Genomic DNA, 456,858 nt, shown 5'->3' with positions numbered 1-456,858 from the left:
GTTGCTCACGCAACGTTATCCTCCCTGGTGCTGGCGATGATTTCGCAGACCATGAAGCGATAAATTTGATGTGAATCTGGAGAAGATGGTGCATCCGGGAGGATTCGAACCTCCGACCGCTCGGTTCGTAGCCGAGTACTCTATCCAGCTGAGCTACGGATGCATCAGGGAGAACTGCTTTACTACTCTGTCTTTCCTGGTACTGGCGATTATCTCGCAGACCGTGAAATAACACTTTCGCTGTTATCTCGGAGAAGATGGTGCATCCGGGAGGATTCGAACCTCCGACCGCTCGGTTCGTAGCCGAGTACTCTATCCAGCTGAGCTACGGATGCATCAGGGAGAACTGCTTTACTACATTGACTTCCCTGGTGCTGACGATTATCTCGCAGACCATGAAATAACACTTTCGTTGTTATCTCGGAGAAGATGGTGCATCCGGGAGGATTCGAACCTCCGACCGCTCGGTTCGTAGCCGAGTACTCTATCCAGCTGAGCTACGGATGCATCAGGGAGAACTACTTTACTACGCGTCAGTGTCACATCTAACACTTGCCACACTGAGTAAGATGGTGCATCCGGGAGGATGACTCGGCTTTCGCCTCGCCCTGCGGGCCGTTGCTAATGCAACGTTATCCTTCCTGGTGCTTGCGGTTATTACCGCTACCCCAACCACCTCTTCATTGCTGAAGAAATGGAAAAATATGGTGCATCCGGGAGGATTCGAACCTCCGACCGCTCGGTTCGTAGCCGAGTACTCTATCCAGCTGAGCTACGGATGCAAAATGGCGGTGAGGCGGGGATTCGAACCCCGGATGCAGCTTTTGACCGCATACTCCCTTAGCAGGGGAGCGCCTTCAGCCTCTCGGCCACCTCACCACACGCCTCTTACGAGTGCTTCGAAGAACTTGTTTCTGCTCTTCGTCGCTGCGATGGCGCACATATTACTTTCTGGTACTTATAAGTCAAACAATTTTTCGAGACCTTTTTCCGTTTGCACACTTACCGCGCAATTAGCCTGCAAAAACGGCAAAAAGAGTGTTTTATCAACAGGAATTCAGGGCTTTCGGCCAGCGGCAGGCAAAAGATTAATGTCGCGATCGATAGGCAATAAACAAAAATGGGAGAGAGCAGAAGAAGAAAAGTCAGAAAGAAGGACGGGAGCGGGGATGCGCCTCACGGAATCGCGAGGCGCGAAAACCTTAGTAACTGGACTGCTGGGATTTTTCAGCCTGGATACGCTGGTAGATCTCTTCACGATGCACGGAGACTTCTTTAGGGGCATTAACGCCAATACGTACCTGGTTACCCTTAACCCCTAAAACTGTCACAGTGACCTCATCTCCAATCATGAGGGTCTCACCAACTCGACGAGTCAGAATCAGCATTCTTTGCTCCTTGAAAGATTAAAAGAGTCGGGTCTCTCGTATCCCGGCATTATCCATCATATAACGCCAAAAAGTAAGCGATGACAAACACCTTACGGTGTAAGCAGTCACGGCATCACATTCTGTTAAACCTAAGTTTAGCCGATATACACAACTTCAACCCGACTTTATCGTTATCAGTGCTTCTCTCGCAAGCTACCGTTATCCAGGGATAACGGTAGCTATGCATTTATAGTTATTACAGTTTTGCGCTGACCCAGCCTTTCACACTGGCTAACGCTGCAGGGAGAGCAGACGCGTCGGTACCGCCGGCCTGAGCCATATCCGGACGACCGCCCCCTTTGCCACCCACCTGCTGGGCGACCATTCCAACCAGCTCCCCTGCTTTCACGCGATCTGTCACATCCTTAGACACACCGGCAATCAGAGAAACCTTACCATCCGCCACCGTGGCTAACACAACGACCGTAGAACCGAGTTGGTTTTTCAGGTCATCAACCATGGTACGCAGCATTTTCGGCTCAACGCCGGCCAGCTCGCTGACCAGCAATTTGACGCCGTTAATCTCTTCTGCTTTGCTGGAGAGGTTTGCGCTCTCCTGTGCCGCCGCCTGCTCTTTCAGCTGCTGCAGCTCTTTTTCCAGTACGCGAGTACGTTCCAGCGCGGCACGCACTTTGTCGCCAAGGTTATGGCTGTCGCCCTTCAGCAACTGTGCGATATCGCCCAGCAGATCGCTCTGCGCATGCAGATACGCAATTGCGCCTTCGCCGGTCACTGCCTCGATACGGCGAACGCCCGCAGCGGTACCGGATTCAGAGGTAATACGGAACAGGCCAATATCACCGGTACGTGAAGCGTGAGTACCGCCGCACAGCTCGGTGGAGAAATCGCCCATGCTCAGTACGCGAACGCGATCGTCATATTTCTCGCCGAACAGCGCCATCGCACCAGACTCTCGCGCCGCATCGATATCCATGATGTTGGTTTCAACCGGCAGGTTGCGACGGATCTGAGCATTGACCAGATCTTCCACCGCGCGAATCTCTTCCGGCTTCATGGCTTCGAAGTGAGAGAAGTCAAAACGCAGCGCTTTGTCATTCACCAGCGAGCCTTTCTGCGCCACATGCGTACCCAGAACCTGACGTAATGCCGCATGCATCAGGTGAGTTGCCGAGTGGTTCAGACGAATACGCTGACGGCGAGCCCGATCGACATCAGCCTCCAGCGCATCGCCCACTTTCAGCGTGCCGTGGCTCAGTTTACCGATATGACCAATGGCCTGGCCGTATTTCTGCGTATCGCTGACCGCGAAGGAGAAACCGGCGCCTTTCAGTTCGCCTTTATCGCCCACCTGGCCACCGGATTCTGCGTAGAACGGCGTTTGATCCAGAATGACAACCGCTTCCTGGCCCGCAGTCACGGCATCAACAGCTTTGCCATCGATGAACAGTGCGGTCACTTTCGCATTCAGCTCCAGGTGGTCGTAGCCTTTAAATTCAGAAGCGCCGTCAACGCGAATCATCGCATTGTAGTCTGCGCCAAAGCCGCTGGACTCACGCGCACGACGACGCTGCTCTTCCATTGCTGCTTCAAAGCCTGCTTCGTCGACTTTAATATTGCGCTCGCGGCAAACGTCGGCGGTCAGGTCAACCGGGAAACCATAGGTGTCATACAGACGGAAAGCGGTTTCGCCATCCAGCGTATCGCCCTTCAGCTTGCTCAGCTCTTCATCCAGCAGCGCCAGACCGCGCTCCAGCGTACGAGCGAACTGCTCTTCTTCGGTTTTCAGCACATGCTCAACCTGAGCCTGCTGCTGCTTCAGCTCTTCACCGGCGGCGCCCATGACATCAATCAGCGGAGCAACCAGTTTCCAGAAGAAGGTCTCCTTCGCACCCAGCATGTTGCCATGACGCACGGCACGACGAATGATACGACGCAGCACGTAGCCACGGTTTTCATTCGACGGGATTACGCCGTCGGCAATCAGGAATGCGCAGGAACGAATATGGTCAGCGATAACGCGCAGCGATTTGTTCGTCAGGTCGGTTGCGCCGGTGACTCTCGCGACGTTCTCAATCAGAGTGCGGAACAGGTCGATATCATAGTTGGAGTTGACGTGCTGCAGAACGGCAGCAATACGCTCCAGGCCCATACCGGTGTCGACAGACGGCTTCGGCAGCGGCTCCATGGTGCCGTCGGCCTGACGGTTAAACTGCATGAAGACGATGTTCCAGATCTCAATGTAGCGATCGCCGTCTTCTTCCGGGCTTCCCGGAGGACCGCCCCAGATGTGGTCACCGTGGTCGAAGAAGATTTCGGTACACGGACCGCACGGCCCGGTATCGCCCATCTGCCAGAAGTTGTCAGAAGCGAACGCCGCGCCTTTATTATCGCCAATGCGGATAATACGCTCACGTGGAACGCCGACCTCATTCGCCCAGATATCGAAAGCTTCGTCATCGGTTTCGTAAACGGTCACCCACAGTTTATCTTTCGGCAGCGCGAACCAGTTTTCCCCGGTCAGCAGTTCCCATGCGTATTTGATGGCATCCTGCTTGAAGTAGTCGCCGAAGCTGAAGTTACCCAGCATTTCAAAGAAAGTGTGGTGACGCGCGGTGTAACCGACGTTTTCCAGATCGTTGTGTTTACCACCCGCACGAACGCAACGCTGCGCGGTCGTCGCGCGAGAATAATGGCGTTTGTCGAGACCCAGGAAAACATCCTTGAACTGGTTCATCCCGGCGTTGGTAAACAGCAGGGTCGGGTCGTTATGCGGCACCAGGGAGCTGCTCGCAACGACCTGGTGTCCCTTGCTATGGAAAAAATCGAGAAACGCCTGACGGATCTCAGCAGTGCTCTTGCTCATAATTATCCTGAAATCAAGCTATACACTTCACCTTTCACGCCGCCTCTACGCGGGCTGCGCTCGTTCACCCCGACCACGTACCTCTGTACGCTCCAGGTGACTCACTCTCCTGCCGCCTTGACGCAGCGCGAATGATTTTGTGTATAAGGAATAATCGTCGTGGGCGCTGATTGCCTGTTAACAGCCAGCGACCGGACGGAATAAAGTGGGAATAAGATAAGTTTTCTTTACTGGGAAGTAAAATACCCGATGGGTCAATCTGCAAAATTTCGCCAGATTTCCTGAATATCTTCCATCAGGTAGCCACGGTACAGCAAAAACCGCTGGATTTTGACTTTATCGGCAAATGTCGTCGGGAGCGGTTCGCCATACTTTCGCTGCGCCTGCTCTTTCGCCAGCGCGGCCCAGTCAATATCGCACTCGCGCATCGCGCTTTCGCTAACGTCGCGGGGAATACCTTTCTGATTGAGCTCCTGGCGGATACGCGCCGGGCCATATCCTTTGCGGCTACGGCTGCCAATAAACTGGCGAACAAAGCGACCGTCGTCAAGGTAGCGGTTCTCAATGCACCAGGCGACAACGGTGTCTACCTCTTCCGGCGTGACGTCCAGCGTCTCCGGGCCATTTTTTCCCAGTACCGGAGCAGCGAGTTTACGCCGCAGCTCCTGTTCGCTATGGTCGCGCATCGCCAGGATACGGATTGCGCGGTCCAGCAGGCGGGCATAGCCGGAACGGCGGGATGAAGGTTCAGTCACGGGCACCTCGACAATCAAAAAGCAAAAGGGCCGCATTCGCAGCCCTTCGTTATCTTTCGATGAGATTATCAGAAATCTTCGTGGGTTTCTTCTGCACCCGCACCGTTACCGTCAACCACGAAGTCCGGTGTGGAATCCTGGTTATTCAGCAGCAGCTCACGCACTTTTTTCTCAATCTCTTTTGCCGCAGCCGGGTTATCTTTCAGCCAGGAGATAGCATTTGCTTTACCCTGGCCAATCTTATCGCCGTTGTAGCTGTACCATGCGCCCGCTTTCTCGATCAGCTTCTCTTTCACGCCCAGGTCAACCAGTTCGCCGTAGAAGTTAATACCTTCGCCGTAAAGAATCTGGAACTCAGCCTGTTTGAACGGCGCGGCGATTTTGTTTTTCACGACTTTGACGCGGGTTTCGCTGCCGATGACGTTATCGCCATCTTTTACCGCACCGATACGACGGATATCGAGACGCACAGAGGCGTAGAATTTCAGCGCGTTACCGCCGGTGGTGGTTTCCGGATTACCGAACATCACGCCAATTTTCATACGAATCTGGTTAATGAAGATCAGCAGCGTATTGGACTGCTTCAGGTTACCGGCCAGCTTACGCATCGCCTGGCTCATCATACGCGCCGCGAGGCCCATGTGAGAGTCGCCGATTTCGCCTTCGATTTCCGCTTTCGGCGTCAGCGCCGCCACGGAGTCGACAACGATAACGTCTACGGCACCCGAGCGCGCCAGCGCGTCACAGATTTCCAGCGCCTGCTCGCCGGTGTCCGGCTGAGAGCACAGCAGGTTGTCGATGTCGACGCCCAGCTTACGCGCATAAACAGGATCCAGCGCGTGCTCTGCATCGATAAATGCACAGGTTTTACCTTCACGCTGCGCGGCGGCGATAACCTGCAGGGTCAGTGTCGTTTTACCGGACGATTCAGGCCCGTAGATTTCGACGATACGGCCCATCGGCAAACCGCCGGCGCCCAGGGCGATATCCAGGGAAAGCGAACCGGTGGAGATAGTTTCCACGTCCATGGAACGGTCTTCACCCAGGCGCATGATGGAGCCTTTGCCGAACTGTTTTTCAATCTGGCCTAGTGCTGCCGCCAACGCTTTCTGTTTGTTTTCGTCGATAGCCATTTTTACTCCTGTCATGCCGGGTGAAACCGGGTGGTGAATTCTGTTCTGTTGAGGCAATTATACTGTATAGTCATACAGTATCAAGTATTTTGTAGAAATTGTTGCCAGAGGAGATTTAGCGCATAAGCCGTTGCCTGACGACGCACCGCCTCCCGGTCTCCGGCAAAACATTCACGCCGGGTCACGCCCTGCCCGTTCGCACAGGCCACGCCAAACCACACCGTTCCGACAGGTTTTTCCTCGCTGCCGCCATCCGGTCCGGCGATGCCGCTCACCGAAATAGCATAGGTGGCGCGCGCAGCGCGCAGCGCGCCAACGGCCATCTCAACCACCACCGGCTCGCTCACCGCGCCATGGCCGAGGAGCGTAACCTCGCTGACGCCGATCATCTGCGATTTGGCTTCATTGCTGTAGGTCACGAACCCGCGTTCAAACCATGCTGAACTGCCGGCGATGTCGGTGAGCACTTTCGCGACCCAACCGCCGGTACAGGACTCTGCCGTGGTCACCGTCGCACCGCGAGCTTTTAATGCCAGCCCGACCTGCTCACTCAGTTGCTTTAATTCAGAATCTGTCATTAGCGCCCCGTTTAAGCCAGATAAAGAGGCCATCAAAGATAGCACTTTCAGCACAGATATGGGGATGAGGTCATCAATTTACGAGGGGGCTTCCGAAAATGAGCGGCCCCGACGGCGTCGGGACCGTTAACGCGCGCGTTACTTCATGCTGGCGGCGATCAGCTCGACGTTATGGCGTAACATTTTCACGTAGCTATCCGCCACGCCGCCCGGTTTCGAGAGCGCTTCCGGATAGAGCTCCCCGCCCGGCTGTGCGCCAGTCGCGGCCGCAATTTGTTTCACCAGACGCGGATCGAGCTGGTTTTCCATAAACCAGGTGTGGACGCCGTCGGCCTTAATTTGTTGAATCAGTGCCGCCACCTGCGCCGCGCTGGCTTCGCTTTCTGACGACAGCCCCTGTGGTGCCAGGAAGGTCACGCCATAGGCGCGGCCAAAGTAGCCAAACGCATCATGGCTGGTGAGCACTTTGCGTTTTGCCAGCGGAATTGCCGTAAACTGTTTTTTTGCCCAACCGTCGATCTCCGTCAGTTGGCCGATGTAGCGCTGCCCGGATGCCTCCAGCGCAGCCTTATCCTGCGGATCGGCTTTGATCAGGCCGTTGAGAATATTTTGCGCATAAATCGCGCCGTTAGCGGCGCTGTTCCACGCATGAGGGTCAGTAACCGTTTTCCCCTCCTCATTGAGCGTGTGCGTTTTTACCCCGGTAGAGGCCACCACCAGCTCACCTTTAAAACCCGAAGCTTTGATTAATCTGTCGACCCAGCCTTCCAGTCCCAGACCATTAACCACCACCACATCGGCTTTGCTCAGCAAAGCGCTATCCTGCGGCGAAGGTTCAAAGGTATGCGGATCGCCGTCCGGTCCCACCAGCGTATCAACATGCACATGTTCGCCCCCCACCTGCTGCACCATATCGCCCAGCACTGAAAAACTACTCACCACGTTGAGCGTTTTTGCCATCGCCCCCTGCGTTGCGAGGCCTAACGCCAGCGCCAGAATGACTGCGGTACGTTTCATCATATTTCCTTACCCCATTAATTTACGCCAGCTGACGACCAGTCGGCTGCGCGTGCCAAAAAACACCGAAATAAAAAAGATCCCGCTGGCGGTCAGTACGATGGACGGCCCGGCCGGTAAATTCGCGGTCCACGACAGGCTTAACCCCATCCAGGCACAAAAGCCGCCCATCAGCGCCGCCAGCAGCAAGGTTCCGGGCAAGGTTCGCGCCCAGCAGCACGCCGCTACCGCCGGCAGCATCATCACGCCAACCGCCATCAGCGTCCCCAGCACCTGGAACCCGGCGACCAGATTGAGCACCAGCAGCGCCAGGAACAGACCGTGCAGCAGCGCCGGGAGCCGCGGGTGGTTCACCTGCAGCCAGGCGCTATCAAAGGCTTCGCTGACCAGTCCACGATAAAGCAGCGCGATGCAGAGCAGCGTCAGGCTGGCCACCCCGCTGACAAACAGCGCAGCGTCGTTATCCACCGCCAGAATCGAGCCAAACAGTAGATGCAGCAGATCAACGCTGGAGCCGCGAAGCGACACCAGCGTCACTCCCAGTGCCAGTGACCCGAGGTAAAACCCGGCAAAACTGGCATCCTCTTTCAACGGCGTGCGTCGGCTGACCCAGCCCGCCACCAGCGCCACGGCAATTCCGGCGATAAACCCGCCGATAGTCATTGCCAGCAGCGACATGCCGCTCACCAGGTAGCCCACCGCCACGCCGGGTAAAATTGCGTGCGACAGCGCGTCGCCCATCAGACTCATTCGTCGCAGCAGTAAGAAGACGCCAAGCATGGTCGTGCTCAGAGAGAGCGCGAGGCACACCAGCAGCGCGCGGCGCATAAAGCCGAATTCAATGAAGGGCTGAAAAAAGGTATGCCAGATCATGCCAGCCTCGCAGAGCCGAAGGCGGGCAGCACATCGTCGGTGTTACCCCAGCGAGCGCGCTGCGGTTCCAGCAGCAGCGTTTCCGGGAAATATTCAGCGACGCGCTGGTTATCATGCAGCACCGCCAGTACCGTCTGCCCCTGTTGATGCATCTCAAGGATCAGCCCCATCAGCTCGCGGCTGGTTGCTTCATCAATCCCGGTAAAGGGTTCATCCAGCATAACCAGCGGCGCCTGCTGCACGATAACTCTGGCGAACAGCATGCGCTGGAACTGCCCGCCGGAGAGCGCCTCAATCGGCGTTTTCGCCATTGATGTCAGCCCCACGCGCTCCAGCGCGGCGCCGATACGCCGCCGGAACTCGCTGCGGATCCCCCCCAGTAAAGAGACATGCGGCCAGGCCCCCTGACTCACCACGTCCTGTACCGTCAGCGGAAACTGCGATTCGAGGGCATGGCGCTGCGCCAGCCAGCCAATTACCGGACGCGAAACCGTCCAGCGCAGCCTGCCGCTGACCGGAGGAATAAAGCCGGCCAGCGTTTTCAACAGCGTTGATTTACCGCAGCCGTTCAGGCCGACAATGGCCGTCATGCTGCCTGCCGCAATAACGCCGCTCAGGGCCGGCGTAATAGCCAGTTCTTCGTAACCGGCTACCAGATGATCCAGTTCAATCATGGCAGGGTTACCGCCCACCAGGTCGCCAGCCACAGGAGCGCCAGCAGCACACAGGCAATTCCTACGCGTACCGCTGCGGATGTCATAAAAAGAGAAGTCACAGCCTCACCCAATTAATATGTTATAACGTAACAATATTGGATTGACGGAAAAATGTAAATCAGCGTCAACGGCGGGAAATGCTGCAAAATGTAACAGAACTCCCCTCACGACGAGGGGAGTATCAGGGAAGGGTTACTGTCCGCGGGCCTGAGAAACGGCCAGACCCAGCTGCCAGACGGCCATCGCGTAGTGGGTACTGTGGTTATAGCGGGTAATGGTGTAGAAGTTCGGCAGACCATACCAGTACTGGTAACCGGTTCCGATGTCCAGACGCAGCAGGCTGGCCTGCTGATGGTTGCCTAGCGGTTGCGTCGGCGTCAAACCTGCCGCCGTAAGCTGCGAAATGCTGTAGTTGGTTTTGAAGCCATTCTCCAGACCCGGCGCCTGACCCAGCGCCTGTACCGCAACCTGATCGCCACTCACCCAGCCGTGCTGTTTGAAATAGTTCGCCACGCTGCCAATCGCGTCCACCGGATCCCACAGATTAATGTGCCCGTCGCCGTTAAAGTCCACCGCATACTGTTTATAAGAAGACGGCATAAACTGACCGTAACCCATTGCTCCGGCGAAAGATCCTTTCAGGTTTAACGGGTCATCTTGCTCGCTGCGCGCCATCAGCAGGAAGGTTTCCAGCTCACCGGAGAAATAGTCGGCGCGACGCGGGTAGCTAAACGACAGCGTCGCCAGGGCGTCGAGAATGCGGGTTTTGCCCATCACGCGACCCCAGCGGGTTTCTACGCCAATAATGCCGACAATAATTTCCGGCGGCACGCCGTACACCTGCCAGGCGCGGTTCAGCGCATCCTGATACTGGTTCCAGAATACGACGCCGTTCTGCACGTTATCCGGAGTAATAAACTGTTTTTTGTAACGCAGCCAGGCGCCGTTAGGCCCTGACGGCGGCAGTCCGCTCGGCGCCTGGCGGTCCATCAGGCGCAGGACGTAATCCAGGCGTTTCGCCTGGGAAAGGATCTCATGCAGCTGCTGTCTGTCGAAGCCATGCTTGCTCACCATTTTATCGATGAACTGCTCCGCCGCCGGGTTGTTAGCGAAATCGCCTCCCATCTCCATCACATTGTGCTGCGGCTCCAGCAAAAAACCGCCGCCTCCCGCCGTCTGGGGTTCTGCGGTGGTTTTAGGTTTGCTGCTACAGGCAGCGAGGAGAACACACAGGGGAAGTAAAGCCAGATAGCGACGCTTCAACATGGGACATCCGTTTAACAAATTTGGCAAAGGATAATTATGGTAAAGCATGCGGCCGTCAACAAGGAAGCGGCAATGTATTTGCGGACAAAATAGTCCCGCCAGCACCGCCCTTTCCGGTTCATTATCTACCCGTTCATCTCCCCTTTGCCTCGGTTAGCATTCCCCTTCATCACGCACAAACTTTCAAAATAAAATATTTACCTTTCATTTTGCGATCAATTTAACACTTTTAAACCTTTCAAAGTGATTAAAATGAGCTGCCAGTTAGCAAGAAAAATAACACTCTGAAGGAGAGAACAATGATTGAAGTCATTACCCACGGCGCCGAATGGTTTATCGGCCTGTTTCAGAAGGGGGGCGAGGTATTTACCGGTATGGTTACCGGGATCCTGCCGCTTCTGATCAGTCTGCTGGTGATCATGAACGCGCTGATCAACTTTATCGGTCAGCAGCGGATCGAAAAGCTGGCGCAACGCTGCGCCGGCAATCCGATCTCACGCTATCTGCTGCTGCCCTGCATCGGCACCTTTGTGTTCTGTAACCCTATGACCCTGAGCCTCGGGCGCTTTATGCCTGAGAAGTACAAGCCCAGCTACTACGCGGCAGCCTCTTACAGCTGCCACTCTATGAATGGCCTGTTTCCCCATATCAACCCCGGCGAGCTGTTTGTCTATCTCGGGATTGCCAGCGGCCTGACCACGCTTGGCCTGCCGTTAGGTCCGCTGGCGGTGAGCTATCTGCTGGTAGGACTGGTCACCAACTTCTTCCGCGGTTGGGTCACCGATCTGACCACCTCGATTTTTGAGAAAAAAATGGGCATCCAGCTTGAGCAAAAAGTCCATCTTTCCGGAGCAACCTCATGACCCGTATTCGTATTGAAAAAGGCGCCAGCGGCTGGGGCGGCCCCCTTGAGCTGGACGCCGTTGCCGGTAAAAAGATCGTCTACATTACCGCCGGTACCCGCCCGGCAATCGTCGACAAGATCGCCAGTCTGACCGGCTGGCAGGCCGTCGACGGGTTCAAAGAAGGCGAGCCGCCGGAAGAGGAGATCGGCGTTGCCATTATCGACTGCGGCGGTACCTTGCGCTGCGGCCTCTACCCAAAACGTCGTATCCCGACCGTCAATATCCACGCCACCGGCAAATCCGGCCCGCTGGCGCAATATATCGTCGAAGATATTTACGTCTCCGGGGTGAAAGAGGAGAACGTTCGCCTGTTGACCCACGATGGCGCAGCGGCGCCCGAAACCAAGCCGGGCCAGTCGGCCCCGCGGGATTACGATACCAGCAAAAAAATAACCGAGCAGAGCGATGGTCTGCTGGCGAAGGTCGGTATGGGAATGGGCTCCGTGGTGGCGGTGCTGTTCCAGTCCGGACGCGACACCATCGACACGGTGCTGAAAACGATCCTGCCGTTTATGGCTTTCGTCTCGGCACTGATCGGCATCATCATGGCCTCCGGCATCGGCGACTGGATTGCCCACGGTCTGGCCCCGCTCGCCAGCCATCCTCTTGGCCTGGTCACGCTGGCCCTGATCTGCTCCTTCCCGCTGCTGTCGCCGTTCCTCGGCCCTGGCGCGGTTATCGCTCAGGTCATTGGCGTGCTGATCGGCGTGCAGATTGGTCTCGGCAATATTCCCCCGCACCTTGCGCTCCCGGCGCTGTTCGCCATTAACGCCCAGGCCGCCTGCGATTTTATTCCGGTTGGGCTGTCGCTTGCCGAAGCCCGTCAGGACACGGTGCGCGTCGGCGTTCCTTCGGTGCTGGTAGGACGTTTTCTGACCGGTGCGCCGACGGTGCTGATCGCCTGGTTTGTGTCCGGATTTATTTACCAATAAGAGGTTCCTGAAGATGACCGTGATTTACCAGACCACGATTACGCGCATCGGCGCCAGCGCGACGATGGCGCTCGAAGAACAGATGTTGATTACCTTTCGCGAAGGCGCGCCGGCGGACATTGAAGAGTATTGCTTTATTCATAACCACGGCGAATTTTCCGGCGCGCTGGCGCCGGGCGCGGAGCTCCAGCTTGGCGAACAACGCTATCCGGTGACCGCCGTCGGCGATGTTGCCGAGCAAAATCTGCGCGAGCTGGGCCATATCACGCTGCGCTTTGATGGCCATAGCGAAGCGGAGTTTCCGGGGACGGTCCACGTGTCTGGCCCCGTGCCGGACGCGATCGCCCCCGGCTGTATATTGAAATTTGTTGCATGAGTTGTCAGGAGAAGACTATGAATCAGGTTGCTGTTGTCATCGGCGGTGGACAAACCTTAGGCGAGTTTCTGAGCCGGGGCCTTGCCGCACAGGGGTATCGGGTTGCCGTTGTGGATATCCAAAGCGATAAAGCCACGCGCGTCGCGCAGGCTATCAACGACGAATATGGAGAAGGAACGGCGTACGGTTTTGGCGCCGATGCCACCAGCGAGGCCAGCGTGATGGCCCTCGCCCGCGGCGTGGACGAAATATTCGCGCGGGTGGATCTGTTGGTGTATAGCGCCGGGATCGCCAAAGCGGCCTTTATCAGCGATTTCGCGCTCGGTGATTTTGACCGCTCGCTGCAGGTGAATCTGGTGGGCTACTTCCTCTGCGCTCGCGAATTTTCACGGCTAATGATTCGCGATGGGATCAAGGGGCGTATTATTCAGATCAATTCCAAATCCGGCAAAGTCGGCAGCAAGCACAATTCCGGCTATAGCGCAGCGAAGTTTGGCGGCGTCGGGCTGACCCAGTCGCTGGCGTTGGATCTGGCGGAATACGGCATTACCGTTCACGCATTGATGCTGGGCAACCTGTTGAAATCGCCGATGTTCCAGTCACTGCTGCCGCAATATGCCAGCAAGCTGGGCATTGCCGAGGACGAAGTCGAGCAGTACTACATCGACAAAGTGCCGCTGAAACGCGGCTGCGACTATCAGGATGTCCTCAACGTACTGATGTTTTACGCCAGCCCGCAGGCCTCTTACTGCACCGGGCAATCCATCAACGTCACCGGCGGGCAGGTGATGTTTTAACCGCCGGTTCCCGGGTCGCGTCGCGATCCGGGTTCTTCCCGACGCCACGCCTTAAGGAGATTTTATGGTTAGCGCATTAATCACCGTCGCCGCCATCGCCTGGATCGCCCAGCTCGCCTTCGGCGGCTGGCAGATCCGCCGCTTTAACCGCGAGTTCGATAAACTCTGTCAGCAGGGCCGCGTCGGCGTCGGGCGTTCATCGGGCCGCTTCAAACCGCGCGCGATCGTCGCCATCGCCTTTGACGACCACGATCGCGTCAGCGATACGCTGCTGATGCGAGGAGTGACCGTCTTCGCCCTCCCGCAAAAAATCCCCGCGATAAAAGGGCAATATCGTGAGGAATTGCGGCCAGATATGATCTTTCCCCAGGATCCGCTCTGTCAGAATGCTCTATCATTAGCGCTTAAACCGAAACATGTATAATTTCGTTGTAAAAGTAAATATCTTGCGAAATTATCACTTCGAAACTTAACGCAGGATAGGATATTACCGCTATGAAACCACGTCAGCGCCAGGCAGCCATTGTTGAGCACCTGCAAGCGCAGGGTAAATGCTCGGTTGAAGAGCTGGCGCAACACTTCGACACCACCGGCACCACCATCCGCAAGGATCTGGTGATCCTCGAAAATGCCGGCACCGTTATTCGCACCTACGGTGGCGTGGTCCTCAACAAAGATGAGCCCGACCCGCCTATCGATCATAAGACGCTCATTAACACCCATAAAAAAGCGCTGATCGCCGAAACCGCGGTGCACTACATCCACGATGGCGATTCGATCATCCTCGATGCCGGCAGCACGGTGCTGCAAATGGTGCCGCTGCTCAGCCGCTTCAATAACATCACGGTCATGACCAACAGCCTGCATATCGTCAACGCCCTCTCCGAGCTGGATAATGAACAAACGATCCTGATGCCCGGCGGCACCTTCCGTAAGAAATCGGCCTCCTTCCACGGACAGCTAGCGGAAAACGCCTTCGAGCAGTTCAGCTTCGACAAACTGTTTATGGGGACCGACGGCATCGACCTGAACGCCGGCGTTACGACCTTCAACGAGGTTTATACCGTCAGTAAAGCGATGTGCAATGCCGCCAGAGAAGTGATCCTGATGGCCGACTCATCAAAATTTGGCCGTAAGAGCCCGAACATCGTCTGCGGCCTCGAGCGCGTGGATAAGCTGATTACCGATGCCGGTATTGACCCGACATTCCAGCGGGCGCTGGAAGAGAAAGGCATCGAAGTGATTATTACTGGAGAAGAACATGAGTAACTTTCTGTTAGAAGCCGGACGCCAGACCCTGATGCTGGAGCTACAGGAGGCCAGCCGCCTGCCTGAACGCCTGGGCGACGACTTCATCCGCGCGGCGGAAACCATCATCCACTGCGAAGGGAAACTGGTGGTCTCCGGTATCGGTAAATCAGGCCATATCGGCAAAAAGCTGGCGGCCACTTTCGCCAGTACCGGCACCCCGGCCTTTTTCGTCCATCCGGCGGAGGCGCTGCACGGCGATCTCGGGATGCTTGATGGTCGTGACGTGATGTTATTTATCTCCTACTCCGGCAGCGCCAAAGAGCTGGATCTTATCGTCCCGCGCCTGGAAGAGAAAGGGATCCCGCTGCTGGCGATGACCGGAAAATCGCAATCCCCGCTAGCGCTGGCGGCAAAAGCGGTACTGGATATCGCCGTCGAACGCGAAGCCTGCCCGATGCATCTGACCCCCACCTCCAGCACCGTCAACACCCTGATGCTCGGCGACGCGCTGGCAATGGCGGTGATGCAGGCCCGCGGTTTCAATGAAGAAGATTTCGCCCGCTCACACCCCGCCGGCGCCCTCGGCGCGCGGCTGCTGAACAAGGTTCACCATCTGATGCGCCGCGATGACGATGTCCCACGCGTCGACCTTGATACCCGCGTGATGGACGCGATGCTGGAGTTAAGTCGTACCGGGCTGGGTCTGGTCGCGGTCTGCGATGCGCAAAACCGCGTGCAGGGCGTCTTCACCGATGGCGACCTGCGCCGCTGGCTGGTCGGCGGCGGGACGCTCAACGATGCCGTTGCCCAGGCGATGACCCGCAACGGCGTCACCCTGCAGGCGGAAAGCCGCGCGGTCGAAGCCAAAGAACGGCTGATGAAGCACAAAATCAGCGCCGCCCCGGTGGTCGACGAAAACGGCCTTCTGGTTGGGGCAATTAACCTGCAGAACTTCTATCAGGCCGGGATTCTTTAAGCCCCAGACGCTTCGCCAGCCGGTGCAGGTTGGCGACATCAAGCTCCAGCGCGCGGGCGGCAGCGGCCCAGTTGCGATGGTTATCCGCTAACGCGCGGGAAATCGCCTCGCGCTGGAATGCCTCGGTCGCCGCGCGCAGATTGATCGCCGGCATCGGCAGCGCCGGTGTCGTGGCCGGCAGCCCGGGCGCGTCGACGGCAAACTGAAAATGCGCCGGATCGAGCCGCACCTCGTCGCCAGCCTGCGTCGCCCGCGCCAGCACCACCGCGCGATGAATCGCATGTTCCAGCTCGCGCACGTTGCCAGGCCACGGCCAGCTGCGCAGACTTGCCCGCGTGGCATCGCTCAGCACCACCTGCGCCAGCCCCATCCGCAGGCGGCACTGTTCGCAGAAATATCCCGCCAGCAGCACCACGTCATCGTCGCGATCGCGCAGCGCCGGCACCGAGAGCGGAAACACGCTCAGGCGGTGATAGAGATCGGCGCGAAAACGGCCGGCAATCACCTCCTGGCGCAGATCGCGGTTGGTGGCCGCCAGTACCCGTACATCAACCCGCAGGCTGCGATCGTCGCCCACGCGTTGGATATCGCCATACTGCAATACGCGCAGCAGTTTAGCCTGTAGCGCCAGCGACAGCTCCCCAATCTCATCAAGAAACAGGGTCCCGTTATCGGCCATTTCAAACTTGCCGCTGCGGTTGCTGATAGCCCCGGTAAACGCCCCTTTCACATGCCCGAACAGCTCGCTTTCCGCCACGCTCTCCGGCAGCGCTGCACAGTTCAGATAGATCAGCGGATTGGCCGCCCGCGGCGACCCTTGATGAACCGCTTTCGCCACCAGTTCTTTGCCGGTGCCGGTTTCGCCGCTAATCAACACGTTCAAATCCGACGCGGCGACGATATCAATCTCTTTTTTCAGCTGCTGTATCGGCGCCGACAGGCCGATAATCTCCTGACGGTCGGGGGGCGTATAGCTCGCGCTCGCCTCCGGCAGCACGTTCTGATTTTCGAGACGGGCAATGAGCAGCGCGTTATTCAGCGCTCCTGCCACCAGGGCGGCAATCAGCCGTAGCTCCTCATCGCTAAAGCTATCGAAACGGTCGGCGTCCATACCGTCCAGGGTCAATGCGCCTATCAGGGTTTGTCCGGCAAACAGCGGCAGCCCAACGCAGGCGTGAACCTTGAGACTCTCCTGGCCGGGAATCAGCCCGTCATAAGGGTCGGGCAGATCGCTGTCCGCCGGGAAGCGCACGACGTCCCCCGCGCGAGCAATCGCCTCCAGCCGCGGGTGCCCGGCCAGCGCAAAGCGTCGCCCCAGCACATCCTGCGCCAGTCCGTCGATCGCCAGCGGCACAAACTGATGGGCGTCGTAGCGCAGCAGCGCCGAGGCATCGCATCCCAGCACCTGCCGTAGGGTGGCGATCAGACGCGAGAATCGGTCGGCGTGACCAATATCGCTTTGTAAATCAATGGCGATTTTCGCCAGAACCTGCAGGGAAAAGCTCATTGCAGCCTCATTGTCATTTTGACACCATTAATTGTCATAACGACTATTTTAACCATTGTCATTTTGACATCAATTAGTTTAGCAAAAAACATTAAAAACATTAAAAATCAATCAATTAAAAAGTTGGCACGTAACTTGATATAAGCAACTCATCTTATTTGAACACGCTGAATTAATTGAGGTTGCTATGTCTATTCTGGTTAAAAATAACATTCATTGGGTTGGCCAACGTGACTGGGAAGTGCGTGATTTTCACGGCACCGAATACAAAACGCTGCGCGGCAGCAGCTATAACAGCTATCTCATCCGGGAAGAGAAAAATGTCCTGATTGATACCGTCGATCATAAATTCAGCCGCGAGTTCGTGCAGAACCTGCGTAGCGAGATCGATCTTGCCGATATTGACTACATCGTGATTAACCACGCGGAAGAAGACCATGCCGGCGCGCTGACCGAATTGATGAACAGTATCCCGGATACGCCGATTTACTGCACCGCCAATGCCATTGACTCCATAACCGGCCATCACCATCACCCGGAGTGGAATTTTAAGGTGGTGAAAACCGGAGACAGCCTCGACATCGGCAACGGCAAGCAGCTGATCTTCGTCGAAACGCCCATGCTGCACTGGCCGGACAGCATGATGACCTATATGACCGGCGATGCGGTCCTGTTCAGCAACGACGCCTTCGGCCAGCACTATTGCGACGAGCACCTGTTTAATGACGAAGTCGACCAGACCGAGCTGTTCGAGCAGTGCCAGCGCTACTATGCCAACATCCTGACCCCGTTCAGCCGCCTGGTGACGCCAAAAATCACCGAAATTCTCGGCTTCAACCTGCCGGTCGACATGATAGCCACCTCCCACGGCGTGGTCTGGCGCGACAACCCGACCCAAATCGTCGAGCTGTACCTGAAATGGGCCGCCGATTACCAGGAAGACCGCATCACGCTCTTCTATGACACCATGTCGAACAATACCCGCATGATGGCCGATGCTATCGCCCAGGGAATTACCGACGTGGACCCGCGCGTGGCGGTGAAAATCTTCAACGTCGCCCGTAGCGATAAAAACGAAATACTGACCAACGTCTTCCGCTCAAAAGGGGTGCTGGTCGGCACCTCGACCATGAATAATGTGATGATGCCGAAAATCGCCGGACTGGTTGAAGAGATGACCGGCCTGCGTTTTCGCAATAAGCGCGCCAGCGCCTTCGGCTCTCACGGCTGGAGCGGCGGTGCGGTCGATCGCCTGTCCACCCGCTTACAGGATGCCGGTTTTGAAATGTCCCTGAGCCTGAAGGCCAAATGGCGCCCGGACCTCGACGCGCTGGAGCTGTGCCGCGAACACGGCCGTGAAATTGCCCGCCAGTGGGCGCTCTCCCCGCTGCCGGTCGCCGCAGTACAAACCGCGCCGGAACAAGAAAACTGCGCCTGTGCCGCGGCAGCAGCAGCCGATCTCGGCCCGTCGATGCAGTGCAGCGTCTGCCAGTGGGTTTACGATCCGGCGAAAGGCGAACCGAACCAGGATGTCCAGCCGGGGACGCCGTGGAGCGAGGTCCCGGATAACTTCCTGTGCCCTGAGTGCTCTCTCGGCAAAGATGTCTTTGACGTTCTGGCAACGGAGGCAAAATGAGTGATGGCATCGTCATCATCGGCTCGGGCTTTGCGGCCCGTCAGCTGGTGAAAAATATCCGCAAGCAGGATACCCACATTCCGCTGACGCTGATCGCCGCCGACAGCATGGATGAGTACAACAAACCGGACCTCAGCCATGTGGTCAGCCGCGGCCAACGTGCCGACGATCTGACCCTGCAAACGGCGGGCGAATTCGCCGAGCAGTACCATCTGCGTCTGTTCCCGTACACCTGGGTCAGTGACCTCGACGCCGCAGCGAAAGTGGTGAAAAGTCAGGATCGCGAATGGCGCTACGACAAGCTGGTACTGGCCACCGGCGCCGCACCGTTTATCCCGCCGGTACCCGGGCATGAACTGATGCTGACCCTCAACAGCCAGCGCGAGTACGGCGCCGCGCAGAGTCAGCTCCACGATGCGCAACGCGTGCTGATCGTCGGCGGCGGCCTGATTGGCTGCGAGCTGGCGATGGACTTCTGCCGCGCCGGGAAGGCGGTGACGGTAGTCGATAACTCCGCCAGCGTGCTCTCAGCATTGATGCCGCCGGAGGTCAGCAGCCGTCTGCAGCATCGGCTCACCGATATGGGCGTACACCTGATGCTGAAAACGCAGCTTGAAGGGCTGGAGCAAACCGCCGACGGCATTCGCGTCAGCCTCGACCGTCAGCGCAGCGTCACCGTCGATGCGGTGGTCGCCGCCGCCGGTCTGCGCCCGGAAACGGCGCTGGCGCGCCATGCCGGGTTGATGATTCGTCGTGGCGTGGTGGTGAACAGCCGGTTGCAAACCAGCGATCCGGCAATTTACGCCCTCGGCGACTGCGCGGAAATCAATGGCAGCGTCCTGCCGTTTCTGCAGCCGATTTTACTGAGCGCGATGTGCCTCGCTAAAAACCTGCTGTCGCAGGCGAACGAACTGACGCTGCCGCCGATGCTGGTGAAGGTTAAAACGCCGGATCTGCCGCTGCATCTGGCCGGTGAGACACAGCGGGACGATCTGACGTGGAATCTGGTTGCCGCCAAAGAGGGGGTGGTGGCGAAAGGGGTGGATGCCGCCAACCAGCTGCGCGCCTTTGTGGTCAGCGAGGACCGAATGAAAGAGGCCTTTGCGTTGCTCAAACAATTGGTGCGTTAAGCGGCCCGAACGGGCGTTATTCCCGGGGCGCGGCGTAAACGCCCTACCCGGGCGACCGATTCTGCGCCGTTATTTTGCCGGGTGGCGCGATGCTTACCCGGCCTACATTTCGGCCCTCACCCCGTAGGCCCGCGCAAGCGCAGCGCCGCCGGGTAGCACACCCGCTGTGTGCTTTTGTGGTCATACCGCTCGACCCTCATCCCGTAGGCCCGCGCAAGCGCAGCGCCGCCGGGCGGCACACCCGCTGTGCACTTTTGTGGTCATACAACTCGACCTTCACCCCGTAGGCCCGCGCAAGCACAGCGCCGCCGGGCAGCAGACCGGCCTGGCTCAGGTAGCCCGACTAAACGCCGCGAGAGCCGGGGGAATCTGCAACCTGGCGCGCCAGATTATCGTATCCGCGCCAGCGATAGTTAATCACCGACAGCACCCAGCAGGCGACAAACAGCCCGATGACCACAAAACCGGCGTCGCCGAGATTATCGTTCAGCGCGGCGACCCAGCGCCATAGCCCGCCGCTGAACGAAAACTTGTCCATCAGCAGCCCCAGCGCTTCCAGACCACCGATAAATAACGCCACCACCACCGACGTGCCGGTAATGGTCATATTGTAATAGAGCTTGCGCTGCGGCTTGCTAAACGCCCAGCCGTAGGCGCCGACCATCAGCACATTATCGAGGGTATCCACCAGCGCCATCCCGCTGGCAAACAGCGCCGGAAAGACCATGATCGACCAGATAGACATTCCGCTTGACGCGCTGGCGGCAGAAATCCCCAGCACGCCGATTTCGGTGGCGGTATCAAATCCGAGGCCAAACAGAAAGCCCACCAGATACATCTGCCAGCTACGGCTAATCAGACGAAAAGTTTTACCGAACAACCAGCTCATCATGCCGCCGCCGGTCGCCACCTCATCGCTCACCTTACCGCCTCTCTTCCACGTGCGAAAGCTGCGCCAGACGCTGCGTAAAATCACCAGGTTGATAAACGCCATCAGCAATAAAAACAGCGCCGACACCGCGGTGCCAATCACGCTGCCGGTATCATGCAGCCAGCTCATCTGCTGGCCGAAAGCGGTGGCGGTGGCGGCAATCGCCGCCGAAGCCAGCACCACAATCGACGAGTGGCCAAACGAGAACCAGGCTCCGACGGCAAAAGGCCGACGCCCCTGCTGCATCATTTTGCGGGTGACGCTGTCGATCGCCGCAATATGGTCGGCATCGACCGCATGGCGCAATCCGTATCCCCAGGCCAGCAGACTCGCCGCCATCAGCGCGCCGCTATCGCCAAACGCCTGCCAGGCCCAGCCCCAGGCGAGCAGATTTGCCACAACCAGTCCCAACACCAGCGCAGCGGCACGCGGCTGCTGGCGTAAAATTGTCACTATCATGATGATATCCTGTGAGCCTGCCAGCGGGCTGCGGCCACGACCGCCTGACCAAACGCGATAGCCCCATCTCCGGCAGGGAGCTGCTGCGGAAACAGCAGAGTAAAATCCGCCAGATAAAAGGTCAATCGTGAGACCAGCAGCCGGTTATGCAACACGCCGCCGCTGAATGCCAACGTAGTCATCCCGCGCGACGTTGCACAATCGCGCGCCATCGCGGCCACTCCGCAGGCCAGCGCATCATGAAAGGCCCAGGCTTTTTGTTCGCGGCTCGCCCGCCATCCTAGCCACTGCGGCCAGAAGGTGGCCAGATCCAGCTCGCCCGCCTGCCACGGCAGGCGAACAGGATGCGCAACGCCATCGCAAGCGGTGGCCAGCGCCTCCAGCCGGCAGGCCGCCTCCCCCTCATAGCTCAGGCAGTCCGGCGCGCAGCCCAGCGCGCAGGCCACGGCATCGAACAGGCGTCCGCAGGATGACGCCTTCGGCGCATTCATTCCCCGATCAATAGCCCGCGCCAGCAGCGGCCAGTTGTGCTGGCGCAACGCCGCGGTTTGCGCATCGTTTTGCCAGTCGTCAACGTAGGCCAGGCAATGGGCCAGCAGATTACGCCACGGCTGACGAGCCGCCAGGTCGCCGCCGGGGAGCGCCACCGCCGGCAATCCGCCCAGGCGTTCACACTCCCGGTAATTCACCCGCAGACACTCGCCGCCCCACAGCGCGCCGTTTTCCCCCATGCCGATACCGTCGAGGACCACGGCAATCACATCGCCGCCATCCAGCGGCCAGCCGTGTTCCGCCAGGCAGGCGGCGGCATGGGCATGGTGATGCAGGACGCGCTCAACCGGCAGCGCCAACGAGGTCGCCCACTGCGTCGAACGGTAGCCCGGATGCGTATCGCTGACCACCAGGCTGGGGTTAAAGCCATAAACCGCCTGCATCAGACGCCGCGCCTGATGCCACTGCTGTTCTACGCCCTCATCGCCGAGGTCGCCGAAGTGCTGACTCAGTACCGCCTGCTCTCCGCGCGCCAGACAAAAGGTATTTTTCATATCGGCGCCGAGGCACAGCAGCGGCGGCACGTCGTGAAACCCCGGCGGTAATGGCATCGCATCAGGCACATAGCCTCGCGAACGACGTAGCATTTCACCACTTTGCCGCATCACCGAGTCGTCCATCCGCTGCACAATGTCGCGGTTGTGCAGCAGAAAACCATCGGCAATCCCGGCCAAATCACGCAGCGCATCGACGTTGGCGATCGCCGGCGGCCGTCCGCTCAGGTTGCCGGAGGTCATCACCAGAGGGCGCGCCAGCGCCTGCAAAACCAGATGCTGCAACGGATTAGATGGCAGCATCACCCCCACTTCATTCAGCGCTGGCGCAATGTCGTCACACAGGCCATCGACCTGCGATTTCTCTATCAATACGATGGGTGCAGCGGGTGACGTCAGTAACGCCTGCGCCGCTGCCGGCAGGCTATCCGCCGCCGGCAGCATCACCGCCAGCGGCTTTGCCGGACGATGTTTGCGTGTGCGTAACGCCGCCACCGCGCGCGGATTACCGGCATCGCACACCAGATGAAAACCGCCCACGCCCTTGATGGCGACAATCTGCCCGGCCTGTAGCTGATGAATCGCCGCCTGCAATGCCGCTTCTCCGACCAGCGACTCGCCTTCCGCGCGCCACTCCAGACGCGGGCCGCAGTCGGCGCAGGCCACCGGTTGAGCATGAAAACGTCGGTCGCCAGGGTGGCGGTACTCGGCCTCGCAGCGCGGACAGAGTGGAAAAGGCGCCATCGAGGTAAAGGGGCGGTCATAGGGCATCGCGCGAATAATGGTGAAACGCGGCCCACAGTGAGTGCAGTTAATAAACGGGTAGCGATAGCGGCGATCCCGCGGATTGTTCATCTCCGCCAGGCATGCCGGGCAGGTGGCCGCATCGGGCACAATCTGGGTACGCATACTTCCGCCGCCGCTTTCGCGAATGGCGAAATCCTGCGGCAGCGTACGCCAGTGAAACGGCCGGGTTTCCACGCTGTCGATACGCGCCAGCGGCGGACAGCGGCGGGTCAGCGCGGCGAGAAACGCCGCCTCATCGCCCAACAGGCGCACCAGTACGCCGTCACCGTCGTTACATACGTCGCCGCAGCGTGCTGACTCTTGCGCCAGCTGCCAGACAAAGGGGCGGAAGCCCACCCCCTGCACTTTACCGCGAATGCGAATCTGCACTCCGTTCATCGTGCCGCCGCCTTACCAGGCCAGCGCCGTACGACGACGTTTTTCGCTATTCATCTGCTCAAGCTTATTGCGGTCCACGCAAATCAGCGCATGCGTCGGGCAGGCCTCTATACAGGCGGGGCCCTCTTCCCGGTGATGGCAAAGATCGCATTTATTGGCTTCCGCTTTTTCCGCCATCACGTTCAGCCCGGCACCGCTATGACGAATCACCGGACGCACGACCACCTCCATCGCGCCGTAGGGACAGGCCACCACGCAGGTTTTGCAGCCGATGCAGCGCTCCTGCATCACGTGAATAAAGCCTTTATCCCGGGCGATCGCGCCGTTCGGACAGACGTTGGCGCACGGCGCGTCTTCACATTGGCGGCAGGCGGTGGCCGTCGAGACGTTAACGCCTTTGATCACATGGATACGCGGTAAGAAGGATTTTGGCGTCAGCGCGGCGCAGTCCTGATTTTCCTGATGAGAGACCACGCAGGCCACTTCGCAGGTGCGGCAGCCGATGCATTTGCTCGCGTCGGCAATAATGAAACGGTTCATCCATTTCTCCAGCTGTAAGAAGGTTACGCGGCGGAGTATGCATAATACGTTCCAACTTTTATCACGCTGATAATAAAGGAAATGAATAACCTAAAGACGGGGAACAGATTCTGTCATCGTCACATCTGACGATGACAGATGACGACGTCAGGCGAACGGTCCCGGGGCAATCGAGTCACGTTCAAGCAGCTCACCGGGGAAGGTTTGCTGATATTTTAAATCGCCGCCGTCGAGCATAAAGATCAGTCGGTTAATACTCTCCTTGATCATCTCCGTCACCGGTATTTTGACGCTGGAGAGCGCCGGAACCATATACGGCGCCAGCACGATATCATCGAAGCCGATGACCGAGACCTGCTCCGGAATCCGCACGCCCTGCTGATGTAGCTGCTTCATCGCGCCAATCGCCATGTCGTCATTGCTCGCCACCAGCGCACTGTAACGGGCATCGCGCTGACGCAGCGTCGCTACGCCAGCCGCGCCGCTTTCCGGCGTCCACTTGCCCTCAACGATCAGCTCATTATTCAGCGAAATCCCGTGTTTCGTCAGCGCATCTTTATAGCCGGAAAGGCGTTCAATCCCGGTAGGCGAATCCAGTGAGCCGGTGATAAACGCGATATCACGATGGCCGCGGGCAATCAGTTTTTCGACCGCCGTAAATGCCGAGGCTTTTTGATCGGACCAGACGCAGTGGCTGGCGTTGCGCCGCAGGCGGCGGTTGAGCACCATAATCGGCTGCGGCTGGTTTTCCACGATTTCGTCCATTTCATCAACGCTGAGAAAACGCGGATAGATGATAATCGCGTCGCAGCGCAGGTCGAGCAGGTACTGGATCGCCTCGCGCTCTTCTTCCGCGCTGTGCTTGCCGTCGGCCAGAATCAGCTGCCGTCCCTTGTCTTCCGTCATCCGCGCAACGTGAAACAACAACTCGCTAAAATAGACCCCGTGATAAAGGGTGTTGGTCACTACCAGCCCCAGCGTCTGGCTCTTTTTGGTCGCCAGATTACGCGCCAGCAGATTGGGCCGGTAGCCGCTTTCCGCCACGGCCTGAAATACGCGATCTTTCGTTTCCTGGCTGACATAGCCGTTACCCGACAGTACCCGGGAAACGGTCGCTTTCGAGACTCCCGCGCGTTTCGCCACCTCCAGCATCGTTGCCATGTTGTTCTTCCTGTTGCAAAAGATGCCCGCAGTGTACTGCACACCTCGCCGTTTTACAGCTTTGACTCGCGCGCAGCGCAGATTCTTAGCTGGCTTACATAGCGATCAAAATCACAAAACGAAAAAATGATTTTTTTATATCTTGTTAGAACGAATGAAACTCATCATGATTTTGTGGAACCGGTTTCCTATATATCCCTGATAGCGCACGATCCTCAGGTGCGATAACCAGCCAGTACCCTATTGATTAAACAGGATAAAATCCGATGTCTAAAAATTACGCAGCCCTGGCAAAGCAAATTCTGACGGCAACAGGCGGGGCGGATAACATCACGGCAGTCACCCACTGTATGACCCGCCTGCGTTTTGTGGTCAAAGATGATGCGCGGGTGGACAGCGCCGCGCTGAAAAGCCTGAAAGGCGTGCTTGGCGTGGTGCGCAGCGACAATCAGTGCCAGGTCATCATCGGCAATACGGTATCGCAGGCGTTTCGCGAAGTGGTCAACCTGCTGCCGGACAACATGCGCCCCGCGGAACCTCAGGGAAAACCGCCGCTGACGGTAAAGCGTATCGGCGCCGGGATCCTCGATGCCCTGATCGGCACCATGTCACCGCTGATCCCCGCCATCATCGGCGGATCGATGGTCAAACTGCTGGCGATGATCCTTGAGATGAGCGGCGTCCTGCCTAAAGGTGCGCCCACGTTGACTATTTTGACCGTCATCGGCGACGGCGCCTTTTTCTTCCTGCCGCTGATGGTCGCCGCCTCTGCGGCGGTAAAATTCAAAACCAATATGTCGCTGGCGATTGCCATTGCCGGGGTGCTGGTCCATCCGAGCTTTATTGAGCTGATGGCCAAAGCGGCCCAGGGTGAGCACGTCGAGTTCGCCTTTATTCCGGTGACGGCGGTGAAATACACCTATACCGTTATTCCGGCGCTGGTGATGACCTGGTGCCTGTCATATATCGAACGCTGGGTCGATCGCATTACTCCGGCGGTGACGAAAAACTTCCTCAAGCCGATGCTGATCGTGCTGATCGCCGCTCCGCTGGCGATCCTGCTGATAGGCCCGCTCGGGATCTGGATCGGCAGCGCCATCTCCGCGCTGGTGTACACCATTCATAGCTATCTGGGCTGGCTGTCGGTGGCCATTATGGGCGCCCTGTGGCCGCTGCTGGTGATGACCGGGATGCACCGCGTTTTCACCCCAACCATTATTCAGACCATTGCGGAAACCGGTAAAGAAGGGATGGTGATGCCGTCAGAAATCGGCGCCAACCTGTCGCTGGGCGGCTCATCGCTGGCGGTAGCCTGGAAAACCAAAAATCCGGAGCTGCGCCAGACTGCGCTGGCGGCCGCGGCCTCCGCCATTCTGGCCGGTATCTCCGAACCGGCGCTGTACGGTGTCGCGGTGCGCCTCAAACGTCCGCTCATCGCCAGCCTGATCAGCGGCTTTATCTGCGGCGCGGTGGCCGGTATCGCCGGGCTTGCCAGCCACTCGATGGCGGCACCGGGCCTGTTCACCAGCGTCCAGTTCTTTGACCCGGCTAACCCGATGTCTATCGTCTGGGTCTTCGGCGTGATGGCGCTGGCGGTGGTGCTCTCGTTCGTACTGACGCTGCTGCTCGGCTTTGAAGATATCCCGGTGGAAGAGGCCGCAGCCGATGCCAGAGCGCGCCAGACCACGACCCGACCATCACACGTCTGAACACTATTTTTTGTAAGCGAGGTAACGCATGTCGACTTTTCCACACGGCTTTTTATGGGGCGGCGCGCTGGCCGCAAACCAGTCTGAAGGGGGGTATCTCGAGGGCGGCAAAGGGCTGACCACCGTGGATACGCTGCCCCATGGCGCGAACCGCATGCCGGTAAAGCTCGGGCTGGAGAAGCGTTTTCAGCTGCGTGACGATGAATTTTACCCGAGCCATGAGGCCATCGATTTTTATCATCGCTATAAAGAGGATATCGCCCTGATGGCGGAGATGGGCTTTAGCGTCTTCCGCACCTCAATTGCCTGGAGCCGCCTGTACCCTAACGGCGATGAGCTGGAGCCGAATCAAGAAGGGATCGCCTTTTATCGCTCGCTGTTTGAAGAGTGCAAAAAGTACGGGATTGAGCCGCTGGTAACCCTTTGCCACTTCGATGTGCCGATGCATCTGGTCATTGAATACGGTTCATGGCGCAATCGTAAAATGGTGGAGTTCTTTACCCGCTACGCCCGCACCTGCTTTGAAGCCTTCGACGGGCTGGTGAAATACTGGCTAACCTTCAATGAAATCAACATCATGCTCCATAGCCCCTACTCCGGCGCCGGGCTGGTGTTTGAAGAGGGAGAGAACCAGGAGCAGGTGAAGTACCAGGCGGCGCACCACGAGCTTATCGCCAGCGCGCTGGCGACCCAAATCGCCCACGAGGTCAACCCGCATAACCAGGTCGGCTGCATGCTGGCGGGCGGCAATTTTTATCCCTGGTCCTGCAAGCCTGAAGATGTGTGGATGGCGCTGGAGAAAGATCGCGAAAACCTCTTCTTTATTGACGTACAGGCGCGCGGTGCTTATCCGTCTTATTCGGCGCGCGTGTTCCGCGAAAAAGGCGTGACCATTGAAAAGCAGCCGGCCGATGACGAGATCCTGAAGAACACCGTCGATTTTGTCTCATTCAGCTATTACGCCTCTCGCTGCGCGTCGGCAGACATGAACGCCAACAACACCAATGCGGCAAACATTGTTAAATCGCTGAAAAACCCGCACATCAAAGCCAGTGAATGGGGCTGGGGCATTGATCCGCTCGGCCTGCGCATCACCATGAATATGATGTATGACCGCTATCAGAAGCCGCTGTTCCTGGTCGAAAACGGCCTCGGAGCCCGGGACGAGATCGATGCCAACGGCGAGATTCACGATGACTATCGCATCAGCTATTTGCGCGAGCATATCAAAGCGATGCGCGATGCTATTGAGGACGGGATTCCGGTGATGGGCTACACCAGCTGGGGCTGTATCGATCTGGTTTCTGCTTCAACCGGCGAAATGAGCAAGCGCTATGGCTTTGTCTATGTCGATCGCGATGATGCCGGCAACGGCACGCTGGAGCGTAAGCGTAAAAAATCGTTCTGGTGGTACAAGAAGGTGATTGCCAGCAACGGCGAAGACCTCGAGTAGAGCATATATTGCCGGGCAGCGCTGTGGCTGCACCGGCCCACGGTTTTGTCGGCCGGATTCGAGTAGAGCGCGTATTGCCGGGCGGCGCTGTGGCTGCACCGGCCCACGGTTTTGTCGGCCGGATTCGAGTAGAGCGCGTACTGCCGGGCAGCGCTGTGGCTGCACCGGCCTACGGTTTTGTCGGCCGGATTCGAGTAGTGCGCGTATTGCCGGGCGGCACTGTGGCTGCACCGGCCCACGGTTTTGTCGGCCGGATTCGAATAGAGCGCGTATTGCCGGGCGGCGCTGTGGCTGCACCGGCCCACGGTTTTGTCGTTTTGTAGGCCGGATAAGGCGTTAGCCGCCATCCGGCTCGGGCATGGTCCGCAGATGCCGCGGCGCGCGTTTGCGGCCATACTCCGCGTCGCTCATCGGCAGACAGCCAACAAATCCACGCACCAGCGCTTGAGCGGCATAGCCAACCCGCTATTAACCCATCCACGTTAGCCTTGTCACCCCCAGCTCCTTGAGATGGCGTAGGCGAAAAAGCGTATTGCCTGACCCGGCTAAACATTCGCGTAAGCCCGGATGCCAGACGCTATGCGTCTGCCGCCTCCAGCTGTGCAAAACCGCCGTTCCCCTGCCAGCCGCTAAGCTGGTGATATACCACCTCGACCGCATCCTTAATTGGCTGGGTCATCGGGTAATAAAAGCCGACGATATCCGGCTGAATCCCGAGAAAAATGACCTCACCAACATCCTCTTGCAGCTGATCGATCAGATAGTTGAGCGGCATATTGTGGGTGGTCATCATAAACATTTCGGCAATATCGTCCGGGTCAACGAGGCGGATTTCTCCGGGGTTGAGCCCCATATCGGTAGCATCGACGATCAGCAGGCGATCGGGACGTAGCTCGCGAATGGCGACGATGTCGTTTTCCGGGGCGCTGCCGCCATCGATCACCACCCATTCACCGACCGGCCTGGCGGCGCACATCTCCGCCAATAGCGGGCCTGCGCCATCATCGCCCATCATGCTGTTGCCAACACAAAGTAAAACATCAGTCACGGAGTCTCCTCACCATCAGATAGATGGCGCTTTCCTGGTGAATATCGTGCAGCATGCTGAGCATCGTTTTGCTCCACGCCTGCTGTTCGGCGGTCTGCCGGGCCTGTGCTTTATCGAAGGCGTTGGCGAGCATCGTGACATGATTGCTGTCGATCACTATCTCGCCGTACTTCGGCACGCCCTCCATTTTACGCCGTGCGGTGCTGCCCTCTTCGAGAGTGGCAATCCACGCCAGATAGTCCTGCCACGGGCAGCTTAGCGCTGCCTCCAGGCAGTCGATGACGCCGAGGTGGTGGCCAATCGCCAGGCTGTAATAGACCACCTGTTGCGCCTGATCGGGCGTCGCGTCGTTCTCATCAATAAATTTACGGCTCAGCTGACTGAACACCACCGTCTCGCTCATCGGATACGCGCCCCCTCGACCACCTGGTTCAGATGGGTGACGATCTCAGTCAGACGCGGATCTTTCTCCGCCTCCAGCCAGCGCACCACCTGACTATCGCCCTGCGCCAGCAGACGCATGTAGTCATCGGCAATCTGGCGGCCATAGCGATAGCCCGCCAGGCGACGCGCTTCACGATCGATGCGCACCCGCAGCGGCTGCACCATGCCGGGGTGGAGAATTTCCGCCGCTTTGTCATCCTGCTCGCCCGGCAGACGGGCGTGAATTTTCTGTTCCAGCAGACCCAGCGCCATCGCAAAGCCATATAGCGTGGCGGCAGGCGTCGGCGGACAGCCCGGAATATAGACGTCCACCGGGACAATTTTGTCGGTTCCGCCCCAGACGCAGTAAAGGTCGTGGAAGATACCGCCGCTGTTGCCGCAGGCGCCGTAGGAGATGCAGATTTTCGGATCCGGCGCCGACTGCCAGGCACGCAGCGCCGGTGAACGCATGGCGCGGGTCACCGCGCCGGTAAACAGCAGAATATCGGCATGGCGCGGTGACGGCACCACTTTTATCCCAAAGCGTTCGGCATCAAACAGCGGTGACAGGGTGGCGAAAATCTCGATTTCGCAGCCGTTGCAGCCGCCGCAGTCCACGCGATAGACATAGGCGGAACGCTTAATTTTCTTCAGCAGCGATGCCTTCATGCTGGCGATGGACTCCTCCACCGTCATCGGCAGCGGAATGCCGTTTTCATCGCGCGGGCCTGGTAAATTGCTCATCAGCTGGCCTCTCTCATATGACGAGTCAGTTCAATACGATCGGACGGCACCAGGCACTTCTGGCGTTTACACTCCGGGCAGGTCTCGAAGCTTTCGCGATGCAGCTCGGCGCGAGTATCTCCGTTGTGCCCGAGCAGCGCGATGGCGTAGTCGATCTCTTTTTGTACGGCGAACGGGCGTTCGCACACCCGGCAATGGCAAATGGCAAAGCGCGACTGCTGGAGGAAATCCTCTTTCTTCCACACCGCCAGTTCATACTCCTGCGACAGCTTGATGGCCGCCGTCGGGCACACCTCTTCGCAGCGACCGCAGAAGATGCAGCGCCCGAGGTTGAACTGCCAGGCAAGCTCGCGCGTCACCAGGTCCGTTTCCACCGTCAGCGCGTTCGACGGGCAGGCGTTCACGCAGGCCGCGCAGCCGATACACTGCTGCGGCGTATGTTCCGGTTTGCCGCGAAAGTTTTTATCTACCGGCATCGGCTCCAGCGGATAGGCGTGCGTCGCGTTGCCGGTTTTGATCACTTTTTTGATAAAGGTAAACATGGCGATTCCTTATTTCAGCGGCGAGTTTTTACGCTCGATGCTGTAGCGCTCCAGCTCTTTGTACGGCACCACTTTGCTTTTTTTCTTCCGCACATCGACCACGGTCATGCGGTCGGTACAGGAGTAGCAAGGATCGAGGCTGCCGATAATCAACGGGGCGTCGGAGACGGTGTTGCCGCGCAGCATATAGCGCAGGGTCGGCCAGTTGGCGTAGGTGGCCGCACGACAGCGCCAGCGGTACAGCTTCTGGTTGTCGCCGGTCATGCTCCAGTGGATATCATCCCCGCGCGGCGCTTCCGAGAAGCCCAGCGCAAAACGGTGCGGGATATAGGTAAAGCCTTCCACCGCCAGCGGACCGCCCGGCAGGTTATCGAGGCCGAAGTCGATCATATTCAGCGCGGTATAGACCTCGTTGATACGCACCTTCAGGCGCGAAATGACGTCGCAGCCCTGTTCGCTGTGAACCGTCATCGGCAGCAGACCGTAGCCGACAAACGGATGGTCGGCGCGGGTGTCGCGAGCGTGGCCGCTGGCGCGGACCATCGGACCGACGTTGCTGAAATCACGGGCGATTTGCGGGTCGAGGCGGCCTATCCCCACGGTACGCTGCGCCATATTCGGCGTGCTGAGCAGCATATCGACCAGCTCCTGCACGTCGCGGCGCATCTGCTGCGCCAGCGCTCTTGTCTGGATCATGTCATCTTTCAGCAGGTCGCGACGGATGCCGCCAATCAGGTTCATACCGTAGGTTTTACGCGCCCCGGTGAGGATCTCCGCCATCTTCATTGAGGTCTCACGCACGCGGAAGAACTGCATAAACCCGGAGTCAAAGCCGGTGAAGTGGCAGGCGAGGCCGAGGTTCAGCAGGTGCGAATGCAGGCGTTCCACTTCCAGCAGGATGGCGCGGATCATCTGCGCGCGTTCCGGTACCACGATCCCCATCGCATTCTCGACGGAGGTGGTATAGGCCGTACTGTGGGCAAAGCCGCAGATACCGCACACGCGGTCGGACAGGAAGGTCACTTCGTTATAACCCATGCGGGTTTCCGCCAGTTTTTCCATGCCCCGGTGGACATAGAACAGGCGGTAATCGGCGTCGATAATATTCTCGCCATCAACGAACAGGCGGAAATGACCGGGTTCATCGGAAGTGACGTGCAGCGGGCCAATCGGCACCACGTTGTTTTTCTTACTGCCCAGCTCGTTGATGAACTCGTAGGTTTCCGCATCGGTGGTCGGCGCCGGGCGCTGACGATAATCCATGCTGTCTTTACGCAGCGGATAGAGTTCATCCGGCCAGTCGTCCGGCAGTACCAGGCGGCGCTCATCCGGCAGCCCCACCGGTATCAGACCGTACATATCGCGCACTTCACGCTCGCCCCAGACGGCGGCAGGCACGCGCGGCGTCACCGACGGATATTCCGGTTTGTCGGCATCCACTTCGACGCGCACGGTTACCCAGCACCGGGTCCCCTGCTCCATCGACAGCACGTAATACACGGCATAGTGGCCGTTAAGCTTACGTTCGTCGTTACCGAACAGCACCGACAGCCAGCCGCCCTGCTGGTAGTAGAGAAACTCCACAACTTCCGGGAGATAGTTGACCTTCACCGTCACGGTGAGCTGATCTTTGGTCTGCCAGGCTTCGTCGAGCACCACGCCCGGGAAGGCCTGATGCAGCGCGGCGAGATAGTGTTGACCGATTTTTTCTTCAGACATGCTCAAACTCTCTTAATCACGCCGCCAGCAAGGAGACGAAAGCTAAAAACGCAAAGCCAAAACCGGCCCAGGTAACGCGGGAAGTGGCACAAAAACGCAGACGCGCCATGCTGTTTTCAAACAGCGCGATAACCAGCACGCCCGCCACCAGCTTGGCGATGGCGGCGACCAGCGCCAGCAGCAGGCCACCGAGGCTAAAACTGGTCATCGCTCCCCACGGAATAAAGACGCCGACAAACATCTGCAGCACAACCAGCTGTTTGAGGCTGATGCCCCATTTCAACACCGCAAATCCGCTGCCGCTGTATTCGGTCAGCGGCCCTTCCTGCAGCTCCTGCTCCGCTTCCGCCAGGTCGAACGGCAGCTTGCCCATTTCGATAAAGGTGGCGAACGCGCAGGCGCACAGCGCCAGGACCAGCGGTACCGAGCGGGCAACGGGCCAGTGATAAATGGTGGCGACGATCTGGCTGAGGTGCGTGGAGCCGGCAACCTGCGCCGCAACCCACAGGCCCAGCAGCAGAATCGGCTCCGCCAGCACGCCGAGCATCGCTTCGCGGCTGGCGCCGATCGCCGTAAACGGGCTACCGGTGTCCAGACCGGCAATCGCAAAGAAGAAACGGGCAATCGCGAACAGGTAGATCAGGGTGATCAGATCGCCCAGTCCCGCCAGCGGCGACGAGACGGTTACCACCGGCAGCGCGCTGGCAATGGTCAACATCACGCCGACCATCACGAAGGGCGTCAGGCGGAAAACCCAGCCGGAAACATCCGGCCCGACGCTCTGGCGACCCAGCAGCTTGAAGATATCCCGGTACTCCTGCAGCACTCCCGGACCGCGGCGATTATGCAAGCGGGCGCGGGCTACGCGGGTGATGCCGGACAGCAGAGGCGCGGCGGCAAACAGCAGCAGCGCCTGCAATAATGCAATTAAAACGCTCATTCTCAGGCTCCTCGCGAAATGACAATAACCACCAGCGCCGCCAGCTCAAGCAACGCCACGCCGCGGAACAGCGCAGGCGCCGAGGCGGACTGCCAGCCGGGAACCAGACGCACCGGATTCAGCCAATGACGCAATTTCAGCAGCGGCGCAAAGGCCTCTTTAACCGGCATGGCAAAACCATGAGCGGTAATGACCATCGATTTTTCATGGTCGTAGCCGCAGACCCATGCCGCACCGCGGGAGCGTGCGGGCAGACGATCGCCTTTAAAGAAGATCATCAGCAGGAACGGCAGCAGCGGACAGGCCAGCAGCAGAATGGCGATCAGCGGCTGCGACACCACGCTTGAGATCTGCGCCTGAACCGGTAGTACCCCGCCGACCAGCGTCAACAGCCACGGCGCGGCGACCCCGCCCGCCACGCAGCAGAGCGCGGCGAGTAGCACGCTGACCGTCATCAGCAGCGGGGCGCCGGTGGCGTTCTCCGCTTCCGGAGTCCGCGGGGCGCCGAGGAAGGTCACGCCGTAGACTTTCGCCATACACATCACCGCCAGCGCGCCGGTCATTGCCAGGCCAACGGCCAGCAGCGGCCCAAGCAGACGGCCGATAAAGGCGTCGCCGGTGCTCAGTTTGAAGAAGGACTGGTAGATAACCCACTCGCCGGCAAAGCCGTTGAGCGGCGGCAGCGCCGCCATCGCCATCAGGCCGATCAGCATAGCGAGCGAAATCAGCGGCATTCTTTTGCCCAGCCCGCCCAGCTTTTCGATATCGCGGTGGCCGGTACGGAACCACACGGCGCCGGCGCCAAGGAACAGCGTCGTTTTGAACAGACTGTGGTTGATCAGGTGGTACATGCCGCCGATGAAGCCCAGCACCATCAGGCTACTGCTGTTGAGCGCCAGACCGGTGACGAAGGCGCCAAGTCCCAGCAAAATAATGCCGATATTTTCGAGGGTGTGATAAGCCAGCAGGCGCTGAATATTGTGCTCCATCAGGGCGTACAGTCCGCCGATAAACGCGGTTATCATCCCCACGACCAGCAGCAAGACGCCCCACCACAGCGGCGGCGTGCTCCCGGCAAGCGAGACCGTCAGCATGCCAAACAGCCCGACTTTCATCACCACCGTGGAGAACAGCGCGGCGGCCGGCGCGCTGGCCCCGGCGTGCGCCTGCGGCGCCCAGCCGTGGAGCGGGATAACGCCCGCCAGCAGCGCGAAACCGACGAGCGCCGGCAACCACAGCAGCATATTTTGCGGAGCGTGGGCGGCGAGCAGACTAATCTGCCCCAGGTCAAGAGTGCCGTAGAAAGACCACACCAGCCAGCAGCTCCACGCCATCAGCAGCGTGCCCAGACGTCCCAACGCAAACCACAGCTTTGCGGATTGCGCGCAGCCGGTCAGAAATGCTCCGCACAGGGCCATCATCTCCGCCATGACCACCAGCGTGCCGAAGTTTGTTGCCACCACGGCGCAGGTTGCTGAAGCCAGCAGCAGATTGACCAGCAGGCCGTTGGCTTTCACCTGCGAATGACGGTGCCAGGCGATATTAAACAGGGCGACAGGCAGGGCGCTGAGGCCAATGGCGAGCAGCCATAGCGCATTGATGCCGTTCACCCGAGCCGGTAAAGAGAGCATCTGCAGCATGCCGTCGCTCACCTGCTCCGGGGTTATCAGCGTCGCGATAGCGGCGACGATCAGCATGGCGCTGGCCACCGCGCCGCCGATCCCGGCAATCGCACCGCTTAACGGTTTTCTCAGGGTAAAGATAAATGCCAGCACGCCGCTGGCGGCATACCACAGCACCGCCTGGTTGACTAAAGAGATCGCGCTCATTTCACGCCCTCCTGTTGCGACTGAAACAGCGACAAATCGCCGAGGTCGGTATTAAAGGTCAGCTCACGCTTGCGCTTGCTGGCCTGGGCGATATCGCGGATATCCACCAGCAGCAGCGCTTTCGTCGGACATGTACGCACGCAGGCGGGTCCCTGCTCATCGAAATGGCACAGGTCGCATTTCACGGCGATAGCGCGCACGCCGGGTACCCAGTCGAGCAGCGAACTGACGCGAGCGGGCGCCGGCGGCGCAGCGGGTGCCATAGGGGTATTGGCATTAGCCGGAATATCCAGCGGACGACTGCCGGAAAATTCAATCGCCCCGAACGGGCAGGCAATGGCGCACAGCTTGCAGCTCACGCACAGGCTTTCATTCAGCTGAACCGCGCCATCGACGCGATTGATCGCATTAACCGGACACACGGCGGCGCAAGGGGCGTCTTCGCAGTGGTGGCACATTTGCGGCGCCGATTCTTTTTCATTACGCATGACCTGTAGTCGCGGCATGGCCTGCAGGCCGTACTGGCGATGCGTCTCTGAGCAGGCGGCTTCGCAGGTGCGGCAGCCGATACAGACGGTGGAGTCAGCAATTACAAAACGGTTCACCGGGCAATCCTCGGGTGAAAGTCATTTTTGACGAAATCAGGGAGTTCAGATGTCATTTTCGACACGTGTCGACACCTTACGATTAATGGGCCAGCGCCAGATGGCTTAAATCCACCGGCTGGTCGTGTTCCATGGCGTCATACAGACGGTCATAGACGCTGGCAATAATGGCCAGGTAATGTTCCAGCACCTGTTCGCGCGAACGGTTGCTGATCCGGCCGTCAACGGTACCGTCGGATGCCAGCGTTGCCTGAGCAATCAAGCGTTTATCATCACTATTACGCGTTTCGACGTAGTACTCGATGGTGTGGTTGTTGAACCCTTCTGCCAGCGCGACATACACCTGAAAATGTTCAAACAGGACGAAGCACAGCTCTTTGTCCGGCGCGCAGCTCATCGCATGATGCAAACGCGCTTTTGACAGGGTGATGCCCTGAACCAGCGAATTGCAGTACTGGCGCCACTGATCCTGATAGCGGCGGTGACGGTCGGCGATGTAGTCCGCCTTTTCACTTATTTCCCAAATAGTCATCTCGGTCTCCCCGGTTGCATGAGATGCACCGTACAAGCATTTTCCATGCCAAATTTTAATTTATTGATATTTAATGATTTTAATAAAAAAGCCGCCCCGTACTGACATGTCGATGACATCCGTCAGCTGTCGTCATCGACAGTTCATCCGACAGTAGATATGACCTGGCATCGTTATTGCATATATGGCCCATCGCGATACGGAGGCGACCATGCACGAAATCACTCTTAGCCAGCGGGCGCTGGAAATTATTGAACAGCAGGCGCAGCAAGCCGGCGCGCGTCGGGTTACCGGCGTGTGGCTGAAGGTCGGCGCATTTTCCTGCGTGGAAGCCAGCGCATTGACCTTCTGTTTTGAGCTGGTGTGCCGCGGCACGCTGGCGGAAGGCTGCGAACTGCATATTGCCGAACAACAGGCCGAATGCTGGTGCGAATCCTGCCAGCAGTACGTGCAACTCATCTCGCAGCACGTGCGGCGCTGTCCGCAGTGCCACAGCGACACGCTGCAGATTGTGGCGGACGACGGCCTACAGATTCAGCGAATAGAAGTGATCCACCGTTAATTCGGGTTATCTCACGGCGGCCCGCGAGTCAGCCGGCAAAGAGACAACGCGAGGATGACGGGACAGACCTGGAGTAAAACTATGTGTACGACTTGCGGCTGTGGGGAAGGCAACCTTTATATCGAAGGTGATGAGCATAACCCCCACTCGGCGTTTCGCAGCGCCCCCTTCGCGCCAGCCCCGCGCCAGACCATGACGATTACCGGCGTCAAAACCGATAGCTTCTCCCCCACCCGCTCAGCGCACGGCGACCTGCACTACGGCCACGGCGAAGCGGGTACCCATGTGCCGGGTCAAAGCCAGCGCCGGATGCTGGAAGTCGAAATCGACGTGCTGGATAAGAACAATCGTCTGGCGGCCCGCAACCGCGCGCGCTTTGCCGCACGCGGCCAGCTGGTGCTGAACCTGGTCTCCAGCCCGGGATCCGGCAAAACCACGTTACTGAGTGAAACCTTGCTGCGTCTGAAAGGAAAAACCGCGTGCGCGGTCATCGAAGGCGACCAGCAGACGGTCAATGATGCGGCACGCATTCGCGCCACCGGCACGCCGGCCATTCAGGTCAACACCGGGAAGGGCTGCCACCTGGATGCGCAGATGATTGCCGATGCCGCCCCGCGTCTGCCGCTGGTGGATAACGGCATTCTGTTTATTGAAAACGTCGGCAACCTGGTATGTCCGGCGAGCTTCGACCTCGGCGAACGTCACAAGGTGGCGGTGCTGTCGGTCACCGAAGGCGAAGATAAGCCGCTGAAGTATCCACATATGTTCGCCGCCGCCAGCCTGATGGTGCTGAATAAAATCGACCTGCTGCCGTACCTCAACTTTGATGTAGAGAAATGTCTCGCCTGCGCGCGGGAGGTTAATCCCGATATTGAGATCATTATGCTGTCCGCCACCAGCGGCGAAGGCATGGATAAGTGGCTCAGCTGGCTGGAGGCGCAGACATGTGCATAGGCATTCCGGGGCAGATCTGCGCCATTGACGGCAATCTGGCGAAGGTCGAAGTGTGCGGTATCCAGCGCGAAGTCGATCTGACGCTGGTAGGAAGCGTTGATGAACAGGGGCAGCCGCGGCTCGGCCAGTGGGTTCTGGTCCACGTGGGCTTCGCCATGAGCATCATTAATGAAGCGGAGGCCCGCGATACCCTTGAGGCGCTGCAAAATATGTTTGAAGTCGAGCCTGACGTGGGCGCGCTGCTGTACGGTGAGGAGCGATAATGCGTTTTGTTGATGAATATCGCGCGCCGGAGCAGGTGATGCAGCTGGTTGAACATCTTCAGGCGCGCGCGCATCTGCTGCCTCATACCGCCGGGCATCCGCTGCGCATTATGGAAGTGTGCGGCGGCCATACGCACGCCATCTTTAAATTCGGTCTCGACCAGTTGCTGCCGGAGAATATCGAATTTATTCACGGCCCCGGCTGCCCGGTCTGCGTTCTGCCGATGGGGCGAATCGACACCTGTATCGATATCGCCAGTCGCCCGGGGGTGATTTTCTGCACCTTCGGCGACGCCATGCGCGTGCCCGGCAAAAACGGCTCCCTGCTGCAGGCGAAATCCCGCGGCGCCGATGTGCGGATCGTCTATTCACCGATGGATGCGCTGAAGCTGGCGCAGCAGAACCCGCAGCGGGAGGTGGTCTTCTTTGGCCTCGGTTTTGAAACCACCATGCCCGCGACCGCGCTGACGCTGCGTCAGGCCCGCGAGCGCAACGTGGATAACTTCTTCTTTTTTTGCCAGCACATCACCCTGCTCCCGACCCTGCGCAGCCTGCTCGACCAGCCTGATAACAGCATCGATGCCTTTCTTGCCCCGGGCCATGTCAGTATGGTCATCGGCACCGAGGCCTACGGGTTTATCGCCAGCGACTACCGGCGTCCTTTAGTGGTGGCTGGTTTCGAACCTCTTGATCTACTGCAAGGCGCGGTGATGCTGGTTGAGCAGACAATAGCGCAGCGCAGCCAGGTCGAAAACCAGTACCGCCGCGTGGTACCTGATGAAGGCAACCCGCTGGCGCAAGCGGCGATTGCCGACGTTTTCTGCCTGTCGGGCGATAGCGAATGGCGCGGGCTGGGGGTCATCAACAACTCCGGCGTACGCCTGACGCCCGCCTATCAGCGCTTTGACGCTGAAGCCCATTTTCAGCCGGCGCCGCAGCGCGTCTGCGACGATCCGCGCGCCCGCTGTGGCGATGTGCTGACCGGCCGCTGTAAGCCGCATCAGTGTCCGCTGTTCGGGCAAGTCTGTAACCCGCAAAGCGCGTTTGGCGCGCTGATGGTCTCATCAGAGGGCGCATGCGCCGCCTGGTATCAATATCGCAGTCAGGAAAATGAAGCATGAAAAGCGTCCAGTTAGCTCACGGTAGCGGGGGACAGGCGATGCAACAGCTGATCGCCTCCCTGTTTATGCAGGCTTTCGCCAACCCGTGGCTGGCGGAGCAGGAAGATCAGGCGCGTCTCGATCTGGCGCAGCTTACCGCTCAGGGCGATCGTCTCGCCTTCTCCACCGACAGCTACGTTATCGATCCGCTGTTTTTCCCCGGTGGCGACATCGGCAAGCTGGCAGTATGCGGCACCGCCAACGATGTGGCGGTCAGCGGCGCCCTGCCGCGCTATCTCTCCTGCGGGTTTATTCTCGAAGAGGGGCTGGAGATGGCCACCCTGGAACGCGTGGTTAATAGCATGGCCCGTACCGCGCAGGCCGCTGAGATTGCCATCGTCACCGGCGATACCAAAGTCGTCCCGCGCGGCGCGGCGGATAAACTGTTTATCAATACCGCCGGGATCGGCGCCATTCCGGCGGATATTCGCTGGGGGGCGCAACAGATCGCTCCCGGCGACGTGCTGCTGGTCAGCGGCACGCTGGGCGACCACGGCGCGACCATTCTCAACCTCCGCGAACAGCTGGGGCTGGACGGCGCGCTGGCCAGCGACTGTGCGGTGCTGACGCCGCTTATTCAGACGCTGCGCGCCCTTCCCGGCATCAAAGCGCTGCGCGATGCGACCCGCGGCGGAGTAAACGCGGTAGCTCATGAGTTCGCCGCCGCCAGCGGCTGCGGCATTGAGCTACATGAACAGAAGTTGCCGGTGAACGAGACCGTGCGCGGGGTGTGCGAACTGTTAGGCCTGGATGCGCTTAACTTCGCCAATGAAGGCAAACTGGTGATTGCCGTCGCCCGGGAAGCGGCTGAGGCCGCGCTGGCGCAGCTTCAAAGCCACCCGCTTGGCCGCCACGCCGCGATTATCGGCGACGTGGTTGAGCGTACCGGCGTGCGCACGATCGGCCTGTATGGCGTGAAGCGGACGCTGGACCTTCCCCATGCCGAGCCGCTGCCGCGAATTTGTTAACGGAAGTCGGGTCCCCGGGTTGCGGCTAACGTCTTATCCGGGCTACCGACTACGCACGGACCTGTAGCTCGGCCAGGCACAACGCGAGCCGGGAAAAGTCAGCACCATTATCCGGCCCAAATCCGCGGACAACCACGGAAGAGCTGGCGGCGGCAACAACCGCTTTATTAACATACTATTATTTGTGTCACCACTTTCTTACGTGCCGCTTTGCGGGTACGTTTTGGACTTCAGTAATGTCGTATACACCATTGGGCGATTTCGGGCAGCAAGGGCTGTTCGATATCACCCGTATTTTATTACAGCAGCCTGACCTGGCGGCGCTGAGTGAAACGCTAACCCGTCTGGTTCAGCAATCTGCGCTGGCGGATCGTGCGGCGATTATTCTGTGGAACGCCGGGAACCATCGTGCGGCAAGGTATGGCTGTGACGAAGCGGGCCTGCCGGTCAGCTATGAAGATGAGACCGTACTGGCACACGGGCCGGTGCGTCGCCTGCTGTCGCGTCCCGATGCGCTGCACTGCGACAAGGCGACCTTCGTCGAGGCCTGGCCTCAGCTGGCCAGCAGCGGACTCTATCCAGCGTTTGGCTATTACGGCCTGCTGCCGCTGGCTGCGGAAGGCCGCATCTTTGGCGGCTGCGAGTTTATCCGCCACGACGCCAGACCGTGGACCGAGAAAGAGTTCCAGCGGCTGCATACCTTTACCCAGCTGGTTGCGGTGGTGACCGAACAGATCCAGAGTCGGGTCAGCAACAACGTCGATTACGATCTGTTGTGCCACGAGCGCGACAACTTTCGCATTCTGGTTGCTATCACTAACGCCGTGCTCTCCCGGCTGGATATCGATGAGCTGGTCAGCGAAGTCGCCAAAGAGATTCACCACTATTTTCGTATCGACGCTATCAGCGTGGTGCTACGCAGCAACCGCAAAGGCAAACTGAATATCTACTCGACCCATTATCTCGACGCCAGCCATCCGGTTCACGATCAGAGCGAGGTGAATGAAGCCGGTACGCTGACCGAACGGGTGTTTAAAAGCAAAGAGATGCTGCTGCTCAATTTACACGAGCACGACTCGCTGGCCCCGTACGAGAAAATGCTTTTTGAGATGTGGGGCAACCAGATCCAAACGCTGTGCCTGCTGCCGCTGATGTCCGGCGATACGCTGCTGGGCGTGCTGAAACTGGCGCAGTGCGATGAGAAGGTGTTCACCACCACCAACCTCAAGCTGCTGCGGCAAATTGCCGAGCGGGTGTCGATCGCCGTTGATAATGCTCTCGCCTACCGCGAAATTCAGCGGCTAAAAGAGCGGCTGGTGGATGAAAATCTGGCGCTCACCGAACAGCTGAATAATGTCGAGAGCGAGTTTGGTGAAATTATTGGCCGCAGCGAAGCCATGCACAGCGTACTCAAACAGGTCGAGATGGTCGCCCAGAGCGACAGTACCGTCCTGATCCTCGGCGAAACCGGTACCGGCAAAGAGCTGATTGCCCGCGCCATTCATAATCTCAGCGGTCGTAACGCGCGACGAATGGTGAAGATGAACTGTGCCGCGATGCCCGCCGGGCTGCTGGAAAGCGATCTCTTCGGCCATGAGCGCGGCGCGTTTACCGGAGCCAGCGCCCAGCGCATCGGCCGTTTCGAACTGGCGGATAAAAGCTCATTATTCCTTGATGAAGTGGGCGACATGCCGCTGGAGCTTCAGCCGAAGCTGCTGCGGGTTCTGCAGGAGCAGGAGTTTGAACGTCTCGGCAGCAACAAGCTGATCCGCACCGACGTCCGGCTGATCGCCGCCACCAACCGCGATCTCCGGCAGATGGTCGCCGATCGTGAATTCCGCAGCGATCTCTACTATCGCCTGAACGTCTTTCCGATCCATCTGCCGCCGCTGCGCGAACGTCCGGAAGATATCCCGCTGCTGGTCAAGGCGTTTACCTTTAAAATCGCCCGCCGCCTCGGGCGTAATATCGACAGCATTCCGGCAGAAACCCTGCGTACGCTGAGCCACATGGAGTGGCCGGGTAACGTTCGTGAGCTGGAAAACGTGATTGAACGCGCGGTGCTGTTAACCCGCGGTAGCGTGCTGCAGCTGTCGCTGCCGGAGATGAATATCGATGCGGAGACGATGACGGCCGAGGTGCTTCCGCAAGAGGGCGAGGATGAATATCAGCTGATCGTCCGCGTGCTGAAAGAGAGCAACGGGGTGGTTGCCGGGCCGAAAGGGGCGGCGCAGCGGCTGGGATTAAAGCGTACGACGCTGCTATCCCGCATGAAACGCCTGGGTATTAACAAAGATGAGCTAGTATAAGTCCTGTACTCACTTAATCAGCCACACAAGGAGATTTTATGGCGGTATCAGCACGTAACCAGCTGACCGGCACGGTCAGCGCAGTTGCCGCCGGCGCGGTCAACGATGAAGTAGAATTGACCCTCGCCGGTGGCGCAAAACTGGTGGCGATCGTCACCCATAGCAGCAAGGAGGCGCTGGGTCTGGCTGCCGGTAAAGAAGCCATCGCGCTGATTAAAGCGCCGTGGGTCACCCTGGCCACCGAGGATTGCGGCCTGAAGTTCTCCGCGCGCAATCAGTTTGCCGGGAGCGTCACCCGCATCACTGAAGGGGCGGTCAACGCGACGGTACACATCAAAACCGACGCGGGCTTCGAGATCATCGCCGTCGTCACCAATGAAAGTCAGGAAGAGATGAAACTGGTCGACGGCAGCCGGGTGATTGCGCTGATCAAAGCCTCTGCCATTCTCCTCGCCACCCGCGCGTAATCCGGACTCAAACGCCGTTTCACACGAAACGGCGTTCTTCGAAGTACCTGGCCATTTTCCCCGCGACAGACCGGTTTGCACGGCTTACCTCCCAGAATTTAAATAATAATCATTTTCATTTATAAATAGCCTGTGCTATATAACATAGCAATGGCTATAACAGATGATTAATTAACCACATTGATGTGAGGGATCCTATGCTGCACCTGCCGCCTCTGAAGCACCTGATCTTTACCGCTCTGCTCGGCCTGCTGGCGATCGCCCCGGCTCAGGCCAGCGAAAAATTCAAAGTGATCACCACCTTTACGGTGATTGCCGATATGGCGCAAAACGTCGCCGGGGAGGCGGCCCAGGTCAGCTCGATTACCAAACCCGGCGCCGAGATCCACGAATACCAGCCGACGCCTGGCGATATTAAACGCGCCCAGGGGGCACAGCTGATCCTCACTAACGGCCTGAATCTCGAACTGTGGTTTGCCCGCTTTTATCAGCACCTGAAAGGGGTCCCGGAAGTGGTCGTCAGCGAGGGCATTCAGCCAATGGGGATCAGCGAAGGTCCCTATAACGGTAAGCCCAATCCCCATGCGTGGATGTCGGCGGATAATGCGCTGATCTACGTCGATAACATCCGTGATGCGCTGATCAAATACGACCCTGCGAATGCGCAGACCTATCGTCAGAATGCCGCCCTCTATAAAGAGAAAATCCGCCAGACTATGGCGCCGCTGAAGGCGGAGCTGGCGAAACTGCCGGCAGAGAAGCGTTGGCTGGTCACCAGCGAAGGCGCGTTCTCCTATCTGGCCCGCGACAACGGGCTGAAAGAGCGCTACCTGTGGCCAATCAATGCCGACCAGCAGGGCACGCCGCAGCAGGTGCGTAAAACCATTGATATCATGAAAAAAGAGCATATCCCGACCATCTTTAGCGAAAGCACCATTTCAGATAAACCGGCGCGCCAGGTAGCGCGGGAAGCCGGCGCCCACTATGGCGGCGTACTTTATGTAGACTCCCTGAGCACCGCTGATGGCCCGGTTCCCACCTACCTGGATCTGCTGCGCGTCACGACGCAAACCATCGTCCAGGGCATCAACGATGGGATGAGGAAGCAGCCATGAACGCCGATATGCCTGGTCTCGCGGTCAACCGGGTCAGCGTAACCTATCGCAACGGCCACACCGCGCTGCGCGATGCCACCTTCAGCGTACCGCGCGGCTCAATTGCCGCGCTGGTGGGCATCAACGGTTCGGGAAAATCGACGCTGTTTAAAGCGCTGATGGGCTTTGTTCGTCTGTCCCATGGCGAGATTGCCATACTTGGCCAGCCGGTTCATCGCGCGCTGCGCCAGAACCTGGTGGCCTATGTCCCGCAATCAGAGGACGTTGACTGGACCTTCCCGGTGCTGGTGGAGGATGTCGTCATGATGGGCCGCTACGGGCATATGGGCTGGCTGCGACGGGCCAAAGCCCATGACCGGGAAGTGGTTGATGCGGCGCTGGCCCGCGTCGGGATGAGCGACTATCGCCACCGGCAAATCGGCGAGCTGTCCGGCGGGCAGAAAAAACGGGTGTTCCTTGCCCGCGCTATCGCCCAGCAGGGCAAGGTCATTCTGCTGGATGAGCCGTTTACCGGCGTTGACGTCCAGACCGAAACCCAGATCATCACCCTGCTGCGCGAACTGCGCGACGACGGCTGTACTCTGCTGGTTTCGACCCACAATCTCGGTTCGGTCAGCGAGTTTTGCGATTACACGGTGATGGTCAAAGGTACCGTGCTGGCCAGTGGACCGACGGAAACGACCTTTACCGCCGCCAATCTCGAACTCGCTTTCAGCGGCGCGCTGCGCCACGTGGTGCTCAGCGGCGGAGAAGAGCAGATTATCACCGACGATGAACGGCCGTTTATCAGCCGCCGGACGGCGGGAGGTGAAGGATGAGCTGGCTAATCGAGCCGTTCGGCTATCAGTATATGCTGAATGCGATGTGGGTATCGGCGCTGGTGGGCGGCGTGTGCGCCTTTCTCTCCTGCTACCTGATGCTGAAAGGCTGGTCGCTGATTGGCGATGCCCTCTCCCACTCCATCGTACCGGGCGTGGCGGGAGCGTATATGCTCGGCCTGCCCTTCGCCGTCGGCGCTTTTCTCTCCGGAGGACTGGCGGCGGGCAGCATGCTGTTTCTCAACCAGCGTTCGAAGCTCAAAGAGGATGCCATTATCGGTCTGATTTTTTCGTCGTTCTTCGGTATCGGGCTGTTTATGGTGTCACTCAACCCAACTTCGGTGAATATCCAGACCATTATTCTCGGCAATATCCTGGCGATCGCTCCGGAAGATATTATTCAGCTGGCGGCCATCGGCTCGATTTCAATGGCAATTCTGCTGCTGAAATGGAAAGACCTGATGGTCACCTTTTTCGATGAGAGCCACGCCCGTTCCATTGGCCTGAACACCACCGGGCTCAAGCTGCTGTTCTTCACCCTGCTGGCCGCCTGTACCGTGGCGGCATTGCAAACCGTGGGCGCCTTTCTGGTTATTTGCCTGGTGGTCACTCCGGGAGCGACCGCCTGGCTGCTGACCGACCGCTTTCCACGGCTGCTGGCGATTGCCGTCGCTATTGGCAGCCTGACCAGTTTTTTCGGCGCCTGGCTGAGCTACTATCTGGATGGCGCAACCGGCGGCATTATCGTCGTGGCTCAGACTTTGCTCTTCCTGCTGACCTTTGTCTTTGCCCCTAAACACGGCCTGCTGGCCAACCGCCGTCGCGCCAGGGAGGGCTCATGCTGCTGACCACGCTCCTCGAACCGTTCCAGTTTTCGTTTATGGTCAACGCCATGCTGGTGGCCACCATCGTCGCCATTCCCTGTGCGCTGCTGTCGGTTTTTCTGGTGCTGAAAGGCTGGGCGTTGATGGGGGATGCCATGAGCCATGCGGTCTTTCCCGGCGTGGTGGTGGCCTATATCGCCGGGATCCCGTTTGCCATTGGCGCCTTTGTTGCCGGGCTATTCTGCGCCATCGCGACCGGCTATCTCGACGATAACAGTCGCATCAAGCGCGATACCATTATGGGCATTGTCTTTTCCGGGATGTTTGGCGCCGGGCTGGTACTGTATGTCGCCATTCAGTCCGAAGTCCATCTCGACCATATTCTGTTTGGCGACATGCTGGGGATTTCCGCCAGCGATATTGGGCAAACATCGGCGATTGCACTAGTAATTGCGCTGATTATCGGACTAAAGTGGCGCGACTTTCTGCTTCACGCCTTCGATCCGCATCAGGCTAAAGCCAGCGGATTACGCTGCGGCCTGCTGCACTACGGATTGCTGTGCATGATTGCCCTGACTATCGTGGCGACGCTCAAAGCGGTGGGGATTATTTTGTCAATCTCGCTGCTGATTGCCCCCGGAGCCATTGCTCTGCTGCTGACCCGGCGTTTTATCAGCGCGCTGCTGCTGGCGGTGGGGATTGCGCTGAGCTGTTCGTTGGGCGGCGTGTGGCTCTCGTTTTACCTTGATAGCGCACCGGCGCCGACCATCGTGGTGTTGTTTACCGCGCTGTTTATTATCACCTTTGTCTGGACGTCGGTTCGCGACAATCAAACTCAGGCGATGTCCGCAGAGGCTCCGGAGCGCCGCTGACGCCTTACCCGGGCGACGACAGACCGCACGCGTTGAAGCCCGCCTGAGCGCAGCGCTAGCCGGGGAAATCACCGCGACTTTTTAGGCCGGTATTTTTCCGGAAGCGCTGGCACGGGACGCCGGTCATCAATCAGGTGACGAATCGTCAGAATCGGGTGGCGCCAGAGCATTCGCGGCCCCGCCCAGCGCATGATTTGCTTCATTTCTTCGCGTTTTGCCGGCTGGTAGCAGTGAACCGGGCACTGCTTACAGGCCGGCTTCTCTTCGCCAAACACGCATTTATCCAGCCGCTTATCGGCATAGGCGTTTAGCGCCTGGTAATGTTCCACGTCGGCCTGCGCGTCCGGGCAGCGGCGCTGATAGAGCGAAATCATGCTGCGGATAGTCTTTTTTTCCCGGTCGATGCGTTGACCCGCCATTGCGTTTCTCCATCAATAAAGATGCAAAAATAATACACCTTTATAGCCTCTGGCGCAGCCGTTTTCCCCTATCGCTTACGCCGGATCGGCGGACTTATCGAGGTGACCCAGCGACTTCTCCGGGAAGCAGACATCCCGTACCCGACGCTTGAGTTCAGCCGCATCCGGGAAACCCTCATCCTGCTTGCGGTCCCAGATTTGTACGTCGTCAACGGTAATGGTGAAGATACCGCCGGTGCCCGGAACCAGCGTGACCGAGCCGATATCGGTACTGAACGTATGCAGCAGCTCCTGAGCCATCCAGCTGGCGCGTAGCATCCAGTTGCATTGAGAGCAGTAGTTGATCGTAATCGCGGCTTTGTGACTCATGATTTTCTCGCTGTATCTAAAAGGACTGATTGTAAACAAATTGCAGATTAAATGAGGAATACATGATTATTTTGTTGCAAACGATAATACCTATCATTACCATTCGCAATCAATAATCATGGAGAAACAGAGTCCGCTAACGGAAGCAACGGGACTCACCTGCAAATCTGGAAGTAACGCGTGAGCCGATACTAATAATTATCAAGGCGTGGCTACTATGTATAAATCCACTCAATCACCGGCCTGGTTTAAGAAAAGCCTGCTGGTGACTTCGTTGCTTGCAGCAATCTATCAGACGACCGCCGGGGCAGCTGATACCACCGCACACACCACCACCAGCGACACATCATCGGATAGCTCCGAGCAGATGACCGTTACCGCACCCGCTCCCCTGCTCAAAGCCGGTAGCGAACATTCGGTCAGCGCGCAGGAGCTCCAGGACAAAGGGGCCAAAGATTTTGGTTCCGTCATGCGTTACGAACCGTTAATCAGCGCGACCGGCGCCAGCGGCGGCTCGGGTAATGGCAAAAGCGGCTTCGACCGCGGCGGCTATACCGGTTATAACATTCGCGGGCTGGAAAGCAACCGCGTCGGGATTGATGTCGACGGCATCGCGCAGCCGGATGCGACCGGACGCGGCTACGTCGGCCGTGCCGGCCTGAATACGTTTGGCATCGGTCGCGATTACATCGACCCGTATATGTATGGCAGCATCGATATTCAGTCCGGCGCCACCTCGACTGAAACCGCCAACACCTCTATCGGCGGCAACGTCTCCTTCCAGCCGAAATCTGCCGATGACTATCTGCGCCCGGGAAAAACCAGCGCCTTCGGCTACCGGAGCGGCTACGACTCTGCCGACCGCAGCTGGCATAACGGCGTGACGGTGGCCGGCGGAGATGAAACCCTACGCGGCATTTTCGTCTACAGTCGCCGCGACGGCCAGGAAACGGCAAATAACAGCGATAAGATTGACGCCTATCCGGCCAACTGGCACTCCGATGCGTTTCTGGCCTCCGGCATCTGGCAGCCCAATGATGAACACAAGCTGACCAGCACGCTCGACTACTACCATAAAACCAACCACACCCACTTTGACAGCTGGGATAGCAGCGGCAACAGCATCATTGGCGATGCCAATCAGACCAGCCAGACTCGTCGCTGGGGCATCAGCCTGAAAGACGACTGGACGCCAATGAATGACTATCTCGACAGTATGTCGACCAAAGTCTACTACCAGCACACCGAGGCCCATGACTGGACGTGGATGCCGGACAGCACCACCAGATCGATGGAAACGGTCAACTCCAACTACGATACCGACACCTGGGGTATTCAGACCGCGCTGGCGAAATCCATTGGCCGCCACGACCTGAGCGCCGGGCTCAACGCCAGCACCACCAAAACCCAGCGCCCGTTCAGCCAGTCGCCGGTCCCGAGCATCTACAGCGAAATCATGCAGCCGGAAGCCGACAGCCGGGGCTACACTCTTGGCGGCTTCGTTCAGGATAAGATCAACTTCGATCTCGACAGCCACAACTTTGCGGTGATCCCGGGCGTGCGCGTGGTGCATCAATCCACCAAACCGGAGAATCTCGGCGATCTGACCACCAACAGCAGCGTGCTGACGGAGTCCTCCGTCACCAGCCTGTACGGTAAAAATTCCGATACTCAGGTGCTGCCGTCCCTGACGTTCCAGTACGATATCACTCCGCGTACCATGACCTACCTGCAGTATAAACGCGGCGCCGAGTTCCCTAACGCCAGCCAGCTTTACGGCTCCTGGAACCTCGGATCCAGCTACGCCGGACGAGCGCAGTATGCGCTGATTGGTAACACCGATCTGAACACGGAAACCAGCGACAACTTCGAATGGGGCTTAAAAGGCGAAGTGGTCGAAGGGATCACGATGCGCACCGCCCTGTTCTATAACAACTACAAGAACTTCATCGCCTATAGCCGCTACACCCGTTCCGGTAACCCCGACCACTTCACCAACGTCCCGTCGAATATCTATACGATTTATCAGGCGGAAAACCGCGATAAAGCCTATATCTACGGCGGCGAAATCAGCGCCAAATTCAACTTTGGTACCTGGTTTGAAGAGGTTAACGGCCTGAGCGCGACGCTGGCCTACGGCTATAGTGAAGGGAAATCGAAATCCAGCTATCTCGGCGACAAGTACATCGACCTCGACAGCGTGGCGCCGATGAAAGCGATCGTAGGCGTTGCCTGGGACGATCCGGCGAAACGCTACGGGACCGCGTTGACCGCCACTTTCGTGAAAGGTAAGCAGGCCAGCGCCACCAACCGCGAAAGCTATACCAACACGGGCTCTGCCATTACCGACTCCTCCAGCGAATACATGCGCGTGCCTGGCTACGGCATGCTGGACCTGACGGCCTGGTGGCAGGTCGCGAAAAACGTGCGTCTTAACGGCGGCGTTTACAACATTACCGATCGGCAATACTGGGATTACCTGAGCAGCCGCAATATTGAGACGTCCACGAATCAGGATGCCTACGATAAAGCGCTGGCGACGATGCCGGGCCGGACCTGGCAACTGGGCGTCAACGTCGATTTCTGATAGCCTGGAGAATAATAAACCCCATGGATTTCAACATATCGACGGGCAGCAGCAGCGTGGGTCGCGATACGCAGACTCAGACCGGCTCTGCACCATCCCGTTCGCATCATGCTGAAAGACAGCGGGGATAAACCTGCTCCCCGGCCTCGGCCGGGGATATTCATCGTAGAGAAGGAGATGAATCATGCAACACAACGCAAACGCACTGTGGCAGCGCTATCAGGCCGCCAAAACGCAGGCTTCCGCTAAATATGCCCGCGATATCGCTGCTGAAATGGGCATTAGTGAGGCGGAATTAACCGCCGCTCGCGTTGGCCACGACGCCGTTCGCCTGCAGGACGATATACGGGCAATCATCGCCGGACTGGAAGGCGTCGGCGAGACCAAATGCATCTGCCGGAATGAATATGCGGTGCATGAGCAGGTGGGTCAGTTTACCCACCAGCACTTGAGCGGCCACGCTGGGCTGGTGCTGAACCCGCGCGCACTCGATCTGCGCCTGTTCCTCAGCCAGTGGGCCAGCGCCTTCCACCTGAGTGATAACGGCCGCCAGAGCATTCAGTTCTTCGACCATCACGGTGACGCGCTGTTGAAAGTCTATGCGACAGCGCAAACCGATATGACGGCGTGGGAAGCGCTGATTGTCGGGCAGACCCAGGCCGACCCGGCGCCGCTGGCAATCCGCCCCGTCGATACCCCCCGCTACGCCGCCTCCGCCGACGGTGCGGCGCTGGAAAATGAATGGCGCGCCATGACCGACGTCCATCAGTTCTTCGGGCTATTGCGAAAATATAACCTCTCCCGCCAGCAGGCTTTCCGCCTGGTCAGCGATGATCTGGCCTGCCGCATTGACCACGATGCCCTGCCGCACCTGCTGGAAACCATTCGCGAAGAGGGCAATGAGATCATGATTTTCGTTGGCAACCGCGGCTGCGTGCAAATCTTCACCGGCGCCCTGGAAAAGCTGGCCCCGATGCGCGGCTGGCTCAACATCTTCAATACCACCTTCACCCTGCACCTGCGCGAAGACAGTATTGATGAAATCTGGGTAACGCGTAAGCCGACCTCGGATGGCCATGTCACCAGCGTAGAGCTGTTTGCCCATGACGGTACGCAAATCGCCCAGCTGTACGGCCAGCGTAGCGAAGGGCACCCGGAGCAAGCGACATGGCGTAGCCAGGTTGACCGTCTGACGACGGAAGGACAGAGCGCATGAAACGCTGGCTGATGCTCATTGCCGCTCTTCCACTGTTTGCGCATGCCGCCGCAGAACGCATCATCTCTCTGGGCGGCGATGTCACAGAGATCGTCTATGCCCTGGGAGCACAGCAGCAGCTGGTCGCTAAAGACAGTACCAGCACCTGGCCTGCCGCCGCGCGATCGCTGCCGGACGTCGGCTATATACGCCAGCTGAACGCCGAGGGGATCCTGTCGTTACGCCCGACGATCGTCCTGGCAAGCGCACAGGCCCAGCCTTCGCTGGTCCTGCAAAAGGTTGAGGACAGTCGGGTAAAAGTGGTTAATATCCCGGGCGGTAACGATCTGTCGGCGATTGATAAAAAAATCGTCGCGGTGGCCGACGCGCTGGGTAAGCAGACTGAAGGTGACGCCCTGCGCCACGCCGTCGCCGCACAGATCGCGCAGATCCCCACGCAGCCGCTCGGCAAAAGGGTGCTGTTTATTCTCAGCCACGGCGGAATGAATACGATGGTCGCCGGGCAAAAGACCGCTGCGGATGGTGCTATTCAGGCCGCCGGGCTGCAGAACGCGATGCAGGGATTTGACCATTATCGCAGTATGTCTCAGGAAGGCGTGATCGCCAGCCTGCCGGACCTGGTAGTGATCTCCGCCGACGGGCTTAAAGGCATGGGCGGTGAAGCCGGCTTATGGAAGCTGCCGGGGCTGGCGCAAACGCCGGCCGGTCGCCATAAACAGCTGCTGGTGATTGACGATATGGCCCTGCTCGGCTTTGGACCGCGGACGCCGCAGGCGATTAGCGCGCTGAGAAAAAAAGCGGAGCAGCTCCCCTGATGCGCCCCACTCTCTCTCGCCATCTGTGGTTAATGACGCTGCTGCTGGTGAGCCTGACGCTGTTCGCGACGACCCTCGGCGCGATGCCTCTGCCGCTCGCCAGTCTGTGGCCGCCGGGGGATGAGGTGTTGCGCCATATCTGGCTCACCATTCGTCTGCCGCGCGTCCTGCTGGCGCTGCTGGTCGGCGCCGCGCTGGCGCTCTCCGGCTGCGTCATGCAAGGGCTGTTTCGCAATCCGTTAGCCGATCCCGGCCTGCTGGGGGTCAGCAGCGGTGCAGCGCTGGCGGTGGCCTGCTGGCTGGTTCTGCCGCTGTCCGTTCCGGCGCTGGTGGCGCTGTATGCCCCGATGCTGGCGGCGTTCATCGGGAGTATCGCCGTCATGGTGGTCATTTTTATCCTCAGACAGGCGAGTGAGGGTTCGCTCTCGCGTCTGCTGCTGGTCGGGATCGCCATCAACGCGCTGTGCGGCGCGCTGGTGGGGGGGCTGGCCTGGATAAGTAATGATACCCAGCTGCGCCAGCTGTCGCTGTGGGGAATGGGCAGTCTCGGCCAGGCAGAGTGGTCCACGCTGCTGGTCGCGGCCACCTTAATCTTCCCTGCTTCGCTGGTCATCTGGCTAATGGCCTCCCGCCTCAACCTGCTACAGCTTGGCGATGAAGAAGCCCACTACCTGGGGATTAACGTCCGGGCCGTGCAGCGTCTGCTGTTACTGTGCAGCGCGCTGTTGGTGGCCTCTTCGGTGGCGATCAGCGGAGTGATTGGTTTTATTGGTCTCGTGGTGCCGCACCTGATACGAATGTGGCTGGGGCCGGACCACCGCGCGCTGGTGCCAGGATCGCTGCTGGCCGGGGCGATCTTACTGCTGCTGGCCGATACCCTTGCCCGCACCGTCGCCGCACCGGCCGAAATGCCGGTGGGTCTGCTGACCAGCATGCTCGGCGCGCCGTGGTTTTTGTGGTTAATTTTCCGCCAACAGAGGACGACATATGGATAATCGCGATCGCACCTGGCACGCGACGTCGCTCTCTCTGTTGCTGGGCAAACGCCGGGTCATTGACGATGTGTCGGTCCGGCTATGCGGCGGAGAGATGACCGCGCTGATTGGCCCAAACGGCGCCGGTAAATCAACGCTGCTGCGGCTGTTAACCGGTTTCTTATCCCCGAACAGCGGCGAACGTCATGTGGAAGGACGTGCGCTGGAACACTGGTCGTCGGAAGCGCTCTCCCGCCGCCGGGCGGTGATGTTGCAACGTACGCAGCTCCATGCCGACTGGCCGGTGGAAACGGTCATCGCCATGGGACGCTCTCCATGGGGTAAAAATCCGGACCGGCAGATGATTCAGCAGGTGATGGTGGAAACCGGCTGCGACCACCTCGCGGGCAGGCGCTATCCTTCGCTCTCCGGCGGCGAACAGCAGCGGGTGCAGCTGGCTCGCTGCCTTGCTCAGCTGTGGCATAACGACGCTCCACGGGGCTGGCTGTTTCTCGACGAACCGACCTCGGCGCTGGATCTTTACTATCAACAGCATCTGCTGCGTCTGCTAAAACGGCTGACCCGCAGCGGCCAGCTGCACGTCTGCGTCGTGCTGCACGACCTCAATCTCGCCGCGCTATGGGCAGACCACATTCTGCTTCTCCATCAGGGAAAGCTGGTGGCCGAGGGAACGCCGCAGGAGGTCATTTGCCAGTCGGTTATCAGCCGCTGGTACGGAGCGGAAGTGAGAATGGGTGAGCATCCAGACATCGCCATTCCCCAGGTTTACCTTGCGCCATAATCCCATCGTGAGCCGCGCGGCCGTCCGCGCGCTCCACATCAATTACATCACTTTCTGGCATTGTAAGTGCAATTCACGGCATTACCTGCTGAGCAACCGGCATAGCAACAAGCGATAACCCGCTACCGGAATACAGCCATTACAGCAGCGGGCACTTGTGAGCGAGTTTCGCTATGTTAGCTTTAGGATAATCGCCTGCCGCTATTTTTCCCCGCGCGCCCAGGGGGCGGGTATAAAATTGCCCCGCTGCATTATCGCCTCTCCTTTCTTTCTCTGACTCAGTTAGCTCATAAGTTTTACTCTGATCACATTTCAGACGATTTCTCTTTGCCTGCCACCATGTGTTTCTATAAAAGAAACACAGAGAAATAAAAAACCACTCTGTTGCGAAAACAGGCCGTGAGAACAAAAATAAAGAGAACATTGATATGGCAGAACAACCGCTTTCTACAGCAAAGGTAAAAAATACCGGACGCGTCCGATTTCTGGTGCTCGGGCTAGTTTTTATCAACATCATCATTAACTACATGGATCGCACCAATCTTTCCGTTGCTGCCACACAGATGGCGGGAGATTTGCAGTTCACGCCGTTACAAATGGGGCTGGTGTTTTCAGCCTTTGGTTGGATTTATGCCGCACTGCAAATACCCGGCGGATTTGTTATCGACCGCTTCGGCTCGCGTATTGTTTACGGCGTAGGGTTGTTTATCTGGTCGTTAATAACCGCCCTGCACGCGATTGCCAATAGTTTTGGCGGCCTGGTTGGCTTACGCCTGGGCGTCGGCGCATTTGAAGCGCCTGTCATGCCTTCCAATAATCGCGTGATTTCCAGCTGGTTCCCGGAAAACGAACGCGCCAGCGCCATCGGTATTTACTCTTCTGCGCAATTTGTTGGCCTGGCCTGCATGACGCCGCTACTGTTCCATATTCAGGAACTGTATGGCTGGCGCGGTTTATTTCTGATTACCGGCGTCGTCGGAATGGTTTGGGCAGTGGTGTGGTATTACCTGTACCGCGAACCGCTGGAACATAAAAGCGTTTCAAAGGCAGAGCTTGATCATATCCGCCAGGGCGGCGCAATTCTGGAAAGCCGTCAGGAAGCAGCCAAACGCAAGTTTGCATGGAGCGACCTGGCACTGATGTTTCGCAGCCGCAAACTGATTGGCATTTACTTTGGCCAGTTCACTATCTCCGCCACCTTCTGGTTTTTCCTGACCTGGTTCCCGACCTATCTGGTGCAATATCGCCATATGGATTTTATTAAATCTGGCTATATCGCCTCCGTTCCTTATCTGGCTGCCTTCTTCGGGGTATTGCTGGCAGGGTTTGTTTCAGACCGTTTAATCAAACGTGGTGTCAGCGCAAGCTTTGCGCGTAAAGCCCCGGTGATTCTTGGCATGTCTTTAACGCTGTTTATCCTAGGTGCCAATTACACCGACAACCCGACGCTAATCATTCTTTTCATGTCGATCGCCTTCTTTGGTAACGGCCTTGCCACCATCACCTGGGTGTTTGTGACGGCACTCGCACCGCGTCATTTAATTGGTCTGGCAGGTGGCGTGTTTAACTTTACCGGCGCGCTGTCGTCCATCGTGGTGCCCATTGCGATTGGCGCGTTAATCGATGGGCATAACTTTGCCCCTGCGCTGGCATTCATCGCCATTCTGGCAGGGCTTGGGATTTGCTCTTACCTGTTTGTGGTTGGGCGCATCGACCTGGACACGCCACAAGAGGTTAAGCCGCAGGAGTCACGAGTTGGGCGGTGAGTTGATTGAGCTGAGCAAGGCGCGGGGCAACGTGTTTTTCATCGGCGTCCCACATTCCGGCAAAAGCGATGGCAGCGTTATGCGCCCCCAGAGGCTGAGCCATCGAAAGTTCGCCATCGTCATGGCGCCAGACAACGTGGCCAGACTCTCGCTGTTGGGCAAGTTTAGGGGCTATTTCCTGCCAGTGTTCAGGCGAGAAACGCGTTCGCAACGCCTCGTCGGTTTCGCTGGCAAGCAATGCCATTCCGATAACCGATTGCCATGCCGGAAGCGTGTGGAAACCGGCCAGCGCCTGGCTAACCTGGCTGCCCGGTTCAGAGTGATAGATATAGATAACCTGGTCTTCCCACAGCACGCCGAGCGCCACCACGATGTCTTTCGGCGCATGGCGTTCAAGCAAAGGCAAAGCCTGGGAAAACAGTGCAGAACCACGAATCGCCTGTGCTGCCAAAGCGTGAATACCCGGCCCTGGCAAATAGCGGCGGTGTTCATCCTGCTGGGTCAGACCAATCGCAGCCATAGTCATCAACAGGCGATTAACGCGGGTGGCATTAATACCCATCAGGCGCGCCAGCTCCCGGCAACCAATTGCCCGGCCACTGGTGACCAGATACTGCAAACAACGGATACCGTCGATAAGACTTTGATTAGGTTGTGATGACATAACGCGCTTCAAATTAATTTAAGAACCACGATTTTATCGTCAGTTTTACAGGAAACAAACTTTATGCAAATTTTTCAGCAAACCCACGCCCGGGAATTCCCTTCGCAACAATTAAAAACAGACTTGCTGGTCGCCGGCGGCGGTCTTGCCGGGTTATGCGCAGCTCTTGCCGCCGCTCGGGATGGTTTGAAAGTGGTTTTGGTTCAGGACAGGCCGGTTCTGGGGGGCAACGCATCGAGCGAAGTCCGTCTGTGGGCCAACGGGGCTACTTCGCATATGGGGAATAATAATCGCTGGTCGCGCGAAGGCGGCATCATGGGTGAGATCATGGAGGAGAACGTTTATCGGAATAAAGAAGGCAATCCGGTGATGTTTGATCTCGTTTTGTTGGATATGGCCCGCAGTGAACCCCATCTGACGCTGCTATTGAACACCGCGTTATACGAGGTTTCCACCAAAGGTCAACGTATTACCAGCGCCAAAGGGTTCAACGCCATCAACGAAACCTTTTATGACATTGCCGCCAGCCAGTTTTGCGATGCGACCGGCGATGGTGTATTGGGGCATCTAGCCGGAGCTGAATATCGCGTAGGCGCAGAAGACCCGGAAGAGTTTGATGAAAAAATGGCGCCAGGCGATAACTTCGGTCATAAACTTGGGCACTCCATCTATTTTTACACCAAAAAAGGCAGCGCGCCGGTTAACTTCATTCCGCCCTCTTTTGCCCTGAAAGATATCAAAGAAATTCCCCGCTACACACGCCTGACATCAACACTTAACGGTTGTGATTTATGGTGGCTGGAATGGGGAGGTCGCCTTGATACCATCCATGACAGCGAAGAAATTAAGTGGGAACTGTGGAAAATCGTCTGGGGTGTCTGGGATTACATTAAAAACTCGGGGCAATTCCCGGATGCTGAAAACATGACCATCGAGTGGGTCGGCGCGATTCCAGGTAAACGTGAAAGCCGCCGCTTTGTAGGCGACCATATCCTTTGCCAACAAGATATCATTGAACAGCGTGACCACTACGACGCGGTGGGTTACGGCGGTTGGTCAATTGACCTTCATCCGGCTGATGGCGTTTACAGCAAGCACGACGGCTGCCGTCAGTTCCACAGCAAAGGCACCTACACCATTCCCTATCGCAGCCTATACAGCCGTTCTATGGAAAACTTATTCCTGGCCGGGCGTCTGATTTCCGCCTCACACGTCGCTTTTGGCAGTGCTCGCGTGATGTGTACCTGTGGTTTATTAGGCGAAGTGGTTGGCCGGGCGGCGGCGCTGTGCCACCAGCAGCAAATCACCGCATCGCAATTATCAGCACAAAACCGCATCGGTTCACTACAGCGGCATCTACAACAAACCGGTTGTTATATCCCTCGCCAATGGTTGAGCGACCCGGCGTCTGGCGCAAATGTGAACACCAGCAGCGAATGGCAATTAACTGAGCTGCCAGCAAACGGTACATGGAAGGCATTGAATGAGCGCATGGCATTACTTCTGCCGCTTAAAGCCGGTGAAATCTTGCCTGAGTTGAATTTCACCTTACGCGCAGGATCACCACAGCGGCTTAAAATCTGCCTGTCAGGCAGTGAACGCGCGGGTAATTTCACCCCTGATACGCCACTGGACGAGTGTGAAATTTCTGTCTTTGAAGCGGGCGAATACAGCGTGCAGTTCCATTATCAAAGCGCACGCGATGAATATTTGTTTATCGCTTATGAGAGCAATGAACACATCGATATCGCGCTAAGCGACGTGCAGCTTCCGGGAATTATGACGGTATTTAATGGCCTGAACGCCAGGGTTGCGAAGAATACGCGTCAGGTCCCTGATGGTAACTATGGCGTGGATGAGTTTGATTTCTGGTTGCCGCGCCGCCAGCCAAATCAAATTCTTCCAGCACTTCGCCTGGCTTCACCACTGCGTTGCTACGCGCCAGAAAACCTGGTCAACGGCCGTTTGCGCCCGGAGCAGTACACCAATGCATGGGTACCCGCCGCTGACGATAGTTTGCCGACTGTGACCTGGCGTTGGGAACAGCCGCAGACTTTGCACGCGCTAACGCTGGTGTTCGATAACGATTTTGATAATGCCATGGAAACGGTACAGATGGGCCATGCCCTGGCGGTGGCACCGCATTGCGTGACCCATTATCGTTTATGGGTCGATAACACCTTACTGGCAGAAGTGATCGACAACCGCCATTCCGTTTGCGAGCATCGTTTGCCCGAGGCCATCAGTGCACAACAGGTCAAACTGGAGATGGTAAAAACAGCCGGAAGCATTGCCGCCCTCTACGCTTTGAACGTTCGATAAGCGAAAGCCACCACCGTCTTAGCTGCGGTGGCTTACCTTCACCACAAATGAGCTAATCAATAAAATCGATTCTGGCCACCGAACTTGATTCCCATTTGACTCAGGGTGTTGATGCCAATCGTAAGCGCCCTAATCCCACCGTGAGCCGCGCGTCCGTCCGCGCGCTCCGCTTTGGCAACTGGAACGCGGATCGCTACATCTCATATCGTCACTTTCCCTGAAATACGTATCTCCGTTATGATGTCCCCTCAATGTGATAACAACGAAAACAAAAAGATCGCAATTCATTAAGAATCAGGGACCTGGATAATATCCTATGAGTACAATCGATAATCTCGACGCCCATACCCCGATGATGCATTGGTGTGTTAGTACTGATTAATAAAGATTATTTCCCACCATAATATAAAAACTATATTTTAACCTACACTTTTGTAACTATCTGATTTTAATAATATTGTTTACTGTACTCATCCAGCGTTATACTCCCTCTGTTTTCCCATCCTTCTAAAAACGCAGGGCATCTCCATGAGCCGATACCATGTATCCAGCAGTGAAGGCCAGTATGAGAAAGACTCTGGCGAGCAGGTTTTGGCTAATAAGCTGGGGATCGCTACTTCTGATGAGATGGATGAGGCTGAACTTGTCCTGTTAGAACAACTCTATCAGTCCGTTTTTGAAGAACAGTTCCCGGAAGGACTGCTCAGCGTAGCCATGCTAAAAAACTGGCATCGCCGCTGGTTAGGTAACATCTACGAGTGGGCTGGGCAAGAAAGAGCGGTTAACATCAGCAAAGGCGGCTTTATGTTTGCCCCTTCAGCACAATTGCCAAAACTGTTGAGCGAATTCGACACCAAATATCTGGCTCAATACACGCCGTGTAGCGGCATGGATGAAGAACAACTCATCACCGCTATCGCCATCACCCATGTCGAGCTAATACTTATCCATCCATTCAGAGAGGGAAATGGGCGCCTGTCGCGACTGCTGGCCGACGTGATGGCCGTTCAGGGAGGGTACAAACCGCTGGATTATCAAAGCTGGGAGCAAAACAAAACCCAGTATATCTCGGCTATCCATGCAGGTGTATCAATGGACTACGAGCCGATGAAACACTGGGTCGGTGAAGCACTAAGAAGGGGTTAAACCGCAAGACGCAAATGAGCGAATTTTTTGCGCGTGGCTTCAAGTGAAGCTTCGATCTTCGCGGAGGACTGCCCTGTTTCAACAGCCGTAGATGTTGCTACTGAGCGAACGATATCAGCACGAGATGGCTTAACGTAGCTTGCCTGAGTTTTTTTGTTGTTGCTCATAATTACTCCTGAAAAGCAGAATCTGGGCTGAAAGACATCGTTCAAACAGTATACCAAAACTTCTACGCAAATTCACTGCAAGCCCTGTCAAAGACTCACTCATCGGGCAAGCCCTTTAAGTAATACTAGGGGCAGGTCACGAGAGAAGTCTGGGGGAAGTTGCCAATTTTAACCTGAGCAAGCTTGCCAGTCAGAGAACTTGTGTAACGGTAGAAAAAAGACTTAACCCCAGTTGCACCACAGGAGACACGTAAGCCACGATTTTCGCCTACATCAGCCTTATCTTTGTCGCCAGGCTTCATCATTTCTACCGCTTTAAACGAAAGTGGCTTTCCCTCTTGTTTTCCTGCCATAAAGACTCCGTTATCATGCACCTTATGCAGTCATGAACATAAATGCAGGATTTCATGATATTCGATGAGACACCGTGAAACTTAATGATAACAATAAAAATCACTAACTCATTAAAAATTAAGAAAATGGACATCACAAACCGATGAGTACAATAGAAAATTTAGACTCTCACACCCCCATGATGCAGCAGTATCTGAAGCTGAAGGCTCAGCATCCGGAGATCCTGCTGTTCTATCGTATGGGCGACTTTTATGAGCTGTTTTATGATGATGCCAAACGGGCCTCTCAGCTGCTCGATATCTCGCTGACCAAACGCGGCGCCTCGGCGGGTGAGCCCATTCCTATGGCCGGGATCCCGCACCATGCGGTGGAAAACTATCTCGCCAAACTGGTCAACCAGGGTGAATCGGTGGCCATTTGCGAACAGATTGGCGACCCGGCCACCACCAAAGGTCCAGTCGAGCGTAAAGTGGTGCGTATCGTCACGCCTGGCACTATCAGCGATGAAGCGCTGCTGCAGGAACGTCAGGATAACCTGCTGGCCGCTATCTGGCAGGACAGCAAAGGCTTTGGCTATGCGACGCTGGATATCAGCTCCGGTCGTTTCCGCCTGAGCGAACCGGCCGACCGCGAAACCATGGCCGCCGAGCTACAGCGTACCAACCCGGCTGAACTGCTGTATGCCGAAGATTTTGCCGAATCGGCGTTGATTGAAGGCCGCCGCGGCCTGCGCCGTCGTCCGCTGTGGGAGTTTGAAATCGACACCGCGCGCCAGCAGCTGAATTTACAGTTTGGCACCCGCGACCTGGTCGGTTTCGGCGTCGAAAATGCGCCGCGCGGTCTCTGTGCCGCCGGCTGCCTGTTGCAATATGTCAAAGATACCCAGCGCACCTCCCTGCCGCATATTCGCTCCATCACCATGGAGCGCCAGCAGGACAGTATTATTATGGACGCGGCAACCCGCCGTAACCTTGAGATTACCCAGAATCTGGCCGGTGGTTTCGACAATACCCTGGCGTCGGTGCTCGACTGCACCGTGACGCCGATGGGCAGCCGGATGCTCAAACGCTGGCTGCATATGCCGGTACGCGACACGGCGGTGCTGGTCGAACGCCAGCAAACCATAGGCGCGCTGCAGGAGCGTTATACCGAACTGCAGCCGGTGCTACGTCAGGTGGGCGATCTGGAACGTATTCTGGCGCGACTGGCGCTGCGCACCGCGCGTCCGCGCGATCTCGCCCGCATGCGTCATGCGTTCCAGCAGCTGCCGATCCTGCGCGAGATGCTGGCTGACGTCAGCTGCGCGCCGGTCCAGCGGCTGCGCGATAAAATGGGCGAGTTCAGCGAACTGCGCGAACTGCTCGAACGCGCAATTATCGACGCGCCGCCGGTGCTGGTGCGCGACGGCGGCGTTATTGCCCCGGGCTACCATGAGGAGCTCGATGAATGGCGCGCGCTGGCGGATGGCGCCACCGACTATCTCGATAAGCTGGAAATTCGCGAACGCGAACGCCTGGGGCTGGACACGCTGAAGGTCGGTTACAATGCCGTGCACGGTTACTACATTCAGATCAGCCGCGGCCAGAGCCAACATGCCCCGATTCACTACGTCCGCCGCCAGACGCTGAAAAACGCCGAGCGCTACATTATTCCGGAACTGAAGGAGTATGAGGACAAAGTACTGACGTCGAAAGGGAAAGCGCTGGCGCTGGAGAAACAGCTCTACGAGCAGCTGTTCGATATGCTGCTGCCGCACCTTGCCGACCTTCAGCAAAGCGCCAGCGCGCTGGCGGAACTGGATGTACTGGTTAACCTCGCCGAACGCGCGGAAACCCTGAACTACTGCTGCCCGACCTTCAGCGACAAACCGGGTATTCGCATCAGCGAAGGCCGTCACCCGGTGGTCGAACAGGTGCTGAAGGAGCCGTTCATCGCCAACCCGCTGAGCCTGGCGCCGCAGCGCCGGATGCTGATTATTACCGGCCCGAATATGGGCGGTAAAAGTACCTATATGCGGCAGACCGCGCTGATTGCGCTGCTGGCCTATATCGGCAGCTACGTCCCGGCGGAGAAAGTTGAAATCGGCCCTATCGATCGCATCTTTACCCGCGTCGGCGCGGCAGATGACCTGGCAAGCGGCCGTTCCACCTTCATGGTAGAAATGACCGAAACCGCCAATATTCTGCATAATGCCACCGAACACAGCCTGGTGCTGATGGATGAAATCGGCCGCGGGACCTCCACCTACGACGGTCTGTCGCTGGCGTGGGCCTGCGCCGAAAGTCTGGCCAATAAGATTAAGGCGCTGACCCTTTTTGCCACCCACTACTTCGAACTGACCCAGCTGCCGGAGAAAATGGAAGGCGTGGCGAACGTCCATCTTGATGCGCTGGAACATGGCGATACCATCGCCTTCATGCACAGCGTCCAGGATGGCGCCGCCAGCAAAAGCTACGGTCTGGCGGTTGCCGCACTGGCGGGCGTGCCTAAAGAGGTGATTAAGCGCGCGCGGCAGAAATTACGCGAGCTGGAGAGTATTGCCCCAGGCGTCGCCGCCACGCAGGTCGATGGTACGCAGATGTCGCTGCTCTCCGCCCCGGAAGAGACCTCGCCGGCGGTAGAAGCGCTGGAAAATCTCGACCCGGATTCTCTGACCCCGCGTCAGGCGCTGGAGTGGATTTACCGGCTGAAGAGCCTGGTGTAACGCCTTCTTATTCCGCAGAAGTGACAAAAGGGCAGCCCGTAAAGCGCTGCCCTTTTCGAAAATAAATGGCTGCAAGGCTCATACGCCGGCCTCAGTGGATAGAATTATCTGCCGGGACTTACGTCTAGCCGGATCCTGTCAATGCTCAACGCCAGACAGCCTCAGGCACCCACCGCGATTCTCACTCCGCCGGTCGGCAGAAATTATCAGCTGGAAATCAAACGGAATGATTTTATTATCGATTGCGAGAGGGATCGCCAATACTCAAATGCTATTCACTTTTCCGTCATTTTAATTAATAAATAGTTTTCATTGATGATGCGAAATATAAAAACGGTGCGCTTGAGCGATAAATAACACCATCCGCTTGCGCCCTTCATCCACACGCTCATGACGCAAGAAGAATTAGCCCTGGCGCTCGCGTAAGAAATCAATGAACGCCCGGACCCGGGTCGGGACATGCTGCGCGTCCGGATAAACCGCATACACGCCCTGCGGGGGAAAGGTAAACCCGGGCATGACCTGAACCAGTCTGTGCTCCGCCAGTGCCGGCGCTACCAGCCACTCGGGCAACAGCGCAACCCCGCATCCCGCCAGGGCGAAAGCCAGCAGCGCGCTGGCGCTATCCGCCGACAGTCGCGGCACCGCTTTAATATCTAAAGCCACGCTCTCATCGCGCGGTCCGGTGAGTTGCCAATGGAGCGGCGCGGACAACCGTTCATGAATAATCCACGCTGCCCGGGCCAAATCCTCAATCGTCTCCAGAGGATGTTCCGCCAGCCATGCCGGCGCGGCAACCGGGACAATCGCAAAACGGGAGATCAGCGCCGCGCGGTAGCGCGAATCTGCCAGCGTTCCGAGGCGGATCGCTACATCAAAACGCTCAGAGATTAAGTCCGCATGGTGCGAGGAGGAGACGTGGCGCACCCGTAGCGCCGGATGCCGCTGACTGAACTCGGCCAGCGCGGGAATAATCACCTGGGTGCCATACTCCGGTGTCGTGGTGATACGGAGTTCACCGCTCAATCCGCTATGGCTGGCCCGCACCTCATCCTGCAGGTTTTCCGCCGTTTTCAGTAATGCCAGGCCACGATGATAGAACAGCGACCCCGCTTCAGTCAGCGTGAGCCGTCGCGTGGATCGTAACAACAGCGTGACGCCAAGTTCGCTCTCCAGCTGACGCACGTTAAAGCTGACCACCGCCTTAGTTTGCCCCAGGGCCGCCGCTGCCGCGGTAAAACTCCCGCTTTCCACCACCGCGACAAACATGGTCATGCGTTGCAGATTCAGCATATTCACTTCACTTATTGTCAAAAATTTTCAGACAGTATATCCCCGGATGTCCTGTTTATCCGCCTGTCCCTGCGGTTTAGAGTAGCGGCCTTCTGATGAGGAATAAAAATGACAGCACGCAGCAAGGTCGCCACCGTTTTTTTACTGGGTTTCTTTCTCGATTTAATCAATATGTTTATCGCCAGCGTCGCCTTCCCCGGTATGAGCCGGGCGCTCAACGCCTCCGTCAGTGAACTGGCCTGGGTGAGTAATGGCTACATTGCCGGCCTGACGCTGGTCGTGCCATTCAGCGCCTGGTTGACGCAGCGCTGCGGAGCTCGCCGGCTCGTTATGCTCTCGCTCACGCTGTTCAGCGCCGCAGCGCTGGCCTGCGGACTGAGCGACTCGCTGGGCAACCTGATTTTCTGGCGTGCCCTGCAAGGGATGGGCGGTGGCTTGCTTATCCCCGTCGGACAGTCTCTGACCTGGCAGCTGTTTCAGCCGCAGGAGCGGGCGAAACTCTCGGCCGCCGTGATGCTGGTAGGTCTGCTGGCCCCGGCCTGTTCTCCGGCAGCAGGTGGACTGCTGGTTGAAACATTCAGCTGGCGCGGGGTCTTCCTGGTCAGCCTGCCCGTGGCGCTGGTCACTCTGGCGTTAGCCAGCGTATGGCTAAAAAATGACGACGGCCCGGCGCGGCCCTCCCGTTTCTTACATCTGCCGCTGCTGGCCGATCCGCTGTTGCGTTTCGCCATGTTGATTTATCTCTGCGTACCCGGCGTCTTTATTGGCATTAATGTGGTTGGCCTGTTTTACCTGCAGACAATAACCGGCATGTCGCCTTCGGCAACGGGCGCCCTGATGCTGCCCTGGTCGCTGGCGTCTTTTGTGGCTATCTCTCTGACCGGCCGTTTTTTTAATCGCCTCGGCCCTCGGCCCTTTATTCTCTTCGGTTGCCTGCTTCAGGCCGCCGGGATCCTGCTGTTGACCGGCGTCACGCCGCAAAGCTCAATGGCGTCGCTGGTTTTCGCCTTTATCCTGATGGGCGCCGGCGGCAGCCTGTGCAGCAGCACCGCCCAAAGCTGTGCATTTCTCAACATCGCCAATGGCGATATGCCGGATGCCAGCGCACTGTGGAACATCAACCGCCAGCTCAGCTTTTTGGCCGGGGCCGCGTTGCTGTCCGCATTGCTGGCGGTCCTGCAGGTTTATTATCCGTCAACGCAGGCCTGGCACGGGGTGTTTATCATCGCCGCGTGCCTGACGCTTATCCCGCTTCTGGGCTGCCTGCGCCTTAATAACCAGGCGATAGTCACGCGCCTGCATCAAAAAATGGAGACCCCATGAACCCATATATTCAGGAAACGATCGACGCCCATGTGGCTATTGAAAACTGGCTGAGTCGGAAACAAGGCGCGGCAGAGACCTTAATGACACGCTTTTCCCCTGATTTTTCAATGGTCGGTATCGGTGGAAACGTCATGAACCACCGGGCGCTCAGCGCTTTCTTTGCGGCCGCAGGCGGCAGTCGTCCAGGCTTGAGCATCACCATTGATAGCGCGACCACGCTCGCCGAATGGCACGATGGCGCGGTGATATGTTATCGGGAAAGGCAGCGTTTACCCGAGCAGGGCGAAACTATCCGCTGGTCAACGGTCCTGTTCAGGAAAGCTGAAGGGCGTATTTTGTGGCGCCATTTACATGAGACCCGGCAGGCGTAGCATGCAAAGAAAAAGGCCCGATCGGACGATCGGGCCTTTTTGAGAGGAAAATTGCTTATTCGCGGAATAGCGCTTCGATGTTCAGCCCTTGTCCTTGCAGGATTTCCCGCAGGCGGCGCAGGCCTTCTACCTGGATCTGACGTACGCGTTCGCGGGTCAGACCAATTTCACGGCCAACATCTTCAAGCGTAGCGGCTTCATAGCCCAACAGGCCAAAACGACGCGCCAGGACTTCACGCTGCTTGGCGTTCAGTTCGAACAGCCATTTAACGATGCTTTGTTTCATATCATCGTCCTGCGTGGTGTCTTCCGGACCGTTGTCTTTCTCATCGGCCAGAATATCCAGCAGCGCTTTTTCCGAGTCGCCGCCCAGCGGCGTGTCCACTGAGGTAATGCGCTCATTGAGACGCAGCATACGGCTCACGTCATCAACCGGCTTATCCAGCTGCTCGGCAATCTCTTCCGCACTCGGCTCGTGATCCAGCTTATGGGACAACTCACGTGCGGTACGCAGATAGACGTTCAGCTCTTTGACAATATGGATAGGTAAACGGATGGTACGGGTTTGGTTCATGATCGCCCGTTCAATCGTTTGACGAATCCACCAGGTGGCGTAAGTCGAAAAACGGAACCCACGTTCCGGGTCAAACTTCTCAACCGCGCGGATCAGCCCCAGATTGCCCTCTTCAATCAGATCCAGCAGCGCCAGACCACGATTGCTATAACGACGAGCAATTTTCACCACCAGACGTAGGTTACTTTCAATCATCCGGCGGCGTGAAGCCACATCACCACGCAATGCGCGACGGGCGAAATAGACTTCTTCTTCGGCCGTCAGCAGTGGGGAATAACCAATCTCACCCAGGTAGAGTTGCGTCGCATCAAGCACACGTTGCGTTGCGCCTTGCGACAGAAGATCTTCCTCGGCCAGATCGCTATCACTGGGTTCCTCTTCTACTAAGGCTTTCTCATCGAAAACCTCGACTCCGTTCTCATCAAATTCCGCGTCTTCATTTAAATCATGAACTTTCAGCGTATTCTGACTCATAAAGATGGCTCCTACCCGTGATCCCTGAGCAAAGCACCTTCGCTATACATCATTCAACGACGCCGGACGGAGACTTTTTGCCCCGGTGAAGGGGCTGTTGCGACCGGCCTGGCGTCTGCTAACTGATGTGACGCTTATCCGTACTTCGCCAAATTATCGCTGCGGTAAATACTGCAGCGGGTTGACGGATTTCCCCTTGTAACGAATTTCAAAATGCAATCTTGTAGAGCTGGTGCCGGTGCTACCCATGGTAGCGATTTTCTGCCCCGCTTTAACTTCCTGTTGCTCCCGGACCAGCATTGTATCGTTATGAGCGTAGGCACTCAGGTAATCATCGTTGTGTTTGATGATAATAAGATTACCGTAACCGCGCAGCGCGTTACCGGCATAGACGACGCGTCCGTCAGCGGTCGCGACAATAGCCTGTCCCTTACTGCCTGCAATATCAATACCTTTATTGCCGCCTTCTGCGCCACTAAAGTTCTCGATAACCTTGCCATCAGTCGGCCAGCGCCATGTGGAGATAGGCGAACTGGTTGACGTACTGCTTGCAGTCGGTTGGTTTGTGCTAACAGCGGGAGCCGTCACTGGCGCGACGGTAGTCGTCGTCGCTGGCTTATTGTTCGGCAACATCTTATTAGCATTCTGTTCACCTGAGGATTCAGAATACGTAATAGTTGGTTGTGACGCAACCACCGCGGTCGATTTTTGTGCAGTATTTGAGGCCGCCGTCGCACCTCCGCTTGCCCGTACGCTTGCCGCAGCAACGGCGTTATCACCGGTGATTGGCTGGCCAGCAGAGTTGCCAACCTGCAGCGTCTGACCGACGTTCAGACCGTATGGTGCAGGGATGTTGTTGCGTTGCGCGAGGTCACGGAAATCGTTACCTGTTACCCATGCGATATAGAACAGCGTATCGCCGCGTTTCACGGTATAGGTGCTGCCACCCGTATAGCTGCCTTTCGGAATATCGCCATATTTACGGTTATAGACTATCTTGCCGTTCACGGTCTGCACCGGCTGCTGAGCCATCGGCTGAACCTGCGTCGCAGGCGTCTGAACCGGCTGTACCTGAGGGGTATGCGGAACAATGGCGGATCCTGTTGTCGACGGCGGAGTGATCAGCATCCCGGAATTCGTTCCCGAGGATGAGGCTCCACCCGCCGAGCTAACCGGCGCAGGCGGATTATTGGTATTCGTACAACCTGCCAGCCAGAGTGAAACCAGTGATAACGCCGCAATACGGCTTAAGGTAAATTTTGGGCTTCCCGCGCTCATTTATCCCCCAGGAATATGTTAACTGCCAATATCTTGCTTACCGGACAACGCCCGGCCAGGACACTAAAATGTGTCCACCCTACGCCTAAAGTCAGGCAAAAAAAACCTGGATAAATCCGGGTCTCACGCCAGCTCCCCTTGCACCAGAGGAACAAAGCGTACGGCTTCGACGGTATCCATCACAAACTCATTACCGCGACGACGGATCCGTTTCAGGAACTGATGCTCCTCGCCCACCGGTAATACCAGCACGCCTCCCTCATCCAGCTGCGCCAGCAGCGCTGGCGGCACTTCCGGCGGTGCGGCGGTGACGATAATCGCATCAAAGGGAGCGCGTGCCTTCCAACCCTGCCATCCATCGCCGTGACGGGTTGAAACATTATGTAAATCAAGTTGTTTCAGGCGACGACGCGCCTGCCACTGTAAACTCTTAATCCGTTCGACCGAACACACATGATGAACGAGATGCGCCAGGATCGCCGTCTGGTAGCCTGAACCAGTGCCAATCTCCAGCACCCGCGATTCCGGCGTCAGCGTCAGAAGCTCCGTCATCCGCGCCACCATGTAGGGTTGCGAGATGGTTTGCCCCTGGCCGATAGGTAGTGCCGTGTTCTCCCACGCCTTGTGTTCGAAGGCTTCATCAACGAATTTTTCACGCGGTACCAGGGTTATCGCCTCCAGCACGCGCTCGTCAACAATGCCCTGAGTACGCAGCTGATTCAGCAGGCTTTCTACACGTTTGCTTACCATTGTGTTGCCACTCCGACGCGATCCAGCCAGTCGGCCACCATCCCGTGAGCCTGGTGGGCGGTTAAATCAACGTGCAGCGGCGTCACGGAGACATAGCCTTCGTCAACGGCCGCAAAATCGGTATCCGGCCCGGCATCGTGCTTCTCTCCCGGCGGGCCAATCCAGTACAGCGTATTGCCGCGCGGATCTTTTTGCGGAATGACCTGATCGGCGGGATGTCGGCTGCCGCAGCGAGTGACGCGGATGCCTTTAATCTGCTCAAGTGGCAGATCGGGCACATTGATATTGAGGATGCGACCGGTACGCAGCGGCTCGCGGCTTAAAGCACGCAGGATAGAGCAGGTGATGGCCGCCGCGGTGTCGTAGTGCTGATGACCATTCAGGGAGACGGCCAGCGCCGGAAAGCCGAGGTGACGGCCTTCCATTGCCGCGGCGACAGTGCCGGAGTAGATAACGTCATCGCCGAGATTGGGGCCGGCGTTAATGCCGGAAACCACGATATCCGGACGCGGGCGCATCAGGGCGTTGACGCCGAGATAGACACAGTCCGTTGGTGTCCCCATCTGGACGGCGATATCGCCGTTATCGAAAGTGAAAGTGCGTAACGAAGACTCGAGAGTCAGGGAGTTCGATGCGCCGCTGCGGTTACGATCGGGTGCAACTACCTGGACCTCAGCAAACTCCCGTAAGGCCTTCGCCAGGGTCTGAATACCCGGCGCATGAATCCCGTCATCGTTACTCAGCAATATTCGCATAGTCACCCGTTGTATTGATAAGTTCCCTTACCACGCTGGTGGCGAAGCTGCCCGCTGGCAGCCAGAAACGCAGTTCAACGGTTACGTCATCCCACCAGTTCCAGCTCATCTGCTGCGGATAGAGCAGCATCGCCCGGCGTGCCGCTTCTACTTTTTCACGCACCAGCAGAGCCTGGAGCTGCGTCTCTTCGGCAACGGCCGCCTGCTCGGCGGCCAGCGCCTCGCGTTGGCTGCCCCACTCGCCGCTTCCCGGTAACGCCGCCGTAATCATCAGTTCACGGTTATCAACCCGCTCCTGCAGCTGCGCGCGTTCCTCAGGCGTAGCGACAAACCAGCTCCCGCGCCCCGCTAATTGTAGCGCATCGCCATCAACAACCTGATTAAATTCCGGTTTTTTTAATCTAATACTGACCTGTTGATTAAACAAGCCGCTACGCGCCGCCGACAGCCAAAAACTGCGTTTATTGCGATCGCGAAGCGGTGCGCCGCTCTCCGCCCAGCGCAGCGCGCCCAGCAGATTGCTGCCGCCGATACCAAAGCGCTGGGCGCCGAAATAGTTCGGCACCCCCTGTACGGCAACAGCCTGCAGACGCCGCTCGACATCGTCGCGATCGCTGATTTCCCGCAGAATCAGGGTAAACTGGTTGCCCTTCAGCGCGCCGAGCCGCAGCTTACGTTTATGCCGCGCGTATTCCAGCACCTGGCAACCTTCCAGCTGAAACTTGCTCAGGTCAGGCATCTCTTTGCCCGGAAGCCGGGCGCACAGCCACTGCTCGGTCACGGCATGTTTATCTTTCTGCCCGGCAAAACTCACTTCCCGCGCATGGATTTTAAGGAACTTAGCCAGCGCATCCGCCACAAACCGCGTATTGCAGTCCGTTTTCAGAATCCGTACCAACAGATGCTCGCCTTCGCCATCCGGCGCAAAGCCGAGATCTTCGACCACCACGAAATCTTCCGGGTTGGCTTTCAGTATCCCCTGCCCCTGCGGTTTACCGTGCAGCCAGGTGAGTTCATTGAAGGCAATCATTGCTGCCCCTTACGCAGCAGCGCCACCGCTTCGCAGGCGATGCCTTCACCGCGGCCGGTGAAACCCAGCTTCTCGGTGGTGGTGGCTTTCACGTTGACATCATCCATATGGCAGCCGAGGTCTTCGGCGATAAAGACACGCATCTGCGGAATATGCGGCAGCATTTTCGGCGCCTGAGCAATGATCGTGACATCGACGTTTCCGAGGGTATAACCTTTGGCCTGAATCCGCCGCCAGGCTTCGCGCAACAGCTCGCGGCTGTCGGCGCCTTTAAAGGCCGGGTCGGTATCCGGGAACAGCTTGCCGATATCCCCCAGCGCCGCCGCCCCAAGCAGGGCATCGGTCAGCGCATGCAGCGCCACGTCGCCATCGGAATGGGCCAACAGCCCTTTCTCGTAAGGGATGCGCACCCCGCCAATAATGATTGGGCCTTCACCACCAAAAGCGTGTACGTCAAAACCGTGTCCAATTCGCATTAAGCCTTCTCCTGGTGTCGGGAACGGGTAAGGTAAAATTCTGCCAGCGCCAGGTCTTCCGGGCGCGTCACTTTAATATTATCAGCTCGTCCGGCCACCAGTTCGGGATGGAAGCCACAGTACTCCAGCGCCGAGGCTTCATCGGTGATGGTCGCGCTTTCATTGAGCGCGCGCGTCAGGCACTGGAGGAGTAATTCACGAGGGAAAAATTGCGGCGTCAGCGCATGCCATAAGTCATTCCGATCGACGGTGTGCGCAATAGCCACCTTGCCGGGTTCCGCGCGTTTCATGGTATCGCGAACCGGCGCAGCGAGAATGCCCCCCACGCGGCTGGTTTCGCGCAGCGCCAACAGGCGCTGGAGGTCATCCTGATGCAGGCACGGGCGCGCGGCATCGTGCACCAGTACCCATTCGGCTTCAGGCAGCGCCTGCAGACCAGCCAGGACGGAGTCAGCGCGCTCGGCCCCGCCGTCGACGACGGTAATCTGCGGATGAGTGGCCAGCGGCAGCTGGCGAAAGCGGATATCGCCGGGACTGACGGCAATCACCACGCGCTGCACGCACGCGTTCGCCAACAGCGCGGCGACCGCGTGTTCGAGAATCGTTTTGTTACCGATTGAGAGATATTGTTTCGGGCATTCCGTTTGCATGCGGCGGCCAAAACCGGCTGCCGGTACCACGGCGCAAACACCCGGAAAAGTGGCTGCCATGTCGTAATCCTGGGCTTGTTTATCGATTGTTCTGCGTCGACCCCTGGTTGCGCTTAGACGCATCCGGGACCAGACGATAAAATGTTTCGCCCGGGCGGGTCATGCTTAGTTCATTGCGCGCGCGCTCTTCGATCGCTTCCTGACCGCCGTTAAGGTCATCGATTTCCGCAAAGAGTTGATCGTTGCGCGCCTTTAATTTGCTGTTAGTGGCTTGCTGCGCGGTGACGTCGTCATTCACCCGGCTATAGTCATGCAGACCATTTTTACCGAACCACAGCGAGTACTGTAGCCAGACCAGCAAAGCCAATAGTAGCAGCGTTAATTTACCCATTCTGCCCCCTGAAAAACGGCATCATCATCCCATAACTCGCCCGAGCATTTCACTCCGACGCGCGGACGACGCCGCGTAACGCGGGGACTGTAACACATTTCTGTCGCCGATACCCAGGCTTGATTCATACGCAGAAAGGACTATCCCAGCAACCAGAGGAACAGCAGACCAAACATCAGCCCCACGGTCAAAATGGTCGCACATGCGCTGTACAGGAGCTTACCGTTCAACAGCGAGTGCAGCGCAATCCCGACGACCACGGCAACCGGCATTAAGGCGAGAAAAAAGGGCCAGGTGTAGAGGAGGAAAAAAAGCGTATTACTGCCATACATGAGGAAAGGAATACCCAGCGCCAGCAGCCATGAGATAAAGCCCACGGCGGCGCCTGACAAAGACCAGGTGGTCTCGTCATGGGCCACCGCGGGTGGTTCTGGACGAATGAGACTGATGTTCTGGGTATTGCGCATATCGAATCCTGTTGACCGGGCGACCGGCACCTCAATGCCGCCGCCGTTTCAGGATCTGATAATATCGCTCTGTCTGAGGAGGTCTAATAGTTGGTGCACCAAATTTGTTACCAATTGTTCACCATCCAGATGAATTTCCGCCTTTTCTGGTGGTTCATACACCGAATCTATGCCGGTAAAATTGCGTAATTCACCCGCTCGCGCCTTCTTGTATAACCCTTTTGGATCCCGCGCCTCGCAGATAGCCAGCGGCGTATCGACAAACACTTCGATAAAGCGCCCTTCGCCTAAACGCTCGCGCACCATCTGCCGTTCAGCGCGGTGTGGAGAGATAAACGCGGTCAACACCACCAGCCCGGCATCAACCATCAGCTTCGCCACTTCCCCGACACGACGAATATTCTCTTTACGATCGCTATCGCTAAAACCGAGATCGCTACACAGGCCGTGCCGCACGTTATCGCCATCCAGCAGATAGGTGCTGACGCCCAGCTGATGCAGCGCCTCTTCCAGCGCGCCGGCAACGGTAGATTTACCTGAGCCGGACAGCCCGGTAAACCACAGCACCACGCCGCGATGGCCGTGGTGTTGTTCGCGCTGCTCCCGGGTGACCGGATGGGCGTGCCAGACGACGTTTTCGTCATGCCGGGCCATTACTTGCCTCCCAGCAGGTCGCGCGCGTCCCAGTGCGGGAAGTGTTTACGGATCAGCTGATTCAGTTCCAGTTCAAACGCGCTGAAGGAGGATGTCGATGCCTGGCGCTGTTCCAGCGGTTCGCGCACCATGCCGGCACCTACCGTGACGTTGGTCAACCGGTCGATGAAGATCAGCCCGCCGGTTACCGGGTTATGCTGATATTTGTCCAGCACCAGCGGCTCGTCGAAGGTCAAATCGACAAGTCCAATCCCGTTCAGCGGCAGCGACTCGACTTCGCGCTGGGTCAAATTATTGATATCAACCTGATAACGAATCCCGTCGACACGCGCGCGCGTTTTCTTGCCGGCAATTTTAATGTCATAGCTCTGGCCCGGGGCTAACGCCTGCTCGGCCATCCACACTACATCCACGCTGGCGCTTTGCACCGCGGGCAGCGTCACCTGCGCATCGACCAACAGGTCGCCGCGGCTGATATCAATCTCATCTTTCAACACGATAGTGATGGCTTCACCGGCACCGGCTTCCTGCAGGTCGCCGTCAAACGTCACAATACGCGCCACGCTGGATTCAACGCCCGACGGCAGTACCTTCAGGCGCTGTCCGACCTTCACGCTGCCGGAAGCCACGGTCCCGGAGAAACCGCGGAAGTCGAGGTTGGGCCGGTTAACAAACTGGACCGGGAAACGCAGCGGTTGATTTTCCACCACGCGACGGATTTCAACGGTTTCCAGCACTTCCAGCAGCGTCGGGCCGCTGTACCACGGCATGCTGACGCTCTGGGTCGCGACGTTGTCCCCTTCAAGGGCAGAAAGCGGAACAAAGCGAATATCAACGTCACCCGGCAGCTGCCCGGCAAAGGTGAGGTACTCTTCGCGAATGCGATTAAACGTCTCTTCGCTAAAATCCACCAGATCCATTTTATTCACCGCCACCACCAGGTTTTTAATTCCCAGCAGCGTCGAGATAAAGCTATGACGGCGAGTCTGATCGAGCACGCCTTTGCGCGCATCCATCAGCAGAATCGCCAGATCGCAGGTGGAAGCGCCGGTGGCCATATTGCGGGTGTACTGCTCGTGCCCCGGGGTGTCGGCGATAATAAATTTGCGTTTCTCGGTAGAGAAATAGCGATAGGCGACATCGATGGTGATGCCCTGCTCGCGTTCAGCCTGCAGGCCATCCACCAGCAGCGCCAGATCCAGTTTTTCACCCTGCGTGCCGTGACGCTTACTGTCATTATGCAGCGATGAGAGCTGATCTTCGTAAATCTGTCGGGTATCGTGCAGCAGGCGGCCAATCAGGGTACTTTTCCCGTCATCGACGCTGCCGCAGGTCAGGAAGCGCAGCAGGCTTTTGTGCTGTTGCGCGTGCAGATAAGCTTCTACGCCGCCTTCATTAGCAATTTGTTGGGCAATTGTCGTGTTCATGGCGGCTCCTTAGAAATACCCCTGACGTTTCTTCAGCTCCATGGAGCCGGCCTGGTCGCGGTCAATCATACGACCCTGACGCTCGCTGGTTGTGGAGACCAGCATCTCTTCAATAATCTCCGGCAGCGTTTGCGCGTTGGATTCCACCGCGCCGGTCAGCGGCCAGCAGCCTAAAGTACGGAAGCGCACCATCTGCTTTTTGATCATCTCGCCCGGTTGCAGATCGATACGATCGTCATCAATCATCATCAGCATACCGTCGCGTTCAAGCACCGGACGCTCGGCCGCCAGATACAGCGGAACGATTTCGATATTTTCCAGATAGATGTACTGCCAGATATCCAGCTCGGTCCAGTTGGAGAGCGGGAAGACACGGATGCTTTCGCCCTTGTTAATCTGGCCGTTGTAGTTGTGCCACAGCTCCGGACGCTGGTTTTTCGGATCCCAGCGGTGGAAACGGTCGCGGAAAGAGTAGATGCGCTCTTTGGCACGCGATTTTTCTTCGTCGCGACGGGCGCCGCCGAAGGCGGCATCAAAGCCGTACTTGTCCAGCGCCTGCTTCAGACCTTCGGTCTTCATGATGTCGGTGTGCTTGGCGCTGCCGTGAACAAACGGGTTAATCCCCATCGCCACCCCTTCCGGGTTTTTGTGCACCAGCAGCTCGCAGCCGTAGGCTTTGGCAGTACGGTCGCGGAATTCATACATTTCGCGGAATTTCCAGCCGGTATCAACGTGCAGCAGCGGAAAAGGCAGGGTTCCCGGATAAAACGCTTTACGCGCCAGATGCAGCATGACGCTGGAATCTTTACCGATGGAGTACATCATCACCGGGTTAGAGAATTCGGCGGCCACCTCGCGAATAATGTGGATGCTTTCAGCCTCCAGTTGCCGCAGGTGAGTGAGTCGTTTTTGGTCCATAACCGTTCCTTAAGCCAGATTCACCACAGACGCGTTAAACGCATCTGCTTGAGTTGTTTGTTGAAACCAGGCGAGCTGGTGGTGTAATTGCACCACTTCGCCCACGACCAGCAGAGTGGGCATCGGGGCATCTTTCGCCAGCGCTTCGAGCTGCTGTAAGGTGCCCGTTATCGTTTGCTGATCGGCGCGAGTACCGCGAGAAATCACCGCCACCGGCGTATTGCTATCCCGACCGTGGGCGATCAGCTGCGCGCTGATTTCCGCCGCTTTCATGGTGCCCATGTAGATAGCCAGCGTCTGTCGGCTTTGCGCCAGCAGCGACCAGTCGTGCGCGGCGCTGTCGGCCTTGTAATGACCGGTGACGAAGGTGACGCTCTGGGCGTAATCGCGATGGGTCAGCGGAATGCCGGCATAGGCCGTCGCCCCGGCAGCAGCCGTTACGCCCGGGACCACCTGAAACGGAATCCCTGCGGCGGCGGCGGCCTGTAGTTCTTCGCCGCCGCGTCCGAAAATAAACGGATCGCCGCCTTTCAGGCGCACCACCGTTTTGCCTTCTCGCGCCGCGTCGACCAGCATCTGGTTCGTTTCATGCTGCGGCACCGAGTGTTCGCCCGCGCGCTTACCCACGCAGATCATCTCGGCATCGCGGCGCACCAGTTCGCGGATCTCCGGCGTCACCAGATGGTCATAAAACACCACGTCCGCCTTCTGTACCGCCTGCAGGCCGCGCAGCGTCAGCAGCCCGGCATCGCCCGGCCCGGCGCCGACGAGAATAATTTCACCCAGCCGTTTTTCCGGCTGATGCAGTTCTTCTTCCAACGCCTTATCGGCGGCGGCTTTATTTCCGGCAATCATCAGACTGGCAAAACGGCCATTGAAGACCCGCTCCCAGAAGTGCCGCCGTGCTGCCGTCGTCGTCAGATGCGTTTTGATATGATGCCGCCAGTAGCTGGCCGCCTCGGCGACGCGTCCCAGGTTAGTGGGCAGCAGCGCTTCGATTTTTTCGCGAATCAGCCGGGACAATACCGGTGCTGAACCGCCGGAGAATATCGCTATCAGCAGCGGAGAACGGTCCACGATGGAGGGAAACACCACCGAGCAGAGCGGCTGATTATCGACAACGTTCACCAACCGGTAACGGGCGTTGGCGGCAGCGGAAACCCGCTGATTGAGCGCATCATCGTCGGTCGCGGCGATCGCTAAAAAGACATCGTCCAGCTGTTGCTCTTCAAACTCATGGGCCCGCCACTGAATCTCCTGGCGTTCAACCAGCGCGGCGACCTCTTCAGATAATGCTGCCGCCACAACCTGCACGTTGGCTCCTGCCCGGCGCAAGAACATAATTTTGCGCGCCGCAATGTCTCCGCCGCCAATAACCAGCACCGGTTTTTCTTTCAATTCGGCAAACAGGGGCAAATAGTCCACGTTGCAACAACTCGCTTACAATCAGTCATAGAGCGACTATAGGGTGCTGTTTAGAGCAAATGAAATTACTAAATGGAATGAGTAGTTACCCAAAAGAATAACGACCTGAAAAAGCAAATATCAAAAAGTGCTTAACGCGCGGTTTTTCCGCTATTTAAGAGCAAATGAAATTGTTTAACCGCAGTCACAGTTTCATACTATGAGCGTTAAATTTTTCCCTCGAGAAAGGACCCCCGCTATGTTTTCCGCGTTGTGCCGCCGCCTCCTTCCCCTGGCGCTTGGCGCAGGTTTTGTCTTCTCCGCCCCGGCTTTCAGCGCCATGGGCGAAACCGCAAATACCCAGGCTCGTCATATCGCGACTGTTTTTCCCGGAAGAATGACCGGTTCGCCCGCTGAAATGCTGTCGGCGGACTATGTGCGTCAGCAGTTTGCCCAAATGGGCTATCAAAGCGACATCCGCAGCTTCCACGCGCGTTATATCTACAGCAATACGGATAAACGGAAAAACTGGCAAAACGTCACCGGCAGCACCGTCATTGCCGCCCATGAAGGCGCGGCTCGCCAGCAGATCATTGTGATGGCGCACCTCGACACCTATGCGCCCATGAGCGATGCTGACGTCGAACGCAACCTTGGCGGCCTGACCCTGCAGGGTATCGACGATAATGCCGTCGGCGTGGGCGTATTACTGGAGCTGGCCGAGCGGTTGAAAAATGTGTCCACTCACTACGGCATTCGCTTTATTGCTTCCAGCGGTGAAGAGGAAGGTAATCTCGGCGCGCAAAATATCCTGAAGCGAATGAGCGATGCGGAGAAGAAAAATACGCTGCTGGTGATTAATCTCGATAATCTGGTGGTTGGCGATAAGCTCTATTTTAATAGCGGGCGCAGCACTCCCGCCTCGATTCGCAAACTCACCCGAGACCGCGCGCTGGCTATTGCGCGCAGCAAAGGGATTGCCGCCTATACCAACCCTGGCCTCAATCATGATTATCCGCAGGGTACCGGCTGCTGTAATGACGCCAGCATTTTTGATAGCGCGGGGATCCCGGTCCTGTCCGTGGAGGCCACGAACTGGTCTCTGGGTAAGAAAGATGGCTATCAACAGCGCAACAAATCCGCCTCCTTCCCGCGAGGAACCAGCTGGCATGACGTACAGCTGGATAACCAGCAGCATATTGATAAGGCTCTGCCGGGTCGTATCGAACACCGCAGCCGCGATGTCGTCAAGGTGATGCTGCCGCTGATAAAAGAGCTGGCAAAGGCGGAAAAGCAGAGCTAATTCGCTGTCCGGCGACATGAAAAAAGCCCTCGTCGTTCAGACTGAGGGCTTTGTCTCAGGAAACGGTCGTCGCTGACTTAGCCTTCGTGCAGCCCACACTCGCGCTTCAGACCAAAGAAACGCGTCTCTTCTTCCGCCATCCCCGGTTCCCATTTGCGGGTGGTGTGGGTATCCCCTACCGAAAGGTATCCCTGTTCCCACAGCGGATGATAGGTGAGGCCGTGCTTCTGCAGATATTGATAGACGGTGCGGTTATCCCAGTCGATGATTGGCAGCACCTTAAAGACCCCGCGCTGAATGGCCAGCACCGGGAGCGTGGCGCGGCTACCGGACTGTTCCCGACGGAGTCCCGCAAACCAGGTTTGCGCGTTCAGCGCTTCCAGGGCCCGGTTCATCGGTTCGACTTTGTTGATCTCATTGTATTTCTCAATGCCTTCAACGCCCTGCTCCCACAGCTTACCGTAGCGTGCTTCCTGCCAGGCGGCGCTCTCCTTCGCCCGATAGACCTTCAGGTTCAACTTGAGCTTATCCGTTAACTCGTCGATAAACCGATAGGTTTCCGGGAACAGATAGCCGGTATCGGTCAGAATGACCGGAATATCCGGCCGTACCTGATTAACCAGATGCAGGCTCACCGCCGCCTGAATACCAAAGCTTGAAGAGAGCACGTATTCGCCCGGAAGGTTTTCCAGCGCCCACGCAACGCGCGCTTCCGCGCTCAGCTTTTCCAGCTGGCTGTTGGTTTCCGCCAGTTGCAAAATGCGATCGACCTTCGGTAATTCGTTAAGGACGTGTAGATCGAGTACGGACATAAAGACCTCATTTGCCTGTTCTGCCGGGCGTACTGCATTTGCCCGGCCTACAAAACCAGTACCCGATAAGCTTAGCGCTTCCGGGCGATGCCGGGCTTATTCCCAGAAATCACGGGCTGGGTCGAGCACCGGGCGAATGATGCCCGCACGCACCGTAAAGTCGCCGAAGCCTTCACCCGCTTCGCGCTCTTTCGCCCAGCGCCCTACCAGTTCGTCGATCGAGTCGAGAATCTCCGACTCGGTAATGTTCTCGCGATACATCCGTGGAATACGCGTCCCGCTGCGGTTACCGCCGAGATGCAGGTTGTAGCGACCCGGCGCTTTACCCACCAGCCCGACTTCCGCCAGCATCGCACGACCGCAGCCGTTCGGACAGCCGGTCACACGCGTCACGATATGCTCATCGCTCACGCCGTGCTTGCCCATGATCCCGTCAACCTTATCAATAAACGACGGCAGGAAGCGTTCTGCTTCGGCCATCGCCAGCGGACAGGTCGGGAAGGAGACGCAGGCCATCGAGTTTTCACGCTGCGGGGTGACCGCATTCATCAGCCCGTGGTCGCGCGCCAGCTTTTCAATCCGCGCCTTTTCCGTCTCCGGTACGCCGGCAATAATCAGGTTCTGGTTCGCCGTAATACGGAACTCGCCCTGATGGATCTTTGCGATCTCCAGCAGACCGGTTTTCAGCGGACGGCCGGGATAATCAAGAATACGTCCGTTTTCAATAAACAGCGTCAGGTGCCATTTTTTGTCGATCCCTTTGACCCAGCCGATGCGATCGCCGCGACCGGTGAACTCATACGGGCGGATCGGTTCAAACTTGATCCCCGCCCGGCGCTCCACTTCGGCTTTGAAGGTTTCGACGCCGACGCGCTCAAGAGTATATTTGGTTTTCGCATTTTTACGGTCAGTACGGTTACCCCAGTCGCGCTGGGTAGTGACGACCGCTTCCGCGACCGCCAGAGTGTGCTCCAGCGGCAGATAGCCAAACTCGCTCGCCGTACGGGCGTAGGTTTTTTTGTTGCCGTGCTCAATAGACAACCCGCCGCCCACCAGCAGGTTAAAGCCTACCAGCTTGCCATTTTCGGCAATCGCCACGAAGTTCATGTCGTTGGCGTGCAGATCGATATCGTTCTGCGGCGGGATCACCACGGTGGTTTTGAACTTACGCGGCAGGTAGGTCTGGCCGAGGATCGGTTCTTCGTCGGTGGTGGCGACCTTTTTCTGATCGAGCCAGATCTCCGCATAGGCGCGGGTACGCGGCAGCAGGTGCTCGGAGATCTTTTTCGCCCACTCGTAGGCTTCAGCATGCAGCTGAGACTCGTGCGGGTTAGAGGTGCACAGCACGTTACGGTTCATGTCGTTGGCGGTGGCCAGCGCGTCCAGGCCAACCGAGTGCAGCATCTGATGCACCGGCTTCACATTCTTCTTCAGAATACCGTGGAACTGGAAGGTCTGGCGGTTGGTCAGACGAATACTGCCGTAAATGGTGTTATCGGCGGCAAATTTATCAATCGCCTGCCACTGCGTAGTGGTGATCACGCCCCCAGGCAGACGACAGCGCAGCAGCATCGCATGACGCGGCTCCAGCTTCTGTGCCGCACGCTCGGCGCGAATGTCGCGGTCATCCTGCTGATACATGCCGTGAAAGCGAATCAGCAGAAAGTTGTCGCCTTTAAAGCCGCCGGTAAGGGGGTCGTTTAAGTCTTCTGCGATCGTGCCGCGCAGGTAGTTGCTCTCTACCTTCATGCGCTCGGCGTCGGTCAGTTTACCTTCGACCACCAGAGGTCCTGGATGTTTTTCGCTCATTAGTAGACATCTCGCTGATAACGGCGCTCAACGCGCAGCTCACTCAAAAATTCGTCCGCCGCTTCGGCGTCCATCGCGCCAAATTCGGCAATCACTTCCAGCAACGTCTGCTCAACGTCTTTCGCCATACGATTGGCATCGCCGCAGACATAAATATGGGCGCCGTCATTAATCCAGCGCCACAGTTCGGCCCCCTGCTCGCGCAGCTTGTCCTGAACATAGACTTTTTGTTGTTGATCGCGGGACCAGGCCAGGTCGATACGGCTCAGCACGCCTTCTTTGACGTAGCGTTGCCACTCCACCTGATAAAGGAAATCTTCCGTAAAGTGCGGGTTGCCGAAGAACAGCCAGTTCTTGCCTTCCGCACCGTCCGCCGCACGCTGCTGCATGAAGGCGCGGAACGGCGCGATACCGGTACCGGGGCCAATCATAATTACCGGCGTCTGCGGGTTAGCAGGCAGGCGGAAGTTGTCGTTGTGTTCAATAAAAACGCGAACTTCGCCATCTTCTTCGACACGGTCGGCAAGGAAGCTGGACGCACCGCCAGCGCGAGCGCGGCCTTCGATATCGTAGCGAACGGCGCCCACGGTGATATGGACTTCGCTTTCTACTTCCGCCTGCGATGAGGCAATGGAGTAGAGACGCGGCGTCAGCGGACGCAGCAGGCCAATTAACGCGTCGGCATCCAGCTGCGCCGGAGAGAAACGCACCATATCGACAATCGGCGTGGTCGCGGCGTAGTGCTGGAGCTGCGCTTTATCGCCCACCAGCGGCAGCAGGGTTTCGCTGCGGGTTAAGGTCGCGTAATTCTCAACGATGTTAGCGGTATTGACCGTTAACTCGAAATGCCATTCCAGCGCTTCCGCCAGCGGCAGGGTTTTGCCGTCAACCGTGACCGGCTCATCACCTTTCAGCCACAGCAGCTCAACCAGCTCTTTCACCAGAGCCGGATCGTTCTGATACCAGACGCCCAGCGCATCGCCCGGCTGGTAACGCAGACCGGAGTCAGCGAGATCGATTTCAATATGACGTACATCTTTTTCAGAATCGCGGCCGGTGATTTTCTGATTCACCGCCAGCGTCGCCGTCAGCGGCGCTTCTTTGGTATACGGGCTGGAGTGAATGTCATTCACCGCCCCGCTCGGCGCTCCCTGGGCCGGAGCCGCGACGGGCGCACGAGATTTCAAGACTTCAACAACCCGCGCGCGCCATTCTGCCGCCGCAGGCTGGTACTCGACGTCTGCGTCAACGCGATCCAGCAGACGTTCAGCGCCCAGCTCAGCCAGACGGCTGTCAAAATCTTTTCCGGACTGGCAGAAGAATTCGTAAGAGGTATCACCTAAGCCAAATACCGCAAAGGCGGTACCCTCAAGCTTCGGCGCTTTTTTGGAAAACAGGAATTTATGCAGCGCAACGGCCTCTTCCGGCGACTCACCCTCACCTTGCGTCGACGTCACGATAACCAGCAGCTTTTCGGAGGCAATTTGTTTGAATTTATAGTCGCCTGCGTTCACCAGTTTCACGTTCAGCTGCGCGGCGATCAGATCGTCACGCAGCGCTTCCGCCACGCGGCGTGCGTTGCCGGTTTGCGATGCTGAAATCAGAGTAATGCCCGGCATTTCTGCAGCCTGAGCAGGAACCGCTGTGGCTGCGCCGGAGTGCTGATTCAGCACGCCCCAAAAGTAGCCCGAAACCCAGGCAAGCTGAGTCGGGGTGAAGTCTGTCGTGGCCGCCTGAAGGCGTGCCAGTTGCTCCGGGTTCAGCGGGAGCAAATTGGAAGGTGGGGCCTGTGTCGTCATGCGTCGTTATGTTCCAGTAAGCAAAGCTGTTATTCGCACCCTGTCAGCGCGGCAAAAACAGAAGAGGATGTATTTACTCTAAATAATTCGAGTTGCAGGCAGGCGGCGACGCAGTTCACCCCCGGGAGCTTATCTAAGTAAGTGACCGGGGTGGTCGAGGACAAATTCGTCAGGAACGAATTTGAACGCTGTTCACTGCGCCCGTTAGGGCGAGGCCCAAGGATGGGCCGAGTTATTGCCAACGCACATGCGGCTCGAAGTATGACGAGTTATAAGGTTAACGGCGCCGATAGTAACAATTAAAGAAGGGATGGAAATAACAAATAACCAAATGGACTAACCTGTTTTAGTTATAGTTATTAACAACAAAAACGATTAGCCAACGCTATGAAATTAAAAAGAATATTAAGGTACTCGTGGGTAAATACGTCGATATTTCGCTCAGGACCGTTTTAGTTAATGATAAAAAAACCGCTTTCCGGTACCCTACGGCGGTTTTTTTGTCTTATTGAGAGTAAAAGATGTCCACCACCCTGTTTAAAGATTTCACCTTCGAAGCCGCCCATCACCTGCCTCACGTACCGGAAGGTCATAAGTGCGGTCGCCTGCACGGCCACTCTTTTATGGTGCGTCTGGAGATTACCGGTGAAGTCGATCCCCACACGGGCTGGATCATGGATTTTGCCGAGCTCAAGGCGGCGTTTAAACCGACCTACGATCGCCTGGATCACTACTACCTGAACGACATTCCCGGTCTGGAAAACCCAACCAGCGAAGTGCTGGCGAAGTGGATTTGGCAGCAGATGAAACCGCTGGTGCCGCTGCTGAGCGCCGTGATGATCAAAGAAACCTGTACCGCAGGCTGCATCTATCGCGGCGAGTGATGCGCTGGCCGGAAACCGACGTTTCCTGGCGCGCAGAACAGAAAGGCCCGGTACGCATCCTGCGACCGGGCCTTTTTATCAGGCAATATTCAGATATTTATGCGTCTGCATTGAGAGCCGCCAGTTGCGGGCGATGCAGGTCTCAATACACAGACGCGTCGCATCCTCTTTCTGGCTGATGGGCTGCAGAGCAATAATCCGCGGCTTGTCGTCGCTCAGCGTTTCCAGCAGTTCGTCCAGCGCTTCGATATCGCGCACGCGGCCAACCGGATGCTTAATTTCATCCGCGCGCAGCAGCGCCTGCGACAGCACATCGTAGCCACCGCGCATATTGACCTTCGGTGAAACCGTCACCCAGGTGCGCGGGCTGCAGCGCACTTCATGGGTACCGCTGGTTTCAATCTGGCAACTGAATCCGTTCTGCTCCAGCAGCATGGTCAGCGGGGTTAAGTCGTGGATGCAGGGCTCGCCGCCGGTGATGACTACGTGACGTGCGGTCCAGTCCTGACGGCCGATAATCGCCAGCAGGTCTTCGCCGCTGGCCGGGCCCCATTTATCACTCTCTTTGGTTTTCGCCAGAATACTAAACAGCGACACTTCCCGATCCGCAAGCTTATCCCAGGTATGTTTGGTATCGCACCAGGCGCAACCAACCGGGCATCCCTGCAGACGAATAAAAATGGCAGGCACGCCGGTGAAGTAACCCTCGCCTTGCAAGGTCTGGAACATCTCGTTAATCGGGTACTGCATAATCATCTCTGTTTAGGTTCGAAACGAGCATTATCGCAGATTTAGCGGCCGAGGTCTTGTCCTCAGCTGCGATTGCCGGCGCTTAGCTGTGGCTGAAGTCAGACTAAGATTATAGCCTGCTGAGCAATTCTAAACGGTCCCTTCAGCTTTATTTCTCGCAGCCTTTAAAGACCTTCAACGACGGAAGAAATAAATCACCTCGACTTATTTCTGCATGTATTACGTTTTTTATACAGCGACTTTTGATGTAACTAAATATGTTTTAAATTACATTTAAACACCTATAACAACACCATTGAGAATATAACAATAATCATAAAAATCATATATGTACAAATTGAAACATGAAAAACAGAATCTTCTTCACTTCGCGGATGTCCAATGCTATCCACGCCCGTTCGTAACCTTAATTCGGTCTTAAGAAAGCCTTCCGACTCGCCATTTTCCATTGACTCACCGTTTAGTTTCAGCCGCCTAGAATCCAGCCGACCAACCATGATGAGACGGCGTTCATGAATACACTATTAATTACAGGCGTTACCGGTTTTCTGGGGGGAGCGGTTTTAGAGAATATCCTGAAGCAAAATAACGGGATTAATCTGCTGCTTTTAGTTCGAGCCGATAATGATGACGCGGCGCTTGCCCGGGTCAAAGAAAACATGCGCAAGTTCAATGTCTCTGAGGAGAAACTGGCGACGCTGGGTACGCAACATATTCTCGCGGGCGATTTAGCTAACCCCGCAGAATTTCTCTGCGACCCACGTCTGGAACAAGTGACTCACGTGCTCAACTGTGCGGCTGTCGCCTCCTTTGGCAATAACCCGCTCATCTGGAAGGTGAACGTGGAAGGCACCCTGCAGTTTGCCCAACGTATGTCCCGGGTTGCCGGGCTACAGCGCTTCCTGCATGTGGGTACGGCTATGTCATGTTCTCCCGAGCCCGATTCTCTGGTCGCGGAAAGCGCCGAGTTTCGCGAACGTGCCGAACACCTTGTCGAATACACCCACTCTAAATCCACGATCGAGCAGCTGATGCAGCAGACCTGCCCGACGCTTCCGTTGACGATTGCCCGCCCCTCGATTGTCGTGGGCCATACTCATCACGGCTGCCAGCCCTCCAGCAGTATCTTCTGGGTATTCAGCATGGGCTTAATGCTGCAAAAATTCCTCTGCTCAATGGAAGACCGGATCGATGTGATTCCCGTCGACTATTGCGCCGATGCGCTGATGCTGCTGCTTGATAACCAGCTTGCGCAGGGGGAAGTCGTGCATATTTCGGCAGGTGAAGAAAATAGCGTCAAATTTGCTGAGATCGATCGCGCCATGGCCTCGGCGCTGGAGCAGGTTCCCGTCGGCGATAAGTATGCGCAGGTCAGCTATGAGACGCTGGTCAAGATGCGTCGCGAACTGAAGGATATCTTCGGTCCCTGCAATGAACGTCTGATGCTCAAAGCAATGCGCCTTTATGGCGCCTTCGCAACCCTCAACGTACGCTTCAGCAACGATAAGCTGCTCAGCATGGGAATGCCGAAGCCGCCGCGCTTTACCGATTATATCGATCGCTGCGTGCAGACCACCCGCGGGCTTTCGATTCCGCAGCAGATGGCCGTTGATTTCAAATAAGCCTGTAAAACCCGCCGAGGCGGGTTTTTTATTCAGTATAAAAACCTCAGGCTTTGATGGCCGCCGCAAAGCGTGCCGTAATTTGCTGAGGACGAGTAATCGCGCCGCCAACCACCACGGTATGCGCGCCCAGTTCAAGGCACCGGGCCGCCAGCGTCGGGGTTTCAACGTTCCCTTCCGCCACCACCGGAATATTTACAGCAGCCAGTACATCGCGTAAAAAACCGCAGTCGTTTTCCGGCAGTGCGTGCCCCTCCGTTTCTGCCGTATAGCCGTAAAGCGTGGTGCCCACGCAATCAAACCCGAGAGACTGCGCCGTGAGCGCTTCTTCCGCCGTCGAGATATCCGCCATCAGCAGCACCGACGGGTACTTCGCACGAATTTCCGCGACCAGCGCATCCAGCCGCTGCCCACCGGGGCGCGGGCGAGCCGTGGCATCAAGCGCGATGAGTTCCGGCCCGACGCTCATCAGTTCATCCACCTCTTTCATGGTCGCCGTAATAAACACTTCGCTGTCCGGATAATCACGCTTAATGATGCCAATCACCGGCAGTGAAACCAGCTGTTTAATGGCAGCAATGTCCGCCACGCTGTTGGCGCGAATCCCCTCCGCGCCGCCCTCTTCTGCCGCTACCGCCATCCGCGACATGATAAACGGGCTGTGCAACGGCTCATTATCCAGCGCCTGGCAGGAGACGATGAGTTTCCCTTTCAGGTTATCCAGTACAGTTTTCATAACGCTAAGCTCTCTTCCACTTCATTTTTAATAATCGTGACGTGTGGGCCATAGATGACCTGCACGCCGTTGCCTCGCAGGATCACGCCGCGCGCGCCCGTGGCCTTCAATGCTTCCTGATCGACTTTCCCGCCGTCTTTTACCGTGACGCGCAATCGCGTGGCGCAGCAATCCACCTCTTCCAGATTATCTCGCCCGCCCAGCCCGGCAATCACTGCCGCCGCACGTTCGCTTTGTGGGATGGTATTTTCGACTGCCGCTTCTTTCTCCCGGCCAGGCGTCATAAAACCAAAACGGTTAATCAGGAAGCGGAACGTGAAGTAGTAGAGGCAGAACCACGGCACGCCGACCAGCGGCACATACATCCAGTGAGTTTTGGCTTCGCCCTGCAATACGCCAAAGAGGATGAAGTCGATAAAGCCGCCGGAGAAAGTCTGGCCGATGGTGATGTGCAGAATGTGGGCGATCATAAACGCCAGCCCGTCGAAGAAAGCGTGGATGACGTAGAGAACGGGCGCCACGAACAGGAAGGAGAACTCAATTGGCTCGGTGATCCCCGTCAGGAAAGAGGTCAACGCCGCTGAAAGCAGCAGCCCCGCCACGCGCTTCTTATTCTCCGGCTTCGCCGTGTGGTACATCGCCAGACATGCGCCAATCAGGCCAAACATCATGGTGATGAAACGCCCGGACATGAAACGGGACGTGCCGATAAAGAACTGCTGCGTATTCGGATCGGACAACTGAGCGAAGAAGATGCGCTGGGTGCCTTCCACCAGCTGTCCGTTAACGATTTCGCTGCCGCCGAGTGCCGTCGTCCAGAACGGTAAATAGAAGATGTGATGCAGGCCAAATGGGCCCAGCATGCGCAGGATAAAGCCATACAGCAGCGTGCCCAGATAACCCGTCGCATCGACCAGTCCGCCCAGGCCGAAAATCAGCTTCTGGAAATGGGGCCACACTACGGTCATAAGGGCCCCGACCAGAATCGCGGCCAGCGAGCTGATAATCGGGACAAAGCGCGAGCCGCCAAAGAATCCCAGGAACTGAGGCAGCGCAATTTTATTAAAGCGATGATGCAGGGCGCAGGTCACCAGGCCAATCACCACGCCGCCAAAAACGCCCGTTTCCAGCGTCTGAATGCCCAGCGTCATCCCCTGTCCCACCGCGCCCGGATTCTCATGCGCCAGCGTGCCGTTGAGGATAAGCAATGCGTTAATTGTGGCGTTCATCACCAGAAACGCCAGCAGCGCCGCGAGCCCGGCGGTCCCTTTGTCGGTTTTCGCCAAACCAACGGCAACCCCGACGGCAAACAGCACCGAGAGATTGGCAAACACAATAGAGCCTGCGCTGCTCATGATCGTGAAGATTGCCTGTAGCCAGGCAACATCCAGGAACGGATACGCCGTTAAGGTGTTCGGGTTAGAGAGCGCGCCGCCAATTCCCAACAGTAAGCCTGCGGCAGGCAGCACAGCGATCGGCAGCATGAACGATTTCCCGAAGCGCTGTGCCTTTTCAAACCATGCTCCGGAGGAGGCACCGCTGAACATTTGATTCATTTTTTCATTCCCCTGTTGTAGTGATGAAAATTTTTACCACAATTTAATTTATATGTGAAAATTATCATCACAAACCAGGAGGACGATCATACTTTTTTAAAATGACTGGCATCGATCCCCTGCTTTCCGCCACACTAGCCACAGAGAAACGCATTAAGGATCCTGCATGTCTGAAAATGAAAATCTGCTGTTAAGGCTGCGTCAGGGCGTGTCCGGCTACAGCCCGACACAGCAAAAGCTGGGGGAGTTTGTGCTGGGCGATCCGGCAAAGGTGCTTTACCTGACGATCACCGAACTGGCGCGAGAGAGTGAGACCAGCGAAGCCAGCGTGACCCGCCTGTGCCGCACGCTGGGCTGCAAGGGCTACAACGAATTTAAGATGGCGCTGGCGCTGGATATTCAGCAGGGTCAACCAACTCAGCGCAGCGGCGATGAAATTGATAACGTGGTCAATGAATCCGTTCAGGCCTTACAGGACACCGCAAAGCTGCTCGACAGGGCATTGCTCGAACAGGCGGCTCAGGCGCTGCATCAGGCAGATGCGGTGCAAATATACGGCGTGGCGGCCAGCGCCATTCTTGGCGAGTATCTGCATTACAAGCTGCTGCGCCTCGGCAAGCCCGCGCAGCTTTTCAGCGACATGCATCGCGCGGCAATGAATGCCACCACGCTTTCAAAAAACACGCTGGTGGTGGCGATTTCCAGCTCCGGCTCCACACGGGATCTGCTGCACGTGGTGAAGCTTGCCCGCAAGCGCGGCGTGCAGGTGCTGTCGCTCAGTAACACCCCGCGTAGCCCGCTGGCTTCGCTGAGCGATATTCAGCTGGTGGCGGCAAAGCCCGAAGGGCCGCTGAGCGCAGGCGCACTCAATGCTAAAGTCGGCGTAATGCTGCTGGTGGAACTGCTGACGACTTCGCTGATTGCACTTGATGAGCACTACAGCGACGTCAACCAGCAAACGGCCAGCGCAACGCTGCCGCTGCTGCTGTAAATCGGTTAGCTTCAGATATAAAAAAACCCGCCAGGGCGGGTTTTTTAGATTAAGAGCGAAAGTCAGTCTTACTGACCTTTGATCTCTTTACGACCGTTGTACGGTGCTTTTTCGCCCAGCGCTTCTTCGATACGAATCAGCTGGTTGTATTTAGCAACGCGGTCAGAACGGCTCATAGAACCAGTTTTGATCTGGCCTGCAGCGGTACCCACAGCCAGGTCAGCAATGGTAGCGTCTTCAGTTTCGCCAGAACGGTGAGAGATAACGGCAGTGTAGCCAGCGTCTTTCGCCATTTTGATCGCAGCCAGAGTTTCGGTCAGAGAACCGATCTGGTTGAATTTGATCAGGATGGAGTTAACGATGCCTTTCTCGATACCTTCTTTCAGGATCTTGGTGTTGGTTACGAACAGATCGTCACCAACCAGCTGGATTTTGTCGCCCAGGACTTTAGTCTGGTATGCGAAGCCATCCCAGTCAGATTCGTCCAGACCGTCTTCGATAGAGACGATCGGGTACTGTTTGGTCAGCTCTTCCAGGAAGTGAGTGAACTCTTCAGAGGTGAACGCTTTGTTGCCTTCGCCGGCCAGAACGTATTTACCGTCTTTGTAGAATTCAGACGCTGCGCAGTCCATCGCCAGAGTGATGTCTTTGCCCAGCTCGTAACCTGCAGCTTTAACCGCTTCAGCGATAACAGCCAGCGCTTCTGCGTTGGAGCCCAGGTTCGGCGCGTAGCCACCTTCGTCACCAACTGCAGTGTTCATACCTTTAGCTTTCAGAACTTTAGCCAGGTTGTGGAACACTTCAGAACCCATACGTACGGCTTCTTTCAGGGATTTAGCGCCAACCGGCTGAATCATGAATTCCTGGATGTCGACGTTGTTATCAGCGTGCTCACCACCGTTGATGATGTTCATCATCGGAACCGGCATGGAGTATTTGCCCGGAGTGCCGTTCAGCTCAGCGATGTGTTCGTACAGCGGCTGGCCTTTAGAGGCAGCGGCTGCTTTGGCGTTAGCCAGAGACACAGCCAGAATTGCGTTCGCACCGAAGTTAGATTTGTTTTCAGTACCGTCCAGGTCGATCATGATTTTATCGATGCCAGCCTGATCTTTGGCGTCTTTGCCAAGGAGAGCCTGAGCGATCGGGCCGTTGACAGCGCCAACAGCTTTCAGTACGCCTTTACCCATGAAACGGGATTTGTCGCCATCGCGCAGTTCCAGCGCTTCGCGGGAACCAGTAGAAGCACCTGACGGAGCTGCTGCCATACCAACGAAACCACCTTCCAGGTGTACTTCGGCTTCAACAGTCGGGTTACCACGGGAGTCGATGATTTCACGACCGATGACTTTAACGATTTTGGACATTAGGTTTTCCTCAGTACAAGTTAAACTAAAACTCCAGACAAACAATGCACCCGAATGGGTGCATTGCCGTTCTAACTCTTTTACTTCGCCTGACGCTTTTGATACTCGCTTGCCGCTTTCACAAAACCTGCAAACAGCGGATGGCCATCACGCGGCGTCGAAGTAAACTCCGGATGGAACTGACAAGCAACGAACCACGGGTGATTCGGCACTTCGATGATCTCGACCAACTGATCATCCCCGGAACGGCCCGCAACACGCAGGCCCGCATTTTCAATCGGTTTCAACAACATGTTGTTGACTTCATAGCGGTGACGATGTCGTTCAGTGATGGTCGGCTCGCCGTACAGCTGGCGAACCAGGCTCGCGTCGTCCAGCTGGCACTGCTGCGCGCCCAGGCGCATGGTGCCGCCGAGGTCGCTCTTCTCAGAGCGCACTTCAACGTTGCCTTCTTCATCACGCCATTCAGTAATGAGTGCCACTACCGGGTACTTACAGTCTGGCACAAATTCTGTGGAGTTGGCGTTTTCCATCCCCGCTACGTTGCGCGCGAACTCAATCAGCGCAACCTGCATACCCAGACAAATACCCAGATATGGAATGTTATTTTCACGCGCATAGCGCGCAGTGGCGATCTTCCCTTCAACACCGCGGTAGCCGAAGCCGCCAGGGATCAGGATAGCGTCCAGATTCTTCAGAATTTCGACGCCGCGCGTTTCCACATCCTGCGAATCAATCAGCTTGATGTTCACGGTCACGCGGTTTTTCAGACCACCGTGTTTCAGCGCTTCAATCACGGACTTGTACGCGTCCGGCAGTTCAATGTACTTGCCGACCATACCGATCGTGACTTCACCTGCCGGGTTAGCTTCTTCGTAAATCACCTGCTCCCATTCGGCCAGGTTCGCTTCCGGACAGTTTAAGCTGAATCGTTTACAAATATAATCGTCCAGCCCCTGAGATTTCAACAGGCCTGGAATTTTATAAATGGAATCGACATCTTTCAGAGAAATAACAGCCTTTTCCGGAACGTTGCAGAACAATGCAATTTTTGCACGTTCGTTGGCCGGTACCGCGCGATCGGAGCGGCAGATCAGGATATCTGGCTGAATACCGATGGAAAGCAGCTCTTTTACGGAGTGCTGGGTCGGTTTGGTTTTGACTTCGCCGGCTGCCGCCATATACGGCACCAGGGTCAAATGCATAAACAGAGCATGCTCGCGACCGATTTCTACCGCCATCTGACGGATAGCTTCGAGGAACGGCAGGGATTCGATATCACCGACGGTACCGCCGATTTCAACCAGCACCACATCGTGACCTTCACCACCGGCAAGCACGCGCTCTTTAATCGCGTTAGTGATGTGCGGGATAACCTGTACGGTTGCGCCCAGATAGTCACCGCGGCGCTCTTTACGCAGAACGTCGGAGTAAATACGACCCGTGGTGAAGTTGTTGCGGCGGCTCATTTTGGTACGGATGAAGCGCTCGTAGTGACCCAGGTCCAGATCGGTTTCAGCGCCGTCTTCAGTAACGAACACTTCCCCGTGTTGGATTGGGCTCATGGTGCCCGGATCGACGTTGATGTACGGATCCAGTTTCATCATGGTTACGTTAAGCCCACGGGCTTCGAGAATAGCGGCCAGGGAGGCTGCGGCAATGCCTTTACCCAGAGAGGATACGACCCCGCCGGTCACAAAAATATAGTTCGTTGTCATGCTGAACCTGAGAAGTTAGGGTGAAACGATGGAATAACCAGGACGGGAAAGTAGTATACCCGAACACGACGAGCGCCACAAACTTTCATTCTCCGTCTCCTTTCCAGGTCATGACAAACATAAGGAGTGAGAAAATAGCCCCTTTTGGGTAAATGTTTTTGACGCAAATCAAGCGCTTGTCATTTAAAAAATCACACAAATAGCGCTTGATCGCAAAATTTCGTTAGAGATCAGTTTCCTGGCGTTTTACCTCTTGCCACACTTCTTCCATGATATCGAGGTCTACGCCGGTCATTTCCAGCCCGCGAGCGGCGACAATTCGTTCAACTTCCCGGAAACGACGTTCGAATTTCAGGTTCGCTTTCTGCAAGGCGACTTCAGCTTTTACCCCTAAATGGCGGGATAAATTGACCGTTGCGAACAGCAGATCGCCCATTTCCTCCTCCAGTTTAGCTTCATCTACGACCGCCTGCTGCGCCTCGTGCATGACCTCATCGATCTCTTCATGCACTTTATCCAGCACCGGGCCGAGCGACGTCCAGTCAAAGCCTACCGCCGAACAGCGACGCTGAATTTTATGCGCGCGCATCAGCGCCGGCAGGCTGTGCGGAATATCGTCCAGCGCGGAATGCTGCGCCTTTTGCGCACGCTCAGCGCTTTTGATTTGCTCCCAGCGTGCCAGCACTTCGGCGCTGTTGCCGGCAGTCGCATCGCCGAAGATATGCGGATGACGGCGCTCCAGTTTGTCGCTGATGGCGGCACAGATGTCGTCAAATGCAAAGCGGCCCTCCTCCTGTGCCATCTGGGCGTAGAACACCACCTGAAACAGCAGGTCCCCCAGCTCGCCACGCAGATCGTCGAAATCTTCACGGGCGATGGCATCCAGCACTTCGTACGTCTCTTCAAGGGTATACGGGGCGATGGTGGCGAAGGTCTGCTCTTTGTCCCACGGACAGCCGTTTTCCGGATCACGCAGGCGTTTCATAATGCCAAGCAGGCGATCGATTTGGGTCATAGTGTTTCCTTGCAACATATTGGTTTTATTTACCTTCCCCGGATAAAACACGGGGAAAAATCAGCGAGGTTCGCGGATAAAAGACGCGCAAAACCCGCTCTCCGTCGGAGAGCGGGTCAGCATGGGAGGAAAAGCGGTTAGCCACCGTGCAGGCGGCGGGCATCAATCACATCCGGAACCTGATTCAGTTTCCCGAGCACGCGGCCGAGGACCTGCAGGTTGTAGATTTCAATATTCATATCGATGGTAGCCAGCTGCTGTTTGGTGTCACTGCGACTGGCCACGCCAAGCACATTCACTTTTTCGTTGGCAAGGATGGTGGTGATATCGCGCAGCAGGCCGCTACGATCGTTTGCCACCACGCGGACGACCAGCGAGTAGCCTGCGGAGTAGCTTTCTCCCCAGACCGCGTCAACGATACGCTCCGGGGCGTGCGATTGCAGCTCAGCCAGCTGATCGCAGTCCGCCCGGTGAACGGAAATCCCCCGCCCCTGGGTGATGAAACCGACAATCTCGTCGCCTGGAATCGGCTGACAGCAGCGGGCGATGTGGTGCATCAGGTTGCCCACGCCCTCCACCACGACGCGACCATTGTCTTTGCTGCGATTCTGCGGCGCCCAGGTTTTCTGCTGCAGTTGTTTCAGCGCCGCCGCATCCTGCTCTTCGGCGCTCGGCTTATTAAACTGCGCCTGCAGGAAGTTGACCATCTGGTTAAGGCGGATATCTCCGCCGCCAATGGCCGCCAGCAGCTCATCCAGCTCATTGAAGTTGTAGCGCGGCAGCAGATGCTTCTCTGCCTCCTTGAGGCTAATCCCCAGGTGCTCAAGCTCATCATCAAGAATCTGCCGCCCGGCGAGAATATTCTTGTCGCGATCCTGCTTGCGGAACCAGGCGTGGATTTTGGAACGTCCGCGGCTGGTCGTGACATAGCCGAGGTTTGGGTTCAGCCAGTCGCGGCTTGGGTTTGGCTGTTTCTGGGTAATGATTTCAATCTGATCGCCCATTTGCAGCTGATAGGTAAAGGGGACAATGCGCCCGCTGATTTTGGCGCCGATGCAGCGGTGGCCGACGTCGCTATGGATATGGTAGGCAAAGTCGAGCGGCGTGGAGCCGGCAGGTAAATCGACCACGTCGCCTTTTGGCGTAAAGACGTACACCCGATCGTCAAAGACCTGGCTGCGCACCTCATCGAGCATTTCGCCGGAGTCGGCCATCTCTTCCTGCCAGGCGATCAGCTTACGCAGCCAGGCAATACGATCTTCATAGCCACGTCCGCCGCCTGCCGCCGCGCCGGCACCTTCTTTGTACTTCCAGTGCGCGGCGACGCCCAGCTCCGCATCTTCATGCATCTGCCGGGTACGAATCTGGATCTCCACCGTTTTACCGCCCGGCCCCAGCACCACGGTATGAATCGACTGATAGCCATTTGGTTTGGGATTGGCAACGTAATCATCGAACTCATCCGGCAGATGGCGATAGTGAGTGTGTACTATCCCCAGTGCGGCATAGCAGTCCTGCAGGCGCTCCGCGACAATACGTACCGCGCGCACATCAAACAGCTCATCAAAGGTGAGGTGTTTTTTCTGCATTTTGCGCCAGATACTATAGATATGCTTCGGCCGGCCGTAGACTTCAGCCTTCACGCCTTCGGTTTTCATTTCTGAACGCAGATGACCGACGAACTCTTCAATGTAGTGTTCACGATCGATGCGACGCTCGTGCAGCAGTTTAGCAATCCGCTTATATTCGTCGGGATGCAGGTAGCGGAAGCAATAATCTTCCAGCTCCCATTTCAGTTGACCAATGCCTAAACGGTTGGCCAGCGGGGCGTAGATATTGGTGCACTCTTTTGCCGCCAGCACGCGTTCGTCTTCGGGCTCATCTTTGACTTCCCGCAGGTGGGCGATACGTTCGGCCAGCTTGATGACCACGCAGCGGAAGTCGTCGACCATCGCGAGCAGCATGCGGCGAATATTATCGACCTGCTCGGATGAGACCGAATCGGTATGGGTGGCTTTAAGCTGGCGAATCGCCGCCATATCGCGCACGCCGTGAATCAATGTCACGACGGACTTACCGACGCTCTCCTGCATCACCTCTTCGGTGACGACATTGCCATCCGCCAGCGGAAACAGCATCGCGGCCCGCAGCGTATCGATATCCATGCTCAGTGTAGAAAGGATTTCCACCATCTCGACACCGCGCCATAACAGCAGATCCGCTCGAGGATGTCCCTGCGTTTTCTCGCGACAATAGTCCCAGGTTTCGGCTAAGCGTTCACACGACTGCTGGCTGGAAATTCCCAGACTCGCGATCCATTTCTTCGGGTCAAATTCACCAGCTTTATTTAAATGTGCACTTCTTACCGCAACCATTGTCCTCTCCTTAAGGGACCTGGCCTGCCGAAGTCGGCAAGCCTCAACGTTGACACTTCATCCTTCAGTACGCCGGGGGGTTGGCTGCCTCGGCCTGATCCGAACGATTCTATGTATCTCTGTGCTCAAACAACACCATTGATTCCAGATGTCCGGTATGCGGGAACATGTCCAGCATTGCCAGGCGTTGAATCTGATACCCCGCCTGCAGCAGCAGGTCGCTATCGCGCGCCAGGGTCGCCGGATTACAGGAGACATAGACGACGCGACGCGGGGCAAGTTTTATAATGTGTGACATCACGCCCGGCGCTCCGGCTCGCGCCGGGTCGAGTAATATTTTATCAAAACCATGCTGCGCCCAGGCCTGGCGGGTCACATCTTCTTCCAGATTTTCATGAAAGAATGTCACGTTGTGCAGCTGATTGAGCGCGGCGTTTTCCCGCCCTTTCGCAACCAGCGCCGGGACGCCTTCAACGCCCACGACATTGGCCGCACGCGTAGCCAGCGGCAGGGTAAAATTCCCCATCCCGCAGAACAGATCGAGCACCCGATCCTGAGGCTGAATATCCAGCCACGCCAGCGCCGTTTGCACCATCAGCTGATTGACGCCATCGTTCACCTGGATGAAGTCGCGCGGACTAAACATTAAGCGTAGCCCGTCTGAGGTATACCATGGGGCTTCCCCACTAATATGTTCCAGTATCTCGCTTTGCGGCGCCAGGTACAGAGCGAGACCGTGAGATTGCGAAAATCGTTCCAGTTTTTCTTTATCGCCGGCCGGTAATGCTGCCGTGTGGCGCAGGACCATCAGCGGGCCATTGTCCGCCAGCACCAGCTCGACATGCCCGAGCTGACGCGTTGATTTCAGGCCGGACAAACACTCGCGCACCGCTGGCAGCAATGCCTCAAGATCGGGCACCAAAATGGGGCACTGCACCACATTGATAATGTCGCTGGAGCCAGCCTGGCGAAAGCCCATCTGTAATTGTTGGGTCTTTGGCTGATAATTCAAGCTCAGACGTGCGCGCCGGCGATATCCCCACGGCGAAGCGGCTATAATGTCGTCGACATCCCGCTTCATCAGCCGGGCAAGCGCTGCGCGTTTACTTTGCTGCTGGAGCTCAACGCTGGCATGCTGTTGCTGGCAGCCGCCGCAGGTACCGAAATGCGGGCAGCGCGGCGTCTGGCGCTGCGGGCTGTCATTAAGACGGCGTTTTACCTGCGCCCGGGAGTACTGTTTTTTGTCTTCAACCACGACAACTTCAGCCTGTTCCTGGGGCAATAAGCCATTAACAAATAGCGCTTTACCATGGTGACGAGCAACGCCCTGACCAAAGGGGTCGAGGTCATTGACTGTTACGGTTATGATCTGGCGCGTCGTCACACGCCGTTTTGCAGAGTAGAATTGCGCCATCGTAGAGATTTGTCTCAATCAAATAAACTGACTCTATACACGAGTCCATTCAAGGTGCGTCAGGGCAGCCGGTAAGCGTTCCCGGCGGCGAAGATCGGCCCGTCGCCGAAACCGCCAACGCAAAGGCACTTGATGGATGAAGAGTATATTCTCCCATAACGGAACCGCATGACCAACTACAGCCTACGTGCTCGCATGATGATTCTTATCCTGGCGCCAACCGTACTGATCGGTTTGTTGCTCAGTATTTTCTTCGTCGCGCATCGCTATCACGACCTGCAGCGTCAGCTGGAGGACGCCGGGGCCAGTATTATTGAACCCCTGGCAGTCTCCAGTGAATATGGCATGAATCTGCAAAACCGCGAGTCTATCGGCCAGCTGATTAGCGTGCTGCATCGCCGTCATTCCGATATCGTACGCGCTATTTCCATTTACGATTCGCAAAACAAGCTGTTCGTCACCTCCAATTTTCAGCTCAATCCCAGCGAGCTACGTCTGGAAAATGGGGAAAAATTTCCTCGCCAGCTGAGCGCGGTGCGCAAGGGCGACGTCATGATTTTGCGTACGCCTATCGTCTCGGAAAGCTATTCACCCGATGAATCGCCGATGACCGATGCCAAAATGCCCGGCAACATGCTGGGCTATGTCGCCCTCGAACTGGATCTCAAATCGGTGCGACTGCAGCAGTACAAAGAGATTTTCATCTCCAGCGTTATGATGCTGTTCTGTATCGGCATCGCGCTGATCTTCGGCTGGCGCCTGATGCGCGACGTCACCGGGCCGATCCGCAATATGGTGAATACCGTCGATCGTATTCGTCGCGGCCAGCTCGACAGTCGCGTCGAAGGGTTTATGCTCGGCGAACTGGATATGCTGAAAAACGGCATCAACTCCATGGCCATGTCGCTGGCGGCCTACCACGAAGAGATGCAGCACAATATCGATCAGGCGACCTCCGATCTGCGCGAAACCCTCGAGCAGATGGAGATTCAGAACGTTGAGCTGGATCTGGCGAAGAAGCGCGCCCAGGAAGCGGCCCGCATCAAATCAGAATTCCTCGCCAATATGTCTCACGAGCTACGAACGCCGCTCAATGGCGTCATTGGCTTTACCCGTCTGACCCTGAAGACCGATTTAAATACCACTCAGCGCGACCACCTCACCACTATCGAGCGCTCGGCGAACAACCTGCTCGCTATCATTAACGACGTGCTGGACTTCTCGAAGCTGGAAGCGGGTAAACTGATTCTCGAGAGCATCCCGTTCCTGCTGCGTAATGCGCTGGATGAGGTCGTGACTCTGCTGGCGCACTCCGCCCACGATAAGGGGCTGGAGCTGACGCTGAACATCAAAAATGATGTTCCGGACAATATTATCGGCGATCCTCTGCGCCTGCAGCAGATCATCACCAATCTGGTGGGCAATGCCATCAAGTTTACCGAACATGGCAATATTGATGTGCTGGTCGAGCAGCGCGCGCTGAGCAACACCAGCGTACAAATCGAAATTCAAATCCACGATACCGGGATCGGGATCCCGGAGCGCGATCAGTCCCGTCTGTTCCAGGCGTTCCGCCAGGCCGATGCCAGTATTTCCCGCCGCCACGGTGGCACCGGGCTCGGGCTGGTGATAACCCAGCGGCTGGTCAAAGAGATGGGCGGCGATATCTCATTCCACAGTCAGCCGAATCGCGGCTCCACGTTCTGGTTCCATATCAACCTCGACCTCAATCCCAACGCGGTTCAGGAGAGCCCGTTAACCCACTGTCTGGCGGGTAAAACGCTGGCCTACATCGAGGCCAATGCGGCGGCGGCGCAGTGCACCATGGAGCTGCTGACGACCCTGCCGCTGGAGGTGGTGTACAGCCCGACATTCTCCGCGCTGCCGGAAGCCCACTACGATATCCTGCTGGCCGGTCTTCCGGTATCGATGCGTGACCTGAGCCAGCAAAAGGATAACCTGGCGAAAGCCTGCGCCATGGCCGACCACTTACTGCTGGCGCTCCCCTGCCATGCGCAGATTAATGCCGAAACCCTGAAGCAAGACGGCGTTGCCGCCTGCCTGCTCAAACCGCTGACCGCCACGCGGTTAATCCCGGCGCTCACCGCCTCCTGCCGGGCCAGGACCCCGATCGTCCTGCCCCATTCTGACAGTAGCAAGCTGCCGATGACGGTGATGGCGGTGGACGATAATCCGGCGAACCTGAAGCTTATCGGCGTGCTGCTGGACGATCTGGTCCAGCACGTCACGCTGTGTGATAGCGGCCAGCGCGCCGTAGAGCAGGCCAAGGAGATGCAGCTGGATCTGATTCTGATGGATATCCAGATGCCGGATATGGACGGCATTCGCGCCTGCGAGCTGATTCGCCACCTTCCTCATCAGCAACAAACGCCGGTGATCGCCGTCACCGCCCACGCGTTTGACGGGCAAAAAGAGAAGCTGATGAAGGCCGGGATGAACGACTATCTGGCAAAGCCCATCGAAGAGGATAAGCTGCACAACCTGCTGCTGCGCTATCAGCCGGGAAGGCATACCGCGCCGCTGCAGGCAGCGGAGCCTGTCGAACCGCCCATCGACTACAACGTGACGCTCAACTGGCAGCTGGCGCTACGCCAGGCCGCCATGAAACCGGACCTGGCGCGGGAGATGCTGCAAATGCTGATCGCCTTTATGCCAGAAGTGCGTAATAAAGTGGAAGAGCAGCTGGTTGGCGAAGAGCCGGAGGGGCTGCTGGATTTGATTCATAAGCTTCACGGAAGCTGCAGCTATAGCGGGGTGCCGCGGCTGAAAAAGCTGTGTCAGACCCTTGAAAGCCAGCTGCGCGCCGGAACCGCCGCCGAAGATCTGGAGCCGGAGCTGCTGGAATTGCTGGATGAAATGGATAATGTCACGCGGGAAGCGTGCAAAATGCTGGGCATATAAATCCCCTTCTCCGGATAGCGCGGTGCCTGTCCGGGCGGCCATGTAAACGGCATCGCCCCGGCAGGCATCACGCGACCGGGAAAACCGTCTTACCGCTTGCGTCCCATGTTCAGCACCGCGGCAACATTCCTCGCCGTCATGCGCACGTTATCTGCCGCGTTCTCCAGCGCCTCCTCCAGCGTACAGACCGAATAAATCACGCTGAATACCGCATCCAGCCCGTGCCGGTGAACAATCCCCACGTCCGCGGTCAGGCTGCCGGCAATAGCAATAACCGGTACGTTATAGCGCTGCGCAACCTTTGCTACCCCCACCGGCACCTTGCCATGGATCGTCTGGCTGTCAATGCGCCCTTCACCGGTAATCACCAGGTCTGCGTCCGCCACCAGCTCCGCCAGGTGCAGCGCATCGGTCACAATCTCAATCCCCGGACGCAGCCGCGCGCCACAGAAAGCATACAGGGCGGCGCCCATACCGCCTGCCGCGCCACCGCCCTCAAGATGAAGTACGTCGACGGCTAAATCGCGTTGAATGATGCGCGCATAGTGCGCCAGCGCGCGGTCGAGACGGACAATCATCTCTGCCGTCGCCCCTTTTTGCGGCCCAAATACCGCCGTAGCGCCTTCCGGACCCGTTAGCGGATTGGTCACATCGCAGGCCACATCGATGCGGCAATCGGCCAGACGGCTATCCAGTTCGCTCAGATCAATTCGCGCCAGCTGTTCCAGCGCTCCGCCGCCGGAGGCAATCTGCTGATTATCCGCCGTCAGTAACTTTCCGCCCAGCGCCTGCACCATTCCGGCGCCGCCGTCATTCGTCGCGCTACCGCCGATACCGATAATAATCTGCTGTACGCCGGCATCCAGCGCGTGGCGAATCAGCTCCCCGGTTCCCCAGGTGGTCGTTAACAATGGGTTACGGCACGCCGGCGGGACGCTTTCCAGTCCGCTGGCCGCCGCCATTTCAATAAAAGCACAGCGCTCATCGCCGGAAAGGCCGTAAAAAGCGTCTACCGGTTTATTCAACGGACCGGTAACCGTAACCTGCACCAGACGCCCCTGAGTGGCGGCAACCATCGCTTCGACGGTCCCTTCGCCGCCATCGGCAACAGGCAACTTGACATACTCCGCATCAGGATAAATCTCCTGAAAGCCCGCTTCTATCGCCGTCGCAACATCCAGGGCACTCAGGCTCTCCTTGTATGAATCCGGTGCAATCACTATTTTCATCCGCTGTCCTTAATATGAACAAACACCCGGTAGCAAAACCATTCCGGTTCCCGCAGGAACCGGATTTTCCTTAGCGCACCATACACGGACGCTTATTATCAAACGTCCAGTTCGGGATCAGATACTGCATTGCCATCGCATCGTCACGCGCGCCCAGCCCGTGCTTTTTATATAGCTCATTCGCCTGCATCACGCGGTCCATATCCAGCTCAACGCCGAGGCCCGGAGCGGTGGGCACCTGCACCATACCACCTTTGATCTCAAAAGGTTGTCGGGTCAATCGTTGATTCCCTTCCTGCCAGATCCAGTGGGTATCGATGGCGGTAATGTTGCCTGGCGCCGCCGCCGCAACGTGGGTGAACATCGCCAGCGAGATATCGAAATGGTTGTTGGAGTGCGAGCCCCAGGTCAAACCAAATTCATGGCACATCTGCGCCACGCGAACCGATCCCTGCATGGTCCAGAAGTGCGGATCCGCCAGCGGAATGTCCACCGATTGCAGAGACAACGTATGTCCCATCTGACGCCAGTCGGTGGCAATCATATTGGTGGCCGTCGGCAGGCCGGTGGCACGGCGGAACTCCGCCATCACTTCGCGGCCCGAGAAGCCCTGTTCAGCGCCGCAGGGATCTTCCGCATAGGCCAGCACGCCTTTCAGCTGTTTGCCAATTTTGATGGCTTCATCCAGGCGCCAGGCGCCGTTGGGATCGAGCGTCACGCGCGCCTGCGGGAAACGTTTAGCCAGCGCCACAATCGACTCCGCCTCTTCTTCACCCGCCAGCACGCCGCCTTTGAGTTTGAAATCGTTGAAGCCATATTTTTCGTAGGCCGCCTCCGCCAGACGCACGACGGCGTCCGGCGTCATAGCCTCTTCATGACGAAGCCGGTACCAGTCGCACTTCTCATCGCTCTGACTTTGATAGGCCAGCGGCGTGGCATGACGGTTACCGACGAAGAACAGGTAGCCCAGCATTTCGACTTCGCTACGCTGTTGGCCATCGCCCAGCAGAGAGGCGACGTTGACGCCCAGATGCTGCCCCAGCAGATCCAGCAGCGCGGCCTCAATCCCGGTGACAACGTGAATGGTGGTACGCAGATCAAAAGTTTGCAACCCGCGGCCGCCGGCGTCGCGGTCGGCAAAGCGGCCGCGTACCGCCCCGAGGACGTTTTTATACTCGCCGAGCGCTTTCCCGACGACCAGCTCAGCGGCCTCTTCCAGCGTCTGGCGGATTTTCTCTCCGCCGGGGATTTCCCCTACGCCGGTATGGCCTGAGTTATCTTTGATAATCACAATATTGCGGGTGAAATACGGGGCATGGGCTCCGCTAAGATTCATCAGCATACTGTCGTGGCCGGCAACCGGAATAACCTGCATCGCGGTGACGACGGGGGTAGAAAACTGCGTGGTCATGATGAAATCCTTTTGTTATTGATTGGCGACAGCGGTGCGGCCGAACACGGGACGCTTGCGGTCAAATTTCCAGCCGGGGATCAGATACTGCATCGGCACCGCGTCATTACGCGCGCCTCCCGGCAGCGCCTGATAGGCTTGATGGGCTTTTTGCACCTGCGCCCAGTCCAGCTCGATACCAAGGCCTGGCGCATCCGGTACGGCAATCTTGCCGTTCTCAATCTGCAGCGGATTTTTGGTCAGGCGACAGTCGCCTTCCTGCCAGATCCAGTGAGTATCAATTGCCGTCGGGTTGCCCGGCGCGGCGGCGCCTACGTGAGTAAACATCGCCAGTGAAATGTCAAAGTGGTTGTTCGAGTGACAACCCCATATCAGCCCCCAGTCATCACACAGCTGGGCGACTCGCACCGCGCCGGAGAGCGTCCAGAAGTGCGGATCGGCTAAGGGAATGTCTACCGCGTTGAGCATCACCGCGTGCCCCATTTCCCGCCAGTTGGTGGCAATCATATTGGTGGCGACCGGTAGCCCGGTGGCACGACGAAATTCCGCCATCACCTCCCGCCCGGAGAAGCCCTGCTCGGCGCCGCACGGATCTTCCGCATAGGTCAACACATCCTGCAGGCCCTTGCACAGTTCAATCGCCTCATCCAGCAGCCAGGCGCCGTTCGGGTCGACCGTAATACGCGCATCCGGGAAGCGTTTTTTCAGCGCGCGTGCGCTCTCTATTTCCTGCTCGCCGGGCAAAACACCGCCCTTAAGTTTGAAATCTTTAAAGCCGTAGCGATCTTGCGCGGCCTCGGCAAGTCGCACCAGCGCAGCGCTGTTCATCGCTTCCTGATGGCGCAGGTGGTACCACTCATGATGTCCAGGGGTAGCGTCCAGATAAGGGAGATCCGTTTTATTTCGATCGCCGATATAAAAGAGATAGCCCAGCACGGTGACCGCATCACGCTGTTTACCTGGTCCCAGCAGTTCGCAAACCGGGACATTAAGCGCTTTACCTAGCAGATCCAGCAGCGCGGCCTCCAGCGCCGCGACCGCGTTGACCCGCAGCTCAAAGGTCCAGGCCCCCTTGCCAAAGGTGTCAAAATCCGCCGCCTGGTTGCCTTTATGTACCTGCTGAACCACGTTATTCAGACGGGCGACCTCTTTTCCCAGCACCAGCGGAATAGCGTCCACCAGCGTCTGATAAATAACGTCACCGCCGGGCGCCTCGCCGACGCCAGTATTCCCCGCATTGTCGGTCAGTACCACGATATTACGGGTAAACCAGGCACTATGCGCCCCGCCGATGTTCAGCAGCATGCTGTCGTGACCGGCCACCGGAATGACTTTCATATCGACAATCGTCGGACTGGATTGAGTGTTCATCATTAGCGCTCCGCGACCGGTTTAAGCTCAATGCGTTTGATATCGCCCACCAGCACCAGATAGCTCAGTACCGCCACCAGCGCATGCACCCCGACGTAAATCAGCGCGCCGTTGAATGAGCCCGTCGTTCCGACGATGTAACCAATCGCAATTGGCGTCACGATGCCGGAGATATTGCCGAACATATTGAACAAGCCGCCCGACAGACCGCTGATCTCTTTCGGCGCGGTATCGGCCATCACCGCCCAGCCGAGGGCGCCAATCCCTTTGCCGAAGAAGGCCAGCGCCATAAAGCCGATAATCATCCACTCCACGTTAACGTAGTTACAGAACACCATAACCATCGACATCAGCATGCCTGCCACAATCGGGGTTTTACGGGCAATATTGAGCGAGCCGGTGCGACGCATTAACCAGTCGGAGATAATTCCGCCCAGCACACCGCCAGCAAAACCGCAGATTGCCGGCACCGAGGCGACAAATCCGGCCTTCAGAATCGACATGCCGCGCGCCTGCACCAGGTAGACCGGGAACCAGGTGATAAAGAAGTAGGTCAACGCGTTGATGCAGTACTGACCGATATAGATCCCGACCATCATCCGGGAGCCAATCAGCTGTTTGATCTGCCCCCATTTTTCGCTAAGCGGGACTTTTCGGCTATTTTTCTTCTGATCCATGTTGATCAGCGCGCCGCCTTCGGCAATGTACTCCAGCTCTTTTTTGTTTACGCCGGGATGCTGGTTCGGTTCATGGATGACTTTCAGCCATACAAAACTGATGACAATCCCCAGCCCTCCCATAAAGAAGAAGACATGCGACCAGCCCACTTCATGGGTTAACCAGCCCATGATGGGCGCGAAGATCACGGTGGCAAAGTATTGCGCGGAGTTGAATATCGCCACCGCGGTTCCTCTTTCCTGCGCCGGGAACCAGGCCGCGACGATTCGGCTGTTGCCTGGGAACGAGGGCGCTTCCGCCAGCCCGACCAGAAATCGCAGGGTAAACAGCGCGATAATAATACCGAAGCCGCTAAAGATATCGACGAAGCCCTGCAACAGGGTAAACATCGACCAGATGAAGATAGACCAAAAATAGACCCGTTTTGAACCGAAGCGGTCCAGCAACCATCCGCCGGGGATCTGACCGATAACGTAGGCCCATGAGAACGCGGAAAAAACGTAGCCCATACCCACCGCGTCCAGGCCAATATCCTTGGCCATTTCCGAACCGGCTATCGACAGCGTTGCGCGGTCACCGTAGTTGAAAGAGGTGACGATAAACAACATCACCACTATCCAGTAGCGGGCATTGGTGCGTTTTTCCGCGCCGCTAGCCGCCTGACTTAATGTACTCATTGTTGCACTCCTGAATCATAGCCGTTAGCTACGTTCATTCTGAATGGCACAACCTGTAGGGTAGTCAGAATGACGCGTTTGAGTTTTTCATTGTTTTCGTTATATCTGGCGTGCTGCCTTTTTAACTGGCAGGGAAAGTATAAAAAGAGGACCTGACCGGCTCACCGTGCATACACACAGCTTTAGCGGAGATTTAGAAATAGATTTATGGCTTATGCCTGACTGGATGGGGGATAGTTCACGGAAATGAAAAGCGGGCGCAAGGAACAGCGGAAATCGCAGGACAAACGACAGGAGTGTGAAATGCTTCACTTGACCCGGTGGAAACTCCCGGAAAAAACCGCCCGCGTGAACCGCTTGTCGTGCAAATGCCCGATGCCCGGGACAGGTAAAAGAGTTAACATTTTATTGACCGTTTATCTGGCACTGGCATCAGGAAGTGACGCCCTCTATGTAGGGAGAGGGCGCAACTTTTATCCGTTGATGGATGGGTTTATTCGAGCAGACTCGCCCACTGTTCAACCCATGGGTTAGACACGCTCTCGGGTTCAGGGTCTTCGCTGGCATCGATCATAAGCATGTCGCCGATACGTCTGGCGCCCTGCTCCTGCAGCAATGCATCGAACGTCTTACCGCCGCCGCAAAAATTAGCGTAGGTGCTATCGCCAAGCGCGATAATCCCGTAACGCAGGTGCGGTTGATACATGTCTTTCATCCCTTCATACAGCGGAACGATGCTGTCCGGCAGATCGCCCTGACCGGTGGTGGACGTGACTACCAGCACATATTTGCCGCTATACGGTTCCCAGTCCTGAATTTCCGGGTCTTCGAACACCTTTGCTTTATGCCCCAGACCGCTCAGAATGGCTTCAGCCTCTTCGGCCACCAGCAGCGCGTTTCCATACATCGTGCCTACAAAAATACCGATATCTGCCATGATTATCTCCCTGAATTGACCTCAATCTCTTCATCCTGACCGCTGTCGTCAGCAAACTCAACCCTTTCATTTAGCGGCAGAAGACCGCGCCAGCCAAACTGCGACAGCGCCCGCATCCAGACGTCGTCAAGGCCCGCACGGATCGTCAACGGCTCGCCGGTAAAGGGATGCGTTAACGATAGCTGGCTGGCGTGAAGCATCAAGCGGTCAACGGAAAAATGCTCTGCGGCGCTGCGGTTTTGTCGGAGATCGCCATGTTTACTGTCGCCGATAATCGGGTGACGTAAATGAGAAAGGTGGCGACGCAGCTGGTGTTTACGCCCGGTTTTGGGCTCCAGCTCAACCAGGCTATAGCGCGTTGTCGGATAACGTCCGGTCGCCACCGGCATTTCGACGGTCGCCATTCCGCGATAGTGCGTGACCGCCGGCTGGGGCTCTTTATCGTCACGAGCAAATTTATCGGCGATCTTATCCAGCTCTTCTACCAACGGGTAATCCAGTACCGCTTCGTCGGTCAACCAGCCGCGCACCACCGCGTGGTAGCGCTTTTGCATCTGATGCTGCTCAAACTGCTGAGACAGGCGCCTTCCCGCTTCACTCGACAGCCCCATCAGCAGGACACCCGATGTCGGGCGGTCAAGGCGATGGGCGGTAAACACGTGCTGACCAATCTGGTCGCGCACGGTTTGCATCACCACCACTTTTTCATCGCGGTCCAGCCAGCTGCGATGAACCAGCCAGCCGGAGGGTTTGTTCACCGCCACCAGCCATTCATCCTGATAGATAATCTCCAGCATCAGGCGTCATCACCGGCAAACAGCGTATCCAGCAGCAGCAGCTCCGCCAGCACCCGCTCGCGCAGCGGATGGGCGGCATCGAGAGCCATCTCATAATAGGGGGCGACGGCGAAATTCTGCGGCAAGGGCTGCTCGCTATCGAGTAAGTGGTGCATACGAGGAATCAGGACCCACTGCAGCCACTCCAGCGGTTCAAGCGTGTCCATACAGAAAGGCTGATCGCTGGCAAAAGCGCGGCTTTCCGGCGCATTGTCTTGCCAGTGGTCCGTTTCGCGCAGCAGCGCTTCAAGGGCGTGCAAACGCTCGCGCACGCTAAGGTGAAGAGTCATGGGAAACCTCGATGAGTTGTAAACCGGACGCAGGATAGCAAATACAGCAGCGAAAACTACTCAAAATCATGGCGCCGTCGCCCGTCCAGTCAGGACAATGCGTGCGCGGCCATGCGTCAGAGCGGCATGGGCCAGACAGGTTGCGCCAGCCTGACCTGAAGCATCGCCCAGACAATTCGCCTTTCGCCAACGGCCACCGCCAAAGGTGATGCGCTAAAAACAGGCATAAAAAAAGGGAGCACTGTATAAACAGTGCTCCCGGTTCGTTTCGCAGCAATCCAGCTACATTGGTGCTCCCTGCTCGTCCATGAAAACTTTTCCTGAGGTCTCCTGACCATGTTCATCCATAAACTTGTGCATCCTGCTTCCACACCACCCCGATGCGAAATCACTTATCCTTAAGTCTGTCCCGATCTTCCTGATCCACCGTTCATCATGAGCGGCTCACGTTCTCCATCCTGGAGGTGTCCTTTACGCGTTCCTGCGTTATCCTGTGCTTCATCCTGAAGCCTGTCCTTGCAACGCCTTCCCGGCGGGTCCTGCATGAAGAGTCATCATCCTGATGTTCACTTCATTTTGCGACTCCCTGTCGACACACATAGGATCACTGATTCCGCTTCGTCTTACAAGCCTTCTTAAGAGAATCTCTTAAGGTTAATCCCTGGCTAAAAAGGCGAAACAAAGAATAACTCACTGAATTATATTGATTTAACAGAAATAAAGCCGCGAAAAATTGGCTTAAATGATGACGATCTCTTACAGGTCTTGTAAGAGATCTCTCACAAACGGGTGGGGAAAATGGATTACAGCACCGGCTCAAGCTGGTCAAGGAAGCTCGCCAGAGAAGGCGAAAGAATTATCCGTTTGCGCGTGCCGAGCGTCTCTTTGAGCACTTCGCCGCTCAGGTTGCACACCGAAATGACCTCCAGCTCGCTCTCGAGCGTGGCGATAAAAAGCGTTGGCGACAGCTTCAGCCGTTTTTGTACCACCAGGTGGCCGATTAAATTCTCCTGCACGCGCCGGAAGTCATCCGGACTCCAGGTTTGCAGCAGCAGCATCGTCTCACCGGCAAAGCGCGCGGCCATATCGCCGGCGAACTGAGTGGTATAATAACTATGAATCGGCTGTTGTATCACAATATCCAGCGCCCGTTCAACCGCGCTGATATTTTGTTCTGCGGTAAAGGGCTGCGGCTGCCAGTAAACGGCGTCGTCATCCGTCGCGCTGATGCAGGGTGACGGTACGCCATAAAGCTCTTCGCTACGCGGCAGGCTGGCGCGCTGCTGCCAGGCAGCGCAATAACGTTGGGTGAAGGCTTGCAGCGCTTCTGCGGTTTGATAGTCCACCGGTTTCTCTCTTCACGTCAGACAGGATACACTTGGCGTATAGTGTACCCGCTTTACTATGGTGAAACATGTCTTCTTACGATAATCATCAGGCGCTTGCCGGCCTGACGCTCGGTAAATCAACCGATTACCGCGATACTTACGATGCCTCGCTGCTTCAGGGCGTGCCGCGCAGCCTGAACCGCGATCCGCTGGGCCTGCACGCGGACAATCTGCCTTTTCACGGCGGTGATATCTGGACGCTGTACGAACTCTCCTGGCTTAACGCTAAAGGGCTACCGCAGGTCGCCGTGGGCCATGTTGAACTCAATGACACCACCGTGAACCTGGTAGAGTCGAAGAGCTTTAAGCTCTATCTCAATAGCTTTAATCAGACCCGCTTCGCCGACTGGCAGGAGGTCGAGGCGACGCTGACGCGCGATCTCAGCGCCTGCGCGGAGGGGGAAGTGCAAGTGTCATTGTATCGTCTCGATGAACTCGAAGGCCAGCCGGTCGCACATCTGCACGGCGCCTGCATCGACGATCAGGATATTGAAATCGATAACTACCAGTTCAGCGCCGACTATCTGCAGGATGCCGCAAGCGGCAAAGTCGTCGAGGAGACGCTGGTCAGCCATCTGCTGAAGTCCAACTGCCTGATCACCCATCAGCCGGACTGGGGTTCGGTGCAAATTCAGTATCGCGGCGCCAAAATCGATCGCGAAAAGCTGCTGCGCTACCTGGTGTCCTTCCGTCACCACAACGAATTTCACGAGCAGTGCGTAGAGCGCATCTTCAACGATATTCTGCGTTTCTGTCAGCCGGAAGCCCTTTCCGTTTATGCGCGCTACACGCGACGCGGCGGTCTGGACATCAACCCGTGGCGCAGCAACACCGATTTTGTTCCGGCCATCGGTCGCCTCGCTCGTCAATAGTCAACATTTTCACAATTTGCGTGCGTTAACCCGCGCGCAAGGTTGTGAAAACGCCACCAGCAAGGCTATTGTAATCACAGGAAGACGATAATCGTCCTGTAAGGAGTTCACTTGATTACACATGTTAGCCCGCTTGGTTCAATGGATATGCTGTCACAGCTGGAAGTGGATATGCTTAAACGCACCGCCAGCAGTGACCTCTATCAACTCTTTCGTAACTGCTCGCTTGCTGTACTCAACTCGGGGAGCCTGACCGATAACAGCAAGGAGCTGCTGTCTCGTTTTGAAAACTTCGATATCAACGTGCTGCGCCGTGAACGCGGCGTGAAGCTGGAACTGATCAATCCCCCGGAAGAGGCCTTCGTTGACGGGCGTATTATCCGTTCCCTGCAGGCCAACCTGTTTGCCGTACTGCGCGATATCCTGTTCGTTTACGGACAGATTCACAACACCGTACGCTTCCCGAATCTCGATCTTGAAAGCTCGGTGCATATCACCAACCTGGTGTTCTCTATTCTGCGTAACGCCCGTGCGCTGCACGTCGGCGAAGCACCGAATATGATTGTCTGCTGGGGCGGCCACTCGATTAATGAAAACGAATATCTGTACGCCCGTCGCGTCGGGACCCAGCTGGGTCTGCGCGAACTGAATATCTGCACCGGCTGCGGTCCGGGCGCGATGGAAGCACCGATGAAAGGCGCCGCGGTCGGTCACGCCCAGCAGCGTTACAAAGACAGCCGCTTTATCGGCATGACCGAGCCATCAATTATTGCCGCCGAACCGCCTAACCCGCTGGTTAACGAGCTGCTGATCATGCCGGATATCGAAAAACGTCTTGAGGCGTTTGTCCGTATCGCCCACGGCATTATTATCTTCCCGGGCGGCGTCGGCACCGCGGAAGAGCTGCTTTATCTGCTGGGGATTTTAATGCACCCGGCCAACACATCGCAGGTCCTGCCGCTGATCCTCACCGGTCCGAAAGAGAGCGCCGACTATTTCCGCGTGCTGGATGAGTTCATCGTACACACGCTGGGCGAATCGGCACGTCGCCACTATCGCATCATTATCGACGACGCCAGCGAAGTGGCGCGCCAGATGAAGAAAGCGATGCCGCTGGTGAAAGAGAGTCGCCGCGAAACCGACGATGCCTACAGTTTTAACTGGTCGATTCGTATCACCCCGGATCTGCAAATGCCCTTCGACCCGACGCACGAAAACATGGCCAACCTCAAGCTTTATCCGGATCAGCCGGTTGAGATGCTGGCGGCAGACCTGCGGCGCGCGTTCTCCGGTATCGTGGCCGGCAACGTCAAAGAGGTGGGTATCCAGGCGATTGAAAAATTCGGCCCTTACAAGCTACACGGCGATCCGCAGATGATGCGTCGGATGGATGACCTGCTGCAGGGCTTCGTCGCCCAGCACCGCATGAAGCTTCCGGGCGGCACTGCGTATATTCCTTGCTACGAAATCTGTTCCTGATAGCTAATCTGTCATCTCGGGTTACGGCGCATGCTGCCGTAATCCGGTTCTCCCTCCTCCCGTATTAAACTCCCTTTACTCCCTTTACTCCCTTTACTCCCTTTACTCCCTTGCCCCCTTTACCTCCTCTGACCACGTTTAACCTCCTTTAACGGCTCAGGCCCGCTTTCCCAATGATTCATTTATTTTAAGAATGCTTTGTAACTTTTTTCACAAAGCCAATCGTTTGCGTTTCCATAAGAAGCAATAAATATCACTGATAAAAAGGCATTTAAGCGCGAAAACATCGTCAGTATCTCATTTTTACAGTAAAAACATCGTTATTAAGCCTCCCTTCTTTTATCTCATATCCTGTAAATGGTAGCCTTCGCGCCACAAATACCTGGCTGATCACCAGAAACAGACTGTTGAACTAAAAATACCCACATCGAAAGTGGATTATTGCAATTGGGATCGCGATCACTGATGCATTTACCAGATAAATGTATCTTTCCGCCCCACTTGTTACGGAGAAAATCATTAAAAAACCGTAATCAAACGCATTTCATATTACTTAATTGATTTTAATCATTATATTTGGTCGCTTCCTCCAGGAGATACAGATGGAAACCACTCAAACCAGCACTATCGTAACGGGTGAAACCCGTAGCGGATGGCGCAAAACAGATACCATGTGGATGCTGGGACTGTACGGTACGGCAATCGGCGCGGGCGTATTGTTCCTGCCGATTAATGCCGGCGTCGGCGGTATGATCCCCCTGATCATCATGGCAATTCTTGCTTTCCCGATGACCTTTTTCGCCCACCGCGGAATGACCCGTTTTGTCCTCTCCGGTAAAAATCCGGGTGAAGACATCACGGAAGTGGTAGAAGAGCACTTCGGTGTCGGCGCAGGTAAGCTGATTACCCTGCTCTACTTCTTCGCCATCTACCCGATTCTGCTGGTTTATAGCGTGGCTATCACCAATACCGTCGAAAGCTTTATGACCCACCAGCTGCAGATGACCGCGCCGCCGCGGGCGATCCTGTCGCTGATTCTGATTGTGGGCATGATGACCATCGTGCGTTTCGGCGAGCAGATGATTGTTAAAGCGATGAGTATTCTGGTGTTCCCGTTCGTTATCGCTCTGATGATCCTCGCACTGTACCTGATTCCTCAGTGGAACGGCGCGGCGCTGGAAACCCTCTCCCTGAACAGCTCGACCTTTACCGGTAATGGTCTGTGGATGACTCTCTGGCTGGCGATTCCGGTGATGGTGTTCTCCTTTAACCACTCGCCGATCATCTCCTCCTTCGCCGTGGCGAAGCGTGAAGAGTACGGTCAGGGCGCAGAGAAGAAGTGCTCCAGCATCCTGGCTCGCGCTCATATCATGATGGTATTGACCGTGATGTTCTTCGTCTTCAGCTGCGTACTGAGCCTGTCTCCGGCCGATCTGGCAGAAGCAAAAGCGCAGAACATCTCGATTCTGTCTTACCTGGCGAACCACTTTAACGCACCGGTTATTGCCTGGATGGCGCCGATCATCGCGATGATTGCCATCACCAAATCCTTCCTCGGCCACTACCTGGGCGCACGTGAAGGCTTTAACGGCATGGTGATTAAATCCCTGCGCGGTAAAGGCAAATCCATCGAAATCAATAAACTGAACAAAATCACGGCGCTGTTCATGCTGGTGACCACCTGGATTGTGGCCACGCTGAACCCAAGCATTCTCGGCATGATCGAAACCCTCGGCGGCCCGATTATCGCGATGATTCTGTTCCTGATGCCGATGTATGCCATCCAGAAAGTCCCGGCCATGCGCAAATACAGCGGCCACATCAGCAACGTCTTCGTTGTGATTATGGGCCTGATTGCTATCTCCGCGATTTTCTACTCTCTGTTCAGCTAATCTCTCCCCCGCGCCGCCAGCAGGCGGCGCGCTCCCCGACAGTACTGGATGCAACATGATCAGCGTATTCGATATTTTTAAAATCGGCATTGGCCCTTCCAGCTCCCATACCGTTGGACCAATGAAAGCGGGCAAGCAATTCACGGACGATCTTATCGCGCGCGGGCTGCTTGCCAACGTCACCAAAGTCGTTGTCGACGTTTACGGCTCCCTTTCCCTCACCGGTAAAGGCCACCATACCGACATCGCCATTATTATGGGTCTTGCGGGCAACCTGCCTGACAGCGTTGATATCGACGCCATCCCGGCGTTCATTCAGGACGTCAACACCCACGGCCGCCTGATGCTGGCAAACGGCCAGCAGGAAGTTGAATTCCCGGTCGACCAGTGCATGAATTTCCATGCCGACAACCTGTCGCTGCATGAGAACGGTATGCGCATTACCGCCCTGGGTGGCGACAAGGTGCTCTACACCCAGACTTACTACTCCATCGGCGGCGGGTTTATTGTCGATGAAGAACATTTCGGCCTGAGCAATGAAGCGCCGCCCGTGGTGCCTTATCCGTACAAAAATGCGGCCGACCTGCAAAGACACTGCCGCGAAAGCGGGCTCTCGCTTTCCGGCCTGATGATGCAAAACGAGCTGGCGCTGCACACCAAAGAAGAGCTTGAGCAGCACTTTGCCGCCGTCTGGGAAGTGATGAGCGGCGGTATCGAGCGCGGCATTACCACCGAAGGGGTTCTGCCGGGCAAGCTGCGGGTTCCGCGTCGTGCCGCCGCCCTGCGCCGGATGCTGGTTAGCCAGGACAATACCAACAGCGACCCGATGGCGGTGGTTGACTGGATCAACATGTTTGCCCTGGCGGTCAACGAAGAGAATGCCGCCGGTGGACGCGTAGTGACCGCGCCGACCAACGGCGCCTGCGGCATCGTGCCGGCGGTACTGGCCTATTACGACAAGTTTATCCGCAAGGTGAATGCCAATTCGCTGGCGCGTTATCTGCTGGTAACCAGCGCTATCGGCTCGCTGTATAAGATGAACGCCTCAATTTCCGGTGCCGAAGTCGGTTGCCAGGGCGAGGTCGGCGTGGCCTGCTCAATGGCGGCAGCCGGTCTGACGGAGCTGCTGGGCGGTAGCCCGGGCCAGGTGTGCATCGCGGCGGAGATCGGCATGGAACATAACCTGGGTCTGACCTGCGATCCGGTTGCCGGCCAGGTACAGGTTCCCTGCATCGAACGTAACGCTATCGCTGCCGTCAAAGCGGTCAACGCCGCGCGCATGGCGCTACGCCGCACCAGCGAACCGCGCGTTTGTCTCGATAAAGTGATCGAAACCATGTATGAAACGGGCAAAGATATGAACGCCAAGTACCGCGAAACCTCTCGCGGCGGCCTGGCAATGAAAATCGTCGCCTGCGATTAACGATACATGCCCGGCAGCCGATTCTGCCGGGCAGCTTCCCCGCAACATCGTCTCCCCCACCAGGCATTTCAGTTATATAAATTACAATTTAGTTATTTATTGGTTATAAAGACAATTTGTTACCTTACGGCAAACCGCCAAAGGAGAACATATCATGTCCAAAAGGTTGCATCTGGCCGCGCTGCCGCTGCTGCTCGGGCTGTCTGCGTCCGCGCTGGCTCAGGCGCCGGAAACCGTGAACATTGGCTATCAGAAGGCCAATATCTTCGCCCTGCTTAAGTATCGTGGCACCCTCGATGAGACGTTTAAAAAACAGGGCATCGCCGTACGCTGGGTGGAATTCCCGGCTGGCCCGCAGATGCTGGAAGGGCTGAATGTCGGCAGTATTGACCTCGCGGCCACCGGCGATGCGCCGCCGGCCTTTGCCCAGGCCGCTCAGGCGGATCTGGTCTACCTCGCGCACTCGCCGGCAAACCCCAAAACCGAAGCTATCGTGGTACCGGAAAACTCGCCGATTCACAACGTGGCCGACCTGAAAGGTAAGCGCGTGGGGCTGAATAAAGGTTCTGATGTCAACTACCTGCTGGTGGCCGCGCTGGAAAAAGCCGGGCTGAGCTATAAAGATATCACCCCGGTTTACCTGCCTCCGGCCGATGCCCGCGCCGCCTTCCAGCGTGGGGCGATTGATGCCTGGGTTATCTGGGACCCGTACCTTGCCGAAGTTGAAACCAACGCTAAGGCGCGACAGATCCGCAACGCTGAAGGGCTGGTACCGCACTACACCTTCTATCTCGCCAGCCGCAAATTTGCCGAAAACCACCCGGATACCGCCAAACAGGTGGTGGATGAGTTACGCCAGCTCAGCGACTGGGCGAACGCCCATCAGGACGACGCCGCCGGAATTCTGTCAACCTCCACCGGGCTGGATAAGGCTATCTGGCTGAAAGCGCTCGCCCGCCTGCCCTACGGCGCCGAACGCATGACGCCCGGGGTCTATAACGAGCAGCAGGCGCTGGCGGATACCTTCACGCGTATCGGCCTGCTGCCGGTGAAAGTGGACGTGCGCAGCGCCACCTGGTCGCAGGATAAATAACCCTTGCCGGCGACGGGCCTCCCCGTCGCCTTCCCTCTTGCTAACCCTGCGCCTTTTCGCCGTCGCCAATCTGCCAGATAAAGGTCGGCGCCTCGCCGTTGACCAGCCAGTTGCCGATATTGCGCGCTTTGTAGATAACCGGGTTATGCGAGGCCACGGTACGCGCGTTGCGCCAGTGGCGATCGAGCGCTTTACCCACCCGGGTGTCCGACGCGCCGAGAGCGTTAAACAGCTCGGTCGCCGCACGCGGCACCCATTCGCTGGCAACCACCTGCGCCTGCGCCGCTTCGACCTCCGCCAGCCGATTACGCTGTTCAATCAGCGCCTCGTCGCCGCTGGCATGAACAATATAGGCCTGCTGTAAAGACTCCGCCGCCTGCAGCACCGCCGCGCGGGTCGCCCACGCCCAGCTGCTGATTTGCCCCACCACCTGCAGCACCTGAGGATCGTCGCGCGGCACGGCGGCATTGCCGTGGCTGTACATACGGGAGCGTTTTTTCACCCCTTCGGCGGCATCGCGTTCTACCGCCAGGCCGATTCCCGCCAGCGTCGCCAGTAAGATATGCTGATAGAAGGCGGTCTGGTAGCGAAAGCGCTCGGCAAAATCGTAGACATGTTCCTGCTCAACCTGCGCCTGCTTAAAGCGGGTGGTGCCGCTGCCGGTCAGACGCTGACCAAAGCCATCCCAGTCGTCATCGCGTTCCACCGCGCTCTGCCGGGTGCTGACCAGTGCGATGACATCGCCGTGGTTGTCGCTGCGGCGGGCAAAGACGTCAATCCAGTCGGCGTACAGCGTCCCGGTGCTGTAAAACTTCTCGCCGCTTAAGCGCCATCCGCGGTCATCCGGCGTCACCTGAGTATTCACCTCCCCAAGCTTCACCGCCCCCGTTTCGGTCCAGCCGCTGCCCACCAGCTCCCCGTCGAGAAAACGTTGAAACCAGCGATCGCGCTGCGCGGAGTCCGGTTGATTCAGGCGATCTTCAACAAAGGCAAAATGGGCGCGCAGCGCCTGCGGCAGGTTCGAGTCAGCCTCGGCGAGCTCAATCAACAGGGCAATCAGCTGCGGCAGCGACGCGCCCCAGCCGCCCTTTTCCCGCGGAATACGCACCGTGCCAAAGCCCGCCTCCTTCAGCCAGCGAATCTGCTCGTCGGGTAAAATACGGTGCTGTTCACGGTTCGCCGCCCCCTGCGCAATGCGGGAAAAAATCGGCCGGAAGGCCGCGGCCAGCTGTTCATAATCGGTACCGGTAGAGAGTAATGTCATCATCTGTTCCTTAATGGTGGCTATCGTCAATATCGTGACGCGTCGGCTCGTGGCGAACCGCAAGCAGGAAGAAGATCGGAATAATGGCGGCCAGCGACACCACCCAGAACATCTGCGTGCCGAGGGAGGCCTGCAGCAACGGCAGCACGAACAGCGCCAGCGCGCTGCCGATCCCGGAGAGCGCCCGGCTGAAGCCGACGCCGGTGGCGCGAATCGCGGTGGGATAGGAGAGCGCCGGATAGATCATCAGCTGCGCGCCGGGGCCGAAACCCTCGGCAAACAGCCACAGCCCAAGCATCGCAATTGCCAGCACCACCCCGACGGTGGCCTGCGGCTGGCCGACCAGAGCAAGGACAATCAGGGCGATAAACTGCAGCGCGAAGCCGGCAATCGCCACGTGGCGCGACGGATATTTCCACGCCAGATGCATCCCCAGCAGCCCGCCGGTAAAGGCAAACAGCGCGTTCAGCCCCAATGACGCGGAGATGGTTTCAAACACCCCGGCACCGAGAAACTGGGCGAGGATCGACGGCAGGAAAAAGGCGATGGCGGTGTACTCAAAGGAGATACAGATATTCATCACCCCGGCGACGATGGTGCGCTCGCGGTACGGCTTTTCAAACAGTACACGGAAGCTCACTTTCGGCGGCGGCGCGGGGCGTTCAGCCGGCGCTTCATGGGCGGCAATGCCGTAAGAGTCGCGCAGAATACGCACCGCCGAAGCCAGGTCTCCCTGGTTTGCCGCCCACAGCGGTGACTCATTCATAAATTTACTGCGCACGGCGATAATCAGCAGCGCCGGGACGGCGCCAAACAGCAGCGAGGCGCGCCACAGCCAGTCGAGGTGCTCCTGCGGCAGCAGGAAATAGAGGCCGAAGATAATCAGAAAGCATACCGTTGAAGCGGCGTACCACATCGGGCACCAGGCGGCGAGGCGCGCGGCCTTGTTACCTTTGCCGGTAAAACGGGAGAATTCAGCGAGGTAGGACATGGCGACCGGCAGATCGATGCCCACGCCGATGCCCATCAGGAAACGCGCGCCGATCAGCACCCAGACGTTGGGCGCCAGACCTGCGGCGATGGCCGAGACGACGAAAAACAGCATGTCGGCCATAAACACCGAATAGCGGCCATATTTATCCGTCAACCAACCGCCGATTAAGTTGCCGATAATGGTACCAACCATAATGGATGAGGTGACCAGGCCGGTCAGCAGCGGCGAGAGCTGGAATTCACGTACCACGTCGTCGATGCCGTAGGAGAGCGTGGTTAAATCATAGGCGTCGAGAAAGACGCCGCCGAGAGCGAGGAAGACAATCATCCGCGCATATTTAGCCTGATCCTTGCCCGAATTGATCAGCCGCGCCACATCCCCGACGCTACTCACCGGTGCGGAGGCCACGCCGGGATTATCAACAGACAGCGTACTCATGTTTTCACCTTGTTATGTTGTGCAGGTGATCGCAGTTATAGGCCGTCAGCCGATAAAACCCAACCAATAAAAATGCATATAAAAATCAATATATTCAATAAGTTAATTAAATAAAACAACAAAAACAGGACGTGCTTCCGCCCGTCCTGCAAGGTCATCGATTGGCAAACTTATTCTGCGGAAACGGGCACCAGCACATCCTTAACCAGCGGGTCATCGGTGGTTTTCAGCCAGCTCTGAATGCGCGGGTCGGAAAACGCCTGCTGCAATTTGACAATATTCTCCTGCGACAGATAAGGCGTCCCGATAACCAGCTGCGACGCAAAAGTCCGCGGCGCAGGCGGGAATAAGATGCCCTTATCGCGCGATACTTTCCCGGCATCAAACTGCGAGACATAGCCGATTGCCGCGTCCACCGAATTGAGCGCCCGCGGCATGGTTAACAGGTCCAGCTCTTTGAAATTAAACTGATGCGGGTTGCCGACGATATTTTTCAGCTTCGCCGTGCGCGGCTCTACCGCCGGGTCGAGCGTAATCAGGCCGATGCGCTGCAGCAGCCACAGCGCCTGTCCCTGGTTGGCGCCATCATCCGGCACCACGATCGTCGCCCCGTTCGGCAGATCCTTAACCGATTTATAGCGATCGGAGTAAATCCCAAAGGCCCACTGGAACACCGGTACCGTGGTGGAAAGCGCGAAGCCGTTGGCATCCACCACCTGCTTCAGCCACCACTGATGCTGATAGATGGTTCCCGCATATTCCCCTTGCGCCACCGCGCGATCCGCCTGCACCGGATCCTGCACCCCCACCGCCTCCAGCTTGAGGCCGTAATCCGGCGCAATATGCTGGCCGATGTACTCAATAATTCGCTGTTCACCGGCCATCGCCGGCTCATAGTGAATTTTCAGGGTGGTGCCGAACACCACCTGCTGCGACTGGGCCTGCCCTCGCCACCACCAGAAGGCGACGGCCAGCGCCACAATCACTACCAGCGCCGCCAGCCACGGCCAGCGTCGGGCCTTACGTAACTCAAACTGTTCTGTTGTCATGAAGCGATCCCCTGCGTGTGGCGAAGTTTGTTGACCAGACGGTCACCGAAAAATTGAATCAGCTGGATAGTGGCGATCAGCGCGATAATGGTGGCGATCATGATGTGATTGTCGAAGCGCTGGTAGCCGTACACCACCGCCAGATAGCCGATGCCTCCCGCGCCGATGGTGCCGGCAATGGCGGAGTATTCGATCATCGACACCAGGTTGAGCGTCACCGCCGCCACCAGCGCGGGCAGGGCTTCACTCAGCTGGGCGCTGCGGATAATCTGCCAGCGCGAGCCGCCGCAGACGATCCCCACGGCGGTGACCTCCGCCGGCAGTTCGCGCAGCGCGTTTTCCACCAGCCGGCCAAAAAATGGCACCCCGGCGGCAATCATCGGCACCACGGCGGCCGGAATGCCAATCGTCGTCCCGGTGAGCCAGAAGGTGAAAGGAATAATCGCCGCCATCAGCACCAGAAACGGCAGAGAGCGCCCCATATTCACTACCCAGTTCAACACCCGGTACAGCGCGGCATGCGGGAATAATCCGCGCGGCGAGGCATTGAATAGCACCACCCCGACCACGCCGCCGAGGGTCACCACAAACAGCATCACAATGGCCACCATCAGCCAGGTTTCGCCGTAGGCGGGCAGCAGCAGCGTATGGATCTCGCTCCAGGGGGTATCCTGGCTGATTACCGAAGGTTTCATACCGCCTCCTGTAGTTCGGGCGCGCCGTCAAGCACCTCCGCCGCGATACCGAGCTGCGCCAGCAGCGCCAGCACCCGCGCCGCCGGCAGACGCTCGCCCTGAAAGCGCACCCCCACCTGTAACCTTCCCGCCAGCCGGCCGTTGATCGTCTCAACGTGGCCGCCGAGCAGGTCGATCTGCAGCGCAAACTGCTGGCTCAGGCGGCTGATCCAGTCGGTGGCCACCGGCACATCCCAGCGATAGCTCAACCGCAACAGCAGATCGCTATGGGCCGCCACCGGAGAGAGCGGCAGCAGCTGCTGACCCAGTAGCGAATCCGGGCGCGCCAGCAGCTCTTTCACCTGACCAAACTGCACAATTGCGCCATCACGAATTTCCGCCACCGCATCCGCCGCCGCCCGTACCGCGTCCATCTCGTGGGTAATCAGCACGATCGCCAGGCGATACTCATCGCGCAGGCGTTTAAGCAAATTGAGCACCGCGGCGGTGGCCTGCGGGTCCAGCCCGGAGGTGGCCTCGTCCGCCAGCAGCACCGACGGGCGCAGCGCCAGCGCACGCGCAATACCAATCCGCTGACGCTGGCCGCCGGAAAGCTGCGCCGGCCAGGCGTCCGCCTTATGACTCAGCCCAACGCTTTCCAGCAGTTCGCCGACCCGGGCTTTAATATCGCGCTCGACCACCCCGAGGTATTCCAGCGGCAGGGCGATATTTTGCCAGGCCGTTTTACGACTGAGCAGCGCGGAGGACTGAAAAACGGTACCGATCGTGCGCCGCTCGCGACGCAGCGCCTCGCCGCTGAGCAACGACAGGTCGTTGCCGTTAACCCGGATGCTGCCGCTGTCGGGACGCTCCAGCAGGCTGATAAGGCGCGCGAGGGTCGATTTTCCCGCGCCGCTCGGCCCCACCACCGCGGTGATGGAGCGGGTCGGTACCCGCAGCGACAGCCCTTTCAGCACCTCGCTGAACCGCCCGTCTGCCGTACGATAGCGCTTATGCAGGTTGTCTATTTCGATCATGTCACCTTCTCCTCTGCCCCGACATCGATGCGGGTACCACGCCGGTATCCGGCGCCCGGATGCGGCGCCACCAGTCGCGGCCCGGCGCCAAACAATTTTTCGCGCAGGGTGCCTTCGCGATACTCCTGCTTAAAGACGCCGCGTTTTTGCAGTTCGGGAATGAGCAGCTCCACCACATCGCGGAAGGTTTCATGGGTGACGGCATACGCCAGGTTGAAACCGTCAACATCGGTCTCCTCAACCCACGATTGCAGCTCGTCGGCGACGGTTTGCGCACTGCCGACAATCAGCGGGCCGAAGCCGCCGATCCCCACCCAGTCGGCCAGCGCCTGTACCGTCCACTGACGATCGGGATCGGCGGTGGAAAAGGCTTCAACCGCCGACTGAATGGCGTTGGTATGCAGGTATTTCAGTACCTGATCCGGCTGATACTGGCCGAAGTCGATCCCGGTCCAGCCGGAGATCAGCGCCAGCGCCCCTTCATAGCTGACGTAGGATTTATACTCCTGCCATTTGGCCTGCGCCTCGCGGTCGGTTTCACCGACGATCGCCGTTTGCAGGTTGAAAATCAGAATGCTGCGCGGGTCGCGCCCGGCTTCGGCGGCGCGACGGCGAATATCCGCTACCGTCTTTTTGAGCAGCACTTTCGACGGCGCGGCGACAAACACGCACTCGGCGTGCCCGGCGGCAAACTGCTTCCCGCGGCTCGACGCCCCGGCCTGATAGAGCACCGGCGTGCGCTGCGGCGACGGTTCGCAGAGGTGGATCCCCGGCACGGTGAAGAAGTTGCCCTGGTGGTTGATCGGATGAATTTTTTGCGGATCGCTGAAGATCCCGCGCTCGCGATCGCGCAGTACCGCGCCATCTTCCCAGCTCCCTTCCAGCAGCTTATAAACCACGTCGAGATACTCATCGGCGTAGTCATAGCGCGCATCGTGATCGGTCTGCGCCTGATGACCAATATTGCGCGCCCCGCTTTCCAGATACGAGGTGACGATGTTCCAGCCCACCCGGCCCTTGGTCAGGTGGTCAAGGGTCGAGAGACGGCGGGCAAACGGGTACGGGTGCTCAAACGACAGCGAGGCGGTCAGGCCAAAGCCGAGATGCTCCGTCACCAGCGCCATCGGGGTAATCAGCGCCAGCGGATCGTTCACCGGCACCTGCGTCGCCTGGCGAATGGCGGCATCGCCGTTGCCGTTCAGCACATCGTAGATGCCCAGCACGTCGGCAATAAACAGGCCGTCGAACTTACCGCGTTCCAGCAGACGCGCCAGGTCAACCCAGTAATCAAGGTCCTTATACTGCCACGAGCGGTCGCGCGGATGGGTCCACAGCCCCGGCGACTGATGACCGACGCAGTTCATATCAAAAGCATTCAGGCGAATTTCACGTTGTGATGACATAGCGCTCTCCACGGTGCATTCCGTCAACGGAACGCACGCTTAACACATCAAGGAATAAGGGGAATGGGGGGTTAAATCGTGGGACATCGGGCGGATTGCCCAATCCCCAGCGCCTGTAAAGCCTCAGCGGCGACGGCGGCAGCATGATCGGCAACCTGCGGCAGCCCCATCAGTTCGCCAAAATAGCCGCGAGCCGCCGGGCCAGAGATCAGCAGATTGGGTATCGCGCGCCCCTCCCGGCCAATCGCCCGGGAGTGAGCATCAACGTCCAGCCCAAGACCCAGCTTATCGGCGCGAATCAGACCGCGCCGGGCCAGTTCGCGCAGCAGCGGCTGGCTGTCGATCAGCCCGCCGTGGGCCGGGCCGGTAGTCAGAATCAGGCGATCGACCGTCAGGGCAATGCGCTCGCCCTCTCGCAAGGTCAGGGTAAGCGTCAGGGAACGGGCCTCGCTCTCCAGCGCCGTCAGCCGTGCGGCCAGCACCTTCAGGCTCCCCTCGCGCTGACGTTGCTCAATCACCTCGGCGACCTGCGGCGCAATGCGATAACGATGCACATCCCAGTAACGCCGCAGATGACGCAGGAAGCGCTGACGGTCGGCAAACGTCAGGGTCTGCCAGATGCGCTGTCCCTGCTGACGTACCGCGTCCAGCACCACCTGCCAGGGAAGCCCCTGCTCTGCCGCGCGGAGCACATCGGCGCGCACCAGCCGCAGCCGCTGACGGAGCGAGCCCTGATCGTACTCACCCGGCCAGGGCGCCGCAGCGCTGCCGGTGTTGCCCCGGGATAACAGACCGCGGCGCGAAAAGGCGGTAATCGGCCCGCGGTGGCCGAGCCGGGATAGCGTGGCGATGCAATCCGCCATCGTCAGCCCGGTTCCCATCACCGCCACCCGCGCATCCGCGGCGATCGGGGTGAGAGTGTCCGCACGCCACGGGTTGGCAATCAGCGCCGGGTGGTCGTGAAAAGGCACCGCCAGCCGCGGCAGCGCCGGCGGCGGATGACTCACCGCCAGAATCAGCAGATCGCTTTGCAGCCGACGACCGGTATCGGTGGTGATAGCGCTCTCGTCAAAATCCAGCGCCTGTTCACGCAGGTGAACCAGTCGCCCGCCGCTCGTCCGTACCGCCTCGGCAAAACGCTGGCTGACGTAGCGCCCGAACTGGCCGCGCTGGGGGTACAGCGAGCCGTCTTCACGCCGCGCCTGCGGATCGTCAGCAAAAGCAGGCTGACTACGGTACCAGCGGTCAAAAGCGCCCTCTTCCTCACCGGCCAACTGCATCCGCGAGGCGGGCACGTTGATTCGGTGGCTGGGTTCAGCGGTGGAATAGGCGACGCCCGCCCCGGGAACGGTACGCGGCTCCAGCAGCGTTACCCGTAGCCCTTCCGGCATCAGACCAAGCAGATGAATCGCCACCGCCGCGCCGCTAAAGCCGCCGCCGACGATCGTGATATGAGGTTCAGCTGGCATAGGTCACCGCCTTATAAAAGAAGAAGCGAAACATAGCGACCTCCGCTCAGCTGGCGCTGACCTGTTTTACCGGGCGCTTATCGCCGCCGATGGTTTCACCGAACGGCCCGGTATTAACGCCGCGCGCTTTTGGCTGGGCGTTGCTGGCCAGCGGCAGCAGCGGCATCACCAAATCGGCAAAGCGGTGCGCCTCTTCCAGATGCGGATAGCCGGAGAAGATAAAGTTAGTGATCCCCAGCGCCTGATATTCACGGATGCGCTCCGCCACCTGCTGCGGATTACCCACCAGTGCCGTCCCCGCCCCGCCGCGCACCAGCCCGACGCCCGCCCACAGATTTGGCGCAATACGCAGATTGTCGCGGGAGCCGTTGTGCAGGGCGCTCATCCGCGCCTGACCTGCGGAATCCATACGCGCGAAGATCTTCTGCGCCTGGGCAATGGTGTCATCATCCAGGTGGGCAATCAGCCGGTCGGCGGCGGCCCAGGCCTCCTCTTCCGTTTCACGGACAATCACATGCAGGCGAATACCGTATTGCAGGGTACGTCCGCGGGCGGCGGCGCGTTCACGGACGATAGCCAGCTTTTCCGCCACCAGCGCCGGCGGCTCCCCCCAGGTCAGATAGCTATCGATTTGCTCAGCGGCGACGTCAATGGCCTCCTCCGACGAGCCGCCAAAGTACAGCGGCGGGCCATCTTCCTGCACCGGCGGAAACAGCACTTCCGCCCCTTCGACATGAATATGCTCCCCGCGATAGTCCACCTTTTCGCCTTTTAGCAAACGGGAGTACACGTCGAGAAATTCGCGGGTCACCTGGTAGCGTTCACTGTGGTTGAGGAAGATCCCATCGCCTTTGTTCTCCACCGGATCGCCGCCGGTCACCACGTTGATCAGCAGCCGTCCCTCCGACAGACGATCGAGGGTGGCCGCCATTCGCGCCGCCAGCGTTGGCGGCTGTAGCCCGGGGCGCACCGCCACCAGATAGCGCAGGCGACGGGTCAACGGCGCCAGCGCCGACGCCACCAGCCAGGAGTCCTCGCAGCTTTTCCCGGTCGGAATCAGCACGCCGTAGTAGCCGAGGCTATCGGCGGCCAGCGCCACCTGCTGGAGATAAGGCAAATCCACCGGGCGGCCGCCTTCGGTAGTACCCAGATAACGGCCATCGCCGTGGGTGGGCAAAAACCAGAACACATTGATCTTCTCGCTCGCTTTCTGCGTCATTATCCATTTCCTATATAACCATATTCGATATTTATCGAAGAGATGTTTTAATTTGGTTATATGAGTGTTAGCGATTATCGTGCCAACGACGAGATAAAAATAAATCAAATAAAATCAAATAATTAAAAAACACAGCCGACATCCATGCTGTTGCAAATGCGTCAGCGCCTGCGTGGACACTGACGCATTTGCAACAAACCGGCGGCGTCCCCCTCTGGTGTCTGTCGCCGGCAGAGGATAAGTTCAAGGCGTCATTTAACGGAGGTCCACCATGCTCAATCCTGAATCCCTGTCCGATACGCCCGTGCTCATCGACCCGGCGTCGAAAGCGTTTCAGAGCCTGCTGGACAAGCTGGCGCCAACGGAAGCCACCGTCCTGATCGTCGGCGAAACCGGCACCGGTAAAGAGGTGGTTGCCCGCTATCTTCATCATCACAGCACGCGTCGCCACCAGCCGTTTCTCGCCGTTAACTGCGGCGCGCTGACCGAAAGCCTGGCGGAAGCTGAACTCTTCGGCCATGAAAAAGGCGCCTTTACCGGCGCGGTGCAGAGCCACCCCGGCTGGTTTGAAGCCGCCGAGGGCGGGACCCTGCTGCTCGATGAGATCGGCGAACTGAGCCTGCCGCTGCAGGTCAAGCTGCTGCGCGTGCTGCAGGAGCGGGAAATTACCCGCGTCGGTTCGCGCAAGGCCATCAAAGTGAATGTGCGGGTCATCGCCGCCACCCATGTCGACTTAGCCCAGGCAATCCGCGAACGCCGCTTCCGCGAAGACCTCTATTACCGTTTGAATATCGCCATCGTGCCGCTGCCGCCGCTGCGCCAGCGCCGCCAGGATATTCCTCAGCTGGCCAATCACTTTTTAACGCTGTATGCCCGCCGGCTGGGTCGTCCGACCCGCCGCCTGGCGCCGGAAACGCTGGCGAGACTGATGGACTATCCGTGGCCCGGCAATATTCGCGAACTGGAAAATACGTTACATAACGCGGTTCTGCTCAGCAAAGAGGAGGAGATTACGCCCGCGCAGCTGCGGCTGAGCACGTTGCACGATACGCCGGCGACAGCTACGGATAATGAACTGGATAGCTTTATCTATCAGCAAATTAACCAACCAGGCGAGGCGCTGTGGGAGCGCATCACCGGGGCGCTGATCCGCGGAGCGATGGCCCACTGCGATGACAATCAAAGCCAGGCGGCGGCGCTGCTGGGCATCAGTCGCCATACTTTACGCACACAGCTGGCCAACATTGGACTGATTAAAAGCCGTCGGCGGGTAGAAACCACGCCGCGCCCGCTGTCCGGCACCGTTTCCGCCGACCGCGAGCTACGTATTGGCTATCAGCGTTTTGGCAACCTGGGCATTTTAAAGGCCCGACAGAGCCTGGAAAGCGCCTTCGCCCATCTCGGCGTCAGCGTGCTGTGGAGCGAATTCCCGGCCGGGCCACAGCTGCTGCACGCCCTCGCCTGCCACGAAATCGATTTTGGCACCACCGGCGAAGCGCCGCCGGTCTTTGCCCAGTCCGCGAACAGCGAACTGGTGTACGTGGCGTGGGAACCGCCCGCGCCGCAGAGCGTAGCGATGGTTGTCCCGCAACATAGCGCGATCCGCACGATTGCCGACTTGCGCGGAAAACGTATTGCGTTGAACAAAGGGTCAAACGTGCACTGGCTGCTGCTGCAGATTCTCGAGGAGGCGGGGCTGGGCTTAAATGACGTCAGGATTGTCTACACCCCGCCCAAATACCCGCTGACCGCCAGCGACTATCTGGCGGTGGATGCCTGGATGATGTGGGATCCGCTGTTAAGCGACGCCGAACACACCGGGGAGTTACGGGTGGTGGCCAACGGCGAAGGTCGGGTGCAAAACCATCAGTTCTACCTGTCGCGCCGCGACTACGTAACGCGTCACGGCGATATCATGCAACGCCTGCTGCACGAGCTGACGCAAACCGGACAGTTTATCGATCGACGGCGGGATGAAGCCGCCGGACTGCTGGCGGCGGAGCTGGGGATTAACGTCGCATCGCTCTCGCTGGCGTTGGCCCGCCGCAGCCATCGCCCGCGGATGATGGATCTCAAAGTGATCCGCGCGCAGCAAACCATTGCCGACCGTTTTTATGCGCTGGGCCTGATCGGCAAGCCGGTTTCGGTCCGCGAAGCGGTCTGGTACGGCGAGGCCACCAACAGCGAACCGGGCCTGCTGCTGCACGCTGATTAAGCCTCTTTGCGGCGCATCTTCCCGAATGCCCCCGTGCCGATAGCCTCTCCGCCACGGCAATGATACCCTTAAGGTTCTGTGAATAAGGGCCGGTTTCGACAGGCTCGCCTGGAGGTATCTGTGGCCGTTCATCTGTTAATTGTCGACGCACTCAATCTGATCCGCCGTATTCATGCGGTGCAGGGATCCCCCTGCGTTGACACCTGCCTGCACGCGCTGGAGCAGCTCATCGTTCATAGCCAGCCAACCCATGCCGTGGCGGTTTTTGATGACGAAGATCGCGCACACGGCTGGCGACACCAGCGCCTGCCGGAATACAAAGCCGGACGCGCGCCCATGCCGGAAACCCTCGAAGCCGAAATGCCCGCCCTGCGCGCGGCCTTTGAGCAGCGCGGGATCCGCTGCTGGGCTTTAGCAGGCAACGAAGCGGATGACCTCGCCGCCACGCTGGCAATCAAAGTCGCCCATGCCGGACATCAGGCGACGATCGTCTCTACCGATAAAGGCTATTGCCAGCTGCTGTCGCCGACGATTCTGATCCGCGACTACTTTCAGAAACGCTGGCTGGATGCCCCTTTCATCGCCAAAGAGTTTGGCGTCACGCCGGAGCAGCTGCCTGATTACTGGGGGCTGGCGGGGATCGGCAGTTCTAAAGTCCCGGGCGTGGCGGGGATTGGCCCAAAGAGCGCGGCACAGCTGTTAACGGAGTATCAGGATCTGGAGGGCATCTATGCTCAGTTGGCGAAGGTGCCTGAAAAATGGCGCAAAAAACTGGAAGAGCATAAAGAGATGGCCTTTACCTGCCGCGAGATAGCCCGCCTGCAGACCGATTTACAGCTCGACGGCAATTTACAGCAGCTGCGGCTGGCCCCCCAGGCATAAACAAACTGACAGGGCGATGCCGGCATCGCCCTGTGCAGTGACCGCCTGAGGCACTACCACGCGGTGTGATAGAGGGTAATAATCTCCTCCAGGCTGGCCTCCCGTGGATTCCCCCCGGTACAGACATCAGCAAAAGCCGCCTGCGCCAGCGCCGGAATATCCTCTTTACGGACCCCGACGTCACGCAGATGCGGGGGAATACCGACATCGCGGTTAAGACGGAAGACGGCATCAACGGCGGACTGGCGCGCCTGCTCCAGACTCACGCCATCCACCTTCTCCCCCATCGCGCGAGCGATATCGCGGAACTTCTCGCCGCTGAAGTCGGCGTTGTAGCGCATCACGTGGGGTAACAAAATGGCATTCGCCACGCCGTGCGGCGTGTTGTAAAACGCCCCTAAAGGATGCGCCATACCGTGCACCAGCCCCAGCCCGACGTTGGAAAATCCCATGCCGGCAATGTACTGCCCCAGCGCCATCGCTTCCCCTGCCTGACTATCGCCGGCTACCGAATCTCGCAGCGCGCCGGCAATCACCTCAATGGCTTTAATATGTAGCGCATCGGTCAGCGCCCATGCCGCCCGCGTGATATAGCCTTCAATCGCATGGGTCAACGCATCCACGCCGGTCGCGGCTTTTAACGCCGGCGGCATACCGTCCATCATATCGGCATCGATAAAGGCCACCTGAGGGATATCATGCGGATCGACGCAGACGAATTTACGCCGCTGCGCTTCATCGGTTATCACATAGTTAATGGTCACTTCCGCCGCGGTTCCTGCGGTGGTCGGAATGGCCATGATCGGTACCCCCGGATTGCGGGTCGGCGATAGCCCTTCCAGGCTACGTACGTCGGCAAACTCCGGGTTAGCGTGGATAATGCCGATCGCCTTGCAGGTATCCTGCGGCGAACCACCGCCAATCGCAATCAGGTAGTCGGCGCCGCTGCGTTGAAACACCCCGAGCCCCTCCTGCACCACGGCAATCGTCGGATTAGGGATCGCGCCGGAAAACATCTCCCAGGCCAGGCCCGCGTCATCCATCCTGCGCGTCACCTTGTCGACCACGCCGCACTGCGCCAGATTCTTATCCGTGACTATCAGCGCTTTGTGATACCCCCGACGAATCACTTCATCGGCTAACGCCGCCACCGCTCCCCGGCCGAACCATGCCGTCTCGTTTAAAATCATTCTGTTCGCCATCGTCGCCTCCCGCTCGCTTTGCGAATCACTCTTCGATACGTAACCCGTAGGTTTTGAATTTTTCCAGTACGATGGCAATGGCCTCGTCGTCCAGCACCGGAACAGGATCGACGATCGCCAGGGTACTGAGATAGAGCTGCGCCAGAACCTCGACCTCATGCGCCAGCCACAGCGCTTTTTCCAGATTCTCTTCGCAGGCAATCAGGCCATGGTGCTGCAGCAGCGTCGCTTTGCGGTTTTTTAACGCCACGGCGACAAACTCTGACAGCTCGCGGGTCCCAAAGGTGGCGTATGGCGCACAGGGAATGGAGTTCCCCCCGGCAGCAGCAATCATGTAGTGGATCGCCGGGATCGGGCGATTGAGGATCGATACCGCCGTGCAGTGCACCGCGTGATTATGCACCACGGCCTGTGCATCGGGCCGGGTCTGGTAGGCGGCCATATGAAAACGCCACTCGCTCGACGGCAGTTTCCCCTGCTCGTGCTGACCGTTGGCATCGATCCACACGATGTGAGATTCAGTAAGTTTTTCATAAGGAATACCCGTCGGCGTAATCAGCATTCCCCCGTCATAACGCACGCTTACGTTCCCGGCGGTGCCCTGATTCAGCCCCAGCCGGGTCATTTCCAGGCAGGTATCAATAATCTGCCGCGCCAGTCTGTTCCGTTCCATTTATTTACCTCTCTCAGCAATTCAACCCCGGGCCAACAGAACCGCTTTCGCGTTGCTTTCCGGCCGTGTTGAGTCAGTTTTATATTTACTGGCTATCATCATATTGAATAATCAGAAGGGAATTTACATTCGCGTATTCTGTGACCGCCATCAATTAATTACCCTGGTTTAATCAGGTCGCAATCTTTTTCCGTCGTGAAAAATGCCCGTAATTATTTTTCTTGCTCTAAACGGGCAATTTAACTTGTCATTTAACAACTGACCGTTTTCACCACAATAAATTAAATCGGGCAACGTCGCTGTGGCTTTTAAATTAATTTCACTCAAACGGTCATTGTTTTACAGAAATTAAAGTGATAGCAATCACATAAAACCACCGTTATTGGGCGAAGTGTGACCGTTATCATATTAAAAGACCTTTTTTATTTGAAAATGACCTCATGAGTTCATTCACACACCCCTAATTATTCAAGAGACGCTGTTGCGGCGGGCTGAGAATAACGAGGACGTCGGCACAGGAACTCACCCGGTTGACGGTCTGGTGAGTCATGCCAACCGCACGCCTGAAATGCTGAACACGCTTCTGAACTGATGAGGATGCTATGGGAAATACAACAATACAAACGCAGAGTTTTCGCGCGGTGGATGTCGGTCAACGTCAGCGCTACATTATTCCATTCGCCTTGCTGTGCTCATTATTTTTTCTTTGGGCTGTCGCCAACAATCTCAATGATATTTTGCTACCCCAGTTTCAACAGGCCTTTACATTAACTAACTTCCAGGCGGGTCTGATTCAGTCGGCATTTTATTTTGGTTACTTTGTCATTCCGATCCCCGCCGGAATATTGATGAAAAAACTCAGTTATAAAGCCGGAATAATTACCGGGTTGTTTTTGTATGCGTTCGGCGCCGCGTTATTCTGGCCCGCCGCAGAAATTATGAATTATACTTTATTTCTCATCGGACTTTTTATTATTGCCGCCGGTCTCGGGTGTCTTGAAACGGCAGCAAACCCTTTCGTCACGGTATTAGGCCCGGAAAGCGGTGGCCACTTCCGTCTCAATCTGGCGCAAACCTTTAACTCTTTCGGCGCCATTATTGCCGTTGTATTTGGGCAAAGTCTTATTTTGTCTCATGTGCCACATCAATCGCCGGAGGTGCTCGATAAAATGGCGCCCGAGCAGCTCAGCGCCTATAAACACAGCCTGGTCTTGTCGGTCCAGACCCCGTACATGATTATCGTCGCCGTGGTGCTGCTGGTCGCTCTGCTGATTATGCTGACAAAATTTCCGGCGCTGCAAAGCGACGACCACAATGAAAGCGAACCCAGCTCCTTCGTGGCCTCATTCAGCCGCCTCGCCCGCATTCGCCACTGGCGCTGGGCGGTCCTGGCGCAGTTCTGCTACGTCGGCGCGCAAACCGCCTGCTGGAGCTATCTGATCCGCTATGCCATTGAAGAGATTCCCGGCATGACCCCAGGTTTCGCCGCCAACTACCTGACCGGCACGATGGTGTGCTTCTTTATTGGCCGCTTTAGCGGGACCTGGCTTATCAGCCGCTTTGCCCCGCATAAAGTCCTTGCCGCCTACGCCCTGCTGTCGATGGTGCTGTGCCTGATCTCCGCCCTGAGCGGCGGGCATATCGGCCTGCTGGCTCTGACGCTGTGCAGCGCGTTCATGTCCATTCAGTACCCGACCATTTTCTCGTTGGGGATCAAGAACCTGGGACAGGACACCAAATACGGATCGTCGTTTATCGTCATGACCATTATTGGCGGCGGGATCGTCACGCCGGTGATGGGCTTTGTCAGCGATGCCGCCGGCAACATCCCCACCGCTGAACTGGTTCCGGCCCTGTGCTTTGCCATCATCTTTATTTTTGCCCGTTTCCGTTCACAAGCGGCAACGAACTGAACATTTTCCGAATAACGTGAGGAGTCTGTAATGAAAAGAATCAGCTTACCAAAAATTGGTATTCGCCCGGTGATTGACGGACGTCGGATGGGTGTACGCGAGTCGCTGGAAGCGCAGACCATGAATATGGCAAAAGCCACCGCCGCGCTGATTAGCGAGAAGCTCCGTCATGCCTGCGGCGCGCAGATCGAGTGCGTGATTGCCGACACCTGCATCGCCGGTATGGCGGAATCCGCCGCCTGTGAGGAGAAGTTCAGCCGCCAGAACGTCGGCGTGACGATCACCGTCACCCCTTGCTGGTGCTACGGCAGCGAAACCATCGACATGGATCCGCTGCGCCCGAAGGCCATCTGGGGATTTAACGGCACGGAGCGCCCCGGCGCCGTCTATCTGGCCGCCGCGCTGGCCGCCCACAGTCAGAAAGGGATCCCGGCGTTCTCGATCTACGGCCATGATGTCCAGGATGCCGACGACACCACCATCCCTGCCGACGTTGAGGAAAAGCTGCTGCGTTTTGCCCGCGCCGGGCTTGCCGTTGCCAGTATGAAAGGGAAAAGCTATCTCTCCGTGGGGGGCGTTTCGATGGGCATCGCTGGCTCCATCGTCGACCATAACTTCTTTGAATCCTGGCTGGGGATGAAGGTCCAGGCGGTTGATATGACCGAACTGCGCCGCCGCATCGACCAGAAAATCTATGATGAAGTTGAGCTGGAAATGGCGCTGGCCTGGGCGGACAAAAACTTCCGCTACGGCGAGGACCAGAACGCGCAGCACTATAAGCGCGATGAAGAACAGAGCCGCGCGGTGCTGAAAGAGAGCCTGCTGATGGCGATGTGTATTCGCGACATGATGCAGGGCAACGAGAAACTGGCAGAAAAAGGGCTGGTCGAGGAGTCGCTGGGCTACAACGCCATCGCCGCCGGCTTCCAGGGCCAGCGCCACTGGACCGATCAATACCCGAACGGTGACACCGCCGAGGCGCTGCTCAACAGCTCCTTCGACTGGAACGGCGTGCGTGAGCCTTTTGTCGTCGCCACCGAGAACGACAGCCTCAACGGGGTAGCGATGCTGATGGGCCACCAGTTGACCGGTACCGCGCAGGTGTTTGCCGACGTGCGCACCTACTGGTCGCCGGATGCGGTTGAGCGGGTGACCGGTCAGCCGCTCACCGGGCTGGCGGAACATGGCATTATTCACCTGATTAACTCGGGCTCCGCCGCGCTGGACGGCTCCTGCCAACAGCGGGATGAAGAAGGTAAACCAACGATGAAACCGCACTGGGAGATTTCGCAGAAAGAGGCGGATGCCTGCCTGGCGGCAACCGAATGGTGTCCGGCGATTCATGAATACTTCCGCGGCGGCGGCTACTCTTCGCGCTTCCTGACCGAAGGCGGCGTGCCGTTTACCATGACCCGCGTCAACCTCATCAAAGGTCTGGGGCCGGTGCTGCAAATTGCCGAAGGCTGGAGCGTCGAGCTGCCAAAAGCGATGCACGACCAGCTGGATGCCCGCACCAACTCCACGTGGCCCACCACCTGGTTTGCCCCGCGCCTCACCGGCAAAGGCCCGTTTGCCGACGTCTATTCGGTGATGGCCAACTGGGGGGCTAACCATGGCGTGCTGACTATCGGCCACGTCGGCGCTGACTTTATTACCCTCGCGGCCATGCTGCGGATCCCGGTCTGCATGCATAACGTGGAAGAGGGCAAAATCTACCGGCCATCCAGCTGGGCCGCCCACGGCATGGATACGGAAGGCCAGGATTATCGCGCCTGTCAGAACTACGGCCCGCTGTATAAACGTTAATGCGGCTTTGCCCAGTGGCGCAAGCTTACCGGGCCTACGGGCACATCAGCCGTAGGCCGGATAAGCGCAGCGCCATCCGGCGACGTTTATGGAGTTATTATGAAAAATGAAGTCATCCTCGTCCTCGACTGCGGCGCCACTAACGTGCGGGTTATTGCCGTTGACCGTCAGGGGAAAATTGTCGCCCGGGCCTCAACCGCCAACGCCAGCGAGCGCGCCGCGGAGAACCCCGCGTGGCACCAGTGGTCGCTGGAGGCTATTCTGCAACGCTTCGCCGACTGCTGTCAGCGCCTCTCGGCCGAACTGGCCGCGTGCCGGATTCGCGGCATCACGGTGACCACCTTCGGCGTTGACGGCGCGCTGGTCGATGAGCACGGCGCACTGCTCTACCCGACGATCAGCTGGAAATGCCCGCGCACGCTCGCGGTGATGGAGAACATCGGACGGCTGATTGCCCCGCAGCGCCTGCAGGAGATCGCCGGCGTCGGGGCATTCAGCTTCAATACCCTGTATAAACTGGTGTGGCTGAAGGAACATCACCCGCAGCTACTGGCAAAGGCGCACGCCTGGCTGTTTATCTCCTCGTTGATCAATCACCGTTTAACCGGGGCCTTCACTACCGATATCACTATGGCAGGCACCAGCCAGATGCTGGATATTCATCAGCGGGATTTCAGCCCCGAGATTCTGGAGGCTACCGGGATACCGCGTCGTCTGTTCCCTACGCTGGTCGAAGCGGGAGACAGGATAGGTTCGCTCCGCTACGATGCCGCCGCGCGGCTGGGACTCCCCGCCGGCCTCCCGGTGTTCTCCGCCGGTCACGACACGCAGTTTGCGCTGTTTGGCGCCGGTGCCCAGCAGGATGAACCGGTGCTCTCCTCCGGAACCTGGGAAATCCTGATGGTACGTACTGGCGAGGTCAACACCGCCTTGCTTAGTCAGTATCCCGGCTCAACCTGCGAGCTGGACAGCCGGGCCGGGCTGACAAATCCCGGGATGCAGTGGCTGGCCTCCGGGGTGCTGGAGTGGGTTCGTCAGCTGCTGTGGACGCCCCAGACGCCCTGGCAAACGCTGATTGATGAGGCGCGGCTGATTCCCGCCGGCGCAGAAGGCGTGAAGATGCAGTGCGATCTGCTGGCCTGCCAGAATGCGGGCTGGCAAGGCGTCACGCTCAATACGACCCGCGGCCATTTTTATCGCGCGGCGCTGGAGGGGTTAACCCGCCAGCTGAAAAATAACCTGCGCACCCTGGAAAATATCGGCCACTTTAAGGCCAGAGAACTGCTGCTGGTCGGCGGCGGCAGTCGCAACGTGCTGTGGAATCAAATCAAAGCCGACATGCTCGAGATACCGATTAAGGTGCTGGATGACGCCGAAACCACCGTGTCAGGGGCTGCGATGTACGCCTGGTCAGGCGCCGGCGAGTTTGCCAGCGCCGGGCAGGCCCGCTCACAGGTCCACTATCAGTACCGCTACTTCTACCCGCAAACCGAACCCGAACTGTCAGAGGGAGTATGAAATGTTAAAAACGATCTCTCCGCTCATTTCCCCTCAACTCCTCAAGGTCCTGGCCGAGATGGGCCACGGGGATGAGATTATTTTTTCTGATGCGCACTTCCCGGCCCACAGCATCGGGCCTCAGGTGCTGCGCGCCGATGGCCTGCAGGTTAGCGATCTCTTACGCGCGGTCATTCCGCTGTTTGAGCTCGACAGCTATGCACCGCCGCTGGTCATGATGGCGGCAGTCGAAGGCGATACGCTCGACCCGCAGGTGGAAATGCGCTATCGCGACGCGCTCTCACCACAGGGTCCCTGTCCGGATATCGTCCGTATCGACCGCTTTGCCTTCTATGAGCGGGCGCAAAAAGCCTTTGCGATCGTTATCACAGGCGAACGCGCTAAGTACGGGAATATTCTTTTAAAAAAAGGGGTAACGCCGTAATCTCATGCCGGAGCGTCCGCCTGATGCGGACGCTCATCGAATGACAGGGTGAGAACATGAAAGCGGCACGCCAGCAAGCGATAATAGACCTGCTGATCAACCATAGCAGCCTGACGACGGAAGCCTTATCGCTACAGCTCAACGTCAGTAAAGAGACGATTCGTCGCGATCTGAGCGAGCTACAATCGCGGGGAAAAGTGCTGCGTAACCACGGTCGGGTCAAAATCATTCATCGGGAAAGCCAGGACAGCGGCGATCCTTTCCATATTCGCCTCAAAAGCCACTATGCCCATAAAGCGGATATCGCCCGCGGCGCCCTGGCCTGGATTGACGAAGGAATGGTGATTGCCCTCGACGCCAGCTCCACCTGCTGGTATCTGGCCCGCCAGCTGCCGGATATCAACCTGCACGTCTTTACCAACAGCCAGCCGATTTGCCAGGAGCTGAGCAAACGCGAAAACATTCAGCTCACCTGTTCCGGCGGCACGCTCCAGCGCAAATATGGCTGCTACGTCAGCCCTTCGCTGATCTCTCAGCTCAAATCGCTGGAGATCGATCTGTTTATTTTTTCCTGCGAAGGCATCGATAGCCACGGCGCGCTGTGGGATTCAAATACGGTGAACGCCGATTTTAAATCGCTGCTGCTCAAACGCGCGGCGCAATCGCTACTGCTGATCGACAAAAGTAAGTTTAATCGTTCGGGGGAGGCCAGTATTGGTCACCTGGATGATGTGACACACATTCTTTCGGATGCGCAGATAGCGGCAAAATAGCCGGCGAGGCAAGAGAGAAGAGAGCCCGGATAACGAAGCCGTTATCCGGGACGCGACGCGGGCTTAGCGTTCGTCGCGACGACCGCCAACGGCCGCCCACAGGCGACGGACGTGAACGGTCACCTCTTCACGATCGTGATACAGCTGGCGCGCCTGGATCTGGGCATTAATCCCGTGTTCATCCAGCTGCTCCTGGATATAGGCGAGGTTGCGCGACAGCTCTTCATAGCGCTTTTTCATCGGCAGCTTAAGGTTAAAGATGGTTTCCCGGCACCAGCCGTTCACCAGCCATTGCGCCATCAGCGCCGCCACTTTCGCCGGTTTCTCCACCATATCGCACACCATCCACGAGATGTTGTTGCGCGTTGGGCGATACTTGAAGCCATCTTCACGCAGCCAGGTCACCTGCCCGGTATCCATCAGACTCTGCGCCATCGGGCCGTTATCCACGGAGGAGACCCACATGTTGCGCTTCACCAGTTGATAGGTCCAGCCGCCGGGGCAGGCCCCCAGATCCACCGCATACATCCCGTTGCCCAGACGCTCGTCCCACTCATCTGCCGGGATAAAGACGTGAAACGCCTCTTCCAGCTTCAGCGTAGAACGGCTCGGCGCATCAGACGGGAACTTCAGACGCGGGATCCCCATATAGAACGGCGAGTTGTTGGTGGTGTACGAGTAACCGGTATAGCAGCAGCCGGGGGCAATAAAGAACACATGCACTACCGGGCGCTTCGGCGTTTCATAGTTGGTGAGCACGCCCGCTTCACGCAGCGCAGCGCGCAGCGGAACCGTCAGTTTACGGCAGAACTTCATCAGCTCTTTGCTTTCATTGGTATCGGCCACTTCCACCCGCAGATCGCCGCCCTTCTCGACCACGCCCTGCAGCATCCCGACAATCGGCGTGATGCGATCTTCCGGCGGCAGGTCGCGCAGCAGTTCACCGGCCACAAACATCTGACGGGCGAAAACCAGCGAGCTGAACGGCAGTTCACGCACCAGTTTGTCGCCATCTTCCATCTGATAGCATTCAAAAATGACATAGCCAGAGTCTTCTTTCACTCGGGCAAAACCAAACACCTCAAGGCGGGAGGCCTTATCGGTAATTTCTGCTGCGCACTCCTTCTCAAACCCGGGGCGACAATAGAGGACAACCTTATTCATGAACAACGCCCTTACGTTTCAGACGAATTGCACCAATTAACATTAAAACCCAACCGGCGAGGAAGCTCACGCCTCCTACCGGCGTTACGAACGCCCACAGGCGTAAATGCGACAGCGCCAGGCAATAGAGACTGCCGCTGAACAAAACGGTACCGAGCGCCATAAAGACGCTGCTCCAGTAGAACCAGATACTGATACGGCGCTGCATCGCCACCGCCAGACCAAAAATAGCCAGCGTATGGAAGGCCTGGTATTCAAGCCCGGTATGAATCCAGGCCATTTCCGCCGCGCCTAACGTCCGGCTTAAAACGTGCGCGCCAAAGGCGCCCAGAGCAACAAAGACGAAACCGCTTATCGCGGCAAATATCAGCATAAATCGGCTGGTCATGTTTTTACCCTACAATCATTTATTGTTCGTAACGAAAACGAAATTTTTCTTGTTCGCTCGCCGCTTTCGCCAGTATCCATTGTCGGAAGGCGGCTATTTTACCCAGTTCAGCCTGACTGTCATGACAAACGAGATAAAACGCATTCTTACTGACCAGAACGTCATTAAACGGGCAGACCAACCGGCCGGCCTCGATTTCGGACTGGGACATCACATTATTGGCCAGTGCGACCCCTTGCCCGTGAATAGCCGCCTGCAGCACCATCGCGCTGTGGCTGAAAATAGGCCCCTGCTGCACATTAATATGGCTTAGACCAAGCTGACGGGTATAAGTTTGCCAGTCGCGGCGGGAAGCATCGTGCAACAGCGTATGTTGCGCCAGATCCGCAGGTGTTTTCAATGCTTTGTCACCGGTCAGCAGCGCCGGTGAACAGACGGGCAGCAGATATTCGGCGTACAATTTTTCGACGCGCAGACCTGGCCAGTTGCCGCGGCCATAGAAAATCGCCACGTCGACGTCATCCGCCAGTTTGTCTTCCTGACGGTCCACGGCCTGGATTCTGACATCAATCCCCGGATAAGCTGAGTTAAAGCTTGAGAGTCGCGGCACCAGCCACTGGATCGCAAAACTGGGCAATAAACTCACCGTTAAGGCCCCTTTCGCGCTTCGCGCCTGCAGTTTACGCGTCGCCTCGGTCAGCTGCGAAAAAATCTCTTTAATATCCTGAAAATAGCTCTGGCCTTCTTCCGTCAGCAGCAGCGATCGATTGCGGCGGCGAAACAGCTTCAGCCCTAGAAAATCCTCTAGTGACTTGATTTGGTGACTTACTGCGGCCTGCGTCACAAAAAGCTCATCTGCTGCGCGAGTGAAGCTTAAATGACGTGCGGCTGCATCAAAAACACGTAATGCATTCAGGGGCGGTAATCGCTTTGACATGGTTATTCTGGCTTAGATGTTAAGGCGTTTTAACAAACAGGAAACAACAGTTAACCTATTAGTTTTTTTTATCTGAGCCATTATAATTTGTCCGTTGAGGTTCTACCAGCAAATACCTATAGTGGCGGCACTTCCTGAGCCGGAACGAAGAGCTTTTTTTGGAATGCGTGTTCCAACAAGCTTTTGGCTTACGGTTGTGATGTTGTGTTGTTGTGTTTGCAATTGGTCTGTGTTTGCAGACCATGGTAGTTAAGCTACCCTTTTCACTTCCTGTACATTTACCCTGTCTGTCCATAGTGATTTAATGTAGCACCGCAACAAGCGGTGCTTTTTTTTGCCTGTCTGCCGCCGCGCTGACCAGAATCTCCTCCTCTCTTCCTTTCGCCAGCCTTGCCCTGATGACTAAATTGCGCGACGATCGTCGTATTGCAACGAGGAACTCCATGAACGCATTCAATCCTGCTCACTTTCGCGCCCAGTTTCCTGCGCTGGCCGATGCCGGCGTTTACCTTGATAGCGCGGCGACGGCGCTGAAGCCGCTCGCCACGATCGACGCCAGCGACCAGTTTTACCGCCTTAGCGCGGGCAACGTTCATCGTAGCCAGTTTGCCGCCGCGCAGCGCCTGACTGAACGCTATGAAAATGCCCGTGAGCGCGTGGCGGCGCTGCTGAATGCCCCGTCCGCGAAAGATATCGTCTGGACGTGCGGCACCACCGAAGCCATCAATATGGTGGCGCAGAGCTATCTTCGCCCGCGCCTGCGGCCCGGCGATGAAATCATCGTCAGCGAAGCGGAGCACCATGCCAACCTGGTTCCCTGGCTGATGGTCGCAGAGCAAACCGGTGCCCGGATCGTGAAGCTGCCCATCGGAGCCGATCGCCTGCCCGACGTCGCCCTCCTGCCTTCTCTTATTACGCCGCGCAGTCGGCTGCTGGCCATCGGCCAGATGTCCAACGTGACCGGCGGCTGTCCGGACCTGGCGACGGCAATCCGCCACGCACACGACGCCGGAATGGTGGTGATGGTTGACGGTGCTCAGGGGGCGGTGCATTTTCCCGCCGACGTTCAGCGGCTGGATATCGATTTTTATGCGTTTTCCGGCCATAAGCTGTACGGGCCCACGGGAATTGGCGCGCTGTACGGCAAAAGCACCCTGCTGGATGCCATGTCGCCGTGGCTCGGCGGCGGCAAAATGATTACTGAAGTCACGTTCGAAGGTTTTAAAACCCAGACCGTACCCTATCGCCTGGAGGCCGGGACGCCAAACATTGCCGGCGTCATTGGCCTGAGCGCGGCGCTGGAGTGGCTGGAAGAGACCGATATCGCCCAGGCCGAAAGCTGGAGCCGTAGCCTGGCGACGCTGGCGGAAGATGAGCTGGCGAAGCGGCCAGGCTTTCGCTCCTTCCGCTGTCAGGAGTCCAGCCTGCTGGCGTTTGACTTCGCCGGCGTACATCACAGCGATATGGTAACCCTGTTGGCGGAGTCGGGTATTGCGCTGCGTGCCGGACAGCACTGCGCCCAACCGCTGCTGGCGGCCCTGGGCGTTAGCGGTACCTTGCGCGCCTCGTTTGCCCCCTATAATACTCAGGATGATGTTTTCGCGCTGGTTCATGCCGTTGACCGCGCCCTGGAAATACTGGTGGATTAATGACGACTTCTCACCCTTTTGGTACCCGCATCACCGCAGAGACCTTACGCCAGACGTTTATCCCGCTCAGCCAGTGGGAAGATAAATACCGCCAGCTGATTTTATTGGGTAAGCAGCTGCCTGCGCTGTCGGATGACCTGAAAGAACGGGCGAAGGAGATTGCCGGCTGTGAAAACCGCGTCTGGCTGGGCTATAGCGTTGATGCTGACGGTAAGCTGCACTTCTTCGGCGATAGCGAAGGCCGGATTGTGCGCGGTATGCTGGCGGTGCTGTTGACTGCCGTTGAAGGGAAAAGCGCCAGTGCGCTGCTGGCACAGGATCCGCTGACGCTGTTTGATGAGCTGGGGCTACGCGGTCAGCTGAGCGCCTCGCGCAGTCAGGGGCTGAGCGCGCTGAGCGCAGCGGTGCTCGCCGCCGCCCGCGAGGGGTAATTTCTCTTTTAACCTCCCCCGGTGGCGCTACGCTGACCGGGGCTACAAGTTCGATGCAACCGGCAAGCCCGGACAGCTGCGCTGCACCACCTTCGGGAAACCCAGTTCAAGACCTGCAACCCCCGGTGGCGCTGCGCTGACCGGGGCTACAAGTTCGAAGCAACCGGCAAGCCAGGACAGCTGCGCTGCACCACCTTCGGGAAACCCAGTTCAAGACCTGCAACCCCCGGTGGCGCTGCGCTGACCGGGGCTACAAGTTCGAAGCAACCGGCAAGCCAGGACAGCTGCGCTGCACCACCTCCGGGAAACCCAGCTCAAGACCTGCACCCCCCGGTGGCGCTGCGCTGACCGGGGCTACAGGCTACAGTCGGCGCCATACCGTCGCCCGGGCAAGGATTGACCCCGCTGCCCGGGAGAGTTACCCGGCAGAAGCCGCCTCACGCTCCGCCTTCGCCAGCATTTTCTTCAGCGCATGGGACACGGCGACAAAACCGAAGGTCGCGGTGACCATCGTCGCTGCGCCAAATCCGGAGGCGCAATCCATTCGTTTCGGGCCATCGGCGGTGCTCTTCATCGCGCAAACGCTGCCGTCGGCCTGCGGATAGACCAGCGCTTCGGTGGAAAAAACGCAATCCACGCCAAGCTTACCTTTGCTGTTCTTGACCACCCCGAACTGACTCTTCAACCGCTCGCGCAGCTTTGCCGCCAGCGGATCCTGAATAGTTTTCGCCAGATCGGCTACCTGAATCTGCGTCGGGTCGATTTGCCCGCCCGCGCCGCCGGTGGTCACCAGCGGCACCTTATAACGGCGACAGTAGGCGATTAACGCCGCCTTGGGCCGTACGCTGTCAATCGCATCGATCACATAGCTGAAGCCGACGCCGAGATACTCCGCGACGTTTTCCGGCGTGACAAAATCGTCCACGACCGTCACCCGACACTCGGGGTTAATCAGACGAATACGCTCGGCCATCACCTCGGCTTTCGCCAGCCCGACGTTGCCCCCCAGGGCATGAACCTGTCGGTTAGTGTTAGTGACGCAGACATCATCCATATCAATCAGGGTAATCGCGCCAATCCCGGTTCTTGCCAGCGCTTCCGCCGCCCAGGAGCCCACGCCGCCGATACCGACCACGCAAACATGCGCGTCGGCAAAACATTGCAGCGCTTTTTCACCATATAAACGCGCCGTGCCGCCAAAGCGTTGACGCCAGGCATCGCTGATTACAACAGACATAAAACCTCAGAATGCATCAGGGCCTGCCAGCGCAAGCCCCATCGTGCGAATAAAAGATCAATGCGACCGCCAGGCGCTCCCGGAGACGGCGCGTTGCGCCGGTCCGGGCGACAAAATATCAGACGGTAGCGCGTTAACCGCTAAAGACGTTGCCGGCGCCCGGGGCATTTTTCAGCACCCAGACGCGACCATAGTGGTTATACCAACCGGCACGGTGACCGGCATCTGCGCCGATCCCCTGGTAGATATCGAAGTGCTGGCCTTTAATCGCCCCACCCACATCCAGCGCAACCATCAGACGCAGCTCGTACTGCCCGTTAAACTTGCCGTTATTATCCAGCAGAGGCACTTCCGCCAGCAAGGTCGTTCCCGGCGGAATAATGCTGCGGTCAGAAGCCACCGAGGCGCGACCAATCAGTGGCACCGCGCTGGCGCCTTTTACCGGGGCAAAGGACTGCGGTTTAAAGAAGACGAACGACGGGTTCTGTTCAAGCAGCTCGCGAACTTCGGCTTCACTATGTTTCTCGCCCCATTCACGGATCGCCTGCATCGACATATCTTCTTTCTTCACTTCACCGCGATCGATCAGGACCTTACCAATGCTGCGATACGACCAGCCATTTTTCCCGGCATAGCTAAAGAAGTTCAGCGGAGAGCCGTCGCCAAAATCGATATAGCCGCTGCCCTGCACGTCCATAATAAAGTTGTCCATCAGCGAATTGCTGTAGGCCAGAATATAGTCGTCGCTCAGGGCGCCGGCATAAATGCTGGCGCGGGACGGCAGCTTACCGCGCTTCGGCGGCATGCGATAAATCGGGTACTGGAATTCGCCCTGGCGAGTATGGCGCGCCTGCACCACCGGAGTGTAGTAACCGGTGAACTGAACGTTGCCATAGCTATCGGCCCCCTGCATCTGCCAGGCATCAATGCCGAACTGGCTCAGGGTGCGGGTATCGCCACCGGCGCGCAGCCACTCCTGCAGCGCGTTATAGACGTTGCTCTGGCTATTATAAAGGCGCGGTGAGGCGCTGCGAATCTGACGGACCTGCTCGGAGAAGTCCCCGGCGTTAATCGGCGAACCGACCGCATCAGGCTGGTTAACCAAAGAGAACGGCTGGGTAAACTTCCCTTCATTATACTGCTGACCGCGATCGGTCGGTTTTGAGGAACAGGCGGCGAGCATCGCCAGCATTGCTCCCGTCGCTATATACTTTGCCCAACATCCTTTCATGGTATCTCTTCTTTATGCTGCTTAGTCGCGGTTCGTGATGAGGGAAGATAACAAACCCCCAGGGCTATTGAAATGCGCGAAAGCACCACAAATACAATCTTGCTCAAAAAACAAGCCGAAAGTGGTTCTTTATACACCATTTATTACAAATTTGATGATTTTACTGAAAAAGGGTTGCATCAAAACGCGAGCGGAGTATAGTGCGCTTCCACGGACGCGGGGTGGAGCAGCCTGGTAGCTCGTCGGGCTCATAACCCGAAGGTCGTCGGTTCAAATCCGGCCCCCGCAACCAATTAAAATCAGATAGCAGTAAGCTTTACTCGATGGAAGAGTAAAGACGGACGCGGGGTGGAGCAGCCTGGTAGCTCGTCGGGCTCATAACCCGAAGGTCGTCGGTTCAAATCCGGCCCCCGCAACCAATTTAAAATCTGATGCATAATTTACTCGATGAAGAGTAAAGACGGACGCGGGGTGGAGCAGCCTGGTAGCTCGTCGGGCTCATAACCCGAAGGTCGTCGGTTCAAATCCGGCCCCCGCAACCAACACAATGAACACCCTGACGGGTGTTTTTTTGTTTCTACGTACCGGTCACGGTCACGCCAGCAATACTCTCTACTCTTCTTCCCCGCCGCCAGTCAGGCGCGATGGATACCCGTCACGTTAATACTGACCTTTTCTTACCACGATGATGTCAGATGCGCCATCGCCTCCCCTTACGGAGCGGAAATGGCGCACGATGCTAAACATGGCAAATAGCCGGACTTACAGCAGCGCCAGCAGGAAAATCAGCTCGCCCAGCTCAATCGCCGCCCCCAGCGTGTCGCCGGTTTGCCCGCCCAGGGTGCGTTTCAGCAATTGCCCAAGAACAAAAATGGCCACCACGGCGATCCCCAACGCCGCCACGCCGTGCATGCCGGGTAGCAGCATGGCGGCCAGAATTGCCGCTACGCCTAGCGTCACGCAGGTTTGTCGCCCGCTTACTTTGCCGATAAATACGTTACCCAGACCTTCTTCGCGGGCGTAACGATGGCGATACATCAGCAGCACGGCGACGCCACGTCCGGCGGCACAAGCGGCCGCCAGCGCGGCCAGCACCGACGTTCCACGCAGCGCCAGCTCGCTGACAACCAGCACTTTTGCCAGTAATACAAAAATGAGCGCCAGCCCGCCGTGGGTCCCCAGTCGGCTGTCGCGCATAATCTCCAGCATCCGTTCCCGACGCCGGGCGGAAAAAACGCCGTCGCAGGTATCGGCGAGGCCATCGAGGTGAAAACCACCGGTCAGCAGCGCCAGCGCTAAAATGCTAAACAGCGCCGCAAGCGGAAGACCACACCAGGATTGAACGGCAAGAAATACCAGCCCGCTCAACCCTCCCAGCAGCGCCCCGACCAGCGGGAAAGTGACGATTCCCCGGACATACCGATCGATCTCCAGCCCCTGCGACCAGCGATCCGGCACCGGTAAGCGACTGAGAAAAGAGAGCGTAGCCCAGAATAATTTGATCATTTAATTTTGACTCCAATACCTGATACCACCAGCCAGACCTCATCCGCTGCCGCAGCCAGGCGCTGGTTAACCCGGCCGGCAATATCGCGAAAATGCCGCGCAAGGCGGTTTTCCGGGACAATCCCCATCCCCACTTCATTGGTGACCAACACCACTTTTGCCGGGCAGCGCTGGCACGCGGCAATCAGCGAGTGGATCTCCTCGTCTATGATCCGCTCCATTGCTGCATAATCCCAGTCGTCCGGGGAGCTCTCGCCCCCCTGAGCAAACAACATGTTGGTCACCATGGTCGTCATACACTCCAGCAGCACGGCTTCTTGCGGATCGTTACGCGGCGTAATGACCTCATCGAGATGGTGCCAGCGTTCGACGGTGCGCCAGTGCGCCGGGCGGCTATCGCGGTGGTGCTGGATCCGCTGCGCCATTTCGTCATCCACGATCTGCGAGGTCGCGAGATACAAAACCTGCGGTGAATCGGCGATGAGCGCCTCGGCGTGGCGGCTTTTCCCGCTGCGGGCGCCGCCGGTAACCAGAATCAGCATGATGGCTCCTGATGCTGCTGCATGATGTGGTAAATCTTTTCGATATCAATATGCTGGCGCATGGCGTCGGCCAGGATATCGAACTGTTGCGATTTGTATTGCGCATAGTGAAGAGTGGCATTCAGCGCCTCCAGCCCTTTGCGCCGACGCAGGCCGTTGACCAGCGCGCGGGTGAAATCATCGCTGTCGAACAGGCCGTGCAGATAAGTGCCGAATACGAGTCCGTCATCCGTCATTGCGCCATCCGCCACCAGCTCACCCTGTTTCTCCAGCTGCATCAACGGACGACAGCTCCCGTTAAGAGTCGTTTTCCCCATATGAATTTCGTAACCTCGCACCCGCAGAGCAGACGCTCCGGCCAGCCAGTCCGGCAGCGCGTTCGCCATTGTCGCCTCGACCTGAGTGGTGGTTTTATGTCGGGCAAACTGCGTCACGGTATTGAGCAGACCGAGGCCGGGCTGCGTCCCGAGGCCGGATTCCACCTCATCGACAATTGTCTCGCCCAGCATTTGATAGCCGCCGCAGATCCCCAGCAGCGGAATCCCCTGCTGATGCGCCTGCAAGACACCCGCCGCCATCCCACAGTCGTGCAGCCACTGCAGATCGCCCAGCGTATTTTTACTGCCGGGCAGGATAACCAAATCGGCCTGCGCCAGCTCCTGCGGGCGTCTCACGTAGCGCACGCGGACATCCGGCTGCGCCGCCAGCGCGTTGAAATCGGTGAAGTTTGAGGTATGGGGAAGCTGCACGACCGCGATGTCGATCTCGCGCTTCGCGGTGCTCAGATACTTCCCTTTCTGCAGCGCCACGCTATCTTCATCCTCCAGATCGACCTCCAGCCACGGCAGCACTCCCAGTACGGGGACGCCGGTTAATGCTTCGATCTGTTCGATTCCGGAATAGAGTAGCGCGATGTCGCCGCGGAATTTATTGATGATCACCCCTTTCACCCTGGCGCGCTCCTGCTCCTCAAGCAGCGCCAGCGTCCCGTAGATCGCGGCAAAGACGCCCCCTCTGTCGATATCGGCAACCAGGATCACCGGGCACTGCGCCATCTCCGCCATCCCCATATTGACGATATCGCGATCGCGCAGGTTGATCTCCGCCGGGCTACCGGCCCCTTCCAGCACCAGCACATCATACTCCTGCGCCAGGCTGCGGTAGACCGAGAGGATCTGTTCGCGCAGGCGCGGTTTATACTCGTGGTAGCTCACCGCATCCATATCGGTCGCCACTTTGCCCATCAGCACCACCTGAGCTTTCAGGTCGCTGGTGGGTTTCAGCAAGACAGGATTCATCCGCACGTCGGGTTCGATACCGGCGGCTTCGGCCTGAAAGATCTGCGCCCGGCCCATCTCTTTACCGTCTGCCGTGATCCCCGAATTAAGCGCCATATTCTGCGATTTAAACGGCGCCGTACGCCGGCCATCCTGATAAAAAATGCGGCATAAACCGGCCACCAGCACGCTTTTACCTACATCGGATGCCGTTCCCTGCAACATGATTGCCTGCGTCATGAGGCCTCCTCGTTCGCGTTTTCTCGCATTATTCTCCCATCCTGCTCTGTTTTATGCTGCTACTGCCCCGCTGCCAGAAGGCCATGCGGATCTCTTTTCAGGCCATCCCTGTCCATAGATACCGCGCGGCCATAAACATCACCAGCGCCAGCGTCGAGGCGACCCACATCAGACGCAGGGCACGGGGAATATCCTCGACCGAAATATCGCGTACGGCGTCGCCAATCCAGGGTTTGTCCACCCGCTGGCCAAAATAGTCATTCGGGCCGCCGAGTCGGACGCCTAACGCGCCGGCGACGCTGGCTTCCGACCACGCGCAGTTGGGGCTGCTGTGTTGATAGCGATCGCGCCAGCCAATACGCAGGGCGCCCGCGCCATCATAGCGACATAACCACGCCGCGAGGCTGAACAGCAGCCAGCTCAAACGCGCGGGAATACAGTTCGCAACATCGTCAAGGCGGGCGCTGACCATACCAATAGCGCGATATTTTTCATGTTTATACCCCACCATGGAGTCGAGGGTGTTGACCGCTTTATAGGCCATCGCCAGCGGCGCGCCGCCCAGCAGCAGGAAAAACAGCGGCGCAATAATGCCATCGACAGTGTTTTCTGCAACCGTCTCCACCACCGCGCGATTTATCTGTTCAGGCTGGAGCTGTGAGGTCTCGCGCCCGACAATCCATGAGAGCTTTTCCCGGCTTAGCGCCACATCGCCCGCGCGCAGCGGGCGTTCGACTTCCCGGGCGGAATCCGCAAGGCAGCGGCCGGCCAGGACCGTAAAGATCATCCACACTTCAACGCCCCAGCCTAGCCAGGGATGGAGACTTGCCGCCAGTTTCAGTACGCTCCAGGAGAGGAGCCAGGTCAGACCGACCACCGTCAGCCACATCAGCGCGCCGCCGATGCGCAGCGCGCGGTCGCGATGGCAATAGCGGCGCACGATACGTTGAGTCAAGGTGATGAGATTGCCGATCCAGCGCACCGGATGCGGCCAGCGCGGCGGGTCGCCGATGATAAAATCGAGCATCCAGGCCACGCACCAGGCAAGTAACGTCATCGCCCGGGCCTCGTTGCCGCCCGCCAGCGGGCGGCAATGGATGAATGGAGTCGTACCGCCATACCCTGTTCCTGTTCAGAGTGGTCGGGGTGTAAAGGTGCGCCTGACGCCGTCTTGCGACGGCACGCATCTGAGCAACCCACTTCCCACCGAAGTTGTTGGTAATGACCGACAGGCAGGTTTTCTGGCTTAGCGTCATCCTCGCCCGCCCTTCCCGGATTCGCGGCCGGTGGTATTTACGGGGTTGTCAGCATCACAGCAGCGGGGGCTGCGGAGGCGTTTCACCCCCTTCCCTTGCACCTGTTGGTTACCCTGCTGCTGCATCCGGACTCTCGTCAGACCGGGTGTCTGAAGCAACAGGCGGGCTATTATGCCATACGGATGAGCCGGTCGCTTGCAGTCAGAGGGGGGCGGAAAGGATGGCGCTGAGCGCCGTAAGCAGCCGTTGATTCTCCTCAGGGCTGCGAATCGCCACGCGGTAATAACCGTTTCCCAGTCCCGGATAGTTAGCGCAGCTGCGAATCAAGATATGCTGCTGCAGCAACGCCTGCTGCAGATCGGGCTCCGGGAGATGGCAACGTAAAAAAAGATAGTTCGCCCGCCCCGGATACACGGTCAGGCCAGGAAGCTGACGGAGAGCCTGATAAAATCGACTTCCCTCCTGCGCCAGCCATCGCCAGGTGGCCTGCTGATAGGCGCTATCCTTGAGCGCTATTTCCCCTGCCAGAGCGGCAAACGCGTTGATCGACCACGGCATTTGTTTTTCGCGCAGGCGGGCTACCGCCCGTTCATCGCTGTTAACCAGATAGCCCAGACGCAGGCCGGGAATGGCGTAGAATTTGGTGAGTGAGCGGAGCACCCAGATATGCGGATTATGCTGTAGAAAGGGGATAAATCCCGGCTGGTCAGGAATGAAATCAATAAACGCTTCATCAAGAATAAGCGCGATGCCGGCGTCCCGGCAGCGGGCGGCAATCGCGTCAAGCAGCGGGCGTGCCGGCAGCAGGCCGGTCGGATTATTGGGCGTACAGAGGAACAAACAGTCCAGCTCTGGCGTCAGCACATCGAGAATCGCGTCGGTCAACTGCCAGCCATCCTCTTCACGCAGCGCGAACTCGAGGAGAGTGCAATCGACCGTCTGCAGCGCGCGGCGATATTCTGCAAAACCAGGTTTCACCACCATCGCCGTGCGCGGCTTCAGCCCGTGAACGAGCGTAAAAATGGATTCGGTTTCGCCATTGCCTGCCAGGACCCACGATGCGGGAATACGGTGGTGCTCCGCCAGCGCAAGGTGCAGCTGCTGGTATTCAACGTCAGGGTAGCGCTCCGCCAGGGCAAGATTATCGATAAGCGCCCGTCTGACGCTCTCGGGCATGCCAAGAGGATTAATATTGGCGCTGAAATCCCGCAGCTGCTGCGCCTCAATGCCCAGCAGCGCAGCGGCTTCTCGGGTATTACCGCCGTGCACGCTCTTCAGTAGCGCCATCTCCCGCTCCCGTATTATCCGCGCCTTGCCAGCGTGGCGCCATCGGCGAAGTAGGCTTTAATCCCCGCCAGTATCGACTCAGCCACCTGCTGCTGGAAAGTCGCCGTTTTCAGCTTACGCTCTTCTTCTACGTTACTGATAAACGCCGTCTCCACCAGGATCGACGGAATATCCGGCGCTTTCAGCACCGCGAAGCCCGCCTGTTCGACCTGGTTTTTATGCAAATTATTGATTTTTCCCATTTTTTGCAGCACCGCCTTACCAAACTTCAGGCTATCGGCGATGGTCAGCGACTGCACCATATCGAACATCGTATGGTCGACATAGCGATCGCCGCTCTTGCTGACCCCCCCGATCAGGTCAGAGGCGTTCTGGGTCTGCGCGAGGAATTTCGCGGCGGTACTGGTGGCCCCTTTGGTCGACAGGGCAAATACCGATGAGCCTCGCGGCTGTCGGCTGGTAAAGGCATCGGCGTGAATCGAAACGAACAGATCGGCGCGCTGCTTTTGTGCTTTGGCCACGCGAACCTTCAGCGGAATGAAGACATCTTCATTGCGGGTCATGTAGGCGCGCATGTTGCCCTCTTTTTCGATCAGCGCCCGTAGCCGACGGGCAATCTGCAGCACCACATCTTTCTCACGGGTATGGTATTTGCCGATCGCGCCGGTGTCTTCGCCGCCGTGGCCCGGGTCAAGCATGATCACAATAGGTCGGTCGCGCCCGGCTTTACCCGGCTTCGGCCCGCTTTCTGCCGGCGGGACCTGACGGTCGAGATCGCCTTTGTTGTAATCTTCCAGTAACGCCAGCAGCGGATCCTGAACATCGGTGGCGGTCGCAGGATAGAGATCCATCACCAGACGTTCTTTAAAGCCGGCCACCGGTGCCAGGGCAAAGAGCTGCGGCTTGATGTTCTGTTTGAGTTCAAAGACCATGCGCACGGTTTGCGGATCAAACTGGCCGACGCGCGCGGACTTAATATAAGGGTCATCATCGCGAATACTCGCCCCCATGCCTTTTAGCACGGAGTTAAGATTGACGCCTTCCAGATCCACCACCAGCCGTTCCGGATTGCTCAACGCAAACTGCCGATATTTCAGCACATGACTGGATTCTACCGTAACGCGCGTATAGGTTGACGACGGCCAGACGCGTACGGCGACGACCTGCGCGGCGGCCGCTAAACCCAGCGGGCTGACGCTCATTAACCACATTGCGCCCGCCCCCTGTAAAAAACGACGGCGGCTTAATCCTGACTTGTATCCCGGCATGCCACTCCCAAGCAATAAAACGTATTCGTACTCAAAACAGACAGATTGACCGGAAACTTTAACGAAAGCTGCATAACCTGTCATCAATAAAAGGGTAAACAATCTTAGGCAGTACGCATTTGATCACAGATTTTTATCAGTTTCGTCGCAAATTTAGACTTGCGTTTAACGCCAAAACAGAATAAAAATACACTAATTACGAATAATCATGCATTGAGGGTTGGGTCATGGTGAAGGAGCGTCGCACTGAACTGGTAGAAGGATTCCGCCATTCTGTCCCCTATATTAACGCTCATCGGGGAAAAACGTTTGTCATCATGCTCGGCGGCGAAGCAATCGAGCATGAGAATTTCTCCAGTATTGTCAATGACATTGGCCTTTTGCATAGCCTGGGCATCCGCCTGGTGGTGGTCTATGGCGCACGCCCGCAGATTGATGCCAATCTGGCAGAGCATCACCACGAACCGGTCTACCATAAACAGACCCGCGTCACCGACGCCAAAACCCTCGAACTGGTGAAACAGGCTGCGGGCATGCTGCAGCTGGAAATTACCGCGCGTCTGTCAATGAGCCTGAATAATACCCCGCTGCAGGGCGCCCATATCAACGTGGTGAGCGGAAACTTTATTATCGCTCAGCCGCTGGGCGTCGACGACGGCGTGGATTATTGCCATAGCGGGCGCATCCGCCGTATTGATGAAGAGGCGATCCATCGCCAGCTGGATAACGGCGCTATCGTGCTGATGGGCCCGGTTGCCGTTTCCGTCACCGGCGAAAGCTTCAATCTGACCTCGGAAGAAATTGCCACCCAGCTGGCCGTTAAGCTGAAGGCGGAAAAGATGATCGGTTTCTGCTCGTCGCAGGGGGTTTACAACCAGGATGGAGTGATTGTTTCCGAACTGTTCCCCAACGAAGCTCAGGCGCGTGTGGAAGAGCTGGAGGCGGAAGAGGATTACAACTCCGGCACGGTGCGTTTTCTGCGCGGTGCGGTTAAGGCCTGCCGCAGCGGCGTGCGGCGTTGTCACCTGATCAGCTATCAGGAAGACGGGGCGCTGCTGCAGGAGCTGTTCTCACGCGACGGTATCGGCACCCAGATCGTCATGGAAAGCGCCGAGCAGATTCGCCGCGCCACCATTAACGATATCGGCGGTATTCTTGAGCTGATTAGCCCGCTGGAGCAACAGGGCATTCTGGTGCGCCGCTCCCGCGAACAGCTGGAGATGGAAATCGATAAATTCACGATTATTCAGCGCGATAACACCACGATTGCCTGCGCTGCGCTCTATCCGTTCCCGGAAGAGAAAATCGGCGAAATGGCCTGCGTCGCGGTGCATCCGGACTATCGCAGCTCATCGCGCGGGGAAGTGCTGCTGAACCGCATTGCCACCCAGGCGAAGCAGATGGGATTGAGCAAATTGTTTGTCCTTACTACCCGCAGTATTCACTGGTTCCAGGAGCGCGGCTTTACGCCGGTCGATATCGATCTGCTGCCGGAAAGTAAGAAAGAGATGTACAACTACCAGCGTCGCTCCAAAGTCATGATGGCCGATCTCGGCTGATGTCACCGCCGCGGATCGCGGCGTAAACGCCTTATCCGGGCGACCTCTCCTCCGCCCCCCGGAGCCAGCTCATCTCACATTTTCCCCGGCTAAGCGCTGCGCCAGCCGGGGAAACCGCTGGCGGTTGAGCCGGCGATCCCCGGCTAGCGGCTGAAGGTTAAAGTTACACGCCGCTGGCAAAAATGTCCGCCAGCCCGCTGCGCCGCTCGGTACGGGCGACGATAGACTGGGTTAGCACCTGTTCATCGGCATAAATCGAGAGCCGCTGTTTTGCCCGCGTGATCGCGGTATAGACCAGCTCGCGGGTGACCAGCGGTACGATTTTGGCGGGCAGAATCAACGCCGCATGGTCAAACTCCGACCCCTGCGATTTATGCACCGTCATCGCCCAGGCGGTGTCGTGCTCCGGCAAACGACTTGGCTGCACCGATTTAATGCTGCCATCCGGCATCGGGAACCAGACCCGCAGCCCCTCCCCTCGTTCCAGCGCAATACCGATATCGCCATTAAACAGCCCCAGCGCGCTGTCGTTGCGGGAAATCATCACCGGACGCCCTTCATACCAGCGTGAATGCCTCGGCAGCGTTATCGCCCGCCGACGGTTAAGCATCTGCTCCAGCTGTTCATTCACCCCGCTGACGCCGTAAGGGCCGTCGCGCAGGGCGCACAGTAGCTGAAATTCACCAAAGGCGGCGATCAGTGCCTCCGGCTCGGCCCGCTCGCGAAGCAGCTGCAAATAGCGACCGTATCCTTCCTGCGACTGCTTTAGCATGACTTCATACTCTTCAGTCGTACTCAGCGGATGCAGCACAATATCCTCGAAGGCCTGGCGTAACGTCGCTCTGACGCCGTGACGATCGCCGTTGTTCACGGCGCGAGCCAGGCTACCGATGCCGGAATGGCTGCCAAAACGATAGCTTTTTTGCAGCAGGCACAGGCTGTCGCGCAGCGCGCCGGCGACATCACTTTCTCCCGCCGGCACCGGGTGGCCGGTCAGCCTCTCCAGCTGCGCCGCACGTCCGGCGGTATAGCCGGCATTGACCCAGGCACAAATATCCCCGAGCACCGCTCCGGCCTCCACCGACGCCAGCTGATCGCGGTCGCCGAGGAAAATAACCCGCCCGTGCTCCGGCAGGGCATCAATCAGCCGCGCCATCATCGGCAGGTCAATCATTGAAGCTTCATCCACCACCAGCACATCGAGGTGCAGCGGATTACCGGCGTGGTAGCGCATCCGTTGGCTACCGGGCTGAGCGCCCAGCAGACGATGCAACGTGCTGGCTTCGGTAGGTAACAGCGCCTTCTGCTCATCGGTTAGCGGCAGGCGACGCAGCGCCTCCCCCAACGATTCCGTCAATCGTGCCGCCGCTTTCCCGGTCGGCGCCGCCAGTCGGATACGGCAGCGCGGTTGCCGGGTTGTCTGAATCAACGCCGCCAGCAGTCTGGCGACGGTGGTGGTTTTTCCGGTGCCGGGACCGCCGGAAATCACCGAAATACGGCGGGTCAACGCCACTGCGGCGGCAACTTTTTGCCAGTCGATCTCATCGCTGGCGGGGAACAGCGCGTCCAGCGTTCGGGCCAACAGGGCCTCGTCAACGTCCACAACCTGGTTAGCTTCGTTGAAGAAGCGGGCGACGGTCAGCTCATTACGCCACATCCGGTTGAGATAGAGTCGGTCGCCGCACAGGACGATCGGCGTTGGACGTTCGCCACCGCTGACCGCCTCCGAAGCAAGCAGCAGCGCGGACCAGTCATCGGGGACGCCCGCCTGGGCCAGCAGCTGTTCACGCAGTTCGTTGGTTTTACCGCTCAGAAACTCGTCCGTCCGCAGACGCGCTATCGGCAGACAAACGTGCCCTTCGCCGGCATCACGGCTAAGCACCGCCGCCGCCAGCTTCACCGCCGGATGCGCCTCTTGCGCCACCATCAGGGCAAACTGCACATCTAACGGGCGCAGCAGGCGCTGACTGGCCGCTTCCAGCAGCAGTTCATCCATCGTCATGACAGAACCTCCTGAACGTCTCCGGCAAACAGCGCATCGAGACCGTCAATCAGCGGCTGCGCGGGACGGGTGGTGAAAATGCCCTGCTCGCCCCCCTGCCCGTCCATGCCGCGTAAAAAGAGATAAATAACGCCGCCAAAATGGCGTTCGTAGTCGTAGTCCGCAATGCGGTGTCGCAGGTAGCGGTGCAGCGCCAGACTATAAAGCTGGTACTGCAGATCGTAGCGATGCGCCCGCATCGCCTGTTCCATCGCCTGACGGGTGTAGGCCTCGCGGTCCTCTCCCAGCCAGTTCGATTTATAATCCAGCAGGTAATATCGGCCGTTATGGCGGAAAACGAGGTCGATAAAGCCTTTTAACATCCCGCGGACCTGGCGGAAGTCGAGCAGCGGGCAATCTACGGAGAGCGGATCGTAGCGGCGAATCAGCGCGTCCAGACGCAGCGGTTCCAGCGGGCGTTCGATCGGCAAATAGAAGGCCATTTCGACCTGCTTATCCATCGCGGAAAGTTGGTTCAGCGCAATCCCGGCCCCCGGTAACGGAGTCCGGAGCACGTCATCCAGCCACTGCGTCAGCACCGGCGTCCACTGCTCACCGAAGCCGCCGGACTGCAGCTTTTCCGCCATCCAGTCAGCAGGCACTGGTTGGGTAAAATCGAGATCTTCAAACAGGCTGTGCAGGAATGTCCCCGGCGATGCGCCGCGCGGAAACTGATGCGGCGTAAGCTGCGGTTCTGCGGCGACGTCACCGACGCCGGCGGCATCAACGTCAAGACGCGGCAACAGATCCTGAGCCGCGCTCTGACCATGCTGCTGTAATCCGGAATAGCTGGTCACCCGCCAGTCATCGCTAACCTGACGCTCAAGGCTCCTGGCGGACAGCGGCGGCAGCGTCTCCTGCGGCGCCTGCCAGGGCGTAGCATCCGGGACAGTGGCCATTTGCAGCGCGATATCTTCGCCGCAGAAGGCTTGCAAACACGCAGCCAGCCCGGCGGCATCCATGGCTTCGGCGCCTTGTAGCAGGCGCCCGAGCGCGCTCTGATGAAAATCGCTGGCGCCGGGTTTGTCGCTGCGTCGGGTGCTCAACGGAGCCACGCCGAGACTGCAGTGCCAGACCGCGCGGGTCAGCGCGACGTACAGCAGACGTAAATCTTCCGCCAGGCGCTCCGCCTCCGCCAGCTCCAGACTGCCCTCATCCTGACCAAGATCGAGCACCGCGGCAAACGAGTCGCGATCGTGATAAAACGCCTGATCCTGTTTGCGGAAACGAGCAATAAACGGCAGCCAGACCAGCGGGTATTCCAGCCCCTTTGATTTGTGGACGGTGACGATTTGCACCAGATGCTTATCGCTTTCCAGGCGCATCTGCTGACTGGACGCATTGCTGTCCGGTTCGGCGATATGCTGCGTCAGCCAGCGCACCAGCGCATGTTCGCTTTCCAGCTGGCTGGCCGCCTCCTGCAGCAGTTCGCTGATATGCAGGATGTCGGTTAAACGGCGTTCACCGCCGACCGTCACCAGCAGGTTTTCCGCAATCTGCCGCGCGCTCATTAGCGCCCGCAGCATCGGCATCACCCCGCGCTGGCGCCAGATTTGCCGGTAGCCGCTGAACTCTTCAACCAGCGCGTCCCACGCTCGTTCATCCTGGTTGAGGCGTTCAATATCCAGCGCATTCAAGCCGAATATCGATGTTGCCAGCGCACTGCGTAGCGTATTTTCTCGTTCGGGAGCCAGCACCGCCTGCAGAAGCCATAAAATCTCCTGCGCTTCCGGCGTGTCAAAAACGCTATCGCGGTTAGAGAGATACACCGACGGGATCGCCAGCGCCCGTAAGGCCTCCCGGATCAGCGAGGCTTCCTGACGGTTACGTACCAGAACCGTGATATCGGAGGCCTGAACCGGCCGGGCGGCGTTGTCGTTACGCCAGAGCAACGCGCGCCCCTGTTGACCGGCGCTTAGCCAGTCGCGAATTTGCGCCGCGCATAGCTGCGCCATAAACGTCTGATAATCACCGGATCCCACCGCCTCGCCCGGCATCAGCCAGATGTTCATGGCCGGAACCGCGTCGTTATCTACGGTAAAGCGCAGCCCGTGGTTTTTCCCGGCCGGCCTGACCGGCAAGAAAGGGATCTCCCGGAACATAAAGGGGTTATCGCTCAGGCTGAACAGGCGGTTAACGCTTTCAACCATCCCGGGAGCAGAACGCCAGTTGGTATCCAGCGTATAGTGAGCCGCCACATCGCCACGCGCTTTCATATAGGTGAAAATATCCGCGCCGCGGAAGGCATAGATGGCCTGCTTGGGGTCGCCGATTAACAGCAGCGCCGTCTCCGGCTGCTGCCGCCAGATACGGCGGAAAATTCGGTACTGCTGCGGGTCGGTGTCCTGAAATTCATCAATCATCGCCACCGGGAAACGCTGACGAATGGCGCTAGCCAGCGCTTCTCCGCTCTCGCCGCGCAGCGCATCATCCAGCCGGCTGAGCATGTCATCAAAACCGAGTTCGCCGCGCCGACGCTTTTCCCGGGCGACCGCTTCGCGGATCTCCACCATCGCCCTGGCGATAACCAGATCCGTCAGCGTCAGCGGAGAAGCCAGCAGCTCTTCAACCGCACTGAACAGTGGATGCACCGGCGGTTCACCGCCTGCTTTGGTTCGTTCATGTAAGAAGGGCTGCGAGAATTTCTCCAGCGCGTCAGGAAGCTGGTAGCCGAGCGTCTCTTCCTGCGCCCAGGCGTTGATTTTCTCTATCCACTTTCCCTGATTGCCGCGATTGAATTTGCGGCGGTCGAGACCGGAGTTCTCCAGCACCGCCTCAATCTCTGCAACCTGTTCCCGCCACTGTGTTTTCATGGCGTTAATTCGCGCAATGATTTGCTGATGGCGTTCGGCCAGCGTCTCTTCTGCCGCCGGCGGGGATTTGAGCTGCGGGGCTTCGCCCTGCAACCAGCGATCGAGGGATTTCAACAGATCGCGCGGACCTTTCCACGCTTCATGAATGACGGCGGCGATCTCCCGCGGCAGCGGATAGCAATGTCGACGCCAGAAGTCGGCGCAGGCCTGGTAACGCAGCCGGGATTCATCTTCGATCAGCTGCTGCTCAAAGAGCATCCCGGACTCAAAGGCATTGAGGCTCAGCATTCGCTGACAAAAGCCGTGAATGGTAAATACCGCCGCTTCGTCCATCTGTCGTTCCGCCAGCAGCAGGGTATTCGCCGCCTGGTTCTTATCCGGAATTTCAGCCAGCAGAGCGCTATAGAGGGGATCGGTCGCGCTGTCGCGCAGGCAGGCAATACGCAGCTCGTGGATATTGCTGCGAATACGGCCGCGCAGTTCTTCGGTGGCCGCTTCGGTGAAGGTCACCACCAGCAGCTCTTCCACGCTGACCGCACGAGGAAAGGCGGATTCCCCGCCAAGTCCCAGCAGTAGCCGCAGGTACAGTGCGGCGATGGTAAAGGTTTTTCCGGTGCCCGCAGAGGCTTCTATCAGGCGCTCGCCCGTCAAGGGCAAGCGCAGGGGATCCAGAGACTCGGCGGTTTCGGTCATTCGTTCTCTCGCATCAGGGGTAAGGATTTCTGCAACGCGCTGACGCTTTCCCAGACTTTGCCACCTTCAGGGTGGACGTAATCGGTCTTGCCATTCTGGCTGCCGGAAATCTGGGACAATATCGCCATGCCTTGCGGAACCACCACCGTCTGATGGAAGAAATCGGCAAGTTTTTGCGGCGTCAGCAGTTTAATCTGAGCCACTACTTTATCACGTGAATCGAAGCGCATATTACCGCGATCGAAATCTTTGCTCAGCTGCGAGGCTTCGCCGCCCAGCGTTTGCGGCGCCTGGGTCATCTGACTTATCACCGCCTGCTGGATCTGCGCAAACTCTGCCGGGCTCATCGCCCGCAGTTTAGCTTCCGCGGTCGGGAAGAAGGCCTGGAAGCGCTGCCAGAGGAAAGCAGGCTGTTTATCGCTGCTTTGCAGCAGGAAGCCCATCCCCCACTGGCGCCCGATGTTCATCGGGAAAGCAAACACCGCGTAGCCAAGCTGCTCTTCGGTACGCAGCTGGTTATAGAACCACGGCTGAATAATCTGCCCGAGCAGGGAGCTGGCGGCGGAGCTGCTGTATTCATCCACGTTCGGCGGGGCGAAGACGGCGGCCAGCGCCGAATCGGTGCTGTTACCCGGTTTTTCAAAAATCGCCAGCTGCTGACTGTTGATCAGGACGTCTTTGTTGCGACACCACTCATTGCCATCAGATCCCAGCTGCTGCTGGATCTGACGCGCCATGGCGGTGGACTGTTCGGCGGTGAGGTTGCCAATCACCAGCAGCTCCGGGCGCCCTTTCGCTTTCAGGTTGTCACGATAGGCCAGCACCTCTTTCAGGCTAATTGACGGCAGCAGCGCCCGCCGCTCCTCGCGCTGGAAATAGGGCACCTGGGACAACATCTGAACCGGCATGATCGCCTGGTCGTAGGCTTTGCCTTTGTCCGCCGAATCCATCATCTGCGCATACCAGGATTTAGCCTGCTCCAGCTGCTCTTCGGTCGGCGTATAGCTGAAATAGCCGTCCAGTAACGCGGTAAACAGCTGAGGCAGCCGCTGGGTGTAGCCATTGGCATTGACCATTAACCCGTTATTGGCGCCGGTTGAGAAAGAGATGCCGCCCACCGCCGCCTGGTTGCTGAGCTGATCGAGAGCGATGCCTGCCAGATAGTCATTCAGCGCGAACATGACCTGGCTACGGGCGCTGTCCATGGCCTGCGGATTACGCAGCACCAGCGAAACGTCAGCCTTTGGCTCGCTGGCGAAGAACTGACTGGGCGCATAGACCACCCGCAGCGTCGGCTCATCAACGATCAGCTGCGGATGCGGGTAGGCTTTATCGCTTTTAATCAGCGTAAAATCGTCAGGAATATACGGGTTCAACACCGGCAGCTTCAGGTCGATAGCGCTCGCCTTCTGCTGCCAGTCGCTAAAGGTCTGCGCGCTGATCTTGTCGACCTGATACGGCGCATTCACAAAGTAAGCGCTCTTGTTATGCGGTTCCTGCGGGCTGATATACCAGACGCGGGCATTTTGCGGCGTCATCATCGCCAGCCGCTCTTTAATCGCCTGCGGGTCGTAGCGATCGGCTATGTTGACCACGTCCAGCGCATGTTCCACCGGTACGCGAATCATGGTATCCGCCAGCCATTCCACATAATCCATATCGCGGTTGATCGATGGATAGCGGAAATCAAGCGCCAGAACGTGGGACAGCTCATCGAAATAGCGTTTGTCGATGCCCTGGCTACGCAATAGGTTAAGGTAGCTGAAGATCGCCGCCGCCACTTCATCACGGTGCGCCAGACCTTTGTCGGTCAGGGTCGCCGAAATCGCCAGCACGCCGCTGTTGCCGTTGACCGCCGGATCGGAATCCGCTCGAATACCCTCGACCAGACCTTGCTGCTGCAGCCAGTCAGATAAGGTTCCCGGGCTGCGGTTACCGATCATGTAGGTCACCAGCTCGTCGGTTTTGCTGCGGAATTGCTCGCTGTTGTTATCAATACGGAATTCAACGCGCAGCACTTTGCGCGGCATTGCCGGGACATAGTGAATGATGATGCCCTTTTGCGCATCGGTCACGACCGGAACGGTGATTTCCGGTTTATTGATATTGTGGTTTGGCACCCGACCATAGGTTTTCGCCGCGATGCTCGCCAGTTCCGGCAGCGGTTTGTTGCTGTAAATGACCGCCTTCATCAGGTTCGCCGAGTACCAGCTGTCGCGGAAAGTATGCAGAGCGTCGAGCACCGGTTTACCGGGCTTGTCGCTAAGCGTCTCGAGGTTACCGCCGGAAAAATGCGATGCCGGGTGCGCCGGGTTAATGGTTTCTGCACTCACCTGCGCCATGCGCATCCCGTCACGGGTGCGCGCCATGGTCAGCTCGGCGTTGACCGCATTACGCTCGCGATCGGCATATTTTTTATCCAGCAGCGGAGCAGCAATGGCATCCGCCAGACGATCGACCGCGCCGTCAAGGGCATCGTTTTCGACTTCAAGATAGAAGGCGGTGCGATAAGGCGCGGTACTGGCATTATGGCTGCCGCCGTGCATTTTCAGAAATTCGGCGAGGCTGTCCGGCTGCGGATAATTTTGCGAGCCCATCAGCGTCATGTGCTCCAGAAAATGCGCCAACCCCTGATGATCGGCGGGATCCTGCAGCGACCCCACGGGCACCACCAGCGCAGACAGTGATTTCACCGCCTGCGGATCGGAAACCAGCAGAACCACCATGTCATTATCCAGGCGAATGGCCTGATACTGTCGGGGATCTTTTTCGCTTTTACGAATGGTTTCCTGAATCGGTTGCCATCCGGTATCTGCCTGACTTAACGGCGCCCAAAGGGCAGCCAGTACTAAAATAACCTTGAACCATACACTGCGGGGCATTCACGAACCTCATCATTAACAAACTTTGCGCTGACTGCGTCAGCGTTATGCACATCAGTCCGTGATTGGTTGCGCATGATAATTGAACACCTTATTCTGCGCAATTTTTATACTATTACAAATTTATTCGGGCTGATGGAAACGAAATATCGGCAACAGGTAGCGCTGTGTTTGCGTAATAATTTCTTCATAGTAAGCCGGTTCAAGCGTGCGCCAGAGGCGTTGATACCACACATCCGTCCCTTCGCCACTGACCACCATATTACCTTCATAGACCTGAAGAAATTTGCTACGCGCTTTTTGTTGCGTCTCTTCGTCCGTTAACATGACATCCTTTTCAGCGTCATAACAGACTTTTAGCCATGCACCGCCGCTTTCTGGCAGTAACAGCAGCGGTCTGGACATGCCTTGCAGGTAACCCTCTACCAGCTGATCAAGGTACGCTTTGGCCTGTTCCTGCGCCAGCGGCGGGAAACGCCATTCGCCCTCTTTGCGCACCAGCAGCCGGCTTTCACCGGTTCCGCCGCTAGCACAGTAGACAAGGTGTTCCAGCCAAAGTTGCATCCCCTGTGCGACGCTCAGCAGCGACGGTCGCCAGCGCAGCAGGCCGTCAGATTGTACCTGCTGTAGCCACCCCGTAATGTTGACTCCGTTACATTGCAGATCGATTTCCATACTCTGCCCCGGCTGGCGGCTGGCAATGACCCGCTCCGCAAGGTTCTGCATCTCCTGACGCTGCGTCTCCCAGGCCAGCTCGCCAAAAGCACCAAAGGGCAGCTCTCCCGCGGCGCGAAAGCGACGGTACATCGTCGACGCATCCTGTTGTTCAATCAGCGTATTCAGCAGCTGCTGGTTCAGTTGATAACGGCTAAGTCCTTCGAGGGTGAACGGCTCATCATCGGGGATGTCACTCTCTTCAGAACGGAAGTTGACCCGCAGGCGCTGCTGAAAAAAGGCGCGTACCGGGTGTTGCCAGAATCGCAGCAGCTGTTCAAACGGCAGCGTTTCGATAGCCGGCGCCGGCAGCGGCTGGATAAAGTCGCTATGCGCCTCTCCCTGCTGGCTGGCAGCCGCCAGCCACTCCCGGGCGTAGCTCTGATATTCGTCATCACGGAAGTTGGCCGCATCAAAGGGCATTCGCGTATGCAGATGCGTGATATGTGTTTTGACCCGTCGCTCACTGGCGTCACAATCCAGCGCCTCATCCCCGGCCAGGCAGTGGCTCTGGCCAATATAGTCCGCCAGTTCTTGCACCAGCACCGAAGGGTAACGTTCGCTATTATCCTGAATCGAGCGCCCGATGTAGCTGATATACAATGTCTGTTCGGCGGACATCAGCGCTTCCAAGAACAGATAGCGGTCATCATCGCGACGGCTGCGGTCGCCGCGCTGCGGTTTCTGACTCATTAAATCGAAGCCCAGCGGCGCCAGCGTCCGCGGATAAACGCCGTCGTTCATCCCCAGCAGGCACACCACCTTGAACGGTATAGAGCGCATTGGCATCAGGGTACAGATGTTGATCGGTCCGGCGAGGAAGCGCTGGCTGATGCGCTGCTGGTCCAGCCGCTGCGCCAGCTCATCGCGCAATAAAGACAGAGGAACGGAGTGCTCATATTGTGCCTGGGCTCCTTCGCCAATCACCGCCTGCCATTGCTGTTCAATCAGCGCCAGCGCCGCTTCGGTGTCGCCGTCGGGCAGGAAAAAGTCATTTAGCAGTTCGCGACAAAGCGGCAGCCATTCCGCCAGCGGACGCTCCTGCACCAGCTTCCGGCGCCAGAGGTTAAGCTGCATCAGCAGCGAAGCCAGATTACCAACCAGCTCAGCGATCAGCCCGCTGGATTCATCATAGGGCAGGACCGACTGCCACTCACCCTGGCTGCTGTCCATCGCATAGCCCAGCAGCATGCGCGTGAGGCCAAAGCGCCAGGTGTGTTGCCCGGTGGCGGGGAGATCCAGTTCGCGCACATTATCGTCATCCATTCCCCAGCGCACGCCGGATTCATTAACCCACTGACGCAGATAGCGCAGCCCCTCTTCGTCAATGTTAAAGCGCGCGGCGAGCACCGGAACATCAAGCAGAGCCAGGACATCTTCGCTGGCAAAGCGGCTGTCGGGCAGAGAAAGCAGCGTAATAAACGCCTGCAGAGCCGGATGCGATTCGGTGGCGCGCCGGTCGGAAATCGCCCACGGTAGCCAGCGTTCGCCGCTGGCGCTGCCGAATACCGCCTGAATGTAAGGGCTGTAGCTGTCGATATCCGCCACCATCACGATAATATCGCGCGGCGTCAGTTCAGGATTCTCCTCCAGCATCGCCAGCAGCCGGTCATGCAGCACCTCGACCTCACGCTGCGGACTATGGCAGACGTGGAGGGTCAGGCTACGATCGTCCAGAGCAAGCGGGCGTTTGCTGTGGCTGTGGGCAAACTCTTCGGCGCTTCGCCCGGCCACTGCGGCATTGCGCAGTTCGAGGATATCCGCCTGTAAATTATGCAGCAGATTATCCGGCGTTATATCGACAAAAGCGTCCAGCTCTTCATAATGTTCCAGCCCGGCCAGCAGATAGATATAGTCACGCCCCAGCTTCCCCCAGGAGGCGAGCAGCGGATTACCGACGTCCTGTTCCCCTGCATCGTTAAACAATCCCGGCGCCTGCCCGCTATCGCGAAACAGCGGGAGTTCGCGCGGTTCACGATGATGACGGCGCTGGCGTGACATCAGTTTCGCCAGAAAGGCCGGGTCTTTTATATCGCCCCAGTAGTAACGACAGGGGTTGGTGAACAGCACATACACATCGACGTGCTTGCCCAGCGCCTGCAGCGCCTGCAGATAAACCGGCGGCAGCGCCGAAATCCCGCAAATAAAAACTCGCGAAGGCAACCCGGCCGGAGGTTCATCCGCCGCTTCCAGCGTGCTGATAAAGCGCTGGTACAGATTGGCGCGGTGCCAGAGCGGCTGCCCCAGCGCAGCGGTATGTTCGACCAGCGCCTTCCATAACGGCGCCTGCCACTGCTGGGCGTCGCCGAGGCCATCGACGCGTTCATCTGCCTCCCAGCGCATCAGCCACTCCGGGCGATAGACCAGATACTGGTCATAGAGGTCGGCGACCCGGGCTGCCAGCTGAAACAGTTTGCGCTTGTCGCTATCGTCGCTGAGATAGTGGCGTAGCAGCGTAAAAGCCTCATCGTCAAGACGCTGCGGCAGGAGGGTCATCAGTTTCCAGCTCATGCTCTGCTTACTGAAGGCGCTTTCCCCGGGGATATCCGACAATACGCGGACAAACATATCCCAGATAAAGCTCGCCGGGAGCGGGAAGTCGATATTGGCGGCAATGCCAAACCGTTTTGCCAGCGTCATCTGTAGCCACTGCGCCATCCCGGTACTTTGCACCAGCACCATTTCCGGTTTGAAAGGGTCATCCAGCCGCTGGCGCTCGACGATAAATTCCATCAACGCTTCAAGAACATCCAGACGGTTTGAGTGGTACACCCTTAACATATTCGCTCCTGACTACTGACTGACCGGGCAATGCAGCCGGGTCATCTGCACCCGTTTATCAACGGGCATGGTGATCGTTACCGTGATGCTGACACATCTGGCCGCCGATGTCTGCAAGCGGGTAACGGACCCGCCGGGTGGAATCTCCGGAGGGTTCATCTGGCCATAGCGCCACGCGTCGCGCCACAGCTGGCGATATTGATTTAACTGGATAAAACCATTGGCCAGCCCACGCTGGTAGCCGCCAAGGGCGGTCACCACCATAACCAGTAACGTCATCGCCAGCAGCGTTTCCGGCAGGCTAAAACCTTTTTCATGGTTCACGGCATCCGACACAGATTCGCCTCCGTTAGTGGACAAAAGTCGCTCCAGCCGTGGGGAGAAAAGCGCACCACGTCCTCTTCAATACGACCAGATTGCCACAGCAAAATGCGACCGCCGCTGGCGATTAACAGGACGGAGGCATCGTCAAAAATGCGCAGGCAGACGCGCCAGCCCTCGGCAGCAGAATCACGGCAGGCGTTGGCATCGTGTACCGTCCACACCAGAGTTTTTCCCCACTGTAGCGCGGAGTGCGCTCCAGCCGTTTCGCGGATCGCCTGAGTTTCACCCGCGGTTTGCGCCAGCAGAGAGCGCTGCTGCTGGTTCAGCCCTTGCAATAACATACTGCCAAGCGCCAGCAGCAAAAGCACCATCAGCAAGGAGGAGGCTCCCCGTTGGCGGTTCATAAGTTATACCCGGTCACGCGATATTCCGCCTGGGCCGAAATATGGCGATCCGCAACCGCGTGCGCCGCCAGCGTGACGCTGAGCTCCGGAGCAAATCCGGCGATATCCTGGCGGGAAACCTGAAAATGGGTCACGTTGAGTGCGCCGGGATTCGTCATTTTTTCCCAGCCTCCGTCGCTGCAGCTGGTCGCACCGCGCCGCGTTTCCAGCGCCCCGTTGTTCAAACGAAATCCTGTCGCATCAGATATCGCTTCCGGCATGGCATCCCACGCGCCGTTGCTATTACTATCCCAACGGACGATCGCACAGCGCCCCCCGCTGGCAATCAGCAACGGTTGTCCTTCGCACTGCCCGGCGCAATAGCCCGCCCGCTGGAGATGTTTTGCTACCGTATATACGCGCTGCCAGAGTTCGTTATCCAGCGACTGCTGCTGCGTCTGCCGCAGCGCCTGCCGTTGCAGGGCAGGCAGAAAACGCGCTGCGCCCATCAGTAAAATCGCGCCGATGGCCATTGAGATAAGCGTCTCGGCCAGCGAAAAACCCCGGGGAATCAGAGGCACGATGCGTTCTCCTCGTTGCGGCACAGGCGAATTCGCCCCCAGCCAGATACGATAATATTCCAGCTCCCCTCCGCGCTTTGCAGCCGGATATGCCCGGCCCAGGCGCTGTTACGCAACCCGTAAAAACCTAACCCCGGCGTGATGTGGCTGAGCGCCACTTCCGGCCAGCGCGGCCGCAGCGTAAACGGCGTTGCTGTCGCACACTCAGCCAGCGCATCCTCGGCGCTCAGACACCAGCCGCCGCCGCTTTGCCCCACGCTCACCAGCCGGTTGCGGTTATGCCAGTTGGCGTCGTCGCGTAGCAGCACCAGATAGTCGCGTACCTGGCTGGCGGTTTGCCATAAGCGCTGTTGCTGCTGCCAGCTCTGCCAGCCATACAGCCCCCCTGCGCTGAGGATAAGTACCAGCGTCAGCGTTATCAGGGTTTCAATCAGGGTGTAGCCACGTTGTCTGTTCATCCCGCGAGTATGGGGAAAAAACGGCGCGGAGACGACGGGCAAAATAGCCTTTCACGAAGCGTGTCGAAGCCAGACATCAGGTTTGCAGACGATTGCAGAAAATCAGGGAGCGTGTTTGCGCAGGCAAAAAAACCGGCGCCTCAGGTACGAATGCCGATCGTTTGAGGGGCGGCTGACCGATCCGGCAAAGGTGTAAGAATCCGTCATCTCAAAGAGATTGCCGATTTTTATCCGGCGCTGTCAGGTTTTCAACACTTCTGCAGGCGAGCCTGTCCTGGAGATTGTTGTTAAGCCGGGGATGTCGTTTTTACGCTGGTTTGCACGCAAGGGGTCATCGCGCCAACCACCGTTTACCGGCATCGCCCTGCCTGCGATAAAGCAAAAAAAATGCTGGTCACCTTTAAGTGACCAGCATTAGCGCCTCAGGCACCGGTTTTTATCTCTCTACGACATCCTGTACCGGGCGAATTAAATCGCCACCGGCGCTTTAATGCCCGGATGCGGGTCATACCCTTCGATGTCGAAATCTTCAAAACGGTAGTCGAAAATCGACGCCGGTTTGCGTTTGATGACCAGCTTCGGCAATGGACGCGGTTCACGGCTCAGCTGCAGATTCGTCTGTTCAAGGTGGTTGCTGTAGAGGTGAGTATCCCCACCGGTCCAGACAAAATCACCGACTACCAGATCGCACTGCTGAGCGACCATGTGCACCAGCAGCGCATAGCTGGCGATGTTAAACGGCAGGCCGAGGAACACATCGCAGGAACGCTGATACAGCTGGCAGGAGAGTTTGCCATCTGCGACGTAGAACTGGAAAAACGCGTGACACGGCGCCAGCGCCATTTTATCCAGCTCGCCCACATTCCACGCCGAAACGATGATGCGACGTGAATCCGGGTCGTTTTTCAGCTGTTCCATCACGGTGCTGATCTGGTCGATATGGCGGCCGTCCGGCGCAGGCCAGGAACGCCACTGTTTGCCGTAAACCGGCCCCAGATCGCCATTTTCATCTGCCCACTCGTCCCAGATAGTGACATTGTTTTCATGCAGATACGCGATGTTGGTGTCACCCTGGAGGAACCACAGCAGTTCATGGATGATGGAGCGTAAATGACAGCGCTTGGTCGTCACCAGCGGGAAGCCTTCCTGCAGGTTAAAACGCATCTGATGGCCGAAGATGGAGAGAGTGCCGGTACCGGTGCGGTCATTTTTTTGCGTGCCCTCGGCGAGCACTTTCTGCATCAAATCAAGATACTGTTTCATGGTTCCTCAAGAAGTTTGTTGCTGCGGACGACGACGGTACGCCCAGACCATCATAATGATACCCGCAAGCACCATTGGGATCGAAAGAATCTGCCCCATGCTGATGTACTGTACCCATTCGCCGGTGAACTGCTGGTCTGGCTGGCGGAAGAATTCCACGATAATACGGAACAGGCCGTAGCCAATCAGGAACAGACCGGATACCGACCCGGTCGGGCGCGGTTTGCGGATAAACAGGTTCAGAATCAGGAACAGGACGACCCCTTCCAGCGCCAGTTCGTATAGCTGCGAAGCGTGACGCGGCAGTGCGCCGTAGGTATCAAACAGCGATTGCCATTCCGGATGAGACGGCAGCAGCGCCAGATCTTCCGCGCGCGAGCCGGGGAAAATCATCGAATAATGGAAGCTCGGATCGACGCGTCCCCACAGTTCACCGTTGATAAAGTTGCCCAGACGCCCCGCCCCGAGGCCAAAGGGGATCAGCGGGGCGATAAAATCGGAGACCTGGAAGAAAGTGCGTTTGGTGCGTCTGGCAAAAATGATCATCACGAGGATGACGCCAATCAGGCCGCCGTGGAACGACATGCCGCCGTCCCAGACGCGGAACAGATACAGCGGGTCCTGCAGGAAAACCGGCAGATTATAGAACAGGACGTAGCCGATGCGGCCACCGAGGAAAACGCCAAGGAACCCGGCATACAGCAGGTTTTCGACTTCGTTTTTGGTCCAGCCGCTGCCCGGACGGTTGGCCCGACGGGTGGCTAGCCACATCGCAAAAACAAACCCGACCAGATACATCATCCCGTACCAGTGGAGGGAGACCGGCCCAACGGAAAATATGACCGGATCAAAATCCGGAAAATGCAGGTAGCCACTATTCATCTGTCACCATAAAGACTTGTTATTCCGCCGAAAGTGGACAGCGGTGATCATACACGCCCGACCTATACGGGTGCTCCAAGGGGGCGAATAATAGCATAAGGTTAATTCGCTGGCCGTGCCGTTGTTGTAAAAGATATGTATACGGATGCTAACGGCCGTCGCGCGGCAGGTTAATCGCGACGCCCGGGGTACGGCCTCAAAGCCTTACCCGGGCAGATGCACTAGCGGCCGCCGCGGATCAAGCCGCCCAGACCGCGTCGCTCCATGAAGGCCGCCACCTGATGACGAACCTCGGTGGCCATCTGCGCTTCAAGGCTGCGACGCGACAGTTCCTGAGCTTCGGCAATATCGATCCGTCGCAGCAGGTATTTGACCCTCGCCACCGAACGACCGTTCATGGACAGATGGCGATAGCCAAGACCAATCAGGATCGTCACGCACATCGGATCGCCCGCCATTTCACCGCACAGCCGCAGATCAATACCGAAACGTTCGGCATCATGCGCAATCATCGCCAGCGCCCGCAGCACCGCGGGATGCAGGCTGTCATACATGCTGGCAACCCGGGTGTTGTTGCGATCGACGGCGAGGATATACTGAGTCAGGTCATTGGTCCCTACCGAGATAAAATCGACGCGACTGGCGAGATTCGGCAGCATAAAGACCATCGAAGGCACTTCCAGCATCACGCCAAGACGCGGGCGAGGAATAGCGTAGCCAATCATCTCTTCGACTTCACGGCTGGCGCGATCGATCAGGCGACGCGCCTCATCGACCTCATCAAGACTGGTCACCATCGGCAGTAAAATACTCAGATTGCCGGTGGCGGCATTGGCACGCAGCATGGCGCGCACCTGGATGAGAAATATTTCCGGCTGATCGAGAGTAATGCGGATACCGCGCCAGCCGAGGCACGGGTTCTCTTCGCTGATCGGCATATACGGCAGCTGTTTATCGGCGCCGATATCCAGCGTACGCAGGGTCACGGGCTTTTCATTAAACATCTGCAGCATGCCCTGATACTGGGCGACCTGCTCCTCTTCCGACGGGAAACCGCTTTGCAGCATAAACGGGATTTCCGTGCGGTACAGGCCGATGCCGTCGATAAAGTTGCCGAGTTTTTCTTCATGTTCCAGGCTCAGGCCAGCGTTCAGCATGACCTTCACCCGCTCGCCGCTTTTCAGCTCGGAAGTGTGTTCCAGATCGTCTTCCGCCAGCCGGCTGAGTTCGTTCTCTTCGCTGACCAGACGCTGATATTCTTGCAGCAGCGCCGGTTCCGGGTCGACCAGCAGTTCGCCGCGGTAGCCATCCACCACCAGCATGTGGCCGTGGAGCAGCGAAGGCTGAATATCGGCCCCCATAACCGTCGGGATCCCCAGCGCCCGCACCATAATGGCGGCATGGGAGTTCGCTGCGCCATCGCGGACGACAACCCCCGCCAGCCTGTCCTGCGGAACTTCTGCCAGCGTCGTCGCTGACAGCTCGTCGGCCACCAGCACAATACGCGCCGGCCAGGTGTTAGGCCCCTGAATCGTATCATCGAGATGGAAAAGCAGACGCTGACCCAGCGTACGCAAATCGCCGGCCCGTTCTTTCAGGTACCCGTCGCTTAACGCGGCAAACTGTTCGGCGAACTTCTCGATGATCTTTTTCACCGCCCATTCTGCCACCGCGCCTTTGTCGACTTCGGCAAACAGCTCGCGACGCAGACGCGCGTCGGACAAGAGGTGTGAATAGAGATCGAAGATCGCCGAGGTCTCTTTTTGCGCCCCGGCGGCATAGCGCTTGCTGTAGCGTCGAAACTCGTTCGCCGCCTCTTCCAGCGCACCGGTCAATCGTTCGCGTTCGGAAGCGGTATCAAGCGTTGATGCCTCATACACCTGCTCCATGAGCGGCAGACTGATGTCCATCCAGCCTTCGGCAATGGCCACCCCGGAGGAGGCGGGCAGCGCGCGAATACGCGTCTGTCGATACTGGCCAAACAGCGCGGTCAGCTGAGACTGGGAAAGAATAGCGGCCATTTGCGTCGCCAGGGTGACGAGAAACGACTCTTCGCTTTCATCAAACTGACGCAGCTCACGCTGCTGCACCACCAGCACACCAAGCAGCTGACGCCGCTGGATAATCGGGACGCCAAGAAAGGCGCGGAAGCGATCCTCTTTGACGGCAGGAATATATTTAAAGCTGGGGTGTTTTTGCGCATCGGCAAGGTTGATAGGCTCCGCAAGGCGCCCGACCAGGCCAACGAGGCCTTCGTCAAACGCGAGCGCGACGGTACGCCCGCGAGGTTTTTTCAGCCCGCGAGTGGCCATAAGGTAATAACATCGTCGGTCGTGATCGGCCAGGTAAACCGAACAAACTTCCGTTTCCATCGCTTTGCAGATATCGGTGACCAGGATATCCAGCGCCTCGTTTAAACGCGGCGCACTCGCGACCTTCTCGACGATTTCTCGTAACCGAGTGAGCATAATATGCGTGGCTTAACCTCTTTTACGTCGATAAGCAGGCGCGCTTTGCGGTTTAGGTGCACTTTCCGCCAGCGACATGGTCACGCTGGCAAACTCTTTCATCACCCGGCGGTACACGTCGCGCTTAAACGACACCACCTGACGAACCGGGTACCAGTAACTTACCCAGCGCCAACCATCAAACTCAGGTGTACTACTGGTTTGCATATTGATTTCCGCATCGCTGCCGATCAACTGCAGGAGAAACCACTTCTGTTTCTGGCCGATACAAACCGGCTTTGTGTCCCAACGCACCAAACGTTTAGGCAACTTGTAACGCAGCCAGTTACGGGTTGAGGCCAGGATTCGCACATCTTTACGACTTAACCCAACCTCTTCGAACAATTCCCGATACATTGCCTGCTCGGCTGATTCCCCTGGATTAATGCCCCCTTGCGGGAACTGCCACGAGTGCTGACCATAGCGCCTGGCCCACATAACCTGGCCCTGGCGATTACAGATTACAATACCGACATTTGGGCGGTAGCCATCGTCATCAATCACCGGACTACCTCAAAATAATCTTCAATGTGAATGATTGTTTCACACTCGCTGTAAACGGTAAACCACTCTGTTGTCACTGTGCGATCGAATAACATTTGAATAACTCACAGTAATCAGCAGAGTTATAAACAACGAAAGCGATCGAGCCCCCATTTTATTCACTTTTTCTGTGGATAGAGTTGTGAAGAAGTATGGAATTACCCCGGGAAAACCCAGAGTAGTCCGAAGTGCTTACGAATAACATAATTTGATAATGGCATTATATTCATGATGTTAGCACATATATCTTTCAATAATTACAGTTAAACGTGATGATCATCACATATGCGATCCTGGAACTGATGAAAGATCGAACAATGTCGATTTTATCCACAGATTATCCGAGTCCACTGGGCACATTTTGTCTAAAAATTCGATTTTCGTCGCACGTCAAGGCTGTAAATGGAAACAGTAGTGCCGCTTTTCCCCAGTTATCCCATTTTTCTGTGGATAACATGGTGTAAGATCCTGTTCATTGCCAGTGACCAGTTCTGGAAAACCCGGTATCACTCTTTTCATAACGACAAAAAAATGAAAAAAAACCCATACGAATCATCAAATTGTCATAGTTACCCAGGAAAAGGTAAACTCTATCCACAACGCACTGAATTACCGTTCATTTTTTAACCAGAGGTTTTACCGTATGCCCGCCATCGCGCCGTTAACGTCCCCACCGCAAACCCAGCAGCAGCTCCTGGCCCAGGCGCAGGGGCTGGCAGGCTACTCGCTGGGCGAGCTGGCGGCGCTGGCGGGGATTCCCATTCCTCGCGATTTAAAACGCGATAAAGGATGGATCGGTATTCTGCTGGAGATTTGGCTGGGCGCCAGCGCCGGAAGTAAACCCGAGCAGGATTTCGCCGCGCTGGGCGTCGAGCTGAAGACCATTCCTGTCGATAGCCAGGGCCGTCCGCTGGAAACCACCTTTGTTTGCGTCGCCCCACTCACGGGTAACAGCGGCGTGACCTGGGAGAGCAGTCACGTGCGCCATAAGCTCAAACGCGTCCTGTGGGTGCCGGTGGAAGGGGATCGCGCCATTCCGCTGGCGGAACGCCGCGTCGGCGCCCCGCTGCTGTGGAGCCCCAATGAAGAAGAGGATCGCCAGCTGCGAATGGACTGGGAGGAGCTGATGGATCTGATCGTGCTCGGCCAGGTGGAACGCATCACCGCCCGTCATGGCGAGGTGCTGCAGCTGCGCCCGAAAGCCGCCAACAGCAAAGCGTTAACCGAGGCGATTGGCGCCCGCGGTGAGCCGATTCTCACGCTGCCGCGCGGCTTCTACCTGAAGAAGAATTTCACCGCCGCCCTGCTGGCCCGTCATTTTCTCCTCAGCCACGATTAATTTTTTGTTCTGCCTGCCAGGTTGCATATAATTGCGACTTTCTTTTTTGCAGGACTTTGAACAATGTTATTTGCATGGATAACCGATCCCAACGCCTGGCTGGCGCTCGGTACGCTGACGCTGCTGGAGATCGTGCTGGGGATCGATAATATTATTTTTCTCTCTCTGGTTGTTGCCAAACTGCCCACCGCCCAGCGTGCTCACGCAAGACGTATCGGGTTGATGGGCGCGATGCTGATGCGTCTGGGGCTGCTGGCCTCTATCGCCTGGGTCGTGAAGCTGACCAATCCGCTGTTTACCGTTTTCGACCATGCGATCTCGTTTCGCGATTTGATCTTACTGCTCGGCGGTCTGTTCCTGATCTGGAAGGCGAGTAAAGAGATCCACGAGTCGATCGAGGGCGAAGAGGAAGGGCTGAAAACCAACGTCCATTCATTTATGGGCGCCATCGTACAGATCATGGTGCTGGATATCATTTTCAGCCTCGACTCGGTCATTACCGCCGTTGGGCTGTCGGATCATCTGTTCATCATGATGGCTGCGGTGGTCATTGCCGTCGGCGTAATGATGTTCGCCGCCCGACCGATTGGCGACTTTGTTGACCGTCATCCATCGGTAAAAATGCTGGCCCTGTCGTTTCTGATTCTGGTCGGCTTTACCCTGATGCTGGAAAGCTTTGAGATACATATTCCGAAAGGCTACATCTACTTCGCGATGTTCTTTTCGATTGCCGTCGAAAGTCTTAACCTGCTGCGTAATAAAAAAAATCCGCTGTAACCCACAAAAATGCAGCCCAAACCTGGGCTGCAAACTTTTTTAAGACTTTACTGCTTTTTATGTCTCACAAATCAGGCTATTAATACACTGGTGTGAGGTGCGACCATTCAAGAGGTAATGACGATGAAAAAATGGGCAGTATTGATTTCCGCCGTAGGACTGGCGTTCTCGGTTTCCGGTTGCAGCAGCGATTACGTGATGGCGACAAAAGACGGACGCATGATCCTGACCGATGGTAAGCCAGCCGTTGATGATGATACCGGCCTCATCAGTTACGAAGATCAGCAGGGCAATAAAATGCAGATCAACCGCGACGATGTCTCGCAGATTATTAAACGTTAAGACTTTTCGTCGGCCAGCCGCCTGCCAGCACTTGCCTGGCGAGGCCGCCTTCTCCGACAGCGAACCCTCTTATTAAAGAGTCGGGATCCTCTGAAACCTCCGCGGCATCGCGTCTTCGGATTATGAAACCCCGGCTTTTTTGATTTTTTACTTCCTCTTTTTCTCCCCCTCTGCCATTTTGATACTCCTTTGTCGGGGGAACTCCTGACCTTGTTAATAAAAAAGGAAGCCGGCTATGCAGTATCACCGTATCCCACACAGTTCTCTTGAAATCAGCACGCTCGGGCTGGGCACTATGACTTTTGGTGAGCAGAATAGCGAGGCCGACGCGCACGAACAGCTCGACTACGCTGTCAGCCAGGGCATTAACCTGATTGATGTCGCTGAAATGTATCCCGTACCGCCGCGCCCGGAGACCCAGGGGCTGACGGAAACCTACGTCGGCAACTGGCTGGCGAAACGCGGCAATCGCGAAAAGCTGATTATCGCCTCTAAAGTCAGCGGCCCTGCGCGTAACAACGACAGCAGCATTCGTCCGAACCATGCGCTGGATCGTAAAAACATCCGTGACGCGCTGCACGACAGCCTGAAGCGCCTGCAAACCGATTATCTCGATCTCTACCAGGTTCACTGGCCGCAGCGCCCGACCAACTGCTTTGGCAAACTAGGCTATAGCTGGACCGACTCCACGCCGGTTGTCACCCTGCTGGATACGCTTGAAGCGCTCACCGAATTCCAGCGGGCCGGTAAAATCCGCTATATCGGCGTCTCCAACGAAACGGCCTTTGGCGTTATGCGTTATCTTCACCTGGCGGATAAACACGACCTGCCGCGCATCGTCACCATCCAGAATCCCTACAGCCTGCTGAACCGCAGCTACGAAGTGGGTCTGGCGGAAGTCAGCCAGTATGAAGGCGTTGAGCTGCTGGCCTACTCCTGTCTGGCATTTGGCACCCTGACCGGCAAGTACCTTAACGGCGCAAAACCGGCCGGCGCGCGTAATACGCTCTTTAGCCGCTTCACGCGCTATAGCAGCGAGCAGTCGCAGAAAGCGGTAGCGGCCTATGTCGATATCGCCAGACGTCATAACCTCGACCCGGCGCAGATGGCGCTGGCCTTTGTCCGTCGTCAGCCGTTCGTCGCCAGCACCCTGCTGGGCGCCACCACGCTGGAGCAGCTTAAAACCAACGTGGAGAGCCTGCATCTTGAGCTGAGTGAAGCGGTATTAGCGGAAATTGAAGCGGTGCATCAGGTCTATACCTACCCGGCACCGTAAGCGTCGAACTCGCCCGGATAGCGGCTGACGCCTTATCCGGGTTACCACAGAGACTAAGCCATCGCCCGGCTGGCCTGATGCGAGCCGGGGATCCGCAGGTGACGCCGTAAACGGCCGACGCGAGCTACGACTGACGTCGGCCCCACAGCCACAGCGCGGCGATCGCCAGTGCAAACACCGCGCCAAAGCCAATCCCGACGCCAACTACCGGAATACCGATTCTCACCGCCAGCGAATAGAGCCCCAGCATCAGCAGCATGGCCACGTTTTCGCCGAGATTCTGCACTGCAATCGCATTACCTGCGCCAACGGTATGCTTCCCGCGCTCCTGCAGCAGCGCATTGAGCGGCACAATAAAGAAGCCGCCAAAGATACCGAGCAGCAGCAGCAGAGCAAATGCCGGTAACAGAGCGTGCTGTACGGCGAAGAGGATCACCGCGACGCCGATTAAAATCCCGGCAGGCATACAGCGAGAGACGGTTTGTAGGGTGACCAGCCTGGCCGCCGCGCCGGCGCCCAACACGATCCCGACGGCGACCATCGCATTGAGATAGGTCGGCATGGCGTTACTGGTGATGCCAAGCGCCGCCGGAACCCACAGCACCAGCAGGAAACGCAGCGTCACGCCGGCGCCCCAGAACAGGCTGGTTCCCATCAGGGAGAAACGTGTTTCGCCATTCCGCCAGAGTGTCTTACAAGCGCTAAAAAAGCTGTGGGTCATCGGCGTAAAACGCCATGACTGACCGGGACGCGCCGCCGGCAGCTTCGGGATCCACAGGTTGGCGATCACCGCCCCGCCGTACACCAGCGCGCAGATGGCCAGCGCGGCCAGCACATGCCAGTCGGCCAGAATGCCGCCGGCCATCGATCCCAGCAAAATCGCCGCAATGGTCGACGACTCCATCAAGCCGTTAGCTTTCACTAACTTATCTCCGGTGGTCAGCTCGCCAAGAATGCCGTATTTGGCCGGCGAATAGGCCGCCGCCCCCATCCCCACCAGGGTATAGCCGATAAACGGGTTCAGACCAAAACAGATGCAGCCTGCGCCAACCAGCTTCATGCCGTTGGCGACCATCATCACTCGCCCTTTGGCAAAGCTGTCGGCAAACTGGCCGACAAACGGCGCAAATAGTATGTAAGCACCTACAAACAACATCTGCATCACCGGCTGGCTCCAGTCCGGATAGAACTGCTGCTTCATCAGCGCCAGCGTGGCAAACAGCAGGGCATTATCGCCAAATGCCGAGAGGAACTGGGCGCAGATGACCGCCATCATTCCTTTTGAGTACAGCGAGGTGTTAGTATGTACTGACTCACTCATCAGAATCTTCCATCTGCTCAACCATACTTTTAAGGGTGACAAAGTCCGGCTTGCCGCTGCCGAGAACCGGCAGCTGCTTCAGCCAGCGAATGTCGCGCGGTACCGCCAGCTCCGGTACACCATGTTCACGGGCGTAGCGCAGCAGTTTTTCACGGTTCAGTTCATTATCGGTGGTAAACAGCACCAGCGCCTCGCCTTTACCGGCATCTTGTTTAATCGCCGTGGCATGCATCTTGTCAGGTGAGACGCCCAGAGCAACCTGCTCAACCATTTCCAGTGACACCATTTCACCGGCGATTTTCGCGAAGCGCTTAGCACGTCCCTGAATGCGCACGTAGCCCTGCTCGTCAAAGGTGACGATATCCCCGGTGTCGTACCAGCCGCTTTCCATTTCGCCATGCTGATTTTCCGCCGTCGGCGCTTCCAGCACGCCCGGGTTCTCCACCCGCAGATAGCCGTTCATGATGTTCGGCCCTTTTAACTGCAGGCGGCCGCCCTCTTCAATACCCGGCATCGCCAGCAGGCGCGCATCCATCCCCGGCAGAATACGCCCGACGGTGCCCACCTTCGCCGCCATCGGAACGTTAATCGATACCACCGGCGCACATTCGGTGACGCCATAGCCTTCGAGAATGCGCAGGCCAAACTTATCCTGCCACAGTTGCTTTGTGCTCTCCTGAAGCTTTTCCGCCCCGGCGACCACGTAGCGAAGCCGATAGAAATCGTACGGGTTGGCAAAGTGCGCGTAGTTCGCGAGGAAGGTCGAGGTCCCAAACAGCACCGTACAGTTGCGGTCGTAAACCAGTTCCGGCACCACGCGGTAATGCAGCGGGCTGGGATAGAGGAACACTTCTGCACCGGTAAACAGCGGGGTCAACAGGCCGACCGTCAGCCCAAAGGAGTGGAACAGCGGCAGCGCCGACATAAAACGGTCGTTGGCTGTAAAGTCGGCAATGGTTTTAATCTGCTCGACGTTGGCCAGAAGACTTTTATGACTATGCACGACCCCTTTCGGGTTGCCTTCGGAACCGGAGGTGAAGAGGATAATCGCCGCATCTTCCGGCTGCTGTTTGACCTGCGCCAGTTTCGGCGCCAGCAGATGGCCGAAGATCCACAGCTTATCGCCGGTCGTAACGTCGCCTTTCAGGTCTTCAAGAAAGACCCAACGCACCTGAGTAAGCTGCTCCGGCAGATGCCAGAGTTTGCCTTTATCAAGGAAGGTACGGGAGGTAAAAATCGTCTTGATTTCCGCGGCGCTAATCGCGCTACTCAGCCCTTTAACCCCGGCGGTGTAGTTCATCATCGCCGGAATACGCCCGCGGGCAATAGCGCCAAAAATGACCGCCGCGCTGATGCCGGCGTTGGGTAACATCAGGCCGATTTTTTCACCCTGAGCGCTGTATTTTTCGAGGATGCGCGCCACAAAGAGGGTTTTGGTCAGCAGTTTGCGATAGGTATCGGGTTGAAAGTTAATGTCTTCCACACAGGGTTTTCGTGCGCCGAACCGATCCTGCGCCGCCAGCAGCGATTCATACAGCGTTTCCCGTGGACGCACCGCCATGCGCGCTTCCATCATGATCTGGTGCAGCATTTCCCCGGCAATTTTGCGGCGATCGCGGGCGCGGGGAGCCTGAGGCATTTCAATGCGAGTTGGCGGCAGCAAATGCAGCTGGATCCGAGGGAACAGACGACGTTTGACCAGCCCCTTGAGACGACTAAACGGGGTCAGCTCCGCGCCTTCGATACGCAGTGGGATAATGGTGGCCTGCGACTTTGCAGCCACAAACGCCGCCCCGTCATAGATTTTCATCAGCGAACCGCTGACCGAGATACGCCCTTCCGGGAAAATAACCACCGGACGCCCCTGTTCAATCAACCGCACCAGGTGTTTTATCGACATCGGTTTCGTCGGGTCGAGCGGGACAAAATCGATCAGCGGCGTCAGCACGCGCATAAACCAGCGCTGGCTGATAGAACTGTACACCGCAAAGACCGGTCGGACGGGCAGGAATAAGGCTAGCAAGATCCCATCGAGGAAAGAGACGTGATTCGGGGTGATCAACACCTTTTGTTGTTGCAAGGACTGCGTGTCGCCGGTCACTCTGACCCGATACAACCCTTTGAACAATAGCCTGAAAAATGCCAACAGCATAACAACTCCATGTGACCGGTTATTAAGTCATTGCAGGTTACACGAGAAGGCGGTTGAAAGCAGTGCGAGGAAGAATGTTTGGCAGAAAAAAAACCTGCGCATCTGCGCAGGCCGGTGCAAGATAATCAGTACGAAACGCGTACTTAAAAACTCACCTATCAATACCTCTGGGACCCTGATTGTCAGGTTTTTTGCCCCTGCCGCACCAGCGATAAAACGCAAGGGAATAAACCTAAGTGCAACCAGTTATTGCCATTTTCGCTATCTGTAACAGCGGCGAGCGGTGGACAGGAAGAGGGGGATCTGCTGCGGGGGGCGAGAGCGTTTCACGGGAGCGGAACGCGACATCTTCCGCCTGCGGGCAAAAAAAAACCTGCGCATCTGCGCAGGCTGGTGTAATTAGAGTGGCCAACGTAACGTTAGCTCCACCTATCAATACCTCTGGGATAGCCAGAATATCAATGCAATGAACGGATAAACCAGCGAACATTCGCAACAGCTAATCGCAAAGTGTAAGCAAAGGTGTGAATGTTCCCGCCGCCGTTTCATTCGTCTGCGTCCCTGCGCTTGTCGCGGTGTAACTTTTTCACCATGAAGGCAAATCTGCATCACATTTGCGCGAAGCCAGGCGCCTCCAGCCTTGAATCTGCCGCACTTTCCCGTAACATAACCGGTATGTAAACGCTTACCCTATAAAAGGTCTGGTATGGCGACAATTAAGGATGTAGCCCGACTCGCTGGAGTGTCCGTCGCTACCGTATCCCGCGTGATCAACAACTCCCCCAAAGCCAGTGAAACCTCGCGCCAGTCGGTGACTGCGGCGATGGAAACGCTCAATTATCATCCCAATGCAAATGCGCGCGCGCTGGCGCAGCAGTCGACGGAAACCGTCGGTCTGGTGGTGGGCGACGTGTCCGATCCTTTCTTCGGCGCTATGGTCAAAGCCGTCGAGCAGGTGGCCTACAACACCGGTAACTTTTTGCTGATCGGCAACGGGTATCACAGCATTAAAAAAGAGCGCCAGGCAATTGAGCAGCTTATCCGCCATCGCTGCGCTGCGCTGGTGGTGCACGCGAAAATGATCCCTGACGACGAGCTCGCCGGGTTGATGAAACAGATCCCCGGCATGGTGCTGATCAACCGTATTCTGGCGGGTTTTGAACAGCGTTGTGTCGCCCTGGACGACCGCTACGGCGCCTGGCTGGCGACCCGTCATCTGATCCAACAGGGGCATACCCGTATCGGCTACCTCTGTTCCAACCACGCGATTTCTGATGCTGAAGATCGCCTGCAAGGCTATTACGCAGCGTTAACGGAGAGCGGTCTGCCCTGTAACGATCGGCTGGTGACCTTTGCCGAACCTGATGAAAGCGGCGGCGAACAGGCCATCACCGAACTCCTGGGACGCGGCAGGAATTTTACCGCTGTCGCCTGCTATAACGACTCGATGGCCGCCGGTGCGATGGGGGTGCTGAATGATAATGGTATCGACGTCCCGCGCGAGATTTCGCTGATTGGCTTCGATGATGTGCTGATCTCTCGCTACGTTCGCCCGCGCCTGACGACGGTGCGTTATCCCATCGTCACCATGGCAACCCAGGCCGCCGAACTGGCGCTGGCGCTGGCGGATCAGCGCCCGGCGCCTGAAATCACCCATTTATTCAGCCCGACGCTGGTTCGCCGTCACTCGGTAATGGCGCCATCGGAAAGCGATAAGTCGTAACGATACAGGCTGACGGCGGTGGCCGGGTAATCCAGCCCTTCACCAATATACTGCCAGCCAAAACGCTCATAAAAATCGCGGCAGGCGGAGTAGAGATACAGCTGCGGGTGCCCAAGCCGGCGGGCATAGTCGATCACATGCTGTTGCAGCTGTCCCGCGATTCCCCGTCCGCGCACATCCGGGGCGACGTACAGCGCCGCCATCCACGGGAACAGATCCTGACGGCTGATTAAGTCGCAGCGCCACAGCCCCACCGTCCCTACAAGCGTCTCCCCTTCGACGGCGATAAAGGTGAGCGGCAGCGCCTCCGGCGTCTGGCTGTGGGCAACGAGAGTCGCAAAAAAAGGCAGCGGCAGCGTTTCGCCGCCAAAGGCCTGCCAGAGCCACATCGCCACCTGTTCGGCGTGCTGCGGCGCGGCGTATAAGGGCTGAATATGCATAACCGATCCCCTGCTGAAAAATCCTCTGGCTGCCAGTATACCGCGCCCGCAGCGACCGATGGCGAGGACCTCAACGCGTGGAAGCGCCATTTTGCGGACACTTCCTGCAAAAAGCGTGATCGCGATAGTTCTTTGCGCCCGGTTGAGCGCATATCCCTCTGAATGTCTGTGATAAACTGCGGCTTATCACGTGAAATCAGGAATCGATGAATGGCTACAATGCTGGATGTCTCAATTCGCGCAGGCGTCTCTAAAGCGACGGTTTCCCGCGTGTTGAACGGCACAGGTCAGGTAAAAGAGAGCACCCGCCAACAGGTATTCAAAGCGATGGAAGAGCTGGGATACCGGCCAAACTTTCTCGCCCGTTCGTTGGCGAACCGCACCAGCAACAGTATCGGACTGGTGGTTTCTACCTTCGATGGTTTCTATTTTGGCCGCCTGCTACAACAGGCTTCACGCCAGACGGAAGCCTGGGGAAAACAGCTAATCGTCACCGACGGCCACGATGCTCCGGAACGCGAAGAAGAAGCGGTGCAGATGCTCGCCGACCGCCAGTGCGACGCAATCATTCTCTATACCCGCCACATGAGCGAAAAGAAGATCATGTCGCTGATCGAATCCATCGATATGCCGCTGGTGGTGATTAACCGCGACGTCAGCCTGGCGCGGGAACGCTGCGTGTTCTTCGAGCAGGAAGATGCGGCCTTTCAGGCGGTCAATTATCTGATTACGCAAGGGCACCGGGATATCGCCTGCATGACCGTGCCGATGCATACCCCCACGGGCAAAGCCCGTCTGCAGGGATACCGCAAGGCCCTGAAAAAGCATGGTATCGCGTGGGATCCGGCGAAAGTTAAATACGGTGATTCGACGATGACCCGCGGCTATGAGCTGTGCCGCGAGCTGCTTGATGAGAAAACAACGTTCAGCGCGCTGTTTTCATGTAACGATGATATGGCGCTGGGCGCCTCAAAAGCGCTGCATCAGGCGGGGCTGCGGATCCCGCAGGACGTTTCGCTGTTCGGCTTCGACGATGCCCCGAGCGCAAAATGGCTGGAACCCGGCCTGTCGACGGTCTATCTGCCGATCGATAATATGATCACCACCGCGATCGATCAGGCGATCAAGCTCGCCAACGACCAGCCGATCGAAACGATCCCGCCGTTCACCGGTACGCTGGTATTGCGTGAGTCGGTAACGACGGGGCCATATTTTTAGAACAGCTCTAAGGCCAGCAGCTCCTGAATCGTCTGCCGACGACGGATCAGCCGTGCGCTGCCGTTGTCGAACAGCACTTCCGGCAGCAGCGGACGGCTATTGTAGTTTGAGGACATTGACGCGCCATAAGCCCCCGTATCATGCAGCACCAGATAATCTCCCGGCGCGACTTCAGGCAGCAAACGCGTCTCCACCTTGCCCCCTTCCTGCTGAGTAAAGACGTCGCCCGATTCGCACAGCGGCCCGGCCACGACGGTGTCGATAAGCGGTGCGGCGCTCAGGTTGCGGCCATCCGCCGCCAGAGCGGTAATATGGTGATAGCTGCCATACATTGACGGACGCATCAGATCGTTAAAACCGGCATCAATCAGGACAAAGTGGCGGCTTCCCATCTCTTTGACGCTACGTACCTGAGAGACCAGCACCCCGGATTCGGCCACCAGGAAGCGACCCGGTTCGATTTCCAGCTTCACCGGATGGCCGAGATGTCGGGCGATCTGCTCGCGCGCGGCGTTCCACAAGCCGTAGTAGTGATCGGTATCGATCGCCTCTTCACCTTCGTGATAAGGGATCGACAGTCCGCCGCCGGCGGAGATCGCCTGCAGATCCTGCCCAAACTCAACCACCTGACGCACCATCGCGCCGCAAACCTGTTCCAGGTGGCCATAATCAACCCCGGAGCCAATATGCATGTGGATCCCCACCAGCTGGAGCTGATAGCGACGCATCACTTCCAGCGCCGCCGGCAGATGGCTGTACCAGATCCCGTGTTTGCTGTTTTCGCCGCCGGTGTTGGTTTTTTGGCTGTGGCCGTGACCAAATCCCGGGTTGACGCGCAGCCAGACGCGATGGCCTGGAGAGACTTCCCCCAGCTGGCTCAGCATATCGACTGAACCGGCATTAACCGGAATCTGCAGGGCCTTGACGCGCTCCAGCGTCGCCTCGTCAATCAGGTCGGCGGTAAAAACGATATCTTCCGGGTGCTGCTGCGGGTCATACCCCGCCGCCAGCGCACGTTCAATCTCCCCGAGGGAGACGGAGTCCACCTTAACGCCCTGCTCACGCATCAGACGCAAAATATGGATATTGGAGCAGGCCTTCTGGGCAAAACGCACCACGTCGAACTGGCTGAGCTGGGCTATCTGGCGGCGGATAATCTGCGCGTCATAGACCCACACCGGGCAGCCAAACTCGGCGGGCAGACGGAGCAGGTTCTCGGCAGTCAGGTCGGTATCGGTAGCGTAAAGCGAGCGTGGCATAGTGAACTCCGGCGTTATTGTGTTGTGCGCGTTTTTTTATGATTACGCCATAGCCTGAAGAGAATAAAAAATATCGTTTTATCGTAACTCTATGCAAAAATGATATGGATACCGTCCATCCGCCGAGAGCCGCCATGCCTGCCGTCAATTTACGCCATATTGAAATCTTCCATGCGGTGATGACCACCGGCAACCTCACCGAGGCGGCTCGTCTGCTGAATACCTCTCAGCCGACCGTCAGTCGCGAGCTGGCGCGCTTTGAAAAGGTGATCGGGCTGAAGCTGTTTGAACGCACCCGCGGGCGTTTGCAGCCGACGGTGCAGGGGTTGCGGCTGTTTGAAGAGGTTCAGCGCTCCTGGTACGGACTGGACCGTATCGTCAGCGCCGCCGAGAGCCTGCGAGAGTTCCGTCAGGGCGAACTGTCTGTCGCCTGCCTGCCGGTGTTTTCTCAGTCGTTTTTGCCGCTGCTGCTGCAGCCCTTTCTGGCGCGCTATCCCGAGGTCAGCCTGCAGATTGTGCCGCAAGAGTCCCCCCTGCTGGAGGAGTGGCTCTCCGCCCAACGTCACGATCTCGGCCTGACGGAAACACTGCACACGCCCGCCGGGACCGAACGCACGCCGCTGTTAACGCTCAACGAGGTCTGCGTGCTGCCGCAGAGCCACCCGCTTGCCAGCAAGCAGGAGCTGACTCCGGCCGATTTCCACGGTGAAAACTATATCAGCCTGTCGCGCACCGACAGCTATCGTCAGCTGCTTGATGCCCTGTTTGCCGAGCATCAGGTGAAGCGCCGGATGGTGGTGGAGACCCACAGCGCGGCCTCTGTTTGTGCGATGGTGCGGGCAGGCGTCGGGATCTCAGTCGTCAACCCGCTGACCGCCCTCGACTATGGCGAAAGCGGCGTGGCGGTGCGCCGCTTTAGCGTCGACGTACCGTTCACCGTCAGCCTGATCCGCCCGCTGCACCGCCCGGGCTCGGCGCTGGTCGAGACATTTATTCAGCACCTGCAGGGGAGCCTGCCGCGGATTCAGGGTCCGCTGGACGCGATGCTTAAGAGAGCATAAACGTCACCGCGTCCGCGGCGTGAATCGCGGCGGTATCGAACACCGGCAGCGGGCTGCTCTCCACCGGCACCAGCAGGCCAATCTCGGTACAGCCGAAAATGACCCCTTCTGCGCCCTGCTCCGCCAGCGCGTCAATCACCTGCAGGTAATAATCGCGGGAGTCGTCATTAAACGCGCCCAGGCACAGCTCATCAAAAATAATCCGGTTAATGCGTTCGCGATCGTCAGCTTCCGGAATCAGCGTCTCAATAGCAAACTGCGCCTGCAGGCGCCCACGATAAAAATCCTGCTCCATGGTATAGCGCGTTCCAAGCAGGGCAACCCGCTTTTGGCCTTTGGCGGTAATCGCCCGCCCGGTGGCATCGGCGATATGCAGGAACGGCACCTCACAGCGCGTTTCGATGGCCTGCGCCACTTTATGCATCGTGTTGGTACACAGAACAATCCCTTCCGCCCCCGCCTGCTGCAGGCCAACTGCCGCCTGCGCCAGCATCTCGCCGGCGCGATCCCAGTCTCCTGCGGACTGGCAGGCTTCGATCTCATGGAAATCGACGCTGTGCAGCAGCAGACTCGCCGAATGCAGGCCGCCTAAATGTGCTTTGATACCTTCGTTGATCAAACGGTAATAGGGAATGGTGGATTCCCAGCTCATGCCGCCCAACAGGCCAATCGTTTTCATCATCCGCTCCTGGTTATGCTTTGCTCCAGTGAAACAAACTTGTGATCAACTTTCCACTTCTCTTGTCGATCGTTTCTTTCCCGACGATTCTGCGATAAATTAAATGAAACATTGTTTCACTTAACTACAGGACTGCCGGATGTTTATTTTTCATAACGAGACCACCCTTGAAGATCTGGGCAATGGCGTGACCCGTCGTATTCTTGCGCACGGTGGCAACATGATGGCCGTAGAGGTCAATTTCGACGCCGGAGCCATCGGTCCAATGCATAATCACCCTCACGAACAGTTGACCTATGTGCTATCCGGCGAATTTGAGTTCACCATCGGAGAAGAGAAACGCGTGGTGCGCGCCGGAGATACGCTCTACAAAAAACCGCATATTATGCACGGCTGCATCTGTCTGAAGCCTGGCACCCTGCTGGATACCTTTACTCCCGTTCGTGAGGATTTCCTGTAAACCACGCTTCCCAGGGGCATATTCGTGATGCCCCCTTTCCCCACCCTTCCTTTCCGCCAGAATAATTTGTTAAAAAATATGTAACAGCAAAATGATTAGCCTGCCACTTATCTTGCTCATCCCTGCACAAGATCCCTTGTTCGGCACTATCTCCAGACACCTGTCAGCTCTGGAGAACGCTCGCCATATCATTTTTTGAAACATCGTTTCGACTTCGATCACACTTCCGCTATGAATCGAATGACTCTGTAATAAATCGCAATAAAATAAAATTAAAACGGCGTTTTATAAAACTGAATCACCGGACAAGTAAAAACCGAAACATTCAGGCTCAGCAGGGACGCTGCGAGCAAAAGCCCATAACAAACACAAAGTTAAAAAAGGAAGCCAACGCCAGCTGATACACCCGATACCGATTCACTTTCTGGCCGCGACCGGGCGCAGAAAACCACGACACCGAATCCGTTTTACAAACTCGTAAGCCAGGTAGGTATGTATGAATGAAAACAAGATGTTGGGATTGGCATGGATATCGCCCTATATCATCGGGCTGATAGTCTTTACCGCTTTTCCCTTTGTTTCATCTTTCTTTCTCAGTTTCACTGAGTACGATTTGATGAGCCCGCCGGTGTTTAACGGCATTGAAAACTATCGCTACATGTTGACCGAAGATGGCCTCTTCTGGAAATCCATGGGCGTGACCTTTGCCTACGTCTTTTTAACGATTCCGTTAAAACTGGCTTTCGCACTGGGTATTGCATTTGTCCTCAACTTTAAGCTGCGCGGTATCGGCTTTTTCCGCACCGCTTATTACATTCCGTCGATTCTCGGTAGCTCGGTCGCGATTGCCGTCCTGTGGCGCGCGCTGTTTGCTATCGACGGCCTGCTGAACAGCTTTATCGGCGTGCTGGGATTCGACCCGGTGAACTGGCTCGGCGAGCCGTCGCTGGCGCTGATGTCCGTCACTCTGCTGCGCGTCTGGCAGTTTGGTTCGGCGATGGTCATCTTCCTCGCCGCGTTGCAAAACGTCCCGCAGTCACAGTATGAAGCGGCGATGATCGACGGCGCCTCGAAGTGGCAGATGTTTATGAAGGTCACCGTGCCGCTGATTACGCCGGTCATCTTCTTCAACTTTATTATGCAGACCACCCAGGCGTTCCAGGAGTTTACCGGTCCGTACGTCATCACCGGCGGCGGCCCAACCTACTCCACCTATCTGTTCTCGCTCTATATCTACGACACCGCCTTTAAGTACTTCGATATGGGGTACGGCGCGGCGCTGGCGTGGGTGCTGTTCCTGGTGGTTGCGGTCTTTGCCGCCATCGCCTTTAAGTCATCGAAATATTGGGTGTTCTACTCCGCCGATAAAGGAGGCAAAAATGGCTGATATTCAACAAATCACCCCGGCAATGGAAATTGCGGAGCGCGAAGTTGCCCGCACCCTGCGCCGCGAAAAAGTCAGCCGGACAATCCGTTATGTCATCCTGCTGTTCGTCGGCCTGCTGATGCTTTACCCGCTGGTGTGGATGTTCTCGGCGTCGTTCAAACCGAACCATGAGATTTTCACCACCCTGAGCCTGTGGCCGGCCCACGCGACCTGGGACGGCTTTATTAACGGCTGGAAAACCGGCACCGAGTACAACTTCGGGCACTACATGCTGAACACCTTTAAGTATGTGATCCCGAAAGTCCTGCTGACCATTATCTCCTCCACTATCGTGGCCTACGGCTTTGCCCGCTTCGAAATCCCGTGGAAGAAATTCTGGTTCGCCACGCTCATCACCACCATGCTGCTGCCGAGCACCGTCCTGCTTATCCCGCAGTACCTGATGTTCCGTGAAATGGGCATGCTGAACAGCTATCTGCCGCTGTATCTGCCGCTGGCTTTCGCCACCCAGGGATTCTTCGTCTTCATGCTGATCCAGTTCCTGCGCGGCGTACCGCGCGATATGGAAGAGGCGGCGCAGATCGACGGCTGTAACTCTATTCAGGTGCTGTGGTACGTGGTGGTGCCGATCCTGAAACCGGCGATTATCTCGGTGGCGCTGTTCCAGTTTATGTGGTCAATGAACGACTTTATCGGCCCGCTGATTTACGTCTACAGCGTGGATAAATATCCGATCGCACTGGCGCTGAAAATGTCCATCGACGTCACGGAAGGCGCTCCGTGGAACGAAATTCTGGCAATGGCGAGTATCTCCATTCTGCCATCCATCATCGTGTTCTTCCTGGCACAACGCTACTTCGTACAGGGCGTGACCAGCAGCGGAATCAAAGGTTAAGAGGGAAATATCATGGCTGAAGTTATTTTCAACAAACTGGAAAAAGTTTACTCCAACGGCTTCAAAGCGGTACATGCTATCGACCTGAAAATCGCGGACGGGGAGTTTATGGTGATCGTCGGGCCATCCGGCTGTGCGAAATCCACCACCCTGCGTATGCTGGCGGGACTGGAAACCATCAGCGGCGGCGAAGTGCGTATCGGCGAGAAGATCGTCAACAACCTCGCGCCAAAATCACGCGGTATTGCGATGGTGTTCCAGAACTATGCGCTCTACCCACACATGACGGTGCGTGAGAATCTGGCTTTTGGTCTCAAGCTGAGCAAGCTGCCGAAAGATCAGATTGATGCCCAGGTTAACGAAGCGGCCAAAATCCTCGAGCTGGAAGAGCTGCTCGACCGTCTGCCGCGCCAGCTTTCCGGCGGCCAGGCCCAGCGCGTGGCGGTTGGCCGCGCGATTGTCAAAAAACCGGATGTGTTCCTGTTTGATGAACCACTCTCTAACCTTGATGCCAAGCTGCGCGCCTCGATGCGTATCCGTATTTCCGATCTGCACAAGCAGCTGAAGAAATCCGGCAAGCCGGCGACCACCGTATACGTCACCCACGACCAGACCGAAGCGATGACCATGGGCGATCGGATCTGCGTCATGAAGCTCGGGCATATCATGCAGGTCGATACTCCGGACAACCTGTATCACAAACCGAAAAACATGTTCGTGGCCGGCTTTATCGGCGCCCCGGAGATGAATATTCGCCCCAGCAAACTGGTTGAACAGGCCGGGCGCCTGCACCTGACTATCGGCGATGAGCTGCTGCCGTTAAGCGCAGCCCTGCAGGATAAAGTCGCCAGCCATAAAAACCAGCCGCTGTTCTACGGCGTCCGCCCGGAGTTTGTCGCCATCGCCGATGAACCGTTCGCCGAAGGCGGCTGCTCGGGCGAAATGGTGCGGGTCGAGAACATGGGGCACGAGTTTTTCGTCTACCTGAAAGTCGCCGACTATGAACTGACCGCCCGCGTCCCTTCTGACGAAGCGAAGCCGATGATTGAAAAAGGGTTGCATCGCAAGGTGTGGTTCAAATTCGACATGAATAAGTGCCATCTCTTTGATGCCGCCACCGAACAGAATATCTCTCTGTAATCACTGGAGTATTAAAATGAAAAAAGTGCTTTTAAGCGCCGCAATCTCCGCCACTCTGGGCCTTACCGCGTTACCGTCTCTGGCAAAGGATGTCGATCTGCGTATGTCATGGTGGGGCGGCAACGGCCGCCATCAGGTCACCCTGAAAGCGCTGGAGGAGTTTCATAAACAGAATCCGGACATCAACGTTAAAGCCGAATATACCGGCTGGGACGGCCATCTTTCGCGCCTGACCACCCAAATCGCCGGGGGAACCGAGCCGGACGTGATGCAGACAAACTGGAACTGGCTGCCGATCTTCTCGAAGAACGGTGAGGGTTTCTACGATCTGAACAAAATGAAGGATGTCATCGACCTCAGCCAGTTCGATGCCAAAGAGCTGCAGTCCACCACGGTCAATGGCAAACTCAACGGTATCCCGATTTCCGTTACCGCCAGGGTGTTCTACTTTAACGACGAAACCTGGAAAAAAGCCGGCGTCACCTTCCCGAAAACCTGGGATGAGCTGATGGCGGCGGGCAAAACCTTTGAGAGCAAGCTGGGTAAGCAGTATTACCCGGTGGTGCTGGAGCATCAGGACACCCTGGCGCTGCTGAACTCTTACATGATTCAGAAGTACAACCAGCCGGCTATCGACGAGAAAACGAAGAAATTCTCCTACAGCAAAGAACAGTGGGTCGAATTCTTCCAGATGTACAAAAAGCTCATCGACAGCCACGTGATGCCGGACACCAAATACTATGCCTCGTTCGGCAAGAGCAACATGTATGAGATGAAGCCGTGGATTCAGGGCGAATGGGCGGGGACATATATGTGGAACTCCACCATCAACAAATACTCCGACAACCTGAAGCCGCCGGCGAAGCTGGCGCTGGGCGACTACCCGATGCTACCGGGCGCCACCGATGCCGGCCTGTTCTTTAAACCGGCGCAGATGCTCTCCATCGGCAAATCGACGAAAAATCCGGAAGCGGCGGCGAAAGTGATTAACTTCCTGCTGAACAGCAAAGAGGGCGTGGATACGCTGGGCCTTGAGCGCGGCGTGCCGTTAAGCAAAGTGGCGGTGAAATACCTGACCGAAGACGGCACGATCAAAACCGACGATCCGGCCGTATCCGGGCTGAAGCTGGCGCAGTCGCTGCCGACAAAACTCTCGGTATCGCCTTACTTTGATGACCCGCAGATTGTTGCCCAGTTTGGCACGTCGCTGCAGTACATCGACTACGGACAGAAAAGCGTAGAAGAGACGGCCGCCGACTTCCAGCGCCAGTCCGATCGTATTCTGAAACGCGCCATGCGCTAACGGTCGATCATTCTCTCTGCCCTGCAGCCTCGGCTGCGGGGCATTTTTTCGTCAGGAGCGAGTCATGAAAGGCAAAATCATCCCGCTGAATTTCCGTACCACGGAAGACAGCGTAACCGGCCGCCAGGTGATCCGGATGACGCCCCCGCACGTTATCTGCCACCGTAACTACTTCTATCAAAAGTGCTTTACCCGGGATGGCAGCAAACTTATTTTCGGCGGCGGATTCGAGGGCCACTGGAACTACTATTTACTCGATCTGGCCGCGCAGCAGGCCATACAGCTGACCGACGGGCCGGGCGATAATACCTTCGGCGGTTTTCTATCCGACGACGACCGCACGCTGTGGTATGTGAAAAACAATCGGCAGCTGCGCCGCGTGGATCTGGCGACGCGGGAAGAGCAGGTGGTTTACACAGTGGATGACGACTGGGTCGCCTATGGTACCTGGGTGGCAAACAGCGATTGCAGCAAACTGGTCGGCATCGAGATAAAAAAAAGCGACTGGCGGCCGCTGACCGACTGGAGTAAATTCCGCGCCTTTTATTTTACCCAACCCGAATGCCGCCTGATCAATATCGACCTGCATAGCGGCGAGCGCCGCGTTGTCCTGCAGGAGAAACGCTGGCTGGGCCATCCGATTTACCGGCCGTTTGATGACCAGACCATCGCGTTCTGCCACGAAGGACCGCGCGATGCTATCGACGCCAGGATGTGGCTTATCAACGCTGACGGCAGCAATATGCGCAACGTTCGCCAGCACCAACCGGGAGAGAGCTTCACCCATGAGTTCTGGGTGCCGGATGGCTCTGCGCTCTATTACGTCGCCCACCGGGAAAACGATCCGCATCGCTATCTCTACCGTGCCGACCCCACCACCCTGGATAATCGTCAGCTGCTGACCATTCCTCCCTGCTCGCACCTGATGAGTAACTACGATGGTTCGCTGGTCGTCGGCGATGGCGCACCGCATCATACCGGCGATATTCAGCTGAACGATCCGTTTATCTGGGTATTTGACGTGCAGTCCGGTACGCAGCGGGCCATTTGTCGCCACGACTCCAGCTGGAAAGTGCTCGACGGCGATCGTCAGGTCACCCACCCGCATCCGTCATTTTCGCCGGATGATCGCTGGGTGCTGTTTACCTCCGATAAAGAAGGGATGCCGGCGCTGTACCTGGCGGAGGTGTAGTCATTCGGCACCCCCCCGGCTCGCGCGGTGCCTGGCCGGGCGCCAGGTTCACAGCCGTCTGCGGTCCGGTAGCCCCGGGGAAGGCGTTTGCGCCCCCCCGGGGAAACCTGTCAGAAGAAATATTTAAACCGTACCCGCGCGCCGTAGCGTTCATCGGTATTGCCGCTTTTCGCCGCCGATGAATCCAGCCATGACGCATACGCGCCGAGATAAATATTAAAGTTCGGCATATCCATAATATTCGGCAGTTGCCATGACGTATGAATGGTGTGGATATCATAGCGACCCGGCGTCAGAATCGCGCAGTCGCCATCGCACTCCGCGCTCACGCCGGACATATTGAACTTGTCGATTTTGTTATGCGCATAGATATAGCCCAGCTCTACACGATGCCATAATGCGTTGATACCGGCGCTGAAATCTTTCTCATCCGCCGCATCAAGATAGGCGGTACTCAGATTCACCGCGGCCCCATTTTCGGCATCGGTTTTCAGCGTGTTCCAGCTCATGGTCATCCCGTAACCGGTACGATTTGACTGGTCGACCCAGCCTCCCCCCGTTTTTTCATAGCCGTAAGCGTTATTAACGAGGTTGCTCTCCATTGCCGCCGCCACCGACCAGGCGCCGGACTGCCAGGCCGCGACCGGACGCACGTACACCACGTTTTTACGGTTATCCAGCGCGTTGCCGTGATAGTTCCGATCGACAAACAGCGAGCTGCCGTCCTCCACCAGCGTATTCACCTCAAAATACCAGTTATCGATATTTTTACTGAGCAGGAAGCTGCCGCCGCTGCTGCTGCGCCCGCGTCCCTCTTTCATCATATAGATATAGCCGTAGCCGTCGCTATACAGATCGTTGGCCGTATTACCGGAATATTCAATAAAGGTATCCTGATTCAGCGGGAACATATCGTAGGCCTCAAAGCGGCCGATTTTAATTTTCCAGTCATGCTCCTGTCCAAAGAAAAAGGCCGCATCATCGAGATTCATTTTTCCATTCATATCCGCCAGCGGCTGCACGCTGAACCCGGCATATTTTCCGTTAGCCCCCTTACGTAATCCATCAAAGCCCAGAAGAATGCGCCCGTTAATATCCCAGCGTTCTTTATCTCCCGGCGCCCAGTTTTTATTCGCGCTGGTTTTCACCGACGTCAGGCTACCGGTACGGCTGGCACCGTCCATATTAAACTCAACGTCGCCATAGAATTTTAATTCGCCATAATCATTAAGCTGAAAAGTCGGTTTAGCCGGTGCGGCGCTGACCACCGTCGCTGGCGTTTCCTGGCCTTTCAGCGCCCGGATTTCCGCCTCCGCGCTGGCCGCCCGCTGTTCGGTCGCCTTTAGTCGTTGCTCCATTTGCGCCAGCCGTTCCTCAAGGGATAACGGCGCCTGTGCATTAGCCAGAGGGGTAAATAAAGACGTCAGAACACACCCGACCCAGATTTTATTCATCGGAAAACCCTTTATTAAAATGAAGTTTTTACCCTCAATAATTCGAGTGACAGGCAGGCGGCGATGCAGTGAGTCCCCTGGCGCTTACTCGCGTAAGTGACGGGGGCGCGAGGAAAGCCAACGCACATGTAACTTGAAGTATGACGGGTATTTTTATTTATGGGCAAAGCACGACGATAATGACAATAATAACCCGCCCATCGTCGAAGACGGGTTATTAACGACCATGCAATAAAATTTATTCCAGCTGCCAGGCTCCTGCTTCAGTTAAAGACGCCAAACCGTTCCAGGCAAATAAAGATAATTCACGGCGAGCGGCATCCGGATATATACGGCTACTAAGACAGGCCTCTCCGTCATTAACAAACACTTCAACGGAAGAGCTATCGAAGAATACCCGCAGTTTCAGATCGGCCCCCTCGTGCAACGGTACGCTGCGCGTGCCGCACAGACCGTACTGCGGGTAGTTCCGCTCCAGCACCAGGCGTTGCATCTGCGCATCAACGTAGACCCGCAGCCCCTCGCCGAAGCTCAGTCCATACTGTTCTGCCGTACTGCCTGCGCAGTCCCAGTGCAGGATCACCTCCATCGCCTCACCGTTTTCCGCCATCAGCGACCGTTGGTTTTTCAGCGTGCTGACCGGCCACGGGAACCAGGCTCTGCGCAGGCACTCCACCTCTTTCGCCGGACGCATCTGCAGACGATTATCGGCGCTCAGCGTCAGCTCACGCGGCAGAGAGAGCATGCCAGCCCAGCCGTCCTGCTGTTCCGGCAGCGGTGACTCCCACATGTCCAGCCAGCCGATAACGATGCGGCGACCGTCGGGCGTCAGGAAACTCTGCGGGGCATAAAAATCATGGCCATGGTCCATCTCAACAAATTCACCTTCCCGGACAAACGGCTGCCCGGGCTGCCAGTCGCCGAGCAGATAGCCGCTCTGGAATAAATTGCGGTTCTGATAGCCCTGTGCCGCCATCCCCTGCGGTGAAAACATCAGTACTCGCTTGCCGCCGAGCGTGAAGAAGTCGGGGCATTCCCACATGTAGCCCATCTTATCTTCGGCTTCATCAAGGATCCCTTCGTCATGCCACTGGCGCAGATCGGCGGAACGATACAGCCGCACCTGGCCGGTATTACCGACGCGGGCACCGACGATCATGTACCAGCTATCCCCTTCGCGCCACACTTTCGGGTCGCGGAAGTGGTGCAGGCCCGGCGGGGTATCCAGCACCATGCCCTGGCGTTCAAAATGAATGCCGTCGCGACTGGTGGCCAGACACTGCACCTGATAGAGGTTCTCTTCGTCGCTGGGATCGCCGTGGAATTTATGCCCGGTATAGATCAGTGCCAGCGTATCGCCGTCCACCACGGCCGAGCCGGAGAAGCAGCCATCTTTATCCTCCGGCCCTTCCGGCGCCAGCGCCACCGGCAGGTGTTCCCAATGGACTAAATCCTTGCTGCGCGCATGACCCCAGTGCATCGGCCCCCACTGCGTGGAGTAAGGATGGTGCTGATAAAAGGCGTGATACCAGCCGTCAAACCAGACCAGACCATTGGGATCGTTGATCCAGCCCGCACGAGCGGCGAGATGGTAGCGTGGGTACCAGCGCAGGTTTAACGTCTCGCGTTTCGCCTGCAGTTCCTGTTCAGCGTTAGCAACGGTGTACATCATATTCTTCACTCTTTTCATTCAGATAGCGGAGGGTTGCGACATCATCGGATCCGAAGATGAGCGACTGGATCGCAACAAGAAAATGGAGATAAAGGTGGTGCAGAACACCAGCAGTCCCATAATCAGATAGGACTGGGCGAAGCCGTATTTCTCGTAGCTGTAGCCCGCCAGCGGCGACAGCACCGTGGCAATCACCGAGCTGGTGCAGGCAAAGCCCACCAGGTACAGCGTGGAAGAGAGACGTTTATCAAAGTTCAGGCTGTTGTATTTAAAGATGGCGACCAGCAGTACCGGCAGCTCCACCGCATGGAGCAGTTTGGTGATGGAAATCAGCAGCGGCCCTTCCACCAGCCCGGAGGCCACCATACGTAATGCCATGACCATCCCGGCGAAAATCAGGCCGTTTTTCGCGCCAATACGGTTAACCAGCCACGGCGCGCAGAACATCCCGGCCGCTTCGAGGAACACCTGGAAAGAATTCAGGTAGCCGTACATCGCGTTCCCTTCCTGCAGGGTGGCGAACTGCGAGGAAAAGTAGACCGGGAACTGTTGGTCGTAGACGCCGTAAATGCAGGTCCCGACGACAAAAAAGACCAGCGCCCAGAAGCGCGGCAGGGTCAGCAGACGCAGCGCATCCTCCAGCGTCACTTTGCCGCCGGAGATGGCCTCCTGCATAGCCTGCGGTGCGGAGGAGACCCGCAGTCGCGCCAGCAGAACAAAGAACACCAGGCCGGAACAGCTGGCGACCGCAAAGTTAAGTTTCGGATTGATGTTAAACAGCAGTCCGGCAAAAAAGGTCGCTACCGCCCAACCCAGCGATCCCCACATACGCGCCCGACCAAACTCAAACTGGCTCTGGCGCGCGACGCGTTCGGTATAGGATTCGAGTACTCCGATGCCGCCGTTAAAGGTTAAGCCGATATAGATCCCGCCAAAGATACTGCCGAGCAGTACGTTTATTTTCAGCAAATAGCCAAACAGCAGGTAGGCCGGCCCGGAGAGAATCAGTAGCACGGTGATATACCAGAGCAGGTTTTTACGCAGCCCAAGCTTGTCCTGAATAAAGCCGTAGCACACCTGGGCAAACAGCGCTGATACGGAAAGCACGGCGTAGATGATCCCGGTATCCCCCGCCTTGAGCCCGACTTCCTGGTGCAACCAGATAGAGAGCAATGAGCCGGAAGAGGACCAGGTGACAAAAAAGAAAAACAGTAAGGCGCTGAGTAACGGATAGCTGTGAGAGTGATGGGCTTTCATCATGACATTCTCGTGTAGGGGTAATGCACGCAATGGTAACGTTAACAAAAAACATAAATCATGCCGTTTTGCCGAGATACATGATGTTAATCACAAAAGTTAACGTTAACATAACGAGGGTGAGATCGCGATCAAATAATCCGGCCCACTGAGACAACACGGCATACGATAGAATATCGTATGATCCTTTTACATCAGCAACTTAGTTGTATAGCCTGTTGCATGGCGGCAACGGTGGAGTGTGAAATATGGCATCTTTGAAAGATGTGGCAAAACTGGCAAACGTATCTCTGATGACGGTTTCACGGGCGCTGAACAACCCGGAACGTCTGAAACCCGAAACGCTGGCTCGCGTTCAGTCTGCGATTGAGCAGACCAACTACGTCCCTGACCTGTCTGCCAAGAAAATACGCGGCGCGCGCGCCACGCCGAATACCATTGGCGTACTGGCGCTGGATACCGTCACCACGCCGTTTTCGGTTGAGATCGCGTTGTCTATTGAAGAGACCGCCCGCGCGCACGGCTGGAACAGCTTCGTGGTGAATATGTTTTCCGATGATAGCCCGGAAACCATCGTCGACCTGCTGCTTTCCCACCGTCCTGACGGTATCATCTACACCACCATGGGGCTGCGCCAGGTACCCGTTCCCGCCAAGCTGCTGACGCTACCCTGCGTCCTTGCCAACTGCGAAAGTCTTAACGACCCGGTCGCCAGCTATATTCCTGATGATGAGCAGGGTCAGTACGCTGCGGTCAAAGCGCTGCTCGCCGCAGGCTATCGTAACCCGCTCTGTTTGCATCTCCCGGCCAACCATCTCGCCACCGTACGCCGCCGCCAGGGGCTGGAGCGCGCCTGCCGCGAAGCCGATATCGACCCGGATACGTTGGTGCACAGCTATATGGCCTACGGCGATAAGCACTACCATGATATTCCCGCCGTGGTGCAGGCCCATCTCCGTCAGGGAAAACCGTCGTTCGATTCGGTTATCTGCGGCAACGATCGTATCGCCTTTATGGTCTATCAGACGCTGCTGGCGCAGGGATTGCGGATTCCGCAGGACGTTGCGGTGGTGGGGTACGATAATATGGTCGGCATTGGCGATCTGTTTTTACCGCCGCTGTCGACGGTGCAGCTGCCGCACTATGATATCGGGCGCCTGAGCGCCCTGCATATTATTCACGGCGATAGCCATCGGGAAACGGTACGCGTAGCCAGTCCGTGGCTGCCAAGGGCATCCCTGTGATTAATTACCGATATTGCGCAGCTTTTCGCCGGACATCAGTCGGCGCTCGATGTGTTCGAGCGTGACGTTTTTGGTTTCCGGAATCAGCCAGAACGTCACGCCGATAAACGCCACGTTCAGCGCGGTATAGAGCCAGAAGGTCCCCGCCGCGCCAATCGTATCCAGCAGCGTCAGGAAGGTGGCGCCGATAATCATGTTGGACACCCAGTTGGTGGTGGTTGAACAGGTGATGCCAAAGTCGCGGCATTTCAGCGGCTGAATTTCCGAACACAAGATCCACACCACCGGCGCGGCGCTCATCGCATAGCCTGCAATGCACATCATGGTCATGCCGACGGAAAGCCAGGACAGGCCGCTGGAGGCGGTGCCGTTATCAAACTGCATCAGGCAGTAGCCCAGCACCAGCGTTCCGATAGCCATCACGCTAAAGCCGATTTTCAGCGCCGGTTTACGCCCCGCTTTATCGACGGTAAAGACCGCGATAAAGGTCGCAAACATAAAGGTCAGGCCGACCACCAGCGTAGCAATCATCTGCTGCTCGGTGGTGGTGAAACCGGCCATTTTAAAAATACGCGGCGCGTAGTACATGATGATATTCATCCCGGTAAATTGCTGCATCGCCTGCAACAGCATGCCAAGGAATACCGCGCGGCGGACGTTACGATTGATCTTAAACAGCGCCCAGCCGCCTTGCTTAAGCTTCAGGCTTTCGCGGATTTCATTGAGCTCATCACGGGCTTTTTCCGAGGTATCGCGCAGCATACGCAGCACCTCTTCCGCTTCAACGTGGCGCCCCTTTTCAGCCAACCAGCGCGGGCTGTTTGGCAGGAAAATCACCAGAACGATCAGCAGGAGCGCCGGCAGCGCCAGCACGCCCAGCATCGCCCGCCAGTTGCCGCTGTAGCTGAACGCGGTATCGGACAGGAACGCCATGACGATCCCCAGCGTCACCATCAGCTGATACATACTGATCATCTTGCCGCGCACGTTTTCACTCGCCATTTCAGAAAGATACAGCGGCGCGGTATACGAGGCGATCCCCACGGCGATACCGAGAATGATCCTTGCCGCCAGCAGCATTTCGACGCTCGCGGCAAACGCCGATCCGACCGATCCGGCCACAAACAATACCGCCCCCACCATCAGACTGTATTTACGTCCCAGTCGGAAGGAGAGCCAGCCGTTGAACAGCGCGCCAACCGCCGCCCCCAGCATCATGCTGCTGACCACCCACTCCTGCAGCCGGCTGGATAAGACAAAGTGGTCGGTAATAAAGGGCAGCGCCCCGGCAATCACCCCAATATCGAGGCCAAAAAGCAATCCAGCCACCGCAGCGGCAATAGAGACAAACTGGTTCATGCGTCGGGTATCACGCTGGCTACGCGCCAGGACCGTCGTGCCGTCACTGATTGAGGTCATTTTTTTCCTGCCTGAGCAAAGTAAAACGTGCAGTGAAAGTACGCGATCGGCGCGATAAAGTGTCAGGGAGGAGACGTCAAAGATATGGATTAAATTGCTGGCAGGACTTGTTTTGTGATGGACATTCAACTTTCTATTATTGCCGTTTCATCAATCTCCTTTTATTCATTCCTTTTATTCATTGGCTAACAGCGGGAAATCGCGACGAAATGATATGGACGATCTTCAAATTCAGCGCCATATCAATATGGATAATTAATGTTCATCTTTCATCACTGTTGCGCCGATTGCCGGATGGTGAAGTGACATGGTCTACCGCCAGGCAAAAAAAAACCCTGCCATCAAAGCAGGGTTTATCGCCTGTCGCCACGCGAGCTTAGCGCGCCAGCCAGCCGCCATCGACCGCCACGGTGTAGCCGTTAATGTAATCCGATGCGCTGGAGGAGAGGAAGACCACCGGCCCTTTCAGATCGTCCGGTAAGCCCCAGCGTCCGGCAGGAATGCGGTCAAGAATTTCCGCGCTGCGCTGTTCATCGGAACGCAGCTGCTGGGTGTTGTTGGTCGCCATATAGCCCGGCGCAATCGCGTTGACGTTGATGTTGTACTTCGCCCACTCGTTCGCCAGCAGACGGGTCACCCCCATCACACCACTTTTTGATGCGGTGTAGGACGGTACGCGAATACCGCCCTGGAAAGAGAGCATCGACGCGATGTTGATAATCTTGCCGCCGTTACCCTGGGCAATAAAATGCTTCGCCGCCGCCTGGGACATAAAGAACACGGTCTTGATGTTCAGATCCATCACGTCATCCCAGTCTTTCTCGCTGAATTCAAGGGCATCCTGACGACGAATCAAACCGGCGTTGTTGACCAGAATATCGATATGACCGAATTCGGCAACCGCACGCTCAAGCAGTTGAGGAATACCGTCAATCTGGCGCAAATCGGCGGTCAGGCTCAGGAAACGACGTCCCAGCGCGGTAACACGCTCAATCGTTTCCACCGGCTCAACAATATTAATGCCGACAATATCGCAGCCCGCTTCGGCCAGACCGAGCGCCATACCCTGACCCAGCCCGGTATCACAGCCGGTGACAACAGCCACTTTACCCTGTAAAGAGAATGCATCGAGTATCATACTTTGTTCCTTAGTCTTTCAGAGCCCGTACAACACAGGCAAGGTTCTATTTGTCCGATCCGCATCCCTCACGGTTGCTTACGCCAGGGAAAACGCTCTGGGTATTACCCACCTTAAAAATAAAACACAGTTTCGTTTTACTAGTATCGACATCTTACCCCTGAGGAAATCTGTTTTCAATTTTTATTAAAACGATGTTTCATATTTTTGCGTTCTATTTATCAGAAATGCAGAACCGATCACGAAGCGATGCAAACAAAAAGATATAAAAACAATAAAATACAATGAGTTAATTCAACTTTGAAAAATGACAGTAAAACGTAAAAAGCGGGCATGAAAACAAAGATCGCCCCGAGACGCCAGCTGAAAGAGCAGAAAAACCGCGATCCAGCGCAACATTTTATAGTGAATTGCGCTCACCATCACAAATAATGAAACAATGTTTTGATAAATTAACACCCATCTTTTAAATCAACCTCACCTGGCTACACGTCCCCTGCAGACAGGCGACATCGCGGGAAGGAAAAGGAGTACATCATGGCTAAAGGCATGCGGGTAAAATTGAATTATGAAGTCAGTCGCGATCCGGATACCGGCGCGGAGATCACCCGCTTAACCCCTCCGGAAGTAACCTGTCATCGTAACTATTTCTATCAGAAGTGTTTTTTTAATGATGGCAGCCACCTGCTGTTCGCCGGTGAATTTGACGGCCACTGGAACTACTATCTGCTAAATATCGCGACAGCCGAGGCCGTTCAGCTGACCGAAGGCGCCGGCGATAATACCTTCGGCGGCTTTCTCTCACCGGATGATTCCGCGCTCTATTACGTTAAAAATGACCGCACGCTACTGGAAGTCAATCTTTCAACCCTCCAGGAGCGTCAGGTCTACCGCGTCCCGGATGAGTGGGTCGGATACGGTACCTGGGTCGCCAACAGCGACTGCAGCAAACTGGTCGGCATTGAGATTGCGAAAAGCGACTGGACACCGCTCAACGACTGGCAGATTTTCCACGACTTCTTCCATAAAGGTCCGCACTGCCGTCTGCTGCGCGTCGACCTGCAAAGCGGGGAGAGCCGCGTTATTCATGAAGAGAAAAAATGGCTGGGTCATCCCATCTACCGTCCGTTCGACGACAACACCGTCGCCTTCTGCCATGAAGGGCCGCACGATCTGGTCGATGCCCGGATGTGGATGGTCAACGAAGACGGCAGTCACGTGCGGAAAGTCAAAGAGCATGCCGAGGGCGAAAGCTGTACGCACGAATTCTGGGTCCCGAACGGTTCCGCGCTGATTTATGTCTCTTATCTGAAAGGTCAGCAGGGACGGACGATTTATCGCTTCGATCCGGATACTGGCATCAATACCGCGCTGATGCAGATGCCCGCCTGCTCGCATCTGATGAGCAACTTCGACGGCACGCTGTTGGTTGGGGATGGCTCTGGTACGCCGGTGGATGTGAAAGATACCAGCGGTTACACCATTGATAACGATCCTTATCTCTACGTCTTTGATGTCGCGAAACAGGCTTACTTCCGCGTTGCCCGGCATGATACCTCCTGGGCGACGGTCGCCAATAGCCGTCAGGTCACCCATCCGCATCCTTCGTTTACCCCCGACGATCGGGCGATTTTGTTCAGCTCGGACAAAGACGGGAAACCGGCTATCTACATCGCGAAACTGCCGGCGCATCCGGAGATGCTGCAGGCGTAATATCCGTATTGTTTTTGAGTGTGTTTCTGTAACTGGCCTTGCCCTCCTTCGCGGAGGGCTTTTTTGTTTCATTACCGCCCGGCGGAGTCGTTGAGGCAGGCACAGGCCGTTTCTCCTCACCTTCTGTTGAACCCGTGCTGGTGAAACCTTCCGCAGCCCCTTTCGACTGCGCGAGCGGCCAAGTCTGCTTGCGCCACAATCAGCGCTAACGGGAACCGCATCCGGACGACAGAAACAGAAAACCCCGGCTGACGGCTCCGGGGTCATGACGGAAGAGGGTTTTATCAGAAGCTGTAAGCAACCCCGACGCGGAAACGGGTCTGGCGATCGCTGCGGTCATTCACACCCACGTTGCCCACTTCACCATACGGCGCCCAGTTTTTGTCGAGTTTATAGGCCAGCTTCACGTTGTACTCCTGGGAGTAAGGCTTGTTGTCGTTGCGGTTTACTCCCTCGGAGCTGCGGGCATAAACATAGTTCAGCTCGGTACGCCAGTTGCCCATCACAAAACCGGCCCACGCATCGCCGCGGTTCACTTTATCGTCTTCTTTGCCGGCGCTCGCCGGGTAGCGGGTATAGTCGTAGCGATAGCGGGCGGCCACGTAGAAACCATTATCGAAGCTGTATTGCACGCGCAGATTGGGTTTGTAAATTGAGCGGCTATCGTTGCTCTCAATATTAAACCCCGGCGTCACGGAGAAATTCTGATTCGCCTTCCACTGCCAGCTAATGGTCTCTTCGTGGCCGTTGCCGACAAAATCTGAATACGGTTGGGAGGTATTATCGCCGCCTGACTTCCACTTTGCCTCTACGGAGAAGCCGAATCCGTTGGCAAAGCGATGGGAGATCGAGACACGGTCGGCATTGGTTTTATCTGTCTTACCTCCATCAATGAATTCATGACGCAAATCAACCGTGACAGCGGAAGCGGAAAACGCTGCGGCGCAGAGAGTAGCAAGGGCCAGAGATCTTGCAAACATAGGGTACCCCTCAAAATTAAAATTATGTTTCTATTTTATGAAACTGTATTTTATTTTTTAAGGACGCATGTTTTAGTGATCGAGATCGTAATTATTTGTTTCAAAAAACATGGCACAGCAGGACGTGACAAAGCTCAACAAAAAAGGGCTTTATCGCCCCCTTTTCGCTGAATTTTTCCGGGATCTGCGGGAAGAAAACCCAATAAAAAAGCCTCCGCAAGGAGGCTTGAGAAGCAGGTAAAGTAAAGCGGGACTATGCGCGTTCTACCGCCAGCGCAACGCCCTGACCGCCGCCGATACAAAGCGTAGCCAACCCTTTACGGGCATCGCGTTTAATCATCTCGTGCACCAGAGAAACCAGAATACGACAGCCTGATGCCCCAATGGGGTGGCCCAGCGCAATCGCCCCGCCGTTAACATTGACCCGCCGCTCATCCCATTCCAGCACTCTGCCGACAGAAATCGCCTGGGCGGCAAATGCCTCATTGGCCTCGATAAGATCGACCTCATCCAGCCGCCAGCCCGCTCTTTCCAGACAGCGGCGCGTCGCGTGTACCGGCGCGATCCCCATCAGGGCCGGATCGACGCCGACGCTGGCAAAAGCGCGGATCCGCGCCAGGATCGGCAGACCGAGCTCCTGCGCTTTCGATTCGCTCATCATCATTACCGCCGCCGCGCCGTCATTGATGCTGGAAGCGTTGCCCGCGGTCACTGAACCCAGCCGATCGAAGGTGGGTAGCAGGCTGGCCAGCCCTTCGGCGCTGGCATCGACCCGCGGCTGCTCATCGGTGTCAACGGTGCGCGGCGCCCCGTTCAGCTCGGTGGTTACCGGCACAATCTCATCACGAAAGCGCCCTGAATCAATCGCCCGCCGGGCCTTTTGCTGCGAACTCAGCGCCCAGGCATCCTGCAGCTCCCGGCTGATACCATATTCACGCGCCAGGTTTTCCGCCGTAACTCCCATGTGATAGTCGTTGAAGGCATCCCACAAACCATCGTGGACCAGGCTGTCAATCAGCTGGCTGTTGCCCAGCTGAGCGCCGGTGCGGCTATCGGTGAGAACGTGCGGCGCCCGGCTCATATTTTCCTGACCGCCGGCAATCACCACGTCAGCTTCTCCGCACTGGATTGCCTGCGTCGCCAGATGCAGCGCCTTCAGTCCGGAGCCACACACGTCGTTAATCGTAATGGCAGAAACGGTATTCGGCAGGCCGCCGCGGATCGCCGATTGACGGGCCGGATTTTGCCCGGTCCCCGCAGTCAGAACCTGCCCGAGGATCACCTCATCAACACTTTGCGGGTCGATACCGGTACGCTCCACCAGAGCCTTGACCACAAGACTCCCCAACTCTACCGCGGAGTGACGCGACAACGTTCCCTGAAAACACCCTATCGGAGTGCGCAACGCACCCACGATCACGACATCTTTCATCCTCTACCTCTGCCCTGCCTCTGCGCAAAGAAACAGCAACATAGTAGAGAATTGTTATCAAAAAATTTCGCAATTGTTTAAAAAAAGTGAGGCGAATCACAAAGATTAGCCCCGCGTTGCGGGTTCCTGGCGCTGTAAATGCTGACGCAGCCAGCTCCCGGCTTTCCCCGGCGGCGCCTTCTTATTCCACAATAAATCAACGGAAATCGCCCGCGGCCAGCCGGGAATGTTCAGCGCCACCAGCGTGCCTGACCCGGCAAACTCGTCAACCAGCGCACAAGGTAAAATGCACCATCCCAGCCCCTGCACCGTCATGCTGAGCAGCAGTAAATAGTTCGGCGCCGACCAGACCTGTCCTTTCGCAGGCTCCAGCGAGCTGGCCAGAAAAGTGCTCAGGCGCAGTTCTCGCCAGCTATGCAGCTCATCCCAGGTGACCCGTCCCTGCGCCGCCAGCGGATGCGCGGGAGCGACGTAAATGGCCATCGCCGTTTGTAACGGCAGCCGGGTACTGCCAATCTCCGTCGGATAGCTATCCCTGGCCTCAATCAGCCCCACCTGCGCGCGCTCCTTCTGCAGCAGGTCAATAACATCCTCATCTTCCCCTATCAGGCACTCAAACTCGGTGTGGGGAAAACGACGATCGAACTGCTGCAGCAGATCCTCCAGCACATCCGGATGCAGCGTGTCGGAGAGTACAAACGTGAGGCGCGCTTCCGTTTCATCAGACAGTGAAATAGCCAGCTCATCCAGCCGATTGCTGGCCGCCAGAATCGCTTTGACGTAGCTCAGCACCTGTTCCCCCTGTGGCGTCAGCGTGGGATGGCGAGTCGCGCGGTCAAACAGTGCGACGCCCAGATCGGCTTCAAGGTTTGAAATGGCGGTGCTGATGGTGGACTGGCTTTTGCGCAGCCGACGGGCGGCGGCAGAAAACGACCCGCAGGCCACGGCTTCAACAAATGCAGTCAGAGCTTCGGGAGAATAGCGCATGAACTATCTACTTTATCGATGGAATCTATCTTTTGTTTATCATATTTATCCATAAAATGCGGAGTAATTTCTCAGAATCTGTTCCTTCCTTAACTGCAGAGGAACCGGTCAGAACCACGGCTTTTCGGAGGTAGCAAGCCATGCAACAGAACACATTTCAGCGTAAAACGCTGACGGAGCGCGTTATCCATGCGGTCAGTTTTGAAGGACTCGCCACGTTAATTCTCGCCCCGACCGCCGCCTGGCTGATGCAGCGTTCGGTTCTTGAAATGGGGGGGCTGAGCGTGCTGCTCGCGACGCTGGCCATGGTATGGAACCTGATTTATAACGCCGCTTTTGACCGCCTCTGGCCGGTATCTCGCGTGGTGCGAACTCTCAAAGTCCGCGCGCTGCACGCTATCGGCTTTGAATCCGGGTTTATTCTTATCGGGGTCACCGCCGTGGCACTGATTCTCGGGGTCTCGTTGATCCAGGCGTTTATGCTGGAAATCGGCTTTATGCTGTTCTTTCTGCCCTACACCATGCTGTTTAACTGGATATGGGATACTCTGCGCGAACGCGTACTGAAATATCGCCAGCAGCGGATCCTGGCACGCAGCTAACTGCTCTTCATCGCCGGGGGATGCCCGGCGATCCCTTGCCCTGTTTGTCATCCGAAAGTATCGCAACGGCTCATTCGTTGTTGTGGTAAATTACACTCCTTTTTTTTGGTCTTACGGTTGATAAATTCACACAATGTCTAAAATTTGGTCTAAAGAAGAAACTCTTTGGAGTTTTGCCTTATATGGCACTGCCGTAGGCGCCGGCACTCTGTTTTTGCCGATCCAGCTGGGGTCTGCTGGCGCCATTGTTCTGTTCATCACCGCGCTAGTCGCCTGGCCGTTAACCTACTGGCCGCACAAAGCACTGAGTCAGTTCATTCTCTCCGCGAAAGTTGCGCCCGGCGTCGGGATCACCGGGGCGGTTAACCATTACTACGGCAAGAAAGTGGGGAATCTGATCACCGCCCTCTATTTCCTCGCCTTTTTCGTGGTCGTCCTGATTTACGCCGTGGCAATCACCAACTCACTCGCCGAGCAGCTGGCAAGGCATATGCCGATTACACCCGCCGTTCGCGCCATGCTGAGTCTGGCCGTGGTCATGGTGTTGAACCTGATCTTTTTAATGGGCCGCCATATCACGATTAAGGTGATGGGTTTTTTGGTGTTCCCGCTGATTGCCTGCTTCCTGTTCTTGTCGATCTATTTAATCGGCGACTGGCAGCCTGAGCACCTCACCAGCCAGCTGCAGCTGACTTCTCATACGTTCCACCAGGTCTGGATCTCAATCCCTGTGATGGTTTTCGCTTTTAGCCATACGCCCATCATTTCAACTTTTGCTATCGATCAGCAGGAGAAATATGGTGATCTGGCTATGGGTAAATGCAAAAAAATCATGAAGGTGGCCTATACCATCATCTGCGCCAGCGTGCTGTTTTTTGTCTTCAGCTGCCTGCTGGCGATACCGGTCTCCTATATTGAAAACGCCCGCAACGAAGGAGTGACCATTCTCTCCGCGCTGTCGATGATGCCTGGTTCTCCGGCGTGGCTGGCGGTAACAGGCATCGTGGTCGCCGTAGTGGCCATGTCGAAGTCATTCCTCGGCACCTATTTTGGCGTGATTGAAGGCGCCAGCGAAATCGTGAAAACGTCGCTGAATCAGGTCGGGATTCGCAAAAGCCGCGCCTTTAACCGCGCGATGTCGATTCTGCTGGTCTCGACGCTGACGTTCATAGTTTGCTTCATCAATCCGAACGCCATTTCCATGATCTACGCCATCAGCGGCCCGCTGATCGCCATGATCCTGTTCATCATGCCGACGCTGTCGACCTACATCATTCCCGCACTCAAACCCTACCGTTCAGTGGGTAATTTCATCACCCTGGTGGTCGGCCTGCTGTGCGTTTCGGTCATGTTCTTTAGCTAATCCTCCCCTCTGCGGCGGCGGTTATCACCGCCGCCGCACGTTCTGCCAATATTTCTGCCATCCGGACTTCCTCGCCAGGTTTACACTTAGGGTTTGCACACCAGTGGGGAATCGCCATGTCCAGCGTAAAACTATCCGGAAGCGGAACATTAGGTCATCGCCAGGTTTATCGTCTGGGTTACGGCGCTATGCAGTTAGCCGGCCCCGGCGTATTTGGTCCGCCTGCCGATCCGGACGCCGCTATTCGTGTCCTGCGCGCGGCGGTAGCGGCGGGAGTCAATCATATTGATACCTCTGATTTTTACGGCCCGCATATTACTAACCAGCTGATTCGCAAAGCGCTCCATCCTTACGCAGACGATCTCTGCATCGTGACGAAAGTCAGCGCTCGCCGTGATGAAAAGGGCAACTGGCTGCCGGCGATGTCGCCCGAAGAGCTCACGCAGGCGGTGGAAGACAATCTGCGTAATCTGGGGCTCGATGTCCTGGAGATCGTGAATCTGCGCAGCATGCTCGGCACCCACGGCCCGGTAGAAGGCTCACTGGAAGCGCCGCTGACCACGCTGCTTGAGCTTAAAGAGCGTGGGCTTATTCGCCACATCGGCCTCAGTAACGTCACGGCGAAGCAGGTGGCCGATGCGCAAAAGCTGACGCCCGTTGTTTGCGTGCAAAACCAGTACAACGTTGCCAATCGAGGAGACGATGCGCTGATTGATGAGCTTGCCGCACAAAATATTGCCTACGTCCCTTTCTTCCCGCTTGGGGGGTTTACTCCGCTACAGGCACAGGAACTTAACGATGTTGCCGCCGCGCTGGAGGCGACACCGATGCAGGTTGCGCTGGCCTGGCTACTACAGCGTTCGCCTAATATTCTGCTGATTCCGGGAACCTCTTCGCTCCAGCACCTGCAGGAAAACCTGGCCGCTGGCGCGTTAACCCTGCCGCCGGAAGCCATCGCAACATTAGCGGCACTGCAGAACTAACGGCCTTCGCCACACCTGTGCGTGTCCTTCCGCACAGGTCCTTGCCGGGCGCCATTTTCCCTCCTATTATTTGGCTGGAATTAGCCCAACGCTGCTGGCACTATATATCCTACAAATGGGTATATGCTTGCACTAACCTGCGCTAAACAACCCTATATACAGCATTGATTTATACTATTTTGACAAGTCTCCTTATTGGGGACTTCTGTCGTTTTTGCCTTCCCCAAAAATTTTTACAACTCTTGATTACAGGAAAAACAACATCTGATTCGACGTTTATACAAATCAATTTAGCGACAAAGATAGCTAATAACATCAAACGCTCATAAAAACATCTGGTTAATGCAATCAGAATGTTGGCATTGCCATAAGAAAAATTTAACTAACACAATAAAAAATCAACAAGGACTTTACATGACAGAGGGAACAATAAAGACCAGCCGGTATGAAATCATTGCTATTTTCAGGGAGGAACTCAGGAAACACTCCGAGATAGAAGTTTTCTTTAATAACAAAAACATCATGACCCAACTTACCCGGGTAGACTTTGCTGAGTTCCATATCGTCACCCAGAGCAAAATCCCCCCAGGGCATAAATACAAATTCATTTTGCATAGTGATTCAGGAAAGATTGAGTTCTGTTCATCGTTAAAGAAAAGTTATAACAGCGATGCCGAACGCGGTAATAAAGTCTCATTTGCCTTACCCGAATGCATTCATGTGGTACAACGACGTCGCGACCCCCGCTTTCGTTTGCATCACCGGTATGATTTTTTTTGTCGCGGTCGACACAGAAATGGCGAAAACTATCTTTTCGATATTAAAGACATTTCAGATGGCGGCTGTGCGCTGATCGCGAAAAGTCCGAACCTGAAATTTCTCACGCATAGTTCAATCCTCAAGAATTCAGTTCTGTCGCTGGCTGAGTATGGTGAAATCACCATTGATTTAGCGATAAAAAATGTTGTTGAAGTGACACTTGATGAAGACAGTGAAAGCTATCACCAGGTTTCCTGTCAGTTTAAATTCCGCCACCGCGAAGATAAGACCAGAATAGAGAAAATGCTGCTCGATTTGATTCTGGAAGCTAAGCGAAAAAAGAGAGTCTGACCCCTTGGACAGGATATTTCTGTATACCGATGATAATTTAATCGGTCAATCAATTCATTGGTATATGGTTGATAACAATAAAAATGTCACCACCTTCCGTTATCAGGATATCACTCAGGGGGCAATCGCCCCCCTGTCTGGGATCGTTATTTTCAACGTTATTCATAAGGACTTTTCTGCTGCCGACACGATGTTATTGCTCAACGATATGCGCTGGTGTCTTCTGCACTGTACCCGGCTAATCCTGGTGGTCAGAAGCGATATTGCCAACCTGTTCAGGGAACTAATAAACATAGATAACACCATGATTCTTACAGAAAAAACACCATTGCATGATTTTTATCGCGCCGTCAGTACTCCCGCAGTCGGCAGCGAGTTTTCCGTACCGAAGAAGCTTTCTGCCAGAGAGCGCCAGGTGCTGGAGCTGACCATGACCTGTCACAACAACAAAAGAATTGCCACTCTGCTGAATATTGACCATAAAACCGTACACAGTCACAGGATTCATATCATGCAAAAACTTGGCATGCATAACTCGCGGGCGATGCACAATAAAATTGTCGACATGTATCAATGCTAGAAAAAAACCGTCTCCCCAATCAAAACCAGATAATTAATTGAAAAGTTACTTTTAATAAACATTCCAAACTGCAGAAAGGTCACTTATAATAATTTCACCCTGCAGCGATGTTTTGTAAAGTGCCTGACACGAGAAAATGAACGCTAACATATTTTCCGATTATAACTTATCCCGTGGCGATATCTCTGTTCGTTATGTTTTTCAAAAAATGTTCTCACCGCAGGACACTCTCGTGGCCGTGGAGTGTTTAAGCCGCTTCGATTCTATTCCTGTGGCCCCGGAATTTTTCTTTCGCCATGCTAATGCGGCACTCCGTGAAAGTATTTTCATGGAGCAACTGGCATTGATTGAAAAGCACCGGACATGGTTTATTGACAATGGTATTTCAGCCACAATCAATGTTGACGATCATATTCTCGGAATTTTGCGCCAGCCGCAAATCGAAACCTACATTAACCATCTGAAGTGTGTACATTTTGAGGTTACGGAAAATGCCAATAGCCTGCTGAATAATGCATTAGCCAGCTGGAAAAGTCCCCAGACGTCCACACTGTGGCTCGATGATTTTGGTTCTGGTTATGCCGGCATTAATGCTATTCGCGGATACCATTTTGATTATGTCAAAATTGACAAAGATTTTTTCTGGCATCTCATGCAGAAAGAGTCCGGGCGACCGCTGATGGATGCGCTGGTGACATTCCTGTCACGTAATAACCACAATGTCATTATTGAAGGTGTCGAGAGCGAAGCACATAAAAACTGGCTTAAGGGAATGGAGTGGTTTGCTATTCAGGGCCATTACTGGAAAGAAGTCAGTATTGAACAACTGGTTCAGGAAAGAGTTAGCGCATAAAAATACCGCATGATTGCGGTATTTTTATGCGCTAAATATCACACGCTTAATTATACACAAGTTCCCAGGTTGCCCAGCTGGTCAATGGACCGGTTGTCGCTTTTTCCGGGGACGGTGTGACATAGCCGATATAATAAGTAAATACACCGCCATTAACCGATTTTTCAACAATCGGCACCCGATTTTGCTGCGGGTCGGCGGGGACAATTTTATTACTCTTATCCAGCGTATTATTATCATTGGTGGACAGCGCCAGATAGATATTGCGCGCCCCATCCGCTAACGTGTTCGCCAGATAGCCCGCATTTTCATTCGCGACGGCATCGACCATAAATCCATCAATCCAGCGCACATTCACCGCACGAATCTCATTTTTATCCGCCGCGCCGCCATCATGGCGGAGCTGACAATTCGACAACTCAAGAGTGAAAGGCTGCGGCTTCATAAATGCGCCGGCCCCGCGGCCGTGGACTTCCGCCAGGCTCACCGGCGCCAGCCAGACATTGCCGCTGCCGGCATTATTCGCGCCGTTAAGCGCCACGCTACAGGAGATATCCGTCACCCGGCCGACAAAATCAACGCGTCCGTTATCGTAATTGGTCATAAAACCGTAGGCCGACGAGGCGGCAAGCATCGCGCCAGCGACGGCCAGCCTGATGCATTGTCGGCCATATGTGCCACATCCATATTGCTTCATGCCCGCCTCCTGAATTAATCGTACGTCAGGTTAAAGATCATGTGCGATTCCACCTCGCCGGTACTGGTTGTCGGCAGGTATTGGTAAAATCGCGCATGATAAGGTTGCGTAAAGTAACGCGTCTCCTGAGAACGCAACGTGCCTACGCTGTACTTCTTGTTAAATTCCAGCGGTACGCCATCCTTCAGTACCTGAATCCCGACCCCTTTGGCGGCGGAACTCCCGGTTTTTTCATTGAGCAACGCCCCTTGTTTGAGCGTGGTGCTGGTTGCCAGAGTTCCGGAAAAAGAGGTCTGGATATTGGCATATCCCGACTCGCTTAACCCGCCGCTGCACTGCAGCTCGATATTAAAATCCCGACCGCCCGCCGTTGTGCCGACCCCTTTCAGATCGCTACGCTTAATGGTGCCCACATCAACGTTCATATTCTTCCCGCTCAGGACCGTACAGGAAGGTGAGACAATGGTGATCGCATTGGCGCTCAGGTAGGTTTCCAGAATCGGGTTATTCCCCCTTTCCCAGTCATAGGAGGTATATTTCCCCGCCGCCAGCGTACCGCTGCCGGTCGTCGACGACGTTTTAATAATCTCCAGCGTAAAGCGGGAACCTTCCAGCGAGTAGTTGGTGGTCCGGTTGATGGTGGAGGAGAAAACGTCGGGATAGATGATGTTCACCGTCGCGCCGCCGCGACTAAAGCGCATGCCGATACCGGGCACGTTGGTGGAGTAGATCTTATTCCCCAGATCGGTGGAGCCTGTAGAAACAATCTTCGCCGCAAAGCGGTTGGTACCGGCGGTACAGCTGTAGCTGGCCCCGCCCGGCGCATTCATCGTCCAGTCCCGGGAGACAATCACCGAGCCCACCGGCAGATCGGGGGGAACCACAACCCTGCCAACGACCATATCCAGGTTCACCGTAGGCTGCGAAAGGCGCGTACAGGCAGCCCAGGCGGAGGTGGTCCCCAGCGCCATTAAGCCAATAAAAAGCGTCAGTTGTTTACTCAGCGACATACCGTTTCCTTTAATTTTGCCTGGCCCAGATCCACCGTACATTGTCCGCTGCTCCACTTGACGATCGCCTGCTTAACCCCGGCGTCGCTGATAAACATCATGCTGCCCTGACCAACAACCCCAATATCCTTACCGGACGGATCCAGAATGGTGGCGGCAAACGGCAGCGGTTGGCCATTGGCCTGGCGCGCCTGAAGCGTGAGGGTATTCTGTACCGTGGTATCAAACGAGACTTTCACCACGCTGCCTTCCCACGGAACGACCTGAGCCACCGTACGCTCAAAGGCGATATCCTCCTGGCTGCCTTTCGGATCGATCTCGACGGCGTTGATCCGGTAAGGTCGCAGATAGGGCAGGATGGCATAGCCGTTACTGTCGACGCGCGTCCCAGGTGAACCCGGCAACATGGCGCCCGCCGCATCTTTGGCTTCAATCAGCGCCAGGGTATTGCCGCTCTCCGGTGAGAACACCACGCCATGACGATGGGCGATCAGCGTCCCGCTGGCACCCAGCCCGCTCTGCCGGTAACCTTCACCCTGGCTATAGCTGCCGTTAAGCGTGGTCCACGGCGTACGGTAGCTGCCGTTTAAGGCGACATCATGCTGACCACCGGTCGCTGCGGTCGTTGAAATGCCGTAGTTGAGGTTGTTCTCGCTATCCAGCGAACCGTTAACCCCAATCTGCGAGCTGCCGAAATGCGAATTGTTGAAGGTGGTGTTCGACGTCAGGTTGGCGGTACGGTTCTCACCAAACCACAGCGGATAGCTGAAATTCAGCGAGATGCGATCGTCACGACGATGGCCGGAGTTATCCGGCGTATACACGCGCTGCGCGCTGGCTGACCATGAGAGACGGCCGAACATATTGTTGTAGCTAAGCTGGTATTGCTTCTCGGTACCCGAACGGTTCCAGTAATCTGAAATCTGGCCACTCAGATAAAAACCGCCCCAGCCGTCCGGCAGGTTCTGGTTAACGGTGAAGGTCATGCCGTTTTTCTGTCGCCACAGCGTATAGTTGTTATTGCGGTTCTTCTCCTGATCGACGGCGTACAGCGCATCGTTCAGGTTATAGTAGCCTTTCGTGGAGTAGCGATACGCCGCCAGCACGATGCTGGTCTGGGTATCGGTAAACATCCGGTTAAAGGTGGCGCGATAGCTCTGCCCTTTTTCATCCAGGGTATCGCTCTTCAGTCGCGACTGGGTAATGTCAAATGACAGCGCGCCAATACCGGTATTCATCCCGGCCCCCAGCAGAAACGCCTGATAATCATCAAAACCGGTCACGCCGGTATAGCCGGTAAACATGTTGCTCAGGCCACGCTGCCAGGTAGCCTGGTAGAGCATGGGCTTATTGCGCAGCGAATTATCATCGACTTTACCGGCCGACAGCGCATAGCGAGTCATACCCGGACGCAGCAGCTGTGCCACCGACGCATACGGCACGCTGAAGACCTGCACCGATCCATCGGCCTCTTTTACCGACACCTCAAGGTCGTTACCGTACCCGGACGGGTAAACATCCTGCAAAGTAAACGGCCCCGGCGGTACCGAGGTCTGATAAATAATATTGTTGCCCTGACGCACCGTCACCAGAGCATTGCTCTGCGCCACGCCGCGAATTTCCGGCGCGTAGGAGCGCATTCCGTCCGGGAACATATTGTCGTCGGTCGCCAGGTTGACCCCACGCAGACCGATGGTGTCGAAGAATTCGCCGTTGGTAAATATCTGCCCGCCGCTGACAATCGAGTTGATTTGCGGGATCGGCCGCTGAAGATAGGTCTGGTTACTGTTCCAGTGCGCCTTCCCCTGCTGCTGCTGCCAGTTCAGGTTACCGATGTGCTTGAGTAGCCAACCGTCCCAGGAGAAGCCGGCGTTAACGCCGAGATAGGCGCTGCTGTTGTCGGAGCCGTTGGCGGCAGAGGTATGGCTGGTCCAGGTGTTCGCCATCCAGCCAAGATTCAGCGCCGCAATGCCTTTATCCCAGAATTCCGGGCTGACAAAATTTTTCAGGCGCTGATCTTCGTAGATTTGCGGTACAGAAACTTCCAGCCGCAGCGAGGACTGTATCAGGTTATCTTTAACGTTTTCTTCGTTACGCCACTCCTTCAGCCGTCCACAGTAACCTGCCTGCTGACTCAGCTGAGGATTGAGTTTTTCTGCCGCAATCCCGTAGCGCTCAAGCATTTCACGGGTGTAGCAGATCCCCATGTTGCCGTCTTTATCGCGGGTGACGTTCAGTTCATAGCGCCCTTTCCACTCATTGTTGGTATACACATCGAGCGAATAGGTCCCTTCCGTGATAGCACTGGCGGAGAAGCGAGACAGATCGACCTTTTCCCGGCTGCCAACGATAAAACCATCATTAAACTGGTATACCGTTCCCGGGCTTTCCTGTCCGCTGGAAACTGGCGGAAAACAGAACAGCGCCATCGCGATCGCTGTACTTAATCTTCCCGGGCAGATAGACCTCTGCTTCATGATCGTGTCCCTTATTTAACGGCTACTTTCACTGCCACATCTGCGCCATAGTCATTGATATTATTAATCGTCAGGGTCTCGCCTCGGCTCACAGAAGAAGAGAGGGCCACGGTCTGACTGGACTGCGGAGCCAGCATCACCGTTTTGCTGTTCAGGGCTTTACCGCCATCGCGGGAAATACGGCTGACGGTGAGATAAAATGGCGTAGGGTTGCTGATAGACAGGCTGCTACCGCTGGCTGAAAGCGCTAATTTCTCCGGCGCCGCGTCGCGGTTACCCAGTCCGACAGGACGGTAAATAAACTTAAAGCGCGAACGGATCGCCAGCTGGAGGACGTTTTGCCCTTCATTTTTCTGGTTGGCCACCACCGGCGGGATTTCCAGAAGATTCAGCCACCACAGCGTCTCTTTATTTTGTGCCAGTCCGGCGGCGCTACCCAATTTAATACGTAAAGTCTGTCCGCTCTTTGCATCAACGCGCGAAATCGGGGGCGTAATAATAAACGGCGTGGTAATGGTATCCGGCGTAGCATCGGCATTGCCGTTATCCAGCCAGGCTTGCGCCAGCGCCGGACGGTCTGCGGTATTAGAAAGCTGTACCGTTATTTCTTTTTCATTTCCAGGATAAATAAAGCGGGTGCCGTTGACGATAATATTGTTGGCATTGGCCGCAACACTAAAAATGAAACAGAAAAAAAGGGCAATATGCTTCATGCTGACCTCAGAATAAAAAAATAAGCGGCAGCAACTGCCGCTTTATCATTGTTTTAAACCGCCTCGAGAAAGGCGGTTTTATTTTCTGGCGATAATTACTGGTAAGTAATTTCGTAGGTCGCGTAGCTGTTAACCACACCGGTGGTAACAGAAGCCGGGGTGTTGGTTGCATAACCAACGTAGTAAGTGAAGCGTGCGCCATCCTGAACGGCGGTTGCGTCGCCTTTCGCTTTCGGCTGAGTGCTCACGCCCGGGATGATTTTGTTGGTCAGCGCAGTCGCGCTATCGGTGGACAGAACCAGCTGAATATCTTTCGCGCCAGAGGCTTCGGTGTTTGCCAGGTAGCCCTGCTGCTCAGTCGTTGCGCCAGCCAGCAGGTTACCGCCGGTCCAGTTCACACCCAGTTTGCTCACGTCGTCTTGTTTGTCGCCGTTAGCAGCCTGGCAATCAGAGACGTCAATGGTGAAAGATTTAGGCTTCAGGTAGGTATTAGCCGCCGCTGCTTTAACTTCGGTCAGGGTAACCGGTGACAGGTAAACGTTAGCATCGCTGCCCTGGCCGTTAACGGAAACAGTACAGGAGACATCGGTAACTTTACCGAAGAAATTAACCTGGCCACCGCCAACATTCGTATCAGCTGCGTTCGCTGCAGTCATACCGAAAAATGCTGTTGCCATAGCTGCAGAGAGAAGAACCTTTTTCATTGCCATTTCCTTGTCAGAGTGAGTTTTATATCAATAAACCAACAGTAAACCTGCACAAAAGTCAGAAGCGTTATGCGATGCTCACTTGTGCAACTGTGAATAGAAACTTCGACTGACCGGAAGCCGCAATATTTAAGGCGTCAGGACGCGAACTCCGTTTAAAGAATTCGTTAATGCTGTCGGCGTCAAAGAATGCTATTTTTCGCCAACAAATATACATTTGCTTAAAACTTGTTACATCGGGTTAGAGATAGATTTCAGCTATTGATAATCGAAAAACAATAGACAAAAACAAATACAAAGTTATTTACATCAGAGGGAATAAGGCGCGGGTGATATATTTCGCAGAGGGATTATCATGGCAAATAATACGATCCCATGACTATAGCGAACATTCTGAATAATACTGAGAGGTGGCTTGCTGAAATAGCATAAAAACGGTTAAAAAAAAATATTCACCTCCTGCAACCTGGCGTTTAGCTGCCCGCTACAGCGGCAGATGGAAGTGCTGGCTCAGCGCGAGCCTGCCTGTCGGGGTGATACTCACTTCGCGAAATCCCGGCGTCAGGGTGAACCAGCCTTTTCGCTGACCATGCTGCAACAATGCAGCCCCGACGGCGCCACCGGGATGGAAACGCCGCTCGCTCCAGTCCAGACATGCGCAGCATACCCTGCGCCGGTTCCCGGCCGGCAAAGTGATGCCTGAACGGGCAAACTGCGCCTCGCCGACCGGCGTCAGCGCGCTCCCGTCCGGCACAATCCACGCCTCGCGCAAGAGAAAATCATAAATCGCCACCGCCACTTCACCAGCAAGATGATCGTAGCAGGTTCGCGCCGTACGCAGATTCACCGGGGTCCGGGTGGTCAGCACAATGGCACTTTTCCCGGCCATCGCCATCATATTCTCCAGCAGTCCGGCGACATCGGCACTCGCCAGCCGGTAATAGCGATGCCGTCCCTGCGCCAGACAAACCAGCAAATGGGTGCTGACCAGACGGCTGAGATGGGCGCTGGCGGTTGAGGCCGAGACTTCGGCCACCGTCGCCAGCTCCGTCGCGGTCCACGCGCGCCCATCCATTAATGCACAGAGCATTTTCACGCGTGAAGCATCGGCCATGGCGGACGCCAGCGCGGTGATGGCCACGGCCAACGACTCATCATCTTCAATAACATGGGCTGGTTTTAGCATAACGCCTCACAAGGTGGTGGCCCAGGAACGCGTGACTTCCTGTGCCAGTGGAAAGTTATCGGTCACCAGAATCAGGCGGTTCGCATGATCGCTGTACTGGGTCAGGATATTCACCCCGTGTTCGGCCAGCGCGTGAGCTATCGCGCCCAGCTCGCCGGGCTGTTCCTGTTTTAATCTGCGAATAAGCGGCAGGTAGACGCCCGCTACCGGGATCCCCGCCTGCTCCAGCACCGTTCTGGCCCGCTCCCCTTCTGCGACCAGAAAATGGGCGTGGCATTGATTGTCGACGGTGAAAACCCCGCCACCTTCAAGCCCCACGCCATGTTTCCCCAGCGTTTGGCCTAACAGCGCCAGCTGACCAGGACGATTTGGCAGAATGACATGAATATCATACATCGCCGCGCCCCTCCTGCATTTCTGAACCCCAGCCGCGAATGACCTGCACAATGCGAATCTGGTAAGAGGCAAAAATAGTCGCTTTGCCCTCCTCCTGGGCCGCCTGATGGCAGAGATTGTTTTTCCAGGCCCGCACCGCCTCTTCATCGCGCCACCAGGACAGAGACAGGATCTTGCCCGGCGTGGTCAGACTTTGAAAACGTTCAATGCTAATAAAGCCGTCAAGCGTATCAAGCAACGGCCTGAGCTCCGCCGCCAGCGCCAGGTAACGGGCCTGTTTTGCCGGGGTGACATCGGCTTCAAAGAGTACCGCAATCATCGTGTCGTCCTTCCTCAATCAACAGTGACGCCACTTTATCGTATCCATAAAGCCCGATACTTCGCCGCCAGACGAAGTATGCCCTGCCCAAAAACACGGGAAAATCCCACCCGCGCATCCACTCAGGCCATCCATGGCGGCGGTTTTCAAAAAAACACATGGTGATAGCAATATTTTTTTAATGCATAAGGGTAGCGGGAGTCGCGTTCAATGCATTGTTTTTTAATTAAAAAATAAAAACACTTTCAAATTCCCGTCATCTTACCGACATGAAAGTGTGATCTAAATCGCACTTTTTGCAACGCTGGTTATAGTTAGCAGGCTTATTATAAACCCATCGAAAGCACAACGCTTTCCACCTGAAAAGTTAAAAGGAAAAACACCATGAAAAACGTAAAATTACTTGCCGCTGCCGGTATGCTCTCTCTGGTTTCTTTCGCCAGCTTCGCTCAGCACCCGGTCAGCGTAACGGCTGATACCCTGGATAGCGCAGAAGCTAAAATTGCGACCATCGCTAAAGATCAAGGCGCGTCTTACCACATTACCGAAGCCTATACCGGTAACCAGGTTCATATGACCGCTGAGCTGTCCAAATAAGAGAATGGTTGCAGAGGGAGCTGCCGGACAGGCCGCCTTACGGCGGCTCGTTTCGCTCCCGCTTCACGATAACCACGCAGCAATGTCGGGCCCCTTTATGGGGCTTTTTTTGTTAATGCGCGCTGTATCGACAGCACGCTCAGCAACACCACGATTAGCCCCACCAGCGCCACCCCTTCAATCTTCTGTCCAAGACAGATCCAGCCCAGAAGCACTGCCGTCACCGGACTCAGCAGACTGAGTGCTGAGACAGCGACCGATGGGAGACGGCTAATCCCGCGGAACCACAGCCCATAGGCCAGCATCGCGCCGGCCACGCAGAGCCACAGATAGCCGGCCGCCTGGGTCCACGTCACCCCCTGCAGCGGCGGATCCACCAGCCATGCAACGGGAGCCAGTACCACGCCGCCAATCAACAATTGCCAGCCGGTCAGCGCCACCACCGGTAGCGAAATCGCCCAGCGGCGAGACAGCCAGGTCCCCAGCGCCATGCTGACCGCACCTGAAAATGCCGCCATGATCCCCAGCGGATCCAGCACCGTATGCGGCGACAGCAGCAGCAGCGCCATGCCGATAATGCCAGTCACTGCCGAGAGCACCGCCACCCACGGCGAGCGCTGCCTGTCGACACCCCACGCCAGCATCATGACCAGCAGCGGCTGAATTGCCCCAATCACTGCAGCCAGCCCGCCGGGTAACCGGTAAGCGGCAATAAACAGCAGCGCCTGAAAAGCGCCGATATTGAGGATCCCGGTAACAATAAGCTTCCACCACTCATTGCGCAGAGGAAAACGGCGGCACCAGATAAGCAGCGCAATCCCTGCGGGCAGCACCCGCAGCAGCGCCGCAATAAAAGGTCTGTCCGGGGGTAAAAACTGGGAGGTGACAATGTAGGTCGTCCCCCAGATGGCCGGAGCCAGGGCGGTCAACAGCAAATCAATAACGGGAGAGCGTGAGAAAAAGGTCATGATTTTATCTTCACATCAAGGTAAATTAGTCGTTAAAGTATGTATCGACAGATATCTTGATATCAAGATAAGTAGGCACAATTGGACAAATCATCTCAGGCTGACGCCGTAGATCGCATTCTTGAACAGTGGAAACGGGAGCGCCCGGATCTGGATTGCAGCCCGATGGGCCCCATCGGGCGCCTGAAGCGCTGCGCTCTGCTGCTGGAGCCGCGCGTAGAGTCCGCCTTTATCCGCCACGATCTGGTGCGCTGGGAGTTTGACATGCTGGCCACCCTTCGTCGGGCAGGCTCGCCGTTTATCCTCTCCCCGACTCAGCTTTTCTCTACGCTGATGATCACCTCTGGCACCATGACGCATCGGCTTAAGGCGCTGGAAAAACGGGGTTTTATTACCCGTTTGCCGGATCCTGACGATGCGCGGAGTCTGCTGGTCGCCCTGACCGAGGCGGGGCGCGAGCGGATCGATGAGGCTGTGGAAAGCCACGTAGAAAACGAACGCCAGCTGCTGGCCGGACTCTCCACGGAGCAGCGCCAGCAGCTGGATCGGGCGCTGAAGGTCTTTATGCGCCTGCTGGAAGAGCCCTAGCAACCGGCAGCAATATAATCGCCGTTGGCGCTCATCGGGATCACGGTCAGAAACAGCACGCAGGCAAAGAGAATCAGAAGGACGCCGCCGGCAATTTTTACCGCCGGCAGCAGCCATTTCAGGCGACCGTCATCCCAGGCAAACAGGCCGATCGCCCGTTCACGCGCGTAGCGTACCGCCAGCGAGAGGCCGAGAATTGATATTGCCGTCCCCAGTGACATCGTCATGACCGCGGCAATTCCCCAGCTGACGATCCCCAGCGCATTGGAAAACAGCAGGATCATTATCGCCCCGCTGCAGGGCCTGGCGCCGATAGCCAGGACCACGCCAAGCCGGGTTTGCCAGTCAGCTCCCAGCCCGCGGCCAACGCCGTGAGCTCCGCAGCCGCACGTTTCGCTATGTTCATGCAGCGGAGTCAAGGTCGCGATCGTCATTTTTCGCGGCCGCAGGCTTTTGAGCGCTTGATATATCACATATGCGCCAAACGCCCCCACCATCAGGGCGCTGATTTTCTCTACGAACCAGCGGCTGGTACTGAGATCGCCGGACGCAAGGTTCAGCCCTACGGCCAGAATAAATACAAACAGGATAGCGCTCACCCCCTGCATCAGGCTGCCAAGAAACGGCACTACCCGCGCCGCCAGCAGGCTCTCTTTGTTGGTGCTGAGATAGGTGGTGACGATAAATTTACCGTGTCCGGGGCCAACGGCATGCAGCACACCGTAAAGGAATGCGCCGCCCAGCAGCCACATCCCGCCGCTATACTGATGGTTATTGAGCTGCAAAAGATACATCACCAGGTAGCGATGGAGCATAATTTGCGTTGCCAGACACCACTGTAAAAAAGCCCCCCAGTGCGCATACAGCGTCAGCCCGGCCCACAGCAGCGCCAGGAGTGGTAACCCCAGCGACAGCAGACGCCAGTCACGGGTTAGCATGCGAGTTGTCATCATTTTTACCATTACGTGAATCTGAATATCCGCCCGGCGGTAGCGGTGAGCGTCGCCGCCAGCCCGCGATATTGCCTGTAGATTGCATTTTGCAATGCCCGTCAAATACGCATACCATCTGCCCATTCTACCGTCGTCGGGCAAGGAGAGGCTTGTGGAACATAATAACGCATCAGCGCAACCGGACAGCCACGAGAGCCGCTTTCATAAAGAAGAGTTTCCCTTCTTCTGGGTGGTCAACGTTTATGCAAAGTATACGCAGCTGATGGAAATCGAATTAAAAAAAATCGACATCGACCTTTCCCGCTTCCGGGTATTGATGCTGGTCCATCAGTACCACAGAGCCAGTATCTCCCGCATCACCGAATACGCCGTCAGTAAAATGCCCACCGTCACCAAAATCGTAGGGCGCCTGCGTGACGACGGGCTGCTGACTACCCACGTCAGCGCCAGCGATGGTCGGGTCACCGAAGCGGAACTCACCCCCGCAGGCCAGGCAAAGGTCGCCGAGGCCAAAGTACTGAGTCAAAAAGTGTTCGCCCGGGCATTTAAGGGCATTACCCCTGCCCAAGAGAAGAAAATGAACCACGTGCTGTCCCTGCTGCTGCACAACCTCAATGATTGATCTCCCTCTTCCACAGTCGCGACAATAACCTTTATAAAGAAAAGGCTATTGTCGTTTTCTCGCCCTACCCTTCGTTTTTCGCACGCTTTTTTATCATTTTTTTAACTTATATTTTGCGGTTTATTTTGTGAGCTCCCTCAAGAGATTAAAATATAACTATCAAAAAATAAACATACAAATCAATTAATTAAAAATTTTTATTTGTTTATAAAATGTTCTTATAGCCCAGGATGATGTGAAAAATACGTTACAAATTACTTGAAGTTTCAAGTTTTAATGACAAGATTATCTCAGATTCAATTCAGTCTGTTTTTTATACATTCGTCCTTCACTCGTTATCGTTAAACGGAAAAGTGAACCATGGCTAATGAACATCGTACAGGCATGACATCCGCCCATTCCGGGTTTATCTCGCGCTTTACGCTGGGTACCGGCGCGCTGACGTTTGCCGCCAAAGATACTCTCGATATCGCCGGTTATCCCACTCGTGCCGGCAGCCCGGTGTTACAAAATGCCCCGGAGGCGACAGCGCATGCGACGGTGATTCAACAGCTGCTCGATAGCGGTGGTTGTCAGCTGCAGGGGAAAACGACGCTTCATGAGCTGGCCTTTGGCGTGACCGGGATCAATGCCTGGAGCGGAACGCCGCTCAACCCGCGCTACCCGACGCTGATTCCCGGCGGTTCGTCGAGCGGTTCGGCAACCGTGGTGGCCGCCGGAGAGGTCGATTTTGCGATTGGCACCGATACCGGGGGTTCCGTGCGGATGCCTGCCGCCTGCTGTGGCATCGTCGGCCTGAAGCCGACCTGGGGGCGGGTGAGCCGTCAAGGGGTGATGCCGGCCGACAGTTCGCTGGACTGCGTGGGATTTTTCAGTCGCGATGTCGCCACGTTACGTCAGGTGTTGGCGCGACTCCCAGGCGAAATCGCCCCAGCCGTCAGCGCCCACCAGGCGGCCACGGCCTTTCTCTTCGGCCATGCCACGACGGACATTGAACAGCTGATTCGCGCCCGTCTGGCGCAGGCGGGAATGTTTCCCGCAGACGCGACGCTGCCGGCATTTGCCGAGGCGCATCAGGCAGGGCTGACGGTCATCTCCCAGGAGAACTGGCAGGCGTTTCAATCTCTCGCGGAGGAGCCTGAACTGGCCGAGGATGTCGCCGTGCGCCTGCGCGCCGGCGCGGAAATCAGCCCGCACCAGCGCCAGGCGGCAGAGCGCATTCGCCAGACCTTTACCGAGGCTGTCGATGCGCAACTCGCCCGCGCGCCGTTTATTTTACTGCCGACGCTGCCGGCCTGCCCGCCGACGCTGGAAGAGGCGGCGAATCCACTCAATGTGGTGAACCTGACCCGGCTGGTGCGCCCGTTCAATTTAAGCGGTCATCCGGCGCTGACGCTTCCCGTTGGCGAGATAAACCAGCGGCCGGTCGCCCTGCAAATTGTTGCGGGGAAAAATAAAGACTATGAATTACTCTGTTTTGCTGAATCGCTAATGGCAAAACTGCAATACCCGTCAGACTCGCAGAGCAAATAAAATAATACATCCTGAATAATCTGCTTTACCGTGCCGCGGCCACTCAGTGGCTAAGCGAAATAAATATCGCCAGCGCACCGATAATCAGAAACATGACGGACATAAATATTTATTCTATTTAACTGGAAGAGGCTTAGTCGTATGTTAAACCCATCTGCATCGCTGCGTGCGGAAAAGACCCCGTACGCCAGTAATAGTGAATTCAGCGAATTGCTCGACGAATTAAAAAAGCGCAGCGAGGAGTTCGAACAACAACGCTATATCTCTGACGATATTATTTCGCGTTTTAAACAGGCTGGTGTTTATCGTGCGCTGGTGCCCACGCAATATGGCGGCGATGAAATCTCGCCAGCCGAATTCTGTCAGCTGATTGAGACCATCGCCACCGCCGACGGTTCCGCCGGATGGGTCGCCAGCTTTGGCATGAATCCCTTCTACCTCGGCGGCCTGCCGCTCAGTACGCTGGATGAGATCTATCGCCACGGCCCGGACGTGGTGTTTGCCGGCGGTATTTTTCCCCCGCAGAAAGCCATCGCTCAGGACGGCGGTTTTCAGGTCAGCGGGCGCTGGAGCTTCGCCAGCGGCTGTACCGGAGCCGAACTGATTGGCGTCGGTATTCTGCCGGACGACGGCTCCGCTCGTCCGCTGCCGCGTATCGCGGTGCTCCCCGCCGATCGCTTCACCATCGATCCGGTGTGGAATACCGTGGGTCTGGCGGGGACCGGCAGTCATGACGTGGTGCTCAAGGAGGCGTTTGTCCCCCAGGAGTGGACCTTTATCCGCGGCGGCGAACTCAGTCTCGAGGGCGCGCTCTACCGCTACCCGGTGCTGTCGCTGGCGACGCAGGTGCTCTCAGTGGTGGCGCTGGGCATCGCCCGCGCCGCGCTGGCCGAAATCTATGCCATCGCCGAACGCCAGAGTTCGGTCACCGGCGCCCCCTGTCTGGCCGATCGCCAGTTTGCGCAGATGGATATTGCCCATTGTGAAGCGGAGCTGCGCTCGGCCCGCTGCTGGTTTTACGATGCCATCGACGATGTCTGGCAGGTCATTTTACGCGGCGATGAACCCGATGCCGGGATGATCAACGCCCTGCGTCTGTCATCGACGCACGTTACCCGCGTCTCTTCATCGGTGACCACCCGCGCGCTCAGGCTGGCCGGAATGCCCGGTATTACCATGCGCAGCCCGCTCCAGCGCTACGCCCGCGACACGATGGTCATCACTCAGCACGCCTTTATGGGCGAGCTGACCTATATCAACGCCGGAAATATGTTCTTCGGCCACCCGCCGCTGCCCGGCTATTTATAACCCTTTAAGGAGTATGACGATGATCCGCGTTCTGTTTTGTATTGGCGTAAATCAAAACTTTTTCGATGCCCCCCCGGAGGTCGGCAAACAGGTCTGGGCCGCGTTTGGCGAGATGATGAAAGGTATCGAACACACTGACGGCATTCAGGTTATCGGCAATATGGATGACGATCGGGTGATGGTCGGGCCTTCTACCGGCTGGCCGTGGACCACCTACGTCCTCGCCGATGCGCATGATTTTGACGCCGTCACCGCCGCCTGCAATCTGTTCCGCAGCATTCAGGTCGGCCCGGGACCAGACCGGCTGTGGAAATATTGCAAAGTTGAAGCTCGTACCGGGCGCGAATTAATTATTCAGGCGTAACTTATGAATCTGGAAAAGTGTCTGCAGCGTCTGGATAAACTCGAAGCGGCCAATCAGATTCGCAACCTGATGAGTAAATATATGCATTTATGTGACGATTTATCTTATCCGGATATCGCGCAGGAAATTGCTGACTTATTTTGTGAAGATGCTATCTGGGAAGGCCTCGGCAGTTTATACCAAAACAAACTGGGACGTTATTCCGGGCGAAAGAACATTGCCCAAATGATGGCCCGTTATATTAGCGAGCCCGCACACTTTGCCATCAACGTTCATTATTTAACGTCCGAATATATTGATATTGGCGCAGAGAATGAGGCTATCGGGCGCTGGAAAATGTTACAGGTTTCCACCTTTCGCGCCGGAGGGTCGCATCTCAACAGCGCAGAACTGGTGATTCGCTTTAAAAAAGCAGGCGAGCGCTGGCTCATAGACCATTTCACCACCCGTAACTTATTGAGTCGTCCGGTGGATTACTGGCACTCGCCGGTGGATTTACCCGTACCCGACACTACGCGGTCCCCGGAATGATTCCGCGGGCAGCCGATGCCTCTGCCCGCAGAAACATCACCGAGACTCAGGAGATTAAGCAATGTCTGAATGTATTCCGGTAAAAAATATTGAGAGCGGCTACGACGCCGCCACGCTGGGCGCCCTGGTACAGTCCGACCGGGTTCATACCTCGCTGTACACCTCCGGCGACATTTTCGCCCTTGAGATCGAGAAGATTTTTAACCAGACCTGGGTCTGGGTCGGACACGAAAGTGAAGTCCCGGACGCGGGCAGCTTTAAGTCCTCTATGGTCGGAACGCAGCCGGTCATCGTGGTACGCGATCGCAAAGGCAACATCAACGTCCTGCTGAACCGCTGTCGCCACCGCGCCGCCACCGTTTGCGAACACCGCAGCGGCAAAACCAACAGCTTTGTCTGCCCCTATCACGGCTGGGGTTACGGCCTCGACGGCGCCCTGCGCGGCGTACCGCATCCGGAAAGCTACGGCGATACCCTGGATAAAGCGCAGCTCGGCATGGTGCGTCTGCGCAGCGAAAGCTACGCGGGAATGATTTTCGCCACCTTCAACCAGCAGATGGAACCGCTGACCGACTTCCTCGGACCGGCCATGAAATGGATGGATCTGTTTATGAAACAGGGGGCGGGCTACCCGCTGCAGGCGACCACCGCCCACCGCTTCCGCTTCCCCGGCAACTGGAAGATTCAGCTGGAAAATACCACCGATGGCTATCACTTTCCCATCGTACATAAGTCCTTTCTGAGCTCCGTCGATAAGCAAACGGAAGAGATGCTCAACTTCGTTGACGGCAAAGGTTTTGTCGAAGATCTCGGAAACGGCCACAGCGTGATGGTGATGATCCCGGAACTGATTGACCTTGAAGAGAATCTCGATGCGCCGGTGCCGGATCGCTTCCTTGAACTGGCTCAGGCGCTGCGAGAAGAGGGCCACGAAGAGCAGCAGGTGCGCCGCATCGTCCGCGCCGTGGGCGGCAGCGGCTTCAACCTGAACCTGTTCCCCAACGTTGCCTGCTCGATGGCGTTCTTCCGCGTGCTGCAACCCGTCTCAGTGCAGGAGACCGAAATCCACCACGTGGTGCTGACGATGAAAGATGGCCCGGCGATTGCCAACCAGGCGCGTCTGCGGATGCATGAACACTTCCAGGGCCCGATGGGCTTTGGCACGCCGGATGATTCTGAAGCCTGGGAGCGCGTCCAGCGCGGCGGCGGCGCGGGCAACGATCTGTGGATCATGCTCAATCGCGGCCTGCCGGGAGAGACGCGCACCGCCGATGGACTGCGCAGCGACGTCAGCGCCGAAACCGGCATGCGTGCCGCCTATCAGCAGTGGAAAAAGTACATGACCGCAGAAAACCGGGGGCAAAAATGAGCGCACAACAGACTTTAACCGCCGCCATTCACTTTATTAATCAAGAGGCGGACCTGCTCGACCAGGGCGAATTCCACGAATGGCTGACGCTGTGGCAGCCGCAGGGGATGTACATCATTCCTGTCGATCGGCAGACGACCGATTTCGCCAACGCGCTGAATTACGCCTATGACAACCAGGCCATGCGCGAGAAGCGCGTCCATCGTCTGTACAGCGGCGAGTCGATCTCGACGACGCCGCGCGCACGCACCATCCGCATGATCGGCCGCCACCGCCTGATCGAGGCCAGCGACCAGTGTGTCGAGATCCGCTGCGCCCAGTTTCTGTATGAGTACCGCAAAGGCAAAGAACACCATTACGTCGCCGACCTGAGCTACACCCTGGTGCCGCAGGGCGAGCGCTTTCTTATCGCGCAGAAGGTCGTCCGGCTGATTAACGCCGACGATTATCTGCATAGCATTGGCTACATCCTGTGAGGCTGCAATGACAAGAACCGTACTCGTAACCGGCGCCGGCAGCGGCCTCGGGCTGACGATTAGCCGCCATCTGTGGCAGCTGGGTTATCAGGTGGCGATGGCGGATATCGCCATCGACATCGCGTGCGAGGGGGCCCGGCAGATCGATGCCGATCGACGGCGGCTGCTGCCCCTGGCGCTGGATATCCGCGAACCCGAACACTTTCACGCTGCGCTGGCGCAGATCGACGAACGATTTGGCGGGCTGGATGTGCTGGTGAACAACGCGGCGCTCACGCTGACCACGCCGATCATGGAGATCTCCGTTGAGGAGTTCGATCGCGTCACCAGCACCAACCTGCGGGGCACCTTTCTCGGCTGTCAGATTGTTGGCCGTTATTTTAGTCAACGCCGACAGGGCAACATTATCAATCTCGCCTCGCTGGCGGGACAAAACGGCGGCACCGCCTCCGGCGCCCATTATGCAGCCTCGAAAGGCGGCATTCTGACGCTGACGAAAGTGTTTGCCCGCGCGTTGAGCGCCGCCGGAGTCAGCGTCAACGCCATAGCCCCCGGCCCGCTCGATTTACCGTCCGTTCATGCGGCGGTAGCGGAAGAAAAAATGCCGGCGCTGCTGGAGATGATCCCGATGAAACGCCTGGGCGATCCGCTGCTGGTCGCCCGCGCGGTAGAGCTGCTGGCCGACCCGTCCGCCACCTTTATCACCGGGGCGACCTGGGATATCAACGGCGGCATCTATATGCGTTAAGCCCTGTCAGGGTGGAGAAGAAAGATGGCTGAAACACTGACCGTACGCGTCGCAGAACGCGAAATCCAGGGCGCCGATGTGGTGGTCCTGACCCTGGCTTCGCTGGACGGCGCTCCCCTGCCGCCGTTTAGCGCCGGGGCGCATATCGATCTCTATCTCGAGGAGGGGATCGTTCGCCAGTATTCACTGTGCGGCAGCCCTCATCATCCGCAGCAGTATCGCCTGGGCATTCTCAAGGATCGGACATCGCGCGGAGGATCGCTGGCGGCGCATCGGCTCCAGGTCGGCGCCACGGTGACGATCGGCACGCCGCGCAATCTGTTTGCGCTTGAGATGGATGCCAGCCACAGCCTGCTGATTGGCGGCGGGATCGGGATTACGCCGATGCTGGCGATGGCGGATACGCTGTTCCGCGCCGGAAAATCTTTCGCTATCCATTATTGCGGGCGCCGCCGCGACGGGATGGCCTTTTTGCACGAGCTGGCGGATTGCCCTTTTAGCGACCGCGTCCATCTGCACATCAGCGAGGAAGGAGAAAAAATCCGCCCTCACGAAGTGCTGGCCCCGCACCGCGCCGCCGCTCACGTCTACGTCTGCGGCCCGGAAGGGTTTATGGACGGGATCGCCGATGCGGCGCGCGGCTGCGGTTATCCGCCCGAACAACTGCATCAGGAGTTTTTTAACCGGGAAGTGGAAACCGGCGGCGCCAGCTTTACCGTCGAGGTCCCCGAGCTGGGCCTCACCGTTGCCGTCGGGGAGAACGAAACCATTGTCGCCGCGCTGAAAAATGCGGGGATCAAGGTCAAAGTCTCCTGCGAACAGGGGGTCTGCGGAACCTGCCTCGCCAATGTGTGCAGCGGCGTGCCGGATCACCGCGATGAGTATTTAACCGATGAAGAACGCGAAGATAACGACCAGATCCTGCTGTGCTGTTCGCGGGCCAAAACGCCCCGGTTGGTTATCGAAAGCTTCGAATACGTCAAACTGAAATAACGGATACCGCTATGAACCTGACATCTGATTTCCGTAACGCCATGGCACAACTGGGCAGCGCTATCACGATCATCACCACCGATGGTCCGGCAGGCCGCTTTGGCTTTACCGCCTCCGCCGTATGCAGCGTCACCGATTCGCCCCCCACGCTGCTGGTCTGTATGAACCGTTCTTCTTTCGCCCATGGCAAATTTAAAGAGAACGGCGTGCTGTGCGTGAACGTGCTCTCCGGTCAGCATCAAAACCTGTCCGCCATCTTTGCCAATAGCCAGCTGCGTTCGGAAGAGCGTTTTTTACACGACCAGTGGCTGACGCTGGAAACCGGCTCACCGGTGCTGGCGACGGCCGTCGCCAACGTCGACTGCACCATTTCTACCAGCCATGAAGTGGGCAGTCACAGCGTGTTTTATTGCGAGGTCAGACAGATTCGTCATCACCAGGCCGGCGACGGGCTGGTGTGGTTCAACCGCCAGTTCCATACCCTTAGCGCGCAGCCGTACCGCTAAGGTTCACCCTAACGAAAAATACCCTATCGCATAATGCCGCCCTCATACGCTTCGGGTTGCATCATGGCGTCAGCTCTTCGGCGCCCTCTTTTCACCTGTACTGGAGTAGATGTGATGTCTGGAACTGCAAGCGATACGCCGGTTAGCACTCCCCAATCAATGCGCAAATTGATTATCGGCTCTTTTCTGGGTAACTCCCTGGAATGGTATGACTTTTTTCTTTACGGTACGGCGGCGGCGCTGGTCTTCGGCCCCCTGTTCTTTCCGGCAACCGATGATCCGCTGCTCGGGGCCTTTCTGGCCTTTTCCGGTTTTGCCATCGGCTTTATCGCCAGGCCGCTGGGCGGCATTGCCTTTGGTCATCTCGGGGATAAATACAGCCGTAAAATGACCCTGATTATCACCCTGACGTTAATGGGCGCCAGTACCTTTCTGATTGGTCTGCTGCCAACCTATGAACACATCGGTATTCTGGCGCCAGTCGCCCTGATAACCCTGCGTTTTATCCAGGGCGTCGCCTCCGGCGGCGAATGGGGCGGCGGCGTCCTGATGCTGAGTGAGAATGCCCCGGCGCAACAAAAAGGCTACTACACCGCCTGGAGCCAGGTGGGGGTCTCCGGCGGATTTGTACTCTCTTCGCTGGCTTTTTATCTGGTGCAGCTGCTGCCGCAGGAAGATGTGCTGGCCTGGGCGTGGCGCATCCCTTTCCTGCTGAGCCTGTTTATCTTTCTGGTCGGCGTCTATATCCGGCGCAACATTGAGGAAAATGCCGAGTTTGTCGCCCGAAAACATGCCTCCGGGGAGAGGGAGGTGCAGCTGCCGGTGCTCAGCGCCTTTAAACATCACCCGAAAGCGATCTTGCAGGCCATTGGTCTGCGGCTGGCGGAAAACGGCGCGGTCTACATCTTTTTCACCTTTTCCGTAGTCTATTGCAAACATATCGGCATTGAGACCAGCCAGGTGATTGCCGCCGTGACCCTTGCCATGACGGTGGAGATCGCCACGATTCTCGGCTGGGGCTGGCTGTCGGACCGTATCGGCAGGAAAACGCTCTACTATATTGGCGTGACCGGCATGGCGCTGGTCGCCTTCCCGTTCTTCTGGCTGCTACAAATGCATAGCTTCCCGGCGATTCTGCTGGCGATGCTGCTGGCGCTGCCGGTATGTCACGGGGCGATGATCGCCGCCCAGCCGTGCATGATGGTGGAGCTGTTTCCAGTTGAAGTGCGCTATACCGGTCTGGCGCTGGGCCACGAGATTGGCGCCGTTATCTCCGGCGGGATAAGCCCGATGCTGGCGGTCGCATTTTTAATGAAATGGGACAGCTACGTCCCGGTGGCGCTGATGCTGCTGGCCTTTGCACTGCTGGCCCTGGTGGCGCTGTTCAGCATTCGTCATCCCGCGACGCCGCGCCAGCAGCAGCCGGCGCTGTAAATCCCTTCGGATCGGTCCGCAGGGATGCGCGCCGCTCCGGCAACCAGAACCACCGGCTGAGGCGATTGCCTGCCGCCGCTCTGATAAATTTAATTTTAAACAAAACAATGAATAAACAGGCACTTATTGCCGAGAAATAAAAAATATTTCCACGCCACAATAACGCTTAATTATTATTCATATATCAGTATGTTTGGTTTATCAGAAAGGCAATATTTATGAAAAAACTCCTTCTCGCTCTGGTTACCGCAGCGCTGTTGCTGCCGAGCCTCTCGGCTAACGCGACTTACCGCAGTGATAACCGCCAGGACGCACGCGATACCCGCCAGGATTCACGCCAGGGCGGACGCGATGCCAAACAGCAGTGCGTCAGAGACAATAATCAAAGCAACGCCAGCTGCCGCCAGGATAAACGCGATAACCGTCGCGATGGCCGCCAGGATGCGCGCGACGAAAAATGGTAAGTTAAGCGCGCACGGGCAGGCGTGGCTACCGCGCCCGCCTTCCCCCGCGCCTTGAGATTCAGCACAACGCCTCCCCTGTTATCAGAAATGCCGGCCTGACTCGGGGCGAATCAGCGCGTCAGGTTTAAGCTTTCCAACGGAAAGGGACGATCCTGCACCACGGTTTTCATCACCAGCGTCGAGCGCAAATGCTGCACCCCGGGCATCGCCGAGAGTTTGTCATCATAGAGTTTTTGAAACGCCGGGAGATCCCGGGTGACCACGTGCATCAGGTAGTCCGGATCGCCAAACAGCCGCTGGGCCAGCACGATCTGAGGGATCTCTTCAACCGCCTCTTCAAACGCGCTCACCGCTTTTTTATCACCCTCTTTTAAGGTCGCAAACACGATGGCCAGGAAATTAAAGCCCATTTTCAGAGGATCGAGGTTGGCCCGATAGCCGGTGATAACCCCTTCCTGCTCTAAAGCCCGCAGCCGTCGATGACAGGGAGAGAGGCTCAAATTGACCCGTTCAGCCAGCTCGGTAATCGACAGACGACCATCGGATTGCAGCTCAGCAATAATTTTTCGATCTATGCTATCCATTTGGAAGATTTTCTCTTAAACAGGGGGTTTTCAGCATAACATTGAAAACTTATTTCCCGTAAATCCCGATATTCTTTTCCTCTACAGAATACGGATACCGACGGGGGATCGTTATGCGCAATACCTTGAAACACGGTGGAGAGAGCCGGTCATGGAGATGAGTTTTATCGCCGGGTTCTGGGTTGTCTCTTTCCTGCTGATCATCACACCCGGTGCCGACTGGGCCTATACCATTAGCGCCGGCATCCACGGACAACGGGTGCTTCCCGCGGTGATCGGACTGATGTCCGGGCATCTGCTGGCGGCCATTATCGTGATCGCCGGGATCGGTGTGGCCGTTACCGGTCACCCGCTGGTGCTATCGCTGATCACGCTGCTGGGCGCAGCCTATCTGCTGTGGCTAGGGATCGCGATTTTGCGTCACCCCACCACGCCTGACGCCGCAACGCAGCAGGCCGGAAGCTGGAACCGTTGGGCGCTAAAAGGGTTATGTATTAGCGGGCTGAATCCAAAAGTCTTTCTCTTATTCCTCGCCCTGCTGCCACAATTTACCGATCCTGAAGGACGCTGGCCGGTTGCACTGCAAATGTCGGCCCTGGGAAGCATTCATCTGTTGACCTGCACGCTGATCTATTTTCTGGTTGGCTACGGGTCAAAAAGGCTATTAACCCACCGGCCGGAGGTGGCAAGAAGAGTCAGCATGACCTCCGGAGCGATGATGGTGGCGATAGCCATCCTGCTATTCTACAGCCAGCTGAAATAACGCTGCAGACGCGGGATGAACAAAATAGATTCACACCGGTTTAAGTTATTTGTGCCCTCTCGACAGGGGGCCATCGCCCTGTCTGCATATTTCGCGGCAAGGGTTTGAATCTATTCGCCGTGAAAAACCCCCTTTCTCTGTGATACCGGGGAAAGACTCCAGATAACTCCAGTAATCTTCATAAAATTCCAAAACTGCATCTTAACAAACAACAGGATAGCCAGAACCCTCAAGCGAAAAGCGTCAAATAACTCCAGTACCCCCCCTGACCGCCACCATTTTCGCGCGCTACGCATACGAAATCGCCCTCCGGCCCTTAGCCGAAATTAAGTCCCGCGCTGAGAGGAGGCTTGTGCCGCCGGGCTTATTATTACTATTCTCGAACATAATTTTGCAGTATGGTTTAATCATTGTTGTAGTGATGCAGTGAATGCTACCCAGGCGAGTATATCGTTCTTCGCGTTCTGCGAAGCGCTTCGTGGAATATTCACCAGGCCAGAGCCGGATTCACTTTTGTAAGGAATGGCGGCAGGTTAACGGGCATTTAATTATTAGCAGACCAGACACAAAAATCCTTCAACCTGCGCCGAGGCGACAAGGGAGAACCCGGAGATGATTTATCCATCCCCGTCCGCTAAGAGATCCGCCAGTCGTGATATCTCATGGCAGAGCGGCATGTATCAGGATGTCGATATTCGTTGGGCTAGCGCCAGAGCGATGCCCTGCGCCCCTGTATCACCGGCGTGTGCAACCAGGAGGAATGAAGGATGATCGGGACATGCTCCCCCCCAGGAACAGCGTCATTGTTTAACCCAAAAAGATTTAATCCATTGTATTCCATGAAGTCATTCGTTCCAAAGCATGGAGATACTTCATGATTCAACTAAATACCCGCCTTCTGATGACCCGGTTCAGCTTGATACAAGCTGGAGTACGTGACACGTTTTAAAAGTGCCTGGCGCGATGGCGAAATATAAGCGAAAAAATGTTCAATCGGACAACAAAGCTGGCCTGACGACAACGAATAGTTCGTAATATACGCCTGCAATTAAAAGGGAATATAATGAAGAATAATGCCGATATCAAAAAAAGGAACTTCCTTACTCAGAATGAGATTGAATCGCTTCTTAAAGCGGCGAACACCGGAGCACATGCTGCCCGAAACTATTGCCTGACATTACTCTGTTTTATTCATGGGTTTCGCGCCAGTGAAATTTGCCGCCTGCAAATATCTGATATTGACTTGCGCTCTAAGTGTATTTATATCCATCGTCTTAAAAAAGGATTTTCCACTACCCATCCTTTACTCAATAAAGAAATTCAGGCACTGAAAAACTGGCTGGATATTCGAAAAACCTATCCGCATGCCGACAGTGAATGGCTGTTTTTATCGCGTAAAGGCAATCCGCTTTCCCGCCAGCAGTTTTACCAGATAATATCCTCCTCCGGAGGCACCGCCGGATTAACGATTGAAATTCATCCCCATATGCTTCGCCATTCATGCGGATTTGCGCTGGCGAATATGGGTATCGATACCCGCCTTATTCAGGACTACCTTGGCCACCGAAATATCCGCCATACCGTCTGGTACACCGCGAGCAACGCCGGGCGTTTTTACGGCATCTGGGACAATGTAAAAGAGAAGCAGCGTAACAGCATTTTGCAATGACGGTCCGGGCGTCAAAAGGAGTTGACGCCTGATACTCTTGATGGCGTTAAAATGAACAACGATCGCTGAAAACATTAATAAATATTAACCATGCGTTAATTACGATTATTGTTCCCGCAAGTTCTTATTTCATACATAATACGGTTCCTGCTGAAACCCTTGTAAATACTCAGGATTTCAATTCGTTATTTATTGTCAGGTTAAACCATTCAGCATTATATTTTCCGTCCAAAGCCAGCTTCTCATTCACTTTTTTTCCTCGTAATTTGATGTACCTGGCAAGAAGCCTTGCTGTCACTATTGTGATATGCCATAAAATCTATAAAAATAAGAATTGTCGTGTAGCTATATTTTAACGATGTGTGAATGTAATGTGACCATCTATTTTTACAGCTTCAACATCATGGCAACGTGAAGAATGAACTGTATATGTACCTTTATATAATACGCCTTTAACACTGCGGATTATTTTTTAACCGTCCTGATAATTGCTTCAGGACGCTGTCTTCGTGCAAATTAATTTCAGGAGCATTGTATTGTGAATCGACGTCGTTTTCTTACCGCCAAAGAAGTTCAGGCAATGATGCAGGCGGCACGGCAGGGTCCAACCGGAGAGCGGGATTATTGCCTTATCCTGCTGGCCTTTCGTCACGGGATGCGCATCAGCGAACTGCTCGATCTGCACTATCGCGATCTTGACCTCAATGAGGGCCGCATCAACGTCCGTCGGTTGAAGAATGGATTTTCGACCATCCACCCGCTGCGATTCGACGAGCTGGAAGCCATTGCGCGCTGGACCCAGGTTCGCGCCGGCTGGAAAGCGGCACAAAAAACCAATGCGATTTTTATTTCCCGCCGCGGCACTCAGCTTTCCCGCCAGCAGGCCTATCGGATTATTCGTAGCGCCGGCGAAGAGGCCGGAACCGCTACCCACACTCACCCGCATATGCTGCGCCATGCCTGCGGCTATGAACTTGCGGAAAGAGGGACAGATACCCGTTTAATTCAGGATTATCTGGGTCATCGCAATATTCGACATACAGTGCGTTATACCGCCAGCAATGCCGCGCGTTTCGCAGGATTATGGGAAAGAAATAATCTGCTTGAAGAAAATTCTCATGGTTCGAAGAAATGATTTATTCATTTGATAAATAAGGATAAATTTAAAAATGAACAAGTCAATTGGGGCCAAACTGTTTATATCATAAAAATGTTTTGCAATCTTTTGCAACTGGCAAGTACATATATTCTCACGAATTAAATTCATCCGATTGATTACTATCATATTTTACCCTTAAGAAACTTTACTTATCTCTTCATCCTTTCCGCTTACCCGTCATCTCATCCGCCCTGACCTCGCCCGATGACCGACCTTCTTCAAAACAAAAAAACAGAAAATAAAACCAACAAACAATAAATAAAAAGAATAATAACCTAACAACAATCTAAAAAAACCAAAAAACCAGGTGTTTATCTCAATGAGTCAAAATGGCCCCAATTGACTCATCAGTTGGGCGAAAACTGCGCAGAGCCGGCAGTCGAACCATTCGGCTGATACATGGAATGCCTGGAAGGCACGACGACTGCCAATTTCGGTTCGTAATATCGACATTGTTTAAAGGAAAACAGCATGAAAATCAAAACACTGGCTATCGTTGTTCTGTCAGCCCTGTCTCTGAGTTCCGCGGCGGCCCTGGCTGACACCACCACGGTTAATGGCGGCACAGTGCATTTTAAAGGGGAAGTGGTCAACGCGGCCTGTGCCGTTGATGCTGGCTCTATCGATCAGACCGTTCAACTGGGCCAGGTTCGTTCAGCCAAACTCGCTACTGCAGGCAGCACCAGCTCTGCGGTCGGTTTTAACATCCAGCTGGATGATTGCGATACTACCGTCGCAACCAAAGCTTCCGTTGCATTCTCCGGTACTGCCGTAGACAGCAGCAACACCACCGTTCTGGCACTGCAGAACTCTGCAGCCGGTGGCGCGACGAACGTTGGCGTACAGATCCTCGACAGCACCGGTACTCCGCTGGCGCTGGACGGCGCAACCTTCGGTGCAGCAACCACGCTGAACGACGGCACCAACATCATTCCTTTCCAGGCTCGCTACTACGCGACTGGCGCGGCAACCGCAGGTACTGCTAACGCCGACGCAACCTTCAAAGTGCAGTACGAATAATTCACTCATCACGCAAGGACGCTGCTCGGGCCAGGATGGCCCGTTATCCACAACAGGACTGGGGTGATAACGATGCAAGGAATGAAATCTGGCCTGCTGTTTTTTTTACTGTCGCCGCTCGCGCTGGCCGGAAACCAGTGGAATGTGACGTTACCCGGCGGAAATATGCGCTTTCAGGGCGTCATTATTGCCGAATCCTGCCGCGTTGAAGCAGGAGACCAGCAGTTGACGGTCAACATGGGACAGATCAGCAGCAATCGGTTTCATTCGCCAGGGGAAGATACTGACCCTGTTCCTTTCGATATTCATCTCCAGGATTGCAGCACCGCCGTCAGTCAACGGGTTGGTGTCGCCTTTCATGGCGTCGCTGATGGCAAAAATCCGGACGTGCTCTCGGTTGGCGAAGGCCCCGGCATCGCAACCGGTATCGGCGTCGCGCTGTTCGACAAAGAAGATCGCCTGATTCCGCTCAACAGCCCACCGGGCGCCTGGTCACGACTGTATACCGGCCCCACCACGCTCCATTTTGTCGCTAAATATCGGGCGACCGGACATCAGGTTACCGGCGGAGCCGCAAATGCTCAGGCCTGGTTCTCTCTGACCTATCAGTAATTAACCAGCAGGCATACCGGATGCAGGACATAACGGCGAGTATAAAAGGGGAAAACGTGAGAAAAACACTGGGGATGACACGCTGCTTACTGGCGGGCTTATTGATGATAACGACCGCCGGTTTCGCTGCGCGTGCCGAAGCGGGCGTGGCGCTGGGAGCCACCCGCGTTATTTATCCCGCCGGACAAAAGCAGGTTCAGCTGGCGGTGACCAACAATGACGACAACAGCACCTATCTGATTCAGTCGTGGGTCGAAAACGCCGACGGACAAAAAGACGGGCGCTTTGTGATCACCCCACCGCTGTTCGCTATGCAGGGCAAAAAAGAGAATACGCTGCGCATAATCGATGCGACCAACGACAAGCTGCCGCAGGATCGGGAAAGTTTGTTCTGGATGAACGTGAAAGCCATCCCCTCCATGGATAAATCAAAGCTTAGCGATAACACGCTGCAGCTGGCGATTATCAGCCGCATCAAGCTCTATTACCGCCCGGGGAAACTCGCGCTGTCGCCGGATCAGGCGGCAGAGAAGCTGACGTTTCGCCGTAGCGCCAACACGTTGACGCTGATCAATCCCACGCCCTACTACCTGACGGTGACCGAACTCAATGCCGGCACCCGGGTGCTGGAAAATGCGCTGGTTCCGCCGATGGGGGAAGCCTCGGTAAAAATCCCGTCCGACGCCGGACGCGACATCACCTACCGGACGATTAACGACTACGGCGCACTGACCCCACGGATGAAGGGCGCACTGCAATAACCACGGGGAAATAGCGTTCTCCCCTGAAATATAAAAAGAACTGACAGCCGGGCGACTTCGGACCGGAGGGACTATGTCACATCTGAAATATGGATCGGACCGCCTGGGTGCGCGGCGCCGCGCGTCGGGATCGGCTCGCGTCTTTGCCCGGTTCCCTTTTGCCCTTTTGCTTGCCATGCAGGCCTTTTCCGCGCAGGCGGAACTTTACTTTAACCCGCGTTTCCTCGCCGATGATCCTGCCGCAGTGGCGGATCTGTCGAATTTCGAAAAGGGTCAAGAGGTGCCACCGGGCACCTATCGCGTCGATATCTATCTGAATAACGGCTTTATGACGACTCGCGATGTCACCTTTAAGAGCGGAGAGAACCACCACGGTCTGGCTCCCTGCCTGACCCGCGGCCAGTTGGCCAGCATGGGCGTCAACACCGCCGCCGTGTCCGGTATGAATGCCCTCGCGGCCGATGCCTGCGTGCCGATGGCGGAGATGATCAAAGAGTCGACCAGCCGTTTTGACGTGGGCCAACAGCGCCTGTATCTGACCGTGCCACAGGCTTTTATGGGCAATCGTGCGCGCGGATATATCCCGCCCGAACTGTGGGATGACGGCATCACCGCCGGGCTGCTGAACTACAACTTTACCGGCAACAATGTCCATAACGATATCGGCGGCAGCAGCAACTATGCCTATTTGAATCTGCAAAGTGGCCTCAACCTCGGCGCCTGGCGCCTGCGCGATAACACCACCTGGAGCTACAGCAGCGGCGGCAGTTCATCGAGCAACGAGAATAAGTGGCAGCACGTCAACAGCTGGCTGGAGAGGGATATTGTTCCCCTACGCTCACGCCTGACGCTCGGCGACAGCTATACCAACGGCGACGTGTTCGATGGCATCAACTTCCGCGGCGCCCAGCTGGCCTCTGACGACAATATGCTGCCGGACAGCCAGAAAGGTTTCGCCCCGGTCATTCACGGGATTGCCCGCGGGACGGCACAGGTCTCGATCAGGCAAAACGGCTATGAGATCTATCAGAGCACGGTGCCGCCGGGACCGTTTACGATCGACGACCTCTATGCCGCCGGGAACGGCGGCGATCTGCAGGTCACCATCAAAGAGACCGACGGTACCCGCCAGGTCTTTACCGTGCCGTGGTCAACGGTGCCGGTGCTGCAGCGTGAGGGCCATTCGCGCTTCGCTCTGACGGCGGGGGAATATCGCAGCGGTAACGACCAGCAGGAGAAGCCGAAATTCTTCCAGGGGACATTGCTGCACGGCCTGGCGGCGGGCTGGACGCTGTACGGCGGCTCCCAGCTTGCCGACCGCTACCGTGCCTTTAACCTCGGCGTCGGCAAAAACATGGGCGAGTTCGGCGCCGTATCGCTGGACGTGACCCAGGCCAACGCCACGCTACCTGATGACAGCAAGCATCAGGGGCAGTCGCTGCGTTTTCTCTATAACAAATCGCTTAACGAAGTCGGCACCAATATTCAGCTGGTCGGCTACCGCTACTCCACGCGGGGCTATTACAGCTTTGCCGATACCACCTATAGCCGGATGAGCGGCTACGACGTCGAGACCCAGGATGGCGTTATCCAGGTGAAGCCTAAATTCACCGACTACTACAACCTCGCCTACAGCAAACGCGGCAAGGTGCAGGTCAGCGTCACCCAGCAGCTGGGACGCACCGCCACGCTCTACCTGAGCGGCAGCCATCAGACCTACTGGTCAACCGGCAAAGCGGACCAGCAGCTGCAGGCCGGACTGAACACTGCGGTTGACGACATCAACTGGACGCTGAGCTACAGCCTGACCAAAAACGCCTGGCAGCAGGGGCGCGACCAGATGCTGGCGGTCAACGTCAACATTCCGTTCAGCCACTGGCTGCGCTCGGACAGCAAATCAGTATGGCGCCATGCCAGCGCCAGCTACAGCATGTCGCACGACCTCGATGGCCGGATGACCAACCTCGCCGGGCTGTACGGCACGCTGCTGGAGGACAATAACCTGAGCTACAGCGTGCAGACCGGCTATGCCGGCGGCGGCAACGGCGGGAGCGGCGGTACCGGATACGCGGCGCTGAACTATCGCGGCGGCTACGGTAACGCCAACGTCGGCTACAGCCGAAGCGATGGCCTGAAACAGCTGTACTACGGCGTAAGCGGCGGCGTGCTTGCCCACGGCAACGGCGTCACCTTGAGCCAGCCGTTGAACGATACGGTGGTGCTGGTTAAGGCTCCGGGGGCCGACAACGTGAAAGTGGAAAACCAGACCGGGGTGCGTACCGACTGGCGTGGCTATGCGGTGTTGCCGTACGCCACCGAATATCGTGAAAACCGCGTGGCGCTGGACACCAACACGCTGGCTGACAACGTCGACCTGGATGATGCGGTGGTCAGCGTGGTGCCCACGCACGGCGCCATCGTGCGCGCAGATTTCAAAGCGCACGTCGGCATGAAGCTGCTGATGACGCTAACCCGTAATGGCAAGCCGGTTCCGTTTGGCGCCATGGTGACCTCAGCCAATAACCAGAGCGGCAGTATCGTGGCCGATAACGGGCAGGTTTATCTGAGCGGTATGCCGCTGGCCGGCAAAGTGCAGGTGACATGGGGTGAAGGCCCCGATGCCAGCTGCGTGGCCGAGTATCAGCTGCCGCAAGAGAGCCAGCAGCAGGCGTTGAGCCAGCTGTCTGCCGTCTGTCGCTAAGGAAGAAATGATGATGACCAAATCGCTGTATCTGCTGGGAGCCGTGCTGTCGCTGGCCATCGCCAACGCTTTCGCGGCCGACAGTACCATTACCATCAGCGGATATGTCCGGGATAACGCCTGCGCGGTGGCGGGTGAGTCAAAAGACTTTACCGTCGACCTGATGGATAACGCCGCTAAACAGTTCAACACCATCGGCGCGACAACGCCGGTGGTGCCGTTTCGCATCGTGCTGTCGCCCTGCGGCAGCTCGGTGACCGCGGTCAAAGTGGGCTTCATCGGCGTGGCGGATAACGACAACACCAGCTTACTGAAGCTGGACAGCGGCGCGTCGGCCGCGGCGGGCATGGGGGTGCAGATTCTCAATGGTCAGCAGACGATGCTGCCGCTGAACGCCCCCTCAACGGCGATCGCCTGGACGACGCTGACGCCCGGGCAGACCAATACCCTGAACTTTTATGCGCGGTTGATGGCCACCCAGGTGCCGGTTACCGCCGGGCACGTCAACGCGACAGCGACATTCACGCTGGAATTTCAGTAACCGGAGGTTGAGATGAAATGCATTCCCCGAGAATGGCTTCTGGCGGGCGCGCTGGCACTGGCCTGCTCTCCCCTACAGGCGGCCGATATCACGATCACCGTTAACGGCAAAGTGGTCGCCAAACCCTGTACGGTCTCGACCACGAATGCCACCGTCGAGCTCGGCGACCTGTATACCTTCAGTCTGGTCTCGGCAGGCGCCGCTTCGGCCTGGCACGGCGTGTCGCTCGATCTGAGCAACTGCCCCATCGGCACCTCGCGCGTCACCGCCAGCTTTAGCGGTACCGCGGACGCCACCGGGTATTACAAAAACCAGGGTACCGCCGGCAATATCCAGCTGGAGCTGCAGGATGACGGCGGAACCACGTTGAACAACGGCGCCACTAAAGCAGTCCAGGTCGATGACTCAACGCAGTCCGCCCGTTTCCCGCTGCAGGTCAGAGCATTGACGGTTAACGGCGGCGCCACCCAGGGAACCATTCAGGCGGTGATTAGCGTCACCTACACCTACGCCTGAATCAGGAGAGTAAGTTGATGAAAAAAATGATGACCCTGTTGACCACGCTGCTGCTGTTGGGCTGGTCGGTTAATGCCTGGTCCTTTGCCTGCAAAACCGCTACCGGGGCGACGATCCCCATCGGCGGCGGCAGCGCGAACGTCTACGTCAACCTGACGCCGGCGGTGAACGTCGGGCAAAACCTGGTGGTCGATCTCTCCACGCAAATCTTCTGCCATAACGACTATCCGCAAACCATTACCGACTACGTGACCCTGCAACGAGGCTCCGCCTATGGCGGGGTGCTGTCGAGTTTTTCCGGCACCGTAAAGTACAACGGTACCTCCTATCCCTTCCCCACCACCACGGAAACCGCGCGGGTCATCTATGATTCAACCACCGATAAACCGTGGCCTACCGTGCTCTATCTGACGCCGGTCAGCACCGCTGGCGGGGTGGCGATCACCTCCGGTTCCCTGATCGCGGTGCTCATTCTTCACCAGACCAACAACTATAACAGCGACTCCTATCAGTTTGTCTGGAACATTTACGCCAACAATGATGTGGTGGTGCCGACCGGCGGCTGCGATGTCTCCGCTCGCGATGTGACGGTAACGCTTCCGGATTATCCTGGCTCAATGGCCGTTCCGGTGACGGTTCATTGTGCGCAAAACCAGAATCTCGGCTACTACCTTTCCGGCACCACCGCCGATACCGCCAATTCGATCTTCAGCAATACCGCTTCGACGTCGGCGGCGCAGGGGATTGGCGTACAGATGACGCGTAACGGCAGCATCGTGCCCGCCAACAGCACGGTGTCGCTGGGTACGGTCGGCACTTCGCCGGTCAATCTGGGGCTCACCGCGACCTATGCGCGAACCACGGGTCAGGTGACGGCAGGTAATGTGCAGTCCATTATTGGGGTGACGTTTGTCTACCAGTAAGGGCTGCGCGACGCAGGCCTCCCCGCCGGTGGACTATATTCTTTCGCCCTGCGCGATAGCCGCCGAGGGGCTGTCTTCCCTGATGGACGACGGCGGCCTGCTGCGGCCCAGGCGCCTGTTCCCTCAGCTTCACGAGGCGCTGTTAATCCCCGATATTGTGACCGTCAGGCGTATCGTGGTTTTTTTACCCGACGATCCGTTCTGGCTGCTGCTCACTCTGCGGCAGGCGGGGCTGCTGCTGAAACACAGCGCCGTTCCGCTGCCGATGCTGATCCTCAGCCGCAGCCCGGCCAACTGGCTGTGGCAGACGCTGTTACATCAGGTCGGCAAGCCGCGCCATCTGGCCAGGGTACGGGCCGTCGCCTCTGATTTACCCTGTCGACAGCTGGCGGCGCTGCTCAGACCCGACGGCGGACAACGCTATCCCCTGCTGGCGCAGCTGGCGTCTCAGGAGATGATTATCTGCGCTAAACCGGCCGCCGGCGTGACCAAACCGGAACTGAGCACCGCGCTGGACTGGCTGCGGGGATTCAGCATCAATCATCAGGCACAACGTCGGGGGCTTAGTCACAAAACCCTCTACACCCAGAGAAGCTCAGGACTGAAAAAGATGGTTGAACATCATCCCCATCTGGCCAACCGTTTTCCCGGTAGCCAGACCAAAGGACAGAAAACGAGCGCGGTTACCGCGCTCTCCGCTTTTGAACGCGAGTTCATCCATGCCATTCACTGCCGGCAAGTGTTTCCTGTGTTTCAGCCCATCACCGATGGCCGCCTGATGTTGCAGGGCATCGAAATGCTGTCGCGCTGGCGACGCAATGGCGATGTACTGTTGCCAGCCGAGTTTCTGCCGCAGATACGCTCGGAATATGCCTGGCTGCTGCTCACGGCATTCGTCCTGCAGGAGGCCGTGCAGAATATCAATCAATACCCGGGCGACTATTATTTCGCGGTTAACATCCCGCCGGTCATCGCCAACAACAGCAACATTATCCGGATGATGGAGGCGGCCCGTCAGCAGCTGCAGGAACCGCAGCAGGGTGAGAGGCTGGTACTGGAATTTGCCGAAACTGTCGATCTCAATCGTCACAGTAAAACGGGCGATACGATCGCCCGCTTACAGCAGCAGGGCTTTCGCATCATGCTTGACGACTGCTTTTCGCGCAGCAGCGTCCTGTTTCCGGTCCGCACCGTGCGCTTTAATGAGTACAAGCTGGATATCAGTATCGTCAACGATCTGCAGCGGGATCCCCACGCCCTGGCGCTGATCAAAAGCCTGATCTATTACTGCCAGCTTTCCGGTAGCCGCTGCATTGCCGAAGGGGTCGATAGCCTGGAAAAATTTAATATGCTGAAGGCGTTGGGCATCGATCGCTTTCAGGGCTATCTGATCTCACCGCCGGTCACTGGCGATAATCTGGAGGATCTTATTCAGCGTTTTTCGCCGGGACGCTATCCCACCAGCATTGCCGGGTAAATCCCATCCATTTTCAGCTCCGTCCAGCATGAAAAACCCGACCATCCGGGTCGGGATTCTCCATTAAACTTCAGCCCTGATATCAATTCACATGGCTATGGCGTCAGGGGTAAAACCCCTGGCTCCGGGTTCGGCTTCGCGGCGGGACTAACGGGCGTAATCCACCGGCTCTCGATGAGCAGCAGCGGGCCGTTGGCAGCGGGCTGGACTGCTCAGCCGTCTCCATTTCCCAGTCTGGTTACCTGTCAGGCCGTTCAGCTGGTGAGATCGGCGGCACATCTCAAAGAGGCATTTGACGGTAGAGAGGATGAATCTGAGGGTTGGGTTGAGCGAGAAGCGGGCGTAACATCTTCGGGATAGTGTGGGAATGGCGTTGTCCCGTCAACCGTTTCAGGCTGATGTTTTACCTGGCAGCATACTTTATGCTGGTCACATTCATTTTGCAGGATATGAACATGATAACCGTAGAGAAGTCAGATCCATTTTCTTCAGAATCCCATCGCTTAATCGAAATGCTGTCGGCAGAACTTGCCGCTATTACGGGTGATAACGGCAAAAGCAATTTCACCGTTGAAGCAATGTATGAGGACAAAGCCTTATGGGCATTGGCAAAGAATGCTCATGGCGATGCAATAGGATGCGGAGCTATTCGGCCGTTAACGCCAAATATAGCCGAGCTTAAAAGAATGTTCTCAGACCGAAGTGTGCCAGGAGTTGGGAGAGCTTTACTTACTTTTCTGGAAACATCTGCAAAAGAGATGGGATATAGCGAACTTAGACTGGGAACTCGACACATCAACCAACGGGCTGTAAATTTCTACGAGAAATATGGATATATACGCATCGAGAATTACGGCCCCTACATAGGTAGGACAGAAGCCGTCTGTTTCTCAAAAGAATTGCGCTGATTGTATTAATCGGACCTGCAATCCACTCCTGGCACGAAGCGGACGAGCTGACTGGGCTGAAGGTCCCCTGTGAGCAAGCGGCGTACCCGATCTTTTGACATTCCCAACAATGGATGCATGCCGGGATGATTGATTGAACATTTGATTGTTAAACAACGGAGTTTTTATGGCCAGGTGTGTTTTTGCATTTTTTTTTATGTTATGCGCATTTGCGGTAAATGCTGCTGATGGCGGTAATGGTGGTGATGGAGGGAATTTTTCTGATGGAGGAAACGGTTCAGACGGTAGTAATACTGTCTCTACTCCGGGCCGCGCGGGTTGTCCGGGCGGAACCAATCCAGACCGTTCGGGAAAATTTTATCTTCCCGGTACAAAACAGCAATGCAATCCCGGGAAGCAGGATGCAATGAAACGCTCTAAGTAAAAGCGGCTGACCTTATCCTCATTGGGTCAAAGGTGATTCACGGGCAACGTCCCCGCCTGACACAAACCAGCCACTCACTCCCCCAACGACATTGGCTTACTGCCCCCCGGCGGCAGGCCGAATAATTTACGCACCCGGTTAAGAAACGCGCCATAGGGGCGGCCCAGAAAAAGCATCATCAAGGCGGCGCCGAGCGTGCCTCGGACCAGGCCGCCTCCCGAGGCACCGCTGAAAGCAATGATCGATGCATAGAGGGGGACCTGAAAGCTGACGAGAGCAATGCTATCCCATAACAGCCTGGATACCTGACTCTCTCCGGCTCGCTTCATCAACCAGTCCCGCCATATGCCGTAGGGTCTTGCTACCGGAACCATCAGGACCGCCCCTAAAAGACGGGCGTGGAAAATTTGCTCCCACGTCATACCGGCAATCATGCGTTCATTAATGATGCCGGTGGTCGTGAAAAAGAGGATCAGCGCGACGGTATCTGCCAAAAATGCCGTCCGACGCCTGGTCTGTTGCTGGCGCTGAGACAAATGAGATTTCCTGTCGTAGCGGGATGGAGAACACGCGATTTCCTCCCCAAAGAAGCATAAAACTATAGCATACGGTCATTTTCCGGGTCGCAGCCGCACATCGGCGAGATAGCCTGCGGTTCTCATTGCCGGCCTCTTACCCTCTGCCACGGCCGGCGGCGCATCACCGCCGTCCCTCAAATAACGCGCCTGTGACCAGGGGGATGCATATAATCAACCCCATTGACGCTAAGCACCAGGTAGCAAAGCGCACGCCTTGCCACTGCCCGAACTCACAAGATATCGCACCTTGTCAGGTGGTAAAAAATAATAAAAGTCCCTGACGGACTTCGCACCAGGCCGGTACGACGATGCTGGCCGGAATATTGGCTTTAAATGGGATAAGACTATGGGTTCACAGGTATCCGCAGCGGAAGATTCACTGCTGCGGCACAGGTCGTTCGTCACCTTTTGGCTGGCGCGCACCTGCTCATCATTCGGTTTTCAAATGTTTTCGGTTGCCGTTAGCTGGCAAATTTATGCCATCACCCATAGCGCGATGGCGCTCGGGATGATCGGCCTGATGCAATTCTTACCCTCGGTCCTGCTGGCGCTCCCTGCGGGACACCTTGCGGATCAGTTCGATCGGCGACGGATTGTACTGCTTGGCCAGTTCATTGAATGGATAGCGTTACTCGGGCTGGTTGCGCTGACGCTGCTGCATTGGGCGGACAAGATTGAGATTTGGGGGCTGGTCTTTTTAATCTCGGTGGCAAAAGCGCTGGAGTGGCCGGCAATCACCTCTATGCTGCCGGCGCTGGTACCGCCGCCGATCCTCGCGCGCGCGATGGCGGCCAGTTCCGTCGGAGGACAGGCGGCGGTCATTATCGGCCCAACGCTTGGCGGTCTGCTGTACGTGGCGGGTCCGGAAGTGGTGTACGGCGTATCGGCGCTGTTCTATCTGTTCTCTCTTGTACTGGTAAGCCGACTGCGCTACGAGCGGCCGCCGCAAACCCGTCTGCCGATGAACCTCAAAAACCTGTTTGCCGGGGTGCATTTTATCCGCGAGCGAAAAGATGTGCTGGGCGTGATTTCGCTCGATCTGTTTGCCGTCCTCCTCGGAGGCGCGACGGCGCTATTACCGATCTTCGCCCAGGATATTCTCCATACCGGCCCATGGGGGCTGGGGATGCTGCGCGGCGCCCCTTCGGTTGGCGCGCTGCTGGTGGGCGTCTGGCTCAGTCGCCACAAGCTGGAGAAAAACGTGGGTCTGATCATGTTCGCCTCGGTGGCCGGCTTTGGCCTGGCGACGCTGGTGTTTGCACTTTCTGCTCAGCTGTGGCTTTCCCTGCTGGCGTTAGCCGCGCTGGGTGGGTTTGATATGGTGAGCATGGTGATTCGCGGCGCGCTGGTACAGCTGGATACGCCGGATGATATGCGCGGCCGGGTCAATGCGGTGAACGCTATCTTCATTAATACCTCAAACCAGCTTGGGGAGTTTGAGTCTGGCCTGCTGGCAGCGTGGATGGGTGCCGTACCGGCCGCGGCGCTTGGCGGGATTGGCACGCTGGTGGTGGTCGCGATATGGATGACCATTTTCCCGCACCTGCGCAAAAGGCAGAAGCTGGAAAACGAGGGCCCGGGCTGACGACAGAAGCGCTTCCCGGTCGCTACGCCGGAAGTCAGGCGACAGGCCGGAACCATGCTGGCGCCAGAATATTATTCGCCATCATCGCCAATAACAGGCATCCCGGATGCAAAAGCCCTTCATCATCTAAAACTGAGCACCGGCTGAGACCGGTGCTTTTATTTCAGGCCCGGATATCATCGTACTCGCGGGTATTATCAAACTCATGTTTCGCAAAGGGACATAGCGGGATAATTTTACGCTGTTCTCCGCGCATCTTTTCCACCACTTTCGCCACCAGCTGTTTGCCTACCCCCTGCCCTTTCAGGCTCTCGTCGACATCGGTATGTTCAATAATGCTGAGATGTTCGCCGGTGGGAACAAAAACAATTTCCGCGACCTGATTCCCTGCCGCATCGTTGACGTAAAACTTGTTATGGCCTTCCAGTATTTCCATCATTTCCTCACTTATTTCTGGCGATACTTCAGGGCGCCGCTCGGGCAGGTGTCGATCACACGCACGACGGTGGCGACATCCACTTCATCCGGGATGATCCACGGCTTACGCTTCAGGTTGAAGAGTTTTGCGCTACCGCGAACGCAGTTCCCCGAGTGCTGGCAGATGTCCGTGTTGAAGTAGACATCAATCTTCTCGCCGGTATATACCCGGTAGCCCGCCTCCAGTAATTCCTTATCCATGACATTGCCTCAATTATTTTTCTTGTTCAGGAGCTAAGCATAGCCCCGCCGCGGAACGCCAGCTATGGTGAAATCAAAAATCACCTTCATATATGTCATAAGATTTATCGCATTAATGCGAAATAAACGCTTTTATATTCACTTTTCCTGCAGGAGCGGCGCTGACGCCCCCCATAAAATAGACAGCCCGTCTCTTCCCTTTGCTTTTATTTCCCCGTGAGGGCGATTAAACTCACTCCACAATGGTATGAGCGCTCAGGAACTATCCTTTGAATTATCGAGTGAAGCTGGCACGTCCGGCGCTATTATTCATGTTCTTATTTCTCTCTGGTTGTTCATTATCACCAGCGATTCCGGTATTAGGCGCCGCATTTCCTGGCTGGTTTTTCTGTTTATTGGGCGGCGTGCTGTTACTCATTCCCTGTCATATCCTGATCGTCCGCAAAGGCTGGCAATCACGTTTTTCTCCGCTGGTATTCAGCTACCTGGCTCTGATGTTCCTGTTCGCCACGCTCCTGTGGTTCCTTTTCTTTGTTTACTAAGCCCCTATGACAAACTCCAGCCCAAGCGTATTACGGAAAAAGTGGCCTCTGCTGGCCCTCGTCCTCGCCGCGATCGTGGCGCTTATCCTGGTTATCTGGCAGCTTCAGACCTCGCCGGAAACCAATGATGCTTACGTCTATACCGATACCATCGACGTGGTGCCGGAAGTGAGCGGCCGGATCGTGGAGATGCCCATCCGCGACAACCAGCGGGTGAAAAAAGGCGATCTGCTGTTTCGTCTCGATCCGCGCCCCTATCAGGCGATGCTCGATGACGCCCGGGCCAGGCTGACCACGCTGGATGCGCAAATCATGCTGACCCGGCGCACAATTAAGGCCCAGGAGTACAACGCCCAGTCCGTTGCCGCCGCGGTAGAACGGGCGAAGGCGCTGGTAAAACAGACCACTTCGTCACGCACGCGTCTTGAACCATTAGTCCCGCAGGGCTTTGCTTCACAAGAGGATCTCGACCAGGCGCGAACCGCCGAAAAAGCCGCACGCGCAGAACTCGACGCCACGCTGCTGCAAGCGAAACAGGCTTCGGCCGCTGTGACCGGCGTTGACGCCATGGTCGCCCAGCGGGCGGGGATTCTGGCGCAGATCGCGCTGGCGGAACTGCACCTGGAATTTACCGAAGTCCGGGCGCCTTTTAACGGCGTGGTGGTGGCGCTGAAAACCACCGTCGGCCAGTACGCCTCGGCGTTAAAACCGGTATTTACCTTAATGGATGACGACCGCTGGTATGTCATCGCCAACTTCCGCGAAACCGATCTTAAAAACGTCCGCCCCGGCGTAGCGGCCAGAGTCACCATCATGACCAATCATGATAAATCGTTCGCCGGCGTGGTCGATTCCGTCGGCTCCGGCGTGCTGCCTGAAGGCGGGAGCGTGATTGAAGGTCTGCCGATTATTCAGAAGAGCATCAACTGGGTTCATGTTTCGCAGCGTTTCCCGGTGAAGATCGCGGTGAAAGATCCTGACCCCGAACTCTTCCGTATGGGCGCCTCTGCCAGCGCCGTTCTTCAGCCTCAGTAAGGAGGCGCTATGCAGAACGTCTGGTCATTTCTGCACCGGGAACTCCGCGACGCGCCGGGGAGGGCAAACTACACCCTGCGCCTGACCCTGAGCTGCGCGGTGCTGATCGTCCTGTTTATGACCCTGCAGATCCCTTTTTTGGCCGTGGCGCTGATCGTGGTGTTTTACGTCAGCCAGCCTAACGTGCTGATGATAAAGCTGGTGAGCGTGGTCTTTTTCCTCACCGTCAGCGTGGCGCTGGGCTGTGTGCTGCTGATCATCAAATGGACTTATGACTATCCGCTGATCCGCCTGGTCGCCTCGGTAGCGCTGTTTTTCGGCGCCATCTATCTGATGCGGGTGCTGGGCAAGCTGGGGCTGGCCTTTTTCGTCGTCGCGCTGGTCGTTATCTACGCGCAGACTTTCCCCTCGATGACCAGCCAGAGTGAGATTCTGGTGCGTCTGCTGCTCTGGCTATGGGTCGTCATCAACCTCGCCATCGTGGTCACGCTGCTGGTCAACGCCGGTTTTCAGCAGGCTTTTCCCGGCTACCAGTTCAAAGCGAGAATGGTGTTCTTGCTCCGCCGGGTGGCGGCGCTTCTCGCCGGGCCGGACGCCGGTTCTCCGCCAACTTTCAAAGAAATTGCCGAACAGTTCGCCCAGCTTCAGTCTCTGTATCAGCAGGCGACCCGCTCCAGCCCAGAGATAGCCGATAACCCGCAGGCGTGGCAATCCCTGATGGCCGCCACCCTTCACTGCTATCATCTGGCCGCGCTGCTTCAGCCGGAAGAGTCCCCTTCCGCCGGGCGTCTGCAGCTTGCCGCCGCGCTCTCGACGCTGGCGCACAATCTGGACCTCAGCACGCTTCCGGCAACCCTGCCGGAGGCCAGCGCGCGGGATACGGCGAACGGCGTCATTTTGCAAGAGATGGCCACGACGCTGAGCCAGCTGGCGCGCGGCGAACCGGTGCCGCTGCCGGCTGGCGAAGAGGAAAAAGCGCCCCTGCTGCTGCCTGACGCCTGGTCGAACCCCGCGTATCTGCACTTCGCGCTTAAAACGCTGCTGGCAACGCTGCTGTGCTACGTTTTTTATACCGCCGCCGACTGGCAGGGTATCCATACGATTATGCTCAGCTGTGTCATTGTCGCCCAGCCGGGGCTCGGCGCGACGCTGCAGAAAACCTGGCTGCGAACAGGCGGTGCCCTGCTCGCGACCCTGCTGGCGCTGTTAATGATCGTCTTTATTCAGCCGCATACCGAATCTATCGTCGGCCTGCTGGCGATGACCCTGCCGGTGATGGCGCTGTCGGCCTGGATAGCAGCGGGGTCTGAACGCATCGCCTACGCCGGGATTCAGATCGGCTTTACCTTCTCACTGGCGTTTCTCAGCTGGTTTGGCCCGCTGACCAATTTGACCGAGCTGCGCGATCGCGTCATCGGTATTTTGCTCGGCGTGCTGGTCTCTTCGATTGTCCACCTCTACCTGTGGCCGGATAGCGAGGCCCCGCAGCTCAAATCGCGGCTGGCCGATCTCTACCGGCGGATTGCCGATGACCTGCGCGCCAGTCGCGATGAGGAGCAGTTAGTGCCGCTGTTTCATGCCCTCAACAGCGCCGAAACGCTGATGCATCGGGTGGCGGCTGAACCGCTGAATGCTTATGCTCACCCGCATCCCGAGGCAAAAACCTGGCCGGTGAAGGCCACCTGGACGCAGGCCCTCGAAATCGTACGCTTCAGCGAAGGGTACCGGCTGTACGCCGCGCCGGGAGATACCTTTCTGCGCCACTGCGCCGGGTCGCTCGAGGCCTATGCCGATGATATCGACCGGCAGCAGGCGCCCGTGCCGTTCGGCGAGCTTCGGCCCGACCCCGGTAATCCTTTTGGCCGCCCGCTGATCACTCTGCTGACGACATTACCGAGCTGGTCGTCCGCACCTTTACCGCTTTCGCGACAGGCAGATAAGTCATGAGAAAAATGGACACCGCAGCCCGCTTCCTGCGCTACTCACCGCTCGCCTTCCTTCTGACGCTGGTCACCGGCTGCGCGTTAATTCAGGACGATCCGGGCCAGGTCACCATCGTGAACCCGCAGCAGGCTGAACTCGCGCAGGTGATTCACCTTGCCAACAGCGGCTGGCCAGCGGCCAGATGGTGGGAGGGCTATCACGATGCCCAGCTTAATATGCTGGTCAACCGCGCGCTGCAAAACTCCCCGACCATGCAGGCCGCCCGGCTGCGGATTGCGCAATCGCAGTCCACCGTAGAGCTGGCGCAGTCGGCAATGGGCGTCCAGGCCACCGCGGTGGCGGCTCAGAACCGGCTGCGGGTTACCAACAAACAGTTCACCTGGCCCTACTCTTACTCGCTGCCGGTCGATAAAAATGGTCCGTGGTACACCCTGAATACCGTCGGCGTCGGTGCCACGCTGAATATTGATTTATGGGGAGCCGATCGCGCCCGCGTTGCCGCCGCCATTGGCGAGAAAAATGCGCGTCAGGCGGAAACGGCGGGAATCGAGCTGGATCTCGCCAGCAGCGTGGCGCAGCTGTACTTTGCCATGCAGGCCACCTTCCAGAAGATGACGTTGTTGCATCAGCTGGAAGAGATTGCCCGTCTCTCGGTGCAGGCGCATGAGCACCGTACCCAGCGCGGCGTTGAGGATAGCGTGGATATCGCCAATGCCCAGGCCGAGCTGCTGGCGGCGCAGCAGCAGATCATTACGGCAAACGGGACGCTGACGCAGTACCGGGAAACATTGCGGGCGCTGATCGGCGCCGATGCGCGCAGCATGCCGGAGATCCATCCGGTCCCCCTGCCGACGCTACAGGAAACGCTGCCCGACTCGCTCTCCTTTGAACTGCTGGCCCGCCGCCCGGATCTCCAGGCGCTGCGCGGCTACGTCACGGCGTCATTAAGCCAGGTCGATGCGGCGAAGGCGGCGTTTTACCCGCACTTTGATATCAAGGCCTTCTGGGGATACAACGCCCTGAGCGTCGGGGATCTGTTTAAATCGTCCTTCCAGCAGATCAACCTGCTGCCGGGGCTGTATCTGCCGATCTTCGACGGCGGCCGGCTGAATGCCAATCTGCAATCGGTCCGCACCGCCAGCAATATTCTGATCAAACAGTACAACCAGGCGGTACTGGATGCCGTGCGCGATGTGGCGATCGGCTCCAGCGAGCTGAACGATCTTAATCAGCAGGTGGTGCTGCAGAAGCTGAAGGTGACGGCCGCCATGGCCACCTCCCGCAGCGCCAGCGCCCACTATCAGCGGGGGCTGGTCAGCTACTATGCGGCTCAGGAAGCGCGTCGTCCCGTCATCGCCCAGCAATTGCTCCTGCTGGATATCGAGGCGCAGCGGTTGAGCAGCGACATTACGCTGATTAAGGCATTAGGCGGAGATTACCGCGGCCCGGCGCTGGAGAATCTGGGCAAACAGGCGCGCTGAGGCGCCCCTTGCGTGCCGGCGAGCGGGCGTCAGCGGAATAGCTGCCACTCGCGCGCCTGATTCACCGCCTGAATCCGACCATTGACCTGCAGCTTGTCGTACAGCTGCTTGAGATGCCACTTCACGGTTTCGGCCGTAATTCCCAGGGCCCGCGCGATCTCTTTGTTGGAGTAGCCTTCGGCGATCAGCTCCAGCGTCTGCTGTTCCCGCTCGGTCAGGCGAAGCTGCGCGGGCGCCCGACGGCTGACGGTCGGCAAGATCCCGGCAGCGTTGAATCTGGCGAGGTGCTGCGTCAGCGCATCGCTGAAGACCTCGTCGTGCCCCCCACGCTGCCGGGTAGCCGCCAGTAATGAGGCCATCTCTTCTCCGCCATCAAGCAGGCTGCGCCACAGTTTCTGCTGAAAGGCGCGATGCAGCGTCGGGATCCCCACAGTTATCGCCCGCTCCCGTTCCCCGGCGCGCCACAGGGCGACGGCCTGAATAAGCCGCAGGCGTACGGCAAACAGCCACTCGCCGCCGCGCTCCTGCTCAGCGGCCAGCGTATCGAGCTGCCGCGCCGCCGCCAGCGGTTGTCCGTCGGCCATCAGCATCCGGCTCTGACTGAGGGTTAAACAGGCGCTCACCACATCATTTTTCTCCGCGCCGAGAGACAGTCCCTGAAGGCGACGAAGCAAACTGTCAGCCGCCGCGCGATCGCCGGCGTGGAGCGCATTGGCAATACGCTCAGCCAGCAGCGGCGCCTGCGCCCGCAGCCATCCACGCTGAACCGCCAGGCCTTCGGCATGCAGCAGCAGCGATGTCATCTCATCCGTCCGGCCATCACGTTGCGCCAGCTTCGCCAGCACGATATAGCAGCGGCTAAACCCATCCGGCGGGCAAAAGTCATCGATCATCTCAAGACGGAGCGTCAGCAGAGTGGGGATGCGCTGTACCTCCCCCTGCTCCCAGGCGATTTCGGCCAGAATCGGCGCCAGGGTGGCGCCGCTGCTGGAGTGAGGACCGGTCTGCTGTTCGGCATACTGTAGCGCCCGCCCCGCCTGCCGCTGCGCTTCGGCCAGATTGCCCTGGCGCAGGTATCCCTGGGCCATCACAAACGCCCGGTAGACCTCGACGAACAGATTGCGGTTCGCCACCCGCATACCCGCTACCCGCTGCTGGACATCCAGCGCCTGTTGCGGCCGGGCGTTCGCCAGATGGCAGTAGCTGAGAATATTGCACACCAGGCCATCCACCCAGATATCGCCGCAGGGCACCTCGTGCAGCAGAGGTTCCACGATAGCAATACTCTGGGCAATATTGTCGGCGAAAGCTTCGCAGATCGCCCGAACCACGCGGAGCTTCACCCACGAACTGTGGGCCATCGCGCTGCGGTTGGCGACCGCCAGCGACTCAATGGCGTCCAGCAGCTGGCGGGCATCGTGGAAACGAAAACGGTGTGCGAGCGCCCAGGCGAGGTTCGTTTGCAGCTCGATGCGGGAAGGGTCCAGATTTGCCGGCAGATAGCGGATCCAGCGCACCATCGTCTCGATATCGCCCTCTTCCGCCAGCGACTGCACGCCGGCTTCCGCGTGTCCGGCCCCCGTTTTCCCGGCGGCCAGCGCATGGCGAATCGCCTCGGCCCACAGCTGCTGTCCGGCAAACCAGTTGCTGGCCTGTTCATGCAGTACGCGGATATCCACCTGCGCACTGTGCTGCAGACGATACAGCAGCGCTTCGCGCATCAGCGGGTGGTAGCGGAACCAGAACCCGTCCGCATCCAGGGCCGAGAGAAACAGATTGTGCCGGGCTATCCACGCCAGCATCGCCTCTCCGTTGCCTTTCCCGGTCACGGCATCGCACAGCGACGGATGCAGGCGGTTGAGTATTGCGGTTCGCAGAAGAAAGTCCAACACCCCGGCGGGCAATGGCGCAAAGATCACCTCTTCCAGGTAGCGAGAGAGGGCGCGGGAAGTGGTATTCAGCTTGCCGTCGGTCGGGCAACAATGGGCGCTGCCGCTTGCTAAAGCCGCCATTTTCATACCGGCAACCCACCCCTCCGTGCGGGCAATCAGGCGCGGAATCTCCTGCGGATCCGGTGCCGGGGAGATCGACGTGGCAAAATAGGTTCTGGCCTCCTCAGCATTAAACCGCAGCGCACGATCATCGATCTCCACCAGCCGATCCTCCATGTGCAGGCGACTCAGCGCCAGGGGCGGCTGGCTGCGACTGGCAATAATCAGATGCAGAGACGGCGGCGCGTGGTTCAGCAGCCAGTTCAAACCATCATGAATCTCCGGGTGAGCAATATTCTGGTAATCATCGAGGATCAGAGACAGCGAAATCGGATAGCTGTGCAGCTGGTTGACGAGCCCGGCGAGAAACAGCCGAAAGTCGTCTCCGGGGGCGCTTTCCGGCAGAGCATTCGCCGCTTGCCAGAGCGGCCGCAGCGCCGCCTGCAGATAGCGCATAAACAGGAAGGGCGTGTTGTCATCTTCATCAATGCTCAGCCAGGCCAGCGTACTCCCCTGCTGCTGCCGATGCTGATACCACTGGGCCAGCAGCGTGGTTTTGCCGAACCCGGCGGGGGCGCATACCAGCGTTAGCGTGCTGGTGAGCGCGGCGTCCAGCCGCTGCAGCAGACGATCGCGCGACTGCAATACCCCCGGTGTGCGCGGCGGCGTAAAGCGCGTCGCGATAAGCGGCAAGGTGCGCGCAAGGCGAAACGGTTCCTGATGAACAAACTCGCTTAATGCGTCATCCGTCGGGGGTAACAATTCCATAGCGCCATAACCTCCTTATCCCGTGCATACGCCATTATCCCCCCCAACCGGGGGGTAGGCCACGTTTATCCATACCTATAGAGTAGTTTTATCCTTTGCCGCCGATGGGCAGTACGCCAGGCCTGCGCCTTCGTACAGCGAATCTTTTCTCCATCAGGCATCCATCGTTTCTTAATCAGTACAAGGTGTGTACAGAAATGGCTATCGAAAATAAAGTTGCATTAGTCACCGGTGCCGGTCAGGGCATCGGCCGCGGTATTGCTTTACGTCTGGCCAAAGAGGGTGCGTCGTTGATGCTTGTCGACGTGAACCCGGAAGGGATTGCGGCGGTCGCCGCCGAAGTTGAAGCGCTGGGCCGTAAGGCCGCCACCTTCGTGGCGAATATTGCTGAACGTGACCAGGTGTATGCCGCCATTGATCGGGCGGAAAAGGAGCTGGGCGGCTTTGATATCATCGTGAACAACGCGGGGATTGCTCAGGTACAGGCGCTCGCCGACGTGACCCCTGAAGAGGTCGATCGCATCATGCGTATCAACGTTCAGGGGACGCTATGGGGCATTCAGGCCGCGGCGAAAAAATTTATCGACCGCAAGCAAAACGGCAAAATCATTAACGCCTGCTCCATTGCCGGGCACGACGGTTTTGCCCTGCTGGGGATCTATTCCGCCACTAAATTTGCCGTTCGCGCCCTGACCCAGGCGGCAGCGAAAGAGTACGCCAGCCGCGGGATCACCGTGAACGCCTACTGCCCGGGGATTGTCGGGACCGGCATGTGGACCGAAATCGATAAGCGCTTTGCCGAAATTACCGGTGCGCCGGTCGGTGAGACCTATAAAAAATATGTAGAAGGGATTGCGCTTGGCCGTGCGGAAACGCCGGACGATGTGGCGAGCCTGGTCGCCTATCTGGCCGGCCCGGATTCCGACTATATGACCGGTCAGTCGATCCTGATCGATGGCGGGATTGTTTACCGTTAATACCCGAAGCGGGTCGTCTCCGACAGACGGCCCGCGCTGATCCCGCCAGCCTCATTTTCTTACGGTTTCCCCTGCCCCGCCATGGCGCTGACGTTCACTGCCTCCAGCCCGTTCGCTGGTCATTCATAATATGCCCGGGAAAAAGTCGCGGACTCACCCAAGGGGATATCTCGCTGGCGATGGTGTGGCCGACGGATATTTCCCGTTAAATTTCAGACGAAAAAAAAGCTGGCGCTTTACGCGCCAGCTTACCGACTGTCAGTTTCCGTTGCCGTCAGGCGTGGGTAGCCGGTTTTTGTGCGGTTTTGTTCTGCGTATTTTCCAGCATCCGGCGCACCGGAACGATCAGCACGCAGAGTACGGCGGCGCAGATCAGCAGCGCAATCGAACAACGTGCAAAGAGATCTGGCAGCATATCCAGCTGATCAGCTTTCACATGGCCGCCGATCAGGCCGGCCGCCAGGTTACCCAGCGCACTGGCGCAGAACCACAGCCCCATCATCTGGCCGCGCATTCTTTCCGGCGCCAGCAGCGTCATGGTTGCCAGGCCAATCGGGCTCAGGCACAGCTCGCCCAGGGTCAGCATCAGAATACTGCCTACCAGCCAGAACGGTGATACGCCGGCCCCGCCGTTGTTCAGCACATTCTGTGCCGCCAGCATCATCAGGCCAAAGCCCGCAGCGGCGCAGAGAATGCCGATGACGAATTTGGTGATGCTGCTCGGACGGACGCCATTACGCGCCATGGCCGGCCATGCCCAGCTAAAGACCGGCGCCAGCAGAATAATAAACAGCGCGTTGATTGACTGGAACCAGACCGCCGGGATCTCAAAGCTGCCGATCATACGGTTGGTATAATCATTGGCGAACAGGTTGAAGGAGGTCGGCTTCTGCTCAAATGCCGACCAGAAGAAGGCGGCGGAAACCAGCAGAATAAAGCACACCAGCAGACGGGCGCGCTCTTTGCGGCTCAGTCCGGCGAAGGCAAACAGATAGATGAAATAGAGAACGACCGAAGCGGCAATCACGTATACCAGCATACTGGCAACGGCAACAGGGTTAACCACAATCACGCCCTGCGCAATCAGCGTGATAATCACCGCGGCACCTACGGCCAGCGCCAGCAGCCAGGCGCCCACGCCGTTCTTCTTCGCCACCGGGCTATTCCAGGTTGAATCGAGGCCCACTTCGCTGTCGTAGCGCTTCATCGCCGGTACCGCAAAGACCCGGAAGATCACCAGCGCCACCAGCATCCCGATGCCACCGATGCCAAAGCCCCAGTGCCAGCCGTGTGATTTAATCAACCAGCCGGAAATCAGCGGCGCGATGAACGACCCCATATTGATGCCCATGTAGAACAGCGAGAATCCACCGTCACGACGCGCATCCCCTTTCTTGTACAGCGTGCCAACCATAACCGAGATGCAGGTTTTGAACAGACCCGATCCCAGTACGATAAACATCAGTCCGATAAAGAACAGGTTGTCACCCAGCACCGCTGACAGAGCAATCGACAGATGACCCAACGCGATGAGAATCGATCCGTACCAGACCGCCTTTTGCTGGCCCAGCCAGTTATCCGCCAGCCAGCCGCCCGGTAACGCCGCAAGGTACATACTGCCGGCGAAGATACCGACGATCGCCGAGGCATTTTCACGCGCCAGCCCCATACCGCCGTCGTAAACCGTGGCGGCCATAAACAGAATCAATAAGGGGCGAATGCCGTAAAACGAGAATCGCTCCCACATTTCGGTAAAGAACAACGAACCTAGCGGATATGGATGACCAAAGAAGGTCCGGCTTTCATTTTTATTCACAGAGGAATGCATAACTTCTCCAGATAAGATGCACCGCAGCGCAGAGAGACCGCGGAAAGCGTGTTAGCCATGTTTACACTGGCCAATCATTTACATGAGGCACGATATTTTTTAACTATTTGATAACCAGCTTCTGGTTTTGTCTAGCCCCTCAACCCCATCTTTTAGATGAAAAGTCGACAAACGTCTACTTTTATAGATTTAAAGTTGGCTGACAACAAAATGTGATTGACATCTCAAATGATAACAATGAATGCAATTATATGTTTATAAACAACAAGTTGAACAAACAGATATTCATACTCAAGGCTGAGGCGCGCTGCGAATAAAACGCGATAAAAAGTAGGGTAAATACGAGGTTGGTCTTCGCGACAGGGGAAAGTATCGATAAGTCACACTCTTGATTATTTAGTCACAGAGTGACGTTCACATATGCAACCGATGCCAGGCCGGACAGAAACCGGTATGACGCAACGACTGCATCAAACACGACGCTTTGCGCGCATTTTTAGGGTATTTTTCCTGCGATTCGCAGAGCCCTGACTCCGAACCAGGGGATAAAAAAGCGCACCCAGACCGGCTGCTAACGCCATTTAATTTCGTCGCGGTTGCCTTTTGCAAGATTACATTCGTGGCATAACAGCTGGAGGTTATCCAGGCGCAGCGCCAGATGCGGGTATTTACTGCGGGGCCGAATATGATCGACATGGATGACCACCCCATGTTTTGCCGCCGAACGCCCGCAGGCACTACAGGCACCGCCATATTTTTTGAGTGCCTGATAGCGAAGCGCGCGCCACTCTCTGGACTGGTAGAACGCAGCAGAGGCGTTCACGTCTTTTTCCTCTGTCCTGGCCTGTTGCCGCCGGTTGACCGACTGAAACAATCCCTCGTCATCTTCATCTTTCGTTGCGCGATTGACGCGACGGTACAGCGGACCTTCACCTTCCCTGCGCCCCCAGACATCGCGCTCTGGTTTGGCGTTTATGGGTTCCGTTTTATACAGAGTCCGGGTCAGCATTTTCACGCCTAGATACAAAAGCCATATGACACAGACGACGACGATAAACGACCCCATTTCTCAATCTCTTCAATAACCTGACGTGATGCAGAATAGCAAATATCCGCACTCAACGCCTGGAGTTCTGCCGCCGACAGGGCCACCTGAACCGCCGCTCTGTTCCACGAGAGCCCTCAATCTATGGCCAGTCGCGGTTCTGAAGCACCACCCGATAACCGTCATCATCGACAAATGTTTTGCCGTTGGTATCCCAGTAGGGATTAAACGACCTCATCGTACGAAAGCCCGCCGCCGTCATTCTGGCGCACGCCTGCTGCCAGGCTGCTTTATCGGGGTAATAGAGCACGAGCAGATCTTCATCGGTCGGCGCAGGCTGACGCGGATGATCGTGACAGTGGGTGAACTCAATATGCCAGGCCAGCTCCGGACGGCCCACCATTATCCCACTAAAGCCGGCATGGTCGGTAAAATCCGCAATTCGTTGGAGCTCTAATCCCTGGCTGTACATGGTGCAAGCGCGCGCCAGGTCGGTGACGGGTCTGGCAATACGCATATGGCTGAACATGATAACGGGCTCCCGCGGGTCAAATTAAGTTTCCGGAATGGACAACACCGACCCTACTGTACCCGGATTTCAGATGGCTATTTGTCGAGAAAAGCCGTTGTTTTAATAGGAGGGGATGAAATGACAATGCCCGGTCAGGCTTTTTCGTTTGCGTTTTGCTATCGCGGCGTCAATCTGGAACCGTCGCCGAGTTAAGTTAAACGTTCATCTAACCGTAACTTTCCGTGACAACTGCCGGTGTATTTTTGAGCGCTAAAACGAGAGGCTGATATGCAATACAATTTCAGAAACTTGTTTCAAAAACAGTATGTTATCTAAGATATGTTATCACAGGAGAAATTCTGGAGCGGGCGAAGGGAATCGAACCCTCGTATAGAGCTTGGGAAGCTCTCGTTCTACCATTGAACTACGCCCGCGTTGAGGTGCGAGGGCCATTATAGACCTTACGCACCGTCTTACAAGACTGAATCACGCTAACTGCTGATAAAATAACCTCTTAGCACTTTGGCTTACTGCCCTGCGGCGGTAAATAGCGCTGTGGATCGATAGCCGTCGCCCGGTAGCGAATCTGGAAATGCAGGCGCACGGAATCGGCGTCGCTACTTCCCATCGTGGCTATCTGCTGACCAATCTTCACGTTCTGACCGTTATTGACCATCATTTTGTCATTATGGGCATAGGCGCTGATGTAATCCTCACCATGTTTAATCATGATCAGATTACCGTAACCGCGGAGCTGATTACCGACGTACACCACTTTACCCGCCCCTGCCGCATAGACCGGCTGGCCGCGCGTGCCGGCAATATCAATCCCCTTATTACCACCATCATTTGATGAATAAGGCAGGATAACTTTACCGTTGGTCGGCCAGCGCCAGCAGCGTTGCCCCACCGGTGGCCAGGAGACCGGCGGCAGCGTGGCCGGCGGCTTGCTGGCCGCGGTGCGCTTACCGGCGCTGCTCTTCCCGGATGAACCGCCCTTTGTGGCGCCCGAGGCCGGATTCAGCTTCAGACGCTGTCCAACCTCAATAGTATACGGTGGGGAGATATTATTCAGTCGGGCCAGATCTTTAATGCTGGTACCGGTTGTCCGGGAAATACGGTACAACGTATCGCCGCGTTTCACGGTGTAGACGGAACCGGAATCAGATGAACTGGAACATCCTGCAATCACCAGGCTGCTGACCAACATCATCATGATAAAAAAGCGTTTTCTCATCAGGCGTCCTGCACTCAGCACAGCTCTCATCTCGTCACAACGGACAACTATCATACCAGCCCGCAGGCAGATCCCCAATCGATACGCTTGCGTTGTCGGATTCGTGTTTCCCCGTCTGCAGCGCCCGAAGCGTGTTTTGGTAATGCCTTTCGAGCGGTTATCGGCTACCCTAGTGCCGAGTGTGTGACCAGGCGAGCGTATGCCGGGTCATTTTTATTATCAGGAGTTGTCATGACCGGGGAACATGTCATTTTGCTCGATGAGCAAGATAAGCCTGTTGGCAGGCTGGAAAAATATGCCGCCCATACCCTTAATACCCCTTTGCACCTCGCCTTTTCCTGCTGGTTGTTTAATGACCACGGCCAGCTGCTGGTGACGCGCCGTTCACTGGGTAAAAAAGCCTGGCCCGGGGTCTGGACCAACTCCGTCTGCGGACATCCCCAGAGCGGAGAGACGTTTGAACAGGCCGTGACGCGGCGCAGCCGTTTTGAACTGGGCGTTAACATTGCCAACATCGCCTCCGTTCATCCGGCGTTTCGTTACCGGGCGGTGGCCCCAAACGGAATTGTCGAAAACGAAGTCTGCCCGGTTTACGCCGCACGCATTATCAGTCCGGTGCTGGCCAATAGCGACGAGGTCATGGACTATCAGTGGTGTGAGCTGGAAGATTTACTGCAAGCGCTGGCGCTCACCCCGTGGGCCTACAGTCCGTGGATGGTGCTCGAAGCGGCTGACGATAATGCCCGGCAGGCGTTGAGAAACTATGTCGCGCAGCTGCGCTATTAACGGTCTTGCCGGATAGCGGTTTTTCGCCGCCTGTCCGCATCCTCCCGCGACTCGCGCAGCGGGGCACAAACAAAAAACCCCGGCCTGTAGCCGGGGTTATGTTTTTGACGGTCGCTCTTATTTAACCGGGCGCATTGCCGGGAACAGGATGACGTCGCGGATGGTATGGCTGTTGGTAAACAGCATCACCATACGGTCAATACCGATACCCAGACCGGCGGTCGGCGGCAGGCCGTGTTCCAGCGCGGTCACGTAGTCTTCATCGTAGAACATGGCTTCATCGTCACCAGCGGCTTTCGCATTCACCTGGTCCTGGAAGCGCTGCGCCTGATCTTCCGCGTCGTTGAGCTCGCTGAAGCCGTTACCGATTTCACGGCCGCCGATAAAGAACTCAAAGCGGTCGGTAATTTCCGGGTTCTGGTCATTACGACGCGCCAGCGGAGAGACTTCCGCCGGGTATTCGGTGATAAAGGTCGGCTGAATCAGGTGCGCTTCCGCCACTTCTTCAAAGATCTCCGTCACGATACGGCCCAGACCCCAGCTCTTCTCAACGTGAATGCCGATAGACTCTGCAATCGCTTTTGCGGAATCGAAGTTATCCAGATCCGCCATCTCGGTTTCCGGACGGTATTTCTTGATAGCTTCACGCATGGTCAGTTTTTCAAACGGCTTACCGAAGTCGAAGGTCTGATCGCCATAAGGAACCGCGGTGTTGCCCAGAATATCCTGCGCCAGGGTACGGAACAGGGATTCGGTCAGCTCGATCAGATCTTTATAGTCCGCGTACGCCATATAGAGTTCCATCATGGTGAACTCTGGGTTATGACGCACGGAGATGCCTTCGTTACGGAAGTTACGGTTGATTTCGAATACGCGTTCGAAGCCGCCCACAACCAGACGCTTCAGATACAGTTCCGGCGCGATACGCAGGTACATGTCCATATCCAGCGCGTTGTGATGGGTGATGAACGGACGGGCAGACGCGCCGCCAGGGATCACCTGCATCATCGGGGTTTCGACTTCCATAAAGCCGCGACCGACCATGAACTGGCGGATACCGGCCAGAATCTGGGAGCGAACCTTAAAGGTCTTGCGGGATTCGTCATTGGAGATCAGATCCAGGTAGCGCTGACGGTAGCGCGCTTCCTGATCCTGCAGGCCGTGGAATTTGTCCGGCAGCGGGCGCAGGGCTTTGGTCAGCAGACGCAGTTCGGTGCAGTGGATAGACAGCTCGCCGGTTTTGGTTTTAAACAGCTTACCGCGCGCCGCGATGATATCGCCGAGGTCCCATTTTTTGAACTGCTCGTTGTAGACGCCTTCCGGCAGATCGTCACGCGCGACGTACAGCTGAATGCGGCCGCCGACATCCTGCAGAGTGACGAAAGAGGCTTTACCCATAATACGGCGGGTCATCATACGACCAGCAACGGAGACTTCAACGTTCAGTGCTTCCAGCTCTTCGTTTTCTTTCGCATCGAAGTCAGCGTGCAGTTGGTCAGAGGTATGGTCACGACGGAAATCGTTCGGGAACGGGATACCCTGCTCACGAAGCTGAGCCAGCTTTTCACGACGGGCTTTCAGTTCATTATTAAGGTCAATTGCCGCGTCAGCGCCCTGTGCTTGTTGTTCAGACATGTTGGTTCCTCATAACCCTGCTTTCAAACTTGCTTCGATAAATTGATCCAGGCTGCCGTCAAGCACGGCCTGAGTATTGCGGGTTTCCACCCCGGTGCGCAGATCTTTAATGCGGGAGTCATCCAGCACGTAAGAACGGATCTGGCTGCCCCAGCCGATGTCGGATTTGGTATCTTCCATCGCCTGCTTCTCGGCATTTTTCTTCTGCATTTCCAGCTCATAAAGCTTGGCTTTCATCTGCTTCATGGCCTGGTCTTTGTTCTTGTGCTGTGAACGGTCGTTCTGGCACTGCGTCACTAAGCCGGTCGGAATGTGGGTGATACGCACCGCGGATTCCGTACGGTTAACGTGCTGACCACCCGCACCGGAGGCGCGGTAAACGTCAATGCGCAGGTCCGCCGGGTTGATTTCGATATCAATATCGTCATCCACTTCCGGATAGACAAATGCGGAGCTGAAGGAGGTGTGGCGACGGCCGCCGGAATCGAACGGGCTTTTGCGCACCAGGCGGTGAACGCCGGTTTCGGTACGCAGCCAGCCGTAGGCGTAATCGCCGATAATCTTGATGGTCACGGACTTAATGCCCGCCACTTCACCTTCTGACTCTTCAATAATCTCGGTCTTGAAGCCGCGCGCTTCGGCCCAGCGCAGATACATACGTGTCAGCATGCTGGCCCAGTCCTGGGCTTCCGTACCGCCGGAACCGGCCTGAATATCGAGATAGCAATCGGCGCTGTCATACTCGCCGGAGAACATGCGGCGGAACTCAAGCTGCGCCAGTTTCTCTTCCAGCACGTCAAGTTCGGCAACGGCTTCGTTGAAGGTCTCTTCGTCTTCGGCTTCGACAGCCAGCTCCAGTAGTCCGGAAACATCTTCCAGCCCCTGGGACATTTGATCCAACGTCTCGACGATGGCTTCCAGTGAAGAACGCTCTTTACCCAACGCCTGTGCGCGCTCAGGTTCGTTCCACACGTCCGGCTGTTCCAGCTCGGCGTTTACTTCTTCCAGACGCTCTTTCTTAGCATCGTAGTCAAAGATACCCCCTAAGAACGTCAGAGCGCTCCGTGAGGTCCTGAATGCGGTTTTTTACCGGATTTATTTCAAACATGATCGATTTTCTTTTAATGGATTCGACAAAATGCGGTGATAAGAGCGGAATTGTACCGGATCCCCGCTCTCTTTTATATATACTTCGGCTTTCCGTCAGCCTGTTTGTTGACGGCTTTTTCGTCAGACCGGCCAGAGATGGTCAATGATAAGCTGCAGGCTGCGGTTGCCTCGGAACTCATTAATATCGAGCTTATAGGCCAGAGTGACTTCGCGTACGCCGTTATCCGGCCAAATCGAAGTATCAACGTTGAAGGCAATCCCGTCCAGCAGCGGGCCGCCGCCAACCGGTTCGACCATCACTTTAAGATGTCGCTCGCCCACCAGGCGCTGCTGTAACAGGCGGAAACGACCGTCAAACAGCGGCTCCGGGAACATCTGTCCCCAGGGTCCCGCCTCACGAAGCAGATGCGCAACTTCCATGCTCATCTCAGCCGTTTCCAGCGGGCCGTCAGAGATCACTTCTCCCTGCAACAGCGCCGGATCCAGCCACTCGGTGACCAGTTCGCCGAAACGCAGCTGAAACTCCTCAAAACGCGCCTCTTCCAGCGACAGCCCCGCCGCCATCGCATGGCCGCCGAACTTGAGAATCAGCCCCGGATGCAGCGTATCAAGGCGCTCAAGCGCATCGCGCATGTGCAACCCCTGGATAGAGCGCCCGGAGCCTTTTAACAGCCCGTCGCCGGTTGGGGCGAAGGCGATAACCGGGCGATGGAAACGCTCTTTAATCCGTGACGCCAGAATCCCCACCACGCCCTGGTGCCACTGCGGATGATACATCGCCAGCCCCCCGGGCAGCGTGTCGCCGCTGCGTTCCAGCTGCTGGCACAGCGTGAGCGCCTCCGCCTGCATCCCTTGCTCAATCTCTTTGCGCGTCTGGTTCAGCGCATCCAGTTCATTAGCCAGCATCCGCGCTTCGCCGACGTTATCACACAACAGCAGCGCCACGCCGACCGACATATCATCCAGCCGGCCTGCCGCATTCAGCCGCGGTCCCAGGGCAAACCCCAGGTCGCTGGCGGCCAGCTTTTGCGGATCGCGGTTGGCAATCTCCAGCAGCGCTTTGATCCCCGGACGGCACTTACCGGCACGGATACGGCTCAGCCCTTGCCAGGTGAGAATGCGGTTATTGGCATCCAGCGGCACAACGTCAGCCACCGTCCCGAGCGCGACCAGATCCAGCAGTTCGGCAAGATTCGGCGGCGTGATGCCCCGTTCTTCAAACCAGTTTTTATCGCGCAGGAACGTGCGCAGCGCCAGCATCAAATAGAACGCTACCCCGACGCCGGCCAGCGATTTCGAGGGGAAATCGCAGTCGCGCAGATTGGGGTTCACAATGGCTTCCGCTGCCGGCAGCGTCTCACCCGGTAGATGGTGATCGGTCACGACCACCGGGATCCCCAATGCGTGGGCACGATCGACGCCGGCATGGGAAGAGATGCCGTTATCCACGGTCATAATCATCTGCGCCCCGCGGGCGTGGGCCTGATCGACTACTTCGGGGCTTAACCCGTAGCCATCTTCAAAACGATTTGGCACCAGATAGGAGACATTGCTGTAGCCCAGCGCGCGCAGCGCCAGCACGCTCAGCGCGGTACTGGTGGCGCCATCGGCGTCAAAATCACCGACCACGACGATATGCCGCTCTTGCCTGAATGCGTCGTAGAGCATCTCAACGGCTTTTTCGATGCCGTTCAGCTGCGTCCACGGCAGCATGCCTTTGACGCTGCGTTCGAGCTCCTGGGCATGCAGGACGCCGCGGCTGGCGTACAGCCGCTGCAGCAGCGGCGGCAGGTCGGCGGGGAGCTCAGCCCCTTCAACCACCTCACGGCGGCGTAGTTGTATCTGTTGTTTCACGCGAATTATTTACCGCTTGTCTGTTTTTGATGCTCATCAAGGAAGGCTTTCAGCTCTTTCGGCCCCTGATAACCCGGAAGCACGTAGCCGTTGCTCAGCACCATCGCCGGCGTGCCGTTAACGCCGAACTGCACGCCAAGCGTGTAGTGTTTGCTGATATCGACCTGGCAGCTCGCCGGCTGAATACCTTTACCGCTCATCGCGTCATCCAGCGCTTTGTTACGATCTTTGGCGCACCAGATGGCTTTCATATCCTGCTCGGTCTGGCTTTGCAGGCCCTGGCGCGGGAAGGCCAGGTAGCGAACGGTAATTCCCAGCGCGTTATAGTCGCTCATCTCTTCGTGCAGCTTGTGGCAGTAGCCGCAGGTGATGTCGGTGAAAACGGTGATAACGTGTTTTTCCTGCGGCGCTTTATAGATAATCATCTCTTTTTCCAGCGCGTTCAGCTTGCCCACCAGCAGCGCGTTGGTGACGTTTACCGGCTGTGCGCCGCCGACATCATACATCGGCCCCTGGATGACGTGTTTACCGTCATCGGTCACATACAGCACGCCGCTGTCGGTCAGTACGGTGCTCATTCCGGCAACCGGCGATGGCTGAATATCCGTATTCTGTACGCCCAGTTTAGCCAGCGACTGTTTGATAGCCGCGTTATCCGCATGGGCCGCACCGGACAGCGTCGCCGCCAGCAGCGTAAACATCAATAAACCTTTTTTCATACTCAGTCCTTTTATTCAGCACTCACGCCCGCGGGTGGTGCTGTTGATGAAGTTGTCTCAGACGCTCGGTCGCGACATGGGTGTAGATCTGCGTCGTTGAGAGATCGCTGTGTCCCAACAGCATCTGTACCACGCGTAAATCTGCGCCATGGTTAAGTAAATGCGTGGCAAACGCATGGCGTAAAACGTGCGGGGAGAGCTTCGCGCTATCTATTCCGGCCAGCACGGCATAGTGCTTAATCCGATGCCAGAAGGTCTGGCGCGTCATTTGCTGCGCGCGCTGACTTGGAAAAAGCACATCAGATGCCACGCCGTTCAGCAGCCAGGGGCGCCCGTACTCCAGGTAGTTCTCAACCCACAGCACCGCCTCTTCGCCAAGCGGGACCAGCCGTTCTTTGTTCCCTTTACCCACCACCCGCAGGACGCCCTGACGCAGGCTGATGTCGCTCATCGTCAGGCCCACCAGTTCCGACACGCGCAGGCCGGTCGCGTACAGCACCTCAAGCATCGCTTTATCGCGGAGTTCCAGAGGCTGCTCGACCAGCGGCGCCTGCAGCAGACGTTCGACCTGAGCCTCACTCAGATCTTTCGGCAGCCGCTGCGGCAGTTTCGGTGACGCCAGCAGCGCGCTGGGGTCATCCGGACGAATTTTCTCCCGATAGAGGTGCTGGAAGAAACGGCGCACGGCGCTCAACAGCCGCGCGGTACTGGTGGCTTTATAGCCGCCCGTTTGTCTCTCGGCCAGCAGCGCCTGAAGATCCTCGCCGCTGGCGCTAACCAGCGATAACTCGCGATGATGCAGCCATTCCAATACCATCGTCAGATCCCGACGGTAGGCGCTCAGCGTATTTTCCGCCAGATTGCGCTCCAGCCACAAGGCATCAAGAAACTGTTCGATTCGTGCGAGATCCTCTTTCACATCGCCCTCTTTGCTCGTTAAAACGGCTTCAGTATACCCAAATAAGTGGCCCGGCTGGCAAAAACGGCGGCGCTGTTTTTTCCCGGCCGGCTGGCGGAACAGCTTAAGTATGCGGCTGACGGCGGCTTTCTGATAAACTAGCCGCAAAATCACCGCATGAATTGAGATGTTTACGCCATGAACATAGGTCTTTTTTACGGCTCCAGTACCTGCTACACCGAGATGGCAGCGGAGAAGATCCGCGATATCATCGGCCCGGAATTAGTGACGCTGCATAATCTGAAAGATGATTCCCCTTCCCTGATGACACAGTATGACGTGTTGATTCTCGGTATCCCGACGTGGGATTTCGGCGAAATTCAGGAAGACTGGGAAGCCGTCTGGCAACAGCTGGACGCACTGGATCTGCAGGATAAAATTGTGGCGCTGTATGGCATGGGTGACCAGTTGGGTTACGGCGAATGGTTCCTTGACGCACTGGGAATGCTGCACGACAAACTGAGCGCCAAAGGCGTTAAGTTTATCGGTTACTGGCCGACGGAAGGTTACGAATTCACCAGCCAGAAACCGATTATCGCCGATGGCCAGCTGTTTGTTGGCCTGGCGCTCGATGAGACGAACCAGTATGACCTGAGCGACGATCGCATCCAGAACTGGTGCGAGCAAATCCTCGGCGAAATGGCTGAGCAGTTCGCCTGACAGGCTTTTACTCCTGTGCCGGTTTTTGTAACACCAACCGGCGCAGATCTCGCCACTCTTTGGCGTCCATACTGTCTGCAGCGATCCACAGATGCTGGCGGCGACGCGTTTGCATATCCTGCAGACGCAGCAACATCCCGCTATTAATCACCCACGGCGTGCCGACAATCTCCCATTCCGCTTTTTGCCAACGCAAACGCGAATCGGTCATCAGCTTTATTTCCCCCCGACAGGCGTGGATCCGCCGCTGGCTGCGCACGCTGTCGAACACCACCAGCGACAGCAGCAATAGCCATAGCGGCGTGTAGCTCAGCGGCCAGGGCATCAGCAGCACAATAGCCGCCACAATGCCGTGCAGCAGCAGCGAGAACCACTGTGAGCGCCAGGAGATGCGTAAATCAGATTGCCACAGGACCACGTTCCCGATTCCGAGTCTGGATTAATTTTACCATCCGTTGCAGTTGCGCATCAGCCGGTTCGCCATGATTCATCAGCCAGTTAAACAGATCCGGATCGTCGTTTTCTAACAGACGGATAAACAGCTGTTTGTCTTCATCGCTGAGCGTATCGTACTCATACTCGAAAAACGGCATGATGGAGATATCAAGTTCACGCATACCCCTGCGGCATGCCCAGTGGATGCGGGCTTTATTCGTAATGTCCATGTTGTCCTTCCAGCATAAAGAGAGTCTTACGCGCCCTTCAGGTCGCCGAAGCGCTGCCTGACAAGACGTTGTTGATAGGTTAGTTTAACCCGTTTTTTGCACTTACTTTACAGCAATATCGAGAACAGAGAACGCCATTCCACAAAAACCATATTTAAAATATGGCTTTATCTTTCTCCTTTGTTTCCCCGTTTGTGCTTTCAGGGCACAAATGGCCTGCCAAAAGCACTTGCATTGCACCATAGCTCTTTTACCATTAGCTATTCACTCTGCGTTAAGCTATTCAGGACATGACTATGGCTTTTACACCTTTTCCTCCGCGTCAGCCTTCTTCTTCCTCTCGTCTGCCGTTAACGCTGATGACGCTGGATGACTGGGCGCTGGCAACGATTACCGGTCAGGATGGCGAGAAGTATCTGCAGGGGCAGATTACCGCCGATGTCAGCGCATTAACCGACGATCGGCATCTGCTTGCCGCGCACTGCGATGCCAAGGGCAAGATGTGGAGCAATCTGCGGGTTTTCCGCCGCGACGGTGGTTTTACCTGGATTGAACGCCGCAGCCTGCGCGATTCCCAGCTCGCTGAACTGAAGAAATATGCGGTGTTCTCTAAAGTGACCATTGCCGCCGATGATGAACACGTCCTGCTGGGCGTTGCCGGTTTCCAGGCCCGCGCCGCGCTGGCGCCGCTGTTCAGCGAACTTCCGGGCAGCGACAAACCGCTCGTCAGCGACGGCGTGACCAGCCTGCTGTGGTTTGAACATCCGGCGGAGCGCTTTCTGCTGGTGACCGATGTGGCAACCGCCACCCGCGTAACCGACGCGTTGCGCAGCGATGCGCAGTTGAACAACAGCCAGCAGTGGCTGGCGCTCAACATCGAAGCCGGCCTGCCGGTCATAGACAGCGCCAACAGCGCGCAGTTCATCCCGCAGGCGACAAACCTGCAGGCATTGGGCGGCATCAGCTTTAAGAAAGGCTGCTATACCGGTCAGGAAATGGTCGCCCGGGCGAAATTCCGCGGTGCGAACAAACGCGCCCTGTGGTATCTGGCCGGGAAAGCGAGCCGCGTCCCGGAAGCCGGAGAAGACCTTGAGCTGAAGATGGGTGAGAACTGGCGCCGGACCGGCACCGTGCTGGCAGCTGTGCTGCTGGATGATGGTCAACTGCTGGTGCAGGTCGTGATGAATAACGATATGGAACCAGACAGCGTCTTCCGCGTGCGCGATGATGCCGGTACATTAAGCATCGTTCCGCTGCCCTATTCACTGGAAGAGAGTTAAAGCGCGAAGATCGCCTTAACGCTGCCAGGCTCTTCAGGCGGCAACATCCCGGACTGTGCGGTGCTGTCGTTTCGGCAAGCGCCGCACCGCCGGGAAATTCCCCGCCGATGCGGCCTCTTATTTATACCTGACCGACGTACAAATAAATGGCCAGGAAGTGACATACGCTGCCGCCCAGCACAAAACCGTGCCAGATTGCATGGTTATAAGGAATGCGCTTGCAGACGTAGAAGATAACCCCCAGCGAATACACCACGCCCCCGACCGCCAGCAGCGTTACCCCCCCAGCCGCCAGTTTGATCGCCAGCTGATAAACCACGATCAGCGACAGCCAGCCCATCGTCAGATAGGTCACCAGTGAGAGGACCTTAAAGCGGTGCGCAATGGTGAGCTTAAACAAGATCCCCAGCAGCGCCAGGCTCCAGATGACCACCATCAGGCCGCGCGCAAGCGGTGAATTGAGCCCTACCAGTAGAAAAGGCGTATAGGTTCCCGCTATCAGCAGATAGATGGCGCAGTGATCGAATTTTTTCAGCCACAGCTTGGCTCGCTGATGGGGAATTGCATGATAGAGGGTAGAGGCGAGGAACAGCATAATCATGCTGCCGCCGTACAGGCTATAGCTGGTAATCGCCGTTGCGCTGGCGTTGCTGTCGACCGCCTGCACCAGCAGGAGGACGAGGCCAACGATGCCAAATACCAGCCCGATACCGTGACTGATGCTGTTGGCGACTTCCTCTGCCAAAGAATAACCCTGTGTGATTAATGGTTTGCGAACCATATTTGACTCCGAAAACAAGAACGCTTTCAATGCTCACCTAGGGTAACTGAGAATGATTCCAGTGAACACCTGTTAGCTAAAATAAAAAGATTAATATTTGTAAACACTATAAAATCATAATGTTACATTAAAATTTCAACTAACAGTCGTTCGCTGTTTTATCAAAGCCTTTTGAATTCAATAACATAAAACTGGTCTTCGCCTGGATAGATCTCCGCAATGACCTGACGCAGCTGCGCGAGGGTCATATTCTCCTGTTCGGCGTGACGTTCCGTGAGCGTATCGAGCGTTACCGTGGACGTCGCCACCACGCTTATCGTGCAAAAATAGCCGTCATCTTCATAGCGGCCAACGCGCAGCACGTCGCCGGTTTTAAAATGCGACTCGGCGGCATTACGAATGGTGATGGTTTTGCGCCCGGCGAGGATGTCGTCCTGAAAGCGCTGAAAAAAGGTTATGTCATTCGGCTGCATGATATAATTCCATCCTGGTCATTATGAATTGTGAGTTATTACTGTGAGTATGTTCTCCCACGCCGCGATCGCCAGTCTCAATAATCTTGAGATGATGGTCTACCACTACGTCATTAAGAATCGTGACAAAGTGATGTATATGACCATCCGCGAGCTGGCAGAAGCCGCCGGGGTCTCCACGACCACCGTCCTGCGCTTTTGTCGCAAACTGCAGTGCGAAGGCTACTCGGAGTTTCGCGTCCGCTTTAAATTATATCTCGAGCAGAACCACCCACAACAGGCAAATATCGGTGCCAGTGAAATAATGAGTTTTTTTAAAAGCGTCAACAATGACGAATTTGATAATTTACTCGATCGTGCCGTCGATATTATTCTCGCGTCAGAACGTATTATATTTGTCGGCGCCGGTACCTCCGGCGCGTTGGCAAAATATGGCGCACGCTTTTTCTCCAACGTCGGGAAATTCAGCAATCATATCGACGATCCTTATTTCCCGGTCACCAACGACATGGCGCGTAACGCGCTGGCGATCGTTCTTTCCGTTTCCGGGGAGACCGAAGAGATTCTCCGCTTCGCCAGCCAGTTCAGCCTGCACAACTGCAAAGTAATGTCGGTGACCAGCCATGAACACTCCCGACTGGCGAAGCTGGCAGACTTCAACCTCTCCTGGCACGTCCCGCAAACGCGCATCGGCGGCGTGTATGATATTACCACCCAAATTCCGGTTATTTATATTCTGGAGTCCCTGGGGCGTAAATTAGCACGTAAACTCGCCTGAAAATAACACCCTGTTTTTTCGATGTAACATATTCCAGCTGAGGGAAATTGTTATATCGTGACATTTATATTCCCTTTGTTAGACTCGTAAACAGATGCTATTTGATGAGACGAGCAAAGATGAAAAAAATCACCTTACCGAAAGACTTTTTATGGGGCGGTGCGGTCGCGGCGCACCAGGTGGAAGGCGGCTGGAATAAAGACGGCAAAGGCCCGAGTATTTGCGACGTGCTGACCGGCGGCGCCCACGGCGTACCGCGCGAGATTACCCACCAGGTAGAGCCGGGTAAATATTACCCGAACCACGAAGCCATTGATTTCCACGGCCGCTACAAAGAAGACATCAAGCTGTTCGCCGAGATGGGCTTCAAATGTTTCCGCACCTCCATCGCCTGGACCCGCATCTTCCCGCTCGGCGACGAAACTCAGCCGAACGAAGAGGGGCTGAAGTTCTATGACGACATGTTCGATGAGCTGTTGAAGTACAACATCGAGCCGGTGATCACCCTCTCCCACTTCGAAATGCCGCTGCATCTGGTGCAGCAGTACGGTGGCTGGACCAACCGCAAAGTGGTGGATTTCTTTGTGCGCTTCGCCGAAGTGGTCTTCGAGCGCTATAAGCACAAAGTAAAATACTGGATGACCTTCAACGAGATCAATAACCAGCGCAACTGGCGCGCCCCGCTGTTCGGCTACTGCTGTTCCGGCGTGGTCTATACCGACTACGAAAACCCGGAAGAGACCATGTACCAGGTGCTGCATCACCAGTTCGTTGCCAGCGCGCTGGCGGTGAAAGCGGCGCGACGCATCAATCCGCAGATGCAGGTTGGTTGCATGCTGGCAATGGTGGCGCTCTATCCGTTCTCCTGTAAGCCGGAAGACGTGATGTTCGCCCAGGAGTCGATGCGTGAACGCTACGTCTTTACCGACGTGCAGCTGCGCGGCTACTACCCGACCTATGTTCTCAACGAGTGGGAGCGCCGCGGTTTTAACATCGTGATGGAAGCGGGCGATGAACAGATCCTGCGTGAAGGCACCTGCGATTACCTCGGTTTCAGCTACTACATGACCAACGCGGTCAAAGCGGAAGGCGGCAGCGGCGATGCCATCTCCGGCTTCGAAGGCAGCGTGCCGAACCCGCATGTCAAAGCCTCCGACTGGGGCTGGCAGATTGACCCGGTGGGCCTGCGCTACTCGCTGTGCGAACTGTACGAACGCTATCAGAAACCGCTGTTTATCGTTGAAAACGGCTTCGGCGCCTACGACAAAGTTGAAGAAGACGGCAGCATCAACGACGACTACCGTATCGACTACCTGCGTGCGCATGTGGAAGAGATGATCAAAGCGGTGACTTACGATGGCGTCGAACTGATGGGCTATACCCCGTGGGGCTGTATCGACTGCGTCTCCTTTACCACCGGCCAGTACAGCAAACGCTACGGCTTTATCTACGTGAACAAACATGACGATGGCACCGGCGACATGTCCCGCTCGCGTAAGAAAAGTTTCAACTGGTATAAAGAGGTCATTGCCAGCAACGGCGAAAATCTCTGATTCCCTCTCAGTCGCGCCCTCGCCTCGCCAGAGGAGAGGGCGCTTGCCGGTCTTACAGACACTTCTTTACAGCTTTAACATTGCTAAAACGCGTTCGCCCGATAAGATAAGCCTCGTGAATCACAGAGGCGAAAATGATTAAGCGACAGCGGAAAGCCATTCTTCTTGTAGCCCTTGCCTGTCTGGTGGTGCTGGTATGCACCGCGCAGCGTATGGCCGGGCTGCACGCGCTGGTCATGAATGCTACCGCCGTGACGCAATCGATCCAGCAGGGTGAGGATACGGCCGAAGCGCCGGTAACTCCCTGCGAGCTGAGTGCGAAATCACTGCTCGCCGCCCCGCCGGTGCTGTTTGAAGGCGCGCTGTTTGCCGTCGCGCTACTGCTCACGCTGCTGGCGGCAATACCGCCGCGCATTGTCCGCCTCTGGCCTCCCCGCGTTATTTCCCCTCCCCGGCTACGGGTGCATTTGCGATTGTGCGTCTTCCGTGAATGAGGATTTCCCTGACAGTTCAGGTTAATCAATCATTTACGGAGAAAATTTATGCTTATGGTATTCAGGCGACTGCTGGTCTGCCTGCTTTGGCTATGGCTGCCCGTCAGCCAGGCCGCCGACAGCGGCTGGCTGCGCGCCGCTGAGAATCAACACGCCAGCGTCCGGCTGCGCGCACAAAACGACGATAGCGGCACAACGCGCCTGCTGCTTGATGTGGCGCTGGAAAAAGGCTGGAAAACCTACTGGCGCTCCCCGGGGGAAGGCGGCATTGCGCCCGCTATCGCCTGGAAAACGCCGCTGGATGTCACCTGGCACTGGCCAACGCCGCAGCGATTTGACGTCGCGGGAATCACCACCCAGGGCTACCACGGTAACGTCAGCTTTCCGCTGGAAATCCACGGACCGGTGCCGCAGATCTTAAGCGGCGTGCTGACACTTTCCACCTGTAGCAATGTCTGCATTCTGACCGACTATCCCTTTGCGCTGGATATGACCACCGCTGCGGGAGATGGCTTTGGCTATGATTTTACCCGCGCACTGGGCACGCTCCCGCGCCCGGACGGCCTGACGTCCCGGCTGACCTCGGCCTATGGCGGCGGAAAGCTCACGGTTACCGCCGTTCGCGAAGCCGGCTGGCGGCAGCCGTCGCTGTTTATCGACAGCATGGAGAATGTCGATTTCGGCAAACCCACCTTCTCACTGAACGGCGAGACGCTGGTCGCGCAGATCCCGGTCACCGACAGCTGGGGTGAGGCGGCACCTGACCTCAGCGGCAAACGTCTGTCGCTGGTCCTTGCCGACAGCGGTCTGGCGCAGGAGAGCACGTCGATCGTTAGCGAAGGCCTCCCGGCGCAGGCGCCGGCTTTATGGTGGGTCTTGCTGATGGCCCTTGCCGGCGGGCTGATTCTGAATGTTATGCCCTGCGTCCTGCCGGTACTGGCCATGAAACTCGGTTCGCTGGTGCAGACCGGGACGCGCGAGCGCGCAACCGTACGCCGGCAGTTTCTGGCCTCGGTTTGCGGCATCGTCGCGTCCTTTCTGGCGCTGGCGTTGATGATGACTCTGCTTCGCCTGGGGAATCAGGCGCTGGGCTGGGGCATTCAGTTTCAGAACCCATGGTTTATCGGCGCGATGGCGCTGGTGATGGTGCTGTTCAGCGCCAGCCTGCTGGGGCTGTTTGAGATTCGCCTCTCCTCCGGCACCAGTACATTTCTGGCGACCCGCGGCGGCAAGGGTCTGATGGGCCATTTCTGCCAGGGCGCTTTCGCAACGCTACTGGCCACGCCGTGCACGGCGCCGTTTCTCGGTACCGCTATCTCGGTCGCGCTGGTCGCGCAGCTGCCGCTGCTGTGGGGCATTTTCCTCGCCATGGGGGTCGGCATGAGTCTGCCGTGGCTGCTGGTTGCCGCCTGGCCAGGTCTCGCCCGGCATCTGCCGCGCCCCGGACGCTGGATGAACGTCCTGCGCGTGATACTCGGATTGATGATGCTGGGATCATCCGTATGGCTGCTCAGCCTGCTGACGGCGCATATCGGTCGGATACCGGTTATCGCCCTGACGGCGCTGCTGGCCCTCGCGCTGCTGCTGGCGACGCTCTGGCGCTATCGCTGGCGCACGACGCTGAAGGCTGGCGTGCTGACGTTAGCTGTCACCGGGGTCGTCGCTTTTCTGTCACCGCCTGACGGCCAGACATCGCGACGCGACCGCGTGAACTGGCAGCCGCTCAGCGAACAGGCGATTAGCGATGCGCTGGCAAGCAATAAGCGACTGTTTATTGACGTCACCGCCGACTGGTGCGTCACCTGCAAAGCCAATAAATACAACGTATTGTTGCGCGATGACGTTCAGAACGCCCTCTCTGAACCAGACGTGGTGGCCCTGCGCGGCGACTGGAGTCGCCCGTCGGCGGCGATCGGCCGCTTTCTGACCACTCGCGGCAGCGCCGCCGTTCCCTTCAATCAAATTTACGGACCGGGATTAGCCCAGGGCCGCGTGCTGTCTCCGCTGCTCAGCCGCGACGAACTCCTCGCCACTCTGTCCGATGCAAAAGGTCAATAATCATGAGAATCATCGCTGCACTCCTTCTGCTGTGCGTTTCAACCTTCAGCCTTGCCGCCCCGGCAGAACCCGCGGATGCCTCCGCCAACGACCAGCTAGCAAAGCTGCTGTTTAACGATCCCGACAGCCCGCGGCTGGGCGCCAGAGCGCCGCGCCTGACTATCGTCTCGTTTACCGATTACAACTGCCCGTATTGTAAGCAGTTCGATCCGATGCTGGAGAAGATCGTTCACGATAACCCTGATGTCCTGCTGATTGTAAAACTGCTGCCGTTTAAGGGGCAAAGTTCGGTTAACGCCGCCAAAGCCGCGCTCTCCACATGGCGCCAGCAGCCGGATAAATTCTGGGCGCTGCATCAGCGGCTGATGGCCAAAAAGGGCTACCACGACAATGCGAGTATTCTCGCCGCGCAGCAAAAAACCGCGACCGATGGGGTGAAAACCGATGATAAAACAATGGACTCGCTGAAGATGAACCTGATTTTGTCTCAGGTGCTGAATATTCAGGGCACCCCGGCGACGATTATCGGCGATCAAATGGTCGCCGGCGCGATTCCTTATCAGGAGCTGGAGGGGCTGGTGAAAGAACAGCTGGCAAAAGCCGATGGTCAGTAAATTACGCCGCTGGCTGCGCGAGCTGATGATCCTGCTGCTGCTGGCCGGCGCGCTCATCGTGGGGATGGATTATCTGCGTCGGCCTGCGCTGCCGCCGAATCTGACGACTACACCGCTGCAGACGCTGGAGGGTAACGTGGTCGATCTGCACGCCATGAGCCAGCAGCGCCCGCTGCTGATCTACGTCTGGGCGACCTGGTGCGGAGTGTGCCGTTACACGACGCCATCCGTAGCGGCGCTGGCGAGCAACGGCGGCAATGTCATGACCGTCGCGCTCCGTTCCGGGGATGATGCCATGCTGTCCAACTGGCTGGCGCATAAGAAAATGGCGCTGCCCACGGTTAACGACCCCGACGGCGGACTTTCTCGCCAGTGGGGCGTTCAGGTCACGCCAACGCTTATCGTCATCTCTCGCGGCGAGGTTAAGTCGATCACCACCGGCTGGACCAGCGGTTGGGGAATGCGCCTGCGGCTGTGGCTGGCGTCATAACATCAGCTCGCAAAACGGCTGACCGGGAAGGGCGCACGTCGCCGCCCGGGACTCTCCGGCAGCGGACTATTTCCCACCGGCCAGTTCGAGAAAGCTTCCGGTCACATAGGAGGCTTTCTCGCTCAGTAGCCAGGCGATGGCCTGTGCGACCTCCTCCGGCTGCCCGCCGCGTTGCATCGGCAGCCCCGCTTTTACCCGATCCACGCGCCCAGGCTCGCCGCCGGAGGCGTGCATCTCAGTATAGATAAAGCCGGGACGCACGCCGTTAACGCGAATCCCCTGCGCCGCCACTTCCAGCGACAGTCCGGTGGTCAGCGTATCCACGGCCCCTTTCGAGGCGGCATAATCCACATATTCCCCCGGCGCCCCCAGACGCGATGCCGCCGATGAAACATTGACGATCGCCCCGCCTTTTCCGCCGTGCCGATATGACATCCGCTTCACCGCCTCCCGGCAACAGAGGAAATAGCCGGTGACATTAGTACTCAGCACCTGATTAATCCGCCCGGCGGTCAGGTTTTCCACGGTGCTTTGCGCAAACAGGATACCGGCGTTGTTAACCAACGCGGTCAGCGGCTCCTCAAGACGGTCGATCCCATCAAACATCGCCATGACCTGCGCCTCGTCGCTGATATCGGCCCCCAGCGCAACGGCTTTGCCGCCGAGGACGACAATCTCGTTGACCACCGCCATCGCCGCGCTAATGTTGTGATGATAGTTAACCACCACGGTATACCCTTCCTGTGCCAGCAGCAGCGCCGTCGCCTTACCTATTCCGCGGCTGGCGCCGGTAATCAGTGCTATCGCCATCCTCTCCCCCAAAAAATAAAGGCGCCGAAGCGCCTTTAAAAGATAGTCCAGTCAGTGAATTACTGGTATTCGCTCATCGGTACGCAGGAGCAGAACAGATTACGGTCACCGTAGACATCGTCCAGACGCTTCACCGTCGGCCAGTATTTATTCGCCAGACCGGCCGGGAATACCGCCAGCTCACGGGTATACGGATGATGCCATTCCGCCACCAGCTCTCCCTGGGTATGCGGGGCGTTCACCAGCGGGTTATCTTCCAGCGGCCACTCGCCCGCTTTCACGCGGTCGATTTCCCCACGAATCGCCAGCATCGCGTCGATGAAGCGGTCCAGCTCGACTTTGCTTTCTGATTCCGTCGGCTCAACCATCAGCGTACCGGCCACCGGGAAGGACATCGTCGGTGCGTGGAAGCCGAAGTCGATCAGACGCTTGGCAATATCCAGCTCGCTGATGCCGGTCTCTTCTTTCAGAGGACGAATATCCAGAATACATTCGTGCGCCACGCGACCGTCGCGACCGGTGTAAAGCACCGGGAACGCCTCTTTCAGACGAGTAGCGATGTAGTTGGCATTGAGGATGGCCACCTGGCTCGCCTGTTTCAGCCCTTCGGCGCCCATCATGCGGATATACATCCAGCTGATTGGCAGAATGGAAGCGCTGCCGAACGGTGCGGCAGAAATCGCGCCCTGACGGGTCAACATCCCTTCGATCTGTACCACGCTATGGCCCGGAACAAACGGCGCCAGATGCGCTTTGACGCCGATCGGCCCCATACCCGGACCGCCGCCGCCGTGCGGGATGCAGAAGGTTTTGTGCAGGTTAAGGTGCGAGACGTCCGCGCCGATAAAGCCCGGAGAAGTAATACCAACCTGGGCGTTCATGTTAGCGCCGTCGAGGTAAACCTGACCGCCGAACTGATGCACGATTTCGCACACTTCGCGGATCGTCTCTTCATACACGCCGTGCGTTGACGGGTAGGTCACCATGATGCAGGAGAGGTTCTCACCCGCCTGCTCCGCCTTGAGACGCAGATCCGCGAGATCGATGTTGCCGTTTTTATCACAGGCCACGACCACCACCTGCATGCCGGCCATCTGTGCCGACGCCGGGTTGGTGCCGTGCGCAGAACTTGGGATCAGGCAGATATCACGATGGCCTTCATTGCGGCTTTCGTGGTAATGGCGAATAGCCAGCAGGCCCGCGTACTCGCCCTGTGCGCCGGAGTTTGGCTGCATGCAGACGGCGTCGTAACCGGTCAGTTTTACCAGCCAGTCGGAGAGCTGGGCGATCATCTGATGATAACCTTCCGCCTGCTCTGCCGGGCAGAACGGGTGCAGCTCGGCAAACTCAGGCCAGGTGATCGGGATCATTTCCGCCGCGGCGTTGAGCTTCATGGTGCAGGATCCCAGCGGGATCATCGCCTGATTCAGCGCCAGATCTTTACGCTCCAGCGAGTGCATGTAGCGCATCATCTCGGTTTCGCTGTGGTAGCGATTGAACACCGGGTGCGTCAGGATCGCATCGTTACGCAGCATGCTTTCCGGGATCGAGCGGCTGTCGAGGGCCACGTCTTTATCCAGGGCATCGATATCCAGGCCGTGGTCGTCGCCAATAATAGCGCGGAACAGGTTCAGCACATCTTCGCGGGTTGTCGCTTCATCAAGAGTGATGCCAACGGCGTTATGGATGTCGCTGCGCAGGTTAATTTCCAGCGCTTCGGCGCGTGCCAGCACCGCCGCTTTGTCGACCACGTCCACACACAGGGTGTCGAAGTAGTGAGCGTGGCGCAGCTTGAGCCCTTTTTTCTGCAGCCCGTCGGCCAGAATATCGGTCAGTCGGTGGATGCGGCTGGCGATGCGCTTCAGGCCCTCTGGCCCGTGGAACACCGCGTACAGGCTGGCGATATTTGCCAGCAGTACCTGGGAAGTACAAATATTGGAGTTCGCTTTCTCGCGACGGATATGCTGTTCGCGGGTCTGCATCGCCATACGCAGCGCGGTGTTACCGGCGGCATCTTTTGATACGCCGATAATACGGCCCGGCATCGAGCGTTTAAATTCATCTTTTGCAGCAAAGAAGGCCGCATGCGGACCGCCGTAGCCCATCGGCACGCCAAAACGCTGGGCGGAGCCGAAGACGATATCAGCCCCCTGTTTGCCCGGTGCGGTCAACAGAACCAGCGTCATGAAGTCCGCGGCGACGCTGACCACGACTTTGCGTGCTTTCAGATCGGCGATCAGCTTGCTGTAGTCATGAATTTCGCCGGTGGTACCCACCTGCTGCAGCAGCACGCCGAAAACGTCCTGATGGTCGAGCGCTTTTTCCGCCTCATCAACGATGACGTCAAAGCCAAAGGTTGCGGCGCGGGTGCGCACCACATCCAGGGTCTGCGGATGTACATCGGCGGCAACGAAGAAGCGGTTCGCATTCTTCAGTTTGCTGACGCGTTTGGCCATCGCCATCGCTTCAGCGCCGGCGGTCGCCTCATCCAGCAGTGACGCGGAAGCGATATCCAGCCCGGTCAGATCGAGGGTCACCTGCTGGAAATTCAGCAGTGATTCCAGGCGGCCCTGGGAAACTTCCGGCTGGTAAGGGGTGTAAGCGGTATACCAACCCGGATTTTCCAGCATATTGCGCTGAATAACCGGCGGCAGCTGCACGGCGGTGTAACCCATGCCGATGTAAGACTTGAAGCGCTTGTTGCGACCGGCGATCGCCTTCAGTTCCGCCAGCGCGGCGAATTCGGTAGTCGCGTCACCCACCTGCGGGGGTGTCGCCAGCTGAATATCCTGCGGCACAATCTGGCCAATCAGGGCGTTAAGCGAATCGGCGCCGACGGTGTTCAGCATCTCCTGCTGTTGCTGAGCATCCGGACCGATGTGACGTTCAATAAAGGCGCCGCGGTTTTCAAGCTGACCTAAAGTCTGAGTCATGAGCGATGGTTCCTGAAACGTGCAGTGAATCGTATGTGTCTTTACTTACCTGAACAGGCAAAAATCATTCACGCTGCCGGCAGCAGATGCCCGCAGCGTGAAGGGGCAAGATATTTACTCGTTTTCCAGCAGCGCCGCATAGGCGTCCGCGTCAAGCAGAGCCGCAACCTGCGCTTCATCGCTGGCCTTAATTTTAAAGATCCAGCCGTCCGCGTACGGGTCGCTGTTCACCAGCTCCGGAGAGTCGTTGAGCTCTTCGTTCACCGCCACAATCTCGCCGCTAATCGGGGCATAAATATCCGAAGCAGCTTTCACCGACTCGGCAACCGCGCAGTCGTCACCCGCTTCAACGGTTGCGCCAACGTCCGGCAGATCGACGAAAACCATATCGCCAAGCAGTTCCTGGGCATGTTCGGTGATCCCGACGGTGTAGGTGCCGTCAGCTTCTTTGCGCAGCCATTCGTGTTCTTTACTGTATTTCAGTTCTGCTGGTACGTTGCTCATCAATTAATCTCCAAAAAGGGGGAATCACACCACGGCTTTGCCGTTGCGTACAAAAACAGGTTTAGTCACTTTTACCGGCATTTCGCGGTTGCGAATCTGCACAATGGCCGTCTCGCCGATACCGGCCGGTACGCGCGCCAGCGCGATACTGTAGCCCAGCGTCGGGGAGAAGGTGCCGCTGGTGATAATACCTTCTTTCTGATTACCGTCTGCATCGCTAAAGCGCACCGGCAAACCGCCGCGCAGGACGCCTTTCTCGGTCATCACCAGACCCACCAGCTGCTCGGTACCTTTTTCACGCTGCAGCTCCAGCGCTTCGCGGCCGATGAACGCGCGATCTGCCGGTTCCCAGGCAATGGTCCAGCCCATATTTGCAGCCAGCGGAGAGATGCTTTCATCCATCTCCTGGCCATACAGGTTCATCCCCGCTTCCAGACGCAAGGTATCGCGAGCGCCCAGACCGCACGGCTTCACGCCTGCGTCCAGCAGGCCACGCCAGAAATCAGCAGCCTGCTCATTCGGCATGGCGATTTCGTACCCGGCTTCACCGGTATAACCGGTGGTCGCAATAAACAGATCGCCGGCCTGCACGCCAAAGAACGGTTTCATCCCTTCTACGGCCTGACGCTGTGCGTCGGTGAACAGGGTTGCCGCTTTCGCTTTCGCCTGTGGTCCCTGTACGGCAATCAGCGAAAGATCGTCACGGACGGTCATTTCAAGACCATAGGGTTCAGCCTGTTGAGTAATCCAGGCGAGGTCTTTTTCACGGGTGGCGGAGTTAACAACGAGGCGGAAATAATCTTCGGTAAGGAAATAGACAATCAGGTCATCGATGACGCCGGCTGATGCGGTAAGCATACCGGTATACAGCGCTTTGCCGGGTACCGTCAGCTTCGCGACATCGTTAGCCAGCAGATAGCGCAGAAACTCCCGGATGCGGCTGCCGTGGAAGTCGACGATGGTCATGTGCGAGACATCGAACATACCGGCGTCGCCCCGCACCGCGTGGTGCTCATCAATCTGGGAACCGTAATGTAGCGGCATCATCCAGCCATGGAAGTCCACCATGCGAGCGCCGCACAGCGTGTGTTGTTCATACAACGGAGTCTGTTGAGCCATCTTTTCCTCATCGAATAAAACGGAACCCGCTACTGGGTTGGGCGATGTCATTGGGGCGATTTCGCACCACGAAATCCGCCGTCGGCGCCATGTCCGGGCACCGACGCAAACGTTCTCTTTTGCCTGAACTTACCACCGAACCCGGCGCTAAACCATAAGCTAAATCAGGACATCACATTAGCTTATGACTAAAAGTCGCCAAAAAGACTACAGAGTTATTGACTGGAAAAAAGCGATTTATGCCACATAAAATTAACATCATGGCCTGATATTACCGAGCATGATGGTATTTTATGCGAAAAAAGAGGCCTGTTTTCTGTTGCAAAAAAAGAGAGGCATTAATAAAACTAATGCGAAAAAATGGGTGAGATTAGATTATTTCAAATGAGAGGAGAAAACCCGGCGCCGGGGCCGGGAGAGAGAAGTGTGACGCGCTTAACGTAACCAGGCAGGAAGATCGTTTAAGCCCATGGCCTGGCGAATCAACTGCGGTTTGACGCCCGGTAGCGTATCCGCCAGTTTGAGGCCAATATCGCGCAGCAGTTTCTTCGCCGGGTGGCTGCCAGAGAACATTTCGCGGAAGCCCTGCATCCCCGCCAGCATCAGCGCGGCGCTGTGCTTACGGCTACGTTCATAGCGACGTAGATACAGGTACTGACCAATATCCTTGCCCTGCGCATGCAGACGACGGAGTTCATCGATCAGTTCCGCTGCATCCATAAAGCCCAGATTTACCCCCTGGCCGGCCAGCGGGTGGATAGTGTGCGCGGCATCGCCAACCAGCGCCAGACGATGCGCGGCGAACTGGCGCGCGTAGCGACCGGTCAACGGGAAAGTCTGACGCTCGCTTGCAAGCTGGCACAGGCCAAGCCGGTTATCGAAGGCAATATTCAGCGCCTGATTAAACACCGCCTCGTCGGCCAGCTGCATCCGCTGTGCTTCCTGCGGCGACAGCGACCAGACGATCGAACACAGATGCGGATCGTTCAGCGGCAGAAACGCCAGAATGCCATCGCCGTGAAACGCCTGACGGGCAATCGCCTGATGCGGTTCTTCGGTTCGGATAGTGGCAACCAGCGCATGATGGCGGTAGTCCCAGAACGTCAGCGGTATATCCGCTTTGTTGCGCAACCAGGAGTTTGCTCCGTCGGCGCCGACCACCAGCCTGGCGGTCAGCATCTTGCCATCCTGCAAGCTGAGAAATGCTTCGTTTTCTCCCCACGCCACCTGCTGCAGCTGAGCCGGGGCCAGCAGCGTGACGTCGGCGCAACGCTGCGCCTTTTGCCACAGCGCATGATGAACGATCGCATTTTCAATAATATGGCCAAGGTGGCTGAAGCCCATACTCTGGTCATCAAAGCTAATGTGGCCAAAGCTGTCCTTATCCCACACTTCCATACCGTGATAACAGCTGGCGCGCCGGGCGATAATCTCCGGCCAGACATCCAGCCGGGTCAGCAGTTTTTCGCTGGCGGCGTTAATGGCTGATACCCGCAGCGCCGGCGGCGCATCGGCGTTTAACGGCTGCGGCTCGGCTTGTTCCAGCACCGCAACCCGCAGCCCGCTCCCCTGCAAACCGCAGGCTACCGCCAGGCCCACCATGCCACCGCCAACAATGGCAACATCAACACTTTGCACGTTCAACTCCTTAACGAGGAACCCAACCAAGGGTACGCTGCGCCAGCGCGTCACGCGCCGGGGTAAATAATTCCATCGCCATCAGACCCACGTTACGCCCCGCCACCAGCGGCGCCCAACGATTAGCAAACAGATACACCAGCCCATCGGTCACGCCGATAGTCGCGGCCTTATCATCCGCTCGCCGCGCCTGATAGTGACAAAGAAGTGAGTAATCGCCGGGGTCCTGCCCGTTAGCGCAGGCCTGCGCCAGCGTTTCCGCCAGGCTCATCACATCCCGCAGACCGAGATTAAAGCCCTGCCCGGCGATGGGATGCAGCGTCTGCGCCGCATTACCGACCAGCGCCAGGCGATGGGAAACCGGGCGCATAGCGGTGGTCAACGTCAAGGGATAAACGCTGCGCTTCCCGGCATGCGTGATGCGCCCCAGCCGCCAGCCAAATGCCTGCTGCAGCTGCTCGCAAAATTGCGCATCGGACCAACCCAGGACCTCATCGCGCCGCGACTGCGGGTGACACCATACCAACGAACAGCGTCCGTGTGACATCGGCAGCATGGCCAGCGGACCATGTTCGGTGAAGCGTTCAAAGGCACGCCCTTCATGGGGCAACGCCGTGCTGACGTTGGCAATAATCGCCAGCTGCTCGTAAGGCTGCTGCTGCCAGCTCATGCCGCAGCGGGCGCCCAGCGTGGAGCGCGAACCATCGGCGGCAACCAGCAGCCGGCCTTCGATCGTCTCGCCGCTATCCAGGGTGATGCTGACTCCCTCCTGCCACCGGGTGACGTCTTCGACTTTCGCCGGGCAGTGTAAGGTAATGCCCGGCGCTTCGCGCAGTTGCGCAAACAATCGCTGGCCGATATCGTGCAATTCCACCACCTGGCCAAGCGCCGCCAGGCCGTAATCCTGCGCATCAAGGGTCACGAATCCCGCATGTCCGCGGTCGCTGACGTGAACACGCTGAATCGGCGTCGCGCAATCGGCAATGCCTTGCCAGATGCCGGTACGCGCCAGCTGCTGGCAGGTCCCCGCCGCCAGCGCAATCGCGCGGGCATCAAACCCCGGATGCTGCGACGAATCCGGCTGCGCCGCCTCGACCAGATGTACCGGCAGCGCGCCGTGGGTTAAGCGCGAGATTGCTAACGCCAGGGTTGCCCCGGTCATCCCCCCGCCAACGATCAGGATGCTCATGACCGCCGCGCCGCCGCCATCAGCGCCTCAATATCGTCGGCTTTTTTCACCACGCCGGCGGTGAGGTTTTCGTTGCCGTCTTCGGTAATGACGATATCGTCTTCAATACGCACGCCGATGCCGCGATACTGTGGCGGCACGTCGGCGTCGGCGGCAATATAGAGACCCGGTTCAACGGTCAATACCATGCCCGGCTCAAGGAGACGCGAGCGATCGACATCGTAGCGGCCAACATCATGGACATCGAGTCCCAGCCAGTGGCTCAGACCATGCATAAAGTATGGACGGTGGGCGTTGTTCTCCATCAGCTCGTCAACATCCCCTTTCAGGATGCCGAGGCGCACCAGACCGGTGATCATAATGCGCACCACCTGCTGGTTAACCTGCTGAATGGAGGTGCCAGGACGGTAAAGCTCCAGCGCGGTTTCCAGCGACGCGAGGACAATATCGTAAATCTCGCGCTGCGCCGGGCTGAATTTCCCGTTTACCGGGAAGGTGCGGGTGATATCGCCCGCATAGCCGCGGTATTCACAGCCGGCGTCAATCAGCACCAAATCGCCATCGCGCAGCTCGGATTCGTTTTCCGTGTAATGGAGAATACAGCCGTTTTCCCCGCCGCCCACGATGGTGTTATAGGAGGGGAAACGGGCGCCGTGGCGGTTGAATTCATGCAGAATTTCCCCTTCCAGCTGGTATTCGAACATGCCCGGACGGCATTTCTGCATTGCGCGGGTATGAGCCAGCGCGGAAATTTCACCAGCGCGGCGCATCACCTCCAGCTCTTCCGGCGATTTAAACAGGCGCATCTCATGCACCATCGGCCGCCAGTCAATCACAGAGCCGGGCGCCTGCAGATTCTGGCGCCCGCCTTTACGCAGTTTTTCCAGCGCGTTGAAGACGATTTTGTCAGCGTAGGCATATTCGCCCTGGGCAAAATAGATCGCATCGAGGCCGTTAAGCAGCTGGAACAGCTGCTGGTTAATTTCGCTGAACGCCAGAGCGCGGTCGACGCCCAGCTTCGATGGCGCGGCCTCCTGCCCCAGACGACGGCCGAACCAGATCTCTGCGGTCAGATCGCGGACGCGGTTAAACAGCACGCTATGGTTGTGGGTGTCGTCGCTTTTAATCAACACCAGCAGGGCTTCCGGCTCATTAAATCCCGTGAAGTACCAAAAATCGCTGTTCTGCCGGTAGGGGTATTCTGAATCTGCGCTGCGGACCGCTTCCGGTGCGGCGAAAATCAGCGCGGCGCTGCCTGGCTGCATCTGCGCCAGCAATGCCTGGCGACGAGAAAGAAATTCCTGCTGTGTCATGACGCCCCCTCAACAAATTATCATTAGTGTAATGTTGGCTTGCGAACTTCCGGCGCGGTTGGCTGCTGGCGAGAAAAGGTTTCGTGGCACAGCAGCGCAGCGACGCGCACGTACTCGATAATCTCTTCCAACGACATCTCCAGCTCTTCCTGATCTTCGTCTTCGTCGTACCCCAGTTGCGCAATGTTACGCAGGTCGTCGATAGCTTCGCCGGTTTCGTCTTTGATTTTATCCAGTTTAGGCTGCGTGACGCCCAGACCGAGCAGGAAATGGTTAACCCAACCGGCCAGCGCGTCGGCGCGTTCAAACACGCTTACCGCGTCACCTTCCGGTAAATAGAGCTGAAACAAGAAACCGTCGTCTTCCAGCGAGTCGCTGGTCACGGAATGTATGGTGCGCAGAGACTCGGCCAGCTCGTGACCAAATGCGAGGCCTTCGTTAGTCAGGTCGTGCACCAGCGGTTGCCAGCTGCTGTCTTTATTGCCGCCGCACAGGATCCCACTGATCAAACCGTGCATTTCGGCCGGGGTTAAGCCCACGCCCTGTTGGTTCAGTAACTGGTCTACGGCGTTGTAACCAGGCATTTCGTTCTGTATAGACATGCGCATTCGTCATCGTTGGGAGGAATATTCATGGTATGCTACCACTTTGGACCCTGGTGAACCAGAATAGGGCTTGTACCTTCGCACCAGGGTAGCTATAGTGTCGCCCCTTTGCAGTCCCGGATTCGGGCGTGAAGGCCGCGCAGTCAATCAGCAGGAAGGTGGCATGTCTGCACAACCCGTCGATCTCCAAATTTTTGGCCGTTCACTCCGCGTGAATTGCCCGCCTGAACAAAGGGATGCCTTGAATCAGGCAGCTGATGACCTGAATCAGCGGTTGCAAGATTTAAAAGAACGCACTAGAGTCACAAATACTGAGCAGCTGGTCTTCATCGCCGCGTTGAACATCAGCTATGAGTTGACTCAGGAAAAAGCGAAAACCCGCGATTACGCCTCCAGCATGGAACAGCGTATTCGGATGCTTCAGCAGACCATCGAACAAGCGTTGCTTGAGCAAGGTCGCATAAGCGAAAGAACCGGGCCGAAGTTTGAATAACACTTTGCAATTAACTGTGTTAGAGTAAGCGCAAGAACAAAATTTCTCTGAGATGTTTGCAAGCGGGCCAGTCCCCTGAGCCGATATTTCATACCACAAGAATGTGGCGCTCCATGGTTGGTGAGCATGCTCGGTCCGTCCGAGAAGCCTTAAAACTGTGACGACGCATTCACCTTGAACCAAGGGTTCAAGGGTTACAGCCTGCGGCGGCATCTCGGAGATTCCCTTCTTTTCAGTTCCATCCCTCGTGGCTTCCTTTTCGGTTTTTATCACCTTGTGTATTACACTACGCCAACATGCAACTGACCCACGTATTACCGTGCTCATGCTAAATCAGGCGACCCGTCATGACTCAACTTTCTGACACGCAAACTACCCGACAGCGGATTCGTCAACAGATTCGCCAGCAACGCCGCGCGCTGACGGCAGAACAGCAGGCGCAGTTCGCCCGACAGGGTGCCGATCGCGTGATGGCATACCCGCCCGTCGCACAGGCGCAAACCGTCGCTCTGTTTCTGTCATTTGATGGCGAACTCGATACCCGACCGCTGATCGATCGGCTGTGGCAGGCCGGCAAGCAGGTTTATCTGCCCGTACTCCACCCGTTCAGCCCGGGAAATCTGCTGTTTTTGCACTATCACCCGCGTAGTGAACTGGTGACCAACCGGCTGAAAATCGACGAGCCGAAGCTCGATGTACGCGACGTCCTGCCGCTAAGCCAGCTCGATGTACTGATAGTCCCGCTGGTTGCCTTTGATGTCGCCGGACAGCGGCTGGGAATGGGAGGCGGCTTCTACGACAGAACATTGCAGAACTGGCAGGATTATTCCCTGCAGCCTGTTGGCTATGCCCACGATTGCCAGCAGGTCGACGCGCTGCCAACCGAGCACTGGGATATTCCGCTGCCCGCGGTGATTACTCCCTCGGCGCTGTGGCAGTGGCCGTAAGCTAAGGCGTCCCGAGCTTCTTCAGTTGCCGGTTATGCCATCCGCTCAGTAACAAGATCGTCGTCAGCGCCCCCAGCAGCGCGCAGAACATATCCGACTGCGTGTCCCACGGATCGCCCTGGGTGCCGAGAAAATCATCCGCCCCTTGCCCCATCGCCAGTGCCGCCCACCATTCGATAAGCTCGTAGGTGGCGCTGATCGCCAGCGCAATGCAGCACACCAGAAACGAAAGCATCTTGCGCCCGCGCACATAGCCGCCGCGCAGTAGAATTTCCCGCGCCGCCAGCGCCGGAACCAACCCCTGGAAAAAGTGGCCAAGCTTATCGTACGGGTTACGACTTAAATTCAGCCACGCCTGCACATCAAATCCAATCGGTACTTTCGCATACGTATACATCCCCCCGACCATCAAAATAATGGCGTGGAAGAAGATAAGCGTGTAGAGAAGCGGCGTGAGCGGGTAGCGTGAACGCGTCACAAGCAGCAGCGGAACGATGATAATGACCGGCGTCACTTCCATCAGCCAGGTGAGGCTATCGTGGGTGCCCAACCCCGTCCATGCCAGGATCAGCAGCAGCAGGAAGACACCGGTATTCTGTAGCGATGTGCTCATCATTTAAAGGGATCCCCGCAGGGATCCTTTCGTCAATCAGAACAGCAGACGAGCGCGGATGGTGCCCGGGATCGCCTTCATGGCCTGCAGCGCCTGCTGAGCCACATCTTCTTCGGCCTCAATATCAATAACCACGTAGCCCATCTGCGGCGTGGTTTGCAGATACTGTGCAGCAATGTTGATGCTCTGTGCGGCAAAGATCTGGTTGATAGCGGTCAGCACGCCCGGGCGGTTTTCGTGGATGTGCAGCAAACGACGACCGCCGTGCAGCGGCAGCGACACTTCCGGGAAGTTCACCGCAGAGAGGGTCGAACCGTTATCGGAATACTTCGCCAGCTTACCGGCCACTTCCAGACCGATATTCTCCTGCGCTTCCTGAGTGGAACCGCCGATGTGCGGCGTCAGGATCACGTTGTCAAACTCACACAGCGGCGAGCTGAACGGATCGCTGTTGGTCGCTGGTTCGGTCGGGAAGACGTCAATCGCGGCCCCCGCCAGGTGCTTACGCGCCAGCGCATCGCACAGCGCCGGGATATCCACGACCGTACCGCGCGAGGCGTTGATCAGCAGCGCGCCTGGCTTCATCAGCGCCAGCTCTTCTACGCCCATCATATTTTTGGTGGAGGCGTTTTCCGGCACATGCAGACTGACCACATCGCTCATATTCAGCAGGTCAGAGAGGTGCTGGACCTGAGTAGCATTGCCCAGCGGCAGTTTGCTTTCGATATCATAGAAATAGACGTGCATCCCCAGAGATTCAGCCAGAATACCCAGCTGCGTGCCGATGTGCCCGTAGCCGATAATCCCCAGTTTTTTACCACGCGCTTCAAAACTGCCGACCGCCAGCTTGTTCCACACGCCGCGGTGCGCTTTCGCGTTGGCTTCCGGTACGCCGCGCAGCATCAGCAGCAGTTCGCCAATGACCAGCTCGGCAACGGAACGGGTATTTGAGAATGGCGCGTTGAAAACGGGAATCCCGCGTTTCGCTGCCGCGTCTAAATCAACCTGGTTGGTGCCGATACAGAAACAGCCGACCGCCACCAGTTTTTCCGCAGCGGCGAAGATCTCTTCAGTCAGATGAGTACGGGAACGCAGGCCAATGAAATGGGCATCACGGATCGACGCTTTCAGCTCTTCGCTGTCCAGCGCGCCTTTATGAAATTCGATGTTGGTGTAACCTGCCGCGCGAAGATTCTCCACCGCTTTTTGATGCACACCTTCAACCAGCAGAAACTTAATTTTGTCTTTTTCCAGTGATACCTTAGCCATTTCCCCGTCCTGTTTTGTCTTATCTGATGTCGTGCCGAACGAAAGTTCTTCTCAGCAACATATCAAAAAAAACTATCGCGGCAATATGAACGTTTGCGTCGACGACCTGAAGAAATATCACACAGAGGGAAATGGCAGGACAAAACACCAGAAAGAAAAGAAAAGGTAGATTGTTACTAAGGCTGACCGCATAAATGTGACAGAAGTCACCAAATTTGGCCTGGAGAAAAAATATTTGCGAGGGAGCCATTCGCTCCCCCGATAATATTATTTTACGATGGTTTTTACGCCATCGGCGGTTCCAATCAGTGCCACATCCGCGCCGCGGTTGGCAAACAGGCCGACGGTGACGACGCCAGGAATACCGTTAATTTTGTTTTCCAGCGCGATGGCATCAAGAATTTCCAGGCCGAACACGTCAAGAATCACGTTACCGTTATCGGTCACCACCCCCTGGCGATACTCCGGACGGCCGCCCAGCTTCACCAGCTCGCGCGCGACGGCGCTACGCGCCATCGGAATGACTTCAACCGGCAGCGGGAATTTGCCCAGAATATCCACCTGCTTGGAGGCATCGGCGATGCAGATAAACTTGTCTGCTACCGAGGCGATAATCTTTTCACGTGTTAACGCCGCCCCACCGCCTTTGATCATCTGCATATGGCCGTTAATCTCGTCGGCGCCATCAACATAGATCCCCAGGCGGTCCACGCTGTTCAGATCGAAAACCGGAATGCCGAGGCTTTTCAGTTTTTCGGTGGAGGCATCAGAGCTGGAAACAGCGCCTTCAATCTGCCCTTTCATGGTGCCCAGCGCATCGATAAAATGCGCGGCCGTGGAACCCGTACCGACACCAACAATGGTGCCCGGTTGTACATACTGCAATGCCGCCCAGCCTACTGCTTTTTTCAGTTCATCTTGCGTCATGATTATGGTCCGAGATGTGAATACCTGTGGCGCATTATAGAACACCGGGGGGGGAATTGTCCCTGCGGCAGGGTCACACAACTGAACAGACCATTTTTCATCTTCATCAAAAACGAATTTATGTCATAGTGCGAGTTAATGAAAAGTGATAGGGGTACGCCAGAATAATGAAACGACCGGACTACAGAACACTACAGGCGCTGGATGCGGTAATAAGAGAACGTGGGTTTGAGCGCGCCGCGCAGAAGCTCTGCATTACACAGTCCGCCGTCTCTCAGCGTATTAAACAGCTGGAAAATATGTTCGGCCAACCGCTGCTGGTCCGTACCGTGCCGCCGCGTCCGACCGAACAAGGACAGAAACTGCTGGCCCTGCTGCGTCAGGTTGAGCTGCTGGAAGAGGAGTGGCTGGGCGATGAACAGACCGGATCGACGCCGCTGCTGCTGTCGCTGGCGGTCAACGCCGACAGTCTGGCCACCTGGCTGCTGCCCGCGCTGTCTAACGTCCTTTCCGACTCCCCTATCCGCCTCAATCTGCAGGTGGAAGATGAAACGCGTACTCAGGAACGCTTACGCCGCGGTGAAGTGGTCGGTGCAGTGAGTATCCAGCCGCAGGCGTTGCCGAGCTGCCTGGTGGATCAACTCGGGGCGCTGGACTATCTGTTCGTCGCCTCGAAAGAGTTTGCGCAACGCTATTTCCCTAATGGCGTAACCCGCTCGGCGCTACTGAAAGCGCCGGTTGTCGCGTTCGATCATCTGGATGATATGCATCAGGCGTTTTTACAGCAGAACTTCGATTTGCCGCCGGGCAGCGTCCCGTGCCATATCGTTAACTCTTCGGAAGCCTTTGTACAGCTGGCGCGCCAGGGCACGACCTGCTGCATGATCCCGCATCTGCAGATTGAAAAAGAGCTCAACAGCGGCGAGCTTATCGACCTCACGCCGGGACTGTTTCAGCGTCGGATGCTCTACTGGCATCGCTTCGCGCCGGAAAGCCGGATGATGCGCCGGGTCACCGACGCACTGATCGATTACGGCCACAAGGTGCTGCGTCAGGACTAAGCGCTGGCGATAAAAAAAGCCACTTCAGATGAAGTGGCTTTTTATTTTATGGCTTACTGTGCCGCATCAGGCTGCTTAGCCGGCACAGCGGGGGCCGGGGCTGGCTGAGCAGGCTGCAGTTCAAAAACAACATCGACCTGATCGTCAAACTGAATGGTCGCCTGCTCGTAGGTTTCCTGCGCCGAAACCGGGGCCGCATCGGCAGCCTTCATCATGCGTACCATCGGGCTCGGCTGGTAGTTCGAAACATGGTAGCGAACGCTATAAACCGGTCCCAGCTTGCTATGGAAACCTGACGCCAGCTCTTGCGCCTGATGCACCGCGTCATCAATGGCCGCTTTACGCGCTTTGTCTTTATAGGCATCCGGTTGCGCAACGCCCAGCGAAACAGAACGAACTTCATTCAGCCCCGCTTTCAGCGCGCCATCCAGCAGACCGTTCAGCTTGTCCAGCTGACGCAACGTCACTTCGACGGTGCGCACCGCGCGGTAGCCTTTCAGGATGCTTTTGCCATTCTGATAGTCGTAATCAGGCTGGGTACGCAGGTTGGCTGAGTTAATATCTTTTTTGGCGATGCCGTTCTTTTCGAGGAAAGAGAGATACTGCGCCACGCGATCGTCGGCCTGCTTTTTCGCCGACGCGGCGTCTTTCGCTGCAACGTTCACTTCAATCGCCAGGGTGGCGATATCCGGCACAGCGGCTACGCTGGCGGTACCCGAAGTCACAATATGCGGGCCATTCGGCAATTCATTTGCCTGTACTGCCATCGCACTCAATCCAATTGCTGCCGCCAGGGCCATGAGTTTTAACTTCACTGTCGTTTCTCCATCTTACATTGGGTCGCCCGTCTACGGACGCATGTCTGCAAGCTTAACGCGTCCGCGGAGAAAGTCCATCGGACTAAGCCTGGTAAAACAGAGCCTGGACATGCTGGAAACCGTCTTTCGCCAGCTGCAGCGCAATAAACCACATCACCAGGCCAACCAGCACGTTAATCATCCGCTGCGCTCGCGCGGTACGTAAGCGTGGTGCCAGCCACGCCGCCAGCAGGGCCAGGCCAAAGAACCACAGGAATGATGCGCTAATGGTGCCTAAGGCAAACCAGCGCTTAGGCTCCACGGCCAGCTGACCTCCCAGGCTGCCCAGCACGACGAAAGTGTCGAGATAGACATGCGGGTTAAGCCAGGTGACCGCCAGCATGGTGACGATAATTTTCCAGCGCCCCTGCTTCATGACTTCCGCACTGGCCAGTTCCAGATTGCTGCTCAGCGCCGTTCTCAAGGCGCCGAAACCGTACCAGAGCAGAAAGGCCACGCCCCCCCAGGTGACCAGCGCCAGCAGCCACGGCGACTGCATCAGCAATGCGCTACCGCCAAAAATACCGGCGCAAATCAGCAACAGATCGCTCAACGCGCACAGGAACGCGATCATCAAATGATACTGTCGGCGAATCCCCTGATTCATCACAAACGCATTTTGCGGCCCGAGCGGCAAAATCATAGCCGCTCCCAGGGCAAGCCCCTGAAAGTAATACGATAACATGGTGTTTTTTCCGGTAGGTCGTTAATGCAGAGGAATATAGCGCGATAAAATCATTAGAGGAAATTGATAATTTTAATCATTAATAAGAGTAGCTAATACAGCAGTGGCAATAAAGGCCAGCATCGCTGGCCTCCGGATCGGCGGCTGTCTTACTCCACTTTCTCCTGCGGACGAACCATATGAACATCCATCTGCGGGTACGGGAAGCTGATGCCGTTGGCGTCAAACTCGCGTTTAATACGCTCCAGCACATCCCAGTATACGCTTTGCAGATCGCTGCTCAGACTCCAGACGCGCACCACATAGTTCACCGACGACGCCCCCAGTTCATGCAGACGTACGGTCATTTCGCGATCTTTGAGGATACGATCTTCCGATTCGATAATACGGGTGAGCAGCTGCTTGACCTTATCGATATCGGCATCGTAGGAGACGCCGATAATAAATTCGTTGCGTCGCGCCGGCTCACGGGAAAAGTTAATGATATTGCCGGCGATAATTTTACCGTTCGGAACCACCACAATTTTACCGTCGGCCGTACGCATGGTCGTAGAGAAAATCTGCACGCTCAGTACCGTACCGGCGACGCCACCGAGATCGACATACTCACCTGCGCGGAACGGGCGGAACATCACCAGCAGTACGCCAGCGGCCAGGTTAGACAGCGATCCTTGCAGCGCCAGACCTACGGCTAAACCGGCGGCACCGAGGACGGCGATCACCGATGCCGTCTGCACGCCTACGCGACCTAATGCCGCAATCAGGGTGAAGGCGACAACGGCATAGCGCACCAGGGCGGACAGAAAATCGGCAACGGTCGCATCAATCTTACGCGCCAGCATCAGTCGGTTCACCGTATTAGAGATGACCCGTGCCACAATCATACCGATGATGATAATCGCGATAGCGGCAACGATATTGACGGCATAGCTCAGCAGTAATTCTTGATTGCGCACCAGCCAGGAACTGGCGTTGTGTAGGCTATCGCCAACGTTCAACTCTTCCATTTAATCTTCCTTATGAATACCCGTAGGGGGAATAAAAAACCAAACCTGTACAGCGACAGGTTAACTAAGGTTAAACAATATGCACATGTTTTGCCAAGTTGATCACAATTCTCGGCGAAATATCGTGTTGTTCAGCCATAAAAAAAGCCCGCTATTCAGCGGGCTTTCGCGCAAGAAACAGATTTTTCTTACAGAACGTCGATCGCGTTCAGCTCTTTAAATGCCTGCTCCAGACGAGTCACCATGGACGTCTGTGCAGCACGCAGCCATACGCGCGGATCGTAGTATTTCTTGTTCGGCTGGTCTTCGCCTTTCGGGTTGCCCAGCTGGCCCTGCAGGTAAGCTTCGTTGGTTTTGTAGTACTGCAGGATACCGTCCCAGGTTGCCCATTGGGTATCGGTATCGATGTTCATTTTGATAACGCCGTAGCTTACGGAGTCTTTGATTTCCTGAGCGGAAGAACCGGAACCGCCGTGGAAGACGAAGTTCAGGCTGTTGTGCGGCAGGTTGTGTTTCTTAGAAACATATTCCTGAGAATCGCGCAGGATGGTCGGAGTCAGCACGACGTTACCCGGCTTGTACACGCCGTGTACGTTACCGAAGGAAGCGGCGATGGTGAAACGCGGGCTGATTTTGCTCAGTTCAGTGTACGCGTAATCAACGTCTTCCGGCTGAGTGTACAGGGCAGAAGCGTCCATGTGGCTGTTGTCCACGCCGTCTTCTTCGCCACCGGTGCAACCCAGTTCGATTTCCAGAGTCATGTCCATTTTGGCCATGCGCGCCAGATATTTAGAGCAGATTTCGATGTTTTCGTGCAGAGACTCTTCAGACAGGTCGATCATGTGAGAAGAGAACAGCGGTTTGCCGGTAGCAGCGAAGTGTTTCTCACCCGCGTCCAGCAGGCCGTCGATCCACGGCAGCAGTTTCTTCGCGCAGTGGTCGGTGTGCAGAATAACCGGCACGCCGTAGTGTGCAGCCATCTGGTGAACGTGATGTGCGCCAGAGATAGCACCCAGGATTGCTGCGCCCTGAGGAACGTCAGTTTTCACGCCTTTGCCCGCGATAAACGCAGCGCCGCCGTTGGAGAACTGAACGATAACCGGAGAACGAACTTTTGCAGCAGCTTCCAGAACGGCGTTGATGGAGTCAGTACCCACACAGTTAACCGCTGGCAGAGCAAAGTTATTTTCTTTAGCTACCTGGAACACTTTCTGAACGTCATCACCAGTGATCACGCCAGGTTTTACGAAATCAAAAATTTTAGACATGTTACGTAGTCCTGTATCTTCGGCCGTTTATGCTCGCCATCATTCGTGCGGCAGTCCTCTGGCTTACCTCGCTTACCCCGGTTACGTAAGAACCTGGCGTTCGCGCTGTCGCCACCTTCCGGCAACACGAATTATTTAGAGCAACAAATTGAATTTTATTTGCAAAACAGGCGGGATTTCCCCGCCTGATCAAACTTACTTCTTAGCGCGCTCTTCAAGCATAGCTACTGCTGGCAGGACTTTACCTTCCACGAATTCGAGGAATGCGCCGCCGCCAGTGGAGATGTAGGAAATTTTGTCCGAAATGCCGAACAGGTCAATCGCTGCCAGGGTGTCACCACCGCCGGCGATGGAGAAACCTTCGCTATCAGCGATGGCGTTAGCCACGATTTCAGTCCCTTTACGGAAGTTCGGGAATTCGAATACGCCAACCGGACCATTCCACAGAATAGTTTTAGCGTTTTTCAGGATATCAGCCAGTTTCTGTGCAGAAACATCGCCCAGGTCCAGGATCTGCTCGTCATCTTTGATGTCGTTAACAGATTTCAGCGTCGCGGTCGCCGTTTCGGAGAACTCAGTTGCCACGCGAACGTCGGTCGGAACCGGGATATCGCAGGTGGTCAGCAGGCGTTTCGCTTCGTCAACCAGGTCAGCTTCGTACAGGGATTTACCCACGTTGTGGCCCTGAGCGGCAACGAAGGTGTTGGCGATGCCGCCACCGACGATCAGCTGGTCAGCGATTTTAGACAGGGAATCCAGAACGGTCAGTTTGGTGGAAACTTTAGAACCACCCACGATGGCAACCATCGGGCGAGCCGGCTCTTTCAGCGCTTTACCCAGCGCGTCCAGTTCAGCGGCCAGCAGCGGGCCAGCACATGCAACATCGGCGAATTTACCGATACCGTGGGTAGAGGCCTGCGCACGGTGTGCAGTACCGAAGGCGTCCATAACGAACACGTCGCACAGCGCCGCGTATTTTTTGGACAGCGCTTCGTCGTCTTTCTTCTCGCCTTTGTTAAAGCGAACGTTTTCCAGAACGACCAGTTCACCGGCGGCAACTTCAACGCCATCCAGGTAATCTTTAACCAGGCGAACCGGGTTAGACAGTTTGTCTTTCAGGTAATTAACAACCGGCAGCAGAGAGAATTCTTCGTTGTACTCGCCTTCGGTCGGACGACCCAGGTGAGAAGTGACCATCACTTTAGCACCCTGTTTCAGCGCCAGCTCAATGGTCGGCAGAGAAGCACGGATACGCGCGTCGCTGGTTACTTTCCCGTCTTTGACTGGTACGTTCAGATCGGCACGGATAAAAACGCGTTTACCAGCCAGATCCAGATCGGTCATCTTAATTACAGACATGGTGAATCCTCTCAATGATTCTTAAAGTTTTGCAGACGCCATACGCTCCATCACGAACAATGTTGCGCAGGGATGTCTCACCTGAAACCAATAACGGCCATCGCTAACGTCGTGTCGAGCATCCGGTTAGCAAAGCCCCATTCATTATCACACCAGACCAATGTTTTGATCAGATGAGCACCACTGACCCGGGTTTGGGTGCCATCAACGATGGCGCTGTGTGGGTCGTGGTTGAAATCTATCGAGACCAACGGCAATTCCGTATAGTCAACTATACCATGAAATGCACCTTGTGCTGCTTTTTGCAGCAACTGGTTGACTTCATTAGCCTTTACAGGTTTTTTCACCGTCACGCTAAGGTCAATCGCCGTCACATTAATCGTCGGTACGCGGACCGCAATTGCCTCGAAACGGTCGTTAAACTGCGGGAAAATTCGCGTGATCCCCGCAGAGAGTTTGGTATCGACCGGAATAATCGACTGGCTGGCCGCGCGCGTACGGCGCAGATCCGGATGATAAGCGTCGATCACCTGTTGATCGTGCATGGCGGAGTGGATTGTCGTTACCGTTCCTGACTCAATGCCGTAGGCATCATCTAACAGTTTTATGACCGGGATAATGCAGTTGGTCGTGCAGGAGGCGTTGGAAACAATACGATGCTCCGTACGCAACTCATCATGGTTCACGCCAAATACAACGGTCGCGTCAAGATCGCTGCTGCCGGGATGGGAAAAGAGCACTTTCTTTGCCCCTGCCCGAATATGGGCTTCGCCATGCTCACGGCTGCCGTAAATACCGGTACAATCGAGAACAATATCAACCGCCAGCTCCTGCCAGGGCAGCGCCTCAATCGAAGGTTCATGCAGCAGACGTATGGCATCATCGCCGACATACAGCTGCTCTCTCTCCTGGCGAACATCCCAGGCAAAGCGCCCATGGCTGGTGTCATATTTCAACAAATGCGCGATGCCCGCGGCATCCGCCAGCTCGTTGATTGCCACCACGGTAATTTCCGCACGACGCCCGGATTCATATAAAGCGCGAACCACGTTGCGTCCTATGCGACCGAAGCCATTAATCGCGATGCGTATGGTCATAGGTCTCCTGCAAGGTTGTCCCTGATTTGAGATGGCTGACAGAGTAATCCAGCAACGCCCGAAGGGAAACCTTACCCGTCGCAAACTGCGACTGATTGATTAATTGTCGAACATTTAAACGACTGAAACGCTTCAGCTAGAATAAGCGAAACGAGGAATAAAAGGAATGTCTGTCCAGCGGAAGAAGTGAGTTATCTGACGTACATCACATTTTGGATGGAATAATACGCAATCTGTCGGCGGCTATCGGGAATAACGGTGTCAAAAAAAAGCCGGGCGTTTAGCCCGGCTTTTTCTGCTGTTATCGCCCGGATAAGCGGGCAGATAACGACTACAGCAGCGCTTTCGCTTTCGCGACCACGTTGTCGACGGTGAAGCCGAACTCTTCGAACAGCTGCTCTGCCGGCGCAGACTCACCGAAGGTGGTCATGCCAACGATAGCGCCATTCAGGCCGACATATTTGAACCAGTAGTCGGCGATGCCGGCTTCAATGGCCACGCGAGCAGAGACCGCTTTCGGCAGCACTGATTCACGGTACGCCGCATCCTGCTTGTCGAACGCGTCGGTAGACGGCATGGAGACCACGCGCGCTTTCACCCCTTCGGCAGTCAGTTTGTCCCACGCGGCCACCGCCAGCTCCACTTCAGAGCCGGTGGCAATGAAGATCAGCTCCGGCTGACCGGCGCACTCTTTCAGCACGTAGCCACCGCGAGCGATGTTCGCCAGCTGCTCTGCAGTACGATCCTGCTGCGCCAGGTTCTGACGGGAGAGGATCAGCGCGGTCGGGCCGTCGTGACGTTCAACGCCATATTTCCACGCCACCGCCGATTCCACCTGGTCACACGGACGCCATGTGGACATGTTCGGGGTCACGCGCAGGGACGCCACCTGCTCTACCGGCTGGTGCGTCGGGCCATCTTCGCCCAGACCGATGGAGTCGTGGGTGTAGACCATCACCTGACGCTGTTTCATCAGCGCCGCCATACGCACCGCGTTACGGGCATATTCCACGAACATCAGGAAGGTGGAGGTGTACGGCAGGAAACCACCGTGCAGAGCGATCCCGTTGGCGATCGCGGTCATGCCGAATTCACGCACGCCGTAATGGATATAGTTACCGGCGGTGTCTTCGTTAATCGCTTTCGAACCAGACCACAGAGTCAGGTTGGACGGCGCCAGGTCAGCAGAGCCGCCGAGGAATTCCGGCAGCAGCGGGCCAAACGCTTCAATCGCATTCTGCGACGCTTTACGGCTGGCAATTTTCGCCGGGTTAGCCTGCAGCTTAGCGATAAATTCACTGGCTTTGGCGTCGAAGTCAGCCGGCATTTCGCCCTTCATACGACGGGTGAATTCAGCGGCTTCCTGAGGGAAGGCTTTCGCATAAGCAGCGAACTTCTCGTTCCAGGCCGCTTCTTTCGCCTGACCGGCTTCTTTGGCATCCCACTGTGCGTAGATTTCAGACGGGATTTCGAACGGCGCGAATTTCCAGCCCAGCTGTTCGCGGGTCAGCGCAATCTCTGCATCGCCCAGCGGCGCGCCGTGGGAATCGTGGGTACCGGCTTTGTTCGGCGAACCGAAACCGATGATGGTTTTGCACATCAGCAGGGACGGTTTGTCGGTGACCGCACGCGCTTCTTCTACCGCACGTTTGATGGCGTCTGCGTCGTGACCGTCAACGCCGCGCACCACGTGCCAGCCGTAGGCTTCGAAACGTTTAGCGGTGTCGTCGGTGAACCAGCCTTCCACATGACCGTCGATGGAGATACCGTTGTCATCATAGAACGCCACCAGTTTACCCAGTTTCAGGGTACCGGCCAGGGAGCAGACCTCATGAGAGATCCCTTCCATCATGCAGCCGTCGCCCATGAAGGCGTAGGTGAAGTGGTCAACGATATCGTGGCCCGGACGGTTGAACTGCGCGGCCAGCGTTTTTTCCGCGATAGCCATGCCCACGGCGTTAGCAATCCCCTGACCCAGCGGGCCGGTGGTGGTTTCTACGCCAGCGGTGTAGCCCACTTCCGGGTGGCCCGGCGTCTTAGAGTGCAGCTGACGGAAGTTTTTCAGCTCTTCGATCGGCAGATCATAACCGGTGAGGTGCAGCAGGCTGTAAATCAGCATGGAGCCGTGGCCGTTGGACAGCACAAAGCGGTCGCGGTCGGCCCAGGCCGGGTTCTGCGGGTTATGGTTCATGAAATCACGCCACAGGACTTCGGCAATGTCAGCCATACCCATCGGGGCACCCGGGTGGCCGGATTTGGCTTTCTGTACAGCATCCATGCTCAGCGCACGAATAGCGTTAGCAAGCTCTTTACGTGAGGACATTTTGACTCCAGTTCGGACTGTTGAAGGCCATACCCTTAACGACTTGACGAGAGCGCGTTTTGGGCTACGCCAGAAAAAAGTGTCAACAATGTAACCCAAGCGCGAAAGCATGTACATGGAGCATCCTTTTGTGGTTTAAGAAATCTCCGGAACACGTTGTGCTGCCCCGGAATCCTCTCGCCCGCGCCGCGCAATAGTCTTTATAATTTGTACAGGATGCGACAGCCTTATTGTTGCCTTTTTCAGTCAGATCATCGAACGAGTGTGGAAGATAAAAATGAAAATTCGCTCAACTATTCTTGCCCTTGGGATCGCAGCAACCCTCACCGGATGTCAGAACATGGACTCCAACGCCCTTCTCAGTTCGGGCGCCGAAGCTTTTCAGGCCTATTCCCTGAGCGATGCTCAGGTTAAAAGCTTAAGCGACCAGGCTTGCAAAGAGATGGATAGCAAAGCCACCCTGTCGCCGGCCAGCAGCGAATACAGCAAGCGTCTGAATAAAATCGCCGCCGCGCTGGGCGACAATATCAACGGTCAGCCGGTGAATTACAAAGTGTATGAAACCAAGGACGTCAACGCATTCGCGATGGCTAATGGCTGCATCCGCGTCTATAGCGGCCTGATGGACATCATGAACGATAACGAAGTTGAAGCGGTAATCGGCCATGAGATGGGCCACGTCGCCCTCGGCCACGTGAAGAAAGGTATGCAGGTTGCGCTCGGCACCAACGCCGTTCGCGCCGCCGCCGCCTCGGCGGGCGGTATCGTCGGCAGCTTGTCGCAATCTCAACTTGGCGATCTGGGCGAAAAGCTGGTGAACTCGCAGTTCTCCCAGCGCCAGGAGTCCGAAGCGGACGACTACTCCTACGACCTGCTGCGTAAACGCGGGATTAATCCGGGCGGACTGGCCACCAGCTTCGAGAAGCTGGCTAAACTGGAAGCCGGGCGTCAAAGTTCAATGTTTGACGATCACCCGGCCTCCGAAGAACGTGCTCAGCATATCCGCGATCGCATGAAGGCAGACGGTATTAAATAATCTCCCCTTCCCCTCTCTGCGCCGCAGAGAGGGGAAGAGAGCTTAGTACAGCGTCTTCTGCGGCGGTCCGGCAAAACGCAGCGCGCCAATCTGCCCCATCCTGACCTCTACCACCGACGGCCCCGGCGTCGCCAGCGCTTCGGTCATCACCGAGGTGAAATCCTCCGCTCGCTCCACGCTCCACGCCTGCAGACCGATAGCCTGTGCCAGCAGCGTGAAATCCGGCGTGTGCAGTTCGTTGTAATACTGGCGACCGCCGAAATACTTATCCTGAATACCGCGCATAACGCCATAGCCGCCATCGTTCATGATAATCAGCGTGACGTTAGCTTTTTCCTGCGCCAGCGTCGCCAGCTCTCCGAGGTTCAGGCTCAGACCGCCGTCGCCGACCAGGCCGACTATCTTACGCTGCGGGTTGGCAATCGCCGTGCCGATCGCCATCGGCAGCCCCATTCCAATCGCCCCCGCCAGCGAATGCACGTTCATCAGCGGGCCATTTGCACGGAACAAGCGACTGCCCCACAGGCTGCCGGAGACGGTGATATCGCGGACCAGAATGCCGTCATCAGGCAGCGCCTGTTCGATAGCATCATTCAGCCGGGCATAGGCGCCGCACTGTTCACGTAGCCCATGCTCAGCCAGCGTCACCGCCTCTTTTACCTGTGCGTCCCAGTGACCATTGCCCCATTCACGCCCCTGCGCTTTTGCCGCCAGCGCCGCCAGTAAAGCCGGACAATCGGCGATCAGCGTATTGTCCATCAGATAGTTACGGCTGGCCGCCGCCGGATCGATATCAATCTGTACGCGGGGTGACGGCAGTTCCAGCGTCCAGGAACGTGTTTCGTTACTGCGCAAACGCGAGCCCGCGACCAGGGTGAAATCACATTGCGCCATCAGCGCCTCAACGGAAGGCGAATTATGGAAGGCGCGCAGGCTGGCGCGATGGCTGTCCGGCAGCACGCCGCGCCCGTGAGTACTGGAGATCACGGTGATCCCCGCATCCGCCAGTTTTTTCACCGCCGCTTCGCTACCGATAGCTCCGCCGCCCAGCCACAGCAGCGGCTGTTTCGCCTGCCTGAGCTGCGCCCACAGGGTATCCACCGTTGTCTGAGCAACCGGCGGCGCCGGCGCGATGTGCAGCGGGGCGGTGACCAGCGCCAGGGGAATACTGGCTCCCTGAATATCAATCGGGATCTCCACCGATACCGGCCCGCACGGCGGCGTCCGCGCTTCCTGAATCGCCTTGTGCAAAATGGCGATCGCCTGGTTGGCGTTGCTGATGCGATACGCACGTTTCGAACTGGCTTTCAGGAAGGTCAGCTGATCGCGGGTTTCGTGAATAAACCCGGTATCCGCATCCAGCCAGGTTTTCTCTACCTGACCGGTCAGATGCAGCAGCGGCGTACCGGCATTCATCGCCTCCACCAGCGCCCCGACTGCGTTCCCCGCCCCGGCGCCGGTGCTGGTTAGCGCGACGCCAAGGCCGGAAAAGCGACCGTGGGCATCGGCCATGGTCACCGAACCGGCCTCGCCACGCGCCGGAACAAAGCGGATATTGCCGCGCTGGCCAATGGCATCGGCAACCGGCAGGTTATGAATAGAGATGACGCCGTAAATAGCCTCAACGTTGTACTGCTCCAGCGTTCTGGCGATGGCTTCGCCGACGGTTATCATTTCGCTCATTGCTCACCCTTCTCTCAATCGCACCAGTGATTCACGCTATTACCCGTCGCCAGATAAATGCTCTTTTGTTGCATCCAGGCTTTCAGCCCCTGAATCCCTTTTTCGCGGCCCAGACCGCTCTCTTTAAAGCCCCCGAACGGGGTCGAAATAGAGAAAACCTTATAGGTGTTGATCCACACCGTCCCGGCTTCCAGACGTTCGCTTAAGCGCAGGGCGCGCCCGCTATCCCGCGTCCAGATCCCCGCCGCCAGACCATAGACCGAGTCATTGGCTTCGCGGATCAGCGTCTCCTCATCGCTGAAGGGTATCGCCACCAGCACCGGGCCGAAGATCTCTTCCTGACAGACCCGCGCCTGATTCGTCAGCCCTTCGACGATCGTCGGCTGGAAGTAGCTGCCCGCCGCCAGCGCCGGATCGGCCGGAATCTCCCCTCCGCACAGCACCCGCCCGCCTTCGCGTTTCGCCAGTTCGACGTAGGCGAGCACGCCGTCACGGTGCTGTTCATTAATCAGCGGCCCGATGTGGGTATCGTCGCTGAACGGATGGCCAATACGCAGTCCGCGCGTCAGCTCCAGCAGCCGCGCCATCAGCTGCGGGTAAACTTTTTCATGCACAAACAGCCGCGAACCGGCGATGCACGCCTGGCCGCCTGAGCTGAAAATGCCGTAGCAGATCCCCCGCGCCGCCTGTTCGATATCGGCATCTTCCAGCACGATGGTCGGCGATTTTCCGCCGAGCTCCAGCGACGCCGGGATCAGCTTTTCCGCCGCGACGTGCGCCAGATGACGTCCGGTGCTGGTGCCGCCGGTAAACGAAATTTTGCGCACCAGCGGATGACGCGCCAGCGCATCGCCAATCACCGATCCTTTCCCCGGCAGCACGCTCAGCAGCCCCGCAGGCAAACCGGCTTGCTCGAAGATCCGCGCCAGCTCCAGCGCCATCAGCGGCGTCGCTTCCGCGGGTTTGAGGATCACCGCATTGCCGGCGGCGATCGCCGGCGCCACTTTTTGCATTTCGCTGGCGATCGGCGAGTTCCACGGGGTGATCGCCGCCACCACGCCCAGCGGCTCGTAGCGGCTCAGGGTCAGCAGGTCTGCCTGACGCGGCGTCGGCAGCTCTCCTTCCAGCAGCTCGCAGGCGGCGGCGAAGTAGCGGGCGCTGCCCGCCGCGCTCATCACCAGGCCTCGCGCTTCCGCCAGCGGCTTGCCGTTGTCGCGGCTTTGCATCCGCGCCAACTCATCAAGACGGGATTCGATAATATCCGCCACTTTATGCAGGATCTTTGCCCGCAGATGGGGCAGCATGTTGCGCCACGTTGGTTCCCGCCAGGCACGCTCGGCGCAGGTCATCGCGTCCTGCAGATCGTCGAGACTGGCCGCCCGCAGCGTCGCGTTCACCGAACCGTCCGCCGGAAAGTAACTGTGCATCAGATTGCCGCCGCCGTGGCGCCAGCGACCGCCGATAAAAATCGTTAATTCGTCCATTGCCGCCTCTTAGCGTTGCGCCAGTTCACGGCAGGCGCGTACCGCGCTCAGTGCCGCCAGGGTCGATGTTTTAGGATTGTCGGCCAGCGGCAGACCGCTCAGCTCGAGGCGAAACTCCCCGAACGCGCCTTCAACATGTAACGTGTGGGTGTTACGCCGCGTGGCCGGATCGACCATCAGCTGCACCCGCGTGTCGTCCATGCCGATACCGCCCAGCGCCACGGTTGCCGCCACGTTGGCATTCGCCGGAAACAGGCGTGCCGCTTCGCGGGCGCTGCCCTCAAAAAAGATTTTCGCTTCGCTGACCGCATTGAGGTCGATGAGCATTTCCGCGTAGCTTCCGCGCCAGCTGGCCGGGCTTTTGCGCGACTGATAGGTCACGCGCTCAAGACCGCCCTCTTTTGCCGCCGCCAGTCCGTCAATGCCGGCCACCGCGCCAGCGAGCAGCGTCAGCCTGCCGCCCGCCTGATATAAACGCTGTTCGAGCGCGCTATCGGCCAGCGCGCCGGTGGAGATCACCGCCAGATGCCAGCCGCGCGCGAGAATCGCTTCGCCATATTGCGCGACCGCCTGTTGGCTGGCGCACTCCAGTACCAGATCCGGGGCTTCCGTACAGGATTGCGGATCGTCAAGTACCGTCACCGCATCGCCAAAGCGGGCGCGAATCGCCGCATGGTGAGCCTCCCGGGCGACAATCCAGCCTAACGTGACCTGCGGGGGCAGCCGTTCAATCACCGCTTGCGCCATGGCGCCATAGCCGATAAGCATAATTTTTTTCATGATGGCTCCTTACAGGTGACGGCAAAAACCGCCGGAGACATCCAGCGCGGCGCCGGTGGTAAACGATGCCAGCGGCGAGGCCAAAAACAGCAGCGCCTGCGCAGGCTCCTGCGGCTTACCGAGCCGCGCCATTGGGATCCCGCGTTTACGGGCGATATCCGCCGTCCACTCGGGCCAGCTCTGGCGCTTGTCCGCGCGGTTTTCAAAGCGTCGCTGCCACTGCCCGGACTCCACCATGCCGAGCAGAATGGAGTTCACGCGAATGCCTTTGCTAATCAGCTCCTTCGACAGCGTCAGCGTCATGTTAAGCAGCGCCGCGCGGGCGGCGGAGGTGGCGATCATGTGTTCTTCCGGCTGCAGCGCCAGCAGCGAGTTCACGCAGGTAATCGAGGCGATATCCGAGCGCTCCAGCTGCGCCTGAAAGGCTTTTACCGGGTTAATCACCCCGAACAGCTTCAGCTCCGCCTCATGCAACCACGCCTCGCGCGGGGTATCGGCAAAATGCGCCACGTAGCCCTGCCCGGCGTTGTTGATCAACATGTCCGCGCCGCCAAAACGGTCCGCTACCGCATCGGCAAAGGCCTGCACCTCGTCTTCTTTCAGGACGTCGCAGCGGTAAGAGAAAACCTCCGCTCCGGGATACTCGTTCTGCAACGCGGCATGCGCGCTGGCGAGCCGGTCGGGATTGCGGCCGCAAAAGGCGACTTTCGCCCCTTCGCCCAGCAGCAGACGCAGCGTTTCAAAGCCGATCCCTGACGATCCTCCGGTGACTACCGCTACACGGCCTTCAATTTGTGCATTCATCGCGCACCTCTTCCCCTACCCGTAAAAGCTGTTGATTAAAAAAGGTTTCATTATCGAGATAGCTGGCGTGCCCCGCGTGCGGAATCGCCGTGTAACCCATGCCGTAGCGTAGCGCCAGACCACGCACCAGCTCCGGCTGCGTGATAGCGTCCTGCTCACCGCACCACACCTCAAACCGGCCGTGATAATCGCCAAGCCAGCGGTGAATATCGTCGTGCGCCAGCATCCACGCCGCGGCCAGATAGCCCTCACGACGCAGCTTGCGCATTCCGGCGGCAACGGTGGCGACATCGGCCTCCGCCGCACAGGGATGCAACAGCTTCGCCGCCCGGTTTTGCGCCAGCCGTTCTGCGCCTGACGCAATCAGCTGCTGGCGACTCTGCCAGACTTTTTCCCGCTGTTCCGGCTCCGCCTGGCCGTACCCCTGTGCGACATCGGCTAACACCAGATAGCGCACGCGGCGGGGATACTTCGCCGCAAAGGCGCTGGCCACCAGCGCACCGAGCGAATGCCCCACCACTACCGCCCGCTCAACGCCGGCGTGGTCCAGCAGGCGCGCCAGCGCATCGGCATAATCGCCCGCATTCGCCTGCTCAACCGGCAGCATCGGGCTTTCGCCATAACCGGGCATATCCCAGGCCAGCACGCGATAGCCGGACAGCGCCATCTGTTTATGCCAGGAAGCCGCGCCGGAGCTGATGCCGTGTAACAGCACCAGCGGCGTGCCGTGCCCTTGTTCACGAAAACCCGTCATACCGCCTCCTTAATTCCGTTTTACTTTCGACAGGGGGTGATCTTCCGGATAGGTCGGGATATTCGGCTTGCGGGTGCCCAGCATCACGCACATCAGCGCCTCTTCCTCACCGTGGTTAAACAGCCCGCGGTAGATACCCGCCGGGACGGAGATCAGATCGCGCTCGCGCAGCACGGTTTCGGTATAGCTGTCGCCATCCTGAATCATCAGCGTTATCTGCCCTTTGAGCATGAAGAACACCTCCTCCACATCATCATGCAGGTGCAGCGGCCCTTCACATTTCGCCGGCAGCACCATGGTGGAGAAGGTGAAGTTTTCCGCCGCGACGGTATTGGTATCGCTCGCCACGCCGGTGGCGCCGGTGCCGATATAGCGCATCTGGGCGCGACGATATTTCGGGTCGAAATCGGCCTGGAATTTCAGCGCGTTCCAGTCATATTTCCGTCCCTCAAAGCGCGCGATACGCGACTCTACCCACTCTTCCATCGTCAGATGTTCCGGTTTGATACCCTGTTTTGCAGTTACGGTTGAATCAGTCATCGTTTTATCCTCAGTAACGTCTCAGCAGCGGCAGTAACAGGACGCAGCCCACCGCCGCCATCACCGCCAGAAAAATCAGCCCGGAATCCATGCTGTGGGTGAAGGCGATCAGCGCCCCCATCACCGCCGGCGACAGGGCGCCCGCAAAGTTCCCTAGCCCGTTGAAAATGCCCCCCGCCGTGGCGCTGACCCGGGGATGGGTCGCCTTGGCCAGCAGAGCGAAAATATTGGGTGCGCCGGTGCCCCACATAAAGGTGCTAAAACTCATCGCCGCAATGACCGTCAGCGGGGTGGCGAAGTGCATCACCGCCGCCAGGCCAACCGCCGCCCCGGCCAGCGAGATAAAGCAGGCAGCCGCGCGTTTATCAAGACGATCGGAGAGCCAGGCGCCGATCACTTCTCCCAGCAGCATGGCGATAAACGGCATTGACGACAGCCAACCGGCATGCTCCAGATGGATACCTTTGCCTTTAATCAGATAGCCCGGCAGCCAGCCGTTGATGCCCCACAGATAGGCCAGAAAGGCGATGTTAAACACGCAAATCATCCAGAAATGCGGGCTGACGAACAGCTCCCGTCGCGCCGCGCGGCGCGCCTCCTGGGAGACCTTTTCGCCGGACGCTTTGCTCTCCAGCAGCACCCCGCTCAGGCCGATGCGCACGAAAATTAGCACCGGCACCGTCAGCATCGCCATCACAAAGAAGGTGCTCTGCCAGCCAAAGGTATTGAGCAACCAAATCGACAGCGGAAAACCAATCGCTGCGCCGACCGGTGTCCCGAGCAGCCACAGCATGGTGGCCCGCGCCTGAAGCCGCTGCGGAAAGGTGTGGCGGACGATGGCGAACGCCAGCGGAAACAGCGGTCCTTCGGCAATGCCGAGCAGAATGCGCAGGGTGACCATCACGGTGTAGTTATGGGTGAAGCCCATCATCACCATTAAAATGCACCACACCACCATCATCCCGGTGAGCAGGCGCAGCGGCGCGATACGGTCGCCCAGCCCGCTGAGCAGCACCGAGGAAAACCCGTAGCTCAGCAGGAAGGCGCTCATCAGAATCCCCAGCCGCGTGGTGTCAAAATCCATCCCCATCGCCTGCTGGAAATGGCTATCGGAAAACAGCGCGGCAATACTGATTTTGTCGAAGAACGCCAGCAGTACGCAGGCCAGCAGCGACAGTGGAATCGCCCAGCGGACCGCTTTTTCAGGCGTGTGGACGCCCTCACCGCCTGCCTCAAGCGGCGCGGTGTTTGTCTCTAATGTGGTCATCTCTCCCCCTTAAGGGTGCGCGGGTCTTATCGCAATGACATCAGCGAAAAGGCCAGGTCATCGAGCGGTACGGCGGAAAGATCTCTCCCCGTAGCCATCCAGCGTTTCGCCAGCTTGACGGTGCGGGCGTCGTTAAACGCCACCAGCTGAGTCAGGCGACCGTCAGCATCGATCGAGAAAAACAGCGGCCCTTTGGGATCGCGGCGAACCACCGTCCGGGTTCCCGGCTGCGGAATGCCGAGGATCTGAATATTGTCGGCATATTGATCCGACCACAGCCACGGCGCGTCGGCATAGCCGGCCGCCTGCGGGTTCCGCATCGCTTTCGCCGTCGCCACCGCCTGATTCTGGGCAAAGGCCCAGGACTGGATGCACAGACCATACTGGTGATGCTGCGCCACATCTCCGACCGCGAAGATCGCCGAATCGCTGGTCTGCCCCAGGGCGTTGACAACGATCCCGCGCTCGACCGCCAGTCCCGCGTCCCGCGCCAGTTCGAGATTGAGATCGACGCCGATCCCTACCACCACCGCATCAAAGATTTCCCGCTGACCATCGCAGTGAATTACCGGCCGACCGCCATCATCCTCCAGCTCCAGCGCGCCGCAGCCGCAGCGAATATCGACGCCCCGATCGCGATGGATCCGTTCAAGTTCCTGCGACACTTCCGCGCTTACCGAACGCATACACAGCAGCGGTTGCTGTTCAAATAAGGTGACCGCGACGCCGCTTTTTCGCGCCGAGGCGGCAATCTCAAGACCAATCCAGCCGCCGCCGACAATCGCCAGCCGCGCGGTGGTCGCCAGCCGTTGCTTCAGGCGCTGCGCATCCTGCCAGTGGCGAAGCGTGTAAACCTGAGGCTGTTTCGCCCAGGCTTCGCCGGGCAGGCGGGCACGACCGCCGGTGGCGATCAGCAGCTGGTCATAGCCGAGCTGTTCGCCGTTGCTCAGATGAACGCTTTTGCTCTGGCGATCGATGGCCTCAGCGCGCAGCGGGCGGAACCAGCGAAGGTTTAACGCCTGCTGAACCTCTTCGCTGAACAGACGCGGCAGCGGCGCATCGGCTTCCAGCAGCGTCGCTTTTGACAGCGGCGGACGCTCGTAAAAATCCCACTCTTCTTCCGCCACCACGCAAATCTCACCGTCGTAGCCTTCGTCACGCAGGGTTTTTGCCGCCCAGCCCCCCGCCTGGCCGCCGCCGATAATGACTATCCGCGCCGTCATACCGCCTCCGGCTTTTTCTGCTGGCGGCGGGTATCGTGGTCGATCCCACCTTCCACCGCCCACTCGGTAAAGGAGACCAGCGAGTGTTCCAGCTCGCGCGGGCGCCAGTTCTCGGTCAGGAAATCATCGTTGGTGTAGTACTCAAAAGCGCCGCCGGTCGGGCTGTTGACGTACCAGAAATAGGCGGAAGAGACCGGGTGACGACCGGGGCCAATAAAGGTGCTCCACGCGTTCTTATTCATCGCGATGCCGCCGCCAATCACTTCATGGATATCGCGGACGGTAAAGGCCACGTGGTTCAGGCCGCGCTTGCGGTTGGGGAGCTGCAATAAAAAGAGGTTGTGGTGGCCGCCGCGTACGCCGCAGCGCAGGAATACCGCACGATTGATATAGCGATCGGAAACCTGGAAACCGAGCACGTCACGATAGAAGGCCTCGACCGCCGCCAGCTCTTCGACGAAGAACACCACGTGGCCTACGTTGATCGGCTGCGCGCCGTCATATACCGGGCTGGGCGTATCAATCCGGCGCACATCGCCCCACTGGTTAATCGGCTCAACGTTCAGCGTCACCGCGACTTGCTGCGTGACCTGTACGCGCAGCGTCATGCCGTTCGGATCCTGGCACTCCAGGGCACCGTCAATCTCACGAAAAGCGGGCTGGCGGGACAGTTTGGGCCGCAGAGCATCCAGCGCCGCCCGATCCGCCACGCCCCAGGTCATACGGCGGAGGGTGTTACCCGCTTCAAAGGCCGGCGGCAGATCCGGGCTATGGATCGGGTTCAGTTCCACCCGCGCGCCGCTTAAGGTAGTAAAACGCTGGCCGCTGGCGTCGCCCGCCAGGCCAAAATCACGCATAAACCTGGCGCAATGAGTCAGGTCGTCGACGCCAAATTCCAGCTTTTCAATTCCGGTTACACTCATCGTTCGTAGCCTCTTTACCGTTCTGTCGCCCTGATTTGGGCGTAAAACATCCCCGACGCACTCAAGCGCCTGATGTTAACTTATTGATTTAACTGGCTTGTGACAGGTAGCCTAAAAAGCCAGAAATTTTGTCCGCCGCCAGGCTGACGTCGCTTTGCAGCCGTTCCCGATCGCTTTGCGGGATCTCATCCGACGGCACCAGAATACTGACCACCGCCGCTACCCGACCGCTGCGATCGTAGACCGGGTAAACAATAGAGGAGATGCCGTGGCGGTAGAAAGATTCGCCAATCACATAGCCACGCGCTTTATCCTGCTGCACCATCTGCCATAGCGCTTCGCGATCGTGAAGTTGCCCCGGCGTATTGCCCGGCAGCCGCTCATCGGGAAACAGCTGCTCAAACTCGCCGCGCGAGACATCGGTCAGCAGCATGCGGCCCAGCGAGGTGCAGTGAACCGGCAGGCGGGTACCGATACTGACCTGATTGATCCGTGAGCCGGCGGCGCTGACGCGGGCGATGTAAATAATGTCCCGACCGTCGCGGATCGCCAGATGACTGCTGCACTGACTGGTATCACGCAGCTGCTCTATCACCGGCTGGCCGACCTGCGCCACATCCAGTGAAGCAATATATTCAAAACCCAGACGCAGGACATTCATCCCCAGCGAGAAGGTATTAGTACGCGCGTTGCGCTCGAGAAACCCCATATACTCCAGCGTTTGCACCACGCGATAGGCGGTCGCTTTCGGCATATCCACCAGCCGATGCAGCTCGGCAAAGGTCAGATCGCGATGTTGCTCGCCAAATGCCAGCAGCAGCTGCAGTCCCCGCTCCAGCCCCGGCACCAGGTATTTCACTTCCTGAACGTTTGCCATACCGCCTCGCCTCTTTAGTTAAAAACAAATCCGCCGTTGACCGGGATCAGCTGTCCGGTGATAAACCGCGACAGGTCGCTTAACAGCCACACCACGCTGCCGGTCACATCTTCCGGCTGCTGGGCGCCGCTCAGCGCGCGCCCGTTTTCGTACAGCTGATGGCGCTCGGCAGGGACATATTCCGTTGCCTCCACGCGGGTTAGCCCCGGCGCGATGGCGTTAATACGTATGCGCTTCTCGCCCAGTTCGCGGGCCATCGAGCGCGTCATGGCGATCACCGCCCCTTTGCTGGCAACGTAGGCCATCAGCCGGGGGGCGCCCCATAGCGCGGTGTCGGAGGCGACGTTGACGATCCCGGCCCCTTCGCGCAGCAGCGGTACCGCCGCCCGGGTCACCAGCCAGGTGCCTTTGACGTTTACCGACATCACCCGATCCCACAGATCCGGATCGTAGTCGATCATGTCTTTACCGCCGACGCCGGTGGCCATCGCCGCGTTATTGACCAGGCCGTCGATCTTTCCTCGTTCGCCGATCGCGAGGAACGCCCCCTCGATGGATGAAGCATCGGCCAGATCGATCGCCTGTGATTCAATGCGATAACCCTGCTCGCATAGACGATGAGCGCTCTCCGCCAGTTCGCCCTGCAGGATGTCGCACATCACGACGTCAGCGCCCTGCTCCGCGCAGGCTTTGGCAAAATGAAAGCCCAGACCGCGCGCCGCGCCGGTAATCACGATACGTTTGCCGGTTAACAGCCCGTTCATCAGGCCGCTCCCTGCTGCTCTTCGCGCGCGGCCAGCTGCTCTTTCGCCGCTTTTTGCATCATCCGCCGCAGACGGGAAAGGCCGACGTCATGCTGATACAGGTATTCGTGATCGCGGGCGTTCGGCGCCAGGCTTTCGAGCACCACGCGATCTTGCTCCAGCACTTCCCAGTGCAGTTTTTCCAGACGGTTGCGATACATAAAGCGCCACAGATCGCGCTGCCAGCCCTGCACGCCGCGAATACGCCAGAAGAAGACCCGGCAGTTGTCGTTATCTTCCGGCACCACCATGCCGACGATCCAGAAGTGGCCGCCCGGCCCAAAACGCTTTTTGTACGGGATTGACAAGCGCATCCAGTAAGCGCCGCTGTTGCCCAGTTCGACCCAGTCGAAGTTGACGCCGCTCTGGCCTTTCTTCTCAAAGATAAAGCCGGTTTTCGTTGGCTGCAGCACCATGTCAGCTTTACGGTCGCCTTCCGCCATTGAGTGCGAAGAGGAGTGCAGGTAGGTGCCGTGCATCGGGTCCATCACGTTTTCCAGCGCGTACTGATAGTTGCATTTCCACGCGGCGGTGCAGAGGAAGTTGCTGTATTTGTCGCTATCGGCCAGCTCTTCCGGGAAGGTGAGCGGCTCGGGCTGCTGGTCGGGGGTGGCCGCAAACCACAGGAATATCGCGCCATGCGCTTCCTGGACGTGGTAGCTGCGCACGCACTGCTGGCCCACCAGCGGACATTTGTCGACCGCCGGAACATCTTTAACTTCGCCATTCCCGGCCACTTCCACGCCGTGATACCAGCAGGCGATACGATCGCCGAGATTCCAGCCCATCGACAGACGGGCACCGCGGTGCGGGCAGCGGTCTTCCAGCGCCTGCAGCTCTCCGTCTTTGTTACGCCACACCACAATTTGTTCGCCGAGACGGGTAATACCCACCGGAGCGGACTGCACTTCCCAGCTCGCCAGAACCGGATACCACAGGCCACGTAAACCTTTATCGAGATAGTTTTGTACCGTTGTCGTCATCGCCGTGCCCTCAGTATCCGTTTACCTGCAAAAACACCCGAAAGCTCTCTTCGCTCCAGGCATCGCCTTGCCGATCGTGCATCTTCAGGGCATTCAGCCCGTCCACCAGCTGCGTCAGGCTCTCCGCCCCCTGTTCGAAAAGCGTTTCAAGGGTCGCGATAAGTTCCAGCTCCCAGCTTTCCGCAACGCGACTGCGGGTTTGCCAGATAAGGTTGTGATAATCGCCAGGCTTATGGATGTTGCCGTTCCCGCCTTCAGCAGGCGGCGTAAACTGGCGGCTTTCCGGCAGCGCCGGGTTAAAATCCAGGGATTCACTCATGCCACGTTCTCCTCGATAAAGGTAATCTGGATCTGATTGTCGTATACCCGCACCGGATAACGATTAAGGTTGCGCCCGCCGGGGCCATGCAGACACTGGCCGGTTTTAACGTCGAATACCGCTTCGTGCAGCGGACATTCCACTTTGCCGTCTTCGACAAATCCCTGGCTTAACAGCGCATAGGCATGTGGACACACGTCTTCCAGCGCGTAGTACTCGCCATCAATCAGATAAATACCGATTTCTTTACCGTCGATGTTGCCGCTATAAGGGAAATCTTCCTGTACTTGCTCTGCGTCACATACGCCTATCCAGCTCATCACGATCCTCCAGGCTTTTGTTTCATATATGAAACTCTGTTTCTTATTTAATACGGTCAATATAAAAGCGTTCAATCTTTCGTCAAGCGGCAATGTGAAGAATTTGTTAACCAAGCGCGGTTTAATTATCTAAGTGTGCAATTGATCACGAAAAAAAGTGGCAATATGAAATTGTGATATTTAAAGAGTGATATGGAATTAAATTAAGCGCTCGCTAAAAACCTCGTGAATAGCTATTGACTTTCTTTCTAAATAGTCATTAAAAATGATAAAAGCAGTGCGTAATCAAGTTTCACCCATGAAACACAAGTTTAAATTAATCATTTAAAACAATGAGTTTCACTGATGAACCATTTTACATGCGTGATTATCACTGCTATTTAAAAATAATAATAACGATCCATCAATGAGTGAGGAAGAAGAATAACGATGACCGCAAAATGGCAGGGAACAATCGCATTATTGCTACTTATAATTATTTCTTACATTGACCGGGTGAATATTTCGGTGATGATTCTTAACCCCGATTTTGCCAGCCACTTTCATTTAAATGAAAACAGAATGTTACAGGGAATGCTGATGACCTGTTTTCTTCTGGGTTATGGATTCTCGGCATTATTATTAACACCAGTTATAGAAAGTAAGCTGCATTATCGACAGGGATTGTTAAGCAGCGTGGTGATATGGGCGCTGATCTGCGCCATCTCGCCGCTGCTGGGCTCGCTGATGGGGATGCTGCTGGCGCGGATTATCCTCGGGATCGCGGAAGGTCCGCTGTTTTCCCTTAAAACGCGCTTTATTAGCGATAACTTCTCTGCCGAAGAGATCGGCAAGCCCAATGCCGTCACCGCCCTGGGGGTCTCTTTGGGGCTGGCGGTGGGCTTTCCGCTGGTCACTTTTTTAGTCGAGCACCAGGGGTGGATGGGATCGTTTTACAGCCTGGCGGGGCTCAACCTGGTCCTCGGCGGCGGAGCGATCTGGCGCTTCTTACCGGCGCCGGCAGCCCCGATGAACAGCGCCCGTCCCGGCTTCCGCCAGACCTTTCTGCTGGCCTGGCATACGCCGCTTCTCGGCTGGATCCTGCTGGTTGAGATTGCCACTCTCAGCTATCTGTGGGGCAGCAGCGCCTGGCTGCCGGCCTGGCTACGTGATGAGCACCACTTTTCGCTGCAGGCCACCGGTTTGCTGGCTGCGATCCCTTTCCTGCTCAGCCTCGGTTCGAAATTTCTCGGCGGCGTGCTGCTCGATAAGCTGCGCCCGGAGCAGGCGCCGCTGCTGTTTATCGTCGGCGGATTGCTGACCGCCTGTTCGGTTATAGCGCTGATGCTTAGCCAGCAGCCGGCCCTGCTGGCGCTGTTTATGCTGTCAGCCAATATCTTCTGGGGACTGCAGGGCGCGGCGATACCGGCGGTGGTGCAGCATCATGCGCCGCGCCAGGCGGTGGGCAGCGCCTACGGTATTATTAACGGCGTGGGTAACATCTGTGCGGCATTTATTCCGCTGCTGATGGGAATGGTGATGAGGTCGGCGGGATCGGTGAGTTCAGGATTTTCAGTACTGGTGGCCTCGCAGGCGATCACGCTGCTGGCCGGAGGAATGCTGCTGCTGCGCATGCGTCGCGCAGCAGCAGTGAGCGCGTAAGGTTTATTCGCCTTTTTTCGCCGCCTGGATGTAGAGCATTTCCAGTGCCAGGGTCGCCGCCGCCAGGGCGGTGATCTCGGACTGATCGTAGGCCGGCGCCACTTCCACCACGTCCATGCCGACGATGTTCAGATCCTTCAGGCCGCGCACCAGCTTGATCGCGCGATCGGAGGTCAGTCCGCCGATCACCGGCGTACCGGTTCCCGGTGCAAACGCCGGATCCAGCGCATCGATATCGAAGGTCAGATACACCGGCATATCGCCGACGATCTGTTTCACCTGAGCGATGATGTCATCCACGGAACGATCGTTCACCTGGCAGGCATCCAGTACGGTAAACCCGTTGTCTTTGTCGAACTCCGTACGAATACCGATCTGCACAGAGTGATTCGGATCGATCAGACCTTCTTTCGGCGCAGTGAAGAACATGGTGCCGTGGTCAAATTCGCAGCCGTTGGCGTAGGTATCGGTATGGGCATCAAAGTGCACCAGCGCCATTTTGCCAAAGTGCTTCGCATGAGCGCGCAACAGCGGCAGAGTGACGAAGTGGTCGCCGCCGAAGGAGAGCATACGCTTCCCGGCCGCCAGCAGTCTTTCCGCATGCGCCTGCAGTTTTTCGCTCATTTCGCGCGCGTCGCCAAAGGCGTAAACCAGGTCGCCGCAGTCGACAACGTTCAGCCGCTCGCGCATATCGAAGTTCCACGGGAAGCGGTTGCCTTCCCAGGCCAGGTTGGTGGAAACCTGACGAATCGCCGCCGGGCCGTGGCGCCCGCCCGCGCGACCGGAGGTTGCCGCATCAAAAGGAACGCCGGTGATCACCCAGTCGGCGTCGCTGTCATACGGCTGGAAGTTCAGCGGCAGACGCAAAAAACCAAACGCGTTAGAGACCAGGGAATTATCGTATTGATGACCTAAAGTGCTCATGGGTGTGACCTCTTTTTACAGGCGATATAGTTAAAAATGCACATAAAAAAACCCCTCCGCGTCGTTAGGCCCGACGAGGAAGGGTTTGAATAGGGTGACTGCTTGTTGGGCGAATTATCGCCGTTAATACGTACGGGTTCAAGAGAGTATAGCAAATACCGCCCCGTAGCTTGTTGCTGCCGGCCTGGTCTTATCCGCCCAGCGTCCGTAGGCCCGGTAAGCACAGCGCCACCGGGCAACAACGGTTACTCGTCTTCCAGATAAGTGTATCCGTACAGCCCCGCTTCGAACTCTTCGAGGAACTGCTGCTGCAGCGCTTCGTCGAGGCCGGAGTTTTTCACCTGATCGCGGAACTGGGTCAGCAGCGTGTTCGGATCGAGCTGCACATATTGCAGCATATCCGCCACGGTATCCCCTTCGTCGGAGAGCTCAACCTCAACGCTGCCGTCAGGGAAGACGAAGACGTCCACCGCTTCAGTATCGCCGAACAGGTTGTGCATGTTCCCGAGGATCTCCTGATAGGCGCCAACCATAAAGAAGCCCAGCATCGGCGGGTTTTCAGGATCGTATTCCGGCATCGGCATGGTGGTGGCAATCCCGTCGCCATCCACGTAGTGGTCAATCGCGCCATCGGAGTCGCAGGTAATATCCAGCAGCACCGCGCGGCGTTCAGGTACCATGTTCAGCCCTTCCAGCGGCATCACCGGGAACAGCTGATCGATACCCCACGCGTCCGGCATCGACTGGAACAGCGAGAAGTTGACGTAAATCTTATCCGCCATCCGCTCCTGCAGTTCGTCGATAATCGGACGATGCGCGCGGTTGCTCGGGTCGAGCTGTTTCTGGACTTCATGGCACATGTTCAGATACAGCTGTTCTGCCCAGGCGCGCTCCTGGAGATTGAAGGTACCGGACGAGTAGCCGATATGAATATCGTGGAGATCCATCTGGCTGTCGTGCAGCCATTCGCGCAGCGAGCGGCGATTGCCGGTCTCGTGCATCTCCTGCCAGGTTTCCCACATGCTCTGCAGCGGACGCGCTGCGTCTTGCGCAGGCGGGGTCGCTTCGGTGTATTCGTTGCGCTCAACGCCGATGATGTTGGAGACCAGCACGGTGTGGTGTGCGGTAACCGCGCGCCCGGATTCGGTAATCACCGTCGGGTGCGGCAGGCCGTTCTCTTCACAGGCATCGCCAATCGCCCAGATAATGTTGTTGGCGTACTCATTCAGGCCGTAGTTCACCGAACAGTCGGACTGTGAACGGGTACCTTCATAGTCCACGCCCAGACCGCCGCCAACATCGAAGCACTGAATATTAACGCCGAGCTTATGCAGCTCAACATAGAAGCGTGACGATTCACGCACGCCGGTGGCGATATCGCGAATGTTGGCCATCTGCGAGCCGAGGTGGAAGTGCAGCAGCTGCAGGCTTTCCAGATGCCCTGCCGCGCGCAGAATCTCAACCAACTGCAGAACCTGTGTTGCCGCCAGGCCGAACTTCGATTTTTCACCGCCGGAGGACTGCCATTTACCGGAGCCCTGCGAGGCCAGACGCGCACGCACGCCAAGGCGCGGAACGACATTCAGGCGCTCGGCCTCTTCCAGCACGATGGCGATTTCCGACATCTTTTCGATGACCAGATAGACCTTGTGGCCCATCTTTTCGCCGACCAGCGCCAGACGGATATACTCGCGGTCTTTGTAGCCGTTACAGACGATCACGCTGCGGGTCATACCGGCGTGCGCCAGTACCGCCATCAGCTCCGCCTTGGAGCCAGCTTCCAGACCCAGCGGTTCACCGGAATGGATCAACGACTCAATCACGCGGCGATGCTGGTTAACCTTGATCGGGTAAACCAGGAAGTAGTCGCCGTTATAGCCGTAGGACTCACGCGCGCGTTTAAACGCGGCGTTAATCGAACGCAGTCGGTGTTGCAGGATCTGCGGGAAGCAGAACAGTGCCGGCAGGCGCTGCCCCTGCGCTTCGCGTGCTTTCACTAATTCTGCAAGGTCAACGCGCGCTTCCGGGACGTCAGGATCCGGGCAAACGCTGATATGGCCCAGTTCGTTAACGTCGTAGTAGTTATTACCCCACCAGGCAATATTGTAAGTACGTAGCATTTTGCTGGCTTCCTGGGAGCTCATCGCAACCTCCTGCATGGAACGTAGTACGCCGTGTTCGCCTGCTGACGAAGGCGAAACTGAAGAAATGTCGTCAGACATAGCGAACCTCAAATTGTAATATTGACTACTATCGCAGTCCGAAGACGCGATAACAACCCATGAACAGTCCTAAACCCCAGCAGATAGTGCTGGCTTTGCGACTGCGCGACCGGTTTCTTATTCATATCATAGTAAAACACATACCCGAACGTAGTATGACAGTCCGGAGAAACCACGAGAAAACCCTTGCGACAGCAAGAGCGCCCTTGTTCAGTTTTCAGATAGCCTGCCGGCCCTGGAATCCTGAGAAGCGCCGAGACGGGTAGAACATCGGCTGATTTGCATGAAAGAGATGCAGATTGCGGGATAGCGACGCGCGACGGAACGACGCGACGAGTCGGATGAAAAACGTGGGTTCATTATCTGATATCACCTCCACACTGCCCCGATACGGGCCAGCGATAAGCCAAAGCTAGACATACCACAGCAGGTGCCAAAACACCGCGGCGGATTTCTGTAAAAACAGACTGCTTAACCCGGCTGGAAGTGGCGTCACGAGATGTGCTTCGTGCGCTTTTTTAATGAGCCGCGCGCGGCGTTTTATACCGATAAGCCGGCTAAAATGCAAAATAAAAATGGGCGAGTTGCCGCGAATGGCAGGAAAAATTGCCACCCTCTTTTTTTCATCAATGCGACCTGCATCAAAAAAGGCTGGAAATGGGATTAAGATTTGACCTAAAATAGCCATCCAGAAGTTAATCCGTCTATACTGATTAACACTCAGACTGCTCGTGTCACTACCTGCAAGTTTTGGTAGAATCATCTACCACAGCTAATCCACACAACAGTATGAGCTACACGAATACTCCACAGGTAAAATAAAACATGGCAAAACACCTCTTTACGTCCGAGTCCGTATCAGAAGGGCATCCAGACAAAATTGCTGACCAAATCTCCGACGCCGTGCTGGATGCGATCCTTGAACAGGATCCGAAAGCGCGTGTCGCGTGTGAAACTTATGTCAAAACTGGCATGGTGCTGGTCGGCGGTGAAATCACCACCAGCGCATGGGTTGATATCGAAGAGATTACCCGTAACACGGTTCGTGAAATTGGCTACGTGCATTCCGATATGGGCTTTGATGCCAACTCCTGTGCCGTACTGAGCGCCATCGGCAAACAGTCCCCGGATATCAATCAGGGCGTTGACCGCGCCGATCCGCTGGAACAAGGGGCGGGCGACCAGGGCCTGATGTTTGGCTATGCTACCAACGAAACCGACGTTCTGATGCCGGCACCGATCACCTATGCTCACCGTCTGGTGCAGCGTCAGGCTGAAGTGCGCAAAAACGGCACGCTGCCGTGGCTGCGTCCGGATGCGAAAAGCCAGGTGACCTTCCAGTATGACGACGGCAAAATCGTCGGTATCGATGCCGTGGTTCTGTCCACTCAGCACGCGGAAGACATCGATCAGAAATCCCTGCAGGAAGCAGTGATGGAAGAGATCATCAAGCCGGTTCTGCCGACTGAATGGCTGAACAGCGCGACCAAATTCTTCATCAACCCGACCGGTCGTTTTGTTATCGGCGGCCCGATGGGCGACTGCGGTCTGACCGGCCGTAAAATCATCGTGGATACCTACGGCGGCATGGCTCGCCACGGCGGCGGCGCGTTCTCCGGTAAAGATCCGTCTAAAGTTGACCGTTCTGCGGCCTATGCCGCACGCTATGTCGCGAAAAACATCGTGGCGGCTGGCCTGGCTGACCGTTGTGAGATTCAGGTCTCCTACGCTATCGGCGTGGCAGAACCGACCTCTATTATGGTGGAAACCTTCGGTACCGAAAAAGTGCCGTCCGAGCAGCTGACTCTGCTGGTGCGTGAATTCTTCGACCTGCGTCCTTACGGCCTGATCCAGATGCTGGATCTGCTGCACCCGATCTACAAAGAGACGGCGGCATACGGTCACTTTGGTCGTGAACATTTCCCGTGGGAAAAAACCGACAAAGCCGCTCTGCTGCGTGAAGCTGCCGGCCTGAAATAAGCGCGCGCTTTACCGTTTCAAAGGCCAGCTTCGCGCTGGCCTTTTTGTTTTCCCCCCTTCGACACTTCTCCCCTGACGCCCCCGCACTGCCGCATTGCCGCCGAGCCTTTTCAACAATTAATGAAAGCGATTACATTAGAGCCATAGCCACAAATCATGCATGATGATGCGTTAGTGAAACAGTTTTTCACCATGTTGCATTATGTTTCAGGCTTATCTGATTATCGCTTTCCTCAGGTAAATTTATAATCATTTATCTATTTGAAATTAATGAATTTTAATAGATTACGTTTCTTTACTTTGGTGTAACCGATTACACAGCCGTGACTGATATCACGTTTTTTTGCGATAGACTCCCCTACCCTAAGCATCGACAGAATCAATAACTCAACTGGAGGGCGTTATGCCTGACAACAAAAAACAAGGGCGCTCGAACAAAACGATGACGTTCTTTGTCTGTTTCCTCGCCGCGCTGGCAGGCCTGCTTTTCGGCCTTGATATCGGTGTTATTGCGGGTGCCTTACCCTTTATTGCCAACGAGTTCCAGATTAGCGCTCACACTCAGGAGTGGGTGGTAAGCTCCATGATGTTCGGCGCTGCGGTCGGCGCCGTCGGCAGCGGCTGGCTCTCCTTCCGTCTCGGGCGGAAAAAGAGCCTGATGATCGGCGCGATCCTGTTCGTCGCCGGTTCACTGTTCTCCGCTGCCGCCCCGAACGTTGAAGTGCTGCTCGTCTCCCGCGTGCTGCTCGGCCTGGCCGTTGGCGTCGCCTCGTATACTGCCCCGCTGTACCTGTCGGAAATTGCGCCAGAAAAAATCCGCGGCAGTATGATCTCCATGTACCAGCTGATGATCACCATCGGGATCCTCGGCGCCTATCTGTCGGACACCGCCTTCAGCTACAGCGGCGCATGGCGCTGGATGCTGGGCGTGATTATCATCCCGGCGATTCTGCTGCTGATTGGCGTTATCTTTCTGCCGGACAGCCCGCGCTGGTTTGCAGCCAAACGCCGCTTTGTTGATGCGGAACGCGTGCTGATGCGCCTGCGTGATACCAGCGCCGAAGCCAAACGCGAGCTGGATGAAATCCGTGAAAGCCTGAAGATCAAGCAGTCTGGCTGGGAGCTGTTTAAAGAGAACAGCAACTTCCGCCGTGCCGTATTCCTCGGCATCCTGCTGCAGGTGATGCAACAGTTCACCGGGATGAACGTCATCATGTATTACGCGCCGAAGATTTTTGAACTGGCGGGTTATACCAACACCACCGAACAGATGTGGGGGACCGTCATCGTCGGTCTGACCAACGTGCTGGCGACCTTCATCGCTATCGGCCTGGTTGACCGTTGGGGCCGTAAACCGACGCTAATCCTCGGCTTTATCGTCATGGCCGCCGGTATGGGCGTGCTGGGCGCCATGATGCACATGGGTATTCACTCAGCCGCCGCCCAGTACTTCGCTGTGCTGATGCTGCTGATGTTTATCGTTGGCTTCGCCATGAGCGCCGGCCCGCTGATCTGGGTCCTGTGCTCCGAAATTCAGCCGCTCAAAGGCCGCGATTTCGGCATCACCTGCTCTACGGCAACCAACTGGATTGCCAATATGATCGTCGGCGCCACCTTCCTGACCATGCTTAACTCGCTGGGCAGCGCGAACACCTTCTGGGTCTACGGCGGTCTGAACGTCCTGTTCATTCTGCTGACGCTGTGGCTTATCCCGGAAACCAAAAACGTTTCTCTGGAACACATCGAACGTAACCTGATGAAAGGCCGCCCGCTGCGCGAAATCGGCGCTCGCGACTGACCGTTAACGCTTCCTCCCCCGGCGGGAGGAAGCGTCTGCCTCTTGCTCTCCCCTTCACGGCGCACTATCCTCTGGCGCTATGAAAACGCCCCGAATTCCCATCGCCATTCAGCAGGCCGTTATGCGCAGCCTGCGGGAAAAGCTCGCCCAGGCAAACCTCAAGCTTGGCCGTCAGTACCCGGAACCAAGTCTGGTCTATCAGCAGCGCGGCACCTCTGCCGGTACCGCCTGGCTGGAAAAGAACGAAATTCGCCTCAACCCGGTACTGCTGCTGGAAAACCAGCAGGCCTTTATCGATGAGGTCGTCCCGCATGAACTGGCGCATCTGCTGGTCTGGAAACACTTCGGCCGCGTGGCGCCGCACGGCAAAGAGTGGAAATGGATGATGGAAAGCGTGCTCGGTGTCGCCGCCCGCCGCACCCATCGTTTTGAACTCGACTCCGTTCGCCAGAACACCTTCCCCTACCGCTGCCAGTGCCAGCAACATCAGCTTACCGTCCGTCGCCACAACCGCGTGGTTCGGGGAGAAGCCACCTACCGCTGCATTCGCTGCGGCGATCTGCTGGTCGCTGAAGAGTAAATATCGGCTACAACTGGAAATTTTCTGATCTGACTGATTGCATCTGACAATCGCATTCGCTACGTTGCGGGCTCGTTTTGACACGGAGTTCACGATGTCCCGTATTTATGTTTTTGCCGCGGCGTTTCTGACTGCCGCCTGTAGCGGCCAGGTCGCGGCCGAAGGAATCAACAGTTTCTCCCAGGCGAAAGCCGCCGGGGTTAAGGTCAATGCCGATGTCCCCGGCGATTTCTACTGCGGCTGTAAAATTGACTGGCAGGGGAAAAAAGGGGTTATCGATCTGGAGTCCTGCGGTTATAAAGTGCGTAAAAATGAAAACCGCGCCAGTCGGGTCGAGTGGGAGCACGTCGTTCCGGCCTGGCAGTTTGGCCACCAGCGCCAGTGCTGGCAGGACGGCGGGCGGAAAAACTGCGCCAAAGATCCGGTCTATCGCAAGATGGAAAGCGATATGCACAACCTGCAGCCGGCCGTGGGCGAAGTTAACGGCGACCGCGCCAACTTTATGTATAGCCAGTGGAACGGCGGCGAAGGCCAGTACGGCCAATGCGCCATGAAGGTCGATTTTAAGGATAAGGTTGCCGAGCCGCCCGCCCGCGCCCGCGGTTCTATCGCCCGTACCTACTTCTATATGCGCGATACTTATCAGCTGACCCTCTCCCGCCAGCAAACCCAGCTTTTTACTGCCTGGGATAAGATGTATCCGGTCACCTCCTGGGAGTGCGAACGCGACGAGCGTATCGCTAAAGTACAGGGCAACCACAATCCGTACGTCCAGCAAGCTTGCCAGGCGCAAAAGAGCTAACCTACACTAGCGGCAATTGTTAATTTGCAGGCGCCGCTTCCCCGCCAGGGAAAAACGGCACCTGCGCGAAGAACGGAATACCCAGCATGCGCATCCCTCGCATCCACCACCCGGAACCTGTTACCGTGGGCAGTCAAATCGCCCTCTCTGACGATGCCGCCAATCACGTTGGCCGCGTATTACGTATGGGCAAAGGCCAGGCAATCCAGCTTTTTGACGGCAGTAATCAGGTTTTCGAGGCGGTGATCGCCGAAGCCGGAAAGAAAAACGTGTTAGTTGACGTGATTGGCAGCGAAACAGACGATCGCGAATCCCCTCTGCATATTCACCTGGGCCAGGTGATGTCGCGCGGCGAAAAGATGGAATTCACCATCCAGAAATCGATTGAACTTGGTGTAAGCCTCATAACGCCACTGTTTTCCGAGCGCTGCGGCGTTAAACTGGATGCCGAACGTTTGCAGAAAAAGATCCAGCAGTGGCAAAAAATCGCCATCGCTGCCTGCGAGCAGAGCGGCCGCAACGTGGTGCCGGAGATTCGCCCGGCGATGCAGCTGGAGGCCTGGTGCGCTGAGCAGGATAATGGCCTGAAGCTCAATCTGCACCCGCGCGCCAGCGCCAGTATCAACACGCTGCCGTTGCCGGTTGAACGCGTTCGTTTGCTGATTGGCCCGGAAGGCGGCCTGTCAGCGGAAGAGATAGCGATGACCGCTCGCTACCAGTTTACTGATATTCTGTTGGGACCGCGCGTTCTGCGTACAGAGACAACTGCGCTCACTGCCATTACCGCGCTGCAGGTGCGTTTTGGCGACTTAGGTTGAAGCGTTAACGGAGAATAACAATGATCAAGCTCGGCATCGTGATGGACCCCATCGCAACCATCAACATCAAGAAAGACACCAGCTTCGCTATGTTGCTGGAAGCGCAGCGTCGCGGCTATGAACTCCATTATATGGAGATGAACGACCTGTACTTAATCAACGGGGAAGCCCGCGCCCGCACGCGCAAGCTCAGCGTGGAGCAGAATTACGATAAGTGGTATGAGTTTACCGCTGAGCAGGATCTGCCGCTGGCGGATCTCGACGTCATTCTGATGCGTAAAGATCCGCCGTTCGATACCGAGTTTATTTACGCGACCTATATTCTTGAACGTGCTGAAGATAAAGGCACGCTGATCGTCAATAAGCCGCAGAGCCTGCGCGACTGTAACGAGAAGCTGTTTACCGCCTGGTTTGCCGACCTGACTCCGGAAACGCTGGTGACCCGCAATAAGGCCCAGCTGAAAGCCTTCTGGGAAAAACACGGCGACATTATTCTGAAACCGCTGGACGGCATGGGCGGTACCTCTATTTTTCGCGTGAAAGAGGGCGATCCGAACCTGCCGGTAATTGCGGAAACCCTGACCGAGCTGGGCAGCCGTTACTGCATGGCGCAGAACTACCTGCCGGCCATTAAAGATGGCGATAAGCGCGTGCTGGTTGTCGACGGTGAGCCGGTGCCTTATTGCCTGGCGCGTATCCCACAGGGTGGCGAAACCCGCGGTAATCTTGCTGCCGGTGGCCGCGGCGAAGCCCGTCCGCTGAGCGATAGCGACTGGGCCATTGCGCGGCGCGTCGGGCCAACGCTGAAAGCCAAAGGGCTGATCTTTGTCGGTCTGGATATCATCGGCGATCGTCTGACGGAAATTAACGTCACCAGCCCAACCTGCGTGCGTGAAATTGAAGCCGCGTTCCCGATCTCCATCACCGGTATGCTGATGGATGCTATCGAGAAGCGCCTCGGAAAATAGGATCTCTCAGGCTAACAGCCCCGTATTGTTAGTCTGCAAGATCTGCTGATGCAACGAAATATTTCGGGCTACAGGCAGGCGATGACGCAGCGAGTGCCCGGGAGCATAGTCCACTCTGTGACCGGGTTGAGCGAGGAAATCAACGCCCCTGTCGCCTGAAAGATACGCCGCGAGATTCAACGAAAGATTTCGGGCTACAGGCAGGCGATGACGCAGCGAGTACCCGGGAGCATAATCCACTATGTGACCGGGTTGAGCGAGGAAATCAACGCCCCTGTCACCTGAAAGATACGCCGCGAGATTCAACGAAAGATTTCGGGCTACAGGCAGGCGATGACGCAGCGAGTACCCGGGAGCATAGTCCACTATGTGACCGGGTTGAGCGAGGAAATCAACGCCCCTGTCGCCTGAAAGATAAAGTTGAATCGACAGGTCCTTGCTTTACCCGCATACTGGGTGCTGCTTTTTGAACCAGGAACAGAACCTCTGACAATGAATTTACAGCATCACTTTCTGATTGCCATGCCTGCTCTTCAGGATCCGATATTCCGCCGCTCCGTGGTCTATATCTGCGAATACAACGACGATGGCGCCATGGGCATTATCATCAATAAGCCGCTGGAAAACTTGCAGATTGACGGAATTCTGGAAAAGTTAAACATTGTCGCTGAACCGCGCAATCCGGAGATTCGTCTGGATAAGCCGGTGATGCTCGGCGGGCCGCTGGCGGAAGATCGCGGTTTTATTCTGCACTCACCGCCTTCTGATTTTTCCTCCAGCATTCGCATCTCCGATAACACGGTGATCACCACTTCCCGCGACGTACTCGAAACGCTCGGCACGGACAAGCAGCCGGCTAACGTCCTGGTCGCGCTGGGCTATTCCTCCTGGGAAAAGGGTCAGCTGGAGCAGGAAATCCTTGATAACGCCTGGCTGACGGCCCCGGCGGATCAGAATATTTTGTTTAAAACGCCTATTGCCGATCGTTGGCGCGAGGCGGCGAAACTGATCGGTATCGACATTGTGACGATGCCCGGCATAGCGGGGCATGCATAATGAGCGGAACGCTGCTGGGTTTTGATTTCGGTACCAAAAGTATCGGCGTTGCGGTCGGTCAACGCATCACCGGTACCGCACGCCCGCTTCCTGCGCTGAAGGCACAGGATGGTAAACCGGACTGGAACGTTATCGAAAAACTGCTTAAAGAGTGGCAACCAGAGGCGGTCATCGTCGGCCTGCCGCTGAATATGGACGGAACTGAGCAACCGCTCACCGCGCGCGCACGTAACTTCGCCAATAAAATTCACGGCCGCTTTGGGGTGAAAATCACTCTGCACGACGAGCGTTTGAGCACGGTAGAAGCTCGTGCCGGACTATTTGAGCACGGTGGATTCCGCGCCCTGAACAAAGGCAGCATTGATTCTGCCTCCGCGGTGATTATTCTGGAAAGCTACTTCGAGCAGGGCTTCTGATCCCGAAGCCATAATGATGGCGCCCTCTTCTGCAAAGTGGCGCCATTGTTCTTTCGCCTGTCTTAATGCCTAGTGGCGTAAATGTTCATTCGCCCAGCTGACTGCCTGGGTGCGGTTTTTTACGCTCAGCTTACGGAAAACATTGTACAGATGTGTACGTACCGTGTTTTCACTGATAAACAGCGCGCGAGCAATATCCATGTTGGTTGCGCCGCAGCGTAATTCATTGAGAATTTCACATTCACGCTCGGTGAGCGGCGAACTCTCCGCCGGGATCGATGTATGATCCGCGGCATACATCGCCGGGTGCATCACGCTCAATTCAGCCGTCTGTTCGCCATTAAGTACGGCCTTAACGCCCTCAATTAAGCGCGATTCATCATCGTCATGGCGGAAAACGCCATACAGCGCAGGCCACTGCGCCATTTCATAAAGCTCATATTTTTGGGCGCTGTTGATAATCAGCAGCCGCGGATTTTCCGCATAAGATTGAATAACATCTCGCCATACCCCGTTGAGCTTTTTATTCGATACGGCGATATCGAATAATATTACCGATTCTTTCGGAAGATGCTGAGTTAGCGGTTTGTTAATATTATGAAGTGTCACCATAACCGACAATGTATCGGTCAGGTAAGTGGCAAACGCCTTACTCTGAATTGACGGGTGAGTAATAAAAACAACCTGACGAGAAAAAGATAAATTATCTGAAAAATTAATCACTTAAAACTCTCCTTAGCAAACACCCACCATCATGGTGGTTAAATGAATTAAACCTAAAATTACAAAAAATTAATAAATTTACATTTTAAAACACTATTTCACAGGAAACATCCTATTTCCATGAACAGCATAAGTCGAACATGCGAAAAGTGTCAAAAGATAATCTTATTTTTTTCTTTGTTCTGCGAGTAAAATGCCATTCGCTATTTCACTGAGGTCGTTAATTTGACGTAGTCATTTATGACTGAATTATATTCAGCCATAATAACCACAAACATTAATAAAACATTACGATAACAACACACTGGCATGACAACTGAATATTAAAACAGCGCTTATAACAGGCCCGCTGCCACACGTTGTTGAAAACTTTGCGTAAAAGTCAGCATTCCGGCTTGTTGACCGGTTTGCATAATCCCCGGCAATTGATGAGTTTTCCCCTCGCGGATCAAATTCGCTACCGCTGGGGTATTCACCAAAAGCTCATATAGCGCAACTCTTCCCTCTGACGCTGTCGGCAATAATTTTTGTGCCAGCACCGCACATAAACTTCCCGCTAGCTGGCTGCGTATTTGTTCTTTTTCCTGCGCGGGGAAGACATCCACCAGACGCTCAATCGCCTGTGCCGCACCTCGGGTATGCAGCGTGGCCATCACCAGATGTCCGGTCTCCGCGGCGGTCAGCGCCAGGCGGATCGTTTCGTTGTCGCGCAGCTCACCCAACAGAATCACATCGGGATCCTGGCGCAGCGCCCCCTTCAGCGCCGAGGAAAAAGAGGGGCAGTCACGTCCGATTTCACGTTGTTGAATCAGGCATCGCTCGCTGTGATGGACAAACTCCACCGGATCTTCCAGCGTCAGAATATGCCCTTCACGCTGCTGGTTGAGATGGTTGACCATCGCCGCGAGGGTGGTCGACTTACCGCTGCCGGTGGCGCCGGTCACCAGAATCAAACCGCTTTCTTCATTCAGCAGTTCCGTCAGCGCCGCCGGTACACGCAGCGCCTCAATCCGGGGGCAGCTTTCCGGCAACAGACGTAGCGCTAATGAAATACCCCGGGCGTGAGAAAATGCGCTGGCGCGAAGGCGCGGGACGCCGACGGGGGCTAAAGCAAAATCCACCTGTCCGTTGGCCCGCCAGTGCGCGCGCTGTTTCTCATCGAGCCACCTGTCAAGCCATTTCACAATATCCGGCGTGTGAAATGGCGCCGGCTCAAGCTTTCCCTGCCGACGCCAGCGCGCTGCCGAGGTATTGCACAGGTGTAGATCGGAGACATTATGCTTTACACTAAGGGCCACGATTTCTTCCAGCTCCATAACACATCCTCGGAATATGAACGATATTGCGCATAACCTGGCACAGGTCCGGGACAAAATCTCAGACGCTGCCGCACGCTGCGGCCGCGCTCCAGAAGAAATTACATTGCTTGCAGTGAGTAAAACTAAACCTGCGAGTGCCATTGAAGAAGCGATAGCCGCAGGCCAGGTGGCCTTTGGCGAAAACTACGTCCAGGAAGGGGTGGAAAAAATCCGCTACTTCCAGGAAGCAGGCGCCTCTTCGCTGCAGTGGCACTTTATCGGGCCGCTGCAGTCCAACAAAAGTCGTCTGGTGGCGGAACACTTTGACTGGTGCCACACCGTCGATCGTCTGAAAATCGCCACGCGGCTTAGCGAGCAGCGCCCTTCGCACCTTCCGCCGCTTAATGTCTTGATTCAAATAAACATTAGTGACGAACAGAGCAAGTCGGGCATTCTGCTTGATGCGCTGGATGGACTGGCAGCGGAGATTGCCGCCCTGCCCAACCTGCGTCTACGCGGGTTAATGGCAATTCCGGCACCTGAGTCAGAATATGTAAGGCAGTTTGCCGTGGCCCAACAAATGGCGGTAGCATTTGCGCGATTGAAAACGCAATACCCTACGGTCGATACGTTGTCTTTGGGCATGTCGGATGATATGGAAGCCGCAATCGCGGCGGGAAGCACGATGGTGCGCATCGGTACCGCAATTTTCGGTGCGCGCGACTACAGCAAAAATTAAGGAATCTGAGGAACGCCATGAAGACGTTGACTTTCCTGCTGGCAACGGTCATTGAACTCTACACCATGATCATGTTGCTACGCGTCTGGATGCAGTGGGCACGCTGCGATTTTTACAACCCGTTTTCGCAGTTTGTCGTTAAGGTCACCCAGCCTGTCGTCGGGCCGCTGCGACGCATTATCCCGGCCATGGGCCCCATCGACAGCTCCTCGCTGCTGATCGCCTTTATTCTCTGCGTTGTGAAAGCCATCGTGCTGTTTATGGTGGTCACCTTCCAGCCAATTATCTGGATCTCCGCGCTGCTGATTCTGATTAAGACCGTCGGCCTGCTGATATTCTGGGTACTGCTGCTGATGGCGATCATGAGCTGGGTAAGCCAGGGCCGTAGTCCGGTGGAGTTCGTTCTGATGCAGCTGGCCGACCCGCTGCTGCGCCCTATCCGCAAAATGCTGCCGTCAATGGGCGGTATCGACTTTTCGCCGATGGTGCTGGTGCTGCTGCTGTACGTGGTCAATATGGGCATCGCCGAACTGCTGCAGGCGACGGGTAACGTTCTGCTTCCGGGGCTGTGGATGGCGCTATGAGTGCCGTCGAAGTCTGCGCTGACGGGCTGGTGTTGCGGCTGTATATTCAGCCCAAGGCCAGCCGTGATAGCATCGTTGGTTTACATGGCGACGAACTGAAAGTCGCCATTACCGCTCCCCCCGTAGATGGCCAGGCTAACGCCCATCTGGTTAAATTCCTCGCCAAACAGTTTCGTGTCGCGAAAAGCCAGGTTCTGCTTGAAAAAGGGGAGCTTGGTCGCCACAAACAGATAAAAATCATCAACCCGCAACAGATCCCGACTGCGGTCGCGGCACTGACAAAATAGACAGGATTAATGATGCAAAAAGTTGTTCTCGCCACCGGTAACGCCGGGAAGGTTCGCGAGCTGGCCTCGCTGCTGGAAGATTTTGGACTGGATATCGTTGCTCAAACCGAGCTGGGCGTAGATTCCGCCGAGGAAACCGGACTGACCTTTATCGAAAATGCGATTCTGAAAGCCCGCCATGCCGCACAGATAACCGGCTTACCGGCGATTGCCGACGATTCCGGTATTGCGGTAGACGCGCTGGGCGGCGCGCCGGGAATCTATTCAGCGCGTTACTCCGGAGAAGACGCTACCGACCAGCAGAACCTGGAAAAACTGCTCGCTGCCCTGAAGGACGTCCCGGACGACCAGCGTCAGGCACAATTCCACTGCGTGCTGGTCTATCTGCGACATGCGGCCGACCCGACGCCGGTTGTTTGTCACGGCAGCTGGCCTGGGGTCATTACCCGGCAGGCGGCGGGCAGCGGTGGCTTCGGCTATGACCCGATCTTCTTTGTTCCGACCGAGGGCAAGACCGCGGCGGAACTCAGCCGTGAAGAAAAAAGCGCGATTTCCCATCGCGGGCGCGCGTTGAAACTGTTACTGGAAGCGTTACGTAATGGCTAATTTGCCGCCTCTGAGCCTGTATATTCATATCCCATGGTGTGTGCAGAAATGTCCGTACTGCGACTTCAACTCGCATGCGCTAAAGGGCGAGGTGCCGCACGATGATTATGTGCAGCATCTGCTGACCGACCTGCGGGCCGATGCAGCCTATGCCCAGGGACGTGAAATCGGCACGATTTTCATTGGCGGGGGGACGCCGAGCCTGCTCTCCGGGCCGGCCATGCAAACTCTGCTCGACGGCGTGCGCGACTGCCTGCCGCTGGCCGCGGGTGCGGAGATCACCATGGAAGCCAACCCAGGCACCGTGGAAGCCGATCGCTTCGTGGAGTACCAGCGTGCAGGCGTGAACCGTATCTCCATCGGCGTGCAAAGCTTTAGCGAACCTAAACTGCAGCGCCTGGGCCGTATTCACGGCCCCGCAGAGGCGAAACGGGCGGCGCACCTGGCCAGCGGTCTCGGGCTACGCAGCTTCAATCTTGACCTGATGCACGGCCTGCCGGATCAGTCGCTGGAAGAGGCGCTGGACGATCTGCGTCAGGCCATCGACCTTAATCCGCCGCATCTCTCCTGGTATCAACTGACCATTGAGCCAAATACCCTGTTTGGCTCCCGTCCGCCGGTGCTGCCGGATGACGACGCCCTGTGGGATATCTTTGAGCAGGGACATCGTCTGCTCACGGCGGCAGGTTATCAGCAGTATGAGACCTCGGCCTATGCCAAACCGGGTTATCAGTGTCAGCACAACCTGAACTACTGGCGCTTTGGCGACTACCTTGGCATCGGCTGCGGCGCGCACGGGAAAATCACCTTCCCGGACGGGCGCATTCTGCGTACGGCAAAAACGCGCCATCCGCGGGGCTACATGGAAGGCCGCTACCTCGAACGCCAGCATGACGTGGCAGCCGCCGACAAACCCTTCGAGTTCTTTATGAACCGCTTCCGTCTGCTGGAGGCGGCACCGCGCAGTGAATTCAGCCGCTACACCGGTCTGGAAGAACGCGTGATCCGGCCGCAAATTGATGCCGCCATCGCCCAGGGCTACCTGGCTGAAGATGAGCACTGCTGGCAGATAACCGAGCACGGTAAGCTGTTTTTAAACTCGCTGCTGGAGCTGTTTCTCAGCGAAGAGTAATCCCCCCGGGCGGTCCTTGACCGCCCGTTGTTGTTCTTTTCTCCCTCACTTCTCCGTCCGTTTTTTGTTCCCGAGTCGGTCAAATTACCCGATCACTTTTTATGCAATTCTTTGCAGCCAATCACAAATCCGCATCGACTTTTTTCCATTTCTTGACTCCGTTTTAGTGCGGTGGTAATCCTGCTTCATCGGTTGAGCAAATGTAAAACCGAAGTATCCTACATGTGAATTATTGGTAACTCTTATTAAAAAAGTCTTTATGACGTCGGCTCAGGCTGGCGGGCTCAAGCACATAAAAAAGAGGGTAATATAATGAATTACCGTAATATTTTTATCGCACTCGCAACAATATCCGGCGGTATTTCCGCGTCGGCACAAGCGGCCGAATCCGCCACCGTGGCATTTCTCATGCCCGACCAGGCCTCCACGCGTTATGAGCAGCATGATTTCCCCGGTTTCAAAGCGGAAATGAGCAAACTGTGCGCAGAGTGTAAGGTCATTTATCAAAACGCTAACGCCAGCGCGACGCTGCAACAGCAGCAGTTCAATTCGGTCATTGCCCAGGGAGCGAAGATTATCGTTCTCGATCCGGTTGACTCCTCCGCGGCCGCCGCCCTGGTCGAAAATGCCCAGGCTCAGGATGTTAAAGTGATCGCTTACGATCGCCCGATCCCCGACAAGCCTGCCGATTTTTACGTCTCGTTTGATAACGAAGGTATCGGCTATGCGATTTCACAATCGCTGGTTAATCATCTGCAAGAGAGCGGCGTGCCAAAAGGGGCCGGCGTCCTGCAGATTAATGGCTCGCCGACCGATGCCGCCGCAGGGCTTATCCGCGATGGTATTCATCGTGGGCTGAAAGCGTCGGGTTACACCACCCTCGCGGAGTTTGATACTCCGGAATGGGCGCCGCCAAAAGCGCAGGAGTGGGCCGCCGGGCAGATCACCCGCTTCGGGGACAAAATTAAAGGCGTCGTCGCGGCCAATGACGGCACCGGCGGCGGCGCCATTGCCGCTTTTAAAGCCGCCGGCGTACAGCCGGTTCCGCCGGTCACCGGGAACGACGCGACGATTGCCGCGCTGCAGCTCATCATCGCTGGCGACCAGTACAACACCATCTCCAAACCGTCAGAAATCGTTGCCGCGGCCGCGGCGAAAGTGGCCGTAGAACTCATTCAGGGTAAGAAACCGCAGGCGAGCACCACGCTGTACAACACGCCTTCTCAGCTGTTTACCCCGGCAGTCATCACCGCCAAAAACATCAAAGCGGAAATTTTCGATAAAAAGATCCAGACCTACGCTCAGGTGTGTACCGGTGATTACACCGCAGCCTGCCAGAAATTAGGTATTGAGAAGTAATGCTGCCCCTGCGTCCGTCGTCGCCGACGGGCGTAGTTTCGCCATCATTGAGGTCTTTTTTATGTCGCAACAACAAGACATCGTCGCCAACACCAGGCAACCAATTTTAAAACTGAGTCATGTCTCCAAACACTTCGGCGCGGTCTCCGCCCTGACGGATATCGAGCTGGAGGTTCATGCCGGCGAAGTGGTCGCCCTGGTGGGCGATAACGGCGCGGGAAAATCCACGCTGGTGAAAATTCTCGCCGGCGTACACCAGCCCACGACCGGCACTATTGAGTTTGACGGTAAAGCCATCACTCTCGACAGTCCGGGCAAGGCGCTGGAGTACGGTATCGCCACGGTCTTTCAGGATTTAGCGCTGTGCGAAAATCTCGACGTCGTCGCGAACCTGTTTTTAGGCCACGAAATTTCGCCGCTGCAGCTGGACGAAGTGGCGATGGAGGTGCGGGCCTGGACGCTATTGCAGGAGCTGGCGGCCAGAATCCCGTCGGTGCGCGAGCCGATTGCCTCGCTTTCCGGCGGCCAGCGCCAGACGGTGGCGATCGCGCGTTCGCTGCTGATGACCCCCAAAATCATCATGCTTGATGAGCCCACCGCCGCGCTCGGCGTGGCCCAGACGGCGGAAGTGCTCAATTTGATTGAGCGCGTTCGCGAGCGCGGCCTCGGCGTCATTATCATCAGCCACAATATGGAAGACGTCCGTGCGGTGGCCGATCGCATCGTGGTGCTGCGGCTCGGGCGCAATAAAGGCATCTTTACCCCCGACGCCTCAAATCAGGATCTGGTGGCGGCCATTACCGGCGCAACAGAGAACGCCGTTTCACGTCGCGTCGAACGAAAATCACAGTCTAGCGCTTCCGGAGTGATTTAATTTTATGAACAGCAAGACAGCATCCCGCCCCGCTCTGGATCGCAGCGATGAGCGCGTCCAGCACAACGACGGCCTGTTCGGCGTGGTACGTGCGCAGTTCAATCGTATCAAAACCGGCGATCTGGGGACCGCGCCGGTCATCGCCGGGCTGATCGTGATCTCCCTGGTTTTCACCTGGCTCAACCCGGTCTATATCGCACCCAATAACCTGGTTAACCTGCTTTTTGACTGTGCTACCGTTGGGTTTATCTCACTGGGGATCGTCTGCGTACTGATGCTCGGCGAAATCGATCTTTCGGTGGGCTCAATGAGCGGACTCTCTTCGGCGATTGTTGGCGTGCTGTGGGTTAATGCCGGCTGGCCGGTTGCCGCAGCGATTGCCGTTGCGCTGCTGTGCGGTATCGCCGTCGGGCTGCTTTACGCTCTGCTGTATAACCGCGTCGGCATGCCAAGCTTCGTCGCGACGCTCGCCGGCCTGCTGGCCCTGCTCGGGCTGCAGCTGTATATCCTCGGGCCCAGCGGCAGCATTAACCTGCCCTACGCCTCTCCGCTGGTGCGCTTTGGCCAGCTGCTAGTGATGCCGGGCTGGTTCTCTCATCTTATGGCGCTGCTGCCCGGGCTGGCGATTCTGATATTTGGCCTCAAAACGCGTACGCGCCGCCTGGCAGCGAACCTGTCGGCGGAAGCCGTCAGCTCACTGTTGTTGCGCGCGATTCTGCTTACGGTCATCTTTGAAGCCGCCGTGTTCTATCTTAATCTCGGGCGCGGCGTACCGTGGATTTTCGGCCTGTTCGTCGCCTTCGTGATGATGCTCAACTATGCGCTCAAGCGGACTCAATGGGGGCGATCTATGTTTGCCGTCGGCGGCAACCGCGAAGCCGCACGTCGTTCAGGGATCAACGTACGGGCTATTTACGTCAGCGCTTTTGTACTCTGCAGCACGCTCGCCACCTTTGGCGGCATTCTGGCCGCTTCCCGACTGGCCTCGGCGAGCCAGCAGGCCGGGACCGGTGACGTGAACCTGAACGCCATTGCGGCGGCGGTCATCGGCGGTACCAGTCTGTTCGGCGGGCGCGGAAGCGCCTGGTCCGCTCTGCTGGGGATCATCGTGATTCAGTCGATTTCGAATGGTTTGACGCTGTTGAATTTGCCGTCATCGCTACGCTACATCATTACCGGCTGCGTGCTGGCGATTGCGGTGATTATTGACTCGCTGGCCCGCCGTTCCCGCGTTTCGCACGGACGTGCCTGAGAAGGTTGAACGCGGTGTGCCCCGGTGAAGGCCGCGGCACACCGCAGAGAGCGTTATTTCAGGGAACTCACCAGCGCTTTGCGGCTGTCTTCAAGGGAGACGACCCGGCTACAAACGTCTTTACCAAATTTCTGGAAATCCGCTTCCTGGTTTTTCCACTCTTCCTGAATCGCGGTTTGCAGGCCGCCGAGGCTGCCGAGGATCCCCTGCAGCGGATTGCCACCGCCTTTCAGGACCGCCTTCGCGCCCATCTCGTTGATACTGTCCTGCAGAATGCCGCCCATCGCCTGATTAACCAGCTGCTGGCCGTCGGCGCGCACCTGATCGATCGCTTTGTAATGGAAAGTCAGGCCGTCGCTGCGACGTTCAATAATGCGGTTCATCTGGGTTTTCAGCTGCGCGTCAAGTTTGGTCAGACGACCATGCATACTGCTGCTGGCGCCAACCTGCTCGGTAATGATTTTATCCAGCGCCTGACGCCCTTTTTCGACTCGCGTACGCGCGCCGTCATCAATCCATGGCAGGCTGCTGCGCAAGCCGGCCTGATAATCCTGGGCCTGCTCACGCTGGGCCGCAGTCAGAGAATACTGTTTTCCGTTATAGGTCAGATTGCCGTCCGGTTTAATCACCAGATCGCCGTTCTCCCCTGTTACCTGCACCTGATGCGGGCTGAGGATCACGTCGTCACGCGGCGTGACGCTACATTGGTAGTCCGCGTGCGCGGACAGAGCGGTAACGGACAGCGCCACCGCCAGCAGCGTTTTGCGCATCATAAAACTCCCTTAAGACAAAACGGGTCGGCAATTGCCGACCCTTGTCAAACTTAGTCCCACCAGACGTCAAAAAGTTCGCTGGTGCGCACATCGGCAAGCCCGCGTTCTTCCAGCCACTTGCGGACAATGGCCTGATGCTCTTCGGTACATTTCCCGATTTCCTGCAGACAGATCAGCCCTTCCCAGGAGAGGTAACCGCTGCCGTCAAACGCCAGTTTGTTCGGCTCGATCACTTCCTCAATCAGGTCATTCACGGTGCGATCGATATGCTCTTCGGTGCTCCCTTCCGGAAAACGCCATGCGACGGAAAAACCGATTTCCTGAAACTCGTCGATATGCATTTTTTTACGCAGACGACGGCTACGATTCTTTGCCATTATTTCACCCTCTCGAACATTAAGTCCCATACGCCGTGGCCAAGACGATGGCCACGCTGTTCAAATTTGGTTACCGGACGCGATTCCGGGCGCGGTACATAATCGTTGCTTTCTGACAGGTTACGATACCCTTCCAGCGATGACATCACTTCCAGCATATGCTCGGCATACGGCTCCCAGTCGGTCGCCATGTGGAAGACGCCGCCCAGTTTAAGCTTGCTTTTCACCAGCTCAGCAAAAGGCGCCTGTACGATACGGCGTTTATTATGACGCGCTTTATGCCACGGGTCAGGGAAAAACAGCTGCACCATATTGAGGGAATTATCCGGAATCATGGTGTGGAGCACCTCGACCGCATCGTGACACATCACGCGCAGGTTGTGTACACCCTCTTCTTCGGCGGAGGCCAGGCAGGCACCGACGCCCGGTGAGTGAACTTCGATACCGAGGAAATTCTGCTCAGGCTTCGCTTTCGCCATCGCCACCAGCGAAGCGCCCATGCCGAATCCGATCTCCAGCGTCGTCGGCGCGTTGCGGCCAAACAGCGCGGCAAAATCGAGCGGCGCATCGTTGAACTCAACGCCCATCACCGGCCAAATGTTATCCAGCGCATGCTGCTGCCCTTTGGTCAGGCGGCCCTGGCGGCGGACGAAGCTACGAATACGGCGCAGCGGGCGGCCGTTTTCATCGAATTCCGGAGATATGACGTCGTTTTTCATAAAAGTTAGGTCTGCTTGTGAGAGTGTGCGGAAAACGGGCATTATCCAAAGTTACCCGACGGATGCAAGGGTTTACAGCCTGTCGCCCTTATGCTGCAATCTGCCACCCTGATATCGCGATTCCGGAGCTGTAGCTTTGACTTTTCTCGCCGCGCAATTTTCAGCCCAGGTGCTGGACTGGTACGACAAATACGGGCGTAAAACCCTGCCATGGCAAATGGGTAAAACGCCTTACAAAGTATGGCTCTCCGAGGTGATGTTGCAACAAACGCAGGTCGCCACGGTTATTCCCTATTTTGAACGCTTTATGGCGCGCTTCCCGACGGTTATCGATCTGGCCGAGGCGCCGCTGGATGAAGTGCTGCATCTGTGGACCGGCCTGGGCTATTACGCCCGCGCGCGTAATTTACATAAGGCGGCGCAGCAGGTGGCGAGCCTGCACGGCGGCGAATTCCCGCAAACCTTTGACGAAGTGGCGGCGCTACCCGGCGTCGGACGCTCCACGGCCGGCGCGATTTTATCCCTCTCCCTTGGCAAGCATTACCCCATTCTCGATGGCAACGTGAAGCGCGTGCTGGCCCGCTGCTATGCGGTCAACGGCTGGCCGGGGAAAAAAGAGGTTGAGAAACGATTATGGCAGATCAGCGAAGAGGTCACCCCGGCAAAAGGGGTCGAGCGCTTTAACCAGGCGATGATGGATCTCGGGGCGATAGTCTGCACCCGTACAAAACCCAAATGCGAGATCTGTCCGTTAAGTAACGGCTGCATCGCTTACGCAAACCATTCATGGGCACAATATCCTGGCAAAAAACCGAAGCAGACCATTCCGGAGCGGACGGGCTATTTCCTGCTGATGCAGCATGGCAACGCGGTGTTACTTTCCCAGCGTCCGCCGGTCGGCTTATGGGGCGGATTATTCTGTTTTCCGCAGTTTGAAGAGGAGGCCGCGCTCCGCGAATGGCTGGCTGAGCGTGGGATAAAGGATGATAATCTGACGCAGCTGACCGCGTTCCGCCACACTTTCAGCCATTTCCATCTGGATATTGTGCCGATGTGGCTTAGCATAGATTCATCTGGCGCATGCATGGATGAAGGCAGCACACTCTGGTATAACTTAGCGCAGCCGCCGTCGGTTGGACTGGCGGCTCCCGTGGAGCGCTTGTTGCAACAGTTGAAGGCCGGGGCTCTTGCATAGCTTTCTGGCGAATAAAGAGGATGACTAATGAGCAGAACGATTTTTTGTACTTTCCTGCAGCGTGAAGCGGATGGCCAGGATTTCCAGCTGTATCCGGGTGAGTTAGGCAAACGCATCTATAACGAGATTTCGAAAGAGGCGTGGGCCCAGTGGCAGCATAAGCAAACCATGTTAATCAACGAGCAAAAGCTCAACATGATGAACGTGGAGCATCGCAAGCTGCTGGAACAGGAGATGATCCAGTTCCTGTTTGAAGGGAAAGATGTGCACATTGAAGGCTACACGCCGCCTGAAAAAAAGTAAGAGTCCTCTGACTCTTAAGCACAACAAACACAACGCACACTCCCGGAATGATGAAAAAATATTTAGCGCTAGCGCTCATTGCGCCTTTGCTCGTTTCGTGTTCCAGCTCAAATAAAAAGGGCGATGGGTATAACGAAGCCTGGGTTAAGGACACCAACGGCTTCGATATTCTGATGGGTCAGTTCGCCCATAACATCGAAAATATTTGGGGTTATAACGAAGTTCTGCTCGCCGGGCCGAAAGACTACGTTAAGTACACCGATCAGTATCAGACCCGTAGCCACATCAACTTTGATGAGGGCACCATCACCGTCGAGACCATCGCCGGTACCGATCCGACCGGCCGTTTACGTCAGACCATCATTAAGACGCTACTGATGGGCGACGATCCGGGGTCAATCGACCTCTATTCCGATGCCGATGATATCCAGATCTCGAAAGAGCCGTTCCTGTACGGCCAGGTGGTGGATAACCACGGCGATCCGATTCGCTGGGAGTGGCGAGCCTCGCGCTATGCCGATTATCTGCTGCAAACGCGGCTGAAAAGCCGCAGCAACGGCCTGCGGATGATCTACAGCATCACCATTAATCTGGTGCCGAACCACCTCGACAAACGTGCGCATAAGTACATCGGGTACGTTCGCCAGTCGGCGCGGAAGTATGGCGTCGATGAGTCGCTGATTCTGGCGATTATGCAGACCGAATCCTCTTTCAACCCGTACGCCGTGAGCCATGCTGATGCGCTGGGTCTGATGCAGGTTGTGCAGCACAGCGCCGGGAAAGATGTCTTCCGGGCGCAGGGGAAATCGGGACTGCCAAGCCGCAGCTATCTGTTCGATCCGGCGAATAACATTGATACCGGCACCGCCTATCTGGCGATGCTGAATAATGTGTACCTGTCAGGTATCGATAACCCGACCTCGCGCCGCTATGCCGTGATCACCGCATATAACGGCGGTGCCGGCAGCGTATTGCGCGTCTTCTCCAGCGATAAGGTCCAGGCGGCCAATATTATCAACAGCATGACGCCGGGGGATGTCTATTCCACCCTCACCAACCGTCACCCGTCGGCGGAATCGCGCCGCTATCTTTATAAGGTGAATACGGCGCAGAAGTCCTACCGCCGGAAATAAGGTTATCTCCTCACCCGCCCCTTTCCTGACGTGAGAGGGGCGGTTTTTCCCGCTTCACCTCGCCTTTCCCATAGGAAAATGTTATTTGCATCACAATCTAATCTGCAAATTAATGGGGATTGCATTTTTTTGCGGAAGGTAACAAAACATCGCGGCGTTAACTGATAGAATTTCATCAAATTGAAACCCTGAATGTAATTATCACAACACATCCCCCGCTTACTCGTGAGGAAAATAACATGAACCTTAAGCTGCAGCTTAAAATATTGTCGTTTCTGCAGTTCTGCCTGTGGGGTAGTTGGCTGACTACACTTGGCTCCTATATGTTTGTGACGCTCAAGTTCGACGGTGCGTCTATCGGCGCCGTTTACAGCTCGCTCGGCATTGCGGCGGTTCTGATGCCAACGCTGCTGGGTATCGTGGCGGATAAGTGGATCAGCGCGAAGTGGGTTTACGCGCTGTGCCATCTGGTGGGGGCGGGTACGCTGTTTATGGCGGCCCAGGTCACCACGCCAGGGGAGATGTTCTTTGTGATTCTGCTTAACTCGCTGGCCTATATGCCAACGTTGGGCTTAATCAACACGATTTCCTACTACCGACTGAAATCCGCCGGTCTGGATATTGTGACGGATTTCCCACCGATTCGTATCTGGGGCACCATCGGCTTTATCATGGCAATGTGGGGCGTCAGCTTCGCGGGCTTCGAACTGAGCCACATGCAGCTCTACATCGGTGCGGTGCTTTCCGTTGTCCTCGCGCTGTTCACCCTGACGCTGCCGCACGTTCCGGTCTCCAATCAGCAGAAAAACCAGAGCTGGAGCAGCATGCTTGGCCTCGACGCCTTTGCCCTGTTTAAAAACAAGCGGATGGCGATTTTCTTTATTTTCTCCATGCTGTTAGGCGCAGAGCTGCAAATCACCAACATGTTCGGGAATACCTTCCTGCACAGCTTCGATAATAACCCGCTGTTCTCCGGGAGCTTTATCGTTGAGCACGCGTCGGTGATGATGTCGATTTCCCAGATCTCCGAAACCCTGTTCATTCTGACCATTCCGTTCTTCCTGAGCCGCTATGGCATCAAGAACGTGATGATTATCAGTATCTTCGCCTGGATGCTGCGCTTCGGTCTCTTCGCCTATGGCGATCCGACCCCGTTCGGCACCGTGCTGCTGGTTCTGTCGATGATTGTTTACGGCTGCGCCTTCGACTTCTTCAACATCTCCGGCTCGGTGTTTGTTGAGAAAGAGGTGAGACCTGAAATCCGCGCCAGCGCCCAGGGGATGTTCCTGATGATGACCAACGGCTTCGGCTGTATCCTCGGCGGCGTGGTGAGCGGGAAAGTGGTGGAGATGTATACCACCAACGGCATCACCGACTGGCAGCCTGTCTGGCTGATCTTTGCCGCCTACTCGCTGGTTCTGGCCATCGCCTTCATCGCGCTGTTCAAGTACAAGCACGTTCGCGTGCCGAACGGTGCGCAGCCGATTGCGCATTGATCCTTGATGTGTTGTGCCCGGTGGCGGCTACGCCTTACCGGGCCTACAAACCGCAAACCGTAGGCCGGGTAAGCGTTAGCGCCACCCGGCTATTTTATTGCAGAGAGCACCCACCCCACCGACAGCAAATCCGCACTGCCGCCCGGGCTCAGATTGTGTTCAATCAATGCCTTATCCATCTTAAGCAACGTCTCGCGATCCCAGCCATTAGCTAGTAATTCCCGCGCATAGCTCTGCACATATCGCAGCCCGTGAATACCGCCGCGCGACACCAGATTACTGTCCGGATTCACCGCCATCAGGCGCAGGAGCAAATCATGCAGCTGGCGGCCGTTCCACAGGGGCAAGACGCGACGTACCGTCGCAAAACCACTTTCCGCCTCACCGCGTGCGCCGGTTAAACCCAGCTGCTGAAACTGACGTTCGCCTGCGGTTACTGCCGCACTGCGGCCAGCCAGCTCACGCGCCACCAGCCCCCGGCACAGAATCCTCACTTCGCTACAGAGGCTTGACGCGGTCACCTCCCGCACTCTTCCGGCGGCAAAACAGAGCAGCCCGAGAGAAAATATCCCCCCTTTATGAGTATTCACGCCGCCGGTTGCGGCATACATTGCCTGCTCGCAGGCAATGCCCATCGGGCGTAGCAGACGCAGCTGCTCGCCTGCCGGTTGGTCTGCGTAGTCACTCCCCAGCTCGGTAAAGCGGGAGAGCCACGGCGTAATCGCAGTAATACTGCGGACAAACAGAGCGTGGTCCATATCATGATGAGCCCCGTTGTTGAGTCGGTCCACCAGCCCCGGCTTGGGGGTCAGCTCCAGCTCCTGCCACAGGGCCTCTTCCGCCAGACGAGGGACCTCAATGGCGCAAAATTTAGTCGCGGGCAAACCAGTCATTGATAATCTTCTCCACGCCTCCCACCACCTGTCCGACCGGATGCTTGCGCGAGCGAGAGCAGACATGCGCCGGCTCATCGCACACCAGGCAGCGGCGCATGTGCAGCCCCAGCGACAGACGGCCAACGTGGCCATCCTGCGGGCAGATCACATCCAGATCCCACAGCCTACCGAGCGGATGACTCTGCTCCAGCGCCACGCAGTGGGCCTTGATCTCCGGCGCATTATGCGCCACAGACCACATCGCCTCAGGCCCCGTCGGGAGCCACAGCACCTGGCGATCCCGCACCGGCCAGCGGTTCTCCCACAGCAGCTGGTCGCACATCTGGAGCGCCACGCCCATCGTATTGCGGTAGCGGAGACTATTTTTTACCGTCCCCGGCGTCACCAGGGTCAGCGAAATAATCGGCTGTTGATAACGTCTTAGCCAGTCAGCCTGGCGCGCCGCGCGGCACTCTTTCGCCGCCAGCCACGCCTCCAGGCTGACACCCGCCTCCACGGGTGTCACAGTGGTCATGTTGCTACTCCTTAACCTGGCGCACAGTATCAATCACCCGCCCGTCGCGGTAGCGAATGACGCCGACGATTTTGTCCGTGAATTCAATGGGTCTGGGGACCCCGCAGAGCGAGATAGCCCGCGCGTACAGCGCGTCGATATCGACGATGTTCATCCCGGCGGCAATCAGGCGCGCGCGGATCTCCGGTCGTGCCGGATTCACCGCAATGCCGTGGTCAGTGACCAGGACATCGATGCTTTCTCCCGGCGTCAGTCGCGTCGTCACCCGCTTCACTACCGTGGGAATGCGGCTACGCAGCAGCGGGGCGACGACAATAGTCAGGTTTGCCGCTGCCGCCACATCACAGTGACCGCCGGACGCCCCGCGCATGACGCCGTCGGAACCGGTAATCACGTTAACGTTGAAATCGACGTCGATTTCCAGCGCGCTGAGAATAGCCACGTCGAGCTGGTCACAGCTCGCCGCCTTGCTGCCCGGGTTGGCATAGACGTTGGTGGAGATCTCCACATGATGAGGGTTGCGCGCCAGCGAAGCGGCCGCCTGACCGTCGAAGCACTGCGTATCGAGCAGCTTTTCAATCAGTCCTTTCTCATGCAGATCCACCAGACTGCCGGTAATCCCCCCCAGCGCAAAACGGGCTTTCACGCCGCTACGCTCCATCTTCTCTTCCATAAAGCGGGTGCAGGCGGTGGCCGCCGCACCGGAACCGGTCTGCATCGAAAAACCGTCCCTGAAGTACCCGGAGTGCTCAATCACATCTGCCGCATAGCGGGCGATCATCAGTTCACGCGGGTTACTGGTGACGCGCGCCGCGCCGACGCTGATCTTCGCCGGGTCGCCCACGCTATCCACCTGCACGATGTAATCCACCTGATCCTGCATCAGGCTCGCGGGCATATTGGGGAAAGGCACCAGTTCTTCAGTCAGCAGCACCACCCGTCGGGCAAAGTGCGCATCGACCATCGCATAGCCGAGCGAACCGCAGCAGGAGCGCCCGTGGGTGCCGTTGGCATTGCCGAACTCATCGCTGCACGGCACACCGAGAAACGCGACGTCAATGTTCAGCTCGCCATCCTGTAATAATTTCACTCGCCCGCCGTGGGAATGGATCTGTACCGGCTCATCCATCACTCCGTGGGAGATAGCCTCCGCCAGTTTCCCGCGCATCCCTGAGGTATAAATGCGACGAATCACCCCGCTCTGGATATGTTCGATAAGAGCATCGTTGCAGGTCATCAAGGAGCTGGAAGCCAACGTCAGGCCTTTAAAACCCATTTGCGCCAGCTTCGCCACCACGCTGTTAATCACCCGATCGCCTTCACGGAAGGCATGGTGAAAGGAGATAGTCATTCCGTCCTGCAGGCCGCTGCGCACCACCGCCTCCTCGAGGGATTCACACAGCTTACGGCGATGCTTTTCCTCTACGTCGGCCAGCCAGGGCGTCGCGCTGAGGGCAGAATCAAACGGTTTTAGATCCCGCAGATGGGGGAAGGTCGCATGGAGAAGTTCTGTCTGGTTCATTGTTTTATCCTTAACGGCGTACGCCGGAGGCGGCCGCGCGTTCCAGCACTCTCTGTGCGTGGTTAATAATCGGGGCGTCGACCATTTTGCCGTTGAGCGAGACCACGCCCAGGCCATTGCGTTCCCCCTCCTGCGCGGCCTCAATCACTAACTGCGCGTGTTCAACCTCCTGTCGGGTTGGCGCATACGCATTGTGCAGCAGGTCAATCTGACGCGGGTTAATCAACGATTTGCCGTTAAAGCCCATTTTGCGAATCAACTCGACTTCGCGCAGGAATCCGGCTTCGTCGTTCACGTCTGACCACACCACGTCGAAGGCATCGATGCCGGCTGCCCGCGCGGCATGCAGTACCGCACAGCGGGCGTAGAACAGTTCGGTACCATCGCTGCGCTCGGTCTGCATATCCATCACATAATCAAAGGCCGCCAGCGCAATACCAATCAGCCGCGGGGAACGGCGAGCAATAGCCACGGCGTTAATGACGCCAACGGCCGACTCAATCGCCGCCATGATGCGGGTGGACCCCACTTCACGCCCGCAGTCGCGCTCGATGCGCACCAGGTGGCTTTCCAGTTCGTCGATATCTTCCGGAGTATCGGTTTTCGGCAATCGGATCACGTCCACGCCAGCTCGCACGGCGGCTTCCAGATCCAGCAAGCCAAACGGCGTGCTCAGCGGGTTAATGCGCACCACGGTTTCGATATCCTGATACATCGGGTGCTGGAGCGCATGCCAGACCAGCAGGCGCGCGCTGTCTTTCTCGCGCAGCGCCACCGCGTCCTCAAGATCGAACATGATCGAATCGGGACGGTAGATAAAGGCGGTAGAGAGCATCGCTGCGTTAGCGCCCGGCAGGAATAACATGCTACGACGGAGCCTGTTCATCACAGCGTCCTCCAGTCGATATGCGGTTCATCGGCAGCGCGCAGCACCGCGCTTTGCAGGCGCGCGCGAATGACGCAATCCAGCGCGCCTTTGTCTTCGATGATAATCAACCCCTGCCGCACCGCCATCGCGTGCAGCGTTTCCTCAACCACCTGACGAATCTGCTCGCCAAACTGCTTTATCACTTCACTGTGGATGACAATCTCCAGCTCGCCGTCGGCGGGGGCGATTTTCACCATCAGGTCGCTGGACTCCTGCGTACCGGCCAGCGCCTCCCTTACAATTTTCATGATCGTTTCCTGATAATTAAGCGACTTCCGCGCTGTAGTGCGCTTCGAGATGCGCGAAAGTGGATTCCGGGACAATGTCCCGAATACGAGAATACTGTTCTGTCTTAAGTAAACGGCGGACTTCCGAGGCCGAAATGGCGCTTCCCCCGACCTTAATACGGGTCATCTCCTCAACGTTGATACGACCCGCCAGCAGTTCGTGCAGCGTCAGGTTGTACTGACGGGTGATATCGCAAAACGGCTCGGAGCCGATAAAACGATGGGTAATGCCGAGAGACGGCGCGATGTAGTCGCGAAAGATCAGCACGTCGATTTCACTCCACGCCTGCTGCACTTTTCCGCTCTCTTTCAGGAAGTAGGCCGGAAAAGTGGCGCGCGAGATGATGTACTGCGAGCCCTCGTGCACGGAGACATTCGCCAGATGCGCCACTCCGGCCCGTACCATCTCCAGACGCGCGGCGAACGGAAAGAATGAGGCGTCTTCACGTACCACAAACAGATGCAGCCAGTCGCAGCGTGCCGCCGCGTGTTCCACCAGATGGCGGTGGCCAAGCGTGAACGGATTCGCATTCATGACAATCGCCCCGATATCCTTGCCGGGCCGGCGCTCACCGCGCAGCGAACGGCAGTAGCGCGTAATGCCCTGCGGCGTGTTCTCCATCAATACCGCGTTATTGCCACTGCGGGCGACAGGCCAGAAGCCGCTGCGGGAAAAGCGCTCCTCGTTACAGGGCCGGGTGCAGAGGAAGAGATGAAAATGGCCGCGCGCGAGGGCGACGTTTTCCACTTCCGCCAGCAGCCGCGCGCTGAGATTCACACCGCGCAGCTGCTCATCGACCGCCACGCATTTGATAACGTTGGCGGCCAGCCCCGCGCAGCCCACCAGCTGCTCTCCGGACCAGGCCTCAACGAACAGCGTGATATCGTTGTCCATCCCCAGACCGCTGTCCGTCAGCAGGTAACGAATCCGGCTCAGACGTTCCGGGTGTTGGGCCACTTCCGTGAAGCGAAAGTCGATAGCGGGTTGCGAGTCCATCATCACGCCTTACTCAATGTGCCGTCGTCAGCGTGCTGGCTGGCGCTTCCATGATCACATTGCTGAGATGGCCAATATGCTCAATCTCAACCTCAATGCGATCGCCCTCCTGCATAAACAGCGGCGGGTTCCGCTTTTTCCCCACTCCACCCGGCGATCCGGTGATGATCACATCGCCCGGGCTTAAGCGGGTGAAGGTGCTGATGTACTCGATCAGCTCCGCCACCTTGTGGATCATGCTGCTGGTGTTGTCATCCTGAACCATCCGGCCGTTCAGCCAGGTGCGGATCGTCAGCTGATGCGGATCCGGGATCTCATCCGCGGTCGCCATCCACGGGCCGAATGCGCCGGTCTGCCGCCAGTTTTTCCCCGCGGTAAACCAGCTGTGCTGCCAGTCGCGTGCGGATCCATCCATGTAGCAGCTGTAGCCAGCAACGTGGCGCAGCGCCTCCTCGCGACGGATGTTTTCGCCGCCTTTGCCGATAATCACCGCCAGTTCGCCTTCGTAGTCAAATTCGCGGGAATGGCGCGGTTTCAACACCGGCGCGTTGTGCGCCGTCTGAGAATCGGCAAAGCGGACAAACAGCGTCGGCGCCGGATTGTGCTGATCGAACTCTTTGCGCTTTTCGGCATAGTTCATACCCACGCAGAGGATCTTTTCCGGCTGTTCAATCACCGGCAAAAAGGTCACGCCCGCCATGGGCACATCCACCGCGTCGTCGAGATAGCGGCTGGCTTCAGCCAGGCCGTTACCCTGCAGCAGCGCCTTGAGGTCGCCGTAGCGATCGCCAAGACGACGACCTAAATCAATCATCCCTTCTGCTTTGACGATGCCGAAGCTGCGAATGTCCTGATAGATAAAGCTTGCGAGTTTCATTGTTGTTTCCTGAAAACTTAAACAAGGAAGTTGCCGAGAATCAGCAGCGAGACCGAGACATTAATTGCGCCGCCGATACGAGTGGCAATCTGGGCGAATGGCATCAGGCTCATACGATTGCCGGCGGTCAGAATCGCCACATCGCCGGTGCCGCCCTGTCCGCTCTGGCAGCAGGAGACGATGGCGACATCAATCGGATGCATGCCAATCTTTTTGCCGACGAAGAAACCGGTCGCCACCAGCGCAGAGACGGTGCTGATAATCACCAGCAGGTTGCTGACGGTGAAAGCAGCGACCAGTTCGTGCCACGGGGTGATCGCGACGCCAACGGCAAACAGGATGGGATAGGTCACAGAAGTCTGGAAGAATTTGTAGACCACCTGAGAACCTTCAAGGATGCGCGGGGAGACGCCGTTAAACAGTTTCACCAGCACCGCCATGAACAGCATGCCGACCGGTGCAGGCAGACCAATCAGCTTGTGGCCCAGCATCCCCAGCATATACAGCAGTACCGCCAGCAGCGCGCCGGAAGCGATGGTAGTAACGTCGACTTTTCCGGAGAAGGCCGGCTGGGAGGCCGTTTCATCGGTATTCGCGCGGTTTGGCATCAGCTGGCCTTCACCGGTCAGGTGCGGATAGCGTTTGCCGAGTTGGTTCAGACAGCCGGAGATGATAATGGCGGTGAGGCCGCCCAGCATCACCATCGGCAGGACGCGTCCCAGCGCCACGCCCTGATCCATATGCAGCAACGTCGCATAGCCGATCGACAGCGGGATCGCGCCTTCGCCCACGCCGCCCGCCATGATCGGCAGTATGATAAAGAAGAAGATCTGGAACGGTTCAAGACCGAGCGCCAGGCCCACGCTCATACCGACGATCATGCCGACAATTTCACCGCACAGCATCGGGAAGAAGATGCGCAGGAAGCCCTGGATCAGCACGGTGCGGTTCATACTCATGATACTGCCGACAATAATGCAGCAGATGTAGAGATAGAGAATATTGGTGGATTTGTAGAATTTGGTGGTGGACTCCACCACCACATCCGGCAGCAGGCCGTAGTAGACTAGCGCCGAAGGGATGAACGTCGCGCAAATCGCCGCCGCACCAAGTTTGCCGACGATCGGCAGACGTTTGCCGAATTCGCCGCAGGCAAAACCAAAAAACGCCAGCGTGGCAACCATCACCACGATATCACTCGGTAACTTCCCCCCCAGACAATCGACGGCAATCAGCAGTCCGGCAAGAACAAACAGCGGTAAAGGAATAATCCCTACTTTCCAGCTATCCATAATATGCCACCAGCGCTCTTTGAGCGAAGGTTTGTGAATATCAATTGGGTCCTGGGTAACAGAGAAAGAATCGTCAGTTGTGCTCATTATTAAGCCCCTTGGTTATTTTGTGCAGGCAGCTTAATGTGCCAAAAGCAGACTTAATGTGAGGATCAGCATATTAAAACCGAAACTTTAATGGATGCTATGGTTTTAATGGTTTCTTTTATTTAATGTGATTCATAGTTTATTTATTGGCGTGGTTTTTATGGTTTATTTTCTAAAACGAACAAACAAATAACATTTATTAACGTAAAATTAAGATCTGCTGCGGCAGCAATATTTTCCTTATGCAGAGCGCTTGTGCAAAGGATCACAAGTTTCCGGCAAAGCAGATGCCAGCCGGAAAAAAGATGATATATTAGCCACTTCCATTGATACCCAGCGTGATAGCGATGAAAGTGTCATTTCAAATAAAGCTGTTCATTTCACTGACGGCCTTTTTCTCAGTACTCTTCGTGCTGTTGGGAGGCTATTATTATATTGATGTCGAAAAACAGCTGTATATGGAAATGAGTACGCGGGCAAAAATACAAGCAGAAGAGATCGCCATCATCCCTGTATTACGGGAAAATGTCGCCAGAAAGGATATTAGCGCAATCACTCATTTCATGCATAAAATAGCGGCACGCAGTGACGCCAGTTTTATTGTCGTCGGCGATAATCAAGGTCGTCATTTGTTTCATTCGGCGTTCGCCGACCGGGTCGGCACTCTGCTCGTGGGTGGTGATAACGAGGAGGTGCTGAAGGGCAAAACCACCACCACCATTCGCCAGGGAGGTCTGGGAATTTCGCTGCGCAGCAAAGCCCCGATATTCAGCGAGGACGGCCAGGTGGTGGGTATTGTCTCCGTGGGCTATCTCACCAGCTATCTCGACACCATTACCGTCAGTAAAGCCGTCAATATTCTGCTCGCTGCCGTTTTGCTGCTCGTGGCCCTGTTCGTGTTTTCATGGTTTTTTACCCGCAGCATTAAGAAGCAGATTTTCTCGCTGGAGCCGCGTGAAATCGGTCTGCTGGTGCGCCAGCAAAAGGCGATGATGGAGTCGATCTACGAAGGGGTGATCGCTATCGATGACCATCTGCGGATCGAGGTGATCAACCAGGCGGCGCGGAAGCTGCTGGGCCTGAATCAGCCCGCCCGACAGCTGCGCGGACAGCCGATCGGCCAGGTGATCGCCCCCGTCCCCTTCTTCTCACCGCAAACGATGCTGCAACGGGACACGCATGATGAGATCTGTCGGTTCAACGATCTGACGGTGATCGCCAGCCGCGTACGGATCATGCTGGAGGACTCGCTGCAGGGCTGGGTGATAACTTTCCGCGATCGCAATGAGATAGACACCCTCAGCGCTCAGCTCAGCCAGGTGAAACGCTACGTCGACAATCTGCGCATCATGCGCCATGAGCAGCTCAACCGCATGACCACGCTCTCCGGCCTGCTGCATATGGGGCGCTATGAGGAAGCCATTCACTATATTCAGGCCCAGTCAGAACACGCCCAGGAGCTGCTGGACTTTATCTCGTCGCGCTTTCATTCGCCAACGCTGTGCGGTCTGCTGTTAGGCAAGGCCTCCCGCGCCCGCGAAAAAGGGGTGCAACTGAGCTTCGATCCGGCCTGCCGGATGGCGAGCCCCTTCGCACCGCTTGCCGAAGCAGAGCTGATTTCGATTATCGGCAACCTGCTGGATAACGCCATTGAAGCGACGCAGCGCGCGCCGCTGCCGCACGAGCCGGTAGAGGTGCTGATCAAGCTGAATGCGCAAGAGCTGATCGTCGAAGTGGCCGATCGGGGGGTTGGCATTACGCCGGCCTTGCGCGAGCGGATATTTGAGCGCGGCATCACCACCAAAACCTGCGGCGACCACGGCATCGGACTGTACCTGATCGACAGCTATGTCAGCCAGGCTGGCGGGACGATCGAGGTCGCCGACAATATACCCCGCGGCGCGATTTTTTCACTGTTTATTCCCGCCACGGGAAGCGCCTGGCGCCCGGAACAGGAACTGGAACTGGAAGAGACCGACTATGCAACATGAACTTATCGATGTACTGATCGTGGAAGACGAGCACGCGTTGGCGCTGCTGCATGCGGAGCTGATTGGCAAACATCCGGGCCTGCGGCTGGTGGGCATTGCGTCATCTCTGGCTGACGCGCAGACGCAAATTGAGAGTAAGCGACCGCAGCTGGTGCTGCTGGATAATTACCTGCCGGACGGGAAAGGGATTACGCTTATCGGCAATGCGATGCTGGCAGGTACCCACTGTTCGGTCATCTTTATCACCGCCGCCAGCGATATGGATACCTGTAGCCTGGCGATCCGCAACGGCGCGTTCGACTACATTCTCAAGCCGGTATCGTGGAAGCGTCTTAACCAGTCACTTGAGCGCTTTATGCAGTTCGCTGAACAACAGCGGGTGTGGAAGATTGTCGATCAGCAAAACGTGGACTCCCTGTATCAACTGCAGGCGAAAAACTACCGTCAGGATAACGGCAGCAAAGGCATAGAGGGGAATACGCTGGCGCGGGTACAAAATCTCTTTAGCCACCATACGCTGCACTGCTTTTCGGTGGACGAAGTCGCGAGCGCGACGGGACTGAGTAAAACCACCGCCCGCCGCTATCTGGAACACTGCGTGGAGAGCGGTTTTCTCAGCGTGGAGATGCAATACGGTAAAATTGGCCATCCGCGCAGAATGTACAGACATAGCGCGGGCTGAGCCACCGCATTCCCTCTCCCGACACACTGCGGGAGAGGGTCCGGTATTAAGAAAGGCGCATAGCCGCCTGGTTCAGGACATAGCCGTACAGCCGCTTGATGCCGTCAGAATCCGTCTCGCTATATACTCCCTGCAGCTCGGGTGAAAAACCGGGCAGCATGTTGACGCCCTCTTCCAGCGCCAGGAAATAGCGCAGCACCGCCCCGCCCCAGACTTCTCCCGGGACCACGCACAGCACGCCCGGCGGATACGGCAGCGCCCCTTCAGCGGCGACCCGGCCTTCGGCCTCGCTTAACCGCACCAGCTCAACGTTGCCGCGAATAAACTCGCGGTTGGCATCCTGGGGGTTCATCACCACGCGCGGGAAGCTGTGCTTACGAAACATCTCTTTTTGCAGATCCTTCACGTCAAAGCTGACATACAGGTCATGCATCTCCTGGCACAGCTCGCGGAGGGTGTAATCGCGATAGCGAACCGGATATTTGTTATAGATAGTCGGCAGTACGTCGGCCAGCGGCGTGTCGGCTTCGATATGCTGTTCAAACTGCGCCAGCATCGCCACCAGGCGGGCCATTTTTTCCGCACTCTCGGCCGGGGTGAGCAGGAACAGGATCGAATTCAGGTCGCATTTCTCCGGCACAATGCCGTTCTCACGCAGGTAGTGCGCCAGAATGGTCGCCGGGATACCAAACCCGGTATATTCGCCGCTTTCGGCATCAATGCCCGGGGTAGTCAGCAGCAATTTACACGGATCGACAAAGTACTGCTCGCTGGCATAACCGTCAAAACCGTGCCAGCGGGCGCCCGGTTCAAAGCTGAAGAAACGCCGCTCGCGGGCAATCGTCTCGGTAGGATAATCCTGCCACGGGCGACCCGCCACAACCGGCGGAATAAACGGCTGAATCATTTTGCAACTGGCGATAATCGCCTTGCGCGCTTCAATCCCCTGCACCACGCACTCCGCCCACAGCCGGCGGCCGCTCTCTCCTTCGTGGATTTTGGCGTTCACGTCCAGCGCCGCAAACAGCGGGTAAAACGGGCTGGTGGAAGCGTGTAGCATAAAGGCATTATTCAGCCGCTTATGCGGGCAGAATCGCGCCTGCCCGCGCAGGTGGTTATCTTTTTTGTGGATCTGCGACGTTTGCGAGAACCCCGCCTGCTGCTTATGCACCGACTGGGTAACAAAAATGCCCGGATCGTTTTCATTCAGATCCAGCAGCAGCGGCGAGCAGTCGGCCATCATCGGAATAAACTGTTCATAGCCGACCCACGCGGAATCAAACAGAATGTAGTCGCACAGGCCGCCAATTTTATCCACCACCTGACGGGCGTTGTAGACCGTCCCGTCGTAGGTGCCCAGCTGAATGACCGCCAGGCGGAACGGCCGTGGCGCATCGGCTTTTTCCGGCGCCACTTCCCGAATCAGATTACGCAGGTAGTGTTCATCAAAGCAGTGGTCATCGATACCGCCGATAAAGCCAAACGGATTTCGCGATGCTTCGAGATAGACCGGCGTGGCCCCCGCCTGAATCAGCGCGCCGTGGTGGTTAGATTTATGGTTGTTGCGGTCGAACAACACCAGGTCGCCGCGCGTCAGCAGCGCGTTGCTGACCACTTTATTCGCCGCCGAGGTGCCGTTGAGGACAAAATAGGTTTTGTCGGCATTGAAAACCTTCGCCGCGAACTTCTGCGCATGTTTCGCCGAGCCTTCGTGGATCAGCAGGTCCCCAAGCTTCACATCGGCATTGCACATATCGGCGCGGAAAACGTTCTCGCCAAAGAAGTCAAAAAACTGGCGGCCCGCCGGGTGTTTTTTAAAGAAAGCACCGTGCTGATGCCCCGGACAGGCAAAGGTGCTGTTGTCCATCTCGACGTACTGCGTCAGGGTATTGAAGAACGGCGGGAGCAGGTTCTCTTCATAGCTGCAGGCAGCGGCTTCCAGTTCGAGCCACTCCTGCTCCTTCCCGCCGATGATCGCCGTCACGCCGTCTGGCTTTGCCATGTCGCTATCGGTCAGCAGATAGACCGGCAGGTTAAAGCCGCTGCGTTTAAGCAGAGAGAGGATGCCGCTGCGGCTGTCCGCTGCGGTAATGACGACTGCCGCCACATCGGTAAAATCAGTACTGTCCAGCGCCACCACGCGACGGTGGGTAGAGAGATGAGAGACCAGCGCGTGGCTGGCGGCAATGTGCATTGATTTCATTAGCGCGAATACCCGTTTCCGGAGAGTAAAAGGCTTCAGGCAAGGCGCTGATGCCTTGCCCAACGAAATGTCAGGGTCCGACTGGATTCCAGCTCCGACCGCCAGACATCAGTAAAAGCAGACCGGGTCCGATCTTACTGTTGTCCTGCAGTGAGCATGCGCTGCCTTCACCGCATGGGGGGCAGGGAATCAGAATGCAGAGTAGCAAGATGAGACGGCTTACGCATCTGCGCGCAGCGGCAATGCTGATGTACGGATGGGGTGATCATCGGCGGCCTCATCGTTGAAGAGAAGAAAATTCGCGCAATAATGTCACCTTTGACATAGCTGCGCAAGATGAAATCGGTATGCAAACAGGCGACGGATTTGCAGGCCTTTACCCTGCTTTCGGGTCATAATGATGCCGTTGTCAGGGATAATGAACAGGAGCACTGCTAATGGTGACAGGACCTTTTATTAATGCCGGCGCGGTCCTTTTAGGCGGCGTACTGGGCGCGCTGTTAAGCCAACGATTGCCGGAGCGGATTCGGACATCGATGACCTCTATTTTTGGTCTGGCCTCATTGGGGATTGGTATCCTGCTGGTCGTGAAATGCGCCAACCTGCCGGTGATGGTACTCTCCACGCTGGTCGGCACGCTGCTTGGCGAAGCCTGCAATATGGAAAAAGGCACCAATACTCTGGTCAGTAAGCTTCAGCAGTGGCTCACGCCAGCGGGCAAAAAAAAGGCGCAGTTGAATACGTCGTTTATTCAGAGCTATGTCGCCATTATTGTTCTGTTCTGCGCCAGCGGCACCGGGATTTTCGGCGCCATGCGTGAAGGGATGACCGGCGATGCCAGCATACTGATCGCCAAAGCCTTTCTCGACTTTTTCACCGCCACGATTTTCGCCTGCACGCTGGGATTTGCCGTTTCAGCTATCTGCGTACCGATGCTGCTGATCCAGCTCACGCTGGCGGCCTGCGCATCGCTGATCATGCCGCTCACCACGCCGATGATGATGGCCGACTTCAGCGCCGTCGGCGGCATGCTGCTGCTGGCGACCGGGCTGCGCATCTGCGGAATTAAGATGTTTGCGGTGGTTAACATGCTACCAGCCCTGCTTCTGGCGATGCCGATTTCAGCGGCCTGGACGTTTTTTTTCACCTGAAAACGGGTGCTTTTAATTCAAACTGGTGATAGATTGTGCAGTCTGCATCGATTTAAATAAATTTCGTTGACGAAGCGAGGCGAATCGGTTTTAATGCGCCCCGTTGCCCGGATAGCTCAGTCGGTAGAGCAGGGGATTGAAAATCCCCGTGTCCTTGGTTCGATTCCGAGTCCGGGCACCACTTATTTAAAGAAACCAGCCTGAGGGCTGGTTTTTTGCTTTCTGCAATACGGACTCTCCATCGAACTTCGTTCGATTATTCGCGGCACGCCGCTCACCCCTTCGGGGCCAGCGCGACAAGCGCGCTGTTCAACGCCTGCGGCGTTAGTCCGAGTCCGGGCACCACTTATTTAAAGAAACCAGCCTGAGGGCTGGTTTTTTGCTTTCTGCAATACGGACTCTCCATCGAACTTCGTTCGATTATTCGCGGCACGCCGCTCACCCCTTCGGGGCCAGCGCGACAAGCGCGCTGTTCAACGCCTGCGGCGTGAGTCCGAGTCCGGGCACGTTCGTACCCGACCCAGTCCATGTTCAATCCGTCATCCGTTCCCGGATAAGATCATGATATGACTTTGCAAATAAAAATGGTTCGTCTCAAATCACTCAGTCGCCAGATACCATTTTGTATTTTGTCCAACCGATAAAAGAAAATCGATTGTGAAGATAATAGCGCCTGCGCAATGTGATCAGGAAGCGTATCAGATTGATTTTTATCCACGCCCTCCCTGTGCACTTCGGAGAAACCATTGCTCTTAGTTTCCTTAAATAAGAGTCTGACATTACGGTCAATAACGTAGCTCTTGCCGCCATAGACAACCTTACCATATTCAGCAACGTAGCTCCTGCGTCCAACGGAGGGAACAAGATGGGCAGTAATTTGGATATCACCATCTAAAGTCTGAACGCCTGATGAGCTCATTAAAATATCAACATTTCCGGAACAATTTAACTCTTCCACCGCCGATTCATTACGTATAATGACGAAAACGATCGTCAGTATCACAATGCTACTAATTATGAATAATATCGACATAGTTTTTACACGCATTTATTTTTCCATCTACTCCAATGCTGCATATAGAAGCAATACTTTCAGGTATTCCACCCTTCTTGCCCCTGCTGGTTTCATCATAATACACAACGGCAGGCTGGTTACACTGGGACAATAATTCTTTCCCTCTGGCGCTGAAGAAATACTTCTTCACATTACTTTTAATGCCATTAAAGAAATAAATATTACATTTTCCAACATGACCGAAAAGTTTGTACTCCTGGTTTTTTTCTTTATAAAATAATAAAACAGAGAAAAGTATAAATAAAACAAAGAGCGCTGAAAAAATGATCTGCCCGTGATTTTTCAGTAAGCTCTTTGGTTTAGTCTTTACACCACTGCCAACAACCGCTTCGCTCTCCATATTATTGATGAGAAAATCAGCGGTGATATTCTCTAACAACAGATCATCGACATGAAACTCAAACCCTTTTTTCGGCACTGTCTCAATCGTATTATCTATCCCGACATCACGGAGTCCGCGCCGCAGGCTACTGATGCTATTATTTAGGCTGCTTTCTGATGAAACCAACCCAAAATCTTCCCAAACTTTTTCCAGCAAAATTTCTCGACTGACCTGTTGATGATTATGTTCAAGAAATACGATTAATAACCGACATGCTGGATTAGAAAGAATGACTTCCACACCACCATTACCGGTTAATTTTCGTTCAGCAACAAGAAACTGTACCGTGCCATTAATTATATATTTCATCTACCTCATCACCAAGCATTCCAATTGACTTTAAGACTATTACCCGAAAACCTTTGGCTATCTACTATATTAATTTATAGTACCTGTACCTGACGGCCAAATAAAGACACAATTTCACTGTGTCTTTTTAATAAAAGAAGACTCCATATATACTTTAAGATTCTCACAACTCATTGGTTTAGCGTGTAAAAAACCTTGCTGATGAAAAACACCCCGGGCATAGAAGTATTCACTTTGGCTTTTTACCTCTACACCTTCAACTACCACCTCGACGTTCAATGAACGCGCAAGCGTAAGTATGCCCTCGATCACCTTGTTGCCTTTCACTGAAAGATAGTTTTCAGCAAAGCATTTATCTAACTTTAGCCCGTCGATATCAAGCAGCAGTAGATAATTAAGATTAGAATGCCGAATTCCAAAATCATCAAGGAAAATTTTGACGTTAGCAAGCTTCAGTCTTTGTAGAGTTGATATCGCTGCCTTATTTAAGGCCTGAGCTTCAGTTAATTCCACAACAAATACATATCTTCCCGTTGGAAATCTGGATATAAACGATAAATATGTATTAATAAACCCAGGAGTTTGTAAAGTAGCCACGCTAAAATTCATCGTCAGATGTATTCCATGAGGTAGCAACGCACACAACTTTGTTATATCGTTCGCCACGCACTGCATAAGGAACTCAGAAAGTTTTTGTTCCAGCCCATACTTTTCCAGATGAGAGAAAAAAATGGCTGGCGAATAGACCACTCCGTTCTTTCCCTGCCAGCGCGCCAGTACTTCCAGACCATAAACGGTGCCCGAATCTACATTAATAACAGGTTGATAATAAGGAAATATTTCATCATGACTCATCGCCCTGCAAAATTTACGTCTATAAAACTCTAAATCGGACATCAAACGCGTCTCAAACATGAGATCATGCTCATTCAAGGTCAATGAGCATGATCATTTCGGTGATGATTATCGTGACAAAACCAAAGGACCCTTTAGTTCAGTTCCATGACGATAATCGCGGAGCCAGAAAAAGTACCTGGCTGAAGGATTCCGCTACTTCGAAGAACAGACTTGATGTTGAGCGTGCGGGTATAGTCAACGTCATAACTGACTCCCGTCGATGGAATCAGCGCATCATCCACATACAAATCACTATAAAAATCTCCATTATCAGAGAGTTGTATCTTCGAATCGGGATACATATACAGCTTCATCTCAGCGACTTTTGAGCAGGTGATATTGATTGCCTCAGAAACAGCATGACCATTCACTTCAGCGGATGGCAGCACTCCGTGGTCCAGATTAATCACATCATTATCGAAGTTGCAGGTTGAACTGGGCGTAGGTGCCACGCCACATACTGAACTGGGCAACAGCGGATGACCATTAAACTGGTTGTCAGACGAAGAAGTTCCGGTCCCAAAATTACTCCCTGCAGCATAAAAAATCCCGACGCACTCATCGGGAATAGTTTTATCTGATGAGTGGTTTATAGTTCCGGTTATTGGCAGGTTGAGCGTAGGTTTCATTAATGTGCCTAACTCCCCAATGGTTTTCGCCGTTAATAAAAAGGCATAATATCCAGTTCCACCCGTACCATAATAATTCTTAACCGAGTAACTCGACGTGCCATCTTCATTATGACGATGCGAAATAAATAACGTGCACGCGTTCAGGCCATAGCAGGGATTTGGCGTATCATCATCATCATCCCAGGCGTCAATTCGGTATGTATACGCATAGTTATTATATATTGGACCGGAAGTATCGACCACCGAATCAATCCAACTCCAGATTGCCGCCATAATATTTGCAGAAAAGAGCATCAGCGTACTGGCTATTAAAACCTTTGATAACATAAGTTCATTTCCATCATCGATACTATCATTTTATTATTACGAGAGAATTAAACTCTCCCAACGTCATTTAAGCTTAATTATTTTTACTAAAGCAGCCTGAAAACAGAGATTATTAACCCGGAAGTTATTACGTGGCACGCAGTCATACACGATGAATAGTACGCCTGATGCCACTTTCATCATCGCCAGAAAATTATGCTAAATGTGTCCCCCGTCATTTATACACAATCGTGTTTTACGCGGTTTCATGGCGACGTTTTATCGTTGATTACTCCACAGTGATCAGCATCACCGTTGAGCCAGAAAACTCCCCGGCGTCAATGTTGCCGTTGGTATGTAGAATTGATTTCACCGTCACATTCTCCTGCTCAGCCACATCCAGCGTGAAACCCGCCGAGCCCAAAATGTTGTCGTTCATATAGAGTTCTGAGTACAGGCTTCCATCATCACGTAATGGCACATGGTCAGAAGAGTAAATGTACAGTTTGAGCGTTTGCGAAGTCGTACAGCTGATGCTGACGTTTTCACTGACTTCATGCCCTTCCAGCTCCTGGCGAGTTAAGGTGCCGTGATCCAGCGTGAGCACATCCTGATCAAAATCGCATGAACCGCTTGGCGCCGGCGCAGATCCGCAGATGCTACCGGGCATAATGGGATGTCCTTCAAAAACCGTTTGGTTCACCGCTGAATTATTACTTCCGAGGTTTTTCCCGGCGGCGTAGAACAGGCCAACGCACTCTTCTGTGGCGACGGTGTTCGCTTTATGGTTGGTAGTGCTGGAAAAGGGGAGCGAGAAAATCGCTTTGAACTGTTTTGCTAAATCACCGACCGTTTCAGACTCAATGATAAAAGGATAGGCCCCCGCTCCCCATGAGCGGACGATCCCGCTACCTGAGGTACCCGCCGCGTTGTGTCTGTGGCCAATGAAGATAGTGCAGGCCGAAAGCGAATAGCACGGGTTGGGCGTTGAATCATCTTCATCCCAGTCGGCAATGGTGAAGTTGTAGTCGTAGCAATAGGTCTGCGTCGCTGAGCAGGCGCTCAGAGTATCAATCCAACTCCAGATGGATGCGGAAACGGTCGGACTGAAGGCCATTCCCGCCAGTAAAATCAGGGCATATAACAATCGAATCATAAGAGCTTTCCCTTACTGATACTGAATTTTCAGGGTAGCGGATGCGCTAAACACGCCGGTTTCCACTTCAGTCGCCTCGCTTTTAACCGGTGCTGCCTGCAACACCGGCACTTCCGGCCAGGTAAAAGGCATCCAGGTATTGAGTGGCATCGATTCACCATTCATATACAGCTTGATCCCCAGCCCTTCACGATCGGTGGCCAGGTAATCCTCGCTAAAAGAAGTTGCTATCCCCTCAAACTCCATCTCCAGATCGTTCGAGGTCAGATCCTCACACGTCAGCGAGTATTCAATCGCTTTCATAAAGTTCTCGCCGTCAATCAGACGTGGCTGCAGGTTATTACCAAAATCCACGTGGATGGTTTCGCCGTTATTGATTTCACAAACCCCTTCCACCACCACGCCGGTTACGTTCACCGTTAAAGAAGACCATGATGCAGGAGCCAGGGTCAGCGCTATCAGGACTGTCAGCAGTCGATACCGTGGATTAGTCATAATTTAGCCTGAAATGGATCAGCGCCTGCCACGCGCCTGCCACCAGCGGGGCGGCGGTGCGTTCCGGTGCAATATAGTAAAAAAGCGTATTGCCGCCCGGGTCGAGCAGCAGCGGGTGACCCTCACTGTTCAGACGCACGTTGCGATGCTGGCGGTCGCTCAGCCGGAGCGCTAATCCATGGGTCCCGGATACGCTAACCAGCTCGGGAGCAAGCCGTTCCCCCTGCGCCACAAAGCTCACGGTGATCGAGGGCATATCACGGCTCCAGAGCAAATCTCCGCTCCAGGCATCGCGGACTGAGGACGGTGCTGGCAGACAATCTTCCAGCCGAATCGCCACTCGCACCGGCGTGCCCCGGTCGCCGGGCCGCTTGAGCATCCCTGTCGCCGTGTTTCCCATGTCGACCTCCTGCCAGGCCGACTCCATGGCCAGACGACAGGCGCTTTCCGTTAACGTTCCGTGAACGTGCAGTAGACCATCGCTGCCATCCACCGGGTCGTCCGCGGCATTAAGCGGTCCGGCTGCCAGCATCAGGGCGAGCCAGCCTCCTTTTTTTAAGCAAACCATCTTCATATTGCTCTCCCGACGTTTACTTTTTCTTTTCCTGCGGGACGGCCTTGCACTGACTGCCGCCGCAGCTGAAGACCAGCTTCGCGCGCCCGCCAAAGTCGTTGACATAGGTCAGTACCGGCACGCTACCCAACGCCGAAGCGGTCGGCACGAGCGTCAGTTGCCCTTTCGGCTCCACCATAATGGGCTTGAACCCGGCAGCCGCTTTGCCGGCGAGCGTTGAGGAGGCGTTGACCAGCGAGATATAATACGGTGTCGGGTTATTAACCCGATACTTGTCGCCCTCACGTGTCAGAGTCAGCTGTTCCTGAAATGGCGTAGCGTAATCCGCGCGTTTCACCTCGATAGCCGGCGGACGATAGAAGAGCTTGATGCGGGTCTGTAACGCCAGCTGCAGGGTATTGGGTTTGCTGCTTTTGGGCGGGATCTCGCGCAGGTTGAAATAGAACAGCGACTCCCGATCCTGCGGCAAACGCTGAATCGAGGCGGTAGATTGCACTTTGATCTGGCTTTGTTCCCCCGGCTCGATTCGTTGTACTGGCGGCAGCAGCACCAATGGGTCCGTTATCTTTTTCCCCTGCGGATCTTCCACCCATCCTTGGGCCAGATACGGCAGCGTCTTGTTCTCGTTAGTGAGACGCAAGCTGACCGACTTTGCCGCGCCGTCAAAAATGACCCTGGTTCTGTCCAGCGATACGGCAGCGCTCGCTTGCTGCACCATACAGGAGATCATCAGTGGTATGCCCACCAGGGCGGAAAAACGTATCATCATCTCGGTTAACTCTTGTTAGTCAGGCCGGCTGATTCCGGCGCACAGGTTAAAAGCAGGTTTTCCAACACTTCAGGTAACGCAGCGGGCAGATGCACCACGCAGCGCGCTTTACCATCCCATTTCACGGTCATTTTGCCGTTTGGCTGAATCCCGCTCAGCCAGACGCTTCCTTCGTCATTGACTACGCCGGTTTCCTGATTTTTCTCGTTCATGACGGAGGCACCAAACGGAGGGAAGCTGCCGTCAGCTTTGCGGATAAAGGCCATCGCTTTCCCCCCGGAAATAACGTCGAACTGACGGTAGCCGATGGCGCCCTCAGTAAGCGTGGCCTGGGAGACGGAACGCGTGATGTCAGCGTTGTCATCCAGCTTGTCCACATCGATACGAATGGGGTTACGGTAGTAGCTGTTGACATCGGCAATCACCGCCTTCCCGAAGGCGTTGGTTTTCACCGAGGCACCAAACCCCTTCACCGGTACGCCGCTGACGCCGGCGGTATCCACCAGCACGCGACTACCGCCGCGGGCGTTGGAACGGTGAGCCGCTCCGCCTTCCGGAGTCATCGTCAGGCCTCCGGTGACGTTCATACCCAGCGCGCTATAGCTACCGGAGTGATAGCTGGCATTAGCCTGTACCTGTGCGCTATCACCCAGCCATGTGTAATAGCCGTATGCAGTCGGACCGCTGCGCGAGATGCCGCTGCTGACCTGGAAGCTATTGTGTTCGTCCACGCGCCCGTAATAACTCACCCGGTGAGTGTTATCACTGCGGTTGACGGTCGCGCCATAGCTAAGCGAGGTGCCGTTACCGATTGGCAGCGACAACGACACATAGGCGCCGTCGTCCTTAAAGGAGTAGTACTCGCTGCGGTAAACGGAGAGCGACATGCTCATGTTCTTAAACGGCCCGATGTCGAGATAGCGGGACAGGGACAGGCTCAATCGGTCGTTATCGGCGCTGTTCCAGTAGGTCTGGTGGCTATAGTTGATATAGGTACTCAGCCCGAGATCGCGAAACCGTTTATTGAACGACACCGTGTATTTCTCTTTCGGACTATGCGAGGTGCCGTTACCGTAGCGCGCGTCGAGATATTCCGACATGCTCATAAAGTCGCGTTCGGAGAAGCGATAGCCGGCGAAGGTCACCTGACTGTCGTACTCATCGAAAGTTTTCGAGTAGCTCACCCGGTATGACGTACCGGATAAGGTGCCTTCTGCAGGCAACGCGGCGCGCGACTGGGTGATGTCAAACGCCAGCGCGCCAAGCAGATAGAGGTCTCGTCCGCTTCCTATCGACAGCGCGTTATAGTCACCGCCGAAAACCATCCCGCCATACAGCGTCCAGCCGTTAGCCACCCCCCAGGAGAGCTCACCGGAGCTGAAAATCGGCCCGGTCATGCGGTGCTCCCACTCGGAGGGTTTTCCGGCCGCCAGTTTGTAGCGCAGCGCGCCGGGACGCGTCAGATAAGGTACAGAGGCGGTAGTGACCTGGAAGACCTGTACGCTACCGTCCAGCTCTTCTACCCGTACGTCCAGGGTACCGGATACGGCATCATTGAGCTCCTGAATGCGGAACGGCCCCGCCGCTACCTGAGTTTCATACAGCACACGTCCCTGCTGGCTGATTGTCACCTTGCCGCCGGAACGGGAGATCCCCGTCACTTCCGGCGCGTAGCCACGCAAGCTCGGCGGCAACATGCTGAGATCGGAGTTGAGGCTCACGCCGCTAAACCGGAAGGTGTCGAAAATATCGGAACTGAGATAATCCTCGCCCACCGTCAGCCTGGCCTTCAGGGAAGGAATCGCGCGATAGAGGTAGTAACGGCTAAAGGAAAAATCCTTGTCCGTGTAACTCCCCCGTTTGTTCCAGTTGGCCTGCCAGTCCGCACGAGCGCGCCACGCTCCCAGGTTGGCCCCCAAAACGCCCGTCCCGCTGAAACTCTGGCTGTCCACTCCGTTCTGGGAATGCTGAGTCTGCATATTGAGGTTGTAATCCGCGACCATCCCCGCAATACCGTCATCCCAGCGTGAAGGCGGATCCCAGTTCGGCGCGGTGAACTCCAGCCATGCCTGAGGGATAGACAGATAGAGCGTGTCTTTCGCCAGATCGACGCGCATCTCCAGCCCTTCGAGGCTGGTTTTATCCAGACACTCCCCGGCACGTAACCAGCGCAGATCGTCGATGACGCTGGTCTTCAGGTTAAAGCGAGAAATCTGCTCCGGCGTCAGACAAATCAGGCTGTCCTGCCCGTTTTCACCGTCGGGGTAGACTACGATCTGCTCTTCACGGAGGATGTCCTTGTTCACCATAATGCTAAAGGTGTATTCACCGGGCATGACGTAGCCCCGACGCGAGAAATGGCTGAGATCGATGTTGCTCTTATCCTGGGTATCCAGTACGTCGGTATTAAACTGAATCTCATCGTCAGCCCATGTTCTGGTAGCTGATAGCATCAGCCCCAGAATCAGCACGCTGAGCGGTGAACGTCGGAACAGCCGTGTTGTCTTTTTCATCTCAGTAGTAATCCATTCTGAAGCGAATCAGAGACTGGTAATCCCCGGCTTTAAGCGGCTGACCATTGCTGACGAGCTGCAGTGAATAATTCAAATTCATGCTTCCTGCCGTCACCTCCCTGGCAGGAAAGGCCACCCCGGGTTGGGCCATGTTGCCGTCCGTATCACGGATAGCCAGTTCAATACCCTGAGCCTCACCGCGAATGGCGAATCGCGCTGTGCCAGTCATAGGCTCAAACGTTATCTGGTAGTACTCGGAGTCATATTTGCTGTTCCCTGGTGCCGGCAGCATCAGACAATTAATTAAGCGAATGGTGAATGTGCGGGTCGGGCCATAGCCTTTGGTTGCAATATCCGAGACGGGGGTATCACCCATTTCAATCGTTTGATCGCGGCTATCCAGATCAATGGCGCAAGGGGTATAAAGCACTTCGCCTCTGATAAAGACGGCGCCCTCCCCCTGAGGTGCGGCAATTAATGGCAGGCAATAACCGGACAGGAGAAAAGGGAATGTTTTCACTATTTTTATTGTTCTTGAAAAGATAAAACGCATAGCAAACCCTTTTCACTTATTCAGTCGGCATCGAATATCAGACGGCCTGTTACGGCCGTCTGAACGGATTAACGAAATAATGTCAGGGTTTATTCGTACGCCAGGGTCCAGTTGGTTACGCCGGTGAAATCACCTTCGGTTGGCGCAGCGCCACCGATGATGTAAGCAGAGTAAGCGAGCGTGTTATCGCCGTTAGTGATGGTCTGGCCAGCGGTCGCTTCACCTAAAGTAATGGTGTTGCTTGAGCCATCGGTCATCACGATACCGACATCAGTTGCAGAACCGGTCACACCCAGTACCGCGCCGTCAACGCTGGAATCTGCGCCGCTGAAGGTTGTGGTTACGGTGTTAGCCGTATCAACAGAGCAGTTTTCCAGGTGGATATAGAACGGAACCGGAGTAGACGTCCCGCCGTTAGCAACAGCTGAGCTGGAAACCTGACCCAGGCTGATGGTCTGGTCTTCGTCACCTGCCGCGATTGAGCAAGGCGCATCAATCACCGAACCGGTGAATGTCACTACACCACTCCCCTGGTCGGCCTGCGCACCAAAAGTAGCCAGACCCGACGCCAGTACCAGAGCAGAAAAAACGTTATTCAGTTTCATAAAACAATCCTTTTAATTGAACGAAAGACTTAATTGCTATTAATAAATCGCCAGAAACCTCTCACTTTATTCACATTCAATTGTCAGAAAACACTCCCTGTCAGTATTTCAGACATACGGCTCCCTGCCCGCAAAATATGCATGCAAATAAATACCCGAAAGATTCGAACAAACCAAAAACCACTGATCCCGATTTACTAATAAGACACTACATCTAAAATCACATCACCAGTCGAGAATCTGACCCAGGGTTAAAATACAAACCCAGGCTCTCACTTCGCTGACGATTGAAATTATCGTTCAATCATCTGAAATTGGAAGCCTAAAAAAACAGCACATTTAAAATGAAATACCATCTCTAAAAATATCAACTTTATTAGAACTAAAAACCATCAATTACACTTGGTTAGATTTATATACTTTAAAATTTATATTTTTAAGGTTTTTATACTAACAATCAATATTATTAGCACCGCCTCAACATAAAAAACCTCCTGTTCAGACACTAAACACGCTCTATTACGGTATCAGTTCGCTTCTTTTTTCAGCATCAGATGATGGGCTCATCGGTAAAACAAACAGGGACAGGCCAGCCATATTCAGAAACAGTGGCGAGCACAGGAATAAATGGGTTAACGACAGGTTTCTCTCCGTTTATCAATGATGCTGCCCGGTTGTTATCGTCTGACAGAACATCAAGTCGGGATCAGGTCAGAGAAAACAATATCGACACGGCGATACCTGAAATATGCGGAGAAGACAATGAAAGGGCAGAGAGGGTTGACAAACAACAAATACCTGATAATTCGTGCTGACATAACATAGCGGGTGATATGCAGTGACGGTGAATTTCGCAATCGGTTTAAATACCCGGAGCAGTCTAACACCGACGTCTGGTTATTTTAAAATTGGCGCATAAAGATGCCCTGCGCCAGACTGACGCAGGCCTTTTTGTTCTTATTTTTTCTTAAGTCGCTTCTTAAGTAGATTCAGATCGTACAAAAAACAGCCACACTAGTCAGTCAGTCCACGCCTTCAGGTCCGCACATCGCAAATGCCCGTCAGAACAATATAAAACAAATTAAATCAATAAATTGATTTCATACTCTTTTCAATACCGCCCGGTGAAAACCGTCATAAGTGCCGATGTCAGCGGGCGTCCGGCATCAGAAACCAGACTTTCGGACTGCCGCAGACTAACTTTACTCCAGCCCAACACCGTTCAACGTCACACGTTCCGCAGCACAGTATCATTGTCGTGACAGCTAAAAAGTGAGACGGACGCGTTCCATAGAGCACATTGATAGATCAAGACTCATTCATAATTAAAATAAATTAAGATTAATTCAGATTACCTTACTTTCCCTCCGGGTATAGTGACAGTTAAACGAAATCATAAAGCCACGACGAAGGTGATATCAGCCATACCGATACAACGGCACCTCATGATGATCAGTTAAGGAACAACATGGCGAATAAACTTGAATTAAAAAGCAATTATAACATTGCCTTAATAGGAGGTGACCGCTTTGCCCGTTGTGGCATCGTCACATTATTACAAGGTATTACTCCTGATATTCGGATAGAAACGTCCGATAGTGATTATTCGCTACTTGATAACCTCTTAACAACGACCTCGATAGATATTCTCTTTGTCTCCGGCGCTGAAAAATATCATGCCGGATTTGATTGCCTGAGCTACATCAAAAAAATCAAGGCGAATTATCCGGAGGTATTTGTCTGTATGTATTCTACCCCGGCGAACTCTTTGCTGTGGGTACATGGTGAAATTGACGCCTATATCTCGCTACAGGATCCGATTTATCACTGGCGAGCCAACTTATTAAAAATGGTGGATAGCCGCTATCGACCGAAAACCAAACCCGTGGCGTTATCACTGACACCAGGCGAATGGCGAGTATTAAAAAAAATTCGCAATGGCCTGGATATACGTTACATCGCCGAACTCGAGAAGCTTTCATATCGCCGTGTCAGCGCCTTAAAAAACTCAGCGATAAGAAAACTAGGTCTCAGAAATAAGACGGACCTGCTGGTCTTTTTAACCAGCTAACCCCGTCATTTCAGATACCGTCCCTTAATAGCAAACTATGGAATCAAGATAATGAAGACTCGTGTAAATAATAAAATGTTGCTGACATTAGGCGTTGCAGCTTTGCTGCCATTCGGCTCAGCGCTGGCAGCAGGCACCAGCGGGGGCACCGTCAACTTCAACGGCAGCGTCGTCACTTCTGCCTGCGCCATCAGCGCCAACAGTGCCAATATTGACGTCAATCTGGGGGAAGTCCGTACCGCTACGCTCGCCGCTGCCGGTAGCGAAGCCAGCACGGCAAAAGCCTTCTCCATCGTTCTTGAGGATTGCGAAATCGCCGATACCTCCGCCTCAACGGAAGAGAACCCTATCCCGGCCACCACCGTTGCAGTGACCTTTACCGGCACGCCGGACAACGCCGATGCCGATAGCCTGGCCGTCGGTTCTAACGGCAGCAGCGCATCCGCGCAAAATGTCGCCATTCGTCTGTATGACGAACAGGGGAACGTCGTGAGACTGGGTGAAGCCGCAGCGCCTGTCGTCTTGCGTAGTGGCTCAAACACCCTGAACTTCAGCGCGAAATACTATTCGCCGCAGGGTAATGCCACTGCGGGCGATGCCAGCGCCGTTGCGACCTATACCGTGACCTATTCGTAATCTTCTGGCCTGGTCAGAAGGCCAGGCCCGACTCACTATCAGGAGAGGCACTATGCGCTCATTAACATGGATTTGTCTGGCCGCCGCGCTGTGTTCATCGGCAGCGCATGCAGGCGGAGTGGGGTTGGGCGCAACGCGAATGGTTTACTCAGGCGCCACCACCCAGTCGATGCTGCAAATCAGGAATACCCACCCCGATTCGTCCTTCCTTATCCAGTCGTGGATCGAGAATGAACAAGGGAGCCGCTCGAATGATTTTATCATCACGCCTCCGCTGTATGTTTTAAAACCCGCGTCCGAAAGCGCGGTGAAAATGATGTTCAACGGCAAATCGCTGCCGCAGGACCGGGAAACGCTGTACTGGATGACGGTCAAAGCGATTCCGCAGCAGAGTCACAATACGTCCGGCAACTCTCTGCAATTTGCTTCGGCAAACCGTATAAAAGTCTTTTACCGCCCGGCAGGCCTCATCGGCGATGTTAACGAGGCGTGGAAAAAAATAACCGCCCACTATCGCGCCGGAAAAGTCACGCTCAATAACACAACGCCGTATTACCTCACCACCATCAATTTAAAAATCGACGGCAAGCCTGTTCAACCGGTAATGGTGCCGCCAAAGGCAAGCGTAACCCTGGCGGAGTCGTTCGCTCGGGCAAGTACAGCAAGCTACCAGACCATCAATGATTATGGAGCCTGGACGCCCATCAACAGCGTGTCGCTAACTCAAAAATAAAGGTATGACCGTGTGAAAGCAAAAACCGTTTGCGCCATGGCCATGGTCCATGCCGTGGTCATACAGCATGTCGCCGCCGCAGAGAGCGATTTGCAGTTTAATCCTGCTTTCCTCAGCGGTGAGAACGAGAACATCGCCGATCTCTCATGGGTTAATGCGCGAAATGCGTTACCGCCCGGCGAGTACAATATTAATGTTTATATTAATAACAATTACGCTTTCACCGGCAACGTGAAGTTCAGCATCAACCGGAGCAAGGGGCAAGACGAAGCCCTGCCCTGCGTCACGCCAGCGCAAATAGCTGCGCTGGGTATCGATAGCCGTCAGGCCAAAGACGAAGCGCTGCCGCTGGCCCGGCCATGCTATTTTTTAGACGCGCTCTTCCCGGGCGCCCGCTTTGATTTCGACCAGAAAACGCTCGCCCTCAGTTTCAGCCTGCCGCAGAGCGTTATGCGTAATCTGCCAAGGGGCTATGTCAGCCAGGAAAGCTGGGAGTACGGTATCCACGCCGCGTGGATGAACTATATCGTCAACGGTTCCAGGAATGAGTTTCGCGGCGACACGCGGATCCGCGATCGCCAGCTCTTCGCCAGCCTGAACAGCGGCGTGAACCTCGGGGCGTGGCGGCTGCGCGATTACACCACGTGGACTAAACAGAGCAATAAGCTTACCCACGTGCAAACCTGGCTCCAACGGGATATCCCCGCTCTGAGCGCTCAGGCCTACGTCGGAGAGACCTACACTTCCGCACAACTTTTTGATGCCGTAGGCCTGCGCGGCGTAACGCTGAAAACAGATGACAATATGCTGCCCGCCAGCCTGAGTGGGTACGCGCCGGAAGTTCGCGGTATCGCACGGAGTAATGCCACCGTAACCGTACGGCAGAACGGTAACATTATTTATCAGACAAACGTCCCCGCCGGGGCCTTCATCCTGAAAGATCTCTACCCCACTTCATCGGGCGGCGATTTATCCGTGACCATTCAGGAGAGCGACGGCAGCAAAACCCAGTACACCGTTCCGTTTGCCAGCGTACCGAACCTGGTACGTTCCGGGCAGCTGAAATATGCCTTCAATGCCGGGAAGTTTCGTCCCGTCGGCAATCAGGACTCCCCGTCGTTCGCCCAAAGCGAACTATTTTACGGCTGGCAGCACGGCCTCACTTTTTACGGCGGCGCGCAGCTGTCTGCAAACTATCGCGGGCTGGCGCTCGGCGTAGGGCAAAATCTCGGGCGCTTTGGCGCCTACTCGCTGGATGTCACTCACGCGAACAGCAGGCTGGCGAACGAGCGTCGCTACAGCGGAGATTCCCTGCGCCTGCGATACGGCAAACGGCTCAACGACTTTGGCACGCGCTTTAATTTCTATTCGCTGCGCTATTCTACTCAGGGGTTCTATACCCTCAGCGATACGGCCTACAAAGGGATGAAGGGCGGCGTAGCAAAACAGGTGGTCGAGGCTGACGGTAGCGTCACTACCCGTTATGAGAATCTTTATAACCTGCATCTGTTGCGCAAAGCGAAAAACCAGCTGCTGCTGTCGCAGCCGATAGGCGGATTCGGCTCGCTCTCGCTGTCATGGGATCAGCAAACCTACTGGCATACCCCTGACAAGACGCAAAGCATACAGTTGGCGTGGAATGCAATGTTCCGTCATGTCGCCGTTGGCGTCAGTTTTCAACGCAGCGGCAACCTGTTCGCTAACCAGAATGAAAATATCTTCGCCCTGTCGCTCTCCGTCCCTTTTGGCACGCCACAGCTGGCGACCCGCGCACGCTTCACCACCACGCATGCCGGCTCAACGGGAGCGAGCAATAGCGCTGGCCTCAGCGGCTACCTGCCCGGTATGGAGAATGTGTTCTATAGCGTCAATCAGCGTTACAGCGCGCAGCAACAGTACGGCGCCGATACCGCCTTACAGTACGCAGGTCCATGGGGAGACTACAACATGGGCTATAGCTACTCCCGCGACTCGCGCAACCTGAGCTACGGCATGAGCGGCGGCGCGGTTCTTCATGAAGATGGTCTGACGCTGAGCCAGCCGCTGGGAAACACCAATATTCTGATCAAAGCGCCGGGGGCCGGCAACGTGTCGGTGCTCAACCATAAAGGCATCAAAACCGATAGCCGAGGCTATGCGGTGATCCCCTATGCCACGCCGTATCGCGTCAATCAGGTGGCGCTGGATGTCACTACCGCCGGAAATGACGTTGAGCTGGAGAACGCCATCGTCAGCAAAACGCCGACCGATGGCGCGTTGGTGCGGGCCACTATGGTCACGCGCCAGGGGGCTAAAGCCCTGTTCGTCATTCGTCGCCACCATGAGGTGCTACCGTTTGGCGCCGTGGTATCGCTTGCCGATGAGCAAACCAGCAGTATCGTTGGCGATGCCGGCAGCCTGTATCTGCCGGGCTTGCCTCTTGAAGGCACGCTGCACGCCGTCTGGGGACAGGAAAGCGGCAAAAGCTGCAGCGTTAAATATCGTCTGCGTCAGCAGGACTATAACCCCCGCACCGGCCTCTATTCACAGGAGGTGATATGCCAGTAACAACCCGCCTGCCCGCTATCGCGCTGTTTGTTGTCCTGACTGTCCCCGCTTACGGCTATGACGTTCTGGTCTCGGTGAGCGGTCATTTAATCGGCAATACCTGCATCGTCTCCGCGGATTCCAAAGAACAGAGCGTTCCGCTGGGCACCATCGGTATTAAGCAGTTTCGCGAAGCGGGTGCGGTGAGCAATATCAAAAGCGCCTTCACATTAAAACTGGAAGAGTGCGGCCCCACCTTTACCGGAGCGAAGATCCGCTTTAGCGGCACGCCGGACGAACTCAACCCGCAGCTGATTAAGGTCGCAGACGGCGGCGCAACCGGAGTCGCGGTACAAATCCTCGATAAAGACGGCATTCAGGTGCCGCTGGAAAGCCAAACCACGGCCTACGGTATCTCGGGAGATGAAAGCGTACAGATGACCTTTTATGCGCGACTGGTGGCCACGGGGGCCGCCGTCAATACCGGAGAAGTGTCAGCCTTCGCCACCTGGACTACGGAGTATCAATGATGCGTTTTTTACTGCTTATCGGCTGGCTGTGCGCCAGTACACACGTTTTTGCTCTGAACTGGAAATCCGATATTACGCTCTCTCCGCAGCCGATGACCTATACCGGCCCTGCCGATTCCGTCGTCCCTGGCAACATCATCGGCTCGACGTGGATCGCCACGGTCAGCGTGCAACAGGTGTTCTGGTGCGGATATATTTTTACCTGTAGCAAAGGCACGCTCGAACCGAGCAGCAGCGCGGTTCTCGCCGGACTCTCGGTCAACGTTGATGGCGCAAACTACACCGTTTTTGCAACCGGGGTTCCCGGAATCGGCTATATTCTTGGCCTGAAAGATTTCAACGGCTCGACCTACATACCGCTACAGAACGGGGTGACCCAAAGTTATCCCGCCGAGGGCACCAGCGGCATGGCGTTTGATTTAGGCTGGTCGGCGAAGCTGACCTACATCAAAACCGATAGTGCGCTGAAAACGGGCGTCTACGCCATCCCAACCATTAATGCCGCCATCCTGACGGCGTATAACAACGAAACCAAAACCGCTCAGGTGATCATTGACCCGACCACCGTGACGGTGACGGCCAGCGGCTGTACGGTCGGCACAGACAGCGCCAGTGTCGAACTGGGTACCCTTGATGTACGTACGCTGCCCGACGTGGGCGATACCTCGCCGTCAGGCGCATTTAACGTCAGCCTCACCTGCGACGAACAGGTGGCGCTCTATGCGGTAATGACGGATCAGACGACGCCATCAAACACCTCCTCCACCGTGACCCTGACCGGCGACTCCACCGCCTCCGGGGTGGGGGTTCAGTTCTTTTACAACGGCAGCGGTCCGCTGATGATGGGGCCAGACAGCTCAGCGTCGGGCACCACCAATCAGTTCTTTATCGAGACCACCACGGCAGTGCAGGCGCTCTCTTTGCCCTTTCAGGCGCGCTACGTTCGTACCGGTCCTCTGGTACCAGGCTCCGCCAATGCCCTGGCGAGTATTACCTTTTCCTACCAGTGAGCGGTCCGCCCACTCTGCGTGGTGAGTAAAACGATAAGCGTGAACGCAAAGGTCCGGGACATCGCCCGGGCCCGTTTTTGCTCACCTCAGCGCGCCTGACAACCGGCACGCTCCCTGCCCTACGCTACCAGCGGTAATAGATATGCTCCGCATGCTCACGGGCCGCCGCCTCATCGCCCTGCAGACGCGCCGCCACCGTCAGGGAAAAATCAAACACCTTCCCGAGCCCCCGGCCGCTAATCAGATTGCCGTCCTCCACCACATCCGCGTCAACATAGACGCCGTCGGTCACCTGCCGCCAGAGCTCGCCGGAACAGACATAGCGGCGGCCTTTCAGCAGGCCGTTGCCCCCCAGCACGCGCGCCGCGGCGGAACAAATCGGGCAGAGATATTTGCCCAGTTCATCGTGGCGGCGCACAAAGGCGATAACCTGCTCGTTTTGGGCCAGAGAGACGCTCCCTTCTGGCCCGCCCGGCAGGATCACCGCGTCAAAAGTCTGGTCTGTGCTTTCCGCCAGCGTACTGTCCGCTATCATCGGAATAGCGTGGTAGCTGACGACTTCCCGCGTCTGCGCGCAGGCGATCGTCTTTACGTGGATATTCAAGCGCCGTAAAACATCGATTGCGACAATCGCTTCCCCTTCTTCGAAGCCCGGGGCCAACAAAACGGCTACCGTTTTCATGTTCTCTCTCTCCATTCCGCCCTTACCACCACGAGTACCAGGTCTGGCGCAGGCGTACCAGTGCTTCAAGATAGAAGTAGTCACCCCAGCTGCAGCACTGATCCACCCCTTTTCCACTGCCCATATGATAAACCGAGTGCTTGAGCAGCCCTTCGGTCGGGTCATCGTCGGTCGCCAGATAGTTATCGGTCAGCGACTGGACGATACGCAACGCCATCTCCTCGTAATGCGCGCGATGCTCATCGAGCGCCGGCAGCGCGTTGACCAGCTCCAGCAGGCCACAGGCGGTAATTGCCGCCGCCGAGCTGTCGCGTACCGCGTCGGTACCGAGCAAGGCCAGATCCCAGTGGCACACATCATCTTCCGGCAGGCGGTTCAGGAAGTAGTGGGCCAGACTGCGCGACAGCTCCACCATATTTTTATCACCGGTATAGCGATAGCTGAGCAGGAAGCCGTAGATGCCCCATGCCTGGCCGCGGGACCAGCAGGAGGTATCGCTATAGCCCTGATGGGTGTTGCCAAAACGCGGCTCGCCGGTGTTCACGTCAATGTAGTAGGTGTGGTAAGTCGAGGCGTCTTCACGCACGATATAGCGCGCCGCCTGTTGCGCATGAGCCGTGGCCGCCTGCGCATAGCGCGGGTCCCCGGTCTGCTCGCTGGCCCAGTAGAGCAGCGGTAAATTCATATTGCAGTCGATGATCATCCGCCCCTGCTGTTCGGGGTCGTTCAGATCCCCCCAGGCCTGAATGATTCTGGCCGTCGGGTTATAGCGCTCCATCAGCGTTTCCGCGGCCAGCAGCGCGCTCTGGCGGGCGGCTTCGTTGCCGGTGAGTCGCCATGCGCTGACGCAGGAGAGGGTATAGAGAAACCCCAGATCGTGCGTCGCCGTATCGATACGCTCCTCGATGCGCCGGGCAAAAGAGGGCAAGTAGCGCTCGGCAGCCTCGCGATAGGCGGGATTACCGCTCATTTCCCACGCCAGCCACAGCTGGCCCGGCCAGAAGCTGGTCGTCCACTCGACGTTTTCAGAGCGTGGCCAGATCCCGTTCTCACAGGCCTCGCCCGGGAATTTATCGCCAAATGCGACAATATTTCTATCGAGCTTGCGGGTCACTCTGGCCAGCGCATCGTCGAGCTTCTGGCGCAGCGCCAGCCGGTCGACCTGATACAGTTCGACGGGACGGAGGGCTTCGGTAATCACCTTTTTGGTCATAACAACTCCTGAATTAATGTTTGGCCGGTTCAACCGGGTTGGTGTCCAGCGCCGGGGAAAAAAGTCGCGATGCGTCCCATGTAGAGCGGCAGCGCGAAAGCGTAAAAGCGGAGATAAGGGTAAACAGCAGGGCGCAGCTGCCCATCAGCAGATAGGTATGCTCAAAACCGATTTTGTCGTAGAGGTAGCCCGCCGGCGGCGCCACCACAATTGAACCCACGTAGATCATCGCCTGATAACCCAGCAGGTACATCGTGGCGTTGACTCGGCGATCAAAGTGCTCGGCAATGTATTTAAAGACCGAAATCAGCAACAGCGCGATTTCGACGCCATAAAACGGTTTAATAATCGAGATGATCAGCGGATCGCTGGTCAGGCCCGAAGCGATCAGCCTGGCCCCGACAACGCAGCCGCAGAACAGCAGCCCCCGTTTTGCGCCGTAGTGATTCACCAACAGCGGAATGAACATCATCATCACGAACTCCATCCCGGACTGCACGGTACTCAGGTAGCCATACCAGGCATTCCCCTGCTCTTTGGTGGCAAAAAAGGAGACGAAGTAGCGTGGAAACTGCTGCTCAGCAATAAACATCATCCATGCGACACCGGCGACATACAGGCTGAACATCCAGAATTTGCGGCTTTTCAGTAACTGCATCACGTCGCTAAAAACGATTTTGTTCGCTGAAATCACGCTGTTATTACGCAGCTGCTCATCGCCAATTTTCAGGCTGATTAACACCAGCAGCATCAGGAGCGATGTACTGCTGCTCAGCAGAAAGTTAGCCAGCGGCGAGAAGTTGAACAGCAGCCCGGAAACGGAGGCGGCCATCGCCCAGCCAAGCGATCCCCACATACGAATACGGCCGAACTCCAGGCCGTACAGCCGGCTAAAACGATCGGCATAGGATTCCGATGCCGCGACGCCCGCATACCAGCCAAGACTTAAATAGAGCGCGCCAAGGGTGATGCCGATCGTCGTGTGGCTTTGCAGCAGGGGTTGATAGACGAAGACAAAGAACGGCGCCATCAGGGCCGACACGGCACAGACAAAATAGAGCAGCCATTTGCTCATACCGATCTTATCCATGATGTAGCCGTAGACCGGCTTCAGGATCACCGCGAACACGCCGTTGATGGCGAATACGCTGCCGATGGTGATGCTATCGAGGCCGACTTTCTGGCTCAGCCACAGCGCGTAGAGGCCAAAGCTGGAGGACCAGGTAAAAAAGTAGAGAAAGATAAAGGCGCTCATTTTGTACTGTGCGCCACGCACAGAGGATGAAGGGGTCATAGGACGTTCTCCGGGGACAGCGTGAGATGTTTTTCTTCCTGTGCCGTCACGAAGCGTACAGCATCATCGCCAATGAAGGCCTGCGGACAACCCTGCGGTGCAAAGGTGTCGGGATTCCCCGCCCAGACCGCGCTTAACAACAGATGAGTTCCTGGTGCTAAATCACCGCGTAACACCGGAACCGCCGCGCGTTCGGCAAACAGCAGATTGCTGTTGGGCGGCGTCAGTATCGCCTCGCCGCAGCGCCTTTGCGGGCTCAGGCAGAGAATGGCCGACGTGTCGGCAGGGGTGATGATCCGGCACCCGCCCTCCCCGTCCAGCACCTGAGGCAGGGGGCGGTTCGGCACGCTGAATCCCCCTTCGGCCGTATCAAGCGCGCGGGCAGTGTGGATTCGATGTACGCGCAGCTGCCAGTCGCCCATCGCGATAAGCCAGGTTGCAATCACCACATCGCGCCACGGCCGCCAGCGGCTATAAATCATGCCATCGGCAGTCGTCACCGCGTCACAGTCGCGCCGCCCGCGCCAGTAATCATCTTTCTCACACAGCAGCAGCATGGAGTCAGGCGCAGCGTGACTTAACCCATAGCGCCCGCGCTCAATGGTGAATCCGTAGCGCGTGGAGTAGGCAAACTTGCAGTATTTCGCTTCGGTATTGACGAAGTTATTCAGCTCAAGCTGGCCGGAGGTCAGCATCCACAGGTGATCGGTCTGATGCACCAGCACCTGGTCGGCATGCTTAATGCTGTGCTGCGCGGCGATCGTTGGCAGCGGCAGCTCCGGCTCCAGCCAGAAGGGATCATCCTCACCCATCGCCAGAACCAGCATGGTTTTCAGGGCCCAGTAGGGAGAACCCGGCGCATTGTAATCCTCCGCCATGATCAGATTCGGGTAGCTATAGCCCACGCTCAGCACGCCATCACGATCGAACAGAGGTTGCTTCAGCCACCAGCGAAGATGGCGCAGGACGATGCCCTTGATCACTCCCGGGGAGAACGCCTCCAGCCCGGCAAAAGCCGCCGCGCTCCAGAAAGCCGCCTGAGCAAAGCGATAGGTCAGGCTGCGACCAAACGGCACGGCCGCCCCGTCGTCGGCAAAAAAATGGATAAAGTCTGCGGAAAACAGCAGCGCCCGATGACGCAGTTCAGCGCAGCGTAGCGGGTCGATATCGGCCATCAGCTTCGCGTAAATCAGCCCGTAGAAGTGAAAGCCCATCGAAATGTAATAGTCCCGCGGCCTGTCCGGGCCATCGGAATACCAGCCGTCGCCCAGGTAGTAGCCCTCTATGGCGCTAAAATGCGCTTCCCGCACCTGAGGATTAGTCGGCATCCCGGCGTGATGAAAACCGACCTGTACCAGAATGGGAAAGAAGTGCCAGTTATTGTCCGGGATCGCCTGCGTTTCACTCTGTTTTAACCAGCGCCAGAGATAGGTTTTCTCCTGCTCGTTGAAATGCGCCAGCACGCGATCGCCCGCCAGCGCTAACAGCAGACCATAGGCGGCCATCTCCACGATGCGCTGATCGTAGGGGTTCACTTCTCCCCAGTAATCGGCATGCTGCGGGTTGGTGCCGTTTTTAATGGCCTGCAGGTAGAAAGAAAACTGTGACGGCTCGCTGCCGCCGGCCAGCAGCGGCGTGACGCCCCACAGCAGACGCGAGAAGGTTTCCATACTCGCCACCTGTTGCCCGTAATGGGCGGTGAAATTCGCCAGATCGACACGGCTGGCATCATTTTTAAAATTGGGCGACACGGCATTCAGCAGCTCATTAACCAGTTGCCGGAGCTCGTTGCGGGTTCTTAAAGGGTTGGTCAGATGAATATTTTCAGGTTGCAAAAGGTCCTCCCGTCATGACACGAGAATTAAATAAGTTATTGTTATTTCGATTTTATAAAATTGTTTATACGTCAACAGGAGGAAGAATAGTCGCTTTTATTTGTGCGGCTAAGTGAGCACAATCACAAAATTAAACCGCCATTTCATTTTTGCTGGATATTTCACGCAGACGGGGGGATAAATTGCAAATGATGGCGTAAAAATTTAAATCTATTGTCCTGGAGGGAAAATGAGTGAACCGCAGCGACTGGAACGCATCACACTCGATAGCCGGGCGATCTCTTTTAACCGCTTGCGCTCAACCAGCGCGTCTTACTATCACTGGCACCAGTGCGTGGAATTCCTCTATATCTCCAGCGGCTATGGCATTGTGGTGGTAGATAACCAGCACTACACCGCTCGCCCGGGACGCATGTTTATTTTTCCACCGTTTCGCCTGCACAAAGTCCAGGTCGACCACAGCGAGAAAAATCCCTACCACCGCACCACGATGCATATTGAACAGTCGGTGGTTGAAAGCATTATGCGGGGGTTTGCGCGCCATCAGGCCCAGTTTGCCGCGCTTGCCGCCAGCAATGCGCCGGCACAAATTTACGACCTCAGCGAACACGGCCCTTTCATGGAGAGAATTCTGACGCAATTTGACGGGCTGTATCACGGCGGGCAGATCGCCACCAGCGAGGTTGCCTTTCTGGTGATGCAGATAATGGGTTTTCTCCCCGCGCTGCCCGAGCCATGTATTCCCCGGCAGCAGACGGTCGCGTCGCGGATTATGAGCTGGGTGGAGGCTCACTACGCCCACAAATTTTCGCTCGATGAACTCGCCCAGGCGCTGGGCCTGTCGCGCAGCTACACCTCGCGCATATTCCGCCAGCAAACGGGCGGCAGCATCCACGAGTATCTGCTGACGCGCCGAATAAAGCGCAGTTGCGATCTCCTGCGTAACACCACCGTCAGTATTGATGAGATTGCGGCCGAAGTCGGGTTTAGCGAAGTCACCTACTTTATTACCTGCTTCAGGAAGATGATGGGCCAGACGCCGCTGCAGTACCGCAAGGCGAGTCTGGCCAGAAACAGCGTGCTCACGTAGCCCGCGGGGCTACTTCGAGACGTCCGCGCCGAAATACTGGCTGGAAATTCGCTGGTAGCTGCCGTCGGCGCGAATATCGGCGATGGCGGCATCGATCGCCTGGCGCAACTCCGGTTCCCCTTTGCGGATCAGCACCGCCTCCTGTTCGGCATCGGTTCTTTCCGCCACGATTTTCACCGGCGCGTCGGGCTTGTGTTTCTTGAAATCGAGGAACGAGAGATTGCTGTTGATAGTCGCATCCGCGCGCCCCTGTGACACCAGGGCGATTGACTGATCAAAGCCATCCGTTCCCACGACCTCCGCGCCATTTTCACGGGCAATTTGCGCGTAGTTGCTGGTTAACGTATGGGCGGACTTTTTGCCCTTCAAATCTGCAAAGGTGTGAATATCCTGATTATTGTTATTCACGATGAGTACCGCTTTCGGGGTGATATAGGGGACCGAAAAATCATATTTCGCCTGACGCTCCGGGGTGATCGAGACCTGATTAATCACTGCGTCGTAGCGGTGAGCGTCCAGCCCGGCCACCAGACCGTCCCACTTGCCCTCGACAAACTCCGCTTTCACGCCAATCCGGCGGGCAATTTCACGCGCGATGTCGACATCAAACCCCACCAGCTTGCCGGAGGTATCATGATAGGTAAAAGGCGGGAAGGTCCCTTCGGTACCCACTTTAAATACCCCCGCTGATTTTATCTGCGCCAGGTTTTCCCCGGCACAGGCCGCGTGCGTCACGCTCAGCTGAATGGCGGTAGCCAGCAATGCGCTCATCAATACTTTCATCATTCACTCCTTTATCTGAATTGCCGGATTATTTTTTTAAATTTCCCAGGAATCGGGAAACGTCTCGGTCAGCGTGGAAATAAAAAGCTGCGTACGCGTTTTCTTTGCCCGGGTAAAAATGTCCCGCGAAGTCCCGCTCTCCACAATCTGGCCGGATTCGAGGAACACCACCTGGCTGGCAATATTTGCCGCCAGCCGAAGATCGTGGGTCGCCATCAGCATCGTCGTTCCCTCCTGCGCCAGCTGGCGCAAAACGGCAATCACTTCCTGGGATAGCTCAGGATCCAGCGCCGAGGTCGGTTCATCGCAAAGCAGCACTTTCGGCGAGGGGGCCATCGCCCGGGCAATGGCGACCCGCTGCTGCTGGCCGCCGGAGAGCATCGCCGGCCAGGCATGGCGTTTGTGCGCCAGCCCGACTTTGGCCAGCAGCGCTTCCGCCCGCGCCCTCGCCCGCTCACGGGGCCATTTCTGCACCACCACCAGCCCCTGCATAATATTTTCCAGCACCGACAGATGCGGAAATAACTGGAAGTTCTGAAAGACCATGCCGGTTTGCTGGCAAATACGCCGAACGTCTTTTCTTTTTGGCGCCGCGGCGGGAGAAAAAATAATCTCCTCATTACCAATCGTTAATTTCCCGGCCTGCGCGATTTCCAGTAAATTAATGCAGCGTAATAATGTACTTTTGCCGCTGCCCGATGGGCCAATCAGCGCCGTCACGCTGCCCTCAGGAATCGTTAGTGAAATATCATGCAGCACCTTCTGGCGGGAGAAACTCTTTTCAAGTCCGGACAGCGTTATCATGATGTTCTTCCTTTACCAGCGTATTTCTTTCTAAACGTAATTCCAGCCGGGACTGTAAATATGATAAGACCGAACTAATTAATAAATAGAGCAGAGCCGCTTCGCTATACAGAATCAGCGGCTGATAGGTGACGGCGGCAATACGCTGGGCGGCTAAAAACAGCTCCGGCACGGTAATTACCGAGGCCAGCGAGGTATCCTTAACTAAGGAAATAAAGGTGTTCGACAGCGGCGGCACCGCCACTCTCGCCGCCTGCGGCAGAATAATATAACGCAGCGATTGCCCCCAGCTCATGCCAATAGAATGCGCGGCCTCCCACTGCCCTTTGGCGACCGACAGCAGCGTCGCCCTGATCACCTCCGAGGTAAAGGCGCCGACGTTCAGGGTAAAGCCGATAACCGCGGCCGGAAAGGCATCAAGGGTGATCCCGACGCTGGGCAGGGCGTAAAAAATCAGAAACAGCTGCACCAGCAAAGGCGTGCCGCGGATAATCCAGACATAAAAACGCACCACGCTTTTCAACGGCGCCGGGCCATATAAACGAATCAACGCGACGATAAACCCCAGCAGCAGACCGAGGGAAAATGAAATTAACGTAATGGGGATAGTAAAAACCAGCCCGGCATAGAGCATCGGCCAAAACGAGCTTATTGCTAATGAAATAAATTCCGGCACATATCACCTTTTTGCAAACCAGCACTTTTTATTACTGCCCTTTCCGGGGAGCAGCTTATTAAAAGAGCTTATCATGCAGAACATCGCCTCAGCATGTATCAATACCGGCATTAAATAGCCGACTTTGTGCTTTGCGCGGCCCGACCGCGACTTCTTGCTGCCGCACCTGCGGCACGTCGCTGATGCTGCCGGTGAATTAGCGCAGCTGGCGAAAATAATATTAACCAGCCATAACAATGCCTGTCAGCCTATGGAATATTTTCGACAACCCTTTGCCGAAATAAAGATAAGCGCCGCCGGAAAAGCGATAATTCGGTGAAAAACACGGCAAAAAAGGCCTTATCTGGAAATCAACACGCCCAGGCGGCTAACAGGCTTTCCCTCCGGACGGCTAAAAAGCATCTTATATTCCATTTCGCTCTTAATGCCGGACAAATATTCTTTAAAATACCAATTTTGCAGACCTACCATTCAAATATCTCGATACGAATGGGCAAATAGTTATGTCAGTCTTTCACTCCATTAGCGACCTTATTGGGCACACTCCCCTGCTTCAACTGCATAAGCTGGATACCGGCCCCTGCAGCCTGTTTTTAAAGCTGGAAAACCAGAACCCCGGCGGGTCGATCAAAGACCGCGTCGCTCTGTCGATGATCAACGAGGCGGAACGGCTGGGTAAATTAAAACCCGGCGGTACCATTATTGAAGCGACGGCGGGTAACACCGGTCTGGGACTGGCGCTTATCGCCGCACAAAAAAATTACGCCCTGACGCTGGTGGTTCCCGACAAAATGAGCCGGGAGAAAATTTTCCATCTCCGCGCCCTGGGAGCCAAAGTGCTCCTCACCCGCTCGGATGTGAATAAGGGCCACCCCGCCTATTATCAGGATTATGCGCGCCGCCTGGCGGAGGAAACCCCGGGCGCGTTCTATATTGACCAGTTCAATAACGAAGCCAACCCGCTGGCGCACGCCACCACTACCGCGCCCGAAATATACGATCAGCTGGACGGCGATATCGACGCCATCGTCGTCGGCGTCGGCTCCGGGGGAACCCTCGGCGGCCTGCAGGCCTGGTTTGCCAGACATTCACCAAAAACCCAATTTATTCTTGCTGACCCGGCGGGCTCGATCCTTGCCGACCAGGTTGAAACCGGGCGCTACGGTGAAACAGGCTCCTGGCTGGTCGAAGGGATTGGCGAAGATTTTATCCCGCCGTTGGCCCATCTGGATGGCGTCCGAACGGCCTATCGCATCAGCGATGGCGAAGCGTTCGCCACCGCCAGACAGCTTTTACAAACCGAGGGGGTGCTTGCCGGTTCGTCAACGGGCACCTTACTGAGCGCCGCGCTGCGCTATTGCCGGGCGCAGACCAGTGCTAAACGCGTGGTCACCTTCGCCTGCGACAGCGGCAACAAATACCTCTCCAAAATGTTTAACGACGACTGGATGCGTCAGCAGGGCCTACTGAGCCGGCCGACCCGCGGCGATTTAACCGATTTTATCGCCCTACGCCACGATGAAGGGGCTACCGTTACCGCCGCTCCGGACGACACCCTCGCCGCCATTCTCGCGCGCATGCGTCTGTATGACATTTCGCAGCTGCCGGTGCTGGAAAACGGCCGCGTCGTCGGCATCGTCGATGAGTGGGATCTGATCAGCCACGTCAAGGGCGACAGCCGACGCTTTTCACTGCCCGTTGGCGAGGCGATGACCCGCAACGTAGAAACGCTGGATAGACACGCGCCGGAAAGCGCACTGAAAGCCATTTTCGATCGCGGCCTGGTGGCCGTTATCGCTGACAACGAACGCTTTTTGGGTCTCATCACCCGCAGCGATGTGCTGACGACCTGGCGCAACCGACTTGAACACTAAGGATGAAAGATGAAAAATTTACATACATTGAGCGTACACAGCGGCGTCTTTAACGATGGGCACGGCGCCGTTATGCCGCCGATTTACGCCACCTCCACCTTTGCCCAACCCGCGCCGGGGCAGCATACCGGCTATGAGTATTCACGCAGCGGCAACCCGACCCGCCACGCGCTGGAGACGGCGATTGCCGAGCTGGAGAGCGGCAGCCGCGGCTACGCGTTTGCTTCAGGGCTGGCGGCGATTTCCACCGTCCTTGAGCTGCTGGATAAAGACAGCCATCTGGTGGCCGTCGATGATGTCTACGGCGGGACCTGGCGCCTGCTTGAGAACGTCCGCCGTCACAGCGCGGGGCTGCGGGTAAGCTGGGTCAAACCCGACGATCTGGTCGCTCTTGAAGCCGCTATCCAGCCGGATACACGCATGATCTGGGTTGAAACCCCGACCAACCCGCTGCTGAAGCTGGCGGATCTCAGCGCTATCGCGGCGATTGCCCGTCGGCACAATATTATCAGCGTCACCGATAACACCTTTGCTTCGCCGGTCATCCACCGCCCCCTCGAGCTGGGCTTCGATATCGTGGTCCATTCGGCGACCAAATACCTGAACGGCCACTCCGACGTTGTCGCCGGGCTGGCGGTCGTCGGTGACAATCGCGAACTGGCGGAGAAGCTGGGCTATCTGCAAAATGCGCTGGGCGGCGTACTTGACCCGTTCAGCAGCTTCCTGACGCTTCGCGGTATCCGGACTCTCGCGCTGCGTATGGAACGTCACAGCAGCAATGCGCTGGCCCTCGCCGAATGGCTTGAACAGCAGCCGCAGGTGGAAAAAGTCTGGTTCCCGTGGCTGGCATCGCATCCCCATCATCAGCTGGCGCGCCGGCAGATGGCGCTGCCGGGCGGGATGATTTCAGTGGTGGTGAAAGGCGATGATATCTATGCGCAGCAGGTCATCAGCAGGTTGAAGCTGTTTACTCTGGCAGAGAGTCTGGGGGGCGTGGAGAGCCTGGTCAGCCAACCGTTCAGCATGACCCATGCTTCAATTCCGCTGGAACAACGGCTGGCCAATGGCATCACGCCTCAGTTGATCCGTCTCTCCGTCGGGATTGAAGATCCGCAGGATCTGATCGCCGACTGGCAGCACGCATTACGTGACTGAACAAGAAATCCGCCGCCGGAATCATGCTGGTCACGGCAGGCCAGCAGATTTTCATGGCGTAGTGTGGATTTGCCTGATGTATGCCGATGTCTGTCAACGGTGGTTTAGGAGAAGGAACGTTTTGTGGCGCGGGTCTACGGAATCCTGACAGGCCGCACGCGGGTGCGCCAGCGTTCGCCCGAACGACCTTAAAATAGCCGGCCCGCTAACCGTCGTTCATAAATAGCCTTTTCCCTCTTTCAGCACATGCTCTACGAAGCGGGTCAGCTTCGGCAGCGGGCGAAGATCCTGCCGCCAGAGTAAATGTACCGGGCGCGGATGCGGGGTATAGGCCTCCAGCACGCGCACCAGTTTGCCGCTGGCCAGCGCCTCGCTCAGTAAGACCTCAGGCTGGAGCAGCAGCCCGGCGCCGGCTATCGCCGCCATGCGCAGGCCGTAACCATCATTGCAGCGCAGAATCGCATCGCGCTTCCAGCGCACCGCGTCTTGCGCCCCCGGCAATGTCCACTCATTACGCGCCGTCCACACCGTATGGGACAGGCAAAGGTGATCGACTAAATCCGCCGGTACGACTGGCGTGCCGTGACGAGCCAGGTAAGCGGGCGCGGCGCAAATCACCATCCGATATGGACAGAGATATTTCGCCACCAGATCGGTGTGGTGAATATCACCAATACGGATCGCCAGATCGAAGCCCTCATCGACGAGATCGACCATCCGGTTAGTCAGATCCAGTTCGATGCGAACATCCGGCCACGCCTGTAAAAAGGAGGCGGTCAGCGGCGCAATCACGCAGGCGCCAAAAGAGGTCGGCGCGCTGATGCGCAGCGTCCCGGCCGGCGCCAGTCGCAATCGTTCGACCGAGCTTTCGGCAATCGCAACCTGTTCAAGTACCCGTTTGGCCTCTTCATAATAGACGCGCCCGGCATCGGTCAGACTCTGGCGCCGGGTGTTGCGCTCAAGCAGTCGGGTGCCCAGCTCTCGCTCCGTCAGGGCGATATATTTGCCGACCATCACCGCCGACATCTCCAGCCGCGATGCCGCGTCGGTAAAACTGCCGCACTCCACCACGGCAATAAATGTCTCCATTCCGCGTAGCTTATCCATATTACAAACCTCTGGTTAGTAATCATCTAACTTTTAGCCAGTTTATCCGATAACTGTTTCATTAAAGAATAGAGGCTCACAACCGATCAGGAGTCAGCCATGAAAATCGTCGTTATTGGTGCCAGCGGTACCGTCGGGCGCGCCGTCGCCGAAGAACTGAGCCGTCAACATCAAGTCATTCGCGTAGGTCGCACTCAGGGCGATCTTCAGGTGGATATAACCTCTCAGCCGAGCGTCGAAGCCCTGTTTGAAACTGTCGGCCGGGTCGATGCGATTGTCTCGGCCACCGGCAATCTGTTCTTTGGCCCGCTGGCGTCCATGACGGACCGGGATTTCAACCAGGGCCTGCAGGACAAACTGCTGGGGCAAATCCGCCTGGCGCTAACCGGGCAGCATTATCTCAATGAAGGCGGTTCGATTACACTTATCAGCGGCATTGTGGCCCATGAACCGATTGCCCAGGGCGTCAACGCCACAACGGTGAATGCCGGGCTGGAGGGCTTTGTCCGCGCCGCCGCCTGCGAACTGCCGCGCGGGATCCGTATCAACCTGATAAGCCCCACCGTATTAACGGAGTCGCTCGCCGCGTATGACGGTTTCTTCCCCGGCTTCGCCAGCGTCCCTGCCGCCGCCGTTGCCCAGGCCTATCGCCGCAGCGTGGAAGGGATACAGAGCGGCCGGGTGTACACCGTCGGCTACTGACCGCGAGAGCACCGTCAGCCTCTGCCCGGGCAGAGGCCGTCATCCCCGGCTATTACACCGGGGATGACGGCCGTTTTCAGCAGCGACATTCACGACAAGATAAAGAGAAAAGAGAACACTCCGTGTTGTAAATATTGATCTACTGCACACTCCCGATAAATGCACTTCATGGTGCAGTGCTGCGCGCAATATATTCCGTTTCGCCATCCTTTCAACACCTCAATCATCGCACACCATGGTGTAACAGACTGATTTCCAGGGTGTAAGTGGTATTCCCGTATAAATATCATTGCTTAATATTGGCGCGATCGATTTTCCACATATTTATCAGGCCTTTCTCATTCGACGGTACAACCAATCATTCCAGGCAATGGCCACCGCCACGGAGTTTTATCTGCCTGAAAATAGCCTTCCAGCGGGTTAATTATTAAATCCCAATTAAAGCAGCATAAATCGCTAAAAAATAGATTTGACGGTTTATTCAGCGCGTTGATTCAGGATGGCGGATGCAGGTAAAGCATTTTTTTTATATCGACGTTCGACATTTTTAATAATTTCCAAAATGATACGAGATTGTGACAATAGTAAACGAAATGTTATGATGAGTAGATTAGCTGTACTCCTCATTGGAATATCCATCTAACGCTGATTTAGCCCTACAGTGATGAGAGAGCACCATGACTAAACCTCAATCCGTTCACGTTGAAAACCTCGAAAGTAATACTATAAGACCTATTCCTCTTAATATGCGGCACGGTAAACCCGGCGATCTTTTTACCATTTGGTTCGGCTCGAATATCATGTTATTAACCGTGATCACCGGTGCCATGTCGGTGACCATTTTCCACCTTTCTTTTTTCTGGTCCGTTATTGCCCTGCTTATCGGCAGCCTGGTTGGCGGTCTTTTTATGGCATTGCATTCGGCGCAGGGCCCGAGGCTCGGCGTGCCGCAAATGGTGCAAACTAAGGGGCAGTTTGGCTCCTACGGCTCGGTACTGGTGGTATCGATCGTGGTATTAATGTATATCGGATTTACTGCCTCCAGCCTGGTATTAGGCGGGCAGTCAATGCACGCTATCTATAAGCCGATGAACTCCGACGTCGGGATTATTGTCGTCGGGGCACTCAGTTTATTCGCCACCATCTTTGGCTATAAAATCATCCACTCCTACGCCAGAATTATGTCGTGGATTTCCGGTATTGTGCTGGCTGCCACATTTCTGTGGATCGTGTTTGTGCACGGCCTGCCGGTCGATTTCCTCGATCGCGGCGGCTTCAACAAGGTTGGCTTCCTCGGCGCGGTATCCATTGCGGCGCTGTGGCAGCTGGCCTATGCCCCCTATGTCTCTGACTATTCACGCTATATGCCCTACAGCACCAACGATAAAAGCGTTTTTTATGCCAGCTATTTTGGCTGCATTTTAGGCTCCTACCTGCCGATGGTCCTCGGCGTGCTGGTGGCTGTCTGTATTAGTAATGATGATATTATTCAGGGCATTATCGATCTAACCGGCGGAATGGGCGCCGTAGTCATTGTGGTACTGGCGCTGGGGATCGCCGCCACAAACTCCATGATGTTGTACTGCGGAGTTCTCTGCACCTTGACCCTGGGCCAGACTTTTATTGATGGCTGGTCGCCGATGGCCCGCGCCAGAATAATCACCGCCATCCTCACGATGATTCTCGAAATATCGCTGGCGATCTATGGTCAGGAAAACTTTTTATTAATCTACACCAACTTTATTACCGTGCTGTTATATGTGCTGGTGCCGTGGACGGCGATTAATCTGGTGGATTACTACCTGGTCGCCCATGGCGAATATGAGGTTGAGTCCTTCTTTAAACGCGATGGCGGAATCTACGGTTATTTTAATGCCACGGCTATTTTCTGCTATTTACTGGGAATCGCCGTGGAAGTGCCGTTTATGTCGACGGCGATCTATACCGGACCTGTTGCGCTGTCATTTGGCGGGGCAGATTTATCATGGATTATTGGTTTGCTGGTCGTTTCTCCTGTCTATTATTACCTCTCCAGAGCGAAGACGGTCAAAAAGATGGCCTTTGCGAAAGAGAAAATTTAAAGCAATATATTCCCTCAGTCATCATTTAGCTCCGGACAGGTTCCGGAGCTTTTTTTATTCCGCCGCGGGCAGCAGAAAAAGACCGTGGCGAAATAAAGAACGGCCGCAGCGAAAAGAGATAACGGAAAAAATGCGGGAAAAGAGGATTGTGGAAATGCGCCCGGGTCCGGGCGCAAAAGATTCAGGAGGCCGCCATCCAGTGGCGCAGGTTATCCAGCATCGCCAGACATTGATCCAGCTGGCTCAGAGCAATAAATTCATCCGGCTTGTGTCCCTGCTCCATACTTCCCGGCCCACAAATCAGCGTTGCCACGCCCGCTTCGTCAAACAGCCCACCTTCCGTGCCAAAGGCGACGGTGGAGAAGGTATCATTTCCCGCCCATTGCGCCAGCCAACCGGCAAAGGCCGACTGCGGATCGCTCAGCAGACCGGGATACTGGCTGAGCGGCTGAAAGCGGATCGTTGCCTCCGCCGCCACCGCGCGCATCGCCTGCACCAGTTCATCGTTGGCATACGCCTGCAGCCCGGTGAGCGTCTCGTCGAGCGACACATCCGGCAAATGGCGGATTTCAAAATCGAACTGGCAGCGCTCAGGCACAATATTGAGCGCCGCGCCGCCCGTAATCAGCCCCACCTGAACGGTACTGTACGGCGGGTCGAAACGCGCATCCTGCCTGAGCGCCAGCTTTTCACCCAGTACGCCTAAGCGGGTAATCAGCTTCGCCGCATACTCAATGGCATTCACGCCATCGGGGGCATAGGCCGAATGGCAGGCCTTACCGTGAATATGGCAGCGCATGGCTAGTTTGCCTTTATGGCCGTAGACCGGGCGCATCTCCGTCGGCTCACCGATAATGCACAGGGCGGGCTTATCCTTTGAGGCTTTAAGATGGTTCACCAGACTGCGGACGCCGAGACATCCCACCTCCTCATCATAGGAAAAGGCCAGGTGCAGAGGCATGCTTAACGGCTGTGCGAGGAAGGCGGGAACAGAGGCCAGCACGCAGGCGATAAAGCCCTTCATGTCGGTGCTGCCGCGCCCGTAGCACAGGCCATCGCGGAGGGTGAGTGCAAAAGGAGGAACCGTCCAGCGCTGGCCGTCAACCGGAACCACATCGGTATGGCCGGAGAGCATTACGCCCCCCGGCCCCGGTGGCCCCAGGCGGGCGTAAAGATTGGCTTTTTTGCCGTCGTCATCGTAGAACAGCCGGCATTCAATGCCAAAACCGCTCAGAAAGCGGTTTATGTAATCGATCATCTCGAGATTGGATTCGCGACTGGTGGTATCAAAAGCCAGCAGCGTTGCCAGTATCGACTTCACCTCATTATTCATCGCCCGGTACTCCGTAACTGGGGGCCTCCCGCGGGTCGAGCGCGCGCGTGATATAGGCCTGCATCTGCGGCTCATAGGCCTGCCAGAGCGCGGCCAGCTCGCCAATGGGATCCTCCTCGCTCCAGTCAATACGCAAATCCACCAGCGGCCACGAATAGTCATCCACAACCTTCACCGCCGCAGAGTGAACCGGGCCGGCCTCACCGCCGCAGGCCAGACCGGCCTGTAGCGCGGCCATCAGGCGCAGCGCCATTTCGCCTTCGCTCTGCTGAAAACCCGTCACCATTGCCTCAATAACCGCCGTGCTGGCCAGCATATTTCCAGCGGCAATGCAGTTTTCTCCTTCGGCAACATGATAAATACCAAGGGTTTTATCGCCGCTGAAGGCGGCGGTTTGTCCGTTGGCGTCGATGGCGATGATCTGCCGGTAGCGGCTAAAATCGTCCTCCGCCAGCGCCCTGCGCAACGCGATGTCCGGCGCGAATCCCTGTTCCAGTTGCGCTAACGCCAGCTGACCCAGCGCCGGTAACGTGATGTTCTGACTGGATACCGCCCCCACCCCGGCCTGTAGCCAGGGACAGCGGGCGCCGACGGCAATGCTGGAGGAGCTGAGCGCAATACCAAACTGCCCGCTTTCCGGGCAATATGCTGCGATAGAAAAGGTCATCGTCGCTCCTTACTTCACGAAATCATCGGGAATGACGGCAATCACATCGATCTCCATCAGCCATTGCGGCTGCGCCAGCGCTGAAATCACCAGCCCCGTGGAGATCGGGAACACCCCCTTCAGCCATTTACCCACCTCCTGATACACCGGCTCACGATAACGCGGGTCAATGATATAGGTCGTGGTTTTCACGATGTGCGACAGGTCGCTTCCGGCCTCTTCCAGCAGCTGTTTGACGTTTTTCATCGCCTGCTCGGCCTGAGCCTGCGGGTCGCCCAATCCGACCAGGTTACCGGCAAAATCGGTTCCCACCTGACCGCGCACGTAGACGGTATTCCCGGCGCGAACCGCCTGGCATAAATCGTTATCCAGGCTCTGATTAGGGTAAGTCTCTTTGGTATTAAACATGCGAATACGGGTATGCGTTGGCATCTTGTTTATCCTGTCTAGTGGGCGAACGTTCAGCGCCGATCGGCGGCCTGGTACTGGCTGTACTTACGCTGAGTGGCAATATGGTCAGCAATGTGTTTTGCGTCATGCCAGACGCCCCAGATGAAGGTTGACCCCCGGCGCGACAGCCACGGCAATCCGAGAAAATAGACCCCGGGTTCGCTGGAGACGCCGCGTTGATGCTGCGGACGGCGTTGCTCATTAAAAGCATTCACGTTGAGCCAGCTGTAATCCACCGCGTAGCCGGTCGCCCAGATAATGGTGGCGATCCCCGCCTCCGCGAGATTCAGGGAGAGGATCGGCGAAGTCATGCACGGCGGATCAGGTAAAAACTCGCGGGCGGCAGGTTCTTCCGGTAGATCCAGGCCATTGGCCGCGATGTAGGCATCTGCGGCATCCAGCAGCGCCAGGTAGTTCTCATCCCCGCGACGAATGTTGTCGCACAGATCCGGCTGGAAGGTCGCCATCCCGGATTCAAAGGCTTTCGTCAACCCGACCAGGGTGATGCCGCGATGCGCCAACTCGCGGAAGTCCACGGTGTGCCCGCCATGGGCGCCGCTGACTGCGATAGTGACATGCTCTTTGCCCGGCGCGCTGGCGGGGGCGTCCCACATGCCCAGCACCCCCAGCCACCAGCAGAAGTCCCGGTTGCGATATGCGCGCGGCGGGCGGTCATGCGCGCCGACGGATAAATAGACCCGGCGGCCGGCACGCTGAAGCTCGTCGGCAATTTGCACGCCGGAAGAGCCCGCGCCAACGACCAGCACGGCGCCCTCAGGAAGCTGCTGCGGGTTGTAGTATCGGGCGGAGTGGATTTGATGAAGGCTGCTCTCTTTTGGCGCAATCGGTGGAATAACCGGTTTTTGAAACGGCCCGGTCGCGGCAACAATACGCTGGGCTTCAATAACGCCCTCCGTGGTCTCAATGGTAAACCCCGGTCGTCCGCTGTTGCGAACCGCGCTTTTAACTTCAACGCCGGTACGCACCGGCAGATTGAAGGCCCTGACGTAATCTTCAAAGTATTCCGCCACATCGTCTTTGGGAATGAAGCTATCGGGATTCCCCCCTTTAAATTCCATCCCCGGGAAACGGTCGTGCCACGCCGGACCATTCGCCACCAGCGAGTCCCAACGCCCGCTTCGCCAGGCTTCAGCGATGCGGTTTTTCTCGATAACCAGATGTGAGATCCCCAGCTTCGTCAGATGCTCACTCATGGCAATACCGGCCTGACCCCCGCCAACAATCAACGTATCAATGTTCGTTTTTTCTACGGTCATAAATGTGTCCTTCGAATGGTGTTCAATCGCCAGGAATAAACCACTGCGCAGGACCGAGGTTAATAAACCGTAACAAGCAGGTAAATTATTATAAATTTAGAACCTGAGAATAAAATAGTGATGCAGAGCGCAGCATCTTGAATCTAATGAATAAAAGTATTATTTGCGGGAGATTAACGGTAAAAGATAATCCGGCGAGCAGCCAATTATTCATAAAAAAGAAATCGCAAGCCATCAAGCCTATAAAAAATATATTCAGAGACTCGTTTTTTTATATTTAATATCACCGTCAGAGAGTGACCCGGCCCGCAATAGTACGAGCCGTCTCTTATTCTTCGCTGAATTTACGCCACCCGCGCATCAATGTCCGCCGGGCTGAGTACCGCATGGCGACAATATTCCATAAACAGTTTAGTCGGTTTGGTCGGCTCGCTACTGCGCAGGTGCGCCATCACCAGCGTGGAGTTCGCCATCTCGTCCTGAATTTCCACGCAGCGCACCTGCTGGCCATCGTAGGTCATGTCGGAAACCGGGCGGGTTACCAGCACGGAAAAACCCAGCCCCTGGCCGACCATGCAGCGCACCATCTCAATAGACGGCGAGCTGTAGGCAACCTGAGGGTTATACCCTTTATCTTTGAAAATACTGATGAAATAGTTTCGACTTGGCACCACGTCCAACAGGACCATCGGCAGGTTATTGAGCTCGGAGAGTTTCACTGTCGCTCGCTGCGCCAGCGGATGATGTGCCGGCAGCAGAGCATAAGGCTTCTGCGGTGCATTGAGGCTTTCGGTGTGAATCGCGGTATCCAGCTCAAGATCGTAGAGAAACGCCAGATCGAAACGCCCGCGGTGCAGACCGTGCGTAATTTCATGCTGCTCACCATCGCAAATTTTGAGGGTGATATCGGGATAGATCTTTTTAAATCCGGCAATCAGCGAAGGTAAATAGAGCGGCGCCGCCGTTTCAAAACAGCCTAGTGAAATAATGCCGGAGACCAGTTCATTATCCGCTTTTGAATTTTGCTCAAACTGATACGAAAGCCGCAGCAGCTCCTTCGCCTTTTCATAAAAGCGTTGCCCGCTGGGGGTCATCGACACCCCTTGCGCGTGGTGGCGAATAAAAAACTGCTGTTCAAACATATCTTCCAGGGTTTTCACCGCAATGGAAATTGACGGCTGGGCGATATGTAACTGTCTGGAGGCTTCCGCAATACTCTCTGCTTCGACAACGGCAACAAAGTATTTGAGCTGCTTCAGGGTGAAATGGGGCATGGGACACCTTATTTTTTATTCTCAGAGAGATAAGCTAAATAGCTTTAAACGATGCTCCCCGTCGCCCGCAACCCCGCCAGCGGAAAAAGATCAACAATCCGACGCGGGTCGTATTTTTACAGAAAATTAACAGACAAAGCGCAGGAAAGCTGCGAGCCAACGACAGGCCCGCGGCCTCAGATCGCAAGGAATAAGGGTCATTCATCTTTTTTTCATTACCTGTTATTAAATCAAACAATATTTAATATATTTAAAAGACAGCAGCAGCTGTGCTCAAAAAACCGAAGCATAAAAATAATATCCTTTTAAATACAAACCATTAAAAAATAACCCGCGTGATTTTTATGAATGCCGTCACAGAAATAACCGCCCCGCGCGCCCCTGAGAATTATCCCCTCCCCGGGACTAGCTACGTTTTTTATAGAGGTTACCTAGATTTTTAGTCCTTTCTCGTCGCTGCCTCCTCCTGCATCATGAATCAATAGCAACAAATCAATAACAAACAAGCAACATATCAAGGGAGAGGCGCATGTCTGGTATGTGTGATAGAAATTTCTGGCAGGACAAACTGCGGGAGCAACGCTTTATCAGCCACGCGATCGTCGATGGTCGTCCCTACCTCGCCATCAGCCGTAAAGTCTTCCCGGCCATCAACCCGGCGACCAATAGCGTGCTCGCCGCGGTGACGGCGCTGCAAGCTGACGATATTGATATTGCAGTAAAATCATCCCGCGCCAGCTTCGCCTCCGGCGTCTGGTCCGGTCTGCCGCCGCAGGAACGTAAAACCGTGCTGCTCAGGCTCTCCGCGCTGATTCTCGAACACCGTGAAGAGCTGGCGCTGCTTGAAAGTGCGAGCATGGGGAAACCGGTCAACGATGCGCTGAATATGGATATTCCCGGCGCGGCGCACGTCATGGCCTGGTACGCCGAAAGCGTCGATAAAATTTACGCCGAGGTCGCCCCCACGCGTAAAGGGTCGCTCGCCACCCTCACTCGTGAAGCGGTCGGCGTGGTGGCGGCAATCGTACCGTGGAACTTTCCGCTCGATCTCGCCTGCTGGAAACTCGGGCCGGCGCTGGCCGCCGGGAACAGCGTGATCCTCAAACCCTCAGAAAATTCGCCTTTTTCGGCGCTGCGTCTGGGTGAACTGGCGCTCGAGGCGGGTCTCCCGCCAGGCGTACTGAACGTCGTCACCGGTCTCGGCACAGAAACGGGCGCCGCGCTTGGGCTGCATAACGATATTGATGTCATCACCTTTACCGGTTCGACCGCGGTCGGCAAGGCCTTCATGACCTACTCCGCGCAGTCAAACCTGAAACAGGTCTGGCTGGAGTGCGGCGGTAAAAGCGCCAACATCGTCTTTGCTGACTGCCAGGATCTCGACCTGGCGGCGGAGAAAGCCGCTTTCGGTATCTGTTTTAACCAGGGCGAAGTGTGCTCCGCCAACTCACGGCTGCTGGTAGAACGCGCGATTTATGCCGACTTTATCACCCGGGTACAGGCCAAAATGGAAGCCTGGGCACCGTCTCACCCCTTTGATCCGACGGCCAAAATGGGCGCGATGGTCAGCGCAGCGCATGCGCAAAAGGTCATACGCGCGATCCGTTCGGCCCAACAGGAAGGTGCACGCGTGCTGACCGGCGGCCGTGAGGTCGAGATTGAAGGGATCGCCAACTACGTTCAGCCCACGCTGCTGGATGGGGTGAACGAAGAGATGTCGCTGTGGAAAGATGAAATTTTCGGCCCGGTGCTTGCCGCTATCCCCTTTGATGATGAACAGCAGGCCATCCAGCTGGCTAATAACCATATTTATGCCCTCGCCGCGTCGATCTGGACAGACGACCTGCACCGCGCGCACCGCGTTGCCGGACGGCTTAACGCCGGCACGGTGTCGGTCAATACCGTGGATGCGCTGGACGTCACCGTGCCGTTTGGCGGCAATAAACAGTCTGGTTTTGGTCGGGATTTGTCGCTGCATGCCTTCGACAAATTCACCACCCTTAAAACGACCTGGTTCCAGTTTCGCTAGCAGGCAGCGGCCTCGCCTTGCACTGATTCCGCTTACAGGAGAGATAACATGACTTACCCTATTCACCCGACGCGATCCACCACCGAGTATCAAAGCGGGGATGCCGCACACCATATCCACGCGTTTCTCGACCAGAAAGCGCTGAACGCTGAAGGACCGCGCGTCATGGTACGCGGCGAAGGCCTGTACCTCTGGGACAATGACGGCAACAAGTATCTGGACGGTATGTCGGGACTGTGGTGTACCCAGCTGGGCTACAGCCGCCAGGATCTGGCCGATGCCGCGGCAGCGCAGTTCGCGAAGCTGCCCTATTACAATATGTTCTTCCACACCACGCACCCGACGGTGATTGAGCTGTCCGAACTGCTTTTCAGCCTGCTGCCCGGGCACTACAGCCACGCCATTTACACCAACTCCGGTTCTGAATCGAATGAAGTGCTGATCCGCACCGTGCGTCGCTACTGGCAGATACTCGGTAAACCGCTGAAAAAGGTGATGATTGGCCGCTGGAACGGCTACCACGGCTCTACCCTCGCCGCCAGCGCGCTCGGGGGCATGAAAGCTATGCACGCCATGGGGGGGATGATCCCCGACGTGGCGCATATTGATGAGCCCTACTGGTATATGCACGGCGGCAACCTGACGCCGCAGGAGTTTGGCCTGCGCTGCGCCCGCCAGCTGGAAGAGAAGATCCTCGAGCTCGGCGCGGAGAACGTCGCGGGCTTTATCGCCGAACCGTTCCAGGGCGCCGGCGGGATGATCTTCCCGCCGGAGAGCTACTGGCCGGAGATTCAGCGTATTTGTCGCCAATACGACGTGCTGCTGTGCGCCGATGAGGTGATTGGCGGCTTTGGCAGAACCGGCGAATGGTTTGCGCACCAGTATTTTGGCTTTGAACCGGATACGCTCTCCATCGCTAAAGGGCTGACCTCCGGCTATGTTCCGATGGGCGGCCTGGTGCTGAGCAAACGGATGGCCGAGGTGCTGGTTGAGAAAGGCGGCGTATTTGCCCACGGTTTGACCTATTCCGGCCACCCCGTCGCTGCGGCCGTTGCCATTGCTAACCTGAAAGCGCTGCGCGATGAAAACCGGGTCACCACCGTACGTGACGACACCGGCCCATATCTGCAAAAAACGCTGCGTGAGGTGTTTAGCCACCACCCGATGATTGGTGAAATCCAGGGCGCAGGCCTAGTGGCCGCTCTGCAGTTCGCCGAAGATAAGTCGACCCGCAAACGCTTTGCCAATGAAAACGATCTGGCCTGGCGCTGCCGGACTATCGGCTTTGAAGAGGGGGTCATTATCCGCTCAACCCTGGGGCGTATGATTATGGCTCCCGCGCTGATTGCCAGCCACAGCGAACTGGATGAACTGGTCGAGAAGACCAAACGCGCTATCGATCGGACCGCAAAAGAGGTGGGTCTGCTGTAGCTCTTTTGCCGTTAGCGAATAACCGCGCTAACGGCACCTGACCCGCTCGCCCGGAGGTAAAAATAACCTCCGGGATGACATTCCGTTTGTGCAGCAGGTACACTACGCCCCTGTTTCCTCTCCCTGACCACGCCATGCTGAAGAAATTACCTTTTGTCATTCCGCTGCTGGCGCTCATTGCGCTGCTTGTCTGGTGGTTCACGCCCCGCTACTCCGAAGAAGAGATTGCCTGGTACCGTTCGGTTTTCTGTGTCATCGACCACCGGGATAGCCAGGCGTTTCTGCGCGATATGGAAAATATTGTCGAAGGCGGCAATGCCGATTACGCGCTGCACAAAAACCACTATATCCCGGCGCTTGGCGAACGTATGCGTCAGACCTGGCTGCAGCTCAGCCAACAAGAACAAGAGAGCATTGCTCAGGATCAGCAGCGCTGCCGCCAGCTGATGAGCGAAAAACAGCGTTAACGCTTCTTTTGAATTCACCGGCCGCACGGCAATGGCGAGGCCCTGTCCCGCAATGGTATTCTGCCCGCGCTTTTCCCTTTTAAAAATAAGGAAAACAGATCTTACCGGCGGCGATAAAAAAGAGTTGATCTGATATGCACAAGCTCTTACTTTGCTAACCAGTTTTCACACGAGATAAGACGATGCCGACAATAACAGCAAGTAGTATGCAAGAAGCGAAAGAGTTAATTCACTGCGGGAAATACAGGGAAATCGTGCTGAATTTTGATATTGATGCTGATGATTTCTTCACGCTCGCCACCTCCCAGTCCGCGACTAAAGTCACGATGATCAACAGAAACAAGCACTCACCGGTCAAAGCAGAAAAATAATAAAAAACCTCTGAGGTATTCTTTATGTGGCTATTTATTGGCACACTCGGCGTTGCATTTCTCTCCTCACTGATGCTGATTTGGCTCGATGACCGCATCGCCGAAAGCGACTAAACCAGATTAACACTCCGTGCCGCCCGGCGGCGCGGAGTTATTTATATCGCTACAGCGATTTCGCCAGACGCTCCACGGCCGTCATCAGCCCCTCTTCCGAGACCGTAGAGTAGGACAGACGCAGCGTACGGGTATCCGGATTATCGTGATAGAACGCTTCGCCAGGGACAAACACCACGCCGTTTGCCAGCGTTTTCTTCATCCATTCCATGGTATCGAACGAATAGCGGAAGTGAGCCCACAGGAACATCCCGCCTTTTGGTCGGCTGAATGCAATGTGCTCCCCGAGTCGCGACTCCAGCGCATCCGCCAGCGCCACACACTTCTTACGATAATCCTCACGGATCAGCGCGATCTGGCTATCCAGGCGATTCATCGCCAGATATTCCGCCGTGATCACCTGCGACAGCATGTTGGTATGCAGATCCGCCGCCTGCTTAACGATCACCGTCTGCTGCGCCAGCCAGTCCGGCATCACAATCCAGCCGATACGCATCCCCGGCGCAAGAATTTTGGAGAAGGTGGAGGTGTAGACCACCTGATCTTCACAGCCCAGCTCAACCGCGTGCTGATACAGCGGACGGCGAACTTCATCGGTAAAGCTGATTTCGCCATAGGGGTCATCTTCGATGATGACAAAATCATGCTGTTTCGCCAGCGCCACCAGGCGGCGACGGCGATCTTCGCTCAGGGTTTTTCCGCCGGGGTTGCCGAAGGTGGGCACCAGATAAACCGCTTTGACGCGGGTCGTTTCCAGCAGGTCGGCCAGCTGTTCGACCAGCATCCCGTTATCGTCGGTATCCACGCTGAGAATATTGGCCTGCGCCAACTGGAATACCTGCAGCGCCGCCAGGTAGGTCGGGCGCTCAACCACAATCGCATCGCCCGGATCGAGCAGCGTACGGGCTACAATATCTAACGATTGCTGAGAACCGGAGGTGATATAAACATGGCTGGCCTGGCAGTCAACGCCGCGCGCCTGACACAGTTCGCTCACGGCCTGACGCAGCGGCGGGTAGCCTTCGGTCAAGCCATACTGAAATGCATCGTTGAAGCGCCCGCTCATCACCTGTTGCACAGCCAGATTCAGACCTTCGGTATCAAACAGCTCCGGAGCCGGGATCCCGCCGCCCAGAGAGATAACGCCGGGCAGTTTACTGTGCTTCAGAAGTTCGCGGACGGCGGAGGGCTTAAGTTCACCCGCGCGGACGGCGAGTCGCCTGTCGTGCATATTATTTTCCTTTTCTGTCTTGTTGTTGTCTTTGTGACTTATCGTGTTTGCAGGATTTGTTGCCCGGACAGGCCGTTTACGGCGCTGCCCGGGCTGCCGGCTACCGGCCGTCGCTGTCTTTCAGCACAATTAACGGTTCGATATCACTCTCTTTTTTGACCACCAGCGAATCATCGCCGCGCAGACAAGTACCGCCGTAGTTGCCGCCGACGGTAAACGTACATACCTGAATGTATTTACCATCCACTTTCGGCAGGCACCAGAGCTGCTGGTAAATATTTTTACGATCGACAAACTGCCCGCTGGTTTTATCCAGCACTTCGTCTTTCGGACCAATCAAATCGATGTTGTTGCCGCAGCGGCCAGAGATAGGTTTCACCGCGTAACCGGTTTTCGCCAGCTCCTCGTTGACCACAAAATCGGTATCCAGCAAATAGCGGTGGTTCGGGAACAGCGACCACAGTACCGGCAGAATGGCCTTGTTACCGGGGATCACCGTCCACAGCGGTTCGAAGACCAGCACTTCCGGACGCAGCAGTACGTCGATCAGCCGCACCTCGTTTTGTGGATGTCCGGTACGGATCGGCACGGCGGCGTACTCATCGGCGCTGACTTCACGCACCTGCTCGATGGCGGTTTCCCAGGCCCAGGTTTTCCAGACGCAGTTCACCAGACGCCCGTCGCCGTCGATCAGCTGCCCGGCGGCATCCCAGTGCAATTCATCAAGGCCAAAGAGGATCTTACTTTCAAATCCCGCCTGCGTGAGCGAGCGCTGGATGAACAGCGCGTGGTAGTTCTCCTCCAGATCCTTGTCCTGCATGATATGCACGAAAGGACGGGCGCGGCTGTGTTTCCAGGCACCCGCCAGCTCATCAAGCAGATTCTCCGCCGGGTTGTGTCCGCTGCCGTAGTAGCCCTGTTTCAACCACTGTTCGAGGATCAGCCCGCCTTCGGTATGACAAGAGGCGGAGTCGGCGTTGTATTCATAGACCTTCAGCCCGCGCTCATCCATACAGAAATCCATGCGGCCGGTAATCATATGATGACGGCGTCGCTGCCACGACAGGCGCAGGCGCGGCCAGAGAATTTTAGGGATATCAAACAGCGCCAGCAGATTGTCATCTTTCATCACCTTATCGGTGGCGTGCAGGTACATCAAATGCAGCTCGTTGGTCGCTTTGATCAGCTCCTGCTCGGCGCTTTCGGTAATGGTGAAGTATTGATAGGGATCTTGATTGATGAAGTGACCGTTGGCGGCCACGTAGGCTTTCTGCAGCGAATCTTTCTCGTTCAGCCAGTTACCGCGGAACTGACCTTTATTCGGCAATCTCGCGCCCTGAATCGCCATCGCTTCACCCGGCAGCACCGGCTGCGGCAGGCTGTGCTCGGTATCGGCGGTCTGAATCATCCAGCCTAATATTTCCGTATCGGCAAAGGTATCTTTGATGGTGTAGAAACCGTCTTTCACTTCCAGCGTTAATTCGCGAGTCCATTGCTGGCCCTGCGGCAGCGGAGCGTGAATCACGTTTTGCTCGGCGATGCGAACCTTATTGCCTACCAGCTGCGTAATCACCGCAACATGGCCGGTATGCTTGAACTCACCACCTTTCTGCCATATCAGCAGCGAGCCGGCCATCGGCGGACGGCGGGCGCCGTTTGCGAAAGCCTGCAGCGGCAGAATATTGTCATTGACCACTTCACGCAGAAAACGCAGGGAGAAGATTTCATAGGCCATGCCGACATCGGTAAAGACAAAGCCGTAGGTGAGAAACAAAAAGCGGCGCGCAAATTCAACGCACTGCCATTTGTGCCCCATATACTCATTGCCGATATAACTGCGGAACGTCGCGTCATCCGGATAGTCGCGCGGATTTAAACTGCTGTAATTCGATGAATAAATTGCTACGCCCCCCGGCGCGTAGCCCAACAATGTACCAAAAGGGGCATCACTACTTGTCGATCCTTTGCTCATTAGCCTGACCTCAAATTAATGCAGCCCGGGCAGTTGGCGGAACAAAACTCCCTCTTCTTATCCTGCCACAGGCACTTACCAGACAGAGGTGAAATGATGATACCACTCATTGGATTCAGCGATCGTGCCCGGCAGGAAAATAACCCGGCGCCTTTGGGTAAAAGTGATATCGTTATTTGTAATATCTCCCCGAAATAGTTCAGGTTGCTTTGCCGTCGACAACAGCCGGGTGATTCAGGGAATCATAACGAAGAATGAGACAACGTCAGGAGTTGATTATGAGCGCACAACCGCATCTGCAGGCTCAACCGCTGGTCTGGGGCCACGGCCCACGCACTTTTGAGGTGTTCCTTGAGCCAACCTGCCCGTTTTCCGTCCGGGCGTTCAATAAGCTCGACGAGCTACTGGACGAAGTCGGCGCGGATAATGTGACCATCAAGATTCGCCTGCAGTCGCAGCCGTGGCATCTTTTCTCCGGCGTCATCGTGCGCTGCATTCTTGCCGCCTCGACGCTCCCGCACGGCAGAGAGCAGGCGCACAGGGTGTTAAAAGCCGTCGCCGACCATCGCGAAGAGTTTGAATTTACCGACCATTGCAGCGGGCCGAATATGGAGACCACGCCGCAGCAGATAATCCAGCGCATTGAGCGCTATAGCCAGGTTCTGCTCTCGACGGCCTTCGCCCGCCCTGAGCTGCAGGCTGAAATTAAATGGCATTGCAAATACGCGCGACAGAACGGTATTCATGTCTCGCCTACCTTTATGGTCAACGGTCTGGTGCAGCCGGACCTTGGCAGCAGCGACGATATCAGCGTATGGGCCGCGCGGATTATGGCCTGAGTCCTCCTCGCCCCGGTTGCGCGACGCTGGCCGGGGCCAATAAGCCTCACACTGTTAAACCTGCTTAGTATCTCCTGCTACACTCCCTCAACGGCTCACTAAAAAGGCAGGTCCTCATGTCAGAGAATAACTACCAACCACCTAAAGTGTGGGAGTGGAAGCAAAACAACGGCGGCGCGTTCGCCAACATCAACCGTCCCGTCTCCGGCGCAACCCATGAAAAAACGCTACCGGTCGGCTCACATCCGCTGCAGCTCTACTCCCTGGGCACGCCCAACGGCCAGAAGGTGACCATCCTGCTGGAAGAGCTGCTGGCGCTCGGCGTGAGCGGCGCGGAATACGATGCCTGGCTGATTCGCATTGGTGAAGGCGATCAGTTCTCCAGCGGTTTTGTTGAGGTAAACCCCAACTCAAAAATTCCCGCACTGAGCGACCACTCCACCACCCCGCCGACGCGCGTATTTGAGTCCGGCAGCATCCTGCTGTACCTCGCTGAGAAGTTTGGTTTCTTCCTGCCTAAAGATCCCGCCGGGCGGACCGAAACCCTTAACTGGCTGTTCTGGTTACAGGGCGCAGCCCCGTTCCTCGGCGGCGGTTTTGGCCACTTCTTTAACTATGCGCCGGTGAAAATCGAGTATGCGATTGACCGCTTCACGATGGAGGCCAAACGTCAGCTCGACGTGCTGGATAAACAGCTCGCCCGCAATCGCTATGTTTCCGGGGAAGAGTACACTATCGCCGATATGGCTATCTGGCCGTGGTACGGCAATGTGGTGCTCGGTGGGGTGTATAACGCCGCGGAATTCCTTGACGCCGGCAGCTATAAAAACGTCCTGCGCTGGGCGCAGGACATCGCCAATCGTCCGGCAGTCAAACGCGGGCGTATCGTCAACCGGACCAACGGCCCGCTTAACGAGCAGCTGCATGAACGCCACAGCGCCAGCGACTTCGATACCCTGACCGAAGACAAACGCCAGGCATAACGCCTCCTCTACCGGAGGCTTCGGCCTTCGGTAGTTAACTTTCCAGCCGGTATCCCGCCATAAAGTAACGCATGGCGGTACAGGAATGCCCTTCCCTGAAGAAATCCATGACCATGTTTCTGTCCAGGCCATAGCGGCGGGTGAGGATCCCGGCCTCCCAGGCGCTAAGCTGACGATCGCCGGTTTTTTCAAACATACGCTGAGAATAACCGAGGACAAACCCACGTTTATAATCCGCGCAAAAACCGGCTGCGTTGCTGGCGCTTTCAGCCTGAGAAGCCTTCAGTCCCGCCATTAAACCTTTGCCAAAATGGTTATCCATCGCTTTCCCCCCTCAATCGTTATATACAAAATTATATAGCGATTTTTTGAGCGAGTGCCAGCGCTATTTCCGCCCTTTTTAGCCGAGATATTTGGCAAACCACGCCAGCGTTCGCTGCCAGGCGAGCTCAGCGGCGGCGCGGTCATAACGCGGCGTGGAGTCGTTGTGAAAACCGTGGTTCACCTGAGGATAGATATAGGCCTCGAACACTTTATGCTGCGCCTTCAGCGCCTGTTCATAGGCGGGCCAGCCGTCCGTGATGGGCTTATCCAGCTCCGCATAGTGCAGCAGCAGCGGCGCATGGATTTTATCGACATCCGCGATCGGCGGCTGGCGGCCATAAAACGGCACTGCGCAGGCCAGTTCCGGGATCGCCACGGCGGCAGCATTACACACACCGCCGCCGTAACAAAAACCGGTTATTCCCACTTTGCCGCTCGCCTGCGGATGTTTTTCCATAAAGGCGACGGCGGCAAAAAAGTCGTTCATCAGCTTCTGCGGATCGACTTTCTGCTGAAGCTCTCTCCCTTCGTCGTCATTGCCGGGATAGCCGCCCACCGAACTCAGGCCATCCGGTGCCAGCGCGATGTAACCGGCTTTGGCCACTCGCCGGGCGACATCTTCGATATAGGGATTCAGCCCGCGATTCTCATGCACGACGATCACCGACGCCGGTTTTACGCTTGATTTCGTCGGCGCCACCAGATACCCGCGCACCTCTCCGTGCCCCTCGGGAGAAGGATAGCGAATATATTCCGCATGAATATCCGGGTCGGTAAACGAGACCTGCCCGGCAAGCGCATAGTTGGGTTTCAGCAGATTAAACAGCGCCAGGGCGGTCATGCCACCGACGGCGTACTTCCCGGCCAGTTGTAAAAACTCCCTCTTGCTGATTTTGCCGTGCGCGTAATAGTCGTAGTACTCCAGCAGCTCTTGCGGAAAATCTTTCGCCGTCAGTCGCGTCATCATCTCTTCTCCGGAAATTAACCCCCTTTAAGCAAAGCATAAGCGCGCGGTGACGCCAGCAATCTTACGCATTGTGATCCAGCAAACGCTGCCGGCGTGCCATACCAGTTAAAATGGAAACGACGTTTTAATTTATAAGGAGAGAACATGTCCTGGTTAGCTGACGCCACCCGCTACGATTGCATGCAGTACCGCTACTGCGGTAAAAGCGGCCTGCAGTTGCCCCTTTTGTCGTTGGGACTGTGGCACAACTTTAGTCACGGTCACGCGCTGGATGACCAACGCGCCCTGCTACGCAAGGCCTTTGACCTGGGCATTACCCATTTCGATCTGGCGAATAACTACGGGCCGCCGCCCGGCAGCGCGGAGGAAAACTTTGGCCGCCTGCTGCGCGAGGATTTTGCCGCCTACCGCGACGAGCTGATTGTGGCGACGAAAGCAGGCTATTCCATGTGGCCAGGCCCCTATGGCAACGGTAGTTCGCGAAAATATCTGCTCGCCAGCCTCGACCAGAGCCTGCAGCGGATGGGACTGGATTACGTCGATATTTTCTATTCGCATCGCGTCGATGAAAATACGCCGATGGAAGAGACTGCCGCAGCCCTGGCGCAGGCGGTACAGAGCGGTAAAGCCTTGTATGTCGGTATCTCCTCCTATTCGCCGGAACGAACGCAGCAAATGGCCGCACTTTTGCGCGACTGGAAGATCCCGCTGCTTATTCACCAGCCGTCTTATAACCTGCTCAACCGCTGGGTCGATACCAGCGGACTGCTGGATACGCTGGAGGAGAACGGCGTCGGCTGTATCGCCTTTACGCCGCTGGCGCAGGGCCTGCTGACCGGTAAATATCTACAGCAGATCCCGGAGGGTTCGCGGATGTTCTACGAAGGGAAAAGAGCGCGCGGGCTGACGGAAAATATGCTCAGTGAGTCAAATCTGAACAGCCTGCGCTTACTGCAGGAGATGGCCCACAGCCGCGGGCAGAGTATGGCGCAAATGGCGCTGAGCTGGCTGCTGAAGGATCGTCGGGTCACGTCGGTGCTGATTGGCGCCAGCCGCCCACAGCAGCTGGAGGAGAACGTACAGGCGCTAAAAAATCTGACGTTTAGCGCAGAAGAGCTGTCGCAGATTGACCAGCACGTCGCGGATGGTCAGCTCAATTTATGGCAAACCTCGTCGGATAAATAAGTCACCTGCCCGGCGGCTCTGCGCCGGCGGGCTAGTGTATTAGTGCTTGCCCTTGGTCAGACGATCGAGATAGCCCATCACAAACGCCGACAGCACAAAGGTCAGGTGGATAATGACGTACCACATCAGCTTGTTGTCCGGTACGTTTTTCGCGTCCATAAACACCCGCAGCAGATGGATAGAGGAGATTGCAACAATCGACGCCGCCACTTTATTTTTCAGGGAGGTGGCATCCATTTTGCCCAGCCAGCTGAGCTTTTCTTTACCTTCATTGATATCCAGCTGGGAGACAAAATTTTCGTAGCCGGAGAACATCACCATCACCAGCAGACCGCCTACCAGCGTCATATCGACCAGCGACAGCAGCGTCAGAATCAGCTCCGACTCGCCCACGCTGAAGATGTGCGGCAGTATGTGGAAAATCTCCTGAAAAAATTTGATCGACAGCGCAATCAGCCCGAGCGAAAGACCAAAATAAACCGGCGCCAACAACCAGCGTGAGGCATACATAGCATTTTCCAGAAAGCGTTCCATAAGATCCTGTGAGTTAACAAAAAAACGTTCGGCATTATATCGCAACCCGCCGTGGCGATTGCAACCTCCCGCCGCTGAGCGTCAGGCATAAAAAAAGGCTGGCGCATGGCCAGCCTGAGAAGCGTCGTCGGGGGGGTTATTTCGCTTTTACGGTTTCTTCACCCACCAGACCAATCTTCAGATAACCCGCCTGGTGCAGGGTATCCATGACCTTCATCATCGTCTCATAATCCACGGTTTTGTCCGCGCGGAAGAAGACGGTGGTATCTTTCTTCCCTTCAGTCAGCGAATCCAGCGCGCCGATCATGCTCTCTTCGGTAATGGGATCGTTGCCGAGGAACATCGTTTTATCCGCTTTCACCGACAGATAAATCGGCTTTTCCGGACGCGGCTGCGGCTGACTTGAGGAGGCCGGAAGGTTGACCTTCACATCCACGGTCGCCAGCGGTGCCGCCACCATAAAGATGATCAACAGCACCAGCATGACGTCGATAAACGGCGTGACGTTGATGTCATGCATTTCGCCGTTATCATCGAGGTTTTCGTTAAAATGCATTGCCATAAAGCATTAACCTACTCGTAATTTTTGCGCGGTACGGACCGGTTTTACGCCGCTGGCGCTCAGATCCAGGTCACGGCTTTGCAGCAGCAGCACCTGCGCGGCAACATCGCCGAGCGACGCTTTGTAGCTACCGATCATGCGGGCAAAAATGTTATAGATAACCACGGCAGGAATCGCCGCAAACAGGCCGATAGCCGTTGCCAGCAGCGCTTCAGCGATGCCCGGTGCAACGACTGCAAGGTTGGTAGTCTGCGTCTGCGCAATGCCGATGAAGCTGTTCATGATACCCCAGACGGTACCAAACAGGCCGACGAACGGGGAAATCGCCCCGATGGTCGCCAGATAACCGTTGCCGCGGCCCATGTAACGGCCGACGAACGCCACGCGACGCTCAAGGCGGAAACCGGTACGCTCTTTAATCCCTTCGTTATCTTCGACGCCTTCAGAGAGCGCCAGCTCGTTCTGTGCTTCGTTGATAAGCTGGGTGCTTAAGCTTTTCGGGTGGAAACTGCTGGCGATATCGCTGGCCTGATCGAGAGAACGAGCCTCGCCGAGCAACTGCTGTTCGCGCTTGAGACGGCGCTTACTGGAGAGCATTTCAGCACCTTTGCCGAAAAAGATAGCCCAAGTGACTATCGACGCCAAAATCAGGCCAATCATCACGACCTTAACGACAATATCGGCATGATGATACATACCCCAAACGGACAGGTCCGCCTGCATCAAATTATTACCCACGCTGAATCTCCAGGACGTCAATCACAAAATCTGAGCACAATAATATCAAAAAAGCATCGAATTGATAGTGGTTCTCATTAGTATTTACACTGTGCAGCAAATCACGTTTAGATTCCTTGCGCTTACGCAGTAAAAAAGTGGCCGACCGCGGATTTCGCAAAATTTTTGCCCGTATCGGCCATTCCCCGGTACAGGTTGGGCCATTCATGTTAGTTTAGACGTCCAGACGTATAAAACCAGGTAAAAAAACATGGCTGATAAACATCTTGATACCGCGCTGGTCAATGCCGGGCGCAGTAAAAAATATACTCAGGGCTCGGTCAACAGCGTGATTCAGCGTGCTTCATCGCTGGTGTTCGAGACTGTCGAAGCCAAAAAGCACGCCACCCGCAACCGGGCAAAAGGCGAGCTGTTTTACGGCCGTCGCGGGACATTGACCCACTTTTCGTTACAGGAAGCCATGTGTGAACTGGAAGGTGGCGCCGGGTGCGCGCTGTTTCCCTGCGGCGCCGCAGCCGTTGCCAATACTATTCTGGCCTTCGTTGAACAGGGCGACCATGTCCTGATGACCAACACCGCGTATGAGCCCAGCCAGGACTTTTGCACTAAAATCCTCGCGAAGCTCGGCGTCACCACCAGCTGGTTCGATCCGCTGATTGGCGCCGATATCGCCCGCCAGATTCAGCCAAACACCCGGGTGGTGTTCCTCGAGTCTCCCGGCTCTATCACCATGGAAGTTCACGACGTTCCGGCAATCGTTGCCGCCGTACGCCGCGTTGCCCCACAGGCGATTATCATGATCGACAACACCTGGGCTGCCGGCGTGCTGTTTAAAGCGCTGGATTTTGGCGTCGATATCTCCATCCAGGCCGGGACGAAATACCTGATAGGCCACTCTGATGCGATGGTCGGCACCGCGGTATCCAACGCACGCTGTTGGGATCAGCTGCGGGAAAACGCCTACCTGATGGGGCAAATGGTCGATGCGGATACCGCCTATATGACCAGCCGCGGCCTGCGCACCCTTGGCGTGCGCCTGCGTCAGCATCATGAAAGCAGCCTGCGTATCGCCGAATGGCTGGCGCAACATCCGCAGGTCGCGCGCGTCAATCACCCTGCGCTACCGGGCAGCAAAGGCCACGAGTTCTGGCAGCGCGATTTTACCGGCAGCAGCGGCCTGTTCTCTTTTGTCCTCAATAAACGTCTGACCGACGCCGAGCTTGCTGCATACCTCGACAACTTCAGCTTGTTCAGCATGGCCTACTCCTGGGGCGGTTTTGAATCGCTGATTCTGGCTAACCAGCCGGAACAAATCGCCTCAATTCGTCCGGAAGCTGAAGTCGATTTCAGCGGCACGCTGATTCGCGTCCATATCGGTTTAGAAAATGTTGACGATCTGCTGGCGGATTTAGCGGCAGGCTTCTCCCGTATCGTGTAAAGTGGCAGCGAGTGGCAACAATAGCGGACGTTCTGCGTAAGGCGGCCGCTTTTGTTGCGCCCGAGATCAAGGTGTTCGGGGCTCTTCAGGAGTACACTAGTCAAAAATACGGTACCACTTAGGAAAGTCCATGGTTGTCATTCAAGAGATTGTCGCCGCCCTGTGGCAACATGATTTTGCCGCGCTGGCAAACCCCCAGGTCGTGGGCGTTGTATATCTGGTCATGTTCATGACATTGTTTCTGGAAAACGGTCTGCTGCCCGCGTCATTTTTACCCGGGGACAGCCTGCTGCTGCTCGCCGGTGCGCTCATAGCCAAAGGCGTCATGGACTTTGTGCCGACTCTTGCCATCCTTACCGCCGCTGCCAGCCTCGGCTGCTGGCTGAGCTATCTGCAGGGACGCTGGCTTGGCAATACCGAAACCGTTAAAGGCTGGCTCGCCCATCTGCCGCAGAAGTACCATCAACGTGCGACCTGTATGTTTGATAAACATGGTCTTCTGGCGCTGCTGGCCGGTCGTTTCCTCGCCTTCGTGCGCACCCTGCTGCCAACGATGGCCGGCATTTCCGGGCTCTCCAACCGCCGCTTTCAGTTCTTCAACTGGCTCAGCGCGCTGCTGTGGGTCGGCGTGGTTACCGGTCTGGGCTATGCGCTCAGCATGATCCCGTTTGTGAAGCGACATGAAGACCAGGTCATGACCTGCCTGATGATTCTGCCAATCGCGCTGCTGGTGGCCGGGCTGGTGGGTACCCTGGTAGTGGTCATTAAGAAAAAGTTCTGCAGCGCGTAATAAAGCATAAATAAGGGAGGGGCCCTCCCTTATTCTCCCCCCTCGCTAACCAGCCTGCCGTTGAGTAACACCAGCCGCCTGTCAGCCAGCGCCGCCGCTTCTTCCGGTTCGTGCGTCACCAGCACCACCGTCACCGCATGGCGTCGCAGAGAACGCACCGCTTCCCATAGCCGGACACGGGTCCCGCGATCGAGGCTTGAGAAAGGCTCGTCCAGCAGCAGCAGCCTGGGGCGGGAGATCAGCGCCCTGGAGAGCGCCGCCCGCTGCTGCTCCCCGCCGGAAATCTGCCGCGGATAGCGCTCCGCCAGGTGAGCGATGCCCATCTCTTCCAGCAGATCCATCTGCTCCTTCTTGACCCGTGGAAGGCCCGCCGCGTACTGCGCCAGCGCGAGGTTGCCGCGAACCGTCAGGTAAGGAAAAAGGTAAAGACGCTGGTTGAGATAGCGGCACGGCCTTTGCCATGGCGGCAGGTCGTCAAGGCGCTGTCCGGCAAGATAAATCGTTCCCTGATAAGGAAGCGCTCCGGCAATCGCGTTCAGCATGGTGGTCTTGCCGCTCCCGGACGGCCCGGCGATCGCCACACAGCGTCCCTCCGGCACGCGGAAGCTTATCCCCTGCAAAATCCGCGTGGTGACATTTTCAACGCGCAACATACTCTCTCGCTTTATAGAGTCGTTGGATCCAGTGCAGAATCACCAGCAGCAGCCCTGCCAGCGCAATCAGCAGCAGCGAGCAGCCTATCGCCAGTGAAAAATCGCCGCTGGCAATATTCAGGTACACCGCCATGGGCAGGGTTTCCGTTTTAAAGCGGATCGCCCCTGCCAGCATGAGGGTCGCACCAAACTCCCCCAGTGCCCTGGCCAGCGCCAGCACGCCGCCGCTCAGCAGGGAGGGCCAGCACAGCGGGATTTCAACCAGCAGCAGCGTGCGGACTGGCGTCAGCCCAAGGTTATGCGCCGTGGCGATAAATGCCGGGTCGAGCGATGAGAATGCGGCGCTCGCCGCCCGGACCACTATCGCGCTGGCAACGTAGGTCTGGGCGATAATCACGCCCAGCGGAGAGAAGAGCAGCGCGGAGAGCTGCGGAAAGATACCGTTCAGCGGCCCGCGCTGACCCAGCAACAGCAGTAGCCCAATGCCGACGATCAGCGGCGGCGTCACCAGCGGAATATCCAGCAGCGCGTCGATAATACCTTTCCCGCGGAAGGCGGTTCTCGCCATCACCCACGCGGCGGGTATCCCGATCAGCAGCGCCAGCAGAAGCGACAGCAAGGCGGTGCCCACCGACATCGCGATGGCAAAGTGCAGCTCCGGCTCCTGCAAGACCTGCATGAGGGTGGCCAAGTCCAGTTCGAATACCAGCGACAGCAGCGAGCCGACAACCAGCATCAGCAGCAGACAGAGCGGCGCAAACATCAGCCCGACCAGAGAATTTGCCTGACGATTAGCCATCTGGGTTTACTTTTCCAGCGGCAGATAGCCGAGGTCGGTAAACGTTTTTATCCCCTGCGCGGAGGTAAAAGCGTTCGCCAGCTGACGGGCCTCCTCGGGGTGCTGACTGGTCCGCAGCACCGCAAGCGTTGCCACCTCATCCGGCGTATTCGCCGGCACCGGCAGCAGAACCAGCTGCTGCCGGTTTTTTACCGCATCCGTTCGGCCGATCACCGCGGCGTCAACGTCGCCGTTCAGCAAATAGAGCACCAGCTGTTTGATCGTCGCGGTGCGAACCACCACCTTTTGACGCAGCGCTTCGCCATATCCCGTGGCCTCCAGCAGCTTCTCACCGCTTTTGCCTAACGCGATGCTTTGGGGATCGCCCATGCCAATTTTCAGCGAGCTATCGGCCAGCGCGGCATAGGAGTCGATACCCGCCGCCTTATCTTTACGCACGGCCATTACCGGGGTGTGGTGCACGAGGGGGAAGGCGGCCGCCACTTTCCCCTGCTGCCGGAGTTTTTCGACGTAATCGGCCGAACCGGGGAGGAAAAGATCGCCCTGCTGCGTAAGCTGATAACGCGTCAGGATCTGGCCGGAGCCGCCATACTCGACGATCACCGTGTTGCCGCTCTCTTTTTCATACCTGGCGACAATTTGATCGACCGGGACACGCAGTCCGGCACCCGCGTACAGATGCAGCTCAGCGGCAAAAGCGAGCGGGCTACCGAGCGCCGCCAGGGCGATAACGATCCACTTTATTATTTTCATATCCCATTTTCCCTGCGTATTGATAGCGTTAATTGAGTAACGATTGCATGGCGTTATCCGCCAAACGCTGGCGCAATACGGCGACGAAGCGCCTGCCGATGATATTCCCCGGCTGGGACGGTCGGCTGGGCAAAAATCATTCGCTATATAATCAGGTATATATCGATAAGGGAGTTGGCCAAAATCAAAAGAGAGGTTAAAAAAAGAGCGCAGGCGTTAAAAAAAGGACGAAATTTGCCTCGCCGGCGGCAGGAAACAAATAAAACCAGCCGCTGCCGGAACCGGCTTCGCGCCCGCGGCAACCAAATCAGGCCCCCTGCATGCTGCGCACTCGCGCCGCATCTTCTCCCGGCGTCATGCCAAAGTAGCGTTTAAACTCACGGCTGAACTGCGACGCGCTCTCGTAACCGACGCGCATCGCCGCGGCGCTGGCTTTCATCCCGTCATGAATCATCAGCATCCGCGCCTTATGTAAGCGATAGCTTTTGAGATACTGCAGCGGCGAGGTGCTGGTCACCGATTTGAAATTATGATGAAACGCCGAGACGCTCATATTGGCTTCCGCCGCCAGCTGATCGACGCTGAGGTTTTCGGTGTACTGGCTTTCAATGCGCTTCAGAACACGGCTAATCAGGCTGAAGTGGGTTTGTCGGCTGACCAGCGCCAGCAGCGCCCCGCCGCATGGCCCGGTAAGCACGTGATAGAGGATCTCGCGGATGATCTGTTTGCCAAGGATACGCGCATCCAGCGGCCGCTCCATCACATCCAGCAGCCTCTCCGCGGCACACAGGATCTCGTCCGATAACGCCGCCGAGTTGATGCCGCTGGAGGCCATCGAGGGCTGAAACAGCGCGTCCTCGCCAATGTCCATCAGCAGCTCCTGCAGCTGAAGAATATCCACATTCAGGCGCAATCCCGCAAGCGGCACCTCTGGCGTTGCAAAGGTCTCGCACTCAAACGGCAGGGGGACCGTCAACAGCAGGTATTCATTGGTGTCATAGCGAAAAGTCCGCTCATTGATGTAGCCAATTTTATGACCTGAAAAGAGAAAAACAATGCCTGGCTGGTACATCACCGGCGTGCGAGTCCCCGGCTGCGTGCCGTACAACAGACGAATATCTGGCAGCAGCAAGCTGAGGTTTTCTTCGTTATCTTTCAGTGCATTAACCTTTTCCGTCAACAGCTGGCATATCTCGGCGCGGTTCATTTTCGGTGCTTCTCCAGACGTTTTCTCACCTCTGCATTGTGCGCATATTTCTGCCTTTTCTCCAGCCCGGTGGAGAAATGGGCAAGACAACGGCAGGAATGTGCATTGAGAGGAACCGGCGACAGGACCACAATGACCGTCATCTGGCCGAGGCATCCTCTCAGTCGGCAGTTTTCTTTTTTTGAGGGCACGAATAATGAACAATTTCGATCTACATACCCCAACCCGCATCCTGTTTGGTAAAGGCGCCATCGCTAACCTGCGCGACCAAATCCCGGCGGATGCCCGGATTCTGGTGACCTACGGCGGCGGCAGCGTGAAAAAAACCGGCGTGCTCGATCAGGTCCTCAACGCCCTGAACGGCTTCGACGTTCTGGAGTTTGGCGGGATTGAACCAAACCCCTCTTACGAAACGCTGATGAACGCGGTGAAAATCGCCCGTGAACAAAACGTCACCTTCCTGCTCGCCGTCGGCGGTGGTTCGGTACTGGATGGCACCAAATTCATCGCCGCGGCGGCGCACTATGACGAAAACGTCGATCCGTGGGAAATTCTCGAAACCTACGGCAGCCACGTGAAAAGTGCGATCCCGATGGGCTCCGTGCTGACGCTGCCGGCAACCGGTTCCGAATCCAATAAAGGTGCCGTGGTTTCACGTAAAACGACCGGCGACAAACGCGCCTTCATGTCTTCTCATGTGCAGCCGGTGTTTGCGATCCTCGATCCGGTTTATACCTATACCCTGCCACCGCGTCAGGTGGCCAACGGCGTGGTTGACGCATTTGTCCATACCGTTGAGCAGTACGTTACCTACCCGGTTGATGGCAAAATTCAGGATCGCTTCGCCGAAGGCATTCTGCTGACCCTGATTGAAGAGGGTCCGAAAGCGCTGAAGGAGCCGGAAAATTACGACGTTCGCGCCAATATTATGTGGGCCGCGACCCAGGCGCTAAACGGCCTGATCGGCGCCGGCGTTCCCCAGGACTGGGCAACGCACATGCTGGGTCATGAGCTGACCGCGATGCATGGCCTCGATCATGCCCAGACGCTGGCCATCGTGCTGCCAGTATTGTGGAATGAAAAACGCGAGACTAAACGCGCGAAGCTGCTGCAGTATGCCGCTCGCGTCTGGAATATTACCGAGGGCTCTGAAGACGAACGTATCGATGCCGCTATCGCCGCGACGCGTAACTTCTTCGAACAGCTTGGCGTACCGACCCGTCTTTCCGACTACGGTCTGGACGGTAGCTCCATCCCGGCATTACTGGCTAAACTGGAAGAACACGGCATGACGGCGCTGGGTGAAAATCAGGATATCACCCTTGAGGTCAGCCGCCGGATTTACGAGGCTGCACGCTAAGTTTTCCCTTTCTCCCCCTCCTCTCCTTCCCGTGAACTTGTGGGAAGGAGAAGAGTTTTACTACCGTTTTTAGCTATTTCGTCCAGACTTAATGCTACCCCTTAGCGGAATGTATACCGCTGAGTTTCATTAACAGGAGGAAGGCATGACACATCCAACCGTTATAAAACTGCACGACGGCAACCTGATGCCACAACTGGGTCTCGGCGTGTGGAAAGCAGGCAACGAGGAAGTCGTCTCCGCCATTCATAAGGCGCTGGAAGTCGGTTATCGCTCTTTTGACACCGCCGCCGCATACCAAAATGAGACCGGTGTCGGCAATGCGTTGCGCAGCGCAGGCGTCCCCCGCGATGAGCTGTTTATCACCACGAAACTGTGGAACGACGACCAAAAACGGCCTCGTGAAGCGCTGCAAGAGAGCCTGAGCAAGCTGCAGCTCGATTATGTCGATCTCTATCTTATGCACTGGCCGGTTCCGGCGATTGACCACTATGTTGACGCCTGGAAAGGCATGGTTGAGCTGCAAAAAGAGGGGCTGGTCAAAAGCATCGGCGTTTGTAACTTCCAGGTACACCATCTCCAGCGGCTGCTCGATGAAACCGGCATCGTGCCGGTGATAAACCAGGTAGAGCTTCACCCTTTGCTACAGCAACGTCAGCTTCATGCCTGGAACGCCACGCATAAAATTCAGACGGAATCCTGGAGCCCGCTGGCGCAGGGGGGAGAAGGCGTTTTCGATCGGAAAATTGTTCACCATCTCGCGGATAAATACGGTAAAACGCCCGCGCAGATTGTTATCCGCTGGCACCTGGACAATGGGCTGGTGGTGATTCCGAAATCCGTAACGCCGGCGCGTATTGCGGAGAACTTCAACGTCTGGGATTTCCGTCTCGATAAAGACGAGCTGGGTGAGATGGCAAAACTGGACCAGAACAAACGTCTGGGCCCGGATCCGGATCAGTTCGGCGGATAGAGCGCAAACAGGCCGGATGGCGCTGACGCCGATCCGGCCTGTGATTCACCGTTTACCGGCCCGGAAAGCGCAGCGCCACCGGGCCATACAACAGACTTAACGGCTGGCGACCTTGCCGCGTTTTACGGGCTTCTTCGCCGTCTCCCCACCGTTCGAACGCTGATGCACAATGGGCGTATGTTTGGTTAACGCCGGGCGGGTATTGCGGTTCTGACGACGCGCCTCACGCATCTCATCCAGCGTTGGTGCAGGAACCAGACAGTCGCGGCGCGATCCAATCAGATGCTTCTTGCCCATGCTCTCCAGCGCCTGACGAATCAGCGGCCAGTTCGCCGGATCGTGGTAACGCAACAGCGCTTTATGCAGACGGCGCTGTTTGTCGCCTCTCGGCACCACAACGTCTTCACTCTTATAGCCAATCTTACCCAGCGGGTTCTTGCCGGTGTAATACATGGTGGTCGAGTTGGCCAGCGGCGACGGATAGAAGTTCTGGACCTGGTCGAGACGGAAACGGTGTTTTTTCAGCCACAGGGCCAGGTTCACCATATCTTCATCACGAGTCCCCGGGTGCGCAGAGATAAAGTATGGGATCAGGTACTGCTCTTTGCCCGCCTGCTTCGAATAGGTATCGAACAGCTCTTTAAAGCGGTCATAGCTTCCCATACCCGGCTTCATCATTTTTGACAGCGGGCCTTCTTCCGTATGTTCCGGGGCAATCTTCAGATAGCCGCCAACGTGGTGAGTCGCCAGCTCTTTGATGTAGCGCGGATCCTCGACGGCGATGTCATAGCGCACGCCAGAGGCGATGAGGATTTTTTTAATCCCTTTCAGATCGCGGGCGCGACGATACAGATTGATCGTTGGCTCATGGTTGGTATCCATGTGCGGACAGATATCCGGATAGACGCAGGATAAACGGCGACAGGTTTGTTCCGCACGCGGCGACTTGCAGCGCAGCATATACATGTTAGCTGTCGGGCCGCCAAGATCGGAGATAACACCGGTAAAGCCGGGAACCGTGTCGCGAATCGCTTCGATCTCGTTGATGATCGAATCTTCGGAACGGCTCTGAATGATGCGCCCTTCATGCTCGGTGATGGAGCAGAAAGAACAGCCGCCGAAACAGCCGCGCATAATGTTTATCGAGAAACGAATCATCTCGTAAGCCGGAATACGGCTGTCGCCATATGCCGGGTGCGGGACGCGCTTATACGGCAGCGCAAACACGCTGTCCATCTCTTCCGTCGACAGCGGGATTGCCGGTGGGTTAACCCAGATATAACGCTCGCCGTGCTTTTGCATTAACGCGCGCGCGCAGCCCGGGTTGGTCTCATGATGCAGAATACGTGACGCGTGCGCGTACAGCACCTTGTCCCCTTTCACCTTCTCAAAGGAAGGCAGCAGGACGTAGGTTTTTTCCCACGGCTTCGGACGCGGCGGTTGAACGGTAACACGTTTGGCTTCTTGTTTTGGCGGCGCGACGGTTTTGTTATCCGCGCACGGCAGGTCTTCGCCATACGGGTGCGGGATCGGGTCAATTTTACCCGGCGTATCCAGACGGGTAGAGTCCACACCGCTCCAGCCCGGCAGCGCCTCTTTGACCATAATGGCGGTATTACGCACGTCGCGAATTTGGCCAATCGGCTCACCGGCAGCCAGACGATGCGCCACTTCCACCAGCGGACGCTCGCCGTTGCCGAACATCAGCATATCGGCTTTCGAGTCCACCAGCACCGAACGGCGCACGGTATCAGACCAGTAATCATAATGCGCGGTACGACGCAGGCTGGCCTCGATTCCCCCGAGGATAACCGGGACATCCTTCCACGCTTCTTTACAGCGCTGGGTATAGACCAGCGTGGCGCGGTCAGGACGTTTACCGGCAACATTGCCCGCGGTATAAGCATCATCGTGGCGCAGCTTACGGTCAGCGGTGTAGCGGTTGATCATCGAGTCCATATTGCCGGCGGTGACCCCGAAGAACAGGTTCGGTTTGCCGAGGCGCATAAAGTCATTTTTATTGTTCCAGTCAGGCTGGGAAATAATCCCGACGCGGAATCCCTGCGCTTCCAGCATGCGTCCGCAGATCGCCATTCCGAAGCTCGGATGGTCGACATACGCATCGCCGGTGACCAGGATAATGTCGCAGCTATCCCAGCCAAGTTGATCCATCTCTTCGCGTGACATTGGTAAAAATGGCGCCGGGCCAAAGCAGGCGGCCCAATACTGCGGCCAGGAAAAAAGGTCACGATCCGGTTGGATCAGGGATATTGCGCTCATATTGCTTCCGGAAAAAATGATAAAAAAATAATCAAAGGGCGGCGATTATAAGCCGGATCGATGATGGAAATGAAGGGAGATTTTCTTATACCCTGACCGCGATCCGGTCAGGGTATAAGGCATTACGGTGCGGGATTGACCAGCATCTGGCCAATGGAACCACGGTCGGCAAGCTCCAGCGTCTGGCTCAGGAACTGGAACGGGAAATGCGGCCAGGAAGGCTGCGCGTAGTACACCAGCAGCTCCACCTGCCCGTCGACCCAGACGGTATCTTTCCAGCCGCGATCCTCCGGGAACGGCGCGGACCCGTTCACATTACGCACCTGGAACATCACCCCTTCTATATGGAACGACTGCGGCCGATCGGCGCGCACGGTCCAGCGCTCCCAGGTGCCCTGCTGGGCGGTGATATCAATGCGCTGCGGATCCCACAGATTACCGTTAATGCCCGGATCGTCGCCCAGAGAGATATCCCGTGAGCGAAGCGGCGTACCGGACAGGAACTCCGTCGGCAGCAAACGCACCGGCAGACTATCGGTAACCAGCGGCAGCAGGCCCGTCGGACGCAACGTTAATAGCAGCGTAGAAATCAGGATGCTCGACGGTTCGAAGAAGCCACGGATACGATCAACGATGCTCGCCGCTTCGCCGCAGGTAATCGACACCTCATCGCCGTTGGTCATATCCACCAGAATTTCTCGCCGTTCGCCGGGGGCCAACGACAGCTGTTTCAGTGACACCGGCGCAGGTAAAAAGCCCTGATCGCCGGAGATAACGTGTATCAGCCGGCCATCGCTCATCTGCAGCTGATAGCGGCGGGAGTTAGAGGCGTTCAGCAGACGCAGGCGCACCCAGCCGCGCGACACTTCGACATACGGACTCTGTACGCCGTTCACCAGCAACGTATCGCCGACAAAACCGCCGCTGCCGGGTTCGCTGTATTCCGGGGTACCGAAATTATCCAGCCGCTTGTCCTGAATAATCACCGGGAAGTCATCCACGCCATAGTGATTAGGTACCGGGAGATTTTTGCTGATTTCATCTTCCACCAGCCACATGCCCGCCAGACCGTTATAGACCTGTCTGGCCATATGGTTCGGGGTATTCGCCTGATACCACAGCGTGGCGGCACTCTGGCGAATCGGCAGCACCGGCGCCCAGTCGGCGTTCGGCGACATCATTCGCGCCGCGCCGCCAATCAGCGGACCGGGAACCTGCAGGCCCCGAATGGTCATGGCGACGTTTTCCGTCAGGCGGTTGCTGTAAATGAGCTTAACATCATCGCCATTCCACACGCGGATCGTCGGCCCGAGATAGCGACCGTTCACGCCCCATACCGAGGCGCGCGTTCCCGGGGTAAATGACCAGTGCGCCCGCTGCAGAGTTAAAAACAGCGGCTGGCCGCGGCGGGATTCCAGCAGCGGTGGAACCGGCAAGGCTGGCTGCTGGCCGGCGGCATGTGCGTTCAGCGGCACGGCTCCCGCGCACAGCGCTACGCCTGAAGCCTTAATAAACTGACGCCGACTGAGTGACATATTAACTCCATGGAATACTAACTCATCAAAAAGGGAATTCGTTTCCCGCTAGCCCTGTGCTCGCATTATTGCGGCAGTTCCTGGTTTATTTCTTTGCCGCCGCTTCGCGTTCAGCAACCTCGCGATCCAGCTCTTCAATCTTCGCCGCCATCAGCTCGCGGCAGTGCGTTGCCAGCGCACGTACGCCCTCTTTACCAAACTGGCTGGTATCGACCGGCGGCAGCATTTCGACAATCACCAGACCATTGTTCAGGCGATTGAGGTTAATTTTATTCGAAGTATTGGAAACGCACACCGGAATAATCGGTACGCCAGCGGCAATCGCCGCGTGGAAAGCGCCGGTTTTAAAGGGGAGCAAACCGCGACCGCGGCTGCGCGTACCTTCCGGGAACATCCAGAAAGAGATTTTGCGTTTTTTAAACGTATTGACGACCTGCGAGATAGTGCCATGCGCTTTCGCCCGATTATTACGGTCAATCAGCAGGTTCCCCGTCAACCAGTAGAGCAGACCAAAAAACGGGATCCACACCAGGCTCTTTTTACCCACGGTCACGGTCGGCGGCTGTACGATATTTGATGCCGTCACCATATCATAGTTGTTCTGATGGTTAGCGATGTAGATCGCATTGCCATAGCTCTCTGCATCAGCAGGCTTACGCGTTTCGACCTTCAGGCCGAACAGCGGAGAGAGCCGGCCAAACAGATGCCCGAAGGTGGCCACGTGTTTAGGATTACGCGGGCTGAACAAGCAGTAAATACAGCCAAATATGCACACAAAGAGACAATAAATAACAACAACAATTAGTCGAAAAATAAATAGCATAGCTACCTCTAAAACCCAAACCGCTTAGAATGATACCCGTTAAACTTCAGCTCGTATGCGCGCGAACGGCGATATCGCCCGGTACATCGTGACCGCACGTGCACGACACGCCTGACACGCTCGTCGTTGCATTTCAGCGCAACTCACGTGTAAAGGGTACTGACTCGCTGTTTAGCAGATTGCAGGCGTCGGGTGTCATTTGCTGGCCGCCCCGACGTATCTTGAATGATTTTGCGCCTATTGTTAATCGCAACACCTGAATAAACAACGATTTTGCGGCAAATTTTAGCCTCCCCTACCGGATAGCAGGGGAGGCTCATCTTACTCTTCGCTATCGCCCGCCGACGATGCCCGACGCGGCGAATCGATTTCCACACGATCGATTTTCTGCAGTCCGCGCATCAGCGAGCCGCGACGACCGCGTTCACCGGTGACTTTTTGCAGCTCTTCGGGACGCAGTTTAATTTTGCGTTTCCCGACGTGGATAGTCAGCGTGCTCTGCGGCGGCAGCACGAACAGGTGCGCCAGGCCATCCTGACCGGAAGCCGCTTCCGCCGACGGAATATTGATAATCTTATTCCCCTTACCTTTCGACAGCTGCGGTAAGTCGCTGACCGGGAACATCAGCATGCGTCCGGCAGCGGTGATCGCCAGCAGCATGTCTGAATCATCCTCAATCACCAGCGGCGCCATGACGCGCGCGTTATCCGGCAACGTAATCAGCGCCTTGCCTGCGCGGTTGCGCGCCACCAGATCGTTGAAGGTACAGACGAAACCGTAGCCGGCGTCGGAGGCCATCAGCAGCTTGCGATCGTCGCTTTCCATCAGCATATGTTCAATGCTGGCGCCCGGCGGTAGCGTCAGTTTGCCGGTAATCGGCTCACCCTGACCGCGTGCCGACGGCAGCGTAATGGGATCGATGGCGTAGCTACGCCCGGTGGTATCAATAAACACCACCGGCTGGTTGCTCTTGCCTTTCGACGACGCCTTCCAGCTATCGCCGGCTTTATAACTCAGGCCCTGCGCGTCAATATCGTGGCCTTTGGCGCTCCGCACCCAGCCCATTTGCGACAGCACGATGGTCACCGGTTCAGACGGCAGCATGTCATGCTCGCTCATCGCTTTTGCTTCTTCGCGCTCGCGCAGCGGTGAACGACGATCGTCGCCGAAGGTTTCGGCGTCGGCCTGCAGCTCTTTCTTCAGCAGGTTGTTCATCTTCCGTTCAGAGGCCAGAATCGCCTGCAGCTGATCGCGCTCTTTTTCCAGATCGCTCTGCTCGCCGCGGATCTTCATCTCTTCCAGTCGGGCGAGGTGACGCAGTTTCAGCTCAAGGATCGCTTCCGCCTGGGTTTCGCTGATGCCAAAACGCGACATCAGGGCCGGCTTCGGTTCATCCTCGTGGCGGATAATTTCAATCACTTCATCAATGTTGAGGAACGCGACCAGCAAACCTTCGAGGATGTGCAGACGCTTGAGCACTTTCTCCAGCCGGTAGTTCAGACGACGACGCACGGTATCGCGGCGGAAGGTCAGCCATTCCGCGAGGATCTCCAGCAGGTTTTTTACCGCCGGACGATTGTCGAGGCCGATCATGTTCAGGTTGATGCGATAGCTTTTTTCAAGATCGGTGGTCGCAAACAGATGATTCATCACCTGTTCCATATCCACGCGATTCGAACGCGGGACGATCACCAGGCGCGTCGGGTTTTCGTGGTCCGACTCATCGCGCAGATCGTCAACCATCGGCAGCTTTTTGTTGCGCATCTGAGCGGCAATCTGTTCCAGCACGCGGGCGCCGGAAACCTGATGCGGCAACGCCGTAATCACTACCGCGCCGTCCTCTTTTTTCCATACCGCACGCATCCGCACCGAACCGCGACCGTTCTGGTAGATTTTGCGGATCTCCGCGCGTGGAGTAATGATTTCGGCTTCGGTCGGGTAGTCTGGCCCGTGAACGATATCCAGCAGTTCGTCGAGCGAGGTCTGCGGTTTTTCGATCAGCGTAATGGCAGCCTGCGCCACTTCACGCAGGTTGTGCGGAGGAATATCGGTTGCCATACCGACGGCGATGCCGGTAGTGCCGTTCAGCAGGATATTCGGCAGACGCGCAGGCAGCATTTTCGGCTCCTGCATCGTCCCGTCGAAGTTCGGCACCCAGTCGACGGTTCCCTGCCCCAGTTCGCCCAGCAGCAGTTCCGCATACTTCGACAAACGGGATTCGGTATAACGCATCGCGGCGAAGGATTTAGGATCGTCCGGCGCCCCCCAGTTCCCCTGCCCATCCACCAGCGGGTAGCGGTAGGAGAATGGCTGCGCCATCAGCACCATAGCTTCATAGCATGCGCTATCGCCGTGCGGGTGATATTTACCCAGCACATCACCCACGGTGCGGGCGGACTTTTTGAACTTCGCGCTGGCGTTCAGCCCCAGCTCAGACATCGCGTAAACGATGCGACGCTGGACCGGCTTCAGACCATCGCCAATAAACGGCAACGCCCTGTCCATGATGACGTACATGGAATAGTTCAGGTAAGCATTTTCCGTAAATTCATGCAGCGCAAGGCGCTCTGCCATATCGCTCATTAATCGTGAATCCTCAATCTGCGTACCGACCGTGCGGGCGGCAAAACTACCCGCGATAATACCCGATCTCACGCCCTGAGTCACAGGCCGTGAGATCGGCTGAGGATTCCGCTGGCGCTAATCAGCGTAACGGCAGATAAATATCGGTCTGTAGCTCGTGTTCGCCGACTTCATGCACGAAGTTGAGGTAACGAAAAAACAGCGGAAAATCGCGTGGCGTTTCGCCCGACGTCGGTAGCCAGTCGCGGTAGAGAGACCAGATACTTTGCGCGAGCGTATCCAGCGAGCCGTGATGGCGCGCCACTGCGCATCGCCCGCCCGGAATGGTGCCATTCACCACGCCAAAGGCGTTTTCCGCGATCGGTTCGCTGACCGACCCGCAGATATCAAAACGGAAATCGTCAGCGGGGGTGGCCGCGGGATCGTCCCACGACACGCCCCAGGTCGCGCTGGTGGCGACCGGCGATAACCCGCTCGCCTTGCGCCAGGCGATAAACTGCGCCGCCGTAGCATTGACCAAATCAGGACTGCCGCGGTGGCGCAACATCGCCACCTGCGTCTCAGGGAACTGGACTATTTTAACCACCATCGGATGTTGCTCCTGTAACGTATGTTTCGGAACGCGTCGATGCCACTCCTGCCAGTCCGGCTGTTGACGGAACTGGCTGGGGCTTTGAGCGAACGCGGCACGGAAGGCACGACTGAACGATTCCGGATTCTGAAACCCGGCATCAAGGGCAATATCGATGATTTTATCCTGCGGCCTGAACGCCAGACGCCAGCAGGCGCGGCGCAGACGCAGCCACTGGATATAGCGATATAGCGGTACGCCACTACAGGCAGTGAATTGCCGGTGAAAGTGATACGGCGAGCTGTGCGCGATCGCGCTCAGCGTCTCCAGCGACAGGGGTTTATCCAGATGACGCTCAATGTATAAACACACGCGCTGAAAACGCCCGGCGTACGCCGGGCTGGTTCTGGTCTCGTTCATCGTCTCCTCCTCCGGACATACTCTGGCAGCGCGAGGATAGCGATTCCTGACCGATCTTGCGCGATGTCGCGCTTACGGGGTGACTTTAGTAATCTGCTTCACATCGATTTCGACCGAGTTCCAGTCTTTGTCGACCTCCCCCTGGATCTCAACGGTGTCCTGCGGTGTGACGGTCAGGCCGTTCCAGCGTTTATGGTCAATATCCACATTCACCGTCCCGGAAGCATCCTGGAATTTATACAGATCGTCGGAAATCCGCTGCACGATTTTACCGCGCAGGGTCACCCAGGTGTCATCCCGCAAGGATTTGGCGTTTTCCACCGTCGTTACGCTCCCGCTCGGGCCAATAAAACCGCCTTTTTGCGTAGACGTCTGGCTGGTTTGCGTCGCACCCGGTCCGTTAAAACCACCTTGTTCAGCAGCCAGCACCGGCATCGAAATTAAAGCGACGATCGCGGTCATTGCAGCCATTTTCTTCATAAGATGTTCTCCTTGTCTGGTTATATGACCATGATTACATCAGGCAAAACTTAACGACTTCTTAAGCAGAAAAAAGAAATTTTATTACTGTACAGCGCCTGCCGCAACGCGGTTTACTGCGCGTACTCATGACAGCCACAGGAGCGGCCAATGCGCATTTTACTGGTGGAAGACGACAAGCTCATCGGCGATGGCATTAAAGTCGGGCTGACAAAAATGGGCTTCAGCATCGACTGGTTTACCCGCGGCGAAGAGGGCAAAACCGCGCTCTATACGGCGCCCTATGACGCGGCGATCCTCGACCTGACGCTGCCCGGCATCGACGGGCTGGATATCCTGCGCGAATGGCGTAATCAGGGCCGCCACGAGCCGGTACTGATCCTCACGGCCCGCGATGCGCTCAGCCAGCGGGTTGAAGGGCTGCGCCTCGGCGCCGATGACTATCTGTGTAAACCTTTCGCGCTGATTGAAGTTGCCGCCCGTCTGGAGGCCCTGATTCGTCGCACCCACGGCCAGAGCAGCAGCGAGCTGCGCCATGGCCACGTTGCGCTCGATCCCATTGGCCTGACCGTAACGGTGAACGGCGACAACCTGGCGCTGAAGCCAAAAGAGTTCGCCTTGCTGGAGCTGCTGATGCGCAATGCCGGACGTGTGCTGCCGCGCAAGCTCATTGAAGAGAAACTCTATACCTGGGATGACGATGTCTCCAGCAATGCGGTCGAGGTGCACGTTCATCACCTGCGCCGCAAGCTCGGCAGTGAATTTATTCGTACCGTTCACGGTATCGGCTATACCCTCGGTGATGCATGAAACGACTTAGCCTGCGCGTCCGCCTGACGCTCCTGTTTTTCCTGTTGACCAGCGCGGCCTGGGGCATCGCCTGCTTTTTTGCCTGGCAACAAACCACGGAAAAACTGGATAAGCTCTTTGATACCCAACAGCTGCTGTTTGCCCGCCGACTGAGCGCCATGAATTTCGACGAGCTGCATACGCTCACGGCGCCGGTGCGGACAAAAAAGAAGATCAAGCACGGCCACCTCGATGACGACGCGCTGGCGTTCGCGATATTCACGGCCGACGGCAAGCGCCTGCTTCACGACGGCGAGAATGGTCAGGACATCCCGTGGCAAAATCGTCGGGAAGGCTTCAGCGATGGCTATCTGAATAACGATGATGATGAATGGCGCTTCCTGCAGCTAACCACCGGCGATGGCCGCTACCGTATTGTCGTGGGTCAGGAGTGGGACTACCGGCGGGAAATGGCGCTGGATATCGTCACCTCCCAGCTGACTCCCTGGCTGGTGGCGCTGCCGCTGATGTTCCTGCTGCTGATTGTGCTATTGAGCCGGGAGCTGGCGCCGTTAAAACAGCTGGCCAGAACGCTGCGCCTGCGCGCGCCGGACTCGGCGGAATCGCTTAACGTCGACAAGGTGCCCAGTGAAGTCCGGCCGCTGGTCGATGCCCTGAATCAGCTGTTTGCTCGTACGCATGACACCATGATACGCGAGCGCCGGTTTACCTCCGATGCCGCACACGAGCTGCGCAGCCCGCTTGCAGCCCTGAAAGTGCAGACTGAAGTCGCTCAGCTATCAATGGACGACCCGCAGGGGCGGGAGAAAGCGCTGGCGCAGCTGCATGAAGGAATTGACCGCGCAACCCGGCTGGTAGACCAGCTTTTAACGTTGTCGCGCCTCGATTCTCTGGCGCAGCTTGATGATGTGCATACGATAGCCATCGATGAGCTGCTGCAATCGTCGGTCATGGAGATGTACCACTCTGCGCAGCAGGCGGGCATTGAGCTTCGCCTGCACCTGAACGCAACTCAGGTCATGCAGCCGGGCCAGCCGCTGCTGCTGAGTCTGCTGGTGCGCAATCTGCTGGATAACGCCGTACGTTACAGCCCGCGCGGCAGCCAGGTCGATATCACTCTTGATGCCCGTGAGTTTTCCGTTCGCGATAATGGCCCGGGCGTCTGCCCCGAGGCGCTGGCGCGTATCGGCGAGCGCTTCTATCGCCCTCCCGGCCAGGATGAGCCCGGTAGCGGGCTGGGATTATCTATCGTCCGCCGCATTGCCGCGCTGCACCGGATGACGGTAGACTTCAGCAACGCGCCCGAAGGCGGTTTCGCGGCGCGCGTGCGCTGGTAGCAATTATTGCAATTAACGCAAAAGACTTTGCACATTTTGCTCATTTTACCGCCCCGCCTCGCGGGGTAAAATCAGTGACAAACTCGAAACCTGAAGGGTAAAAAATGAGCAACATCCTGATTATCAACGGCGCGAAGAAATTCGCCCATTCAAACGGCCAGTTGAATGACACCCTGACCGAGGTCGCGGATGGTTATCTGCGCGACGCCGGGCATGATGTTAAAATCGTTCGTGCGGAAAGCGATTACGACGTCCGGCAAGAAGTACAGAATTTCCTCTGGGCCGACGTGGTTATCTGGCAAATGCCGGGCTGGTGGATGGGCGCGCCGTGGACCGTGAAGAAATATATTGATGACGTCTTCACCGAAGGGCATGGCTCGCTGTATGCCAGCGACGGACGCACCCGCTCCGACGCCAGCAAGAAATATGGTTCCGGCGGCTTGATTCAGGGCAAGCAATACATGCTCTCCCTGACCTGGAACGCACCGATGGATGCCTTCACCGATAAGGATCAGTTCTTCCACGGCGTGGGCGTTGACGGCGTTTATCTGCCGTTCCATAAAGCCAACCAGTTCCTCGGCATGACCCCTCTGCCGACCTTTATCGCCAACGACGTCATTAAAATGCCGGATGTTCCGCGTGACATAGCAGAATATCGCAAGCATCTGGCGCAGATTTTTGGTTAACTAAAGGTCTACATACAGAAGGAGTTGAGTTAATCATGTTGACAGTGATCGCAGAAATTCGTACACGCCCGGGCCAACATCATCGCCAGGCGGTACTTGATCAGTTTGCAAAACTTGTTCCGGTGGTTTTACAGGAAGAGGGCTGCCACGGCTATGCGCCGCTGGTGGACCACGCTGCCGGCGTGAGTTTCCAGAGCACCTCTCCGGATTCGATCGTCATGGTTGAACAGTGGGAAAGCGTTGCCCATCTTGAAGCGCATCTGCAAACTCCGCATATGAAAGCATACGCTGAAGCGGTGAAAGGCGACGTGCTGGAGACCAGTATCCGTATCCTGCAGTCCGGCATTTAAGCCTGCGCACCCTGCGCACAAAGAAAAAACCAGAAGTGAGTCAGAACTGGCGGAGCGCCAGTTCTGCTTAAACAGCAGGTCAGGCTTCCAGATCCGCCATATCCCCTTTCTCCTGCAGCCAGTTACGTCGGTCTTCCGAACGTTTCTTGGCTAACAGCATATCCATCATCGCGGTAGTCTGCTGCTCATCCTCATCACTGATAATCAGCTGAACCAGGCGGCGGGTATTCGGGTCAAGCGTGGTTTCACGCAGCTGCATCGGGTTCATCTCACCCAGCCCTTTAAAGCGCTGTACGTTCGGTTTGCCCTTCTTACGTTTGAGCTGCTCCAGCACGCCGGCTTTCTCTTCTTCCGTCAGCGCGTAGTAAACCTCTTTGCCGAGATCGATACGGTACAAAGGCGGCAGCGCAACGTGGACGTGCCCGTGCTTCACCAGCGTGCGGAAGTGCTTCACAAACAGCGCACACAGCAGCGTGGCAATGTGCAGGCCATCGGAGTCCGCATCCGCGAGAATACAAATCTTGCCGTAGCGGAGCTGACTTAAGTCGTCGCTGTCCGGATCGATACCGATCGCCACCGAAATGTCGTGCACCTCTTGCGAGGCCAGCACTTCATCAGATGAGACTTCCCAGGTATTAAGGATTTTACCCTTCAGCGGCATAATCGCCTGATATTCCCGGTCGCGCGCCTGCTTGGCAGAACCGCCTGCCGAGTCCCCTTCCACCAGAAACAGCTCGGTACGGTTCAGATCCTGGGCGGTACAGTCCGCCAGCTTGCCCGGCAGCGCGGGGCCGCTGGTCAGCTTTTTACGAACCACCTTTTTGGCAGCGCGCATCCGGCGCTGAGCGCTGGAGATGGCCATCTCGGCAAGCAGCTCCGCGGCCTGAACGTTCTGGTTCAGCCACAGGCTGAAGGCATCTTTCACCACCCCGGAGACAAACGCCGCGCACTGACGCGAAGAGAGGCGCTCTTTGGTCTGACCGGCAAACTGCGGATCCTGCATTTTCACCGACAGCACGTAGGCACAGCGATCCCAGATATCTTCCGCAGACAGCTTCACGCCGCGCGGCAGGATATTGCGATATTCACAGAACTCGCGCATCGCTTCGAGCAGCCCCTGGCGCAGGCCGTTAACATGGGTACCGCCCTGCATGGTCGGGATCAGGTTAACGTAGCTTTCGGTCAGCAGCTCCCCGCCTTCCGGTAGCCACAGCAGCGCCCAGTCGACCGCTTCGGTTTCGCCGGAGAAGTTGCCGACGAACGGTTTTTCCGGCAGCAGCGGCAGGCCGTTCACCGCTTCGCACAGGTAATCAGTCAGGCCGTCCTGGTAACACCAGCGCTGTTCGCTGTTGTTTACCTGGTCACGGAAGACAATCTCGACCCCGGGGCAAAGCACGGCTTTAGCTTTGAGTACATGCGTCAGACGCGAGACGGAAAAACGCGGACTGTCAAAGAAGCTCTCATCCGGCCAGAAATGCACGCTGGTTCCGGTATTGCGTTTACCGCAGGTACCGGTGACATGAAGATCTTCAACTTTATCGCCGTTCTCGAAGGCGATGCTGTAGATCTGGCCATCGCGGCGGACGTTCACTTCCACACGCTTCGACAGGGCGTTGACCACCGAAATACCCACCCCGTGCAGGCCACCCGAGAACTGGTAGTTCTTGCTGGAGAATTTGCCGCCCGCATGCAGCCGGCACAGGATCAGCTCAACCGCCGGAACCCCTTCTTCCGGGTGGATATCAACCGGCATCCCGCGTCCATCGTCGATCACTTCCAGCGATTGATCGGCATGAAGAATGACCTCCACGCGTTTCGCATGGCCAGCCAGTGCTTCATCCACACTGTTATCAATAACTTCCTGGCCGAGATGGTTAGGACGTGTTGTGTCAGTGTACATCCCCGGACGGCGGCGAACCGGCTCTAGCCCGGTGAGTACCTCAATGGCATCAGCGTTATATGAAGATTGCGTCATGGTGTGTATTCGTAGGTCATCCAGGGCCGCTTAACGCAGACCCAGAAAATCGATAATCTGAGTGAAATGATCTTCAAAGCCGACAAATGCGTGATTGCCGCCCTCCTCTACCGTCTGCCGGCATGAGGCGTAGTAAGCAACGGCCTGGCGGTAATCAAGCACTTCATCGCCCGTTTGCTGCAGCAGCCAGATTAAATCAGGCGCTTCCAGCGGGTCGATTTGCATGACTTTGAGATCGTAAATATGGCGTGACTCTAGCACATATTGCTGCCCCGTGTACGGATTCTCATTGGGGCCAAGGAAATTGTTCAGCAGTTCAAACGGGCGTACCGCCGGGTTAACCACCACCGTCGGCAGCATAAAACACTGCGATAGCCAGGTGGCATAGTAGCCTCCCAGCGAAGACCCCACCACCCCCAGCGGTTCCCCGCCGCGTTCCAGCACAATGGCTTCCAGCATCTCCGCCGCTTCTGCCGGGTAGGCGGGTAGCTCAGGCACCACCATCGTAATCTCGGGAAAGGTCTGCGTCAGCCAGTCCTTCAACGCCGTCGCTTTTGCCGACCGCGGTGAACTGTTAAAACCATGCAGATAAAGGAGCGTAGCCATCAGTATCCTTCTGAAGCAATATCCGGGTGAAACTTCACGCCGTTAAGGCGGCAAACTTCCGTGGTCAAGGTACCGTCGGCGTGCAGTTCCAGCCAGCGCCAGCCGGGAGAAATGGTATCCAGGGTAAAATTGGCGCAATGCGGCTTAAACTGTACGCAGGTCGAGGGAGTGGCCATCATCCGCCGCCCGTTCCAGTTGAGGTCCAGTTCCTGGTGAATATGGCCGCAGAGTAAATGTTTTACGCGCGGGAAAGCGGCCAGCGCACGATCCAGAGCCCCGGCGTTCCGCAGGCTGTGTTGATCCAACCAGCTACAACCCGAAGGGAGCGGATGATGATGCAACAGCAGCAGCGTATAACGCTCAGGCTCTTCCGCCAGCTTCTGCTCCAGCCACTCAAGCTGAAAGTCGCTCAGCTCGCCGTGGGGAACGCCAAACACCTGGCTGTCCAACAGCAATATTTGCCAACGATCGCCCAGCAAGACCCTTTTGGCCGGGGAAATACCTGATTCCTGCAGCGTGCTGTACATCGCCGGCTGGAAGTCATGATTGCCCGGCAACCAGACGCAGGGCGCGGCAAAACTCGCGATACCTTCAGCAAAGTGCTGATAGGCCGCGGCTGAATGGTCCTGCGCCAGATCGCCTGTTGCTACTATAAGATCGCATGGACGCTGTGAGGCATGGATGGCATCCAGCACGGCCTGGTAGCTTTCCCAGGTATTGATACCTAACAGCGTTTCATGTTTTTCAGCAAACAGGTGAGTATCAGTAATTTGTAATATCCTGACTCTGGTCTCACCAGCCAGAGGCAGATTCAACAGGCTTTCCAAATGGTGTCCTTAGGTTTCACGACGCTAACAAACCGGAATCGCCATCGCTCCATGTGCTAAACAGTATCTCAGCCAGTCCGCCAGGAACTGATTAATTTGATGCTTTTCGTCGCGTTGATGCAACTTTTTATTAGGATAATCATACTTTGCTTTGAAGCGAAAGATCTGCTGAGTCGAACACACTTCAGCGACCATCGCGTCATGATACAGACGTACCGTCATTGACGGTAAACTCCAGTAACTTACCGCCGGAACCGTCTGCTCAATTGACACTAATGTAGTGTAGCGGGTCGACTCGACGATAGTTAATCGATATTGCGCATTGCCCACCTGATAGCCCGCGACATCGCCGGCTGCATCGGTTCGAGGCAACAAGCGGCGCAACTGAGCAAAATTGGTTTCACACAGGCGCATCATTTCCGGGAAGTCAGGTGTATAACGCTTCATTTTGTCCACTCATTACGTAAATTGTGATAATGCAATTGCAGCCATTGCAAGGCGATGACAGAGGCCGCGTTGTCGATTTTCCCCTCTTCAACCCACTGATAAGCCTGCTCCCGGCTTACCACATGCACCCGGATGTCTTCATTTTCATCCGCCAGACCGTGAATCCCTTTTGCCGTTGTGGCATCGACTTCACCGACCAGAATCGACAGTCTTTCGCTGGTGCCGCCTGGGCTGGCCAGGTAGCTCAAGACCGGTTTTGTCCGCCCGACGACCAGCCCGGCTTCTTCTACCGCTTCGCGGCGGGCAACGTCCTCGGGGGTCTCACCGTCCTCAATCATACCGGCGACCATTTCAAGCAGCCACGGGCTCTCGCTGGTATCATACGCGGCGATGCGGATTTGCTCGACCAGCACCACTTCATCACGTACCGGGTCAAAGGGTAGCAAGACTGCGGCATGCCCGCGCTCAAAAATTTCGCGCGTCACCTCGCCGCTCATTCCACCGTTAAACAGGCGATGGCGAAAACGGTATAAATCCAGCGAAAAAAAACCACGATAAAGCGTTTCGCGTGCAATAATTTCTACATCGTTTTTAGAGAAGGTGATTCCTTGCTGATTGGGCTTGCTCATTGTCTCTGTCCTGCGCATCCGAAAGTAAGGATTTATAAGCCGTTTGGCTATCGTTTTACAGCCTGTATGTTAGATTGGTGCAAATTACCGCCGGATGGCACGTAACGCCAACTTTTTACCGCGGCAGACTCGATACAATCAGCAAATATATTTAGAATTTGGGCAGCGCTTTATGCTTCACAACAAGGAATGCAAATGAAGAAACTTTTCCCCATCCTCATCGGTCTGGGCCTGACTGGCTTCAGCGCCATGAGCCAGGCAGAAAACCTGATGCAGGTTTATCAGCAGGCGCGCGTCAGCAACCCTGACCTGCGTAAATCAGCAGCCGATCGTGATGCTGCATTCGAGAAGATCAATGAAGCACGTAGCCCGTTACTGCCTCAGCTTGGTCTGGGCGCAGATTATACTTACACCAATGGCTATCGCGACAGCAACGGCGTGAACTCGAACGTCACCAGCGGCTCGCTGCAGTTAACGCAGACCCTGTTTGATATGTCGAAGTGGCGCGCCCTGACGCTGCAGGAAAAAGCGGCCGGTATTCAGGATGTCACCTATCAGACTGACCAGCAAACGCTGATTCTGAACACCGCGACGGCTTACTTTAACGTCCTCAGCGCGATTGATACGCTTTCCTATACCGAAGCGCAGAAGCAGGCAATTTACCGCCAGTTGGATCAGACCACACAGCGCTTTAACGTAGGCCTTGTGGCGATCACCGACGTGCAGAACGCCCGTTCACAGTACGATTCAGTACTGGCAAACGAAGTGACCGCACGCAACAACCTCGACAACGCGGTAGAAGCGCTGCGCCAGGTAACCGGCAACTACTATCCGGAGCTGGCATCGCTGAACGTAGACGGCTTTAAAACCAACAAACCGCAGACGGTAAATGCGCTGCTGAAGGAAGCGGAAAACCGCAACCTGTCGCTGCTGCAGGCGCGTCTGAACCAGGACCTCGCCCGCGAACAGATTCGCCAGGCGCAGGACGGCCATCTGCCGACCCTGGATTTAACCGCCTCGACCGGGATCTCAAACACCACCTACAACGGTTCAAAAACCAACGATCCAACGCGCTATGGCGACACTGATGCCGGGCAGAACAAAATTGGCCTGAGCTTCTCGCTGCCGCTGTATCAGGGCGGGATGGTGAACTCGCAGGTGAAACAGGCGCAGTACAACTTCGTTGGCGCCAGCGAACAGCTGGAAAGCTCACATCGCAGCGTAGTTCAGACCGTTCGTTCTTCCTTTAATAACATCAACGCCTCTATCAGCAGCATCAACGCCTACAAACAGGCGGTGGTCTCTGCGCAGAGCTCCCTTGATGCGATGGAAGCCGGCTATTCCGTGGGGACGCGTACCATCGTCGACGTCCTGGATGCCACCACCACTCTGTACAACGCGAAGCAGCAGCTCTCCAGCGCACGTTATAACTACCTGATTAACCAGCTGAACATTAAATCTGCGCTCGGTACTCTGAACGAGCAGGATCTGCTGGCGCTGAACAACACGCTGGGCAAACCGGTCTCGACATCACCAGATAGCGTCGCACCGGAAACCCCGCAGCAGGATGCTAACGCTGATGGCTACAGCAGCAATGCAGCCCCGGCGGCAACACCGGCTTCGACCCGCACCACGAAAACCAGCGGCGCGAATCCTTTCCGCCAGTAATCGTCGTTGCGTCATGGCGCTTCGCTTAACGAATTCCGCTAAGCGAAGCGCTAAACGTAAGGCAACGTAAAGATCCCCTCCTTTCCCTCCCTCTTCGCTTCATTTTCCACCACTCATCCTCTATCCTGAGCGTTAACAAACCGCAATACCACTGGGTCCTGGAAGACAAATATGAAACGGACAAAAAATATCAATCATGCCTCGTTCCGTAAAAGCTGGAGCGCGCGCCATCTGACGCCGGTCGCCCTTGCCGTTACGGCCGTATTTATGCTTGCCGGTTGTGAAAAAACCGACGAGACGGTTTCTCTGTACCAAAACGCCGATGACTGCTCTGCAGCCAACCCGGGCAAAAGCGCAGAATGCACCACCGCTTTCAACAACGCGCAGAAGGAAGCGGTGCGTACCGCGCCGAAATACGCCACGCGCGAAGATTGCGTCGCTGAATTCGGCGAAGGCCAGTGCCAGCAAACGCCGGCTCAGGCAGGCGTCGCGCCAGAAAACCAGGCGCAGGCACAAAGCAGCGGCAGCTTCTGGATGCCGTTGATGGCAGGCTACATGATGGGCCGTATGATGGGTGGCGGCATGGGCGCACAGCAGCCGCTGTTCAGCTCGAAAAACCCGGCCAGCCCAGCCTATGGTCAGTACACCGATGCCGGCGGTAAGAGCTACGGCGCCGCACAGCCGGGCCGGACGATGAATGTACCGAAAACAGCGATGGCACCAAAACCCGCTACCACCAGCACCGTCACTCGCGGCGGGTTTGGTGAGTCGGTCGCGAAGCAATCTGCTATGCAGCGCAGCGCTGCAGGCACCAGTTCGACTAAACGCTCAATGGGCGGCTAAATCACATGGAAAGAATCAGCATCACGGAACGCCCGGACTGGCGTGAGAAGGCGACCGAATACGGCTTCAACTTTCATACCATGTATGGCGAGCCGTACTGGAGCGAAGAGGCCTATTACAAACTGACGCTGGCCCAGGTTGAAAAGCTTGAAGAGGTCACCGCCGGGCTACACCAGATGTGCCTGCAGGCAGTGGAAAAAGTCGTCGCCAGCGATGAGCTGATGGCGAAGTTCCGCATTCCGAAACATACCTGGGGCTTCGTGCGCCAGTCGTGGAAAACCAACCAGCCGTCGCTCTACTCGCGTCTCGATCTGGCATGGGACGGCGTGGGCGAACCGAAGCTGCTGGAGAACAACGCCGATACCCCAACCTCGCTGTATGAAGCCGCCTTCTTCCAGTGGATTTGGCTGGAAGATCAGATCAACGCCGGCCAGCTGCCAGCAGGCAGCGACCAGTTCAACAGCCTGCAGGAAAAGCTGATCGAGCGTTTTTCCGAGCTGCGCGAACAGTTTGGCTTCCAGCTGCTGCATATGGCCTGCTGCCGCGATACCGAAGAAGATCGCGGTACCGTGCAGTATCTGCAGGACTGTGCCGCAGAAGCGGGTGTGGCGACCGAGTTTCTGTATATCGAAGATATCGGCCTGGGTGAAAAAGGTCAGTTTACCGACCTGCAGGATCAGGTGATTGGCAACCTGTTCAAGCTCTACCCGTGGGAGTATATGCTGCGCGAGATGTTCTCTACCAAACTGGAAGACGCGGGCGTACGCTGGCTCGAACCGGCGTGGAAGAGCATCATCTCGAACAAAGCTCTGCTTCCGCTGCTGTGGGAGATGTTTCCGAACCACCCTAATCTGCTGGCGGCTTACTTCAGCGAAGATGCGCATCCGGAGATGGAGAAGTACGTCATTAAGCCGATCTTCTCCCGTGAAGGGGCCAACGTGTCGATCGTGGAAAACGGCAAAGTACTGGAAGCGGTAGAGGGTCCATACGGAGAAGAAGGCACTATCGTGCAGGAGTTCTATCCGCTGCCGAAGTTTGGTGACAGCTACACGCTGATCGGCAGCTGGCTCATCAACGATATGCCCGCCGGGATTGGCGTACGCGAGGATCGGGCGCTGATCACCCAGGATCTGTCGCGTTTCTACCCGCACATTTTCGTCGAATAAGATCTGCCCCGGCCGCGCTAACGCCTGCCGGGGTTTTTCCGCTACCTTCTACGCCCCAATCAGCACCGACAGCATGCTCAGCGATCCCATCTCCATCCCTTCCACCGGAATAGTTATCGGCTCTTCGCCGTCCCAGGTACCCAGAACGTAGAGCAGCGGCAGGAAGTGATCCGCCGTCGGATTAGAAAGCGATCCGCCCTCATGCGCCAGATAGTTCACCAGCGGATGCTCTGCAACCGGTCCCTTCCAGCTCAGGTTGGTCTTGACGTAGTCATTAAATGATTCCGCCCACGGGTAAGGCGTGCTCTCGCCATGCCAGCGTGCCGTTCTCAGGTTATGCACCACGTTACCGCTCGCCACCAGCATGATACCTTCATCGCGTAGCGCCGCCAGCTTACGTCCCATTTCCATATGCCAGGCTGCCGGTTTGGTGCTGTCGATGCTCAGCTGCACCATCGGGATATCCGCATCGGGGTACATTTTTATCAGCACGCCCCATGAGCCATGATCGAAGCCCCAGGCTTCTTTATCCAGGGTCACGGGCACCGGCGCCAGCAGCTCAACCAGACGCTGCGCCAGTTCAGGAGAACCGGGAGCCGGGTAATGCGTATCGTACAGCGCCTGCGGGAAGCCGCCAAAATCGTGGATCGTCTTCGGCGTTTCCATAGCCGTGACGCCGGTACCGCGAGTAAACCAGTGCGCAGAGACTACAACGATAGCTTTTGGCCGCGGCAATGTTTCGCCCAGCTGCCGCCAGGCGCGGGTATAGACGTTATCTTCCAGCACGTTCATCGGGCTGCCGTGGCCTAAAAACAACGCTGGCATTCGGGTACGGGACATGGTGATATCCTTAAACAGAGGAATTGTGATGCCTCAACATTACGCTTTTTTGCATCAGGATAAACTCAGATAAGCATGATGATGATCGTCAGAAAATTTGAATGTAATTCGCTGTAAAGGGTCGCATCGCCCTCTCGTCGTGAGCTGATAATCTGGATATCATTAATGATAATCATTATCAAAGGAAATGAATAATGTCGTCACCCTTAATATTGACGCTGCTGGCGGGTAGCGCCACATTCATCGGGGCTATTTTTGGCGTCCTGGGTCAGAAGCCATCCAACCGGCTGCTGGGATTTTCCCTGGGCTTTGCCGCGGGTATCATGCTGCTTATCTCGCTGATGGAGATGCTGCCCGCCGCGCTGAACGCGGAGGGCATGTCGCCGCTGCTCGGTTACGGCATGTTTGTCATCGGCCTGCTGGGCTACTTTGCGCTTGACCGCATGCTGCCCCACGCGCATCCGCAGGATCTAATGTCGCCGGGTATGCCGCGTCCGCGTAACCTCCGCCGAACCGCCATGTTGTTGACTCTGGGCATCAGCCTGCACAACTTTCCGGAAGGGATCGCCACCTTTGTAACGGCCAGTAATAACCTCGAGCTGGGCATGGGCGTCGCGCTGGCGGTCGCTTTACACAATATTCCCGAGGGGCTGGCGGTGGCCGGGCCGGTTTATGCCGCCACCGGTTCACGGTATAAGGCGGTACTCTGGGCAGGGCTTTCCGGTATGGCGGAAATTCTCGGCGGCCTGCTGGCCTGGCTGATCCTCGGAAGCCTGGTGTCACCGGTCATGATGGGCGCCATTATGGCCGCCGTTGCCGGGATCATGGTGGCGCTGTCGGTCGATGAGCTGATGCCGCTGGCAAAAGAGATCGATCCGCAGAGCAACCCAAGCTATGGCGTACTGTGCGGCATGTCGGTGATGGGATTAAGTCTGGTTGCGCTGCAGGCAATGGGCATTGGCTGATGGCAAAAACAACAAAGCCCACGCTGAGGTGGGCTTTGTCTTGAGGCGGGGCCAGAATCAGCTGGCTTTGCGCTCATGTGCGCGGCGATAGGCCACCAGATCTTCAATGGTGACCACGGCCATATTCTGCTTCTGTGCGAACGCAATGCACTCTGGCGCCCGCGCCATAGTGCCATCGTCGTTCGTCAGTTCACACAGCACGCCAGCCGGCTTAAAGCCCGCCAGCGTCACCAGATCGATGGTCGCTTCAGTATGACCACCGCGGGTCAACACGCCGCCCGGCTGCGCACGCAGCGGGAAGACATGGCCTGGACGGTTGAGATCGGAAGGTTTAGCGCCGTCGGCAATGGCCGCGCGCACGGTGGTCACGCGGTCAGCGGCGGAAACGCCGGTGGTGACGCCTGCTGCAGCTTCGATGGTCACGGTAAAACCGGTGCCGTATGCGCTGGTGTTGTTTTCCACCATCATCGGCAGGTCAAGCTGCTTACGGCGTTCATCGGTCAGGCACAGGCAGACAATGCCGCTGCCGTGGCGAATGGTCAGCGCCATCTGCTCAACGGTCATGGTTTCGGCGGCGAAAATCATGTCGCCTTCGTTTTCACGGTCTTCATCATCAAGCACCATCACACCGCGGCCTTCGCGCAGTGCATTTAAAGCGTGTTCCACACGTTCAAAAGCGGTACCAAAAGAGGAAAGGAGCGTCTGATTCATGGTAAATAAACCTCATTAAAATTATGGTTACCAGAATCAGGGCAGTCTTAGGAGCGCCGGTTTAGCGGCAAAAGTCAACGCAAGCGGATCGAAACCCGACTGAGCCGTTACTCTCTCCCATCCGGACTTTAACCGTCGGCCCCGGAATTACACCGGATCTGCTGACCTTTCTGCTGTTGCAGAAAGCGCTCGCGGGCTTTCAACGCCATGGTTGATTTACCGCCGGTGGGGAATTTCGCCCCGCCCTGAGAATAAGCGAGATCACTATAACGCTATTGATTATCATCGGCAATGCATAAGCTTCAAACATTTCTGGTTTATAGGCAGCGTCGATCGCACTACAATGAGCGATAAATCGACCAGAGCAGGAAACCACCATGATTGACCCGAAAAAAATTGAACAAATCGCCCGCCAGGTCCATGAATCGATGCCGAAAGGCCTTCGCGATCTTGGGGAAGATGTCGAGAAAAAGATCCGTCAGGTACTCCAGTCACAGCTGACCCGCCTGGATTTGGTCAGTCGCGAAGAGTTTGATGTGCAGACGCAGGTGCTGCTGCGCACCCGCGAAAAACTGGCGCTGCTGGAGCAGCGAATCAGCGATCTGGAAAGCCGCGCGGCCGCCCCGACCGTCGAAGAGAAGCAGTAAAAAATAACGGGCCCTCAGGCCCGTTGTTGTTTCAGTGTTCTAGCTCTGGTTCCGACGCTGCCTCTTCACTCACCTGACGGCAGTAGAGCTCATACCGTTGGCAAAACCATTCACGATGATCTTCATCCATATTGCCGACTATAGCCTGGAGATCAACGGAGTGTCCTTGTGCATGCATTCTGGCGAAACTCAGGGCCAGAAAATCAAAGTTCTTCATTGAATACAGTTCGTGATGATTCATCCGCATACTCCTTCAGCCGTGTGTGTTCTGATTGGTCATATGCTTTCTACTGACTTCAGTATTTATACTTACGCTAACGCTTTCTGTACGAAAAATGCGCTCAAATCGCCTGTTTATTGCGCTGAATCATCTCTGTCATCAATAAATAAAAAAAAGCCGGCGATCTGACGATCGTCGGCTATTTTTGTCGGACGTTATCCGGGTTTCTTCGGCCTCGCGATACGCAACCCGCTCCCCCAGGACGCCCGCCCGGCGCGACAAATTACTTACCGCTGTCTTTCTGGATCTTCTTAATGATGTTGGTCGTAGAGCAACCATCTTCAAAGTTCAGCACCAGAACGTCGCCGCCGTTCGCCCAGACTTCCTCGCTACCCGCGATATCTTCCGGCTTATAGTCGCCGCCTTTGACCAGCAGGTCCGGCAGAATGCCGGCAATCAGGCGCTGCGGCGTATCCTCTTCAAATGAGACGACCCAGTCGACGGCTTCCAGCGCGCCGAGCACGATCATACGCTGCTCCAGCGGGTTAACCGGACGAGACTCGCCTTTCAGACGTTTGGTCGACGCATCGCTGTTGACCGCAACGATCAGGCGATCGCCGAGCTTGCGCGCATTAGCCAGATAAGAGACGTGGCCCGCGTGCAGAATGTCAAACACGCCGTTGGTCATCACCACTTTCTCGCCGCGCTTACGCGCCGCCGCAACGGCCTGTTTCAGTTCATCTTCGTTCATCACGCCGAACCCGGTCTCCGCGCGCCCGCGCACGGCGTTTTCCAGCTCGATAGGTGAAACGGTGGATGTCCCCAGCTTGCCGACCACGACGCCGGCCGCCGCGTTGGCAAAGTAGCACGCCTCTTCCAGAGTGTTGCCGGAGGCCAGCGTCGCCGCCAGCACGCCAATGACCGTATCGCCGGCACCGGTGACGTCATACACTTCTTGCGCCTGAGTCGGCATATGCAACGGCGGACGGCCCGGCTGCAACAGCGTCATCCCCTGCTCGGAACGAGTCACCAGCAGCGCAGAGAGTTCGAAATCCGCAATAATTTTCAGGCCGCGTTCGACAATATCCGCTTCGTCTTTGCACTTGCCCGCTACGGCTTCAAATTCGGAGAGGTTCGGCGTCAGCAGCGTGGCGCCGCGATAGCGTTCAAAATCGGTGCCTTTCGGATCGATCAGCACCGGTACGCCGGCATCGCGCGCCAGCTTAATCATGGTCTGCACGCTGGCCAGCGCGCCTTTTGCATAATCGGACAATACCAGCGCCCCGATGGTACCCAGCGCCTGCTGAATGCGGTCGTGCATGGGCTGCGGATCGACGCCGGAGAATCCCTCTTCGAAATCCAGGCGGATCAGCTGCTGGTTGCGCGACAGCACGCGCAGCTTGGTGATAGTCGGGTGAGTCGGCACGGAGACAAAATCGCACTTCACGTTGACATCCGCCAGCGCCTTACTGAGCGCACGCGCTGCATCATCAATCCCGGTCAGGCCAACCAGGCGAGAGGTCGCACCGAGAGAGGCGATGTTCATCGCCACGTTTGCCGCACCGCCGGGACGCTCTTCGATATTTTCCACCTTGACCACCGGTACCGGGGCTTCGGGGGAAATACGGCTGGTGGGACCATACCAGTAGCGGTCCAGCATGACATCGCCAACCACCAACACTCCTGCACGTTCAAACTCCGGCAGCGTTACTTTCATGACTCTCTCCTGCGAGATACAAACTTTGCGCGCGATAATAGCACACCCGGTTTTTTAGTTAAGCCATCAACCACTTCTGCCAGCTGGCGCTCACCTGCTGACGTTCATGGGTAAAGGCGTCCGGGGCGACGTTCCCCGGCTGTTCCTGCAACGCCAGATGATGCAGCGCATCGCGCAGCGTGGTGTACGCATGGGTCAACGCCTGCGCTTCTTCATCATCCATAATGTCGTTTTGCGCCAGCAGTTCCAGAATGCGCACGTTATCAGACCAGCGCGTCAGCTTCGGTTTATCGTGCGCATAGCGTAGGACCAGATACTGGGTAATAAATTCAATGTCGGTAATGCCCCCGGCATCGGCTTTAATATCAAAGCGATCCCGATGCTTATTGCCGAGATGGGCGCGCATTTTCTCCCGCATTTCCCGCACTTCGGTCTGCAGCGTCGCCCCTTCACGCGGCGTGCTGAGGATATCGCGTCGGATGGTATCAAAACGCTCCTGCAGCGCCGGATCGCCATAGACTACGCGGGCACGCACCAGGGCCTGATGTTCCCAGGTCCAGGCCTCATTCTTCTGGTAGTCGGCAAACGCATCGGCAGTGGTGACCAGCATACCCGCCGCACCAGACGGACGTAAGCGAGCATCCACTTCGTAGAGAATCCCTGAAGAGGTGCGGGTGCTGAAGAGGTGCATAATGCGCTGGGCCAGGCGCAGATAGAACTGGCGACCGTCGATTTCGCGCTCCCCGTCGGTCATCACCTCCATCGGACAATCATGCAGGAACACCAGGTCAAGGTCAGAACTGTAGCCCAGCTCCCAGCCCCCCAGTTTCCCGTAACCGACGACCGCAAAACCACGCCCCTGGCGGTCATGCAGGTGCGTCGGCTGGCCATAACGCGCCACCATCTGCATCCACGCCTGCTGGACCACCGCATCAATCATCGCTTCGGCCAGCCAGGTTAAGTGATCGCTCACTTTCATTACCGGCAGCGTACCGGCAATATCGGCGGCGGCAATATGCAGCAGCTGCGCCTGCTTAAACTGGCGCAGCGCCTCCAGCTGCTGCTCTTCGTCCTCTTCCGGCACCCGCAGCAGATACTGACGTAGCTCATCGCGATAGGCATCGGTCGCCGTCGGTTGATACAGCGTATTAGGATCCAGCAGTTCATCCAGCAGCAGCGGATGGCGCGCCAGCTGACTGGCAACCATCGGCGAAGCGGCGCAGAGGCTAATCAGATGTTTCAACGCACCGGGAAACTCGCTGAGCAATTCCAGGTAGGTGGTTCGGGTGACGATACCGGTCAACAGCGGCGTAATCCGCGCCAACGGCACCGGCGCATCGGCCCGCGAACACACTTCGCTGAGCAGATGCGGCATCAGCTGATCCAGCACCTGGCGCCCGCGCGGGCCGATAGTGCGTTTATCCAGCTCTTTACGAAAATCGGCAATCAGCGCCAGCACACTGCGACGGTCGTCATCCGCAAGATGGGCCAGCGCCGGGCTGGCGTCATCCTCTTCCAGCGCATCCTGCCACAACTCACGCCAGTACTCCTCCAGCTGCTCATCCGGTGATTGCGCTTCATCATCGCCAATCAGGTCGTTGAACACTCGCCGTACGCTGGCCATTTTCTCTTCCAGCTGCGCGGTCAGCGTTTCCCAGTCATCAACATGCATCCCCCACGCCAGGCGAGCGCGATTAAGCGCATCCTGCGGTAAAGTTTGCGTCTGCTCGTCATTGATGCTTTGCAGCAGGTTTTCCAGGCGACGTAAGAACAGGTAGGCATCACGCAACCGGGCAGCATCGCCTTCCGGCAGCAGGTGCAGCTCATCGATCGCCGCCAGCGTCGGAAGCAGCGCCCGCAGCTGGAGCGCCGGTTCGCGTCCTCCGCGGATCAGCTGGAAGACCTGTACGATAAATTCGATTTCGCGGATACCGCCCGCACCGAGCTTGATATTGTCCTTCAGCCCGCGACGACGAACTTCACGGGCAATCATCCCCTTCATATTACGCAGCGACTGGATCACGCTGAAGTCGATGTAGCGACGGAAGACGAAGGGCCGCAGCATGGCGCGCAGTTCGTTGGCATAGGTGCCTTCGTTATCGCCCATGATCCGCGCTTTGACCATCGCGTAGCGCTCCCAATCGCGCCCTTGTTCCTGATAGTAATCTTCCAGCGCGGCAAAGCTCAGCACCAGCGGCCCGCTGTCGCCGAAGGGGCGCAGGCGCATATCAACGCGATAAACAAAGCCATCCTGCGTCGGCTGGTCGAGGACTTTAATCAGCCGCTGCCCGAGGCGGGTAAAGAACTGCCCGTTATCCAGCTCGCGGCGTCCGCCGCGGGTTGCGCCATGTTCAGGCCAGGCAAAAATCAGATCGATGTCCGACGAGAAATTGAGTTCGCCTCCGCCCAGTTTCCCCATCCCGAGGATCAGCAGCGGCTGCGCTTTACCTTCGGCACTGGTAGGGGTTCCCCATTCGTTACAGCAGGCAGTGTAAAGCCAGTCGCGGGCGGCGACAATCAGCGTCTCCGCCAGCGCGCTTAGCTGCTGCAAACTGCTCTCTTCACTGACCAGCGACAGCGCTTGTGCCCAGGCGATGCGCACCATGATCCGGCGGCGAAACAGGCGCAGCTCACGCATCAGCGTCGCTTCGTCGTTGACACCGGCCAGGGCGGCCTGTAGCCAGTCGGCATAGTGACGCCACTCCTGCGCCTCGGGGGGCGAGTTTTCAAGCTCGGTCAGCCACTGCGGCTGCGCCACCAGACTCTGCTGGACGAAATCGCTGAACGCCATCACCGACTGCGCCTGCGGACTTAACGTGGATAATGGAAAATCCGCCGGCAGTCGGTCTACAACCGTCTGCCAGTGCTGCTGTAACTGTGAAGAAAGCGGCATTATAGGGGTCTCCCTGGCCTGAAATTATCGTTTTCCACTATGCAGCCAGAATGGCTCCGCGGCCAGCGCCTGGCGGCGGAAATATTCAATGACGCTGCGATCTTTGTGCTCAATAGCGCGACGGACTTCCAGCCAGTTCTCCAGCCAGGAGGCCGCAGCATCGGCATAGGCGCCGGCGAGCAGCTGAATGCAGTCTATGTCGCGGGCCAGACGCGGCAGCTGGCCGTCGTAATCGTCCCCCAGCGTCTGCTGGAACGCATTTTTTAACTCCGCCGCCGCCCGCGAAAGCTGGATATCGGCGAAACGTTTAAAAGAGCCGGCGATCTTCTTCTGCGCGTTCTCATTTAAAAAGGCGCGCCAGCTACGGCTCACCAGCCATTCGGTCAACGCGAGCTTCGCGCTGACTGCGGCAATGCTGAACAGCGCCGCCGGATCCTTTCCAGCCTCCGTCAGGGCAGCTTCCGCTTCCCCAAGCTGTTCGCGCAGCTGCGCGGTGGCCTTACGCGGCACGATACCGCCAAACAGCACCAGCGCATGACGTATCCGGGCGATGGCGCGAAGGATTTCCCCTTTTGCCATCGGATTACCGCGGCTCCAGACCTCGTCATGATAGAGCCAGTGCGCCAGCGCGTTTTCCAGCGACGCCTCCAGACCCTGCTCTACGCTGGCTTTTGGCGCCACCTGCAGAACGCCGAATGGCTGCACCGGGCGCGCATCGTTCCCCTGGGCAAGATGGTAGCCGCGCGCCGCTTTGCTGAGACTTCCCTGGCGCAGCACGCCGGTTTCCAGCAGACGACGGGCGAGCACCAGCACATCCTCCGTCTTACCAGAGAGCAGTTCCAGCTCCAGCTCGCAAATCGCCTCCTGATGCTCGGGGGTTTTCACCTCCCCGCGATCGAGCGCAATTTCAATCTGGCTCTCCCCTTCGCTGACCACCCATTTTTCACGTTCAAAATCGGTACTGAACAGCGGCTGTACGTTTTGCGCCAGATCCGCGGGCAGTTCGCCCTGCGGCCAGACTTCGGCAGGCAGGCGTTCCAGCGCCAGTTCCGGGCTTGCCAGCGGGATGTTGAATTCCGGACGCTGATGCAATCCGCCCACCACGCGCCCGGCGATTTTCAGGGTCATTTCATACTGACCGCGATCGCCACGGATGCGCAGTCCCATATCGTGACGGCGCAGCCAGTTATCCGCCGTTTCATAGTAAATATTGAGCAATTGACCCGCAGGCGTGTGCTGGGCATTAAGCGCGTTAAGGTGCTGGCGCAGTGTTTCCACGCCGCTGTCGGAGACGATAAATTTTAATTCGATTTCTTGAGCCATGACTGAATTCTTCCGCTTCTTTGCGCTGCCGGGAAAATACGGCGAACTATCGCCGATATTTTTTGTCAGTAGATAGTATTTTGCGGCGATTCTCCATGCAATGCGCATTTTGCCGGGCCACCTCCCGGATGTTTCCGATTGTGGCAGAAAACTTTGCGTCGCTATGGCGATGCCACTACTATCGTTCAACTTTTTATGATCAAACGATGACCTGATGCCAAAATTACGCCTTATCACTTTTACTTTGCTGGCGCTCAGCGCCGCCACGGCGGTTCATGCAGAAGAAAAACGCTATGTTTCTGATGAACTGAACACCTGGGTTCGCACGGGGCCGGGCGATAATTATCGTCTTCAGGGCACCATTAACGCCGGGGAAGAAGTTTCTCTGCTGCAGACCAATGACAGCACCGGTTATGCCCAGATCCGCGACGGCAACGGCCGTACCGCGTGGATTCCGCTGAAAGAGCTGAGCACCGAGCCCAGCCTGCGCACCCGCGTGCCGGATCTGGAAAATCAGGTAAAAAACCTGACCGACAAACTCAATAACATCGACACCACCTGGAATCAGCGCACCGCCGACATGCAGAAAAAGGTCGCCGGCAGCGATACCGTCATCAACGCGCTGAAAGATGAAAACCAAAAGCTGAAAAATGAGCTGGTTGTCGCCCAGAAGAAGGTGAATGCCGCGAATCTGCAGCTGGATGATAAGCAGCGCACTATTATCATGCAGTGGTTTATGTACGGCGGCGGCGTGCTTGGCGTCGGACTGCTGCTCGGTCTGGTGCTGCCGCATCTGGTCCCGAGCCGTAAACGTAAAGACCGGTGGATGAACTAATTCGTCTTCTCTGCCAGACTTACGTATCATCTTGAGCAAAGTGGATACGGGAGAGTCAGGCGTGAAGATTTATCTGGTCGGTGGTGCAGTTCGGGATGCGTTATTAGGGCTACCGGTCAAAGACAGAGATTGGGTCGTGGTTGGCGCCACGCCTGAGCAGTTGCTTGAGGCGGGCTACCAGCAGGTAGGCCGCGATTTCCCCGTATTTCTGCACCCGAAAAGCCGGGAAGAGTATGCTCTGGCACGTACCGAGCGTAAATCAGGCTCCGGCTACACCGGTTTTACCTGCTATGCCGCCCCGGACGTCACGCTGGAACAGGATCTGCTGCGCCGCGATCTGACGGTTAATGCGCTGGCTCAGGATGCCGATGGCCTGATTATCGATCCCTACGGCGGCCAGGCCGATTTGCGTCTGCGCCTGCTGCGCCACGTCTCACCCGCCTTCAGCGAAGACCCGCTGCGCGTTCTGCGCGTGGCGCGCTTCGCCGCCCGCTATGCCCACCTGGGCTTCCGTATTGCCGACGAAACAATGGCGCTGATGCGCGCCATGGCCGACGCCGGCGAACTGGCGCATCTGACGCCAGAACGGGTCTGGAAGGAGACGGAAAACGCCCTTGGCACCCGTAATCCCCAGGTCTTTTTCCAGACCTTACGCGACTGCCACGCGCTCGGCGTGCTGTTCCCGGAAATTGACGCGCTGTACGGCGTTCCGGCACCGGCTAAATGGCACCCGGAAATCGACACCGGTGTACATACGCTGATGACTCTGACGATGGCGGCAATGCTGTCGCCGGAGATTGACGTTCGCTTTGCAACGCTATGTCACGATCTCGGCAAAGGGCTGACGCCAAAAGCGCTCTGGCCGCGCCATCACGGCCACGGTCCGGCAGGCGTCAGGCTGGTCGAGCAGCTCTGCGCCCGTCTGCGCGTACCGAACGACATTCGCGATCTGGCGAAGCTGGTCGCCGAATTCCACGACCTGATTCATACCCTGCCAATACTGCAGCCCAAAACGCTGGTCAAACTGTTTGATAATATCGACGCCTGGCGTAAGCCGCAGCGGGTCATGCAAATCGCCTTAACCAGCGAAGCCGATGTGCGCGGACGTACCGGATTCGAAGCCCGCGATTATCCGCAGGGACGCCTGCTGCTTGAAGCCTGGGAGGTCGCCCAATCGGTCTCTACGAAAGAGGTGGTTGCTCAGGGCTTTAAAGGGCCGGAGATTCGTGAGGAGCTGACGCGGCGCCGCATACTGGCGGTCGCGAAGTGGAAGGAAGAGCGCTGCCCTCAGCCTTGCGACTGAGGGCCCGGTTTTACCGGCGCTGAAAACTCAGAAGAAGATAACGTAAACCACTGCCGCGACGACAAAACGGTAGATAGCAAACGGGATAAACGAAATACGTTTAATCAGCTGCAGGAAGGTTTTAATCGCGATCAGCGCCACGATGAACGCCATAATAAAGCCGACGGCAAACATCGGAATATCGCTGGCGTTGAGGAAACCGATGCTCTTATACACATCCAGCACGGTCGCCCCCATCATCATCGGCACCGCCAGCAGGAAGGAGAACTCTGACGCCGCATAGCGGCTTACGCCCATCAGCATCCCACCGGAAATGGTCGCACCGGAGCGAGAGAAACCGGGCCACAGCGCCAGGCACTGGAAGCAGCCGATGATAAATGCCTGGCGATAGGTCATATCATCAATACCGACGGCACGCGGCTGTTTTGGCTTCAGCACTTCCGCCGCGATCAGCAGCAGGCCACCCACGATCAGCGCATACATGACGTTGACCGGGTTGAACAACGATTTGATGGTATCGTGGAACAACAGACCCAGCACCACCGCCGGAACCATCCCTAATAAAATATGAATCAGCGATAAACGGCCGCTTCCCTGACCTTCATGTTCCGGTGGTTTACCGAAATGAATACCGATCAGACCAAACAGACGACGCCAGAACATGACGACAACGGCAAGAATAGAACCTAACTGAATGACCACCTCAAAAGTATTTGCCGTCTCGCCTTCAAAGCCCAGCAGATGGCCGACAATAATCATATGGCCAGTACTGGAAACAGGTAAAAATTCCGTTAACCCTTCAACCACACCCAATATTGCCGCCACCAGCAGCGAGTGTATATCGCTCATCCAATAAACCCTTTAAAAGTAAAATGAAAAAACCAGATACGCTGAACCATTCCATCAGGTGATATTGATGCGGCCAGTCTGGAGACGGACGGCGCAGGAAATCGGAGCGTACACGGAGTACGCGTAAATTTCGAGTGCTGTCCTGACCCTGAGCGGCAATTAAATATCCCGATAGCCGGATCCTGTGACCGGTATAAACGCAATTTGTTTAACGAGTATGACCTGAAAAGTTTTGTTTCAGATTAAGGCTACGTCCGACTGCGCTCGATAATCACGCCCACGTTTGCCGCCCGGGCAACGGCGCCCGGTTTGCTGACTTTAATCCGCACCCACGGCGAGGGGAATTTTTCCAGCAGCAGATCGGCAATCTCTTCCGCGACACGTTCCACCAGCGCAAAACGTCCGCCTTCAACGTGACCAATCACCAGCTCGCTGATATCAGCATAGCTGAGGCAATCATTGACATCATCGCTGCTCGCCGCTTTGCGGTTGTCCCACGCCATTTCGATATCGAACACCAGCTTCTGTTCAATGGTTTGTTCCCAGTCGTAAACACCGATAGTGGTGATTACCGAAAGTTGCTCTATAAATACAATATCCATCACGACCTGCCTGCTTTTTGGCTAAACCGGATACCACTTCCGGCGAATTATGCGTATTATCCACAGATGCAAAGACATCCCCTAAATAATTCGCATTGCAGGAAAGCAGCGGCGCAGCAAGCGTTCTGGCTCCATGCACGCTCCGATGACGGCACGAAAGAAGTGCGCCAGCGCATCAGCGACGCGAAGGATAGCGGGGACAAAACGACATTTTCAAAATGGAACAGCTGATGAGTGCAATCGCGCCTGGACTGGTTATCCTTGCCTACCTCTGCGGCTCAATTTCCAGCGCCATTCTGGTGTGTCGTCTCGCTGGCCTGCCCGATCCTCGCGATAGCGGTTCCGGCAATCCTGGGGCGACAAACGTACTACGAATTGGCGGCAAGGGAGCAGCCGTAACGGTTCTTATTTTTGATGTGCTCAAAGGCATGCTGCCCGTCTGGGGTGCCTGGGCGCTCGGCCTGACGCCTTTCTGGCTGGGTCTGGTCGCCATTGCGGCCTGCGTAGGCCATATCTGGCCGGTATTCTTTAACTTCCGCGGTGGTAAGGGCGTGGCGACCGCTTTCGGCGCAATCGCGCCCATCGGCTGGGATTTGACCGGCGTCATGGCGGGTACCTGGCTGCTGACCATCCTGCTCAGCGGCTATTCCTCGCTCGGGGCTATTGTCAGCGCGCTGATTGCCCCTTTCTACGTCTGGTGGTTCAAACCGCAGTATACCTTCCCGGTTTCTATGCTCTCCTGCCTGATTCTGCTGCGCCATCACGACAATATTCAGCGTCTGTGGCGGCGCCAGGAAACCAAAATCTGGGCCCGGCTGAAAAAGAACAAAAAAACGCCTGAGCAGAAATAATCTGGCGCCCGGTGGCGCGCGCCGGGCCCCCTTTATCCCGACATTCTCTCTGAATTACCCTTTTTGGCAGCCAATCCTCCTGAACTCACCGGCCAGAAAAAGATAATCATTTCACAACAATCACTTAGCTATGTCTTATAACCAAAAATAATTTATCCCTGCCTGCCGCGATGTTTACTCTGAATCCTTTATAAGACAGCACAGAACAACATCATGACAGACGTAATCAACGCGGCTCCGGTCGCAGCGGCGGGGTCGCCTGGCGGGGAAGTACAGTGGATACGCGGCGCCGCTGACGTATCGCGTTTAATCAATGAGGGCAGCAGCGGGCGTACCAATGCGCGGATTGTTATGGGTATCGCCCTCGGCGGTATCTTTCTCGATGCCTACGATCTTGGCTCCCTGGCCTTTGGCCTGAAAGACATTACCCGTGAATTCAACCTGACGCCCGCCGGCACCGGCATGGTGGCCTCAGCCATCACCTTCGGCGCCATCGTCGGCGCGCTGCTGGGCGGCTACCTGACGGATAAAATCGGCCGCTACCGCGTCTTCATGGCCGATATGCTGTTTTTTGTGGTGGCTGCGATCGCCTGCGCGCTGGCCCCCAACGAATACGTGCTGACCGGCGCCCGTTTTGTCATGGGCCTCGGCGTCGGTATCGATCTGCCGGTGGCGATGGCCTTCCTGAGTGAGTTCTCAAAGCTTAAGGGGCCGGGCAACAAAGCGGCCAGCGTCGCCATGTGGTGCCCGACGTGGTACGCCGCTATCAGTATTTCATATCTGCTGGTGCTCTTGTTCTATGCCGTACTGCCGGAAAGCCACAGCGACTGGCTGTGGCGGCTGATTCTGGGCTTCGGCGCGGTTCCTGCGCTGGTGATTATCGCCATTCGCAGCCGCTATATGAGCGAGTCGCCGGTGTGGGCCGCCAATCAGGGCAACCTGCGTGAAGCGGCCGCCATTCTGCGCAAGGCCTATAACATCAACGCCCACGTGGCGCAGGACGCGCTGGATAACCCGACGCCGGTGGTGAAAAAAGCGCAGTGGAGCAACTATTTCCGTCTGTTCCAGGGCGTCTATCTGCGGCGGACCACCCTCGCTACGCTGCTGTCGGTCGTCTCTTCCTTTGCCTATAACGCCGTCGCCTTCGGCCTGCCGGTGATTATCTCCAGCTTCTTTGTTCAGTCGATGCTGACCACGATTGTGATCTCCCTGGCGCTGAACCTGCTCTTTGCTTTCGTCGGCGGCCTGCTGGCAGTGCGGCTGGTGCCGCGCTTAGGGGCATGGAAGATGTCGCTGGCGGGCTACAGTTGCCAGCTGGCGGCGCTGCTGGGACTGGCGCTGATCGGCCGCCCGCACGGCGCGGGCGAAGGCATCGCGGCCGTGGCGATGCTGGCGCTGTTCCTGTTCGGCCAGGGGTTTGGCCCCGGCGCCCACACCATGACCTTTGCTTCGCTGAGCTATCCAACTTCGCTGCGCGGTGTCGGTGTCGGCCTGAACCAGACTCTGATGCGCAGCAGCTCAACCCTGTCGCTGTTCCTCTTCCCGCTGCTGGTTGCGGCCCTGGATACCCAGGTCTTTTGGATTATCGCCGCCGCGCCGCTGATTGGCCTGCTGTCGCTGCTCGCGATTCGCTGGGAACCGTCGGGTTATGACATTGACGCCGAAGATTATCAGGCGTAATAATCTTTTCGCTAAACGGCCGCCGCACAGGCGGCTGTTTTCTTGTTTTTAATTCATAAGCTTTTCATATGATCGAGATACTTTCGCGCCGATCAATACTCATCGCTGCTGTTTTATCTTGATTTTGCAGGGGCGTAACAACATTGCACAGCACCGTGTTACCAGAGAATAAAAAAGGCTGGCAGGCTACGCTGGACCTTCATTTTCAACATCGCGGCGGCAAAACGGTACTCACCTCCGCCCGTCATGTCGGTCCGCTCACCGTCCAGCGTCCCTTTTATCCTGAAGACGATACCTGTCATCTCTACTTACTCCACCCGCCGGGCGGGATTGTCGGTGGTGACGAGCTAACGATTCGCGCCGCTCTCGATAGCGGCTGCCACACGTTAATCACCATGCCCGGTGCCAGTAAGTTTTACCGCAGCAGCGGCGCGCAGGCTCATTTACATCAGCGCCTGACGCTGGCGGAACGCTCGACGCTGGAGTGGCTGCCGCAGGACGCGATTTTCTTTCCCGGCGCCCGCGCCCGTCTGCATACCGCCTTTCATCTTTGCCCTTCCAGCACGCTGCTGGCCTGGGATCTGCTGTGCCTGGGCCGCCCGGTCATCGGTGAAAGCTTTAGCCATGGCGCCCTCAGCAATCGTCTTGAAGTATGGATGGATGATGCCCCGCTGCTCATTGAACGCCTGCATCTGGCCGACGGACGTCTGGCCAGCGTGGCGCAGTACCCGTGGGTCGGTACTCTGCTGTTCTATCCCGCCAGTGAAGCCCTGCTTGACGGCGTGCGGGAACGACTCACGACGCTGGGCAATTATGCTGGCGCCACGCTGACTGACGGCCTGCTGACGGTGCGCTTTTTAAGTGACGATAACTTACTTTGCCAGCGGGCGATGCGTGATATCTGGCAGTTTATGCGCCCGCATCTGACCGGAAAGTCCCCGGTCCTTCCCCGAATCTGGTTGACCTGAGAGAACGCTATGGAACTGACCCCCAGAGAGAAAGACAAGCTGCTGTTGTTTACCGCCGCACTGGTGGCGGAACGTCGCCTGGCCCGCGGCCTGAAGCTGAACTACCCGGAAGCCGTGGCCTTAATCAGCGCCTTTATTATGGAAGGCGCCCGCGACGGTAAAAGCGTCGCGGCGCTGATGGAAGAAGGCCGCCACGTGTTAAGCCGCGAACAGGTCATGGAGGGCGTACCCGAAATGATCCCCGACATCCAGGTCGAGGCCACCTTCCCGGATGGCTCGAAGCTGGTCACCGTCCACAACCCGATTATCTGAGGTTTCGCGATGATCCCAGGTGAATATAAGGTGCAGCCCGGACAGATAGCTCTGAACGTTGGCCGCGCCACCCGCAGCATTATCGTTGAGAATCATGGCGACCGGCCGATTCAGGTTGGATCGCATTACCATTTTGCCGAGGTCAACCCGGCGCTGAAATTTGATCGGGCGCAGGCCACCGGCTATCGCCTGAACATCGCCGCCGGCACCGCGGTCCGCTTTGAGCCAGGGCAAAAACGTGAAGTAGAGTTGGTGGCGCTCGCCGGTCGTCGCGCGGTATACGGCTTTCGCGGCGACGTGATGGGAAATCTGGAGGCAAACAATGAGTGATATTTCACGTCAGGCCTATGCCGACATGTTTGGCCCCACCACCGGCGATAAAGTGCGCCTGGCGGACACCGAACTGTGGATCGAGGTCGAAGACGATCTGACCACCTACGGCGAAGAGGTCAAGTTCGGCGGCGGGAAGGTCATCCGTGACGGTATGGGCCAGGGACAAATGCTCGCTGACGACTGTGTCGATCTGGTGCTGACCAATGCGCTGATCGTCGATCACTGGGGGATCGTCAAAGCCGACATTGGTGTCAAAGAGGGGCGTATTGTCGCAATCGGCAAAGCGGGTAATCCCGATATCCAGCCTGACGTCACTATCCCCATTGGCGCGGCGACGGAGGTTATTGCCGCCGAAGGTAAGATAGTCACCGCCGGCGGCGTCGATACCCACATCCACTGGATCTGCCCGCAGCAGGCGGAAGAGGCGCTGGTCTCCGGCGTCACCACCATGGTCGGCGGCGGAACGGGCCCCGCCGCGGGGACACACGCCACCACCTGTACACCGGGGCCGTGGTACATCTCGCGGATGCTACAGGCCGCGGACAGTCTGCCGGTGAATATTGGTCTGCTGGGCAAAGGCAACGGCTCAAACCCGGACGCGCTACGCGAACAGGTTGCGGCAGGCGTTATCGGCCTGAAAATTCATGAAGACTGGGGCGCCACGCCGGCCGCCATCAACTGCGCGCTGACGGTCGCCGACGAAATGGATATTCAGGTGGCGCTGCACAGCGACACCCTGAATGAATCGGGTTTTGTTGAAGATACGCTGGCGGCGATTGCCGGACGGACGATCCACACTTTCCATACCGAAGGTGCCGGCGGCGGCCATGCGCCGGATATTATTACCGCCTGCGCACACCCCAATATTTTGCCCTCCTCCACCAACCCGACGCTGCCCTACACCGTCAATACCATTGACGAACATCTCGATATGCTGATGGTCTGCCACCATCTCGATCCGGATATTGCGGAAGACGTGGCGTTTGCCGAATCCCGCATCCGCCGGGAAACCATTGCGGCAGAAGATGTTCTGCACGACCTCGGCGCCTTCTCTCTGACCTCTTCCGATTCGCAGGCGATGGGGCGCGTGGGCGAAGTCGTTCTGCGTACCTGGCAGGTGGCGCATCGGATGAAGGTGCAGCGCGGGCCGCTGGCGGAAGAACGCGGCGATAACGACAACTTCCGCGTGAAGCGCTATATCGCCAAGTACACCATTAACCCGGCGCTGACCCACGGTATCGCCCATGAAGTCGGCTCGATTGAAGTGGGCAAACTGGCGGATCTCGTGCTGTGGTCCCCGGCGTTTTTCGGCGTTAAGCCGGCCACGGTGATCAAGGGCGGTATGATCGCCATTGCCCCGATGGGCGACATCAACGCCTCGATTCCGACGCCACAGCCGGTGCACTACCGCCCGATGTTCGGCGCGCTGGGCAGCGCTCGCCATCACTGTCGCCTCACCTTCCTGCCGCAGGCGGCGGTCGACAGTGGCGTGGCGCAGCGTCTGAATCTGCAGAGCGCCACGGCGGTGGTGAAAGGCTGCCGGACGGTACAAAA

Annotated in this window: 421 protein-coding genes, 10 tRNA genes, 1 other RNA gene, 5 pseudogenes and 2 riboswitches (1 of these 439 only partly in view); of the genes and pseudogenes, 189 read left to right on the top strand and 248 right to left on the bottom strand. The window is 56.8% G+C overall.

The genetic code is table 11. The features are described 5' to 3' along the window. Positions 1-86: 86 nt before the first annotated feature. The 14 genes from AC236I_RS05470 to mltB all read right to left on the bottom strand — a co-directional run bounded on the left by AC236I_RS05470 (position 87) and on the right by mltB (position 10,592). Positions 87-163, bottom strand: a tRNA-Arg gene (locus tag AC236I_RS05470). Between the two features lie 95 nt (positions 164-258). Then, a tRNA-Arg gene (locus tag AC236I_RS05465) sits at positions 259-335 on the bottom strand. Positions 336-430: 95 nt separating this feature from the next. Further along, a tRNA-Arg gene (locus tag AC236I_RS05460) sits at positions 431-507 on the bottom strand. 198 nt (positions 508-705) lie between these two features. After that, a tRNA-Arg gene (locus AC236I_RS05455) sits at positions 706-782 on the bottom strand. A gap of 4 nt (positions 783-786) precedes the next feature. Then, positions 787-879, bottom strand: a tRNA-Ser gene (locus tag AC236I_RS05450). A gap of 323 nt (positions 880-1,202) precedes the next feature. Next, positions 1,203-1,388, bottom strand: coding sequence for a carbon storage regulator CsrA (gene csrA, locus AC236I_RS05445; RefSeq protein WP_000906486.1), 186 nt, complete (start codon positions 1,386-1,388; stop codon positions 1,203-1,205). A gap of 238 nt (positions 1,389-1,626) precedes the next feature. Beyond that, complete coding sequence (alaS, locus tag AC236I_RS05440; RefSeq protein ID WP_004866830.1) at positions 1,627-4,254, bottom strand: alanine--tRNA ligase; 2,628 nt, start codon at positions 4,252-4,254, stop codon at positions 1,627-1,629. A 254-nt stretch (positions 4,255-4,508) separates the two neighbouring features. Continuing rightward, positions 4,509-5,009, bottom strand: coding sequence for a recombination regulator RecX (gene recX / locus AC236I_RS05435; RefSeq protein WP_015585887.1), 501 nt, complete (start codon positions 5,007-5,009; stop codon positions 4,509-4,511). 68 nt (positions 5,010-5,077) lie between these two features. Beyond that, positions 5,078-6,142 carry a recombinase RecA gene (gene recA / locus AC236I_RS05430; protein ID WP_004866835.1) on the bottom strand — a complete coding sequence of 355 codons (1,065 nt, stop codon included), beginning with the start codon at positions 6,140-6,142 and terminating at the stop codon, positions 5,078-5,080. Positions 6,143-6,222: 80 nt separating this feature from the next. Then, entirely contained in the window at positions 6,223-6,720 is a 498-nt protein-coding gene (pncC, locus tag AC236I_RS05425; protein WP_004866836.1) for a nicotinamide-nucleotide amidase, read from the bottom strand. Positions 6,721-6,858: 138 nt separating this feature from the next. Beyond that, entirely contained in the window at positions 6,859-7,737 is an 879-nt protein-coding gene (locus AC236I_RS05420) for a metal ABC transporter substrate-binding protein (protein ID WP_004866838.1), read from the bottom strand. Positions 7,738-7,746: 9 nt separating this feature from the next. After that, the gene (locus AC236I_RS05415; RefSeq protein WP_032691010.1) at positions 7,747-8,610 is read right to left on the bottom strand and encodes a metal ABC transporter permease; all 864 of its coding nucleotides are present in this window, start codon (positions 8,608-8,610) and stop codon (positions 7,747-7,749) included. Then, the gene (locus AC236I_RS05410) at positions 8,607-9,317 is read right to left on the bottom strand and encodes a metal ABC transporter ATP-binding protein (protein ID WP_162098167.1); all 711 of its coding nucleotides are present in this window, start codon (positions 9,315-9,317) and stop codon (positions 8,607-8,609) included. The genes AC236I_RS05415 and AC236I_RS05410 overlap by 4 nt, the downstream gene beginning before the upstream one ends. 201 nt (positions 9,318-9,518) lie before the next feature. Beyond that, complete coding sequence (gene mltB, locus AC236I_RS05405) at positions 9,519-10,592, bottom strand: lytic murein transglycosylase B (RefSeq protein ID WP_004866842.1); 1,074 nt, start codon at positions 10,590-10,592, stop codon at positions 9,519-9,521. 299 nt (positions 10,593-10,891) lie between these two features. On the opposite strand from mltB, the gene srlA reads away from it, so the two are divergent. From srlA to gutQ, 7 genes are all read left to right on the top strand, one after another. Further along, positions 10,892-11,455 carry a PTS glucitol/sorbitol transporter subunit IIC gene (gene srlA / locus AC236I_RS05400; RefSeq protein WP_004866844.1) on the top strand — a complete coding sequence of 188 codons (564 nt, stop codon included), beginning with the start codon at positions 10,892-10,894 and terminating at the stop codon, positions 11,453-11,455. Next, on the top strand, positions 11,452-12,429 hold the full coding sequence (srlE, locus tag AC236I_RS05395) for a PTS glucitol/sorbitol transporter subunit IIB (RefSeq protein ID WP_004866845.1): 978 nt from the start codon (positions 11,452-11,454) through the stop codon (positions 12,427-12,429). The genes srlA and srlE overlap by 4 nt, the downstream gene beginning before the upstream one ends. Before the next feature lie 13 nt (positions 12,430-12,442). Continuing rightward, on the top strand, positions 12,443-12,805 hold the full coding sequence (gene srlB, locus AC236I_RS05390) for a PTS glucitol/sorbitol transporter subunit IIA (protein ID WP_004866847.1): 363 nt from the start codon (positions 12,443-12,445) through the stop codon (positions 12,803-12,805). A 17-nt stretch (positions 12,806-12,822) separates the two neighbouring features. Then, a complete protein-coding gene (gene srlD / locus AC236I_RS05385; RefSeq protein WP_004866849.1) occupies positions 12,823-13,602 on the top strand; it encodes a sorbitol-6-phosphate dehydrogenase in 780 nt (259 codons plus the stop codon). A gap of 64 nt (positions 13,603-13,666) precedes the next feature. After that, the gene (gene gutM / locus AC236I_RS05380) at positions 13,667-14,026 is read left to right on the top strand and encodes a transcriptional regulator GutM (protein WP_069476488.1); all 360 of its coding nucleotides are present in this window, start codon (positions 13,667-13,669) and stop codon (positions 14,024-14,026) included. A 71-nt stretch (positions 14,027-14,097) separates the two neighbouring features. Continuing rightward, positions 14,098-14,871, top strand: a complete 774-nt coding sequence (gene srlR / locus AC236I_RS05375; RefSeq protein WP_004866853.1) for a glucitol operon DNA-binding transcriptional repressor SrlR — start codon at positions 14,098-14,100, stop codon at positions 14,869-14,871. Then, a complete protein-coding gene (gene gutQ / locus AC236I_RS05370) occupies positions 14,864-15,829 on the top strand; it encodes an arabinose-5-phosphate isomerase GutQ (RefSeq protein WP_487608708.1) in 966 nt (321 codons plus the stop codon). The genes srlR and gutQ overlap by 8 nt, the downstream gene beginning before the upstream one ends. Here the strand turns inward: gutQ and norR are convergent. Beyond that, entirely contained in the window at positions 15,792-17,336 is a 1,545-nt protein-coding gene (gene norR / locus AC236I_RS05365; protein ID WP_004866857.1) for a nitric oxide reductase transcriptional regulator NorR, read from the bottom strand. The two genes, gutQ and norR, sit on opposite strands and share 38 nt — an antisense overlap. Positions 17,337-17,523: 187 nt before the next feature. Here norR and norV point away from each other — a divergent pair, with 187 nt between their 5' ends. Both norV and norW read left to right on the top strand, forming a co-directional pair. Then, positions 17,524-18,972 carry an anaerobic nitric oxide reductase flavorubredoxin gene (gene norV / locus AC236I_RS05360; RefSeq protein WP_044349640.1) on the top strand — a complete coding sequence of 483 codons (1,449 nt, stop codon included), beginning with the start codon at positions 17,524-17,526 and terminating at the stop codon, positions 18,970-18,972. Continuing rightward, complete coding sequence (gene norW, locus AC236I_RS05355; protein WP_004866860.1) at positions 18,969-20,102, top strand: NADH:flavorubredoxin reductase NorW; 1,134 nt, start codon at positions 18,969-18,971, stop codon at positions 20,100-20,102. The genes norV and norW overlap by 4 nt, the downstream gene beginning before the upstream one ends. A gap of 343 nt (positions 20,103-20,445) precedes the next feature. Here norW and AC236I_RS05350 read toward each other — a convergent pair whose 3' ends face one another. From AC236I_RS05350 to AC236I_RS05335, 4 genes are all read right to left on the bottom strand, one after another. After that, entirely contained in the window at positions 20,446-21,492 is a 1,047-nt protein-coding gene (locus tag AC236I_RS05350; RefSeq protein ID WP_015585880.1) for a HoxN/HupN/NixA family nickel/cobalt transporter, read from the bottom strand. Then, positions 21,489-23,723: a carbamoyltransferase HypF gene (hypF, locus tag AC236I_RS05345; protein WP_316935258.1), complete on the bottom strand. Its 2,235-nt coding sequence runs from the start codon at positions 23,721-23,723 to the stop codon at positions 21,489-21,491. Before hypF ends, AC236I_RS05350 begins: the two co-directional genes overlap by 4 nt. A gap of 12 nt (positions 23,724-23,735) precedes the next feature. Beyond that, the gene (gene hydN / locus AC236I_RS05340; protein ID WP_004866866.1) at positions 23,736-24,263 is read right to left on the bottom strand and encodes an electron transport protein HydN; all 528 of its coding nucleotides are present in this window, start codon (positions 24,261-24,263) and stop codon (positions 23,736-23,738) included. 147 nt (positions 24,264-24,410) lie between these two features. Next, positions 24,411-25,424, bottom strand: a complete 1,014-nt coding sequence (locus AC236I_RS05335) for a LacI family DNA-binding transcriptional regulator (RefSeq protein WP_015585878.1) — start codon at positions 25,422-25,424, stop codon at positions 24,411-24,413. Positions 25,425-25,690: 266 nt separating this feature from the next. Here AC236I_RS05335 and ascF point away from each other — a divergent pair, with 266 nt between their 5' ends. Both ascF and AC236I_RS05325 read left to right on the top strand, forming a co-directional pair. Then, a complete protein-coding gene (ascF, locus tag AC236I_RS05330; RefSeq protein ID WP_004866869.1) occupies positions 25,691-27,133 on the top strand; it encodes a PTS cellobiose/arbutin/salicin transporter subunit IIBC in 1,443 nt (480 codons plus the stop codon). Positions 27,134-27,161: 28 nt separating this feature from the next. Then, positions 27,162-28,586, top strand: coding sequence for a 6-phospho-beta-glucosidase (locus tag AC236I_RS05325; RefSeq protein WP_004866872.1), 1,425 nt, complete (start codon positions 27,162-27,164; stop codon positions 28,584-28,586). Between the two features lie 577 nt (positions 28,587-29,163). Here AC236I_RS05325 and hycI read toward each other — a convergent pair. The 9 genes from hycI to hycA form a co-directional block, all read right to left on the bottom strand. Beyond that, positions 29,164-29,634, bottom strand: a complete 471-nt coding sequence (hycI, locus tag AC236I_RS05320; RefSeq protein ID WP_004866873.1) for a hydrogenase maturation peptidase HycI — start codon at positions 29,632-29,634, stop codon at positions 29,164-29,166. Then, the gene (locus AC236I_RS05315; protein WP_015585877.1) at positions 29,627-30,037 is read right to left on the bottom strand and encodes a formate hydrogenlyase maturation HycH family protein; all 411 of its coding nucleotides are present in this window, start codon (positions 30,035-30,037) and stop codon (positions 29,627-29,629) included. The genes hycI and AC236I_RS05315 overlap by 8 nt, the downstream gene beginning before the upstream one ends. Next, positions 30,034-30,801, bottom strand: a complete 768-nt coding sequence (locus tag AC236I_RS05310; RefSeq protein ID WP_004866877.1) for an NADH-quinone oxidoreductase subunit B family protein — start codon at positions 30,799-30,801, stop codon at positions 30,034-30,036. The genes AC236I_RS05315 and AC236I_RS05310 overlap by 4 nt, the downstream gene beginning before the upstream one ends. Further along, positions 30,801-31,343, bottom strand: a complete 543-nt coding sequence (locus AC236I_RS05305) for a formate hydrogenlyase complex iron-sulfur subunit (RefSeq protein ID WP_004866880.1) — start codon at positions 31,341-31,343, stop codon at positions 30,801-30,803. Before AC236I_RS05305 ends, AC236I_RS05310 begins: the two co-directional genes overlap by 1 nt. Positions 31,344-31,352: 9 nt before the next feature. Beyond that, positions 31,353-33,062: a formate hydrogenlyase subunit HycE gene (hycE, locus tag AC236I_RS05300; protein WP_004866882.1), complete on the bottom strand. Its 1,710-nt coding sequence runs from the start codon at positions 33,060-33,062 to the stop codon at positions 31,353-31,355. A gap of 16 nt (positions 33,063-33,078) precedes the next feature. Next, positions 33,079-34,002 (bottom strand): respiratory chain complex I subunit 1 family protein, encoded by a 924-nt coding sequence (locus AC236I_RS05295; protein WP_088402250.1) that lies wholly within the window; start codon positions 34,000-34,002, stop codon positions 33,079-33,081. 2 nt (positions 34,003-34,004) lie between these two features. Continuing rightward, positions 34,005-35,831 (bottom strand): formate hydrogenlyase subunit 3, encoded by a 1,827-nt coding sequence (gene hycC / locus AC236I_RS05290; protein WP_015585875.1) that lies wholly within the window; start codon positions 35,829-35,831, stop codon positions 34,005-34,007. Further along, entirely contained in the window at positions 35,828-36,436 is a 609-nt protein-coding gene (locus tag AC236I_RS05285; protein ID WP_004866887.1) for a 4Fe-4S dicluster domain-containing protein, read from the bottom strand. Before AC236I_RS05285 ends, hycC begins: the two co-directional genes overlap by 4 nt. 82 nt (positions 36,437-36,518) lie before the next feature. Next, the gene (gene hycA, locus AC236I_RS05280) at positions 36,519-36,968 is read right to left on the bottom strand and encodes a formate hydrogenlyase regulator HycA (RefSeq protein ID WP_004866889.1); all 450 of its coding nucleotides are present in this window, start codon (positions 36,966-36,968) and stop codon (positions 36,519-36,521) included. Between the two features lie 211 nt (positions 36,969-37,179). On the opposite strand from hycA, the gene hypA reads away from it, so the two are divergent. From hypA to sitD, 11 genes are all read left to right on the top strand, one after another. Next, positions 37,180-37,530, top strand: coding sequence for a hydrogenase maturation nickel metallochaperone HypA (gene hypA / locus AC236I_RS05275; protein WP_004866890.1), 351 nt, complete (start codon positions 37,180-37,182; stop codon positions 37,528-37,530). A gap of 81 nt (positions 37,531-37,611) precedes the next feature. Next, positions 37,612-38,484: a hydrogenase nickel incorporation protein HypB gene (hypB, locus tag AC236I_RS05270; protein ID WP_162660786.1), complete on the top strand. Its 873-nt coding sequence runs from the start codon at positions 37,612-37,614 to the stop codon at positions 38,482-38,484. Further along, positions 38,475-38,747, top strand: a complete 273-nt coding sequence (locus AC236I_RS05265; protein WP_004866894.1) for a HypC/HybG/HupF family hydrogenase formation chaperone — start codon at positions 38,475-38,477, stop codon at positions 38,745-38,747. The genes hypB and AC236I_RS05265 overlap by 10 nt, the downstream gene beginning before the upstream one ends. Beyond that, on the top strand, positions 38,747-39,868 hold the full coding sequence (gene hypD, locus AC236I_RS05260) for a hydrogenase formation protein HypD (protein WP_004866895.1): 1,122 nt from the start codon (positions 38,747-38,749) through the stop codon (positions 39,866-39,868). The genes AC236I_RS05265 and hypD overlap by 1 nt, the downstream gene beginning before the upstream one ends. Further along, positions 39,865-40,875: a hydrogenase expression/formation protein HypE gene (gene hypE, locus AC236I_RS05255; protein WP_004866898.1), complete on the top strand. Its 1,011-nt coding sequence runs from the start codon at positions 39,865-39,867 to the stop codon at positions 40,873-40,875. The genes hypD and hypE overlap by 4 nt, the downstream gene beginning before the upstream one ends. A 236-nt stretch (positions 40,876-41,111) precedes the next feature. Continuing rightward, entirely contained in the window at positions 41,112-43,184 is a 2,073-nt protein-coding gene (gene flhA / locus AC236I_RS05250) for a formate hydrogenlyase transcriptional activator FlhA (RefSeq protein ID WP_004866899.1), read from the top strand. 38 nt (positions 43,185-43,222) lie between these two features. Then, on the top strand, positions 43,223-43,651 hold the full coding sequence (locus AC236I_RS05245; protein ID WP_004866901.1) for a TOBE domain-containing protein: 429 nt from the start codon (positions 43,223-43,225) through the stop codon (positions 43,649-43,651). A 197-nt stretch (positions 43,652-43,848) separates the two neighbouring features. After that, positions 43,849-44,766, top strand: coding sequence for a metal ABC transporter substrate-binding protein (locus tag AC236I_RS05240; RefSeq protein ID WP_044347427.1), 918 nt, complete (start codon positions 43,849-43,851; stop codon positions 44,764-44,766). Then, positions 44,763-45,584, top strand: coding sequence for a manganese/iron ABC transporter ATP-binding protein (locus tag AC236I_RS05235; protein ID WP_004866905.1), 822 nt, complete (start codon positions 44,763-44,765; stop codon positions 45,582-45,584). Before AC236I_RS05240 ends, AC236I_RS05235 begins: the two co-directional genes overlap by 4 nt. Beyond that, positions 45,581-46,432 (top strand): iron/manganese ABC transporter permease subunit SitC, encoded by an 852-nt coding sequence (gene sitC, locus AC236I_RS05230; RefSeq protein WP_004866907.1) that lies wholly within the window; start codon positions 45,581-45,583, stop codon positions 46,430-46,432. The genes AC236I_RS05235 and sitC overlap by 4 nt, the downstream gene beginning before the upstream one ends. Next, complete coding sequence (gene sitD / locus AC236I_RS05225; RefSeq protein ID WP_004866908.1) at positions 46,423-47,280, top strand: iron/manganese ABC transporter permease subunit SitD; 858 nt, start codon at positions 46,423-46,425, stop codon at positions 47,278-47,280. Before sitC ends, sitD begins: the two co-directional genes overlap by 10 nt. A 68-nt stretch (positions 47,281-47,348) precedes the next feature. Here sitD and AC236I_RS05220 read toward each other — a convergent pair whose 3' ends face one another. Next, positions 47,349-47,699, bottom strand: a complete 351-nt coding sequence (locus tag AC236I_RS05220; RefSeq protein WP_004866910.1) for a nitrous oxide-stimulated promoter family protein — start codon at positions 47,697-47,699, stop codon at positions 47,349-47,351. A 75-nt stretch (positions 47,700-47,774) separates the two neighbouring features. Next, positions 47,775-48,068, bottom strand: a complete 294-nt coding sequence (locus AC236I_RS05215; RefSeq protein WP_004866911.1) for an Rdx family protein — start codon at positions 48,066-48,068, stop codon at positions 47,775-47,777. Positions 48,069-48,285: 217 nt separating this feature from the next. On the opposite strand from AC236I_RS05215, the gene AC236I_RS05210 reads away from it, so the two are divergent. The 6 genes from AC236I_RS05210 (at position 48,286) to AC236I_RS05185 (ending at position 56,228) form a co-directional block, all read left to right on the top strand. After that, positions 48,286-50,655 (top strand): TonB-dependent receptor domain-containing protein, encoded by a 2,370-nt coding sequence (locus AC236I_RS05210; RefSeq protein WP_487608707.1) that lies wholly within the window; start codon positions 48,286-48,288, stop codon positions 50,653-50,655. Positions 50,656-50,839: 184 nt separating this feature from the next. After that, positions 50,840-51,871, top strand: coding sequence for a hemin-degrading factor (locus AC236I_RS05205; RefSeq protein ID WP_004866914.1), 1,032 nt, complete (start codon positions 50,840-50,842; stop codon positions 51,869-51,871). Next, complete coding sequence (locus tag AC236I_RS05200; RefSeq protein WP_088883700.1) at positions 51,868-52,686, top strand: heme/hemin ABC transporter substrate-binding protein; 819 nt, start codon at positions 51,868-51,870, stop codon at positions 52,684-52,686. Before AC236I_RS05205 ends, AC236I_RS05200 begins: the two co-directional genes overlap by 4 nt. Beyond that, positions 52,686-53,681: a FecCD family ABC transporter permease gene (locus AC236I_RS05195; RefSeq protein ID WP_487608706.1), complete on the top strand. Its 996-nt coding sequence runs from the start codon at positions 52,686-52,688 to the stop codon at positions 53,679-53,681. Before AC236I_RS05200 ends, AC236I_RS05195 begins: the two co-directional genes overlap by 1 nt. Then, positions 53,674-54,462, top strand: coding sequence for a heme ABC transporter ATP-binding protein (locus AC236I_RS05190; protein ID WP_316095198.1), 789 nt, complete (start codon positions 53,674-53,676; stop codon positions 54,460-54,462). Before AC236I_RS05195 ends, AC236I_RS05190 begins: the two co-directional genes overlap by 8 nt. 428 nt (positions 54,463-54,890) lie before the next feature. After that, entirely contained in the window at positions 54,891-56,228 is a 1,338-nt protein-coding gene (locus AC236I_RS05185) for an MFS transporter (RefSeq protein WP_004866921.1), read from the top strand. Here the strand turns inward: AC236I_RS05185 and AC236I_RS05180 are convergent. Beyond that, positions 56,197-56,892, bottom strand: coding sequence for an IclR family transcriptional regulator (locus AC236I_RS05180; RefSeq protein ID WP_004866923.1), 696 nt, complete (start codon positions 56,890-56,892; stop codon positions 56,197-56,199). The genes AC236I_RS05185 and AC236I_RS05180 overlap by 32 nt on opposite strands. Positions 56,893-56,955: 63 nt before the next feature. Between AC236I_RS05180 and AC236I_RS05175 the strand changes: the two genes are divergently transcribed. Together AC236I_RS05175 and AC236I_RS05170 are read left to right on the top strand one after the other, a co-directional pair. Continuing rightward, on the top strand, positions 56,956-59,214 hold the full coding sequence (locus AC236I_RS05175; protein ID WP_064367847.1) for an FAD-dependent oxidoreductase: 2,259 nt from the start codon (positions 56,956-56,958) through the stop codon (positions 59,212-59,214). Positions 59,215-59,742: 528 nt separating this feature from the next. Further along, positions 59,743-60,360 (top strand): Fic/DOC family protein, encoded by a 618-nt coding sequence (locus AC236I_RS05170; RefSeq protein ID WP_086815949.1) that lies wholly within the window; start codon positions 59,743-59,745, stop codon positions 60,358-60,360. Here AC236I_RS05170 and AC236I_RS05165 read toward each other — a convergent pair. Together AC236I_RS05165 and AC236I_RS05160 are read right to left on the bottom strand one after the other, a co-directional pair. Further along, on the bottom strand, positions 60,357-60,527 hold the full coding sequence (locus AC236I_RS05165; RefSeq protein WP_004866926.1) for a hypothetical protein: 171 nt from the start codon (positions 60,525-60,527) through the stop codon (positions 60,357-60,359). The two genes, AC236I_RS05170 and AC236I_RS05165, sit on opposite strands and share 4 nt — an antisense overlap. 140 nt (positions 60,528-60,667) lie before the next feature. Beyond that, a pseudogene (locus AC236I_RS05160) lies at positions 60,668-60,880 on the bottom strand (Arm DNA-binding domain-containing protein); the annotation flags it as partial. 143 nt (positions 60,881-61,023) lie between these two features. Between AC236I_RS05160 and mutS the strand changes: the two are divergent. Next, positions 61,024-63,585 (top strand): DNA mismatch repair protein MutS, encoded by a 2,562-nt coding sequence (mutS, locus tag AC236I_RS05155; protein WP_004866928.1) that lies wholly within the window; start codon positions 61,024-61,026, stop codon positions 63,583-63,585. A 405-nt stretch (positions 63,586-63,990) separates the two neighbouring features. Here mutS and AC236I_RS05150 read toward each other — a convergent pair whose 3' ends face one another. After that, positions 63,991-64,878, bottom strand: coding sequence for a LysR family transcriptional regulator (locus AC236I_RS05150; RefSeq protein ID WP_004866931.1), 888 nt, complete (start codon positions 64,876-64,878; stop codon positions 63,991-63,993). A 108-nt stretch (positions 64,879-64,986) separates the two neighbouring features. Here AC236I_RS05150 and AC236I_RS05145 point away from each other — a divergent pair, with 108 nt between their 5' ends. Both AC236I_RS05145 and AC236I_RS05140 read left to right on the top strand, forming a co-directional pair. After that, complete coding sequence (locus tag AC236I_RS05145; protein WP_192226221.1) at positions 64,987-66,201, top strand: MFS transporter; 1,215 nt, start codon at positions 64,987-64,989, stop codon at positions 66,199-66,201. Then, positions 66,198-66,575 (top strand): DUF4440 domain-containing protein, encoded by a 378-nt coding sequence (locus AC236I_RS05140; RefSeq protein WP_004866936.1) that lies wholly within the window; start codon positions 66,198-66,200, stop codon positions 66,573-66,575. Before AC236I_RS05145 ends, AC236I_RS05140 begins: the two co-directional genes overlap by 4 nt. Positions 66,576-66,630: 55 nt before the next feature. On the opposite strand, the gene rpoS is transcribed toward AC236I_RS05140, so the two are convergent. The 13 genes from rpoS to cysG all read right to left on the bottom strand — a co-directional run bounded on the left by rpoS (position 66,631) and on the right by cysG (position 77,835). Beyond that, positions 66,631-67,623 carry an RNA polymerase sigma factor RpoS gene (gene rpoS / locus AC236I_RS05135; protein ID WP_004866938.1) on the bottom strand — a complete coding sequence of 331 codons (993 nt, stop codon included), beginning with the start codon at positions 67,621-67,623 and terminating at the stop codon, positions 66,631-66,633. 153 nt (positions 67,624-67,776) lie between these two features. Then, positions 67,777-68,901, bottom strand: a complete 1,125-nt coding sequence (nlpD, locus tag AC236I_RS05130; protein ID WP_004866940.1) for a murein hydrolase activator NlpD — start codon at positions 68,899-68,901, stop codon at positions 67,777-67,779. 123 nt (positions 68,902-69,024) lie between these two features. Continuing rightward, on the bottom strand, positions 69,025-69,651 hold the full coding sequence (locus AC236I_RS05125; protein ID WP_004866942.1) for a protein-L-isoaspartate(D-aspartate) O-methyltransferase: 627 nt from the start codon (positions 69,649-69,651) through the stop codon (positions 69,025-69,027). Next, positions 69,645-70,406: a 5'/3'-nucleotidase SurE gene (surE, locus tag AC236I_RS05120; protein ID WP_004866944.1), complete on the bottom strand. Its 762-nt coding sequence runs from the start codon at positions 70,404-70,406 to the stop codon at positions 69,645-69,647. The genes AC236I_RS05125 and surE overlap by 7 nt, the downstream gene beginning before the upstream one ends. Continuing rightward, on the bottom strand, positions 70,387-71,436 hold the full coding sequence (gene truD, locus AC236I_RS05115; RefSeq protein ID WP_325946890.1) for a tRNA pseudouridine(13) synthase TruD: 1,050 nt from the start codon (positions 71,434-71,436) through the stop codon (positions 70,387-70,389). The genes surE and truD overlap by 20 nt, the downstream gene beginning before the upstream one ends. Further along, positions 71,433-71,912, bottom strand: a complete 480-nt coding sequence (ispF, locus tag AC236I_RS05110) for a 2-C-methyl-D-erythritol 2,4-cyclodiphosphate synthase (protein ID WP_004866948.1) — start codon at positions 71,910-71,912, stop codon at positions 71,433-71,435. Before ispF ends, truD begins: the two co-directional genes overlap by 4 nt. Further along, the gene (ispD, locus tag AC236I_RS05105) at positions 71,912-72,622 is read right to left on the bottom strand and encodes a 2-C-methyl-D-erythritol 4-phosphate cytidylyltransferase (RefSeq protein WP_004866950.1); all 711 of its coding nucleotides are present in this window, start codon (positions 72,620-72,622) and stop codon (positions 71,912-71,914) included. Before ispD ends, ispF begins: the two co-directional genes overlap by 1 nt. A 19-nt stretch (positions 72,623-72,641) precedes the next feature. Then, the gene (ftsB, locus tag AC236I_RS05100) at positions 72,642-72,953 is read right to left on the bottom strand and encodes a cell division protein FtsB (RefSeq protein WP_004866952.1); all 312 of its coding nucleotides are present in this window, start codon (positions 72,951-72,953) and stop codon (positions 72,642-72,644) included. A 140-nt stretch (positions 72,954-73,093) separates the two neighbouring features. After that, on the bottom strand, positions 73,094-73,420 hold the full coding sequence (locus AC236I_RS05095; protein WP_004866953.1) for a DUF3561 family protein: 327 nt from the start codon (positions 73,418-73,420) through the stop codon (positions 73,094-73,096). A 48-nt stretch (positions 73,421-73,468) separates the two neighbouring features. Continuing rightward, entirely contained in the window at positions 73,469-74,074 is a 606-nt protein-coding gene (gene cysC / locus AC236I_RS05090) for an adenylyl-sulfate kinase (protein WP_032718167.1), read from the bottom strand. After that, complete coding sequence (cysN, locus tag AC236I_RS05085; protein WP_004866956.1) at positions 74,074-75,501, bottom strand: sulfate adenylyltransferase subunit CysN; 1,428 nt, start codon at positions 75,499-75,501, stop codon at positions 74,074-74,076. Before cysN ends, cysC begins: the two co-directional genes overlap by 1 nt. Before the next feature lie 9 nt (positions 75,502-75,510). Next, positions 75,511-76,419: a sulfate adenylyltransferase subunit CysD gene (gene cysD, locus AC236I_RS05080; RefSeq protein ID WP_004866959.1), complete on the bottom strand. Its 909-nt coding sequence runs from the start codon at positions 76,417-76,419 to the stop codon at positions 75,511-75,513. 9 nt (positions 76,420-76,428) lie between these two features. Beyond that, positions 76,429-77,835: a siroheme synthase CysG gene (gene cysG / locus AC236I_RS05075; RefSeq protein WP_487608827.1), complete on the bottom strand. Its 1,407-nt coding sequence runs from the start codon at positions 77,833-77,835 to the stop codon at positions 76,429-76,431. Between the two features lie 247 nt (positions 77,836-78,082). On the opposite strand from cysG, the gene AC236I_RS05070 reads away from it, so the two are divergent. Beyond that, positions 78,083-79,126, top strand: coding sequence for an aminopeptidase (locus tag AC236I_RS05070; protein WP_004866962.1), 1,044 nt, complete (start codon positions 78,083-78,085; stop codon positions 79,124-79,126). Positions 79,127-79,203: 77 nt separating this feature from the next. Here AC236I_RS05070 and cysH read toward each other — a convergent pair whose 3' ends face one another. The 3 genes from cysH to cysJ all read right to left on the bottom strand — a co-directional run bounded on the left by cysH (position 79,204) and on the right by cysJ (position 83,546). After that, positions 79,204-79,938: a phosphoadenosine phosphosulfate reductase gene (gene cysH / locus AC236I_RS05065; RefSeq protein WP_004866964.1), complete on the bottom strand. Its 735-nt coding sequence runs from the start codon at positions 79,936-79,938 to the stop codon at positions 79,204-79,206. Between the two features lie 96 nt (positions 79,939-80,034). Next, positions 80,035-81,747, bottom strand: coding sequence for an assimilatory sulfite reductase (NADPH) hemoprotein subunit (cysI, locus tag AC236I_RS05060; protein ID WP_004866966.1), 1,713 nt, complete (start codon positions 81,745-81,747; stop codon positions 80,035-80,037). Continuing rightward, positions 81,747-83,546 (bottom strand): NADPH-dependent assimilatory sulfite reductase flavoprotein subunit, encoded by a 1,800-nt coding sequence (gene cysJ / locus AC236I_RS05055; RefSeq protein ID WP_015585862.1) that lies wholly within the window; start codon positions 83,544-83,546, stop codon positions 81,747-81,749. The genes cysI and cysJ overlap by 1 nt, the downstream gene beginning before the upstream one ends. A 521-nt stretch (positions 83,547-84,067) precedes the next feature. Between cysJ and queD the strand changes: the two genes are divergently transcribed. Next, positions 84,068-84,430 carry a 6-carboxytetrahydropterin synthase QueD gene (gene queD / locus AC236I_RS05050; protein ID WP_004866969.1) on the top strand — a complete coding sequence of 121 codons (363 nt, stop codon included), beginning with the start codon at positions 84,068-84,070 and terminating at the stop codon, positions 84,428-84,430. A 78-nt stretch (positions 84,431-84,508) separates the two neighbouring features. Here queD and queE read toward each other — a convergent pair whose 3' ends face one another. Beyond that, the gene (queE, locus tag AC236I_RS05045) at positions 84,509-85,180 is read right to left on the bottom strand and encodes a 7-carboxy-7-deazaguanine synthase QueE (protein ID WP_004866972.1); all 672 of its coding nucleotides are present in this window, start codon (positions 85,178-85,180) and stop codon (positions 84,509-84,511) included. 512 nt (positions 85,181-85,692) lie between these two features. Here queE and AC236I_RS05040 point away from each other — a divergent pair. Next, the gene (locus AC236I_RS05040) at positions 85,693-86,802 is read left to right on the top strand and encodes an SDR family oxidoreductase (RefSeq protein WP_064367854.1); all 1,110 of its coding nucleotides are present in this window, start codon (positions 85,693-85,695) and stop codon (positions 86,800-86,802) included. A gap of 46 nt (positions 86,803-86,848) precedes the next feature. On the opposite strand, the gene AC236I_RS05035 is transcribed toward AC236I_RS05040, so the two are convergent. Continuing rightward, on the bottom strand, positions 86,849-87,538 hold the full coding sequence (locus tag AC236I_RS05035) for an N-acetylmannosamine-6-phosphate 2-epimerase (protein ID WP_004866975.1): 690 nt from the start codon (positions 87,536-87,538) through the stop codon (positions 86,849-86,851). Further along, positions 87,535-89,094 (bottom strand): PTS transporter subunit EIIC, encoded by a 1,560-nt coding sequence (locus AC236I_RS05030; RefSeq protein WP_004866978.1) that lies wholly within the window; start codon positions 89,092-89,094, stop codon positions 87,535-87,537. The genes AC236I_RS05035 and AC236I_RS05030 overlap by 4 nt, the downstream gene beginning before the upstream one ends. Before the next feature lie 166 nt (positions 89,095-89,260). Between AC236I_RS05030 and AC236I_RS05025 the strand changes: the two genes are divergently transcribed. Continuing rightward, positions 89,261-90,085, top strand: a complete 825-nt coding sequence (locus AC236I_RS05025) for a MurR/RpiR family transcriptional regulator (RefSeq protein WP_004866980.1) — start codon at positions 89,261-89,263, stop codon at positions 90,083-90,085. Between the two features lie 68 nt (positions 90,086-90,153). On the opposite strand, the gene eno is transcribed toward AC236I_RS05025, so the two are convergent. The 5 genes from eno to rlmD all read right to left on the bottom strand — a co-directional run bounded on the left by eno (position 90,154) and on the right by rlmD (position 97,971). After that, a complete protein-coding gene (gene eno, locus AC236I_RS05020) occupies positions 90,154-91,449 on the bottom strand; it encodes a phosphopyruvate hydratase (RefSeq protein ID WP_004866982.1) in 1,296 nt (431 codons plus the stop codon). Positions 91,450-91,529: 80 nt separating this feature from the next. Continuing rightward, positions 91,530-93,167, bottom strand: coding sequence for a glutamine hydrolyzing CTP synthase (pyrG, locus tag AC236I_RS05015; protein WP_004866984.1), 1,638 nt, complete (start codon positions 93,165-93,167; stop codon positions 91,530-91,532). A gap of 223 nt (positions 93,168-93,390) precedes the next feature. Next, positions 93,391-94,182, bottom strand: a complete 792-nt coding sequence (gene mazG / locus AC236I_RS05010; RefSeq protein ID WP_004866986.1) for a nucleoside triphosphate pyrophosphohydrolase — start codon at positions 94,180-94,182, stop codon at positions 93,391-93,393. A gap of 137 nt (positions 94,183-94,319) precedes the next feature. Further along, positions 94,320-96,557 (bottom strand): GTP diphosphokinase, encoded by a 2,238-nt coding sequence (gene relA / locus AC236I_RS05005; protein WP_004866987.1) that lies wholly within the window; start codon positions 96,555-96,557, stop codon positions 94,320-94,322. Positions 96,558-96,666: 109 nt separating this feature from the next. Continuing rightward, entirely contained in the window at positions 96,667-97,971 is a 1,305-nt protein-coding gene (gene rlmD, locus AC236I_RS05000; RefSeq protein ID WP_004866988.1) for a 23S rRNA (uracil(1939)-C(5))-methyltransferase RlmD, read from the bottom strand. Between the two features lie 168 nt (positions 97,972-98,139). On the opposite strand from rlmD, the gene barA reads away from it, so the two are divergent. Continuing rightward, positions 98,140-100,893, top strand: a complete 2,754-nt coding sequence (gene barA, locus AC236I_RS04995; RefSeq protein WP_015585860.1) for a two-component sensor histidine kinase BarA — start codon at positions 98,140-98,142, stop codon at positions 100,891-100,893. An 89-nt stretch (positions 100,894-100,982) separates the two neighbouring features. Here barA and AC236I_RS04990 read toward each other — a convergent pair whose 3' ends face one another. From AC236I_RS04990 to syd, 8 genes are all read right to left on the bottom strand, one after another. After that, a complete protein-coding gene (locus tag AC236I_RS04990) occupies positions 100,983-102,122 on the bottom strand; it encodes a glycerate kinase (protein ID WP_004866992.1) in 1,140 nt (379 codons plus the stop codon). Between the two features lie 70 nt (positions 102,123-102,192). Next, the gene (gudD, locus tag AC236I_RS04985; protein ID WP_004866993.1) at positions 102,193-103,533 is read right to left on the bottom strand and encodes a glucarate dehydratase; all 1,341 of its coding nucleotides are present in this window, start codon (positions 103,531-103,533) and stop codon (positions 102,193-102,195) included. Positions 103,534-103,548: 15 nt separating this feature from the next. Continuing rightward, positions 103,549-104,904 carry a glucarate dehydratase family protein gene (locus AC236I_RS04980; protein WP_220667914.1) on the bottom strand — a complete coding sequence of 452 codons (1,356 nt, stop codon included), beginning with the start codon at positions 104,902-104,904 and terminating at the stop codon, positions 103,549-103,551. A gap of 2 nt (positions 104,905-104,906) precedes the next feature. Next, a complete protein-coding gene (gudP, locus tag AC236I_RS04975) occupies positions 104,907-106,259 on the bottom strand; it encodes a galactarate/glucarate/glycerate transporter GudP (protein ID WP_004866997.1) in 1,353 nt (450 codons plus the stop codon). 493 nt (positions 106,260-106,752) lie between these two features. After that, positions 106,753-107,196 (bottom strand): flavodoxin, encoded by a 444-nt coding sequence (locus AC236I_RS04970; protein ID WP_004867001.1) that lies wholly within the window; start codon positions 107,194-107,196, stop codon positions 106,753-106,755. 2 nt (positions 107,197-107,198) lie between these two features. Next, a complete protein-coding gene (truC, locus tag AC236I_RS04965) occupies positions 107,199-107,993 on the bottom strand; it encodes a tRNA pseudouridine(65) synthase TruC (RefSeq protein ID WP_004867002.1) in 795 nt (264 codons plus the stop codon). Beyond that, entirely contained in the window at positions 107,993-108,322 is a 330-nt protein-coding gene (locus tag AC236I_RS04960; RefSeq protein ID WP_004867003.1) for a YqcC family protein, read from the bottom strand. Before AC236I_RS04960 ends, truC begins: the two co-directional genes overlap by 1 nt. 803 nt (positions 108,323-109,125) lie before the next feature. Further along, the gene (syd, locus tag AC236I_RS04955) at positions 109,126-109,668 is read right to left on the bottom strand and encodes a SecY-interacting protein (RefSeq protein ID WP_143722423.1); all 543 of its coding nucleotides are present in this window, start codon (positions 109,666-109,668) and stop codon (positions 109,126-109,128) included. A gap of 68 nt (positions 109,669-109,736) precedes the next feature. On the opposite strand from syd, the gene queF reads away from it, so the two are divergent. The 5 genes from queF to AC236I_RS04930 all read left to right on the top strand — a co-directional run bounded on the left by queF (position 109,737) and on the right by AC236I_RS04930 (position 116,469). Further along, positions 109,737-110,582: an NADPH-dependent 7-cyano-7-deazaguanine reductase QueF gene (gene queF / locus AC236I_RS04950; RefSeq protein ID WP_015585856.1), complete on the top strand. Its 846-nt coding sequence runs from the start codon at positions 109,737-109,739 to the stop codon at positions 110,580-110,582. Between the two features lie 111 nt (positions 110,583-110,693). Continuing rightward, positions 110,694-112,061 (top strand): nucleotide 5'-monophosphate nucleosidase PpnN, encoded by a 1,368-nt coding sequence (gene ppnN, locus AC236I_RS04945; RefSeq protein WP_004867006.1) that lies wholly within the window; start codon positions 110,694-110,696, stop codon positions 112,059-112,061. Between the two features lie 602 nt (positions 112,062-112,663). Then, complete coding sequence (locus AC236I_RS04940) at positions 112,664-113,953, top strand: HAAAP family serine/threonine permease (protein WP_004867007.1); 1,290 nt, start codon at positions 112,664-112,666, stop codon at positions 113,951-113,953. A 55-nt stretch (positions 113,954-114,008) separates the two neighbouring features. Further along, positions 114,009-115,376 (top strand): L-serine ammonia-lyase, encoded by a 1,368-nt coding sequence (locus AC236I_RS04935; RefSeq protein ID WP_004867008.1) that lies wholly within the window; start codon positions 114,009-114,011, stop codon positions 115,374-115,376. Between the two features lie 154 nt (positions 115,377-115,530). After that, positions 115,531-116,469, top strand: coding sequence for a sulfonate ABC transporter substrate-binding protein (locus tag AC236I_RS04930; RefSeq protein ID WP_487608705.1), 939 nt, complete (start codon positions 115,531-115,533; stop codon positions 116,467-116,469). 40 nt (positions 116,470-116,509) lie between these two features. Here AC236I_RS04930 and AC236I_RS04925 read toward each other — a convergent pair whose 3' ends face one another. The 8 genes from AC236I_RS04925 to ssuD form a co-directional block, all read right to left on the bottom strand. Then, positions 116,510-117,733 carry an acyl-CoA dehydrogenase family protein gene (locus AC236I_RS04925; RefSeq protein ID WP_180862645.1) on the bottom strand — a complete coding sequence of 408 codons (1,224 nt, stop codon included), beginning with the start codon at positions 117,731-117,733 and terminating at the stop codon, positions 116,510-116,512. Positions 117,734-117,743: 10 nt separating this feature from the next. Further along, positions 117,744-119,165, bottom strand: a complete 1,422-nt coding sequence (locus AC236I_RS04920) for an MFS transporter (RefSeq protein ID WP_064359163.1) — start codon at positions 119,163-119,165, stop codon at positions 117,744-117,746. Between the two features lie 170 nt (positions 119,166-119,335). Next, on the bottom strand, positions 119,336-120,214 hold the full coding sequence (locus tag AC236I_RS04915) for a MetQ/NlpA family ABC transporter substrate-binding protein (protein ID WP_004867012.1): 879 nt from the start codon (positions 120,212-120,214) through the stop codon (positions 119,336-119,338). Beyond that, complete coding sequence (locus AC236I_RS04910) at positions 120,211-120,909, bottom strand: methionine ABC transporter permease (protein ID WP_004867013.1); 699 nt, start codon at positions 120,907-120,909, stop codon at positions 120,211-120,213. The genes AC236I_RS04915 and AC236I_RS04910 overlap by 4 nt, the downstream gene beginning before the upstream one ends. Then, positions 120,906-121,925 (bottom strand): methionine ABC transporter ATP-binding protein, encoded by a 1,020-nt coding sequence (locus tag AC236I_RS04905; RefSeq protein WP_004867014.1) that lies wholly within the window; start codon positions 121,923-121,925, stop codon positions 120,906-120,908. Before AC236I_RS04905 ends, AC236I_RS04910 begins: the two co-directional genes overlap by 4 nt. After that, entirely contained in the window at positions 121,922-123,328 is a 1,407-nt protein-coding gene (locus AC236I_RS04900) for an LLM class flavin-dependent oxidoreductase (RefSeq protein WP_004867015.1), read from the bottom strand. The genes AC236I_RS04905 and AC236I_RS04900 overlap by 4 nt, the downstream gene beginning before the upstream one ends. 71 nt (positions 123,329-123,399) lie before the next feature. Beyond that, positions 123,400-124,797 (bottom strand): FAD/NAD(P)-binding protein, encoded by a 1,398-nt coding sequence (locus AC236I_RS04895; protein ID WP_015585852.1) that lies wholly within the window; start codon positions 124,795-124,797, stop codon positions 123,400-123,402. Positions 124,798-124,843: 46 nt separating this feature from the next. Beyond that, positions 124,844-126,016 carry an FMNH2-dependent alkanesulfonate monooxygenase gene (ssuD, locus tag AC236I_RS04890; RefSeq protein ID WP_004867017.1) on the bottom strand — a complete coding sequence of 391 codons (1,173 nt, stop codon included), beginning with the start codon at positions 126,014-126,016 and terminating at the stop codon, positions 124,844-124,846. Positions 126,017-126,287: 271 nt separating this feature from the next. Here ssuD and AC236I_RS04885 point away from each other — a divergent pair, with 271 nt between their 5' ends. Together AC236I_RS04885 and xni are read left to right on the top strand one after the other, a co-directional pair. Further along, on the top strand, positions 126,288-128,231 hold the full coding sequence (locus AC236I_RS04885; RefSeq protein WP_004867018.1) for a sigma-54-dependent Fis family transcriptional regulator: 1,944 nt from the start codon (positions 126,288-126,290) through the stop codon (positions 128,229-128,231). A gap of 120 nt (positions 128,232-128,351) precedes the next feature. Continuing rightward, positions 128,352-129,113, top strand: a complete 762-nt coding sequence (gene xni, locus AC236I_RS04880; protein WP_004867019.1) for a flap endonuclease Xni — start codon at positions 128,352-128,354, stop codon at positions 129,111-129,113. Positions 129,114-129,166: 53 nt separating this feature from the next. On the opposite strand, the gene fucO is transcribed toward xni, so the two are convergent. Next, positions 129,167-130,315, bottom strand: coding sequence for a lactaldehyde reductase (fucO, locus tag AC236I_RS04875; RefSeq protein ID WP_015585851.1), 1,149 nt, complete (start codon positions 130,313-130,315; stop codon positions 129,167-129,169). A 25-nt stretch (positions 130,316-130,340) separates the two neighbouring features. Then, the gene (fucA, locus tag AC236I_RS04870) at positions 130,341-130,988 is read right to left on the bottom strand and encodes an L-fuculose-phosphate aldolase (RefSeq protein WP_004867024.1); all 648 of its coding nucleotides are present in this window, start codon (positions 130,986-130,988) and stop codon (positions 130,341-130,343) included. Between the two features lie 602 nt (positions 130,989-131,590). On the opposite strand from fucA, the gene fucP reads away from it, so the two are divergent. The 5 genes from fucP to fucR all read left to right on the top strand — a co-directional run bounded on the left by fucP (position 131,591) and on the right by fucR (position 137,422). Beyond that, complete coding sequence (fucP, locus tag AC236I_RS04865) at positions 131,591-132,901, top strand: L-fucose:H+ symporter permease (protein ID WP_004867025.1); 1,311 nt, start codon at positions 131,591-131,593, stop codon at positions 132,899-132,901. A gap of 30 nt (positions 132,902-132,931) precedes the next feature. Further along, the gene (gene fucI, locus AC236I_RS04860; protein ID WP_048023713.1) at positions 132,932-134,707 is read left to right on the top strand and encodes an L-fucose isomerase; all 1,776 of its coding nucleotides are present in this window, start codon (positions 132,932-132,934) and stop codon (positions 134,705-134,707) included. A 99-nt stretch (positions 134,708-134,806) separates the two neighbouring features. Beyond that, positions 134,807-136,225, top strand: coding sequence for an L-fuculokinase (gene fucK, locus AC236I_RS04855; RefSeq protein WP_004867030.1), 1,419 nt, complete (start codon positions 134,807-134,809; stop codon positions 136,223-136,225). 1 nt (position 136,226) lies between these two features. Next, positions 136,227-136,649, top strand: coding sequence for an L-fucose mutarotase (gene fucU / locus AC236I_RS04850; protein WP_004867032.1), 423 nt, complete (start codon positions 136,227-136,229; stop codon positions 136,647-136,649). A 56-nt stretch (positions 136,650-136,705) separates the two neighbouring features. Then, positions 136,706-137,422, top strand: coding sequence for an L-fucose operon activator (gene fucR / locus AC236I_RS04845; protein ID WP_004867034.1), 717 nt, complete (start codon positions 136,706-136,708; stop codon positions 137,420-137,422). Positions 137,423-137,485: 63 nt separating this feature from the next. Here fucR and rlmM read toward each other — a convergent pair whose 3' ends face one another. From rlmM to gcvA, 3 genes are read right to left on the bottom strand one after another with little or no spacing between them, the layout of a single operon-like run. Next, positions 137,486-138,586, bottom strand: a complete 1,101-nt coding sequence (rlmM, locus tag AC236I_RS04840) for a 23S rRNA (cytidine(2498)-2'-O)-methyltransferase RlmM (RefSeq protein WP_004867036.1) — start codon at positions 138,584-138,586, stop codon at positions 137,486-137,488. Then, positions 138,579-138,974 (bottom strand): DUF423 domain-containing protein, encoded by a 396-nt coding sequence (locus tag AC236I_RS04835; RefSeq protein WP_004867038.1) that lies wholly within the window; start codon positions 138,972-138,974, stop codon positions 138,579-138,581. Before AC236I_RS04835 ends, rlmM begins: the two co-directional genes overlap by 8 nt. Before the next feature lie 19 nt (positions 138,975-138,993). Next, positions 138,994-139,911: a glycine cleavage system transcriptional regulator GcvA gene (gene gcvA, locus AC236I_RS04830; RefSeq protein WP_015585849.1), complete on the bottom strand. Its 918-nt coding sequence runs from the start codon at positions 139,909-139,911 to the stop codon at positions 138,994-138,996. Positions 139,912-140,354: 443 nt separating this feature from the next. Between gcvA and csdA the strand changes: the two genes are divergently transcribed. Together csdA and csdE are read left to right on the top strand one after the other, a co-directional pair. Further along, positions 140,355-141,560: a cysteine desulfurase CsdA gene (gene csdA, locus AC236I_RS04825; RefSeq protein ID WP_487608704.1), complete on the top strand. Its 1,206-nt coding sequence runs from the start codon at positions 140,355-140,357 to the stop codon at positions 141,558-141,560. Then, entirely contained in the window at positions 141,560-141,991 is a 432-nt protein-coding gene (gene csdE, locus AC236I_RS04820) for a cysteine desulfurase sulfur acceptor subunit CsdE (protein ID WP_004867043.1), read from the top strand. The genes csdA and csdE overlap by 1 nt, the downstream gene beginning before the upstream one ends. 418 nt (positions 141,992-142,409) lie before the next feature. On the opposite strand, the gene tcdA is transcribed toward csdE, so the two are convergent. After that, positions 142,410-143,228, bottom strand: a complete 819-nt coding sequence (gene tcdA, locus AC236I_RS04815) for a tRNA cyclic N6-threonylcarbamoyladenosine(37) synthase TcdA (protein ID WP_004867045.1) — start codon at positions 143,226-143,228, stop codon at positions 142,410-142,412. A 133-nt stretch (positions 143,229-143,361) separates the two neighbouring features. Then, complete coding sequence (gene mltA, locus AC236I_RS04810) at positions 143,362-144,459, bottom strand: murein transglycosylase A (RefSeq protein WP_004867047.1); 1,098 nt, start codon at positions 144,457-144,459, stop codon at positions 143,362-143,364. Between the two features lie 215 nt (positions 144,460-144,674). Between mltA and AC236I_RS04805 the strand changes: the two genes are divergently transcribed. The 3 genes from AC236I_RS04805 to AC236I_RS04795 all read left to right on the top strand — a co-directional run bounded on the left by AC236I_RS04805 (position 144,675) and on the right by AC236I_RS04795 (position 145,001). Further along, positions 144,675-144,751 (top strand) — tRNA-Met (locus tag AC236I_RS04805). 50 nt (positions 144,752-144,801) lie between these two features. Beyond that, positions 144,802-144,878 (top strand) — tRNA-Met (locus tag AC236I_RS04800). Between the two features lie 46 nt (positions 144,879-144,924). After that, positions 144,925-145,001: transfer RNA gene (locus AC236I_RS04795), tRNA-Met, on the top strand. 220 nt (positions 145,002-145,221) lie between these two features. Here AC236I_RS04795 and cobS read toward each other — a convergent pair. The 6 genes from cobS to amiC form a co-directional block, all read right to left on the bottom strand. Continuing rightward, a complete protein-coding gene (gene cobS, locus AC236I_RS04790; RefSeq protein ID WP_004867049.1) occupies positions 145,222-145,965 on the bottom strand; it encodes an adenosylcobinamide-GDP ribazoletransferase in 744 nt (247 codons plus the stop codon). Then, on the bottom strand, positions 145,962-146,507 hold the full coding sequence (gene cobU, locus AC236I_RS04785) for a bifunctional adenosylcobinamide kinase/adenosylcobinamide-phosphate guanylyltransferase (protein ID WP_004867051.1): 546 nt from the start codon (positions 146,505-146,507) through the stop codon (positions 145,962-145,964). Before cobU ends, cobS begins: the two co-directional genes overlap by 4 nt. Further along, positions 146,501-148,024, bottom strand: a complete 1,524-nt coding sequence (locus AC236I_RS04780; RefSeq protein ID WP_032718183.1) for a cobyric acid synthase — start codon at positions 148,022-148,024, stop codon at positions 146,501-146,503. Before AC236I_RS04780 ends, cobU begins: the two co-directional genes overlap by 7 nt. Positions 148,025-148,121: 97 nt before the next feature. Beyond that, a complete protein-coding gene (cbiB, locus tag AC236I_RS04775; RefSeq protein WP_044349742.1) occupies positions 148,122-149,081 on the bottom strand; it encodes an adenosylcobinamide-phosphate synthase CbiB in 960 nt (319 codons plus the stop codon). Between the two features lie 157 nt (positions 149,082-149,238). Beyond that, a riboswitch (cobalamin riboswitch) is annotated at positions 149,239-149,400 on the bottom strand. 81 nt (positions 149,401-149,481) lie between these two features. Next, positions 149,482-150,567: a threonine-phosphate decarboxylase CobD gene (gene cobD / locus AC236I_RS04770; protein WP_004867057.1), complete on the bottom strand. Its 1,086-nt coding sequence runs from the start codon at positions 150,565-150,567 to the stop codon at positions 149,482-149,484. Between the two features lie 14 nt (positions 150,568-150,581). Next, positions 150,582-151,835: an N-acetylmuramoyl-L-alanine amidase AmiC gene (amiC, locus tag AC236I_RS04765; RefSeq protein WP_004867059.1), complete on the bottom strand. Its 1,254-nt coding sequence runs from the start codon at positions 151,833-151,835 to the stop codon at positions 150,582-150,584. A 227-nt stretch (positions 151,836-152,062) separates the two neighbouring features. On the opposite strand from amiC, the gene argA reads away from it, so the two are divergent. Beyond that, the gene (argA, locus tag AC236I_RS04760) at positions 152,063-153,394 is read left to right on the top strand and encodes an amino-acid N-acetyltransferase (protein WP_004867060.1); all 1,332 of its coding nucleotides are present in this window, start codon (positions 152,063-152,065) and stop codon (positions 153,392-153,394) included. A gap of 163 nt (positions 153,395-153,557) precedes the next feature. Here the strand turns inward: argA and recD are convergent, their stop codons facing one another. The 12 genes from recD to rppH form a co-directional block, all read right to left on the bottom strand. Further along, entirely contained in the window at positions 153,558-155,396 is a 1,839-nt protein-coding gene (gene recD, locus AC236I_RS04755; RefSeq protein WP_126509404.1) for an exodeoxyribonuclease V subunit alpha, read from the bottom strand. Then, positions 155,393-158,941: an exodeoxyribonuclease V subunit beta gene (gene recB, locus AC236I_RS04750; RefSeq protein ID WP_487608703.1), complete on the bottom strand. Its 3,549-nt coding sequence runs from the start codon at positions 158,939-158,941 to the stop codon at positions 155,393-155,395. The genes recD and recB overlap by 4 nt, the downstream gene beginning before the upstream one ends. After that, a complete protein-coding gene (gene ptrA, locus AC236I_RS04745; RefSeq protein WP_075808244.1) occupies positions 158,938-161,823 on the bottom strand; it encodes a pitrilysin in 2,886 nt (961 codons plus the stop codon). Before ptrA ends, recB begins: the two co-directional genes overlap by 4 nt. Positions 161,824-161,946: 123 nt before the next feature. Continuing rightward, positions 161,947-165,318 (bottom strand): exodeoxyribonuclease V subunit gamma, encoded by a 3,372-nt coding sequence (recC, locus tag AC236I_RS04740; RefSeq protein WP_064367862.1) that lies wholly within the window; start codon positions 165,316-165,318, stop codon positions 161,947-161,949. Positions 165,319-165,330: 12 nt separating this feature from the next. Beyond that, positions 165,331-165,597 carry a prepilin-type N-terminal cleavage/methylation domain-containing protein gene (locus tag AC236I_RS04735; RefSeq protein WP_249807876.1) on the bottom strand — a complete coding sequence of 89 codons (267 nt, stop codon included), beginning with the start codon at positions 165,595-165,597 and terminating at the stop codon, positions 165,331-165,333. Between the two features lie 41 nt (positions 165,598-165,638). After that, positions 165,639-166,046: a DUF2509 family protein gene (locus AC236I_RS04730; protein WP_325939341.1), complete on the bottom strand. Its 408-nt coding sequence runs from the start codon at positions 166,044-166,046 to the stop codon at positions 165,639-165,641. Then, on the bottom strand, positions 166,043-166,600 hold the full coding sequence (locus AC236I_RS04725; RefSeq protein ID WP_407046377.1) for a prepilin peptidase-dependent protein: 558 nt from the start codon (positions 166,598-166,600) through the stop codon (positions 166,043-166,045). The genes AC236I_RS04730 and AC236I_RS04725 overlap by 4 nt, the downstream gene beginning before the upstream one ends. Further along, the gene (locus tag AC236I_RS04720; protein WP_015585839.1) at positions 166,597-167,064 is read right to left on the bottom strand and encodes a prepilin peptidase-dependent protein; all 468 of its coding nucleotides are present in this window, start codon (positions 167,062-167,064) and stop codon (positions 166,597-166,599) included. The genes AC236I_RS04725 and AC236I_RS04720 overlap by 4 nt, the downstream gene beginning before the upstream one ends. Before the next feature lie 468 nt (positions 167,065-167,532). Next, entirely contained in the window at positions 167,533-168,327 is a 795-nt protein-coding gene (gene thyA / locus AC236I_RS04715) for a thymidylate synthase (protein WP_180553440.1), read from the bottom strand. Positions 168,328-168,333: 6 nt separating this feature from the next. Beyond that, positions 168,334-169,209 (bottom strand): prolipoprotein diacylglyceryl transferase, encoded by an 876-nt coding sequence (gene lgt / locus AC236I_RS04710; RefSeq protein WP_004867092.1) that lies wholly within the window; start codon positions 169,207-169,209, stop codon positions 168,334-168,336. 221 nt (positions 169,210-169,430) lie between these two features. Beyond that, entirely contained in the window at positions 169,431-171,677 is a 2,247-nt protein-coding gene (ptsP, locus tag AC236I_RS04705; protein ID WP_004867094.1) for a phosphoenolpyruvate--protein phosphotransferase, read from the bottom strand. A gap of 12 nt (positions 171,678-171,689) precedes the next feature. Continuing rightward, the gene (rppH, locus tag AC236I_RS04700) at positions 171,690-172,220 is read right to left on the bottom strand and encodes an RNA pyrophosphohydrolase (protein ID WP_004867097.1); all 531 of its coding nucleotides are present in this window, start codon (positions 172,218-172,220) and stop codon (positions 171,690-171,692) included. A 441-nt stretch (positions 172,221-172,661) separates the two neighbouring features. Between rppH and AC236I_RS04695 the strand changes: the two are divergent. The 5 genes and pseudogenes from AC236I_RS04695 to AC236I_RS04675 form a co-directional block, all read left to right on the top strand. After that, positions 172,662-172,814, top strand: a pseudogene (locus AC236I_RS04695) (hypothetical protein); the annotation flags it as partial. An 88-nt stretch (positions 172,815-172,902) separates the two neighbouring features. After that, positions 172,903-173,598, top strand: a complete 696-nt coding sequence (gene mutH / locus AC236I_RS04690; RefSeq protein ID WP_004867110.1) for a DNA mismatch repair endonuclease MutH — start codon at positions 172,903-172,905, stop codon at positions 173,596-173,598. Between the two features lie 63 nt (positions 173,599-173,661). Next, on the top strand, positions 173,662-174,375 hold the full coding sequence (locus AC236I_RS04685; protein ID WP_004867113.1) for a TerC family protein: 714 nt from the start codon (positions 173,662-173,664) through the stop codon (positions 174,373-174,375). 123 nt (positions 174,376-174,498) lie between these two features. Further along, positions 174,499-174,717, top strand: coding sequence for a YgdI/YgdR family lipoprotein (locus tag AC236I_RS04680; RefSeq protein WP_004867116.1), 219 nt, complete (start codon positions 174,499-174,501; stop codon positions 174,715-174,717). A gap of 235 nt (positions 174,718-174,952) precedes the next feature. Beyond that, a complete protein-coding gene (locus tag AC236I_RS04675) occupies positions 174,953-175,993 on the top strand; it encodes an NADP(H)-dependent aldo-keto reductase (RefSeq protein ID WP_004867120.1) in 1,041 nt (346 codons plus the stop codon). A 124-nt stretch (positions 175,994-176,117) separates the two neighbouring features. Here AC236I_RS04675 and lplT read toward each other — a convergent pair whose 3' ends face one another. Together lplT and aas are read right to left on the bottom strand one after the other, a co-directional pair. Continuing rightward, complete coding sequence (gene lplT, locus AC236I_RS04670) at positions 176,118-177,314, bottom strand: lysophospholipid transporter LplT (RefSeq protein WP_015585838.1); 1,197 nt, start codon at positions 177,312-177,314, stop codon at positions 176,118-176,120. Further along, positions 177,307-179,466 (bottom strand): bifunctional acyl-ACP--phospholipid O-acyltransferase/long-chain-fatty-acid--ACP ligase, encoded by a 2,160-nt coding sequence (gene aas, locus AC236I_RS04665; RefSeq protein ID WP_165458719.1) that lies wholly within the window; start codon positions 179,464-179,466, stop codon positions 177,307-177,309. Before aas ends, lplT begins: the two co-directional genes overlap by 8 nt. Positions 179,467-180,172: 706 nt before the next feature. On the opposite strand from aas, the gene galR reads away from it, so the two are divergent. Then, entirely contained in the window at positions 180,173-181,189 is a 1,017-nt protein-coding gene (galR, locus tag AC236I_RS04660; RefSeq protein ID WP_004867133.1) for an HTH-type transcriptional regulator GalR, read from the top strand. Here galR and AC236I_RS04655 read toward each other — a convergent pair. Next, on the bottom strand, positions 181,150-181,629 hold the full coding sequence (locus tag AC236I_RS04655; protein WP_165458718.1) for a GNAT family N-acetyltransferase: 480 nt from the start codon (positions 181,627-181,629) through the stop codon (positions 181,150-181,152). The genes galR and AC236I_RS04655 overlap by 40 nt on opposite strands. Before the next feature lie 219 nt (positions 181,630-181,848). Here AC236I_RS04655 and AC236I_RS04650 point away from each other — a divergent pair, with 219 nt between their 5' ends. Then, positions 181,849-182,847, top strand: coding sequence for a LacI family DNA-binding transcriptional regulator (locus tag AC236I_RS04650; RefSeq protein WP_160873358.1), 999 nt, complete (start codon positions 181,849-181,851; stop codon positions 182,845-182,847). Here AC236I_RS04650 and lysA read toward each other — a convergent pair. After that, positions 182,844-184,106, bottom strand: coding sequence for a diaminopimelate decarboxylase (gene lysA, locus AC236I_RS04645; protein WP_004867144.1), 1,263 nt, complete (start codon positions 184,104-184,106; stop codon positions 182,844-182,846). The two genes, AC236I_RS04650 and lysA, sit on opposite strands and share 4 nt — an antisense overlap. 134 nt (positions 184,107-184,240) lie before the next feature. Between lysA and AC236I_RS04640 the strand changes: the two genes are divergently transcribed. After that, positions 184,241-185,167 carry a LysR family transcriptional regulator gene (locus AC236I_RS04640; protein ID WP_004867147.1) on the top strand — a complete coding sequence of 309 codons (927 nt, stop codon included), beginning with the start codon at positions 184,241-184,243 and terminating at the stop codon, positions 185,165-185,167. On the opposite strand, the gene AC236I_RS04635 is transcribed toward AC236I_RS04640, so the two are convergent. Then, positions 185,154-185,846, bottom strand: coding sequence for an aspartate/glutamate racemase (locus tag AC236I_RS04635; protein ID WP_004867150.1), 693 nt, complete (start codon positions 185,844-185,846; stop codon positions 185,154-185,156). The genes AC236I_RS04640 and AC236I_RS04635 overlap by 14 nt on opposite strands. A 139-nt stretch (positions 185,847-185,985) precedes the next feature. Between AC236I_RS04635 and AC236I_RS04630 the strand changes: the two genes are divergently transcribed. The 6 genes from AC236I_RS04630 to AC236I_RS04605 all read left to right on the top strand — a co-directional run bounded on the left by AC236I_RS04630 (position 185,986) and on the right by AC236I_RS04605 (position 192,223). Next, positions 185,986-186,306, top strand: coding sequence for a cupin domain-containing protein (locus tag AC236I_RS04630; protein ID WP_004867153.1), 321 nt, complete (start codon positions 185,986-185,988; stop codon positions 186,304-186,306). A gap of 496 nt (positions 186,307-186,802) precedes the next feature. Next, positions 186,803-187,693 carry a carbohydrate ABC transporter permease gene (locus tag AC236I_RS04625; RefSeq protein ID WP_004115132.1) on the top strand — a complete coding sequence of 297 codons (891 nt, stop codon included), beginning with the start codon at positions 186,803-186,805 and terminating at the stop codon, positions 187,691-187,693. After that, positions 187,686-188,588, top strand: a complete 903-nt coding sequence (locus tag AC236I_RS04620) for a carbohydrate ABC transporter permease (protein WP_004867156.1) — start codon at positions 187,686-187,688, stop codon at positions 188,586-188,588. Before AC236I_RS04625 ends, AC236I_RS04620 begins: the two co-directional genes overlap by 8 nt. A gap of 12 nt (positions 188,589-188,600) precedes the next feature. Further along, entirely contained in the window at positions 188,601-189,728 is a 1,128-nt protein-coding gene (locus AC236I_RS04615; RefSeq protein ID WP_004867159.1) for an ABC transporter ATP-binding protein, read from the top strand. A 16-nt stretch (positions 189,729-189,744) separates the two neighbouring features. After that, positions 189,745-191,031, top strand: coding sequence for an ABC transporter substrate-binding protein (locus tag AC236I_RS04610; RefSeq protein WP_015585833.1), 1,287 nt, complete (start codon positions 189,745-189,747; stop codon positions 191,029-191,031). Positions 191,032-191,095: 64 nt separating this feature from the next. Further along, positions 191,096-192,223: an oligogalacturonate lyase family protein gene (locus AC236I_RS04605; RefSeq protein ID WP_064359175.1), complete on the top strand. Its 1,128-nt coding sequence runs from the start codon at positions 191,096-191,098 to the stop codon at positions 192,221-192,223. A gap of 110 nt (positions 192,224-192,333) precedes the next feature. Here AC236I_RS04605 and AC236I_RS04600 read toward each other — a convergent pair whose 3' ends face one another. From AC236I_RS04600 to AC236I_RS04590, 3 genes are all read right to left on the bottom strand, one after another. Continuing rightward, positions 192,334-193,677 carry a carbohydrate porin gene (locus AC236I_RS04600; RefSeq protein WP_099844241.1) on the bottom strand — a complete coding sequence of 448 codons (1,344 nt, stop codon included), beginning with the start codon at positions 193,675-193,677 and terminating at the stop codon, positions 192,334-192,336. 238 nt (positions 193,678-193,915) lie between these two features. Next, entirely contained in the window at positions 193,916-195,349 is a 1,434-nt protein-coding gene (locus tag AC236I_RS04595; RefSeq protein ID WP_099844243.1) for a glycoside hydrolase family 32 protein, read from the bottom strand. 18 nt (positions 195,350-195,367) lie between these two features. Next, entirely contained in the window at positions 195,368-196,609 is a 1,242-nt protein-coding gene (locus tag AC236I_RS04590; protein ID WP_004867177.1) for an MFS transporter, read from the bottom strand. Positions 196,610-196,854: 245 nt separating this feature from the next. On the opposite strand from AC236I_RS04590, the gene AC236I_RS04585 reads away from it, so the two are divergent. Then, on the top strand, positions 196,855-197,850 hold the full coding sequence (locus tag AC236I_RS04585) for a LacI family DNA-binding transcriptional regulator (protein WP_004867180.1): 996 nt from the start codon (positions 196,855-196,857) through the stop codon (positions 197,848-197,850). On the opposite strand, the gene araE is transcribed toward AC236I_RS04585, so the two are convergent. Next, entirely contained in the window at positions 197,851-199,269 is a 1,419-nt protein-coding gene (araE, locus tag AC236I_RS04580; protein ID WP_004867182.1) for an arabinose-proton symporter AraE, read from the bottom strand. A 376-nt stretch (positions 199,270-199,645) separates the two neighbouring features. Next, entirely contained in the window at positions 199,646-200,407 is a 762-nt protein-coding gene (gene kduD / locus AC236I_RS04575; RefSeq protein ID WP_004867185.1) for a 2-dehydro-3-deoxy-D-gluconate 5-dehydrogenase KduD, read from the bottom strand. 537 nt (positions 200,408-200,944) lie between these two features. Here kduD and AC236I_RS04570 point away from each other — a divergent pair. Next, positions 200,945-202,120, top strand: coding sequence for an oligogalacturonate lyase family protein (locus tag AC236I_RS04570; RefSeq protein WP_004867187.1), 1,176 nt, complete (start codon positions 200,945-200,947; stop codon positions 202,118-202,120). Between the two features lie 284 nt (positions 202,121-202,404). On the opposite strand, the gene AC236I_RS04565 is transcribed toward AC236I_RS04570, so the two are convergent. The 3 genes from AC236I_RS04565 to AC236I_RS04555 form a co-directional block, all read right to left on the bottom strand. Continuing rightward, positions 202,405-203,100: an oligogalacturonate-specific porin KdgM family protein gene (locus AC236I_RS04565; RefSeq protein WP_487608702.1), complete on the bottom strand. Its 696-nt coding sequence runs from the start codon at positions 203,098-203,100 to the stop codon at positions 202,405-202,407. Between the two features lie 253 nt (positions 203,101-203,353). Next, positions 203,354-204,532: an acetyl-CoA C-acetyltransferase gene (locus tag AC236I_RS04560; RefSeq protein WP_004867193.1), complete on the bottom strand. Its 1,179-nt coding sequence runs from the start codon at positions 204,530-204,532 to the stop codon at positions 203,354-203,356. Between the two features lie 105 nt (positions 204,533-204,637). Next, positions 204,638-205,519, bottom strand: coding sequence for a LysR family transcriptional regulator (locus tag AC236I_RS04555; protein WP_004867195.1), 882 nt, complete (start codon positions 205,517-205,519; stop codon positions 204,638-204,640). Between the two features lie 140 nt (positions 205,520-205,659). Between AC236I_RS04555 and AC236I_RS04550 the strand changes: the two genes are divergently transcribed. From AC236I_RS04550 to mrkJ, 6 genes are all read left to right on the top strand, one after another. Continuing rightward, positions 205,660-206,121 (top strand): multidrug/biocide efflux PACE transporter, encoded by a 462-nt coding sequence (locus AC236I_RS04550; protein ID WP_015585829.1) that lies wholly within the window; start codon positions 205,660-205,662, stop codon positions 206,119-206,121. A gap of 133 nt (positions 206,122-206,254) precedes the next feature. Then, complete coding sequence (locus AC236I_RS04545) at positions 206,255-207,484, top strand: amino acid permease (protein ID WP_004867200.1); 1,230 nt, start codon at positions 206,255-206,257, stop codon at positions 207,482-207,484. 116 nt (positions 207,485-207,600) lie between these two features. After that, entirely contained in the window at positions 207,601-208,467 is an 867-nt protein-coding gene (locus AC236I_RS04540) for an aldo/keto reductase family oxidoreductase (protein WP_015585828.1), read from the top strand. A gap of 414 nt (positions 208,468-208,881) precedes the next feature. After that, the gene (locus AC236I_RS04535) at positions 208,882-209,577 is read left to right on the top strand and encodes a flagellar brake protein (RefSeq protein ID WP_004867206.1); all 696 of its coding nucleotides are present in this window, start codon (positions 208,882-208,884) and stop codon (positions 209,575-209,577) included. A gap of 4 nt (positions 209,578-209,581) precedes the next feature. After that, entirely contained in the window at positions 209,582-210,157 is a 576-nt protein-coding gene (locus tag AC236I_RS04530) for a response regulator transcription factor (protein WP_004867209.1), read from the top strand. Between the two features lie 136 nt (positions 210,158-210,293). Further along, the gene (gene mrkJ, locus AC236I_RS04525) at positions 210,294-211,010 is read left to right on the top strand and encodes a cyclic-di-GMP phosphodiesterase MrkJ (RefSeq protein ID WP_015585827.1); all 717 of its coding nucleotides are present in this window, start codon (positions 210,294-210,296) and stop codon (positions 211,008-211,010) included. Between the two features lie 46 nt (positions 211,011-211,056). Here the strand turns inward: mrkJ and AC236I_RS04520 are convergent, their stop codons facing one another. The 8 genes from AC236I_RS04520 to AC236I_RS04485 all read right to left on the bottom strand — a co-directional run bounded on the left by AC236I_RS04520 (position 211,057) and on the right by AC236I_RS04485 (position 218,515). Further along, positions 211,057-211,644 carry a fimbrial protein gene (locus tag AC236I_RS04520; RefSeq protein WP_077266776.1) on the bottom strand — a complete coding sequence of 196 codons (588 nt, stop codon included), beginning with the start codon at positions 211,642-211,644 and terminating at the stop codon, positions 211,057-211,059. 77 nt (positions 211,645-211,721) lie between these two features. Next, positions 211,722-212,717 (bottom strand): fimbrial protein, encoded by a 996-nt coding sequence (locus AC236I_RS04515; RefSeq protein ID WP_004867219.1) that lies wholly within the window; start codon positions 212,715-212,717, stop codon positions 211,722-211,724. After that, entirely contained in the window at positions 212,708-215,194 is a 2,487-nt protein-coding gene (locus AC236I_RS04510; protein WP_015585825.1) for a fimbria/pilus outer membrane usher protein, read from the bottom strand. The genes AC236I_RS04515 and AC236I_RS04510 overlap by 10 nt, the downstream gene beginning before the upstream one ends. Before the next feature lie 11 nt (positions 215,195-215,205). Further along, the gene (locus AC236I_RS04505) at positions 215,206-215,907 is read right to left on the bottom strand and encodes a fimbrial biogenesis chaperone (RefSeq protein ID WP_004867227.1); all 702 of its coding nucleotides are present in this window, start codon (positions 215,905-215,907) and stop codon (positions 215,206-215,208) included. A gap of 95 nt (positions 215,908-216,002) precedes the next feature. Continuing rightward, positions 216,003-216,611 (bottom strand): fimbrial protein, encoded by a 609-nt coding sequence (locus AC236I_RS04500; RefSeq protein ID WP_004867230.1) that lies wholly within the window; start codon positions 216,609-216,611, stop codon positions 216,003-216,005. Positions 216,612-217,098: 487 nt separating this feature from the next. Continuing rightward, complete coding sequence (locus AC236I_RS04495; protein WP_086815903.1) at positions 217,099-217,800, bottom strand: ArsR/SmtB family transcription factor; 702 nt, start codon at positions 217,798-217,800, stop codon at positions 217,099-217,101. Positions 217,801-217,806: 6 nt separating this feature from the next. Then, on the bottom strand, positions 217,807-218,196 hold the full coding sequence (locus tag AC236I_RS04490) for an amino acid-binding protein (RefSeq protein ID WP_239614053.1): 390 nt from the start codon (positions 218,194-218,196) through the stop codon (positions 217,807-217,809). Continuing rightward, positions 218,189-218,515, bottom strand: a complete 327-nt coding sequence (locus AC236I_RS04485) for an antibiotic biosynthesis monooxygenase family protein (RefSeq protein WP_015585823.1) — start codon at positions 218,513-218,515, stop codon at positions 218,189-218,191. The genes AC236I_RS04490 and AC236I_RS04485 overlap by 8 nt, the downstream gene beginning before the upstream one ends. 384 nt (positions 218,516-218,899) lie before the next feature. Between AC236I_RS04485 and AC236I_RS04480 the strand changes: the two genes are divergently transcribed. Then, positions 218,900-219,112 (top strand): YdgH/BhsA/McbA-like domain containing protein, encoded by a 213-nt coding sequence (locus AC236I_RS04480; protein ID WP_015585822.1) that lies wholly within the window; start codon positions 218,900-218,902, stop codon positions 219,110-219,112. 95 nt (positions 219,113-219,207) lie between these two features. Here the strand turns inward: AC236I_RS04480 and AC236I_RS04475 are convergent, their stop codons facing one another. Continuing rightward, positions 219,208-220,080, bottom strand: a complete 873-nt coding sequence (locus AC236I_RS04475; RefSeq protein ID WP_032718199.1) for an EamA family transporter — start codon at positions 220,078-220,080, stop codon at positions 219,208-219,210. Between the two features lie 81 nt (positions 220,081-220,161). On the opposite strand from AC236I_RS04475, the gene AC236I_RS04470 reads away from it, so the two are divergent. Then, positions 220,162-220,668: a MarR family winged helix-turn-helix transcriptional regulator gene (locus AC236I_RS04470; protein WP_004867242.1), complete on the top strand. Its 507-nt coding sequence runs from the start codon at positions 220,162-220,164 to the stop codon at positions 220,666-220,668. On the opposite strand, the gene AC236I_RS04465 is transcribed toward AC236I_RS04470, so the two are convergent. Next, the gene (locus AC236I_RS04465) at positions 220,665-221,618 is read right to left on the bottom strand and encodes a nickel/cobalt transporter (RefSeq protein WP_044023635.1); all 954 of its coding nucleotides are present in this window, start codon (positions 221,616-221,618) and stop codon (positions 220,665-220,667) included. The two genes, AC236I_RS04470 and AC236I_RS04465, sit on opposite strands and share 4 nt — an antisense overlap. A 154-nt stretch (positions 221,619-221,772) precedes the next feature. Here AC236I_RS04465 and AC236I_RS04460 point away from each other — a divergent pair, with 154 nt between their 5' ends. From AC236I_RS04460 to AC236I_RS04405, 12 genes are all read left to right on the top strand, one after another. Then, on the top strand, positions 221,773-222,243 hold the full coding sequence (locus tag AC236I_RS04460) for a MarR family winged helix-turn-helix transcriptional regulator (RefSeq protein ID WP_015585819.1): 471 nt from the start codon (positions 221,773-221,775) through the stop codon (positions 222,241-222,243). A gap of 360 nt (positions 222,244-222,603) precedes the next feature. Continuing rightward, the gene (locus tag AC236I_RS04455) at positions 222,604-223,776 is read left to right on the top strand and encodes an amidase (RefSeq protein ID WP_487608701.1); all 1,173 of its coding nucleotides are present in this window, start codon (positions 222,604-222,606) and stop codon (positions 223,774-223,776) included. A gap of 141 nt (positions 223,777-223,917) precedes the next feature. Continuing rightward, positions 223,918-225,084, top strand: a complete 1,167-nt coding sequence (locus AC236I_RS04450) for an acyl-CoA dehydrogenase family protein (RefSeq protein WP_044350463.1) — start codon at positions 223,918-223,920, stop codon at positions 225,082-225,084. Positions 225,085-225,103: 19 nt separating this feature from the next. Next, on the top strand, positions 225,104-225,448 hold the full coding sequence (locus tag AC236I_RS04445; RefSeq protein ID WP_015585816.1) for a hypothetical protein: 345 nt from the start codon (positions 225,104-225,106) through the stop codon (positions 225,446-225,448). Positions 225,449-225,451: 3 nt separating this feature from the next. After that, the gene (locus tag AC236I_RS04440; RefSeq protein WP_487608700.1) at positions 225,452-225,979 is read left to right on the top strand and encodes a nuclear transport factor 2 family protein; all 528 of its coding nucleotides are present in this window, start codon (positions 225,452-225,454) and stop codon (positions 225,977-225,979) included. A 61-nt stretch (positions 225,980-226,040) separates the two neighbouring features. After that, positions 226,041-227,348 carry an aromatic ring-hydroxylating oxygenase subunit alpha gene (locus tag AC236I_RS04435; protein ID WP_004867258.1) on the top strand — a complete coding sequence of 436 codons (1,308 nt, stop codon included), beginning with the start codon at positions 226,041-226,043 and terminating at the stop codon, positions 227,346-227,348. Next, positions 227,345-227,824 (top strand): aromatic-ring-hydroxylating dioxygenase subunit beta, encoded by a 480-nt coding sequence (locus AC236I_RS04430; protein WP_487608699.1) that lies wholly within the window; start codon positions 227,345-227,347, stop codon positions 227,822-227,824. The genes AC236I_RS04435 and AC236I_RS04430 overlap by 4 nt, the downstream gene beginning before the upstream one ends. A 7-nt stretch (positions 227,825-227,831) precedes the next feature. Beyond that, positions 227,832-228,572: an SDR family NAD(P)-dependent oxidoreductase gene (locus tag AC236I_RS04425; protein ID WP_004867264.1), complete on the top strand. Its 741-nt coding sequence runs from the start codon at positions 227,832-227,834 to the stop codon at positions 228,570-228,572. Between the two features lie 24 nt (positions 228,573-228,596). Next, complete coding sequence (locus AC236I_RS04420; RefSeq protein WP_032718204.1) at positions 228,597-229,565, top strand: PDR/VanB family oxidoreductase; 969 nt, start codon at positions 228,597-228,599, stop codon at positions 229,563-229,565. Between the two features lie 11 nt (positions 229,566-229,576). Continuing rightward, positions 229,577-230,071 (top strand): flavin reductase, encoded by a 495-nt coding sequence (locus AC236I_RS04415; RefSeq protein WP_032690848.1) that lies wholly within the window; start codon positions 229,577-229,579, stop codon positions 230,069-230,071. Positions 230,072-230,230: 159 nt separating this feature from the next. Then, positions 230,231-231,505: an MFS transporter gene (locus AC236I_RS04410; RefSeq protein ID WP_015585811.1), complete on the top strand. Its 1,275-nt coding sequence runs from the start codon at positions 230,231-230,233 to the stop codon at positions 231,503-231,505. A 218-nt stretch (positions 231,506-231,723) separates the two neighbouring features. Beyond that, positions 231,724-231,969 (top strand): hypothetical protein, encoded by a 246-nt coding sequence (locus AC236I_RS04405; protein WP_004867273.1) that lies wholly within the window; start codon positions 231,724-231,726, stop codon positions 231,967-231,969. Between the two features lie 110 nt (positions 231,970-232,079). Here the strand turns inward: AC236I_RS04405 and AC236I_RS04400 are convergent, their stop codons facing one another. Beyond that, entirely contained in the window at positions 232,080-232,553 is a 474-nt protein-coding gene (locus AC236I_RS04400) for an Lrp/AsnC family transcriptional regulator (protein WP_004867276.1), read from the bottom strand. A gap of 151 nt (positions 232,554-232,704) precedes the next feature. On the opposite strand from AC236I_RS04400, the gene AC236I_RS04395 reads away from it, so the two are divergent. The 13 genes from AC236I_RS04395 (at position 232,705) to AC236I_RS04335 (ending at position 246,027) form a co-directional block, all read left to right on the top strand. Further along, positions 232,705-233,316 (top strand): LysE family translocator, encoded by a 612-nt coding sequence (locus tag AC236I_RS04395; protein ID WP_032690846.1) that lies wholly within the window; start codon positions 232,705-232,707, stop codon positions 233,314-233,316. 1,063 nt (positions 233,317-234,379) lie between these two features. Beyond that, on the top strand, positions 234,380-234,985 hold the full coding sequence (locus AC236I_RS04390; RefSeq protein ID WP_015585808.1) for a tyrosine-type DNA invertase: 606 nt from the start codon (positions 234,380-234,382) through the stop codon (positions 234,983-234,985). 538 nt (positions 234,986-235,523) lie between these two features. Next, positions 235,524-236,120, top strand: a complete 597-nt coding sequence (gene fimE / locus AC236I_RS04385; RefSeq protein ID WP_004867283.1) for a type 1 fimbria switch DNA invertase FimE — start codon at positions 235,524-235,526, stop codon at positions 236,118-236,120. Between the two features lie 495 nt (positions 236,121-236,615). Then, a complete protein-coding gene (gene fimA, locus AC236I_RS04380) occupies positions 236,616-237,164 on the top strand; it encodes a type 1 fimbrial major subunit FimA (RefSeq protein WP_004867288.1) in 549 nt (182 codons plus the stop codon). A gap of 72 nt (positions 237,165-237,236) precedes the next feature. Beyond that, positions 237,237-237,776, top strand: coding sequence for a type 1 fimbrial minor subunit FimI (gene fimI, locus AC236I_RS04375; RefSeq protein WP_032718216.1), 540 nt, complete (start codon positions 237,237-237,239; stop codon positions 237,774-237,776). Positions 237,777-237,796: 20 nt separating this feature from the next. After that, positions 237,797-238,537, top strand: a complete 741-nt coding sequence (locus AC236I_RS04370) for a fimbria/pilus periplasmic chaperone (RefSeq protein ID WP_004867293.1) — start codon at positions 237,797-237,799, stop codon at positions 238,535-238,537. Between the two features lie 73 nt (positions 238,538-238,610). Then, positions 238,611-241,238: a fimbrial biogenesis usher protein gene (locus AC236I_RS04365; RefSeq protein WP_015585805.1), complete on the top strand. Its 2,628-nt coding sequence runs from the start codon at positions 238,611-238,613 to the stop codon at positions 241,236-241,238. 10 nt (positions 241,239-241,248) lie between these two features. Next, positions 241,249-241,779 (top strand): type 1 fimbrial adaptor subunit FimF, encoded by a 531-nt coding sequence (gene fimF, locus AC236I_RS04360; RefSeq protein WP_015585804.1) that lies wholly within the window; start codon positions 241,249-241,251, stop codon positions 241,777-241,779. A 12-nt stretch (positions 241,780-241,791) separates the two neighbouring features. Further along, the gene (gene fimG / locus AC236I_RS04355; RefSeq protein WP_015585803.1) at positions 241,792-242,295 is read left to right on the top strand and encodes a type 1 fimbrial minor subunit FimG; all 504 of its coding nucleotides are present in this window, start codon (positions 241,792-241,794) and stop codon (positions 242,293-242,295) included. A gap of 26 nt (positions 242,296-242,321) precedes the next feature. Next, positions 242,322-243,218 carry a fimbrial protein gene (locus tag AC236I_RS04350; RefSeq protein ID WP_054829215.1) on the top strand — a complete coding sequence of 299 codons (897 nt, stop codon included), beginning with the start codon at positions 242,322-242,324 and terminating at the stop codon, positions 243,216-243,218. 28 nt (positions 243,219-243,246) lie between these two features. After that, positions 243,247-244,695, top strand: coding sequence for an EAL domain-containing protein (locus AC236I_RS04345; RefSeq protein WP_004867305.1), 1,449 nt, complete (start codon positions 243,247-243,249; stop codon positions 244,693-244,695). Positions 244,696-245,150: 455 nt separating this feature from the next. Next, positions 245,151-245,603: a GNAT family N-acetyltransferase gene (locus AC236I_RS04340; protein WP_224050117.1), complete on the top strand. Its 453-nt coding sequence runs from the start codon at positions 245,151-245,153 to the stop codon at positions 245,601-245,603. Between the two features lie 166 nt (positions 245,604-245,769). Next, positions 245,770-246,027, top strand: a complete 258-nt coding sequence (locus AC236I_RS04335; RefSeq protein WP_071934212.1) for a hypothetical protein — start codon at positions 245,770-245,772, stop codon at positions 246,025-246,027. 74 nt (positions 246,028-246,101) lie between these two features. On the opposite strand, the gene alaE is transcribed toward AC236I_RS04335, so the two are convergent. After that, positions 246,102-246,563 (bottom strand): L-alanine exporter AlaE, encoded by a 462-nt coding sequence (gene alaE, locus AC236I_RS04330; protein ID WP_004867308.1) that lies wholly within the window; start codon positions 246,561-246,563, stop codon positions 246,102-246,104. Positions 246,564-246,951: 388 nt separating this feature from the next. Between alaE and AC236I_RS04325 the strand changes: the two genes are divergently transcribed. Further along, positions 246,952-248,190, top strand: a complete 1,239-nt coding sequence (locus AC236I_RS04325; protein WP_015585798.1) for an MFS transporter — start codon at positions 246,952-246,954, stop codon at positions 248,188-248,190. Between the two features lie 163 nt (positions 248,191-248,353). On the opposite strand, the gene AC236I_RS04320 is transcribed toward AC236I_RS04325, so the two are convergent. Together AC236I_RS04320 and yjdI are read right to left on the bottom strand one after the other, a co-directional pair. After that, positions 248,354-248,626 (bottom strand): GNAT family N-acetyltransferase, encoded by a 273-nt coding sequence (locus AC236I_RS04320; RefSeq protein WP_004867312.1) that lies wholly within the window; start codon positions 248,624-248,626, stop codon positions 248,354-248,356. Between the two features lie 11 nt (positions 248,627-248,637). Beyond that, entirely contained in the window at positions 248,638-248,868 is a 231-nt protein-coding gene (gene yjdI / locus AC236I_RS04315; RefSeq protein WP_004867313.1) for a 4Fe-4S mono-cluster protein YjdI, read from the bottom strand. 311 nt (positions 248,869-249,179) lie between these two features. Here yjdI and AC236I_RS04310 point away from each other — a divergent pair, with 311 nt between their 5' ends. The 4 genes from AC236I_RS04310 to AC236I_RS04295 are packed head-to-tail and all read left to right on the top strand — an operon-like array spanning position 249,180 to position 253,870. Further along, on the top strand, positions 249,180-249,410 hold the full coding sequence (locus tag AC236I_RS04310) for a YtcA family lipoprotein (RefSeq protein WP_369974010.1): 231 nt from the start codon (positions 249,180-249,182) through the stop codon (positions 249,408-249,410). Between the two features lie 6 nt (positions 249,411-249,416). After that, on the top strand, positions 249,417-250,445 hold the full coding sequence (mdtN, locus tag AC236I_RS04305; protein ID WP_015585795.1) for a multidrug transporter subunit MdtN: 1,029 nt from the start codon (positions 249,417-249,419) through the stop codon (positions 250,443-250,445). A 9-nt stretch (positions 250,446-250,454) separates the two neighbouring features. Beyond that, positions 250,455-252,392 (top strand): FUSC family protein, encoded by a 1,938-nt coding sequence (locus tag AC236I_RS04300; protein WP_071359757.1) that lies wholly within the window; start codon positions 250,455-250,457, stop codon positions 252,390-252,392. 5 nt (positions 252,393-252,397) lie between these two features. Continuing rightward, complete coding sequence (locus AC236I_RS04295) at positions 252,398-253,870, top strand: MdtP family multidrug efflux transporter outer membrane subunit (protein ID WP_172412546.1); 1,473 nt, start codon at positions 252,398-252,400, stop codon at positions 253,868-253,870. Positions 253,871-253,899: 29 nt separating this feature from the next. Here the strand turns inward: AC236I_RS04295 and AC236I_RS04290 are convergent, their stop codons facing one another. Continuing rightward, positions 253,900-256,629 carry a winged helix-turn-helix domain-containing protein gene (locus tag AC236I_RS04290; protein ID WP_104895680.1) on the bottom strand — a complete coding sequence of 910 codons (2,730 nt, stop codon included), beginning with the start codon at positions 256,627-256,629 and terminating at the stop codon, positions 253,900-253,902. 197 nt (positions 256,630-256,826) lie between these two features. Between AC236I_RS04290 and AC236I_RS04285 the strand changes: the two genes are divergently transcribed. Then, entirely contained in the window at positions 256,827-257,606 is a 780-nt protein-coding gene (locus AC236I_RS04285) for an acetoin reductase (RefSeq protein WP_004867328.1), read from the top strand. A gap of 274 nt (positions 257,607-257,880) precedes the next feature. Here the strand turns inward: AC236I_RS04285 and AC236I_RS04280 are convergent, their stop codons facing one another. From AC236I_RS04280 to actS, 5 genes are all read right to left on the bottom strand, one after another. Further along, positions 257,881-259,434: a peptide MFS transporter gene (locus tag AC236I_RS04280; RefSeq protein ID WP_004867331.1), complete on the bottom strand. Its 1,554-nt coding sequence runs from the start codon at positions 259,432-259,434 to the stop codon at positions 257,881-257,883. 571 nt (positions 259,435-260,005) lie between these two features. Next, positions 260,006-260,500, bottom strand: a complete 495-nt coding sequence (locus tag AC236I_RS04275) for an HNH endonuclease (protein ID WP_004867334.1) — start codon at positions 260,498-260,500, stop codon at positions 260,006-260,008. A gap of 121 nt (positions 260,501-260,621) precedes the next feature. Next, a complete protein-coding gene (locus tag AC236I_RS04270; protein WP_004867336.1) occupies positions 260,622-261,008 on the bottom strand; it encodes a VOC family protein in 387 nt (128 codons plus the stop codon). Between the two features lie 342 nt (positions 261,009-261,350). Continuing rightward, positions 261,351-261,424, bottom strand: a tRNA-Gly gene (locus AC236I_RS04265). A gap of 80 nt (positions 261,425-261,504) precedes the next feature. Then, positions 261,505-262,227 carry an amidase activator ActS gene (actS, locus tag AC236I_RS04260; RefSeq protein ID WP_015585788.1) on the bottom strand — a complete coding sequence of 241 codons (723 nt, stop codon included), beginning with the start codon at positions 262,225-262,227 and terminating at the stop codon, positions 261,505-261,507. A gap of 231 nt (positions 262,228-262,458) precedes the next feature. Here actS and idi point away from each other — a divergent pair, with 231 nt between their 5' ends. Continuing rightward, on the top strand, positions 262,459-263,013 hold the full coding sequence (gene idi / locus AC236I_RS04255) for an isopentenyl-diphosphate Delta-isomerase (RefSeq protein ID WP_015585787.1): 555 nt from the start codon (positions 262,459-262,461) through the stop codon (positions 263,011-263,013). Between the two features lie 117 nt (positions 263,014-263,130). Here idi and lysS read toward each other — a convergent pair whose 3' ends face one another. From lysS to xerD, 5 genes are all read right to left on the bottom strand, one after another. Continuing rightward, positions 263,131-264,648: a lysine--tRNA ligase gene (lysS, locus tag AC236I_RS04250; protein WP_004867343.1), complete on the bottom strand. Its 1,518-nt coding sequence runs from the start codon at positions 264,646-264,648 to the stop codon at positions 263,131-263,133. Positions 264,649-264,657: 9 nt separating this feature from the next. Further along, a protein-coding gene (gene prfB, locus AC236I_RS04245; RefSeq protein ID WP_099001586.1) for a peptide chain release factor 2 occupies positions 264,658-265,756 on the bottom strand; the annotation gives its coding sequence in 2 pieces (ribosomal slippage) (positions 264,658-265,680 and positions 265,682-265,756; 1,098 coding nt in all). Between the two features lie 122 nt (positions 265,757-265,878). Continuing rightward, positions 265,879-267,612: a single-stranded-DNA-specific exonuclease RecJ gene (gene recJ, locus AC236I_RS04240; protein ID WP_015585785.1), complete on the bottom strand. Its 1,734-nt coding sequence runs from the start codon at positions 267,610-267,612 to the stop codon at positions 265,879-265,881. Between the two features lie 5 nt (positions 267,613-267,617). Next, on the bottom strand, positions 267,618-268,331 hold the full coding sequence (dsbC, locus tag AC236I_RS04235) for a bifunctional protein-disulfide isomerase/oxidoreductase DsbC (protein ID WP_004867349.1): 714 nt from the start codon (positions 268,329-268,331) through the stop codon (positions 267,618-267,620). A 22-nt stretch (positions 268,332-268,353) separates the two neighbouring features. Next, positions 268,354-269,250 (bottom strand): site-specific tyrosine recombinase XerD, encoded by an 897-nt coding sequence (gene xerD, locus AC236I_RS04230; RefSeq protein ID WP_032718225.1) that lies wholly within the window; start codon positions 269,248-269,250, stop codon positions 268,354-268,356. A gap of 177 nt (positions 269,251-269,427) precedes the next feature. On the opposite strand from xerD, the gene fldB reads away from it, so the two are divergent. Continuing rightward, positions 269,428-269,949, top strand: a complete 522-nt coding sequence (gene fldB, locus AC236I_RS04225; protein WP_004867353.1) for a flavodoxin FldB — start codon at positions 269,428-269,430, stop codon at positions 269,947-269,949. 7 nt (positions 269,950-269,956) lie between these two features. Here the strand turns inward: fldB and AC236I_RS04220 are convergent, their stop codons facing one another. Both AC236I_RS04220 and sdhE read right to left on the bottom strand, forming a co-directional pair. Further along, on the bottom strand, positions 269,957-270,367 hold the full coding sequence (locus tag AC236I_RS04220; RefSeq protein WP_004867355.1) for a protein YgfX: 411 nt from the start codon (positions 270,365-270,367) through the stop codon (positions 269,957-269,959). Further along, positions 270,348-270,614 (bottom strand): FAD assembly factor SdhE, encoded by a 267-nt coding sequence (sdhE, locus tag AC236I_RS04215; RefSeq protein WP_004867358.1) that lies wholly within the window; start codon positions 270,612-270,614, stop codon positions 270,348-270,350. Before sdhE ends, AC236I_RS04220 begins: the two co-directional genes overlap by 20 nt. Positions 270,615-270,910: 296 nt before the next feature. On the opposite strand from sdhE, the gene ygfZ reads away from it, so the two are divergent. Then, entirely contained in the window at positions 270,911-271,894 is a 984-nt protein-coding gene (gene ygfZ / locus AC236I_RS04210) for a tRNA-modifying protein YgfZ (protein WP_015585783.1), read from the top strand. Positions 271,895-272,015: 121 nt separating this feature from the next. Here ygfZ and trhA read toward each other — a convergent pair whose 3' ends face one another. Further along, positions 272,016-272,675 carry a PAQR family membrane homeostasis protein TrhA gene (gene trhA / locus AC236I_RS04205; RefSeq protein WP_004867362.1) on the bottom strand — a complete coding sequence of 220 codons (660 nt, stop codon included), beginning with the start codon at positions 272,673-272,675 and terminating at the stop codon, positions 272,016-272,018. 161 nt (positions 272,676-272,836) lie between these two features. Then, positions 272,837-273,148 (bottom strand): N(4)-acetylcytidine aminohydrolase, encoded by a 312-nt coding sequence (gene yqfB / locus AC236I_RS04200; protein WP_004867365.1) that lies wholly within the window; start codon positions 273,146-273,148, stop codon positions 272,837-272,839. A 49-nt stretch (positions 273,149-273,197) separates the two neighbouring features. Here yqfB and AC236I_RS04195 point away from each other — a divergent pair, with 49 nt between their 5' ends. The 6 genes from AC236I_RS04195 to AC236I_RS04170 all read left to right on the top strand — a co-directional run bounded on the left by AC236I_RS04195 (position 273,198) and on the right by AC236I_RS04170 (position 279,135). Then, positions 273,198-273,926 carry a MurR/RpiR family transcriptional regulator gene (locus AC236I_RS04195; RefSeq protein WP_015585782.1) on the top strand — a complete coding sequence of 243 codons (729 nt, stop codon included), beginning with the start codon at positions 273,198-273,200 and terminating at the stop codon, positions 273,924-273,926. A gap of 119 nt (positions 273,927-274,045) precedes the next feature. Further along, positions 274,046-275,479, top strand: a complete 1,434-nt coding sequence (locus AC236I_RS04190; RefSeq protein ID WP_004867372.1) for a 6-phospho-beta-glucosidase — start codon at positions 274,046-274,048, stop codon at positions 275,477-275,479. A 134-nt stretch (positions 275,480-275,613) separates the two neighbouring features. Then, on the top strand, positions 275,614-275,973 hold the full coding sequence (locus tag AC236I_RS04185) for a hypothetical protein (RefSeq protein WP_004867377.1): 360 nt from the start codon (positions 275,614-275,616) through the stop codon (positions 275,971-275,973). A gap of 48 nt (positions 275,974-276,021) precedes the next feature. After that, positions 276,022-278,031 carry a protein-disulfide reductase DsbD family protein gene (locus AC236I_RS04180; protein ID WP_487608698.1) on the top strand — a complete coding sequence of 670 codons (2,010 nt, stop codon included), beginning with the start codon at positions 276,022-276,024 and terminating at the stop codon, positions 278,029-278,031. 2 nt (positions 278,032-278,033) lie between these two features. Next, the gene (locus tag AC236I_RS04175; protein WP_015585779.1) at positions 278,034-278,645 is read left to right on the top strand and encodes a DsbA family protein; all 612 of its coding nucleotides are present in this window, start codon (positions 278,034-278,036) and stop codon (positions 278,643-278,645) included. Next, on the top strand, positions 278,635-279,135 hold the full coding sequence (locus tag AC236I_RS04170; RefSeq protein WP_015585778.1) for a protein disulfide oxidoreductase: 501 nt from the start codon (positions 278,635-278,637) through the stop codon (positions 279,133-279,135). Before AC236I_RS04175 ends, AC236I_RS04170 begins: the two co-directional genes overlap by 11 nt. Positions 279,136-279,201: 66 nt before the next feature. Here the strand turns inward: AC236I_RS04170 and AC236I_RS04165 are convergent, their stop codons facing one another. The 8 genes from AC236I_RS04165 to AC236I_RS04130 all read right to left on the bottom strand — a co-directional run bounded on the left by AC236I_RS04165 (position 279,202) and on the right by AC236I_RS04130 (position 289,243). After that, positions 279,202-279,945 (bottom strand): SDR family oxidoreductase, encoded by a 744-nt coding sequence (locus tag AC236I_RS04165; protein ID WP_015585777.1) that lies wholly within the window; start codon positions 279,943-279,945, stop codon positions 279,202-279,204. A 59-nt stretch (positions 279,946-280,004) separates the two neighbouring features. Beyond that, on the bottom strand, positions 280,005-282,878 hold the full coding sequence (gene gcvP, locus AC236I_RS04160) for an aminomethyl-transferring glycine dehydrogenase (RefSeq protein ID WP_487608697.1): 2,874 nt from the start codon (positions 282,876-282,878) through the stop codon (positions 280,005-280,007). A 114-nt stretch (positions 282,879-282,992) separates the two neighbouring features. Continuing rightward, positions 282,993-283,382, bottom strand: coding sequence for a glycine cleavage system protein GcvH (gene gcvH / locus AC236I_RS04155; protein ID WP_004867393.1), 390 nt, complete (start codon positions 283,380-283,382; stop codon positions 282,993-282,995). A gap of 24 nt (positions 283,383-283,406) precedes the next feature. Beyond that, positions 283,407-284,501, bottom strand: coding sequence for a glycine cleavage system aminomethyltransferase GcvT (gene gcvT, locus AC236I_RS04150; protein WP_015585775.1), 1,095 nt, complete (start codon positions 284,499-284,501; stop codon positions 283,407-283,409). Between the two features lie 435 nt (positions 284,502-284,936). Then, on the bottom strand, positions 284,937-286,139 hold the full coding sequence (gene ubiI / locus AC236I_RS04145) for an FAD-dependent 2-octaprenylphenol hydroxylase (protein ID WP_004867398.1): 1,203 nt from the start codon (positions 286,137-286,139) through the stop codon (positions 284,937-284,939). A gap of 10 nt (positions 286,140-286,149) precedes the next feature. Continuing rightward, a complete protein-coding gene (ubiH, locus tag AC236I_RS04140) occupies positions 286,150-287,328 on the bottom strand; it encodes a 2-octaprenyl-6-methoxyphenyl hydroxylase (protein WP_099844273.1) in 1,179 nt (392 codons plus the stop codon). After that, positions 287,325-288,641, bottom strand: a complete 1,317-nt coding sequence (gene pepP / locus AC236I_RS04135; protein ID WP_015585773.1) for a Xaa-Pro aminopeptidase — start codon at positions 288,639-288,641, stop codon at positions 287,325-287,327. Before pepP ends, ubiH begins: the two co-directional genes overlap by 4 nt. A gap of 23 nt (positions 288,642-288,664) precedes the next feature. After that, positions 288,665-289,243, bottom strand: coding sequence for a YecA/YgfB family protein (locus tag AC236I_RS04130; RefSeq protein WP_015585772.1), 579 nt, complete (start codon positions 289,241-289,243; stop codon positions 288,665-288,667). A gap of 166 nt (positions 289,244-289,409) precedes the next feature. Here AC236I_RS04130 and zapA point away from each other — a divergent pair, with 166 nt between their 5' ends. The 3 genes from zapA to AC236I_RS04115 all read left to right on the top strand — a co-directional run bounded on the left by zapA (position 289,410) and on the right by AC236I_RS04115 (position 290,686). Next, the gene (gene zapA / locus AC236I_RS04125; protein WP_004867406.1) at positions 289,410-289,739 is read left to right on the top strand and encodes a cell division protein ZapA; all 330 of its coding nucleotides are present in this window, start codon (positions 289,410-289,412) and stop codon (positions 289,737-289,739) included. 41 nt (positions 289,740-289,780) lie between these two features. Continuing rightward, a non-coding RNA gene (gene ssrS, locus AC236I_RS04120) (6S RNA) lies at positions 289,781-289,964 on the top strand. 122 nt (positions 289,965-290,086) lie between these two features. Then, positions 290,087-290,686 carry a 5-formyltetrahydrofolate cyclo-ligase gene (locus AC236I_RS04115; protein ID WP_015585771.1) on the top strand — a complete coding sequence of 200 codons (600 nt, stop codon included), beginning with the start codon at positions 290,087-290,089 and terminating at the stop codon, positions 290,684-290,686. A gap of 1 nt (position 290,687) precedes the next feature. Here the strand turns inward: AC236I_RS04115 and AC236I_RS04110 are convergent, their stop codons facing one another. The 3 genes from AC236I_RS04110 to rpiA form a co-directional block, all read right to left on the bottom strand. Beyond that, complete coding sequence (locus AC236I_RS04110; RefSeq protein WP_032690801.1) at positions 290,688-291,302, bottom strand: DUF2238 domain-containing protein; 615 nt, start codon at positions 291,300-291,302, stop codon at positions 290,688-290,690. A gap of 33 nt (positions 291,303-291,335) precedes the next feature. Beyond that, positions 291,336-292,568 (bottom strand): phosphoglycerate dehydrogenase, encoded by a 1,233-nt coding sequence (gene serA, locus AC236I_RS04105; protein ID WP_004867414.1) that lies wholly within the window; start codon positions 292,566-292,568, stop codon positions 291,336-291,338. 267 nt (positions 292,569-292,835) lie between these two features. Beyond that, complete coding sequence (gene rpiA, locus AC236I_RS04100; RefSeq protein ID WP_004867416.1) at positions 292,836-293,495, bottom strand: ribose-5-phosphate isomerase RpiA; 660 nt, start codon at positions 293,493-293,495, stop codon at positions 292,836-292,838. A gap of 167 nt (positions 293,496-293,662) precedes the next feature. On the opposite strand from rpiA, the gene argP reads away from it, so the two are divergent. After that, positions 293,663-294,556: a DNA-binding transcriptional regulator ArgP gene (argP, locus tag AC236I_RS04095; protein WP_004867418.1), complete on the top strand. Its 894-nt coding sequence runs from the start codon at positions 293,663-293,665 to the stop codon at positions 294,554-294,556. Positions 294,557-294,609: 53 nt separating this feature from the next. On the opposite strand, the gene AC236I_RS04090 is transcribed toward argP, so the two are convergent. The 7 genes from AC236I_RS04090 to tkt form a co-directional block, all read right to left on the bottom strand. Continuing rightward, positions 294,610-295,371: an oxidative stress defense protein gene (locus AC236I_RS04090; protein WP_487608696.1), complete on the bottom strand. Its 762-nt coding sequence runs from the start codon at positions 295,369-295,371 to the stop codon at positions 294,610-294,612. A gap of 85 nt (positions 295,372-295,456) precedes the next feature. Continuing rightward, complete coding sequence (gene argO / locus AC236I_RS04085) at positions 295,457-296,098, bottom strand: arginine exporter ArgO (protein WP_015585768.1); 642 nt, start codon at positions 296,096-296,098, stop codon at positions 295,457-295,459. Between the two features lie 149 nt (positions 296,099-296,247). Beyond that, positions 296,248-297,105 (bottom strand): small-conductance mechanosensitive channel MscS, encoded by an 858-nt coding sequence (gene mscS / locus AC236I_RS04080; protein WP_004867425.1) that lies wholly within the window; start codon positions 297,103-297,105, stop codon positions 296,248-296,250. A 188-nt stretch (positions 297,106-297,293) separates the two neighbouring features. After that, a complete protein-coding gene (gene fbaA, locus AC236I_RS04075; protein ID WP_004867428.1) occupies positions 297,294-298,373 on the bottom strand; it encodes a class II fructose-bisphosphate aldolase in 1,080 nt (359 codons plus the stop codon). Between the two features lie 195 nt (positions 298,374-298,568). Continuing rightward, positions 298,569-299,732: a phosphoglycerate kinase gene (gene pgk, locus AC236I_RS04070; RefSeq protein WP_004867431.1), complete on the bottom strand. Its 1,164-nt coding sequence runs from the start codon at positions 299,730-299,732 to the stop codon at positions 298,569-298,571. Positions 299,733-299,809: 77 nt separating this feature from the next. Then, the gene (gene epd, locus AC236I_RS04065) at positions 299,810-300,829 is read right to left on the bottom strand and encodes an erythrose-4-phosphate dehydrogenase (protein ID WP_065907045.1); all 1,020 of its coding nucleotides are present in this window, start codon (positions 300,827-300,829) and stop codon (positions 299,810-299,812) included. 331 nt (positions 300,830-301,160) lie between these two features. Further along, positions 301,161-303,152 (bottom strand): transketolase, encoded by a 1,992-nt coding sequence (gene tkt / locus AC236I_RS04060; protein WP_071359764.1) that lies wholly within the window; start codon positions 303,150-303,152, stop codon positions 301,161-301,163. A gap of 277 nt (positions 303,153-303,429) precedes the next feature. Here tkt and loiP point away from each other — a divergent pair, with 277 nt between their 5' ends. Further along, on the top strand, positions 303,430-304,188 hold the full coding sequence (gene loiP, locus AC236I_RS04055) for a metalloprotease LoiP (protein ID WP_004867438.1): 759 nt from the start codon (positions 303,430-303,432) through the stop codon (positions 304,186-304,188). A gap of 42 nt (positions 304,189-304,230) precedes the next feature. Here loiP and AC236I_RS04050 read toward each other — a convergent pair whose 3' ends face one another. The 14 genes from AC236I_RS04050 to AC236I_RS03985 form a co-directional block, all read right to left on the bottom strand. Continuing rightward, the gene (locus tag AC236I_RS04050) at positions 304,231-305,871 is read right to left on the bottom strand and encodes a thiamine pyrophosphate-binding protein (RefSeq protein WP_032718233.1); all 1,641 of its coding nucleotides are present in this window, start codon (positions 305,869-305,871) and stop codon (positions 304,231-304,233) included. A 14-nt stretch (positions 305,872-305,885) separates the two neighbouring features. Beyond that, the gene (locus tag AC236I_RS04045; protein ID WP_032718234.1) at positions 305,886-307,355 is read right to left on the bottom strand and encodes an aldehyde dehydrogenase; all 1,470 of its coding nucleotides are present in this window, start codon (positions 307,353-307,355) and stop codon (positions 305,886-305,888) included. A gap of 9 nt (positions 307,356-307,364) precedes the next feature. Next, positions 307,365-308,135 carry an aspartate dehydrogenase gene (locus AC236I_RS04040; RefSeq protein ID WP_004867444.1) on the bottom strand — a complete coding sequence of 257 codons (771 nt, stop codon included), beginning with the start codon at positions 308,133-308,135 and terminating at the stop codon, positions 307,365-307,367. Between the two features lie 9 nt (positions 308,136-308,144). Then, a complete protein-coding gene (locus AC236I_RS04035; protein WP_015585763.1) occupies positions 308,145-308,939 on the bottom strand; it encodes an SDR family oxidoreductase in 795 nt (264 codons plus the stop codon). Further along, complete coding sequence (locus tag AC236I_RS04030) at positions 308,923-309,693, bottom strand: alpha/beta fold hydrolase (RefSeq protein ID WP_048023408.1); 771 nt, start codon at positions 309,691-309,693, stop codon at positions 308,923-308,925. Before AC236I_RS04030 ends, AC236I_RS04035 begins: the two co-directional genes overlap by 17 nt. A 9-nt stretch (positions 309,694-309,702) precedes the next feature. Next, entirely contained in the window at positions 309,703-310,233 is a 531-nt protein-coding gene (locus AC236I_RS04025) for a cupin domain-containing protein (RefSeq protein WP_004867451.1), read from the bottom strand. Positions 310,234-310,243: 10 nt separating this feature from the next. Continuing rightward, on the bottom strand, positions 310,244-311,500 hold the full coding sequence (locus tag AC236I_RS04020) for an MFS transporter (RefSeq protein WP_325958539.1): 1,257 nt from the start codon (positions 311,498-311,500) through the stop codon (positions 310,244-310,246). Positions 311,501-311,526: 26 nt separating this feature from the next. After that, complete coding sequence (locus tag AC236I_RS04015; RefSeq protein WP_142632027.1) at positions 311,527-312,723, bottom strand: NAD(P)/FAD-dependent oxidoreductase; 1,197 nt, start codon at positions 312,721-312,723, stop codon at positions 311,527-311,529. Then, positions 312,720-313,646 carry a VOC family protein gene (locus tag AC236I_RS04010; RefSeq protein ID WP_004867458.1) on the bottom strand — a complete coding sequence of 309 codons (927 nt, stop codon included), beginning with the start codon at positions 313,644-313,646 and terminating at the stop codon, positions 312,720-312,722. Before AC236I_RS04010 ends, AC236I_RS04015 begins: the two co-directional genes overlap by 4 nt. A gap of 88 nt (positions 313,647-313,734) precedes the next feature. Next, the gene (locus AC236I_RS04005; protein WP_004867460.1) at positions 313,735-314,523 is read right to left on the bottom strand and encodes an IclR family transcriptional regulator; all 789 of its coding nucleotides are present in this window, start codon (positions 314,521-314,523) and stop codon (positions 313,735-313,737) included. Positions 314,524-314,537: 14 nt separating this feature from the next. Next, the gene (locus tag AC236I_RS04000) at positions 314,538-315,287 is read right to left on the bottom strand and encodes an SDR family oxidoreductase (protein WP_015585758.1); all 750 of its coding nucleotides are present in this window, start codon (positions 315,285-315,287) and stop codon (positions 314,538-314,540) included. Beyond that, positions 315,287-316,309, bottom strand: coding sequence for an aromatic ring-hydroxylating oxygenase subunit alpha (locus tag AC236I_RS03995; RefSeq protein WP_004867464.1), 1,023 nt, complete (start codon positions 316,307-316,309; stop codon positions 315,287-315,289). The genes AC236I_RS04000 and AC236I_RS03995 overlap by 1 nt, the downstream gene beginning before the upstream one ends. Positions 316,310-316,319: 10 nt before the next feature. After that, the gene (locus AC236I_RS03990) at positions 316,320-316,628 is read right to left on the bottom strand and encodes a recombinase-like helix-turn-helix domain-containing protein (protein ID WP_004867467.1); all 309 of its coding nucleotides are present in this window, start codon (positions 316,626-316,628) and stop codon (positions 316,320-316,322) included. Beyond that, positions 316,625-316,948, bottom strand: a complete 324-nt coding sequence (locus AC236I_RS03985; RefSeq protein WP_004151769.1) for a Rieske (2Fe-2S) protein — start codon at positions 316,946-316,948, stop codon at positions 316,625-316,627. Before AC236I_RS03985 ends, AC236I_RS03990 begins: the two co-directional genes overlap by 4 nt. 429 nt (positions 316,949-317,377) lie before the next feature. Here AC236I_RS03985 and AC236I_RS03980 point away from each other — a divergent pair, with 429 nt between their 5' ends. Continuing rightward, a complete protein-coding gene (locus AC236I_RS03980; protein ID WP_004867469.1) occupies positions 317,378-318,589 on the top strand; it encodes an MFS transporter in 1,212 nt (403 codons plus the stop codon). 3 nt (positions 318,590-318,592) lie between these two features. Here AC236I_RS03980 and speB read toward each other — a convergent pair whose 3' ends face one another. The 5 genes from speB to AC236I_RS03955 form a co-directional block, all read right to left on the bottom strand. Next, the gene (speB, locus tag AC236I_RS03975) at positions 318,593-319,513 is read right to left on the bottom strand and encodes an agmatinase (protein WP_004867471.1); all 921 of its coding nucleotides are present in this window, start codon (positions 319,511-319,513) and stop codon (positions 318,593-318,595) included. Between the two features lie 245 nt (positions 319,514-319,758). Further along, positions 319,759-321,735: a biosynthetic arginine decarboxylase gene (speA, locus tag AC236I_RS03970; RefSeq protein ID WP_004867474.1), complete on the bottom strand. Its 1,977-nt coding sequence runs from the start codon at positions 321,733-321,735 to the stop codon at positions 319,759-319,761. 8 nt (positions 321,736-321,743) lie between these two features. After that, positions 321,744-321,860, bottom strand: coding sequence for an acid stress response protein YqgB (yqgB, locus tag AC236I_RS03965; RefSeq protein WP_015585756.1), 117 nt, complete (start codon positions 321,858-321,860; stop codon positions 321,744-321,746). A gap of 85 nt (positions 321,861-321,945) precedes the next feature. After that, on the bottom strand, positions 321,946-322,095 hold the full coding sequence (locus AC236I_RS03960; RefSeq protein WP_418324751.1) for a hypothetical protein: 150 nt from the start codon (positions 322,093-322,095) through the stop codon (positions 321,946-321,948). Positions 322,096-322,147: 52 nt separating this feature from the next. Beyond that, a complete protein-coding gene (locus AC236I_RS03955) occupies positions 322,148-322,423 on the bottom strand; it encodes a hypothetical protein (RefSeq protein ID WP_015585755.1) in 276 nt (91 codons plus the stop codon). A gap of 137 nt (positions 322,424-322,560) precedes the next feature. Here AC236I_RS03955 and metK point away from each other — a divergent pair, with 137 nt between their 5' ends. The 8 genes from metK (at position 322,561) to ruvX (ending at position 330,153) form a co-directional block, all read left to right on the top strand. Beyond that, the gene (gene metK / locus AC236I_RS03950; protein WP_004867476.1) at positions 322,561-323,715 is read left to right on the top strand and encodes a methionine adenosyltransferase; all 1,155 of its coding nucleotides are present in this window, start codon (positions 322,561-322,563) and stop codon (positions 323,713-323,715) included. A gap of 403 nt (positions 323,716-324,118) precedes the next feature. After that, positions 324,119-325,513, top strand: a complete 1,395-nt coding sequence (locus tag AC236I_RS03945) for a sugar porter family MFS transporter (RefSeq protein ID WP_004867478.1) — start codon at positions 324,119-324,121, stop codon at positions 325,511-325,513. Positions 325,514-325,592: 79 nt separating this feature from the next. Continuing rightward, the gene (locus AC236I_RS03940) at positions 325,593-326,093 is read left to right on the top strand and encodes a SprT family zinc-dependent metalloprotease (RefSeq protein ID WP_015585754.1); all 501 of its coding nucleotides are present in this window, start codon (positions 325,593-325,595) and stop codon (positions 326,091-326,093) included. 94 nt (positions 326,094-326,187) lie between these two features. Then, complete coding sequence (gene endA / locus AC236I_RS03935; RefSeq protein WP_004867482.1) at positions 326,188-326,895, top strand: deoxyribonuclease I; 708 nt, start codon at positions 326,188-326,190, stop codon at positions 326,893-326,895. An 86-nt stretch (positions 326,896-326,981) separates the two neighbouring features. Next, on the top strand, positions 326,982-327,713 hold the full coding sequence (rsmE, locus tag AC236I_RS03930) for a 16S rRNA (uracil(1498)-N(3))-methyltransferase (protein WP_004867484.1): 732 nt from the start codon (positions 326,982-326,984) through the stop codon (positions 327,711-327,713). A 20-nt stretch (positions 327,714-327,733) separates the two neighbouring features. Next, on the top strand, positions 327,734-328,681 hold the full coding sequence (gene gshB, locus AC236I_RS03925; RefSeq protein WP_004867487.1) for a glutathione synthase: 948 nt from the start codon (positions 327,734-327,736) through the stop codon (positions 328,679-328,681). Positions 328,682-329,173: 492 nt separating this feature from the next. After that, positions 329,174-329,737 (top strand): YqgE/AlgH family protein, encoded by a 564-nt coding sequence (locus AC236I_RS03920; protein ID WP_015585751.1) that lies wholly within the window; start codon positions 329,174-329,176, stop codon positions 329,735-329,737. After that, positions 329,737-330,153, top strand: coding sequence for a Holliday junction resolvase RuvX (ruvX, locus tag AC236I_RS03915; protein ID WP_004867490.1), 417 nt, complete (start codon positions 329,737-329,739; stop codon positions 330,151-330,153). Before AC236I_RS03920 ends, ruvX begins: the two co-directional genes overlap by 1 nt. A 69-nt stretch (positions 330,154-330,222) precedes the next feature. Here ruvX and AC236I_RS03910 read toward each other — a convergent pair whose 3' ends face one another. Together AC236I_RS03910 and AC236I_RS03905 are read right to left on the bottom strand one after the other, a co-directional pair. After that, on the bottom strand, positions 330,223-330,876 hold the full coding sequence (locus AC236I_RS03910; protein ID WP_015585750.1) for a LuxR C-terminal-related transcriptional regulator: 654 nt from the start codon (positions 330,874-330,876) through the stop codon (positions 330,223-330,225). 335 nt (positions 330,877-331,211) lie between these two features. Continuing rightward, positions 331,212-332,192: a type IV pilus twitching motility protein PilT gene (locus AC236I_RS03905; RefSeq protein WP_048023397.1), complete on the bottom strand. Its 981-nt coding sequence runs from the start codon at positions 332,190-332,192 to the stop codon at positions 331,212-331,214. 16 nt (positions 332,193-332,208) lie between these two features. On the opposite strand from AC236I_RS03905, the gene AC236I_RS03900 reads away from it, so the two are divergent. The 8 genes from AC236I_RS03900 (at position 332,209) to AC236I_RS03865 (ending at position 339,007) form a co-directional block, all read left to right on the top strand. Then, complete coding sequence (locus tag AC236I_RS03900; RefSeq protein ID WP_015585748.1) at positions 332,209-332,913, top strand: YggS family pyridoxal phosphate-dependent enzyme; 705 nt, start codon at positions 332,209-332,211, stop codon at positions 332,911-332,913. 17 nt (positions 332,914-332,930) lie between these two features. Further along, positions 332,931-333,497 carry a YggT family protein gene (locus AC236I_RS03895; RefSeq protein ID WP_015585747.1) on the top strand — a complete coding sequence of 189 codons (567 nt, stop codon included), beginning with the start codon at positions 332,931-332,933 and terminating at the stop codon, positions 333,495-333,497. Continuing rightward, positions 333,494-333,784: a DUF167 family protein YggU gene (gene yggU / locus AC236I_RS03890; RefSeq protein ID WP_004867501.1), complete on the top strand. Its 291-nt coding sequence runs from the start codon at positions 333,494-333,496 to the stop codon at positions 333,782-333,784. Before AC236I_RS03895 ends, yggU begins: the two co-directional genes overlap by 4 nt. Before the next feature lie 12 nt (positions 333,785-333,796). After that, positions 333,797-334,390 carry an XTP/dITP diphosphatase gene (locus AC236I_RS03885; protein WP_048023395.1) on the top strand — a complete coding sequence of 198 codons (594 nt, stop codon included), beginning with the start codon at positions 333,797-333,799 and terminating at the stop codon, positions 334,388-334,390. Further along, on the top strand, positions 334,383-335,522 hold the full coding sequence (hemW, locus tag AC236I_RS03880) for a radical SAM family heme chaperone HemW (protein ID WP_004867507.1): 1,140 nt from the start codon (positions 334,383-334,385) through the stop codon (positions 335,520-335,522). Before AC236I_RS03885 ends, hemW begins: the two co-directional genes overlap by 8 nt. A 312-nt stretch (positions 335,523-335,834) precedes the next feature. Then, on the top strand, positions 335,835-336,881 hold the full coding sequence (locus AC236I_RS03875; protein ID WP_004867511.1) for an ABC transporter substrate-binding protein: 1,047 nt from the start codon (positions 335,835-335,837) through the stop codon (positions 336,879-336,881). Positions 336,882-336,942: 61 nt separating this feature from the next. After that, positions 336,943-337,755: an ATP-binding cassette domain-containing protein gene (locus AC236I_RS03870; RefSeq protein ID WP_487608695.1), complete on the top strand. Its 813-nt coding sequence runs from the start codon at positions 336,943-336,945 to the stop codon at positions 337,753-337,755. A 4-nt stretch (positions 337,756-337,759) separates the two neighbouring features. Then, entirely contained in the window at positions 337,760-339,007 is a 1,248-nt protein-coding gene (locus AC236I_RS03865) for a sugar ABC transporter permease (protein WP_004867516.1), read from the top strand. A gap of 53 nt (positions 339,008-339,060) precedes the next feature. On the opposite strand, the gene AC236I_RS03860 is transcribed toward AC236I_RS03865, so the two are convergent. From AC236I_RS03860 to trmB, 3 genes are read right to left on the bottom strand one after another with little or no spacing between them, the layout of a single operon-like run. Beyond that, positions 339,061-339,780, bottom strand: a complete 720-nt coding sequence (locus AC236I_RS03860) for a YggN family protein (protein ID WP_015585744.1) — start codon at positions 339,778-339,780, stop codon at positions 339,061-339,063. Between the two features lie 50 nt (positions 339,781-339,830). After that, positions 339,831-340,157, bottom strand: coding sequence for a YggL family protein (locus AC236I_RS03855; protein ID WP_004867521.1), 327 nt, complete (start codon positions 340,155-340,157; stop codon positions 339,831-339,833). Beyond that, a complete protein-coding gene (gene trmB / locus AC236I_RS03850; RefSeq protein WP_004867525.1) occupies positions 340,157-340,876 on the bottom strand; it encodes a tRNA (guanosine(46)-N7)-methyltransferase TrmB in 720 nt (239 codons plus the stop codon). The genes AC236I_RS03855 and trmB overlap by 1 nt, the downstream gene beginning before the upstream one ends. 136 nt (positions 340,877-341,012) lie before the next feature. Here trmB and mutY point away from each other — a divergent pair, with 136 nt between their 5' ends. From mutY to AC236I_RS03830, 4 genes are all read left to right on the top strand, one after another. Then, positions 341,013-342,071, top strand: a complete 1,059-nt coding sequence (gene mutY, locus AC236I_RS03845) for an A/G-specific adenine glycosylase (RefSeq protein ID WP_048023393.1) — start codon at positions 341,013-341,015, stop codon at positions 342,069-342,071. Between the two features lie 27 nt (positions 342,072-342,098). Continuing rightward, the gene (locus tag AC236I_RS03840) at positions 342,099-342,374 is read left to right on the top strand and encodes an oxidative damage protection protein (RefSeq protein ID WP_004867532.1); all 276 of its coding nucleotides are present in this window, start codon (positions 342,099-342,101) and stop codon (positions 342,372-342,374) included. Between the two features lie 50 nt (positions 342,375-342,424). Beyond that, the gene (gene mltC, locus AC236I_RS03835) at positions 342,425-343,507 is read left to right on the top strand and encodes a membrane-bound lytic murein transglycosylase MltC (protein ID WP_015585742.1); all 1,083 of its coding nucleotides are present in this window, start codon (positions 342,425-342,427) and stop codon (positions 343,505-343,507) included. A 239-nt stretch (positions 343,508-343,746) separates the two neighbouring features. Then, positions 343,747-345,003 carry a nucleoside permease gene (locus tag AC236I_RS03830; protein WP_065907057.1) on the top strand — a complete coding sequence of 419 codons (1,257 nt, stop codon included), beginning with the start codon at positions 343,747-343,749 and terminating at the stop codon, positions 345,001-345,003. A gap of 89 nt (positions 345,004-345,092) precedes the next feature. On the opposite strand, the gene citG is transcribed toward AC236I_RS03830, so the two are convergent. The 8 genes from citG to AC236I_RS03790 are packed head-to-tail and all read right to left on the bottom strand — an operon-like array spanning position 345,093 to position 352,403. After that, positions 345,093-345,896: a triphosphoribosyl-dephospho-CoA synthase CitG gene (gene citG, locus AC236I_RS03825; RefSeq protein ID WP_163980699.1), complete on the bottom strand. Its 804-nt coding sequence runs from the start codon at positions 345,894-345,896 to the stop codon at positions 345,093-345,095. Next, positions 345,874-346,413: a citrate lyase holo-[acyl-carrier protein] synthase gene (gene citX, locus AC236I_RS03820; protein ID WP_048023390.1), complete on the bottom strand. Its 540-nt coding sequence runs from the start codon at positions 346,411-346,413 to the stop codon at positions 345,874-345,876. The genes citG and citX overlap by 23 nt, the downstream gene beginning before the upstream one ends. Before the next feature lie 4 nt (positions 346,414-346,417). Then, positions 346,418-347,935, bottom strand: coding sequence for a citrate lyase subunit alpha (gene citF, locus AC236I_RS03815; protein WP_032718241.1), 1,518 nt, complete (start codon positions 347,933-347,935; stop codon positions 346,418-346,420). A gap of 10 nt (positions 347,936-347,945) precedes the next feature. Further along, on the bottom strand, positions 347,946-348,821 hold the full coding sequence (gene citE / locus AC236I_RS03810; protein ID WP_004867558.1) for a citrate (pro-3S)-lyase subunit beta: 876 nt from the start codon (positions 348,819-348,821) through the stop codon (positions 347,946-347,948). Beyond that, complete coding sequence (citD, locus tag AC236I_RS03805; protein ID WP_004867561.1) at positions 348,821-349,111, bottom strand: citrate lyase acyl carrier protein; 291 nt, start codon at positions 349,109-349,111, stop codon at positions 348,821-348,823. Before citD ends, citE begins: the two co-directional genes overlap by 1 nt. Before the next feature lie 16 nt (positions 349,112-349,127). Further along, positions 349,128-350,147 carry a [citrate (pro-3S)-lyase] ligase gene (citC, locus tag AC236I_RS03800; RefSeq protein ID WP_151334087.1) on the bottom strand — a complete coding sequence of 340 codons (1,020 nt, stop codon included), beginning with the start codon at positions 350,145-350,147 and terminating at the stop codon, positions 349,128-349,130. A 13-nt stretch (positions 350,148-350,160) separates the two neighbouring features. After that, on the bottom strand, positions 350,161-351,024 hold the full coding sequence (locus tag AC236I_RS03795) for a fumarylacetoacetate hydrolase family protein (RefSeq protein ID WP_004867566.1): 864 nt from the start codon (positions 351,022-351,024) through the stop codon (positions 350,161-350,163). Positions 351,025-351,041: 17 nt separating this feature from the next. Continuing rightward, entirely contained in the window at positions 351,042-352,403 is a 1,362-nt protein-coding gene (locus AC236I_RS03790; protein ID WP_004867568.1) for a 2-hydroxycarboxylate transporter family protein, read from the bottom strand. 347 nt (positions 352,404-352,750) lie between these two features. Between AC236I_RS03790 and AC236I_RS03785 the strand changes: the two genes are divergently transcribed. Next, the gene (locus AC236I_RS03785) at positions 352,751-354,394 is read left to right on the top strand and encodes an ATP-binding protein (protein WP_015585739.1); all 1,644 of its coding nucleotides are present in this window, start codon (positions 352,751-352,753) and stop codon (positions 354,392-354,394) included. Continuing rightward, a complete protein-coding gene (locus AC236I_RS03780; RefSeq protein WP_015585738.1) occupies positions 354,384-355,076 on the top strand; it encodes a response regulator in 693 nt (230 codons plus the stop codon). The genes AC236I_RS03785 and AC236I_RS03780 overlap by 11 nt, the downstream gene beginning before the upstream one ends. Positions 355,077-355,122: 46 nt before the next feature. On the opposite strand, the gene AC236I_RS03775 is transcribed toward AC236I_RS03780, so the two are convergent. Continuing rightward, the gene (locus AC236I_RS03775) at positions 355,123-357,279 is read right to left on the bottom strand and encodes an ornithine decarboxylase (RefSeq protein WP_004867574.1); all 2,157 of its coding nucleotides are present in this window, start codon (positions 357,277-357,279) and stop codon (positions 355,123-355,125) included. Between the two features lie 437 nt (positions 357,280-357,716). Between AC236I_RS03775 and AC236I_RS03770 the strand changes: the two genes are divergently transcribed. Both AC236I_RS03770 and AC236I_RS03765 read left to right on the top strand, forming a co-directional pair. Next, positions 357,717-358,430, top strand: a complete 714-nt coding sequence (locus tag AC236I_RS03770; RefSeq protein ID WP_004867576.1) for a DUF554 domain-containing protein — start codon at positions 357,717-357,719, stop codon at positions 358,428-358,430. A 105-nt stretch (positions 358,431-358,535) separates the two neighbouring features. Next, a tRNA-Phe gene (locus tag AC236I_RS03765) sits at positions 358,536-358,611 on the top strand. 378 nt (positions 358,612-358,989) lie between these two features. On the opposite strand, the gene AC236I_RS03760 is transcribed toward AC236I_RS03765, so the two are convergent. The 11 genes from AC236I_RS03760 to AC236I_RS03710 form a co-directional block, all read right to left on the bottom strand. Then, a complete protein-coding gene (locus AC236I_RS03760; RefSeq protein WP_227499891.1) occupies positions 358,990-359,388 on the bottom strand; it encodes a FidL-like protein in 399 nt (132 codons plus the stop codon). Positions 359,389-359,440: 52 nt separating this feature from the next. After that, complete coding sequence (locus tag AC236I_RS03755; protein WP_487608694.1) at positions 359,441-360,196, bottom strand: winged helix-turn-helix domain-containing protein; 756 nt, start codon at positions 360,194-360,196, stop codon at positions 359,441-359,443. Positions 360,197-360,310: 114 nt separating this feature from the next. Next, complete coding sequence (locus AC236I_RS03750) at positions 360,311-361,111, bottom strand: EAL domain-containing protein (protein WP_069476428.1); 801 nt, start codon at positions 361,109-361,111, stop codon at positions 360,311-360,313. Between the two features lie 74 nt (positions 361,112-361,185). After that, positions 361,186-362,052 (bottom strand): MrpH family fimbial adhesin, encoded by an 867-nt coding sequence (locus AC236I_RS03745; protein ID WP_069476427.1) that lies wholly within the window; start codon positions 362,050-362,052, stop codon positions 361,186-361,188. Positions 362,053-362,320: 268 nt separating this feature from the next. After that, positions 362,321-363,187, bottom strand: coding sequence for an MrpH family fimbial adhesin (locus tag AC236I_RS03740; RefSeq protein WP_487608693.1), 867 nt, complete (start codon positions 363,185-363,187; stop codon positions 362,321-362,323). 12 nt (positions 363,188-363,199) lie between these two features. Beyond that, on the bottom strand, positions 363,200-363,682 hold the full coding sequence (locus AC236I_RS03735; protein ID WP_015585731.1) for a fimbrial protein: 483 nt from the start codon (positions 363,680-363,682) through the stop codon (positions 363,200-363,202). Beyond that, positions 363,675-364,256 carry a fimbrial protein gene (locus AC236I_RS03730; protein WP_015585730.1) on the bottom strand — a complete coding sequence of 194 codons (582 nt, stop codon included), beginning with the start codon at positions 364,254-364,256 and terminating at the stop codon, positions 363,675-363,677. The genes AC236I_RS03735 and AC236I_RS03730 overlap by 8 nt, the downstream gene beginning before the upstream one ends. Before the next feature lie 16 nt (positions 364,257-364,272). After that, positions 364,273-365,025: a fimbria/pilus periplasmic chaperone gene (locus AC236I_RS03725; protein ID WP_015585729.1), complete on the bottom strand. Its 753-nt coding sequence runs from the start codon at positions 365,023-365,025 to the stop codon at positions 364,273-364,275. 5 nt (positions 365,026-365,030) lie between these two features. Continuing rightward, entirely contained in the window at positions 365,031-367,538 is a 2,508-nt protein-coding gene (locus tag AC236I_RS03720) for an outer membrane usher protein (RefSeq protein ID WP_069476426.1), read from the bottom strand. 1 nt (position 367,539) lies between these two features. After that, positions 367,540-368,091: a fimbrial protein gene (locus AC236I_RS03715; protein WP_165458706.1), complete on the bottom strand. Its 552-nt coding sequence runs from the start codon at positions 368,089-368,091 to the stop codon at positions 367,540-367,542. An 89-nt stretch (positions 368,092-368,180) separates the two neighbouring features. Continuing rightward, entirely contained in the window at positions 368,181-368,696 is a 516-nt protein-coding gene (locus AC236I_RS03710; RefSeq protein ID WP_015585726.1) for a fimbrial protein, read from the bottom strand. A gap of 1,468 nt (positions 368,697-370,164) precedes the next feature. Here AC236I_RS03710 and AC236I_RS03705 point away from each other — a divergent pair. The 6 genes from AC236I_RS03705 to AC236I_RS03680 are packed head-to-tail and all read left to right on the top strand — an operon-like array spanning position 370,165 to position 376,202. Next, the gene (locus AC236I_RS03705; RefSeq protein WP_004867594.1) at positions 370,165-370,767 is read left to right on the top strand and encodes a helix-turn-helix domain-containing protein; all 603 of its coding nucleotides are present in this window, start codon (positions 370,165-370,167) and stop codon (positions 370,765-370,767) included. Positions 370,768-370,818: 51 nt separating this feature from the next. After that, positions 370,819-371,403: a fimbrial protein gene (locus tag AC236I_RS03700; protein WP_004867599.1), complete on the top strand. Its 585-nt coding sequence runs from the start codon at positions 370,819-370,821 to the stop codon at positions 371,401-371,403. 52 nt (positions 371,404-371,455) lie between these two features. Beyond that, entirely contained in the window at positions 371,456-372,136 is a 681-nt protein-coding gene (locus AC236I_RS03695) for a fimbrial biogenesis chaperone (protein ID WP_015585725.1), read from the top strand. Positions 372,137-372,148: 12 nt separating this feature from the next. Beyond that, a complete protein-coding gene (locus tag AC236I_RS03690; protein WP_487608692.1) occupies positions 372,149-374,683 on the top strand; it encodes a fimbria/pilus outer membrane usher protein in 2,535 nt (844 codons plus the stop codon). Beyond that, entirely contained in the window at positions 374,674-375,192 is a 519-nt protein-coding gene (locus AC236I_RS03685; RefSeq protein ID WP_044349574.1) for a fimbrial protein, read from the top strand. Before AC236I_RS03690 ends, AC236I_RS03685 begins: the two co-directional genes overlap by 10 nt. Continuing rightward, positions 375,192-376,202, top strand: coding sequence for a fimbrial protein (locus tag AC236I_RS03680; protein WP_015585723.1), 1,011 nt, complete (start codon positions 375,192-375,194; stop codon positions 376,200-376,202). The genes AC236I_RS03685 and AC236I_RS03680 overlap by 1 nt, the downstream gene beginning before the upstream one ends. A gap of 124 nt (positions 376,203-376,326) precedes the next feature. Here AC236I_RS03680 and AC236I_RS03675 read toward each other — a convergent pair whose 3' ends face one another. The 4 genes from AC236I_RS03675 to AC236I_RS03660 are packed head-to-tail and all read right to left on the bottom strand — an operon-like array spanning position 376,327 to position 381,226. After that, the gene (locus AC236I_RS03675; RefSeq protein WP_004867608.1) at positions 376,327-376,884 is read right to left on the bottom strand and encodes a DJ-1/PfpI family protein; all 558 of its coding nucleotides are present in this window, start codon (positions 376,882-376,884) and stop codon (positions 376,327-376,329) included. A 22-nt stretch (positions 376,885-376,906) separates the two neighbouring features. Further along, positions 376,907-378,097, bottom strand: coding sequence for a glycoside hydrolase family 88 protein (locus AC236I_RS03670; protein ID WP_044349572.1), 1,191 nt, complete (start codon positions 378,095-378,097; stop codon positions 376,907-376,909). Positions 378,098-378,110: 13 nt separating this feature from the next. Further along, positions 378,111-379,391, bottom strand: a complete 1,281-nt coding sequence (locus AC236I_RS03665) for an oligosaccharide MFS transporter (RefSeq protein WP_015585721.1) — start codon at positions 379,389-379,391, stop codon at positions 378,111-378,113. Next, complete coding sequence (locus AC236I_RS03660; RefSeq protein ID WP_487608691.1) at positions 379,388-381,226, bottom strand: DUF2264 domain-containing protein; 1,839 nt, start codon at positions 381,224-381,226, stop codon at positions 379,388-379,390. The genes AC236I_RS03665 and AC236I_RS03660 overlap by 4 nt, the downstream gene beginning before the upstream one ends. Positions 381,227-381,455: 229 nt before the next feature. Here AC236I_RS03660 and AC236I_RS03655 point away from each other — a divergent pair, with 229 nt between their 5' ends. Continuing rightward, on the top strand, positions 381,456-382,316 hold the full coding sequence (locus tag AC236I_RS03655) for an AraC family transcriptional regulator (RefSeq protein ID WP_004867619.1): 861 nt from the start codon (positions 381,456-381,458) through the stop codon (positions 382,314-382,316). 9 nt (positions 382,317-382,325) lie between these two features. Here the strand turns inward: AC236I_RS03655 and AC236I_RS03650 are convergent, their stop codons facing one another. From AC236I_RS03650 to AC236I_RS03640, 3 genes are read right to left on the bottom strand one after another with little or no spacing between them, the layout of a single operon-like run. Then, positions 382,326-383,099 carry an amino acid ABC transporter substrate-binding protein gene (locus tag AC236I_RS03650; protein WP_004867623.1) on the bottom strand — a complete coding sequence of 258 codons (774 nt, stop codon included), beginning with the start codon at positions 383,097-383,099 and terminating at the stop codon, positions 382,326-382,328. A 36-nt stretch (positions 383,100-383,135) separates the two neighbouring features. Next, entirely contained in the window at positions 383,136-383,903 is a 768-nt protein-coding gene (locus AC236I_RS03645) for an amino acid ABC transporter ATP-binding protein (protein ID WP_004867626.1), read from the bottom strand. After that, the gene (locus AC236I_RS03640; protein ID WP_004867630.1) at positions 383,881-384,537 is read right to left on the bottom strand and encodes an amino acid ABC transporter permease; all 657 of its coding nucleotides are present in this window, start codon (positions 384,535-384,537) and stop codon (positions 383,881-383,883) included. The genes AC236I_RS03645 and AC236I_RS03640 overlap by 23 nt, the downstream gene beginning before the upstream one ends. Before the next feature lie 539 nt (positions 384,538-385,076). Here AC236I_RS03640 and AC236I_RS03635 point away from each other — a divergent pair. Together AC236I_RS03635 and AC236I_RS03630 are read left to right on the top strand one after the other, a co-directional pair. Next, complete coding sequence (locus tag AC236I_RS03635) at positions 385,077-386,453, top strand: pyridoxal-phosphate dependent enzyme (protein WP_160873388.1); 1,377 nt, start codon at positions 385,077-385,079, stop codon at positions 386,451-386,453. Between the two features lie 9 nt (positions 386,454-386,462). Further along, on the top strand, positions 386,463-387,608 hold the full coding sequence (locus AC236I_RS03630; RefSeq protein WP_015585718.1) for a trans-sulfuration enzyme family protein: 1,146 nt from the start codon (positions 386,463-386,465) through the stop codon (positions 387,606-387,608). Positions 387,609-387,824: 216 nt separating this feature from the next. On the opposite strand, the gene AC236I_RS03625 is transcribed toward AC236I_RS03630, so the two are convergent. Further along, positions 387,825-388,715, bottom strand: a complete 891-nt coding sequence (locus tag AC236I_RS03625; protein WP_004867642.1) for a LysR family transcriptional regulator — start codon at positions 388,713-388,715, stop codon at positions 387,825-387,827. A 99-nt stretch (positions 388,716-388,814) separates the two neighbouring features. Here AC236I_RS03625 and AC236I_RS03620 point away from each other — a divergent pair, with 99 nt between their 5' ends. Then, positions 388,815-389,417 (top strand): short chain dehydrogenase, encoded by a 603-nt coding sequence (locus AC236I_RS03620; RefSeq protein WP_004867646.1) that lies wholly within the window; start codon positions 388,815-388,817, stop codon positions 389,415-389,417. 677 nt (positions 389,418-390,094) lie between these two features. Continuing rightward, positions 390,095-391,498 carry a purine-cytosine permease family protein gene (locus AC236I_RS03615; RefSeq protein ID WP_004867649.1) on the top strand — a complete coding sequence of 468 codons (1,404 nt, stop codon included), beginning with the start codon at positions 390,095-390,097 and terminating at the stop codon, positions 391,496-391,498. 181 nt (positions 391,499-391,679) lie between these two features. Here the strand turns inward: AC236I_RS03615 and argE are convergent, their stop codons facing one another. From argE to AC236I_RS03590, 5 genes are all read right to left on the bottom strand, one after another. Further along, on the bottom strand, positions 391,680-392,831 hold the full coding sequence (argE, locus tag AC236I_RS03610) for an acetylornithine deacetylase (RefSeq protein ID WP_004867651.1): 1,152 nt from the start codon (positions 392,829-392,831) through the stop codon (positions 391,680-391,682). Continuing rightward, on the bottom strand, positions 392,824-393,498 hold the full coding sequence (locus AC236I_RS03605) for a DUF1028 domain-containing protein (protein WP_265796102.1): 675 nt from the start codon (positions 393,496-393,498) through the stop codon (positions 392,824-392,826). Before AC236I_RS03605 ends, argE begins: the two co-directional genes overlap by 8 nt. A gap of 9 nt (positions 393,499-393,507) precedes the next feature. Then, on the bottom strand, positions 393,508-393,930 hold the full coding sequence (locus AC236I_RS03600; RefSeq protein ID WP_004867660.1) for a RidA family protein: 423 nt from the start codon (positions 393,928-393,930) through the stop codon (positions 393,508-393,510). A 29-nt stretch (positions 393,931-393,959) separates the two neighbouring features. Next, positions 393,960-395,225 carry a flavin-containing monooxygenase gene (locus AC236I_RS03595; protein WP_004867662.1) on the bottom strand — a complete coding sequence of 422 codons (1,266 nt, stop codon included), beginning with the start codon at positions 395,223-395,225 and terminating at the stop codon, positions 393,960-393,962. A gap of 344 nt (positions 395,226-395,569) precedes the next feature. Continuing rightward, the gene (locus AC236I_RS03590) at positions 395,570-396,499 is read right to left on the bottom strand and encodes a LysR family transcriptional regulator (protein ID WP_032718254.1); all 930 of its coding nucleotides are present in this window, start codon (positions 396,497-396,499) and stop codon (positions 395,570-395,572) included. 538 nt (positions 396,500-397,037) lie between these two features. Here AC236I_RS03590 and AC236I_RS03585 point away from each other — a divergent pair. The 4 genes from AC236I_RS03585 (at position 397,038) to AC236I_RS03570 (ending at position 400,797) form a co-directional block, all read left to right on the top strand. Beyond that, a complete protein-coding gene (locus tag AC236I_RS03585; RefSeq protein ID WP_407284694.1) occupies positions 397,038-398,528 on the top strand; it encodes an aldehyde dehydrogenase in 1,491 nt (496 codons plus the stop codon). A gap of 48 nt (positions 398,529-398,576) precedes the next feature. Further along, entirely contained in the window at positions 398,577-399,959 is a 1,383-nt protein-coding gene (locus AC236I_RS03580) for an aspartate aminotransferase family protein (protein WP_487608690.1), read from the top strand. A gap of 134 nt (positions 399,960-400,093) precedes the next feature. After that, a complete protein-coding gene (locus AC236I_RS03575; RefSeq protein WP_004867671.1) occupies positions 400,094-400,426 on the top strand; it encodes a hypothetical protein in 333 nt (110 codons plus the stop codon). Between the two features lie 182 nt (positions 400,427-400,608). Beyond that, positions 400,609-400,797: a hypothetical protein gene (locus AC236I_RS03570; RefSeq protein WP_004867674.1), complete on the top strand. Its 189-nt coding sequence runs from the start codon at positions 400,609-400,611 to the stop codon at positions 400,795-400,797. Positions 400,798-400,960: 163 nt separating this feature from the next. On the opposite strand, the gene AC236I_RS03565 is transcribed toward AC236I_RS03570, so the two are convergent. The 3 genes from AC236I_RS03565 to AC236I_RS03555 all read right to left on the bottom strand — a co-directional run bounded on the left by AC236I_RS03565 (position 400,961) and on the right by AC236I_RS03555 (position 404,297). Continuing rightward, positions 400,961-402,142 carry an aminotransferase-like domain-containing protein gene (locus AC236I_RS03565; RefSeq protein WP_004867678.1) on the bottom strand — a complete coding sequence of 394 codons (1,182 nt, stop codon included), beginning with the start codon at positions 402,140-402,142 and terminating at the stop codon, positions 400,961-400,963. 100 nt (positions 402,143-402,242) lie between these two features. Beyond that, positions 402,243-404,114, bottom strand: coding sequence for a bifunctional glutathionylspermidine amidase/synthase (gene gss, locus AC236I_RS03560; protein ID WP_004867682.1), 1,872 nt, complete (start codon positions 404,112-404,114; stop codon positions 402,243-402,245). Positions 404,115-404,189: 75 nt separating this feature from the next. Next, the gene (locus AC236I_RS03555; RefSeq protein WP_308411950.1) at positions 404,190-404,297 is read right to left on the bottom strand and encodes a hypothetical protein; all 108 of its coding nucleotides are present in this window, start codon (positions 404,295-404,297) and stop codon (positions 404,190-404,192) included. 95 nt (positions 404,298-404,392) lie between these two features. Here AC236I_RS03555 and AC236I_RS03550 point away from each other — a divergent pair, with 95 nt between their 5' ends. Both AC236I_RS03550 and yghU read left to right on the top strand, forming a co-directional pair. Next, on the top strand, positions 404,393-404,953 hold the full coding sequence (locus AC236I_RS03550; protein WP_004867687.1) for a DsbA family protein: 561 nt from the start codon (positions 404,393-404,395) through the stop codon (positions 404,951-404,953). A 116-nt stretch (positions 404,954-405,069) separates the two neighbouring features. Next, positions 405,070-405,936: a glutathione-dependent disulfide-bond oxidoreductase gene (yghU, locus tag AC236I_RS03545; protein WP_004867689.1), complete on the top strand. Its 867-nt coding sequence runs from the start codon at positions 405,070-405,072 to the stop codon at positions 405,934-405,936. Positions 405,937-405,970: 34 nt separating this feature from the next. Here the strand turns inward: yghU and AC236I_RS03540 are convergent, their stop codons facing one another. Both AC236I_RS03540 and yghX read right to left on the bottom strand, forming a co-directional pair. Further along, on the bottom strand, positions 405,971-406,258 hold the full coding sequence (locus tag AC236I_RS03540) for a DUF2623 family protein (RefSeq protein ID WP_004867692.1): 288 nt from the start codon (positions 406,256-406,258) through the stop codon (positions 405,971-405,973). A gap of 78 nt (positions 406,259-406,336) precedes the next feature. Then, positions 406,337-407,224, bottom strand: coding sequence for a YghX family hydrolase (gene yghX / locus AC236I_RS03535; protein WP_004867695.1), 888 nt, complete (start codon positions 407,222-407,224; stop codon positions 406,337-406,339). A 147-nt stretch (positions 407,225-407,371) separates the two neighbouring features. Between yghX and mgrA the strand changes: the two genes are divergently transcribed. Continuing rightward, entirely contained in the window at positions 407,372-408,412 is a 1,041-nt protein-coding gene (mgrA, locus tag AC236I_RS03530) for an L-glyceraldehyde 3-phosphate reductase (RefSeq protein ID WP_069476420.1), read from the top strand. 39 nt (positions 408,413-408,451) lie between these two features. On the opposite strand, the gene AC236I_RS03525 is transcribed toward mgrA, so the two are convergent. The 3 genes from AC236I_RS03525 to exbB all read right to left on the bottom strand — a co-directional run bounded on the left by AC236I_RS03525 (position 408,452) and on the right by exbB (position 410,246). Beyond that, positions 408,452-408,946, bottom strand: a complete 495-nt coding sequence (locus AC236I_RS03525; protein ID WP_004867699.1) for a TIGR00645 family protein — start codon at positions 408,944-408,946, stop codon at positions 408,452-408,454. 136 nt (positions 408,947-409,082) lie between these two features. Beyond that, the gene (gene exbD, locus AC236I_RS03520; protein ID WP_004867700.1) at positions 409,083-409,508 is read right to left on the bottom strand and encodes a TonB system transport protein ExbD; all 426 of its coding nucleotides are present in this window, start codon (positions 409,506-409,508) and stop codon (positions 409,083-409,085) included. Between the two features lie 6 nt (positions 409,509-409,514). After that, complete coding sequence (gene exbB, locus AC236I_RS03515) at positions 409,515-410,246, bottom strand: tol-pal system-associated acyl-CoA thioesterase (RefSeq protein ID WP_004867704.1); 732 nt, start codon at positions 410,244-410,246, stop codon at positions 409,515-409,517. Positions 410,247-410,496: 250 nt separating this feature from the next. On the opposite strand from exbB, the gene metC reads away from it, so the two are divergent. Together metC and yghB are read left to right on the top strand one after the other, a co-directional pair. Continuing rightward, entirely contained in the window at positions 410,497-411,684 is a 1,188-nt protein-coding gene (gene metC / locus AC236I_RS03510) for a cystathionine beta-lyase (protein WP_015585707.1), read from the top strand. A gap of 130 nt (positions 411,685-411,814) precedes the next feature. Further along, positions 411,815-412,474 carry a DedA family general envelope maintenance protein YghB gene (yghB, locus tag AC236I_RS03505; protein WP_004867712.1) on the top strand — a complete coding sequence of 220 codons (660 nt, stop codon included), beginning with the start codon at positions 411,815-411,817 and terminating at the stop codon, positions 412,472-412,474. Between the two features lie 29 nt (positions 412,475-412,503). Here yghB and AC236I_RS03500 read toward each other — a convergent pair whose 3' ends face one another. From AC236I_RS03500 to AC236I_RS03485, 4 genes are all read right to left on the bottom strand, one after another. Next, on the bottom strand, positions 412,504-413,127 hold the full coding sequence (locus tag AC236I_RS03500; protein ID WP_015585706.1) for an ABC transporter ATP-binding protein: 624 nt from the start codon (positions 413,125-413,127) through the stop codon (positions 412,504-412,506). Further along, positions 413,114-413,926, bottom strand: coding sequence for an ABC transporter permease (locus tag AC236I_RS03495; RefSeq protein WP_239614013.1), 813 nt, complete (start codon positions 413,924-413,926; stop codon positions 413,114-413,116). Before AC236I_RS03495 ends, AC236I_RS03500 begins: the two co-directional genes overlap by 14 nt. 6 nt (positions 413,927-413,932) lie before the next feature. Then, the gene (gene modA / locus AC236I_RS03490; protein ID WP_015585704.1) at positions 413,933-414,679 is read right to left on the bottom strand and encodes a molybdate ABC transporter substrate-binding protein; all 747 of its coding nucleotides are present in this window, start codon (positions 414,677-414,679) and stop codon (positions 413,933-413,935) included. A gap of 307 nt (positions 414,680-414,986) precedes the next feature. After that, on the bottom strand, positions 414,987-415,886 hold the full coding sequence (locus AC236I_RS03485; protein WP_004867724.1) for an AraC family transcriptional regulator: 900 nt from the start codon (positions 415,884-415,886) through the stop codon (positions 414,987-414,989). 196 nt (positions 415,887-416,082) lie between these two features. On the opposite strand from AC236I_RS03485, the gene yqhD reads away from it, so the two are divergent. Beyond that, complete coding sequence (yqhD, locus tag AC236I_RS03480) at positions 416,083-417,246, top strand: alcohol dehydrogenase (RefSeq protein ID WP_004867729.1); 1,164 nt, start codon at positions 416,083-416,085, stop codon at positions 417,244-417,246. Between the two features lie 145 nt (positions 417,247-417,391). Next, the gene (dkgA, locus tag AC236I_RS03475) at positions 417,392-418,219 is read left to right on the top strand and encodes a 2,5-didehydrogluconate reductase DkgA (RefSeq protein WP_004867733.1); all 828 of its coding nucleotides are present in this window, start codon (positions 417,392-417,394) and stop codon (positions 418,217-418,219) included. Positions 418,220-418,348: 129 nt separating this feature from the next. On the opposite strand, the pseudogene AC236I_RS03470 reads toward dkgA, so the two are convergent. From AC236I_RS03470 to AC236I_RS03445, 6 genes and pseudogenes are all read right to left on the bottom strand, one after another. Next, positions 418,349-420,588 (bottom strand): annotated as a pseudogene (locus tag AC236I_RS03470) (YgiQ family radical SAM protein); the annotation flags it as partial. Positions 420,589-420,621: 33 nt separating this feature from the next. Beyond that, entirely contained in the window at positions 420,622-422,034 is a 1,413-nt protein-coding gene (ftsP, locus tag AC236I_RS03465) for a cell division protein FtsP (RefSeq protein ID WP_015585703.1), read from the bottom strand. An 85-nt stretch (positions 422,035-422,119) separates the two neighbouring features. Continuing rightward, positions 422,120-422,857: a 1-acylglycerol-3-phosphate O-acyltransferase gene (plsC, locus tag AC236I_RS03460; RefSeq protein WP_004867743.1), complete on the bottom strand. Its 738-nt coding sequence runs from the start codon at positions 422,855-422,857 to the stop codon at positions 422,120-422,122. A gap of 321 nt (positions 422,858-423,178) precedes the next feature. Next, entirely contained in the window at positions 423,179-425,440 is a 2,262-nt protein-coding gene (gene parC / locus AC236I_RS03455) for a DNA topoisomerase IV subunit A (RefSeq protein WP_004867745.1), read from the bottom strand. A 121-nt stretch (positions 425,441-425,561) separates the two neighbouring features. Beyond that, positions 425,562-426,431: an AraC family transcriptional regulator gene (locus tag AC236I_RS03450; RefSeq protein ID WP_487608689.1), complete on the bottom strand. Its 870-nt coding sequence runs from the start codon at positions 426,429-426,431 to the stop codon at positions 425,562-425,564. 72 nt (positions 426,432-426,503) lie between these two features. Further along, positions 426,504-426,911 (bottom strand): YgiW/YdeI family stress tolerance OB fold protein, encoded by a 408-nt coding sequence (locus tag AC236I_RS03445; RefSeq protein WP_004867749.1) that lies wholly within the window; start codon positions 426,909-426,911, stop codon positions 426,504-426,506. 150 nt (positions 426,912-427,061) lie between these two features. Between AC236I_RS03445 and qseB the strand changes: the two genes are divergently transcribed. The 4 genes from qseB (at position 427,062) to AC236I_RS03425 (ending at position 430,094) form a co-directional block, all read left to right on the top strand. Further along, entirely contained in the window at positions 427,062-427,721 is a 660-nt protein-coding gene (gene qseB / locus AC236I_RS03440) for a quorum sensing response regulator transcription factor QseB (protein WP_044347910.1), read from the top strand. Beyond that, a complete protein-coding gene (qseC, locus tag AC236I_RS03435) occupies positions 427,718-429,058 on the top strand; it encodes a quorum sensing histidine kinase QseC (protein WP_162660720.1) in 1,341 nt (446 codons plus the stop codon). The genes qseB and qseC overlap by 4 nt, the downstream gene beginning before the upstream one ends. 104 nt (positions 429,059-429,162) lie before the next feature. After that, positions 429,163-429,744: an NAD(P)H-dependent oxidoreductase gene (locus AC236I_RS03430; protein ID WP_004867755.1), complete on the top strand. Its 582-nt coding sequence runs from the start codon at positions 429,163-429,165 to the stop codon at positions 429,742-429,744. Between the two features lie 35 nt (positions 429,745-429,779). Further along, complete coding sequence (locus AC236I_RS03425; RefSeq protein WP_004867760.1) at positions 429,780-430,094, top strand: putative quinol monooxygenase; 315 nt, start codon at positions 429,780-429,782, stop codon at positions 430,092-430,094. A gap of 79 nt (positions 430,095-430,173) precedes the next feature. On the opposite strand, the gene parE is transcribed toward AC236I_RS03425, so the two are convergent. Genes parE through nudF form a run of 5 tightly spaced genes read right to left on the bottom strand, consistent with a single transcriptional unit; the run spans position 430,174 to position 434,578 of the window. Next, complete coding sequence (parE, locus tag AC236I_RS03420) at positions 430,174-432,069, bottom strand: DNA topoisomerase IV subunit B (protein WP_004867763.1); 1,896 nt, start codon at positions 432,067-432,069, stop codon at positions 430,174-430,176. A gap of 30 nt (positions 432,070-432,099) precedes the next feature. Further along, complete coding sequence (gene yqiA, locus AC236I_RS03415; protein ID WP_004867764.1) at positions 432,100-432,675, bottom strand: esterase YqiA; 576 nt, start codon at positions 432,673-432,675, stop codon at positions 432,100-432,102. Then, positions 432,675-433,502, bottom strand: coding sequence for a 3',5'-cyclic-AMP phosphodiesterase (gene cpdA / locus AC236I_RS03410; protein ID WP_004867768.1), 828 nt, complete (start codon positions 433,500-433,502; stop codon positions 432,675-432,677). Before cpdA ends, yqiA begins: the two co-directional genes overlap by 1 nt. Before the next feature lie 24 nt (positions 433,503-433,526). Next, positions 433,527-433,949 carry a DUF1249 family protein gene (locus AC236I_RS03405; RefSeq protein ID WP_004867771.1) on the bottom strand — a complete coding sequence of 141 codons (423 nt, stop codon included), beginning with the start codon at positions 433,947-433,949 and terminating at the stop codon, positions 433,527-433,529. Further along, positions 433,946-434,578 (bottom strand): ADP-ribose diphosphatase, encoded by a 633-nt coding sequence (gene nudF / locus AC236I_RS03400; RefSeq protein ID WP_004867773.1) that lies wholly within the window; start codon positions 434,576-434,578, stop codon positions 433,946-433,948. Before nudF ends, AC236I_RS03405 begins: the two co-directional genes overlap by 4 nt. A gap of 195 nt (positions 434,579-434,773) precedes the next feature. On the opposite strand from nudF, the gene tolC reads away from it, so the two are divergent. The 3 genes from tolC (at position 434,774) to AC236I_RS03385 (ending at position 438,255) form a co-directional block, all read left to right on the top strand. Beyond that, on the top strand, positions 434,774-436,246 hold the full coding sequence (gene tolC, locus AC236I_RS03395; RefSeq protein ID WP_004867776.1) for an outer membrane channel protein TolC: 1,473 nt from the start codon (positions 434,774-434,776) through the stop codon (positions 436,244-436,246). 171 nt (positions 436,247-436,417) lie between these two features. Further along, positions 436,418-437,089 carry a DUF1190 family protein gene (locus tag AC236I_RS03390; RefSeq protein WP_004867777.1) on the top strand — a complete coding sequence of 224 codons (672 nt, stop codon included), beginning with the start codon at positions 436,418-436,420 and terminating at the stop codon, positions 437,087-437,089. Between the two features lie 5 nt (positions 437,090-437,094). Beyond that, on the top strand, positions 437,095-438,255 hold the full coding sequence (locus tag AC236I_RS03385) for a glutathionylspermidine synthase family protein (protein ID WP_004867780.1): 1,161 nt from the start codon (positions 437,095-437,097) through the stop codon (positions 438,253-438,255). A 48-nt stretch (positions 438,256-438,303) separates the two neighbouring features. Here AC236I_RS03385 and ygiD read toward each other — a convergent pair whose 3' ends face one another. Continuing rightward, positions 438,304-439,095, bottom strand: a complete 792-nt coding sequence (gene ygiD / locus AC236I_RS03380; protein WP_004867783.1) for a 4,5-DOPA-extradiol-dioxygenase — start codon at positions 439,093-439,095, stop codon at positions 438,304-438,306. Between the two features lie 194 nt (positions 439,096-439,289). Between ygiD and zupT the strand changes: the two genes are divergently transcribed. Continuing rightward, entirely contained in the window at positions 439,290-440,060 is a 771-nt protein-coding gene (gene zupT / locus AC236I_RS03375) for a zinc transporter ZupT (RefSeq protein ID WP_032697551.1), read from the top strand. Between the two features lie 57 nt (positions 440,061-440,117). On the opposite strand, the gene ribB is transcribed toward zupT, so the two are convergent. Continuing rightward, on the bottom strand, positions 440,118-440,771 hold the full coding sequence (ribB, locus tag AC236I_RS03370; protein WP_004867787.1) for a 3,4-dihydroxy-2-butanone-4-phosphate synthase: 654 nt from the start codon (positions 440,769-440,771) through the stop codon (positions 440,118-440,120). A gap of 105 nt (positions 440,772-440,876) precedes the next feature. Continuing rightward, positions 440,877-441,028, bottom strand: a riboswitch (FMN riboswitch). A 120-nt stretch (positions 441,029-441,148) separates the two neighbouring features. Here ribB and ubiK point away from each other — a divergent pair. Then, a complete protein-coding gene (gene ubiK, locus AC236I_RS03365) occupies positions 441,149-441,418 on the top strand; it encodes a ubiquinone biosynthesis accessory factor UbiK (RefSeq protein WP_004867791.1) in 270 nt (89 codons plus the stop codon). Between the two features lie 31 nt (positions 441,419-441,449). On the opposite strand, the gene glgS is transcribed toward ubiK, so the two are convergent. From glgS to AC236I_RS03345, 4 genes are all read right to left on the bottom strand, one after another. Next, positions 441,450-441,659: a cell surface composition regulator GlgS gene (gene glgS / locus AC236I_RS03360; protein ID WP_004867793.1), complete on the bottom strand. Its 210-nt coding sequence runs from the start codon at positions 441,657-441,659 to the stop codon at positions 441,450-441,452. Between the two features lie 262 nt (positions 441,660-441,921). Further along, a complete protein-coding gene (hldE, locus tag AC236I_RS03355) occupies positions 441,922-443,355 on the bottom strand; it encodes a bifunctional D-glycero-beta-D-manno-heptose-7-phosphate kinase/D-glycero-beta-D-manno-heptose 1-phosphate adenylyltransferase HldE (protein WP_015585701.1) in 1,434 nt (477 codons plus the stop codon). Between the two features lie 58 nt (positions 443,356-443,413). Beyond that, positions 443,414-446,251, bottom strand: coding sequence for a bifunctional [glutamate--ammonia ligase]-adenylyl-L-tyrosine phosphorylase/[glutamate--ammonia-ligase] adenylyltransferase (gene glnE / locus AC236I_RS03350; protein WP_160873386.1), 2,838 nt, complete (start codon positions 446,249-446,251; stop codon positions 443,414-443,416). A 21-nt stretch (positions 446,252-446,272) separates the two neighbouring features. Next, on the bottom strand, positions 446,273-447,571 hold the full coding sequence (locus tag AC236I_RS03345; protein ID WP_213894762.1) for a CYTH domain-containing protein: 1,299 nt from the start codon (positions 447,569-447,571) through the stop codon (positions 446,273-446,275). A 214-nt stretch (positions 447,572-447,785) separates the two neighbouring features. Here AC236I_RS03345 and AC236I_RS03340 point away from each other — a divergent pair, with 214 nt between their 5' ends. After that, positions 447,786-448,406, top strand: a complete 621-nt coding sequence (locus tag AC236I_RS03340; RefSeq protein ID WP_123629167.1) for a TIGR04211 family SH3 domain-containing protein — start codon at positions 447,786-447,788, stop codon at positions 448,404-448,406. Between the two features lie 61 nt (positions 448,407-448,467). Beyond that, a complete protein-coding gene (locus AC236I_RS03335) occupies positions 448,468-449,709 on the top strand; it encodes a multifunctional CCA addition/repair protein (RefSeq protein WP_004867806.1) in 1,242 nt (413 codons plus the stop codon). Between the two features lie 27 nt (positions 449,710-449,736). Here AC236I_RS03335 and bacA read toward each other — a convergent pair whose 3' ends face one another. Together bacA and folB are read right to left on the bottom strand one after the other, a co-directional pair. After that, positions 449,737-450,558 (bottom strand): undecaprenyl-diphosphate phosphatase, encoded by an 822-nt coding sequence (gene bacA / locus AC236I_RS03330; protein ID WP_004867807.1) that lies wholly within the window; start codon positions 450,556-450,558, stop codon positions 449,737-449,739. Between the two features lie 208 nt (positions 450,559-450,766). Then, positions 450,767-451,160 (bottom strand): annotated as a pseudogene (folB, locus tag AC236I_RS03325) (bifunctional dihydroneopterin aldolase/7,8-dihydroneopterin epimerase). Between the two features lie 230 nt (positions 451,161-451,390). Here folB and plsY point away from each other — a divergent pair. Together plsY and AC236I_RS03315 are read left to right on the top strand one after the other, a co-directional pair. Then, entirely contained in the window at positions 451,391-452,011 is a 621-nt protein-coding gene (plsY, locus tag AC236I_RS03320; protein ID WP_004867810.1) for a glycerol-3-phosphate 1-O-acyltransferase PlsY, read from the top strand. Positions 452,012-452,224: 213 nt separating this feature from the next. Next, positions 452,225-453,691 carry an MFS transporter gene (locus AC236I_RS03315; RefSeq protein WP_015585698.1) on the top strand — a complete coding sequence of 489 codons (1,467 nt, stop codon included), beginning with the start codon at positions 452,225-452,227 and terminating at the stop codon, positions 453,689-453,691. Positions 453,692-453,758: 67 nt separating this feature from the next. On the opposite strand, the pseudogene AC236I_RS03310 reads toward AC236I_RS03315, so the two are convergent. Then, positions 453,759-453,845: pseudogene (locus tag AC236I_RS03310) on the bottom strand (short-chain dehydrogenase); the annotation flags it as partial. On the opposite strand from AC236I_RS03310, the gene AC236I_RS03305 reads away from it, so the two are divergent. The 4 genes in view from AC236I_RS03305 to ureC are tightly spaced (at most 9 nt apart) and all read left to right on the top strand, a layout consistent with a single transcriptional unit that may run on beyond the window. Further along, entirely contained in the window at positions 453,835-454,659 is an 825-nt protein-coding gene (locus AC236I_RS03305; RefSeq protein ID WP_004867813.1) for an urease accessory protein UreD, read from the top strand. The pseudogene AC236I_RS03310 and the gene AC236I_RS03305 sit on opposite strands and share 11 nt — an antisense overlap. Before the next feature lie 9 nt (positions 454,660-454,668). Next, positions 454,669-454,971 carry an urease subunit gamma gene (locus AC236I_RS03300; protein ID WP_004867816.1) on the top strand — a complete coding sequence of 101 codons (303 nt, stop codon included), beginning with the start codon at positions 454,669-454,671 and terminating at the stop codon, positions 454,969-454,971. 9 nt (positions 454,972-454,980) lie between these two features. After that, positions 454,981-455,301, top strand: a complete 321-nt coding sequence (locus AC236I_RS03295; RefSeq protein ID WP_004867818.1) for an urease subunit beta — start codon at positions 454,981-454,983, stop codon at positions 455,299-455,301. Then, positions 455,294-456,858: the 5' portion of an urease subunit alpha gene (gene ureC / locus AC236I_RS03290; protein WP_004867822.1), read on the top strand. Its footprint extends 139 nt past the window's final position; only the first 1,565 of its 1,704 coding nucleotides appear in the window; its start codon is at positions 455,294-455,296; its stop codon lies beyond the right edge, outside the window. Before AC236I_RS03295 ends, ureC begins: the two co-directional genes overlap by 8 nt.

It is taken from the genome of Klebsiella sp. Sb-30 (assembly GCF_057652795.1).
The sequence above is the reverse complement of the archived record's forward strand: the minus strand, read 5'-3'. Positions and strand labels throughout refer to the sequence as shown.

What these genes read in the sequence shown, in the direction of transcription:
- csrA (WP_000906486.1), bottom strand. Translation starts at nt 1,388, where the DNA reads ATGCTGATTCTGACTCGTCGAGTTGGTGAGACCCTCATGATTGGAGAT.
- alaS (WP_004866830.1), bottom strand. Translation starts at nt 4,254, where the DNA reads ATGAGCAAGAGCACTGCTGAGATCCGTCAGGCGTTTCTCGATTTTTTC.
- recA (WP_004866835.1), bottom strand. Translation starts at nt 6,142, where the DNA reads ATGGCTATCGACGAAAACAAACAGAAAGCGTTGGCGGCAGCACTAGGC.
- pncC (WP_004866836.1), bottom strand. Translation starts at nt 6,720, where the DNA reads ATGACAGATTCTGAATTAAAGCAACTGAGTGAGCAGGTCGGGCTGGCA.
- AC236I_RS05420 (WP_004866838.1), bottom strand. Translation starts at nt 7,737, where the DNA reads ATGAAACGTACCGCAGTCATTCTGGCGCTGGCGTTAGGCCTCGCAACG.
- AC236I_RS05415 (WP_032691010.1), bottom strand. Translation starts at nt 8,610, where the DNA reads ATGATCTGGCATACCTTTTTTCAGCCCTTCATTGAATTCGGCTTTATG.
- mltB (WP_004866842.1), bottom strand. Translation starts at nt 10,592, where the DNA reads ATGTTGAAGCGTCGCTATCTGGCTTTACTTCCCCTGTGTGTTCTCCTC.
- srlA (WP_004866844.1), top strand. Translation starts at nt 10,892, where the DNA reads ATGATTGAAGTCATTACCCACGGCGCCGAATGGTTTATCGGCCTGTTT.
- srlE (WP_004866845.1), top strand. Translation starts at nt 11,452, where the DNA reads ATGACCCGTATTCGTATTGAAAAAGGCGCCAGCGGCTGGGGCGGCCCC.
- srlB (WP_004866847.1), top strand. Translation starts at nt 12,443, where the DNA reads ATGACCGTGATTTACCAGACCACGATTACGCGCATCGGCGCCAGCGCG.
- srlD (WP_004866849.1), top strand. Translation starts at nt 12,823, where the DNA reads ATGAATCAGGTTGCTGTTGTCATCGGCGGTGGACAAACCTTAGGCGAG.
- gutM (WP_069476488.1), top strand. Translation starts at nt 13,667, where the DNA reads ATGGTTAGCGCATTAATCACCGTCGCCGCCATCGCCTGGATCGCCCAG.
- srlR (WP_004866853.1), top strand. Translation starts at nt 14,098, where the DNA reads ATGAAACCACGTCAGCGCCAGGCAGCCATTGTTGAGCACCTGCAAGCG.
- gutQ (WP_487608708.1), top strand. Translation starts at nt 14,864, where the DNA reads ATGAGTAACTTTCTGTTAGAAGCCGGACGCCAGACCCTGATGCTGGAG.
- norR (WP_004866857.1), bottom strand. Translation starts at nt 17,336, where the DNA reads ATGAGCTTTTCCCTGCAGGTTCTGGCGAAAATCGCCATTGATTTACAA.
- norV (WP_044349640.1), top strand. Translation starts at nt 17,524, where the DNA reads ATGTCTATTCTGGTTAAAAATAACATTCATTGGGTTGGCCAACGTGAC.
- norW (WP_004866860.1), top strand. Translation starts at nt 18,969, where the DNA reads ATGAGTGATGGCATCGTCATCATCGGCTCGGGCTTTGCGGCCCGTCAG.
- AC236I_RS05350 (WP_015585880.1), bottom strand. Translation starts at nt 21,492, where the DNA reads ATGATAGTGACAATTTTACGCCAGCAGCCGCGTGCCGCTGCGCTGGTG.
- hypF (WP_316935258.1), bottom strand. Translation starts at nt 23,723, where the DNA reads ATGAACGGAGTGCAGATTCGCATTCGCGGTAAAGTGCAGGGGGTGGGC.
- hydN (WP_004866866.1), bottom strand. Translation starts at nt 24,263, where the DNA reads ATGAACCGTTTCATTATTGCCGACGCGAGCAAATGCATCGGCTGCCGC.
- AC236I_RS05335 (WP_015585878.1), bottom strand. Translation starts at nt 25,424, where the DNA reads ATGGCAACGATGCTGGAGGTGGCGAAACGCGCGGGAGTCTCGAAAGCG.
- ascF (WP_004866869.1), top strand. Translation starts at nt 25,691, where the DNA reads ATGTCTAAAAATTACGCAGCCCTGGCAAAGCAAATTCTGACGGCAACA.
- AC236I_RS05325 (WP_004866872.1), top strand. Translation starts at nt 27,162, where the DNA reads ATGTCGACTTTTCCACACGGCTTTTTATGGGGCGGCGCGCTGGCCGCA.
- AC236I_RS05315 (WP_015585877.1), bottom strand. Translation starts at nt 30,037, where the DNA reads ATGAGCGAGACGGTGGTGTTCAGTCAGCTGAGCCGTAAATTTATTGAT.
- AC236I_RS05310 (WP_004866877.1), bottom strand. Translation starts at nt 30,801, where the DNA reads ATGAGCAATTTACCAGGCCCGCGCGATGAAAACGGCATTCCGCTGCCG.
- AC236I_RS05305 (WP_004866880.1), bottom strand. Translation starts at nt 31,343, where the DNA reads ATGTTTACCTTTATCAAAAAAGTGATCAAAACCGGCAACGCGACGCAC.
- hycE (WP_004866882.1), bottom strand. Translation starts at nt 33,062, where the DNA reads ATGTCTGAAGAAAAAATCGGTCAACACTATCTCGCCGCGCTGCATCAG.
- AC236I_RS05295 (WP_088402250.1), bottom strand. Translation starts at nt 34,002, where the DNA reads ATGAGCGTTTTAATTGCATTATTGCAGGCGCTGCTGCTGTTTGCCGCC.
- hycC (WP_015585875.1), bottom strand. Translation starts at nt 35,831, where the DNA reads ATGAGCGCGATCTCTTTAGTCAACCAGGCGGTGCTGTGGTATGCCGCC.
- hycA (WP_004866889.1), bottom strand. Translation starts at nt 36,968, where the DNA reads ATGACTATTTGGGAAATAAGTGAAAAGGCGGACTACATCGCCGACCGT.
- hypA (WP_004866890.1), top strand. Translation starts at nt 37,180, where the DNA reads ATGCACGAAATCACTCTTAGCCAGCGGGCGCTGGAAATTATTGAACAG.
- hypB (WP_162660786.1), top strand. Translation starts at nt 37,612, where the DNA reads ATGTGTACGACTTGCGGCTGTGGGGAAGGCAACCTTTATATCGAAGGT.
- AC236I_RS05265 (WP_004866894.1), top strand. Translation starts at nt 38,475, where the DNA reads ATGTGCATAGGCATTCCGGGGCAGATCTGCGCCATTGACGGCAATCTG.
- hypD (WP_004866895.1), top strand. Translation starts at nt 38,747, where the DNA reads ATGCGTTTTGTTGATGAATATCGCGCGCCGGAGCAGGTGATGCAGCTG.
- hypE (WP_004866898.1), top strand. Translation starts at nt 39,865, where the DNA reads ATGAAAAGCGTCCAGTTAGCTCACGGTAGCGGGGGACAGGCGATGCAA.
- flhA (WP_004866899.1), top strand. Translation starts at nt 41,112, where the DNA reads ATGTCGTATACACCATTGGGCGATTTCGGGCAGCAAGGGCTGTTCGAT.
- AC236I_RS05245 (WP_004866901.1), top strand. Translation starts at nt 43,223, where the DNA reads ATGGCGGTATCAGCACGTAACCAGCTGACCGGCACGGTCAGCGCAGTT.
- AC236I_RS05240 (WP_044347427.1), top strand. Translation starts at nt 43,849, where the DNA reads ATGCTGCACCTGCCGCCTCTGAAGCACCTGATCTTTACCGCTCTGCTC.
- AC236I_RS05235 (WP_004866905.1), top strand. Translation starts at nt 44,763, where the DNA reads ATGAACGCCGATATGCCTGGTCTCGCGGTCAACCGGGTCAGCGTAACC.
- sitC (WP_004866907.1), top strand. Translation starts at nt 45,581, where the DNA reads ATGAGCTGGCTAATCGAGCCGTTCGGCTATCAGTATATGCTGAATGCG.
- sitD (WP_004866908.1), top strand. Translation starts at nt 46,423, where the DNA reads ATGCTGCTGACCACGCTCCTCGAACCGTTCCAGTTTTCGTTTATGGTC.
- AC236I_RS05220 (WP_004866910.1), bottom strand. Translation starts at nt 47,699, where the DNA reads ATGGCGGGTCAACGCATCGACCGGGAAAAAAAGACTATCCGCAGCATG.
- AC236I_RS05215 (WP_004866911.1), bottom strand. Translation starts at nt 48,068, where the DNA reads ATGAGTCACAAAGCCGCGATTACGATCAACTACTGCTCTCAATGCAAC.
- AC236I_RS05210 (WP_487608707.1), top strand. Translation starts at nt 48,286, where the DNA reads ATGTATAAATCCACTCAATCACCGGCCTGGTTTAAGAAAAGCCTGCTG.
- AC236I_RS05205 (WP_004866914.1), top strand. Translation starts at nt 50,840, where the DNA reads ATGCAACACAACGCAAACGCACTGTGGCAGCGCTATCAGGCCGCCAAA.
- AC236I_RS05200 (WP_088883700.1), top strand. Translation starts at nt 51,868, where the DNA reads ATGAAACGCTGGCTGATGCTCATTGCCGCTCTTCCACTGTTTGCGCAT.
- AC236I_RS05195 (WP_487608706.1), top strand. Translation starts at nt 52,686, where the DNA reads ATGCGCCCCACTCTCTCTCGCCATCTGTGGTTAATGACGCTGCTGCTG.
- AC236I_RS05190 (WP_316095198.1), top strand. Translation starts at nt 53,674, where the DNA reads ATGGATAATCGCGATCGCACCTGGCACGCGACGTCGCTCTCTCTGTTG.
- AC236I_RS05185 (WP_004866921.1), top strand. Translation starts at nt 54,891, where the DNA reads ATGGCAGAACAACCGCTTTCTACAGCAAAGGTAAAAAATACCGGACGC.
- AC236I_RS05180 (WP_004866923.1), bottom strand. Translation starts at nt 56,892, where the DNA reads ATGTCATCACAACCTAATCAAAGTCTTATCGACGGTATCCGTTGTTTG.
- AC236I_RS05175 (WP_064367847.1), top strand. Translation starts at nt 56,956, where the DNA reads ATGCAAATTTTTCAGCAAACCCACGCCCGGGAATTCCCTTCGCAACAA.
- AC236I_RS05170 (WP_086815949.1), top strand. Translation starts at nt 59,743, where the DNA reads ATGAGCCGATACCATGTATCCAGCAGTGAAGGCCAGTATGAGAAAGAC.
- AC236I_RS05165 (WP_004866926.1), bottom strand. Translation starts at nt 60,527, where the DNA reads ATGAGCAACAACAAAAAAACTCAGGCAAGCTACGTTAAGCCATCTCGT.
- mutS (WP_004866928.1), top strand. Translation starts at nt 61,024, where the DNA reads ATGAGTACAATAGAAAATTTAGACTCTCACACCCCCATGATGCAGCAG.
- AC236I_RS05150 (WP_004866931.1), bottom strand. Translation starts at nt 64,878, where the DNA reads ATGCTGAATCTGCAACGCATGACCATGTTTGTCGCGGTGGTGGAAAGC.
- AC236I_RS05145 (WP_192226221.1), top strand. Translation starts at nt 64,987, where the DNA reads ATGACAGCACGCAGCAAGGTCGCCACCGTTTTTTTACTGGGTTTCTTT.
- AC236I_RS05140 (WP_004866936.1), top strand. Translation starts at nt 66,198, where the DNA reads ATGAACCCATATATTCAGGAAACGATCGACGCCCATGTGGCTATTGAA.
- rpoS (WP_004866938.1), bottom strand. Translation starts at nt 67,623, where the DNA reads ATGAGTCAGAATACGCTGAAAGTTCATGATTTAAATGAAGACGCGGAA.
- nlpD (WP_004866940.1), bottom strand. Translation starts at nt 68,901, where the DNA reads ATGAGCGCGGGAAGCCCAAAATTTACCTTAAGCCGTATTGCGGCGTTA.
- AC236I_RS05125 (WP_004866942.1), bottom strand. Translation starts at nt 69,651, where the DNA reads ATGGTAAGCAAACGTGTAGAAAGCCTGCTGAATCAGCTGCGTACTCAG.
- surE (WP_004866944.1), bottom strand. Translation starts at nt 70,406, where the DNA reads ATGCGAATATTGCTGAGTAACGATGACGGGATTCATGCGCCGGGTATT.
- truD (WP_325946890.1), bottom strand. Translation starts at nt 71,436, where the DNA reads ATGATTGCCTTCAATGAACTCACCTGGCTGCACGGTAAACCGCAGGGG.
- ispF (WP_004866948.1), bottom strand. Translation starts at nt 71,912, where the DNA reads ATGCGAATTGGACACGGTTTTGACGTACACGCTTTTGGTGGTGAAGGC.
- ispD (WP_004866950.1), bottom strand. Translation starts at nt 72,622, where the DNA reads ATGGCAGCCACTTTTCCGGGTGTTTGCGCCGTGGTACCGGCAGCCGGT.
- ftsB (WP_004866952.1), bottom strand. Translation starts at nt 72,953, where the DNA reads ATGGGTAAATTAACGCTGCTACTATTGGCTTTGCTGGTCTGGCTACAG.
- AC236I_RS05095 (WP_004866953.1), bottom strand. Translation starts at nt 73,420, where the DNA reads ATGCGCAATACCCAGAACATCAGTCTCATTCGTCCAGAACCACCCGCG.
- cysC (WP_032718167.1), bottom strand. Translation starts at nt 74,074, where the DNA reads ATGGCCCGGCATGACGAAAACGTCGTCTGGCACGCCCATCCGGTCACC.
- cysN (WP_004866956.1), bottom strand. Translation starts at nt 75,501, where the DNA reads ATGAACACGACAATTGCCCAACAAATTGCTAATGAAGGCGGCGTAGAA.
- cysD (WP_004866959.1), bottom strand. Translation starts at nt 76,419, where the DNA reads ATGGACCAAAAACGACTCACTCACCTGCGGCAACTGGAGGCTGAAAGC.
- AC236I_RS05070 (WP_004866962.1), top strand. Translation starts at nt 78,083, where the DNA reads ATGTTTTCCGCGTTGTGCCGCCGCCTCCTTCCCCTGGCGCTTGGCGCA.
- cysH (WP_004866964.1), bottom strand. Translation starts at nt 79,938, where the DNA reads ATGTCCGTACTCGATCTACACGTCCTTAACGAATTACCGAAGGTCGAT.
- cysI (WP_004866966.1), bottom strand. Translation starts at nt 81,747, where the DNA reads ATGAGCGAAAAACATCCAGGACCTCTGGTGGTCGAAGGTAAACTGACC.
- cysJ (WP_015585862.1), bottom strand. Translation starts at nt 83,546, where the DNA reads ATGACGACACAGGCCCCACCTTCCAATTTGCTCCCGCTGAACCCGGAG.
- queD (WP_004866969.1), top strand. Translation starts at nt 84,068, where the DNA reads ATGTCCACCACCCTGTTTAAAGATTTCACCTTCGAAGCCGCCCATCAC.
- queE (WP_004866972.1), bottom strand. Translation starts at nt 85,180, where the DNA reads ATGCAGTACCCGATTAACGAGATGTTCCAGACCTTGCAAGGCGAGGGT.
- AC236I_RS05040 (WP_064367854.1), top strand. Translation starts at nt 85,693, where the DNA reads ATGAATACACTATTAATTACAGGCGTTACCGGTTTTCTGGGGGGAGCG.
- AC236I_RS05035 (WP_004866975.1), bottom strand. Translation starts at nt 87,538, where the DNA reads ATGAAAACTGTACTGGATAACCTGAAAGGGAAACTCATCGTCTCCTGC.
- AC236I_RS05030 (WP_004866978.1), bottom strand. Translation starts at nt 89,094, where the DNA reads ATGAATCAAATGTTCAGCGGTGCCTCCTCCGGAGCATGGTTTGAAAAG.
- AC236I_RS05025 (WP_004866980.1), top strand. Translation starts at nt 89,261, where the DNA reads ATGTCTGAAAATGAAAATCTGCTGTTAAGGCTGCGTCAGGGCGTGTCC.
- eno (WP_004866982.1), bottom strand. Translation starts at nt 91,449, where the DNA reads ATGTCCAAAATCGTTAAAGTCATCGGTCGTGAAATCATCGACTCCCGT.
- pyrG (WP_004866984.1), bottom strand. Translation starts at nt 93,167, where the DNA reads ATGACAACGAACTATATTTTTGTGACCGGCGGGGTCGTATCCTCTCTG.
- mazG (WP_004866986.1), bottom strand. Translation starts at nt 94,182, where the DNA reads ATGACCCAAATCGATCGCCTGCTTGGCATTATGAAACGCCTGCGTGAT.
- relA (WP_004866987.1), bottom strand. Translation starts at nt 96,557, where the DNA reads ATGGTTGCGGTAAGAAGTGCACATTTAAATAAAGCTGGTGAATTTGAC.
- rlmD (WP_004866988.1), bottom strand. Translation starts at nt 97,971, where the DNA reads ATGGCGCAATTCTACTCTGCAAAACGGCGTGTGACGACGCGCCAGATC.
- barA (WP_015585860.1), top strand. Translation starts at nt 98,140, where the DNA reads ATGACCAACTACAGCCTACGTGCTCGCATGATGATTCTTATCCTGGCG.
- AC236I_RS04990 (WP_004866992.1), bottom strand. Translation starts at nt 102,122, where the DNA reads ATGAAAATAGTGATTGCACCGGATTCATACAAGGAGAGCCTGAGTGCC.
- gudD (WP_004866993.1), bottom strand. Translation starts at nt 103,533, where the DNA reads ATGACCACGCAGTTTTCTACCCCCGTCGTCACCGCGATGCAGGTTATT.
- AC236I_RS04980 (WP_220667914.1), bottom strand. Translation starts at nt 104,904, where the DNA reads ATGAACACTCAATCCAGTCCGACGATTGTCGATATGAAAGTCATTCCG.
- gudP (WP_004866997.1), bottom strand. Translation starts at nt 106,259, where the DNA reads ATGAGTACATTAAGTCAGGCGGCTAGCGGCGCGGAAAAACGCACCAAT.
- AC236I_RS04970 (WP_004867001.1), bottom strand. Translation starts at nt 107,196, where the DNA reads ATGGCAGATATCGGTATTTTTGTAGGCACGATGTATGGAAACGCGCTG.
- truC (WP_004867002.1), bottom strand. Translation starts at nt 107,993, where the DNA reads ATGCTGGAGATTATCTATCAGGATGAATGGCTGGTGGCGGTGAACAAA.
- AC236I_RS04960 (WP_004867003.1), bottom strand. Translation starts at nt 108,322, where the DNA reads ATGACTCTTCACCTTAGCGTGCGCGAGCGTTTGCACGCCCTTGAAGCG.
- queF (WP_015585856.1), top strand. Translation starts at nt 109,737, where the DNA reads ATGTCTTCTTACGATAATCATCAGGCGCTTGCCGGCCTGACGCTCGGT.
- AC236I_RS04940 (WP_004867007.1), top strand. Translation starts at nt 112,664, where the DNA reads ATGGAAACCACTCAAACCAGCACTATCGTAACGGGTGAAACCCGTAGC.
- AC236I_RS04935 (WP_004867008.1), top strand. Translation starts at nt 114,009, where the DNA reads ATGATCAGCGTATTCGATATTTTTAAAATCGGCATTGGCCCTTCCAGC.
- AC236I_RS04930 (WP_487608705.1), top strand. Translation starts at nt 115,531, where the DNA reads ATGTCCAAAAGGTTGCATCTGGCCGCGCTGCCGCTGCTGCTCGGGCTG.
- AC236I_RS04925 (WP_180862645.1), bottom strand. Translation starts at nt 117,733, where the DNA reads ATGACATTACTCTCTACCGGTACCGATTATGAACAGCTGGCCGCGGCC.
- AC236I_RS04920 (WP_064359163.1), bottom strand. Translation starts at nt 119,165, where the DNA reads ATGAGTACGCTGTCTGTTGATAATCCCGGCGTGGCCTCCGCACCGGTG.
- AC236I_RS04915 (WP_004867012.1), bottom strand. Translation starts at nt 120,214, where the DNA reads ATGACAACAGAACAGTTTGAGTTACGTAAGGCCCGACGCTGGCCGTGG.
- AC236I_RS04910 (WP_004867013.1), bottom strand. Translation starts at nt 120,909, where the DNA reads ATGAAACCTTCGGTAATCAGCCAGGATACCCCCTGGAGCGAGATCCAT.
- AC236I_RS04905 (WP_004867014.1), bottom strand. Translation starts at nt 121,925, where the DNA reads ATGATCGAAATAGACAACCTGCATAAGCGCTATCGTACGGCAGACGGG.
- AC236I_RS04900 (WP_004867015.1), bottom strand. Translation starts at nt 123,328, where the DNA reads ATGTCATCACAACGTGAAATTCGCCTGAATGCTTTTGATATGAACTGC.
- AC236I_RS04895 (WP_015585852.1), bottom strand. Translation starts at nt 124,797, where the DNA reads ATGCCAGCTGAACCTCATATCACGATCGTCGGCGGCGGCTTTAGCGGC.
- ssuD (WP_004867017.1), bottom strand. Translation starts at nt 126,016, where the DNA reads ATGACGCAGAAAGCGAGCGAGAAGATCAATGTGTTCTGGTTTTTGCCC.
- AC236I_RS04885 (WP_004867018.1), top strand. Translation starts at nt 126,288, where the DNA reads ATGCTCAATCCTGAATCCCTGTCCGATACGCCCGTGCTCATCGACCCG.
- fucO (WP_015585851.1), bottom strand. Translation starts at nt 130,315, where the DNA reads ATGGCGAACAGAATGATTTTAAACGAGACGGCATGGTTCGGCCGGGGA.
- fucA (WP_004867024.1), bottom strand. Translation starts at nt 130,988, where the DNA reads ATGGAACGGAACAGACTGGCGCGGCAGATTATTGATACCTGCCTGGAA.
- fucP (WP_004867025.1), top strand. Translation starts at nt 131,591, where the DNA reads ATGGGAAATACAACAATACAAACGCAGAGTTTTCGCGCGGTGGATGTC.
- fucI (WP_048023713.1), top strand. Translation starts at nt 132,932, where the DNA reads ATGAAAAGAATCAGCTTACCAAAAATTGGTATTCGCCCGGTGATTGAC.
- fucK (WP_004867030.1), top strand. Translation starts at nt 134,807, where the DNA reads ATGAAAAATGAAGTCATCCTCGTCCTCGACTGCGGCGCCACTAACGTG.
- fucU (WP_004867032.1), top strand. Translation starts at nt 136,227, where the DNA reads ATGTTAAAAACGATCTCTCCGCTCATTTCCCCTCAACTCCTCAAGGTC.
- fucR (WP_004867034.1), top strand. Translation starts at nt 136,706, where the DNA reads ATGAAAGCGGCACGCCAGCAAGCGATAATAGACCTGCTGATCAACCAT.
- rlmM (WP_004867036.1), bottom strand. Translation starts at nt 138,586, where the DNA reads ATGAATAAGGTTGTCCTCTATTGTCGCCCCGGGTTTGAGAAGGAGTGC.
- AC236I_RS04835 (WP_004867038.1), bottom strand. Translation starts at nt 138,974, where the DNA reads ATGACCAGCCGATTTATGCTGATATTTGCCGCGATAAGCGGTTTCGTC.
- gcvA (WP_015585849.1), bottom strand. Translation starts at nt 139,911, where the DNA reads ATGTCAAAGCGATTACCGCCCCTGAATGCATTACGTGTTTTTGATGCA.
- csdA (WP_487608704.1), top strand. Translation starts at nt 140,355, where the DNA reads ATGAACGCATTCAATCCTGCTCACTTTCGCGCCCAGTTTCCTGCGCTG.
- csdE (WP_004867043.1), top strand. Translation starts at nt 141,560, where the DNA reads ATGACGACTTCTCACCCTTTTGGTACCCGCATCACCGCAGAGACCTTA.
- tcdA (WP_004867045.1), bottom strand. Translation starts at nt 143,228, where the DNA reads ATGTCTGTTGTAATCAGCGATGCCTGGCGTCAACGCTTTGGCGGCACG.
- mltA (WP_004867047.1), bottom strand. Translation starts at nt 144,459, where the DNA reads ATGAAAGGATGTTGGGCAAAGTATATAGCGACGGGAGCAATGCTGGCG.
- cobS (WP_004867049.1), bottom strand. Translation starts at nt 145,965, where the DNA reads ATGATCAAATTATTCTGGGCTACGCTCTCTTTTCTCAGTCGCTTACCG.
- cobU (WP_004867051.1), bottom strand. Translation starts at nt 146,507, where the DNA reads ATGCTGATTCTGGTTACCGGCGGCGCCCGCAGCGGGAAAAGCCGCCAC.
- AC236I_RS04780 (WP_032718183.1), bottom strand. Translation starts at nt 148,024, where the DNA reads ATGACGCAGGCAATCATGTTGCAGGGAACGGCATCCGATGTAGGTAAA.
- cbiB (WP_044349742.1), bottom strand. Translation starts at nt 149,081, where the DNA reads ATGACGTTACTTGCCTGGTGCGTGGCCTGGATGCTCGATTTTATCATC.
- cobD (WP_004867057.1), bottom strand. Translation starts at nt 150,567, where the DNA reads ATGGCGCTACTGAAGAGCGTGCACGGCGGTAATACCCGAGAAGCCGCT.
- amiC (WP_004867059.1), bottom strand. Translation starts at nt 151,835, where the DNA reads ATGCCGGGATACAAGTCAGGATTAAGCCGCCGTCGTTTTTTACAGGGG.
- argA (WP_004867060.1), top strand. Translation starts at nt 152,063, where the DNA reads ATGGTGAAGGAGCGTCGCACTGAACTGGTAGAAGGATTCCGCCATTCT.
- recD (WP_126509404.1), bottom strand. Translation starts at nt 155,396, where the DNA reads ATGACGATGGATGAACTGCTGCTGGAAGCGGCCAGTCAGCGCCTGCTG.
- recB (WP_487608703.1), bottom strand. Translation starts at nt 158,941, where the DNA reads ATGACCGAAACCGCCGAGTCTCTGGATCCCCTGCGCTTGCCCTTGACG.
- ptrA (WP_075808244.1), bottom strand. Translation starts at nt 161,823, where the DNA reads ATGCCCCGCAGTGTATGGTTCAAGGTTATTTTAGTACTGGCTGCCCTT.
- recC (WP_064367862.1), bottom strand. Translation starts at nt 165,318, where the DNA reads ATGTTAAGGGTGTACCACTCAAACCGTCTGGATGTTCTTGAAGCGTTG.
- AC236I_RS04735 (WP_249807876.1), bottom strand. Translation starts at nt 165,597, where the DNA reads ATGACGTTACTGGTTATGGTGGTGACCGCCCTTGGCGGCTACCAGCGT.
- AC236I_RS04730 (WP_325939341.1), bottom strand. Translation starts at nt 166,046, where the DNA reads ATGAACCGCCAACGGGGAGCCTCCTCCTTGCTGATGGTGCTTTTGCTG.
- AC236I_RS04720 (WP_015585839.1), bottom strand. Translation starts at nt 167,064, where the DNA reads ATGAACAGACAACGTGGCTACACCCTGATTGAAACCCTGATAACGCTG.
- thyA (WP_180553440.1), bottom strand. Translation starts at nt 168,327, where the DNA reads ATGAAACAGTATCTTGATTTGATGCAGAAAGTGCTCGCCGAGGGCACG.
- lgt (WP_004867092.1), bottom strand. Translation starts at nt 169,209, where the DNA reads ATGAATAGTGGCTACCTGCATTTTCCGGATTTTGATCCGGTCATATTT.
- ptsP (WP_004867094.1), bottom strand. Translation starts at nt 171,677, where the DNA reads ATGCTCACTCGGTTACGAGAAATCGTCGAGAAGGTCGCGAGTGCGCCG.
- mutH (WP_004867110.1), top strand. Translation starts at nt 172,903, where the DNA reads ATGCCCGCCATCGCGCCGTTAACGTCCCCACCGCAAACCCAGCAGCAG.
- AC236I_RS04685 (WP_004867113.1), top strand. Translation starts at nt 173,662, where the DNA reads ATGTTATTTGCATGGATAACCGATCCCAACGCCTGGCTGGCGCTCGGT.
- AC236I_RS04680 (WP_004867116.1), top strand. Translation starts at nt 174,499, where the DNA reads ATGAAAAAATGGGCAGTATTGATTTCCGCCGTAGGACTGGCGTTCTCG.
- AC236I_RS04675 (WP_004867120.1), top strand. Translation starts at nt 174,953, where the DNA reads ATGCAGTATCACCGTATCCCACACAGTTCTCTTGAAATCAGCACGCTC.
- lplT (WP_015585838.1), bottom strand. Translation starts at nt 177,314, where the DNA reads ATGAGTGAGTCAGTACATACTAACACCTCGCTGTACTCAAAAGGAATG.
- aas (WP_165458719.1), bottom strand. Translation starts at nt 179,466, where the DNA reads ATGCTGTTGGCATTTTTCAGGCTATTGTTCAAAGGGTTGTATCGGGTC.
- galR (WP_004867133.1), top strand. Translation starts at nt 180,173, where the DNA reads ATGGCGACAATTAAGGATGTAGCCCGACTCGCTGGAGTGTCCGTCGCT.
- AC236I_RS04655 (WP_165458718.1), bottom strand. Translation starts at nt 181,629, where the DNA reads ATGCATATTCAGCCCTTATACGCCGCGCCGCAGCACGCCGAACAGGTG.
- AC236I_RS04650 (WP_160873358.1), top strand. Translation starts at nt 181,849, where the DNA reads ATGCTGGATGTCTCAATTCGCGCAGGCGTCTCTAAAGCGACGGTTTCC.
- lysA (WP_004867144.1), bottom strand. Translation starts at nt 184,106, where the DNA reads ATGCCACGCTCGCTTTACGCTACCGATACCGACCTGACTGCCGAGAAC.
- AC236I_RS04640 (WP_004867147.1), top strand. Translation starts at nt 184,241, where the DNA reads ATGCCTGCCGTCAATTTACGCCATATTGAAATCTTCCATGCGGTGATG.
- AC236I_RS04635 (WP_004867150.1), bottom strand. Translation starts at nt 185,846, where the DNA reads ATGAAAACGATTGGCCTGTTGGGCGGCATGAGCTGGGAATCCACCATT.
- AC236I_RS04630 (WP_004867153.1), top strand. Translation starts at nt 185,986, where the DNA reads ATGTTTATTTTTCATAACGAGACCACCCTTGAAGATCTGGGCAATGGC.
- AC236I_RS04625 (WP_004115132.1), top strand. Translation starts at nt 186,803, where the DNA reads ATGAATGAAAACAAGATGTTGGGATTGGCATGGATATCGCCCTATATC.
- AC236I_RS04620 (WP_004867156.1), top strand. Translation starts at nt 187,686, where the DNA reads ATGGCTGATATTCAACAAATCACCCCGGCAATGGAAATTGCGGAGCGC.
- AC236I_RS04615 (WP_004867159.1), top strand. Translation starts at nt 188,601, where the DNA reads ATGGCTGAAGTTATTTTCAACAAACTGGAAAAAGTTTACTCCAACGGC.
- AC236I_RS04610 (WP_015585833.1), top strand. Translation starts at nt 189,745, where the DNA reads ATGAAAAAAGTGCTTTTAAGCGCCGCAATCTCCGCCACTCTGGGCCTT.
- AC236I_RS04605 (WP_064359175.1), top strand. Translation starts at nt 191,096, where the DNA reads ATGAAAGGCAAAATCATCCCGCTGAATTTCCGTACCACGGAAGACAGC.
- AC236I_RS04600 (WP_099844241.1), bottom strand. Translation starts at nt 193,677, where the DNA reads ATGAATAAAATCTGGGTCGGGTGTGTTCTGACGTCTTTATTTACCCCT.
- AC236I_RS04595 (WP_099844243.1), bottom strand. Translation starts at nt 195,349, where the DNA reads ATGATGTACACCGTTGCTAACGCTGAACAGGAACTGCAGGCGAAACGC.
- AC236I_RS04590 (WP_004867177.1), bottom strand. Translation starts at nt 196,609, where the DNA reads ATGATGAAAGCCCATCACTCTCACAGCTATCCGTTACTCAGCGCCTTA.
- AC236I_RS04585 (WP_004867180.1), top strand. Translation starts at nt 196,855, where the DNA reads ATGGCATCTTTGAAAGATGTGGCAAAACTGGCAAACGTATCTCTGATG.
- araE (WP_004867182.1), bottom strand. Translation starts at nt 199,269, where the DNA reads ATGACCTCAATCAGTGACGGCACGACGGTCCTGGCGCGTAGCCAGCGT.
- kduD (WP_004867185.1), bottom strand. Translation starts at nt 200,407, where the DNA reads ATGATACTCGATGCATTCTCTTTACAGGGTAAAGTGGCTGTTGTCACC.
- AC236I_RS04570 (WP_004867187.1), top strand. Translation starts at nt 200,945, where the DNA reads ATGGCTAAAGGCATGCGGGTAAAATTGAATTATGAAGTCAGTCGCGAT.
- AC236I_RS04565 (WP_487608702.1), bottom strand. Translation starts at nt 203,100, where the DNA reads ATGTTTGCAAGATCTCTGGCCCTTGCTACTCTCTGCGCCGCAGCGTTT.
- AC236I_RS04560 (WP_004867193.1), bottom strand. Translation starts at nt 204,532, where the DNA reads ATGAAAGATGTCGTGATCGTGGGTGCGTTGCGCACTCCGATAGGGTGT.
- AC236I_RS04555 (WP_004867195.1), bottom strand. Translation starts at nt 205,519, where the DNA reads ATGCGCTATTCTCCCGAAGCTCTGACTGCATTTGTTGAAGCCGTGGCC.
- AC236I_RS04550 (WP_015585829.1), top strand. Translation starts at nt 205,660, where the DNA reads ATGCAACAGAACACATTTCAGCGTAAAACGCTGACGGAGCGCGTTATC.
- AC236I_RS04545 (WP_004867200.1), top strand. Translation starts at nt 206,255, where the DNA reads ATGTCTAAAATTTGGTCTAAAGAAGAAACTCTTTGGAGTTTTGCCTTA.
- AC236I_RS04540 (WP_015585828.1), top strand. Translation starts at nt 207,601, where the DNA reads ATGTCCAGCGTAAAACTATCCGGAAGCGGAACATTAGGTCATCGCCAG.
- AC236I_RS04535 (WP_004867206.1), top strand. Translation starts at nt 208,882, where the DNA reads ATGACAGAGGGAACAATAAAGACCAGCCGGTATGAAATCATTGCTATT.
- mrkJ (WP_015585827.1), top strand. Translation starts at nt 210,294, where the DNA reads ATGAACGCTAACATATTTTCCGATTATAACTTATCCCGTGGCGATATC.
- AC236I_RS04520 (WP_077266776.1), bottom strand. Translation starts at nt 211,644, where the DNA reads ATGCTTGCCGCCTCGTCGGCCTACGGTTTTATGACCAATTACGATAAC.
- AC236I_RS04515 (WP_004867219.1), bottom strand. Translation starts at nt 212,717, where the DNA reads ATGTCGCTGAGTAAACAACTGACGCTTTTTATTGGCTTAATGGCGCTG.
- AC236I_RS04510 (WP_015585825.1), bottom strand. Translation starts at nt 215,194, where the DNA reads ATGAAGCAGAGGTCTATCTGCCCGGGAAGATTAAGTACAGCGATCGCG.
- AC236I_RS04505 (WP_004867227.1), bottom strand. Translation starts at nt 215,907, where the DNA reads ATGAAGCATATTGCCCTTTTTTTCTGTTTCATTTTTAGTGTTGCGGCC.
- AC236I_RS04500 (WP_004867230.1), bottom strand. Translation starts at nt 216,611, where the DNA reads ATGAAAAAGGTTCTTCTCTCTGCAGCTATGGCAACAGCATTTTTCGGT.
- AC236I_RS04495 (WP_086815903.1), bottom strand. Translation starts at nt 217,800, where the DNA reads ATGCTAAAACCAGCCCATGTTATTGAAGATGATGAGTCGTTGGCCGTG.
- AC236I_RS04490 (WP_239614053.1), bottom strand. Translation starts at nt 218,196, where the DNA reads ATGTATGATATTCATGTCATTCTGCCAAATCGTCCTGGTCAGCTGGCG.
- AC236I_RS04485 (WP_015585823.1), bottom strand. Translation starts at nt 218,515, where the DNA reads ATGATTGCGGTACTCTTTGAAGCCGATGTCACCCCGGCAAAACAGGCC.
- AC236I_RS04480 (WP_015585822.1), top strand. Translation starts at nt 218,900, where the DNA reads ATGAAAAACGTAAAATTACTTGCCGCTGCCGGTATGCTCTCTCTGGTT.
- AC236I_RS04475 (WP_032718199.1), bottom strand. Translation starts at nt 220,080, where the DNA reads ATGACCTTTTTCTCACGCTCTCCCGTTATTGATTTGCTGTTGACCGCC.
- AC236I_RS04465 (WP_044023635.1), bottom strand. Translation starts at nt 221,618, where the DNA reads ATGACAACTCGCATGCTAACCCGTGACTGGCGTCTGCTGTCGCTGGGG.
- AC236I_RS04455 (WP_487608701.1), top strand. Translation starts at nt 222,604, where the DNA reads ATGGCTAATGAACATCGTACAGGCATGACATCCGCCCATTCCGGGTTT.
- AC236I_RS04450 (WP_044350463.1), top strand. Translation starts at nt 223,918, where the DNA reads ATGTTAAACCCATCTGCATCGCTGCGTGCGGAAAAGACCCCGTACGCC.
- AC236I_RS04445 (WP_015585816.1), top strand. Translation starts at nt 225,104, where the DNA reads ATGATCCGCGTTCTGTTTTGTATTGGCGTAAATCAAAACTTTTTCGAT.
- AC236I_RS04440 (WP_487608700.1), top strand. Translation starts at nt 225,452, where the DNA reads ATGAATCTGGAAAAGTGTCTGCAGCGTCTGGATAAACTCGAAGCGGCC.
- AC236I_RS04435 (WP_004867258.1), top strand. Translation starts at nt 226,041, where the DNA reads ATGTCTGAATGTATTCCGGTAAAAAATATTGAGAGCGGCTACGACGCC.
- AC236I_RS04430 (WP_487608699.1), top strand. Translation starts at nt 227,345, where the DNA reads ATGAGCGCACAACAGACTTTAACCGCCGCCATTCACTTTATTAATCAA.
- AC236I_RS04425 (WP_004867264.1), top strand. Translation starts at nt 227,832, where the DNA reads ATGACAAGAACCGTACTCGTAACCGGCGCCGGCAGCGGCCTCGGGCTG.
- AC236I_RS04420 (WP_032718204.1), top strand. Translation starts at nt 228,597, where the DNA reads ATGGCTGAAACACTGACCGTACGCGTCGCAGAACGCGAAATCCAGGGC.
- AC236I_RS04415 (WP_032690848.1), top strand. Translation starts at nt 229,577, where the DNA reads ATGAACCTGACATCTGATTTCCGTAACGCCATGGCACAACTGGGCAGC.
- AC236I_RS04410 (WP_015585811.1), top strand. Translation starts at nt 230,231, where the DNA reads ATGCGCAAATTGATTATCGGCTCTTTTCTGGGTAACTCCCTGGAATGG.
- AC236I_RS04405 (WP_004867273.1), top strand. Translation starts at nt 231,724, where the DNA reads ATGAAAAAACTCCTTCTCGCTCTGGTTACCGCAGCGCTGTTGCTGCCG.
- AC236I_RS04400 (WP_004867276.1), bottom strand. Translation starts at nt 232,553, where the DNA reads ATGGATAGCATAGATCGAAAAATTATTGCTGAGCTGCAATCCGATGGT.
- AC236I_RS04395 (WP_032690846.1), top strand. Translation starts at nt 232,705, where the DNA reads ATGGAGATGAGTTTTATCGCCGGGTTCTGGGTTGTCTCTTTCCTGCTG.
- AC236I_RS04390 (WP_015585808.1), top strand. Translation starts at nt 234,380, where the DNA reads ATGAAGAATAATGCCGATATCAAAAAAAGGAACTTCCTTACTCAGAAT.
- fimA (WP_004867288.1), top strand. Translation starts at nt 236,616, where the DNA reads ATGAAAATCAAAACACTGGCTATCGTTGTTCTGTCAGCCCTGTCTCTG.
- fimI (WP_032718216.1), top strand. Translation starts at nt 237,237, where the DNA reads ATGCAAGGAATGAAATCTGGCCTGCTGTTTTTTTTACTGTCGCCGCTC.
- AC236I_RS04370 (WP_004867293.1), top strand. Translation starts at nt 237,797, where the DNA reads ATGCAGGACATAACGGCGAGTATAAAAGGGGAAAACGTGAGAAAAACA.
- AC236I_RS04365 (WP_015585805.1), top strand. Translation starts at nt 238,611, where the DNA reads ATGTCACATCTGAAATATGGATCGGACCGCCTGGGTGCGCGGCGCCGC.
- fimF (WP_015585804.1), top strand. Translation starts at nt 241,249, where the DNA reads ATGATGACCAAATCGCTGTATCTGCTGGGAGCCGTGCTGTCGCTGGCC.
- fimG (WP_015585803.1), top strand. Translation starts at nt 241,792, where the DNA reads ATGAAATGCATTCCCCGAGAATGGCTTCTGGCGGGCGCGCTGGCACTG.
- AC236I_RS04350 (WP_054829215.1), top strand. Translation starts at nt 242,322, where the DNA reads ATGATGACCCTGTTGACCACGCTGCTGCTGTTGGGCTGGTCGGTTAAT.
- AC236I_RS04340 (WP_224050117.1), top strand. Translation starts at nt 245,151, where the DNA reads ATGATAACCGTAGAGAAGTCAGATCCATTTTCTTCAGAATCCCATCGC.
- AC236I_RS04335 (WP_071934212.1), top strand. Translation starts at nt 245,770, where the DNA reads ATGGCCAGGTGTGTTTTTGCATTTTTTTTTATGTTATGCGCATTTGCG.
- AC236I_RS04325 (WP_015585798.1), top strand. Translation starts at nt 246,952, where the DNA reads ATGGGTTCACAGGTATCCGCAGCGGAAGATTCACTGCTGCGGCACAGG.
- AC236I_RS04320 (WP_004867312.1), bottom strand. Translation starts at nt 248,626, where the DNA reads ATGGAAATACTGGAAGGCCATAACAAGTTTTACGTCAACGATGCGGCA.
- yjdI (WP_004867313.1), bottom strand. Translation starts at nt 248,868, where the DNA reads ATGGATAAGGAATTACTGGAGGCGGGCTACCGGGTATATACCGGCGAG.
- AC236I_RS04310 (WP_369974010.1), top strand. Translation starts at nt 249,180, where the DNA reads ATGTTCTTATTTCTCTCTGGTTGTTCATTATCACCAGCGATTCCGGTA.
- mdtN (WP_015585795.1), top strand. Translation starts at nt 249,417, where the DNA reads ATGACAAACTCCAGCCCAAGCGTATTACGGAAAAAGTGGCCTCTGCTG.
- AC236I_RS04300 (WP_071359757.1), top strand. Translation starts at nt 250,455, where the DNA reads ATGCAGAACGTCTGGTCATTTCTGCACCGGGAACTCCGCGACGCGCCG.
- AC236I_RS04295 (WP_172412546.1), top strand. Translation starts at nt 252,398, where the DNA reads ATGGACACCGCAGCCCGCTTCCTGCGCTACTCACCGCTCGCCTTCCTT.
- AC236I_RS04290 (WP_104895680.1), bottom strand. Translation starts at nt 256,629, where the DNA reads ATGGAATTGTTACCCCCGACGGATGACGCATTAAGCGAGTTTGTTCAT.
- AC236I_RS04285 (WP_004867328.1), top strand. Translation starts at nt 256,827, where the DNA reads ATGGCTATCGAAAATAAAGTTGCATTAGTCACCGGTGCCGGTCAGGGC.
- AC236I_RS04280 (WP_004867331.1), bottom strand. Translation starts at nt 259,434, where the DNA reads ATGCATTCCTCTGTGAATAAAAATGAAAGCCGGACCTTCTTTGGTCAT.
- AC236I_RS04275 (WP_004867334.1), bottom strand. Translation starts at nt 260,500, where the DNA reads ATGGGGTCGTTTATCGTCGTCGTCTGTGTCATATGGCTTTTGTATCTA.
- AC236I_RS04270 (WP_004867336.1), bottom strand. Translation starts at nt 261,008, where the DNA reads ATGTTCAGCCATATGCGTATTGCCAGACCCGTCACCGACCTGGCGCGC.
- actS (WP_015585788.1), bottom strand. Translation starts at nt 262,227, where the DNA reads ATGAGAAAACGCTTTTTTATCATGATGATGTTGGTCAGCAGCCTGGTG.
- idi (WP_015585787.1), top strand. Translation starts at nt 262,459, where the DNA reads ATGACCGGGGAACATGTCATTTTGCTCGATGAGCAAGATAAGCCTGTT.
- lysS (WP_004867343.1), bottom strand. Translation starts at nt 264,648, where the DNA reads ATGTCTGAACAACAAGCACAGGGCGCTGACGCGGCAATTGACCTTAAT.
- dsbC (WP_004867349.1), bottom strand. Translation starts at nt 268,331, where the DNA reads ATGAAAAAAGGTTTATTGATGTTTACGCTGCTGGCGGCGACGCTGTCC.
- fldB (WP_004867353.1), top strand. Translation starts at nt 269,428, where the DNA reads ATGAACATAGGTCTTTTTTACGGCTCCAGTACCTGCTACACCGAGATG.
- sdhE (WP_004867358.1), bottom strand. Translation starts at nt 270,614, where the DNA reads ATGGACATTACGAATAAAGCCCGCATCCACTGGGCATGCCGCAGGGGT.
- ygfZ (WP_015585783.1), top strand. Translation starts at nt 270,911, where the DNA reads ATGGCTTTTACACCTTTTCCTCCGCGTCAGCCTTCTTCTTCCTCTCGT.
- trhA (WP_004867362.1), bottom strand. Translation starts at nt 272,675, where the DNA reads ATGGTTCGCAAACCATTAATCACACAGGGTTATTCTTTGGCAGAGGAA.
- yqfB (WP_004867365.1), bottom strand. Translation starts at nt 273,148, where the DNA reads ATGCAGCCGAATGACATAACCTTTTTTCAGCGCTTTCAGGACGACATC.
- AC236I_RS04195 (WP_015585782.1), top strand. Translation starts at nt 273,198, where the DNA reads ATGTTCTCCCACGCCGCGATCGCCAGTCTCAATAATCTTGAGATGATG.
- AC236I_RS04190 (WP_004867372.1), top strand. Translation starts at nt 274,046, where the DNA reads ATGAAAAAAATCACCTTACCGAAAGACTTTTTATGGGGCGGTGCGGTC.
- AC236I_RS04185 (WP_004867377.1), top strand. Translation starts at nt 275,614, where the DNA reads ATGATTAAGCGACAGCGGAAAGCCATTCTTCTTGTAGCCCTTGCCTGT.
- AC236I_RS04180 (WP_487608698.1), top strand. Translation starts at nt 276,022, where the DNA reads ATGCTTATGGTATTCAGGCGACTGCTGGTCTGCCTGCTTTGGCTATGG.
- AC236I_RS04175 (WP_015585779.1), top strand. Translation starts at nt 278,034, where the DNA reads ATGAGAATCATCGCTGCACTCCTTCTGCTGTGCGTTTCAACCTTCAGC.
- AC236I_RS04170 (WP_015585778.1), top strand. Translation starts at nt 278,635, where the DNA reads ATGGTCAGTAAATTACGCCGCTGGCTGCGCGAGCTGATGATCCTGCTG.
- AC236I_RS04165 (WP_015585777.1), bottom strand. Translation starts at nt 279,945, where the DNA reads ATGGCGATAGCACTGATTACCGGCGCCAGCCGCGGAATAGGTAAGGCG.
- gcvP (WP_487608697.1), bottom strand. Translation starts at nt 282,878, where the DNA reads ATGACTCAGACTTTAGGTCAGCTTGAAAACCGCGGCGCCTTTATTGAA.
- gcvH (WP_004867393.1), bottom strand. Translation starts at nt 283,382, where the DNA reads ATGAGCAACGTACCAGCAGAACTGAAATACAGTAAAGAACACGAATGG.
- gcvT (WP_015585775.1), bottom strand. Translation starts at nt 284,501, where the DNA reads ATGGCTCAACAGACTCCGTTGTATGAACAACACACGCTGTGCGGCGCT.
- ubiH (WP_099844273.1), bottom strand. Translation starts at nt 287,328, where the DNA reads ATGAGCATCCTGATCGTTGGCGGGGGGATGACCGGGGCAACCCTGGCG.
- pepP (WP_015585773.1), bottom strand. Translation starts at nt 288,641, where the DNA reads ATGACACAGCAGGAATTTCTTTCTCGTCGCCAGGCATTGCTGGCGCAG.
- AC236I_RS04130 (WP_015585772.1), bottom strand. Translation starts at nt 289,243, where the DNA reads ATGTCTATACAGAACGAAATGCCTGGTTACAACGCCGTAGACCAGTTA.
- zapA (WP_004867406.1), top strand. Translation starts at nt 289,410, where the DNA reads ATGTCTGCACAACCCGTCGATCTCCAAATTTTTGGCCGTTCACTCCGC.
- AC236I_RS04115 (WP_015585771.1), top strand. Translation starts at nt 290,087, where the DNA reads ATGACTCAACTTTCTGACACGCAAACTACCCGACAGCGGATTCGTCAA.
- AC236I_RS04110 (WP_032690801.1), bottom strand. Translation starts at nt 291,302, where the DNA reads ATGATGAGCACATCGCTACAGAATACCGGTGTCTTCCTGCTGCTGCTG.
- serA (WP_004867414.1), bottom strand. Translation starts at nt 292,568, where the DNA reads ATGGCTAAGGTATCACTGGAAAAAGACAAAATTAAGTTTCTGCTGGTT.
- rpiA (WP_004867416.1), bottom strand. Translation starts at nt 293,495, where the DNA reads ATGACGCAAGATGAACTGAAAAAAGCAGTAGGCTGGGCGGCATTGCAG.
- argP (WP_004867418.1), top strand. Translation starts at nt 293,663, where the DNA reads ATGAAACGACCGGACTACAGAACACTACAGGCGCTGGATGCGGTAATA.
- argO (WP_015585768.1), bottom strand. Translation starts at nt 296,098, where the DNA reads ATGTTATCGTATTACTTTCAGGGGCTTGCCCTGGGAGCGGCTATGATT.
- mscS (WP_004867425.1), bottom strand. Translation starts at nt 297,105, where the DNA reads ATGGAAGAGTTGAACGTTGGCGATAGCCTACACAACGCCAGTTCCTGG.
- fbaA (WP_004867428.1), bottom strand. Translation starts at nt 298,373, where the DNA reads ATGTCTAAAATTTTTGATTTCGTAAAACCTGGCGTGATCACTGGTGAT.
- pgk (WP_004867431.1), bottom strand. Translation starts at nt 299,732, where the DNA reads ATGTCTGTAATTAAGATGACCGATCTGGATCTGGCTGGTAAACGCGTT.
- epd (WP_065907045.1), bottom strand. Translation starts at nt 300,829, where the DNA reads ATGACCATACGCATCGCGATTAATGGCTTCGGTCGCATAGGACGCAAC.
- tkt (WP_071359764.1), bottom strand. Translation starts at nt 303,152, where the DNA reads ATGTCCTCACGTAAAGAGCTTGCTAACGCTATTCGTGCGCTGAGCATG.
- loiP (WP_004867438.1), top strand. Translation starts at nt 303,430, where the DNA reads ATGAAAATTCGCTCAACTATTCTTGCCCTTGGGATCGCAGCAACCCTC.
- AC236I_RS04050 (WP_032718233.1), bottom strand. Translation starts at nt 305,871, where the DNA reads ATGAGCGAAATGATAACCGTCGGCGAAGCCATCGCCAGAACGCTGGAG.
- AC236I_RS04045 (WP_032718234.1), bottom strand. Translation starts at nt 307,355, where the DNA reads ATGGACGAATTAACGATTTTTATCGGCGGTCGCTGGCGCCACGGCGGC.
- AC236I_RS04040 (WP_004867444.1), bottom strand. Translation starts at nt 308,135, where the DNA reads ATGAAAAAAATTATGCTTATCGGCTATGGCGCCATGGCGCAAGCGGTG.
- AC236I_RS04035 (WP_015585763.1), bottom strand. Translation starts at nt 308,939, where the DNA reads ATGAATGCACAAATTGAAGGCCGTGTAGCGGTAGTCACCGGAGGATCG.
- AC236I_RS04030 (WP_048023408.1), bottom strand. Translation starts at nt 309,693, where the DNA reads ATGACGGGTTTTCGTGAACAAGGGCACGGCACGCCGCTGGTGCTGTTA.
- AC236I_RS04025 (WP_004867451.1), bottom strand. Translation starts at nt 310,233, where the DNA reads ATGACTGATTCAACCGTAACTGCAAAACAGGGTATCAAACCGGAACAT.
- AC236I_RS04020 (WP_325958539.1), bottom strand. Translation starts at nt 311,500, where the DNA reads ATGACCACATTAGAGACAAACACCGCGCCGCTTGAGGCAGGCGGTGAG.
- AC236I_RS04015 (WP_142632027.1), bottom strand. Translation starts at nt 312,723, where the DNA reads ATGACGGCGCGGATAGTCATTATCGGCGGCGGCCAGGCGGGGGGCTGG.
- AC236I_RS04010 (WP_004867458.1), bottom strand. Translation starts at nt 313,646, where the DNA reads ATGAGTGTAACCGGAATTGAAAAGCTGGAATTTGGCGTCGACGACCTG.
- AC236I_RS04005 (WP_004867460.1), bottom strand. Translation starts at nt 314,523, where the DNA reads ATGGCAAACGTTCAGGAAGTGAAATACCTGGTGCCGGGGCTGGAGCGG.
- AC236I_RS04000 (WP_015585758.1), bottom strand. Translation starts at nt 315,287, where the DNA reads ATGAACGGGCTGTTAACCGGCAAACGTATCGTGATTACCGGCGCGGCG.
- AC236I_RS03995 (WP_004867464.1), bottom strand. Translation starts at nt 316,309, where the DNA reads ATGACGACAACGGTACAAAACTATCTCGATAAAGGTTTACGTGGCCTG.
- AC236I_RS03990 (WP_004867467.1), bottom strand. Translation starts at nt 316,628, where the DNA reads ATGAGTGAATCCCTGGATTTTAACCCGGCGCTGCCGGAAAGCCGCCAG.
- AC236I_RS03985 (WP_004151769.1), bottom strand. Translation starts at nt 316,948, where the DNA reads ATGAGCTGGATAGGCGTATGTGACGCAGAGCAAGTACAGGAAGATTTC.
- AC236I_RS03980 (WP_004867469.1), top strand. Translation starts at nt 317,378, where the DNA reads ATGACCGCAAAATGGCAGGGAACAATCGCATTATTGCTACTTATAATT.
- speB (WP_004867471.1), bottom strand. Translation starts at nt 319,513, where the DNA reads ATGAGCACTTTAGGTCATCAATACGATAATTCCCTGGTCTCTAACGCG.
- speA (WP_004867474.1), bottom strand. Translation starts at nt 321,735, where the DNA reads ATGTCTGACGACATTTCTTCAGTTTCGCCTTCGTCAGCAGGCGAACAC.
- yqgB (WP_015585756.1), bottom strand. Translation starts at nt 321,860, where the DNA reads ATGAATAAGAAACCGGTCGCGCAGTCGCAAAGCCAGCACTATCTGCTG.
- AC236I_RS03960 (WP_418324751.1), bottom strand. Translation starts at nt 322,095, where the DNA reads ATGAACCCACGTTTTTCATCCGACTCGTCGCGTCGTTCCGTCGCGCGT.
- AC236I_RS03955 (WP_015585755.1), bottom strand. Translation starts at nt 322,423, where the DNA reads ATGGCTATTTTAGGTCAAATCTTAATCCCATTTCCAGCCTTTTTTGAT.
- metK (WP_004867476.1), top strand. Translation starts at nt 322,561, where the DNA reads ATGGCAAAACACCTCTTTACGTCCGAGTCCGTATCAGAAGGGCATCCA.
- AC236I_RS03945 (WP_004867478.1), top strand. Translation starts at nt 324,119, where the DNA reads ATGCCTGACAACAAAAAACAAGGGCGCTCGAACAAAACGATGACGTTC.
- AC236I_RS03940 (WP_015585754.1), top strand. Translation starts at nt 325,593, where the DNA reads ATGAAAACGCCCCGAATTCCCATCGCCATTCAGCAGGCCGTTATGCGC.
- endA (WP_004867482.1), top strand. Translation starts at nt 326,188, where the DNA reads ATGTCCCGTATTTATGTTTTTGCCGCGGCGTTTCTGACTGCCGCCTGT.
- rsmE (WP_004867484.1), top strand. Translation starts at nt 326,982, where the DNA reads ATGCGCATCCCTCGCATCCACCACCCGGAACCTGTTACCGTGGGCAGT.
- gshB (WP_004867487.1), top strand. Translation starts at nt 327,734, where the DNA reads ATGATCAAGCTCGGCATCGTGATGGACCCCATCGCAACCATCAACATC.
- AC236I_RS03920 (WP_015585751.1), top strand. Translation starts at nt 329,174, where the DNA reads ATGAATTTACAGCATCACTTTCTGATTGCCATGCCTGCTCTTCAGGAT.
- ruvX (WP_004867490.1), top strand. Translation starts at nt 329,737, where the DNA reads ATGAGCGGAACGCTGCTGGGTTTTGATTTCGGTACCAAAAGTATCGGC.
- AC236I_RS03905 (WP_048023397.1), bottom strand. Translation starts at nt 332,192, where the DNA reads ATGGAGCTGGAAGAAATCGTGGCCCTTAGTGTAAAGCATAATGTCTCC.
- AC236I_RS03900 (WP_015585748.1), top strand. Translation starts at nt 332,209, where the DNA reads ATGAACGATATTGCGCATAACCTGGCACAGGTCCGGGACAAAATCTCA.
- AC236I_RS03895 (WP_015585747.1), top strand. Translation starts at nt 332,931, where the DNA reads ATGAAGACGTTGACTTTCCTGCTGGCAACGGTCATTGAACTCTACACC.
- yggU (WP_004867501.1), top strand. Translation starts at nt 333,494, where the DNA reads ATGAGTGCCGTCGAAGTCTGCGCTGACGGGCTGGTGTTGCGGCTGTAT.
- AC236I_RS03885 (WP_048023395.1), top strand. Translation starts at nt 333,797, where the DNA reads ATGCAAAAAGTTGTTCTCGCCACCGGTAACGCCGGGAAGGTTCGCGAG.
- hemW (WP_004867507.1), top strand. Translation starts at nt 334,383, where the DNA reads ATGGCTAATTTGCCGCCTCTGAGCCTGTATATTCATATCCCATGGTGT.
- AC236I_RS03875 (WP_004867511.1), top strand. Translation starts at nt 335,835, where the DNA reads ATGAATTACCGTAATATTTTTATCGCACTCGCAACAATATCCGGCGGT.
- AC236I_RS03870 (WP_487608695.1), top strand. Translation starts at nt 336,943, where the DNA reads ATGTCGCAACAACAAGACATCGTCGCCAACACCAGGCAACCAATTTTA.
- AC236I_RS03865 (WP_004867516.1), top strand. Translation starts at nt 337,760, where the DNA reads ATGAACAGCAAGACAGCATCCCGCCCCGCTCTGGATCGCAGCGATGAG.
- AC236I_RS03860 (WP_015585744.1), bottom strand. Translation starts at nt 339,780, where the DNA reads ATGATGCGCAAAACGCTGCTGGCGGTGGCGCTGTCCGTTACCGCTCTG.
- AC236I_RS03855 (WP_004867521.1), bottom strand. Translation starts at nt 340,157, where the DNA reads ATGGCAAAGAATCGTAGCCGTCGTCTGCGTAAAAAAATGCATATCGAC.
- trmB (WP_004867525.1), bottom strand. Translation starts at nt 340,876, where the DNA reads ATGAAAAACGACGTCATATCTCCGGAATTCGATGAAAACGGCCGCCCG.
- AC236I_RS03840 (WP_004867532.1), top strand. Translation starts at nt 342,099, where the DNA reads ATGAGCAGAACGATTTTTTGTACTTTCCTGCAGCGTGAAGCGGATGGC.
- mltC (WP_015585742.1), top strand. Translation starts at nt 342,425, where the DNA reads ATGAAAAAATATTTAGCGCTAGCGCTCATTGCGCCTTTGCTCGTTTCG.
- AC236I_RS03830 (WP_065907057.1), top strand. Translation starts at nt 343,747, where the DNA reads ATGAACCTTAAGCTGCAGCTTAAAATATTGTCGTTTCTGCAGTTCTGC.
- citG (WP_163980699.1), bottom strand. Translation starts at nt 345,896, where the DNA reads ATGACTGGTTTGCCCGCGACTAAATTTTGCGCCATTGAGGTCCCTCGT.
- citX (WP_048023390.1), bottom strand. Translation starts at nt 346,413, where the DNA reads ATGACCACTGTGACACCCGTGGAGGCGGGTGTCAGCCTGGAGGCGTGG.
- citF (WP_032718241.1), bottom strand. Translation starts at nt 347,935, where the DNA reads ATGAACCAGACAGAACTTCTCCATGCGACCTTCCCCCATCTGCGGGAT.
- citE (WP_004867558.1), bottom strand. Translation starts at nt 348,821, where the DNA reads ATGAACAGGCTCCGTCGTAGCATGTTATTCCTGCCGGGCGCTAACGCA.
- citD (WP_004867561.1), bottom strand. Translation starts at nt 349,111, where the DNA reads ATGAAAATTGTAAGGGAGGCGCTGGCCGGTACGCAGGAGTCCAGCGAC.
- citC (WP_151334087.1), bottom strand. Translation starts at nt 350,147, where the DNA reads ATGGACTCGCAACCCGCTATCGACTTTCGCTTCACGGAAGTGGCCCAA.
- AC236I_RS03795 (WP_004867566.1), bottom strand. Translation starts at nt 351,024, where the DNA reads ATGAAACTCGCAAGCTTTATCTATCAGGACATTCGCAGCTTCGGCATC.
- AC236I_RS03790 (WP_004867568.1), bottom strand. Translation starts at nt 352,403, where the DNA reads ATGAGCACAACTGACGATTCTTTCTCTGTTACCCAGGACCCAATTGAT.
- AC236I_RS03785 (WP_015585739.1), top strand. Translation starts at nt 352,751, where the DNA reads ATGAAAGTGTCATTTCAAATAAAGCTGTTCATTTCACTGACGGCCTTT.
- AC236I_RS03780 (WP_015585738.1), top strand. Translation starts at nt 354,384, where the DNA reads ATGCAACATGAACTTATCGATGTACTGATCGTGGAAGACGAGCACGCG.
- AC236I_RS03775 (WP_004867574.1), bottom strand. Translation starts at nt 357,279, where the DNA reads ATGAAATCAATGCACATTGCCGCCAGCCACGCGCTGGTCTCTCATCTC.
- AC236I_RS03770 (WP_004867576.1), top strand. Translation starts at nt 357,717, where the DNA reads ATGGTGACAGGACCTTTTATTAATGCCGGCGCGGTCCTTTTAGGCGGC.
- AC236I_RS03755 (WP_487608694.1), bottom strand. Translation starts at nt 360,196, where the DNA reads ATGAAATATATAATTAATGGCACGGTACAGTTTCTTGTTGCTGAACGA.
- AC236I_RS03750 (WP_069476428.1), bottom strand. Translation starts at nt 361,111, where the DNA reads ATGTTTGAGACGCGTTTGATGTCCGATTTAGAGTTTTATAGACGTAAA.
- AC236I_RS03745 (WP_069476427.1), bottom strand. Translation starts at nt 362,052, where the DNA reads ATGTTATCAAAGGTTTTAATAGCCAGTACGCTGATGCTCTTTTCTGCA.
- AC236I_RS03740 (WP_487608693.1), bottom strand. Translation starts at nt 363,187, where the DNA reads ATGATTCGATTGTTATATGCCCTGATTTTACTGGCGGGAATGGCCTTC.
- AC236I_RS03735 (WP_015585731.1), bottom strand. Translation starts at nt 363,682, where the DNA reads ATGACTAATCCACGGTATCGACTGCTGACAGTCCTGATAGCGCTGACC.
- AC236I_RS03730 (WP_015585730.1), bottom strand. Translation starts at nt 364,256, where the DNA reads ATGAAGATGGTTTGCTTAAAAAAAGGAGGCTGGCTCGCCCTGATGCTG.
- AC236I_RS03725 (WP_015585729.1), bottom strand. Translation starts at nt 365,025, where the DNA reads ATGATGATACGTTTTTCCGCCCTGGTGGGCATACCACTGATGATCTCC.
- AC236I_RS03720 (WP_069476426.1), bottom strand. Translation starts at nt 367,538, where the DNA reads ATGAAAAAGACAACACGGCTGTTCCGACGTTCACCGCTCAGCGTGCTG.
- AC236I_RS03715 (WP_165458706.1), bottom strand. Translation starts at nt 368,091, where the DNA reads ATGCGTTTTATCTTTTCAAGAACAATAAAAATAGTGAAAACATTCCCT.
- AC236I_RS03710 (WP_015585726.1), bottom strand. Translation starts at nt 368,696, where the DNA reads ATGAAACTGAATAACGTTTTTTCTGCTCTGGTACTGGCGTCGGGTCTG.
- AC236I_RS03705 (WP_004867594.1), top strand. Translation starts at nt 370,165, where the DNA reads ATGGCGAATAAACTTGAATTAAAAAGCAATTATAACATTGCCTTAATA.
- AC236I_RS03700 (WP_004867599.1), top strand. Translation starts at nt 370,819, where the DNA reads ATGAAGACTCGTGTAAATAATAAAATGTTGCTGACATTAGGCGTTGCA.
- AC236I_RS03695 (WP_015585725.1), top strand. Translation starts at nt 371,456, where the DNA reads ATGCGCTCATTAACATGGATTTGTCTGGCCGCCGCGCTGTGTTCATCG.
- AC236I_RS03685 (WP_044349574.1), top strand. Translation starts at nt 374,674, where the DNA reads ATGCCAGTAACAACCCGCCTGCCCGCTATCGCGCTGTTTGTTGTCCTG.
- AC236I_RS03680 (WP_015585723.1), top strand. Translation starts at nt 375,192, where the DNA reads ATGCGTTTTTTACTGCTTATCGGCTGGCTGTGCGCCAGTACACACGTT.
- AC236I_RS03675 (WP_004867608.1), bottom strand. Translation starts at nt 376,884, where the DNA reads ATGAAAACGGTAGCCGTTTTGTTGGCCCCGGGCTTCGAAGAAGGGGAA.
- AC236I_RS03670 (WP_044349572.1), bottom strand. Translation starts at nt 378,097, where the DNA reads ATGACCAAAAAGGTGATTACCGAAGCCCTCCGTCCCGTCGAACTGTAT.
- AC236I_RS03665 (WP_015585721.1), bottom strand. Translation starts at nt 379,391, where the DNA reads ATGACCCCTTCATCCTCTGTGCGTGGCGCACAGTACAAAATGAGCGCC.
- AC236I_RS03655 (WP_004867619.1), top strand. Translation starts at nt 381,456, where the DNA reads ATGAGTGAACCGCAGCGACTGGAACGCATCACACTCGATAGCCGGGCG.
- AC236I_RS03650 (WP_004867623.1), bottom strand. Translation starts at nt 383,099, where the DNA reads ATGAAAGTATTGATGAGCGCATTGCTGGCTACCGCCATTCAGCTGAGC.
- AC236I_RS03645 (WP_004867626.1), bottom strand. Translation starts at nt 383,903, where the DNA reads ATGATAACGCTGTCCGGACTTGAAAAGAGTTTCTCCCGCCAGAAGGTG.
- AC236I_RS03640 (WP_004867630.1), bottom strand. Translation starts at nt 384,537, where the DNA reads ATGCTCTATGCCGGGCTGGTTTTTACTATCCCCATTACGTTAATTTCA.
- AC236I_RS03630 (WP_015585718.1), top strand. Translation starts at nt 386,463, where the DNA reads ATGAAAAATTTACATACATTGAGCGTACACAGCGGCGTCTTTAACGAT.
- AC236I_RS03625 (WP_004867642.1), bottom strand. Translation starts at nt 388,715, where the DNA reads ATGGATAAGCTACGCGGAATGGAGACATTTATTGCCGTGGTGGAGTGC.
- AC236I_RS03620 (WP_004867646.1), top strand. Translation starts at nt 388,815, where the DNA reads ATGAAAATCGTCGTTATTGGTGCCAGCGGTACCGTCGGGCGCGCCGTC.
- AC236I_RS03615 (WP_004867649.1), top strand. Translation starts at nt 390,095, where the DNA reads ATGACTAAACCTCAATCCGTTCACGTTGAAAACCTCGAAAGTAATACT.
- argE (WP_004867651.1), bottom strand. Translation starts at nt 392,831, where the DNA reads ATGAATAATGAGGTGAAGTCGATACTGGCAACGCTGCTGGCTTTTGAT.
- AC236I_RS03605 (WP_265796102.1), bottom strand. Translation starts at nt 393,498, where the DNA reads ATGACCTTTTCTATCGCAGCATATTGCCCGGAAAGCGGGCAGTTTGGT.
- AC236I_RS03600 (WP_004867660.1), bottom strand. Translation starts at nt 393,930, where the DNA reads ATGCCAACGCATACCCGTATTCGCATGTTTAATACCAAAGAGACTTAC.
- AC236I_RS03595 (WP_004867662.1), bottom strand. Translation starts at nt 395,225, where the DNA reads ATGACCGTAGAAAAAACGAACATTGATACGTTGATTGTTGGCGGGGGT.
- AC236I_RS03590 (WP_032718254.1), bottom strand. Translation starts at nt 396,499, where the DNA reads ATGCCCCATTTCACCCTGAAGCAGCTCAAATACTTTGTTGCCGTTGTC.
- AC236I_RS03585 (WP_407284694.1), top strand. Translation starts at nt 397,038, where the DNA reads ATGTGTGATAGAAATTTCTGGCAGGACAAACTGCGGGAGCAACGCTTT.
- AC236I_RS03580 (WP_487608690.1), top strand. Translation starts at nt 398,577, where the DNA reads ATGACTTACCCTATTCACCCGACGCGATCCACCACCGAGTATCAAAGC.
- AC236I_RS03575 (WP_004867671.1), top strand. Translation starts at nt 400,094, where the DNA reads ATGCTGAAGAAATTACCTTTTGTCATTCCGCTGCTGGCGCTCATTGCG.
- AC236I_RS03570 (WP_004867674.1), top strand. Translation starts at nt 400,609, where the DNA reads ATGCCGACAATAACAGCAAGTAGTATGCAAGAAGCGAAAGAGTTAATT.
- AC236I_RS03565 (WP_004867678.1), bottom strand. Translation starts at nt 402,142, where the DNA reads ATGCACGACAGGCGACTCGCCGTCCGCGCGGGTGAACTTAAGCCCTCC.
- gss (WP_004867682.1), bottom strand. Translation starts at nt 404,114, where the DNA reads ATGAGCAAAGGATCGACAAGTAGTGATGCCCCTTTTGGTACATTGTTG.
- AC236I_RS03550 (WP_004867687.1), top strand. Translation starts at nt 404,393, where the DNA reads ATGAGCGCACAACCGCATCTGCAGGCTCAACCGCTGGTCTGGGGCCAC.
- yghU (WP_004867689.1), top strand. Translation starts at nt 405,070, where the DNA reads ATGTCAGAGAATAACTACCAACCACCTAAAGTGTGGGAGTGGAAGCAA.
- AC236I_RS03540 (WP_004867692.1), bottom strand. Translation starts at nt 406,258, where the DNA reads ATGGATAACCATTTTGGCAAAGGTTTAATGGCGGGACTGAAGGCTTCT.
- yghX (WP_004867695.1), bottom strand. Translation starts at nt 407,224, where the DNA reads ATGACGCGACTGACGGCGAAAGATTTTCCGCAAGAGCTGCTGGAGTAC.
- mgrA (WP_069476420.1), top strand. Translation starts at nt 407,372, where the DNA reads ATGTCCTGGTTAGCTGACGCCACCCGCTACGATTGCATGCAGTACCGC.
- AC236I_RS03525 (WP_004867699.1), bottom strand. Translation starts at nt 408,946, where the DNA reads ATGGAACGCTTTCTGGAAAATGCTATGTATGCCTCACGCTGGTTGTTG.
- exbD (WP_004867700.1), bottom strand. Translation starts at nt 409,508, where the DNA reads ATGGCAATGCATTTTAACGAAAACCTCGATGATAACGGCGAAATGCAT.
- metC (WP_015585707.1), top strand. Translation starts at nt 410,497, where the DNA reads ATGGCTGATAAACATCTTGATACCGCGCTGGTCAATGCCGGGCGCAGT.
- yghB (WP_004867712.1), top strand. Translation starts at nt 411,815, where the DNA reads ATGGTTGTCATTCAAGAGATTGTCGCCGCCCTGTGGCAACATGATTTT.
- AC236I_RS03500 (WP_015585706.1), bottom strand. Translation starts at nt 413,127, where the DNA reads ATGTTGCGCGTTGAAAATGTCACCACGCGGATTTTGCAGGGGATAAGC.
- AC236I_RS03495 (WP_239614013.1), bottom strand. Translation starts at nt 413,926, where the DNA reads ATGGCTAATCGTCAGGCAAATTCTCTGGTCGGGCTGATGTTTGCGCCG.
- modA (WP_015585704.1), bottom strand. Translation starts at nt 414,679, where the DNA reads ATGAAAATAATAAAGTGGATCGTTATCGCCCTGGCGGCGCTCGGTAGC.
- AC236I_RS03485 (WP_004867724.1), bottom strand. Translation starts at nt 415,886, where the DNA reads ATGAACCGCGCCGAGATATGCCAGCTGTTGACGGAAAAGGTTAATGCA.
- yqhD (WP_004867729.1), top strand. Translation starts at nt 416,083, where the DNA reads ATGAACAATTTCGATCTACATACCCCAACCCGCATCCTGTTTGGTAAA.
- dkgA (WP_004867733.1), top strand. Translation starts at nt 417,392, where the DNA reads ATGACACATCCAACCGTTATAAAACTGCACGACGGCAACCTGATGCCA.
- ftsP (WP_015585703.1), bottom strand. Translation starts at nt 422,034, where the DNA reads ATGTCACTCAGTCGGCGTCAGTTTATTAAGGCTTCAGGCGTAGCGCTG.
- plsC (WP_004867743.1), bottom strand. Translation starts at nt 422,857, where the DNA reads ATGCTATTTATTTTTCGACTAATTGTTGTTGTTATTTATTGTCTCTTT.
- parC (WP_004867745.1), bottom strand. Translation starts at nt 425,440, where the DNA reads ATGAGCGATATGGCAGAGCGCCTTGCGCTGCATGAATTTACGGAAAAT.
- AC236I_RS03450 (WP_487608689.1), bottom strand. Translation starts at nt 426,431, where the DNA reads ATGAACGAGACCAGAACCAGCCCGGCGTACGCCGGGCGTTTTCAGCGC.
- AC236I_RS03445 (WP_004867749.1), bottom strand. Translation starts at nt 426,911, where the DNA reads ATGAAGAAAATGGCTGCAATGACCGCGATCGTCGCTTTAATTTCGATG.
- qseB (WP_044347910.1), top strand. Translation starts at nt 427,062, where the DNA reads ATGCGCATTTTACTGGTGGAAGACGACAAGCTCATCGGCGATGGCATT.
- qseC (WP_162660720.1), top strand. Translation starts at nt 427,718, where the DNA reads ATGAAACGACTTAGCCTGCGCGTCCGCCTGACGCTCCTGTTTTTCCTG.
- AC236I_RS03430 (WP_004867755.1), top strand. Translation starts at nt 429,163, where the DNA reads ATGAGCAACATCCTGATTATCAACGGCGCGAAGAAATTCGCCCATTCA.
- AC236I_RS03425 (WP_004867760.1), top strand. Translation starts at nt 429,780, where the DNA reads ATGTTGACAGTGATCGCAGAAATTCGTACACGCCCGGGCCAACATCAT.
- parE (WP_004867763.1), bottom strand. Translation starts at nt 432,069, where the DNA reads ATGACGCAATCTTCATATAACGCTGATGCCATTGAGGTACTCACCGGG.
- yqiA (WP_004867764.1), bottom strand. Translation starts at nt 432,675, where the DNA reads ATGGCTACGCTCCTTTATCTGCATGGTTTTAACAGTTCACCGCGGTCG.
- AC236I_RS03405 (WP_004867771.1), bottom strand. Translation starts at nt 433,949, where the DNA reads ATGAAGCGTTATACACCTGACTTCCCGGAAATGATGCGCCTGTGTGAA.
- nudF (WP_004867773.1), bottom strand. Translation starts at nt 434,578, where the DNA reads ATGAGCAAGCCCAATCAGCAAGGAATCACCTTCTCTAAAAACGATGTA.
- tolC (WP_004867776.1), top strand. Translation starts at nt 434,774, where the DNA reads ATGAAGAAACTTTTCCCCATCCTCATCGGTCTGGGCCTGACTGGCTTC.
- AC236I_RS03390 (WP_004867777.1), top strand. Translation starts at nt 436,418, where the DNA reads ATGAAACGGACAAAAAATATCAATCATGCCTCGTTCCGTAAAAGCTGG.
- AC236I_RS03385 (WP_004867780.1), top strand. Translation starts at nt 437,095, where the DNA reads ATGGAAAGAATCAGCATCACGGAACGCCCGGACTGGCGTGAGAAGGCG.
- ygiD (WP_004867783.1), bottom strand. Translation starts at nt 439,095, where the DNA reads ATGTCCCGTACCCGAATGCCAGCGTTGTTTTTAGGCCACGGCAGCCCG.
- zupT (WP_032697551.1), top strand. Translation starts at nt 439,290, where the DNA reads ATGTCGTCACCCTTAATATTGACGCTGCTGGCGGGTAGCGCCACATTC.
- ribB (WP_004867787.1), bottom strand. Translation starts at nt 440,771, where the DNA reads ATGAATCAGACGCTCCTTTCCTCTTTTGGTACCGCTTTTGAACGTGTG.
- ubiK (WP_004867791.1), top strand. Translation starts at nt 441,149, where the DNA reads ATGATTGACCCGAAAAAAATTGAACAAATCGCCCGCCAGGTCCATGAA.
- glgS (WP_004867793.1), bottom strand. Translation starts at nt 441,659, where the DNA reads ATGAATCATCACGAACTGTATTCAATGAAGAACTTTGATTTTCTGGCC.
- hldE (WP_015585701.1), bottom strand. Translation starts at nt 443,355, where the DNA reads ATGAAAGTAACGCTGCCGGAGTTTGAACGTGCAGGAGTGTTGGTGGTT.
- AC236I_RS03345 (WP_213894762.1), bottom strand. Translation starts at nt 447,571, where the DNA reads ATGGCTCAAGAAATCGAATTAAAATTTATCGTCTCCGACAGCGGCGTG.
- AC236I_RS03340 (WP_123629167.1), top strand. Translation starts at nt 447,786, where the DNA reads ATGCCAAAATTACGCCTTATCACTTTTACTTTGCTGGCGCTCAGCGCC.
- bacA (WP_004867807.1), bottom strand. Translation starts at nt 450,558, where the DNA reads ATGAGCGATATACACTCGCTGCTGGTGGCGGCAATATTGGGTGTGGTT.
- plsY (WP_004867810.1), top strand. Translation starts at nt 451,391, where the DNA reads ATGAGTGCAATCGCGCCTGGACTGGTTATCCTTGCCTACCTCTGCGGC.
- AC236I_RS03315 (WP_015585698.1), top strand. Translation starts at nt 452,225, where the DNA reads ATGACAGACGTAATCAACGCGGCTCCGGTCGCAGCGGCGGGGTCGCCT.
- AC236I_RS03300 (WP_004867816.1), top strand. Translation starts at nt 454,669, where the DNA reads ATGGAACTGACCCCCAGAGAGAAAGACAAGCTGCTGTTGTTTACCGCC.
- AC236I_RS03295 (WP_004867818.1), top strand. Translation starts at nt 454,981, where the DNA reads ATGATCCCAGGTGAATATAAGGTGCAGCCCGGACAGATAGCTCTGAAC.